Below are 458,163 nucleotides of genomic sequence, written 5' to 3' on the forward strand. Positions count from 1 at the left end.
CCCCTGAGGGGTCCCCGATTTTTCCTACAGAAAATCAAGATATTGGATGAGTGAAGAGATCTGCATGCGTCGGCAACCTGGTTCAGCTTTGATAGCTGGCTCATGCTGACCCCATACTTCTGTAGGACCATGGACACGCGGGGCATGGATCATTCGATCATGCCCCCTTTGGTTTTCCCTGATAGAAGAGAAAACAAACACTCACCCCTCCACATAGTCTTTAACTTTATAAAAGTTCTTGTAGATCCAACGCACTGACAGAAGAACTGAAAGAGGCAGCCCAAACCACTTGAATACCATGTTGAAATCCGGTTCAAAAAACAGATACAAAACTGCCATAAGCAAAAAAACCAAAAGCAGCGATACCAGAAGAAACGCGGACCAAACAAATCCGATCACGCTAAAGAAAATAATCCCCCTTAGAATAATATTTTTATTTCGCACCGCTCGCCTCCTTATAAAAGTCAAACACTTTTCCGCCCACTCCACCTATGTACACACCCAGTACCGAACCATAAGGCAGACCGATACCTGTGAGCGGTAAATTATTATTATCGAACTGCCTTACCGTCACACCGAATAAAGATGTTGACTTCCGGCCATCTGACGCTCTGACTTTCAAGGAACCTTTGCAAACCCTGCTCCTGCGTCATCAGGCGCACAGCCTAAAGTAGATTTGTGAAAAAAGGGAGGCAGACCAATTACATTAAATGTAGTCAGTTCCCATTTAACCCCTAGAAAATATTATTATAATCATACATATACTCTTCATATTCTCCAGCAGTCCAAACATGACCATCGAGACGATCGACCATGATTATACCGCCCGCTTTATTCTCTACAGCGTTATCATATCCCAACGTGAAGGACCAAAACAAAGGCGGCTTTTGTCCTTGTTCACTTATACTAATTTTTCCGAGATTCGTGACATGTGCCTGCGCCAACTCAAACGCAACCGTAGAAGAAATTCGGCTTTCTCGATATTCGACTGGCACGCTAAAACAAGGTATGTGATGCCTTCTAAAATCAGAAACCACCGCCACCAACTTAACCCTATCAACACTGATAAATAGATAGCCTGAATAAATCAACCCATTATCCGGCCTGAAACTTTTATCAAATAAACTGATACGCCCAAAGAGATCCTTCCGCGGATCAAGTACTACAAGTAACTGGGCGTGGATGAGTTCAGTTTCTGGTGTGATAACAGCTTGCCGCATGAAGAGAAGAAGAAGTCGCTGGAGTTGTTTATCAAGCATGTGGTGCCGGCGTTTCGCTAAAGGTTTCGCAGGTTAAACCAAAAAAACGCCCCGCTTCAGACGGGGCGTTTTTTTGGAAACAGGCACCAACTCGTGCAACCTGGCTTTCGCAGCCTATTCGCCGCTGACATCCTCGCTGAGCACTTTGAAGGAGTGGAAGTTGAAGGCTATTTTTTCTTCTTCCTCATCAATCAGCTCATACCGTATACGATCCAGTCCGCCTTCAACCCTCGACACGCAAAGATCCATGAACTGTGTCAGGCCACCACCAAATCCCCGCACGTTCAGACCGCCCACGTTAAAAAATATGACCGCGATAGTCGCTGCTCCAGGATCCGCAGACTTCGCCAGCGTCATCAACAGGTTGTAACCGGTAAGTCCATCTTCGGAATCCAGGTGAAGACTTTCCACATAAACGTATTCACGCAGAAAGCCATTCAGTGCTTCAACATTGTTCAATGGTTGATCCTCGTGTGCTTTAAGCTCCAGATATTGCAGCCGGCAACCTGCCCTGAATTTGATTCACACCTTATTACCGGCAGCATTCATCAGAATGCGTACAGCTCCATACAACTGATTATCCGACGTACCGTTCACCTATCCGACACTTCGGTAATATCAAATTGACAAAAAAAGGCAAAAAAGAGGTAGCCCGTAAAGAATGGGACAGTCCACATATGTTAAAGATCAGCACTTAGTTTATAAAAAACGAACTTTCCAAAAATCCTTACCTGCATCCACCCAATACTTTTCTCGTGACGGAATCAAGTAGCTGAAATCGCCAGATTCAGCAACCCAGTCCGAATGCACATACTCCTCATGAAATCGACCGTCATCCATGTGCATGAAAATCTTTCGATCAAAATTCACGTAAAACAGTGGAAGCCTCGAGCGTATGACATTTGCATTTTTGAACAGCTCCGAATCCAGACCTTCGCCTGTGAGATAGTAGTTTTCAATTTTTTCAAAAACATTCGGCTTAGCCCCAATAAAGCCTTGCAATTCGGAAGACGACAAAATCTTTACACTCGGCCCATGAAGATACGAAGGAAAGTTCTCGGCAGTCATCTTCAGGATACCATTTCTGAATTTCAGGCAGGATCGTTCGTATTGCTCTTGCGTGATAGTTCCGTTACTCAATGACGCTCTAAGACTCTTGTCAACGTCAAGAGTAAAATTACGCTTCTCGTCAACAATCCAGTAACACTGAGCTGACTGAACAAAAAAACCGATACTTCTTTCGCCGTCCCACAGGTCATCAAAAACGTCTTGATCAATGGTCATTTCTTAAACTCTTTTAAAAATTCGTCTTGCGTATAGACACGAGCATTACTCGCACTGTTTTCGAGTAGCGACTCCCATATCTTCGGCAACTCCAGGGAGTAACCTGGTTGGCCCTCGTCGACTCTCTTGGGTGCATCACGGTCCCTTGGGCCATCGCCGTGCTGAGGTATCACTCTATCCATAATTTCCTTATGAGTCTTGGCATCGATGTCGAAGACCACTACGGAGCCATCAGGACGCTTGTTCGTCAAGTAGTAGGTTGCGTGGTCAGCATTGCCAACACTGACACGCAGCTGGCCCGTACACCCAGGATTAATGGTAATGCTCCCGTCGTCATTGGCGGTAATTCGATTCTGGCTCGTCTTAAAACCTGTTCCCCCACTTTCTACCCGGAAATAGGTTACGTTTTCCGCCGAGTCGCTTTTGGTATTTCCTGCGTTGCCTTTCGGAGCAGTGGATTCGGCCTCCTCTGTCGATCCAGCAGGCCCTCCCTTGGGTTTATTCTTACCGCCTCCTGCGGTCTTAATCGTCGGAGCCATCCCAGATACTGACATCGCCAAGCCTTCAACAGCAGCCATCGCCATTTCGTGGCTGATGCCAAGCGTTTGAACCAGTGTGTCCGCAATCGCAGCGACTGAATGTCCAGCGGTGATGCCCGCCAGCATATTCTGGAACCCGTGATTTTCCGCGATCAGCAGATCGAACATCTTGGCTGCTTCGGGTGATGCCGAGGCTGCCAGGTCTTTCAATTTATGAGTTTTCGCCTCGGCCTCTGCAACAATCCTTGAAAAGCCTTCGTAAGGTAACGGGGACAGACCACGTTTTCAGAGTGCTTTCTAAACGTGGTCTGTCCCCATTTACCCCCAGAACCCGCGGCGACGTGCTACCTGTATCGCAACACTCCTTTTACAACCCGCCCAGAAGGTTCTTGTATTTCTCACAAACCGACCTACTGGACAGGGTGGAATCGTCCACGTCATTTAAAACACAAGGCCAAGCTTTCGCAAAACTCAAAAAAACCTTCAAATACATTAACTTCGCGTGCTCAGTATGATCTAGATTGATCTCAATCATTGTCTGCGGAGTAGCCCCGAGAGCATCCTGCCATTCTTGCTGATCTTCGTCATCATAAAACTCATTAAGAATATCTTTTGAATGCAGGGCCAACCAAATATCTGAATCATCCTCACCAACGCCACCGCGAGAAGGTTTTCCGGCACTCACGAACCCGCCATGTTCTAGGAGCACAGCTTTAAAATCATCCGTGCTCAACTTTTCTGATGATAGGATCATTGCCGACAATGACATAATCAAAGCCCTCCTTTTAGCTACTTAAAAATGCGCTGCACATAATGTGAGACGGACTACACGACAATATAAAAACGGGGGACAAAAAAGGTGGCGGATTTAGTTTCGGTTGGATTTGTGATCCTTTTCCGCGAAAAAACAAATCTGCCACCTTTAACTTTTCAGTTACTTGTACCAATCGAAAAAACCTGATCCCAGAGAATCGATGTGAGATATTCCTTGGCATCTGCCTCGTCATCTGCCGGATATACGACATAGTCATCGTTGTCTAGCAGCAAAACCCAAGATACAGAGTCATCTTGATAAAGAGATTCAAGTTCCCGCTCGACATTCGATCGCTGCTCCGGATCATCCAGCATACGCCTTAACAAACTTTGAGCTTCCGAGTCACTCAGCCCTACCTCTACCGAAAATACCGACCTCAAAATATTAACCACACGCGAGTAGTTCATAAGCAGTCACCTAGCTGGAAATATAGTAATGGTTTGCCATGTATTACTAGCTTTATCAAGTTCATAGGTTGCCTGAACGCTGCGCAAGTTCTGCACCAAATTCGGCGCATCTTCCATAGAAGGGCACAATTTACTTCCGCCAACGCGCTCAAATCCACGCCCGAGATCGACACCGAGATCACCTACGTCGGATGGCTTGATGGTAACGACCGTGGCCCCAGGATCCCTCGCTATCGCTGCTTGAAGCGCACCATTATTGAAAACGGGGGACAGACCACGTTTTACCCCTCCATGTCGCATAGGGTATGGTCCTTGTTCTGCGCGGCCAGCAGGTTCAGGTCATTGCCGGTGTAGACGTCGTTGCCTGCGCAGAGCTTACCCGCGATCAAAGTGATGTCACGGCCCGAGCTGGGTTTTACGTCGCCGCCAGCGATTAATTCAACATCTTTTTAAACGGTGTGGTTGTACTGCTCATGGAGGCGTTTCTTGCCGTCCTCGCTATGGGTTTCGACGTTGTGTTTCTCACCGGCCGAGGACATGTTGATGTCGCACTTGGCCTCGGCGGTAAGGTTGCCGGTAGCTTCGGCGATGGCGACGACGTTGATGTCGCGACCGGCATCGAGCTTCAGGTCACCATCGCGTTATACGCTCGACGCGAATTGAAAGGTGATCTGTCCCCGTTTATCTCCAGGACAATGTTGCCTTTGGCAATCATCTGGGTCTGTCGCAGGGTTTCGTCGGTGTTGCCCCGACCTTTGGCCGAGACCCACGCGGCGTTGTTATTGGTTTTGGTGTGACTCTCGTCATGCAGATCCTCCACCCCTTCTAAGGTGATGGCGCCGCCGCTGTCGAGGACGAAGCCCTTGTCGCTGTCGAGTTTGGCCACCGGTAATGCTGGTCGCCTTGGCTGATCAGCGACAGGTTGCCGCCGGTCTCGATTTCGCTGCCGACCATTCCCGAAAGAAGCCACACACCGCACTTCTAGATACGCTGAGCTTTCGACTGCCGAACCTGCCAACTCTTTAGTCAGAGGTAGATTCCAGCTCTTTCAAGCTCGCAGAAAAAAAACCTCATACCTTCTCGTATATTATCTGTGTCCTTTCTTAGAACCACGTTACTTTGCGAAGAGGCATTTAGAACAAAAGTATAAATATCGGACTTCCTTTCACCGTCGATTTTAAATATAAAGAATCCTTCGCATTTTTTTGCCACCAGCTCCATAATCTGAATGAAATCATCCAGATGCACACTATTCATATCTAAAAACCCAAAACGAGCAGCATATTTATCAGAAGGATCACAAGACATCAATCCAGACCTCTCAATGCGTTAGAAATATCTTTAACATCTGTTAATTTCCCTGTAGCAACCTTATCTACGACATTCCACATCACCTGCTTTGGCGGACCATCGACACCGTTTCTTATAATTAGCCGCTCCACAACCTCAACAGCCGTTCGTTTATTCCCATTATCAAACAGATGCCCCCCCTGCAATATCTCTTATAATTGAACCAGCCTTATTAAAGAATCCATCATAATTGCTGGCGTTTGCAATAGCCGTATCCACGCTTCGAAACGATATTGAACCATCAAATTTTGAATTGATGGCGTTTATTTCACCCGCGCTTAGTCCAAATTTGAAACCACCAAGTCCTGCTCCCGATGGAATGCTAGGTGACGAGAGTAGGCCTGGTGTCGAACCTAAGCCGGGAAGAGCTACGTCGTCTAAGGCTCCGATATCCGCCGCACCTTTTGCACCAACCAGAACCTCCTCGGTTTTGCCAACCAATTTGCTCCCAGCCCCGATCCCTCCAGTCAGAATCGTCCCAGCGATTTCCGCATGATCACCCAGCATCGTTTTATGGTGAGAGTTCAGCTCGTCCGTGTGGTTCGAGTCTTGGAAATCCTGAACAATCGCTCGCTCTTCAGCACTTAACCCGCCATTTGCATCGTAGTTTTCAAGCGCCAGCGTTCCCCCTTCAGCGGCGTTCGTCTGACCATTACACTGATCGAAACCCTCGCACTTGAACAGTTCGGATCCACTGGTTTCGCGCTCAGTTTCGCATAGGTATCCTTCACTTTCTCTCGACAGGCTGCTGGATTTTCGCTCGCTCTACAGCCCTTCAACTCTGTGACGAGATCGTCTACTTGCTGGTGATTCAGGAAGTTGTACTGTGTCGCGTTGTTGGCAACCCAAGAAGCATTTTCCAATGACTCTTGATCAGTATTGCCCAGCGCAGTTGCGGAGAGCACCCCCACAATCTGCGACCCCATGAGCAAAAACTCAGGATTGCCCTTGAACCATTTGTTCATCTCACCAACAAGCGCTTCATTCGCACCAGCCGCCAACGCGCCTGTCGCAAAATCCCCGCCGGTCATCTCCGACAACAGCCCACCCACCGCCGCATGAATGATGATTTTGCCCGCTGAGCCATCATCCAGAACGCCCTGCGTAAGATCGCCCACCATGTTGAAGCTGAACGCCGCGACGGTATTGAACAGAGCCGTCTTCAGAACGTCACCGGCACTTGCATCGCCGCCGACTGCCTTGGTGATCAGCGCGGAAGTGCCACCTTGGATGATTTGGCTTCCAGCAAATCTGCCGACGCCCTCCCACGTGGCTAACGACGGGCCGAGCAACTTTCCGGTATTCGGATCGTATTTCATACCCGTCAGCTGGTTCAGGTATTCGGCCATCAATCCGGCTGTCACTCCGGAAATCACATAGCCCTTCAGTGCATCGGATGAAGTAACGTCCGCGAAAACCGCTCCAAGGTTTCCGCCGTTATTGATAAAACTGGTCGTGGCATTTGTGGCTGCACCTGTTGCCACAGCGGCGAGGCCTGCGGCCCAGGCTGTGCCCATGCTCGCGCTTAGCGAAGCGAACGCAGCAGGCCCGACAAAGGCAGCCATCACGATCGCAATAATCATCTGCGAAGCCGGGCCAAGCCCCGAGTTGCTGTATTTAAACGACTCGTGAATCTCCTTCACGCGCCGCCAATCAACATCTCCCCGAGCCTCCGCATCCTTCAACCACGCCAGTTGCGGATCAGCCTTGACCATCGCATCAATGGTCTGGCTGACGGACTCCTGACTCACATCCTTGATATCAATCTTCAGCCCATCGACCGCTTTCAGGACGATGTTGCCCTTGGCAATCATCTGCGTCTGGCGCAGGGTTTCGTCGGTGTTGCCGCGACCCTTGGCCGAGACCCATGCGGCGTTGTTGTTGGTTTTGGTATGGCTCTCGTCATGCAGATCCTTCACCCCTTCGAAGGTGATGGCGCCGCCGCTGTCGAGGAGGATGTCCTTGCCGCTGTCGAGTTTGGCCACCTGGTAATGCTGGTCGCCAAGGCTGACCAGAGACAGGTTGCCGCCGGTCTTGATTTCGCTGCCGACGTGGGTGACCTGGGTGACTTCGTCGCGCTGGAGTTTCAGGTTGCCGAAACCGCCCTTCTCCTTCATGTCGTAGAGCGTGTGGTCCTTGTTCTGCGCGGCCAGAAGACTGAGGTCGTTACCGGCGTAGACGTAGGCTTCATTGCCTGCGCTGATTTTGCTCGCGACCAGTGTGGTGTCACGCCCGGAACTGGTTTTTACGTCGCCGCCGGCGATGAACTCAGCTGCTTTCTGAACAGTGTGGTCATCCTGTTCATGGACACGTTTCTTGCCGTCCTTGCTATGGGTTTCGACGTTGTGTTCATCACCGGCCGAGGACATGTTGATGTCGCGCTTGGCCTCGGCGGTGAGGTTGCCGGTGGCTTCGGCTGTGCTGGCGACGACGTTGATGTCGCGATCGGCATCGAGCTTCAGGTCACCATCGCTTTATAAGCTCGACGCGAATTGAAAGGTGGTCTGTCCCCGTTTATCTCTAGTGCCTAAAGGCATTCCCGAAATCAATTCGTCCCTCGTCAGAGCGGACCCCGACACTCCTTTTGCACCGACTAATTATCGACTATGGGCAATACTCAACCATATAACTGCTCCCTAGTTCTTGCTGCATCGATTTGGCCAGCTCCTCCCCCTCTACTTTATGCCGAAGCTCTGCCTCAGGCGTTGCAAAACAAGAATCGGGCGGGTAGTCGCTGTTGAACGTCGACTGATACTCACCGTCCCACTCACTGACTTTGACCCTCAGCTCTGGAGAAAGGGGCAGATCTTCAATATCAACGTGCCCCATTCTATCCGGATCTGGGCAGAATATCGGCCCGGCCAAATACTCACTCGTTAGTCTTAACCTGATCATGGCAATGGTTTCCAAGAACTGACCGGATTAGCTCGAGCCACGAAGCCGTTTGAGCCAACCCCAACTGCGATGTTTTGCTCAACACCATTATGCGTGATGCGATAAACATTAGCCGAACCATTGGTCCCGACAACTTTCCCACGTTCAAGAGCACTCATTACAACATTTGGAATGTCATCACGTGAGATGCCTTTGCCGCTGTCGAGTTTGGCCACCTGGTAATGCTGGTCGCCCAGGCTGACCAGAGACAGGTCGCCGCCGGTCTTGATTTCGCTGCCGACGTGGGTGACCTGGGTGACTTCGTCGCGCTGGAGTTTCAGGTTGCCGAAACCGCCCTTCTCCTTCATGTCGTAAAGGGTGTCGCGACCGGCATCGAGCTTCAGGTCACCATCGCGTTATACGCTCGACGCGAATTGAAAGTTGGTCTGTCCCCCTTTATCTCCCGCGGTAAGCATTTGTCGGTTGCCCACCCTGCCCTCCATACGCCAAATATTGAGCATGAGGGGTAACAATGTGCGAGCGTTCTGATTGTGCATTAACACGGTAGCTTTGCCAGCGATATTCGGCTGGGTGAACTACCATTTTCGCTCTTACCGGATTCATTTCGAAGTACCGATAACAGCACAATAAATTTTTCCCGGCGACAGACCACGTTCTTGGATTACTTTCTAAACGTGGTCTGTCCCATTTATCCTCCATCTTTAATAATCGACTGACTAGGCAAAAGAAATTTATTGTTATTTGCCATTCAACCTTCCTACAAACGCTTCAATCGCATTCGAGATGAGCTCCCCCTCCTCGGGAGAGATTAAAATATTCATGACTTGCTCATCACAAGTGCAGTCATAAATATCAAAACCCGTCCAACCTTCAGACCAAAACTCAACAGTTGCCAGTTTCCCAAAGCCTTCTAACTCTACTCGTTCCAAGTCACCAAAATCTCCGCCTGCGAATTTTGAGCTTTTCACAGTGTAGCCTTTGAGCAAAGGCATAATTTTTTTTTCAAACTGAAAATAATCCATATCCCGCTCACTTTCTATCTAAGATTTTTATATTTTTCACTTCAGGCAGATGTTCTCCGCCCTGCTTTTTCAACAGATACTGCTGAGACTTACTGGCATCTTGGCCAATCATTTTATACCAGCCTTCCTTGCCACCTTGCAACAAACCATTACTTGGAACATCAAATTCGACATACACGGCCCCTTTAGATGCAGCCCCTTTAAAATCAGCCGCACCGTTAATTGAGATGAAAGTTTGCCCTCCTGCGCCCTGTACGACCCTGTTGTTACCTTGCATCTGTAATAGCTCACCTGGGGACATCCATCTCCCTACACGAGTCATACTTACATTATTGATAACTTTTGTTTCGCCGAGCTTCAACAAGCTACCAGCAGCCCCCTTTACACCCTGAAGTACAGATCCGCCAGCCGAGGAGAGCATTAATGAGAGAGCCATCTCGCCCCAATAATCTGGATCGGTCAGCATCATCTCGTAGCTTTCTATTGCTTTGCCCTCTTGTCCGTCCTTTGCGTAAAGCAAAGTGGAAGACAAGTCGAACTGCCACTGCGCAGAGTTTTTGTAAGCATCCTGCATCGCCACTGGCAATGCCACATAAGCTTTGTACTCTAAAGGTTCCATGATCATCCATGGCTTCCCTGAATCATCGAGCAACGTATAGCTGACGATTTTGGAGTCCACATCCATATTCAGAACGAAATTACCAAGAACCTGAGAATTAGTGCCCGCCAGTTTAAGAATTGATGAGCAGCCCACACCCGTTGCGTCGTTTTTGCATGTTTCATACTTTTCAAGGTACTTACCATAGTGTCCTTGATAGTTAAATTTTGTAGCGTTAGCAGTAATCCATGCGCCGTTTTGCAAAGTTTCTGCATCAACATTTTCTTGTGTCGAAGCTGCAAGAACCCCAACAATTTGGGATCCCATGATCAATAGGTCCGGGTTGCCCTTAAACCAATTGTTCATTTCTTTAACGAGGGCCTCATTCGCCCCAGCCGCCAACGCGCCCGTAGCGAAATCCCCACCAGTCATTTCGGACAGCAGTCCGCCAACCGCCGCGTGAATGATGACTTTTGTCGCAGAGCCATCATCCACAACACCCGTCGTAAGGTCACCGACCATGTTGAAGCTGAACGCTGCAACGGTGTTGAAAAGTGCGGTTTGCAGCAAATTGCCAAGGTCAGCATCGCCTCCCACTGCCTTGCTGATAAGCGCAGACGTACTGCCTTGAATAATCTGACTGCCGGCGAATTTACTCACACCTTCCCACGTGGCCAGTGACGGTCCGGCATATTTGCCATTGGGATCAAACTTCACGCCGGTCAATTCATTCAGATACTGCGACATCAAACCGGCCGTCAGCCCCGAAACCACATAGCCCTGCAGCGCATCGGATGAAGTAACGTCAGCGAAAACAGCGCCCAGATCCCCACCGTTATTGATGAAGCTAGTCGTAGCATTCGTAGCCGCTCCGGTAGCCACAGCGGCGAAAGTCGCGGCCCAGAACGTGCCCATCCCACTCAACGCTGTCAGGGCCGCAGGTCCAACAACCGCAGCCATCACGATCGCAATAATCATCTGCGAAGCCGGGCCAAGCCCCGAGTTGCTGTATTTAAACGACTCGTGAATCTCCTTCACGCGCCGCCAATCAACATCTCCCCGAGCCTCCGCATCCTTCAACCACGCCAACTGCGGATCAGCCTTGACCATCGCATCAATGGTCTGGCTGACGGACTCCTGACTCACATCCTTGATATCAATCTTCAGCCCATCGACCGCTTTCAGGACGATGTTGCCCTTGGCGATCATCTGCGTCTGGCGCAGGGTTTCGTCGGTGTTGCCGCGACCCTTGGCCGAGACCCATGCGGCGTTGTTGTTGGTTTTGGTATGGCTCTCGTCATGCAGATCCTTCACCCCTTCGAAGGTGATGGCGCCGCCGCTGTCGAGGAGGATGTCCTTGCCGCTGTCGAGTTTGGCCACCTGGTAATGCTGGTCGCCCAGGCTGACCAGAGACAGGTTGCCGCCGGTCTTGATTTCGCTGCCGACGTGGGTGACCTGGGTGACTTCGTCGCGCTGGAGTTTCAGGTTGCCGAAACCGCCCTTCTCCTTCATGTCGTAGAGCGTATGGTCCTTGTTCTGCGCGGCCAGCAAATTGAGGTCGTTACGGGCGTAGACGTAGGCTTCATTGCCTGCGCTGATTTTGCTCGCGACCAGTGTGGTGTCACGGCCGGAACTGGTTTTTACGTCGCCGCCGGCGATGAACTCAGCTGCTTTCTGAACAGTGTGGTCATCCTGTTCATGGACGCGTTTCTTGCCGTCCTTGCTATGGGTTTCGACGTTGTATTCATCTCCGGCCGAGGACAAATAGATGTTGCGACGGCATCGAGCTGCAGGTCACCGCCGCTTTTACGCTCGACGCGAATTTGAAGGTGGCCTGTCCCCGTTTGTCTCTCGAAAGGTGGTCTGTCCCCATTTATCCGGTCCCCATTTATCCGCTTTTCTTTCAATCGTCGGGAATCTCGATATGAAACGAATCTGCATCAATTTTCAAAGACATCCATCCTGGCCCAGGCAAAACGTTTATTTCACCCTCAAGAAAATACTCACTTGCCGACTTATCGACTTTAGGCCCACTAATAAACTCCTCGACAAACTCATTACCTGAGGAACTCTTTCGATCGAGAGAATATTCATAGATAACTTTTCTCAACACACTCACACCCGAAAAGACCAGCCAGCAGTCACCCACATATTCATGCATTGCGTGCAAACCTTCACTCTTGCTCTCGTATCTGACCCATTCACCACCCTCGCTTCGAGCGTGTAACAAACCATTTACAAGACTCCATTCAACATACTCCACATCTCTAGCGGGATCGTAAATGTAATGAACAGGAAAAATACTTTCGCCCTTAGGACACTCATCTTCATCACACTGTACGATCCGAGCGCCATCCGCCGCTGTTACCAACTTCGTCTTTTTCAAGGCTAGGCCTCTTTCGACATAAAGGCGAACTACTCCATTTTCGAGCTCAAAGCCTCCATATACGCAGTCAAATGTGACGAGGGAATCAAACATCGCTGAAACTATCATTTTATTTTCTCTAGAACGATGGTTTTCATACTATGGAGATCAGTAATCTTACTACCGTCTGTGCGTAGGAACGTGTGCCCCGAGAATCGAGCATCTAGACCTCCATCCTGGATAACCCTGACGCCAACCGACTCAAGATCGGCTGCACTTGGTAGTTTTCCATACGGATTTGCCGAGTTAGTGTTTATGAATATTTTCCCACCGGGCTCAACCACCCGTGTCGCCTCAGGCAAAAAGTCCATCATGGAGAAAGTGCCCCCTGCACCTTTAGGTATGAATGGGTTACTGGCCACGATTTCTCGCACGGAGTTATCTCTGAGAGGTAAGTTCCTGGCGTCGGCACGGACGCCTGATTCGATACTGCCACTAATATCAATATTAAGCGCACCTGGAGTTTGAGCGCTCTTACCTCCAAATAGCTCAATAGTTGGTTTAGGTTGATCAATTGGAGCAACCCATTTGCCACCGACCCACTCGACAGCTTTCCCACCAATGTGAGCAGTCAAGAGTCCGGTAACAGCGTCAAAAGCCATACCACCCAATTCCTGGGCGGAGGCAGTCGCTACTTTATCAAATTCTTTTTCCAGCGTATGCGACGGGATCGGACTGGTTAAAAAAGGGGACAGCCCCTTTTTTCCTATAGCGCTCCGCAACACTCAACGCAGGACAAACTTTCACGTATAGCTTCAGCCAATCACATTAAATGCAATCTGTTCTTATTTTTAAAAAATACGCGTTCTGCCCCCATCCACCGCCATTTCTCCGAACAACTTGCTAAAGTGGCCTCTTCCCGCGCTTGCTATTACGCAGCCCGCTTTACCAAAGAGACTTTGTCTCCGAAATCGCACATACCATCAGTAAACGTTAGGCAGCCATCATATTCCAACACACTAAGCCCACAATCTCCACAATCAAAGTAAATGCCCAAGCACCCTTCCTTCACCCCTTCAATACGGTACTCATAAATCCCTGATATTTTTTTATCTAAGTATTTGCGTAAAGAATTCACCACCCTCACGGGATAAGCAAATTCGTCATCAAGACTCTCGACTATTTGATATTCGGCCTCTCTCAAACCGTGCGAAAAAATTGCGACCCCTTCTCCAATACTTAATGACACCCAGCCCTGCAGATGTAGTTTAAAAAACAACACCAACACGTCACAAATCTTTTCCCTTTCGATATAAAAGGAGCGCGCGCGAAACTCACAAAATTCATCATCTAAATACATAACCACCTCTCAGAATTTTGAGGACCTTTCTGGAATTAAAGTATCAAACTCATATTTACCGCCTGGCAGCACTCTTAAACTAACGGTTCGATCCGTGACCTTACTATACACATGCACTAAATCGTAGTCGCCTCGGACTTGCGACCTGGGAATCAAGCTGCTTATGTCCGTTGCACTCTCGAGGGTAGCTTTGATATCAAGCTTTGCTTGATCGATCCCAGCTCTTCCTCGTTCGTAAGGAAGTCGTCCTTGTCCGATTTTTTCCCCAAGTTTTTTATTCAAATTGGTTAACTGGGACGTCATAAAATCTTCAACGTCCCCTAAACCGGTCACAGGTTTTACCCCGCTCGCGCCGGATGACAGGCTGAGGGCTTCAGTTCCCGAGTAGTTCTTCCAGTCAGGGTGATAAGGATTCGCCCTCATTCCATCCGAAATTTTGGTTATTACACCATCAGCACCTTTTGTGGAGGTAAGCAGTTCATCAGTCTTTCCAACCAATTTGCTCCCAGCCCCGATCCCTCCAGTCAGAATCGTCCCAGCGATTTCCGCATGATCACCCAGCATCGTTTTATGGTGAGAGTTCAGCTCGTCCGTGTGGTTCGAGTCTTGGAAGTCCTGAACAATCGCTCGCTCTTCAGCACTTAACCCGCCATTTGCATCGTAGTTTTCAAGCGCCAGGGTCCCTCCTTCAGCGGCGTTCGTCTGACCATTACACTGATCGAAACCCTCGCACTTGAACAGTTCGGATCCACTGGTTTTCGCGCTCAGTTTCGCATAGGTATCCTTCACTTTCTCTCGACAGGCTGCTGGATTTTCGCTAGCTCTACAGCCCTTCAACTCTGTGACGAGATCGTCTACTTGCTGATGATTCAGGAAGTTGTACTGTGTCGCGTTGTTGGCAACCCAAGAAGCGTTTTCCAATGACTCTTGATCAGTATTGCCCAGCGCAGTTGCGGAGAGCACCCCCACTATCTGCGACCCCATGAGCAACAACTCGGGATTGCCCTTGAACCATTTGTTCATCTCACCAACAAGCGCTTCATTCGCACCAGCCGCCAACGCGCCTGTCGCAAAATCCCCGCCGGTCATCTCCGACAACAGCCCACCCACCGCCGCATGAATGATGATTTTGCCCGCTGAGCCATCATCCAGAACGCCCTGCGTAAGATCGCCCACCATGTTGAAGCTGAACGCCGCGACGGTATTGAACAGAGCCGTCTTCAGAACGTCACCGGCACTTGCATCGCCGCCGACTGCCTTGGTGATCAGCGCGGAAGTGCCACCTTGGATGATTTGGCTTCCAGCAAATCTGCCGACGCCCTCCCACGTGGCTAACGACGGGCCGAGCAACTTTCCGGTATTCGGATCGTATTTCATACCCGTCAGCTGGTTCAGGTATTCGGCCATCAATCCGGCTGTCACTCCGGAAATCACATAGCCCTTCAGTGCATCGGATGAAGTAACGTCCGCGAAAACCGCTCCAAGGTTTCCGCCGTTATTGATAAAACTGGTCGTGGCATTTGTGGCTGCACCTGTTGCCACAGCGGCGAGGCCTGCGGCCCAGGCTGTGCCCATGCTCGCGCTTAGCGAAGCGAACGCAGCAGGCCCGACAAAGGCAGCCATCACGATCGCAATAATCATCTGCGAAGCCGGGCCAAGCCCCGAGTTGCTGTATTTAAACGACTCGTGAATCTCCTTCACGCGCCGCCAATCAACATCTCCCCGAGCCTCCGCATCCTTCAACCACGCCAGTTGCGGATCAGCCTTGACCATCGCATCAATGGTCTGGCTGACGGACTCCTGACTCACATCCTTGATATCAATCTTCAGCCCATCGACCGCTTTCAGGACGATGTTGCCCTTGGCGATCATCTGCGTCTGGCGCAGGGTTTCGTCGGTGTTGCCGCGACCCTTGGCCGAGACCCATGCGGCGTTGTTGTTGGTTTTGGTATGGCTCTCGTCATGCAGATCCTTCACCCCTTCGAAGGTGATGGCGCCGCCGCTGTCGAGGAGGATGTCCTTGCCGCTGTCGAGTTTGGCCACCTGGTAATGCTGGTCGCCCAGGCTGACCAGAGACAGGTTGCCGCCGGTCTTGATTTCGCTGCCGACGTGGGTGACCTGGGTGACTTCGTCGCGCTGGAGTTTCAGGTTGCCGAAACCGCCCTTCTCCTTCATGTCGTAGAGCGTGTGGTCCCTGTTCTGCGCGGCCAGCAGATTGAGGTCGTTACCGGCGTAGACGTAGGCTTCATTGCCTGCGCTGATTTTGCTCGCGACCAGTGTGGTGTCACGGCCGGAACTGGTTTTTACGTCGCCGCCGGCGATGAACTCAGCTGCTTTCTGAACAGTGTGGTCATCCTGTTCATGGACACGTTTCTTGCCGTCCTTGCTATGGGTTTCGACGTTGTGTTCATCACCGGCCGAGGACAGGTAGATGTCGCGCTTGGCCTCGGCGGTGAGGTTGCCGGTGGCTTCGGCTGTGCTGGCGATGACGTTGATGTCGCGACCGGCATCGAGCTTCAGGTCGCCGCCGGTTTTCACTGTCGACGCGAGGTTTTCCACGGTGGTGGTAATGACTGAGCGATGGCCGCCATCGAACGATTCGTGGAGTTCGTCTTCGTCGCGTGTCGCCAACAGGTTGATGTCGCGCGCTGCACTCAGGCTGGCGTCACCGCCGCTGCTGATGGCAGACGCGTTGGTCAGATCCTGTCCGGACTTGATGGTCAGGCTGTCGCGGGCGCTGATGATGCCGCCGTCGTCGACGAGGGTGCGCATGCCGTTGCCATCACGCACCGCGATGGCGGTGCGATCGTTGACGATATCGCCCTTGAGTGTCGTCAGTTCGACCTGATTGCCACGGATTTCGCCGGCTAGGGCGTTGCGGATGCTGTCGGTGGCCATGAGTTTGATGCGCTCATCGGCTTCGACCAGACCGCCCTGATAGAGGCTGCCCTTGACGTCGACGGACACGTCGTTGCTGGCCTTCAATGTGCCGACGTTGACCAGATCGCTACCGGCCAGCATTTCCAGATCTCGGCCCTGAATCAGGCTGCCACCGCGCACGTTGCGCGACTCGGCCTGCGCCAGATACAACACCGGCACCAGCACTTTCTGGCCGTCGACGATGCGCTCTTCCATCCAGACAATGTCGTGGGTCAGCGCAGCGACCTGCGCCGAGGTCAGGCTGACGCCGACTGAGAGGTTCAGTTGATTTTTGCTGGCGAGCGCGTTATCCATCAGATAACGAAATTGCTCGTAGTCGTTCTCCAGGCCACCGGCGAGAAAACGCTGGCCGGTCTGGGCCATGACGGCGTCGCTGATCAGCCGCGATTCATAGCGACCGTCACCGAGGCGACGCGCCGCTTCATCGGCGCTGAAGTCGAGCTTGCCGAGCAGGTAGTCGGAGCTCATGAACGCCGTCGTCTGAGTCAGCTCTGGGTTGGTTTCGATCAGATAACGGCTCTGCGGATTCGTGCTTTGCACGAACATGCCGTACGGGCCTTTCGGCAACCGGAAGGTCGAGGAAGCCGTCGGGTCGACGGCGGCGAACGGCACACCTTTGAAGTCCACCGGTGTGAAGCTGATCTGCTTCACGCCATCGGCGTCGACATGCTCGATACGGGTAACGGATCTGGAGGTTTGGGCGACAGCGTCGGTGCTATGTTTGCCCAGGTTGATGTTGATGCCGCCGACCGCGTCAGTCTGGTCGCTGGCCAGAGAACCTGTCAGTTGGCCATAAGTGTTGTCGTATAGCGTGCCGTTCTGGATGCTGTTGGTGACGTCGAGCTTGACCTTGCCGCCGGCCTGCATCACCGCAGCGTAAACGGCGTTGCCGTTTGCGTTCCAGGTGGTGACGTCACTCATCAAAGAGAATCGCGAATCACTGGAGCGACTGATCAGTTCATCGAACCGCGCCTGATCGAAGTTGCCGGCCGCGGTAGCCGCGTTGAACGCCGGAACATCGACGAACTCCATCTTGTCCCAGAGGCTGTTGTCGATACGCCCTGGGGTGCCCCTTTTCACCACGCGCGTCCCCGAACGCGACTCCCCGCCCTGGTTCAGCAGGCTGTCAGCCGTCACGGTCAGGTTGCCGTTGGCGGCCAGCAGGCTGTAACGGTTTTCAACCTGGTTGGCGTGGATGGTGAAGTTCTTGCCTGCCACGAATCGCGCCGCGCGCGAGTCCTTGAGCACCTCGTCGTTGAATTGGGTAGTGATGGTGATGGTGCCGCGCTTCCAGCCATCACCACCATCGCAGTGCTGACCGCACACCCAGCTCAAACTGCCGGACGACTGACCGGAAGTCAGCTCGAACTCGGCTTTGGCGTTTTCGAAGGAAACCGCGTTGATATCGACGTCACCCTCGCCTTCGATGGTGCCCGACAAGTTGCTGAACAACGCCGCGCGCCCGCCATCGACAGCGTCGAAGCTCATGTTGCCGCGGCTGTAAATATCGCCGTAATAGTTATTCAGGCTGTTGCCGTGCAGCTTCATCGTGCCGCCGCTGAACAGCAGCGTGTCGGCATCGTTGTAGAGACCGTTGGCGGCGGTGAATTCGAGATTGCCTTGGGCGCCGAGGGTGCCTTTGTTATTGATCCGTGCCGCCGTCACCGTGAGGTTCTGGTTGGCGATCAGGCGACCGAGATTGTCCAGTGTGCCGCGCAAGGTCATCACGGTGTCGCCGCCGCTAACCAGTCGCCCGTCCTGCTGGATCACGTCGTTGGCGCTGATCGTGAGTTTCTGCTGCGCGGAGACTTTGCCGCTGTTGAGCAGATTGCCGCCAAGGGTCAGCGCCAGATCGCCGCCGCTGAGCAATTGTCCGGCATTGTTCAGGTTGGCCACGTTGAGGCTGAGCGCCGAAGCACTGGCGATCCGTTCGCCAGCATTGAGCGTCAGGTTCTGCGCACTGGTGTAGGTCAGCCCGCCGTTCAGTTGCCAGGTTCCAACACCGTTGACCGAGCCGACATCCCATACACCATTGCCCAGCCCGGTGAGACTGCCCTGGTTGTTGGCCAGTTGGCTCACATCCAGGTCGAAAAGGCCCTGTGCCGCGTGGCGAACATTGCCGCTGAAGTTATTGATTTCGGCACCGGATAGCAGCAGGTCCTGACTGCCGATTTCGATCACGCCGCTCTGGTTGTTCAGATTGCCGGTCAGCTTGATCTGACTCGCAGCGCCACCGAGGGCGCGGAGCTGGCCGCCGGCGCTGTTATCCAAGCCGCTGGCAGTCAGCTTGAGGCTGTTCGCCGATTCGATCAGGCCGCCCTGATTGAGAACCTGCCCGACGGCTTCGAGCCCCAGCTGATTACCGCTGATCTCGCCGCCGGTGTTGTCCAGGCTGGTACCAGTGAAGATCACCTGATCCTTGCCGAACATTCTGCCGGCGCGGTTAGCCAAGCGCGTCACGGTCAGCGTCAAGTCATCAATCAGGCTGGAAATCAGCCCGGCCTTGCCGCTGGCTGCACTGTTGTCGAGGTCGGCACTGGTGATGCTCACCGAGTCGGCTTGCAGCGTGCCGCCCTGGTTTTGCAAATTGCCGTTGTTCAGCGCCAGTTCGGCATGGCTGCCGTTGGCCAGAATCACACCTTGCTGGTTGAGCAGTGTTTTGCCAGTAATCTTCAGGCCGTCGCTGCCAGCGATGATCTGCCCGGCAGCGTTGTTGTTGATCCAGGCGCTATTGATGTCCAGGCGCTTGCCTTGCAGGGTGCCGCCCCGGTTATCCAGCGAGGTCAGTTGATCAAGGAGCAAGCGCTGTGCGCCAGCATCGACTAGACCGGTGACGTTGCTGAAAACTCCGGCAATGTTGAGGACGACATCGCCGCCATTACCGACGATGCCGCCCTTGTCGTTGTTGCCAAGTTGTTTGGCATTGATGTCGATAGCGTTGCCGAGCAGGACACCGGCGCTGTTGTCGATCTCGTCACCGTCGATGTGCAACTGACCTTCGCTCTGAATCCGGCCCTGTTGATTCAGCAGTTGCGACTGGCTTGGTGCAGTTTGCTTGAGGATCAACCGCGCGCCATCGGCACCTGCGGCCAACAACCCGTTGGCACGGTTATCAAGGCTGGCCGCGTGCAACTCCAGGCCGTCGGCGATCATCCGCCCGCCACGGTTGTCGACGTATCCGTCCTTGGCCACCACCAGCAATTGCCGGGCGGCGACTACACCGCCACGGTTATCGATAGAGCTGGCACGCAGTTCCACATCGCCTTTGATGGATTGCAGACGGCCCAATGCGTTGTTCAAGTGCTGCTGGACGAGGAGCGTCAGTTGCCCGGTTTCGGCGCTGAGCGTGCCGTCGTTGTTGCCGATCAGATTGCGCAGGTTTGCGTCGACGATGCCGCCCAAAAGTTGGCCGCTGGCGTTTTGCAGATCTTGCGCGGTCAGGCTCAGGCGATCGGTCCCCTGGATCAGGCCAAGGCTGTTATCCAGGTCTGCACTGGAAACCACGCTGTCATCGGACGAAATCGCGCCTTGCGTATTATCCAGCGTGCCGCGACTGGCCACCTCGAGGGTTTTGCCCGTCAGACTTGCGTTGCGGTTGTTGATGCTCTGCGCAGTGACGGTCAAGCGATCCGAGGCTTGCACCTTGCCGTCGTGGTTATCGAAATCCTGCATCAGCGTCAGATCAGCAGCACCTTTTTCCGCGCTGATCACACCCTTGGCGCTGTTATCGAGGCGAGTGGCCGTGACGAGAATGTCGTCGGCTGCCAGCGTCCCCCCCTGATTGAGCAACTCCCCTCCCGACAGTGCCAGTGTGGTTTTCGCCTGGATCTTGCCCGCGCCGTTATTCAGACGTTCGCGGGCGACAACCTTGGCCTCACCGTCGCTGGCGCCGATCAGGCCGCCGCTGTTGTCCAGTTGACGGGCGTCCACGTCGAGGCGACCGGCGATCACTTTGCCGCCGGTGTTTTTTACCTCCTGAGCATTGAGCTTGAGGCTGCCGCCGGCGATTTCGATACGACCCTGACGGTTGTCGATACTGTCGACCACCAGTGTTGCCGCTTGCCCATCGGCAAAGCGAATCAGGCCGTTGAGGTTGACGATGGCCGGCGCGCTCACGACTAGACGGGTTTCACCATAAACACGCGCATTCACACCTTGGTTGACCAGGCGCGCCGCGTTCAAAGTGATGTCTTGAGCCTGCAGGGTACCGTTCTGGTTCTCGAACGTTGCGGCTGCGCTGGCGGTCAGGGTCCGGCTGGCCAACACGCTGCCACTGTTGCTCACCGAAGCACTGTTGATCGACAGATCACCCTTGGCGTTGCGGCTGTTGTCTGCGTTCACCCCGGCTTCAATCACACCAGCGTTGGTCAGCCTGCCGCCGCTGCTCAGGCTGACGCTGTCACGGGCAGCGAGGCTTTGGCGATTGATCAGGTCTTCGGCGGTTTGTACGGTGACCTGCGTACCGGCATAAACCGCGCCCTGGGCATCGAGACTTTTGGCCTTTACATCGACGGCATTACCCGCCGTGACTTTAGCCAGGGTCAGCTGGCCATTGGCGTCGATCCGGATGTCACCGGCGCTGGCGGCAAGATCCCCCGCCAGCTTCACACCAACGCCCTGCTCGGTGCCGACCAGTTTGATTGCACCGGCATACATGCCGCCGAGCGCCGAGGAGTCGATGGCCAGTTGTGGTCTGGCGCTGCCGTCATCGGCACGGGCGGTGGCGCTGAGGGTGTCGGCGTTGACGTCGTTGCGGCCGGTGGTGATGTTCAGGTTTTTTGCATGGATCTGTGCATTGATCTGCGCACTGCGGGTAATGATTTCGAAACTGTCGACGTTGCTCGCATCAAGACCGACGCCGTCAATCGACACGCTTCCCTGATCAACCTGAAAGCGCTCCAGGCGACCATTGTCGAGCACCGGTTTACCGGTGGTCAGCGTGACACGTGGGGTGTTGATGAAACCGCAACCATTGCAACTGATGCCGTAAGGATTGGAAACGATCACCCGTGCCGATTGCCCTGCGACTTCGGTGTAGCCGCGCAACTGGCTCGGGCTGCCGCCATTGACTTCGTTGAGGATGGTTTGTGCCGCTGCGCCACGCAGGTTCGGGTTGCCGAGAATGATCCCGCCCAGTTGCGTCTGTTGCATGCGGTCGGTGGCGTTGTTGAGGATGACGCCTTGCGCACCGACGTTGTAGTCGTGGAACTGGTTATGCGACAGGCCACTGCCATTGGGCGCTGCGATGTTGACGATTGGCACGCCATTGCCGGCGCGATCCAGACTGGTGCCGGGTGCACTGACAACGATGCCGTCCGCCTGCGCCCACACCGGTTGCCAGAACATGACGTTCGCCAGCAAAAAGGCCAGACCACGCTTGGGCATGCCGCAGAATTGCTCGCGCTTTTTTACGGCCGCAGAAGGTTGGCTGGCCAGGCAGGCCAGGTGGCGAATGTCCATATCAGAATCTCGAAGCGGGCAAAAATTAAATGAAGAAATCCAGGCGGAAATAGATCGGCGCTTCACGCTCGGTCAGCGCGTACGGTCGTTCCAGGGAATGCGCGAAAGTCACGCTGGCGGCCACATGCTGACCACGTGCGAACAGCTCCAGCGAGTTGCTCGACATGCGTCCGTGCTGATCGCCGTTGTAGCGATCGCCGCGAATTACGCCTTGGTCGTAACCGAGGCTGGTGCCGTACTCGGCGAACACCGGTTGCAGCCATTCGGCAGTCACCGGGCGGCTCCAGCGCAGGTCGTTGCGCCAGTAACCACCGCTGTCGCCAGACAGCGATTGATCCTTGTAGCCACGGATCGACGCCGAGCCGCCGAGGCTCGTGCGTTGTGGGCTGAACAGCACATCTTCGCTGCGCTGGCCGGTCATCAGGCTGCTGAAGCTGAAGGATTCACCGAGCAATTTGAACGGCTGCAAATAGCTCAGGGTTGCGGTGTATTTGCGGTAGCGTGCGTCCGGCTCGCCAGGACCGGGATCGTGACTGCCCTGCGCATCGAAAGCGCCGATGCCCTCCTGCACGCCAGCATCGAAGTTGACGAACGCGCTGCCGACACGACGGCCGTGGTTGAAGCCGAATTGCGCTTCGCTGATGCGATTGCTGCTCAGTTTGAGTTTGCTGTCTTCGATGAAGTTGTTGCTGCGCAGGTACGAAAGTCCCGCACTGAGGGAGGTCTTGCTGACCGCGTCGCGATGGATCACGCGTTCGGCGCGCAACTGATGGTTTTCGCTGTCGCCGGTCTGCTTGAAGTTGTAGCCGTTGGCGGCAATCTGCGAGCGGTACTCGCTCTGGCTGTAGGTGTAACTGAACGTCCACCAGCCCCACGGCAGACTGTAATTGAGCATGGCGTTGTTGGAGGTGTGCTGGTGATCGGTCATCGCATCGTGGCCGCCGCGCAGGCTCAATTGGTCAGCCAGCCCCAGCGGGCTGTCCCAGTCGAACGACGTGCCCCACTGCTGCTCGCCGGTGCTGCGTTGGCCATCGTTGCTGCGCGACAGGCCGGCGCGCCAAGGTTTCTGCGGCGTGTTGGTGACGCGCACTTCACTGCCGCCGACATTCTGCCCCGGCGCCAGCTCCATTTTGGCCTGGTTGGACGGCAGGCGATTGAGCTGGTCGACCATTTGCTCGATCTCGCGCAGGTTGACCAGTTCACCGCTTTTGCCGGGAAAGGCCATGGCCAGTTCGCGATCCGAGAGCCGGCTGTTTTCTGCGCCTTTCATGCCTTCGAGTTTGCCTTCGACCACCAGCACTTTCAGGTGTCCGGCGGACAGATCCTGTTGCGGCAGATACGCACGACTGGTGACCAGACCTTTTTCGATGTAGTGATCGGTGATGACTTTGAGCAGCTCGTTGAGCTGCGGCACGCCGAGGCATTCGCCGATATAAGGCTTGAGCAGCCGCGTCTTCTCACGCTCCGAGAGGCTGTCGGCGCCCTTGAGCTCGATGTCCTTGATGGTGAAGCAGCGCGTATCGACGGGGGTTGTCGGTTGCGCCGGTTTGGCGTCTTTGCCGGGCAGATCCTTGAGTTCTTCGAGGCGCCGCTGCTGCTCTTCGAGCAAGCGGCTCTGACGTTCGCGGATCAGGTCGGTTTCACCAGGAGTGGGCGCGGCCCAGGCAGATTCAAGCGGAGAAAGGCAAAGCAGCGCCAGGCACAACCGCGCCGTGAAGGCGGGTGAAAACATGTTCGATCCCTCGACATAAAAAGTGACATCAAAATAGTGGCGCGATATTAGAGGGCCATCATTTTGACGTCAAACTTAAGTTTGTTCCGCTCATCGGGATTTGCCGCGCTTTCATATGGGTGAAACCAGCACCTGCGTACAAGTGGCGGGCGCGTTTTGCGCGGATAGTGGCCGTTGCCCATTCGGCATCTATTCTTGCCACACACGATCACAAGGAGTTTGCATGAGCACCTTCAAGACCCAAGACGGCACCGAGATCTATTACAAGGACTGGGGCAGCGGCAAGCCCGTGCTGTTCAGCCACGGCTGGCCGCTGGATGCCGACATGTGGGAATACCAGATGGAGTACCTGAGCAGTCGCGGCTACCGCACCATCGCCTTCGACCGCCGTGGTTTCGGTCGCTCGGAGCAGCCGTGGACCGGCTACGACTACGACACCTTTGCCGATGACATCGCCGGTTTGATCAACCATCTGGACTTGCGCGACGTAACCCTGGTCGGCTTCTCCATGGGTGGCGGCGACGTCAGCCGCTACATCGCCCGCCACGGCAGCGAGCGTGTTGCCGGCCTGGTATTGCTCGGCGCGGTCACGCCGCTGTTCGGCAAGAAAGCCGACTTCGCCGACGGCGTCGACAAATCGGTGTTCGACGGCATCAAGGCCGGCCTGCTGAAGGACCGCGCGCAGTTCATCGCCGACTTCAACGCGCCGTTCTACGGCACCAATCAGGGCCAGAAAGTCTCTGACGGCGTGCTCACGCAAACCCTGAACATCGCGCTGCTGGCGTCGCTCAAGGGCACCGTCGACTGCGTGACCGCGTTCTCGGAAACCGACTTCCGCCCGGATATGGCCAAGATCGATGTGCCGACCCTGGTGATCCATGGTGACGGCGACCAGATCGTGCCGTTCGAAACCACCGGCAAGCAGGCCGCTGCGCAAATCAAAGGCGCTGAGTTGAAGGTTTACGCCGGCGCGCCGCACGGGTTCGCCGTAACCCATGCGCAGGCGTTGAATGAGGATCTGCTGGCGTTCCTCAACCGGTAATCCCGCCCGGCACGCGCCGTATTCAGATGTTGATGAACCAAGGCCCGCGCAATGCGGGCCTTGTGTTTTGCGCTATGGTATTTTTCTGCGTCCACTACCCGGAGAAGGAAATCCCATGCTGCGACTACTCGGCAAAGCCTCATCGATCAACGTGCGCAAAGTGCTGTGGACCTGTGCCGAACTGGACATCCCGTTCGAGCGCGAAGACTGGGGTTCGGGTTTCAAGTCGCCAAACACGCCGGAGTTTCTCGCGCTGAATCCCTGCGCCATGGTGCCGGTGATCCAGGACGGCGATTTCACCTTGTGGGAATCAAACACGATCATTCGTTATCTGGCGACGCGTTACGGCGGCGCGCATTTGTATCCCGCTGAGCCTGTTGCCCGGGCGCGGGTCGATCAGTGGACCGACTGGCAGGCCTCGGAGCTGAATCGCTCGTGGTCGTATCCGCTGATGGCGCTGGTGCGCAAGTCGCCGGACTATCAGGATCGCAATGCCCTGGCCGCCGGCTGCCGGGACTGGACGCGCAACATGCAAATCCTCGATCGCCAACTGGAGAAGACTGGCGCTTACGTCAGTGGCGAGCAGTTTTCCCTGGCGGACATTCCGATCGGGCTGTCAGTGAATCGCTGGTTCGAAACGCCGCTCGATCACGGGAATCTGGCTGCGGTGCGCGCCTATTACGATCGCCTGAATCAGCGCGACGGTTATCGTTTGTACGGGCGCAACGGCACGCCATAAAGACACGCTCGATCAGGCTTGCTCACGCACCACGCCACGCTCTTCAAGCAAGCGCACGAACATGCTCAGACTGCGCGACACGGTGCCCCGTCGCCACACCAGCCAGGTGGTCAGATAGCGGAAGTCCGCCGTCAGCGGCCAGACGCTGACCGTCGCGCTGCCGGGCATGCTCTGCAGCATTTTGCGCGGCATCAGCGCCAGGCCGGCACCGGCGCTGACGCAGGCGAGCATGCCGTGGTAGGACTCCATTTCGAAGATCTTGCCGGGTACGGCAGCGTCAGTGCTGAACCATTTTTCGAAATGATGCCGGTAGGAACAGTTGGAGCGGAAGGCGTAGATATTCTCGCCGTTAACGTCCGCCGCACGTTCGACCGGTGAATGATTGAGCGGCGCGATGACGACCATTTCCTCCTCGAACGCCGGCACCCCTTCCAGGGCCGGATGCAGCACCGGGCCGTCGACAAATGCGGCAGCCAGACGCCCGGACAGCACGCCGTCGATCATCGTCCCCGATGGCCCGGTGGACAGGTCAAGGTCGACCTTCGGGTGCTGCTGGTTGTACGCCGCCAACAGTTCGGGAATACGTACCGCTGCGGTACTTTCCAGCGAGCCCAACGGGAACGCGCCCTGGGGTTCCTCCCCCGCGACCGTAGCGCGGGCTTCCTGCACCAGATCGAGAATACGCCGCGTGTATTCGAGAAAACTCCACCCGGCTGGCGACAGGCGTAGACGGCTTTTCTCGCGGATAAACAGATCAACGCCGAGGTCCTGCTCCAGCTGTTTGATCCGCGTGGTCAGGTTCGACGGCACGCGATGAATCTGCGTGGCGGCGGCGCTGATGCTGCCGTGCTCGGCCACGGCTTTGAAGATTTCCAGTTGCACCAGATCCACAGTCATTCTCCGATCGTGAAAGAAACGATCTCTATTATTCAGTTTCCAGAAAACTAACGCCACCCTACTCTAGGCCCATCCGACGAACCTACAGGACAACGTCAATGAGCCAGATTTCCAGCCAGACCCACGCCATCTCGATCAACCCCGCCACCGGCGAGCAGATCGGGCAATACGCGTTCGAATCCGCCGCTGCCCTTGATGCGGCACTGACTCGCGCTGCCTTCGCTTTTGGCAAGTGGAAGCGCAAGCCGCTGCAGGATCGTTCGCGCCTTTTGACCGCCCTCGCCGGCGCGCTGCGTGAAACCTCAGAAGCGATGGCAACCATGATCACCCAGGAAATGGGCAAGCCGATCGCCCAGGCCCGTGGCGAAATCGAGAAATGCGCCAAGCTCTGCGAGTGGTACGCGGAACACGGCCCGGCCATGCTCGACGCTGAGGCGACCCAGGTTGAAGGCGGCAAAGCGCGTATCGAGTATCGTCCGCTGGGGCCGATTCTGGCGGTGATGCCGTGGAATTTCCCGATCTGGCAAGTGCTGCGCGGCGCGGTGCCGACGTTGATCGCTGGCAACACTTACGTGCTCAAGCATGCGCCGAACGTGATGGGCAGCGCTTACCTGCTGCGCGATGCGTTCGTCCGCGCCGGTTTCCCCGAGGGCGTGTTTGAAGTGATCAACGTCACCCCGGAAGGCGTTTCCAGCGCCATTGCCGATTCGCGCATCGCCGCCGTGACCCTGACTGGCAGCGTCCGCGCCGGCATGGCCATCGGTGCTCAGGCCGGTGCGGCATTGAAGAAATGCGTGCTGGAACTCGGCGGCTCCGATCCGTTCATCGTGCTCAACGATGCTGATCTGGATGAGGCGGTGCACGCGGCGGTGGTCGGTCGTTATCAGAACTCCGGCCAGGTTTGCGCGGCTGCCAAACGTCTGATCATCGAGGAAGGTGTTGTCGAAGAGTTCACCCGCAAGTTCGTTGAAGCGACACGCCAGTTGAAGGTGGGCGATCCGCTGAATGCGGACACCTATATCGGGCCGATGGCGCGCTTCGATCTGCGTGATGAACTGGATCAGCAAGTGCGTGACACGTTGGAGGAAGGCGCGAAGCTGCTGCTCGGCGGCAGAAAAGCCGAGGGCGCCGGCAACTTCTACGAACCGACCGTACTAGCCGATGTGACCGACCGCATGACTTCGTTCAAGCAAGAGCTGTTTGGCCCGGTCGCTTCGATCATCACCGCCCGCGATTGCGCACACGCCGTGGCCTTGGCCAACGACAGCGATTTCGGCCTGACTGCCACGATCTACACCGCCAACGTCGCGCTGGCCGAGCAACTGACCAGCGAACTGGAAACCGGCGGCGTGTTCATCAACGGCTACTCGGCGAGCGATCCGCGTGTGACCTTCGGCGGCGTGAAAAAAAGCGGCTTCGGTCGTGAGCTGTCGCACTTTGGCGTACGGGAATTCTGCAATGCGCAGACCGTATGGCTGGATCGTAAATAAGCCGGGTGCTGTAAAACCTGTGGGAGCGAGCCTGCTCGCGAAAGCGGTGTATCAAGCGATGAAGATGCCGAATCCACCGGAGCCATCGCTGGCAAGCCAGCTCCCACAAATACTGCGGTGGAAACTGATACAGCAAACACCATAGAACCCTGTGGGAGCTGGCTTGCCAGCGATGGCGGTGCATCAGCCAGCATTTATACCGACTGATTCACCGCTTTCGTGAGCAAGCTCACTCCCACAAGTCCACGCAATTTACAGATATTTCAGCCAGCTGATGTCGCGGCGCCGCGCTTTCAATGCAGAGAACCAGCGCACCGCCGGGAACAGCACCACGGCAAGAACCACCGCCGCCAGCCACACCGCCGTCACCGTCGAAAAGCCGAAATAGCTGCCCTGATTCAGGCCGAACAGCGCCACACCGATCAGGTACAACACCTTCAACACATACAAGTGCAGCAGATAGAAAAACATCGGTGCCGAGCCGAACACCGTCAGCCAGCCAATCCAGCGGCGACTCTGCACGCGCTCAAAGGCGAGCAACAGCAACAGCCCCACGCTCACAGTCAGCGCGATGAACAGCAGCGATGGCGGGTATTTGGTGATGTTGAAAAAGCTCATCAGTGTCTGCACCAGCGAATCGCTGATCGCCCACGGTTTTTCGCCGTAGCCGTTAATCAAGCGCAGCACCACAAATCCCAGCAATCCACCGACCCCGGCAATCAGCAAACGACGCTGACGCACCGCCGCGTCCATGCCGCGAGCAAACCACGGCCCCAGCGCATAGCCCAGGCCGATTACACCAATCCACGGCAGCAGCGGGTACGAGGTGCGCAGGCGCAGGGTTTCGCTGATCTCGATCCAGCCTCGATCATGCAGAATCGCCCAAGGCACATGCAGCGCCGACTCGACCGGGAAATGCAGCGTATCAAGCAAGTTGTGCCCGGCGATGATCGCCACGCTCAGCGTCAGCAGCAGCGCACGTGGCAACCAGACCAGCAGCGCCAGCGCGATCATGCTCAGGCCGATCGCCCAGATCACTTGCAGGTAAATCACGCTCGGCGGCAACTGGAACGTCCAGGCGAAGTTGACCAAGGTGAACTCCAGCGCCACGAGGAACAATCCGCGTTTGAACAGAAATGCGCTGACATCGGCTTTGCCGGCGTATTTTTCGCCGTAGAGCCATGCCGACAAACCGGTCAGCAAGACAAACACCGGCGCACACAGATGCGCCAGAGTGCGGCTGAAAAACAGCGCCGGCTCGGTGCTGGCGATGTCCATCGGATCGGAGACCTGTCGGTGCAACAGGAAGGTTTCACGTACGTGATCGAGCAGCATGAACAGGATCACCAGGCCTCTGAGCGCATCAATGGATAGCAGCCGGCCAGTCGTCAATGGGGCAGAACGGGGAAGCACAGGGGTCATGGGTCTTTCGCAATCCAGAGGAATACCACCGGACAGCCACAACGCCGCCCGCAAATTTCGCGTTACCTTATAACACCAGAAAAACAAAACCCAAACATCCAGCATCGAAGTTGCCCATCAGCGCCAGCCTTCTATAGTGAACAGGTCCGCCCCGCCCTTGAGCGCTGTCCATGGTCAATACCGAACACCTGATCATCTGCGAGCACTGTGATTGTGTGTACGAGAAAGTCGTGCTCGGCAAACACCAGAAAACCCTGTGCGTGCGCTGCGGTGGCGTGCTGCAGCGCTTCAACGGCCTGACCATCGAGCAGCGTCTGGCGCTGACGTTCACGGCGGCGATGCTGTGGCTGTTTGCCAATTTCTACCCGGTGATGAGCATCAGCCTCAAAGGCATGAAAAACAGCGCAACCCTGTGGGATTCGGTGCTTGCTCTGAGTCAGGGGCCGATTACGTTCATTGCAATGGTCGCGGCTATTGCGATCATCATCGCCCCGGCATTTCAGCTGGTGTTGCTGGTCTGGGTGTTGAGTTTTGCCCTCGGCCTGCGTCGGGCACCGGGATTCAACCTGTGCATGCGCTGGCTGGAAACCCTGCGCCCGTGGAGCATGCTCGAAGTGTGTCTGCTGGGGGCGATGGTCGCGGTGTTCAAACTCGCCGGCTTGCTCGATGTGCTGCCCGGGATCGGCCTGTTCGCCCTGGCGGTGCTGAGCCTGATGATGATCCGCATTGCCGGCCGGGACATTCGTGAACTGTGGGACATTTTATGAAGCGTCCACCGACCGCCAGCGAACTCAACCTGTGCCTGTGCCACAGCTGTGGCCTGGCCTGTGACATGACCGACGAGCCACACCAGTGCCCGCGCTGTGATGCGCCGTTGCACCGGCGCAAGACCAATTCGCTGACGCGAACCTGGGCGTACATGCTCGCCGCGCTGGCGTTTTATGTTCCCGCCAATCTGCTGCCGGTGATGAATACGGTGATGCTCGGCAACGGCGCCGACAGCACGATCATGAGTGGCGTGCTGGAGTTCTGGGAAGCCGGGGCGTGGGATATTGCCCTGATCATTTTCATCGCCAGCATCGCGGTGCCGGGAATCAAATTCGTCGCCCTGACCTTGCTGCTCGTCACCGTGCAGCGCAACAGCGACTGGGCGCGCAAGGAGCGTTCCAAGCTGTATCGCTTCGTCGAGCTGATCGGTTACTGGTCGATGCTCGATGTGCTGGTGGTCGCGCTGGTTGCTGCGCTGGTGAAATTCCAGGCGCTGGGCGATATCGAGCCACGACCGGGCATCCTCTTCTTCGGCCTGGTCGTGGTCTTCACCATGCTCGCGGCGATGAGTTTCGACCCGCGCCTGATCTGGGACAAGGACACCAGCGACACGGTCAGCGACGTAGCGTCTCCAGCAGCACCTGCAACGGATGGCGCAGCGCCTGATCCGACTGGCGCTTGACCTGGCTGCGGCAGGAATAGCCGGTCGCCAACGCCTCGCCCTGCTCCGCCGAAGCCTGCACCTGACGCGCCCACGATTGCTCATAAATGACTGCCGAGGTCTGCCGATTACGTGCTTCGTGGCCGTAAGTACCGGACATGCCGCAGCAACCGGTGGCTTGGTTGGCCAGCTTCAGTCCGGCACGTTCGAAGACCTGTTCCCACTGGCGGGTCGCGGCCGGCGCGTTGGTTTTCTCCGTGCAATGGGCGAGCAGACGGAACGCTTTCGGCTGAGCATCAGGCGTCCGTTCTGGCATGACCTTGAGCAACCATTCCTGCACCAGGGCCACTTCAGGACATTCATTCAGGCCCGGTACTTTCAGGTATTCCTGGCGATAGACCAGAGTCATCGCCGGATCCAGCCCCAGCAAAGGCACGCCGGTCTGCGCCAGCGCCTGCAACTGCTCAGCATTACGCAACGCCGCGCGATTGAACGCCGAGAGAAAGCCCTGCACATGCAGCGGTTTGCCATTGGCGCTGAACGGTGCCAGATACACCTGATAACCCAACCGCGAAATCAGCTCGACCAGATCAGCCAGCAGCGGCGCTTCGAAGTAGCGGGTGAAGGCGTCCTGCACGATAACCACGCTGCGTTCGCGTTGCTCTGGGGTCAGCGCCGACAGCGTTGCAACCGTTGCTGGCTGCACCTGCCAACGGCGCATCGCCGCGTGGAAATCGAAGCGGCTGAGCAACGGCACATCGACCATGCCACCGATCCGCGCCAGTGCGCCACGCACCCAGCCGGCGCCCATCACACCGTTGTACAGCGCCGGAATCCGCGCCATATAGGGAATGGTGTATTCCAGCGAGGCAATCAGGTAATCCCGTGCCGGCCGCAGATAACGACTGTGATACAGCTCGAGAAAACGCGAGCGGAATTCCGGCACGTTGACCTTCACCGGGCACTGCCCCGCGCAGGATTTGCAGGCCAGGCAACCGGCCATGGCGTCATACACTTCATGGGAGAAGTCCGCCGACGGATCGCGGCTGTTGCGCCAGCGCTGCCACAGCGAGCGGAAAAAAGCCGGTTTGCGAATCGCATCCGAGAGCACGTCGACGCCCGCCTCGCCCTGCAACCGCAGCCATTCGCGAATCAATGACGCGCGACCCTTGGGCGACTGCGCGCGTTCGCGGGTGGCTTTCCACGACGGGCACATGGCGTCATCAGAATCGAAGTTGTAGCAGGCGCCGTTGCCATTGCAGTGCATGGCGGCGCCGTAGCTTTGCCAGACTTTCTCGTCGATCTGTCGATCCAGCTCGCCGCGCAGGGTCACTTCGTCGATCTTCAGCAGTGCTGCGCCGCTGTTGGCCGGCGTGGCGATTTTGCCCGGATTGAACTGGTTGAATGGGTCGAACGCCGCTTTCAAGGCTTGCAGCGCCGGGTACAACTCGCCGAAGAATGCCGGCGCGTATTCCGAACGCAGGCCCTTGCCATGCTCGCCCCAGAGCAGACCGCCGTAGCGCTGGGTCAGCGCCGCTACGCCATCGGACACCGGACGTACCAGCGCCGCTTGCTGCGGGTCTTTCATGTCGAGAATCGGCCGCACGTGCAGTACGCCGGCGTCGACATGGCCGAACATGCCGTAATGCAAACCGTGGCTGTCGAGCAGGTCGCGCAGCTCGGCGATGTATTCGGCCAAATGCTGCGGCGGCACTGCGGTGTCTTCAACGAACGGCTGCGGGCGGGCTTCGCCGACGACATTGCCGAGCAGGCCCACCGCCCGTTTGCGCATGCCGTAAACCTTGTTCACCGCTGCCTGACCAACCGCCAGCGTATGGCCCAGGCGCTCCACCGTGCGGTCGCGTTGCAGATGTTCGAGGAACGCTTCGACGCGACGCTGCAAATCTTCGGGGTCGTCGCCGCAGAACTCGACCAGGTTGATACCCAGAGTCGGCCGCTCAGCGTTTTCCGGAAAATATTCGGCAACGCCGTGCCAGACGATGTCCTGCATCGCCAGCAGCAAAACCTTGGAATCGACGGTTTCGATCGACAACGGCTTGAGCGCCATCAACGCCCGTGCATCGCGCAAGGCATCCATGAACCCGGCGTAGCGGATATTCACCAGCATCGTGTGCTTGGGAATCGGCAGCACGTTGAGCCGCGCTTCGACGACGAAGCCCAGCGAGCCCTCCGCGCCACACAGCACGCTGTTGAGGTTGAAGCGCTGATCGGCCTCACGCAGGTGCGCCAGGTCATAACCGGTCAGGCAGCGGTTGAGATCGGGGAAGCGTGCCTTGATCAGCTCGCCCTGTTCATCAATGATCTGCCGCGCACAACGATAGACTTCGCCGACCCGATCGTCGCGGGCGCACTGCGTTTCAAGCTCGTCCTCCGTCAGCGGCAGACCGTGCAGACGCTCGCCGCCGCGCAGGATCATCTCCAGTTCCAGCACATGGTCGCGGGTCTTGCCGTAGGTGCAACTGCCTTGGCCACTGGCGTCGGTATTGATCATGCCGCCGACCGTGGCGCGATTGGAGGTCGACAGTTCCGGGGCGAAGAACAGCCCGGCGGATTTCAACGCGGCGTTGAGCTGATCCTTGACCACCCCGGCCTGCACCCGCACCCAGCGCTGTTCAACGTTGATTTCCAGAATGCGGTTCATGTGCCGCGACAGGTCTACAACGATGCCGTCCGTCAGCGATTGGCCATTGGTACCGGTGCCACCGCCACGCGGGGTGATCACCACTTTCTCGTACGCCGGTTCGGCAATCAGCCGTGCGACACGTGCCACATCGTCCGCATCCAGCGGAAACACCGCCGCTTGCGGCAAGCGCTGATAGATCGAGTTGTCGGTCGCGAGCACCACCCGGCTGGCGTAATCAGCGCTGATTTCACCGCGAAAGCCGCTGTCTTTCAGGGCGGCGAGGAATTGTTGGTAATCGCCGGTCAGGGCTTTGGCAGGCGACAGCTGGGCAATCATCGGTCAGGTCATCTCGGTCAAATCGGGCTGTGTGGCGGTGAACAGTTGTGCGCAAGGAATGATTGCGTCAGGCTCCTCCATCTGATTGCGCCCATGTTCATTGCTGGCCAGCCATGGAACAAGCGTAATTTCGACCCGCTATCGATGAGTTTTACGAATGAATCCGCGCACCCTCACACCGTCCATGTCGCTGCTGCTGGCTTTCGAGGCCGCCGCTCGACACGAGAGCTACACCCGCGCCGCCCATGAACTGTCACTGACGCAGAGCGCGGTCAGCCGCCAGGTACAGATTCTCGAGAAGATGCTCGGCATGCGCTTGTTCAGCCGCGAAGGCCGGCAGGTGGTGCTGACGGATGTCGGGCGCATGTATCAGCGCGAACTCAGCGAAGCCCTCGGGCAGATTCGCAGCGCAACCTTGCAGGCAATGGCGTTTGGTTCGGGCATCCACAGCCTGCGCCTGGCGACGCTGCCGACCTTCGGCTCGAAATGGCTGCTTCCACGGCTTAAGGATTTCTACACGGCGCACCCGGGCATGACCGTGCACCTGCACTCGCGGATCGAAACCATCGACTTCGATACCAGCGAAATCGACGCCGCCATCTGCGTCGGCGGCGGAGAATGGCCAGGCCTGACCGCCCTGCCCCTGCACACCGAAGAATTGGTGGCCATTGCCAGCGCGCAGTTGTCGGCACCTGAACGCGACGAAGCTGAGCAGCACATTGCCGGGCAGTTATTGCTCAACGTCAGCAGCAATGCCCAGGCATGGGCGGAATGGTTCAGCCATCATCAACTGCCGCATCGCAGCATGCGGATCGGACCGAGCTTTGAAATGACCTCGCACTTGATCCAGGCGGTACGCGCCAATATCGGTGTTGGCCTGGTGCCGCGAATTCTGGTCGAAGACGAATTGCTCAAGGGCGAATTGCTGCAACTGGGCGAGCCGATTACCAGCCGACGCAGCTATTACCTGGTGTACCCGCCGCGTAATGAGAATTTGCCTTCGTTGAAGGCGTTCAGGGATTGGCTGATTGATACCCTCTGAAGGATCGAGTCGCGGCCATTCGCGAGCAGGCTCGCTCCCACAGGGAAACGTATGTCAAGTGTGGGAGCGAGCCTGCTCGCGAAGAAGCCAGTCGCAACGAACTTAAAACCTCGGCTTGACCGCCCGCCAATCCGCCTTGTACCGCTGCATCTGCCGCACATCATCCCTCTGGCGAATCCCGCACGTCAGGTACTGGTCATGCAGCTTGGCCAGTTGCTCATGGTCCAGTTCCAGCCCCAACCCCGGCGCACGGCTGATCTTCACACAGCCATCGACAATCGGCAGCTTGCCGCCCTTGATCACTTCCTCGTCCGGCTCCTGCCACGGGTAGTGGGTGTCGCAGGCGTAATCCAGATTCGGCACCGCCGCCGCGACGTGCGCCATGGCCATCAGGCTGATGCCCAGGTGCGAGTTGGAATGCATCGACACGCCGAGGCCAAACACATCGCACATTTTCGCCAGCGTCTGCGTATCCCGCAGGCCACCCCAGTAATGGTGGTCGGCGAGGACGATTTGCACGCTGTTCTGCGCAACGCTGCGGCGGAACTCGTCGAAATCGGTGACGACCATATTGGTCGCCAAGGGCAGACCGGTGCGCTTGTGCAGTTCGGCCATGCCATCAAGGCCCGGGGTCGGGTCTTCGTAATACTGCAGATCATCGCCGAGCAGTTCGGCCATGCGAATCGCCGTCTCCAGCGACCAGTTGCCGTTCGGATCGATGCGAAGCGGAAATCCCGGAAAGGCTTTCTTCAGTGCCTTGATGCATGCCACCTCATGCTCCGGCGGCAAGGTGCCGGCCTTGAGCTTGATGCTCTTGAAACCGTACGCCTCGATCATCCGCGCTGCCTGCGCGACGATCTGTTGCTCGCTCAGGGCTTCGCCCCAGTTGTCCGGCTTGTAGGGGGACTCGATATGTTCGGCGTATTTGAAAAACAGGTAGGCGCTGAACGGCACTTCATCGCGGATCGCTCCGCCGAGCAGGTCCACCAGCGGCACGTTCAGGTAGTGCGCCTGCAAATCGAGAAACGCCACTTCGAATGCCGAGTAGGCATTGCTCACCGCTTTGCTGGCGTGGGAACCGGGGGCCAGTTCGGCACCAGCGACGCCGGCGGGTTTATTCGCCGCCACGGTGGCCTGCACGATCGCGCGCAATTGATTGAGGTTGAACGGATCGAGGCCGATCAACTGGCTCTGCAATTGTTGCTGGATCGCCAGCGCCGGGGCATCGCCGTAGCTTTCGCCGAGGCCGATGTAGCCGTTATCACTTTCAATCTCGATGATCGAGCGCAGAGCAAAGGGTTCGTGGATGCCGCTGGCGTTGAGCAGTGGCGGATCGCGAAAGGCAATCGGGGTGACGCTGACACGGGTGATTTTCAAGATAACGCTCCTGACAGATCAACAATCGATTCAGTGGCTCGCAGCCGGACGAGCCGGCGCCACAACGGCGGCTTCGTCACTTGGCTTTGCCGGGGTTTTATCTTTGGCGCCAGGCGCCGTGCGGGCGAAGAAGATCACCACGGCAGCGATCAGCGATGTCGCCGCCAGGCCATAGAGGCCGCCCTCGATGGAGCCGGTGGTTTGTTCGAGAATGCCGAACGCGGTCGGCGCGACGAAGCCGCCAAGGTTGCCGATGGAGTTGATCAGCGCGATCACCGCCGCAGCGATGCGCGCGTCCAGATAGCTTTGCGGAATCGGCCAGAACAGCGCCGACGCTGCTTTGAAACCGATAGCGGCGAAGCAGATGGCGACGAAGGCAAACACCGGCCCGCCAGTGGTCGACATGAACATGCCGATGGCGGCGATCACCAGGGTCAGCGCGACCCAGGCCTGCTGGAATTTCCACTTGCCGGCCAGCGCCGCGAAGCCGTACATGGCGACAATCGAAATGATCCACGGAATGGAGTTGAGCAGCCCGACCTGGAAATCACCGAGGTTGCCCATCTTCTTGATCATGCTCGGTAGCCAGAAGGTTGCGCCGTAGATGGTCAGGGCAATGGAAAAGTAGATGAAGCAGAACAGCGCGATCTGCCGGTCGGCCAACAGCTTGAACATCGACGGCTTGGCGACTTGTACCGCTTCGCGAGCGCGCTGCTCCTCGGCAATCGCCGCGACCAGCGCTTCACGCTCCTCCTCGCTCAGCCACTTGGCTTGGCGCGGGTGCGATTGCAGCCAGAACCAGACGAAAGCACACAGCACCACCGACGCTGCGCCTTCGATCAGAAACATCCACTGCCAGCCGTGCATGCCCAATCCGCTGATATGCAACAGCGCACCGGACACCGGGCCGGAAATGACCGAGGCAATCGCCGAGCCGCTGAGAAACACCGCCATGGTTTTGCCGCGCTCGGACGCCGGCAGCCATTGGGTGAAGTAGTAAATGATTCCCGGGAAGAACCCGGCCTCAGCCGCGCCAAGAATAAAGCGCAGTACGTAGAAACTGGTTTCGCCCTGAACAAAGGCCATGGCCATGGCCGCAGCGCCCCAGGTAAACATGATCCGCGTCAGCCAGACCCGCGCGCCGTAGCGCTGCAACAGCATGTTCGACGGCACTTCGAACAGCGCATAACCGATGAAAAACAGTCCGGCGCCAAGTCCATAAGCCGCTGCGCCAATACCCAGATCGGTCTCCAGATGACTGCGCACGAAACCGATATTGACCCGGTCGATGTAGTTGACGATGAACATCACCACGAACAGCGGCAGTACGTGGCGTTTGACCTTGGCGGCGGCGCGGGCGAGCACCGTGATGTCCGGCGGACTCTGGAGGGTTTTCAAGGGGCGACTCCCGATCTTGTTTTTTTAGGGATGACTTGAAGCAATGAGCCGATCATGGACGTCGTGCATTGATCCCGTCTAATCTAAACAGGCATTCGATTGATACCTGGATTAGATCAATGTTCGAACTCACCCAACTGCGCTGCTTTACCACGGTCGCCACCGAACTCAACTTCCGCCGCGCCGCCGAGCGTCTGAACATGACGCAGCCGCCGCTGAGCCGGCAGATCCAGTTGCTGGAGCATCACCTTGGCGTCGAGCTGTTCACCCGCAGCACACGCAGTGTTGCGCTGACGGCGGCAGGCCGGGCATTTTTCGTTGAAGCGCAGAATCTGCTGGAGCGCGCCCAGCAAGCAGCGATCACCGCACGCCGGTTTGCCGAGGGCGATATTGGTTCGGTAAACATCGCGTTTGTCGGCAGCGCGGTGTATGAGTTTCTGCCCAAGGTGATCGCCGAAGCGCGACTTAAACAGCCCCAGGTGAAAATCGATCTGGCAGAGATGAACACCTATCAACAGCACGAGGCGTTGCGAGCTCGCCGTATCGACCTGGGCATCGCCCGAGCGCCATTGCAGGAACCGGGTTATGCCACCGAATGCCTGGTGCGCGAACCATTTGTGCTGGCAGTGCCCAGCGGGCACAAGTTGGCAAACGCGACTGAAGTGTCTGTCGCCGATCTGGATAAACAACCGTTCCTGATGTACTCCCATGAAGCCTATCCGCCGTTCAACGAACTGTTGACCGGCACGCTACGCTCAGCGCGGGTGGCGCCGGATTACGTGCAGTGGCTGGGCTCGTCGCTGACGATTCTGGCGCTGGTCAACGCTGGCATGGGTCTGGCGCTGGTACCGCGTTGCGCTACCAGCGTGGTGTTCAGGAATGTGGTGTTTCGCGAGATCGATCTGGGCGAAGGGGTGCAAAGCGAACTGCATCTGATCTGGCGGGAGAACAATGACAACCCGGCGTTCGCGATGTTGCTGGAGGCGATTCGCCGGGCGGTGGTGCAGGGTTGGGGCTGAAAATTATTGTGGCAACCTGTATTTGAGCGGAGGCGGAGCGCTCGGGGCTTTGATCAACGGCTCCTCCAGCGGCTTGCCGTCAGGCCCTGTGAACAGGCGTTCGTATTGCTTTGGCATTGGTCGCGGTGCTCTTGCAGTCGTCATGATGAACCCTCTGATACCGGGCTGAATTCAACCCACTTAACTTGCGCGGAATCTATCAGCAAAATTTCGGCACCAAAAGGAGTCGACTTGCCATCGTCATTGACCCAACGTGGATTCTGCATCACGAACTGGCCGCAACTGGATTCGGACGGCCACTCGACAGGCCAGCCAAACACGCGCCTCTCGTCATGTAAATGCAGGGTTATGAACCGGTCGAATTGGGCGAAGGCGCAGAACCATTCACTGGGGAAAGAAGATTGTTTCGTGACGTTTCGCTTACGTAACCAGCCGTGCAATTTGTCACTCGTTGCCAGGTAACAGGCAAACAATCCCAGCATCAGCGAAAACATAAATGCCCAGAGCGTTTGCGCCCGATCATCCCAGTTTCCTAATGAAAAACCCTTCGAGCCAATCCACAAACAGAGGTTGCCCACCGCCAACACCGCGCCCTGAATCACAAAAGTAAATATCAGCGCCTGCACGATCTGGCCGAACGTATCCGGTCGCTTGAATGCCGTAAGTGAATAGAAGATCCAGGTCGATAGAAAACCTGGGATTAGATACTGCAACAGCGGAATGATGTCCTTGACCAGATCATCCATGATCCGAGGCTCCTTTCAGTCATGCCGAACCCGTCACGGGCCGACATTCAAAGCCTAGTCAAGGATCCTGCTGCGCCTCGCGGGCAACTGTCACAGCTCATTGCGAGCGTTTGGCTGGAGTCTCCATCCGATGAAAAAAGGCAGACACCGAACTTCGGTGTCTGCCTTTTTTGAGATCCGGACGCCCGGTTACAGGCAATCACGCACCGATTGGCGCAGCGACCCGGACTTGGCCCACGGCGGCCCCTGGTAGAGGGACACCTTGCTGCCGTCCTTGTATTTGACGATATCGAGAATCTCATCCGCCGTGATAATGCTCGGCGCGGTAATCCGGTAGCCGTTGGAAATCGACGTCTGCGAGGTCCTGGCAACATCCTTCTGCCACAACGGTAACAAACACGCAGCATATTCCTTGGGTGGCTTGTCACTGGCCTTGCTGAGGTTTGGCTCGCCCGGCACCAGCGACGCCGGTAACGAGCACCCCGTCAACAGAGCAAGTGCCAGACTGCCGATCCATACGCGCATGTTGTTTACCTGTGCGGAAAAAAGCTGAATGTACCGTTTAACCGCTTGCACATCCATCGTGGCAACCCGCCGTTACCGGCGTTTGGACAATTTTTCACATCGGTTCAGCCGGGCGTCAGATGACTTGGCCGCATCCGGGAAAATGCGACTACTCTTTTCTACCGAGAACGTTCAGGAGGTGATCATGCGGCTCAATGAATACGAACACGAACTTCAACGGGATTTGCAAAGCGTGGCGTCGGACCTGAGATGGTCGGCGGTCGATCTCAAGCGCATCGCTGAACAACTGCGTAAATCCGGCAACGAGGCAGACGCCCAGACCGTGTTGCGGTCGTGCGAAATCCTGCAAAGCGACGAAGAGAGATTGCAGATCTATGCCAAGGAGGTAAAAGCCCGGACCATCAGCCGAATCAAGGTGCACTGACAAGCGATCCAAAGCCACAAATAAGAAGCCCCGGTCGAAACCGGGGCTCTTTCGTTATAACGCATCAACTGACGTTCTGGCTTTGCACCCGTTTGGGGCGTTGCTTGTAACCAGGAAGCGCCGCCGCATAGGCCATCGCTTCCTCCCTGCTGGTGAATGACGCCAACCGGTCGCCCTGGGTGCAGACCCGCCACGGGCCGCTGTTCACACTGAGCACATCGTAACCATTCATGTGCAGCTTGTTCAGCATTGGAATGCTCATAAGCACCTCCCTTTTGCCAACAGTGTTTTCGGTGTACGGGCTTACCTTACACCCGCTCCCCGCTGCGGTGTGAACCGGATTCACCCTGGCACCTGTCAATTCACTGGCACTTTTTGCTATGTAAATGGCTCCGAATCAAGAAGGAACCTTTAAAACCGCCTGCGGCTCGAATATTGCAGTTTGATTACCGATTTATGACAAGCATCAACAGGGCAATCATGAAAGTACGCGCCACCGTCATTTGCGAACAGGATCGCCATATCCTCCTGGTCCGCAAACCCCGCCATCACTGGTCATTGCCCGGCGGCAAGGTCGAACCCGGGGAAACCCGTGCGGCGGCAGCCGTGCGCGAGTTGCAGGAGGAAACCGGGCTCAATGCTGATGAAGTCCTGTACTTGATGGATCTGCAGGCAGGCAGTACGCGACATCATGTTTATGAGGCTTCGGTGATCAATATCGACGATGTGCGCCCTCAGAACGAAATCGTCGATTGCATCTGGCATCCACTTGATGCCGTGCACAATCTTGAAACCAATGACGCGACACGGCGCATCGTGCAGGCCTTTCAACGGCGTTTATAACGATCAGCCGGCGAACGCCCGGCGACCGGCGCTGATTTCCGTGCGCAACTCACCGATGAAATTGGAAATATCGCGAATCGTCACCAGATGTTCGGGAGAAACGCCGTCAAGCAACAACTCGACACGCCCACTGCCCGGCTCATACACCTTGATCCGCAACAGACCTTGTCCGGTCGGTGTGCAATCACACTTGAACGTGGGGAAGCCTGACTCGACGATCCGGCAAATATCGGCAATGGCAAGCATGGGCGGGCGCCTCGCAGGCGGAGAATCGATCCATCGATCATAGACCCACGGTCTGTTAATTGCCCGCTCGGGAATGCCAAGCCGATCACAACTCACTCACGTCATTCAATGCGCATCATGATCCCAGATCCAGTTCCACATACCGGGCAGATTCACCGGCTCAGCGCTTTGCTGAACCGTACGCGCCAACGCGGCTTTTTCCATTGCGGCCTGATTGTCGTAGAACGGCTTGTCCGCCAGTCTGACCCCGGTCGCCGCCGCGCTATCGAGCAGAATCTGCAGATATTCGCGAGTGTGGCGCGCGGTGTAGCGATTGAGATCATGGAACGTCACCACGACCGGAATCACGCCATCCACGGTCGGCAATTGACCCACCGCGATGCGCTCGCGCACTTCCGATAACTGCCGCAGCATGTTCGCCCGACGCCGAGGGCTGGCGTTGAAGCCCCAGATCTTGCCGTCGTTGGCACTCAGGTCCGTGAGCAAGACGTGCAAGCCGTGTTTTTGATAGGCCGCAAATGTGCGCTTGTCGTAGTTCCAGAACGGTGGGCGCAACAGCTTGGGCGGCGCTCCGGTGATGGCGGCAATGTCAGCGCTGCCATCGGTCAGCGATTGCTCCAGCTCTTGCGGATCGAGCGAGCGATGGTTGGTGTGCCAGTGGGTTGCGGTGTGAAAGGCGAGAATATGCCCCTCGGCGTGTTCACGACGCATCAGGCTGCGACCGATCTCGCTGTCGCCTGCCCTGGGTGCTCGGGTCTGCACGAAAAACACGGCTTTGATGTCTGCCTGCAGCGGATTGCTTTTGAGGCTGTCGAGCACCGTCGCCGTGGGATTCCACCATCCTGAAGCGCTGGGGCCATCGTCAAACGTCAGCAGAAAACGTACGGGGGCCTGTGCCTTCAGGCGCGTTTCGGTTTGCGTGGTCATTTCAATCGGCGCGGCGATGCAACCGGCCAGACCGAGCGCGATGAGCGCAACACAAAGAAGTTTGCATCCGGATGTCATGTCTTGCCCCGAGGCCGCGGCCGTGGTGTTGTCGAATGGCAAACCTCCCTCGCCTTTGTCCATCCCTGCGCGGCTATCCGCGAGCGCAGGTTGGATAAGGTACACAGGGTTTGGTTCCGGTGCTGGTTCCAGTGCGTCATCGGCCAGGCACGTCGGCATGTCCGACTAGACTCAAATTTCCTCAAGGAGATTTCAGCCATGTGCGGAAGACTCACGCAGTACCGTGGGATTCACGATTTCGTCGCGGTGCTCAGCATCCCCGATGCGTTGATCAATCACGTTGGCGATGCGCAGCTCAATCGCTACAACGCAGCGCCCACCACTGCGCTGGCGGTTCTGCATCAGCACGAACAGGCTATTCATGCCGACAATCTGCGCTGGGGCTGGCGGCCGCATTGGGCCAAGGATCGTGCCGCGCCCATCAACGCACGGGTGGAAAAAGTCGCCCACGGCGCGTTCTTCCGGGCGATCTGGCGGCAGCGGCTGATTGTGCCGGTCGACAACTGGTTTGAATGGGTTGATACCGGGGAAAAATCCCGCCAGCCCTGGTTGATTCGTCGGGCGGATCAGGCTCCGGTTTTCTGTGCTGGTATCGGCCAGTTTCCGGCACCGGGGGTTGCGCCGAGGGAGGACGACGGGTTCGTCATCATCACCGCTGACAGCCTGGGCGGCCTCCTCGATATTCACGATCGCCGCCCGGTGGTCTTCGATTCGACGCGGGCTCGGGAATGGCTTGATCCGGCTACGCCAGTGGAGCGCGCCGAGCAGATGCTGCTGTTTGAAGGCGAGCTCAGTGATGCCTTCGAATGGTACAAGGTCGGCAAAGCGGTCGGTAATACGCGTAATCAAGGTGCGCAATTGATAGAACGAGTCGACTAAATAATTACTTCACTGCTGCGTTAATCAAGCGAGCCCGTCACTGAATCCCGCGCGTTACAAAAAGTGTTTCAACCGCGATACAACCTCCGTAAAACAGCCGTTTGAGCGAATCAACCGCCTGTCAGACATTTCGACAGTCATGCATACATTTCCCCGCGCTGCGGATAGCATGCGCGCCGCCTTTCCGATTGGTATACCAGTTGACCAAAGAGTCAAAGAAATCAGGAATCCATCAACAACTTTCAAGCCTTGCAGAGAAATAAGTGAGCGACGATTTTGCAATCAAACAGGTCAGCGGCCTGAAGTGTGTCCATCTGTCCAAGACAGAACGCCTGGAACTCGACTGTTTTATCGGCCATTACATCAAGACCCGAAACCTGCACAGCGTGCCCGATATCGAACGCACCCTGCGCAGCACCCTCGAGGGTTATCCCGGCCATCCGCCGGTGATGGTCAATGAGCTCAATGCGTGGATCGATCGAACGTTGGGGTATCGAGCGACCTACCCGGATTTCACGCAGCTGGAAGACTTCTGAAACGCGAAGAGCCCCGCTGATGCGGGGCTCTTCGTATGCGCTGTTCAAGGTTTCAGAGGACGCTCCTGATCGCGGTCCGACAGCTCGCGGCTGTCATCATGCTTCCAGGTTTTTTCCTGCCTCTTCTGCTGCTCGATTTCTTCTTCCGTTGGCTCATCATCTTCCGCGCGCGTTTGCTCAGTTGCCATGTGCACCTCACCTCAGAACAGTTGATGATCGTTAAAGGGTAGAACACTTTTGCGCGCCCAGATTCACCAACGCATTTTGTCCCGCGCGGCGTACCATAGCGCCATCTCCCCTTACGTCAGGAAGACGCCATGCTGTACCGAATCGCCGCCGACGGGCTGGTGCTGTTTCACTTGTGTTTCATCTTGTTCGTACTGTTCGGCGGGCTGCTGGTGCTGCGCTGGCCACGGTTGATGTGGCTGCACCTGCCGGCGGCTGCCTGGGGCGTAGCGGTCGAGGTGTTGCACCTGACCTGTCCGTTGACCTACTGGGAAAACCTCATGCGCCACGCGGCCGGGCAGACCGAATACGCCGGCGGCTTCATTGAGCATTACATCTGGCCGATCATCTACCCGGCCGGTCTGACGCCGCAGATTCAACTGGCACTTGGCAGCGTGGTGCTGGCGGTCAACCTGTTGGTGTACGCACGACTGCTGCGTTCGTGGAAACTGCGCCGCGCCCGGCGCATTCCGTTTTAACGCGAGGCCGGTTTCAACGTTTCCAGCCACTGCGGATCGAAGCGTGGCTGGTCAGGATCAAGGCCCAGCGCCTGCATCCGCGCCTTGTGCTGTGCGACTTCGCCACGCAGTTGTCCATGATCGCTGGAGTTGCCGTCCAGCTCATGCATCTGCAGCAGTCCCAAGTGGTAGAAACGCAACACCTTCATCGCCGTCGGATCGTTGTTCTGCGCCGCCGCTGTTACCTGATGCATCATATTGGTGATGCTCATCAGATTGCGCTTGAGGCGCCAGCTGTACACCGCCGGGGCCATCCAGGTCTGATGCCAGAAACGTCCGCGCAACAGCGCCGCCGTCAGCAGAAACGCCACAAATACCCCGCCCACGTTGAATCGCAGATTATCCCCATCGGGCTCGCCAAATACCGCCACCGCGACAGACGAAAACAGCATGGCCAGCAGCAGAAACAGCACGGCGATGATGATCGTGCTGCGGCGGGTCTGCTGACGAAAGGTAGCGGGGTCCATCGGCTGAATCTCGAACATCGAAAATGACTTCCTTGAGTGACAAAACGCGCAACGGAAAAAACTCGCCGGCGCATTATCGCATCGCACCGGGTTTTAGCTATGCTGGGGCTCCTTTTCATCTTTTCAAAGTCCAACGGGACATGGCGGTATAGCGCAGATCGTGCCATCTTCATTCATGGATACACACTATTCGGATGCCATCCGCTGCGTTGTGGATGACATCGTTTTAAGGATCACTGCATGACCCAAAGACACGTAATCAATGCCTCGGTCAGCCCGAAAGGCAGTCTGGAAACCCTTTCTCAACGTGAAGTCCAGCAACTGAGCGAAGCCGGATCCGGCAGTACCTATACCCTCTTCCGCCAGTGCGCCCTGGCCATCCTCAACACCGGCGCGCATGTCGACAATGCCAAGACCATCCTCGAAGCCTACAAGGACTTCGAAATCCGTATTCACCAACAGGATCGCGGCGTACGCCTGGAGCTGCTGAACGCTCCGGCCGACGCGTTCGTCGACGGCGAGATGATCGCCAGCACCCGCGAAATGCTCTTCAGCGCCCTGCGCGACATCGTCTACACCGAGAACGAACTCGACAGCCAGCGCATCGACCTGAGCAATTCCCAAGGCATCAGCGACTACGTGTTCCACCTGCTGCGCAACGCGCGCACCCTGCGCCCGGGCGTCGAGCCGAAGATCGTGGTGTGCTGGGGCGGCCACTCGATCAATACCGAAGAATACAAATACACCAAGAAAGTCGGCCACGAACTGGGCCTGCGCAGCCTCGACATCTGCACTGGTTGCGGCCCTGGCGTGATGAAAGGTCCGATGAAGGGCGCGACCATTGCCCATGCCAAACAACGCATTCACGGCGGTCGCTACCTCGGCCTGACCGAGCCAGGCATCATCGCCGCCGAAGCGCCGAACCCGATCGTCAATGAGCTGGTGATCCTGCCGGACATCGAAAAACGTCTGGAAGCCTTCGTCCGTGTTGGCCACGGCATCATCATTTTCCCGGGCGGCGCCGGTACGGCCGAAGAGTTCCTGTACCTGCTCGGCATCCTGATGCACCCGGACAATGAAGGTCTGCCGTTCCCGGTGATCCTCACCGGGCCGAAGCATGCCGCGCCGTATCTGGAACAGCTGGATGCGTTTGTCATCGCGACCCTCGGCGAAGAAGCCAAACAGCATTACGAGATCATCATCGATGATCCGGCCGAAGTAGCGCGGCAGATGACTCAAGGCTTGAAAGCGGTGAAGCAGTTCCGCCGCGAGCGTAACGATGCGTTTCATTTCAACTGGCTGTTGAAGATCGATGAGGGCTTCCAGCGTCCGTTCGATCCGACCCACGAAAACATGGCCAACCTGAAACTGCACCGCGACCAGCCACCGCATGAACTGGCGGCCAATCTGCGTCGGGCGTTTTCCGGGATCGTCGCCGGTAACGTCAAGGACAAGGGCATTCGTCTGATCGAAGAGCACGGGCCGTATCAGATCCGTGGCGATGCGGCGATCATGCAGCCGCTTGATGCACTGCTCAAAGCCTTCGTCGCCCAGCACCGGATGAAACTTCCGGGTGGCGCGGCGTATGTGCCTTGCTACCGGGTCGTCGCATAATCTCAAGCCGTCACAAAAGCCCAATGTGGGAGCTGGCTTGCCAGCGATAGCGGTCTTTCATTCAACAGAGACGTTGAATCAGATGACGCTTTCGCGAGCAAGCTCGCTCCCACAGGATTCATGGTGTGGCGCAAGTTGTGTTCACAACCTCAATACTCTGTGGGAGCGAGCCTGCTCGCGAAGAAGCCCGAAAGAACACATTAATTTTTCGGGCTATCCACCAACCGCCCAGCCAACGCTTTGGCCTGCGCAGCGACGTCCGTCACCGCCGTACTCTCCCACCACATCCCGCGCAACGGCGGGCCCATGGCAAACAGCTGACTACTCACGCGCCCTTCGGCATCCACCACTGCGCCATCCTTTGCCGAGATCCCCAGCGCCAACGGCCCCGGCCGCACCAGCCCCCGCGCCAGCAACTGCTGCGGCAACGGTCGTGCGACTCGCCGCCAGTCGTATTCAATACCGCTGGAGTTGATCAGCGCTGCACCGCTGACCACGCCTGTTTCAGTCTCACCCCGAGCACGGATGCGAATGGTCACGGCATCGCCAGCGCCGGGCTCAATGCCCTTGAATGACGCGGCGTGAATGCGCAAGCGTCCTTCCTTGTGCAGCCGTTCGATCAACTCGGCACTCAGTGGCGGCGAACGATGGTGGTGACTCTCCCACCATGGCCGTACATGCCGTACGAATTGTCGACGCTGCACGTCAGTCGCCTGACTCCACAACCGCGCGATATGCGCGCGAACCGTATCCAGCGGCGCCTGCCAGTCGATGCCTTGGGCGATTGCGTCGCGACAATGTCGGCGCAATTCGCGCACCAACTGGCGTGGCGTGCGGATGCTGTGATCTGCTGCCAGAAAATCCACCCAGGCCGGCGGTTGACGGCGCACGTGCGGCAGCAGGCCATGCCGGGAGAACACCTCGATCGGCCCGCGATGCCCGGCCTGCTCCAGCGACACCACGGCATCGACCATGGTCAGACCGGAGCCGATGATCACCACGGTGGACTGCGGGTCGAGTTCGCGCATGGCCGCCACATCCCGGGGATCAAGCGCGGCGGCATTAAGGCCACTGGACTGCGTCTGCGGCGTGCGGGCGGCGGGAAACATGCCGGTGGCCAGCACCGCCTGCGACCCACGCAAAATCCGGCCATCACTCAAGGTGAGCTGCGTTGAGCCGGAATCGCTTTGCAGGTCGACGGCTTCAGCACAAATATGTTCAACGGTCGAACCTTGCAGCGCGCCCACCGCCCGGGCCTCAGCCAGACGCTGTTGCACATAGACCCCGAACAGGCCGCGCGGCGGAAACAGCTCACTGACCGGCACATCCTGCTCGGCAGATTCCGGCCAGCCGCCGCCGGCAATATGCGCGGTCAGCCACTGCGTCAGATCATCAGGATTATCCGGATCGACGCTCATCCGCGCCGCGTTGCCGTTCAGCGTATGTCCCAACTCGACTGCGCTGTAAGCCTCACCACGTCCCAGTTCAGCGCGAGGCTCGATGATGAGAATCTTTCGTTGCCCCGGCAACCGGAGCAATTGCACTGCCAGCATCGTGCCGCTAAGGCCGCCGCCGATGATCAGAATGTCCGCAGGCTGCTCCATTCAGATCACCACATTACGCACGAACCGCGCAGCCACATCGCCATCGTTGCGGTAGGCATGCGGTTGATTGCTGGCGAACATGAAAAACTCTCCTTTGTTGATGTACTGCGGCTGATCGCCGAGCATCAGCGTCAGGCAACCCTCAAATACGTAGATCTGCTCGCTCCAGCCATCGGCGTCCGGTTGTGACGGATAAACTTCGCCCGGTTGCAGGCACCACTCCCATTGCTCGACTTCGCGGCTCGCGGTGGCTTTGGACAGTAGCACGGCTCTGCTGCCGGGAATCGTGCCCGCCCAGGCAACCTCATTGATCCGGCTCGGGTCGCGCGCATCGTGCGCTTGGATCAGATCACTGAACGCAACGTCGAGCGCTTCGGCGACGCGATCAAGCGTGGTCAGGCTGACATTCTTTTCGCCTGCCTCGATCGCCACCAGCATCCGTCGGCTGACCCCGGACTTTTCCGCCAACGCGGTCTGGCTCATATCCGCCGCATGGCGCAGGCGTCGAACGTTCTGGCTGACGTGTTGCAGGACGGAGGCTCGCTGAGTCGAATCTTTGTGCACTATATTGCTCACTCGGTGGAGTTGGGCAGTATACTGCGCAACGTTGGCGGCATTGTGCGGCCTCCCTTTTAATGTGCGCAAGGTCATGATGTCGCCAAACAATTCTGCGTCCCGAATCCGCTTTTCCCGCTTCAGCAAAGCCGAGTGCGTGCTGGTGCTGATCACCATGATCTGGGGCGGCACGTTTCTGATTGTGCAACATGCCATGACGGTCAGCGGCCCGATGTTTTTTGTCGGCCTGCGCTTTGCGGCCGCGGCGGCGATCGTGGCGATGTTCTCCTGGCGTCATCTGCGCGAACTGACCTTGTTCGAAGTGAAGGCCGGGTCGTTCATCGGCGTGGCGATCATGCTCGGTTACGGCCTTCAGACGGTCGGGCTGCAAAGTATTCCGAGCAGCCAGTCGGCGTTCATTACCGCGCTGTATGTGCCGTTTGTGCCGCTGCTGCAATGGCTGGTTCTGGGACGGCGTCCGGGGTTGATGCCAAGTATCGGGATCATGATGGCGTTTGCCGGACTGATGTTGTTGTCCGGCCCCTCGGGGGCGGCGTTGAATTTCAGTCCGGGAGAAATCGCGACCTTGATCAGCGCCGTTGCGATTGCTGCTGAAATCATTTTGATCAGCACTTTCGCCGGGCAGGTTGATGTGCGGCGGGTGACGGTGGTGCAACTGGCGGTGACGGCGGTGTTGTCGTTCTTGCTGGTGGTCCCGACCGGTGAAGTGATTCCGGAATTTTCCTGGTTGTTGCTGGTGACCGCTTTGGGTCTGGGCGCAGCAAGTGCGGCGATTCAGGTGGCGATGAACTGGGCGCAGAAGAGTGTTTCGCCGACTAGGGCGACGTTGATCTATGCCGGTGAACCGGTGTGGGCCGGGATTGTCGGACGGATTGCCGGAGAGCGCTTGCCGGCGATTGCACTGGTGGGCGCCGGGCTGATTGTGGCGGCGGTGATTGTCAGTGAGTTGAAGACCAAGGGAAGGACCACCGAGGCAGAAGCTGAGCTGGAGCGGGAAACGCAGGCGTGACCCGCAATCTTTTCTGGCTGCTCGCGAAAGCGCCGCACCATTGTTGCCCCTGAAACAACGCCAAACACAAAATTCCAGACTACTTTGTAGGATTCTGAGACATCCTCGCGTTTGGTGATCAGGGAGCTGGCACGTATGATGCTTCACAAACTTCCGCAGATTAGAAGCCTATGTCCCTGATAGTTCTACTGCTTCTGCCGTTCATCGGCAGCTGTCTGGCAGCGGTGCTGCCGCACAATGCGCGCAATGCCGAATCGCTGCTGGCGGGTCTGGTCGCTTTGATCGGCACCGTTCAGGTCGCGATGCTGTACCCGCAAATCGCCCACGGCGGCGTGATCCGCGAAGAATTCATGTGGCTGCCCAGTCTGGGGCTGAACTTCATTTTGCGCATGGACGGCTTCGCCTGGCTGTTCTCGATGCTGGTGCTGGGCATCGGCACGCTTGTTTCTTTATATGCCCGTTATTACATGTCGCCGGACGATCCGGTGCCGCGTTTTTTCGCGTTTTTTCTCGCGTTCATGGGCGCCATGCTTGGCCTGGTGATCTCCGGCAACCTGATTCAGATCGTGTTCTTCTGGGAATTGACCAGCCTCTTCTCGTTCCTGCTGATCGGCTACTGGCACCACCGCGCCGATGCACGGCGCGGTGCTTATATGGCGCTGATGGTCACCGGTGCCGGCGGGTTATGTCTGCTGGCGGGGGTCATGATTCTCGGCCATGTCGTCGGCAGCTATGACCTGGACAAGGTCCTGGCCGCCGGCGATCTGATTCGCGCACATGCCCTCTACCCTGTTCTATTGCCACTCATCCTGATCGGCGCGCTGAGCAAAAGCGCGCAATTCCCGTTTCACTTCTGGCTGCCCCACGCGATGGCGGCGCCGACACCCGTCTCGGCCTATCTGCACTCGGCGACCATGGTCAAGGCCGGGGTTTTCCTTTTGGCACGTCTGTGGCCGTCGCTGTCCGGCAGTGAGGAATGGTTCTACATCGTCAGCGGAGCGGGCGCCTGTACACTGTTGCTTGGCGCGTACTGCGCGATGTTCCAGAACGATCTCAAAGGTTTGCTGGCCTATTCGACCATCAGCCATCTCGGTCTGATCACTTTGCTCCTGGGCCTCAATAGTTCACTGGCCGCAGTGGCAGCAGTTTTTCACATTCTCAACCACGCGACGTTCAAAGCCTCGCTGTTCATGGCCGCCGGCATCATCGACCACGAAAGCGGCACCCGTGACATCCGCAAGCTCAGCGGTCTGATCAAACTGATTCCCTATACGGCGACGCTGGCCATGGTCGCCAGTGCCTCAATGGCCGGCGTGCCGCTGCTCAACGGTTTCCTGTCGAAAGAAATGTTCTTCGCCGAAACCGTGTTCATCAACGCCACCGCGTGGGTCGAGACCAGTCTGCCAATCGTCGCGACCATCGCCGGCATGTTCAGCGTTGCCTATTCCCTGCGTTTCACCGTCGACGTGTTCTTCGGCCCCACCGCCACTGACCTGCCGCATACGCCGCACGAGCCGCCACGCTGGATGCGCGCCCCGGTCGAGTTGCTGGTCTTCACCTGTCTGCTGGTGGGGATTTTCCCGGCGCAGATCGTCGGGCCATTACTCGCCGCTGCGGCACTGCCGGTGGTCGGTGGTGAGTTGCCGGAATACAGCCTGGCCATTTGGCACGGTTTGAACGCACCGATGATCATGAGCCTGATCGCCATGTCCGGCGGCATCATCCTCTATCTGCTGCTGCGCAAGCAGTTCAAGCTCGGCCATTTCAAGTATCCGCCGCTGGTCGGCCGCTTCAACGGCAAGCGTTTGTTCGAGCGCAGTCTGGTCGTGATGATGCGCATCGCCCGGCGCGTCGAGCGGCGCCTGGGCACCAAGCGCTTGCAGATGCAGCTGTTCCTGATGGTTTCGGCCGCCGTGCTCGCCGGTCTGATCCCGATGCTGCACAGCACGCTGACCTGGGGCGACCGGCCGAAAATACCTGGTTCCATCGTCTTCGTGACCCTGTGGCTGCTGGCGATCGCCTGTGCGCTTGGCGCCGCATGGCAGGCGAAATATCACCGCCTCGCTGCACTGACCATGGTCAGCGTCTGTGGCCTGATGACCTGCGTGACCTTCGTCTGGTTCTCCGCGCCGGATCTGGCGCTGACGCAACTGGCGGTCGAAGTGGTGACCACGGTGTTGATCCTGCTTGGTCTGCGCTGGTTGCCACGACGCATGGAAGAGGTCTCACCACTGCCAGGCAGCCTGCGCAAGGCGCGTATCCGTCGTCTGCGCGACTTGCTGCTGTCGATTGCGGTCGGTGCGGGGATGGCGCTGTTGTCCTACGCCATGCTCACCCGGCAGACGCCGAACCATATTTCCTCTTTCTACCTCAGCCGTGCGCTGCCCGAGGGCGGCGGCAGCAACGTGGTCAACGTGATGCTGGTGGACTTCCGTGGTTTCGACACTCTCGGCGAAATTACCGTACTGGTCGCCGTGGCGCTCACCGTGTTCGCCCTGCTGCGCCGCTTCCGCCCGCCGAAGGAAAGCCTGCAATTGCCGGCGCAGCAACGTCTGCTGGCACCGGACGTGGTCACCGATCTGGTCAACCCGCGTTCGGCCAGCGACACCGCGCTCGGCTTCATGATGGTGCCGGCGGTGCTAGTGCGCCTGCTGCTGCCTGTCGCACTGGTGGTGTCGTTCTATCTGTTCATGCGTGGACACAATCAGCCGGGCGGCGGCTTTGTCGCCGGGCTGGTGATGTCGGTGGCTTTTATCCTGCAATACATGGTTGCCGGCACGCAGTGGGTCGAGGCGCAAATGAGCCTGCGTCCATTGCGCTGGATGGGCACCGGTCTGCTGTTCGCCACTGCCACCGGTCTCGGTGCGATGCTGGTCGGCTATCCGTTGCTCACCACTCACACCTGGCACATCAGCGTGCCGGTGCTGGGCGACATCCATATCGCCAGTGCGCTGTTCTTCGACATTGGCGTGTACGCCGTGGTGGTCGGGTCGACGCTGCTGATTCTCACCGCCCTCGCCCACCAATCGGTGCGCGGCCACAAGACGGCCTCGCTGCCCAAGTCAGTCGCCAGCAAAGGAGCCGTCTGATGGAAGAAGTCATCGCAATCGCCATCGGCATTCTCGCCGCGTCCGGGGTCTGGCTGATCCTGCGCCCGCGTACCTTTCAGGTGGTCATGGGCCTGTGTCTGTTGTCGTATGCGGTCAACCTGTTCATTTTCAGCATGGGCAGCCTGTTCATCGGCAAGGAGCCGGTGATCAAGGACGGCGTGACCCAGGACTTGCTGCATTACACCGACCCGCTGCCCCAGGCGCTGGTGCTGACGGCGATCGTCATCAGCTTCGCCATGACCGCGCTGTTCCTCGTCGTATTGCTCGCCTCGCGCGGCTTGACCGGCACCGACCATGTCGACGGCCGGGAGCCTAAAGAATGATGGCGATGACTCACCTGATCGCTGCACCGATCCTGCTGCCGCTGCTGACCGCCGCAATCATGCTGATGCTCGGCGAGAAACACCGGCCGCTGAAGGCGAAAATCAACCTGTTCTCCAGCCTCCTCGGCCTGTTTATTTCAGTGATGCTACTGCAATGGACGCAGACCACCGGGGTGCCCGGCTCCATCGGTGTGTACCTGCCGGGCAACTGGCAGGCACCGTTCGGCATCGTCCTGGTGGTTGATCGCCTGTCGGCACTGATGCTGGTGCTGACCGGCGTTATCGGCGTCAGTGCGTTGCTGTTTGCCATGGCCCGCTGGGACGGCGCCGGCTCAAGCTTTCACGCTCTGTTCCAGATCCAGCTGATGGGCCTGTATGGCGCGTTCCTGACGGCGGATCTGTTCAACCTGTTCGTATTCTTCGAAGTGTTGCTCGCCGCATCCTACGGCTTGTTGCTCCACGGCTCGGGCCGGGCGCGGGTGTCGTCGGGGTTGCATTACATTTCGATCAACCTGTTGGCATCGTCACTGTTTTTGATCGGCGCTGCATTGATCTACGGGGTGACCGGCACGCTGAACATGGCTGATCTGGCGATGAAGATTCCGCTGGTGCCGGAAGCCGATCGTGGTTTGCTGCATGCTGGCGCGGGGATTCTTGCGGTAGCGTTTCTGGCCAAGGCCGGGATGTGGCCGCTGAATTTCTGGCTGGTGCCGGCTTATTCATCCGCCAGCGCGCCGGTGGCGGCAATGTTCGCGATCATGACCAAGGTCGGCGTCTACACCCTGCTGCGCTTGTGGACCCTGTTGTTTTCCGGTCAGGCCGGCGCCTCGGCATTCTTCGGCGGCGACTGGCTCATCTACGGCGGCATGGCGACCATGGCTTGCGCAGGGCTGGCGATTATCGCCGCGCAACGCCTGGAGCGTATGGCCAGCCTGAGCATTCTGGTGTCGGCAGGCATCCTGCTCTCGGCGATCGGCTTCGCCCAGCCGAACCTGATCGGCGCTGCGCTGTTCTATCTGGTCAGCTCGACCCTGGCGCTGAGCGCGCTGTTCCTCTTGGCCGAACTGATCGAGCGCTCGCGCTCGGCCAACGAAATTCCGCTGGAGGACGAAAGCGAACTGCTTCCGCGCCCGCAAGAATCGCTGCAACCGCCCAAGGGCATCAACCTCGACGACGAACAGAAAGCCGTGGTCGGTCAGGTCATCCCGTGGACCATGGCCTTTCTCGGTTTGAGCTTTATCGCCTGCGCGCTGTTGATCATCGGCATGCCACCGCTCTCCGGATTTATCGGCAAGCTCAGCCTGATCGGGGCATTGCTCAACCCGTCGGGACTTGGCACTGCGGCGCCGCTGCCTCCCGGTGCATGGGGATTGCTGGCCCTGTTGATCCTGACCGGTCTGGCCTCCCTCATGGCCTTCTCTCGCCTGGGTATCCAGCGCTTCTGGACGCCGGAGGAGCGCCCGTCACCACTGCTGCGCAAACTCGAATGCGCGCCGATTTTTCTGCTGCTCGGGCTGAGCATTGTTCTGACGTTCAAGGCTGAACCGCTGTTGCGCTACACCCAGGCTACGGCCGATGCGCTGAACAATCCGCAGCAATATGTGCTCGCAGTTCTCGGTACACGTGCGGTGCCGAGCCCGCAAGCCAGAGCCGACATGCTCGAGGTGCAGCCATGAATCGACTGTTTCCGGCTCCGTGGTTATCGCTGGCGCTGTGGGTCTTGTGGCTGACCCTGAACCTGTCCGTCAGCCCGGGCAATCTGCTGCTCGGTGCCGCGCTGGGTTTCGCCGCGCCGCTGATGATGCGCAAATTGCGGCCGAAACGTGCGCGCATTCGCAATCCGATGGCCGTGCTGCGCCTGTTTCTCCTGGTCGGTCGTGACGTGATCATGTCCAACCTGATCGTCGCCTGGGGCGTACTCAACGCCGGACGGCGCCCGCCCAACTCATGCTTTATCAAGGTGCCGCTCGATCTGCGCGATGCTCATGGTCTGGCGGCACTGGCGATGATCTGCACCGTGGTGCCCGGCACCGTATGGTCGGAACTGGCGCTGGACCGCAGCGTTCTGTTGCTGCACGTCTGGGACCTGCACGACGAGGCGCAGTTTATCGAGCACTTCAAAAGCACTTACGAGCGACCGTTGATGGAGATTTTCGAATGAGCCCATTGCTGTCGAATGCGATTCTGCTGACGTTGTTTCTGTACTGCGTGGCGATGACGCTGACCCTGGTGCGCCTGTTCAAAGGCCCGTCAGCGCAGGATCGGGTACTGGCGCTGGATTACCTGTATATCGTCGCCATGCTGATGATGCTGACCCTGGGCATTCGCTACGCCAGTGACACCTACTTTGAAGCGGCGCTGCTGATTGCGCTGTTCGGCTTCGTCGGCTCGTTTGCCCTGGCGAAATTCCTGCTGCGTGGCGAGGTGATCGAATGAACGCCGAATTGTCTTTGTGGGTCGAGATTCCGGTGGCGGTCCTGCTGGTGCTCAGCGGCGTGTTTACCCTGCTGGGCGCAACCGGATTGCTGCGCATGAAGGACTACTTCCAGCGTATGCACCCGCCAGCGCTGGCCTCGACAATCGGTGCCTGGTGTGTGGCACTGGCGTCGATCATTTGCTTTTCAGCGCTGAAGTCCGGGCCAGTGGTGCATGCCTGGCTGATTCCGGTTCTGTTGGCGATCACCGTGCCAGTGACCACCCTGCTGCTGGCGCGGGCGGCGTTGTTCCGCAAGCGGATGGCCGGGGATGATGTGCCGGCAGAGGTGAGCAGTCGTCAGACTGAAAGTGGTAACTGATGATCATGTGGCGCCTGTGATGGCGCCATCGCTACACCAGGAATCCGCTCTCCCATGTGGGAGCGAGCCTGCTCGCGAAGCGGCCAGTCGGGTCGTCGCCAATTCCGGATCAGCTCAAACCCAAGCTACCGCCAACAACCCCGCCCCCAGCAGCGCACACAACGGCGAATACACCCAGGTATCCAGCCGCGCAAATCGCGAACCTTTCACTTCCTTGAAAAATCCGACCAGGTTCGAATCACCGATCGCTCGGGCGAACATCAACAACGCAATCGCGCTGATCACCCATTGCAGTGCCTCGTGCTGCACCGCCGGCATGCCCCAGCCGACCCGCATACAAACCAGCGCCGCAATGACCAGCAGCGCAGCGGCGACTGTCAGCGTCAGCCAGCCTGAGGGCTTGAAGGCCGGGCGTACCGAGGCCACGAAGCCCGACACCGGCACCTGCGGCACCACCACCGCAGCCGCCCATTGCCCGCCCAACGCCCAATACACGTGCATCAGGCCGATTGCCGCGAAGACAGTCACCAGCCATTGAGCCAACACAAAGGTCATGGTTGAAATCCTTCAAAGGGATTTGAACAAACCATCCTAGTCGGATTTTTTGGCCGTGCACGACCGGTCGGCGGTGCGCTGCGTTGACCGCGTTATTTCAGATCAGCCGTCACCTTGTCAGCCACATCCTTGGGTAACCAGGCGTGCCACACGTCCGGATGCGCTTTCATGAACGCGACCGCCGCCTCACGAGGTGCGGTGTGCTTGTCACTCATATCCGCCAGTGCCTTGTTCAGCGGCTCGATGGGAAAATCGACCTTGCTGAAGAACTCGGCAATTTGCGGGTTCTGCTTTTGAAACGGCGTAGACACGCCAATCGACAGCTTCGATGCCAGCGAGCGGGTTGGTTTCGGATTGGGATTATCGGCATCTGTCAGCGTCTTCCACGCCTCGGCATCGAACGGCGGCTCTTCCAGCTGCACCAGTTTGAATTTGCCAAGCAGCGGCGTCGGCGACCAGTAATAGAACAACACCGGTTTGCCGCGACGAATCGAAGAGCTGATCTCGGCATCCAGCGCAGCGCCGGAGCCGCTGCGGAAGTTGGTGTAGTCGTCCTGCAAGCCATACGCCGTGAGCTTCTGCTTGTTGACCACTTCCGAAGTCCAGCCGATCGGGCTGTTGAGGAAACGCCCTTTGCCCGGGCTTTCCGGGTCTTTGAACACGTCCTTGTATTTCTTCAGATCAGTGACACTGCGCAGATCCGGCGCCAGCGGCTTGATGCCTTTGGCCGGATCGCCCTTGATCACGTACTCCGGCACCCACCAGCCTTCAGTGGCGCCTTTTACCGTATCGCCCAGGCCGACCACTTTGCCCTCGGCTTCGGCCTTGACCCAGACCGGACTGCGCCCGGCCCACTCCTCGCCAATCACCTGGATGTCATTGTTGGCCAGTGCGGTCTCAAGGGTAATAGTGGTACCCGGCAAGGTATCGGTCGGCAAGCCGTAGCCTTTCTCGACGATCACCCGCAGCACCTCGGTGATCAGGCTGCCGCTTTCCCAGTTCAGGTCGGCAAAGTGCACCGGCGCCTGTGCCGCCTGCAACGTTTGCGCTGACGTCAGCAAACCAAAGGTGGCCACGCTGGCGGCCAATAACCGTCGAAATCCGTTCATGCATCGCACCTCGTGCTGTTAACAGCAATGGCAGTTGGCCTGACAGAACGCAAGCCTCTGAATGACTCAGTCAACTGACTTTAGCCGAGGTTCCTGCTTTTTCCGGGGTCCGCTGCGTGCGAGGTTACGTTTCAGACTTTTCCTGCAGGCTTTGCAGCTCACGTCTGACCATGTTGGCGTATGCCGCCGGTTGCAATGCGTAGAGCTGCGACGCCACCCAACTCAGCCAGGCACCTTGCAGTTCGGCCTTGCGGGCGAACAAGCGCTGAGCTTCTTCGCGTGCGCTGTCGAGATTTTGCGCATGGAAATCCGCGCGCTTCACTCGCTGGCCTTGAAGGTCACCAGCTCGCCCTTGCGCCATTTGGCGGCTTTGGCAGTGACGGCTTTAAGGGTTTTGGTCAAACCTTCCTGCAGCTGCTCATTGGCGGCGAACACGGTGACGACGCTATGGCCTTCCTTGAACAGGATCGCGTGCCCGTCGGCCGTGCTGACAAAGGCGTAATCGCCCAAGCCGTAGACCGTCAGTTTGATGTCGCGAAAACGAATGTCCATCTTGCCGCCTTCACGGCTGGGCAAAACTGACGCGATGAAATGGTCGCCAACCTTGAGTTTGAGTCCCGGTTTGTCATCGACTACCAATGCACTTTCGGTGTCGATTTCGGCGATGTAAATGCCTTCGGCGTTTTGCTCGGTGATGTAAACAAAACGTGATTGGAATTGCTTGACCAGCTTTGCACGCAAATCACCCAGCACGAACAAAGCATGCATATCGAGGTTACTGACTGCCAAAGAAACATCCCCACATTTGAAAAACCGCGCAGCGAAAAACGCCCACGGCAAAGAAACGGCCAGGCCGATGAAAACTGCAAAAACATTCAAACACCCGAAGCGAGCAAAGCACTCTTGAATCGCGAGGTTCGTAGACTACTGGATTGTCATTAGTGAAACCTGCTCTGAAATCGCCAAAGCTTGAAGGAAAACGCCTCAAGTGCGACTAGAGCAATTCTGACTACGAACTTCAGGGAAATTTCTCACGAAAAAAAGCACTTTTCCGACATATCGCTGGCGAAAAATTGCTTTAGATAAGCCCGGTCGTCAATAGGTACTGGCGATTCTAGAGCAGCGATGCTCATTACGACTACCCGCAACGGCCGTTAAATCCCGGCCGACTGATGAAAAGGACTTCATATGTGCACTTTGACTCATTTTGCCACGTCGGCTGACGCGCGAATCACCCCATCTCTGACGATGAAGGTTGCCGAACTCGACAACCTTCCGACATCTTCTAACAATCATCGAACCCCGCACTTTCAAGTGGTGCCGGCAGGTATTGCGTTCTTTCACATCAAGGAGATATCCACAGGACGTGTCAGAGGTTTCCGCGGCAATCACAACGAAGCCTGCGCCCTTGCCCGCTCGCTTGAATCAAAAATCGAACTCCGCGCCAGCGCCTGCCTCTGATAAGGGAGTGAACGAACAAGCCGTACCGGCACCAACCCAGGAGTAGATGATGGAACTGCCAACCGAGCTTAACCTGACCACCCTTTTCGAACAGCTGGGCCTTCCTTCCGATGAAGCGTCGATCAATGACTTTGTCGAAGCCCATCCGCTGGACTCTGATACCAAACTCATCGAGGCCGATTTCTGGTCGGCTCAACAGGCGCAATTACTCAAAGAGTGGCTGCGTGCTGACGGTGAGGAAGCGGTAATTGTCGATGAGCTGAACGTCCGCCTGCATCGCGGCAAATAAGGGCGATCAGTGCAGGCTGTCGCCGGGCTCGATGTTCAATTGTTCGAGCCAGGCAGCCTTGCACTCCTCCGCTTCATCGCGACTGGCGAAGGCTGTGCCGCGTCGCTCACCGTTGAGCAAAACCACCCAGCACACACTGCGCCCCATCGCGCGTAAGCCGGCCGGAACACCGCTGCCGATCATCACTGCCACGTCTACCCTGCACTGCATGTGCCCTCCGAAATAATTAGCTACCTAACTAAGTCGCAGGTTAAAGCTTTCCTTCGAGAGGAAACAGCAACCGCCGTGCACAGATTCATTGCGTCAACGGTAACAATCTCAGCGTGGATTCTCCGGTTTGTAGCCCAGCCGCAATCCGCCCCAATGCCGGCCCTTGATCATGATCGGCACCGAAAGATCATGCATCAGCTCACCCGTATCGCGCGTGTAAGTCTGCAGCAAAACTGGTTGTTGATGGCTGCCGCAACGGATACCGGTGCGGTCAGCGAATTTGCGTTTGGTGCGGTTATTTACCGTGTCGACCTGCACATCACCGGTCAACGGCTGGCTGAATGCCTGGTTATGCGTCGGCACATAACCCTGCTGCGTGCAGGCGATCGCGAAAACCAAACCTTCATGACGCGTTAACAGAGGCTCTTGAATCGCGGGCAAGACCTGATCTGTGTACTGATCAAACCTGGTTTGAAATTTGGCTGGTTCGGTGCCCGGAATCAGCTGGTAGCTGCGATCGAACAGGTCATCCAGACTGATCCGCCCCTGCTCGACATCCTCTTCGAAGCGCGCTGCGATCAGGCTCGCACCTTCGCGCGCCAGGTCATAAATGCGCTGGTGATAGTCGTCCAGACCGACTTCGGCCAAGCGTTCGCTGATGGTTTCCGCCTGCCCTTCCATCTGCACCGCTGCCTCGGCGAGGCGGCGGGTCTGCTGATCGCTGATCGCCAGATCGCTACGCATTTGCTCAATCGCGCTGAACAGCGCATCAAGCTGCTCGCGATTGGTTTGCGCGCCACGGGCGATTTCGCTGACCTGGGTTTCCACTCCGGCGGCAAGTCGCGCGATGTTTTCCAGATGCTGACCGGTGTGCTCGACCTGTTCGACGCCGGTGTGCAGATCGCTCGACAACTCGCGAATCTGCGCCACCACTTGTGCGGTGCGTTGCTGAATGTCAGCGACCATCTCACCGACCTCACCCGTGGCCGCCGCCGTACGCGCGGCCAGTCCGCGCACCTCGTCGGCGACCACAGCGAAACCGCGACCATGCTCACCGGCCCGGGCTGCTTCAATCGCAGCGTTCAACGCCAACAGGTTGGTCTGGCTGGCAATCGACTGGATCACCAGCGTCACCCGCTGAATGTCGTCGCTGCGCACACTCAGGGCCTCGATCAATTCGCGGCTGGCGTTGGCGCGCTGACTGAGTTGCTGCATGCGCGAAATCGAGTCGAGCAGTTCGCTGCGCCCCGCCGCGCTGCTGTGATGCGCTTGGCTGGCGGCGTCCAGCGCGTCGCGACTGAGCTGTGAAGTCGCCTGTTCGGTGGCGATCATCACTTCGGCATTGCTGACGATCTGCGCCGCCGCGTCGAGTTGCGATTCGAGTTTGTTCGCCAGCGCCTTGACCGAGAACGCCACGCCGGCGGCTGACAGTGCGTTGTGACTGGTGGTGTAGGAGAGATCGCGAGTCAGTGCGGACAATGCGCTCGCACTATCGACCGGGACAGCAGCTGGAACGTTGCGCGAACGCAGGCGCGGCAGCCAGACAATCAGTATCGCCAGCGGCATGCCGAGGTAGAGCGACCACTCGGCCATAGCCATGCCGGCCAGCAACAGCATCAGGGCGATGCTTTGCAGGGTCGGCGCGATCCAGCGGTTTTTCGGCAAAAGCACTGGTGCAGGCAGCGCCGCAACCAGAGATCCATCTCTCGTCATCTTGATCACCCCACGTTTGTTCTCATTGTTGTGACTGCATTAAACGCCACTACAACGCCATTATCCATGGTCCGTTAGTCGTGGGGTCTGTGGCAGGTCAATGGAACGACGGGGGAAATAGCGCAGACGAGCAAAAACAAAGATCGCAGCCTCCCGCAACTCCATGTAGAAGCTGCCGAAGGCTGCGATCTCTTGCAGGCGCCCCCCTATTCAGGGGCCGCCATGGAATCAGGCCTGACGCTGGTGCTTGTCGATCTGCTCGTGACGCTCTTGAGCTTCGATGCAGTATTTGGTGGTCGGGCTGATCAGCAGGCGCTTCAGGCCGATGGCCTCGCCGCTGTCGTCGCACCAGCCAAAGCTGTCGTCCTTGATGCGCTCAAGAGCTTGTTCCAACTGCGGCAGCATGCGCTGGTCGCGATCGATCGCGTTGACCAGCCAGGTGCGCTCTTCTTCAACCGAAGCCGCGTCCGCCGGGTCAGCCGGGGTGTCCAGGCTTTCGATGGCGATACGGTTTTGCTCAATGCGCTCGTGGGTTTCGACTTTCATGTTCTGCAACAGCTCAGTGAAGAAAGCGTGTTGCTCTGCATTCATGTAGTCATCTGCCGGCATAGCCAGCAACTTGTCCTTTGTCATTGATATCTCTATAAAAAAACGTGCATTAAGGCGAATAAGGGAGCGTTTCGGCGAACCGTGTCGGCCGTCGAAAAGGCATCGTTTTATTGCAAACGCCACCCGGCACTCAATTTACGAGGGGCGGCAGTCTAAGGCCCGATCAAGGCCTCAGCAACTGTAAATACAGGGAATTTGTCCGACAGGACCAGGAAACTGCTCTGACACAGGCTTCACACGGCCATCGGAGTGCGTTTATAGCAAGAAATTCACTCCAGCGGCTGTATATAGAAGACAAACGGCTAACCATGCCGCCATCGACAGCGGAAATTATTCTCGCAAGGTGCATCGTTTCAGCCCGGCAGAGCCCGCGCAGCCCTTCTATGATCAGGCTTACCGCGTGATCAACCCGCCCGAAGGATGTCCTATGCCCCGCCCCGATCTGCCGGCCGCCGACGAACTTTCGCTCGCCAGCCCCCCGATCACTGCCGAGCGTCTGCTGCAAACGATTAGCGACGAATATGACGCCCTTCCGCGTCAGCTTAAACGTATCGCCAGTTACATTAGCCAGCAGAGCGAGCGAATCATGGTCGACCGCATCAGCGACATCGCTCGTGAATGCGAGGTGCATCCGTCCGCCATCGTGCGTTTTTCGCAGCGCTTCGGGTTCAGCGGCTTCAGCGAAATGCAGGCGCTGTTCCGCCAGGCCTGGACGCACAAGGCCACGCCGGCGCAGAACTATCAAAAACGCATCCGCAGCCTGATCGCCAACAAATCGCAGACCGCCAACAGCGGCGAGCTTGTCCGCGAGTGTATCGACGCAACGCTATCGGGCATCGAACGTTTGGGCCGCGAACTGGATGGGGCTGCGTTCGCCAAAGCTGTCGATCTCATCGTCAATGCCGACGACATCTATGTGGTCGGGGTCCGCCGTTCGTTCGCCGTCGCCGATTATCTGGTTTACAACCTGCAGCACACGCAGAAACGCATTCATCTCGTCTCCGGCATCGGCGGCAGCTATCGCGAGCAAATGCGTAGCGTGCGCGCCAACGACCTGGTCATCGCCATCAGTTTTGTGCCCTACGCCAAGGAAACCCAGCACTGCCTGCGATTCGCACAACAGCAAGACGCCAATACCCTGATCATCACCGACAGCCCTCTGTCGCCACTGGCAAAACTTGCCAATAGCGTGTTGCTGGTCAATGAAGGCAGTGCGCTGGCCTTTCGTTCGCTAAGCGCGACACTGTGTTTGTGCCAGGCGCTGTTTGTGGCGGTGGCCTATCGGCTGGAACTGAATGTCGATGAGATTCACGAACAACCCGGATTCGACGACTGACAATTGTCTCAGGCTCGGCTAGGTTATGCGTTCCCACCGGTTCGACTTGAAGGAACGCGTCATGAAACTGATCGGCATGCTCGACTCCCCCTACGTGCGCCGCGTAGCAATCTCCGCCAAATGCCTGGGGATTGACCTCGAACACGAGTCGGTCTCGGTGTTCCGCCACTTCGAGCAATTCCAGCAGATCAACCCGGTGGTCAAAGCGCCCACGCTGATCCTCGACGACGGCGTGGTCCTGATGGACTCGACCCTCATCCTCGACTACCTCGAAGCCAGTTCCGGCAAGAGCCTGCTGCCCAGCGATCTCACACAACGCGCCCACGCCCTGCGTCTGATCGGCCTCAGCCTCGCCGCTTGCGAAAAAGCCGTGCAGCTTTATTACGAACGCAACTTGCGCCCGGCCGACATTCAGTACCAACCTTGGGTTGAACGCGTTGAAGGCCAACTCGCTGCCGCATTTACCGCGCTGGAAAAAGAACTTGAACACAGTGACTTGCCGGTCGACGGCTCCCTCGCCCAGACCGGCATAAGCCTGGCGGTTGCCTGGAGCTTCACCAACCTCGTCGTGCCCGATCAGGTCGACTCCGCGCGCTATGCGCGCATCGCCGAATACACCGCCTACGCAGAAGGCACCGATGCGTTCATCAGCACACCGATGACCTGACCATGAGCACCACCGACACCGCCGCCCCGGCGTTAAAGGAAATCTTCAACGCCGAGCGCTTGCAGCACATCGCTGACGAAATGAGCGCGGTGTACCCGGCATTCAAGGCCAAGGCGTTTCTCAAACACGCCCAGGACGGACTCGCTGAATTATCAGTGATGCAACGCATGGCCCGCGTCGCCGAAAGCCTGTATGCCGTGTTGCCGCTGGACTACGAGGATTCCCTCGAAGTGCTGTTCGAACTCGCGCCACGGCTGAACAGCGGCTTCGTCAGCATGTGCCTGCCGCACTACGTCGCGAGCTATGGCGGGCACGCCTTCGATACCTCCATGGATGCCCTGAAATACTTCACCACTTTCGGCTCCTCCGAATTCGCCATCCGTTACTTTCTGCGCAGCGACCTCGAGCGCTCGCTGGAACGAATGCATGACTGGACCCGCGAAGAAAACCATCACGTCCGCCGACTAGCCAGCGAAGGCAGCCGCCCTCGCCTGCCGTGGTCCTTTCGGTTGGAAGCGGTACAAGCGGATCCGCTGCTGGCCGCCGGGATACTGAATCGGTTGAAGGCGGATGAGAGCTTGTACGTGCGCAAGTCCGTGGCGAATCATTTGAATGATGTGACGAAAGTGCATCCGGAGTGGGCGTTGGACACGATTGAAGGTTGGTCGCTGAACAACAAGCATACGGCCTGGATTGCCAAACATGCGCTGCGCAGCTTGATCAAACAGGGCAACGTGCGCGCGCTGACGGTGATTGGCGCAGGGGCGAAGGCTGAGGTTGAGTTGTTGGATGTGCGGGTTGAGCCGGCGGTGGTGAGGTTGGGGGACGCGATTACGTTGTCGTTTGTGGTGAAGTCGACGGTGGCGCATGAACAGCGGCTGGTGATCGACTATGCGATTGAGTATGTGAAGGCGAACGGCGGGGTTTCGAGGAAGGTATTCAAGTTGAAGACGGTGGAATTGCCGGGGTTTGGGGTGGCGCTTGTGCAGCGCAGACAGGTCATCAAGGATTTCACGACGCGCAAGCATTTTGCCGGCCGGCATGGAGTGCAGGTGATGATTAACGGAAAGGTGGTGGGTAGTGCAGGGTTTGAGGTTTTGATTTGAGAAATGAGTCATTGATTGGTCTTGAAGACCGGTCGCGAATCAGTGCACTGGCAGCCGTGCATCGATAATGAGCGCGGCAGCACAATGGACAAACTCCCGCCTCAGTAGTTACCAACTTCCGTATGGGACGCCGAATTAAGCCCTGAGGGAGCACCTGTTGTCACAAGCACTTTCAACAGCGTATGGCGACTCCACGGGCCGCAGTACTCAGGCACGTGCGCGATCAATCGGTATCCGCAGCGGGTGTACCAACGGGCGACGTCGTCATCCAGTGTTTCGATCAACGCATCTACGCATGCTCTTTCAACCGCTAATGCCTCAAGCTTGTGCAACACCTGAGTACCCAGCCTGGTTCCACGCCATTGCGCGTTGATCCACAGGTAATTGACAAACAGACGCCTGAATTCGGTTCTACCGGAAGCGCCGCCGATTAGTGCCCCGTTCTCCATCAGCGAACAGGCGATGGCCTCAGCTTGTCCGCCGCGAGCCTCGGACAAGGCTCGGCCATGCTGTAAGACGCCGTCACTGATGGCCTTCATGGTGTCCGGATTGATGTCGCGAACGGTAAGCCATTCCCTCATTGCTGCTCTCCATTGCTAAAAGTCCTTGGCGCTTTCAAGCAAAAGAGGAGCCAACCTGAGATCTTCCCAGCAACAACTCCTGCTCTGCCTCACACAACCCCACCACATAATCCCAGACCACCCGCAGCCGCACCGATTTGTGCAACTCCCGCCGCGTGCTGATCCAGTAGCTGCGTTCGATGCTTTCATCCGGCAGCAGCGCCACCAGATCCGGGTCGGACGCGGCCATGTAACACGGCAGCACGGCGATGCCCAACCCCGAGCGCGCCGCTTCCTGCTGGGCGATGACGCTGGTGCTGTGAAACACCACGCGCGGGCTGCGGCAGAAGCTGTTGAGGAACATCAGTTCCTGACTGAACAGCAGATCGTCGACGTAACCGATCCACGCATGTCGGCCCAAGTCTTCGCGGCTATGCAGCGGTGGCGCTTTGTCGAGGTAGGTCTGGCTGGCGTAAAGCGCGAGTCGATAGTCAGTGAGCTTGCGCGTGACCAGCATGTCGGCGGATGGCCGTTCGAGGTGGATGCTGATCTCCGCTTCACGGTTGAGGATGCTGACAAAGCGCGGCACTGCAACCAGTTCCACCTCCAATCCCGGATAACGCTCGAACAAGCCAATCATGCGACTGGCGAGAAACTTGATGCCTAGGCCTTCGGTGACGCCGACGCGGATCTTGCCCAGCGGCGCGGTGGACTGGGTGATTTCTTCCTGCGCCAGCAGCGCGACGTTTTCCATCGCTTCGGCGTGCTTGAGCAGCGCCTCCCCCGCCGGGGTCATTTCATAGCCCTGGGCGTGCTGGACGAACAGCGCAGTGCCGAGGCTTTTCTCGATCGATTCAATATGCCGCGCCACTGTCGCGTGGGTGGTGTTGAGCCGGCGCGCGGCAGTGAGCAGGCGGCCGCTGCGTTGCAGCTCGAGAAAAAAGCGCAGGTCGTTCCAGTCGAACATGGCGGGTCCTTGTCGGCTATCGTCGTTGCACGCTGTTTGAAAACGCACAGCGGCTGCGCAAAAACTAACATTCTTTTAACGAAAGCTAACAACTAGAGTGTCCGACAATAAAAACAAAAAGCGAGGTCAGGGCATGCAGACGTCCCTGGATGAATTCGACTACATCGTGGTCGGCGCCGGCCCCGCCGGTTGCTTGCTGGCCAACCGGCTCTCAGCGGATCCACAGCAACGGGTGTTGCTGCTCGAAGCCGGCGGACGCGACAACTACGCCTGGATTCATATTCCTGTGGGTTACCTGTTCTGCATCGGTAATCCGCGCACCGACTGGTGCTTCAAAACCGAACAACAACCGGGCCTCAATGGCCGCGCGCTGAGTTATCCGCGCGGCAAGGTGCTGGGCGGCTGTTCGTCGATCAACGGCATGATCTACATGCGCGGCCAGGCCGGCGACTATGACGGCTGGGCGGCCGCAGGCAATCCGGGCTGGGCCTGGAAGGATGTGCTGCCGCTGTTCAAACAGAGCGAAAACCACTTTGCCGGCGGCGCTGAATTTCATGGCGATCAGGGTGAATGGCGGGTCGAACAGCAGCGCCTGTCGTGGCCGATTCTGGATGCCTTTCGCAGCGCCGCCGAGCAAAGCGGCATCGCCAGCATCAATGACTTCAACCAGGGCGACAACGAGGGCTGCGGTTACTTTCAGGTCAACCAGAAAGCCGGGGTGCGCTGGAACGCGGCCAAGGCCTTTTTGAAACCGCTGCGCAGCCGGGCGAACCTGACCGTGCTGACCGGCGTCGAGGTTGATCGTGTGTTGCTGGAGAACGGCCGCGCGGCGAAAGTCAGCGCGCAGCATGAAGGTCAGATCAAACAGTTCAAGGCGCGCAAGGAGATTGTTTTGTGCGCCGGTTCAGTCGGCTCGCCGAGCATTCTGCAGCGCTCCGGCATCGGTCCGCGGCCGCTGCTCGAACGCGTAGGGATAGGCGTGATTCATGAGCTGCCGGGGGTCGGCGGCAATCTGCAGGATCACCTGCAATTGCGGCTGATCTACAAGCTGGAAAACGCCCGTACGCTGAACCAGATCGCCGGCAGCGTGTGGGGCAAGATGGGCATGGGCCTGCGTTATCTGTATGACCGTAGCGGGCCATTGTCGATGGCGCCGAGTCAGTTGGGCGCATTCGCCCGCTCCGGTCCCGAGCAAACCTCGGCGAACCTGCAATATCACGTGCAACCGCTGTCGCTGGAGCGCTTTGGCGAGCCGCTGCACAGCTTCCCGGCGTTCACCGCCTCGGTGTGCGACCTGCGCCCGCAGAGCCGTGGACGCATCGAGATTCGTTCGGCCGATCCGCAAGCGGCGCCGCTTATCCAGCCCGATTACCTCAGCCATCCAGAAGATCTGCGCGTCGCCGCCGATGCGATTCGCCTGACCCGGCGCATCGTCAGCGCCCCTGCCCTGCAAGCGTTCAAACCGGTCGAATACCTGCCCGGCGACAGCTTGCAAAGCGAAGAACAATTGCATGAAGCGGCGGCGAAGATCGGCACGACGATTTTCCATCCGGTCGGCACCTGCCGCATGGGCAATGACGGTGACGCGGTGGTCGATGCGCAATTGCGCGTGCATGGTGTGCCGGGTCTGCGCGTTGCCGATGCGTCGATCATGCCGCGCATCACCTCGGGCAACACCTGTTCGCCTACGCTGATGATTGCCGAGAAGGCGGCACAACTGATTTTGTCCAGACCTGTAGATATTTCCCCTGTGGGAGCGAGCCTGCTCGCGAATGCGGTAGCTCACTCAGCCTAGGAGTTGACTGGCAAAAAGCTTTCGCGAGCAGGCTCGCTCCCACAGAAATCATCACCAGACTCAGGCATCGCGCATTACCGGACACGCAACACCAGTGGAACAACAAAAACAATCACTGTGAGGGATACCGATATGTCAGAACACGTTCAGCCGCTGGACGCTGCGGGCAGCGCCGAGACCAGCAACGCCACGCAGAAAGTCATCTTCGCTTCATCACTCGGGACGGTGTTCGAGTGGTATGACTTCTTCCTCTACGGCGCCCTCGCGGCGGTGATCAGCAAGCAGTTTTTTGCCGGGGTCAATGACACCACGGCGTTCATCTTCGCGCTCATGGCGTTCGCCGCCGGCTTCATCGTACGGCCGTTCGGCGCGTTGGTGTTCGGCCGCCTGGGCGACATGATCGGGCGCAAATACACCTTTCTGGCGACGATCATTCTGATGGGCGTGGCGACGTTCTGCGTCGGCCTGCTGCCGACCTACGCCAGCATCGGCATCGCCGCGCCGATCATTCTGGTGGTGCTGCGCATGCTTCAGGGCCTGGCGCTCGGTGGCGAATACGGCGGTGCGGCGACCTACGTGGCCGAACATGCGCCTATCGGCAAACGTGGCTTCCACACCAGCTGGATTCAATCCACCGCGACCCTCGGCCTGTTGCTCTCGCTGCTGGTAGTGCTCGGTTGCCGCTACTTCACCGGCGACCAGTTTGAAGTCTGGGGCTGGCGCATTCCGTTCCTGCTGTCGATCGTCCTGTTGGGCATTTCCACCTGGATTCGCCTGAGCCTGCACGAGTCGCCGGCCTACCTGAAAATGAAGGAAGAAGGCAAAACCTCGAAGGCGCCGATCCGCGAATCCTTCGGCAAATGGGAAAACCTCAAAGTCGTGCTGATCGCCCTGTTCAGCATCAATGCCGGGCAAGCAGTGACCTTCTACGCCGCGCAGTTCTATGTGCTGTTCTTCCTCACCCAGTTCCTGAAAATGGACCCGGCGGTGGCCAACAGCCTGTTGATCATCAGCGTGGTGATCGGCGCGCCATTCTTCATCTTTTTCGGCTGGCTCTCGGACAAGGTCGGGCGCAAACCGGTGCTGATGCTCGGCCTGCTGCTGGCCACCGCGCTGTACTTTCCGATCTTCAAATCCCTGGCCCACTACGCCAACCCGGCGATCGATCAGGCCAGCCGTCAGGCACCGATCACCGTCCTCGCCGATCCCGCCACTTGCACGTTCCAGTTCGATCCGGTGGGCAAGGCCAAATTCGACAGCCCGTGCGACAAGGTCAAGACCTTCCTGGTCAAGCAAGGCCTGCCCTACTCCAGCGTCGCTGCACCTGCGGGCAGCGCTGTGCAAGTGAGTGTCGGCGACGTGAAGCTGGATGGTTTCGATGAGGCGGCACTGCGCGGCGCGATCACCCTCGCCGGCTACCCGCAACAAGCCGATATGCAGCAGATCAACAAACCGATGATCGTCGCCCTGATCGTCGCGCTGATCATCATCTCGGCCATGTGCTACGGCCCGCTGGCCGCGTTGATGGTCGAACTGTTCCCGACCCGCATTCGCTACACCTCTATGTCGCTGCCCTATCACATCGGCAACGGCTGGTTCGGCGGATTCCTGCCCACCGTGTCGTTTGCGCTGGTGGTGTACACCGGGGATATCTTCTACGGGCTGTGGTATCCGGTGCTGATCACCGGGGTGAGCCTGGTGGTGGGGATGATCTGTCTGCGTGAGACGAAGAATATCGATCTCGATAAAAACTGAAAAACCCGCTGACAACAATGGCGAGGGAAGCGATTCTCTCGCCATTTTTTGCTTCAGGCGTCCGCTTTGATCACTTCGAATTTCACCTGGTCCGGATAAAACGCCACATAGTTGCGGATCGGTTCAACCGAGATCTTGGGTTTTTCGTAAGTCCACACCGCATTGGCGCCCTCATGCCCCGGCACTTGCAGGCTGAAGTAATTGGCGTCGCCCTTGTACGGGCAATAGCTGGTGTGGTCGGTGCGGGCGAAGTATTTTTCGTCGATGTCTTCGCGCGGGATGTAGTACACCGGCGGATAGTTGGCTTCGTTGAGGATCATCGCGTGAGAGGACGCGGCGACCTGGATGCCGTGGAACTTCACCAGCAGGCAGCCGGCAAGTTGTTCCAGGCTGATCACGGGACTGGGGCTTTTCATGAGGTTCTCCTGAGCACAGCGAAGAGACCGGTTCAGGTATAGCTGATGGTTGCGCAGCTCGACTGGATTACGGCCGAACGGCTAAACCTCCTGCAACGCTTTTATCTGTATATCCATACAGATAAAAGTTGCTCCCGCCGCGAACTCCCGCCATCCTGTGCCCTCTCCACACACCAACCAGCGATGGTAGCTATGCGGCTGTACCTCTGTGAAAAACCCTCTCAGGCCAAAGATATTGCGGCGGTGCTCGGCGCCAAGCGTCGCGGCGACGGCTGCTGGTTGGGGACGGACGTCACAGTGACCTGGTGCATCGGCCATTTGCTCGAAACCGCGCCGCCGGACGCCTACGACGCGCGCTACAAACGCTGGGTGCTGGCCGATCTGCCGATTATCCCGGACAAGTGGAAAATGACCGTCAAGCCGCGCACTGCCAGCCAGTACAAAGCGGTAAAGCGCCTGCTCGGCGAAGCCAGCGAACTGATCATCGCCACCGACGCCGACCGTGAGGGCGAGATGATCGCCCGGGAACTGGTCGAGCACTGCCGCTATCGCGGGCCGATCCGCCGTTTGTGGCTGTCGGCACTCGACGAGGCGTCGATTCGCAAGGCACTGGGCGCGCTGAAGCCCGGAGCAGAAACGTTCAGCCTGTATCACTCGGCGCTGGGCCGTTCGCGGGCGGACTGGTTGATCGGCATGAACATGAGCCGACTGTTCACCTTGCTGGGCCGTCAGTCGGGTTATCAGGGCGTGTTGCCGGTAGGACGAGTACAAACGCCCACCCTGCGACTGGTGGTCGACCGCGACCGCAGCATCGCCGATTTCGTCCCCGTACCGTTCTGGGCAATCGACGTGGATTTGCTGCACAACGGAACGGCGTTTACCGCGCAATGGCGCGCGCCGTCGGACGTTTGTGATGATCAGGATCGCTGCCTGAATCAGGCGTTGGCGCAACAGGCAGCGGCGGCGATCAGCAGTGCTGACAGCGCACGGGTGATCAAGCTGAAGACCGAGCGCATGCGCGAAGTCGCGCCGCTGCCCTTCGATCTTGGCACCTTGCAGGAAGTCTGCTCGAAAAAGCTTGGCCTTGGCGCGCAGGAAACCCTCGACATCGCCCAGGCCCTTTACGAAACCTACAAAGTCATCACCTATCCGCGCAGTGATTGCGGCTTTCTGCCGTTGAGCCAACACAGTGAGGCGCCATCGATCCTCACAGCGTTGCGCCAGGCCGATCCGAGCCTTGAAGCCTTGCAGGGTTATCTCGAACCGCAAAGGCGCTCGCGGGCGTGGAATGACGCCAAGGTCAGCGCTCACCACGGCATCATTCCCACCATCGCCGCGAAGAATCTTGAACGCCTGAGCGGCAAGCATCGTGCGGTGTACACACTGATTCGCGCGCGCTACCTGGCGCAGTTCCTGCCCAATCACGAATACGATCGCACTCAAGCCGATTTCGATTGCAACGGGCAGGCCCTGCGCGCGGTGGGCAAGCAGATCATCGAAGCGGGCTGGAAGCGCGCATTGCCCGAAGCACTGGCACCGGCCAGGGGCCGCGAAGCACCAGCACCGCAAACCTTGCCGACCCTCAGCCAAGGCGTCGAATGCGCTGTGGCGAAAGTGAGTCTCAAGGACCTGTGGACGCAACCGCCAAAACCCTACACCGAAGGCGATCTGATCAAGGCGATGAAGAACGTCGCCAAACTGGTCGAGGATCCGCTGCTCAAACAGAAACTCAAGGACACCACCGGCATCGGCACCGAAGCCACCCGCGCGTCGATCATTCAGGGTTTGCTTGATCGCGATTATCTGGTCAAGAACGGCAAGGCACTGGCGGCGACACCTGCCGCGTTCAGCCTGATCGACGCAGTGCCTCTCGCGATCGCCGACCCTGGCACCACGGCGATCTGGGAACAGGCCCTGGACATGGTGCAGAGCGGCGAGATGAGTCTGGAAGAATTCGTGACCAAACAGGCCGCGTGGATGAGCAAGCAGGTCACCCGCTGCTCCGCCCTCAGCCTGACCATCAGCGGCCCGCCGCCTGCCGGCAAAGCCGCAGCGCCGTGGAAGAAAAAGCGTAAGTCGACGCCCAGCAAAACCGCCGGTACGCGCAAACGCACGGCGCGTCCGACGACTCGCTGAATCCCTCGCGGTTCCCTTCTCGACGTTGTCGAAACGGATCTTTTCTCATTCCAAAACAGCTTTGTCCGACAATATGTAGTGCTTGAAAATAATCACTACAAAACCGTTGACGGCGTCGTTTTGCTTTTGCATGATGAAGACGTTCCCCGATCGGGAGCACTGGTAACACGCTTGAGCAAACTCGTCTGACCGCCGAGTTGTTTTTTCCGGATACACGCTGCCCACAAGGCAGATTGAAGAAGCTGACCTGGCCTGAACGTCCAGTACAAGGACGAGAAGCGCTGGCGAAAATTCTCAAGACGCTTGTGGCCGACACTGGATTGTCGTCAAGGAGCCTCCCGGTTTTCGCTGCTTCTCCTCGTTGTGACGCTATTGCGTAGCAGTTATTCAACACGACTACATGCAACAGATGCACGACCCCGTACTTCACACGGGCGAACGCTGACGTCCTGGTTTCGGTGCCAGGGATCAACTAACCGATGGGCTACCTGTATTAGCGAATCAACTTTGAAAGATCACCAGACTGGTCAAGGGGCATAACAATGAATCTGAACAATCAACCCACCATCGAAGAACTGGCGCGTATGTTCGCGGCGCAGAAAGACAGCCACGACAGCCATATTCTCTGGATCAGCAAGTCGGGCCAGGTGCACATCGACTGCCTGTCGCCCCACGCTGGCGAAGAAGAATTCGACCGCAATCACCAGAACCTGCTGGCCCGCCTGAAGATGTACCGCCGCGGCCACGGTTATGTCGGCAAGAAGGCTGCGGCCGACAAGGACTTCATTGGGAACGTGCTGCAGACGCTGAAACAGGCGTGGGATTCGATGCAGAACAAAAATGAAGTTCGGGTGATTGATCGGTTTTATTGAGTTGTAGATTATTTGACTAAGGGCCTGCTTCCGATTGGGAGCAGGCCCTTTGTTGTTCTTTTGAGTTATGCGGCGTGAGTGCCCCCGTCGCCCCTCACCCCAGCCCTCTCCCGAGGGAGAGGGAGCCGACCGAGTTGCCTCAGCTCAACCGTAGACCTGAATGACCGTGGCGATTATGAGTCAACGAAGCTTGTTCAGGTCGGCGTGACTTGACCAAACACCTCGGTCAGTCCCCTCTCCCGCTGGGAGAGGGTTAGGGTGAGGGGCTTTTCATGCCGAGCACCAGTTCCACAAACGCCAACGCCGCCGCGCTGTGATAATTATTCCTGCGCCGCAACAACGCCGCTCCCCGCTGCGGCGCCTCCCCTTCAACACGCAAGCGGCGCAACGCGCGGTCTTCGCTGGCAATCGCCTCGGGCAGCATGGTCGCCAGCGGCGCATGCCGCACCACTTCCAGCAGCGTACTCACCGAATTCACCTCGATGCGCACCTGCGGCGTAATCCCCTGCTCACGGAAATACTCATCCACCAATAACCGCGTAATGAAACCCGGCGCCAGCAACGCGAAATCCAGTGAAGCCAATTCCGCCGGCGTCAACACCGAAGGGCTGCCATAGAGCGGATGCCCAGGCCCGACCATGATCCCCAGCGTCTCGGTAAACGCCGGTATGCATTCGATATCGGCATTGCGCACCGGGGTAAACGCGATCGCGACATCCAGCGAGTCATCCGCCAGTCCTGCCTCGATGTCGTCCATCGACAACTCGAAAATCTCCAGATGAATCCCGGGAAACCGTGCCCCGTAGTCGCGCGCCAACGGCCCGACCAGATACGCCATGAACGTCGGCGTCATCGCCAGGCGCAGGGTGCCGCGCGACAAATCCTTCACATCGTGCAAGGCGCGCTGTCCGGCCTCCAGCTCCACCAGCACGCGGCGTGCGCATTCAATGTATGCCGCGCCGGCATCGGTCGGTTTCACCGTGCGCGAGGTGCGATCGAACAGGCTGACGCCGAGGGTTTCTTCCAACTGCCGGATCTGCTGCGACAACGTCGGCTGCGATACATGCAGCGCTTCGGCGGCGCGGGTGAAGCCGCCGTGATCGGCAACGGCGAGCAGATAACGCAAATGTCGCAAAAGCATGGAAACACCATCTATAGGCAGGGCTTATGCGGAGCATTGTATATCGGTCTTGGACGCTATGAATCGACCGGCGCAACATTGCTTCCACACACAGCAAGCCAACCCCTGAAAGGAGTGACACCATGCAACAGTCCCACGCCTACAACGACAACAGCCTGGCCCTGACTACCCGCGTTCTCGACGCCAAGGCGAAAAAAGATCTGTCGTGGCAGGATCTCGCTGACGGCACCGGCCTCAGCCTGGCTTATGTCACCGCCGCCCTGCTCGGCCAGCATCCTTTGCCGGAAAACGCTGCTCAAGTGGTCGGCGACAAGCTTGACCTCAGCGCAGATGACGTCGCCGCTCTGCAGATCATTCCTTTGCGCGGCAGCCTCAGCGGCGTGCCGACCGATCCGACCATCTACCGTTTTTACGAAATGATCCAGATCTACGGCACCACGCTGAAAGCGCTGGTTCATGAACAGTTCGGGGACGGCATCATCAGTGCGATCAACTTCAAACTGGACATCAAGAAAGTCGAAGACCCGGAAGGCGGCTCCCGCGCCGTGGTGACCCTCGACGGCAAGTTCCTGCCGCTGCGTCCGTTCTGATACGCCCGGCCCGCACCCTGCGTGCGGGCCATCTCATTTCTGCCACGAGGACATGCCCATGAAAGCCCTGATCGACGGCTTCCTGAAATTCCAGAACGAAGCCTTCCCGCAACGCAGCGAACTGTTCAAACACCTGGCCACGACTCAGCAACCCGGCACGCTGTTCATCACCTGTTCCGACAGCCGTGTGGTGCCTGAGCTGCTGACCCAGCAAGAGCCCGGCGAGCTGTTCGTGATCCGTAACGCCGGCAATATCGTGCCCTCCTACAGCCCGCATCCGGGCGGGGTGTCGGCGACGGTGGAATATGCGGTGGCAGTGCTGGGGGTGACCGATATCGTGATTTGCGGCCACTCGGATTGCGGCGCGATGACAGCGATTGCCCAGTGCAAATGCATGGATCACCTGCCCGCTGTCAGTGGCTGGCTGCAGCATGCCGAATCGGCGAAGGTAGTGAACGAAGCGCGCGTGCATGGCAGCGACGCGGCGAAATTGAGTTCGATGGTGCGCGAGAACGTGATCGCGCAACTGGCGAATATTCAGACCCACCCGAGTGTGCGCCTGGCCCAGGAGCAAGGGCGGTTGAATCTGCATGGTTGGGTGTATGACATCGAGACCGGTTCGATCGACGCGCTCTCTTCCGATCGTCGCACCTTTGTGCCGCTGGCCGAGCGGCCTGAGACTTGCGCGATCAGCGCGCAAGCCAGCCACGCTGCCTGACTCCCCACCGTGATCGTTCCCACGCTCTGCGTGGGAATGCCTCTAGGGACGCTCTGCGTCCAGTGACGCGGAGCGTCACGGGCTGCATTCCCACGCAGAGCGTGGGAACGATCAACAGATCAGCGTTTCACCCTGAGATCAACCTGAGTCATCCGGCTACGCACGGTAAACACGCCATCACCGGAAAGAATCGCACTGCGCGCGAACAGGCGCCCGCTCTCCCAATTGGAAAGGCCCAGTTCCGGCTTGTTCAACGCGTACTGACCATCGACCCAACGGGTGATGCCGTTGCCTACGAACGGCGCATTCACCGCGTTGTAGAAGCGTTCCTGAACCGCCGCATCCTCGCTGATCAACGACACGGTGAATTGCGGGCTGTGACGATTGAACAGCGCAATCGCCTGCTCCAGATCGTCGACAATCATCAGGCTGACTTCCGGGGTTTCTTCCCATTCCCACTCGCGGCCCAGCTCCGACTCGGGCAAAGACTCGGCCAGCGCTTCGGTCTGGTAACCCTCGGCGCGATAAACCTCGACCGTTGCGTTCTGCCATTCGCTTGGCAGGCAATTTTCACTGCCCGCGACGATGTGCAATTTGCAGCCTTGGCCGCGCGCAGTACCGGCGTCTTTCAAGGCATCGAGGAACAGCCGCACCAGCTCATCGGCGCGTTCGCGCTGAATCAGGCAGACGTTCAGGGTGTTGCAGACCTTGCGGTCCAGCGAGTTGCGCACCACCGCCGCGAAGCGTGTGGCATCGGCATCACGTTCGGCGATCAGCCACGCACCGCCGGTGCCGTGCAGGCTGACGGCGGTACCGGCCTGCTGGGCAATGCTGCCCAACTGGCTGACCGCACGGCCCGAGCCGCGCGCCACCGCCAGCGACAGACGCCGATCGGCAAACATCGCCCAACCGGCGGCGTGATTGACACTTTCGACCAACGACACCGCCCCCACCGGCAAACCGGCTTCGGCCAGCGCCGGGTTCAAAGCGTGAGTGACGATGGCTTGCGCAGTGCCCAACGCATCGCTGCCGATGCGCAGCACAGCCGTATTGCCGGTGCGCAACACGCCGGCGGCGTCGGCAAATACGTTGGGCCGGCCTTCGAATACAAACGCGACGATGCCCAGCGGCGAGACGACTTGCTCAACCTTCCAGCCGTCGTGCTCGACACTGCTGATCACTTTGCCCCGCGTGGGCGGCGCATCACGCCAGGCGCGCAGCCCGGCGATCATGTCGCGGCGCATGCGTTCATCGGCGAGCAAGCGTGTGGTCGAGCGACCGCGCGCCTTGGCCCGTTCGATGTCGGCGCGGTTGGCGGCTTCGATCTGCGTCCAGCATTCAGGGTTTTCCAAGCGCTGGGCAAACAGGTCGAAGAATTGACTGATGGCTTCATCGGACACCGCCGACAACGCGGTGAATGCCGCAGCCGCACGCTCGATTGCCACCGAGGCGGCCTGTTGATCGGCCACGGGGATCAGCAACAACTCGCCACTGACCTGCTCGACCAGCAAATGGTCACCGGGCTGAAACCGCGCGGCCAGTTCGGGGCTGACCACGGTGACGCGGTTACCAGCGAAAGGGATCGGCGTGCCAGCGACTAGACGTTCGAGCGCAAGAGACATGAAGCGGATTCACCATGCAGCGGGCGGTCGGAAAATGTAGCGGATTACTGGCTGAAATACACCTCCTCAAACACTAAAGAAACCTGTGGGAGCTGGCTTGCCAGCGATAGCGGTGGTTCAGGCAAATTTATCGTGACTGACAGGGCCTCATCGCTGGCAAGCCAGCTCCCACAGGGTCATGTGGTGTTCAGGTGGGTCAGAACACCGACCAGCCAATCCGCGAGCTCAGCAGTTCCAGCGCTGCCATCCCCGCCAGCGAGTTGCCGGCGGCGTTCAACTCCGGCGACCACACGCACACGCTGAACTGTCCCGGCACTACCGCAACGATGCCGCCGCCGACCCCGCTCTTGCCTGGCAAGCCGACGCGATAGGCGAAATTGCCCGCCTCGTCGTACAAACCGCTGGTGGCCATGATCGAATTGACCTGCTGGGTCTGGCGGCGCGTCAGGATCTGCTCGCCGCTGTGCTTGCAGAACCCGTCATTGGCCAGAAAGCAGAACGCCCGGGCCAGATCGATGCAGTTCATGCGCAGCGCGCAGTGGCTGAAATAGCTGCGCAACACCGCTTCGACATCGTTGTGAAAGTTGCCGAACGACTGCATCAGATAGGCCATCGCCGCATTGCGCGCGCGGTGCTGGTATTCGGAGTCGGCGACCTTGCCGTCGATCATGATTTGCGGGTTGCCGGACAGACGCCGGACGAAGTCGCGCATCGACAGTGTCGGCGCGGCGAAGCGCGACTGGTTGATGTCGCAGATCACCAGCGCACCGGCATTGATGAACGGATTGCGCGGGCGGCCGCGCTCGAATTCCAGTTGCACCAGCGAGTTGAACGGCTGGCCGGACGGCTCGTGGCCAAGCCGCTCCCAGATCGCTTCGCCGGAATGATCGATGGCCTGCACCAGGCTGAATACCTTGGAAATACTCTGCACCGAGAACGGCGTTTCAGCGTCGCCGGCGCAATACATTTCGCCATCGTTACTGTACACGGCGATGCCCAACTGGTTGGCCGGTACCGTGCCGAGGGCGGGAATATAGTCAGCAACTTTGCCCTGCCCGATCAGGGGCCGGACGGCGTCAAGGATCTCGTTCAACAGCGCTTGCATGCCGGGTTCCGAAAGTCTCGCCCCATGGGATCGCGGGGACACTGGGGCTAGACGCTGCGCCCGCCGGTCGCATCACACCGGCAAGCATCCAGCAGAATGTTCTAGGCTGAAGCGGACCATTCAGACACAGGAGAGCACCATGCACCTCGAAGGCTCCTGCCATTGCGGCGAAGTCACGTCAGCCTCGACAGCGCCCATCCTTATCCCTATCAACGCTGCTATTGCTCGATCTGCCGCAAGACCCAGGGCGGCGGCGGTTATGCGATCAACCTTGGCGGCGACGCGACCACTCTCAAGGTTCGCGGGCGCAAAAACATCAGCATCTATCACGCGAAGATGAAAGCTGAAGGCGATAAACGCGCCCACCGCAGCAGCGCCGAGCGCCACTTCTGCTCGCTGTGCGGCAGCGGCCTGTGGCTGTTCAGCCCGGAGTGGCCAGAGCTGATTCACCCATTCGCCTCGGCGATCGACACGCCACTGCCGGTGCCGCCGGAACACACGCACCTGATGCTTGGCTCGAAAGCGCCGTGGGTTGAGGTCGAGGCGAAGCCGAAGGATCAGCAGTTTGATGAATATCCTGAAGAATCGATCGCCCAGTGGCATGAGCGACTCGGCGTGACCCGCTGAACACCGCGCCCTTCGCGAGCAGGCTCGCTCCCACATTTGGATTGCGATCCCCTGCTCGCGAAGGGACCGGGTCAGGCAATATCAATCAGTCCAGATGCGCCCAGGTCATCCTGAACAACGCCCCGCCCCACACCGAGTCGCCAACCTCAACCTGCCCGCCATGGGACTGCGAAACCCGCCGCACCAGCGCCAGGCCCAGCCCGAAACCGCCAGTACGCCGATCCCGGCTGGCATCCAGTCGGGAAAACGGTTCGAAGATTTTCTCCCGTCCCTCCAGCGGCACGCCCGGCCCGTCATCACTTACCCGCACTTCATAGTCATCGCCATTGCGCTGCAGCGACACCTCAACGCGCTGCTCGGCATAGCGAATGGCATTGCGCAAAAGGTTGATCACCGCCCGCGCCATGAAGCGCGGTTCGATGCTTACAGTGTCGAGCTGGCAACCGGCGATCGACAACTGCACGCCCACTGCTTCGGCCTCAAGCGCCACACTGCCGACAACGCTGTCTAGCCAGTCGGCCGCGTGAATATTCTCCCGTTTGATCACCGTCGCACCGTGCTCAAGGCTGGCGTACGTCAGCAGCTCCGAGACCATTTCCTCGAGCTCACCGAGGTCGGCATACATGTCGGCGATCAGCTCGCGATTCTGGCTCGCGTCGGGTTGCTGTTTGAGCTGATCAAGTTCGAACGACAGCCGCGCGATCGGTGTGCGCAATTCGTGCGACACCGCATTGGTCAGCTCGCGCTGATTGGCGATCAAGCCCTCGATGCGCGCCGCCATCAGATTGAAGTGCTCGGCCAGATCGCGGATGTTCGAGCGCCGCGACAACTGGATGCGCACCGACAGATCGTTGTCGCCGAAACGCTCGGCCGCCAGCCGCAGCTTTTCCAGATCGCGCCAGTGCGGGCGCACCCAGAAAAACAGAACGATGCCGATCAGCACTGCGAGCATCATGTACGCCGCGGTGATGTAGAACGGCATCAGGCTCGGCTCCGGCGGCAGCTTGATGCTGAGCAATTGCGAGCCGCCATCGATGTTGCTGATGAACTGCGTGTAATCGTCGCGGATCACCAACAGGTTCCGCGCGAGCTCGGCTTTTTCCTGCGGTGTCAGGGCCAGTTGATCGGCCTCGACCAGACTCAGCGACAGACCGTAATGCGCACGCAATGAATCGAGTTTCTGTTCACGCTCGGCGCCCTGGCGGCCTTGCAGATGATCGACCAGCGACCACGCCTGACCGCGCACGGCTTCACGGTTGTAATCCTGCGTCTGGCTGTCGAGCAAGGCGTTGAAGGTGTGCTCGACCGCCTGCAAGGCCAGCACCAGACCCACCGTCATCACCAGAAACAGGCCGAGGAACAAGCGCAGCATCTACAGCTCCCACGCGAACGGATTGAACAGATAGCCCTTGCCCCACACGGTCTTGATGCACACCGGCTCGCGGGGATTGTCCTTGAGCTTGTTGCGCAATTTGCTGATGTAGACGTCGACGCTGCGGTTGAGGCCGTCGAAAGCGATGCCGCGCATGCGATTGAGAATGTCATCGCGGGAAAGAATCTTGCCCGCCGCGCTGGCGAGCAACCAGAGCAATTCGAACTCCATGGTGGTCAGCTCGATCAGCTCACCGGCCAGGCGCACTTCACGGCAACTGCGGTCGATGCTCAATTGCCCGAACTCAAGGAAACTGACCACGCTGGTGTCCGGCGTCTGCCGCCGTTGCAACGCACGCAGCCGCGCGAGCAGTACCGGCGGCTTGATCGGTTTGATCACGTAATCGTCAGCGCCGGACTCCAGACCGAGAATGTGATCGAGATCGTCTTCCTTGGCGGTGAGGATCACGATCGGCGTGTCCGAGACACTGCGAATTTCCCGACAAACCTGCAAACCGCTCTGCCCCGGCAACATCAGGTCGAGCACCAGCACTTTCGGCTTGAATTCCAGGAATGCAGCCATGGCGAGATCGCCGCGATGCACCGTGCGCACCTCGTAGCCGTGTTGTTCAAGAAAGTGTGCGATCAGTGCGGCGAGACGCTCATCGTCTTCGACCAGCAGGACTTTGCCGAAACCCAGGTTATCCATAACAACCGTTGCCAAGCCAAACGTGGAAGGGCCGATATTATGCTGGCATTCATCGCACAGGAGATTACGGCAGACAGCAAAAACCGGCCACTTGGGCCGGTTTTCGGTGATGTTTCATACTTTTAAGATTTTTTTACAATCCGACAATGATGTCCGATTGAATTGCGGACCTCTGTAGGAGCTGCCGAAGGCTGCGATATTTTGATTTTCGATTCGTAAAAACAAGATCAAAAGATCGCAGCCTGCGGCAGCTCCTACCCGATCATGCGGCGACCGGAACACCGCTGTGGAAGCGGAATTCCTCGTCCGGCGATTCGATCAGTTCCTGCTCGGCCGCACGGACGCGCTCGATCACCTGCGCGACATCCTTGGCATCACCATACTGATAGGCCAGTTTCAGATAACCCTGAAAATGCCGCGCCTCGCTTTTCAGCAAACCGAAATAAAACTTGCCCAGCTCTTCGTCCAGATGCGGCACCAATGCTTCAAAGCGTTCGCAACTGCGCGCTTCGATGAAAGCGCCAACCACCAGCGTATCCACCAGTTTCACCGGTTCGTGGCTGCGCACCACTTTGCGCAGGCCCGAGGCGTAGCGGCCGGCGTGCAGCTGACGCAACTCGATCTTGCGCCGTTTCATGATGCGCATGACTTGCTCGTGGTGCACCAGTTCTTCACGGGCCAGGCGCGACATCATGTTGATCAGGTCGACATGGGCGTGGTACTTGGCAATCAGGCTCAGCGCCGTGCTGGCGGCCTTGAACTCGCAGTTCTTGTGATCGATCAGCAGGGTTTCCTGATCGGCCAGTGCCGCCTGGACCCAGGCGTCGGGGGTGCGGCAGCCAAGGAATTCGTGGATTTCGGGAAGGATCATGGGGCTCACGGTAAAAGGTGTTCGAGCGAAGGGCGCCGATTATACCGGCCTGTCCGCAGACCACCAGCGGGGGCTGTTGATATGCATCAAGTCGCAGACGTTCGGGTAGCAACTATAGTTGTGCAACGCCGTGCCTTTTCTTTGCTGGAGACTCCGCTCATGCAAGCCATTCGCAGCATTCTGGTGGTCATCGAACCTGAACATGCAGAAAGCCTGGCGCTCAAACGCGCCAAGCTGATCGCCGGTGTCACCCAGGCCCATCTGCATCTTCTGGTGTGCGACAAGAAGCATGACCACGCCGGCCTGCTCAGCGTGCTCAAGGCTGCATTGCTCGCCGAAGGCTACAGCGTGACCACCGAACAGGCATGGAACGAGAGCCTGCATGAAACCATCATCGATGTGCAGCAGGCCGAGGGTTGCGGCCTGGTGATCAAACAGCACTTCCCCGACAGCTCGCTGAAAAAAGCCCTGCTGACCCCGGCCGACTGGAAGCTGCTGCGCCACTGCCCTACCCCGGTGCTGCTGGTCAAAACCGCCGGTTCGTGGAAAGACAAAGTGATTCTGGCTGCGGTCGATGTCGGCAATGCCGACGGTGAGCACCGGCATTTGCACAGCACCATCATCGATCATGGCTACGACATCGCCAGTCTGGCCAAGGCGCACCTGCATGTGATTACCGCGCATCCGTCGCCGATGCTCTCGGCGGCAGACCCGACGTTTCAGCTCAAATCGACCATAGAAGCCAAATACCGCGAGCAGTGCCGGGCGTTTCAGGCGGAGTTCGATGTCGATGACGAGCACCTGCACATCGAGGAAGGCCCGGCGGATGTGTTGATCCCGTTCATGGCGCACAAGCTCCAGGCGGCGGTGACGGTGATTGGCACGGTGGCGCGCAGTGGCTTGTCAGGCGCGTTGATTGGCAATACCGCTGAAGCGGTGCTGGATACGCTGGAAAGCGATGTGCTGGTGCTCAAGCCACAGGAGGTTGAGGATCATCTGGTGGAATTGACGGCAAAACACTGAGGATTGCCATGTCTGACTGGCGCTTTCGCGAGCAGGCTCGCTCCCACATCTGGAATGCATTTCCCTGTGGGAGCGAGCCTGCTCGCGAAGCTTCTAGGCGCCGAAGGCGTCTTTCAGGAAGCCCGGTGCAATGTAGCGCTGATAATGCGCTTCCGACAGCAGGAAGAATTCCCGATCAATGGCATCACGCAGTTCCGGCAGGTTCCAGTCGCGGAATTCCGGCAGCAACACCATCCCGTACGCCTCGAGATTAATGATCACCCGCGCCCCCCGGGCGATCAGCTGATAGGCCCAGCAATATTCCGACTGATGCGGTACGAAGCGGATCTTGCGCTGTTCGAGCTGCTCGCGCAGGCGCGCCGGATCGAAGATCTCGACTTTGCTCGCCATCACTTGTGACAGCAATTGCTCCAGACGCAGCCACACCGCGCGCTTTTCCTCCTCGTTGTATCCGTTCCAATGGATCACTTCGTGATGGAAACGCTTGCAGCCACGGCACACCAGGTCACCGTAAACGGTGGAGCAGAGGCCGACGCAGGGGGTCTTGATGGTCTGATTGGGCATAAATGGGCAGAACACTGAAACGCGGAACAGGCCGGCATGTTAGCCCTTTGTCGGGCATTGATCACCCCTCAAACAGCAAGGTCTCGCCGGCGTCGCAGGTTTGCTCCGGCCGCGCTGATTGCCACGAAAGTCCAATAGAGCGCGACTTACCTTTAAATTTTTTTTGCCGTAGAATCAGCCAGCCTTTTAAGGCGCCAATGTCCGTTAGAAGCTGTTTTCAAAGCGTCACGAGCACAGTCGTTCCTTCAGAGCGGTGTTGGCGAGGGGTTTTTCCAGCGGGGAAAAGCCCAACGCCAACCCTCATCAGCTCCCCGTTCTGCAGGCGTAAAACTTTGAAAGCAGCTTCTGTAAGGAATTGCCGGTAATTCTGGCCGAACGACCCACAACGTCGTGAGGCGCATGAGTACGGCAATTTCGGGATGAGCGTCCCGGACACCCATTTGGGACCACTGATGAGGGTAATAACTGTGCTTGAAGCCTACCGCAAACATATCGAAGAGCGTGCAGCCCTGGGTATCGTTCCCCAGCCGCTTAACGCCGAACAAACAGCAGGCCTGATCGAGCTGCTGAAGAACCCTCCGGCTGGCGAAGAAGCTTTCCTCGTTGACCTGATCACCAATCGCGTACCACCTGGAGTGGACGAAGCCGCTTACGTCAAGGCCGGTTTCCTGTCTGCCCTGGCCAAGGGCGAAGCCACCTCCCCTCTGCTGGACAAGAAACGCGCTGTAGAACTGCTCGGCACCATGCAGGGCGGCTACAACATCGTCACCCTCGTTGAACTGCTGGACGACGCCGAGCTGGCGCCAGTCGCCGCCGAAGAACTCAAGCACACCCTGCTGATGTTCGACGCCTTCCACGACGTCGCCGAAAAAGCCAAGAACGGCAACGTTCACGCCAAGGCCGTGCTGCAATCCTGGGCTGACGGCGAGTGGTTCAAGAAGCGCCCGGTCCTGGCCGACAAGATCAGCCTGCGCGTATTCAAGGTCACCGGCGAAACCAACACCGACGACCTCTCCCCTGCGCCAGACGCCTGGTCGCGTCCTGACATCCCGCTGCACGCCCTGGCCATGCTGAAAATGGCCCGTGACGGCATCGTTCCGGACGAGCAAGGCAAGACCGGCCCGATGAAGCAGATCGAAGAAATGCGCGGCCAGGGCTTCCCGATCGCCTACGTCGGTGACGTGGTCGGTACCGGTTCCTCGCGTAAATCGGCCACCAACTCGGTGCTGTGGTTCTTCGGCGACGACATCCCGTACGTGCCGAACAAGCGCGCTGGCGGTTTCTGCTTCGGCAGCAAGATCGCTCCGATCTTCTACAACACCATGGAAGATGCCGGCGCGCTGCCAATCGAGTTCGACGTGTCGAACATGAACATGGGCGACGTGATCGACCTGTACCCGCACGCTGGCAAAGTCTGCAAGCACGGTACCGACGAAGTCATCACCACTTTCGAAATGAAAACCCCGGTGCTGCTGGACGAAGTCCGTGCCGGCGGTCGTATTCCGCTGATCATCGGCCGTGGCCTGACCGAGAAGGCTCGCGCCGAGCTGGGTCTGCCACCGTTTGACCTGTTCAAGAAGCCGGAAGCTCCGGCTGAAAGCACCAAGGGTTTCACCCTGGCGCAGAAAATGGTCGGCAAGGCTTGCGGTCTGGCAGAAGGCCAGGGCGTGCGTCCTGGCACCTACTGCGAACCGAAGATGACCACCGTGGGTTCTCAGGACACCACCGGTCCAATGACCCGTGACGAACTGAAAGACCTGGCGTGCCTGGGCTTCTCCGCTGATCTGGTGATGCAGTCGTTCTGCCACACCGCGGCTTATCCAAAGCCGATCGACGTAACCACCCACCACACCCTGCCTGACTTCATCATGACCCGCGGCGGCGTTTCCCTGCGTCCGGGCGACGGCATCATCCACTCGTGGCTGAACCGCATGCTGCTGCCGGACACCGTCGGTACCGGTGGTGACTCGCACACCCGTTTCCCGATGGGCATCTCGTTCCCGGCCGGTTCCGGTCTGGTCGCGTTCGCCGCTGCCACTGGCGTCATGCCGCTGGACATGCCGGAATCGATCCTGGTGCGTTTCAAAGGCAAGATGAAACCTGGCATCACCCTGCGTGACCTGGTTCATGCCATTCCGTACTTCGCTATCCAGAACGGTCTGCTGACCGTCGAGAAGAAAGGCAAGAAAAACGCCTTCTCCGGCCGCATCCTGGAAATCGAAGGTCTGGAAGGTCTGACCCTGGAGCAGGCGTTCGAACTGTCCGACGCCTCGGCCGAACGTTCGGCTGCCGGTTGCACCATCAAGCTGTCGAAAGAGTCGATCACCGAGTACCTGCAGTCCAACATCACCCTGCTGCGCTGGATGATCGGCGAAGGCTACGGCGATGCGCGTACCCTGGAACGTCGTGCTCAAGCGATGGAAGCCTGGATCGCCAATCCTGAGCTGATGGAAGCCGATGCCGACGCCGAATACGCCGAAGTCATCGAAATCGATCTGGCCGAGATCAACGAGCCTGTGCTCTGCGCGCCGAACGATCCGGACGACGCCCGTCTGCTGTCCAGCGTTGCTGGCGAGAAGATCGACGAAGTGTTTATCGGTTCGTGCATGACCAACATCGGTCACTTCCGCGCTGCCGGTAAACTGCTGGATCAGGTCAAGGGTCAGCTGCCAACCCGTCTGTGGCTGTCGCCGCCGACCAAGATGGACGCTCACCAGCTGACCGAAGAAGGCTACTACGGTATCTACGGCAAGGCTGGCGCTCGCATGGAAATGCCAGGCTGCTCGCTGTGCATGGGTAACCAGGCACGCGTTGAGCCGAACAGCACCGTGGTCTCGACGTCGACCCGTAACTTCCCGAACCGTCTGGGCGACGGCGCGAACGTCTACCTGGCCTCGGCCGAGCTGGCGTCCGTTGCTTCGATCCTGGGTCGCCTGCCGACCGTCGAGGAGTACATGGAATACGCTGGCAAGATCGACAGCATGGCGGCCGATGTCTACCGCTACCTGTCCTTCGACCAGATCGCCGAGTTCCGTGAAGCTGCTGCGAACGCCAAGATCCCGGTCGTTCAAGCCTAACGCTGCAAGGCCATAAAAAACGCCGCCCATCGTGAGATGAGCGGCGTTTTTTATGCCTGCCGGGCAAGCATTCTGATCGTTCCCACGCTCTGCGTTGGAACGCAGCCCCGGACGCTCTGCGTCCCCATGCGTGACGCAGAGCGTCACAAGAGGCATTCCCACGCAGAGCGTGGGAACGATCAGTGACAGGTCAGACAGCCAGCTTGTAAACCAGCGCCGAAATCGCCACCAGTCCCACCGCGGTAACAAACACGTTCGACGCCTGACCGCGATAGCGCGCCATCGCTGGCACCTTGCGAATCGCGTACATCGGCATCAGGAACAGAATCGCCGCAATCACCGGCCCACCGACGGTTTCGATCATGCCCAGGATGCTCGGATCAAGCGTTGCGACGATCCAGCAGATCACCAGCATGAACGCCGCCACGATGCGATCCAGCGTTTTGGCACCCGGACGTCTGCCGCTCTTGACGATCAGGCCCTTGAGGCCTTCGCTGGCCCCGATGTAATGACCGAGGAACGACTTGGAGATCGCCACAAACGCAATCAACGGCGCCGCAAACTCGATGGTCGGGTTGCTGAAGTGGTTGGCCAGGTACGACAGGATCGAAAGATTCTGCTCTTTTGCCTCAGCCAGTTGCTCTGGCGACAGGGTCAGCACGCAACTGAATACGAAGAACAGCACCAAAATGACCATCAATGCATGAGCGCGCGCGAGGATCTGTGAGCTGCGCTCGTCGGCGTGCACACCGTAACGACGCTTCTGGTCCATCGCGAACGCCGAGATGATCGGCGAATGGTTGAACGAGAACACCATCACCGTAATCGCCAGCCACAGCGTGTGCAGCAGCGCTGACGGCGCCGGCACTTGCGAGGCGGTGGCGAGGATGCCGCCGTTCCAGTGCGGAATCAGGTACACGGCGAGGAACAGCAGCGCAACGATGAACGGATAGACCATCAGGCTCATGGCCTTGACGATCGCCTGCTCACCGCAACGAACCACGGCCAGCAGGCCGAGAATCAGCACGAACGACAGCAATGCGCGCGGTGGCGGCGTGATGTGCAGTTGGTGTTCGAGGAAACTGGCGACCGTGTTGGTCAGGCCGACGCTGTAGATCAGCAGGATCGGGAAGATGGCAAAGAAGTACAGCAGCGTGATCAAGGCACCGGCCTTGATACCGAAATGCTGCTCGACCACTTCGGTAATATCAGCACCTTCGCGACCGGACAGGACAAAACGGGTCAGGCCACGGTGAGCGTAAAACGTCATCGGGAATGCCAAAAGCGCGAGGATCACCAGCGGCCAGAAGCCACCCAATCCTGCGTTGATCGGCAAAAACAGGGTGCCGGCGCCAATGGCCGTCCCAAACAGTCCCAGCATCCAGGTGGTGTCCTGGCGATTCCAGCTCGAAAGTTCAGCGGGTGCTGCTGCGTCGAAGCGCTTTTCGAGGCTATTGGCCTGATCATTCATCCGGTCGGATCTCCGCATTCCGGTCACTTGCCACTCGGTCAGGACGCGTCGGAAAAAACCGACAGACATGCTCCGGCCGAAACAGGGGCGCGATTCTCCGTGATAAATCAATGCAAGCAAAGACTTAGCTGAGGAATGGTTGTGCGGAGCAGATCCAAGGATGGTCGTTTATGGAAAAAACAAGGTCGTTTATGGATACGTCGGATGCCGCAAACGGATACGTTTTGTACCCACCCATGCGTCATCGAATGCGCCTAGAGCGATATGCCGAGCATGAAACCCAATAAAACGCAGTACAGCCCGAAGCCGAAAAGCAACCAGAGCTTGCCATTTTCGCGCTTGTCTCTATTGCGCACCGCTTCGTCATATTCTGCGAACTCTCGCTCAATTTGCTCCAGTCGTGCCTTACGGTCATATGTGCTCATACTGATTAACCTTTGAATAATGCGCCTGACGGTTGTGAAGCATGAAGACTCACAACTTGAAGAAAAACCCTGCCACTGCGGTGATTGCAGTCAAGACTCCACCAAACACTGCAATTGGATAGAGCTTCGTCTCCCTTGATAACTTTTTCTCTTCAGCCTGAAGCTTTTTCCATTCAGCCACGAGTTTCCTTGATTCGTTTTCCAGCCTGTCTAGCTCCAGATTTTCGCGATCGTTATGGAACGTTTGCCCTCCTTGGCTGCTGGCGGATCGGTGTCAGCATTTGCATGCACATCGACGGCTATCGTCATGCCCTTATCATCAAACTGTTCCATTCACGCTGACCAGCAGACGCATCTGCCATCCCCGTAGGCAAAATCCGCGATTCACGTAAGCCTCCTCATACGAGTGGTCCGCAATATTCCAGACCAACTACCTGCCAGAACTCCGCCATTGATCTAGCGTGAGAGAAGCCATAACCCAAGGAGCCTCCCATGCCACTGGTCCGCGTCGACATCCAGCAAAACCCAGACCCCACTTTCGCCAGGCGCATCGGCGAACAGATCTACGCCGCCCTGCGCACCTGTATCGATGTGCCCGAGCACGACAACTTCCAGATTCTCAACGAGCACGACGGCCAGCACTTCGTGTATGACCCGCAATACCTCGGCATCGAGCGCAGCGACGGCGTGGTGTTCATCCAGATCACCATCAGCGAAGGGCGCAGCGTGGAAAAGAAGCAGTTGCTGTTCAAAACCATTGCCGAGAGCCTGCATGCGCAACTGGGTATTCGCCTGGAGGATGTGTTCATCAATCTGCTGGAGGTAAAGAAAGAGAACTGGTCGTTTGGCAACGGCATTGCGCAATACGTGAGCTGATTCGCAGCGCCCATGCCTGCGTGCTTGCTTGTTCCACGAACCCGTCCAGAATCAAAGCACCACTGCGCGAATGCAACGATTGCCAAGCCGCTGCGGATTCAGCACTCTGAGTCGACTTTCGCGACCCACCCGCCGCCAATCACAGGAGCCGCGCAATGCCCGCAACCGTTCTGGTACTGGTTGAAACGATCAATGACTATCTGCCGATTCTTGAGCATCAGGGATTCCACCTGATCCTCGCACCAACGCCAGCCGAACGTGCGCAAGCCATCGCCACCCATGGCAGTCGCATCGATGCCGTGCTCACTCGCGGCCCACTGGGCCTGACTGCGCAAGAGATCAGCGCCCTGCCCGCCCTGAAAATCATCACGGTGATCGGCGCCGGTTACGAACAGGTCGATCTGCAAGCGGCCAGTGACCGTGGGATCACCGTCACCAATGGCGCCGGAGTCAACGCCTCGTCAGTGGCCGATCATGCGATGGCGTTGCTGCTGGCATTGGTCCGCGACATCCCGCGCTGCGATGCAGCCGTGCGCCGCGGTGAATGGCCGAAAATCATGCGCCCGTCGCTGGCCGGCAAGCGTCTGGGCATCCTCGGGCTGGGCGCCGTGGGCATGGCGATTGCCAAACGTGCGGAGCTCGGGTTCGACATGCAGGTCAGCTACCACAGCCGCCAGGTGCGCAGCGAAGTCGCTTATGCGTTCTGCTCGACACCCACCGATCTGGCGCGAGCCTCGGACTTCCTGGTCGTTGCCACGCCCGGCGGCATTGGTACGCAACATCTGGTGACGCGAGCAGTGCTCGATGCGCTCGGCCCCAAGGGTTTTATCGTCAACATCGCCCGCGCCAGCGTTATCGCAACGGCAGACCTGATCACCGCACTTGAGCAACGTCGTATCGCCGGCGCAGCGCTGGACGTGTTCGATCACGAACCGGAAGTGCCCGACGCCCTGAAACACCTCAGCAACGTTGTGCTAACCCCACACGTCGCCGGGTTGTCCCCTGAAGCCACGCAAGGCACCGTTGAACTGGTGGGGAAAAACCTGATGGCGTTTTTCTCCGGGCAACCGGTGCTGACTCCCGTCGCCTTGCCGCCCAAGTTGAACAACCAGCGCGTGCATTAACGCGCGTGGCATCGTCGAACCGCGCCGATCTTTGCCCCATTCTCAAAGTTGATTATCCAGCAACACGCTAACCTATAAGACCGACCCGCGCTTGTGAGCACCCGAGCGCGCTATTAGATTAGCCAATGATGTCTGGCCTCCAAAATAAGCAGAAGGGATAAGCATGGCGCTTACTGACCAGTCCACCCGGATCCGCGCAGGCGAAGAACTTGATGCCAGCCTGATCGATCCGTACCTCAAGGCGCACATTCCCGGCCTGACCGGCACGCCGCAGATCAGCCAGTTTCCTGGCGGCGCGTCGAACCTGACCTACCTGCTGGAATACCCCGAGCAAGAATTCGTTCTGCGCCGTCCGCCGTTTGGCCACAAAGCCAAATCCGCCCACGACATGGGCCGTGAGTTCCGCATTCTCAACCGATTGCGCGACGGCTTTCCGTATTGCCCGAAGGCCTACGTGCATTGCACCGACGAAGCCGTTATCGGCGCCGAGTTCTATGTGATGGAACGGGTCAAGGGCATCATCCTGCGCGCTGAACTGCCGCCGGAGCTGGGCCTCGACTCGGCGAAAACCGAAGCGCTGTGCAAAAGCTTCATCGACCGGTTCGTCGAACTGCATCGGGTCGATTACAACGCCTGCGGCCTCGGCGATCTGGGCAAGCCTGAAGGCTACGTCGCCCGGCAGATCAAGGGCTGGAGCGAGCGTTACGAAAAAGCCCTGACCCCGGACGCGCCGCACTGGGAAGCGGTCAAAGCCTGGCTCAACTACAAGATGCCGGCCGACCACCCGACGTCGAGCATCGTCCACAACGACTACCGCTTCGACAACGTCATTCTCGACCCGGCCAATCCGATGCAAATTATCGGCGTGCTCGACTGGGAACTGACCACCCTCGGCGACCCGCTGATGGATCTGGGCAACACCCTCGCCTACTGGATCGAAGCCGGCGACCCGGCACCGGTGCAACTGATGCGCCGCCAGCCAAGCCACGCGCCGGGCATGCTGACCCGCCGCGAATTCGTCGACTACTACGCCGAGCGCTCGGGCATCCGCATCGACAATTTCGACTTCTACTACACCTACGGCCTGTTCCGCCTGGCCGGCATCGTGCAGCAGATCTACTACCGCTTCTACCATGGCCAGACACAGGACAAACGCTTCGCGCAGTTCATTCACATGAACAAACTGCTGGAGCAGATGAGCCTGCAGGTCATTCAGAAATCCAGCCTCTGATCCGGGCCAATAACAAGACTTTCAACAAGGGAAACCCATGTCCAAGACTCAGTTGTTCGACCTCGACGGCAAAATCGCTTTCGTCTCCGGCGCCAGCCGTGGCATCGGAGAAGCCATCGCCAAACTGCTGGCCCAGCAAGGCGCCCACGTGATCGTCTCGAGCCGCAAGCTCGAAGGCTGCCAACACGTCGCCGACGCCATCATCGCCGCCGGCGGCAAGGCGACAGCCGTGGCCTGCCACATCGGTGAGATGGAGCAGATCAGCCAGGTCTTCGCCGGGATCAAGGAACAATTCGGCCGCCTCGACATCCTGGTCAACAACGCCGCGACCAACCCGCAATTCTGCAACGTGCTCGACACCGATCTGGGGGCGTTCCAGAAGACCGTCGATGTGAACATTCGCGGCTACTTCTTCATGTCGGTCGAAGCCGGCAAGCTCATGCGCGAAAACGGTGGCGGCAGCATCATCAACGTCGCCTCGATCAACGGCATCTCGCCGGGCATCTTCCAGGGCATCTATTCGGTAACCAAAGCGGCGGTCATCAACATGACCAAAGTCTTCGCCAAGGAATGCGCGCAATTCGGCATCCGCTGCAACGCCCTGCTCCCCGGCCTGACCGACACCAAATTCGCCTCGGCGCTGGTCAAGAACGATGCGATTCTGAAACAGGCACTGACCCAGATCCCGCTCAAACGCGTAGCCGATCCAAGCGAAATGGCCGGCGCGGTGCTGTACCTGGCCAGCGATGCGTCGAGCTACACCACTGGCGTGGCGCTGAATGTGGATGGCGGGTTCCTGTCCTGATATCCAGGGCAAATTGCTAACCCGTGTGGGAGCGAGCCTGCTCGCGAAAGCGTTGTGTCAGTCAGCTATGTTTTGACTGATACCACGCATTCGCGAGCAGGCTCGCTCCCACAGGGTCACTGCTGGGTTCCAGGCTTCGTGCAATCGAGGAATCGCGAATCTTATTGGGTTATGCAACGCGTAGTGGTGATGTGGCGCGTCACCTGCCCATCCACATACACATCCCCGGCAACCTCAGTATTTTCCAGCACCTCACACCGACGTTCCGGCGGTGGCGGCGGCGCGACAGGCGCAGGGGGTGGAGGACTGGCACAACCGGCCAACAAAACTGCAAGAAAAACCAACGGCAATACGCGTTTCCCAGGATTATTCATAGGACGACCCGCGGTAAAGAGAGACAAACTCCCGCAACCCAACCGGCCACGGAAGACCTGACCACTCATTCTTTATAGCTGAGCGCCTTGTTAGCGCCAGTGGATTGGGGAGATTGGCTGGTTTGGGCTGTCGGTTTTTGCGGGGATTTTCCGGCAGAGGGCTGGATTGGGATGATGGTTGTCGGCGAGGGCCTCATCGCGAGCAGGCTCACTCCCACAGGTTTGATCGAGTGAGTTCAGTAACAACCAGGTCGGCTGTCAGGCCGCCTTCGCGAGCAGGCTCGCTCCCACAGAAAATCAAAATCAAAATCAAAAGATCGCAGCCTTCGGCAGCTCCTTGTATCTCGACTAACGCTCCGTCAGGAGCGATAGTTCTCGACTGATCATCGAGGGAGGGACTTGGAAGCCGCGCAGCTCCTTAGGCTTTTTGCCTGTGACGTAGATCGTGCTCCAGCCCTCCACACTCACTCGTACAGTTCGCACGGTATCTTGGGCCCGCCTGCGGCGAGAGCCCGCATTCGCAAGGTTGGACAGAGTGACGTGATGATCGCAACAGGGAACAAGTGGAGAAACGATCATGTCCGGTTTCGTTGGCGTCGACATCGCAAAGAACACCTTTGATATCGCTACACACCAGCCCAACGGCAAGCACAAAACCAAGGCCAAGCTGGCCAACGATCCAAAGGGCTTTAAAGAGTTTGAGGCGTGGCTAGAAAAAAACGCCGAGCGTTCGGCCCTGATCGTGATGGAAGCCACCAGCGTCTACCACTTGGAGCTCGCGGAATTCGTTTACAACAAAGGCTTCCGGGTCTGCGTCGTGAACCCGGCTACGACCAAAGCGTACGCTGACAGCGAACTGCGCCGCATCAAGACCGATAAAAGCGATGCCAAACTGATCGCCGACTTTGCCCGGGAAAAGGATCAAAAACTTCACCCATGGGCGCCTGAGCCGCTGAAATACCGCCAGTTAAAAGCAATGGTGCGCCGCCTGGATGACCTTCAGGAAATGGAACAAATGGAGCTTAATCGTCTGGACGTTTCCGACGAAAAGGTCAAAGACTCGATCAACTCCGTTCTGCGCCATATCGAAAAAGAGATCGTAGAAACGCATAAGGCGATCAAAAAACACATCGATGACGACCCGGATATGCGTCAGATGCGGGATCTCATCGTAACCATCGACGGCATCGGACAAAAAACGCTTGAACGATTGCTCGCCGAACTGGGTGACTTGCGCAAATACAGTGATCCTCGCCAACTGGTCGCTGCTGCAGGGCTCAATCCAAAGCTGCAGGAATCAGGAAAGCTCAAAGGTCACACCCTGATCTCAAGAGTAGGGTCAGCACGGCTGCGTGCAGGCCTTTACATGCCTGGCATGGTGGCGCTGAAACACAATAAGGCGATCAAGGCGATGAAAGAACGCCTGGAAGCCAATGGCAAGGCCCCCAAGCAGATCATCTGCGCAGCAATGCGCAAGCTGCTGCACTTCGTTTACGGAGTGCTCAAGTCAGGACTGCCATATGACCCGAAACTTGCGCTTGCCCGGTGAGGCTCAAGACGGTATCTACACACGATGAGCGTTAGCTCAAGTACCGCTTTTGATCTTGGAGCCCGTCGGCAGGCTGAGTGGAGGGATTGATCCGGGCGTGGGAGCGCAGCGACCGTACGACGCAGTCGTACACAGCGAGTGTAGGTGCAGCGAAGCAAACCGGAGCCGCTGCGCCAGGATCGATCCCGGAGCGAAGGAACCCCGAGCCTCAGCGAGCGGGCCGAACGTCAGGGCGAAGACCTTTTGGTTCCTTTTGGGGCGTTTGCCAAAAGGGACTCGCCGTAAGGGCGAAACCGCCAGCCGCAACACCCAAAAAAACGGATATACACCCACCCCCCCCCCCAGAGCATGGCCGGCCCAAAGGCCGCCAAGACCAAAGCGCGCTTAAGCCAAATCCGGATCCCGCGAAGAACGCAAGGAATTGCTCTCAAGCTCATACCGCAACTCCCCCACCAACGCCTCGACCGCCCCAGGCGTACGCAGCGAAGCCAGATCCAGCCCGCTGATCACCAGATCCACCTGCCCCGAATCCCGGTGATACAACTTGACCGTCAGCGAATGATCACCATCCACCGAACACTCACAAGCCAGCGGCGCAAAACTGTGCTCGAGCCGAGCGCGCAACTGCGCAAGATTCATCATTGACGTTGTTCCTATGACTGTTTCAAAAGGGGCACGATCGCAGGCCCGAAATGGCCCACACCGCACCCCACCAGCCTAAGAACACAACGCCTTGGCCAATACATGAATTTGCACCCTTGTAATTAGTGCATTTGCACCCCTCAGCGCTGGCCCTTGGTGCCCCACTCTCCCGAAAACAAACCGCGCTCTCGAGCCCAGACGATCGCCTCGCTGCGGCTATGCACATCGATTTTCGAGTACACGGTGGCCACATGATTGCGCACGGTATTGGGCGCCAGCTTCAACCGCGCAGCGATCTCCTTGTCTGCCAGACCTTCACAGATCAAGCCCAGGACATCGCGCTCACGGGCCGTCAGGTCAGTGAATGAGGCACTGGGCAGCTGCGGCGAGTTGATCTTCTTCACGTTGGCCAGCTTCTCGATCAGCGTTCGGCTGAACCACGACGCATCCTTCATCACCTCTTCAATCGCCGCGACCAGCTCAAGCTCAGTGCGCTTGCGCTCGGTCATGTCCATCAACACCAGCAGATAGCAGGACGTGTCGTGAATGTTCACGGTGTCAGCCGAGACCGCACACTCCAGCAACTCCTCGTCCTTCTTGCGCACGGGCACGTCGACCCGATCGACCCGACCGTTCTTCGCCAGCGCCGACAGCAGGCGCGTGCGCGCGCTGTCATCGTGGATGAAGCTCAGCTGCGTCACGGTTTTGCCGAGTACGTCATCGCTGTCATAGGCCAGGGTATCGAGGAACGCCTGATTGACATCGATGACCTCCTGCTTGTCAGCGGTGCAGATCAAAATCGGTACCGGAGTCAGACGAAAAGCCTTGGCAAAGCGCTCCTCGCTCTGACGCAAGGCCACTTCGACCCGGCGCCGAGGCTCCATGTCGACGAAGGAGAACAGCATGCAATTCTCGTCATTGAGCAGCAGCGGCTGACCGGCAACGATCACCTGTTTACTGCCACCGTCGGGAAGGCGCAACTCCGCCTGCATTTGCGGAATGGTCGCGACATCGCGCAAGCGCTGGACAGCCAGATCGCGCTGATCCGCCTGCTCGAAGATATCGATTTCGTAAGCCGAAGTGCCGATCACCTGATCGCGGGTATAGCCGGTCATTTCCAGAAAGCCCGGGTTGACCTTGATGTAGCGCAAATCGCTGAGTCGGCAGATCACTGCCGGTGCAGGGTTGGCATTGAAGGTTTTTTCGAAACGCAGCTCAGCATTGGCCCAATCGGTGACGTCGCTCATGATCAGCACCAGCGACTCGGGCTGGCCGACGCGGTCGGTCAGGACCATGCTGCGCACACTGTGCACCCAGACCCGCTCCGGGTCGTCCACGGACGAAACTTCGATCAGCACATCATTGAACGCCTCGCAGCGGGCGACGCGGCTGATCGGGTAGTTGTCCGGCGGCAAGACATGATTATTGCGATAGCGCAGCGTGAAGCGTCTGGCGTACTCGTCGGCGTTACTGCCCAGATCACCGATGGTGCTGACACCGTGCATGGTCAGCGCCGCTTCGTTGGCCCAGAGAATGCTTTTGTCGAGTTCCAGCAGAATCACCCCGTCCGACAGCCCGGCAATGATCTGCTGCAACTGGCGACGGTTGGTTTCGGTGGTCAGGACTTCCTGGCTCATTGGATCTCCACACTGTGATGCGGCTAGGTGAAGAGTACGACCGCGGCGGCTCGGGATCGTGCCACAACCCCAAAATCGCCAAAAAACCCCTGTGGGAGCGAGCCTGCTCGCGAAAGCGCTGGGTCAGACAGACCATTCGGTGACTGACCCGGCGCATTCGCGAGCACGCTCGCTCCCACAGGTTTACTGGGTGTGTTTACCTTAGGCGGCACGCTCGCTGGCCGCCACCATCGCCGACGCCGCGAGCATCGCCCGCAACAACACCGCGCACCCCGCTGCCAGATCATCCGGCGCGGCATTCTCGATTTCGTTGTGGCTGATCCCGCCCTCGCATGGCACAAAAATCATTCCCGCCGGGCCGAGCTCGGCGAGGAAAATCGCGTCATGCCCGGCACCACTGACGATGTCCATGTGCGACAGACCCAGCCCTTTCGCAGCACCGCGCACCGCTTCCACGCAGCCTTTTTCGAAGTACAGCGGCGGGAAGTCGGCGGTCGGGGTCAGTTCGTAGGTAAGGCCGTGCTCTTCGCAGGTCGCCTCGATCACTTGTTTCACTTCGGCAATCATCGAATCCAGCCGCGCCGGCTCCAGGTGGCGAAAATCCAGAGTCATGCGCACTTCGCCGGGAATCACGTTGCGCGAGCCGGGATAGGCTTGCAGGCAGCCGACCGTGCCACAGGCGTGGGGCTGATGGCCGAGGGCGGCGCGGTTGACGGCGCCGACGATCACCGAGGCACCGACCAAGGCGTCCTTGCGCAGGTGCATCGGCGTCGGGCCGGCGTGGGCTTCGACGCCGCGCAATTTCAGGTCGAACCACTTCTGCCCGAGCGCGCCGAGTACCACGCCGATGGTTTTCTCTTCGTCCTCGAGAATCGGGCCTTGCTCGATGTGCGCTTCGAAATACGCGCCAATCGCGTGCCCGCTAACCTTGCGCGGGCCGGCGTAGCCGATAGCATTCAGTGCTTCGCCGACCGTGACGCCGTCGGCATCGACCTTGGCGAGGGTTTCTTCGAGGGTGAATTTCTCGGCGAAGACCCCTGAGCCCATCATGCACGGGGCGAAGCGTGAGCCCTCTTCGTTGGTCCAGACCACCACTTCCAGCGGCGCTTCGGTTTCCACGCCGAGGTCGTTGAGGGTGCGCAGCACTTCGACGCCGGCGAGCACGCCGAAGCAGCCGTCGAACTTGCCGCCGGTGGGCTGGGTGTCGATGTGGCTGCCGGTCATCACTGGCGGCAGGCTCGGGTTGCGCCCGGCGCGCCGGGCGAAAATGTTGCCGACGGCATCGACCGTGACGTTGCAACCGGCGTCCTTGCACCACTGCACGAACAGGTCGCGCGCCTGGCGGTCGAGGTCGGTCAGGGCCAGGCGACAGACGCCGCCCTTGACCGTGGCGCCGAGTTTCGCCAGTTCCATGAGCGAGGCCCAGAGGCGATCACGGTTGATGTGCTGATGGGTGGATTGCAGAACGTCTACGGCTGCGTTCATGGGGATCTCCTCAATGCTGATGCCGATAGTGCCCATGCTCTGCGTGGGCATTCATCCATGGACGCTCTGCGTCCGCTGTTGGGACGCGGAGCGTCCCGGGCTGCATTCCCACGCAGAGCGTGGGAACGATCAGTTTCGGCGGTGTATGGAGCATCGCCTTCGCGAGCAGGCTCGCTCCCACAGTGAGAATGCATTTCCAATGTGGGAGCGAGCCTGCTCGCGAAAAGGCCCTTGCTCACACCGCTGTTTTCACGGCAGAAGGCTGCGCCCGCATCACGCACAACCCGTAATAAATCACCCCGCCCAACGCCGAGCCGGTGAACCAGCCATAGCTGTAGAACCAGCTGAACGCGTCGCTGCCCAGCGACAGCAGAGTCAGCGCCACCGGCACGCCAAAGGCGAGAAAACCGGCCCAGTTCCACGCCGGATACACGTCATCGCGGTACAGCCCGGCGAGGTCCAGTCGCTGTTTCTTGATCAGGAAATAATCCACCACCATGATCCCGGCGATCGGCCCGAGCAGGCTCGAGTAGCCCAGCAGCCAGTTTGAGTACACGGTTTCCAGGCTGATGTCGGAAACGATCAGGCCAAGCTTTTTCAGCAGTTCATGGCCCATCAGCACCAGCCCGACCAGACCGGTGAGCAACACCGCTTTGGTGCGGTTGATCACCTTCGGCGCGATGTTCTGGAAGTCATTGGTTGGCGAGACGATATTGGCGGCGGTGTTGGTCGACAGTGTGGCAACGATGATCAGCGCCATGGCCACCGCCACCCACACCGGGCTCTGGATATGGCCGATCAGCGTGACCGGGTCGGACACGGTGACGCCGACCAGTTTCACCGATGCGGCGGTCATCACCACGCCCAGCGCAGCGAAGAGGAACATGGTCAGCGGCAGACCGAAAATCTGCCCGAGGATCTGATCCTTCTGGCTCTTGGCGTAGCGACTGAAGTCGGGAATGTTCAGCGACAGCGTGGCCCAGAAGCCGACCATTGCCGTCAGCCCTGCCGCGAAATAACTGACCACGCTGGCGCCTTCCGGACGCTTGGGCGGGATCGCCAGCAATTCAGTCATCGACACATTGGGCATCGCCCACACCAGCAGGCCTATGCCCACCGCCACCAGAAGCGGCGCGGACAAGGTTTCCAGCCATTTGATCGACTCGGCACCGCGAATCACCACCCACAGATTCAGCGCCCAGAACACCATGAAACCGATCACCTCGCCGGTGCCGCCGAGGGATTTCCAGCCCTCGAACACCGAGCCGAGAAACAGGTGAATCGCCAGTCCGCCGAACATGGTCTGGATACCGAACCAGCCACACGCCACCAACGCGCGGATCAGGCACGGCACGTTGGAACCGAGAATGCCGAACGACGAGCGCAGCAGCACCGGAAACGGAATGCCGTACTTGGTGCCCGGGAAGGCGTTGAGGGTCAGTGGAATCAACACAATGACGTTGGCAAACAGAATCGCCAGCAGCGCTTCGCCGACGCTCAAGCCGAAATACGCGGTGAGCACGCCGCCGAGGGTGTAGGTCGGCACGCAAATCGACATCCCGACCCACAGCGCGGTGATGTGCCATTTGTTCCAGGTGCGTTCGCGCACCTTGGTCGGTGCCATGTCGTGGTTGTAACGGGGGCTGTCGAGGACGTCGTTGCCGGCTTCGAGCTCGAACAAGCCGTCGCGCTCGGTCACTTGTGATCTGGTCTGTTGCATGGCCGCTCCACTGTTCTTCTGATTATTTTTTGCTCATCAGGCGGCGAGCGCATACGGCGCCAGCCGGACGATGGCCGGAGGAACTGACAACTTTCACGCACCGGCCATGGTGTCAGCGGCGGCATCAATAAACGTGCCGGGTCTGGCGCTGAACGCTTGGGCGGTGCACTGCACGCTTTGCAACTTTCTGATATTCATCAGTTTTAATTGAATATTCGCTGAGTCCGGGAAAACTTGTCTGAACGCTCAGGCTAAACGTCGGGCAAGTTGTCCGAAGTGTCAGGACTCAAACTGGTGCACTGCATTTATTTTTGTCGGTGAACCCGCAACCGCAGCACAACTTCAAGCGGCTGATTTCACATAGGAAATCTTGCTCATATTTCCATCCTGTCAAGTGCGTCAAAATGGTGAGCGCCCTACCCATTTTGGTGATTTCTCGTTTTTATCTTTATTTATCAATAGCTTGAAACAGCTATAAGCTTATAAAAAATATTCTTGATCATTCTTGAAATCGCGACTAGTTTCTATTCCTGACAGCGATGACAGGAATACGAACTGCGCCGCTGTACTTCAATAAAACATTTAGAACCGGCACAAGTCGGTCATGCCTGCGAGGAATCCGGAATGTCTCTGTTGATCCGTGGCGCCACCGTTGTTACCCATGATGAAAGTTACCGCGCCGACGTCTATTGCGCTGACGGCGTGATCAAAGCCATTGGTGAAAACCTCGACATTCCCGCCGGCGCAGAAGTGCTCGACGGCAGTGGCCAGTACCTGATGCCCGGCGGCATCGATCCGCATACGCACATGCAGTTGCCGTTCATGGGCACCGTTGCCAGTGAGGACTTCTACAGCGGCACTGCAGCCGGCCTGGCCGGCGGCACCACCTCGATCATCGACTTCGTTATTCCCAATCCGCAGCAATCGCTGATGGAAGCGTTTCATCAGTGGCGCGGCTGGGCGCAAAAGTCTGCGTCGGACTATGGCTTCCACGTCGCGATCACTTGGTGGAGCGAGCAGGTGCGCGAGGAAATGGCCGAGTTGGTCAGCCACCACGGCATCAACAGCTTCAAGCATTTCATGGCCTACAAGAACGCGATCATGGCCGCCGACGACACTCTGGTGGCGAGTTTCGAGCGCTGCCTGGAACTCGGTGCGGTGCCGACTGTGCACGCAGAAAATGGCGAGCTGGTCTATCACCTGCAACGCAAGTTGATGGCTCAGGGCATTACCGGGCCGGAGGCGCATCCGCTGTCGCGGCCTTCGCAGGTCGAAGGTGAAGCCGCGAGCCGGGCGATCCGTATCGCCGAAACCATCGGCACGCCGTTGTACCTGGTGCACGTTTCCACCAAGGAAGCCCTCGACGAAATCACCTACGCACGCAGCAAGGGCCAGCCGGTTTACGGCGAGGTCCTGGCCGGGCACTTGCTGCTCGACGACAGCGTCTATCAACACCCGGACTGGCAGACCGCCGCCGGCTACGTGATGAGCCCGCCGTTCCGTCCGCGCGGCCATCAGGAGGCGCTGTGGCACGGGCTGCAGAACGGCAATCTGCATACCACCGCCACCGACCACTGCTGTTTCTGCGCCGAGCAGAAAGCTGCCGGGCGCGACGACTTCAGCAAGATTCCCAACGGCACCGCCGGCATCGAAGACCGCATGGCGGTGCTTTGGGATGAAGGGGTCAACTCCGGGCGATTGTCGATGCAGGATTTCGTCGCGCTGACCTCCACCAACACAGCGAAGATTTTCAATCTCTATCCACGCAAAGGTGCGATCCGCGTGGGCGCCGATGCCGATCTGGTGCTGTGGGATCCGCAAGGCACACGGACCATTTCCGCCAAGACCCACCATCAGCAGGTGGACTTCAACATCTTCGAAGGCAAGACCGTGCGCGGTGTGCCGAGCCACACCGTCAGCCAGGGCCGCGTGGTCTGGGCCGACGGCGACCTGCGCGCCGAACGCGGCGCCGGACGCTACATCGAACGGCCGGCCTATCCGGCGGTGTTTGATTTGTTGAGCAAGCGGGCGGAGTTGCACAGGCCGACGGCGGTGAAACGCTGACAGCCAGGCCTTCGGCCTTCGCGAGCAGGCTCGCTCCCACAGGTGAGCGCATAGCAAATGTGGGAGCGAGCCTGCTCGCGAAGAGGCCCTCCCTGACGCCATAAAACCACTGCCCACCAGAGGCAGCACCTCAATTAGCCATGAGGCCATAAACCGTGATCGAGACCCTGAACCACCTCCCCCATCCGCACGAAAGCGCGGCCGCCCTCGCCGGCCATTTCACTGATCTGGCGCCGCCGCTCAATGCCCGGCAAGCGCACCTGGAAGCCTCGCGCTGCCTGTATTGCTACGACGCGCCTTGCGTCAATGCGTGCCCCAGCGAAATCGATATCCCGTCGTTCATCCGCAACATCCATCAGGACAACGTACAGGGCGCGGCGCAGAAGATCCTTTCGGCAAACATCCTCGGCGGCAGTTGCGCGCGGGTCTGTCCAACGGAAATCCTCTGCCAGCAGGCCTGCGTGCGCAACAACGCGCAGGAATGCGCACCGGTGCTGATTGGTCTGCTGCAACGCTATGCCGTAGACAACGCGCATTTCGCCGAACACCCGTTCCAGCGCGCCCCGGCCACGGGCAAACGGATCGCCGTGGTCGGCGCCGGGCCGGCCGGGTTGTCTTGCGCTCATCGCAGCGCAATGCACGGGCATGACGTGGTGATTTTCGAAGCACGGGAAAAGGCCGGCGGGCTCAACGAATACGGCATCGCCAAGTACAAACTGGTCGACGATTACGCGCAGAAGGAGCTGGACTTTCTCCTGCAGATTGGCGGGATAGAAATCCGCCACGGCCAGAAACTCGGTGTAAATCTTACTCTCAGCGAACTGCATCAACAGTTCGACGCGGTATTCCTCGGCCTCGGCCTGAATGCCAGCAAGCAACTCGGTCTGGCCCACGAAGACGCGCCGGGCCTGCTCGCCGCCACCGATTACATCCGCGAACTGCGCCAGGCCGATGACCTCACGCAGTTGCCCTTGGCCGAACGCTGCATCGTTCTCGGCGCCGGCAACACCGCGATCGACATGGCCGTGCAGATGACCCGCCTCGGCGCGCGCGACGTCAATCTGGTGTATCGCCGTGGTGCGGCAGACATGGGCGCCACCCACCATGAGCAGGACATCGCCAAAGCCAATCAGGTGCGGTTGATGACCTGGGCGCAGCCGGAGCAAGTGTTGCTCGATGATCAGGGCCGCGTGCGCGGCATGCGTTTCGCCCGCACCGATCTGGTTGACGGGCGTCTGCAAACCACCGGAGAAACCTTCGAACTGGCTGCCGATGCGATCTTCAAAGCGATCGGCCAGAGCTTCGATGACAGCGCTCTCAGCGATCCGCTGGCGCGCGAACTCAAGCGTCAGGGCGAACGCATCGCGGTCGATGAACACCTGCGCACCAGCATCCCCGGCGTGTATGCCGGCGGCGACTGCACCAGCCTCGATCAGGACCTCACCGTGCAAGCAGTGCAGCACGGCAAACGCGCCGCCGAGGCGATCAACGCTCAACTGATGCTCAACGTGGAGGCTGCGTAAATGGCCGATCTCTCGATAGTCTTCGCCGGTATCAAAGCGCCCAACCCGTTCTGGCTGGCTTCCGCGCCACCCACCGACAAGGCCTACAACGTGGTCCGCGCCTTCGAAGCGGGCTGGGGTGGCGTGGTCTGGAAAACCCTCGGTGAGGATCCGGCGGCGGTCAACGTTTCCTCGCGTTATTCGGCGCATTACGGTGCCAATCGCGAAGTGCTGGGCATCAACAACATCGAACTGATCACCGACCGCTCGCTGGAAATCAACCTGCGCGAAATCGCCCAAGTGAAGAAGGATTGGCCGGATCGCGCGCTGATCGTGTCGCTGATGGTGCCGTGTGTCGAGGAGTCGTGGAAACACATTCTGCCGCTGGTCGAAGCCACCGGCGCCGACGGCATCGAACTCAACTTCGGTTGCCCCCACGGCATGCCCGAACGCGGCATGGGCGCGGCGGTCGGCCAAGTGCCGGAGTATGTCGAACAGGTGACGCGCTGGTGCAAGACGTACTGCTCGCTGCCGGTGATCGTCAAACTCACCCCGAACATCACCGACATCCGCGTCGCTGCCCGGGCGGCGCATCGTGGTGGCGCCGATGCGGTGTCGCTGATCAACACGATCAACTCGATCACCAGCGTCGACCTGGACCACATGGTCGCCCTGCCCACCGTCGGCAGCAAAAGCACCCACGGCGGTTATTGCGGTTCGGCGGTCAAGCCGATTGCGCTGAACATGGTCGCGGAAATCGCCCGTGATCCGCAGACCCAGGGCTTGCCGATCTGCGGCATCGGCGGCATCGGCAGCTGGCGCGACGCGGCGGAGTTCATGGCGCTGGGCAGCGGTGCGGTACAGGTGTGCACGGCGGCGATGCTGCATGGTTTCCGCATTGTCGACGAGATGAAGGACGGCTTGTCGCGGTGGATGGACAGCCAGGGTTACGCCAATATCGCCGAGTTTTCCGGGCGCGCCGTGGGCAACACCACGGATTGGAAGTACCTCGATATCAACTACCAGGTGATCGCAAAGATTGACCAGGAGGCGTGCATTGGTTGCGGGCGTTGCCACATCGCTTGTGAAGACACGTCACACCAGGCGATCGGCAGTTTGAAACAGGCCGACGGTACGCATAAATATGAAGTGATCGATGAGGAATGTGTGGGCTGCAATCTGTGCCAGATCACCTGCCCCGTGGCCGACTGCATCGAGATGGTACCGATGGACACGGGCAAGCCGTTTCTGGACTGGAATCATGATCCGCGCAACCCCTATCACGTTGCAGTCTGAAAAAACCCCTCACCCTAGCCCTCTCCCTGTATGTACCGGACACATGGTGGACAGGTGTTCGGAGACATGGTGGACACTTTTTAATAGGCACATTGCTCATCATCAAGGAAATGACCTGTGTCCTGGCAAGAGGCATCCACCATGCAACTTCGTACAGAGTTTGTGCATTTGGCTCGGCAAGAAGGGGTGAATATTCGGCAGCTTTGCCGTCGATTCAATATCAGCCCAAGTACTGCCTACAAATGGCTCAACAGGTTTGAAACCTCGGGTGCAGAGGGCTTGCACGATCAGTCCCGGCGACCAAAAACATCCCCCAAACGTTGTGCTGATGAGGTTGAGCAGCAAATTTTGACCATGAGTCAGCAATACGAGGCTTGGGGCGCCCGCAAGCTCAAGCGCGTGCTGGAAGATGAAGGCGCTGTGATGCCCTCCGTCAGCACGGTGCATGCGGTTTTGCAGCGTCATTCGCGTGTTGATCCAAAGGCTGCCGAGATCAAACCATTTATCCGCTTTGAGCACGAGGCGCCTAACGATCTATGGCAGATCGACTTCAAGGGACATTTCAGTCTGAGCCACGGACGTTGTCATCCATTCACAGCCCTGGATGATCACTCACGCTTTTCGCTGTGCATTGCCGCATGTGCCAATGAACAGCGCCAAACGGTAAAGGACCATCTAATCCGGTCGTTTCGACGCTACGGCCTGCCGTTGCGCATGACGATGGACAACGGCTCGCCATGGGGCGATCAGACAGGCGTTTACACCGCGCTGGAAGTCTGGCTGATGAGCCAGGGCATCAAGGTCGGCCACTCCCGGCCTTATCACCCGCAGACTCAGGGAAAACTGGAGCGCTTCCACCGCAGCCTGAAAAATGAAGTCCTGCAAGGCCGGTTTTTCACCGATCTCGACGACGCACAACGGGCGTTTGATACCTGGCGCGACATCTACAACCAGAAACGCCCTCATCAGGCGCTGGGCATGGCGGTGCCGGCGACTCGTTACAGTGGCAGCCCACGGGAATATCAGGAGCAACCGGCGGAGCCGGAGTACAACGACGCAGATGTGGTCAGGAAGGTACAGGTGGGAGGCGAAATCTTCTGGAGGAATCGGGAATACAAGATCGGAAAGGCTTTTTATGGCAGGTGCATAGCGATCAGGGAGACGACGGAGGACGGCATCCACGATGTCTACTGGAGTAGACATCGTGTCGCTCGAATCGACTTGAACTTGCAGATCGTGACGGCAGGTAAGAAGATCTAAAACCCTCCACCATGTCTCCGAACATGTGTCCACCATGTCCCCGGTACATACACTCTGGGAGAGGGCTGGGGTGAGGGTAAGCCCTTGATGGTACTCTTCAAGGCTCCAGCCCGATCCCGCGCAAAATCACACCTGTCACGGTCTGCACCGCCCGCTCGAACTGCATATCCGACAACGGCTGGTGATCATTGAGAATGTTCACCTGATGATCAAAGTCCGCGTAATGCTGCGTCGACGCCCAGATCATGTACAGCAACCCCGACGGCTCCACCGGCAGAATCCGCTTGTCCTCGACCCACTGGCGAATCTTCGCCTCCTTCATCTTCGCCCAGTCATACAGGCTCGCATCCAGCGCTTCGCCCAGGGTCGGCGCGCCGTGGATGATCTCGTTGGCCCAGACTTTCGAGCCGTAGGGCCGGCTGCGTGAGTGGTTCATCTTGGCGCGGATGTAACTGCTCAGCACCACGCGCGGGTCGTCGAACATCTCGAAGCACAGCGCGTCCTGCTTCCACACTTCCAGCAGATCGAACAGCACTGCGCTGTAAAGCTCGCTCTTGGTGCTGAAGTAGTAATGCAGATTGGAACGCGGCAACTGCACTTCGGCAGCGATGTCCGCCATGGCGGTGCTGCCGAAGCCTTTTTCGGCGAAAACCTTTTCCGCCGCCAGCAGGATTTTCTCGACGTTACTGCGGCGAATCTCGATCTTGTGATTGCCCATGTGGGCTCCCTGACAACAGCGTTGCGCAAGACTAGCATCCGCTCTGATCCGGGCGCGACCGCCGCCAACAAAACTTCACAGGTGCAGGCGCTATGGCACAGCGCTCACACCGATAGGCGTTGGTTCACTAACGCCCAAATTGCCTTCAACCTGCCCGGCCATGTGCAGTGTGCCGGCCATCACGCCCGTGGTCGGATTTTGCAGCAGCTTCTGCCAGGCCTTGTCGAAGGTGTTGCCGAGGCTGCTGCGAATCAGCGCTTCACTGTCAGGGCGGTCGTTGGCCTGGATGATTGCGCGTATGCCGGCCACGCCGACCGAAATCATCGCCCCGGCCAGTTTCCCGGCTGCTGCCGCCACCGCACTGGCGGCGCCGCGCGGGGCCATTTCGGCTTCGATGCGCTGGCTGGCGCGCTTGGCCACCGGGGCCATCGCCGCGTCGGTGGAGGAAATGCCCTTGACGCCCCCGTCGGTGTGGATCTTATCGATCAGCGCGGCGTACGCCGGGAGGGTGTTGAGCGGCTCGGTGCTGATGACTTTGAACAGCGAAGCATCCCGCGCCGGCGGCGGGCCGAGGGCGATGGCCGGGATCTTCTGCAAGCGTCCGTTGAGCTGCGCAATCGGCACACCGTGACGCTGGGCGATGAGCGGCATCTGCTGCGCCATCAACTGCGCGTAGAACGCCGTGGCCTGCGCCAGAATCGCATCCGGATCGATCTCCACGGCGACCGGCGCGAGGACTTTTTCCTGATATTGCTCAAGCAGATACGCCGCCAGCCGTTTCGCCGAAGCGTCCTGCTCACCGCCGGCGCTGATCGTGTACCAACTGACCTTCATCGACAGCCATTCCTGGGTCCAGTAGCTGCTGAACCAGGGGATGAAATTTTCTTCAGTTTGCTGATAGACCCGAGTGCGCCAATGTTCCATCGAGCCACGGGCGAACAGCTTGACCTGCTCGGTGGCCTGTTGCGATGCGCTGAGGATCTCGCGGTCGATCTGCTGCCAGGTTTGCGCCGACACCACCACCGCCTGCGGCGCACTCACTGGCGCCCGGGCCGAAGTGGCGCAGCCGGCCAGCAGAAACAGTGCGGCAACGACCAGCGCGCGCGGGTTCACGGTGGTGGTGTCCTTTGGCTTGGGGAGGTGCTGGTTTGAGTATAGGCAGGTCAGTCGATTTCGATGCTGAAGGTTCCGGCCTCTTCGCGAGCAGGCTCGCTCCCACATTTGAAATGTGTTGCACCTGTGGGAGCGAGCCTGCTCGCGAAGGCGCCATCAGCAGCACCGCAAACCTCAACCATCACCACCATCGATATCCACCATCGCCACGATTGCCTTCCGCCCTCCCATGATGAAAGGCACGATTGACTCATCCGAAACACAACGAGGCGTTCACATCATGATCCACACCCAAGTCACCCTCTCCGTGAGTTTCCCGGTGTTCGGCAGCAACTACTACCAACAGCACGTCGTGCCGCGCAAGGCGCAGACGCTGGTGTTCAACAAGGATTTCGACGATCTGCTAATGCCCGCCGCCAGCAATCATTTCAGCAATGAAGTGGTCGGCCTCAACGATCAGTTCCGTTTTCTGAGCGACATACTCGCCACCCATTTGCTCGATCACGAGGCCTCGGTGCCTGCGCGATCCCGCGTCCAGGCGAACGCTCGTTTTTTCAACTGAAGGCTGATGCACAGAGGGCGTTCCCTTAACGGGAACGCCCTCTGCTTTCAATCAGTCATCATCGCGATCACGGTGATAACGACGGCCATCGCGGCGGTCGTCATCGCGGTCGTCCCAGCGCTGGTCATGGTCGTAGTAACGGCCATGGTCGCGGTCGTAATGCCGGCCATGCCGGTGGTCATCATCAAAATCCGCAATACAGCCGCTGAGCAATACGGCGGCGGTCACAGTGAGCAGCATGGTTGTCGCTTGCTTCATTCAACACTTCCCTAAAAACCAAGGTCTTGACGACGGAAATCGCCACGCTGTCCGCGTCTTCGGGACGCAGTGCGCGCAGCCGCAGATACGACCGGGCATAAACGCGTTGATTCAGTGGCCACTATCGACCGTTTGTCGGCTTGATCGTCGCAGCCGAACAGCGGCGTAACGCCACCTATACTGCTTGCAACCTACCCCCATGCAATGGATCTGCACCCTCAATAACAATAAGCAGAGGTGGATCATGGTCTGGCAGCAAATCTACGACCCGTTCGGCAACCCGGTGCTCTCCACGCTGATGGCCGCCGTGCCGGTAGTGGTGATGCTCGCGGCGCTGGCGTTCTTTCACGTCAAGGCGCATCTGGCGGCGCTGTTGGCGCTGGCGTCGGCTCTGCTGATCTCGATCTTCGCCTTCGACATGCCAGCGGGCATGGCCGGTTCGGCGGCGCTGTTCGGCGCGGCGAATGGCTTACTGCCGATTGGCTGGATTGTGCTCAACATCATCTTCCTGCATCGCCTGACCACCGAGAATGGTTCGTTCAAAGTGCTGCAGGATTCCCTCGCACGCATCACCGATGACCGACGCTTGCAGTTGCTGCTGATCGCCTTCTGTTTCGGTGCGTTCTTCGAAGGCGCGGCAGGCTTTGGCACGCCGGTGGCGGTGACCGGTGCGATTCTGATCGGCCTGGGTTTTTCGCCATTGGCCGCATCGGGCCTGGCGCTGATCGCCAACACTGCACCCGTTGCTTTCGGTGCGCTGGGCACGCCGATCATCACCTTGGCCAAAGTCACCGGGCTGGACGAGATGGAGCTGTCGATGATGGTCGGTCGACAGCTGCCGTTTTTCTCGGTGCTGGTGCCGTTCTGGTTGATCTGGGCTTTTGCCGGGTGGCGCAAGATGCTCGAGGTGTGGCCGGCGATTCTGGTGGCCGGGGTAAGTTTCGCCATCCCGCAATTTCTCGTCTCGAACTATCACGGGCCGATGCTGGTGGACGTCATCGCTGCGCTGATTTCCATGGCCTGTCTGACGCTGTTCCTCAAGGTGTGGAAACCGGCGACCATCCACACCTCGGCAGCGCTGTCCGGGCGCGTCGACAACTCCAAGGTCGACGAAGAAACAGTCACCGCCAGCGCCGCGTTCAGCGATCAGGCGCGCCCGGCAGTGATGCGCGCGTGGATGCCGTGGATCATTCTCACGGTGTTCGTGTTTGCCTGGGGCACGCAGGGCTTCAAGAACATGTTCGATACGCGCCCGGTGATCGACCCGGTCACGCAATCGGCCAAGCTCGACCCGCAAGGCAAACCGGTACGCGAGGCCAATCCGATCTTCGCCCCGGCGGTGACCTTCACCGGTCTGCATCTGCAAATAGAAAAAGTACCGCCGGTTGTCGCAGCGCCGAAAGCCGAGGAAGCGATTTACAAGTTCACCTGGCTGACCGCGACCGGCAGCGGGATCTTGCTGGCGGCGATCGTTGGCGGCTTGCTGATGGGTTATTCGATCCCGCAATTGATCAAGCAGTACCTGCGCACGTTGTGGGTGGTGCGATTTTCGTTGATCACGATTGCGGCGATGCTCGCGCTGGGCTTCCTCACGCGCTATTCGGGGCTGGATGCGACCATGGGCCTGGCGTTCGCGGCGACGGGGATTTTCTACCCGATGTTCGGCACGCTGCTCGGCTGGCTGGGGGTGGCGCTGACCGGTTCCGACACCGCTTCGAACGTGCTGTTTGGCGGCTTGCAACGGGTGACCTCGGAACAGCTGGGTATCAGTCCGGTGCTGATGGCGGCAGCGAACAGTTCCGGTGGGGTGATGGGCAAAATGGTCGACGCGCAGTCGATCGTTGTCGCCTCCACCGCGACCCGTTGGTACGGGCATGAGGGCGAGATCCTGCGTTACGTGTTCTTCCACTCGATCGTGCTGGCGATTCTGGTCGGCGGGCTGGTGACGTTGCAGGCGTATGTCGCACCGTTTACCTCGATGGTGGTGGGTGGGCCATAACTGCAAAACACAACTCCACTGTGGGAGCGAGCCTGCTCGCGAAGAGGTCGGCACATCCAGCAGCGGCTGGGTCTGACCCGACGCTTTCGCGAGCAGGCTCGCTCCCACAGGCCAATTGATGAGTTCAGCACATAACTCTTTAGCGCAAATCCGACAAAACCTTTTCCCTCCCGCTGCGGTCACTCCTTTTACGAGACTGGCATGCATGCCGGCGCGCCCGTTTGGGCCTTTTGCAATCCTGCCGCCCGATGAGAGACAAGGAATCGAACCATGCCGATTTCCCGACGCAACTTCATGATCCTCGGCGCCGTAACCGCGACGGCGTTCGCTATGCCCCCCTTTATCAGCCTCAAGGCCTACGCGGCCAGTCTGGAGCAACCGGCCATGAGTCAAGTTACCCTGCAAGTCAACGGTAAACCGCAAACCCTCGAAGTCGACACCCGCACCACCCTGCTCGACGCCCTGCGCGAACACCTGCACCTGACCGGCACCAAGAAAGGCTGCGACCACGGCCAGTGCGGCGCCTGCACGGTGATCGCCGACGGTCGGCGGATCAACTCCTGTCTGACCCTGGCGGTGATGCACGACGGCAGTGAGGTGACCACCATCGAAGGCCTCGGCATGCCGGACAAGCTGCACCCGATGCAGGCCGCGTTCATCAAGCACGACGGTTACCAGTGCGGCTATTGCACGCCGGGGCAGATCTGCTCGGCGGTCGCGGTGCTCAAAGAGATCCGCGACGGCATTCCCAGCCACGTCAGCCCGAGCCTGACCGAGCCGCCGAAACTGATCCCCGCCGAGCTGCAAGAACGCATGAGCGGCAATATCTGCCGCTGCGGCGCTTACTCGAACATCATCGAAGCCATCACTGAAGTTGCGGAGGTGCCGGCATGAGAGCCTTCAATTACAGCCGCGCCGACTCACCTGCCGCAGCCGCTTCCAGGCTGCGCACGTCGAAGGCGCCAAGTTCATCGCCGGCGGCACCAACCTGCTCGACCTGATGAAACTCGACATCGAAACCCCGGTACACCTGATCGACATCAACCACCTCGGCCTGGACCAGATCGAAGCCACACCCGAAGGCGGACTGCGCATCGGCGCGCTGGTGCGCAACACCGATCTGGCCGCCGACGCGCGCGTGCGCAAGGACTACGCTCTGCTCTCCCGCGCCCTGCTCGCCGGGGCTTCCGGGCAGCTGCGCAATATGGCGACCACCGCCGGCAACCTGCTGCAACGCACCCGCTGCCCGTACTTCTACGACACCCACCAGGCGTGCAACAAACGCAATCCAGGCAGCGGTTGCGCGGCGATCGGCGGGGTCACCCGGCAGTTGGGGATCATCGGCGTCAGCGACGCTTGCATCGCCACCCACCCGAGCGACATGGCCATCGCCATGCGCGCACTCGATGCGCAGATCGAAACGGTCAAGCCTGACGGCAGCACGCGCAGCATTCCCATGGCCGATTTCCACCAGTTGCCGGGCAATACCCCGCACATCGAAACCAGCCTCACGCCCGGCGAATTCATTACCGCCGTGACCCTGCCGGCGCCGGTTGGCGGCACGCACATTTATCACAAGGTGCGGGATCGCTCGTCTTATGCGTTTGCCCTGGTCTCGGTCGGTCTGATCCTGCAAAAGGACGGTACCGGCCGCGTGGCCGTCGGCGGTATCGCGCCGAAACCGTGGCGGGTCGAAGCCGCTGAAGCGCTGTTGCCCAAGGGCGCCAAAGCGGTCAGCGAACGCCTGCTTGAAGGCGCGACGCCCACCGATGACAACCAATTCAAACTGACACTGGTCGAGCGCACGCTGGCCTCGGTGTTGGCGCAAGCGAGGGAAACCGCATGAAATTCGACACGCCCGCCACCACCAATCCCATTGACCGCCTGAAGGTCGTCGGCCAGCCCACCGAGCGAATCGAAGGCCCGTTGAAAACCAGCGGCCAGGCCACTTACGCCTATGAACAACATGAAGCGGCAGCCAATCAGGCCTACGGTTTCATGGTCGATTCGGCGATCGCCAAAGGCCGGATCAAAGCCATACATCTGGGCGAGGCCAAAGCGGCGCCCGGCGTGCTGGCGATCGTTACTGCCGAGAACGCCGGCAAGCTCGACAAGGGTGATTACAACGCTGCGCATCTGCTCGCTGGTCCCGAAGTGCAGCATTACCAGCAAGCCGTTGCATTGGTGGTTGCCGAGACCTTCGAACAGGCCCGCGCCGCCGCGCAATTGGTCAGGGTCGATTACGAAACCACCGAGGGCAAGTTCGATCTGGCCAGCGTCAAAGACCTCGGCGTCGAGCCGAAAGACGAGCTGCCGGACGTCAATCACGGCGACTTCGACAAGGCCTTCACCGCCGCACCGGTGCAGTTCGATCAGACCTACACCACGCCAGACCAGTCCCACGCGATGATGGAACCGCACGCCACACTGGCCGCGTGGAAAGGCGATCAACTGACCGTGTGGACCTCGAACCAGATGGTCGCCTGGAGTGTCGGCGACATTGCGAAAACCCTCGGCCTGCCGAAGGAAAAAGTCCGCTTGATCTCGCCGTACATCGGCGGTGGTTTCGGCGGCAAGCTGTTTATTCGCGCCGACGTGATCCTCGCCGCTCTCGGCGCGCGCATGGCGGGGCGGCCGGTGAAAGTCGCCCTCGCCCGCCCGCAGATGGCCAACAACACCACCCATCGCCCGGCTACGATTCAGCGCATCCGCATGGCCGCCACGGCGGACGGCAAGCTGACCGCCATCGCCCATGAAGGCTGGTCAGGCAACCTTGCTGACGGCAAGGTCGAACTGGCCGCGCAACCGAGCCAGTTGCTCTATGCCGCAGAAAACCGCCGCGTCAGCATGCGCCTCGCCCCGCTCGACCTGCCTGAAGGCAACGCCATGCGCGCGCCGGGTGAAGCGCCGGGGCTGATGGTGCTGGAAATTGCCATGGACGAAATGGCCGAACAGCTGAAGATGGACCCGGTGCTGTTCCGCATCGCTAACGACACTCAAGTCGACCCGGTGAAAACCGAGCGGCCGTTCTCCCAGCGTCAACTGGTCAAATGCCTGCAGATCGGCGCGGAGAAATTCGGCTGGGATCAGCGCAAGGCGCAACCGGGCAGCCGTCGTGAAGGCCGTTGGCTGATCGGCATGGGTGTGGCGGCGGCGTTTCGCAACAACCTGCTGGTCAAGTCCGGCGCCCGTGTGCGCCTGGAGCGTGACGGCAAAGTCGTCGTCGAAACCGACATGACCGATATCGGCACCGGCAGCTACACGATTATCGCGCAGACAGCTGCGGAGATGATGGGCGTTGGTCTTGATCATGTGGTGGTGCGTTTGGGCGATTCGGACTTCCCGGTCTCGGCCGGCTCCGGCGGCCAGTTCGGCGGCAACTGCTCGACCGCCGGGGTCTACGCTGCGTGCGTGAAATTGCGCCAAGCGGTGGCGCAGAAGCTGGGACTCGCGGCGGATCAGGCGGAGTTTGCCGATGGTCAGGTGCGCGTCGGCAGCAAGAGCCTGCCGCTGCGCAACGCGGCTGAAGGCGGCGCACTGGTCGGCGAGGACAGCATCGAGTTCGGTGATCTGGCCGAGAAGTATCAGCAATCGACGTTCGGCGCGCATTTCGTCGAAGTCGCCGTCGATGCTGCCACTGGCGAAGTTCGCGTACGGCGCATGTTGGCGGTGTGCGCTGCGGGGCGGATCCTCAACCCGACGTCGGCGCGCAGTCAGGTCATCGGCGCGATGACCATGGGCGTCGGCGCGGCGTTGATGGAAGAACTGGCGGTGGACAAGCGTCTGGGCTTTTTCGTCAACCATGACCTCGCCGGGTATGAGGTGCCGGTGCACGCCGACATTCCGCATCAGGAAGTGATCTTCCTCGAAGAAACCGACCCGATTTCGTCGCCGATGAAGGCCAAGGGCGTAGGTGAATTGGGGATTTGCGGCGTGAGCGCGGCGGTGGCGAATGCAATCTACAACGCCACCGGCGCGAGGGTGCGGGAGTATCCGATTACGCTGGACAAGATTCTTGATTCGTTGCCGGAGATGATCTGAAGCGAAAAGCCCCTCACCCTAGCCCTCTCCCAAAGGGAGAGGGGACCGATCCGGGTATATTCAGGATGTGCAGCGACGTGAAAGTCTTTCTGTGTATCCATAATCGCAACGGCAAGTTCAGGTCGATGCACATCGCAAGACACCTCGGTCGGCTCCCACTCCCCGGGAGACGCCTGGGGTGAGTCGCATGCTGTTAGCGCACCTGCATGGGGTGCTAGGGGTCGAGTGGATTCACCACCACGTTTGCAGAATGCCGAACGTCTCGAGCATCCCCCAATCGGCTCCCTCTCCCTCGGGAGAGGGCTGGGGTGAGGGGCGCGGTTTCACTCGGTCTTCGGATATTGCTCATCACCGACCTGCTCCATCCAGTCCACCACCTTGCCATCCAGCACTTCGGCAATCGCGATATGACTCATCGCCGTCGTCGGCGCTGCCCCGTGCCAATGCTTGGCGCCCGGAGCAATCCACACGGTATCGCCCGGCCGGATTTCCCGCACTGGCTGCCCCCACTCCTGCACGAACCCTGCCCCCGAGGTGACGATCAGTGTCTGCCCCAGCGGATGGGTATGCCACGCCGTTCGCGCGCCAGGCTCAAACGTTACGGTCGCACCACTGACCCGCGCCTCGTCGGTACCTTTGAACGGCGCATCCACCCGCACCGTGCCGGTAAACCAGTCAGCCGGGCCTTTGGCCGACGGTTGCGAGCCATTCGGTGTGACCGTGACACGCGGATTTTCAGCGGCATACACCTCGCCAGCCAGCAGCGAGAGCGTCAGTGCAGAAGCAGCAATCGGGTTCATGGCATTTCCTCCAATAGATGATGCAACCACTGTAGCGATCCGCACTCTTTGGATAATCGACTAGAATCCGAAAAAACTTATGCAGGACGATCATCAATGCTCCGGGAAAACGCCACCGACCTGCTCGCCTTTCTCGCCGTCGCCCGTGAACGCAGTTTCACCAAGGCCGCAGCCAAACTCGGCGTGTCGCAATCGGCGCTCAGCCACACCATTCGCAGTCTCGAGGCGCGACTCGGCCTGCGCCTGCTGACCCGCACCACGCGCAGCGTTTCGCCGACCGAGGCCGGCGAACATTTGCTGCAAACCATCGGCCCGCGCTTCGACGAAATCGAAGTGGAACTGGCCGCACTGAGCAACCTGCGCGAAACCCCGGCGGGAAAGATCCGCATCAGCGCCACCGACCATTCGCTGAACTGGATCCTGCGTCCGGTGTTGCAGGATTTCCTGCCGCAGTACCCGGATGTGTCCGTCGAGGTTTGCTGTGACTATGGCTTCGTCGACATCGCCGGCCAAGGCTTCGATGCCGGTGTGCGCCTGGGCGAAGACGTCGCCCAAGGCATGATCGCCACCCGTATCGGTCCGGACATGCGCATGGCGGTGGTCGGCTCACCCGCCTACTTCGCCCGGCGCCCTGCGCCGCAAACCCCGCGCGACCTGACCGACCACGCCTGTAACAACCTGCGCCTGCCAACCAATGGCGGACTGTATTCGTGGGAGTTCGAAAAGGATGGTGAAAGCCTCAAAGTGCGCGTCTCCGGCCAGGTCACCCTGAATGGCGTGTACCCATTGCTCGACGCCGCGCTGGACGGTTTCGGTTTGAGCTACATCCCGGAAAACGTCGTTGCGCCGTTTCTGGCGGACGGTCGCCTGGTCCAGGTGCTGGGAGACTGGTGCCCGGCATTTTCCGGTTATCACCTGTACTACCCGAGCCGACGCCAGGCAGCGCCGGCGTTTGCGTTGTTGCTGGAGGCGTTGCGCTATCGCGGTTGACCCGGCTCAGCCCAGCAACGCAATCAACTGATGCCGCTGCGCATCGGTCAGCATCGGCCCAAAACCGGCTCCGGCGTTGTCAGCCATGTAGCGCGGATTGCTGGTCCCGGGAATCACACAGGTCACCGCCGGGTGCGCCAGGAGAAATTTCAGTGCCAGTTGCGGCCAGCTGTTGACCTGTACATCCGAGACCCAGGCCGGCAGCGGCTTGCCCTTGAGCCGGGCGAGCAGATCGCCGCCGCCAAACGGCCGATTACAAATCACCGCCACTCCACGCTCGCGGCACAGCGGCAGGATGCGTTTCTCGACCGCGCGATCATCGAGGGCGTAGTTGATCTGCAGAAAATCCAGCTTTTCGGCTTTCAGCACGGCCTCGACCTCGTCATAGGCCGACGAGGTGTAATGGGTGATGCCGATGTAGCGAATCCGCCCCTGCTCCTGCCATTCGCGCAGGGTCGGCAAATGGGTTTGCCAGTCGAGCAGATTGTGAATCTGCATCAGGTCGATGCGTTCGGTTTGCAGCAGGCTGAAGGACTGCTCCATCTGCGCGATACCCTCCTTGCGCCCGCGCGTCCACACCTTCGTGGCGAGAAACGCCGGCGAGCGCGGTTCGTGGATCGACAGCAGTTCACCGGTGGTCTGCTCGGCGCGTCCGTACATGGGCGAGCTGTCGATCAGCGTGCCGCCCTTTCTGAACAGCGCTTCGAGGACGGCGGGCAACTGCCGGTAAACCGGATCGCCCGGCGCGACGTCGAAACCGCGATAGGTGCCCAACCCGACCATGGGCAGTGCCTCGGAGCTCGAAGGGATGGCGCGGGTCTGCATGGTCTGGTCTCCTGCCGTGGGCGGCGCAGTGACGGTCGGCGGTACGCTGCTGGCCAACGCCCGATCAATGGTGAACAGCGCCGCAGCCTGGGCAGCCAGGGTGAGCAAGCGGCGGCGGGAATAACCCTCAGTGTGGCGCATGCGAGTCCTCCTGCTGCGCGGATCTGTTGCATGGTGTGTGCGCCGGCTGTCAGGCACAGTCGCTGAACTACACTGCCACAGCCAACCTCTCTCCCCGTTAAAAGTAGCCGAATGTCCCGAACCCTGATGTCACTCGTCGTTTTCATTGTTGCCGTTTACCTGGTGCTGTGCGCCGCGCTGTTCGTGTTTCAGCGCTCGCTGATCTGGTTTCCCCAGCCTGCCGCCATGGTTGCAGCGGATTCTCGCTTGAAACTGTCGATGCCGGATGCCGAGGTCTGGGTGACTGACCGAGAGCGCAGCGGAACGCGGGCGCTGATCTATTTCGGGGGCAATGCCGAGGACGTCTCGCGAAATCTGCCGGAATTCGCCGAGGCGTTTCCCGACTACGCGCTGTATTTCCTGCACTATCGGGGCTTTGGTGGCAGCACCGGCTCGCCATCGGAAGCCGCGATTGCCGAAGATGCGCTGGCGCTGTTCGATCAGGTCTATGCCAGCCACCCGCAGATTGCTGTCATCGGACGCAGCCTCGGTTCGGGGGTGGCGGTGCGCCTGGCCAGTCAGCGGCCGGTGCAGAATCTGATCCTGGTGACGCCGTTCAACAGCCTTGAGGAAATCGCCGAACGGCAATACCCGTGGGTGCCGGTGAAGTGGTTGCTCAAGGATCGTTTCGAATCAGGCAAATACGCGGCGCATATTCGCGCACCGACGTTGCTCTTGGCGGCCAGTGATGACGAAGTGATTGGGCGCAGCAGTACGCAGCGGCTGTTCGAGCGTTTTCCTGCGGGCGTGGCGACGCTGAAGGTGGTGCCGGACTCGGGGCATAACTCGATTTCCGAGCGCGAGCAATATTTGCAGTGGATTGTGGATGTGTTGAATCGCTGAAGGATGTAGCGATCAGACGGATCGCCATCGCGAGCAGGCTCACTCCTACAGGGGGAACGCATTTTAAATGTAGGAGTGAGCCTGCTCGCGATGACGCCGGTACAGACAACACCATTTCCAGCTACTGTCCAAAGCTAAGGCTGACTGCCGCTCCGGGCATTTTCATCGCCAGAGGTGGCCGAGCGCGGCGTGACGTGCTGATGCCCGGTCGGGTCGTTGAGCTGCACGGCGTTGCCCTTCTGCCACGCGTCAGCCCCCGATGCGACAGGTGCCGGTTTGATCCCGGCGCGAGCGTTCTTCTTCTCGGCACTGTCGATGCCCAGGCGCTGATCGCGCTGGCGGACCATTTGTGCATCGGCCTGACCGTCAGCGGTAAAGCCCATCATCAACTGCGGCACGCCCAGCGGCAGTTGCTTGTCCTGATCGGTGTGCCAGGTGTGCCAAGTCTTGCCGTAAGTATTGGCGAGTTTTTCCATCAGGCGCTTTTCCGCCACTTGCGGGATGCCCGGCGCGACCAACTGGCCAGAACTGACTTCGTGAGCGTGGCTGTGCCACAAGGCTTTCTCTTTTGCCGGCAATTGCGTGAACAGGCGCTGGCTGATGATGTATTCGACGCCCATCAGCTTGGCTTCAGCGGTGTTGCCGTCGTAGATCACGCACTGGAACACTTCTTCGTTGAGCGCCGAGCAGTAATGGTGCGCTTCCATCTGCGCGCCGGGATGACCGTTGTAAAAATGAAAGCCATCAAGGTACATGTTCAACGCGCGGATCGGCGGTTTGTCCTGCAACCACTGCGCGCCGACTTCGAGCATTTCAGTATCGGAAGCCTTGGCCTGACCCGGTGTCTGCACCGGTGAATCGGTGTTGCTCATCGCGCAGCCAGTCAGCGCGGCGACCATCAAACCAATGGGAACCCAACGTCCCTGCGAGGTTATCGTACGCATGTTTCACTCCTCGAACTTCTGTAACGGGCGCATGCTGGCCCTGTTCTGCAACTGAAAGCAGGAGAACGGCGGAGTTCGAAAAAATGCGCGCGGATCAGACTGGGGAGATCGTCGCCAGCACGCCGATCAGAATGGTCAAGGTCAGAAAACCGCCGAGAAAAATTGCCATCTTGTACATGTCGCGCTCCTTGATGCGGGGTGTGCGGTGCACCGGACGCTTCGGAATGAGGTCGGAGGGTGATTGGCCGCACTGCCGGGGCATTCTGAGCCTGTGGCTGTACTGAATACAGAGGCAGATGAAACAGAAAAATACGGATCAGATGCGCATCTGATCCGCTTCGGGCATGAACAGATATTCAGCCTGAGACTTGGGGATTCACTTTCGGCGCGGTTGATCTACAGTCATTGCCGACCGACAACAATAAAAACCGGAGTGACCATGCCCGACCTCGCCTTGCAGCCCAACGTCGCCGCGTCCCTTGAGCGCTGGCACGAGATGATCCGCAGCGGCAATCTCAAAGCCCTGCCTGAACTGCTCGATCCGCAAGCTGTGTTCCGCTCGCCCATGGCCCACACGCCCTACCCCGGCGCGCCGGTGGTGGCGATGATCCTCAACACCGTGTTTGAAGTCTTCGAAGATTTCGCCTATCACCGTGAGTTTGCGACGGCGGATGGCCTGAATGTGATTCTCGAATTCAGCGCCAGGGTCGGCAGCAAGGAACTCAAAGGCATCGACATGATTCGCTTCGATGAACACGGCAAGATTGTCGAGTTTGAAGTGATGGTGCGGCCGCTGAGCGGGTTGCAGGCACTGGGCGAAGAAATGGGTCGGCGCCTGGGGGCCTACCTGGCGAACGCGAAAGCCTGACCCTACCGAATGCACTCGTCAGCGCCTACAGGTCCGGCGTATAAAAAAACCCACTGACCGTCGCCGGTTCAGTGGGTTTTGTGTGTCAGGGTTCTGGTTACAGAGCCATGTCACGTGCAGCGTTTTCCTTCGGCGCTACGGCTTTGTCAGCCGCAGGTGCCGCCGGAGCAGCTACCTGACCGATCGCTGGAGGCGTCGGCAGTTCGAGGATTTTCGCGGTGTAAGCCCACTCAGCAGCCACTTTGGCCGGATCGCTGTTCAGCTGGGTGCCGTAGCTCGGCACGATCTGGTGCAGCTTGGTCTGCCACTCAGGGGTTGCGACTTTGTCTTTGAAGACTTTCTGCAGCACGCTCAGCATGATCGGTGCAGCAGTCGACGCGCCTGGCGATGCGCCCAGCAGGCCAGCGATCGAGCCGTCTTGCGAAGCAACGATCTCGGTGCCCAGTTTCAGCACGCCGCCAGCGGCTTCATCACGCTTGATGATTTGCACGCGCTGGCCGGCTTGCCACAGGCGCCAGTCTTCGGCTTTGGCGTTCGGGAAGTATTCCTTCAGCGCGTTCAGACGGTCTTCATCCGACAGCATCAACTGACCGGCAAGGTACTCGACCAGCGGGTATTCCTTGATGCCGACCTTGGTCATTGGCCAGATGTTGTGGGTGGTGGTACTGGTCAGCAGGTCGAAGTACGAACCTTCCTTGAGGAACTTGGTGCTGAAGGTCGCGAACGGGCCAAACAGAATGACGCGCTTGCCGTCCAGGACACGGGTGTCCAGGTGCGGAACGGACATCGGTGGCGCGCCAACCGAAGCTTTACCGTAGGCCTTGGCCAGGTGCTGCTCGGCAATCGTCGGGTTCTCGGTCACCAGGAACGAGCCGCCAACCGGGAAGCCTGCGTATTCCTTGGCTTCAGGAATGCCCGACTTCTGCAGCAGGTGCAGAGCACCGCCGCCAGCGCCAATGAACACGAACTTGGCGTCGGTTTCGGTCTTGGTACCGTCCTTGAGGTTTTTGTAGCTCACACGCCAGGTGCCATCGGCGTTCTTGGTGATGTCTTCAACTTCGCTCGACAGTTTCAGATCGAAGTTGGGTTTGGTTTGCAGGTGAGCGGCGAACTGGCGGGTGATTTCGCCGAAGTTCATGTCCGTACCCAGCGGGCTCCAGGTGGCCGCGATTTTCTGGTTCGGGTCACGCCCTTCCATCATCAGCGGTACCCACTTCTTGATCACAGCCGGATCTTCGGAATACTGCATGCCAGCGAACAGCGGGCTCGCCTGCAGCGCTTCGTAGCGCTTTTTCAGGAACTTGATGTTGTCATCGCCCCACACGAAGCTCATGTGCGGAGTGGTGTTGATGAACGAACGAGGGTTCTTCAGCACGCCCTGCTGAACCTGCCACGCCCAGAACTGACGGGAAACCTGAAACGCTTCGTTGATCTCGACAGCTTTCGGGATCGTCACGTTGCCCTTGTCGTCTTCCGGGGTGTAGTTCAGCTCGGCGAGGGCGGAGTGACCGGTACCGGCGTTGTTCCAGCCGTTGGAGCTTTCCAGGGCGACGCCATCGAGGCGCTCGACCATTTCCATCGACCAGGTCGGTTCCAGCTCATTGATCCACACACCCAGGGTGGTGCTCATGATGCCGCCGCCGATCAGCAGGACATCAACTTTCTTGGCTTCGGCAGCATTGGCAGACGACATCCCCATCGCCAAAGCCAGACCGAGCAAGGCTGTGTTCACTTTCTTAAACATCTGTTGCACCTATGATAAAACGCCTTCCGCCCGTCGTTGTTATCAGTCTGCGTTGCGCGTTGTTGACGCTCAGGCTGGCGTCGCGCAATCCGGCACACTTCAATATTGACGGGTGGGCACACAAGGCCGACATGTGGCATCGACCTCAGTTAATGTCCCTTCTGAACTGACTTCTTATCGTTATTGGCTTCAGCTGCTTGAGCGACAGGGATCCCGTCGGCCCGCCGAAAAGGCCAGCCAACCGAATTAAGTCAAAGCAAATTTGGCGCGGAGAATATCACGTCAGGGCGAACCCGCGCGTCTGTTCCCGACTTGAAAGTCTTTTTCCGCTCTGGGGCTTATCGGCCATGGGCCACCAAACATGACCGTGATCAGGCATTGGCCTGCAAAGTTTTTTGCGCGATACGTATCGCAACTTGATAAATCATTGCGAACGGCTCGTTGTTCAAGCAGAAAATAAACTGCTACGTTGTACGATGACTGACAAACTAAGCCAGTCATTCCGACCCAATAACAACAAGGAAACAACATGACCAAATCCCGCCTCCTCATCGGTTTGTTCTGCGCCTTCAGCGCCTGCGCCATGGCCGCCCCTGCCCCAGCGGAAAAGGAAGTGGCCCAAGCGGTGGATCACCTGACCCAGGCGATGCTGCACAAAGACATCGCCGAACTGAACGCTCTGACCGCGCCGAACCTGACCTACGGCCACTCCAGCGGCAAGATTCAGGACAAGCAGGAATTCATCGCCGACATCGAAACCGGCCGCAGCGCATTCAAGACCCTGGAGATGCAGAAGCAGACCATCACGATGTCCGGCGATACCGCATTGGTGCGCCACCACTTCTCCGCGCAGGCGTTGAAAGGGACTGAGGTGATTCCGACCGAGATCGAAAATTTCCAGATCTGGCAGAAACAGGGCGGGAAATGGTTGTTGGTGGGGCGGCAGGCGTTCAGGTTCTGATTAAGGGCACATAGGCTTGATTCAGTGTTGCCCGAGCTGGCCTAATCGCGGACAAGCCCGCTCCCACAGTGGATGATGGTGTGCACACCGTTGCATTCACAACATCAGACCCTGTGGTAGCTGGCTTGCCAGCGATAAGGCCGTGATAGACACCAGAAATGTAATGGATCCTACCGCTATCACAACCGAAACCGATCCACCGACCGCGCCAGCTGCCCCGCCAGATTCGACAATTCATCGGTGGTCGTCGCCGTTTGCCCGATCACCCGACTGTTGCCTTCGCTCATCCCGGCAATCATCTCCACCTGATGGGCGATCTCGTTACTGGCCTGGCTCTGTTCGCCAATCGTGCGGGTGATGTCGTTGACCAGTTGCGTGGTGTTCAGCGTGGCGTCGAGGATTTCCCGAATCGCCCGCTCGACTTCCGCCGTCACCGCCATGCCCTTGTCGACCTGCGCCACGCCGGCCTCCATGCTGGTGACCGCCTCGCGCGTGCTGCTCTGGATGCGCGCGACCATTGCGGCAATTTCCTGGGTCGAGGCGCTGGTGCGTGCGGCCAGACTGCGCACTTCATCCGCGACCACGGCAAAGCCACGGCCCTGCTCTCCTGCCCGCGCCGCCTCGATCGCGGCGTTGAGGGCCAGCAGGTTGGTCTGGTCGGCGATGCTCTTGATCACCTGAATGATGTTGAAGATCGCCTCGGATTCCTGATCCAGCGTGCGAATCACCTGCGCCGACTGCTGTGCCGAGCGGGCGATGTCGTCCATGTCGCTGACCACTTGATGAATCACCCCGCCGCCCTCCTTCGCTAGAGTTTCCGCCTGATTGGCCATGCTCAGGGCACGTTCGGCGTGGCGGGTGATTTCCTCGATGCTGGCGGTCATCTGACTGGCGGCGGCCGCCATGGTCCCGGCGGCAACGCTTTGCTGCTGGCTGCTGTCGGCGACCTGATGGCAGCCCTGACTGAGCTGCTCGCTCATGCCGCTGACACCGTGGGCGTTGCGCCGGACCACGTCGATCATGTTGCGCAAGTCACGTTGCATGGTCGCCAATGTGCGGATCAGCACACTGGCTTCGTCCTTGCCGGCGGGTTCAACAATCGGTTCGCTGAGATTGCCATGGGCAATGCTTTCAGCGATGCGGCTGGCGGATTTGAGCGGCCCCATGATACTCAGGATCACCCAGCGCCCCTGAATCAGCAGCAGCAACAGACTGGCGATCAGCACCACACCAAGGGCCAGATTGGCATTGCTAATGGCCGCTTCGGTGCCTTCGCTGGTTTGCCGAGTGTTGCTTTCAATCAATTCGCTGAGCGTCGCCATTTGCTCTTCGAGCTGGCTGAACGCGGCATTGAACGTGCCGAGCTGCTGCTGGGCGGCATCCGGATTGTCCAGCGCCACGCCGACGATCTGCTCGGCGGATTTGATGTAGGTGTCGAGGCTCGGCTTGATCTGCTCCAGCGCCGTGCGCAACTGCGGGTTGATCGGCAGTTTCAGGTTGTCATCCAGCACTTCACGAAAATGCCCTGCGTGCTCGGCCAGCGAATCGCGCACTTCTGTGGCGGTGGCGGTGCTCTTGCCCAGGCCGACCAGCATCGCCGAATAGACATCGGCGCGCAGGGCGTCGTGCATCATGTCCGCTTCCATATGATTGCGCAGCGCGCTCATGCTTACCGTGTTATCGCCGACCGCCGTGGCCATCCGCAGGTTGCCGACGTAACTGACCAGGCTCACGATCAGCGCCGTCAGCAGGCTGGTCGCAATCAGCAACACCAAACGCAGTTTGATCGACACCGTGGAATCTCCCGTGGGCACGCTGGATTGCGCTTGTCGGATTTCAGTTAAGCCTATGTGCAGGGAACTGCCGACACAGAGCGTATCGGCTGATGTCAGGGGCGACTTGAATCCGGCAAAACTTTTCAAGCGTGAACCCGGTCACACCTTGCAGCGCCGATGGATAACGCCTTCATCGCTGGTTAACCCCGGCAGGCTATCAATCCATGGCTACGAACATTCATGCAGCTGAAGGAAACGCTTATGAAACGCGCACTGTGGTTTGGTCTGCTCGGCACGTTGGCAATCGGCACCGCACAGGCAGCAACGGAGAAAGTCGCAATCAATCTGGTCAGCGCCGACGGTGCGCCGCAGGCGATCGGCTCTGTCACTGTCAGCGAAACGCCGTACGGCCTGCTGTTCACACCCGAGCTGAAATCATTGCCGGCCGGCATTCACGGTTTCCATGTCCATGAAAACGGCAGCTGCGAAGCGGGCATGAAGGATGGCGTCAAAGGCGCAGCACTGGCCGCTGGCGGACACTTCGATCCGGCGAAAACCGGCAAGCACCTTGGCCCTTACGCCGACGGGCACCTGGGTGATCTGCCAGCGGTGTATGTGACGGCTGACGGGGTCGCCAACTATCCGGTGCTGGCACCGCGCCTTAAGAAGATTTCCGAGATCAAGGGCCACGCCCTGATGATTCACGCCGGCGGCGATAACCATTCCGACATGCCCAAGCCACTGGGCGGTGGCGGCGATCGCATGGCCTGTGGGGTGATCTGAACCGACTGAGCGGTGAAAACTCTGACTCACGGCTTTTCACCGCTCACGGAACTCCCGCGCGCCGTTCACCTCTGACGTTATGTAGTCCCTTCCCTTTTTGCTTAGCGCTTGTGGAGGAACACGTCATGCGCAAGTTAGTCCTGATTTCTTCTTTAATGCTTTGCCTGCCGGTCGGTTCGGCGCTGGCCCGCGTTGACGCGGGTGACGTCGCCACCTCGGCAGGTGTCTCCGCGTCGCTGTACTCGACCTTCAAGGACGACAAAATGGTGATTCCGGCCCGTGACGACGTGTCTGCGTTCGTTGCAAGCGGCGGGGCCATTCGTGGGGTTTATCTTGAGTCGGTACTGCAACAGGTGCGCCAGGCCAACCCTGGCTTGAACGCCAGTGATGAAGACCTGGCCAACGCCATTCTGGTGCAATACGAAGGCGTGCAGCAGTAGTCACGAGGGAAGCAGCGGCCGATGGACGGCCGCTGAGTGCACATAGGCAAACATGTCCGACGGCCTCTATGATGGAGGCCATGACGACGACCGTGCCCTTGCGCTCACCCTGCCCTCCCGGCGCCTGCATCTGCGGGCGCGATCCGTTGCTGGAAACGCCCGGCGCCGATCTGCGCATCCTGCGCTTGACCCGCGCTGAGGAAAAAATTCTTCTGGCGCGCCTGGAACAACTCAAAGACCTCGACGACCTCAAACGCCTGCAACAGCGCATGTACGAGCAACTCGGCATCCGTGTCGACGTCGCCCCCGGTTTCAATGAAGTGCGCACCATGCGCGGCATCGCCATTCAGATCGACGAGCTGCCAGGCCTGTGTCGCAAGACTCGCGCGGCAATCCCGGCGGCGATTCGCAAGGGCCTGGAAAACCACCCGCAAATCGCCTTCGAACTGCTCAACGCCCACGACTTGCTGCGCGACACCTGATCACTTTTTCATGCCGACGCGCTTGCGCATCTCGGCGGTGATGGTCTGACGGGTTTTCTTCATGTCCGCCCAAGGCTCATCGCCGACTTCGGTCAGACGCTCGTGAACGTTGTAGATGTTCCAGTGATTACCGCCCTTGATTTCAGCGACTTCCTCTCGGTACAGCGGCACCGACACCGGCATGCCTTCCCGCGCCCGTGCGGCGTAGGCGCAAATGGTGGTGGCACCGAGGCCGTTGCGCAGGTAATCGATGAAGATCCGCCCGACACGGTTTTTCGGCCCGGACACCGCTGAAATCCGGTCCGGCAGCAACTTGGCCATGTGGCTGACGATGGCGTGGCTGAAGTCCTTCACTTCGTCCCAGCCATGCTTGCGCGTCAATGGCACCACCAGGTGAATGCCTTTGCCGCCGCTGGTTTTCAGGAAGGCTTTGAGGCCCAGCTCATCGAGCACAGTGAGGGTCAGCGCGGTGGCTTCAACCATGCTTTTCCATGGCAACGCAGGATCCGGGTCGAGGTCGAGGACGAAGCGATCGGGCTTGTCCAGATCTACCTTCGTCGCGTTCCAAGTGTGCAGTTCGACGGTGCTCATCTGCACCGCGCCGACCAGCGCTTCGGGATTGTTGATCATCATCACTGGCTGGCCGGTGACGTCCTTGTCCAGGGCGGTGATGCCGGGAATGGCCAGGCGATCGGCGTTCTTCTGGAAGAACAGTTCGCCGGCGATGCCGTCCGGTGCACGCACTAAGGCCACGGGACGATCCTTGAGTTGCGGCAGGATGTGTTCGGCAACGCTGGCGTAATACTGCGCCAGTTGCATCTTGGTCGTGCCGCTGACCGCATCGATCACTCGATCGGGGTGAGTGATGCGTACCTTGCCGCCGGCCAGACCTGCTTGCGAAGGCGCGGTTTCGGCTTTTTTGCTGGCGGCGGTTTTCTTTGCCGGCTGCTTTTCGGCGGTTTTGGTCTTTTCGGTCTTTTCGGTTTTTTCGGTTTTTTCGGGCTTGGCAGCTTTCACAGGCTTCGCTCGCTCTTCGGTAATGTCCTTGGCCGGTTTGTCATCGCGCAAACCATGGAACACGGCGTGGCGCACCGAGCCGTCCTTGGTCATCTCGGCGAATGCCACTTCGGCCAGCAGTTTGGGTTTGAGCCAGTGCACGCCTTTGGCCTCGAAACCGCTGGGCGGATTGACCACTGCGGAGGTTTTGGTCTGCAACGGCTTGAGTTGGGCGAGGATGCTTTTCAATGTGGTTTCGTTGAACCCGGTGCCGACCTTGCCGGCGTAGCGCAACTCGCCACTGTCAGCGTCGTGCAGGCCGAGCAGCAACGCGCCGAAAGCACTGCGCGCACCTTTCGGATCGGTGTAGCCGACGATGACGAATTCCTGGCGATGCTTGCACTTGAGCTTGATCCAGTCACCGCTGCGCCGCGACACATAAGGCGAGCCGAGCCGCTTGCCGATCAGTCCTTCCATCTGCATCTGGCAGGCGCTGTTGAGCAGCGCATCGGGGGTTTCTTCGAAGGCTTCGGAGAAGCGCAGCGTTGACGATTCTTTCTGCGCGCCGAGGATGGTGCTCAGCGCGGCGCGGCGTTCTTCCACCGGCACGTCGCGCAGGTCGACGCCATTGAGATACGGCACGTCGAACAGGTAATAAACAATATTGCCGCTGCGCCCGGCATCGAAGGCATTCTGCAGCGCCTGAAAATCCGGCACGCCTTGCTCGTTGGCCACGACCATTTCGCCATCGAGCCAGGCCGATTCCAGACCCAGCGCCGCCAGCGCTTTGGCCTGCTGCGGCAGTTTGTGCGTCCAGTCATGGCCGTTGCGGGTGAACAGCTGCACCTCATCGTGATCGATCCGCGCCATGATCCGGTAGCCGTCAAACTTGATCTCGTAGCTCCACTGCCCTTCGGGCGCGCTGTCGACCAGCGTCGCCAGTTCCGGCTTGATCAGCGCTGGGAGCTTGGCCTTGCGCGCGCCGGTAAGCTGCCCGGACGCCTGCTTGCGCGGCTTGGCCGGGGCCTTTTTCACCGGTTTGGCTTTATCGGCAGCAGCCGCCGATTTGCCGACAATCGTGCGCTCGCTGAGCACGCTGTCGGGCTCGGCGACCAGGACGTCGAAATCATCCTGCGGGCGCGCGGCGTTGTCCTGATGCTTGATCAGGAACCATTGTTCTTTCTTGCCCGGCATGTGCGTGCGCACCAGATTCCACACGCCGCCGAGCTTCTCGCCCTGCAGCTCGAACTTCAGTCGGCCCTTGGCATAGGCCTTGTGCGGATCCTCCAGCGGAATCCACACGCCGCGATCCCAGACAATCACATCACCGGCGCCGTAATGCCCCTCGGGAATGCTGCCTTCGAACGTCGCGTAATCGAGCGGATGATCCTCGACATGAATCGCCAGACGCTTGACCGACGGGTCCAGCGACGGCCCCTTCGGCACCGCCCAGCTCTTCAGGGCGCCGTCGAGCTCGAGGCGAAAGTCGTAATGCAGGTGCGAAGCGTCGTGCTTCTGGATGCAGAACTGCAAGGCATGATCCTTGGCCGACTTACGGCCCGAGCGCTTGACTGCGGCCGGCTCCGACGTCGCGGAAAAATCACGCATGCGGTTGTAATCGTCGAGGTTCCTGTTCATGAGCACACCGATGGCAGACGGGTTCTGTTATGCAGAAGAGCAACTCGGCGGCGGAAAAATTCAATCGAGGTAAAAAAAGCCCCGGACGGATGGAGCGGCCGGGGCTGGGAGTGTCAGGGATTTTTACAGCGGGTCAGGCTTGCCCTTTCGCCTGCTGTTCCAGATGCACCTGCAGATCCGGATCGATCTGTAAGGCTGCGGCCAGCTCATCGAGATAGCTGCGTTCGGCGTCCTGTTGATCGTCTACCAGCATGACGCTGGCCAGGTACATTTCGGCGGCTACGGCCGGGTCGCCGTCAGCGGATTGCGCCACTTCCCGGGGATCCAGCGGTTTGGCGACTTCGGCGTCGAGCCATTGTTGCAACTGCGGGTCGGCGGTGTGTTTGCCGATTTCGCTGCTGATGAGATGCTTTTCTGCGTCGTCGATGCGTCCGTCAGCCTTGGCGGCGGCGATCAGGGCGCGCAGCACCGCGTGGCTGTGGGTTTCGATTTGCGGGCCGGCGAGCAGGTCGGCGGTTTGTGGCAGATCTTGCGGCGCCTTGCTGGCCTGGCTGCGTTGCCAGGCTTGGTACGCCTGGTAGGCCATCATGCCCAGCGAAGCGAGTGCGGCGTAATTGGTCCCGCCAGAACGGCTTCTGCTACCGCCACCGAGGGCGCTTCCCAAGCCACCACCGCCGAGCAAGCCGCCGAGTAACCCTCCCAGGCCGCCGAGGCCACCCGAAGCAGCCGCGCCACCCGTTCCGGACTGACTGCCGCCGCCCAACAGGCCACCAAGTAAACCGCCCAGGCCGTCACCGGCCGAAGCTCCGCGTTGTTGTCCCGCCGAGGCCTGGCCTCGGAGCAGTTGTTCAAGCAAATCGCTGGTGTTCATGACGTTATCCTCCGAGGCCACGGCCCGATCGCGTCAGGCAACGATAGACCGACGCAGCCATAGCGCCAGCACCGTTGGGCTGACGCCCGATCACCGTTGAATCGCCATGCGAGAAAATTTTCGCCAGCCAGCTAAGATTCAGGGGTGGTGAACCTTATCCCGGCTAAACCGGTCGATAGCTGCAACCCGACCCGGTTTGCCGACGCCCTTTCTGATGATGGGCGATAACCGGCTTGCTTCACTTTCTGGAGAACGCCCCCGTGATATCAACCGTACACATCGCCAGGCTGAAAGCATGGGGCGCCCATGGTTTTACCGCGACCGGCGTGGTCACCGCCTTCCTCGCCACACTCGCCCTGCTGGAAAACCAGCCGATCCATTGCCTGATGTGGCTGGGCGTTGCGCTGATCGTCGACGGCCTGGACGGCGCACTGGCGCGCAAGGTCAATGTGCAATCGGTGCTGCCGAGTTTCGACGGTTCGATCCTCGATCTGGTCATCGATTACCTGACTTATGTATTCATCCCGGCACTGTTTATCTACCGCTACATTCCCCTGCCCGATTACACCCTGTTGCTGACGGTGTCGGTGATTCTGGTGTCGTCGCTGTTCTGCTTCTGCAACGTCAACATGAAGAGCAAGGACAACTATTTTGTCGGCTTCCCGGCGGCCTGGAACGTGGTAGCGCTGTGCCTGTACATCATTGGCCCGGGGCCGTGGATTACCCTTCTCACCGTGATCGGGCTGGCGCTGCTGACGGTGACGCGGATGAAGTTCCTGCACCCGTTTCGCGTGCGGCGTTTCATGCCAATCAATATTGCGGTGACGGCGATCTGGCTGTTGTGCAGCCTGTCGCTGGTGCTCAATCACCCGGTGATCAACCCGCTGGTGATGGGCTTGTGGTTGCTGATGTCGGCTTATTTCCTGGGGATCTGCATCTGGCGCACGGCGCTGGAGTGGTTTGATCGCGGCCATTTGAAATAAGCACATTCCCTGTGGGAGCGAGCCTGCTCGCGAATGCGGTCGTTCCATCAACATCAAGGTTGGCTGGCACACCGCTTTCGCGAGCAGGCTCGCTCCCACAGAGATCTTCATCGATCAGGAGATCCGATGGGGACTACCGCTTGGTAATCACCACCTCCAGATACTCACTCGGCACCACCAGCGACGCCTCCCCCGCCCGATTCGAGCGATTGAGCAACTCGGTCAGATCATCCTCCAGCGCCTGCCCGGCCTCCGCCGGCAACACCGCAAAAGCCTTGTGCACCGGCCCATACCAGTGCCGAAAAATGTCAATGAAATGCGCCGCCGAGCGGTAGCGGAAATTGAAGTGGCTGCGGGTCACGCGCACGACAAAATCGCGGTCATCGAAATGCTTGTGCAGCCACGCATCCGAGCCCCAGTTCGATGGCGGCTGAGCAACCGCTGGCGGTGGCAGATGCTGGCCGAGAGTCTTGAACATCTGGCCGACGAAGCCCTCCGGCGTCCAGTTCGCCATACCGATCCGTCCGCCGCGACGACAGACCCGCCCCAGTTCAGCAGCGGCGGTGACCTGGTCAGGCGCGAACATCACGCCGAACGTCGACAACACGGCGTCGTAGCTTTCATCGGGAAAAGGCAAAGCCTCGGCATCGGCCACCTGAAAAATCACCTCCAGATGTTCGGCCCGGGCGCGATCCTGACCACGCTCCAGCAGTGCCGCGACGTAATCGGTCGAGGTCACCACACAACCGCGCCGCGCCGCTGCCAGGGTTGCATTGCCGTTGCCGGCAGCGACATCCAACACCTGTTCATCACAGCGCAGATCGCAAGCCTCGGCGAGGTTTTCCCCAACGATTTGCAAGGTGGTGCCGATCACGGCGTAGTCGCCACTGGCCCAAGCGACTTTCTGACGTTCCTTCAGGGCAGTGAGATCAAGCGGGGTACTCATGACAGCGAGCTCCGTGGCAGAGAGAATGCACAGTCGGCGGCGCAGACTGTGCTTGGTCACTATCGCGCCGAGGCTGCACGGCGTCCCTGTCAATCGTCCGCCAGCCCCATAAACCCGGCACTTTGCCGATGAGCGGCGCAAATCTGTCAAGCGCCTGATACACCTTGCGCATTGTCAGCGTTGCGAGATTGGTTTCTGATGCGGGCTCGCCCACGCAAAGGACTCGACCGATGTCACTGCACCTCGACTGGCTCGCCGCGCACATGCAACACAGCGATCGCTACGCGGCGTGGATTCACCAACAATTCCACTACGAATACGCCGACCAGCCCCTGGCTCAATGGCAGCGCGAATTTGCCGAGGGCCAAAGCAATGGCGAATGGTCGTGCCTGATTGCCATGGACGGTGAACACCTGCTGGGTGGTGCCGCACTGGCCCGCAACGACTTGGCTGATCGCGCCGATCTCGGCCCATGGCTCGCCTGCGTATTCGTTGACCCCGAGGCGCGCGGGCGAGGCTTGGCGGAGCAGCTGATTGAAGGGATTTGCGAGGCAGCAAAGCAGCGTGGGGTGTCGCGCTTGTACTTGCACACGCAAGACAAACACGACTACTACGGTAAACGCGGCTGGCAGCTATTGGAGGGTTTTCAGGCGTGGGAAAAACAACAATGGCTCATGGTCCGCGACCTGTGAGCCATTGGTTTTTTTGATCAGGCTGCCGGAGCTTTCGCCTCTTCCAGCAACTGCTTGATCATCTGCTCCTGCTCGGCATAGCGACCTTCACCGAAGTGGCTGTAACGCATCTGGCCCTTGGCGTCGATCAGGTAATGCGCCGGCCAGTATTGATTGTCGAAGTTGCGCCAGATCGCGTAGTCGTTGTCGATGGCGACCGGGTAGGTGATGCCGAGTTTTTTCACCTGATCCTTGACGTTGTTGATGATGCGCTCGTAGCCATACTCGGGTGTGTGCACGCCGATCACCACCAGGCCGTCCTTCTCGTATTTCTTCGCCCAGTCTTTGACGTACGGCAGGGTGTGCTGGCAGTTGATGCAGTCGTAGGTCCAGAAGTCCACCAGCACCACTTTGCCGCGCAGGGATTCGGCACTGAGCTCTGGTGAATTGAGCCATTGCACAGCGCCCGACAGCGACGGCATTGAGCCCCGGGCCTGGTCCATCATCGAATCGGCGCGGACCTTGCTGACGAAGTAGTCGACCACTTTCGGCACGTTTTCCAGGACGTTTTTCTCGAAGCTGGCCACGCCTTCGGAAGAGGTGTTGGCAAGCAAAGTCTTATCGGCGCCCGTGGAAATCACCGCGACTGTAGCAAGCACCGCAACCCCGGCACCACGGCGCAACCAGCCGCTGAACGGGATCGACGGTTTCAGCCGATTGACCAGACCGCGCCCGGCGAAGATCAACGTGCCCAGCGACAAGGCACTGCCGACGCCGTAAGCCAGCAGCAACAGGCTGGTCTGGGCATTGGCGCCTTGCAACATTGCGCCGGTCAGAATCACCCCAAGGATCGGCCCGGCACAGGGCGCCCACAACAGGCCGGTGGCGACGCCGAGCATGATCGAACCCATCGGTCCGGCTCTTTTACGGGTGTCCTGATCGAGACGATTGCCCAGGGCGACGAAGGGCCTGGTCAGCCAGTCACCGACGCGGGCCGAGATCAGCGACAGGGCGAACAGCGCCATGACCAACAAGGCAACGTGGCGGCCGGTGTTGCTGGCCTGAATCACCCACTCGCTGCTGACCACCGCGAGGCTTGAGATCAGCGCAAAGGTCAGCGCCATGCCGGCGAGGGTCAGCAAGATCGAGGAACGGGTACGGTTGGCGCCAGCGAACAGAAACGGCACCACCGGCAGGATGCACGGACTGAGGACGGTCAGCAGACCGCCGAGAAATGCGATGAGGTACATAACGGGGTCACCTTGAATGTGGGGGCTGGGCACGCAACCGGGCAGCGAGGGAAACGTCCCTCGCTAGCCTGCTTTATCTACGCCGTGGCTCATGCGGTCTGGCCGTCCAGCAGCTGCCCTTGAGGCGTGCGACTGGCACCGTTTTCCGCGACCAGTTGGCCTTGCGGTGTGCGGCTGGAACCATCAGCGGCAACCGTCTGGCCCTGCGGTGTGCGGCTCGATCCGTCAGCAGCAACCATCTGGCCCTGCGGTGTGCGGCTCGATCCGTCAGCGGCAACCATCTGCCCCTGCGGTGTGCGGCTGGAGCCGTCAGCGGCGATCAAGGCATCGCTGCCCTCCTTCGCCACGGTGGTCAGCTGGAAGCAGGTGCTGCTGGCGCAACTGCTCTGCTCCACAGCACTGTTGGCGTGGGCGGCGGCACCGGTGAAGGCGAAGGCTGCTGCGGTCAGAAAGCGCGAGACGTTGTTCATGGCAAAACTCCTTGCAGAAAAAGTAGGGATGACTCAGTTCTGGTTGTTGCAGCCGTCAGCGAATTTGCTGTAATCCAACTCGCGGGTTTTGCCGGCGGAATCGAGGTAGGTCATGCGCGCCTCGGTGATGCCGCAGGTCACCGAGGTGTCTTCGGTCATCGACAGCACTTTCTGGATATCCAGATGGGTGCCGTAGGTGTAGGTTTGCCGGCTGACGTCAGCTTCGGCGTGGGCCGACAGGGTGCAGATGTTCAGAGCGGCGAACAGGCAGGCGGCGAATACGGATTTGTTGTTCATGGTGTAGTCCTCAAGGCTTCAGTGGGTTTGAGCCGAGGCGGTCTGTGTGTGCCTCGATGGAGCCTATTTGAGGCCTTCGAGGTATCGCGTCTGTGTCAGGAAAGGACGAGAATCACTCGTTGTGTATCCCTGCAGCGTGTAGATACAGAGCGATACAAAACCCCGAAAAAATCGTGATTTTGCGTCGGTGTGTATCCGCCGCTGCGGCAGATACACTGCAATACAAAGGCAGGCAGGCGTGCGGTCTACGGCGCTATAGACTGCACGGCATTCCCCCCTTTGACAGAGGCTTGAACCGATGGAACATGTCGATCACATTCTCATCGTCGACGACGACCGCGAGATCCGTGAACTGGTAGGCAACTACCTGAAGAAGAACGGCCTGCGCACAACAGTGGTCGCCGATGGCCGGCAGATGCGCAGCTTCCTTGATGCCAACACCGTCGACCTGATCGTGCTCGACATCATGATGCCCGGCGACGATGGCCTGCAGCTGTGCCGCGAATTGCGCGTGGGCAAACACAAGGCGACGCCGGTGCTAATGCTCACCGCGCGCAACGATGAGACCGACCGCATCATCGGTCTGGAAATGGGCGCCGACGATTACCTGAGCAAACCTTTCGCCGCCCGCGAGCTGCTGGCGCGGATCAACGCAGTATTGCGCCGCACACGCATGTTGCCGCCGAATCTGGTGGTCACCGAAGCCGGACGCCTGCTGGCGTTCGGTCGTTGGCAGCTGGACACCTCGGCCCGGCACCTGCTCGACAGCGACGGCACCATGGTTGCCCTCAGCGGCGCCGAATACCGCCTGCTGCGGGTGTTCCTCGACCATCCGCAACGGGTGCTCAGCCGCGATCAACTGCTCAACCTGACCCAGGGCCGCGAGGCCGATCTGTTCGACCGCTCCATCGATCTGCTGGTCAGTCGCCTGCGTCAACGCCTGCTGGACGATGCTCGCGAGCCGGCCTATATCAAGACCGTGCGCAGTGAAGGTTATGTGTTTTCGCTGCCGGTCGAACTGCTCGGGGCGTCGGCATGAAACTCAAGCTGCAATGGCCGCGCACCCTCGCCTCGCGCCTGTCGCTGATCTTTCTGATCGGGCTGATTCTGGCGCAGGGTCTGTCGTTCGGCGCGCAGTATTACGAGCGTTACCAGAGCGCGAAAAGCACCATGCTCGGCAACCTCGAAACCGACGTCTCGACGTCGATGGCGATCCTCGATCGCCTGCCCGCCGCCGAACGCGAGGCCTGGCTGCCGCGATTGGCCCGGCGCAACTACGGCTACCTGCTCAATGAGGGCGAACCGGGCATGCCGGTGACATCGGCTGAAAAGTCCGTCGCGATTGCCTCAATTACGGCGGCCATCGGCGACACTTATCCAATCGTGTTTACCGAAGTTCCCGGTGGTCCGAGACAACACTTCCAGGGCCACCTGCGCCTGAGCGACGGCAGCCCGGTGACCATCGATATCCGCCCGGCGATGGTGCCGTTGTCGCCGTGGTTGCCGGTGGTGCTGCTCGGCCAACTGGCATTGTTGATCCTCTGCACCTGGCTCGCCGTGCGCATCGCCATCCGTCCCCTCACCCGCCTCGCCAACGCCGTGGAAACCCTCGACCCCAACGCTCACCCGATCAAGCTCGACGAGCACGGGCCGACCGAAGTGGTCCACGCGGCACGGGCGTTCAACGCCATGCAGACCCGCATCGCCGCCTACCTGAAAGAACGCATGCAACTGCTCGCGGCGATTTCCCACGACCTGCAAACGCCGATCACCCGGATGAAACTGCGCGCAGAATTCATGGACGACTCGGTCGAGAAAGACAAACTGAGCAGCGATCTGGGCGAAATCGAACATCTGGTGCGCGAAGGCGTGGCCTACGCCCGCAGCGTGCACGGCGCCACCGAGGAGAGCCGGCGTACCGATCTTGACTCGTTCCTCGACAGCCTGGTCTTCGACTACCAGGACATGGGCAAGGACGTACAGCTCGGCGGCAAAAGCAAAGCGGTAATCGAAACCCGTCCGCAGGCCCTGCGCCGGGTGCTGGTGAACCTGACCGACAACGCCCTGAAATTCGCCGGCGCCGCGCAATTGCAGGTCGAAGCGCAGGGCAACAGCCTGTCGGTGAAAGTCCTCGATCGCGGCCCGGGCATCGCCGAGGCCGAACTGGCGCAGGTGCTGGAACCGTTCTACCGCGTGGAAAACTCGCGCAATCGCGATACCGGCGGCACCGGCCTCGGACTGGCGATCGCCCAGCAATTGGCGTTGGCGCTGGGTGGCTCGCTTATGTTGAGCAATCGTGAAGGTGGCGGGTTGTGCGCTGAACTGAAGTTGCCGCTGCCACGCTGAGAAAAACACCGACTAGACTCATTCATTACCCAGTCGAGGGGGCCGCAGGACGTCTGCTGTGCCCTGCCCCAATCCGTGACCACCGCCCGGTGGCGCCTGCCTCGACATTCAACGCCGCCGGACGGTGATCCTGTTTCAGGAGCACACGTGATGAATGAGGCGAAGCTCAACGAATTCATGGGCAAACTGGTCAACGACATGGGCGGCGCGGCGATGCTGGCCAATGTCATTGTCGGCGAAGAACTCGGTCTGTATCGGGCAATGGCCGACAGCCAACCGATCAGCCCCGAAGCCCTCGCAGCCAAAACCACCTGCAATCCGCGCCTGGTGCGCGAATGGCTCAGCGCCCATGCCGCATCGGGCTATATGGAACACCTTGACGGTCAATTTCGCTTGCCTGAAGAACAGGCACTGGCGCTGGCCGTGGAGGATTCGCCGGTGTACGTCGCTGGCGGTCTCGGCGTGGTGGCGTCGTTTTTCCATGACAAGGACAAACTGGTCAAGGCCATGCGCGGCAATGGCGCCTTGTCGTGGGGCGATCACCATCCGTGCATGTTCAGCGGCACCGAACGTTTCTTCCGCCCCGGCTACAAAGGTCACCTGATTGCCGAATGGCTTCCGGCCCTGGACGGCGTGGTGGCGAAGCTGGAACGCGGCGCCAAAGTTGCCGACATCGGCTGCGGCCACGGCGCCTCGACGGTGATCATGGCCCAGGCGTTTCCGAAATCGCAGTTTGTCGGCTTCGACTTCCATGCGCCGTCAGTCACCGTCGCCACGCAACGCGCCGAAGAAGGTGGCGTGGGCAATCGCGCCGGATTTTTCGAGGGCACGGCGAAAAACTATCCCGGCGGCGACTACGACCTGATCTGCTTTTTCGACTGCCTGCACGACATGGGCGACCCGGTCGGCGCCGCTCGCCACGCTTATGAGTCGCTGAAAGATGATGGCACGGTGTTGCTGGTCGAACCGTTCGCCAACGACAAACTGGACGACAATCTCAACGCGGTCGGGCGCCTGTTCTACGCCGCCTCGACGTTTATCTGCACGCCCAATTCGCTGTCCCAGGAAGTCGGCCTCGGGCTCGGTGCGCAGGCTGGGGAAATGCGCCTGCGCAAAGTCTTTGTCGAGGCTGGGTTCAAGCAGTTCCGCCGCGCCACGCAAACGCCGTTCAATCTGATTCTGGAGGCGCGCAAGTAACCCGTGCGGATCGCATGCTAACCTGCGGGCACTGCCCATTCTGGAGTGCTGAGCATGCTCGATAGCCCGATCCGCGAACATCTCGATACGCTGCTGCAGGCCATGGTCGACGATAAATTCCTGATATTGACCGGCGCCGGCATCAGCACGCCTTCGGGCATTCCGGACTATCGCGACAGCGACGGCGTGCGTCGTGGGCGGCAGCCGATGATGTATCAGGAGTTTCTCGCCGCCCCGGAATCACGCCGGCGTTATTGGGCGCGAGCGATGCTCGGCTGGCCGCGCGTGCGAAAGGCCCGACCGAATGCGGCGCATGAGGCGCTGGCGACGTTGCAGCAGCGCGGCCGGATCAGCGATTTGATCACGCAGAATGTCGATACCTTGCACGATCAGGCCGGCAGCCAGGATGTGATCGAGCTGCATGGCAGTCTGCATCGGGTGCTTTGCCTGGATTGCGGGCAACGCAGCGAGCGCGATGCGATCCAGCAGCAGATGGAGGCACAGAATCCCTACCTGAGTGGTGTTGATGCGGTGCAGGCGCCGGATGGCGATACCTTGCTCGACCCGGCATTTGAAGCGCGCTTTCAGGTACCGCAGTGCCCGCATTGCGCGGGTGAGCGGATGAAACCGGATGTGGTGTTTTTCGGCGAGAACATGGCGCAACCGACGGCCGCGCGGGCCTTGGCCGCTGCCGAGAATGCGGCGGGGTTGCTGGTGGTGGGATCGTCGTTGATGGCGTATTCGGCGTTTCGCTTGTGTCGGGTGATTGCCGAGCGTGGCAAGCCGTTGATGGCGATCAATCTGGGCAAGACCCGGGCGGATGATTTGCTGGATTTGAAGATTGAAGGCTCGTGTGAGGAGCTTTTGCCGTGGTTGGTGGAGGAGCTGAGGCGGTGAGATTTTGAGTAATGGGTTCGGCTTGAAATCGGCCCCTCACCCTAGCCCTCTCCCGAGGGGAGAGGGGACTGACCGAGGTGTTTGTACGGGATTCGTCGACCTGAAATCACTCATCGAACTCAGATCTTTGACTGCCGTGCTGGTGCCGGACTCAATGCGCCCGATCCAGCCCCGCCAGCAATGCGCTGTCGTGGCTGTAGATGTCCGGCGCATAACGCACCTGGCCGCTGCTGTCGACTTGCGCCGTCCAGTAAGTCATCAGGATCGGCACTGGCGCCGACAGGCGAAATTCATGGGTGCTACCGGTCGCCAGCAAAGTATCGGTACGGGCTTTTTCTGCCGGGGACAGCAGCAGATCGCGCAGTTGCAGCGGGTGCTCGACCCGCACGCAACCGGAGCTGAACGCCCGTGGGCCTTTTTCAAACAGCGCCTTGCTCGGCGTGTCGTGCAGGTACACCGAGAACGGGTTGGGGAAACGGATGACCATTTGCCCCAGCGGATTGCGCGGGCCGGCGTCCTGGCGCAGGAGGATGTTGCCGGGGTTGTCCCAGTCGATATCCGCCGCCGCCAGAGGCTGACCGTTGGCGTCGAGCACTTGCAGATTCTGGCGGCTGAGGAAGGTCTGGTCCTTGCGGATTTCCGGCAGCTTGTCTTCCTTCCAGATAGTCGGCGGAACGGTCCAGGTCGGGTTCAGCGTCAGCCGGGTGACGCGGGATTTGAGCAGCGGGGTCTGGCGTTCGGCGCGGCCGACCTGAGTGCGGGTCTGCCATACCGGCTGACCGCCCTGATACAGCGTCAGCTCAGCGGCGGCGACATTGACCACCAGACCACTGGGCTCCATGTCCTGGGCCATCCAGCGGAAACGTTCGAGATTGACGCGCAGCTGATCGCGGCGGGTCAGCGGGCTGATGTTCAGCTCGGCAATGGTGCCCGGCCCGACCACGCCGTCAGCCTGCAACGAATGGCTGGCCTGAAAGTGCTTCACTGCCTCCACCAGCACGTCATCGTAGGCGTTATCCGGCGTGACCAGCGCATGTGCCAGATAACCTTCGTTGTACAGACGACGGGCCAGTTCCGGAACGCGCGGGTCTTCCATCGCCGGACGCAGCAACGGGCCGTTGCCCACCGGCTGCCATTGCGGCAAGGCTTGCAAGCGTTGCGCGGCGTACAGCTGACGCAGGCTTTGATATTGCGGCAGATGCGGGCGCGCCAGGTTGAACGCCGCAGCAATATCGTTCATGCCCGGCACGGCAATGCTGAGCAGTTGCGCCTGACGGTCGGTCGGCGGGCCGTCGACACGCCACAGCGGTTCGAAATGCGATTGCAACAGACGGCCGTAATGCAGATCCTGCAGGGCCTGCAGGTAGTTGCGGCTGATGTCGATGTCGGCGCACAGCTCGCCATCCTGCGGCGGTGTCGTCGCGACCGCATAGCGATTCGGATTCAAGCCATCATCGGCCAGCAGCTGCAATTGCGCGCGCAATGCCGGCAAGCGTGCCGACTCACTTGCCCACACCGGCATCCAGTCCTGCTGTTCGTAAAACGCCTGCAATTGGCTCAATGCCGGGCCATTGAGACGCAGAGCGATGGCCGGGCACGACTGCGCCAGGCTGATCAAAACCGCCTGCAACGGGCTGCGCGGCTCGACCGGCAATTGCGTTTGAGGCGTCGGCAGGGTTTCGAGCGGGGGCAGCGGCTCATCGGCGCAAGCGACAAACGGCGCAGCGAGCAAACAAATGCTCAAGTAGCATGCGTACTTTTTGAACAACTGCTTTACTCCAATCCATGGCCGTCCAGATGACGGTCAACCTTACATCAGGTGCGCTGAACAGTCAGGCTCGAACCGCGAGCCTGCGGGTATTGACTGGGAGTCAGGAGCCAAAGTGCCGTTTATGTAGCAAGTTGAGGACACTTTATAAAATGTTGACGTTTTTGCGCCGACTTCTGTTGAGCACCGCGACCCTTGTCGCCGTGACCAGCCCAGTATTTGCCGCCGGCAAGCCATCGCCGGTTCTCTACAACAGCCTCGCCCACGCCGCGCCGGAACTCAATCCCCAGGCGCTCAAAGGTGCATTGAACGCCATGCAATGCGCGGTCAACAACGGCGCGAAACCCTCGCGGCATCTGGCGATCATCGATTACTCGCAACCGTCCACCGAACGCCGCCTGTGGATCTTCGATCTGAGCAAAAAGAAACTGGTGCTGCGTGATCTGGTTGCCCACGGTTCCAACTCCGGGGAAAACTTCGCCACGCAGTTTTCCAATCGCGAAGGCAGCTATCAGTCCAGCCTCGGTCTGTTCCGCACTCAGGAAAGCTACGAAGGTACTCACGGCTATTCGCTGCGCATGGATGGTCTGGAGCCCGGTTTCAATGATCTGGCCCGTGATCGCGCGATCGTGATTCATGCCGCAAGTTATGTGAACCCGCTGTGGAGCAAGCGTCAGGGGCGTATCGGCCGCAGTCAGGGTTGCCCCGCCGTACGGCCGCAGATCGCCAAACAGGTGATCGATCGCCTGAAGAACGGCCAGTTCATGTTTTCCTGGTATCCGGATCAGCGCTGGCTGCAAAAGTCACCGTATCTGAACTGCCAGCCGCAACAGGTGGCGAGCATTCTCAATACCCACGCCAGTTAACGCGCGTCGCCGCCGGCGGGTTTGTAGAACAGGAACCTGCCGGTCTGCGCCGTGTTGCGATAGGCCTTGGCCCAACTCGGGTGCACGCCGCGATCGTGAAAATACAGGGCACCGCGCGTGCGGTCCTTGAGCTGACGGTTCAACGCCTTGCCGGCGATTTCCTTGGCCAACGCGTATTCGGCGTCTTCCTTGACCTGATCGGGCCTGCCATCGCACCACCAGGAAAACTGGCAATTGCCGCTTTCCGAACCTTGCTTGACCACCGCGCATACCGTGTCGGGAAAGCCGTCATGGCCGAGGCGATTCATCACCACACTGGCGACGGCTTCCATTTCCGGGGTGTCCTTGCCCTTGGCTTCCCAATAGATACTGCGCGCCAGACAGGTCAGCGGATCGTCCAGCGGCGCGGCGCCGGCCGGGTCTACCGCCTGCGCTTCGGTGGGGGTGATGGCCTCGGATTTCGGCGCCGGAGCAGCGCTGACTTTATCCGCCGCTTTCTCTTCAAGCACCTCGGCTTTCTGTTCGGCCTTGGCCTCGATCGGCGCCTGCGCCCCTGCCCATGCCGCGCTGGTCAAAAAGATCCACAACAAACCGCCCGCCAAGCATTTCGATCCCATGTCGATTCTTCCGTCAGCGCCCGCCCGGGGCAAGATGTTACGTCGGTGAGACGCCCGGTTTGCGGGGTCTTCGCAGAGTGTAGCGAGCAAATGCGCGGCCACACCAGCGCAGAAAAAATCCGCCGCAAAGAAAAACACATTCACTCACCGGGGGCCTTTCGCGCATCATGGGCGCATTCAGCTCAAGGGAGATTTCCATGCGCTTCATGCCGTCCGTTTTGCGTAGTGCCGCATTGTCGCTGGGCGTGGTGTTCGCCGCCTCGGCGCTGGCCGCCGATGAACTGCAATTGATCGAGTCGATCAACAGCTATCGCAGCCAGCCCCAGCGTTGCGGCACGCAGGCGTCAAACGAGTTGCCACCGCTGTCGGCCGATCCACGGCTGCGCCTGCCGGCCAGCGGCGCGGTTGATCTGCAGCAGGCCATGACCAGCGCCCACTACCCGATGGTCAACGTGCAGGCGATCACCCTCAACGGCCCGCGCGATGCGGCGTCAGCAATGAAGGCGATTCAGGAAAGCTTCTGTCAGGTGGTGCTCGATCCGCAGTTCGTCGATATCGGTGTCAACCGCGTTGACCGCGACTGGCGCATCGTCCTCGCGCGGCCGTTGCTGACAGCGAAGCTCGGCGATGCACAAAGCGAAGGGCAAAAGCTGCTGGCGCAACTCAATACCGCGCGCAGCCAGGCGCGCCAGTGCGGCGGCCAGTCCTTCGCGGCGGCAGCACCGCTGGCGTGGAACGCCACGCTGGGCACGGTCGCTCAGGACCACAGCCGCGACATGGCCAACAACAATTACCTCGACCACAAGGACCGCGACGGCCGCACGCCGGGCGACCGCGCCGAACTGTCCGGTTACAGCGGACAACTGGTCGGTGAAAACATCGCCGCCGGGCAAGACACCGTCGGCAAGGTCGTTGACGGCTGGCTCGCCAGCCCAGGCCATTGCGCCAATCTGATGAATCCGCAATATCAGGAACTGGGCGCCGCTTACGCGACCGATCCGAAAAGCAACGCCGGCATTTACTGGACGGCAATGTTTGGCGCACCGTAAGGCATCATCGACGCCGTCAATCACTCGGTCAGCCAGAGTGATTGGACGGCGTGGCGAGCGCAGCCTACCCTGCGCGATCTGCGCCCGCTGACGGCGCTCCACATCCACGAGGCGAGCCCATGACACAGCGTGAATTGATCGATGGTCACAACCGCCGCGTGGATTATCTGCGCTTGTCGGTCACCGACCGCTGCGATTTTCGCTGCGTCTATTGCATGGCCGAGGACATGCAGTTCCTGCCGCGCCAGCAGATCCTCACCCTCGAAGAGCTGTTCCAGGTGGCGCAAAGCTTCGTCGCCCTCGGCACGCGCAAGATCCGCCTCACGGGTGGCGAGCCGCTGATCCGCCCCGGTGTCGTGCAACTCTGCGAACAGATCGCCGCCCTGCCCGGCCTGCGCGAGCTGTGCCTGACCACCAATGGATCGCAGCTGGGCCGACTGGCCAGGCCGCTGTTCGACGCCGGGGTCAAGCGCCTCAACATCAGCCTCGACAGCCTCGATCCGCAGCGCTTCAAAGAGCTGACCCGTACCGGCGATCTGGCGCAGGTCATCGACGGCATCGATGCCGCACGTGCCGCCGGTTTCACCCGTACCAAACTCAATTGCGTAGTGATGCAGGGCCGCAACGATCACGAGATCAACGATCTGGTCAGTTTCGCCATCGAGCGTGATCTGGATATTTCCTTCATCGAAGAGATGCCGCTGGGCGCGATCGCCGAACATAGCCGCGCCGAATCCTTCTACTCCAGCGCGCAAGTGCGCGAACGCATTGCCGAACGCTTCACCCTGATCGACTCGACCGAATCGACGCAAGGGCCGTCGCGTTACTGGCGCGTGGCCGAGGCGCCGAACATTCGCCTGGGCTTCATTTCGCCGCACAGCCACAACTTCTGCGGTACCTGCAACCGCGTGCGCCTGACCGTCGAAGGTCGCTTGCTGCTGTGTCTGGGCAACGAGCATTCGATGGACCTCAAAGCAGTGTTGCGCGCCCATCCCGGCCACCCGGAACGCCTGGAAAACGCGATCATCGAGGCGATGAAACTCAAGCCGTATCGACACAATTTCGAAGTCAACGACGACGTGCAAGTGGTGCGTTTCATGAACATGACCGGCGGCTGATTCGCCGCGCAACCGGGACCGCGAGATGATCGTCAGACCGAGACCCAATCAGTTCGCCGTGCTGTTCACCCTTAGAGGCTCGATCGCCAAACGCATCGCCGTGCGCACCTTGATGCTGACACTGCTGGCGGCGGCGATTGTGCTGATCGAACTTCTGGTGCCGAGCTACTTCGCCCAGATCAATTCGACGCCGTTCACCCTGCTCGGCCTGTCGCTGTCGATTTTCCTGAGCTTTCGCAACAACGCTTGTTACGACCGTTGGTACGAGGGGCGCAAGGCCTGGGGCGAGGTGCTGTTGCGGGTGCGCGCGGTGATGCGCGAAACCCAAGGCCTCGATGACACCCGCCTGCGTGGACAACTGTTGCGCAACCTGTGCGGTTTCGCCCACGCGTTGAATGCACGGCTGCGTGGAGACAGCGAGGAGCAGGCCAGCACCGACTGGGTCAGCCCACCGATCGATGGGGCGGCGCCGGATCACTGCGGACAGATCCTTCATCAGCTCGGGCGCCAGTGCTCAGCGCTGGAAACGGCCGGTGTGCTGTCGCCATGGCGTTATCAGTTGCTGGCCAATCACCTGACCTGCCTGAGCCAGGCCCAGGCGGTGTGCGACCGGATCAAGAACACGCCACTGCCCTTCCCTTACACCCTGCTGCTGCACCGCACCATCTATCTGTTCTGCCTGCTGCTGCCGTTCGCCATGGCGCAATCGCTGGGTTGGTTGACGCCGCTGTTCACGGCAATTGTCAGCTACACCTTTTTCGGCTTTGACGCGATTGCCGATGAACTCGAAGATCCGTTCGGGCGCGATGAAAACGATCTGCCGACCGATGCACTGGTGCGCACTCTGGAGCGCGATGTGCTGTACGAACTGGGCGTCTCGCCATTGCCCCCCGCGCCGGAGCCGGACGACTACGTGCTGCGCTGAATGGCTCAGCGGCAAACAACGAGATGGCCCGGCGCGTCCGCTCGGGACCGAGATGCGGCCATTCGCGAGCAGGCTCGCTCCCACAGTTGAAATGCATTCTCCTGTGGGAGCGAGCCTGCTCGCGAAAAAGGCAACTCGGTCAATCAGACCAAACGCCGGAAAGCGCCACCGACGAATCTTCCGTTTACACGCGCGCGAATTCCCCCTTACTATCCGGGCACACCGGTCGCCGGGCCTGCCCTGCCGCCGACGCTTTCCGCCAACGGAAACACGCGTTATGAGTACGTCACCACAACAACCCCAAAGGTTGCACGTCTCTGCTGTACGCGCCCACTGCAACAGGGGCCGCGTATGAACCGCATCGTCAATCTGCCCATGGCCCTGCGACGCTCCAAGCTGCGTCACTCCGCACGCCCGCCGGATATCGCCATTCCTGCCTGATCGCGTGAGCTGTAACCGCGACAGTCAATTTCCCGATTTTCCTGATATCCCTGCCGGGACACTTACGCCTTTTTGTCGCGTCGTGTCCGGCCGAATCTGCGCGCCTGTGCGGCGCCATCGTGAGTGATTTGCCATGAAATTCGCAGCCATCGAAGACGCACGCCTGTTCCTCGAACAGAACCCCGATATCGACATGATCGAATTGTTCATCCTCGACGCCAACGGCGTGCCGCGCGGCAAGCTGTTGCACCGCGAAGAACTGCTCGCCGTATACGAAAGCGGTCGACCGCTGCCGAGCACCATCCTTGGCCTGACCGTACAAGGCGAGGACGTCGAGAACTCCGGACTGGTCTGGGATGTGGGCGACATCGACTGCCGCGCCTATCCGCTGCAAGGCAGTCTGGTGCGCCTGCCGTGGCGACAGATTCCGACCGCCGCCGTGCAGGTCAGCATGCACCCGAGCGAGGGCCTGCCGGCGAGCATCGCTGACCCTCGGCACCTGCTGATCAAGGTGATCGACGGACTCAAGGCCGAGGGTTTCCACCCGATCATGGCCTGCGAGCTGGAGTTCTATCTGCTCGATGCCAAACGCGACCACAACGGCCGCCCGCAACCGGCGCTGGACGCCGACGGCGGGCGACCGCGACACACGCAAGTCTACGGTTTGCGCGAGCTGGAACAGATCGAGCCGTTCCTCGCCGACCTTTACAGCGCGTGCAAACTGCACGGTATTCCGGCGCGCACGGCGATCTCCGAATACGCGCCGGGTCAGGTCGAAATCACCCTCGAACATGGCGACGCACTGGAGGCGATGGATCAGGCGGTACGCTACAAACGTCTGGTCAAAGGCGTAGCGCACAAGCACGGCATGCAGGCGACGTTCATGGCCAAACCGTTCGATGATCTGGCCGGCACCGGCATGCACATGCACGTCAGTCTCGCCGATGCCGAGGGGCGTAATCTGTTCGCGTCTGAAGACCCAGCCGGCACGCCACTGTTGCGCACGGCGATCGGCGGCATGCTCGCCTCCCTGCTCGATTCGCTGCTGCTGTTCTGCCCCAACGCCAACTCTTACCGGCGTTTCCAGGCCAACAGCTACGCGCCACTGGCGCCGACCTGGGGCGTCGACAACCGCACGGTCAGCCTGCGCGTACCCGGCGGCCCGGCCCCTACGCGACACATCGAACACCGCATCTGCGGCGCCGACGCCAACCCGTATCTGGCAGCGGCGGCGATCCTCGCCGGCATTCATCGTGGCATTCGTGAAGAGCTGGATCCGGGGGCACCGGTCGAGGGCAATGGTTATGCCCAGGCGAAAGAACTGCTGCCGACCGATTGGCTGACGTCGTTGCAGGCGCTGGAAAATTCCACGTGGGCACGAGAGGCATTGGGGCAGGAATTTCTTGGTGTGTATCTGGCGGTGAAGCGTGCCGAGTATCGGCAGTTCATGGCTGAAGTGGGTGAGCAGGATTGGCGGTGGTACCTGACCGAGGCTTAACGATCCGACACCGAACCTGTGGGAGCGAGCCTGCTCGCGAAGGCGTCATCACATTCAACATTTTGGGTGACTGACACACCGCTTTCGCGAGCAGGCTCGCTCCCACAGGGAATGCAATTCGAACCTGAATTTTTTGTGGACCCTGACATGACCATTCGCTGCAATTCCTACTACACCGCCACCCTCAACCACGACACCGACTACCCGACCCTGCAAGGTCGGCACAAGGTCGATGTGGTGATCATCGGCGGCGGTTTCACTGGCGTCGCCACTGCCGTCGAGCTGGCGGAAAAAGGCCTGAAAGTCGCCATCGTCGAAAGCCACAAGATCGGCTGGGGCGCCACCGGGCGCAATGGCGGGCAAGTCACCGGCAGCCTTTCAGGCGACGGTGCGATGCGCAAACAGATGCGCGCGAAACTTGGCGATGACGTGGACGATTTCATCTGGCATCTGCGCTGGCGCGGGCATGAAATCATCCGCGAGCGCGTCGAGAAATATGCGATCCAGTGCGACCTCAAACACGGCCATTTGCACGCGGCGTACAAGCCGAGCCACATGGTCGATCTGCGCAAGGATTACGACGAAGCCGTGCGTCGCGGATTAGGCGATGAAGTGAGCCTGCTCGACCGCAGCCAGGTTCGCGACCTGCTGCAAAGCGAGCTCTACCACGGCGCGATCAAGAACACCCGCAACATGCATCTGCACCCGCTCAACCTGTGCCTTGGCGAAGCACGCGCAGCCGAAAGCCTGGGCGCGCTGATCTTCGAAAACAGTGAAGTGCTGGAGATCATCCACGGCGACACACCTGGCGTGCGCACCGCTCACGGCCAGATCGACGCCAGTCAGGTGATGCTCGCCGGTGACGTCTATCACAAGCTCGAACCGGGCCAGCTCAAGGGCAAGATTTTCCCGGCCATGGGCGGCATCGTCACCACCGCGCCGCTCGGTGATCTGGCGCAACAGATCAACCCCGAAGACCTCGCCGTGTACGACTGCCGCTTCGTCCTCGATTACTACCGGCTGACCGCCGACGGCCGTTTGCTGTTCGGCGGCGGCGCCAACTACAGCGGCAAGGATTCGCGCGACATCACTGCGGAACTGCGCCCGTGCATCGAGCGCACATTCCCGGCGCTCAAAGGCGTGCCGATCGATTACCAGTGGAGCTGCGCGATGGGCATCGTCATCAATCGCATCCCGCAACTGGGCAAGCTTTCGGACAACGTCTGGTATTGCCAGGGCTACTCGGGACATGGCATCGCCACCACGCACATCATGGGCGAGATCATGAGCCGCGCGATCACCGGGCAAATGGAGCAATTCGACACCTTCGCCGCGTGCCAGCACATCCGCGTGCCAATGGGCGACCTGCTGGGCAATCCGTTGCTGGCGGCGGGGATGTGGTATTACCAGATGCTTGAGCGGTTGCGCTGAATTCACTGGCCCTATCGCGAGCAGGCTCGCTCCCACATTGGATTTGTGCACGACACAACACCCTGTGGGAGCGAGCCTGCTCGCGAAGAGGCCCTCAAACCCCACACAAAATTCAATCCGGCAACTGCTCCACCACAATCCCCAACCGCCGATAATCCTCGACATTCCCCGACCCGGGATGCCGCTCGGTAATCAACCTATGCAGGCGCGTGCACGGCGCGACCACAAACGGCTCCACCGCACCCAGCTTGTCTGCCGTAGTCACTGCAATCACCCGCGCTGCACTGTCTAGCATCGCCTGTTTGATCGGCACTTCATCGAAATGCAGCGAGGTAATCCCGACCTCGGGATGAATCGCGCACACCCCGGTAATCGCCAGATCCGCCTTGATCCCCGCCAGCAGTCGCAGCGCTTCCTGACCACTGGCCGACATCGAATGCGGATTCAATTCACCGCCCGCCAGAATCACTTTCACGCCCTTGTATTCGGACAAGGCAATCGCCGTCAGTGGGGAAGCGGTCACGGCGGTGATGCGGATATCGGACGGTAACGCGCGCGCCACCTGCAAGGTGGTCGAGCCGGAATCGAACAGCACAATCTGCCCGTCCTCGATGTGCTGCGCCGCCAATTGCGCCAGGCGCACCTTGACCTCGTCGGTCTCATCCAGACGGGTGAAGTAATCTTTGCCCGAGTCTTTCGGTCGCGGCAACGCCCCGCCATGCACCCGCTGCACCAGTCCGGCGCTGTCCAGCTCGGCAAGGTCGCGGCGGATGGTGTCTTCGGACACTGCGAAATGCTGGCTCAGTTCGGAGGCCATGACCTTGCCGTCACGTTCGAGAAGCAAAAGGATTTTCTGCCGGCGCAGGGACGGCAATTCGGCGATGGAGTGGTCGTGCATGGTTATGCCTGTTTGTGCTTGTAGTTGCAGGTTTCAGCGACACTAGCGAAAGTCTCAGGCAAATACAAACGCAACGGCTATCAATGCTTTCGATCATTGGAATCAACACGGCGAATTTTTTCTTTGCGCTGCGCCTGTTCACAATGGCCCCACTCTCAAAAGCTCAGGATGAACAGCCCATGAATCTCAACTTCGCCTTCGCCTGCATGATCGTCGTGTCGTTCGCGATTGCCTTGGGCCACGCCTGACCTGCACCAACAACGCCGGAGCAAAATGCAGCAGCACCATCCGGCTCAGATGATGCGTCAGGATAAACACCACATTCAGCCCGCCGCCAAACGCGACAATCGCAATCGTCTCGATCGCGCCCGGCATGTACGCCAGCCACAGGGTCAGCGGATCAGTGCCCAGCCAGCGCGCGGCCACCTCGGCAAACACCGCTGCAACGACGATCATCAAACCCACCGAGACCAACGCCGTGCGCCCATGTCGCGCCAGTTCTGCGATGCCGAGTCCCTGAAAACGTGAGCCGATGCGCACGCCAAGAATCAGTGCGGCCAGGTTCAGGCTCCACTCCGGCATGTGAAAGCCGTGCAGCCATCCCGACTTCACAAATACAGCGGTGATGATGATCGCAGTGAGCATGAACGGCGCCGGGACGCCGATCAGCAACAACAGGCGTCCGAGCAATACGCTCAGCGCGATGACAGAGAACGCGGTCAGCGCCATGCCTGTGGTCAACGGATCGCTGGCGACTTCAGCCACCGCTGCTTGCCCGGGAATGAGCAAACTCACCAGTACGGTGATCAACAGCAGCCGCATCAGATGCACGATGATGACTTTGCTCGAAGCCTTTTCCGATTCGAGCAAATCGAACACTGCGGCCAACGCGCCGGGATACACCGCCAGCAGTGCATCGGTGCGATTCCAGCCGGCGCCGCGTGTCAGCCACCATCCGGCGAGTGCGATTTGTACGGTCAGGCAGATCAGCAACACGCCAAGGCTGGGCAACATCGTCGCGGCCGTTTCGCTGTCCCATGCTTCGAACATCAACCCGGTGGCGATGCCCAGCGTGACCTGGATGTAGCCCAGTCCATAAGGAGTTGCCGGGGCGATGCCGGTTTTACTGGCGAACAACGCAGTAACGACAATCGAGCCCAGCAGCAAGCCGTGGGGTACGCCTTCAAACTGCAATAACGCGCCGAAACCGGCCGCAATCAACAAGCACACAATGGATTTCATAGTTCGCCTTCCTGGCTATTTATCTGACACACCACCATTCCACTTGTGGGAGCGAGCCTGCTCGCGAAAGCGTCCTGCCAGTCACAGATAAATAACTGATCTATCGCCTTCGCGAGCAGGCTCGCTCCCACAAGAATCCAATACGTCTTACATACGCAAGCGTGCAATCGCCCGCCGATATTTCTCGATCCGCTCCAGATCCTCCCAACTCGGCGAGGCAATCCGCGAGATATCGCTGTTCTCTTCCAGATCCGCCAGCTTCACCACCCGGCCGATCGGGTTTTGCGCGGCACGATCGACAAAGTCCTCGTAGGACTCGCCGGGCACTTTGGTCACCGCCGCAATCGCAGCCAGCACCTCTTCGCTGAACCCTTCGCCACGCAAATCATCCAGACTCACCCCGCAATCCTCGACCACATCGTGCAGCACAGCGACGATGCGCTCCTCCAGCGTGTGCATGCGCAACATGACTTTCAGCGGGTGCAGAATGTACGGCGTCCCGCCCTTGTCCACCTGCCCGGTGTGGGCCGTGGCGGCAATGGCGATAGCGCGTTCGAGGGTTTGGGCCATGGGAATCGAATCCTGCGCTTTATGTTTCTGATTGTTGCGCAGTGTACGCGAAGATCGCGCAGCGCAAAGCCGATTGAACCTTGCCCGCCCTCGCCGCCTCGAAACCAGACAAGCGCCAAATCACCGATCAGACGCGGCGCCATTGGAGAGGAATTGCCGATGAAAACCCGACTGCTGCTCCTGATCGCCACGTTCGCCATCATCCCCACCTGCGTCATGGCCGAAGGCTGCGACGTCCAGACCCGCTCCTCCAGCGCCTCGGTGCCAGCGGTGGAAACCCACAGCTGCTACGAGTACGAAGGCATGCCCGTGGACTCCATCAACTGGTCATGCAGCAACGAAACCAAGGACACCCTCAACGCCACCAAGAAGAAAGTCCAACGCTGCGACGACCACTACCAAGCCACCTGCAACGCTCGCCTCACCCAGGAATCCCTCGCCAACCCGCACTCGACCAGCAAAGACAAAAGCGCCAAACCGCTGAACATGCCCGACAACGCCAAAGTCACCACGTATTACTACAACGGTGAGCACTTGGCGCAGGCGAAGATTGATTGCGAAAACAGTGGCGGGAACTGGAAGGCTAAATAATCTCGGTTATCGAGGATTGCCTGACAGAGAGCCCGGCTTGATGCCGGGCTTGCTGCATCTGCAAACAGCTTCAACCTTCACCTGCACCGCTGCTCGTGCCGCTGTCGTTCGATTGCTTCGAACCACTGGGCTTGGAACCTGAAGGTGTAGAGCCGTCATTGTTGGTGGTGTTGCCCTGCGTGCCTTTGGGCACGGTGGCGCCATTGGAATGAATGTCTTCCGGCGCACTCGGGTTGGTCTGGCTATTGCCGTCGTTGGCCGTGGGTGCCGGGGTGTCGCTGGCGGCTGTTGCGTAGAGCGAGGTGGCGGATAACAGCGTGGCCAGGGTCAGTGCTGCGAGGTTGGATTTGCGCATGTGGGCGGTTCCTTTGCGGGGGTGAGTTATGCATTGGAAGCGCGTGCGCGGGGAAAATGCGGGAGGGCTGACGAATGGCAGGAACAAACAACCCGACACCTCGTAAAAGATACCGGGTCAACAGAAAATAATGCGCTATCCGATCAGAAGTTCGCCGGCGTATTCGCACTGATAATCTCCGCCTCATCCGCGCCAATATTCCGAAACTTATGCGGCAACGTCGTCGGAAAGTAATACCCGTCCCCCGCACTCAGCACACTCACCTGCCCGTCCACGGTCAGTTCCACCGTGCCGCGCGTGACCAGTCCGCACTCTTCGCCTTCGGCATGCACGATCGGCTCTTCGCCGGAGCTGGCGCCGGGGGCGTATTGTTCGCGGAGCAGGCGCATCTGCCGGCTGGGCACCGAGGCGCCGATGAGCAGCAGGCGCAGGCCGTGGCGGCCGAGGTCGGGTTGTTCGTTGGCGCGGAACACGTATTGGTGTTCGCGCGGGGGCTGGTCGAAGGTGAAGAAGTCGGCCAGGGACATCGGTATGCCTTCGAGCAGCTTTTTCAGCGAGCTGACGGAGGGGCTGACGCGGTTCTGTTCGATCAGCGAGATGGTCGCGTTGGTCACGCCGCTACGCCGGGCGAGCTCGCGCTGGGAGAGTTTGTAGCTTTCGCGTACTAGTTTGAGTCGAGAACCCGTATCCATGACTGCCTTATGTAAAAGGGGCGATGGGGGTGGGTGGCGGGTGACGCGCAGGTCGCGCGGATCACGTTGCTCCCGTGTCCCGGAACCGTGAAAGGCGGCTATTAAATCACGTTTGCCGGTGTTGCTCAGCAGGTTCGATGGATGGTGCGGCAAAAGTCCTGTTGGCCTTGGCAATACAGCCACTGTGGGAGCGAGCCTGCTCGCGAAAGCGTAGTGTCTGGCGAATCGATGTCGCCTGATATGGCCTCTTCGCGAGCAGGCTCGCTCCCACAGTGGACATCAGTGGTTTTGCATAAGTGAAAAACCGGCGAGGTCTTTCGGACCGCCGCCGGGAGGTAAGTCAGACGCCGAAGCGGTCGCGCAGGGAGTAGTAGACCGCGCCCAGAGCGGTAAGCGGTGCGGAGAAGGTGCGGCCGCCGAGCATCGGCATGTGCGGCAGCGAGGCGAAGGCGTTGAAGCGTTCGGCGTCGCCGCGGATCATTTCCGAGATCAGTTTGCCGGCCAGGTGCGAGCAGGTGACGCCGTGGCCGCTGTAGCCCTGCATGTAGTAGGCATTCTTTTCGATGCGGCCGAATTGCGGCATGCGCGACATGGTCAGCAGGAAATTGCCGGTCCAGCGGTAGTCGATCTTCACGTCCTTGAGCTGCGGAAAGGTCTTGAGGATCTTCGGCCGGATCAGTTGCTCGATATCGTCCGGCTCCCGCGCGCCGTAGACCACACCACCACCGTAAAGCAGGCGGTTGTCAGCGGTCAGGCGGTAGTAATCCAGCAGGTAGTTGCAGTCCTCGACGCAGTAATTATTGGTGATCAGACTGCGCGCCTGCTGCTCGGTCAGCGGTTCGGTGACGACGAGCTGCGAACCACACGGCATGCTTTTCGCGGTGACGCGATTGTCGAGGCCTTGCGGCAGATAAGCGTTGCCGGCGATTAGCAAATATTTGGCGCGGACCAGACCTTTGGCGGTGCGCACGCTGATCGGCTCGCCGTAGGTGATTTCCACCGCCGCCGATTGCTCGTAGATTTTGCCGCCCAAACGCACGATGGCGGCGGCCTCCCCTAGCGCCAGATTCAATGGATGAACGTGGCCACCCTGCATGTCCAGCAAGCCGCCAACGTAAGCGTCGGAGCCGACTTCGCGACGAATGTCCGCTGCATCCAGCATCTTCAGATTGCGGTTGCCGTAGCGTTCCCAATTGCGTTTCTGCTCTGCCAGGCCATTGAGTTGTTTCTTGTTCATCGCCGCGAAAATACCGCCCGGGCGGTAGTCGCACTTGATGTCGTAATCCTTGATGCGCGAACGGATGATGTCGGCGCCTTCGAAGATCATGCTGCCAAGGATTTCTGCGGTCTTGTCACCGTAACGCTCTTCGATGACATCGACGTCGCGGCTATAGGAATTGACCAGTTGCCCGCCGTTGCGCCCGCTGGCGCCGTAGCCGACTTTCGCCGCTTCCAGCACCGTGACTTTGTAGCCGGCCTCGCTGAGGAACAGTGCCGAGGACAGGCCCGTGTAGCCGGCGCCGATGATGCAGACGTCGCAGTCCAGCGCTTCTTCGAGAATCGGGAAGTCGATGACTTCGTTGCGGGTGGCGGCGTAGTAGCTGTTTACGTGTTGCTGTTTCATAGGTTTCTCCGAAGGCCGCCAACCAGGGGCGACCGCCGCTGTAAAAGAATCAGAGCTTGATCCAGGTCGCTTTCAGTTCGGTGTACTTGTCGAACGCGTGCAGCGATTTGTCGCGGCCGTTGCCCGATTGCTTGAAGCCACCGAATGGCGCGGTCATGTCGCCACCGTCGTACTGGTTGACCCAGACGCTACCGGCGCGCAGGCCGCGGGCGAAGGTGTGCGCCTTGCTCAGGTTGCTGGTCCACACCCCGGCGGCGAGGCCGAAGATGCTGTCGTTGGCGATCTGCAGGGCTTCTTCGGCAGTGTCGAAGGTGATCAGCGACAGCACCGGGCCGAAGATTTCTTCTTGGGCGATAGTCATCGCATTGGTCACGCCGTCGAAAATCGCTGGCTGCACGTAGAGGCCGCCGGTTTCTTCGAGGGTGCGTTGGCCGCCGGCAATCAACTCGGCGCCCTGCTCGCGGCCGATGCTGATGTAGCGCAGCACGTTATCGAGCTGACGCTGGTCGACCACGGCGCCGACGGTGGTCGCCGGATCAAGCGCATGCCCCGGTTTCCAGGCTTGCAGCGCCTCGACCAGCAACGGGATGAACTGTTCGCGAATCGAGCGCTCGACTAGCAGACGCGAGCCGGCAGTGCAGACTTCGCCCTGATTGAAGGCGATGGCACTGGCTGCTGCCTGGGCTGCCGCGCGCAGGTCCGGTGCGTCGGCGAACACCACGTTCGGGCTTTTGCCGCCAGCCTCAAGCCAGACGCGTTTCATGTTGCTCTGCCCGGCATAGATCATCAGTTGTTTGGCGATCGCCGTGGAGCCGGTGAAGGCCAGCACATCGACGTCCATGTGCAACGCCAATGCCTTGCCGACGGTGTGGCCGTAGCCCGGCAGCACGTTGAACACGCCCTTTGGAATGCCCGCCTCCAGCGCCAGTTGCGCGATGCGGATGGCGGTCAGCGGTGATTTTTCCGAAGGTTTGAGGATGAACGAGTTACCCGCCGCCAGCGCCGGGGCGAACTTCCAGCTGGCCATGATCAGCGGGAAATTCCACGGCACGATCGCCGCGACCACACCCGAGGGCTCACGGGTGACGAGGCCAAGTTGGTCGTGCGGGGTGGCGGCGACTTCGTCGTAAATCTTGTCGATGGCCTCGGCGCTCCAGCGGATCGCGTTGGCGGTCGCCGGGATGTCGATGCTCATCGAATCGCTGATCGGCTTGCCCATGTCGAGGGTTTCCAGCAGTGCCAGTTCTTCCTGGTGCTGCAGGATCAGATCGGCGAAGCGGATCAGCACGCGCTTGCGCTCGGCCGGGGTTTTTTTCGCCCAGATGCCGGAGTTGAAGGACTGGCGCGCGGCTTCGACGGCCAGGTTGGCGTCGGCTTCATCGGTGCTGGCGACGGCAGCAAGAAAGCGGCCGTCGACCGGGCTCAGACATTCGAAAGTGTCGCCGCTGATCGCCGGGCGGTATTCGCCGTTGATGAAGGCGCGGGATTCGATGGACAGAGACTGGAAGCGTTGTTCCCAGTCGTTGCGGGTTGTGGTCATTGTTTTGAGCTCGACAAGGGCGGATTGGGCGACGGCGGGTGATCACCCACTCATCCAAATTGATAACCCGATCCCCTGTGGGAGCGAGCCTGCTCGCGAAAGCGTCGTGTCAGGCAACAATATTCTGGCTGACATACCGCATTCGCGAGCAGGCTCGCTCCCACATTGGATCGGTGGTGTCTGTGATCACACCGTATGCAGATACCAGTTGTACTCAAGGTCAGAAATCGAGTTCTCGAACTCGGCCAGCTCGCTTTCCTTGCACGCAACGAACACGTCGATGTACATCGGGTCGATGTAGCGCGCCATGACTTCGCTGTCGTCGAGCTCGCGCAAGGCGTCGCGCAGGTTGTTCGGCAGGCTCTGCTCGTTCTGCTCGTAGCTGTTGCCTTCGACCGGCGCGCCGGGCTCGATCTGGTTGGTCAGGCCGTGGTGGATGCCGGCCAGCACCGACGCCATCAGCAGGTACGGGTTGGCATCGGCACCGGCGACGCGGTGTTCGATGCGCACGGCGTCCGCTGAACCGGTCGGCACGCGCACGGCCACGGTGCGGTTGTCGATGCCCCAGCTCGGCGAGTTCGGCACATAGAACTGCGCGCCGAAGCGGCGATAGGAGTTGACGTTCGGGCAGAGGAACGCCATCTGCGCCGGCAGGGTCTCGAGCACACCGCCGATCGCGTGACGCAGTGCGGCGTTCTGCTCGGGATCCTCGCTGGCGAAGATGTTGTTGCCTTCTTTGTCCAGAATCGAGATGTGCACGTGCAAACCATTGCCGGCCTGGCCCGGATAAGGCTTGGCCATGAAAGTCGTGTCCATCTCGTGGTCGTAGGCGATGTTCTTCACCAGACGCTTGAGCAGGACCGCGTAATCGCACGCCTTGATCGGGTCGGAGACGTGATGCAGGTTGACTTCGAACTGCGCCGGGGCGCTTTCCTTGACGATCGCATCAGCGGGAATGCCCTGCTCTTTCGCGCCTTCAAGGATGTCTTGCAGGCAATCGACGTATTCGTCGAGATCGTCGATCAGGTAAACCTGGGTCGACACCGGACGCTTACCGGATACCGGTGAACGTGGCGATTGCGGACGGCCATTCACGTTGTCCTGGTCGATCAGGTAGAACTCGAGTTCGAACGCCGCGCAGATGGTCAGGCCGAGGTCGTCGAATTTGCGCACAACGTTGGCCAGTACTTCACGCGGGTCGGCGAAGAACGGCTGACCTTCGATCTCGTGCATGGTCATCAGCAGTTGAGCGGTCGGGCGTTTTTGCCACGGCTCGATGCTCAGGGTGCCGGGGATCGGGTAGCAGATGCGATCGGCATCGCCGATATCCAGGCCCAGGCCGGTGCTTTCCACCGTCGAGCCGTTGATGTCCAGCGCAAAGAGCGACGCCGGCAGGTTGATGCCTTTTTCGTACACCTTATGAAGACTGGTGCGTTCGATGCGCTTGCCGCGCACCACACCGTTCATATCCGCAATCAGAAGGTCGACGTACAAAACCTCAGGATATTTCTTAAGGAATGCGTTGGCTTCGTTGAGTTGAACGGTACGCAGAGGGACCGACATGATGCACCTATTTAGCTGTTAATTATTATGTTCACCACCGTGTTGCGCAGCCAGTCAATCCGAAAGGCAAAGTGAAGTCAATAGCGAACACCCTGCCCTGCAGCCTTTATTTTTCGGGCTTTTCTTAACACTCTCGTGCCATATCCGCCGGAAAACCCCGGTAAACCTGAGCGATTTGATGAACGGCGTTTAGAATTTTTTACATGGCAGTTGTTAATTAAAATCAACGAGGCTAAGCTCCGGAAAAGCTCGTTCAAGTGACAGACTTCGAGGTGAATAAAAATGGCATTCAAGCCATTGATCGGCGTTACTGCGTGCGTCAAACAGATTGGCCTGCACCCCTATCACATCAGCGGCGACAAGTACCTACGTGCTGTCAGCGTTGGCGCTCAAGGGTTGCCAGTGGTCATCCCTTCCCTCGGCAATCTGACTGAGATCGAAGACCTGCTCGGTCAACTCGACGGTCTGTTGCTCACCGGCTCACCCTCGAACGTGGAGCCCTTCCACTATCAAGGCGCGGCCAGTGCGCCCGGCACGGATCACGATCCGGCCCGTGACGCCACCACCCTTCCTTTATTGCGTGCAGCCATCGCGGCGGGCGTTCCGGTGCTCGGCATCTGCCGTGGCTTCCAGGAAATGAACGTGGCCTTCGGCGGCAGCCTGCATCAGAAGGTGCACGAGTTGCCCGGCATGCTCGACCACCGTGAAGCCGACAGCCCGGATGTGGCCGTGCAATACGCACCGGCCCATGCGGTCAGTTTGATCGCTGGCGGTGTGTTCGAAGCGCTGGAGCTGCCCGACGAATTTCAGGTCAATTCGATTCACAGCCAAGGCATCGACCGCCTCGCCCCCGGTCTGCGTGCTGAAGCCGTGGCACCGGACGGTTTGATCGAAGCGATCTCGGTCGAGCACAGCCCGACTTTCGCCCTCGGCGTGCAATGGCACCCGGAATGGCAAGTGCTGGACAACCCGAACTACCTGAAGATTTTCCAGGCGTTCGGCGCAGCGTGCCGGCAACGGGCGGCGAAGCGCAACCAACGCTGACTCAACCCAAGAATCCATAACGATTTACTGCCCCCACGGACGTCGGGTGTGCCTGCGCACATCCGTCATTCGTGAACAGCGACACCCGTAATAACAACAAGTACGACCCAGGCAGCCAGGACGGCGGCGCCGAACAAGCCGGATCGGTACGGACAAAGGCTACTCAGGTCAACGCATATCCCCTGTGGGAGCGAGCCTGCTCGCGAAAGCGGTGTATCAGCAAACGATGATGTCGACTGACACTCCGTATTCGCGAGCAGGCTCGCTCCCACAGGTTCTGCGCCAGCTGACGGGCATTCCGGACCGCTCCGCAATCCACTTAAGCCCGGCCACATTGGCCAGGCACACGACACCTGTTGGGAGTTTCACATGGCAAACGCCTCCAGCACTTACCGCAAGGCACTCGAAGGTCATCAGCAACCGAAAAAGGTGTTGGTGAAAGTCGATCGTGTCACCAAGAAGTTCGACGAAACCGTGGCCGTGGACGATGTGTCCCTGGAGATCCATCAGGGCGAAATCTTCGCGCTGCTGGGCGGTTCCGGTTCGGGCAAATCGACTCTGCTGCGCATGCTCGCCGGTTTCGAGCGGCCGACCGAGGGGCGGATTCTGCTCGATGGCGTGGACATCACCGACATGCCGCCGTACGAGCGGCCGATCAACATGATGTTCCAGTCCTACGCGCTGTTCCCGCACATGACCGTGGCGCAGAACATCGCCTTCGGCCTCAAGCAGGACCGTTTGCCTGCCAGCGAAATCGATGCCCGCGTCGAAGAAATGCTGCGTCTGGTGCACATGACCCAATACGCCAAGCGCCGCCCGCACCAGTTGTCCGGCGGCCAGCGTCAGCGCGTGGCCCTCGCCCGCTCGTTGGCCAAACGGCCGAAACTGTTGCTGCTCGACGAGCCGATGGGCGCGCTGGATAAAAAGCTGCGCTCGCAGATGCAACTGGAGCTGGTGGAGATCATCGAGCGCGTCGGCGTGACCTGCGTCATGGTCACCCACGACCAGGAAGAAGCCATGACCATGGCCCAGCGCATCGCGATCATGCACCTGGGCTGGATCGCGCAGATCGGCAGCCCGGTGGACATTTACGAAGCGCCGGTCAGCCGCATGGTCTGCGAATTCATCGGCAACGTGAACGCCTTCGACGGCACTGTGGTGGAAGATCTCGAAGGCCACGCCATCATTCACAGCCCCGACTTGCAGCAGAAGATCTATGTCGGTCACGGCGTCAGCACGTCGGTGCAGGACAAATCGATCACCTACGCCATCCGCCCGGAGAAAATGCTCGTCAGCACCTCCCAACCGGAGTTCCGCTACAACTGGTCCGAAGGCAAGGTCCACGACATCGCCTACCTCGGCGGCCATTCGGTGTTCTACGTCGAGCTGCCCGGCGGCAAGATCGTCCAGTCGTTCATGGCCAATGCCGAGCGGCGTGGCGCGCGGCCGACCTGGGACGACAAAGTCTACGTCTGGTGGGAAGACGACAGCGGCGTGGTGCTGCGCTCATGAGAACTTTCAATCAGCAATTCTTGCGCCTGGTGCCCAGCGGACGAAAACTGGTGATCGGCATTCCGTTCATCTGGCTGTTCCTGTTCTTCATGCTGCCGTTCTTTCTGGTGATGAAGATCAGCTTCTCGGAAGCCGCGCTGTCGATCCCGCCGTACTCGGAGATCTACACCTTCGCCGAACAGAAATTCCAGCTGCTGCTGAACATCGGCAACTACACCCTGCTCGGCGAAGACGAGCTGTACCTGTCGGCGTACCTCGGCTCGCTGAAGGTCGCGGCACTGAGCACGCTGATGTGCCTGGTGATCGGTTTCCCGATGGCTTACGCGATCACCAAGACCGGCAAGGAAACGCAAAACGTCCTGCTGCTGTTGATCATGATGCCGACCTGGACGGCGATCCTGATCCGCGTGTATGCGTGGATGGGCATCCTCAGCAACAACGGGTTGCTCAACGGATTTCTGATGTGGACCGGACTCACTGACCACCCGATCGAGATCCTCAACACCAACACTGCCGTCTATATCGGTGTGGTTTACGCCTATCTGCCGTTCATGGTTCTGCCGCTCTACGCCAACCTCGTCAAGCACGACAACAGCCTGCTGGAAGCCGCGCAGGATCTGGGCTCGAGTAACTTCAACAACTTCTGGAAGATCACCGTGCCGCTGGCCAAGAACGGCATCATCGCGGGCTGCATGTTGGTGTTCATTCCAGTGGTCGGCGAGTTCGTGATTCCGGAACTACTGGGTGGCCCGGAGACGCTGATGATCGGTCGCGTGCTGTGGCAGGAGTTCTTCAATAACCGCGACTGGCCGGTGGCTTCCGCGCTGGCGGTGGTGATGCTGTTGATCCTGATTGTGCCGATTCTGCTGTTCAACCGCAGCCAGGCCAAAGAGATGGAGGCACGGGGATGAAACGCTTCAACTTTTCCAAGTTCATGCTGATCTTCGGCTTGATGTTCATTTATCTGCCGATGCTGATTCTGGTGATCTACTCGTTCAACGCCTCGAAACTGGTGACGGTGTGGGGTGGCTGGTCAGTGAAGTGGTATGTCGGCCTGCTCGACAACACGCAACTGATGGGCTCGGTGCTGCGCTCGCTGGAGATCGCCTGCTACACCGCGATTGCCGCTGTGGCACTGGGGACGCTGGCGGCGTTCGTGCTGACGCGGGTGACGCGCTTCAAGGGCCGCACGCTGTTCGGCGGCCTGGTGACCGCGCCGTTGGTGATGCCGGAAGTGATCACCGGTCTGTCGCTGTTGCTGCTGTTCGTGGCGATGGCGCAACTGATCGGCTGGCCGCAGGAGCGCGGCATCGTCACCATCTGGATCGCCCACACCACGTTTTGTGCAGCCTATGTCGCGGTGGTAGTCTCCGCGCGCCTTCGCGAGCTGGATCTGTCGATCGAAGAAGCGGCGATGGACCTCGGCGCCAAACCATTCAAAGTGTTTTTCCTCATCACCATTCCCATGATCGCGCCGTCGCTGGCGGCGGGCGGGATGATGTCGTTTGCCTTGTCGCTGGACGATCTGGTGCTGGCGAGTTTCGTTTCCGGGCCGGGCTCGACGACGCTGCCGATGGAAGTGTTCTCGGCGGTGCGTCTGGGTGTGAAACCCGAGATCAACGCCGTGGCCAGCCTGATTCTGCTGGCGGTGTCGCTGGTGACTTTCCTGGTCTGGTATTTCGGCCGCAAGGCAGAGGCCAACCGCAAACGGGCGATTCAGGAAGCGATGGATCAGACCGCGAACGAGTCGTGGCAGCAACCGGCAACGGCGACTGCCTGAGCAACACCGATTAACAACTGTGGCGAGGGGATTTATCCCCGTTGGGCTGCGAAGCGGCCCCTGCAGTTCTACCTGAAGACTCCGTATTCAGGTTTTGCGACTGCTACGCAGCCGAGCGGGGATAAATCCCCTCGCCACAAGGTTCAAGTGCACCGAGCTTTTGTGTTTTTGAATAAGAAGAAGGGAGTTGTACCGATGAAAATGTTTGGCAGGACTCTGCTGACACTGTCCTTAATGGGCGCAATGGTCATGGGCGCCCAGGCCAACGACAAGGTGCTGCGTGTTTACAACTGGTCCGATTACATCGCGCCGGACACCGTGAAGAAATTCGAAGACGAGACCGGCATTCGCGTGACCTACGACGTCTTCGACAGCAACGAAACTCTGGAAGCGCGCCTGCTCGCGGGCAAATCCGGCTATGACATCGTCGTGCCGTCGAACAGTTTTCTGGCCAAGCAGATCAAAGCCGGCGTCTACCAGCCGCTGGACAAGTCGAAGCTGCCGAACTGGAAGAATCTTAACCCGGTGCTGCTGAAAAACGCCGCCGCCAGTGATCCGGACAATGCCCATGCCTTTCCGTACATGTGGGGCTCGATCGGCATCGGTTTCAACCCGGCGAAGGTCAAGGAAGTGCTCGGCGCCAACGCCCCGACCAACTCCTGGGACTTGCTGTTCAAACCGGAGAACGCGGAAAAACTCAAAGCCTGTGGCATCAGTTTCCTCGATTCGCCGACCGAAATGCTCCCGGCCGCCCTGCACTACCTGGGCTATCCGGTGAACGACAAGGACAAGGCGCACATCGCCGAAGCCGAAGCGCTGTTCATGAAAATCCGCCCTTACGTGGCGTACTTCCATTCCTCGAAGTACATCTCCGATCTGGCTAACGGCAACATCTGCGTGGCGGTCGGTTACTCCGGCGACGTCCTGCAGGCCAAGGCCCGCGCGGTGGAATCGGGCAACAACGTGGTGATCGACTACAGCATTCCCAAGGAAGGCGCCGGCAGTTTCTACGACATGGTCGCCATCCCCCGTGATGCGGCGAACGTCGACAACGCCTACCTGTTCATGGATTTCCTGATGCGCCCGGACATCATCGCCGAAGTCACCAACAGCATCGGCTACAGCAACGCCAACGCAGCGGCCACGCCATTGGTGGACGAAGCGATCCGCAACGAACCGGGCTCGTATCCGTCGCAAGCGGTGATGGCGACGTTGTATGCAGTGCCGGATCAGCCAATTGCCACGCAGCGGATCATGACGCGCGGCTGGACGCGGGTGAAGCTTGGTAAATAAAAACACCAGTCAACACTGATAAACCCTGTGGGAGCTGGCTTGCCAGCGATGGCGGTGGGTCAGACAACGATGACGCTAGACGCGCTGGCCCCATCGCTGGCAAGCCAGCTCCCACAGGTTTTCGATCGAATTCGGACATTGCCAGATTTCCGTTCACGCAGCGCCTTACCACCGCTGCACCCTGCTCTGAACGGCCTCACCCGGCTCCCTCGGCTCGGGTGAATTTGCAGGCGCCTTCGGGCGCCTTTTTTTGTCCGTTCAGATCAGCGACCAGTCCTGCACAACTCGATAGCGGCCCTTGTGCGATTCGAATAAGCCGAAGCGTTCAGGGCGCAGGAAAAACTCCGGCGGCGTGCGCGCTTCCGGCTGCGGCGCGCGGTACTCGCGGGCCAGCGTCAGGTGCGGGCGGAACTCGTGGTTGGGCTCGTCAAAACCGAACGGCAGCATCGCCTGTTCCAGCGCGTAGACCAGGCGCAACAACGCGGGCGGCGCCTGTTCCGGTGCCAGCGATAGCACACCGGCGCGATGCCAGACCTGCAAACGATCCAGCGCAATGCGCAACGTTTCGCCGGGAATACGCACACTGCTCGCTGCTTCACAGACGCCATGAATCTGCGCCAGCGGCACCGCTCCAAGAAACAGCAGAGTCAGATGAAAGTTATCCGCCGGCACCGGTTTGCCGCTGCGCAGGCCCAGCTCCGCGCGCCACTGGGCGATTGCCTTGCGCTGCGCCGGCGGGCAATCCAGGGCAAAGAACAGCCGCTTTGCAGGTTCATCCTTGCGCACCCCATCAATCATTGCCATGCCCCCTTGTTCGTCATGATCGCGCCGATTCTACACAGCCTGTTCTGACGACTCGCGACAGGAAGCTATAGTTCAGGGATTGCCATCAACCGGAGGCTGCCATGCGCGAGATCCTCAGCAAAGAACCCTGGTGGGCCCGGCCACCACATCCCGGACAGGACGAAAGCGAACTGGAATGGGGCTGGCTGGTGCATTACAGCGAAGGCGAACCGCGCTTCGAATTCGTCCGCGAGAGGCCCAGCGACGAGCAGATTCGCAACCGCAAAAGTTGCCGGGTCACCCCCTCGCCCGAATGAATAGAGCCCCGTGAGCACTAATCCTGTGGGAGCGAGCCTGCTCGCGAAAGCGGTGTGTCAGATAAAGAAATGTTACTGATACGACGCTTTCGCGAGCAGGCTCGCTCCCACAGGGTTATGCATTGATCAGTGGGGTTGGGTGTCGCCGGCGGCGGTGTCGATGCTGACAACAACTGACATCCCCGGCCGCAAGCGTTCTGCTTCCTGCTGATCGGGATCGATGGTGATGCGCACCGGCACCCGTTGGGCGATCTTGACGAAGTTGCCGGTGGCGTTGTCGGCCTGCAGCAAGGCAAATTCCGAACCGGTGCCCGGCGAAATATGCTGCACATGGCCGGTGAATCTGCGGTGGTTCAAGGCGTCGACGGTGAAGCGCACCGGTTGCCCGACACGTACGTTGGCCATCTGGGTTTCCTTCATGTTGGCGATCACCCATTTCTGGTCCGGGACCAGCGCCATCAACTGCGCGCCGGAGTTGACGTAGGCCCCCAAGCGCACGCCGATCTGCCCGAGCTGGCCGTCGCGCGGGGCGACAATCCGCGTGTTCGACAGATCGATGCGCGCCAGTTGCACCGCTGCTTCGGCACTGGCCACGGCGGCTTCCAGCGAGCCGCGATTGACGATCACCGTTTGCAGATCCTGACGGGCGATTTCCAGATTGGCCTTGGCCTGCGCCACAGAAGCCGTGCTCTGCGCGTTGGCAGCAAGGGTCACGTCGAACTCGCGTTTGGACACCGAGCCGTCGCGCACCAGTTCCTGATTACGCCGCAGATCGGCCTCGCTCTTGCGCAACTGCGCCTGGCTGTCGGCCAACACCGCCTGGCGCAATTTGATCGTCGCTTCAGCGCTGTTGCGTTGCTGCACGACGTTGGCCAGCCCGGCCTTCTGCACTGCCAGTTGTGCCAGGGACTGGTCGAGGCGTTGCTGATAAATGCGGTCGTCCAGACGCACCAGCAGATCCCCGGCCTTGACGTACTGGAAGTCCTGCACCGGCACCTCGAACACATAGCCGCTGAGCTGCGGGCCGATGATCGTCACCTGCCCGCGCACCAAGGCGTTTTCGGTGGTTTCGACCGCACTGCTGAACGGCGGCAGTTGCCACGCATACAGCACGATCAGGACACCGACGATGGCGATTGCGGCAAAGCCCAGCGAAGAAATGATCCGCACCCGCAGCGAACGCGGCGCGGTATTGGGTGACGATGGCGGCGCCTCACCTTCAGGCGTGGCGGCGATGGCATTGGTAGTTGTGGTGGTCGGTTCGGTCATGAAGAAGTGGCACCGCTGGGTGGTACGGAAGGTGTCGGTTCAATGGCTTTGGTGGTGCTCATCAGCCACAACGCGCGAATCGAAAGCCAGATCATGGTCAGGACGGCAATGACCGCGATCAGCATGAAGACATCGTTATAGGCCAGCACGTTCGCTTCGCGTGTTGCCGCATTGGCGAGGCTGCGAATGCCGGCCAGATTGCGCAGGCTAGGGTCCGCCAGCAAACCGCCGAACGCCGAGCCGCCGCTCTGCACCCGCGCGGCCACCAACGGGTCGGACATCACCAGATGATCGACGATGTGGCTGGAATGGTACTTCTCCCGCACGATCTGAAAAGTGCCGAGCAACGCCGCGCCGAGCAGTCCGCCGAGGTTATTGCAGATCCCGAACAGCACGGAAAAACTCACCAGGTTGCGCGGATTGGTCAGCACGTTGCGCGTGCCGAAGACCATGGTCGGGCCGAGAAAAAACGTACTGCCGAATGCCAGCAGGAACTGGCTGAAGTAGAGATTTTGCGGGCGGGTCAGGTTGTTGGAAAAACTGTCCATCACCGAACCGGTGGCCATCAGCGCCAGCGAGATGATCAACGGCATCAGCAAGTGTTTGGGGTCGATGGTCAACGCGCTGGTGGCAAGCCCGGCGATACTGCCGATCAGCATCACCACATACAGACTGTGCAACTGCTCATAGCCCATGTTGAGGTTCTGCATGAAACCGACCGCGCCGGTGGATTGCTCCGAGGTGACCATGCGAATCAGGGTCACCGCCAGCGCCAGGCGAATCATCGTTCCGCTGCCCAGCCAACGTGTCATCAACATCGGGTTGCTGCGATTGTGCTCAATGGCCAGGCCCATAATGATCAGCGCGATCGAACAGGCCAGCGCCACGCCGATCCAGTTCGCCTCCAGCCACCAGTCGATGCGCCCCAGCGACAGCACCGCGCACAACAACGCCACACCGGTGGCGAGGATGGCGAAGGTCAGGAAGTCGAGTTTTTCGAAGGTCTTGAAGCGGTCACCGGGCGGCAACTTCAGCAGCAACACACAGCCGAGTGACAGCAGGGCCATGCCCAATTCGAACAGGTACAGACCGCGCCATTCGGCGATCTGCAACAGGTCTTCGGAAAACAGCCGCGCCAGCGGTAACGCCAGTTGCGACGTGCCGAGGCCGAGTACCAACGCTTTGAGCCGCCACTTCGCCGGGAACGCCTGCACCATGTAATACAGACCCAGCGAGCTCAGCGCCGCACCGACCATGCCGTGCGCTGCTCGCACCGCCACTGCCGAGTTGAGATCGTTGACGAACAAATGGCCGAAGGTCACCAGCGCATACAGCACCAGAAACACTTCGGTGAACGCGCGCAAGCCGAACTGCTGGCGAAACTTCACCAACAGCAGGTTCATCGACACGTTGGTCATCACATACGCCGCCGGCAGCCAGGCCATCTCCGCCGTGGTCGCGCCGAGCGAGCCTTGCAGGTAAGGCAGGTTGGCAACCACCAGCGAGTTGCCCAACCCACCGGTCACCGCCACCAGCACGCCAACCGCCGCGTACGCCAGGCGCTTGGGCGTGGAGTGCAGCGGTGTCGACGGAGAACCGGGCAGGCTGGGCTTTTCGTGGGGTTGCCAGTTGCGCGGGGCGTATTTATCCATGGATCGGCCTGGTGCTGGGGGTGAGGGAAGTTTGCCGCAATTTCACGGGCAATACACGACTCGACAGACACCAAGGAACCCTGTGGGAGCGAGCCTGCTCGCGAAAGCGCTGTGTCAGTCGACAACTTCATTGATTGAAAGTCCGCATTCGCGAGCAGGCTCGCTCCCACATGGGTTCGGCGTCGCATGGGAGGTCATCGTATAACTTCCAGTTGACAATCCCTGAAAATCTGGGAAATATCCGCATCGATGTTGTACGACGACGTATGACAAATAATAAAAACAACAAACGATCCAGGGAGCGTCACAGTGAGCCCACTCGCCCGCAATTCCGTCCGCCCTTCACGTTTTGCCCATTTCAAGCCGCGTTCGACCCTCAGCCTGATCGGTTGCAGCAGCCTCGCTCTGGCCTTGCCCATGAGCGCCGATGCCGAAGGCTTCCTCGACGACAGCAAAGCCACGCTGAACCTGCGCAACGCCTACTTCAACCGCAACTTCGTCAACCCGGCCTATCCGCAGGGCAAGGCTGAAGAGTGGACGCAGAGCTTCATTCTCGATGCCAAATCCGGCTTCACCCAAGGCACGGTGGGCTTCGGCCTCGATGTGCTCGGGCTGTATTCGCAGAAGCTTGATGGCGGCAAAGGCACTGGCGGCACGCAACTGTTGCCGATCCATGATGACGGGCGCCCGGCTGACAATTTCGGTCGCCTCGGCGTGGCGCTGAAAGCCAAAGTCTCGAAGACCGAATTGAAGGTCGGCGAATGGATGCCGGTATTGCCGATCCTGCGCTCCGACGACGGCCGCTCCCTGCCGCAGACCTTTCGCGGTGGCCAGATCACGTCCACTGAAATCAACGGCCTGACCGTGTACGGCGGCCAGTTCCGTGGCAACAGCCCGCGCAACGACGCGAGCATGGAAGACATGTCGATGAACGGCCGCGGTGCATTCACCTCCGATCGCTTCAACTTCGGCGGCGGCGAATACACCTTCAACGAAAAACGCACCATGGTCGGCGTGTGGTACGCCGAGCTCACCGACATCTATCAGCAGCAGTATTTCAACCTCAGCCACAGCCAGCCGATGGGCGACTGGACGCTGGGCGCCAACCTCGGTTTCTTCACCGGCAAGGAAGACGGCAGCGCTCAGGCCGGCGACCTCGACAACAAGACCGCGTTCGCCCTGCTCTCGGCGAAATATGGTGGCAACACCTTCTACGTCGGCCTGCAGAAACTCACCGGCGACGATGCCTGGATGCGCGTCAACGGCACCAGCGGCGGCACCCTGGCCAACGACAGTTACAACGCCAGTTATGACAACGCCAAAGAGCGCTCCTGGCAGGTGCGTCACGACTACAACTTCGTTGCGCTGGGCGTGCCTGGCCTGACCCTGATGAACCGCTATATCAGCGGCGATAACGTACACACCGCCACCACCAACGACGGCAAGGAATGGGGCCGCGAATCGGAACTGGCCTACACCGTGCAGAGCGGCCCGCTGAAGAACCTCAACGTGAAATGGCGCAACGCGACCATTCGCCGGGACTTCAGCACCAACGAATTTGACGAGAACCGGATTTTTATCAGCTATCCGATTTCGTTGTTGTAAAGGTTGGCGGTTTGCCCTGTGGGAGCGAGCGTGCTCGCGAAAACGCCGGACCAGTCGACTTGTTCTGACTGGCACAACGCCTTCGCGAGCAGGCTCGCTCCCACAAGGGGATTGCATTGCAAGTCGGGTATAGGGTGTTGAGAAAATGAATCGCCCCTTCCGTCATCTACACCAAAAGTCGCGTTGACAAGATCCGGAAACCCTACCGATACTTCAGCGCAGTCATACGACAACCTACAACAAACCTAATAACAATGTGTTCAGGGATTGCCATGACGTCTACCTCTACCCCCCGCGCTCCTTTCAATCGCCTGCTGCTGACCGGTGCCGCCGGAGGCCTGGGCAAAGTCCTGCGCGAACGCCTGCGCCCTTATGCCAAGGTGCTGCGCCTGTCCGACATTGCAGCCCTCGCCCCGGCCGTCGATGACCACGAAGAAGTCGTGCTCTGCGACCTCGCCGACAAGCAAGCCGTGCATCAACTGGTCGAAGGAGTCGATGCGATCCTGCATTTCGGCGGCGTTTCGGTTGAGCGGCCGTTCGAAGAAATCCTCGGCGCCAACATCTGCGGCGTGTTCCACATTTACGAAGCGGCACGCAAGCACGGTGTGAAGCGGGTGATCTTCGCCAGCTCCAACCACGTCATCGGTTTCTACAAACAGGACGAGAAACTCGACGCCATATCTCCACGCCGCCCCGACGGTTACTACGGCTTGTCCAAGTCCTACGGCGAAGACATGGCCAGTTTCTACTTCGATCGCTACGGTATCGAAACCGTCAGCATCCGCATCGGCTCCTCGTTCCCCGAACCGCAGAACCGCCGGATGATGCACACCTGGCTGAGCTTCGACGATCTCACGCAACTGCTCGAACGCTCGCTGTACACCCCAAATGTCGGCCACACCGTGGTCTACGGCATGTCCGCCAACAAAGACGTCTGGTGGGACAACCGCTACGCCAGCCACCTCGGTTTCGAAGCCAAGGACACCTCGGAAGTGTTCCGCGACAAGGTCGAAGCGCAACCGATGCCAGCCGACGATGATCCGGCGCGGATCTATCAGGGCGGCGCCTTCGTCGCAGCAGGCCCGTTTGGCGATTGATCGCTCGACTTGATCCCCCTCCAATAAAAACCATGGGAATGAGTATGCAAGCCGAATTGATCGTCGACGCCCGCAACGCGGTCGGTGAAAGCCCGGTCTGGGTGCCGCAGGAAAACGCCCTGTACTGGGTCGATATTCCCAACGGCGGGCTGCAACGCTGGAGCGCTGACACCGGGCACGTCGCCTCGTGGAAAGCCCCGCAAATGCTCGCCTGCATCAGCCGCCACCGCAGTGGCGGCTGGGTCGCCGGCATGGAAAGCGGTTTCTATCGCCTGCACCCGCACAGCGACGGCAGCCTCGACAGCGAATTGCTCGCCACCGTCGGGCACAGCCGCGCGGACATGCGCCTCAACGACGGTCGCTGTGATCGCCAAGGTCGTTTCTGGGCGGGCAGCATGGTGCTGAATATGGGCCAGAACGCGCCTGAAGGCCGGCTCTATCGCTACGGCGCCGGGCAGACTGGCGTGATCGAAGCGCAGCTGGATGGCTTCATCGTACCCAACGGCCTCGCCTTCAGCCCCGACGGCAAAACCATGTATCTGTCGGATTCGCACCCCAACGTGCAACTGATCTGGGCCTTCGATTACGACACCGAGACCGGCACGCCATCGAATCGCCGAATCTTCGTCGACATGAATCACTTCCCCGGCCGCCCCGATGGCGCTGCCGTGGATGCCGAAGGCTGCTACTGGATCTGCGCCAACGACGCCGGCCTGATTCACCGCTTCGCCCCGGACGGTCGTCTGGATTTTTCACTGGAAGTACCGGTGAAGAAACCGACCATGTGTGCCTTCGGCGGCAGCAACCTGGACACCTTGTTTGTCGCCTCGATTCGCCCCGGCGATGACCACGATCCGCAATCCCTGGCCGGCGGCGTGTTCGCCCTGAAGCCAGGCGTCAAGGGCCTCGCCGAACCGCAATTCAACGATTTGCTTTAGACCCTCTGCTGCACCGCTGCGCCTTGAACACAAAAATAACAAGACTGGAGACTCACCCCTCATGAACTTCAAACGCACCTTGCTCGCCGCTGCACTCCCGCTGATGTTCACCTTTGCTGGTGGCGCTCAGGCAGATATGAAACTCAAATTCGCTGATATTCATCCAGACGGTTACCCAACTGTGGTGGCCGAAAAGAGCATGGGCAAAACGCTTGAAAAGGAAACCAACGGCGAGCTGACCTTCCAGTACTTCCCGGGCGGAGTGCTCGGTTCCGAGAAGGAAGTCATCGAGCAGATGCAAGTCGGCGCGATACAGATGTCCCGGGTCAGCCTGGGTATCGTCGGCCCCGTGGTGCCGGATGTGAACGTGTTCAACATGCCGTTCATTTTCCGCGACCAGCAACACATGCGTAACGTCATCGATGGCCCGGTGGGCGATGAGATTCTCGACAAGATCACCAACTCCGAATTCAAATTGGTGGCCCTGGCGTGGATGGACGGCGGCACGCGCAACATCTACACCAAGAAACCGGTGCGCAAGCTCGAAGACCTCAAGGGCATGAAAATCCGCGTACAAGGCAACCCGATGTTCATCGACATGATGAACGCCATGGGCGGTAACGGCATCGCCATGGACACCGGCGAAATCTTCAGCGCCCTGCAGACCGGCGTGATCGACGGCGCGGAAAACAACCCGCCGACCCTGCTCGAACACAACCACTTCCAGAACGCCAAGTTCTACAGCCTGACCGGTCACCTGATCCTGCCAGAGCCGATCGTGATGTCGAAAATCACCTGGGAAAGACTCACTCCGGATCAACAGAAGATGGTGAAAACGGCGGCCAAGGCTGCCCAGGCTGAAGAACGCGTGTTGTGGGACAAGAAGTCCGCCGCCAGTGAAGAAAAACTCAAGGCCGCCGGCGTCGAGTTCATCACCGTCGACAAGAAACCCTTCTACGACGCCACCGCTCCGGTACGTGAAAAGTACGGTGCGAAGTACGCAGATCTGATCAAAAAGATCGAAGCCGTTCAGTAACACCTCCCGCTCCGTACTCATGAAAAAGGCCCGGCGCGCCAGCGGTTCAGGCGCGCCCGGTTACGGTGGAACCCGATGAAGAATCTGCTGCTGCGTATCAACGACAAGATCTACATGACGTGCATCTGGGTCGCCGGCCTTTCCGTCCTGGCGATTTCCCTGATGATTCCCTGGGGCGTCTTCGCCCGCTACGTGCTCGGCACCGGTTCGAGCTGGCCTGAGCCCACGGCGATCCTGCTGATGATGGTGTTCACCTTCATCGGCGCCGCCGCCAGTTACCGCGCCGGTGCGCACATGGCCGTGGCCATGCTCACCGACCGCATGCCACCGCAGCTGAAATCCGCAGCAGCGATTTTTTCGCAACTGCTGATGGCGGCAATCTGCATCTTCATGACCATCTGGGGCACCAAGCTGTGCATCTCCACCTGGAACCAGTTCATGGCCGCCCTGCCCGATCTGCGCGTTGGTGTGACCTATCTGCCGATCCCCGTGGGCGGTTTGCTGACGCTGATTTTTGTTCTGGAAAAACTCTTGCTCGGTGACCAGAGCAAACGGCGGGTCGTGCAGTTCGACCTGGTTGAAGAAAGTGAAGGTGCCGCTTAATGGACGCTCTGATTCTGCTGGGCAGTTTTATCGTATTGATCCTGATCGGCATGCCGGTCGCCTACGCGTTGGGCGCCGCTGCGCTGATCGGCGCTTGGTGGATCGACATTCCATTCCAGGCGGTGATGATCCAGGTCGCCTCGGGGGTGAACAAATTCTCGCTGCTGGCCATTCCGTTCTTCGTCCTCGCCGGTGCGATCATGGCCGAGGGCGGCATGTCCCGGCGGTTGGTGGCGTGTGCCGGCGTGCTGGTAGGTTTCGTCCGTGGTGGCCTGTCACTGGTCAACATCGTTGCCTCGACGTTCTTCGGCGCGATCTCCGGTTCTTCGGTGGCCGACACCGCGTCGGTAGGCTCGGTGCTGATCCCGGAAATGGAACGCAAGGGCTATCCACGGGACTTCTCCACCGCCGTGACCGTCAGCGGTTCGGTGCAAGCCCTGCTGACCCCGCCAAGCCATAACTCGGTGCTCTACTCGCTGGCCGCTGGCGGTACGGTGTCGATCGCTTCGCTGTTCATGGCCGGCATCGTCCCGGGCCTGCTGATGAGCGCCTGCCTGATGGTGCTGTGCCTGATCTTCGCGAAAAAGCGCAACTACCCCAAGGGCGAAGTGATTCCGATGCGCCAGGCGCTGAAGATCGTCGGCGAAGCCCTGTGGGGCATGATGGCGATGGTGATCATCCTCGGCGGCATTCTCTCGGGTATTTTCACCGCCACTGAATCGGCGGCCATCGCGGTGCTGTGGTCATTCTTCGTGACCATGTTCATCTACCGCGACTACAAATGGAGCGAGCTGCCCAAGCTGATGCACCGCACGGTGCGCACCATCTCCATTGTGATGATCCTGATCGGTTTCGCCGCCAGCTTCGGCTACATCATGACCCTGATGCAGATCCCGGCGAAGATCACCACGCTGTTCCTGACCCTGTCGGACAACCGTTACGTGATCCTGATGTGCATCAACGTGATGTTGCTGCTGTTGGGCACGGTGATGGACATGGCGCCGCTGATTCTGATCCTCACGCCGATCCTGATGCCAGTGATCATGGGCATCGGTGTCGATCCGGTGCAGTTCGGCATGATCATGCTGGTGAACCTGGGGATCGGATTGATAACACCGCCGGTGGGCGCTGTGCTCTTCGTCGGCTCGGCGGTGGGCAAGGTCAGTATCGAAAGCACCGTAAAAGCGCTGCTGCCGTTCTATGGCGTGCTGTTCCTGGTGCTGCTGCTGGTGACCTACGTTCCAGCGATTTCGCTGTGGCTGCCGCACCTGGTGTTGTAACCCGCTGAAAAGATCGCAGCTCCTGCAGGAATCGCATTCCCCTGTAGGAGCTGTCGAGTGCAACGAGGCTGCGATCTGTTGATCTTCACGCCCGCACCAGCATGTACCCCGCCACCACCAGACAGACACTGGCAAACCCCACCTGCAACGCCCGCGCCGGCACCTGCGCGCACAGCCTGCGACCGACGATCATGCCAACGATGCTGGCGACAATGAACGCCGCACCCTGGCTGTCAATGCGCACACCCGCATGAAACGCGCCGATCACCCCGATCGCGGAAATCAGACTGATCACCATCAACGACGTCGCAACGATGCCGCGCATCTGCACATCGGTCAGTTGCTTGAACGCCGGCACGATCAGAAAGCCGCCGCCGACGCCGAGTAAACCCGAAACCACGCCGGTAATCGCGCCCAGTGCAGCCAGAGTGGCGGTGCATTTGGCGGTCCAGTCGAAGCGCCCGGTCTGCTCGTTGAGCATGCAGTTTTTCTGGCCCCAACTGGCGTGGCCGTGATCGCTCGGCCCCGCTTGCTGACGGTCCTTTCTGAACATTCGCCAGGCGACCAGGACCATCAGTAGGCTGAACAGAATCATCAGAATCTTTTCCGGCAACTGATGCGCGAAGTAGATCCCCAGCGGCGAAAACACTGCGCCCAGTGCCGCAATCAACAGCGCCGCGCGGTAACGTACCAGGCCATGGCGCAAACCGTCGATCGCCCCGACCGCTGCCGCGCTGCCGACCGCAAACAAGGCCACCGGCGCCGCTTGCGTCATCGTCCAGCCGAGCCCGAGCACCAGCGCCGGCACCGCGAGAATCCCGCCGCCCGCGCCGGTCAGGCCGAGGACCAAACCCATCACCACTCCAAACAGACTTGCCAGCAACATAGGAGTTTTCTCAGTCGACCCTGGACAGACGCGTCAGCCACTCGCGGCCCTTGAGCATGCCGTGCCAGTAGAACCACGGCAGCAGCGTCGCCTTCAGCCACCATGCCGAACGGCGGGCCACGGTCGGGTCCAGCGGGAAGGTCGGCAGCAGTTTGCCGCCATAGCCGAACTCGGCGAGGATCACCTTGCCCTTCTCCACCGTCAGCGGGCAGGAACCGTAGCCGTCGTACCTGAGCGGCAGCGGCTGTTGTTTGCGCGCTGCCAGCAGGTTCTGCGCAACGACGACAACCTGCTTGCGCACCGCTGCGGCAGTTTTCGCATTGCTGGTGCCGCAGATATCGCCCAGTGCGAACACCTCGGGATAGCGCGGATGCTGCAAGCTGTGTGGATCGACTTCGCACCAACCGCCGGCATCGGCCAGCGGACTCTGTGCGATGAAATCCGGCGCGACTTGTGGCGGCACGACGTGCAGCAGGTCGAAGGTTTTCGCGACCCGGCTGACATTGCCATCGGCGCCCTTGACTTCAAACCACGCGGTTTTTGCCGGGCCGTCGACCTTGACCAGATGCGAGTTGAACGCCAGTTGCGCGTCGTACTGTTCGATGTACTTCATCAACGGCGGCACGAAGGTCGGCACGCCAAACAGCGCAGCGCCAGCGAGATTGAATTCAACGTTGATGTCTTTCAGCACGGCGGATTTGCGCCAGTGATCGCAAGACAGGTACAGGGCTTTTTGCGGCGCGCCGGCGCATTTGATCGGCATCGCCGGCTGGGTGAACAGCGCCCGGCCATCGCGCAGTTTCTGCACTTGATCCCAGGTGTACTGGGCGTGTTGATAGCTGTAGTTGGAGGTGACGCCGTGCTGGCCGAGGCTTTCCTGCAAGCCTTCGATTTTCTCCCAGGCCAGGCGCAGACCGGGGCAGACGATCAGGTTCTGATAGCTGACGGTGCGCTGGTCGTCGAGGGTGAGTTGGCGGCTTTGCGGGTCGATGGCGCTGACACTGGCCTGAATCCACGTCGCCTGACGCGGCATGACTTTGCTCATCGGCCTGACCGTGTCCTTCACGTCAAACGCGCCACCGCCGACCAGCGTCCACGCCGGTTGATAGTAGTGCTGTGAACTCGGTTCGATCACGGTGACTTTGAGCTGCGGGTCACGCTTGAGCAGACTGGCGACAAAACCGATGCCGGCCGTGCCACCGCCGATGACCACGATGTCCGCACTGATGGATAGGCCCCAGTGTTGATCGTTCATTGCTTGTTCCTTTTGCTGCACGCAAGGATTTTTTGGCTCACCACAACAACCAATGTGGGAGCGAGCCTGCTCGCGAAAGCGGTGGCTCAGTCAACTATTCGTCGGCTGACACGCCGCCTTCGCGAGCAGGCTCGCTCCCACAGGAGATGTTTGTGAGGGCTGGCATTTATGGCTGTTCCCAGCTCTTGAGTACCGCTCCGCAATACAGCCCCGAGAGGGTTTTCATCACCTGAATCACTTCGTGACTGGCCAGGCCATAGAAAATGTATTTGCCTTCACGGCGGGTCGCGACCAGGCCTTCATCGCGCAAGATGCCCAGTTGCTGGGACAGCGTCGGCTGGCGTACGCCGGTCATTTTTTCCAGTTCGCCGACGTTGCGTTCGCCCTGGGTCAGTTGACAGAGGATCAACAGGCGATCCTCATTGGCCAGGGCTTTGAGCAAGGCGCAGGCTTTGGACGCCGAGGCGCGCAGTTGGGCGACTTCACATTCGGTCAGACTGGATTGCATTTGCACGAGGCCTTGAAGGTCACTTAAGCTGCGAACATTATGTTTTTACATAAAGTGTTGCAACCCGAAATTACCCAGCACAGGTTTTCGCCATGCCCGCCCTGATTGAAGCGTTCCTCGACCCCGCCTCCTCGACCTACAGCTACGTGGTCTACGAAGCCGACGGCGGCCAGTGCGCGATCGTCGACCCGGTGCTCGATTACGATGGCGCCGCCGGGCGCACCGGCACGGCGCAGGCGGACAAGATCATCGCCTTCGTCCGAGCGCACCGGCTGCAAGTGCAATGGCTGCTGGAAACCCACGCCCACGCCGATCACCTCTCCGCCGCGCCGTACCTGCGTCGAGAACTGGGCGGCAAGATCGCCATCGGTGAATCGATCAGCAAAGTGCAGAATGTGTTCAAGGCGCTGTTCAATCTGGAGCCGGAATTTTGCGTCGATGGCTCGCAGTTCGATCACCTGTTCGCGCCGAACGAGTCATTCATGATCGGCAACCTCAAGGCCACCGCCCTGCACGTCCCCGGCCATACGCCAGCGGACATGGCCTACCTGATCGACGGCGAGCAGATCCTCGTCGGCGACACGCTGTTCATGCCCGATGTCGGCACCGCGCGCTGTGATTTCCCTGGCGGCAATGCGCAGCAATTGTTCAAGTCGATCCAGAAGCTGTTGGCTTTTCCGGCCAGCGTGAAGCTTTACGTTTGCCACGATTACCCACCCGAGGGCCGCGCCTCGCAGTGCCAGACCACTGTCGGCGAACAGCGCAAAAGCAATATTCATGTGCATGACGGGATCGATGAAGCGGCGTTCGTCGAGATGCGCACGACACGTGACGCTGGGTTAGGCATGCCGACGTTGCTGCTGCCGGCGATTCAGGTGAACGTACGGGCGGGGAATCTGCCGGCGCCTGAGGACAACGGCGTGGTTTACCTGAAGATTCCGCTCAACAAACTCTGACCGCGCTGATTCACGCGCGGAGCCAACTGATCGTTCCCAAGCGCAGCAAAGGAATGCCGCCAGGGACGCTCCGCGTTCCGCCTCAAGAAGTGACGCAGAGCGTCACGGGATGCATTCCCACGCGGAGCGTGGGAACGATCGGCGAATGGAGCTGCCGTGGCTGCGATGTTTTGATCTTCACGTCCCCAACGTCAAACCGTTCGCAGGCAATGGCAACGCGGTCTTGTAGCGCACCTGCTTGAGCGCAAAGCTGGAGCGGATGTTCGCCACCCCCGGCACCTTGGTCAGAAAATCCATCATGAAGCGTTCCAGCGACTGAATGCTCGGCACCAGCACACGGATCAGATAATCCGGGTCGCCGGCCATCAGATAGCACTCCATCACCTCCGGCCGATCAGAAATCGCCTCCTCGAAGTGCTGCAGCGCTTCCTCCACCTGCTTTTCCAGGCTGACGTGAATGAACACATTCACATGCAGCCCCAGCAGATCGGCATCCAGCAACGTGACCTGCTCGCGAATCAGACCCAATTCTTCCATGGCCTTGACCCGGTTGAAGCATGGCGTCGGCGACAGGTTCACCGAACGGGCGAGGTCGGCATTGGTGATCCGCGCGTTCTCCTGAAGGCTGTTGAGAATGCCGATGTCGGTACGGTCCAGTTTGCGCATGAGACAAAACCACCTGTTTTTTATGTTTATGCAGAATTTCTATCTGCAAATGGTCGCCAGCGCAACGAAACACAGAGAAATATTCTTCTTGGCCGCGCCTATGATTGTTGTAGGACAAGATTTCCCCTACCCGGGAATGACTGCCAGCTCACTACAAGAAATTCACAAGATCGAGCGTAGAAGCCATGACCCAAGCGTATGAACCGCTGCGCCTGCACGTCCCTGAACCCTCGGGCCGTCCCGGCTGCAAAACCGATTTTTCCTACCTGCATTTGACCGATGCCGGTACGGTGCGCAAACCTCCTGTCGATGTAGAACCTGCCGATACCGCCGACCTCGCCCGTGGCCTGATTCGCGTGCTTGACGATCAGGGCAACGCCCTCGGCCCGTGGGCCGAAAACGTGCCGGTCGAGATCCTGCGCAAAGGCATGCGCGCGATGCTCAAGACGCGCATCTACGACAACCGCATGGTTGTCGCCCAGCGGCAGAAAAAGATGTCGTTCTACATGCAGAGCCTTGGCGAAGAAGCCATCGGCAGCGCCCAGGCGTTGGCGCTGAACATCGACGACATGTGCTTCCCGACCTACCGCCAGCAAAGCATCTTGATGGCCCGTGATGTGCCGCTGGTGGACCTGATCTGCCAGTTGCTGTCCAACGAGCGCGATCCGCTCAAGGGCCGCCAGTTGCCGATCATGTACTCGGTCAAGGACGCCGGCTTCTTCACCATTTCCGGCAACCTCGCCACTCAATTCATCCAGGGCGTCGGCTGGGGCATGGCCTCGGCGATCAAGGGCGATACGAAAATCGCCTCGGCGTGGATCGGTGACGGCGCCACCGCCGAATCCGACTTCCACACCGCCCTCACCTTCGCTCACGTTTATCGCGCGCCGGTGATCCTCAATGTCGTGAATAACCAGTGGGCGATTTCCACCTTCCAGGCCATCGCCGGCGGTGAAGCCACGACTTTCGCCGGACGCGGCGTCGGTTGCGGCATCGCCTCGCTGCGTGTCGACGGCAACGATTTCTATGCGGTCTACGCCGCTTCCGCCTGGGCTGCCGAACGCGCCCGCCGCAACCTCGGCCCGACCATGATCGAATGGGTCACTTACCGCGCCGGCCCGCACTCGACCTCCGACGACCCATCGAAATACCGCCCTGCCGATGACTGGAGCCACTTCCCGCTCGGCGATCCGATCGCGCGTCTGAAACAGCACCTGATCAAGGTCGGTCACTGGTCGGAGGAAGAGCACACCGCCGTCAGCGCTGAACTCGAGGCCGAAGTGATTGCTGCGCAGAAACAGGCCGAACAGTACGGCACCCTCGCCGGCGGTCAGATTCCAAGCGCCGCGACCATGTTCGAAGACGTCTACAAAGAGATGCCGGAGCACTTGAAGCGCCAGCGTCAGCAGTTGGGGATCTGACATGAACGATCACAACAACAATATTCAGTTGGAAACCGCCATGACCACGACCACCATGACCATGATCCAGGCCCTGCGCTCGGCCATGGATGTGATGCTTGAGCGTGATGACAACGTCGTCGTCTTCGGTCAGGACGTCGGCTACTTCGGCGGCGTGTTCCGCTGCACCGAAGGCCTGCAGACCAAGTACGGCACCTCGCGGGTGTTCGACGCACCGATCTCGGAAAGCGGCATTGTCGGCGTCGCCGTCGGCATGGGCGCCTACGGTTTGCGTCCGGTCGCCGAAATCCAGTTCGCCGACTACGTCTACCCCGCCTCCGACCAGATCATTTCCGAAGCGGCGCGTCTGCGTTATCGCTCGGCCGGCGAGTTCACCGCACCGATGACCCTGCGCATGCCTTGCGGCGGCGGCATCTACGGCGGCCAGACCCACAGCCAGAGCATCGAGGCGATGTTCACTCAGGTCTGCGGTCTGCGTACGGTGATGCCGTCCAACCCGTACGACGCCAAAGGCTTGCTGATCGCCTCCATCGAAAACGATGACCCGGTGATCTTCCTCGAGCCGAAACGCCTGTACAACGGCCCGTTCGATGGCCATCACGACCGCCCGGTAACCCCGTGGTCGAAACATCCGCAAGCCCAGGTGCCGGACGGTTACTACACCGTGCCGCTGGACGTTGCCGCGATCACTCGCCCGGGCAAGGACGTGACCGTGCTGACCTACGGCACCACCGTCTACGTCTCGCAAGTCGCTGCCGAAGAATCCGGCGTCGATGCCGAAGTCATCGACCTGCGCAGCCTGTGGCCGCTGGACCTGGAAACCATCGTCAAGTCGGTGAAGAAAACCGGCCGCTGCGTGGTGGTACACGAAGCCACCCGCACCTGCGGTTTCGGCGCCGAGCTGGTATCGCTGGTGCAAGAGCACTGCTTCCATCACCTGGAAGCGCCGATCGAACGCGTCACCGGTTGGGACACTCCCTACCCGCACGCGCAGGAGTGGGCGTATTTCCCAGGGCCGTCCCGCGTGGGCGCGGCGTTGAAACGGGTCATGGAGGTCTGAATGGGCACGCACGTTATCAAGATGCCGGACATCGGCGAAGGCATCGCAGAAGTAGAACTGTCGCAGTGGCACGTCAAGGTTGGCGATCTGGTGGTTGAAGATCAGGTGCTGGCGGATGTGATGACCGACAAGGCGATGGTCGATATTCCATCGCCGGTACACGGCAAGGTGATTGCCCTTGGTGGTCAGCCGGGTGAAGTGATGGCGGTCGGCAGTGTGCTGATCAGCATTGAAGTTGAAGGTGCCGGCAACCTTAAAGAGTCCGCCGCACCCGCGCCTGTCACACAAGCACCGGCTGCGCCGAAAGTTGAGACCGCTGTCGAAAGCAAACCCGCCGCAGCCGCCGCACCACGTCCGGCTGCCGTTTGCCAGGGTCCGATGGTCGCTCGCGAAGCGGATGAACGCCCGCTAGCCTCGCCAGCCGTGCGCAAACATGCGCTGGATCTGGGCATTCAATTGCGCTTGGTGCGCGGTTCCGGCCCGGCCGGTCGCGTGTTGCACGAAGACCTTGAAGCCTATCTGGCGCAAGGTCAGTCGAACGCTTCGGCGCCGGCCGCTGCCGCTTATACCCAGCGCCACGACGAAGAACAGATTCAAGTGATCGGCATGCGCCGCAAGATCGCTCAGCGCATGCAAGATGCTACTCAGCGTGCCGCGCACTTCAGTTATGTCGAGGAAATCGACGTCACCGCAATCGAAGAACTGCGCGCGCATCTGAATGAAAAACATGGCGCCAGCCGTGGCAAGTTGACCTTGTTGCCGTTCCTTGTTCGCGCGCTGGTCGTCGCCCTGCGCGACTTCCCGCAGATGAACGCCCGTTACGATGACGAAGCGCAAGTCATCACCCGCCTCGGTGCGGTGCATGTCGGCGTCGCCACGCAAAGCGATGTCGGCCTGATGGTGCCCGTGGTGCGTCACGCCGAAGCGCGCAGCCTGTGGGACAGCGCCGCGGAAATTTCGCGTTTGGCCAACGCCGCGCGCAATGGCAAGGCCAGCCGCGATGAGCTGTCCGGTTCGACCATTACTCTGACCAGCCTCGGCGCATTGGGCGGCATTGTCAGCACGCCGGTGCTGAACCTGCCGGAAGTGGCCATTGTCGGCGTGAACAAAATTGTCGAGCGGCCAATGGTCGTCAAAGGCCAAGTGGTGATCCGCAAGATGATGAACCTCTCCAGCTCCTTCGATCACCGCGTGGTCGACGGCATGGATGCGGCGCTTTTCATTCAGGCCATCCGTGGCTTGCTCGAACAACCCGCTACCTTGTTTGTGGAGTAATGGAATGCAGACTTTGAACACCACGCTGCTGATTATCGGCGGCGGCCCCGGCGGTTACGTCACGGCGATCCGCGCCGGGCAATTGGGTATCCCGACCATTTTGGTCGAAGGCCAGTCGTTGGGCGGCACCTGCCTGAATATCGGCTGCATTCCGTCAAAAGCGCTGATTCATGTGGCTGAGCAGTTTCACCAGACGCAGCATCACAGCCAGCATTCGGCGTTGGGCATCAACGTTGCCGCGCCGACCCTGGATATCAGCAAAAGCGTCGAGTGGAAGGATGGCATCGTTGATCGCCTGACCACTGGCGTTGCCGCGCTGTTGAAGAAGAACAAGGTCCAGGTCATCAATGGCTGGGCGAAAATCATCGACGGCAAAACCGTGGAAGTCGGCGATACCCGCATCCAGTGCGAACATCTGGTGCTGGCCACCGGTTCGACCAGCGTCAATCTGCCGATCCTGCCGATTGGCGGGCCGATCATTTCCTCCACCGAAGCGCTGGCACCGACGTCTGTGCCGAAACGTCTGGTGGTGGTCGGCGGTGGTTACATCGGTCTGGAGCTGGGCATCGCTTATCGCAAGCTCGGCGCCGAGGTCAGCGTGGTCGAAGCACAGGACCGCATCCTGCCGGCCTATGACGCGGAGCTGACACAACCGGTCCACGACGCGCTGAAGCAGCTGGGCGTGAAACTGTACCTCAAGCACAGCGTGCTCGGTTTCGACGGCACGTTGCAGGTGCGCGATCCCGAAGGCGAAACCCTCAATCTGGAAACCGATCAGGTACTGGTTGCCGTCGGCCGCAAACCCAATACGCAGGGATTTAATCTCGAAGCGCTGAATCTGGACATGAACGGTTCGGCGATCAGGATCGACAGCCGTTGCCAGACCAGCATGCGCAACGTCTACGCCATTGGCGATGTGAGCGGCGAACCGATGCTGGCCCACCGCGCCATGGCCCAGGGCGAGATGGTTGCCGAGCTGATCAGTGGCAAGCGCCGCGAATTCAACCCGACCGCCATCGCCGCCGTGTGCTTTACCGACCCGGAACTGGTGGTGGTCGGCAAAACTCCGGATGAGGCCAAGGCTGCGGGGCTGGACTGCATCGTTTCCAGCTTCCCGTTCGCCGCCAACGGCCGGGCGATGACCCTGGAATCGAAAAGCGGCTTCGTGCGCGTGGTCGCACGTCGCGACAATCATCTGATTGTCGGTTGGCAAGCGGTGGGCGTTGGGGTTTCCGAACTGTCGACGGCTTTTGCGCAGAGCCTGGAAATGGGCGCGCGACTGGAAGACATCGGCGGCACCATTCATGCGCACCCAACCTTGGGCGAAGCGGTGCAGGAAGCGGCGTTGCGGGCGCTGGGGCATGCGCTGCATCTGTAGGCCCCTTCGCGAGCAGGCTCGCTCCCACACTTGAAATGCATTCCCCCTGTGGGAGCGAGCCTGCTCGCGAATTCTTGAGGGCAACACTATTTATCTGAGTGTCATCCGATAGTCCGGGCTGCGAAACCGCTCAAGAATGAAGTATTGTTGTGCCCATCCAAAAAAACGTCAGAAGCCTTGAACCGTTTCGGCGGTTGTTCAGTGATAGAGGGTGTCATGGGTAACGAAAGCATCAATTGGGACAAGCTGGGTTTTGACTACATCAAGACCGACAAGCGCTATCTGTCGTACTTTCGCGATGGCGAGTGGGACAAAGGCACCCTGACCGAAGATAACGTCCTGCACATCAGCGAAGGCTCCACCGCCCTTCACTATGGTCAGCAGTGCTTCGAAGGCATGAAGGCCTATCGCTGCAAGGACGGCTCGATCAACCTGTTCCGCCCTGACCAGAACGCCCTGCGCATGCAACGCAGCTGCGCGCGTCTGCTGATGCCGACGGTCGACACCGAGCAGTTCATCGAAGCCTGCAAAGCCGTGGTCCGCGCCAACGAGCGTTTCATCCCGCCTTACGGCACTGGCGGCGCGCTGTACCTGCGCCCGTTCGTGATCGGCGTCGGTGACAACATCGGCGTACGCACCGCGCCCGAATTCATTTTCTCGATCTTCTGCATCCCGGTCGGCGCCTACTTCAAGGGCGGCCTGACCCCGCACAACTTCCAGATCTCCAGCTACGACCGCGCGGCCCCGCAAGGCACCGGTGCGGCCAAGGTCGGTGGCAACTACGCCGCCAGCCTGATGCCGGGCTCGAAAGCCAAGAAAGCCAACTTCGCCGACGCGATCTACCTCGATCCGATGACCCACACCAAGATCGAAGAAGTCGGTTCGGCAAACTTCTTCGGGATCACCCACGACAACAAGTTCGTCACCCCGAACTCGCCATCGGTCCTGCCGGGCATCACCCGCCTGTCGCTGATCGAACTGGCCAAATCGCGTCTGGGCCTGGAAGTGGTTGAAGGCGACGTGCTGATCGACAAGCTGTCGGACTTCAAGGAAGCCGGTGCCTGCGGTACCGCTGCGGTGATCACGCCGATTGGCGGCATCAGCTACAACGACCACCTGCATGTGTTCCACAGCGAAACCGAGGTAGGCCCGGTAACCCAGCAGCTCTACAAAGAGCTGACTGGCGTGCAGACCGGCGACATCGAAGCGCCAGCGGGCTGGATCGTCAAGGTTTGATCTGACGACTGCTGATGCTCAAAAGCCCTCCACCGAGTGATTGGTGGGGGGCTTTTTTGATTGTGGTTGTTGGTTTTTTTTGTGTAGGGCTGGAGATCTTTTCCCCCTCACCCCAGCCCTCTCCCCCAAGGGGGCGAGGGGGAAAGGGAGCCGATTTTTGTGCTTTTCAAAACCCGAGTTCGACGCGAACTTTCAGGTCGGTGTAGTACGGGAGAACACCGGGTCGGCTCCCTCTCCCTCCGGGAGAGGGCTGGGGTGAGGGTTTGCTTTTGATTTTTGGAGGCAATGCGCTTGCCCGTCCGATCCGAAATCCCACTCGCCTGCCCATTCTGCTGCTTGCCCATCCGCGCCTGGGTGATCAATCCCGGTATCAACTCACCCTCCGGCAGATTCTTCCAGAACCGCACCGGCAGATGCCCTTGCATGACCTTCGGGTTCAACCGCGCCGGGTTGAAGATGTGGCTGTAGTAGGTCAACCACAAATCGCCGTGGGGATCGTCGACGTTCTGCGCCAGTTGCTGCCACTCAATCGGGCACTGCCGCTCGTGAATCAATTGCTCACCGTCGTAATAAACGCCGTCACGCGGTGTGGCGATCAACCAGCGATGCTGGCCCATGCGCCCGATAAAGTGCTCGCTGGCGCTGTGCAGAATGTCATGGGCCGGCTCGTGCCACGCCACGTATTGTGGACCGGGCAGATCCTTCGACCGCTCGATGAAACGCACGAATGCATGCAGATGATGGGCCTCGCGACTGACCTGCTTGATGCGCCGCTGCAACTCGCTGCCGAGTTTGTCGCCTGCCATCATCGCCGTGCGGTCGCCGTGACTGACGCGCCAGAGCACTTCATACAACAGGCTCCAGCGTTGCTCGCCGCGATAGCGCGCCGCTTGTTCGAGGGTGTCGAGCAGCGCACGGGGAATACGCGCCTGAAACGGCCCCTGCCCTTCGGGCACGTGCTCATCACTGGCAAACAGATCGCCCACCCCTTCCGCCGCCCAGCTCACCAGACTCGGATCGATTTCATGGCTGAGCAACCAGCGCGCCTGCTGACGCCATGTGTCGAACAGGTCATCGCAATCAAGACTGATCATCCCCACAACCCCATCTGCTGCGGCATCGGTCGGTCGCGCAATTGCTGATAAAGCATGTGGCTGGTGACTTCCGCCTGTTGCGGGTGGTAATCGCTGGTGATGATGAACGGCTTGGCCTTGGCCAGCACGCAGCGCATCCGCGCCACGTCTTCGTAACGGATGCGGCGCTGGCGACGCAACTCGACCAGGCGCTCGGTGGTGCGCAAGCCAATGCCCGGGATGCGCGCGATCAACGTCGCGTCGGCACGGTTCAGGTCCAGCGGAAACACTTCGCGATTTTCCAGCGCCCAGGCCAGCTTCGGGTCGATATCAAGCGCCAGATTGCCCGGGCCTTTAAGCAATTCGTCAGCGCTGTAGCCGTAGCTGCGCAGGAGGAAATCAGCCTGATACAAACGGTGCTCGCGCATCAGCGGCGGCGCGGCGAGCGGTACGCTTTTCGGGCTGTCGGGGATCGGGCTGAACGCCGAGTAATAGACCCGGCGCAAACGGAAGTTGCCGTACAAGGATTGGGCGCTGTGGAGGATGGTGCTGTCGTCGGTGTCATCGGCACCGACGATCAATTGCGTGCTCTGCCCGGCCGGGGCGAACTTTGCCGAGCGCGGCTCGTTCAATACCGTCTGCACGCCGGTGTAGATGGTGTTCATCGCTTGCTTGATCGAGGTGATGTCCTTCTCCGGCGCCAGCGTCTGCAGGCTGGCATCGGTGGGCAATTCAATATTGACGCTAAGGCGGTCGGCATAACGCCCGGCTTCTTCGATCAAGGCCGGATCGGCTTCCGGAATGGTCTTCAAATGGATGTAGCCGCGAAATTCGTGCTCTTCTCGGAGCAACTTCGCCACCCGCACCAGTTGCTCCATGGTGTAGTCCGCCGAGCGAATGATCCCGGAGCTGAGAAACAGGCCGCTGACGCAGTTGCGCCGGTAGAAATCCATGGTCAGCGTCACGACTTCTTCCGGGGTGAAGCGCGCACGCGGCACATCGCTGGAACGGCGGTTGACGCAGTACTGGCAATCGTAAAGGCAGAAATTGGTCAGCAGGATTTTCAGCAACGACACACAGCGCCCGTCCGGCGTGTAGCTGTGACAGATGCCCATGCCGTCCGTCGAACCGAGCCCGCTCTTGCCCTCGGAGCTGCGCTTGGGCGCACCACTGCTGGCGCAAGAGGCGTCGTACTTGGCGGCGTCGGCGAGGATGCTGAGCTTGTCGATGATTTGCATGGCACGGACTCTTTACTGTGTGCATATACAGTATAGGCTCGCCCGCCGCGAAACAAGTTGATGGATGACCCCTCGTCGGCTGGCCAGCTGAATTGTGGCCGCCCGCGAAAACCTGTGGGAGCGAGCCTGCTCGCGAATAGGCCCTGCCAGTCACCACAACTCAGGATCAAACCGCCCACTGCAATATCAACCAACTGTTCGCCCCGCTGATCAACACAAACAGCCCCCAAGCCAGCACCCGCGTGGGCCAGCGATTGACGAACGGCCCCATCAATTGCCGATCGTTGGTCATGCGAATCAGCGGGTACAAGGCAAACGGCAACTGCAGGCTGAGCACCACCTGGCTCAACACCAGCAACTTGCCGATCGCACCATCACCGAGCAGCCATACGCCGATGAACGCCGGAATCAGCGCCAGCCCGCGAGTGATCAAACGCCGCTGCCAGCACGGGATGCGCAGGTTCAGATAGCCCTCCATGATGACCTGCCCGGCGATGGTCCCGGTGAAGGTCGAACTTTGCCCCGACGCGAGCAGCGCCACGCCGAACAGCACACTCGCCAGCGCACCGCCAACCAGCGGGTCGAGCAGGTGATACGCGTCCTGAATGTCGACCACATCGGTGTGTCCGGACTGGTGAAACGCCGCCGCCGCGAGAATCAGGATCGCAGCGTTGACCAGCAGCGCCAGGGCCAGCGAACCAATGGTGTCGATACGCGCGAGTTTCACCGCGTCCTGCTTGCTCGCCAGGTCCTTGCCGATCATCCGTGTCTGCACGATCGAGGTGTGCAGGTAAAGGTTATGCGGCATTACTGTGGCGCCGAGGATGCCAATGGCCAGATACAGCGGCGCGGCATCGCCGATGGCCGCCAGCGAAGGTTTGAAGCCCAGCGCCACGTCTGGCCAGTACGGTTTGATCAACAACAACTCGACGAAGAAACACACGCCGATGGTCGCGACCAGCACCAGCATGATCGCTTCGAGACGGCGGAAGCCCCGGTTTTGCAGGGCCAGCACCAGCAACGTGTCGAACGCCGTCAGGGCGATGCCGAAGGTCAGCGAGCAACCGAGCAGCAAGTGAAACGCGAGAGCGCAGCCAAGCACTTCGGCGAGGTCGGTGGCGATGATCGAGATCTCCGCCAGTATCCATTGCAGGCGCGCTGTCGGGGTGCTGTAGCGCTCGCGGGACAACTGCGCCAGATCGCGCCCGGTGGCGATGCCCAGCCGCGAGCACAGACATTGCACGACCATGCCGGCCAGACTCGCCAGCAACACGACGAACAACAGGCTGTAGCCAAAACGCGAACCGGCCTCGATCGCGGTCGCCCAGTTGCCCGGATCCATGTAGCCGATCGACACCAGCAAACCGGGACCGGCGAAACGCAGCACACGTTTGAAGAACGAGGCAGTCGGATCGACCGCAACACTGCCGGCCACTTCCGGCGGGCAAAACGGCGCGGTGGCGATTTTGGGCAGACTGAATTTCACGCACACATCCAGAAACAAAAACGGGAGCCCGGCAGCTTAGTCGTTTCGCCTGATGCCTTGAAGCGCAAAGATCACTGAACCTATGGGTTCACCCCCAACAACTGCTCGCGCAACTCGGGACTGCGTGTTCGCGGATCCAGCCAGATATCGAAAAACGCCTTGGCAAACTGTGGATCCTCAATCTCATGCTGGAGCTTCTGGCCGACAAAAAACCGCGCGCCCTGCCCCGGCAGATACACGCCGGTAATCCGCGTGCCGGCCTGAACGTCGACAAACGATTGCTGCATCTGCGTCTGCCAGCCGGCCAATTGCGCTGAAGTGACCCGGGGACCGGCCAGGCGTTTGATCTCATCGACGCTGGTACTGACCAGATCGTCTCGCGAGATATTGCGCCGGTAGATCAGCTCCAGAGCAAACGGCTGGCCGTCCGCCAGAGGCCGCGCGGCACTCCACAAGCGCGCGCTGTAAACATCGAAGCCGAACACGCTGAAATCGCCACTGCCGATGATTTGCGCCCCTGGCACTGCGTCCTGCCAATTGGCCCACGTCGGCGTCAGCAGCAGTGCCCATAACCCGATGCCACAACAGCCACGTACGAGCTTGGGTGTTCTGTTCATCGCCGTATCGTCTCCGCTGCATTCTGATGATCAAAGCATAGCCGGATTCGCGCCTGAATTTTTGTATACAAAAATTGCGAACATAGGCAGCAATCTTCAATCGGCAGTGCTAACGTGGCTCATCCTGACCCGATGGAGACACCCGCGTGCTGATCCTCAAACTGCTGCTGATTCCCGGTTTTCTCCTGCTGATTTCCCTGGCGGGCAAACGTTGGGGGCCGAGCGTGGCCGGGTGGCTGTCGGGATTGCCGGTGGTGGTCGGGCCGATTCTGTTTTTTCTGGCGATCGAACAAGGGCCGCAGTTTGCCGCGCAATCAGCGGTCGCGGCGCTGTCGGCAATGTTCGCGATGATCGCTTTCTGCATCACTTATGCGCAGGTGGCGCAGCGGGCGAACTGGCCGTGGGCGTTGACCATTTCACTGGCGGTTTGGGCCGCGCTGGCGGCGGTCTTGTCGGTGATCCCGGCGTCCTTGCCGTTCTCGGTGATTGCGGCAGCGGTGGCACTGCTCGCTTCGCCTTATCTGTTCCCCGAGGTGCAGCCGGTGTTGAACGGGCCAGCACCGAAGTCGGACAAACTGATCTGGCGGATGATCGCCGGTGCGGCGCTGACGCTGGTGGTGACGATGCTGGCCAGCACCGTCGGCGAACGCTGGAGCGGCCTTCTCGCGGTGTTCCCGGTGCTCGGCAGCGTCATGGCGGTGTTCTCGCAACAAACGCGCGGCCCGGCGTTTACCGCTGCGTTATTGCGCGCAACGGCAACCGGCATGTATTCGTTCTCGGCGTTCTGCCTGGTGTCGGCCTTGACGCTGCCGACCATGGGCCTCAGCGGCTTCGCAGTGGGAGTGGCAGTGTCGGTGGCGATGCTCGGGGTGACCCGGCGTCTGCTGGCGCGGCCAGTGGCCAAGGCGCAAGCGCAATAACCCCCCGGACGAATCGCGCTGGAACGCCCGGCACGCTCCGTGGGATGATCGCCCGCCTCGCGCGACCATTCACCGGAGATTCACATGTCATTGTTGAGCAAAAAAGCCGTTGTTCTGATGCTGGCGGCCGTCGCTGGTTTCGCCGCGATCAACGCGCACGCCGCCAAGGAAAAAGTCAAAACCGAGAAGGTCTCGCTGCTCGACGGCAAGTTTGCCTTTGTCCTGCCCAAAGGCTTTGTCGCCGACCCGCTGCCCGCCAGCCCGAGCGGGGCCAAGGGCACGATGTACACCAACCAGACCACCAAGACCGTGGTCATCGCCGCCGAAAACCAGATCCCCGCAGGGCAGAACGTCAAGGACAACGACGGTGAGTTTCTCGACGGCAGCGTGTCGAGTTTCATCGACGATCAGCGCAAGGCCCTGCCGGACTTCAACAAGCTCAGCGAAAAAAGCCTGACCCAGAAAGGCACCGGCCTGGGGCTGCGTCAGGTTGACAGCACCGCCACTCAGGGCGGTGGCCAAACCCTGAACACCACGCTGCTGGCCGGCTCGGGGACGAAGATGGCGCTGGTGCAGGTGATTTCCCGCGCCAGCGACAAGAAAGCTCACGATGCCTTGATCAAAGCCATCGTCAAGGATTGAGCCGCTGCAACCAGCCATTCAGATCGCGCAATTCGGCCGCACTGATGCTGTGGCCGACGCCCGGATAAGCGTGAAACTCGGGCTTGTAATCGAGTTTCTGCAATAGCGCGTTGGCCTCGGTGCCGTGACGGTAAGGCACCGGATCATCAGCGGTGCCGTGGCCGATAAAAATGCTCAGCGGCAGCGGCGCTTGCCCAGGCTTGAGTTCGGCTTTGAGCACCGGCAACAAGCGCCCGCTCAACGCGGCAAACCCGCCCACGACCGCTGGCGCGCGCAGGCCCACTTCGTAGCTCATCATCGCGCCCTGGCTGAAGCCGATCAGGTACACCTTGTCCGGCGCGGCGTGATATTTCTTCGCCGCCTGGGCGATAAAGTCGCGCAGCTTCTGGCCGCTGACCTTCAGATCATCGGTCTCGCCGTTGTAGGCGCCTTCACCTTTCTTGCGAAACCACTGGAAACGTCCTTCACCCAACGTCATCGGCGCGCGCACGGAAAGGTAGTTGTACTGCGCCGGCAGCTGAAATTTCATGCCGATCAGATCGGCCTCGTTACTGCCGTAACCGTGCAGGAAAATCACCAGCGGACGTGGTTCAGAGTCGGCGTGGACCTGTTCGAGGTATTTGAGCGGCAAGTCGGATTGCAGGGTGGTTTGCGCGTGGACGGCGGTGGATGCGAGCAGGGTCAGCAGGGCGAACAATTTGAGCATTGCAGCGTTCCTTCACAGAGTGTCGGGTTCGCGGGGGAGCCTAACATTCTCGGCTGAGGATCCAAATTTTGTGGAGTGGCTGATGGCCCTTTCGCGAGCAGGCTCGCTCCCACCGTTGAAATGCGTTCGTCTGTGGGAGCGAGCCTGCTCGCGAAGAGGCCCGCACCTTCACCGCAACCTATCAGTCGTTGGTCAGCTTGCCGGTACGAAACGGCACCCGCCCCGCCACTTTCGCCTGCCAGATCCCCGGCTCGGTATAACGCCCGCGATCAATCGCAAACAGCACCCCGCTGGTGCCGGCGCGCACGGTGGTCACGCGATCCTGCAACGGGTCAACAACCTCGAACAGCGCATCGCCCTGCTCTACCCACTCGCCGGCATTGCGCAAGAAACTGACCACGCCATGGTGCGGGGCGAACAGGTATTCAGTGCCTTCGAACGGCAGACCTTCACAACATTCGCTCGGCGCCGCCGGCCATTCGCCGCTGATGAAACCCTGCTCGGCGAGAAAGCCCAGAATCGCTTCGCAATTGGCCTGAGCCTGATCGACGCGGGTGTCGCCCATGCTGCCCAGCTCCAGCGTTGTCGCCAGATTCGCCGCCGGAATCGACGCGTTCGGGAATGCTTTGGCCAGACGCAACCATGGCGTCGAGCAGGACTCATCGAACGAGCTGCCACCGGAGTCTTCGCAGAGCAATGCCACGCCCGCCTTCAGCCGCGCCGCCAGCGATTGCCACTGCGGCCAGTGTTGCGGCAGCGCATAGAGGTGAATCGCAGCGTCGAAGTCGCAATGCAGATCGAGGGTGATGTCGGCGTCGCAGGCGTGGCGCAGCAACAAGCGGTGCAAGGCCTCCAGTTGCGAGGCCGGTGCCGGCAATTCTTCGAAAACTTGAGCCATGGCCTGGCGAATCAGCGCGACGTTGGCCTCGGCATCCGCGCCCAGACGCTCGCCAACCAGCGCCGCGACCGGGGCGCTGAGTTCGACGAATGCGCGGTTGAAATTCTTGCCGCTGCCCAGTTCGAAGCGGCCCATGTGATTGCCTTGCAGATGCTGATCCAGGCCGATCGGATTGGCCACCGGCACCAGTTCGATAACGCCCTGCAAACGGCCCTGCCGTTCCAGTTCGTTCAGGCGCAGCTTGAGTTCCCACGCGGTACGCATGCCCGGCAGTTCATCAGCGTGCAGGCTGGCCTGGATATACACCTTGCGGCTGCCGGCGCCGTAGCGGAACACGCTGAGGGAGCGCTCGCTGCCCAAGTGGCTCCAGGGCAGAACGTGGTCGATGCGTTGCATGGAAAACTCCTGAATAGCTGGGTTACGTAAAACCCTGTGGGAGCGAGCCTGCTCGCGAATGCGTCAGGTCAGACGATGACGATATCGAATGTCAGACCGCATTCGCGAGCAGGCTCGCTCCCACAGAGAATTTCCATAAATAAAAAAGCATAAAAAAAGTGGCCACCGCGCAAACGGGGCCACTTTTTTTCACGGCGTATTAATGGCCGTACACGTCAAAGTCGAAGTACTTGTCCTGGACTTTCTTGTACTCGCCATTGGCGCGGATTTCGGTGATGGCTTTGTTGAATTGCTCAGCCAGTGCGGTATCGCCCTTGCGCACGGCAATGCCAGCGCCGCCGCCGAAGTATTTGGCGTCTTCGTAGGTCGGGCCGACGAATTCGAAGCCTTTGCCGGCGTCGGTTTTCAGGAAACCATCGCTGAGGTTGACCGAGTCAGCGAGCATCGCGTCGATACGCCCGGAAACCATGTCGAGGTTGGCTTCCTGCTGCGAGCCGTAGCGCACCAGTTCGATCCCGGCCGGAACCAGCACTTCGGTCGCGTAGCGGTCATGGGTACTGGCACGCAGCACGCCGACTTTCTTGCCCTTGAGTTCGGTCAGCGGGTCTTTCACGCCCGAGCCTTCCTTCATCACGAAGCGTGCCGGGGTGTGGTAGTACTTGATAGTGAAATCGACGTTCTTCTTGCGATCGTCAGTGATGGTCATCGACGACAGGATCGCGTCGATCTTCTTCACTTTCAGCGCCGGGATCAGGCCATCGAACTCTTGCTCGACCCACGTGCATTTAACTTTCATCTGCGTGCACAGTGCGTCACCGATGTCCACGTCAAAACCAGTGAGTTTGCCGTCAGCGGTTTTCATCGAGAATGGCGGGTACCCGGCTTCGATACCGATGCGGATCGGCTTGGCGTCTTCGGCCACAGCGGTCAGGGACAACATCGACAGTGCCAGGGCACCGAACATCACTAGCTTTTTCATTTATTACTCCCGTGCGGAGGCTTTTATTGGCAGCTTTCGAGTCAGCGTTCGGTCATGGCGTTCTAACGGCAAAAACCGAAGTGGCCGGCAGTCTATGGCGGCGCGCACGGAGGCAATTGTTTTTAAGCGACAAATACTTACAGAACATCGGCGATCACTTTGACGAGAGTAAACGCGTGCGCCGTGTTGGTGCGAAGGATGTAGGACAAGACTGTTTTCAGAGCAAGAAACGCCGATCCCCCGTAGAGCTGGCGGAGGCTGCGATCTTTTGATCTTGTTTTTTTTAGATCAAGATCAAAAGATCGCAGCCTCCGGCAGCTCCTACAGAAACGTCAGCATTCGCAGGCGACAGGAGTATTGGCGACTGACGCCGCGCTCAGTTCGAAACCTTCATCGAGCCATCCGGTGACGCCGCCGATCATCTCCTTGACTGGATAGCCCAATGCCGCCAGCTTCACCGCAGCCTTGTTCGCCCCATTGCAATGCGGCCCGGCGCAATAGACTACGAACAAAGTGTGTTTCGGGTAATCGGCCAAGCGCTCCGCCGTGAGCAAGCGTGTCGGGATATTGATCGCGCCGGGCACATGGCCGCGCTCGAACGCCAATGGGCCGCGCACATCCACCAGAACGAAGTCGACCTCCCCGGCCTCTTGGCTACTGAACACGTCGGAACAATCGGTTTCGAAGGTCAGACGATTGCTGAAATGCATCAGGGCAATCGCCGAAGGTGCGGCGGGGATTTCGCGAACCAGGCTGGTCATGTTGTGTTGCTCCTTTGTCTGTGGGGATGAACAGACTTTATCGAGACGGCGCTTGCCGCTACAGTGGCGCGCAAGACACCGACCGGGAGTTTTCCGCCAAATGCTCACTCAGCCCAATCTGGTTGCCATTCTGGCCTACGATGGCCTCTGCACGTTCGAGTTCGGCATTGCCGTGGAGATCTTCGGCCTGGCCCGGCCAGAGTTCGACTTCCCTTGGTACGAACACGCGATTGCTGCAGTTGATCCAGGCCCGATGCGCGCCATGGGTGGCATTCAGGTACTGGCCGATGGCGGCCTGGAACTGCTCGCCGCAGCGCGCACCATCGTCATTCCCGGCTGGCGCGACCGCAACGCCTCGGTACCGCCTGCGCTGATCGACGCGTTGCGTCAGGCCCATGACCGAGGCGCGCGGTTGCTGTCGATCTGCTCGGGCGTGTTCGTCCTCGCCGCCAGCGGCCTGCTCGACGGCCACCGCGCTACCACGCACTGGCGCTACACCGGTGAACTGGCGCAACGCTTCCCGGCCATCGAGGTCGATCCGGACGTGCTCTACGTCGACGCCGGTCAACTGATCACCTCCGCCGGCAGCGCCGCCGGCATCGACGCCTGCCTGCATCTGGTGACACGTGACTTCGGCACGCAGGTCGCCAACGCCGTCGCGCGGCGCCTGGTCATGTCGCCACAACGCACCGGCGGCCAGGCCCAGTTCATCCCCACCCCGGTTAGCCCGACGCCCCGCAGCGACCTGTCGCGCGTCATGCAATGGGCCCGCGAACGCCTGCACGAACCACTGGAAGTCCGCGATCTGGCCAGCGAAGCGGCAATGAGCGAGCGCACGTTTCTGCGGCGCTTCACCGAAGCCAGCGGGCAATCGCCGAAAGCCTGGCTGCAACATGAACGCCTGGCGCGAGCGCGGGAGCTGCTTGAGAGCACCCATCAACACACCGAGCAGATCGCCCAGCGCTGCGGCTATCGCTCGGTGGAAAGTTTTCGTGTGGCGTTCCGCAGCGTGGTGGGCGTACCGCCGTCGGTTTATCGGGAGCGGTTTGGGCGAAGCAACAAGCTTTCGCTCCATCCCGCAGCGTTTTAAGCGCTGACGTTGACGGCGAGGCCGGCAGAAACGCTCGCGGTGAAAATTGTGAAACGGAAAATGCGGCTTGCTTTATATTGATTCTGATATAACCTGAAAATCAAACGGGCACTGGCATTTCTTGCAATAAAACTCACCGTCGCCGCTTACGTTCAGCTATTACGCTTTTCCTTTTGACACAGGACAAGCCGATGCCGAAACACAAGGATGTGGTGTTCGTGGGTAGCGCGTTGAAAGATCTCAAAGCATTCCCGGTTGATGCCCGAAGAGCGGCGGGGTTTCAGCTGGACCTGTTGCAACAGGGTGATGCCCCACTCGATTGGCGCCCTGTGAAAACCGTAGGACGCGGTGTTAACGAAATCAGGATCACCGAGGACTCAGGGGCGTTTCGCGTGTTTTATGTAGTCAATCGACCTGAAGCAATCTATGTGCTTCACGCCATGCACAAAACCACACGTAAAACGGAAATTAGAGACATCGAACTGGCCCGGGCCAGATATCAGGAAATAGGTTAAGCCATGAAGGAACATCAAGACTCATCCCAACGATTTTCCAGTGTATGGGATGCATTGGAGGACACGCCTCAGGAAGCTGCCAACATGCGTCTGCGAGCCAAGCTCATGCGTTCGCTTTGCGAGACCATTCGAGCGTGGGAGCTCCCTCAAAAGGACGCGGCACAGAGATTGGGAATCTCGCAGCCGCGCCTCAATGATGTACTCAACGGGAAAATCGACAAATTCTCGCTCGATGCATTGGTCAACCTGTCAGCTGCTGCAAGGCTGGAGGTGGACATTTGCTTTCCGTCAGGCCCGTTGCAATGGGCCTGACGCTGGCTTTGCGTGGCAATGTCCACCCTGCATTCCGAGTTTTGAAATCGAGGGAGTTGAATAGCATTCAACTTCGCAGTTAACCATCGACATCATCCAGCTGCACAGGAGTTCCGCTGGATGATTCCCCCTTCAATCCTCCCGCGTCAAAACCTCCAGCAACTCAATTTCAAACACCAGATTCGAATTCGGCGGGATCTTGCCCATGGTCCGCTCGCCGTAGCCCAGATGCGCCGGTACCAGCAATTTGCGTTTGCCGCCGACCTGCATGCCCATCAGCCCCTGATCCCAGCCTTTGATCACCCGGCCAGTGCCAATCACGCACTGAAACGGTTTGCCTCGGCTCCGGGACGAATCGAATTCAGTGCCGTCTTCCAGCCAGCCGGTGTATTGGGTGGTGATCAGCGCGCCTTTCACCGCGGCTTTGCCGTCGCCCGGTTGCAGGTCGATGATTTGCAGTTCGTCTGTCATGTCGTTGGCTCTCGAGATGTTCGCAGGCGGCGTTTTTCGCAGAATCCGGCGTCGATGGCAATCCATGGAACCGAAAACGCGCCTTGCCGCTCACATGTGTATCGACATCGTATGACGACAAGGATGCTTAGATGACCGACTCTCGATTGCTGCGCAGTTTCATCCCGCCCTACATCCTCAACCGCATCATCGCCCACGGTTCCGAGCCGCAGCGCAACGCCGCGATGCAGACGCTCAACCATGTACGCAGTCTGCTACCCAACCCCGGCCGCCCTTCGCAGCCGCCGGCGCGGGCGATTCTGCCGGAAGCGAGCAAGCCTGGCCTGGCGCGGCGCAGTGTGCATGATGCGCAGAACAAAATGCTCTTGCCGGGCATGCCGGTGCGCCTCGAGGGCCAGCCGGCATCGGGAGATCCGGCGGTCGACGAGGCTTACGATGCGCTGGGCGCCAGCTATGATTTCTTTTGGAAGGTGCTTGGTCGCGACTCGATCGACAATCAGGGATTCGCGCTGATCGGCAGCGTGCATTATGGCCAAGGCTACGAGAACGCATTCTGGAACGGCGCGCAGATGGTCTTCGGTGACGGCGATGGCGAAATCTTCCAGCGCTTCACCCGCTCGCTCGACGTCATCGGCCATGAACTGGCCCACGGCGTCACCGAAAGCGAAGCCGGGCTGATTTATGCCAACCAGTCCGGCGCGCTGAACGAGTCGCTCTCGGATGTATTCGGCGTGTTGATCAAGCAATACATCCTCGGCCAAACCGCCGAGCAGGCAGACTGGCTGATCGGCGCCGACCTGCTGATGCCACAGATCCAAGGCAAGGGCCTGCGCTCGATGTCGCACCCCGGCACGGCATACGACGACCCGATGCTGGGCAAGGATCCGCAACCGGATCACATGCGCAAGTTCGTCATCACCAGCGAAGACAATGGCGGCGTGCACATCAACTCCGGCATTCCCAACCGCGCGTTTTACCTGGCAGCGCGAGCGTTTGGTGGCTTCGCCTGGGAAAAGGCCGGACGCATCTGGTACGACACGCTGTGCGACAACCGCTTGAGCAAGGAGGCAACGTTCGATGCGTTCGCGAAACTGACGATCGACCACGCTGGCCAGCGCTTCAGCGCCGAAGCAGCCGACACGGTGCAGCAAGCCTGGGCACAGGTCGGTATCGAATAATCCGAGGAGACCGTATGAAAACGCTACCCGAGCTGGATAAAGATTCCGTTTTGCGCGTATCTCGCCAGGGTGGCGTTGCAGCGATTCACAGCCTGAGCCGCCCACGGGAAATCGAATTCGCGCAATGCGACATCAGTCAGCGTTCGAGAATATGCTCGGTGCTTGAGGGTTGCCTGCCACTGGACAGCAGCGAATCCGGCCGTGGGGATCAGCGCTTCTACCAGATTGAGGTGCGCTACCCGTCAGGGGAAATGGTGTTGAAGGTGCCAGAGGATCGGGCGCCTGGGGAGCTGGTGCAGCTTTGGGACAAGGGGGAGCTTCTGTAAACGCTCCCCCCGATGTTCAGGCTATTTCTCGACGGGATGCATCTCGACAATCGTGCCATTGGTGATCATCACCATCACGTACTTGTCATTGATCTGCACCCACTGCGCCTGCTCGATCGGTGCTTTCAGACCTTTGGCTTTCCAGTTCTTCAGCGCCTTGTCTTCGCGCTGGTACATTTCCGGTGCGCGGTCGTTGACCTTCAGTTGGCGATCGCTGGTCGGCGATTGCACGGCGGGTTCGCTGGAGGTTTGCGCCGCTTGAACAATGGGCGTGATCCCGGCAATGCCGGCAACGAGGGCCAGGCTGGCGATTAGGGTTTTGCTGTTCATCGGTGAACCTCTTTCGGATGGGTAGTACCTGAACTCCGACTGCGCGGCGCGGGAAACATTCCTTGTTTTTTGCCGGATGCGGCCGTTAGAAGGCTTTGCCCATCAGACCGCCATCGCTGGCAAGCCAGCTCCCGCAGGTTTTTGTATTACAGCGCAATTATTGACCTGAGCTCCGGTCCACTCCTACAAGACCAAGCAAAGCAAGATCAAAAGATCGCAGCCTTCGGCAGCTCCTACAGTTGGATCGCGTGAATTCGATAGAAACTTGGCCACCTGCAGGCCGTCGTCGCGATCAGGCTCGCCCCCACCAGAAAAGCAAAGCAGCGCAGCTGCCCGCGGCGAAGCCGCCCCACTCAACAATGAGCGCAAGCTCGAGTGCTTTTGATCCTGCTTTTGATCCACCGGCGACGTCGGAAGGCTGAGCGGAGGGATTGATCCGGGCGTGGGAGCGCAGCGACCGTCTGGCGCAGCCAGACACAGCGCAAGGAGGTGCAGCGAAGCAAACCGGAGCCGCTGCGCCCGGATCGATCCCGCAGCGAAGGAACCCGAGCCTGCGAGGGCCGAACGCAGGAGCAAGCGTTTTTTTGCTTACTTTTTTTAGGCGTTTGTAAAAAAAGTGAGTCGCCGTAAGGGCGAAACCCTAAGCGGCCATGACCGCAGCAACGGATATGTACCCGGTCAGCCAGAACAAATCATCGCCCGACGCGACGCAGGCTCGCTCCCACAAATGCGCCAAGTACTGAATCCATTGATCCGCCCCACGCATCAATCCATGCCAACAATGCAATTAACAGATTGTTACATCTGCGCCACCATCCACCTCAATAAAAACCGTGCGCCGCTTCTCCGTAGCGCACGTCATAAAAGCGGTGGAGTACTTTTCTATGACAGCCTCAATCCCAACCAACGGCTCGCGGGCCGGTGCCATCTTCCGGGTGACCTCGGGCAACTTCCTCGAACAGTTCGACTTCTTTCTGTTCGGCTTCTACGCCACGCAGATCGCGGCGGTGTTCTTCCCGGCGAGCAGCGAGTTCGCCTCCTTGATGATGACTTTTGCGGTGTTCGGCGCAGGCTTCCTGATGCGTCCGCTGGGCGCCATCGTGCTCGGCGCATACATCGATGACGTCGGCCGGCGCAAAGGTCTGATCGTCACCCTGTCGATCATGGCCAGCGGCACGATATTGATTGTGCTGGTGCCCGGATACGAAACCATAGGCCTGTTCGCCCCGGCGCTGGTGTTGATCGGGCGGCTGCTGCAAGGCTTCTCGGCCGGTGCGGAATTGGGCGGTGTCTCGGTGTATCTGTCCGAAATCGCTACGCCGGGCCGCAAAGGGTTTTTCACCGCTTGGCAGTCGGCCAGCCAGCAAGTGGCGATCATCGTCGCGGCAGCGCTGGGCTACGGTCTGAACCAGTGGATGGAGCCGCAAGCCGTGGCCGCCTGGGGCTGGCGCATTCCGTTTTTCGTCGGCTGCATGATCGTCCCGTTCATTTTCTTCCTGCGCCGCAACCTGGCGGAAACCGAAGAGTTCGCCGCGCGCAAACACCGTCCAAGCATGCGCGAAGTGTTCCGCACCCTCGGCCAGAACTGGGGCGTGGTGCTCGGCGGGATGTTGATGGTCGCGCTGACCACCACTGCGTTCTACCTGATCACCGTGTACGCGCCGACTTTCGGCAAAACCGTGCTGCACCTGAGCACTTCCGACGCGTTGCTGGTAACGCTGCTGGTGGGCGTGTCGAACTTCTTCTGGCTGCCGATTGGCGGCGCGTTGTCCGACCGTATCGGCCGTCGTCCGGTGCTGATCGGCATGGCCTTGCTGGCGCTGGCCACGACTTATCCGGCGCTGTCGTTCCTGGTGCAGGCGCCGAGCTTCACCAACATGCTGCTGTCGCTGCTGTGGTTGTCGTTCATTTACGGCTTGTACAACGGCGCGATGATTCCGGCGCTGACCGAAATCATGCCGGTTGAAGTGCGCGTCGCCGGTTTCTCCCTGGCTTACAGCCTGGCCACGGCGATCTTTGGCGGTTTCACCCCGGCGATGTCGACCTTCCTGATCCAGTACACCGGCGACAAAGCCGCGCCAGGCTACTGGATGAGCATCGGTGCCCTGTGCGCGCTGTGCGCCACGCTTTACCTGTACCGCCGTGCCGGTGGTCGTCTGCAACCTGTCGCGGCCTGAGGAATACTCGCCATGAAAAAACTCTTTACTATCACCGCCCTGCTCGCCGGTCTCGCGTTCAACTTCGCGGCCCAGGCCGAAGAACTGAGCGTGATGACCTCCGGTGGTTTCACTGCCGCCTACAAGATCCTCGGGCCGAAATTTGCCGCCGCCACCGGTAACACGCTGACCACCAGCCTCGGCCCGTCGATGGGCAAGGCGCCGGAAGCGATTCCCAATCGTCTGGCACGCGGTGAGCACGCCGACGTGGTGATCATGGTCGGTTACGCCCTCGATGAGCTGATCAAACAAGGCAAGGTCGACCCGGCCTCCCGCGTTGAACTGGCGGATTCGCGGATCGGCATGGTAGTGCGTGAAGGCGCGCCGAAACCGGACATCAGCAGCGTCGACGGCCTGAAGAAAACCCTGCTTGATGCGCAGTCGGTGGCCTACTCCGACAGCGCCAGCGGCGTGTACATCGAGCAGCAGCTGTTCAAGAAACTCGGCATCGAAGACCAGTTGAAACCGAAGGCGAAAATGATTGCCAGGATCCCGGTCGGTTCGGTGGTTGCCACTGGCGACTATCAGTTGGGCTTCCAGCAGGTCAGCGAATTGCTGCCCGTGCCGGGCGTAAGCTTCGTCGCGAAGATTCCGGAGTCGGTGCAGTCGGTGACGCGTTTTGCCGCTGGCATTCCGGTCAAGGCCGAGCATCCGCAAGAAGCCAAAGCCCTGCTCGCCTACCTCGCTGCACCGGCCGCTCAGGCTGATGTACAGGCCACCGGGCTGGATTCGGTCAAGCGTTGATCGCTGGCGGCTGGACGCGCATCTCCACGACCAGCCGCTCCAGTTCCAGTGCCGCCGGGGTCAACGTGCGATCCCGGCGCTTGATGATGCCGACACTGCGCATCACTTGCGGCTCAATCAGCGGCACCCGCGTCAGGATCGGATGATCCGGCCCGGGCATCGCCATCAACGGCACCGCTGCCACGCCCAGACCCGCCTCTACCAGACCGATCATCGTCGTCACATGCCGCGTCTCGCAGATGCTCTGACGCTGCGGCACCACCCCGCCCAAGGCCTGATCGAGCAGAAAGCGATTACCCGAGGTCCTGTCCAGCGCGATGTAATCCTGCTGATAGAACTCGTCCCAACTGACGCTGCTGCGCCCGGCCAGCGGATGATCGCGACGACAGGCGACAACGTAGCACTCCTGCACAAGCGGTTCGAACTCGACTTTGGCATCCTGCGTGCCGAGAAAACTCAAACCGAAATCCGCCTCGCCATTGACCACCGCACTCAACACATCGTGGGCGCTGGAATCGAGGACTTTGACCTTGATCCGTGGAAACTGCTGGTGATAGCGCGCGACCACGCGGGGCATGAAGTAGTACGCCGCCGAGGGCACGCAGGCGACGGTGACATGGCCCAGTCGGGTCGAGGCGACTTCGCTGATGCCGAGCAAGGCAATGTCGAGATCATCCAGCAAGCGTTCGACGCTGGGCATGAAGCCGCGCCCGGCCTGGGTCAGGCTGACCTTGCGCGTGGTGCGCTCGAACAGTTTCACGCCGAGGGCATCTTCGAGCTTTTCGATGCGCCGACTCAGCGCCGGTTGCGACAGGCGCACGGTGTCGGCAGCCTTGCGAAAACTGCCCTGCTCGACCACCGCGCGAAAGGCTTGCAGGTCGTTTAGGTCGAAGTTGATGGCCATGGCGTTTCCGGAAATTGATGCGCAGGGGTTATAAATGTAACCAGTTGATGCAAATTATTACAGGTCTGATGGAAGCTGCCCTTGTGGGAGCGAGCCTGCTCGCGAAGGCGGGGCATCAGTCAATGGATAGGTGGCTGACCCAGCGCATTCGCGAGCAGGCTCGCTCCCACATTGGATCTCGAATGGTCTGAAGGCCGTGTAACCCTTATCCTTGTCACCCCCGCCGTAGCCGTAGTCAGGAGTGGTTCCAATGCCCCATGAAGGCAATCTGTTGCAAGCCGCTGTCGTGTTTCTGTTCGCGGCCGTGCTCACCGTGCCTTTGGCCAAACGTCTGCAACTGGGCGCGGTGCTCGGTTATCTGTTTGCCGGGGTGATCATCGGCCCGTCGGTGCTCGGTCTGATCGGCAACCCGCAAAGCGTTGCGCATATTTCCGAGCTGGGCGTGGTGTTGCTGCTGTTCATCATCGGCCTGGAGCTGTCGCCGCGACGCTTGTGGGTGATGCGCAAATCGGTGTTCGGCGTCGGTCTGGCGCAGGTGCTGTTGACCGCTTCGGTGATCGGCGTGCTGGCACTGTCGGTGTTCGGCCAGCCGCTGAACAGCGCGATTGTGCTGGGCCTCGGTCTGGCGCTCTCCTCCACTGCCTTTGGCCTGCAAAGCCTCGCCGAACGCAAGGAACTGACCAGCCCCCACGGGCGTCTCGCGTTTGCGATTCTGCTGTTCCAGGACATTGCGGCGATTCCATTGATCGCCTTGGTGCCGATGCTCGCCGGCGTCGACCATCACACCAGCACCGCCGACGATATTCGTCACAGCTTGCAGGTGCTCGGCGGCATTGCCGTGGTGGTTATCGGCGGGCGGTATCTGCTGCGTCCGGTGTTCCGCGTAGTGGCAAAAACCGGGCTGCCGGAAGTGTCCACCGCCACCGCGTTGCTTGTGGTGATCGGCACAGCGTGGCTGATGGATCTGGTCGGTGTGTCGATGGCGCTGGGTGCGTTTCTCGCTGGTCTGCTGCTGGCGGATTCGGAATACCGGCATGAGCTGGAAGCGCAGATCGAACCGTTCAAGGGCCTGCTGCTCGGACTGTTTTTCATCAGCGTCGGCATGGGCGCCAATCTCAGCCTGTTGTTGAGCGCGCCGATCACCGTGTTGGGCCTGACCCTGCTGCTGATCGGTCTGAAGTTGCCGCTGCTGTTCGTGGTTGGGCGCCTGGCAGGAGGATTGAACAAAATCAGCGCAATTCGCCTCGGCATCGTCCTCGCTGCCGGCGGTGAGTTTGCGTTCGTGGTGTTCAAGATCGGTCGCGATCAGGGCCTGTTCGAGCCGCGTCTGTACGACCTGCTGGTGCTGACCATCACCCTGTCAATGGCGCTGACGCCGTTGTTGCTGTTGATCTGCGCGCGTCTGGTCAGCCCGAAAGTGCAGCCGGTGGAAGTGCCGGAGAAATTCCGCGAAATCGACACCGAAGCACCGCGTGTGGTGATTGCCGGCATGGGCCGGATGGGCCAGATCGTGGCGCGGATTCTGCGCGCGCAGAACATCAAGTTCGTTGCGCTGGACACCTCGGTGGAAACCATCGAACTGTCGCGCAGCTTCGGCGGTGTGCCAGTGTTCTACGGCGACCCGATGCGCCCGGAAATCCTTCACGCGGCGAAGGTTGGCGAAGCGGAATATTTCGTCATTGCCACGGACGATCCGGAGACCAACATCAAGACTGCCGAAGTGGTACACAAGCTATATCCGCACATGAAAATCATCGCCCGCGCGCGTAACCGTCAGCACGTGCATCGCCTGGTGGATGTCGGCGCGCAAGCGATTCGTGAGACCTATTATTCGAGCCTGGAAATGAGCCGGCGCACGCTGGTCGGCCTCGGTCTGACCCAAGCCCAGGCCGATGCGCGGATCAAGCGTTTCAAGCATCACGACGAACAGGTGCTGGAGGCGCAACACGCCGTCTACGACGATGCCGCCAAAGTCCTGCAGACCGCCCAGGAAGCCCGGGCGGAACTGGCCAAATTGTTTGAATCGGATCAGCTCGAAGAGGAAGCCCGAAAATCCTGATCGTGCCTTGCCCAGATCCAACTGTGGGAGCGAGCCTGCTCGCAAAAGCGTCGTATCAGTCACCCAATACTTCACTGACAGATTGATTGTTCCCACGCTCCGCGTGGTAACACAGCCCGGGACGCTCCGCGTTCCACTTCCCGAGCTGGAACGCGGAGCGTCCCTTGAGGCGTTCCCACGCAGAGCGTGGGAACGATCATGTGGGAGAGAATCAGGCCAGTTCCAGCGCGGGCGCAGGCTCGACCGGCGCGACTGCAAACCGATCCGCCAGAAACGGCGTGATATCCAGCGGCAAAGGCTCGTCATTCACCAGTTTATCCAGCAGCACACCGGTAATCGCCGAGGTCAGAATGCCGGTGCGGAAGTGCCCGCAAGCATTCAGATAACCCTCGATCCCACGCATCGGCCCGAGGATCGGCAACTCATCCGGCGAGCCCGGGCGCAATCCCGCCCAGGTGCGCTTGAGGTTGACGTCCGCCAGCTCCGGCAGACAGCGCACCGCGCCCTGCACCAGCCCGGCGATTTCCGGGTAGGTGGTGGTGACGTCGAAGCCTTTGTCTTCGGTGGTGCTGCCGATAAGGATTTCGCCGTTGTCCTTTTGCGCCACGTAGCAATCGCTGGTGGTCAGGCAGCCGTTGAGGATTTTCGGCATGCGTTCGGTCAGCAGAATCTGTCCTTTCACCGGTTTCACCGGAATGCGAATCCCCGTGGCCCACTCACTCAGATCCGCCGCCCAGGCACCGGCGGCGTTGATCAGCGTCTTGCAGTGGAACACCCCCGCCTCCGACGTCTGCACGCCGGTCACGCGAGTGCCGTGATGCAGCACGCCGGTGACGTTGGTGTTGACGAAGATATCGACGCCGTTCTGCCGCGCGCCTTCCATATAGGCATCAGCGAGGCGGAACGGGCTGACCTGATGGTCGCAGAGAAACTCCAGCGCCCCGCGCGCCTCATGGCTGACGCTCGGTTCCGCCGCGCGCAACGCCGCCTGATCGAGCCAGCGCACCTGATCGGCCAGATGCGGAATGCAGCCGACGATGTGCTCGGCGTAGAGCCGGTCTTCGTCGTCATAGATCACGAATTTCAATCCGGTCTTCTCGAACTTGCAATCCATGCCGTGGTTGTCTTTCAGCTCGCGGTGCAGCGCCGGGTACAGCGCGTTGGACTGCAAGGCAAAATCGAAAAACGACTGCGGCAGAATATGCGGCGTACTGGCGTCCACCGCTACCGCAGCGCCCTGGGTTGCGCGCTTGCGGTTGGCCGACATCATGCGAAAGAAAATTACCCCGCAACCGAGGCCGACCGACTCGCCGATTGCCCATAACCCCCCCGCCGAAGCACGGGTCGCATTGCCGGGGCGCTTGGCGTCGATCAGTGCCACCTTGAGATCTTTGCGTTTGGACAATTGGTAGGCGCAGGAGGCGCCGATCACGCCGCCACCGGCAATGACCACGTCGTAGAACTTACTCATGGCAAGCGCCCTCCGTGCCGAGGGACTGGAACGCGGAAAACGGCACCGGATCAATCGGGAAGCGCGGGCGCAACCAACCGACATCCTGACGTCCGGTAGCCTGGCGCAAACGATCGCTGCAATAGCCGACGCACATCCGCCCCTGACAATCGCCCATGCTCACGCGGGTGCGCATTTTCAGGCTGGCGATGTCTTGCACACCCTGCTCCAGCGCCAGATCGATGTCGGCGCGGGTCGCATGTTCGCAGCGGCAGATCACCGTGTCGGCTGCGGGCAAAGCGATCTGACCAACGCCGCGCTCGGTGTAGCGATCCACCGCCGCACGAAAGCGCACGATGGCTCTGAGCTTGCTCGCGTAACGATCGCGGCGCACCCGGGCCAGCTCGGCGTCGAGCACACCGCGTTGCAGCAGGATCGAAGTGGCGGCGATCTTGCCCGCCAGCATCGCCGCTTCACCGCCGCGGATCCCGCCCATGTCGCCGGCCAGATGCACATGCGCCACGCTGCTTTGCTGCCAGACATTGGCGTGCGCACGCAGGTAGCCATCGTCGCTGAAGCCGTGATCAAGGCCCATCTGCTGGCTCAATTGCGTGCGCGGAATAAAACCGTAACCGACCGCCAGCGTCTGCGCTTCGAAGCGCTCGACCCGCGACAGATCCGCCTCCCACGTCGACGAATACGGCGCGACGCTGACGCTTTTCAGCTCGCCGTCGCCATGGGCTTCAACCACGCCCCAGCCATAGTTCATGGGGATGCCGTGCAGCTTGAGGTAAGCGAGCATGCTCAAGCCGTCGAGGAACAGCTGCGGTTTGTTCAGCAGCGCCAGACTCTCGCGGGCGATCTTGCCGAACGCACACGCCTCGTAGACGCCAGCGACACGCACGCCGGAGGCATGCAACTGGGTCGCAACCAGCGGCAGCAACGGCCCGGTGCCGGCGATGATCACCGGCCCCCGCGGCTTGACCACACCACTCTTGATCTGCAATTGAAGACCACCGAGCAGAATCACTCCCGACAACGTCCAGCCGGGGAACGGCACACTGCGTTCGTGACATCCAGCGGCTAACAGCAGTTGCGGATAAGCGATCTCGTGCAGTTGCTCATCACCGTCGAGCACCACCACTGCGCGGGTGCCTTCGGCGCCGACCACGCGATGGTTGAGGCGCACGTCAATCAGCCCCGATTGCTGCTGAAATTCGCCGTGCAGTTTGTCCAGTGCTTCGGAATAACGCGGCCCGAGATAATCCAGCTGCACGCCATCACGCAGCGGCCCGCGATAGACCACGCCGCCGAGGCGCGAAGCCTCTTCGAGCAAGGTGCAGCGCACGCCGTGGCGCGCCAGTTCGATGGCCGCCGCCATCCCCGCCGGCCCGCCGCCGACGATCAACGGTTGCAGGCTCATACGACCTCCTGCGCGACGACGCGGTTGACTCGGGTTTCGATCTGCATGCCGTCGCGCACCACCGTCTGGCAGGCGCGGCGCTTGTGCCGACCGTTGATTTTCACCAGACAGCACTGGCACACGCCCATGCCGCAATAGGCGCCGCTGATCTGATCGTGGTCATTGCGTGCGATCTGGCGCACGCCGAGGGACTGGATGACGCTGAGAACGGTTTCGCCGATGGCGGCGCTGACCGCTTGGCCATTGATGTGCACGGTCATGTCCGCCTGCACCAAGGGCTGGATATCGAAGGTTCTTTCTAGGCAGTTCATTACGGTGTTCGTCCGTGAAGATTCAGTTGAGGTTGTGTCAGCTCCTTGCTGCACTACGCCTCGTCGACGCTTTTATTGCTGTGTTTTCAACGTCGACGCGGATACTTCGTCAGCGCAACAAGGTGCGCGACAAGCAATGTAGCTCATACCTCAGCAAAGGCCTGGATCATTTACGGTAGGCGATATCGCCAGGCGAAATATTGATCCAGGCCAGTGAAGATGGCGGGATGGAAACGGTTAGTTGGAGAAGACGAACTGGCCCCGCAGAATGCAAAAAGCCGCTTTCACCCGAAGATGAAAGCGGCAGAGGCATCCTGCCTCAGAGGGATCAGTGTACGAACAGGGCGATCAGGATGATGATCGGGATCGGTACGCCGAGGAAAAACAGCAGTAATGAGCGCATGGTGACTCTCCTTTTTAACGGACCGGAGTGGTAGTGGTGTAGGTGTCGACTTCAACGTACTCGACTGCATCGCGACGACGACCGCCGAAGGTGGCTGCCAGGCTGGCGAAGAACGCACCGGCCAGCAGCGCGACGAACATCCACAGCGAGGTGTAGGCCGCGACTTTCGCGGCGGTATCGGCCGCTTGCTGAGCTTTCAGTTTGGCGTCAGCGATGGCTTTCTGTGTGTTGGCGTAGATTTCGTCGACACGACGTTCAGCATCGGCCTGGCTCAGATTGGTACGTTGCGATACCAGTTGTGCGAGGTAGGTACGGTCTTCGGCGCTGAGCTGACCGTTGGCCAGGCTTTGCGTGAAGATGCGGGTCACAGTGCCGCGTGCAGCGTCATCGCTGACGGCAGCAGGACGATCATCGCGGAACAGGCTGTCGACGAAGTAGCCGTACTGATCGCTGTCAGTATTGGCTGCGGCAGAGCCGGCGGCCTGGCTCATCGCACCGGCAGCACCGCCGACTACGTTGGCACCCGCCTGCACACCGCCACTGACGACGCTGCTGACCGAACCGACCACCAGCACAGCGGTCACCAAAGTAGCGACGCACCAGGCGAGGAAACCATGTGCGGTGTCGCGGAAGTAGACTTCGTCACCGTGCATGTTGGCCCACTTAACGCGCAGACGGCCGGCAATGTAGCCGCCCATGCCGGAAGCGATGATCTGCGTCACCGCCAGCCAGACGATCGTTGAAATGCCCAGGCCCTTGGCGCTGACGCCTTCTCCGGCCCACGGTGATACAGCCGAAAAGCCCAGGCCAAACCCGAGCAGCACCAGAATCATCGACAGCGCGGCGGCAGCCGCAGCACCGGCGAAGATCGCGCCCCAGGACACGCCTGACACGCTGCTCGACTCTTCCAAGGCAGGATAATAGCCATCAGGGGATCTATTCATTGTTGTAGTGCTCCAGGCATGAAAAATGGTGTTACAAGTCGTCGGGTGAGGAATTGCAGTGACCGTGCCAGTCAAACACTTTTAATAACTCCTTTTCTTTCAATGAGTTACAAAACTTGAACTTCCTCGGACCGTGCAACTTGCAATAAAGCGCATCCGATTGCGGGTTTTCTGCATTAACCAAAGCGTGGCAAATCCGATCAGTTCTGATTCACCAGGCGACGAAGATGAAAGTTAATTTAAAGCGTCACGGCAAATTCTTGGCAAAATGCTGCCATTCCGTTTGAACCGATCAGCAGGCCTGCCTATGACTCGTATCTTGACCATCGAAGACGACGCCGTGACCGCGCGGGAAATCGTTGCCGAACTGAGCAGCCACGGGCTGGACGTCGACTGGGTCGACAATGGCCGCGAAGGCCTCGACCGCGCCGTGAGCGGCAACTACGACCTGATCACCCTTGACCGCATGCTGCCCGAGCTGGATGGTCTGGCCATCGTCACCACCCTGCGCACCATGGGCGTGGCGACGCCGATTCTGATGATCAGCGCCCTCTCCGACGTCGATGAGCGCGTGCGCGGCTTGCGCGCGGGTGGCGATGACTACCTGACCAAGCCGTTCGCCACCGATGAAATGGCCGCGCGGGTCGAAGTGTTGCTGCGCCGGCAGAACAGCGTCGCCACCCAGGCCACCACGCTGAAAGTCGCCGACCTCGAGCTCGACCTGATCAGCCACGAAGCCCGCCGCGCCGAGCAGGTGCTGACGCTGTTGCCCACCGAATACAAACTGCTCGAGTTTCTGATGCGCAACAGCGGCCAGATTCTCTCGCGGATGATGATTTTCGAAGAGGTCTGGGGTTATCACTTCGACCCGGGCACCAACCTCATCGACGTGCATATCGGCCGGCTACGCAAGAAGATCGATGCGGCCGGCAACGTTCCGCTGATCCGCACGGTACGGGGCTCGGGCTATGTCATTGCCGAACCCGTCTGACGGCTGGCGCTCCTCCAGCAGCCGCTTGCTGGCGCTGTACAGCTCGCTGTTCGTGGCGTGGAGCGCGATCCTCATGGGGGTCATGTATTACGAGGTGTCCGGCTACCTCGACAAACTGGCCAAACACTCGTTGATGCAACGTCAGCACCTGTTCTCGCATTTTCGCGGCGAGCAACTCGAAGACGCGCTCGCGGCCAGCATGACCTTCGATATTCGCGGTATCGACGCCTATGGTCTGTTCAGCGCTGACGGTGTTTACCTGGGCGGCGCACTCCAGCAAATTCCCGAAGGACTGCCGCTGGATGGCAAGATCCATATGCTCGCCGAGTGCGCCGATTCCGATGACCCGACCCTGCCGAGCGACAGCTGCGATGCCGTAGCCACGCAAACCCGTGACGGGCGCTGGCTGGTGCTGCTGCGTGACAATGGCTCGCTGTTCGCGGTGACGCGGATCATTTTGCACGCGCTGTTCTGGGGGGTGTCGCTGACGATTATTCCCGGGGTCGCCGGTTGGCATCTGCTGCGGCGTCGACCGTTGCAGCGCATCCGCGCGATCCAGAATAGCGCGCAGGCCATCGTTGCCGGCGACCTGACGCACCGCTTGCCGCTGTCCAATCGCCGCGATGAACTGGACATGCTCGCCGCCATCGTCAACGCCATGCTCGAGCGCATCGAGCGCTTGATGAACGAGGTCAAGGGCGTCTGCGACAACATCGCCCACGATTTGCGCACGCCGCTGACTCGCCTGCGCGCGCAGTTGTATCGCATGCAGCAACAGGCCGGCGAAGGTTCGCAAGAAGCGGCGCAACTGGACTTGGTACTGGCTGAAGCGGATACGCTGATGGCGCGCTTTCGCGGTTTGTTGCGGATTTCCGAGCTGGAGGATCGCCAGCGCCGTTCAGGTTTCGTCGAACTCGATCCGGTGCGTTTACTGGAGGAGTTGCACGAGTTCTATCTGCCGCTGGCCGAGGAAGGCGATCTGCGTTTCCAGTTGAACATGCCGGAGACGCTGCCGCCGCTCAATGGCGACCGCGCACTGCTGTTCGAAGCGTTGGCGAACCTGCTGAGCAACTCGATCAAATTCACCCCGCCCGGCGGCACGGTGATGTTGCGTGGGGTCAATGCCGGTGGGGAGACGCGGATCGAGGTGCACGATTCAGGGCCGGGGATTCCCGAGGCGGAACGTGAGGCGGTGTTCCAGCGCTTTTATCGCACCGAGGGTGGCCAGCCGCAGAGTGGCTTTGGTCTGGGGCTGTCGATTGTCGCGGCGATTGTCAGCTTGCACGGCTTCAGTCTTGAAGTCGGCAGCAGTGATCTGGGTGGGGCGAAACTGGTGCTGGATTGTCGGCAGAGTTTGATCAGTCAGGCCTGAGGGAATGCAATCCACCCGGTGGGAGCGAGCCTGCTCGCGAATGCGGTGGTTCAGTCACAACAATGTTGACTGAACTGACGCCTTCGCGAGCAGGCTCGCTCCCACAGGAAGTCCCATGCTTCATAGGCGCTGTGTGAATCAATCAGGTCGGGTAGTTCGCCCGCAAGGCCTCGAGCCCGCCCTGGTAGATGCCGTTGAACAGCGCCACCACTTCTTCATCGCTCACGCCGAGCGCATTGAAGCGCCCCGACCATGTCACCCGCGCGCCCTGCCCCTGGGCTTCAACCTTGATCGTCGCCAGGTAATCGCTGGCCGGGAACGGTGCCTGTTCGATGGAATAGCTGTAGGTTCTCGCAGCGTTATCGAAGGTCTGCAGACGTTCGACGACAACGCCGCCATCGCCCGTTTTCAGCGTGCGCACTCGCCCGCCTTCGCTCAGTTCGCTGTTGGTGATCAACGGCAGCCAGTCCGGCAGCGTGTTGAAGCCGCCGATCAATTGCCAGACCTGATCGGCCGAGGCCGGGATGTCGATGGTTGCGGATGCAGTTGGCATAAAACCTCTCTTTTGGAAAATTCAGATCGTCAGGCTGTCGACCACACCGCCATCAACGCGCAAGGCTGCGCCAGTGGTGGCCGAGGACAGCGGTGAAGCAATGTAAGTGACCAGATGCGCCACTTCCGAAACATCCGCCACGCGCTGGATGATCGAAGTCGGACGGGCCTTGCGTACAAAGGCGTCGGCTTCGTCGCGTAGGTCGCGCCCCGATTCGGCGGCCGCGTCTCTGAGCATGTCCTGCAGCCCATCGGTGAAAGTCGGCCCCGGCAGGATTGCATTGACCGTGACACCGGTACCAGCCAGACGTTTGGCCAGGCCGTGGGACACCGCGAGGTTGGCGCTTTTGGTCACGCCGTAATTGAGCATGTCCGCCGGCGTCGCCACGCCGGATTCCGATGACAGGAAGATCACCCGGCCCCAGCCCTGCTCAACCATCGCCGGCACATAATGCCGCGCCAGACGCACGCCGGAAATCACGTTGACTTCATAGAAGCGCGTCCACTCACTGTCGGGAGTCTCGAAGAAATCGACGTCGTTGAAGATGCCGAGGTTGTTCACCAGAATGTCCGCGCGCGGTTCGGCGGCGAACAGCTTTTCCGCGCCCTCGGCCGTGCCCAGATCAGCGGTCAGCCCGCGCAACTGCGCGCTGGGCACCGCTTGGCGTATGCTCGCCAGCGCCTGCTCGACCTTAGCCGTGTCACGACCGATCACCACCACCGTCGCCCCGGCTTCGGCCAGCGACTGGCTGATGCCCAGACCGATGCCGCCGGTACTGCCGCTGACGATGGCCAGTTTTCCACTCAGATCGATCTTCATGCGTTTACCTCATTAGCAAGGAGTTCCACCGCGCTCGACTTTAGCGACGATTTCAGAAGCATGGATCAGCGTAGTTGCGATATTGCCGGCATGGTTGAGCTGCCGACCGGTGACGGGGATGTTGTTTGATCGACGATCCCCTGTGTCTGGCAGACCGTAGCCCCTCACCCTAGCCCTCTCCCGGGGGAGAGGGAACCGATCGAGTTGTGCTGAGTTTGCCCTCGACCTGAAAGACCATAGCGATTATGGATTCAGAGAAGACCTTTCACGTCGGCGTATTACCTGAATATCCCCCGGTCAGTCCCCTCTCCTTCCGGGAGAGGGCTAGGGTGAGGGGCATTTCGGAACAGATCAGATTTCCGTCAGACGAAGCAGACCATCGGCGCCGACGCTGACGCTGATCGCATCGTAACTGGCCAACGTCGCATGCGCCGTTTCGATCGGATGCTGGTGCGTGGTGGTGATGATCATCAACGCGGCGCCCGCCGCTTCCGCAGCCTGAATACCAACCGTGGCGTCTTCAAAAATGAGGCAATCCGCTGGCTCGACACCGAGCTTTTTCGCCGCCAGCAGATAACCCGCAGGATCAGGCTTGCCAGCCTTTACATCTTCCGCCGTGATCATGACCGCCGGCTCGGGGATACCCGCCGCCGCCATCCGCCGCAACGCAAGATCGCGAGGCGCCGACGTCACCATTGCCCAGCGATCTTTCGGCAGACCGTTGAGAAATGCCGCCGCCGCAGGAATCTCGACAATGCCTTCAACGTCATTGATTTCCGCTGCGGTGATGAACGCCGCTTGTTCCTCAGCATCCAGCCCCGGCAGATTCAGCCGGGTGATGGTGTCGATCGCCCGTGCGCCATGGATGGTCGGCAAAAACGTCTCGACCTCCACGCCATGGCGCACCGCCCACGCTGACCAGATGCGCTCGGCGGCGGCGATGGAATTGAGGACGGTGCCGTCCATGTCGAACAGAAACGCGCCGAATGCGCGATCAAAAACCGATGCTTGTGCAGACAAAAGAACAAATCCTCTGACAGTTGGCCGGGCAGCCTGGCCCGGCAATGTAGCACTAGTCAGTGCAGCTGCGGGGCCTTGGATTTGAACGCACTTTCCACACAGTCGAGCAATTGACCGATCGCCCACGGCTTCTTGATGAACGCCACCGAATGCTTGACCCCGGAGGTCTCGGGCGTCTCGTAGCCGGACATGACCATCACCGGTTTTTCCGGCCAGCGATCGCCGACCAGATTCGCCAGGTCGGCGCCGTTAAGCGTGCCGGGCATGGTGATGTCGGTCAGCAATAGCGCGACGTTCGCCGCGTGTTCTTCCAGATACAGTGAGGCGGCGTCGGCGCTGGTTTGCGGTTCGACCTTGAACCCTTCCTCCTGAAGAATTTCGCAAAGAAACTCCAGAATCAACGGATCGTCCTCGACAACCAGAATCAACCCGCCAGGAAGGTGCGCGCTCGACGTAGGTGTAGGGCACATGAACAGCACTCCCCCGAATTACATTTTTGATAAGCGGTTTTGAATCCGCTGCTTATCTGGTATGAGCAGCGCGCCCTGTAGAAATTCATTTTTGATACAGAGGATTTCGCCAAGGTGTTGTTTTTCGAAGCGCAGCGCCCATCGAATCCCCTCATTTGTGGTTAAAATGCCGGCCCTTTGACTGGCCGATCCTGATCCATGAACCCTGAAGCCCTCGCTACCCTCCACGCTCATTTGCTGCCCGCACTGGCAACGGCGCCCAGCGAAACCCGCCGTTTGTTTCACGGGCGCGGGCGCTGCTGGCCGGGGTTGGAGCAGTTGACCGTGGACTGGTTGCAGGGCGTGGTGCTGGTGTCGCTGTTCAAAGAACCGGCGCCTGAGCAACTGCAGGATCTGCGGGATTCGCTGCTGCAACTCGCCGCCTCGCCCCAATGGCAGCAGTCCGGTGCACATACCCTGCTGATCCAGCACCGTTACCTGCCGCAAAGCACGGCCGAATGGCTGATCGGTGAGGAAATCGAAGAAATGACCATCGTCGAGGGCGGCTTGCAGTACCGCGTCGACCTGGGACGCAAGCAGAACACCGGACTGTTTCTCGATATGCGTTACGGACGCAACTGGGTCCGTGAACAGGCAGCGGGCAAGCGGGTGTTGAACTTGTTCGCTTACACCTGCGGCTTTTCCGTAGCGGCAATCGAGGGTGGCGCCAGCCATGTGGTGAATCTCGACATGTCCCGTGCGGCCCTGAGCCGAGGTCGCGACAATCACCGTTTGAACGGCCACGACCTGAGCAAGGTCAGCTTTCTCGGCCACGACCTGTTCAAATCCTGGGGCAAAGTGATCAACAGCGGCCCGTACGATCTGGTGATCATCGACCCGCCGTCGTTTCAGAAAGGCAGCTTTTTGCTGACCAAGGACTATCAACGCGTATTGCGCCGCTTGCCGGAACTGCTGACCGCGCAAGGTACGGTGCTGGCGTGCATGAACGATCCGTCGTTCGGTTCCGACTTTCTGATTGATGGCGTGACCCAGGAAGCGCCAAGCCTGCGCTTCGATCATCGGCTGGACAATCCGCCGGAGTTTCCCGATATCGATCCAGAGAGCGGCCTGAAAGCCCTGGTCTTCCAGCGCAGCCACTAACACAGCGTAAGTTCACCTGTGGGAGCGAGCCTGCTCGCGAAAGCGCAGTGTCAGATAACAATTTTGTTGACTGATACACCGCTTTCGCGAGCAGGCTCGCTCCCACACAAGTTCTGTGTTGATCAAAAAGCCGTCGGCCGCAGCACCAGTGCAAACAACTCACCATGCCCGGTGACGTTGAGCTTGTGATAGAGATTACGTCGATGCACTTTCACGGTCTCCGGCGAAATCCCCATCTGCTGGGCCATCGCCTTGCTGGAAAAGCCCTGCAGGATCAGACGCGCCGTGTCGATCTCGCGCGCGGTCAGCCGGGCATCGAAACGGTCCAGCAGCGTCGCCAGATCACCTACCACCGCGTCAGCCACCGGCCCTTGCGGCGGCAGCAACTGCATGTGGCGATGCATCGCCGCCAATACCCAATCACGAATGCACAACAGTCGGCCCTGCTCGGCCATGCCAAACGCGGTCGAGCGGCCCAGTGACAAGCCGAGTACCGCGCCTTCGAAGTTGATCAGAAACTGCAATTCATCCTCGCCCACCACGGCACGAAAGTAGCTCTGGTAATACTCGCTGTGCAGAAACTGATCCGGCGCAACAGAGGCCAGGCTGTGCAGGCCGTCGCTGATCCCGCTGACGGCGGCTTGATAGAACGGATCGAGCAGGTACATGCCGGCGGTATAACCGGCCAGCTCCTGCTGGTCGTCCACGCCCCCCTTGCTGTCGAAGTCGATCAGCAAACGCGGCGGCTGGCCGGGCTGCATCAGGGCGACGAGGGCATTGTCCAGCGGCACCAGCAGGCGCAGGGTGTCGACCAGCGCGCGCCAGAAACCGTCCTGCCCGAGGTGGGAAAATACCCGCGCCAGACTCTGATGCACCGGCAATTCCTGCAACAACGCGTCCACGCACTACCCCTTTCGAGTAACCCATGATGGGAATGGGGCTGGTGTGACCGGCCCGCTAGCCTGACCACTCCAGTTCATCACCGGCCTGCGACAGGCCAGGAGTGCCGCATCATGCGTCGTCACCGTGGATCTATCAACCCGGGCCTGCTGGCCTGTTTTTGTCTTTCCTCGGTTGCCATGGCGGCAGACGAGCCGAGCGTGCATGTCTACAACTGGTACGACTACATCGGGCCGAACACCCTGCATGATTTCCAGCGCGACAGCGGCATCCAGCCGGTGTACGACACCTTCGACAGCGCCGAAGTGCTCGAAGGCAAACTAATGACCAGCCGCAGCGGCTACGACGTTGTCGTGGCGAGCAACTTCAGCCTGCCGACCCTGATCAAGGCCGGCGCCCTCGCCCCTTTGCCTCGCGATCAACTGCCAGGCTGGCAGAATCTCGACCCCGAGCTGTTGAAGAAACTCGCGGTCAACGATCCGGGTAATCAGTACGCCGTGCCTTACCTGTGGGGTACCAACGGCATCGGCTACAACGTCGACAAAGTCCGCGCCGCGTTGGGTGACAAAGCGCCGGTGGATTCCTGGGAGTTGCTGTTCGACGAAGCCAATCTGGCCAAACTGAGCGAGTGCGGCGTGGCGATGCTCGATTCGCCGTCGGAGATGCTGCCGGTCGCCCTGCATTACCTGGGTTTGCCGCCCAATAGCACCGATCCCGAGGACTACAAAAAAGCCGAAGCACTGCTGCTCAGGCTGCGCCCGCACATCGCCTACTTCAACTCTTCGAAGTTCATCAGCGATCTGTCCAACGGCAATATCTGCGTGGCGGTTGGCTGGTCCGGGGCGATGCTCGAAGCCAAGACCAACGCCGAGCAGGCCAATAACGGCGTAAAGATCGCCTACAGCCTGCCAAAGGAAGGCGCGCCGGTGTGGTTCGACACTCTGGTACTGCTCAAGGACGCGCCCAATCGCGCCCAGGGCCTGGCGTTTATCCATTACCTGCTGCGGCCGGAGGTGATCGCGCCGGTCAGTGATCACTTGTCATACCCGAATGGCAATCGCGCCGCGACAACGCTGGTGGCAGCAGCAACTCGCGACAACCCGGCGGTCTACCCGTCCCCTGCCGCCATGGCCACTCTCTACACCCTCGAACCCTTGCCCAAAGCCGCCGAACGTGTGCGTACGCGGGTGTGGAGCAAGGTCAAGAACGGCCAGTAGTCCGCGCGAGAAATCTGCCTGCCTCATCCGAGCGGTAAGCCGCCCGACCTTTTGAATCAAGAGACTGAACCTTATGAATCCGCGTGCCCGTGATCTCGATATCCTGATTGGCCAGATGCAACCCGGCCCGCTCAATGCCATCACCGATGTGCCGGGCGTGCGCGTCGGTCACAGCAATGTACGCGGTCGCAGCAGCAGCGGCCGTGACATCTGCACCGGCGTCACGCTGATCGAGCCGCGCCCCGGCTCGACCTGCCAGAAACCGTGCTTTGCCGGCGTGCATGTACTCAATGGCAACGGTGATGCGACCGGGCTGGAATGGATTCGCGAGGCCGGTCTGCTGACCAGTCCGATTGCCTTTACCAACACCCACAGCCTGGGTGTGGTGCGGGATGCGCTGATTGTGCTGGACCGTGAGCAACAGCCGGATGACGGGCGGCTTTACTGGAATATGCCGGTGGTGCTGGAAACCTTCGATGGACTGCTCAATGACATCAACGGCTTTCACGTTAAGCCCGAGCATGTCGCCGAGGCACTGAACGGCGCCGTGGACGGCCCGGTGCGCGAAGGTGCGGTGGGTGGTGGCAGCGGCATGATCTGCCACGAATTCAAGGGTGGCATCGGCACCGCATCGCGCCGTTTGAGTGCTGCCCAAGGTGGCTGGACCGTTGGCGCGATCGTGCAGGCCAACCACGGCATTCGCAGTGAACTACGCGTCGATGGTTACCCGGTCGGGCGCTATATGGAACAGAAGGACTCACCGTTTCTGCGGGCAGCGTTGCCGCACCCGGGCATGGGCTCGATCGTCGTTTGCCTGGCGACTGATGCGCCGCTGCTGCCCCATCAATGCACGCGCCTGGCACAGCGTGCCAGCCTGGGCCTGGCGCGTACCGGCGGCGGTAACGAAGACCACAGCGGCGACATCTTCATTGCCTTCGCCACCGGCAATGATCACGTCCCGCCTGCCGCTTACGAGGCTAAACGCGCAGCCACCTGCGACGGCTTGCGCATGGTCAACAACGACCACATCAGCGAGCTGTTTCTGGCCGCGACCGAAGCCGTTGAAGAAGCGATCATCAATGCCCTGCTCGCCAGCGACAGCAGCGAGGGCAACGGTCATTCGGTGCCGGGCCTGGATGCGCAGACGCTTCTGGCGGCGCTGAAAAAATCCGGTTGGCCGGGATCGCGTCCGGCATGAACCGGCATTGTGCAGGGACGACTGGCGGTACTTGAGTCGTCCATTGCACGCTCCCAGGATGAAGCTACGCGGTGCCTGGATTGATCCGGCGCTGCGTAGGCGTGGGTGTACTGACTCCCAATCAAGCCCAAGTTCTGCTTCACACGCCTCTTGAGCCTCACTGGCTCTACTTCCTCCCCATCAAAGAGCTTGGAGGCTCTTTTTTTGTCTGCGTATTTCAGTTCTCGGCGAGACCTTCGGCGCGAATCGACCGCCATGCCGCCTGCGCAAGCACTTCGCGATAAGCCATCGGACTGCCCTTAACTCGCCCTGCCAGCCAGGCCCGGCAGTAACTGTCCGCCTGGCCGATGATCAGCGATGGCAGCAACTCCGCAGGCAAATCCTTAAGCTCAGCGGCGCGACCCGATTCGGCCAACCACTGGCCCAAGCGCAGGTTGCGCGTCTTGTTGCGCTCGGCCAGCTCTTCCTTGAACGGGCCTTTGGTCACTGCGAATCGTGCGTGGTACTGAAAACGCGCCCACTGCGGCTGCTGCTCGACCCAGTCGACATAGCTGAAGACCAGCGCCTGCACTCCTTCCTCCGTGGTATTGGCCGCGTCCAGATACGCATCACGCAGACGCGCCTGATCCTCCAGCGCGGTGAAAAACAGCGCCGCGACCAGCCCTTCCTTGTTGCCGAAATGGTGGTAGATCGCGCCAACGCTGGTGTCGCACTCGGCACGGATCATTTCGATGGTGGTGGCCTCGATCCCCTGTTCATTGAACAGGCTCAGGGCCTTGCGAAAGATATCGCGTTTGAGTTCGGCGCGGCGGCCGGGGTAGCTGCGTTCCAGTAGATCGGCGGTGTCCATGCTGCTCGGGTCCAAAAACGGAGGTTGATAAAGGCGTCACGTGCCCGTGAACAAATCGCGCCTAGGTTGACAGATTTGCCGTGAACAGAATACCGTTCCGTTACAGAACATTATTCTGTAACGGAACATAATTCTGCAAACCACCCAGTGAGGCTTCCATGAGTCAATCTCTCAGCATGTTCAACAGCGTCGGCGCGGATGCATTCAGCAAAATGGCCTGTCAGTTCGCCCCGTACTTCAGCACCATCAATCCGCTGATCAGCGAATTGCGCCCGAACGCCGCCACCGTACAAGTGCCGTTTCGCAAGGAAATTACCAATCACCTTGGCACGGTGCATGCGATCGCCCTGTGCAACGCGGCGGAACTGGCCGGCGGAATGATGACCGACGTCTCGATCCTGCCCGGCGCGCGCTGGATTCCAAAGGGCATGACCGTGGAATACCTGGCCAAGGCGAAAACCGACGTCACCGCCGTGGCCAGCGCCGAAGGTGTGGATTGGCAAAGCGATGGCGACAAGGTGGTCAACGTCGACATTCACGATGCCGAGGGTAAAAAAGTCTTCACCGCGCGCATCACCATGAACGTCAAGATCGGTTGAGATTGCAGGCACAAAAAAGCCCTCGTTGCGCAATGCGCAGCAAGGGCTTTTTACTGGCCGGGTCAGTGCAGAGTCAGGCGCTGACGGACAAATTCTTCTACGTGGCGGCTGGTCTGATCCAGATGGCGATCGCGTTGTTTCTCCGCATCGAGCATCGCGCGCTTGCCGTTTTTCTGCAGCAAGTAAGTATGAATCTGCTGCACTTCCAGCGAGCGGTAGATCGGCGTGGTGTCGATGAACCCGCGCAAGCCGTTGCTGCGGTAATGCCGCGTGCTCATCAGCACCTGAGTCTCGCGCTGGCCGATCACTTCAAAACCCAGCGCCTCAAAATACGGCACCTTGCCAATGCTGCAGGCCAGTTCCGCATGCGGATAGCGCCCGACCATGTCCGCGAGCATCGCCCGCGCCACACCTTGGCGCCGATGGCCTTCACGCACCGCCATGTACGCGACGCTGCACGCCTCCCAATCGCCCTGCACCGGCAGACAGATGAGAAATCCGATGACTTGCTCTGGATCCTCATCGTCAGTGGCCACCAGCAATTCCACCTCGGTGCCCTTCTGGCCGTTCAACGCCTCGAGGTACAGATGCACCTCGAAACCCACCGCGTACTGATAAACGTTGTACAGCAGATTGCTCGGGCCGAGGCCGACCGCACTGATGTCGGTCAGGTAGTCGACGACCATTTGCAGGATCTGGCTGTTGACGCTTTCCGGGCATGGGGAGGTGTAGTGGGTGATGCGTGGCATGGGCAAACTCCGGCGATAAAAAACGTTGCCGATGATCAGAGCCGTCGACGAACCGCGACATCATACCGTGCCGGGTCTATTGAACCGTCACTGTTGTGGCGCCACCACCCTGAATTTGATGTTGATGTCCCTCGACACCACGCTGTCAGCCCACTCCCCTGCGCCGAGGCCGAACTCCTCACGGTTGAGCACCAGCTCGCCGTCGAAAATGCCAATGGCGTTGTCCGGTTTCAGCTCCACCGGCACCTCGACATCGCGAGTGATGCCCTTGAGCGTGAGCTGACCGGCGACCTGGTAACGATGCTCGGCCACCTGGGTGAAACGACGGGACTCGAATACCGCGAGCGGGAATTTTTCAGTATCGAACCAGGCGGGTTTCACCAGCTCGGTATTGGCGTCTTCGCTGCCGGCGTCAATGCTGCTCAGGTCGATATGCAAGGTGGTGCGGGCGTTGGCAAGGTTTTCGGTATCTAAATCCAGAGCCGCCTCGAACTTGCCGAAGGTGCCGTACATTCGCGAGCCCATCTGGTTGTAGGTGAAACTGATCTGGCTGGCGCTGGTGTTGACCCGGTTATATTCAGCGGCCTGCGCACAGGCCATGACAAAGGATGTAAACGCGGCAACCAGCAGCAATCGCGACGTCATGGAATTCTCCGGGCGGCGTGTGTCGTCGAGGGCCTTGGTTGACTTAAGCAAACAGCCGAGCGTTATGCCAGTTCACGCTCTCCCACAAGGGATACAATTTTCTCGGCGCTACCCGGTTGAACCGGCCTTTCCTTCGCCCTGCCGCGCAGGTGGTGACGCAACTTCAGCGCCGGTCGCTCGACGCAGTAATACGTCAGGCCACTGCAGAAAAATGACAACGCCAGCACCGCTCCGACAACGTAGGCGTCATACGCGACGGGCCAAAAACCCCGCAGTAGATACATCACCACAAAGTGGTTAAGAAACACGCCATAACTGATATTGCCCAGGAACTCGTCCATCCGGTGGAATTTCAGTTTGGTCAACAGGTAGACCAAGGGAATGCCCACGGCGATACCCAGAGTGACTTCGGCATTGAACGGACGACGCTCAATCCATCCGACCATGATCGCTACAAACAGCAGTCCCGCCGCAACGGCTGTGCCGGTGACAACGACCATTGCTCTGATATTGCGTTGGTATAGATAACAGCCGCACAGGAAGATGAACAACACACCCGGCAACAGACGATATCCATAGACATCGGTATTGATGAAGCCCAGGCAGGCCAGCAGAAAAACCCCGACCGAGACAGCAAAGGCGACACCCTGCGCCTTGCAAATCAGCAGAAATGGAATCAGCAGGTAGAAACTCATTTCCAGCCCCAGCGACCAGCCCGGTGGCAGGATCTCGGTCCCGCCGACGCCGAACATGTAATAGCCAAGCGGTAGCATGAGCAAACTGGTGGACAGGGTCTTCCATGTCAGCTCAGCCGCTTGGGGCGTACCGGGCAACAGAAAATGAATAACCAGACACGAGGCGACGAAGTAGACCAGAAATTGCGGATACAACCTCAGAGCCCTGTCGATATAGAACAGACCGATCTTCCTCGGCTCACGGTAGTTTCGCTCGATGAGCGAAGCCATGACGAATCCACTGATGATCAGGAACGAGATGACGGCGATCACACCAGGATTCAGTCCGGCGAACTTTTTGCCCATATGAGATACAGCGACCAACACCGCCAACAGCAGTCGAAAAGCTCCCACTTGAACCCTCGTCATTCCCTTATTGTTGTGGGCGCATACGCTACGATGCTTTCGTCTCGGGGGACAGACAAATGTTTGTCCACCGTGCCTAAATCAACCGCTCGATCTTCTGGTGTTTCCAGACCAGTTTGTAATAGAGCGTCTGCAGTATCAGCATCCCCAGATAGGCAACCGGAAAAGCCATCCACACACCCTGCAAACCGAACTGCCCATCGAGCCAGTACGCCGCCGGCAACTGCACGCCGACCACGCAGACAATCGAAATGACCACCGGCACCAGGACGGTGCCGCTGGCGCGCATGATCCCGCCGATGATGGCCTGGAAGCCGAACACCAACAGGCTCCAGAGCATGATGTGCAGCAGATGCTCGGCCATCGCCCGGGTCGAGTCCTCGGTCAGGAACAGGCCCAGCAACCAGTGCGATAGCAGATAACCCAGCACAATCAGGCCACCGGTCAGGCACACATTGATCAACAGCCCGGTGCGCAGGATCGGCCCCATGCGTTGCAAATGCCCGGCGCCGATTGCCTGGGCACCGAGAATCGATGCGGTGATCGCAATCGACAGCGCCGGAAACTGCACATAGTTGACGATCTGCGTTACTGCGCCATACGCCGCCGTCGCTTGCGAGCCGTGCTGGTTGACCAGTGCCAGGATCACCAGCTCCGATAACGACAGCACGATCATCTGTACGCCGGTGGGCAGGCCGATGCGCAGGACCTTGCCGAGAATGACCCGATCCAGTCGCAATGCGGCAAAGAACTCTCGATCCGGCGCCAGCGGATGGCCCTTGCGGATCAGCCGCCAGGCCAGCCACGCCATTGCTGAGAGATTCCCCGCCAGCCCGGCATACGCCGCGCTCTGAATGCCCAACGGTGGCAAGCCCAGCCAGCCGCGAATCAATGCCGGCGTCAGCGCCAGCCCCACGGTGGTGGAGACGATCAGCGCGAGTAATGGCGACAGCGTATCGCTGACACCACGCAGCAATTGGGTGAACAGCACGAATACCAGTAGCGATGGCAGAATCCACAACATGACGTGGGCATAGTCCACCGCGTCGTCGAGCACATCCGCCGGCGTGCCCAACCCCGTCAGTGCCTGTCGCGCAAACACCGTGCCCAGCACCGCCGCGACCAAACCGATCAACACACCCAGTAGCAACGTCGCTCCGGCAATCGCCTTGACCATGTGCGTTTCGCGCGCGCCCCACGCCTGACCGATCAACACGCCCGCGCCAGCTCCAAGGCCGATGACCAGGGCGATGAAAAAGAACACGACGGGAAACATGCCGGATACCGCCGCCAGCGCCTGTGTGCCGAGCATCTGGCCGATATAGATGCTGTTGACCGTCCCGGACATCGATTGCAGGAAGTTCGACAGCACCATCGGCGCGAGAAACAGCAGATAGGTTTGCCAGAGCGGCTTGGCGAAGGTGGCGCTTTGCATTGAATGGAGGTCCATCTCGACGGCGGCAGGCCTGATTGACGATAGCTTCGGTGAGTTGCGTGCAGCGTGCAATCAACATTTCCCATCGGCGTTGATTGCCTGTTTTGCATTTGTGTAAATGCCAGGCATCGCTTTGTGTCAGTGTGCGGCTGTGGTAAATCAGCGATTCTGTCGACACGTACTATTGAGGCTCGGTTCATGCGTAACGTTGCAAATTTTCTGCTTGGCTCCCTCCTCGCTCTGTCGGCCGCCTACGCTCAAGCGGCCGCACCCGCAGCGGCGCCTGCTTCATTGAAACCGCTACTGGCCACTTTGAATGAACGCCTGAGCATCGGCGATCTGGTTGCGTTGACCAAGTGGGACAGCGGCAAGCCGATCCAGGACAGCCCGCGAGAGGCGCAGGTCATCGCCAATGCCCGAACTCTGGCCACCGAACACAAACTCGATCCGGACGACGTCGCGCAGCTGATCGCCGCACAGATGGAAGCGAACAAACTGGTGCAATACGGTCTGCTCGCGCAATGGCAAGCGGCAGGTGCTGCACCGGACACACCGCGTCCGGATCTGGGCAAACAGATCCGCCCGCGCCTGGATGAACTGCAAAAGCGCTTGTTGCAGCAGTACGCCGCCTTCGCGCCCTATCGCCAGGATCCGAATTGCCCGGCATGGCTGGCCAATGTCCGCAACGGTCTGGCCGCTGATTCGCTGCATGACATGGCGCTGATTCGTGCCAGCGGCGAGTTGTGCATTCGGGCAAAAGCCCTCTGAATCGCCGCTCATGGCAAACATCATCGGCGTCGATGTTCACCATCACGTCAATGAAGTTCTCATAAAAACTGCGCGGCGTAACATCGGCTCCAGACAAACAAACAACTTTCTGGAGCACACGATCATGAAACGCCAAACCCTTCTCGGCATCGCTTTCTCGGTTTTCGCAGTTAACGCTTTTGCAGTAACGCCTGCTCACACCCTGGTCGCTGAAGGCGGCTCGGACAAGCTGATCGAAAGCCGTCTGGCTGAAGGTGGTTCAGATCGTCTGCTCGAACGCCGTGTTGCTGAAGGCGGTTCGGATCGTCTCATCGAACGCCGTGTTGCCGAGGGTGGCTCCGATCGCTTGATCGATCGCCGCGTTGCTGAAGGAGGCTCTGATCGTCTGCTCGAACGCCGTGTTGCCGAAGGTGGTTCCGATCGTCTGATCGAACGCCGCGTTGCTGAAGGTGGCTCTGATCGCTTGATCGAACGCCGCGTTGCTGAAGGTGGCTCTGATCGCTTGATCGAACGCCGCGTTGCTGAAGGTGGCTCTGATCGCTTGATCGAACGCCGCGTTGCTGAAGGTGGTTCCGATCGTCTGATCGAACGCCGCGTTGCCGAGGGTGGCTCTGATCGTCTGATCGAACGCCGCGTTGCCGAAGGTGGTTCGGATCGTCTGCTCGAACGCCGTGTTGCCGAAGGTGGTTCTGATCGTCTGATCGAACGCCGTGTCGCCTGAATCATCTGCATGACCGCAACACCCATGAAAAAGCCCGGCCTGATCAGCCGGGCTTTTTTGCATTCAACCGTCGCTTATTGCGCGGTTTTCAGCTTGACCACATCACCGGAGATGGTGGTGGTGTAACCGGTCAGGACCCAGGCCCAGAACCAGTTTTCCTGAACCTGCGTGTTGATCATTGCATCGCCGCCCTTGGCTTGGATGGCCGCGTTTTGCGCGCGCACAAATCGGCTGTTCTGGCGGATCGGGATGATGCCAAACAGCAGCAGGCCGGTGGCCGATGCTTCGCTGTGGCCAACCACGGTGTATTGGTTGCTGTCGTAATGGGCGGTTTTCATCGGGGCGCCGGTGCAACCTGCCAGAACCACACCGAACAGTGTGGCGGCGACTACTTTGCTGAGGTATTTCACGGTAAAACTCCATGGGAAAACGCCCGGGATCCGTCTCTCGGGCGGCGCGCATTCTAACCAAAATGATGGCTCATTGGCATCAATCTTCTTTGTATTTACATGAACCCGTTCGCTGGCCGCCCATCGGCGATGTCGCATACCATGGCGCCACTTCAATAAATACAGACACCCGCCTCCATGTTCAAAGCCAGTCTGCGTAGCCATCTCACCCTGTGGTTCGGCGGTTTGTCCCTGCTGACGTTATTGAGCGTCGGCTTTTATGTCGGTCATATCGCCACCGAACAAATGAAGCAGGCCAGCGGCAACGCCTTGCTGAACACCGCGCGTGCAGCGGCGACGCTGTTGGGCGAACAGCTGCGCGAACGGCAACTGGAGGTCTACCTGCTCAGTCGCGCACCGCATCTGGAGCGCGGAGATCTGGACAACCCAGCCATCCTCAAGTCGATGCAGTTGCGCACCCAGGCGCGCGCCGAATATGCGTGGATGGGCGTCACCGACGCCGAGGGCAACGTCCGCCAGGCCGTCAATGATCTGCTGGTCGGTCAATCAGTGCAGAAACGCCCGTGGTTCCAGATCGGCTTGCGCCGGCAATACACCGGCGATCCCCACGAAGCGGTGTTGCTGGCCAAGTTGTTGCCGGGCCTGCCCAATGGCGAGCCGCTGCGCTTCATCGATTTTGCCGCGCCGATCCACAATGCCGAAGGACAGGTGATTGGCGTGCTGGGCGCACATGCACACTGGAGTTGGGTAACGCGCATCGTCGAATCGGCGGCGTTTTCCCACAAGAACTCGGCGCCGGATATCCAGGCGCTGATCGTCGACCACGATGGCAAGGTGCTCTACCCCGAAGCGCTGATGGGCCAACAACTGGCGATCGGCGATTCGGTATTGCCGGGCTGGACGGCGGCCAACGGTTACCTGACCAGCATGGTCACTGTGCCGACGCCATCGGGCACAGCGCTGTCGTGGTCGATCGCCATTCGCCAGCCACTGGAAACCGCGCTGCAACCGGCGCGGACGCTGCAATACGAATTGCTGATCCTCGGCGTTTTCGCCGCCATCGTTTTCGGTCTCGTGGCTTATTACCTGGCGCTGTACCTGAGCCGGCCGATCGAACAACTCGCGCACTCGGCCAAACAGGTGCAGAACAACCAGTCCGGCGCGCAGTTCCAGCTCCAGCATCCGGTACTGGAAATCGCCCAGCTCGGCCAGTCCATCGACGCAATGACGCAGTCGCTACTAGGCAAGGAGCGCGAACTGCAAGAAGCCAACGCCTCGCTGGAAGCCACCGTGGCACAACGCACCGCCGCACTCACCGAGGCCAACGCCGAGCTGCTGAGCCTGGCCACACACGACGGCTTGACCGGCGTTTACAACCGTCGCCGCTTTGACGAAAAAATCACTGAATACTCGCTGCTGTCCCGACGCACCGGGCGCCCTTTTGCCCTGCTGCTGATCGATGCCGACCACTTCAAACGCATCAATGACAGCCACGGCCACGCGGTCGGTGACGAGGTCCTGCAACAACTGGCGACCTTGATCCAGAACAGCGTGCGCAGCACCGATTTCGTCGCCCGCTACGGCGGCGAAGAGTTCGCCGTACTGCTGCCGGAAGTCGCGCAACCCGACACCCCGGAAGTCGTTGCCGAAAAAATTCGCATGGCAGTCGCCGAAGCGCAGTTTCCCGGCGTCGGCAACGTCACGGTGAGTATTGGCCTTGGCCTGGCAGATCCGGCAGACAACAACCACACGGCCCTGATCAAACGCGCCGATCAGCAGCTGTATCAGGCGAAAGCTGCGGGGCGCAATCAGGTGGCGTTCCATGCTCACTGACACCGCGTATATCAACCTGAGACAGGTCGGCCCGCCGGCCTCGCTGGCCAGCCAGCTCCTCCAGGGATGGGGGAAAACCGCAAATATGGGTCGGCAGGAGAACCGCTTTCGCGAGCAGGCTCGCTCCCACAGAAAAGCAAAGCAGCGCAGCTGCCCGCGGCGAAGCCGCCCCACTCAACAATGAGCGTTAGCTCGAGTGCTTTTGATCTTGATCTACCGGCGACGTCGGAAGGCTGAGCGGAGGGATTGATCCGGGCGTGGGAGCGCAGCGACCGTCTGGCGCAGCCAGACACAGCGGAAGGAGGTGCAGCGAAGCAAACCGTAGCCGCTGCGCCCGGATCGATCCCGCAGCGAAGGGACCCGAGCCTGCGAGGGCCGAACGCAGGAGCAAGCCTTTTGGGTTACCTTTTTGCTGGGCCGGCACTCCGGCGTTTGAAAAAGGTGACCCGCCGTAAGGGCGGAACCCTAAGCAGCCGTTACCGCAGCAATGGATATGTACTCAATCAGCCAGGAAACCATCGCCCGACTAGGGCTCAGCACTGAACCTCTGCAGATAAGCCAACAAATTATTCAACTTCTCCTCATCACTCAGCCCCCAGAAAATCATCCGCGTCCCCGGCACCACCCCTTTCGGATCCTTCAGATACGCTTTCAATGTCGCCCGATCCCAAGTAATCCCCGAGTTCTTCATCGCATCGGAATAAACATAATTTGCCGAAGTCCCCGCAGCCCGGCCAATGATGCCGTTGAGCTGCGGACCAAACCCCGAACGAGCCGACTCGCCAACCTGATGGCAACCGCCGCACAGGCGCGGAAAGATCTTCTCTCCGGCCTCAGGATCGCCCTCAGCCTGAGCGCTGGTGCTGAAGATCAAGGCGAGAAGCAGTGCTGTGGTGAATTTCATTAAACAGTCCAAACCTGGCTTTGCATGGCGTGAACGCAGTTTACAGATAAGCGCCGACAATCGTTCTGACAGTGATCAACGCCTGACGCAACACCTTCATGTCCACCGAACCCAACGCCAGACGAATCGCATGGGGCGTATTGGCCGACAGCGAAAACGGCTCGGCGCTGGTGACCGAAATCTGCTGCTGCATCAACTCGACCACGATCTGATCGGCACGCACATCTTCGGGCAACGGCAACCACAGAAAATACGAGGCCGGATGAGCAATGTAGCGCAGCCCCTTCAGCACCTCGGCGGCCAACGTCTGCCGGGCCATGGCATCACTACGCTTCTGCTCCTCAAGCACGGTGACGGTGCCGTCGTCGAGCCAACCGCACGCAATGGCGGTCATCACCCCGGGCGTGTTCCACGTTGTCGCGCGAATGATTCGTTCCAGTGCGGGCACTTGAGGCAGCGGCGCCGCGATGAAGCCGACCCGCAATCCGGTGGCGATGTTTTTCGACAGGCCCGATACGTAAAACGTCCGTTCCGGTGCCAGATCGATCAAGGTTCGCGGCGGATTTTCCACCAGAAACGCGTAGGCCGCATCTTCGATAAGTGTCAGATCATAGCGCCGGGCAATCGCCACCAATTGCTCGCGCTGTTCCAGTGGCATGACCCAGCCCAGCGGATTGTGCAGCGTCGGCATGCTGTACACGGCGCGCACCGCACGCTGGCGGCAGAGCCTGTCCAGTGCCGGCAAATCCGGGCCGAGCTCTGTCATCGGGATCGCCAGCACTTCCAGATGCAACGCGTCGGCCAGCACCTTGAACCCGGAATAGGTCAGCGCATCGGCGGCGATCACATCACCGGGTTTGAGCAGGGCCATCAGCGTCACCGCCAAACCTTGCTGAGCGCCATTGACGATCAGCACTTGGTCGGCTTCAACGGTCACGCCGCGTGTCGACAAATGTCGCGCCACCGAGGCGCGTTCGTGGGCACGTCCGGCGTGGGGTTGATAACGCAGCAACGCTTCGAGATCGCCGGACAACGCCAGTTGCCGCAACGCCGTGCGCAACAGCTCAGCCTGACCGGGCAACGACGGATAGTTGAAATTCAGGTCGATCATGCCGACCGCTACGTCTTTCTGATCGATGCCCTGCCCCGGAGCCAGCGACGTTTCCCGCACAAAAGTGCCGCGCCCGGCTTCGCCACTGACCAGGCCCATCGCCTCAAGCTCGGCATAAACCCGTGAAGCGGTAACCAGCGCCAGTCCTTCCTGCGCCGCCAGTTGCCGATGCGTAGGCAATCGCGTGCCCGGCGGCAGTCGTCCGCCACGAATATCCGCCGCGTAACGGTCAACCAAGGTCTTGTAACGGGATCGGGGCATGCCGGCTGTATCCATGACAATTTTTTGATTGTGCTGATTCTCAGCCCTAGGATCGCCGCAATACAACCCACTATTTGAGCGCGACCGACATGCACACAACATCGACTGCGGCCAACCCGGCGCTGGAAAAGACCAGTGCCTGGATCAACGGTTTTATCGGTGTGCTGATTTTCAGCGGTTCACTTCCGGCGACACGGCTGGCGGTGCTGGAATTCGATCCGGTGTTTCTGACCGTGGTGCGAGCAGCGATTGCCGGCGCACTGGCGGTCGGACTTCTGCTGTTGTTCAAGCAACCGCGACCGTCGCGCCATCAGTGGCTGTCGCTGGTGATTGTGGCGCTGGGCGTGGTGTTGGGTTTTCCGCTGCTGACCGCGTTGGCATTGCAGCACGTAACGTCAGCGCATTCGATCGTGTTTGTAGGATTGCTGCCGCTGGCCACGGCAATGTTTGGTGTCTTGCGTGGCGGTGAGCGGCCACGGCCGGTGTTCTGGATCTTTTCGGTGCTGGGCAGCGCATTGGTGGTGGGCTTCGCCCTGTCCCAGGGACTGAGCGCCTCGCCGACTGGGGATCTACTGATGCTCGCGGCGATTCTCGCCTGCGGCCTCGGTTACGCCGAAGGCGCGAAACTGTCACGCAGCCTCGGCGGCTGGCAGGTGATCTGCTGGGCGCTGGTAATGTCGTTACCGCTGATGGCAGTGCTGAGCCTGTGGCTGGCGCCCGCCTCGTTCGGCAACATCAGCTTGCCTGCGTGGATGTGCCTGGGCTACGTGTCGCTGTTCAGCATGCTGATCGGCTTTGTGTTCTGGTATCGCGGCCTGGCCCAGGGCGGGATTGCGGCGGTCGGGCAGTTGCAGTTGCTGCAGCCGTTTTTTGGTCTGGCACTGGCGGCGACGTTGCTGCATGAGCAGGTCAGCGTCGGCATGCTCGGCGTAACGCTTGGGGTGATTCTCTGCGTGGCCGGAGCGAAGAAATTCGCCAGGTAATGTTCAGTGTCCGGCTTTCCATTGCCGAGGACTGAGACCGGTCTTGCGCCGAAACGCCCGGGCCAGCGCCGACGGACTTTCGTAACCGACCTCTTCGGCAATCAACGCAATCGGCCGGCCTTCGCGCAGGCGTTTCTGCGCAAGACTGACGCGCCAGCTCAGCAGATAATCGGCCGGCGTCTGCCCGACCACGCGGCGAAACTGCTCGGCAAAACCGGCGCGGGACTGGTTCGCCGCCGCCGCGAGATCGGCCACACTCCAAGGCTTGTGCGGTTGCTCATGGATCAGGTTCAAAGCGCGAGACAAGCGCGGGTCAGCCAGCCCGGCCATCATGCCCGGTTGCTGATCTCGACTGCCGATGAGATGGCGGAGCAGCAGAATCACCAGCAATTCGAACAGGCGATCCATCACCGCCACGCGCCCGCAATGCCCTTCAAAGGCTTCATTGAACAGCCAGTCAAGGGTGCTGCGCAGTTCCGGGATGTCGGTGAGTTTCAATACCAGATAGTCGGGTAGCGCGGCGGCCAGGGCATTGCCCGAGCCGCCGTCGAAGGTCAGCGATGCACAGACAATCTGACTGGCCATGGCTTCGTCGGCAAACATCCGATGGGTAAACGGCCGGGGAAAGAAAATCAGTGACGGTTCGTCCAGACGGATCTCCCGCTCGTTGCCCGGTTTGAGCAGCAACGCCCCGGCTTGCAGAACATGCACGTGCCCGACCGGCTCGCCTTCGTGAACACTCACGCCGCAAAACGCGCCGCTATGGAAGGTGCCGGCATTCACGCCGAAATGACTGAGTAATGTGGAAAGGCGATCCATGGCTGACTCCCGAAGGCATATCTGGACGATCTGCCGCATATCCTCGACGATTTGCCGCCAAAGCGCCATTGGCAGCCCCTAAGATCTCTCCATCGCCGCTGCACTTCGCTGCGGAATTTCGGAGAATCACCATGAGCCGCATCCCCGCTATCAGCCTCGACACCGCCACCGATGCCACCCGTCCTGCACTGGAAGGCGTGAAGAAAAAAATCGGCTTCCTGCCCAACGTCTTCACTACCCTCGCCCAAGCGCCAGTTGCATTCGACACTTACCTGCAAGCTTCGGCGATCCTCGGCAAGACCTCGCTCAGCGCCCAGGAAAAAGAAGCCGTCTACCTCGCCACTTCGCAAGTAAACGGCTGCGACTACTGCCTGTCCGCACACACAATGTTCGCCGGCAAGGCCGGGCTCTCGCCACAGGACATCGTCGCGGCCCGTCAAGGCGAACTGAATGCCTACGCCGCCCTCGCCCGCCAACTGACCGAAACCCGTGGCCACTTGAGCGATGAACAGTTGGCCGCTGCTCGCGCTGCCGGTATCGATGACCGCAAGATTATCGAAGTGATTGCCCTGGTGGCCGTGCAGACATTGACCAACTACCTGAACAACACGGCGTTGACCGACATTGATTTCCCGGCCGTCGAGGCCTGAGCAGTCGCTCACGAACTGAAGAAAAATCCGCTGGCGAAAAGATGCTCTTTTCGCCAGCGCTGTTTTTTGCTGCCATGATGTAGGTCAGAATAATTCGCAGCGCAAACAGTGTCTGGTGCGCTGAAACCAAACACCCTGCGCGCAGGTCTTTGTTCTCAGACAAATGCCCGGAAAGATACGAACCCCATGACAGACTGGTTGCAAGACAACGGCGAGATGGCCGGGCAGATCCGCCGTCACGACTGGGCGAATTCGCCCCTCGGCCCGTTGGAAAACTGGCCCGATGTACTCAAGACCACTGTCTCGCTCAGTCTCGCGTCGCATTTCCCTCAGGCGATCGTCTGGGGCCCGCAATTGATCACTCTCTATAACGACGCCTTCGTGCCGATTCTCGGCGACAAGCCGCATGCGCTGGGACGTCCTTTCAGCGACATCTGGAAAGAAGCCTGGCATGAGATCAGCCCGATAGCCGAGGCGGCCTATGCCGGCCAAGCCACCTACATCGAAAACTTTGCCCTGAAGATCGAACGCGGCAACGGTCCGGAGCAGGCGTTCTTCACTTTCTGTTACAGCCCGATTCGTGACTCGCTGGGCAATGTCGTCGGCATGCTCGACACGGTCACCGAGACCACCCAGACCGTTTATCTCAACCAACGCCTGGCCGTCCTTGATGCCATCGGCGAAGCGGTGACCAATGCCACCGATGCGCAAGCAATCCTGGCGGCGAGCACCCGGCTGATGGTCGAGCAGTTGCAATTGTCCAACTGCGCGTACGCCGACATGGATGCCGACGAGGACGGCTTCACCATTCGCGGCGACTATGCGGCACCGGGTTCGCCAAGCATCGTCGGCCACTACCGCCTGCGCGATTTCGGTGAGAAGGCAGTGCGTCTGCTGCGCGCCGGGGAACCGCTGGTCATCCATGACAACCGCAGCGAGCTACCACCGGAAGAGTCGGCGACCTTTCAGGCCATCGGTATTACCGCGACCATTTGTGTACCACTGATCAAGCAGGGCCGTCTGACCGCATTGATGGCCGTCCACGACAAAGTGCCGCGGGTCTGGTCGCAATTTGAGCAGGCATTGATGAGCGAAGTGACCGAACGGTGCTGGGCGCACATCGAGCGGGTGCGCGCCGATGCCAATGTGCGCGAAGGCCTGCTGGCGCTGGCTGAGCTCAACGCCACGCTGGAGCAACGGGTCGAAGAGCGCAGCTTGCGCCTGGCCCAGGCCGAGTCGGCGTTGCGCCAGTCGCAGAAGCTCGAAGCCATCGGCCAATTGACCGGCGGCGTCGCCCACGACTTCAACAATCTGCTGACGATCATTCGTTCGTCGGTGGATTTTCTGCGCCAGCCCAACCTGCCGGAAGAACGCCGTCAGCGCTACATGCGCGCGGTGTCCGACACCGTCGAGCGCGCCTCCAAGCTGACCAGCCAGTTGCTCGCCTTCGCCCGCCGTCAGCCGCTCAATCCGCAGGTAGTCGACGCCGGCGAACGTTTGGCAAACATCGGCGAGATGCTCGAATCGGTCACCGGCGCGCAGATTCATGTGTGCGTCGAACGCCCGGATCACCCCTGCTACATCCGTGTCGACCTCAGTCAGTTCGAAACCGCGTTGATCAACATTGCGCTTAACGCCCGCGACGCCATGAACGGTCAGGGTGAGCTGAAATTGCGCCTGGAATGCCACAAAGCGCTGCCGCCGATTCGCGGTCACGCCGGGTCCAGCAGCCATTTCGTGTCGATCGCCTTGGCCGATACCGGTGCCGGCATCGACGCACACACCCTCGAACACATCTTCGAACCGTTCTTTACCACCAAGGCTGTCGGCAAAGGCACGGGGCTCGGGCTGTCGCAGGTGTTCGGCTTCGCCAAGCAATCGGGCGGCAACGTCGACGTCTCCAGCGTCCTTGGACAAGGCACCGAGTTCACCTTGTATTTGCCGCAAGTGCCGGCGGACGAGGCTGAACAGGACAACACCGAGGACGATGGCGAGGTACAGCCGGCCTGCGAAAAACGCCGGGTACTGGTGGTCGAGGACAATCTCGATGTTGGTCGTTTTGCCAACCAGATCCTCCAGGATCTGGGCTATGAAACCGCATGGGCAACCAACGCTGAAGAAGCCCTGCAGTTGGCAGGCGGCGATGCCAGCGCGTTCGATGCGGTGTTTTCCGACGTGGTCATGCCGGGCATCACCGGCGTCGCGTTGGCCAGGGAGCTGCGCCAGCGCCGCCCCGATCTACCGGTGATTCTGACCTCCGGCTACAGCGAAGAACTGGCCCGCAGCGGTTACGAAGGTTTCGAGTTTCTCGCCAAGCCCTACTCCGCCGAACAGGTCTCACGGATTCTCGGCAAGACCTGGCTCAAGGACGCAAAACCAGCGGCGTCAGTCGTGATCGACGCCGGCGCGCTTGAGTAATTTCTTGCAGCGTTCCGACAGATGAAACACCTGTAAGTGCTTGCCAGCCTTGGCGTAGCGTTCACGCAGGGTTTTCAACGCGGCAATCGCCGAGTAATCGACAAAGCTCAGGTGTCGGCAGTCGAGAGTGACTTTCGCCGGATCGTTGGCCGGATCGAACTGATTGAGAAACGGCGTGGTCGAGGCAAAGAACAGCGTGCCGTGCAGGCGATAGAGCTTGCTGCCGTCGGCCTCCAGGTGTTCATCGGCGTACAGTTCGCGCGCCTGCTGCCAGGCGAAGTTGAGCGCGGCGATGATGATCCCGCACAGCACGGCCGTGGCCAGATCGGTGAACACGGTGATGGTGGTCACGGCGATGATCACCAGCACATCGTGCAGCGGCACCTTGTTGATCACCCGCAACGACGCCCAGGCGAACGTCTGCTGCGATACCACAAACATCACCCCCACCAGTGCGGCCAGCGGAATACGCTCGATCAGCGGCGACAGAAACAGAATGAACAACAGAATCAGCACACCGGCAACAACACCGGACAAGCGCCCGCGCCCGCCGGAGCTGAGGTTGATCACGGTCTGGCCGATCATCGCGCAACCGCCCATGCCGCCGAACGCACCGGACACCATGTTGGCCGCGCCGAGCGCCACGCACTCACGATCCGGATAGCCACGGGTCTCGGTGATTTCGTCGGTCAGGTTCAGTGTCAGCAAGGTTTCCAGCAGGCCGACCATCGCCATCAGGATCGCGTACGGAGCGATGATGCGCAGTGTTTCCAGGCTCCACGGAATGTCCGGCATGGCGAAAGTCGGCAGACCGCCGGCAATGTGCGCCATGTCACCGAGGGTACGGGTCGGCAGGCCAAACAGGTAGACCAGCAGGCCGACACCAAGGATCGCCACCAGGGCCGGCGGTACCGCTTTGGTCAGGCGCGGCAGGATGTAAACGATGGCCATGGTCAGCAGCACCAGCCCGGTCATCAGGTACAACGGCGTACCGCTGAGCCAGTGCTCGCCGCTTTTGAAGTGCTCCAGTTGCGCCAGGGCAATGATGATCGCCAGGCCGTTGACGAAACCGAGCATCACCGGATGCGGCACCATGCGCACCAGTTTGCCCAAGCGCAACAGCCCGAACGCCATCATGATCAGACCGCCGAGCAGCACCGTCGCCAGCAGATATTGCACGCCGTGTTGCACCACCAGTGCGACGATCACCACCGCCATCGAGCCCGCCGCGCCGGAAACCATGCCCGGCCGGCCGCCAAACAACGCTGTCAGCGTGCAAATGATGAACGCGCCGTACAGGCCCATCAGCGGATTGAGATGCGCGACCAGGGCGAAAGCAATGCATTCGGGCAACAGGGCGAACGAGGTGGTGAGTCCGGCGAGGACATCGGCGCGCAGACGAATCGGTTTCATGGCTTACCTGACTGAGCGGCCGCTGGGCACGGCTGCTGTTTTCGCGAAAAAAGAGGGAGGCGAATGTTACGGAATTGTTCGGCCTCGGGCCAGTGAAACGCTGACATGAGTGGCGCGGGCCTTATCCTTGCAGGCTTGTCCATCGAATCGAGTCGCAGCATGTCAGCGTTTTTGTCCGCCCGGGATGTGTGTCAGCGTCTGCGCGAAGCTGCGCTGGGCGTGCTTGCGTTCGAAGTCTGCGAGGTAATGTCCCAGTCCGGGCTGATTGCCGTTTACATCGAGGGCTGGCATCTGCTGTTGGACTTCGCCGAGGGACACTTGCATCACTGTGAATACGCGCGCAACTGCGCCGGGGATGAAGCGACGCTGGACACTTGGCAACGTTATGGCACGGACCCGGTGAGTCTGCTCAGCACATGGGAACTGGCGCAGATCGAGCGGTTATTGCGTGATGCGAATCGCGTCCAAACCTAGTGCATCGTTTCCGACTGCGGTGCTCTCTGATTTTGAGACCGACCAAATGCCTGTGGGAGCGAGCCTGCTCGCGAAGGGGGTATATCAGTCGGTTTGATGTTGGCTGTCATAGCGCTTTCGCGAGCAGGCTCGCTCCCACAGGGGTTTTGTGTGAGTTCAGAAGGTGATTTGGGCTGCCGGTTTGACGTCGATTCGTGCCACGGAACTGGTCAGGGCGGCGAAGTCCTTGTTGTGTTGGGCAATGATGTCTTCAGCGCTCATGTTGCCGTTATCGACCGTCGAATGTGCATCTTGCGCGACGACGATGTCGTAGCCCAGTGAATGCGCGCTGCGCACCGTGGCGTTGACGCAATAATCGGTCTGCAGACCGCTAATGATCAGACGTTCGAAGTCTTCGCTGGGCAGCAGCTTGCCGAGATCGGTCTGGTAGAAAGAATCCCCGGTAGTCTTGCCTACACGCAGGTCTTTCGTCGAAGTCAGCAAACCTTCGGCCAGTTGCCAACCGTCCGCGCCATGCACGAACGGACCGTCCTTTTCTTCGTGTTGAATCAACACCACCGGAACGCCAGCCGTGCAGGCGCGTTGGCTGAGATCATTGATCGTGGCGATCACGCGGTCGATTTCAAAACACTGATATTCACCAGCACACAGTGCTTGCTGGACGTCGATGATCAGTAATGCGGTGGTCATGTCGAGCCTTCCTTGATCAGTCCTTGAGATGGGGCGGACCTGAGCCCGCCCCTTTTTACTCCGCTCAGTAACCCAGTGACAAGCCGGTATTACGCCGTGGATCATTGGCGCCGTAGAAGCGATTCTTGCCAACCGGTTTGCCGTCCAGTGACGGCGCGCCGACCAGAATCGCGGCGATGTGGTTGGGATCCTGCGGGCCGGCAAACTTGTGGCCCCAGCTCTCGAGGAGCTTTTTCGTATCCGGGCTGGCGGCGAAGTCTTCGAGGTTGGTTTCCTCCGGCATCCACTGCTGATGGAAGCGCGGCGCGTCGACCGCTTCCTGCAGCCCCATGCCGTAATCGATCACATTGAGCATGGTCAGCAAGGTCGCGGTGATGATCCGGCTACCACCCGGCGTGCCGACCACCATCACCACTTTGCCATCCTTGGTGACGATGGTCGGACTCATTGACGACAGCGGCGCCTTGCCCGGCGCGATGGCATTGGCTTCCCCCTGAACCAGACCGTACATGTTCGGCACGCCGACCTTGGAGGTGAAGTCGTCCATTTCGTCGTTGAGGATCACCCCGGTCTTGCTCGCCATCACGCCAGCGCCGAACCAGTCATTAAGGGTGTAGGTGACCGAAACGGCATTACCCCACTTGTCGACGATCGAATAGTGCGTGGTGTTGCTGCCTTCATGCGGCGCTACACCGGGTTTGAGCTCAGCCGACACGCCGGCCTTTTGCGGCTGGATGGCGTTGCGCAGTTTGGTCGCATAGTTCTTGTCCAGCAGGTGCTCGATCGGATTCTTCACGAAATCCGGATCGCCGAGGTAGCTGTTGCGATCAACGTACGCGTGGCGCATCGCTTCGATCTGGTAGTGCATGCCCTGAGCGGAATGGAAGCCCAGGTCCTTCATCGGATAGCCTTCGAGGATATTCATGATCTGGCAGATCACCACCCCGCCGGAGCTGGGCGGTGGCGCCGAGACTACGTGATAGCCGCGATAATCGCATTCCACCGGGGCCAGTTCGCGAGTCTTGTATTTGTCCAGGTCGGCCTGGCTGATGATGCCTTTGTTGGCTTGGCTGGACGTGACAATGGCATCGGCGACCCAACCTTTGTAGAAGCCGTCGGCGCCCTTCTCGGAAATCGTCCGCAGGGTTTTCGCCAGATCCTTCTGCACCAGTTTCTGCCCGACCTGCATCGGCTCGCCGTTGCTGAGGAAGATCGAGCCGGAATCGCGCATGTCCTTCTTGAACACATCCGTCGCGTATTCGAGCAGCTCGACATCGCCCTGCTGCAGCTCGAAACCGTCTTCGGCCAGTTTGATCGCCGGGGCAATCATGTCCTTGCGCTGTTTGGTGCCATATTTGCTCAGCGCCAGCTCCATGCCGGACACGGTTCCCGGCACCCCGACGGCCAGATGGCCGCGCGTGCTCAGTTCCGGAATGACGTTACCGTCCTTGTCCAGATACATGTTGGCGGTCGCTGCCAGCGGGGCTTTCTCGCGGAAGTCGAGAAAGGTCTTGCGTCCGTCCGCCAGTTGAATGGTCATGAACCCGCCACCGCCAAGATTGCCCGCAGCCGGGTAGACCACCGCCAGCGCATAGCCCACGGCCACTGCCGCATCCACGGCATTGCCGCCGTTTTTCAACACATCGACGCCGACATGGGTCGCCAGATGTTGCGCGGTGACCACCATGCCGTTTTCCGCCGCCACCGGCGCCACCGATGCCGCGTGAGTCATGAGACAGCTGAGCGCCAGGGAGGTCGCAATGAGCGATCTGGCCAAAGGTTCGTACTTCATGAGTCGATCTCTTTTTGTTTTTGGGGACTGCGCAAAACGCAGGGCAGCGCTTCAGGAGCAACAAGCAGTATGGCCGGCTTTGCGTATTGCGCCTCCCCGTTCAGCCAGTATGCTGAGCCATCGCAGCCGTTGGCAGCTCCTGCCCGAATCAAGCGAAGAGGTTATTCATCGCTGCGTACTGCAACAGCATGATGGTCTTGGCATCGCAGATCTCGCCGCGTTGAAACGCTGCCAGTGCCTCAGCGAATTGCCACTCGAGCACTTCCAGTTCTTCGGTTTCCTCTTCCAGCCCACCACCGTCGCTGACTTTGGACGCGGCGTCGTATTCGGCGATAAAAAAGTGCAGCTTCTCCGTCACCGAGCCGGGGCTCATATACGCCTCGAATACTTTCTTCACGTCATGCACGCGATAACCGGTTTCCTCCTCGGCTTCGTCACGAATGCGTTGCTCCGGCGCGGCACCTTCCAGCAACCCCGCCGCCACCTCGATCAACAATCCATCGTGGCCGTTGACGAACACCGGCAAACGAAACTGGCGGGTCAGCACCACCGTGCGCTTTTCGCGGTTGAACAGCAGAATCGCCGCGCCGTTGCCCCGGTCGTATACCTCGCGGGTCTGGCGCTGCCATTCGCCGTTGTTGCGGTGGTAATCGAAAGTGATTTTCTTCAACAGATACCAGTCGTGGGACAACACCTGAGTGTCGACGATGTTGACCCGTTCGGCTGTGTTGGACATCGCGTCTGATCCTGTTTTCATGGGGGACTGCCATGGTCGGACAATTGCGCCGACAAAAAAAGCCCGGCAGCGCTACCGGGCTCGTTCAGCCTGGGTTGTTACTGGAAGTCGACGTCGAAGGCCTGGTAGAAGGCGTTGCCGGTGTTGGCGACGATCCACATCAGCACAATGACGTGATGACCCTTCTTGTTCGTCGGCAGTTGCACTTGGTGATCAACCTTGGCCTTCAATTCGCCGGCATGGCTGTAATACGGCACTTGCGGGTAGAAGTCTTCGAAGAACGGCTGGGTTTCGAGCTGCGCACGGCTGATGCGTTGCTGTGGATCCCAGCCGTCTTTGGTGATCAGCCAGCGATAACCACGGGTGGTGTGCGGCGCGGTGTACGCCCAGCTGACCTCGAGAATCTGCCCCGGATCGACATTAAGCAGCGGCCAGTTGAATGAACGGCCGAGCTTCTTGCTCATCTCGTCGTCGGTGTAATTGACGCAATCGCGGGCATCGGTCTTGCCGCCGCTGAGAATGTAGCCATCGGCCGGCGGCGCGACGCTGTCCGAGTCGGTCTCGAAGGGTTGCGGGAACGGCCCGGCATTCACGGCCGGAAAGTTTTTGCCGCCCTCCATTTCATTGACTTGCCAAGCGCCGAGCAAGCCGAGGTCAATGGCCACTGCGCCGCGACTTGCTGGCGAGATGACACGACCGTGTTTGAGTTGGGTTTGTGGGATTGCCTGATTCATCATGTTCACTCCGTTGATTTGAGAACTCTCCTTCCCGAGGAGAGGCCTTCAAGCTAACGGAGGTGAATTTTTTGTCCATCGGCGCTTTTGTCACAGTCCCACCGTGCAAGACGTAAAACGCCCGGAAATACTGGATGCATAACCAGTGCCCGACGACGCATCGCACTCAACGTGTAGCTGAACACCTACACGCCGAGTCGCCTTTGGTCATTCAGACAGTTGCGCCTGATACTCCTTTTCGTACTGCCCGGCGAGTTGCGTTTTCTGTTTATCGTCGAGCAGCTTGCCGGCCATCTGGAAGAATTTGTGCTCTTCTTCCTCGAGGTGATGATGAACCTTGTCGGAGAGCTTCTTGGCCGTGGCCAGCCACGCCGGACTGGACATCTCGGTCTCGTCGAGTTCTTCCATCATCTCGTCCATTTCGTGGTGCTCGGCGATGGCGTGGCGGCTCAGGTCAACGCCTTCGTCGATTTCCATCAACGGGATGTAGAAGTGCCGCTCTTCAGCGGTTTCATGCGCTTGCAGTTCTGCTTTGAGCTGCTTGTAGGCCTCGACCCGCTCAGGGCTGTCGCCGCTGGTCGCGATCAGAGCCTTGGCGTAGGTGCGCTGGCGCTCGTGGCTTTCGCGCAGGGCTTCAAAAATATTCACGGGATTTCCTCATCAATCGCGCTCAGGGAAAGACGCGATAAAAGCCTAGACCGCAACGCTGGTTTGACGGTTCCGCTCGTTTGATCGAAGGGCTTGGAAGCGCTTGCCCACACGCGTTAGGCTGGGCGTTCAATTACACAAGGAAGTCATGCATGAATTTGCGTATCGAGTTGACGGACAATCCTACCGAGGAACAGCGTCAGGCCATTCTCCAACCGTTGATTGAATACAACGATGCGAAGACCGGCATATCGAAAACCGAGCCGTTCGCCTTGATGGTAAAAGATGAGTATGGCGCGATACTGGGCGGGTTGTACGGGCGAGTGACTTTGCGCTGGATGTTCATCGATTTGCTGTCAGTACCGGATCAAAGTCGCGGACAGGGGATTGGTTCCAGGTTAATGGCACAGGCAGAAGCGTTGGCCGAAGACAGGAACTGCTACGGAATCTGGCTCGACACCTTCGATTTTCAGGCGCCGGAGTTCTACAAGAAGCTGGGCTTCAGCCAGTTCGGTGAGATCGTAGACTATCCACCAGGGCACAAGCGGCATTTTTTCCAGAAGCGGCTGATCGACTGACTGTGTCGCCCTTTGCGCGAGCAGGCTCGCTCCCACACTGGAAAGCATTCAATCGGTGGGAGCGAGCCTGCTCGCGAAAGCGCCAGCCGCCTCGACACACAATCAGAGGCAGGTCGCCATCGCCGCCATGCGCCGCATCGCGACAAAATCACTCTGCTGTGCGTAGTAATTCAAAGTCGTACCCGAGGCTTCGGTAATCACATCGACAAACGACTCCGCTGAACGCGTGTAGACCGTCGTGCCGCCAGACTCGCGCGGTTCCAGATAGGCCGCCGCGTCGACGCCGAAAACCGCTTCATCCTGCCAGGCGAATTGCACGCACCGGGCGACGTCTTTCTCCGGCTTGTCCGAGGTCAGGACCTTGTCCGGGCTCTTGCTGCGAGCATCGTTCATCACCGAACCGGCGCACCCGGCCAACAGGGCCGCCGCCAGCACTACCATCAGCATTCGCATTGCATTCGCTCATCGAGAAAAAAGCGGACTGTAGCACTGCAACGCGGCAAATCGTTCTGCTTTACTGTTTTTATGCGCGACACGCGTGAGCAGCTGCGGCACTCTGAGATCTTCAGCCACACAAGGACATTACATGGCGCCTAGCGACCAACGACATGAACACGCCCTGAAACTGTTTCTCGATGCGCGCCCCGAACTGCGCGAGACCCTCGACCATCTCAACCCGCTGTTGGCTCAGGCCAAGGGTGAAACCCAGGCGCAGTACCGCGAAGAACGCTTGCATGAAGCATTCGAGGCTGAGGCGGAAAGCCAGGGGTTGTTTGCCTGGGAGCTGACGTTGCAGCTGACCGCTGATTCACCGGAGGACTATCAGGCGCAACGCCTGGAAGTGCATCGGGAAGTGGCGGAAATGGCGGGGATGGACTGGATCGAGTATTGCGATCTTTACGGCATCACCCCGTAATCGATGTAGGAGCTGCCGAAGGCTGCGATCTTTTGATTTTGCTCTTCAAGATCAAAAGATCGCAGCCTTCGGCAGCTCCTACAAAGGTATCTGCGTAAAACTCGGGTTTCGCGGCACGAGCGATAAAGCTTTATCATGGCCGCAGTTTCGCTGATCGAGTCCATCATGAAGTTCGCCATCGCGCTGTTTTCCGCCGCCCATGCGCCCTCCTCGCGCCGTGCCCTGCTGTTTGCCCAGGCCGCGCTGGCCGGCGGCCATGAGATTGTCCGGCTGTTCTTCTATCAGGACGGCGTGTTCAACGCCTCCGATGCAGTGGTGACGCCGCAGGATGAACAGGATTTGCCCAAGCAATGGCGCGCCTTCATCAACGAAAGGCAACTGGATGGGGTGGTCTGCATCGCCGCTGCTCTGCGCCGTGGCGTGTTGAACGAAGAAGAATCCAAGCGTTACCAGCGTGAAGCGATTTCGCTGAGCGCGCCGTGGGAATTGTCCGGTCTGGGTCAATTGCACGATGCCGTGCAGGACGCTGACCGTCTCATCTGTTTCGGAGGCGCTTGAACATGGCCAAATCGCTGTTGATCATCAGCCGCCAATCGCCATGGTCCGGCCCCGGTGCGCGGGAAGCGCTGGATATCGTGCTGGCCGGTGGCGCCTTTGATCTGCCGATCGGTTTGCTGTTTCTCGATGACGGCGTGCTGCAACTGGCCGCCGGGCAGAACGCCAAGGCCGTGCAGCAGAAAGACCTCAGCGCCAATCTGCAGGCGCTGCCGATGTTTGGTGTCGAAGAGCTGTTCTATTGCGCCGAAAGCGCCAATGCTCGCGGTCTTGGCAACCTGTCGCTGGACGAAGCGCAGCCGCTTGCTGCTGACCACATCACCGCCCTTATTGACCGTTACGATCAGGTGATCACCCTCTGATGTCGACTTTGCATGTGTTGTCTCATTCCCCGTTCGGCGACGATCGTCTGAGCAGTTGCCTGCGCCTGCTCGGCAGCGCCGATGCGGTATTGTTGTCCGGCGATGCGGTGTATGCGCTGCAACCGGACACTGTGCCGTTCTCAACCCTTCAAGAGCGAGCAATCAGACTGTTTGTATTGATTGAGGACGCACAGGCGCGTGCGATCGAGATTCCAGACTGGGCCGAGGCCATCGACTACCCGGCGTTTGTCGAACTGTCGATCCATCACGCCAAGGTCAACAGCTGGCTATGAATTCAATGACCGTCGGCGCCCGCGCCATCGAACTGGACAAGGACGGCTTTCTCGTTGACCTCAGCGACTGGTCGGCTGAAGTCGCCAGCGCCCTCGCCGCCGCAGAAGACATCGAGTTGACGCCTGAACACTGGGAAGTCCTCGAGCTGCTGCGCAGCTTCTACGCCGAATTCCAGCTATCGCCGGCCACGCGGCCGCTGATCAAGTACACCGCGTTGAAACTCGGCGCGGACAAAGGCAACAGCCTGCACCTGAACCGACTGTTCAAAGGCACCCCTGCCAAACTCGCCGCGAAACTGGCGGGCCTGCCCAAACCGACGAATTGCCTATGAACGACTTTCCAGCTTTGACCCTCGAAACGCCTGCCGAGCATCCGTTCGCGCAATTCGTGCGCATTCTCGGCAAGGGCAAGCGCGGCGCCCGCGACCTGACGCGCGAGGAAGCCCGCGAGGCCATGGGCATGGTGCTCGATGACAAGGTCGAAGATACGCAACTGGGTGCCTTCCTGATGTTGCTGCGGCACAAGGAAGAAAGCGCAGAGGAAATGGCCGGTTTCACCGAAGCCCTGCGCGAACGCTTGCAGGCACCGGCGCTGAATGTCGACCTGGACTGGCCGACCTACGCCGGCAAAAAACGCCATCTGCCGTGGTATCTGCTCGCGGCCAAATGCCTGGCGCAAAACGGCGTACGCATCTTCATGCATGGCGGCGGCGCGCACACGGCCGGGCGCCTGTACAGCGAACAACTGCTGGGCGAACTGAACATTCCCCTGTGCCGTGATTGGCAGCAGGTCGGCACGGCACTGGACAACGGCGGCCTGGCCTTTATGCCGCTGGTGGACTGGGCGCCGCAACTGCAGAAGATGATCGACCTGCGCAATACCTTGGGCCTGCGGTCGCCGATCCACTCGCTGGCGCGAATTCTCAATCCGTTGGGCGCACGCTGCGGCCTGCAAAGCATTTTTCACCCGGGTTACCAGGCGGTGCATCGCGATGCCAGCGGCTTGCTCGGCGACGCGGCAATCGTGGTCAAGGGCGATGGCGGTGAAATCGAGATCAACCCCGACGCCACCAGCCACCTTTATGGCACCAGCGGCGGTCAGAGCTGGGATGAAGAATGGCCGCAGCTGTCAGCGCAGCGCCACGTCAAACCCGCTTCGCTGGAAATCGAGCACTTGAAAGCCGTGTGGCGTGGCGATGTGGTCGACAGTTACCCGCAAATGGCCTTGATTGCGACCATGGCCCTCGCCCTGCGCGGTCTCGGTCAGAATCGCGAACAGGCGTTCGCAACCGCCGAGCAGTATTGGGCGGCGCGCAACACATCGATCTAACCGATCATTAGCGCCCGATCTTTGCGCTTTTTGTTCGAACTCATCGGAATAGACTCGACTCCAACGAATATTGGTTTAGGGAGTCTTGATCATGGGTTTACTCGTCGACGGCCACTGGCAGGACAAGTGGTACGAAAGCAGCAAGGACGGCGCGTTCCAGCGCGAACAAGCGCAACGCCGCAACTGGGTGACCGCCGACGGTCAACCAGGCCCCAGCGGTGAAGGCGGTTTCACTGCCGAAGCCGGGCGCTATCACCTCTATGTTTCCCTCGCCTGCCCTTGGGCGCATCGCACGCTGATCGTGCGCAAACTCAAAGGGCTGGAAAGTCTCATCGACGTGTCGGTGGTCAGCTGGCTCATGCTGGAGAACGGCTGGACCTTCGACAAGGCGCTCGGTTCGACAGGCGACAAACTCGATGGCTTCGATTTCATGCATCAGCGCTACACCGCCGACACGCCTGATTACACCGGGCGCGTGACGGTACCAGTGCTGTGGGACAAGAAACTCAAGCGCATCGTCAGCAATGAATCGGCGGAAATCATCCGCATGTTCAACAGCGCCTTCGACGGGATCACTGGTAACGATCTGGACTTTTATCCGGCGCCGCTACGCAACGAAGTCGATGCGCTGAACGAGCGGATCTACCCGGCGGTGAACAACGGTGTCTATCGTGCCGGGTTCGCCACCTCGCAACAGGCATACGAACAGGCGTTCGATGAAGTATTCGCCGAACTGGATCATCTGGAGCAACTGCTGGGTGCCAATCGCTACCTGAGCGGGGAATACCTGACCGAGGCCGACGTGCGCCTGTTTACCACGATGATTCGCTTTGACGCGGTGTATCACGGGCACTTCAAGTGCAACCTGCGGCGGATTGCCGATTACCCGAATCTGTCGAACTGGCTGCGCGAGATGTATCAATGGCCGGGTATTGCCGAGACGGTGGATTTCCAGCACATCAAGCATCACTACTATGGCAGCCACAAGACCATCAACCCGACAGGGGTTGTGCCGAAGGGGCCGGAGCAGGATTTCAGCGTTGCGCATGACCGGTCGCGGTTGATCGGGAAAGGGGTTTGGCGCCGGGGTTGATTAGCTCGGTGTTTTCGAGACCCCATTCGCGAGCAGGCTCGCTCCCACACGGGATTTGTGCATGACACAGATCCAATGTGGGAGCGAGCCTGCTCGCGAAGGGAACGACGCGGCGTTTAGACCTGCGACTGAGCACCTTCAAACCACGCCAGTTTCTCGCGCAGTTGCACCACTTCGCCGACGATCACCAGAGTCGGGGCATGCACTTCATGCTCCGCCACCATTCGCGGCAGATCCGCCAGCGTTCCGGTGAAAACCCGCTGATTGACTGTAGTGCCCTGCTGAATCAACGCCGCCGGGGTATCCGCCGCGCGACCATGCTTGATCAACTGCTCGCAGATAATCGGCAGGCCCACCAGGCCCATGTAGAACACCAGCGTCTGCGCCGGAGCCACCAGGTCAGCCCATGGCAGATCGGTGGAACCATCCTTCAAGTGGCCAGTGACAAACCGCACGGACTGCGCATGGTCACGGTGGGTCAGCGGGATCCCCGCATAAGCGGCGCAACCGCTGGCCGCCGTGATGCCTGGCACCACCTGGAATGGTATACCGTGGGCCGCCAGTTCTTCGATCTCTTCGCCACCGCGGCCGAAGATAAACGGATCGCCGCCCTTCAACCGCACCACACGCTTGCCGGCCTTGGCCAGATCGACCAGTTGCTGGTTGATCTGATCCTGCGGCACGGCGTGTTCGGAGCGACGCTTGCCGACATACACCCGCTCGGCATCGCGACGGCACAACTCGAGAATCGCCGGCGCCACCAGGCGGTCATAGAGCACCACATCGGCTTGCTGCATCAGACGCAGTGCGCGGAAGGTCAACAGATCCGGATCACCCGGACCGGCACCGACCAGATAAACCTCGCCAGTGGTGACCATTGGCTCGCCATCGACCTTGGCCTGCAACAGGCGCTCGGCTTCAGCGCCCTGCCCGGCCAGTTGACGATCGGCGATCGGGCCCTGGAAAACGTCTTCCCAGAAGCCGCGACGCTGCTGCACATCCGGAAACAGGTTTTTCACCTGATTGCGAAAACGCGCAGCCAATCCAGCCAACTGACCGTAAGTCGAAGGAATCCAGGTTTCGATTTTGGCGCGGATCAGGCGCGCCAGTACCGGCGCATCGCCGCCGCTGGACACGGCGATGATCAACGGCGAGCGATCGACGATCGCCGGGAAGATCACGCTGCACAAGGCCGGTGCATCGACCACGTTGACCGGCACGCAACGGCGGTGGGCGTCGGTGGAGACTTGCGCGTTGAGCGTTTCGTCGTCGGTAGCGGCAATGATCAGCCCGCAACCGTCCAGATCCGTTTCGGCGTAACCGCGCAACAGGCATTCACCGCCGCTGGCAGCGACCAGTTCGGCCAGTTGCGTTTCGATTTCAGGTGCGACCACCCGCAGCAGCGCACCGGCATCGGCCAGCAGGCGGGATTTGCGCAAGGCAATTTCCCCCCCACCGACAACCAACACACGACTGCCGCGCAGGTTGTGAAACAGCGGCAGATATTTCATTTAGCCGATGACCTCAAGGCCACCCATGTACGGCTTGAGCACGTCCGGCACACGGATCGAACCGTCGGCCTGCTGGTAGTTTTCCAGTACCGCAACCAGAGTACGACCGACCGCCAGACCAGAGCCGTTCAAGGTGTGCACCAGCTCAGGCTTGCCGGTTTCCGGGTTACGGAAACGCGCCTGCATGCGCCGCGCCTGGAAGTCGCCGCAGTTGGAGCACGAGGAGATTTCGCGGTATTTGTCCTGGCTCGGAATCCACACTTCGAGGTCGTAGGTCTTGACCGCGCTGAAGCCCATGTCGCCAGTGCACAGCGCCAGGGTGCGGTAAGGCAGACCGAGCAGCTGCAGGACTTTTTCGGCGTTGGCAGTCAGGCTTTCCAGCGCTTCCATCGATTGCGACGGCTCGACGATCTGGACCATTTCGACTTTGTCGAACTGGTGCTGGCGGATCATGCCACGCGTGTCGCGCCCCGACGCGCCGGCTTCGCTGCGGAAGCATGGGGTGTGGGCGACAAACTTGATCGGCAACAACTTCGAATCGACGATTTCGCCGGCAACGATGTTGGTCAGCGACACTTCGGCGGTTGGAATCAGGTACAGATCGGCTTCGCCTTCGCGGGCAATCTTGAACAGATCTTCTTCGAACTTCGGCAGCTGGCCGGTACCTTGCAGCGCCGGAGCCTGAACCAGATAAGGCGTGTAAGCCTCTTCGTAGCCATGTTCGGTGACATGCAGGTTGATCATGAACTGCGCCAGTGCACGATGCAGACGCGCGATCGGGCCACGCAACAAGGCGAAACGAGCACCGGACAGCTTGGCGGCGGTTTCGAAGTCCAGCCAGCCGAACTTCTCGCCGAGGGCGACGTGATCTTTGACTTCGAAATCGAACTGGGTCGGGGTGCCCCAGCGGCGCACTTCGACGTTGTCGTCTTCGTCCTTGCCGACCGGAACCGATTCGTGCGGCAGGTTGGGGATACCGAGCAGGATCGAATCGAGTTCGGTCTGGATCGCGTCCAACTCGACCTTGCCAGCGCTCAGCTCGCCTGCCATGCGCTCGACGTCCGCCATCAGCGGCGCGATGTCTTCGCCGCGCTGCTTGGCCTGCCCGATGGATTTGGAACGCGCGTTACGCTCAGCCTGCAGTGCTTCGGTGCGGGTCTGGACGGTCTTGCGCTGTTCTTCCAGCGCTTCGATGCGCGCGGTGTCCAGGGCAAAGCCACGGGAAGCCAGGCGGTCCGCTACGTCCTGAAGGTTGCTACGTAACAGTTTGGAATCGAGCATGTCGGTTTCTCGTTATCAAAGTTTGGTCAGGGACAGGCCGGCCCACGTTGCGAGCAGCCCGCCGAATACGCTGAGTGCCGCGTAGCCCAGGGCCAGCAACACTTGCCCGCTTTCCAGCAGGCGCACCGTATCCAGTGAAAAGGATGAAAAAGTCGTCAGCCCCCCGAGGAAGCCGACCATCAACCCGGCGCGCACCTCGATCGGCACCTCCGGGCGTATCAGAAACAGGCCGTACAACACGCCAATCAGCAGGCAGCCCACGATATTAACGGCCAGCGTCGCGGTATAGAAGTGCCGCGGCCAATTGGCGCTGACCCAATTACCGGTGGCGAAGCGCAACAAGGTGCCGGCAACACCGCCGACCGACACTGCGAGTATCAATGGAACCACTATTTTCTCCGCTGCCGAGGGCTCAGACGATCGAGTTGAGCGAGGTGATTGAGTTTTTCGCCGATCTTCAACTCCAGGCCGCGGGGCACGGGCTGATAGAACGGAATCGGCTCGAGTTCTTCCGGAAAATAGTCTTCACCGGCAGCATAAGCATCCGGTTCATCATGGGCATAGCGGTATTCGTCGCCGTAACCCAATTGCTTCATCAGCTTGGTCGGTGCGTTGCGCAGATGCAGCGGCACTTCCAGCGAGCCGTTCTCAGCCGCCGCGCGCAGCGCGGTTTTGAAGCCCATGTACACCGCATTGCTTTTCGGTGCGCAGGCCAGATAAGTAATGGCCTGGGCGACCGCCAATTCGCCTTCGGGACTGCCGAGACGCTCCTGCACTTCCCACGCCGCCAGGCACAGGCTCAATGCACGCGGGTCGGCGTTGCCGATGTCTTCGCTCGCCATGCGCACCACGCGTCGCGCCAGGTACAGCGGATCGCAACCGCCGTCGATCATCCGCGCAAACCAGTACAGCGCGCCGTCGGGATTGGAGCCGCGCACGGATTTGTGCAGCGCCGAGATCTGGTCGTAAAACGCTTCACCGCCCTTGTCGAAACGTCGGCGCGTATCGCCGAGCAGGCTTTGCAGCAACTCGGTGCCGATTTCGCTGTTGTCTTCGGCCAGATCAGAGGCGTTTTCCAGCAGATTGAGCAGGCGCCGGCCATCGCCATCAGCGGCGGACAGCAACATCTGGAAGCCTTCATCGCTCAGGGTCAGGTTGCGCTTGCCCAGGCCGCGCTCTTCGGTGAGTGCGCGGTGGACCAGTTTGCGCAAGGCCGCTTCGTCTAGGCTTTTCAGCACGTAGACGCGGGCCCGAGACAATAAGGCGTTGTTCAGTTCGAACGAAGGGTTTTCGGTGGTGGCGCCGATGAAGATCAGCGTGCCGTCTTCAACGTAAGGCAGAAACGCGTCCTGCTGCGACTTGTTGAAACGGTGTACTTCGTCGACAAACAGGATCGTGCGCTTGCCGTACTGGCCGGCCTGCTGCTTGGCAATTTCAACGGCCTGACGGATTTCCTTGACCCCGGCGAGCACCGCCGAGACCGTTTCGAAGTGCGCATCCGAGACTTCTGCGAGCAAGCGCGCCAGGGTGGTCTTGCCCACGCCCGGCGGTCCCCAGAAGATCATCGAATGCAGCGCGCCCTGCTCCAGCGCCTCACGCAAAGGCTTGCCGCGAGCGAGCACGTGTTCCTGACCGACGTACTCATCCAGATTGGCCGCACGCAGACGGGCGGCCAAGGGTTGGGCAATCGGTGCACTGCGAAACAGATCCATCACGTAGCGTTGAAACCTCTGATTTTCTGAAATCTGCTGAAGAACCTGTGGTGAGGGGATTTATCCCCTCGCCACAATAGCCCCTCAATAGCAGGCCCTCACCACAAAGGCCCTGACACAAAGTGCCGGTGTTTATTCCTGGATAACGTCGGCACCTTTGGGAATGTCGAATTTGAACTTGGACGCAGGCACCGCTTCGTTGGCCTTGACCCCGGTAAACAGGATATTGGTGCGCTGGCCGACGCTGTCAATCAGTTGCATGTCATTGAGCAGGCCGTTGCGGAACGACAGGCGCAGATTGTCGAACAGGGTGTCCTTGGTTTTCGGCTTCAGGGTGAAGTCGATCACGCCGCCCGCCTCTTTCGCGCTGATATCGAAGCTCTGGCTGATCTTCGAGACATCGCCGGACAACAGCAAGGCCGGCGTCTGGGTCAGACGCTCATCGAGCTTCTTGATGGTTGCCTGCTCCAGATCCGGGTCCCACAGGGTGACTTTCTTGCCATCGGAGACCATGGTCTGCTCGGCCGGCGCATTGGTGTGCCAGTAGAACAGGCCCGGACGCTGCAGGGTCATGTTGCCGGTGGTTTCCTGCAACTGGGTGCCGGTGCCATCGAGGGTCAACTGCGAAAAGTTCGCCGACAGGGTTTTCGATGTTTCGAGCAATTGGGTCAGACGCGCCACGTCCTTTTCATCGGCGTGGGCCGTGAGTGTGGTCAGCGCCAGTACTGGCAACAGCATGCGGATAAGGCGCATGAGAGTCCTCTTGAATACTCGTGGGAGAGCGAGTAGCGCGTCATTGCGCCACTCGAGTCGTTGCGTTTCAGTCGCGTACCGGGCCTGGGGCCAGGACTTCACGCGAACCGTTGGTGTTCATTGAGGTAACGACGCCAGCCATTTCCATCGCCTCGATCATCCGCGCGGCACGGTTGTAGCCGATCTTCAGCTTGCGCTGCACAGCGGAAATCGACGCACGACGACTTTCGAGGACGAACTGCACCGCTTCGTCATACAGCGCGTCGGCTTCCGGATCATCACCGTCGCCACCACCGCTGCTGCCTTCAAAGCCGCTGCCCGCCTCTTCGACACCGTTGAGAATGTCGTCGTTGTACTCAGGCGCACCGCGCAATTTCCAGGCCTCGACCACGCGGTGAACCTCATCGTCGGAGACGAACGCGCCGTGAACCCGGATCGGCAAACTGGTGCCCGGCGGCATGTAGAGCATGTCACCGTGCCCGAGCAGTTGCTCGGCGCCACCCTGGTCGATGATGGTTCGCGAATCGATCTTGCTCGATACCTGAAACGCCATACGTGTCGGGATGTTGGCTTTGATCAGACCAGTGATCACGTCCACCGACGGGCGCTGGGTGGCAAGAATCAAGTGAATCCCCGCCGCACGCGCCTTTTGCGCAATACGTGCGATCAGCTCTTCAACCTTCTTGCCGACGATCATCATCATGTCGGCGAATTCGTCCACCACTACGACGATGGTCGGCAGTTTCTGCAGCAGCGGCGCTTCGTCGTGAATGCTTTCGCGCTTGTAAAGCGGATCGCTCAACGGCTCGCCGGCATCCTGGGCTTCCTTGACCTTGGCGTTGAAGCCGGACAGGTTACGCACGCCCATTTTCGCCATCAGCTTGTAGCGACGCTCCATCTCGGCAACGCTCCAGCGCAAGGCGTTGGCGGCGTCCTTCATGTCAGTCACAACCGGGCAGAGCAGGTGCGGAATGCCTTCGTAGATCGACAGCTCAAGCATCTTCGGGTCGATCATGATCAGCTTGGCATCGTCCGGGCCGGACTTGAACAGGATCGACAGAATCATCGCGTTCACGCCCACGGACTTACCGGAACCGGTGGTACCGGCCACCAGCAAGTGCGGCATCTTCGCCAGGTCGGTGATGACCGGCTTGCCGCCGATATCGTGACCGAGCGCCAGGGTGACCGGGGATTTGAAGTTGTCGTACTCGGGGGTCGACAGCACCTCGGAGAAACGTACGATCTGGCGGTCTTCGTTGGGAATCTCGATACCGACAGTGGTCTTGCCCGGAATCACCTCGACCACCCGCACACTGGTCACCGCCAGCGAACGCGCCAGGTCTTTGGCCAGGTTGGCGATGCGGCTGACTTTTACCCCGGCGGCAGGCTGGATTTCGTATCGGGTAATCACTGGACCCGGATGGATCGAATCAACGGTGACTTCGACGCCGAATTCCTTGAGCTTGATTTCCAGCAAGTGGCCGACTGCTGCCAAGGACTCAGGCGAATAGTTGAGCTGTTTCTTTTCCGCAGGATCAAGAATCGAGATCGGCGGCAAGGTGCCTTCGACCGCGCTGTCGACGAACAACGGCGCCTGCTTCTCTTTCTGCACGCGCTTGCTCGGCTCCGGCGCCTTGGCCGGTGCCGGCGCGATCACCGGTGGCACCTGCTTCTCGCGGTCGGACATGTGCTTGCTCAACGCTTGCTCACGCTCGATCAGGCGTTCCTTGACCTTGGCCTGTTCGCGTTTGTCGGTGACAGTCGGTGCGACCACATCGTGGACGCGGTCATCAACCTCACGCAGTTGCGCAACCAGTTGCTTGCGTTCAGTGCGCGCCGACCACCAGCGGTTGAGCGCGCCCTGGAACAGCTCGAACAGATCGAGGGTGATCTTGCCGGTGACGTCCATCACCTTGAACCACGACAGGTCGGTGAATACGGTCAGGCCGAACAGGAACAGAGCGATGAACAACAGCGTGCTGCCCTGGATGTTCAGCGCATTCTTCGCCAGATCGCCAAGGCTTTCGCCCAGGGCACCGCCAGCACCGGCCGGCAGACCGGTCGCGGCATGGAAATGAATGTGCGCCAGCGCAGCACCGGAGAGCACGAGGAATACCAGGCCGATCAGACGCCAGGAAAACAGCCAGCCGCTCCACTGCCATGGTTCGTGGCGTTGACGGAAGATCTGGTACGCCTTGACCGCCAGCAGCAACGGAAAGATATAGGCGAAGTAACCGAGCACCATGAACAGGATATCGGCGCTGTACGAGCCGGCCGGGCCGCCGAAGTTCTGCACATCGTCGATCTTGCTGTTATGGCTCCACCCCGGATCGTCCTTGCCGTAGGTCAGCAAAGCCATCATCAGGAACAGGCACAAAGCGCCAATGGCGATCAATGCACCTTCCTTGAGCCGGTAGTGCAGTTGCTGGCGCCAGAGCGGAACGACTGTTTTGGGTGCTTCGGTGGTCTTCTTCAAAACGCTTCTTTTCCTGCGCCCGAGGCGCGTCCATCTATTGAATGACGATAAAAAACTGCCCAATCCAGGCAGGTAAAAAAGGTGAAAAGCTCAACTGGGACTACTTTTAACACTGTGCCACTGGTTTTATAAACACAGCCATAAACACTGTGCGCAGCGTATAGCCTGTCACAACCCGGCATTGTACGGGTTTGTGCGTCCGATGCCATGTTTGAGACCCCAGCCTTGAGCATAGCCAAACGTACATGCACTGCGTTGCAATTGGAGCATGCATTGTCTTTTGTGACAAAGGCTTATGAGCTGTATTTGATGAACGTAGCGAACCTGGCCGGATCAGGCTCACAGGAATGCTCGACAGCATCGGTACGGTGACGCTTACGACCACGGGCGACACATCAAGTTGCAGCTCAATGCTCACTGCAGCAGACATCTGTGCAGGACAGCGGCGCCGTTTCGCGGCAAACTCTTTCGCGGGGCCTGCACGCCCCTGACTGCCCTCCCCTTCTGCAAGCCTGGATGCCATGCTGACTTGGTTACAACGTAACTCCCTGACCTTTCCGCCACTGGAAAAAGCCATGCGCGAGCCGAACGGATTGCTCGCCGCCGGCGGCGATCTTTCCGCCGATCGACTGATCCAGGCCTATCGCCATGGCTGCTTCCCCTGGTTCTCCGAGGGCCAGCCGATTCTCTGGTGGTCGCCAGACCCTCGCACCGTGCTGTTTCCCGACGAACTGCACGTCTCGCGCAGTCTCGGCAAGCTGCTGCGCAAGCAACGCTATCAAGTGACCTTCGATCAGGATTTCGACGCCGTCATCCGCGCCTGCGCTGCACCGCGTGATTACGCCGACGGCACCTGGATCACCGAGGCCATGCAGGATGCTTACGTAGAATTGCATCGGCGCGGTTTCGCGCATTCGGTTGAGGTCTGGGACGAGGGACAGCTGGTCGGCGGCCTGTACGGCCTGGCGATGGGCCAACTGTTTTTTGGCGAGTCGATGTTCAGCCGCGCTGACAACGCGTCCAAATATGGCTTTGCCACGCTGGTCCAGCATTTGAAAGCCGCCGGATTTGTGCTGATCGACTGCCAGATGCCGACCGATCACCTGCACAGCCTCGGTGCGCGGTCGATTCCGCGCGGCGAATTCGCCGACTATCTGCGGCGCCATCTAGATCAACCGAATTCAGCGACCTGGGTTTGCTGAGCGACTTTTGCGCAGGTGGCTTACACTTAATCCACCAGCTTATCCCGAGGGTTGATTCATGACCGAGTTGGCGCGTTTGAAGTTTTATGCCACTCAGCCCCACTCTTGCAGTTATCTGCCCGAGGAGCAGGCCACGACGCTGTTTCTCGACCCGAGTCAGCCCATGGATGTGCATGTCTACGCAGACCTGTCGGAAATGGGCTTTCGTCGCAGCGGCGATCATTTGTACCGGCCGCATTGCCAGAATTGCAATGCGTGCGTGCCTGCGCGCATTCCCTCCGCACAATTCATCACTAATCGCCAGCAAAAGCGCATCTACAAACGCAACGCGGATTTGCAGGTGCAGCCGGTCAAACCGCACTTCAGCGAAGAATATTTCGACCTGTACCAGCGCTACATAGAACAGCGCCATGCCGACGGCGACATGTACCCGCCAAGCCGCGATCAGTTCTCGACGTTCCTGGTGCGTGACCTGCCCTTCTCGCGCTTCTACGAGTTTCGACTCGACGGACGGTTGCTCGCGGTGGCGGTGACCGATCTGCTGCCCAACGGTTTGTCAGCGGTGTACACCTTCTACGAACCGAACGAAGAACGCCGCAGCCTCGGCCGTTACGCAATCCTCTGGCAAATCGCCGAGAGCCAGCGTCTGGGCCTTGAGGCCGTGTACCTGGGTTACTGGATCAAGAACTGCAAAAAGATGAACTACAAGACGCAATATCGGCCCATCGAATTGCTGATCAATCAGCGCTGGGTCATCCTGAACTGAACCTGCGGCCTAAACCCCTTGGCGTAAACACCATTTTTCGGGCACAATGCACGCCGCTTTTGCCTGGCGCAGTTGCACCGGGCCATTCATTGGATACCGAGGGCTTTACTGCATGTCGAAAGAAGACAGCTTCGAAATGGAAGGCACTGTCGTCGACACCCTGCCCAACACCATGTTTCGTGTGGAGTTGGAAAATGGGCACGTCGTAACCGCGCATATTTCCGGCAAGATGCGCAAGAACTACATTCGTATTCTTACCGGTGACAAAGTGCGCGTCGAGCTGACGCCCTATGACTTGAGCAAAGGGCGGATCACTTACCGCGCTCGTTAATCAAGTCAATACAGAACGCCCGGGTTATGCCGGGCGTTTTTGTGTCTGCGTTTTGAGGTTTGGAGGCTGGGGACTTAATCGTTGCTGCGGGTGTTGCCGCTGGCGGTTTCGCTCTACAGCAAGCAGATCAAAAGATCGCAGCCTTCGGCAGCTCCGGTTGGATCGCGTGAATTCGATAGAAACGGGTTGACCTGCAGGCCGACTTCGCGAGCAGGCTCGCTCCCACAGAAAAGCAAAGGCAAAGGCAAAGGCAAAGGCAAAAGATCGCAGCCTCCGGCAGCTCCTACACAATGAGCTTTAGCTCGAGTACCGCTTTTGATCTTGATTCACCGGCGACGTCGGAAGGCTGAGTGGAGGGATTGATCCGGGGGTGGGAGCGCAGCGACCGTCTGGCGCAGCCAGACACAGCGGAAGGAGGTGCAGCGAAGCAAACCGGAGCCGCTGCGCCCGGATCGATCCCGGAGCGAAGGAACCCGAGCCTGCGAGGGCCGAACGCAGGAGCAAGCGTTTTTTTGCTTACTTTTTTTAGGCGTTTGTAAAAAAAGTGAGTCGCCGTAAGGGCGAAACCCTAAGCAGCCGTAACCGCAGCAACGGATATACACCCAAAACTATCAAACAACGAGCAACAAAAAGGCGCCCGAAGGCGCCCTCTTGATATACGACCGTCAGGCCATCTCAGCCGTGGTTTCGAAGTCGAACGTCAACTCCCCATCCTTGATGTCGATGTGCACCACACCGCCATGCTCGGCCAGCTCGCCAAACAGAATCTCCTCCGCCAGCGGACGCTTGATCTTGTCCTGGATCAGACGCGCCATCGGACGTGCGCCCATCGCCGAGTCATAACCACCCGCCGCCAGCCAGCTGCGTGCCGCATCAGTAACCTCAAGCAACACACGCTTGTCTTCCAGCTGCGCCTGAAGCTCGGTGAGGAACTTGTCCACCACACTTTTGATGACCTCATGGCTGAGGCGACCAAACTGGATAATGGTGTCCAGACGGTTACGGAATTCCGGCGTGAAGCTCTTCTTGATCACTTCCATCGCATCGGACGAGTGGTCCTGATGGGTGAAACCGATCGAAGCCCGCGCTGCCGTCTCGGCACCGGCGTTGGTGGTCATGATCACTATCACATTGCGGAAGTCCGCCTTGCGCCCGTTGTTGTCGGTCAGCGTGCCGTGATCCATGACCTGCAACAGCAGGTTGAAGACTTCCGGATGCGCCTTCTCGATTTCGTCGAGGAGCAATACGCAATGTGGCTGCTTGGTGATCGCTTCGGTCAGCAGACCGCCCTGGTCGAAACCGACATAGCCTGGAGGGGCACCGATCAGACGCGATACGGTGTGACGCTCCATGTACTCGGACATGTCGAAACGCACCAACTCGATCCCCAGCGCCTTGGCCAGCTGTCGCGCGGCCTCGGTTTTACCGACACCGGTAGGCCCGGCGAACAGGAACGAACCGACCGGCTTGTCTGGCGACTTGAGCCCGGCACGCGACAGCTTGATCGCAGTGGACAGCGAATCGATCGCCGCGTCCTGACCAAACACCGTAAGCTTCAGGTCACGCTCCAGGTTACGCAGCAGCTCTTTGTCGGAACTGGTGACATGCTTCGGCGGAATCCGCGCGATTTTCGCGACGATGTCCTCGACCTGTGGCACTTCGATACGCTTGACGCGCATCTCCACCGGTTGCAGACGCTGGTAGGCGCCCGCCTCGTCGATCACGTCGATGGCCTTGTCCGGCATGTGCCGGTCATTGATGTAGCGCGACGCCAGTTCGGCAGCGGCACGCAACGACTCATCGCTGTATTCGATATTGTGATGCTGCTCGAAACGCCCTTTCAGGCCACGCAGGATACCGATGGTGTCTTCCACCGACGGCTCGACGACATCGACCTTCTGGAAGCGACGCGCCAAGGCACGGTCCTTCTCGAAGATGCCGCGAAATTCCTGGAACGTGGTCGAACCGATGCAGCGAATGTCGCCAGACGACAGCAGCGGCTTGAGCAGATTGGATGCATCCATCACGCCACCGGACGCTGCGCCCGCACCGATGATGGTGTGGATCTCGTCGATGAACAGGATCGCCTGCGGACGTTTCTTCAGTTCATTGAGCAGCGCCTTGAAGCGCTTCTCGAAATCACCGCGATACTTGGTACCCGCAAGCAGAGCGCCGAGGTCGAGCGAATAAACAACCGCATTGGCCAGCAGATCCGGCACCTGATTGTCGACGATGCGCTTGGCCAGGCCTTCGGCAATCGCGGTTTTACCCACGCCTGCCTCACCCACCAGCAGCGGATTGTTCTTGCGCCGGCGCGCAAGAATCTGCGCGACACGCTCGACTTCCGACTCACGACCAACCAACGGATCAATGCGACCCTGGCGCGCGAGTTCGTTGAGGTTGCTGGCATAAGCATCCAGAGGATTGCCTGAAGAAGAAGACTCACCGCCCTCGTCGTCCTGCATATCTTGTTCACCTTCAGAGTGATCGCCGTGCCCCGGTACTTTCGAAATGCCGTGGGCGATGTAGTTGACGACATCGATGCGCGCCACGCTCTGCTGTTTCAGCAGGAACACGGCCTGACTCTCTTGCTCACTGAAGATGGCGACCAGCACGTTGGCGCCGGTCACTTCGCGTTTGCCCGAGCTCTGTACGTGAAAAACAGCACGCTGCAGGACACGCTGGAAGCCCAGGGTTGGCTGGGTTTCGCGATCCTCGTCATGGACGGGGATCAATGGCGTGGTGGAGTCGATGAACTCCTGCAGATCATGCTTGAGTTTGTCGAGGTTTGCGCCGCAGGCACGCAAAACGGTGGCGGCAGCCTCATTATCCAATAGGGCCAGCAGGAGATGTTCGACGGTCATGAACTCATGACGCTTCGAACGAGCCTCCTTGAAGGCAAGATTGAGGGTGACTTCGAGCTCGCGGTTTAACATAGCTTCACCTCATACCCAAGTGGTCGGCGATTAACCGTCCTTCTCGATTTCACAGAGTAGCGGATGCTGGCTTTCCCTGGCGTACTGGTTGACCTGCATGGCCTTTGTCTCGGCGATGTCGCGGGTAAACACTCCACATACTGCCCGTCCTTCTGTATGGACGGCCAGCATGACCTTGGTCGCCAGCTCGCGATTCAGGTTAAAAAACACCTCGAGCACTTCGACGACGAAATCCATCGGTGTGTAGTCATCGTTGAACAAAACCACCTTGTACATCGGCGGCGCCTGTAACGCGGGCTTTGCTTCCTGAACAGCAACGCCTGCCGAATCGTCGTCGTGCTCCTGTGGAAGATCCTTTTGGAGAAGCGGGCGATCCTGATTGAATGTTAGTCGAATCTGGCTGATTGCATGCATGGAAAAAAAGGTTCGTCAGTTGTGCGAATACAGTGGTGGGGGCGGTTGCACACGTTTTCAACTACGACTGCCCGGTCACCTTGACTATCGGGAAAACGGTGTTACAACCAATAGAGCCCACAGTGGGTAAAAAAGATCCGCGGAGTCAATTCTTTTATCGAATTCGATTGCGGATGTCGTGGATGATACTCCAGCGATGGAGTCTGTTGCAGAGGGATTTGAGCATGGCTGTCGGCAAGGTGAAATGGTTCAACAATGCCAAGGGATTCGGCTTTATCAATACCGATGCCCGGGAAGGTCGCGATGAGGATGGCAAGGACATTGACTTCTTTGCCCACTACTCGGCCATTGAAATGGATGGGTACAAGACCCTGAAAGCGGGTCAGGCGGTGAACTTCGAGATCGTTCAAGGCCCTAAAGGGCTGCATGCCGTGAAGATAACTTCGGTCGAAGTCGCTTCGGCGCCGAGCGCGATTGCCACGGAAAAACAAACGGCAACCAGTTGAAGCCTCAAAACATTCGGTCATAAAAAAACCGCCTGACTCAACCCATCGAGTCAGGCGGTTTTTTGCGTGCCTGCAACTTTTACATATGCGAAATCAGCGCATCTCCGAACCCGGAGGACGAAACCAGCTTCGCGCCATCCATCAAACGCTCGAAATCATAAGTAACAGTCTTCGCGCCGATCGCACCGTTGGTGCCCTTGATGATCAGGTCCGCCGCTTCAGTCCAGCCCATGTGACGCAACATCATCTCGGCCGAGAGAATCAGCGAGCCCGGGTTGACCTGATCCTTGCCGGCGTATTTCGGTGCGGTACCGTGGGTCGCCTCGAACATCGCTACGGTGTCGGACAGGTTGGCACCCGGCGCGATGCCGATACCGCCCACTTCCGCCGCCAGGGCGTCAGACAGGTAGTCACCGTTGAGGTTAAGCGTTGCGATGACATCGTATTCGGCCGGGCGCAGCAGGATCTGCTGGAGCATGGCATCGGCGATGGCGTCCTTGACCACAACGTTCTTGCCGGTTTTCGGGTTCTTGAACTGCATCCACGGACCGCCATCGAGCAGCGTCGCACCGAATTCTTCGGCCGCCACTTCGTAGGCCCACTCCTTGAAGGCACCTTCGGTGAACTTCATGATGTTGCCTTTGTGCACGATGGTCAGCGAGTCGCGGTCATTGTCGACCACGTATTGCAGAGCCTTGCGCGCCAGACGCTTGGTGCCTTCGCGGGAGACCGGCTTGACGCCGATGCCGCAATTTTCGTCGAAACGGATCTTGGTGACGCCCATTTCTTCTTTAAGAAATTTGATGACCTTGGTGGCTTCCGGCGAACCGGCCTTCCATTCGATACCGGCGTAAATGTCTTCGGAGTTCTCGCGAAAGATGGTCATGTCGACATCGCCGGGCTTTTTCACCGGGCTTGGCACGCCTTCGAACCAGCGCACCGGGCGCAGGCAGACGTACAGGTCGAGCTGCTGACGCAGGGCCACGTTCAGCGAGCGGATACCGCCACCGACCGGAGTGGTCAGCGGGCCTTTGATGGAGACCACGTAATCCTTGACCGCGTCGAGGGTTTCCTGCGGCAGCCAGGTGTCCTGGTCATAAACCTGAGTGGCCTTTTCGCCGGCGTAGACTTCCATCCAGGAAATCTTGCGCTTGCCGCCGTAGGCCTTTTCAACAGCAGCATCGACAACCTTGATCATCACCGGACTGATGTCGACACCAATACCGTCACCTTCGATGAAGGGGATGATCGGGTTATCAGGAACATTGAGAGAATGGTCTGCATTGACGGTGATTTTGTCGCCGACGGCTGGAACCTGAATCTTCTTGTAACCCATGCTGAACTCCATTGTTTGGATTGAACACCTGGCTTGCTTCGAGCGTAACCCAGTTGAATCAACACGCAAACCCTATGTTCCTGCGCCGCGCACATCTCGTTTCGTACAAGCCTGAAAGCAAAGGGAAAAGCGCCAAACTCCAGCATTCGTAACGAGTCTTTGCCCGGTCGCGCCCTGCGACCTTTAGACCAATGGACGAGAATCGTTGCATATGAACCATCGGCAGATTGCCAGCTACCTATGTATAATGCCGCCCGCTGACCACAGGGTCACGACGGCTGGCCTCTCTAGCACGAGACTTTCCGCCTGATTGGTCGGGTTGTTACCGCAGCCTGACTGCTTGACGCTCTACTGATGCACCCAACATCACCGCGAAGAATCTCGACATTCGGTTCATGGATGACTTTGAACGAACGCGCTTACCCGGCGCCCCTCGAGTTTCTGCGCACGCTTTAGCAAAGAAGAGAGAGTTAATCCGAATATGCCCACCCGCTCGAAGATCATCTATACCTTCACCGACGAAGCTCCTGCCCTCGCCACCTATTCCCTGCTGCCGATCATCGAGGCTTACACCGCCTCGGCCGATATCGCCGTGGAAACCCGCGATATCTCTCTTGCAGCGCGCATCCTGGCAAGCTTCCCCGAGCAACTGGGCGACAAAGCCGTAGCCGACCACCTCGCCGAACTGGGCGACCTGGCCGTTACGCCTGAAGCCAACATCATCAAGCTGCCGAACATCAGTGCTTCGGTGCCACAGCTGCAAGCCGCGATCAAAGAGCTGCAGGCGCAGGGCTACAACCTGCCGGACTACCCGGAAACCGTGACCAGCGACGCCGACAAAGACGCCAAGGCGCGTTACGACAAGGTCAAGGGCAGCGCCGTGAACCCGGTTCTGCGTGAAGGCAACTCCGACCGCCGCGCTCCGCTGTCGGTGAAGAACTATGCGCGCAAGCACCCGCACAAAATGGGCGCCTGGGCCAAAGACTCCAAGTCCCACGTCGCTCACATGAGCACCGGCGATTTCTACGGCAGCGAAAAAGCTGTCCTGATCGACGCCGCTGACGCCGTGAAGATCGAACTGATCGCCAAGGACGGTGCCGCTACCGTTCTGAAAGAAAAGACCACCGTTCAGGCTGGCGAGATCCTCGACTGCGCCGTGATGAGCAAAAACGCCCTGCGTGCGTTCATCGCTGCCGAGATCGAAAACGCCAAGGCCCAGGGCGTACTGCTCTCGGTTCACCTGAAAGCGACCATGATGAAGGTCTCGGACCCGATCATGTTCGGCCAGATCGTTGCCGAGTTCTATAAAGACGCACTGACCAAGCACGCTGACGTGCTGAACCAGATCGGCTTCAACCTGAACAACGGCATCGGCGATCTGTACGCGCGCATCAAGGCCCTGCCGGCCGAGCAGCAAGCGCAGATCGAAGCCGATATCGCAGCGGTCTACGCCGTTCGTCCTTCGCTGGCGATGGTCAACTCCGACAAAGGCATCACCAACCTGCACGTGCCGAGCGACGTCATCGTTGACGCCTCGATGCCGGCGATGATCCGTGACTCCGGCAAGATGTGGGGCGCCGACGGTCAGCTGCACGACACCAAGGCTGTGATCCCGGATCGTTGCTACGCGACCATCTACCAGGCCGTGATCGAAGACTGCAAAGCCAATGGCGCTTTCGATCCGACCACCATGGGCAGCGTGCCAAACGTTGGCCTGATGGCGAAGAAAGCCGAAGAGTACGGCTCCCACGACAAGACCTTCCAGATCAAGGCTGACGGCGTCGTTCGCGTCACCGACAGCAAAGGCAAGCTGCTGATGGAACAGGCTGTCGAAGCCGGCGACATCTTCCGCATGTGCCAGACCAAGGACGCGCCGATCCAGGACTGGGTCAAACTGGCCGTCAACCGTGCTCGCGCGAGCAGCACGCCGGCGATCTTCTGGCTCGACCCGATGCGCGCTCACGATGGCGTAGTGATCGAGAAGGTTCAGGCCTATCTGAAGGATCACGACACCAGCGGTCTGGACATCCAGATCATGGCGCCGGTCGATGCAATGAAATACACCCTGCAGCGCACCCGCGAAGGCAAGGACACCATTTCGGTGACCGGCAACGTACTGCGCGACTATCTGACCGACCTGTTCCCGATCATGGAACTGGGCACCAGCGCCAAGATGCTGTCGATCGTGCCGCTGATGAACGGCGGTGGTCTGTTCGAAACCGGCGCCGGCGGTTCGGCTCCGAAGCACGTGCAGCAACTGGTTGAAGAAAACTTCCTGCGCTGGGATTCGCTGGGTGAGTTCCTTGCCCTCGCCGCTTCCCTTGAGCACCTGGGCGTGAACTACAACAACCCGAAAGCACTGGTGCTGTCGAAAACCCTGGACCAGGCCACCGGCCAGTTCCTCGACAACAACAAGTCGCCATCGCGCAAGGTCGGCAACATCGACAACCGCGGCAGCCACTTCTATCTGGCGATGTACTGGGCTCAGGCCCTGGCTGCCCAGACCGAAGACGCTGCACTGCAAGCGCAGTTCGCGACTCTGGCCAAAACCCTGACCGAGAACGAGGCAACCATCGTTGCCGAGCTCAACGCCGTTCAGGGCAAGCCAGTCGACATCGGCGGTTACTACCACGCCGACGCCGAGCTGATCAGCAAGGCCATGCGTCCAAGCGCAACCTTCAACGCGGCGATTGCTGCGCTGGTTTAAGGTTGTAATGCGGTGAACAGACCCCGGCCTTGTGCCGGGGTTCGTGTTTCCGGGTTTTGTGATCATCACAAAACTTTGTGGGAGCTGGCAAGCCAGCTCCCACAGGGATTGGGGTTTAACCAATAGATTGAGGAAGGTTTTATGGAATGGCTCCCCCACATCACCGTCGCCACCATCGTCGAGGACAACGGTCGCTTCCTGATGGTCGAAGAGCACAAAGGTGGGCGTAATGTGCTCAACCAGCCCGCCGGCCATCTCGATCCGGATGAAACCCTGATCGATGCGGCCATTCGCGAAACCCTCGAAGAAACCGGCTGGGACGTCGAACCGACAGGCGTGATCGGCATTTATCTGTACACCGCACCGAGCAACGGCGTGACTTACCAGCGCATATGCTTCAGCGCCAAAGCCGTGCAGCATCACCCGGATTACCAGCTTGACGACGGCATCGTCGGCGCCAAGTGGCTGACCCGCGACGAATTAATCGCCCAGCGCGATAACTGGCGCAGTGAACTGATCATCCGTTGCATCGACGATTATCTGGCCGGTCATCACTTCAGCCTCGAACTGATCCGCCCTTCTCTTTAGCCTTGCGGCCGCGAGCCTGATAGAATCGCGCCCTTTTCCAAGACACTCATTGAATCCCTATGCGTGATCCAGCCCCTTCTGACACATCCAAGAAGCGCGTCATTGTCGGCATGTCCGGCGGCGTGGACTCTTCCGTTTCCGCCCTTCTGCTGATCGAGCAGGGTTATGAAGTGGAAGGCCTGTTCATGAAGAACTGGGAAGAAGACGACGGAACGGAATACTGCACCGCCATGGACGACCTGGCGGATGCTCAGGCTGTCTGCGACAAGATCGGCATCAAGCTGCACACCGCCAACTTTGCCGCCGAGTACTGGGACAACGTGTTCGAGCACTTCCTCGCCGAATACAAGGCCGGGCGCACGCCGAACCCGGACATCCTGTGCAACCGCGAGATCAAGTTCAAAGCGTTCCTCGACTACGCGATGATGCTCGGCGCCGACCTGATCGCCACCGGCCACTACGTGCGCCGCCGTGATATCGATGGTCGCACCGAACTGCTCAAAGGCCTCGATCCGAACAAGGATCAGAGCTATTTCCTGCACGCCGTCGGCGGCGAACAGATCGCCAAGACCCTGTTCCCGGTCGGCGAACTGGAAAAGCCGCAAGTGCGCGAGATTGCCGAGAAGTACGAACTGGCCACCGCCAAGAAGAAGGATTCCACCGGAATCTGCTTCATCGGCGAGCGCCGTTTCAGCGATTTCCTCAAGCAATACCTGCCGGCACAACCGGGCGAGATCAAGACCACCGAAGGCGAAGTCATCGGCCGTCACCACGGCTTGATGTACCACACGATCGGCCAGCGTCAGGGCCTCGGCATCGGCGGCTTGAAGGATGCCGGTGACGAGCCGTGGTACGTGCTGCGCAAGGATCTGCAGAGCAACGAGCTGATCGTCGGCCAGGGCAACAACCATCCGTGGCTGTTCTCCAGCGCCCTGCTCGCTTCGGAAATTTACTGGGTCAACCCGATCGACCTGAGCCAGCCGCTGCGCCTGACGGCGAAAGTGCGCTATCGCCAGAGCGATCAGGCCTGCACCCTGGAAAAAACCGCCAGCGGTTATCGCGCCGTGTTCGACGAACCGCAACGCGCGGTGACGCCGGGCCAATCGGTGGTGTTCTATGACGGTGAAATCTGCTTGGGTGGCGGCGTGATCGAAGTGGCCGAGCCGTGGAGCGGCCAGGCATGAGCCCGACTCAGGAGCAACTGACGGCGCTGGGCGGCGTGTTTCTCGCCGCCGTGCTGGTCGATCGCATCGCCAAGACCGGCCAGACCAACGAGGCCGGCCTGAGTTGCATGCTCGGCAGCCTGCTGGTCCGCGACCCAAAAGATACGCTGGACGTCTACGGCGGCGACGACATCAATCTGCGCGAGGGTTATCGCGCGCTGATTGGCGCCCTTGAGCGCGATCCGAGCACCTTGCAGCGCGAGCCGTTGCGCTACGCGCTGTCGATGCTCGGTCTGGAGCGGCAACTGGCCAAGCGTGACGACATGCTTGAGACGATTGCCAAACGCCTGCCGCAGATCCAGTCGCAGGTGGAGCATTTTGGCCCGGCCCACGAAAACGTCGTGGCCGCTTGCGGTGCGTTGTACCAGGACACTTTGAGCACTCTGCGCCAGCGCATTCAGGTGCACGGCGACATGCGCAACCTGCAACAGCCGAGCAATGCCTCGAAGATCCGCGCCCTGCTCCTCGCCGGTATCCGCTCGGCGCGCCTGTGGCGTCAGCTCGGTGGTCATCGCTGGCAGTTGGTGATCAGCCGCCGCAAGTTGCTTAAAGAGCTTTATCCGTTGATGCGCAGCGAGTAAACGCCGCGTCACGAAGGCTTTGTAGTCTGTAACGCGTAATACGCCGGTCAGTTGGCGACGGACCGGCGGATTTTTTCATGTATGATACGCGCCCCATTTCGTTGCCCGACTGTCCGAGAACACCCCATGCAGCTCTCTTCGCTCACTGCGGTTTCCCCTGTTGACGGCCGCTACGCCGGCAAAACCCAGGCCCTGCGCCCGATTTTCAGCGAGTACGGCCTGATCCGTGCCCGCGTTCTGGTTGAAGTGCGCTGGCTCCAGCGCCTGGCCGCCCACGCTGGCATCCCTGAAGTGCCAGCCTTCTCCGCCGAGGCCAACGCCGTTCTCAACGAACTGGCTGACAACTTCTCGCTGGAGCACGCCGAGCGCGTCAAAGAGATCGAGCGCACCACCAACCACGACGTCAAAGCGATCGAATACCTGCTCAAAGAGCAGGCGGCCAAGCTGCCGGAGCTGGCCAAGGTCAGCGAATTCATCCACTTTGCCTGCACCAGCGAAGACATCAACAACCTGTCCCACGCCCTGATGCTACGCGAAGGCCGTGACGACGTGATGCTGCCGCTGATGCGCCAGACCGCCAACGCTATCCGCGAACTGGCCATCCGTTTCGCCGACGTGCCGATGCTGTCGCGCACCCACGGCCAGCCGGCTTCGCCGACTACTCTGGGTAAAGAACTGGCCAACGTGGTTTACCGTCTCGAGCGTCAGATCGCTCAAGTCGCTGCCGTGCCGCTGCTGGGCAAGATCAACGGCGCTGTCGGCAACTACAACGCACACCTCTCGGCCTACCCGCAGATCGACTGGGAAGCCAACGCCCGCGCCTTCATCGAAGACGAGCTGGGCCTGGGCTTCAACCCGTACACCACGCAGATCGAACCGCACGACTACATCGCCGAGCTGTTCGACGCTATCGCACGCTTCAACACCATCCTGATCGACTTCGACCGCGACATCTGGGGCTATATCTCCTTGGGTTATTTCAAGCAGCGCACCATCGCTGGTGAAATCGGTTCGTCGACCATGCCGCACAAGGTCAACCCGATCGACTTCGAAAACTCCGAAGGCAACCTGGGTATCGCCAACGCATTGTTCCAGCACCTGGCGAGCAAGCTGCCGATCTCCCGCTGGCAGCGCGACCTGACCGACTCCACCGTCCTGCGCAACCTCGGTGTCGGCTTCGCCCACAGCGTGATCGCTTACGAAGCCAGCCTCAAAGGCATCAGCAAACTCGAGCTCAACGAGCAGAAGATTGCCGCTGACCTCGATGCTTGCTGGGAAGTATTGGCTGAGCCGATCCAGACCGTGATGCGTCGCTACAACATCGAAAACCCGTACGAAAAGCTGAAAGAACTGACCCGCGGCAAGGGCATCAGCCCTGAAGCGTTGCAGACTTTCATCGATGGTCTGGACATGCCAGCCGAAGCCAAAGCCGAGCTCAAGCAACTGACCCCGGCCAACTACATCGGCAACGCAGTGGCACAAGCCAAACGCATCTGATCGACCGTTTGCCCCGTTTGAGACGCCCGGCCGCGCCGGGCGTTTTTATTCCCGTCTGAAAAGTGTTTTTTTTCAATAGGTTACATATGAATTCCGATATTCCTCTTCAACTTCTGGGCGGCCTCACAGCACGCGAATTCCTGCGTGACTACTGGCAGAAAAAACCGCTGCTGATCCGTCAGGCGATTCCTGACTTCGAAAGCCCGATCGACGCCGACGAACTGGCCGGCCTGGCCCTGGAAGAAGAAGTCGAATCGCGCCTGGTGATCGAACATGGCGAGCGTCCATGGGAACTGCGTCGCGGCCCGTTCGCCGAAGACGAGTTCAGCAAATTGCCAGAAAAAGAGTGGACACTGCTGGTGCAAGCGGTTGATCAGTTCGTGCCGGAAGTCAGCGAACTGCTGGAAAACTTCCGCTTCCTGCCGAGCTGGCGCGTCGATGACGTGATGATCAGCTTTGCCGCACCGGGTGGCAGCGTCGGCCCGCATTTCGACAACTACGATGTGTTCCTGCTGCAGGGCCATGGCAAGCGCAACTGGAAAATCGGCCAGATGTGCGATTCCGAGAGCCCGCTCCTGCAGCACGCTGACCTGCGCATCCTCGCTGAATTCCACGAGACCGAAGAATGGGTGCTGGAGCCAGGCGACATGCTCTACCTGCCGCCGCGTCTGGCCCATTGCGGCGTCGCAGTCGACAACTGCATGACCTACTCGGTCGGCTTCCGTGCGCCGAGCGCTGCTGAAGTGCTGACCCACTTCACCGACTTCCTCAGCCAGTTCCTGACCGACGAAGAGCGCTACACCGATGCCGACGCCAAGCCGGCGGTCGATCCGCACCAGATTCAACACGATGCGCTGGATCGTCTGAAAAGCCTGCTCGCCGAACACATGAGCGATGAGCGCCTGCTGCTGACCTGGTTCGGCCAGTACATGACCGAGCCGCGCTACCCGGAACTGGTGGTCGGCCCGGAAGACGTCGAAGAAGAAGACTTCCTCGCCGCCCTGCAGGACGGCGCCGTGCTGATCCGCAACCCGAGTGCGCGCCTGGCCTGGTCGGAAGTCGACGACGATCTACTGCTGTTCGCCAGCGGCCAGAGCCGTTACCTGCCGGGCAAGCTGCGCGAACTGCTAAAGCTGATCTGCGCCGCTGACGCCCTGCACGCCGACAACCTCGGCGAATGGCTGAGCGATGAAGACGGCCGCAGCCTGCTCTGCGAACTGGTCAAGCAAGGAAGCCTGGGGTTTGCCGATGAATAAAATTCGCGTTCGTGTCGCAGACTGGCAGAAGGATATCGCCGAGATCCGGCGCATTCGTGAAACGGTGTTCATCGCCGAACAATCGGTGCCACCCGAGCTTGAGTGGGACGCCGATGACGCGACCGCCGTGCATTTTCTGGCGTTCGAAGGCGACTTCCCGATCGGCACGGCGCGACTGCTGCCCGATGGGCATATCGGTCGGGTTTCGGTACTCAAAGACTGGCGCGGAATGAAGGTCGGTGACGCGCTGATGCAAGCGGTCATCGCCGAAGCCGAAGCGCGCGGCTTGAAGCAACAGAAGCTCAGCGCTCAGGTGCAAGCCACGGCGTTCTATGAGCGCCTGGGCTTCAGCCTGGTCAGCGAGGAGTTTCTCGAGGCCGGCATTCCGCATGTCGACATGGTTCGGCATTCGGCCTGATTCCGAGACCTCTAGATCCCTGTGGCGAGGGGATTTATCCCCGCTGGGCTGCGAAGCAGCCCCAAATCCAGAAAACTCGGTGAGTCAGTTAAATCGAGCGCGCTGGGTCGGCGACTGCTGTGCAGCCGAGCGGGGATAAATCCCCTCGCCACAATGGCCGCCAGCACACCACAAAACGCCCCGCCATTTTCGGATGCCGGGGCGTTTTGCTGTCTACGATTCAACTTGCCCCACCCCGGGCCGACAAACTGGCAATATCAAGCCTTTCGAACGCGGAGATAACGGACATGTCCCTACGCACCCTGCTCACCACCCTGCTGCTCGGCTGCAGTTTTTCGGTGCTGGCAGCCACAGAAATCGTCCCCCTCAAATACCACACCAGCGCTGACATGTTGCCAGTGGCGCAGGATTTCATCGGCCAGGACGGTCAGGTCAGCGCTTACGGCAATCAGCTGATCGTCAAAGCCGAGCCGGCCAAGATACAGGAACTGAAAGATCTGCTGGCGCAACTCGATACCGCACCGAAGCGCTTGCTGATCACCGTCGACACCAACGAAAACAATGGCCGTGGCGACGAAGGTTATTCGGTCAACGGCGCCCAGCCGAACCAGACCCGGATCATCAGCCGCAGCACCACCAGCCGCAATGGCGGAGTTCAGCAAGTGCAGACCAGTGAAGGCACTCCGGCGCTGATTCAGGTTGGCCAGAGCGTGCCGATCACCAACACCCAGAGCGATTCCTACGGCGGTTACAGCAGCGAGACCCAATACCGCAACGTCACCCAGGGTTTCTACGTCACCGCCAGCGTCACCGGCGAGACCGTTCATCTGGCGATCAGTACCAACCGTGACCGCATGAGCCAGGAACGTCCCGATGTAGTGAACGTGCAAAGCACCGACACAACGGTCACCGGACGCCTCGGCGAATGGATCACCCTGGCGGGCGTCAACAGCCAGACTCAGGCCGACAAACAGGGGCTGACCCGCAGCTACTCGACTCAAGGCCGGGATGACATGACCTTGCGGGTGAAAGTCGACACACTGGACTAAAGCACCGAAAACTGACTGATTAGTCGTATTAGACGAAAGATGTAGTGCCTTAAAAAAAGCACTACAAAACGTTTGACGAGGCCAAAAAGCGAAGGCATGATGGCCTCGCTCCCGCTAATCAGAGGCCCTGGCAAGGGCCTTCGAAGCGCCGTTCGCACCTATCCCGCGAACCGTTTCGTGTCTGTACCGCCCACAAGGTGTGTTTGACGAGGTTGCCGACTGGAACGAAGTTGTCCCGAGGGACGGAAGCGTATTTAGGTAACCCGGCTTCACGCTGCAGACCGTATAAAGGCCCACGACGCCGGAATGCGCCCGCACCGCGCCACTACCTGCTCACTTCCCCTCGAGCCCATCGTTCATCCCGTCGCCTACCCCGCCGAATTCGACTTGACCACCTAAGCTTCTGGTCAGCGAGCGCAGGAATTTTCCACCGCAGAACAACTTTTCATAAAAGACGCGACGAGGTTTATCTCCATGGCACTGACACGCGAACAGCAAATTGCAGCCCTCGAAAAAGACTGGGCCGAGAACCCGCGCTGGAAAGGCGTGACTCGCACTTACTCCGCTGCTGACGTGGTCCGCCTGCGTGGCTCGGTTCAGCCTGAGCACACCTTCGCGAAGATGGGCGCCGAGAAGCTGTGGAACCTGGTTACCCAGGGTGCCAAGCCGTCCTTCCGTCCAGAGAAAGATTTCGTCAACTGCATGGGCGCCCTGACCGGCGGCCAGGCTGTTCAGCAGGTCAAGGCCGGTATCCAGGCGATCTACCTGTCCGGCTGGCAGGTGGCTGCGGACAACAACTCCGCAGAATCGATGTACCCGGATCAGTCGCTGTACCCGGTGGACTCGGTACCGACCGTGGTCAAGCGCATCAACAACTCGTTCCGTCGTGCTGACCAGATCCAGTGGAAAGCAGGCAAGAACCCGGGCGATGACGGCTACATCGACTACTTCGCGCCAATCGTGGCTGACGCTGAAGCCGGCTTCGGCGGCGTACTCAACGCCTACGAGCTGATGAAGAGCATGATCGAAGCAGGCGCCGCCGGCGTTCACTTCGAAGACCAACTGGCTTCGGTGAAGAAATGCGGCCACATGGGCGGCAAGGTTCTGGTGCCAACCCAGGAAGCCGTACAGAAGCTGACCGCTGCCCGTCTGGCAGCTGACGTTGCCGGCACGCCGACCATCATTCTGGCCCGCACCGACGCCAACGCGGCTGACCTGCTGACTTCCGACTGCGACCCGTACGATCAGCCATTCGTGACCGGCGAGCGTACTCAGGAAGGTTTCTACAAGGTACGTGCCGGCCTGGATCAAGCGATCGCCCGTGGCCTGGCTTACGCTCCGTACGCCGACTTGATCTGGTGCGAAACCGCCAAGCCGGATCTGGAAGAAGCCCGTCGCTTCGCTGAAGCAATCAAGAAGGAATACCCGGACCAGCTGCTGTCGTACAACTGCTCGCCTTCCTTCAACTGGAAGAAGAACCTGGACGACGCGACCATCGCCAAGTTCCAGCGCGAACTGTCCGCCATGGGCTACAAGCACCAGTTCATCACCCTGGCCGGCATTCACAACATGTGGCACAGCATGTTCAACCTGGCGCACGACTACGCCCGCAACGACATGACCGCCTACGTGAAGCTGCAAGAGCAGGAATTCGCTGACGCCGCCAAGGGTTACACCTTCGTTGCGCACCAGCAGGAAGTGGGCACTGGCTACTTCGACGACATGACCACTGTGATCCAGGGCGGCTCGTCCTCGGTGACCGCGCTGACCGGTTCGACCGAAGAAGAACAGTTCCACTGATTCGGCCTCACCTGAGCAAACGGCCTTTGCGGATCGAATAAAAAGCTAACCGCAAAGCCGCAAGACTGACGCCCCGACTGGATCGGGGCGTTTTTTTGCCTGTTGGAATCTCAAAGCCCCCATAAATTTCCTGTGGGAGCGAGCCTGCTCGCGAAGGCGATAAGTCAGCTTGCACATCTGGAGGCTGATCCACCGCTTTCGCGAGCAGGCTCGCTCCCACAGGGCTACCGTCAGCCGAGAGATGGAACATTGATCTGAAGCGCTACAAGCGTCAGAAATTTCCGCTAAAACGGTAGGCTTCGCTACTTGCAGTAATGCGCAAGTAAGACAACTTCCCAGCCACTCACTGGTTAAACAGTTACAAAACCACTCCAAACGATATCAATTATCATTTAGCAGCAACTATGTTCGTTACAAAGCCTACAAAACATAATTGACGGAAACCCGGCTAATGCCCGCAACGCATGGGCCGCAGCGCCTTCAGGAGACGCTATGTCCTTAATCCGGTAAATAATTTCGCCTTTGGAATTTTACTTGCCGGGTGTTTAGCCATAAAATCAGCCCGATTGATTGCTGCGACATATCGTCACTGCCTTATTTCTTTATCAAGCTCAGAGACCTTTGCTCTCTGTTAAGGATTACCAGCATGCCCGAAGCGACAGGACTCATGGCCCACAACTGGGGCTTTGCCATTTTCCTTCTGGGTGTCGTCGGCCTGTGTGCCTTCATGCTTGGCGTCTCCAGCCTCCTCGGGTCAAAAGCCTGGGGTCGCAGCAAAAACGAACCGTTCGAGTCGGGCATGCTACCTACCGGTGGCGCCCGCTTGCGGCTCTCAGCCAAATTCTATCTGGTCGCGATGCTCTTCGTGATCTTCGATATCGAAGCCCTCTTTCTCTTTGCATGGTCTGTGTCCGTCCGCGAAAGCGGCTGGACCGGATTCGTCGAAGCTCTCGTTTTCATAGCAATTCTGTTGGCAGGTCTTGTCTACCTGTTCCGAGTGGGCGCCCTTGACTGGGCTCCGGAAGCTCGTCGCAAGCGGCAGGCGAAGCTGAAACAATGAGGCTTTGGCAATGCAATACAATCTCACCAGGATCGACCCCGATGCTCCTAACGAGCAGTATCCGATTGGCCAGCGGGAAACCGTTGCCGATCCGTTAGAAGATCAAGTCCACAAAAACATTTTCATGGGCAAGCTGGAAGACGTGCTGAGTGGCGCGGTCAACTGGGGACGTAAGAACTCTCTGTGGCCGTACAACTTCGGCCTGTCGTGCTGCTACGTGGAAATGACCACCGCCTTCACGGCGCCCCACGACATCGCGCGCTTTGGCGCCGAAGTCATCCGGGCCTCGCCGCGTCAGGCCGACTTCATGGTTATCGCCGGTACCTGCTTCATCAAGATGGCGCCGATCATTCAGCGTCTCTACGAGCAAATGCTCGAACCGAAATGGGTTATCTCCATGGGTTCGTGCGCCAACTCCGGCGGCATGTACGACATCTACTCCGTGGTTCAAGGGGTGGACAAGTTCCTGCCCGTGGACGTCTACGTACCTGGCTGCCCGCCCCGTCCGGAAGCATTTCTGCAAGGCTTGATGCTGTTGCAGGAATCGATTGGACAGGAGCGTCGTCCGCTTTCCTGGGTCGTTGGTGATCAAGGCGTATATCGCGCCGACATGCCATCGCAGAAGGAACAGCGCCGCGAACAGCGAATCGCAGTCACCAATCTGCGCAGCCCTGACGAAGTCTGATCCAGTTCTGTTCCAAGTAACGAGAAGCTGGCTTCATTCTTTACGTTGACCGAAAGCGAAAAAATAACCATGACTACAGGCAGTGCTCTGTACATCCCGCCTTACAAGGCAGACGACCAGGATGTGGTCGTCGAACTGAACAACCGTTTTGGCGCCGAAGCGTTCACCGCACAGGCAACCCGCACCGGCATGCCGGTGCTGTGGGTGGCCCGTGCCAAACTGGTTGAAGTCCTGACTTTCCTGCGCAACCTGCCCAAGCCGTACGTCATGCTCTATGACCTGCACGGCGTGGACGAGCGTCTGCGCACCAAGCGTCAAGGGCTGCCGACCGGCGCCGATTTCACCGTGTTCTATCACCTCATGTCGCTGGAGCGTAATAGTGACGTGATGATCAAGGTGGCCTTGTCCGAAGGCGACCTCAGCATGCCTTCCGTCACCAGCATCTGGCCCAACGCCAACTGGTACGAGCGCGAAGTCTGGGACATGTTCGGCATCGACTTCAAAGGCCACCCGCACCTGTCGCGCATCATGATGCCGCCGACCTGGGAAGGTCACCCGCTGCGCAAGGACTTCCCGGCGCGCGCCACCGAATTCGATCCGTTCAGCCTCAACCTCGCCAAGCAGCAGCTTGAGGAAGAAGCCGCGCGTTTCCGTCCGGAAGACTGGGGCATGAAGCGTTCCGGAGCCAACGAGGACTACATGTTCCTCAACCTCGGCCCGAACCACCCTTCGGCGCACGGTGCGTTCCGCATCATCCTGCAGCTGGACGGTGAAGAGATCGTCGACTGCGTCCCGGACATCGGATACCACCACCGTGGCGCCGAGAAGATGGGCGAGCGTCAGTCCTGGCACAGCTACATTCCGTACACCGACCGTATCGACTACCTCGGCGGCGTGATGAACAACCTGCCGTACGTGCTCTCGGTCGAGAAGCTCGCCGGCATCAAGGTGCCGCAGAAGGTCGATGTCATCCGCATCATGATGGCCGAATTCTTCCGGATCACCAGTCACCTGCTGTTCCTGGGTACCTACATCCAGGACGTCGGCGCCATGACCCCGGTGTTCTTCACTTTCACCGACCGCCAGAAGGCGTACACGGTGATCGAGGCGATCACCGGTTTCCGTCTGCACCCGGCCTGGTACCGCATCGGTGGCGTCGCCCACGACCTGCCGCGCGGCTGGGAAAAACTGGTCAAGGATTTCGTCGAGTGGATGCCCAAGCGTCTGGACGAATACACCAAGGCCGCCCTGCAGAACAGCATCCTCAAGGGTCGTACCGTCGGCGTCGCTGCCTACAACACCAAAGAGGCCCTGGAATGGGGCGTCACCGGTGCCGGCCTGCGTTCGACCGGTTGCGATTTCGACCTGCGCAAAGCGCGTCCGTACTCGGGCTACGAGAACTTCGAATTCGAAGTGCCACTGGCCGTCAACGGCGATGCCTATGACCGCTGCATGGTCCGCGTCGAAGAGATGCGCCAGAGCATCAAGATCATCGATCAATGCATGCGCAACATGCCGGAAGGCCCGTACAAGGCGGATCACCCGCTGACCACGCCGCCGCCGAAAGAGCGCACGCTGCAGCACATCGAAACCCTGATCACGCACTTCCTGCAGGTTTCGTGGGGCCCGGTCATGCCGGCCAACGAATCCTTCCAGATGATCGAAGCGACCAAGGGCATCAACAGTTATTACCTGACGAGCGACGGCGGCACCATGAGCTACCGTACCCGGATCCGTACTCCGAGCTTCCCGCACCTGCAACAGATCCCTTCGGTGATCAAAGGCAGCATGGTCGCGGACTTGATTGCGTACCTGGGTAGTATCGACTTCGTTATGGCCGACGTGGACCGCTAAGCATGAACAGCACGCTTATCCAGACAGACCGTTTCACCTTGAGTGAAACCGAGCGCTCGGCCATCGAGCACGAGCTGCATCACTACGAAGACCCGCGCGCGGCGTCGATCGAAGCCCTGAAGATCGTTCAGAAGGAACGCGGCTGGGTGCCGGATGGCGCCTTGTACGCGATCGGCGAGATCCTCGGCATCCCGGCCAGCGACGTTGAAGGCGTGGCGACGTTCTACAGCCAGATCTTCCGTCAGCCGGTCGGCCGCCACATCATTCGCGTCTGCGACAGCATGGTCTGCTACATCGGCGGCCACGAGTCGGTGGTCAGCGAAATCCAGAACAATCTGGGCATCGGCCTGGGTCAGACCACCGCCGACGGTCGTTTCACCCTGCTGCCTGTTTGCTGCCTCGGCAACTGCGACAAGGCACCGGCGCTGATGATCGACGACGACACCTTTGGCGACGTGCAGCCTGCTGGCGTGGCCAAACTGCTCGAGGGCTACGTATGACCCTGACATCTTTTGGTCCAGCCAACCGCATCCAACGCTCGGCCGAGACGCACCCGCTGACCTGGCGTCTGCGCGATGACGGCGAAGCCGTGTGGCTTGACGAGTACCAGGCCAAGAACGGTTACGCCGCTGCGCGCAAAGCCTTCGCCGAGATGGATCAGGACGCCATCGTCCAGACCGTCAAAGACGCTGGCCTCAAAGGCCGCGGCGGTGCCGGCTTCCCCACTGGTGTGAAGTGGGGCCTGATGCCCAAGGACGAATCCATCAACATCCGCTACCTGCTGTGCAACGCGGATGAAATGGAGCCGAACACCTGGAAAGACCGCATGCTGATGGAGCAACTGCCCCATCTGCTGATCGAAGGCATGCTGATCAGTGCCCGTGCGCTGAAAACCTACCGTGGCTACATCTTCCTGCGCGGCGAATACACCACCGCCGCCAAGCACCTCAACCGCGCCGTGGAAGAAGCCAAGGCGGCCGGCCTGCTGGGCAAGAACATTCTCGGTTCGGGTTTCGATTTCGAGCTGTTCGTCCACACCGGCGCCGGGCGTTACATCTGCGGTGAAGAAACCGCACTGATCAACTCCCTCGAAGGCCGCCGCGCCAACCCGCGCTCCAAGCCGCCCTTCCCTGCCGCCGTCGGCGTGTGGGGCAAGCCGACCTGCGTGAACAACGTCGAAACCCTGTGCAACGTGCCGGCGATCATTGCCGACGGCGTTGACTGGTACAAATCGTTGGCCCGCGAAGGCTCCGAAGACATGGGCACCAAACTCATGGGCTTCTCCGGCAAGGTCAAGAACCCGGGCCTGTGGGAACTGCCATTCGGCGTCACCGGTCGTGAACTGTTCGAAGATTACGCCGGCGGCATGCGCGACGGCTTCAAGCTCAAGGCCTGGCAACCAGGGGGTGCCGGTACCGGTTTCCTCCTGCCCGAGCACCTCGACGCACAAATGTATGCCGGCGGTATCGCCAAGGTCGGCACCCGGATGGGTACCGGTCTGGCGATGGCGGTGGACGACAGCGTCAACATGGTCTCGCTGCTGCGCAACATGGAGCAGTTCTTCGCTCGCGAATCCTGCGGTTTCTGCACCCCGTGCCGCGATGGTCTGCCATGGAGCGTCAAGCTGCTGATGGCCATCGAACAGGGCAAGGGCCAGCCAGGCGACATCGAGACCCTGCTGGGTCTGGTCGGTTTCCTCGGCCCGGGCAAGACCTTCTGTGCTCACGCACCGGGTGCCGTGGAGCCGCTGGGCAGCGCCATCAAATACTTCCGTCCAGAGTTCGAAGCCGGTATCGCGCCTGTCAGCGCCGCCGTCCCGCCTCTGGCAAGGCCGATCGTAGTCGGCGCGTAAACGTTTAAAAAGGCGAAGGGTCCGTGCCCTTCGCCTTTCGTCCGATGACGCCCTCCGGGGCTGTTTGGATTCGGACGCATAACAAGATTCCATTAGCCACGCCCGCTGACACCGGGCCAACGAAGACCTTTGAACCATGGCCACTATCCACGTAGACGGCAAAGCGCTCGAAGTCGACGGGGCAGACAACCTGTTACAGGCATGTCTGTCGCTGGGCCTCGACATTCCATATTTCTGCTGGCATCCCGCGCTTGGTAGCGTCGGGGCCTGCCGCCAGTGCGCGGTCAAGCAGTACACCGACGAGAACGACACCCGTGGTCGCATCGTCATGTCCTGCATGACCCCTGCCACCGACAACACCTGGATCTCCATCGACGATGAAGAATCCAAGGCGTTCCGCGCCAGCGTTGTCGAATGGCTGATGACCAACCACCCGCACGACTGCCCGGTGTGCGAGGAAGGCGGTCACTGCCACCTGCAAGACATGACAGTGATGACCGGCCACAACGAGCGCCGTTATCGCTTCAGCAAACGCACCCACCAGAACCAGCAACTCGGCCCGTTCATTTCTCACGAAATGAACCGCTGCATCGCCTGCTACCGCTGTGTGCGTTTCTACAAGGACTACGCCGGCGGTACCGACCTCGGTGTATTCGGCGCCCACGACAACGTGTACTTCGGTCGCGTTGAAGACGGCACCCTCGAAAGCGAGTTCTCCGGCAACCTCACCGAGGTCTGCCCGACCGGCGTGTTCACCGACAAGACTCACTCCGAGCGCTACAACCGCAAGTGGGACATGCAGTTCGCCCCGAGCATCTGCCATGGCTGCTCGAGCGGTTGCAACATTTCCCCGGGCGAGCGTTACGGTGAACTGCGTCGCATCGAAAACCGTTTCAACGGTTCGGTGAACCAGTATTTCCTCTGCGACCGTGGCCGTTTCGGTTATGGCTACGTGAACCGCACTGACCGTCCACGTCAGCCGCTGCTGGCCGATGGCACCAAGCTCAGCCTCGACGCTGCGCTGGACAAAGCCGCCGACCTGCTGCGCGGACGCAACATCGTTGGTATCGGTTCGCCGCGTGCCAGCCTTGAGAGCAACTACGCGTTGCGCGAACTGGTCGGTGCCGAGCACTTCTATTCGGGTATCGAAGCCTCCGAGCTGGAGCGCATTCGTCTGGTCCTGCAGGTGCTGAACGACAGCCCGCTGCCAGTGCCGAACATGCGCGACATCGAAGATCACGACGCGATTTTCGTCCTCGGTGAAGACCTGACCCAGACCGCTGCACGTATGGCGCTGGCTCTGCGTCAGTCGGTCAAGGGCAAGGCTGAAGACATGGCTGAAGCCATGCGCGTCCAGCCTTGGCTCGACGCGGCGGTGAAGAACATCGGCCAGCACGCGCTGAACCCGCTGTTCATCGCCAGCCTCGCCGAAACCAAACTCGACGACGTTGCCGAAGAATGCGTACACGCCGCTCCCGACGATCTGGCGCGCATCGGTTTCGCCGTGGCTCACGCGCTGGATGCCAGCGCGCCGGCCGTTGAAGGTCTGGACACCGAAGCCCTGGAACTGGCGCAGCGCATCGCCGATGCCCTGCTCGCCGCCAAGCGCCCGCTGATCATCGCCGGTACTTCGCTGGGCTCCAAAGCCTTGATCGAAGCTGCCGCGAACATCGCCAAAGCCCTGAAGCTGCGCGAGAAGAACGGTTCGATCAGCCTGATCGTGCCGGAGGCCAACAGCCTCGGTCTGGCCATGCTCGGTGGCGAGTCGGTCGACGCCGCGCTGCAAGCGGTCATCGATGGCAAGGCCGACGCGATCGTCGTGCTGGAAAACGATCTGTACACCCGCACCGCCAAAGCCAAGGTCGATGCCGCACTGAACGCTGCAAAAGTGGTGATCGTTGCCGACCATCAGAAAACCGCCACCACCGATCGCGCGCACCTGGTTCTGCCAGCGGCGAGCTTCGCCGAGGGCGACGGTACGCTGGTCAGCCAGGAAGGCCGCGCCCAGCGCTTCTTCCAGGTTTTCGATCCGCAATACATGGACGCGAGCATCCTGGTTCACGAAGGCTGGCGCTGGCTGCACGCCCTGCGCGCGACCCTGCTGAACCAGCCGATCGACTGGACGCAACTCGACCACGTCACCGCTGCCGTTGCCTCGAGCACCGCGCAACTGGCACGTATCGTCGATGCTGCACCTTCCGCTGCGTTCCGCATCAAGGGTCTGAAACTGGCCCGTGAGCCGCTGCGTTACTCCGGTCGCACCGCGATGCGCGCCGACATCAGCGTTCACGAACCACGCACCCCGCAAGACCAGGACACCGCGTTCGCCTTCTCCATGGAAGGTTACTCGGGCTCCGCCGAACCGCGTCAACAAGTGCCATTCGCATGGTCGCCGGGCTGGAACTCGCCACAAGCCTGGAACAAGTTCCAGGACGAAGTCGGTGGTCATCTGCGCGCTGGCGATCCGGGCACGCGCCTGATCGAAAGCACTGGCGACTCGCTGAACTGGTTCGCTGCTGCTCCGCGCGCATTCAATCCGGCGCCGGGCACTTGGCAGGCCGTGCCGTTCTACCACCTGTTCGGCAGCGAAGAAAATTCTTCGAAAGCCGCGCCGGTGCAAGAGCGCATTCCGGCTCCGTACGTGGCTCTGGCGAAATCCGAAGCGGATCGCCTCGGCGTCAACGACGGTGCTCTGCTGAGCCTGAACGTTGCCGGCCAGACCCTGCGTCTGCCGCTGCGCATCAATGAAGAACTGGGCGCCGGTCTGGTGGCATTGCCTGCGGGCATCGCCGGCATTCCACCGGCATTCGCCGGCGTATCCGTCGACGGTCTGCAGGAGGCAGCGCAATGACCTGGTTCACCCCTGAAGTGATCGATGTGATCCTGACGGTCATCAAAGCCATCGTGATCCTGCTGGCCGTGGTGGTCGCGGGCGCCTTGCTCAGCTTTGTCGAACGTCGCCTGCTGGGCTGGTGGCAGGACCGTTACGGTCCGAACCGCGTTGGCCCGTTCGGCATGTTCCAGATCGCCGCCGACATGCTGAAGATGTTCTTCAAGGAAGACTGGACCCCGCCGTTTGCCGACAAGGTGATCTTCACTTTGGCGCCGGTGGTGGCCATGTCCGCCCTGCTGATCGCCTTCGCGATCATCCCGATCACCCCGACCTGGGGCGTGGCGGATCTGAACATCGGCCTGCTGTTCTTCTTCGCCATGGCCGGTCTGTCGGTGTACGCGGTGCTGTTCGCCGGCTGGTCGAGCAACAACAAGTTCGCCCTGCTCGGCAGCTTGCGTGCCTCGGCGCAGACCGTGTCCTACGAAGTGTTCATGGGCCTGGCCCTGATGGGCATCGTGGTGCAGGTCGGCTCGTTCAACATGCGCGACATCGTCGAGTACCAGGCGCAGAACCTGTGGTTCATCATTCCGCAGTTCTTCGGCTTCTGTACCTTCTTCATCGCTGGCGTCGCCGTGACTCACCGTCACCCGTTCGACCAGCCGGAAGCGGAACAGGAACTGGCCGACGGTTACCACATTGAATACGCCGGTATGAAATGGGGCATGTTCTTCGTCGGTGAATACATCGGCATCATCCTGATCTCGGCGCTGCTGGTCACCCTGTTCTTCGGTGGCTGGCACGGTCCGTTCGGCATCCTGCCGCAACTGTCCTTCGTCTGGTTCGCACTGAAGACCGCGTTCTTCATCATGCTGTTCATCCTGCTGCGCGCTTCCATCCCGCGTCCGCGTTATGACCAGGTGATGGATTTCAGCTGGAAATTCTGCCTGCCACTGACCCTGATCAATTTGCTGGTGACCGCTGCGGTTGTGTTGTTGAACACGCCTGCGGTTGCGGTTCAGTGAGGATTTGACCCATGTTCAAATATATTGGCGACATCGTTAAGGGTACCGGTACCCAGTTGCGCAGCCTGGTCATGGTCTTCGGCCATGGCTTTCGCAAACGCGACACCCTGCAATACCCCGAAGAGCAGGTCTATCTGCCGCCGCGCTACCGTGGCCGCATCGTCCTGACCCGCGACCCCGATGGCGAAGAACGCTGCGTGGCCTGCAACCTGTGCGCCGTGGCTTGCCCGGTGGGTTGCATCTCGCTGCAGAAAGCTGAAACCGAAGACGGTCGCTGGTACCCGGACTTCTTCCGGATCAACTTCTCGCGCTGCATTTTCTGCGGTCTCTGCGAGGAAGCCTGCCCGACCACCGCGATCCAGCTGACCCCGGATTTCGAGATGGCCGAGTTCAAACGTCAGGACCTGGTGTACGAGAAAGAAGATCTGCTGATCTCCGGCCCCGGCAAAAACCCTGATTACAACTTCTATCGTGTTGCAGGTATGGCAATCGCTGGCAAGCCGAAAGGCGCTGCGCAGAACGAAGCCGAACCGATCAACGTGAAGAGCTTGCTGCCTTAAGGAAGAACGATGGAATTCGCTTTCTATTTCGCATCGGGTATTGCTGTGGTGTCCACGCTGCGTGTGGTCACCAACACCAACCCCGTGCACGCCCTGCTCTACCTGATCATCTCGTTGATCGCCGTGGCCATGACCTTCTTCGCCCTCGGCGCACCGTTCGCCGGCGTGCTCGAAGTGATCGCCTACGCCGGTGCCATCATGGTGCTGTTCGTGTTCGTGGTGATGATGCTCAACCTGGGTCCCGCCTCGGTGCAGCAGGAACGCACCTGGCTCAAGCCCGGCATCTGGGCAGGACCGGTGATTCTTGCCGCGCTGCTGCTGGCCGAACTGCTGTATGTGCTGTTCGCTCACCAGAGCGGCCAGGCCATCGGCCACACCACCGTAGACGCGAAAGCCGTGGGCATCAGCCTGTTCGGCCCGTACCTGCTGGTGGTCGAACTCGCCTCGATGCTGCTGCTCGCCGCAGCCGTCACGGCGTTCCATTTGGGCCGTAACGAGGCGAAGGAGTAAGACATGCCTGCTATCCCTCTCGAACATGGACTGGCCGTCGCCGGCATCCTGTTCTGCCTTGGTCTGGTCGGCCTGATGGTCCGCCGCAACATTTTGTTCGTGTTGATGAGTCTGGAAGTGATGATGAACGCCTCTGCCCTGGCCTTCATCGTTGCGGGCGCCCGCTGGGCGCAGCCGGATGGACAGATCATGTTCATCCTGGTGATCAGCCTTGCCGCAGCCGAGGCCAGTATTGGCCTGGCGATCCTGCTGCAACTGTATCGCCGCTTCCACACGCTCGATATCGACGCTGCCAGTGAGATGCGCGGATGAACCTACTCTTTCTGACTTTCGTATTCCCTCTGATCGGGTTCCTGTTGCTGTCGTTCTCGCGCGGCCGCTTCTCGGAAAACCTCTCGGCGCTGATCGGTGTCGGTTCGATCGGCCTGTCGGCCATCGTCACCGCTTACGTGATCTGGCAATTCAACGTCGCGCCGCCGGAAGGTGGCGTGTACACCCAGGTGCTGTGGCGCTGGATGTCGGTGGAAGGTTTCCAGCCGAACTTCGCGCTGTACCTGGATGGCCTGTCGGTGACCATGCTCGGCGTGGTCGTCGGCGTCGGCTTCCTGATCCACCTGTTCGCGTCCTGGTACATGCGTGGTGAAGACGGTTACTCGCGCTTCTTCTCGTACACCAACCTGTTCATCGCCAGCATGCTGTTCCTGATCCTCGGCGATAACCTGCTGTTCATCTACTTCGGCTGGGAAGGCGTGGGCCTGTGCTCGTACCTGTTGATCGGTTTCTACTACAGCAACCGCAACAACGGTAACGCGGCACTCAAGGCGTTCATCGTCACCCGCATCGGCGACGTGTTCATGGCCATCGGCCTGTTCATCCTGTTCCAGCAACTGGGCACGCTGAACGTCCAGGAACTGCTGGTACGTGCGCCGGAGCACTTCAAGGTCGGTGACTTCTGGATCGTTCTGGCAACCCTGATGCTGCTCGGCGGTGCTGTCGGTAAATCGGCGCAACTGCCGCTGCAAACCTGGCTCGCGGATGCGATGGCCGGCCCTACCCCGGTTTCGGCACTGATCCACGCCGCGACCATGGTGACCGCCGGTGTCTACCTGATTGCCCGTACCCACGGTCTGTTTGCGCTGGCGCCGGACATCCTGCACCTCGTCGGCATCGTCGGTGGCGTGACCCTGGTACTGGCCGGTTTCGCCGCGCTGGTGCAGACCGACATCAAACGTATCCTCGCCTACTCGACCATGAGCCAGATCGGCTACATGTTCCTGGCGCTGGGCGTTGGCGCCTGGGAAGGCGCGATCTTCCACCTGATGACCCACGCCTTCTTCAAGGCCCTGCTGTTCCTTGCTTCCGGTGCGGTGATCGTCGCCTGCCACCACGAGCAGAACATCTTCAAGATGGGCGGTCTGTGGAAGAAACTGCCACTGGCCTACGCCAGCTTCATCGTCGGTGGTGCCGCGCTGGCCGCTCTGCCACTGGTTACCGCAGGCTTCTACTCCAAGGACGAAATCCTCTGGGAAGCGTTCGCCAGCGGCAACCAGGGTCTGCTTTACGCAGGTCTGGTCGGTGCGTTCATGACGTCGCTGTATACCTTCCGCCTGATCTTCATCGCGTTCCACGGTGAAGCCAAGACCGAAGCCCACGCCGGCCACGGCATTGCCCACTGGCTGCCGCTGTCGGTACTGATCGTGCTGTCGACTTTCGTCGGCGCGATGATCGTGCCACCGCTGCACGGCGTACTGCCGCAAAGCGTCGGGCATGCCGGTGGCGAAGCCAAACACAGTCTGGAAATCGCCTCGGGCGCCATCGCCCTGGCCGGTATCCTGCTGGCAGCGCTGCTGTTCCTCGGCAAGCGTCGCTTCGTCACGGCGATCGCCAACAGCGGCATCGGCCGTTTCCTTTCGGCCTGGTGGTTCGCTGCCTGGGGCTTCGACTGGATCTACGACAAACTGTTCGTCAAGCCGTACCTTGCGATCAGCCATGTACTGCGCAAAGACCCGCTCGACCAGACCATCGGTCTGATCCCGCGTATGGCCAAGGGTGGTCACACTGCCCTGAGCCGCACCGAGACCGGTCAACTGCGTTGGTACGCCGCCTCGATGGCTGCTGGTGCCGTGCTGGTGATCGGCGCCATCGTGCTGGTAGCGGTCTGATATGAACCTTGCGAATTTGCGAAAGGAAACGAGCCCGTCATGATTCTGCCTTGGCTAATCCTGATCCCCTTCATCGGCGGCCTGCTGTGCTGGATGGGTGAGCGCTTCGGCGCTACCCTCCCGCGCTGGATTGCGCTGTTGACCATGACCCTGGAACTCGCGCTCGGCCTCTGGCTGTGGGCCCACGGTGACTATTCATTCGCACCGGCGCCGGGCGCCGATCCGACCTGGGCGCTTGAGTTCAAGCATGTCTGGATCCAGCGTTTCGGCATCAACGTGCACCTGGCCCTCGACGGCCTGTCGCTGTTGATGATCCTGCTGACCGGTCTGCTGGGTATCCTCTCGGTACTCTGCTCGTGGAAAGAGATTCAACGTCACGTTGGCTTCTTCCACCTGAACCTGATGTGGATCCTGGGCGGTGTGGTCGGCGTGTTCCTCGCCCTCGACCTGTTCATGTTCTTCTTCTTCTGGGAAATGATGCTGGTGCCGATGTACTTCCTCATCGCGCTCTGGGGTCACAGTTCTTCGGACGGCAAGAAAACCCGGATCTACGCAGCGACCAAGTTCTTCATCTTCACTCAGGCGTCCGGCCTGATCATGCTGGTGGCGATCCTCGGTCTGGTGCTGGTCAACTTCAACAACACCGGCGTGATCACCTTCAACTACGCCGACCTGTTGAAAACCAAGATGTCGATGACCACCGAGTACATTCTGATGCTCGGTTTCTTCATCGCTTTCGCGGTCAAGCTGCCCGTCGTACCGTTCCACTCCTGGCTGCCTGATGCTCACGCCCAGGCACCGACTGCCGGTTCCGTCGACCTCGCCGGTATCCTGCTGAAAACCGCGGCCTACGGTCTGCTGCGTTTCGCCCTGCCGCTGTTCCCGAACGCTTCGGCGGAGTTCGCGCCGATCGCCATGACCCTCGGTCTGATCGGGATCTTCTACGGCGCGTTCCTGGCGTTCGCACAAACCGACATCAAGCGTCTGATTGCCTTCTCTTCCGTTTCCCACATGGGCTTCGTGTTGATCGGCATCTACTCCGGCAGCCAACTGGCGCTGCAAGGCGCAGTGATCCAGATGCTGGCGCACGGTCTGTCGGCAGCGGCGCTGTTTATCCTCAGCGGTCAGTTGTACGAGCGTCTGCATACGCGTGACATGCGTGAGATGGGCGGTCTGTGGTCGCGTATCGCTTACCTGCCGGCGATCAGCCTGTTCTTCGCGGCGGCGTCGCTGGGCTTGCCGGGCACCGGTAACTTTGTCGGCGAGTTCCTGATCCTGATCGGCTCCTTCGCCAGCGCTCCATGGGTCACGGCGATTGCCACTTCCGGTCTGGTGTTCGGGTCGGTCTACTCGCTGATCATGATCCACCGTGCCTACTTCGGCCCGTCGAAATCCGACGCGGTGCTGCACGGCATGGACGCGCGCGAACTGATCATGGTGCTCGGTCTGGCGGTGTTGCTGATTTACCTCGGCGTCTACCCGCAACCGTTCCTCGACACCTCTGCCGCCACCATGCATGGCGTGCAGCAGTGGCTCGGCACCGCCTTCTCTCAACTCGCTTCGGCCCGGTAAGAGCGCTATGGAATTCACGATTCGACACTTTATTGCGCTTGCGCCACTGTTGATCACCAGCCTCACCATTATCGTGGTGATGCTGGCAATCGCCTGGCGCCGCAACCACTCGCAGACCTTCCTGATTTCGGTGGCGGGTCTGAACCTGGCCCTGCTGTCGATCCTGCCTGCGTTGAAAGTCGCGCCTCTGGCCGTCACCCCGTTGCTGCAGATCGACGCGTTTGCCTGCCTGTACATGGCGATGATCCTGGTCGCCACCCTCGCCTGCGTCACCCTCGCCCACGCCTATCTGGGTGATGGCGGTTCGGGTTACCCGGGCAATCGCGAAGAACTGTACCTGCTGATCCTGATGGCCGCCGCCGGTGGTCTGGTGTTGGTCAGCGCGCAGCACCTGGCCGGGTTGTTCATCGGTCTGGAGCTGCTCTCGGTACCGGTCTACGGTCTGGTCGCTTACGCCTTTTTCAACAAGCGTTCGCTGGAAGCCGGCATCAAGTACATGGTGCTGTCGGCCGCCGGTTCCGCGTTCCTGCTGTTCGGTATGGCGCTGCTCTACGCCGACGCCGGTTCGCTGAGCTTCGTCGGCATCGGTCAGGCCCTGGCCGCGACCGGCCTGCCAAGCCCGCTGGCGCAACTGGGCCTGGGCATGATGCTGATCGGTCTGGCGTTCAAGCTGTCGCTGGTACCGTTCCACCTGTGGACGCCCGACGTCTACGAAGGTGCTCCGGCACCAGTGGCGGCGTTCCTCGCCACCGCTTCGAAGGTCGCGGTGTTTGCGGTGATGGTGCGTCTGTTCCAGCTCTCCCCTGCTGCCAGCAGTGGTGTGCTGAGCGATGTGCTCAGCGTTATCGCGGTCGCCTCGATCCTGTTCGGTAACCTGCTGGCCCTGACCCAGAGCAACCTCAAGCGTCTGCTCGGTTACTCGTCCATCGCGCACTTCGGCTATCTGCTGATCGCACTGGTGGCGAGCAAGGGGCTGGCGGTAGAAGCCATCGGCGTCTATCTGGTGACTTATGTCATCACCAGCCTCGGCGCGTTCGGCGTGATCACCCTGATGTCCTCGCCGTACAACGGCCGCGACGCCGACGCCCTGTACGAGTACCGCGGCCTGTTCTGGCGCCGTCCGTATCTGACCGCCGTGCTCACCGTGATGATGCTGTCCCTGGCCGGCATTCCGCTGACCGCTGGCTTCATCGGCAAGTTCTACATCATCGCCAGCGGCGTCGAAACGCGTCAGTGGTGGCTGGTCGGCGCACTGGTACTGGGCAGCGCCATCGGCGTGTTCTACTACCTGCGCGTGATGGTCACCCTGTACCTGATCGAGCCAAACCTGCGTCGCCACGACGCCCAATTGCACTGGGAACAGAAGGCAGGCGGCGTAATGCTGCTGGCCATCGCCCTGGTCGCTTTCTTCCTGGGCGTGTACCCGCAGCCATTGCTGGTGCTGGTACAGCAGGCTGGTCTGGCGGGCTGATTGCTCGGCTGATCTGGCTACACATGAAAACGGCACCTTCGCAGGTGCCGTTTTTTTTGTCCGGGATTTGTTGCACAGCAAACTACCCTCGACGAGTACCGCGCCTCACTCCCCTTGTCGACGCTTGCTCAGCCACTACTTTCCATAGCGGTTACGAATGGTCAGGCTTGCAGACTCTCCGTCGTAGTAGCTGATAAATATCCAGCCATCGCGAGCAGTAACATTTTCCATGGTTGGCTTGCCAGTCACCGCGACGGTCACCGGCACTCCCCCCGCCGGCAGCCCCGTGAAAGTGGAAACCGCGCGAATGCCATATCTCCAGAACGAGGCCGAACCTCCCATTTGCTGAGGGCCGAATCTTTCAGATACCTCAGCACTGTTATGCGCCAGCGACATGGGCAACTCCAGCGAACTGAATTCCAGCGCCGGCACCTTCAACCAGACTGCGAAATCGCCGGCACTGGTACTGTCGACGCAGTTCAGCAACCAGCTCACCCCGTCCTCGCCGAGCGTTTGCGGGATGCTCGGACTCAAGGTCACGCCTAGATCGGCCGCTTGCGCACTCAACTCCAGAACCACGTCCTGGCCGAGCAAAAAACTGCTGTCCTGGGGTCGCAAAGTCAATGTATGCGTGGCCCCAAGGCAGGGGTACGCCGGGGCACCACCGAACACCTGGGGGAACCCATCCAGATCAAACCTCACGGCGTCAGCCAAATCCCCCGCTTCCACTCGCCCGGGCAGCTCCCAGTCGGGCAGTATCGAACTGGCCAGACTCAAACCATAAAAACCACTGTTCGCCTCTTCGGTAGAAATATACCAATGGATTGACGATCCTTTGTTTATTGTCAGCGGCGTGCCCAGATCAGGGTTGAAAGTCAGGCCTCGTTCCTTCGCGCCCCAGAAGTTCTGCAAAGTGACGGTAGAGCCAATCAAAACACTGTCGTCGGCAATCTTCAGCTCCAGCTTATAGGGCAGGTTTTTTCTCAACAGCACGAGTTCGCTTGCAGCGTCGACGCGCTCACCGTCCAGATAAAGCTCTGCTGCCTGCGCCCAGACATCGTCCAGTACGGCATTCACTTCATAGAGTTCGGTCAAAATCACACCGGCGTTATCCTGAGTGACGTCCGCCAGAATTTCATGCTTGCCGACTGTCTCAGGTGTATAGCGATAACTGGTCCAGCCGTTGACATCGGTCTGCGTTGTCGCCAGCAATTCCTCCTCGCCATTGACGCGCCACTTCACCTCCACGCCAGCCGCTACCTCCCCGCTGACACCGGAGATGACCTGGATTCGCAACAGCACGCTCTGCTCGGTGCCCACCACCGGTGTACCGATGGCGGGTGTAGCGTCGCCAATGGCATACCGCGATTCGCTGACCTTGAAGGAGCGAGCCTCAGTCCAGTCGGACCAGTCGCCGTCGAATGTCTGCCGGGCCTGCACGGCGTAGTCTCCGAGGGGCCACGCTTTTTCTGCGGTCCAATTCCACCGGGTTGAACCGTCGACGATGGCAAACTCTTCCTTGGGATCAAGCGCATGACGCAGGACAATCTCACCTCCCGTTGCTCCTGTGCCTCGAATCCTCGGATAGCGTGATGTTTCGGAGTTCGCCCGTGGCGCTTCGATCGATGGAGTTGACGGGGCAGCCTTGACCGTAAACCGATGCGGCGCGCTCCAATCCGAATCAGTCCCACCGCTGGCCTGTTTAGCCTCAAGGACAATGGTGCCTGGATCCAACGGTTCCACCACTGTGAATGTCAGGATCCCGTCTGCACCCGCTGTCTCTTCGTGCAACGTCGCACCGTTCTCAAAACGAACGGTTTGCAGCGCGCCTGGCAGGCCGGCGATCTTGAGGGAGGGATACCGTGAGGTTAAGCCCCCCGCCTGCGGTTGCTGGAATTGAGGGGCGTCGGGCCGGTCCTCCACCTCCACGGTGAAAGTGCACAAGTCACTGGGGTCAGAGTCCACGCCGTTTACTGTCTGGATGACGTAGACGGTGTTTTCGCCGGGCGACCAGTCCTCCACCGGAGTGAAGAGGCGGTTGGCTCCGTTGCTGGCGAATTCGCCAGGCACAGCTCTATCGGGTTGGGTGAACATTTGCAGGGTGACGACGCCTGACGCGACACCGGTGATTTTCAAAGGCTGTTTCGGTGTTGCCGGGTCGGTTGGCGGCTCGATGTCAGGCGTAGCTGGCTTGATGTAGAACTCGAGGACAGCGGTTGCTTCAGACGTATCTCCATTCACACTCTGCTGCGCCTTGATATGTTTAGGACCGGGCAGCCACAGGTACTCGAAAGACCATGTCGTTGCATCGTAGGTCAGGTCGCCTTGCAGAGAGGTGCCAGCGGCACTTTGCAAGGTGATCGTCGCTCCCGCAATGCACGTTCCTTGCACCCTGACATCGGCATGATGAACGGTGTGGGGTAGAGGCTGAATGATTACGGGGGCGGGAGGCTTCTCTATTACCGAAACAGTGACCGGATCGCTTGGATCCGAGACCATCCCGTTTATCGTTTGCACGGCCCAGACGTCCGTACTGCCTGGCTTCCAGCCAGTTTTTGATACAAAGGTACGCTCCGTGCCACTACCGGCGAACTCGCCCTCTATCGGCGCACCTCCGGTGGTGGACATTTGTAGGACGGCAACGCCCGAGGAAACACCGGTAATGATCAACGGCTCTTTCGCTGCAGCCGGACTGGGTGGTGGTGTAATGGTTAGTTTGGACGGCTTCACTGCAATAGGAACCGGGGCGCTCGGGTCGGAGGCTATACCGTCAACACTCTGCACAACCGTGACCACGGTGATGCCCCCACCCCAGTTGACCGCTGGATAAAAAATGCGAGTATCGCCATTGCCGGTAAAGCTGCCAGCTACAGGGGCATTTGCGGCGGTATACATTTGCAGGCTGACCACAGCGCTCACCACACCGCTTATTTTTAGCGTTTGATTGCCCAACGCCGGTTTCGGTGGTTCGGCAATGCTTGGTCTGGAGGGTTTCACTGGCACAGAAACCGGTCCACTCGGATCAGAATGCATACCGTCTACAGTCTGCACGACCTTGACGCGGGTGATACCCGCAGCCCAGTTCGCCGTTGGGGTGAAAGTACGTTTGCTGTCACTGCCGGTAAAACTGCCGGCCACCACGCCATCGGCGGCGTTAGACATCTGCAAAGTAACGTCGCCGTTCGCAACACCGGTAATTTCCAGTGACTGGGTACTGGAAGACGGGTTGGGCGGGAGTGAGATGTGGGGTTTGAATGGCTTCACTCTAACGGAGACCGAAAGGCTTGGATCGGAAGACACACCGCCCAGGGTCTGCACAACAGATACAACGGTCGTGCCACCGCGCCATCTCTCTGTGGGCGTAAATACGCGAGTTGCGCCACTACCGGTGAAACTGCCAGCGACAAGTGCGTCTGCCTCGGTAAACATTCGCAGCGTGACGTCACCTGTCTCTACGCCGGTTATGTTTAGCGTTTGATTACCCATGGCCGGGTTCGGTGGCCAGTCAATGCTTGGTCTGGATAGCCCCACTGAAACGGAAACCAGATTGCTCGGATCCGAAGCCATGCCGTTCAGGATCTGCACAACCTTGACCCGAGTGGTACCTGCAACCCACTCCGCTGTTGGCATGAAAATGCCTGTGTTGACAACGTAAATGCCAGGCACCGGTATGTCTCTGTCGGTGTACATGTGCACCTTGGCATTAAGCAAAACGCCGCCAATGCCCAGTGACTCTCTTACTGATGCCGGCTTGGGTGGCGGATAAATGGTCGGTTTTGGCGGTTTGGCCGGATCGGGCGGTACAGGTTGCGGCACATACAAATTGTGACATTCAGCCCATTCACTCCAGACCCAGACCTGCTTGTACCTGACTTTGAAATTGAAGTACGCACCAAAGCGATCAAAAGACGTATCAGGTACCCAATGCTCCAGCTTTGCCCACTCATCTTCTGAACCATGATGGTCAGTTGCTTCTCCCCAGCATTCGATTTTCCAACTATCAGTGACTCCTCCAGGAGATAGAGCGACGATATTGAACCCGCCTGGCGAGACTGTAGAGTTGCTTAAAGGTGACAAAATCAAAGGCGCCGGCCACAGGCCATTCGGTTGCAGCTTGTTTTCGTCATCCATATCCATCGCTCCCGTTATCCCGGCGCAATTGCCGATCTTCAGATGCGATTCTTGACGTCGTGCATTCCTTGCGGCTACCTGTCAACTGTGACAGTTCGGACGGACGGTCATGCTTGAGCATGGAAAAGTCAGCATTTGCAAATTGCATAACAGCAATTCAATTGATTTCCATAAGGCCTAAAAAACTGTTGAAAACCTGTCAGGTTTGACAGGTTACCCAAGTTCATTTTGTCGTTACTTTGTTCCTGCCCAGGCATTTTTCCAATGCCCCCTTCTGGCAGGAGATCCAAAGTCATGGCCGACACCCCCTCCCTGATGAACGCCCTCATCAGTTCCGACGCCAGATTGAAGACAGACCGCAACGACTTCCCCACCGCCATGCAGCAAATGGGCTTCACGTCAGTTTTCGACATCGTCCGTTTATCCAAAGCAGCGTTCGCTCGCCAGCTCGCCCTTCACAGCGACGCCAACGCCGATGTGGCTTATGACAATGCGATGAAGTATGCGGCGCTCATTTCGCGCCTGTATCGGGAATACCAGACCTCTTCCGGCGCGTTGCAGCAACTGGCTCAACGCAGTGGTGTGAGCTCGCTGGTTTCGCTGGGCGCTACCTATCAACGCATGTTCAATGAAAACTGGGACGAGTTCACCAAGGTCGGAGCCATTGCCGCCAACGATAGTCCGGTGGCCTACCTGACTGAACTGCGGAGATTTTCCCTGCAACTGGAAGCCACCAGTGAGGATCCCAAGCGACTGTTGATGGATCAACGCCGTCCTGACCTCAAGGACCTGTTGATCAGCCAGGAGAGCACCTTCACACCGAGACCAATGCTGGAAATTGTCACGCAGGTATTGGAAAGTCATCTGCGCACCTATCTGGATGGCAATCTTCCCGACAAAAGCAAATCCACCTATCAGGTACTGGCCGAACGGAGCTACCCCTTCGAACTGCCCTACAACTTCTATCATCACCAATGCCAACTTGGGCTCGCTGATAATAAGCCGCGTCTGGGCGAGTTGAATTACCGGGCCAGTCTGTTGCTACCGATCAAACAGGTGGCAATCAATGACTATGGGCAATTGCAGCAACCGGCGCTACAGGCACAACGGTTGCTGTGCGGGTTGAGCCCACAACAACAGCAATTGCTGCTCGCCCCCCCGGTGTTCAGCCATTTTTATCTGACCCGCAGCAATCTCATCAACGGCTGGCAAAACCCTCTCACTGCCTACCTGCGGCCACATACCACACCAAGCAGATGTTACTTGCTCCTGTCCGGGCAGCCCGACGACGTGGTCGCGACTCCGTTGGCGGACGCACCAACGAATCAAGGCGGCTCCAAAACCGTTGTCTCACTGACCTTTCGTAAAGACGACAAGACCGTGCCTGCCAGTATCGATCTGAGCTCTAACGTGCCGGACCTCACAGGGACTGGCTGGCTGATAAATCGTCTGCACGCTGCGATAGATAAACCCATCGTTGTGCATTTCCAGGCTGCCACCCTTCCCACGCCGACCGAGCAGGAATACACAGCCAGATTCGATCTGATCACCGCCACCGGGACGGTGGAGCAACCGGTCCGTCTGGCCAGACAGCGCTTCGCCTTTACGCTGGATGAGCAGTACCGCCTGACGACGACAGAAAAGAACTTTTTCAAAGGCGCCTACGGTGTCGAAGTCACCAGCGATGCGCCTGTGCAGCAATTGACCCTGTTGACCGACTTCATGCAGCACACTGGCCTCACCGCTGAACAGGTCGAGCAACTTGTGGCCCGCCGCAGCTTTGCAGTGCGATTGTCGCCCAATTGTCCATACCTGCAGCCGACCCCGAACAGGATTGACCTGCTGACCGGGTCTTTTCCAAATCACTACGGTGCCTGCTACGTCAATGGCATCGGTCCCGGTGCTGAACTGTCCGACAGCGCGCCGGAACCGGCCCCGGAAACAGACCTGAGCGATGAGTCAGACCACGCCATAGGACTGGAGCGGATAGCGTCGGGTGACAACACACAATGGCGTCTGACCAAAACCTCACTTGATCGTCTCGATCGCCTTCAGCGGATGATCCGCCTGCAACGCTGGAGCGGCATTCCTTTCGCCAGGCTCGACACGTTGATCTGCAGTGCCATCCGCGCCGAGGGCGAATCAAACCTGGGCATGGAGCTCAACGAAAACACCCTGCGTGCGCTGGGCGTCTATCGCTACCTGAACCAGCGCTACAGCATCGAACCTGAAGAGTTCGCGGCGCTGCTGCACGACCTCAGCCCCTATGCCAGCGGCAAGGACGCGGTGCCGTTGTTCGATCAAGTGTTCAACCATGTGCAACTGTTCGACACACCGCTGATTCTTGATCAAACACCCATCGATTTGACCACCCTTGATGCCGCGACGCAGAAAACCCTGCTGCAACTCTGTGCCGGGCTCGGTGTGCAACCCACCGAAGACTCTTTGCTGTTGATTGCCCGTCAGACCGAAAAGCACGTGGGCGCGCTCAAGCGTGACTTGCCTACCGTTTCCTCGTTGTACCGCCAGGCGCGGATAGCCCGGTTGTTCGGTCACTCGGTCGAAGAACTGCTGGCGTTGGCGGGACTTCTCGGAGGCTCGTCTTACAAAACCGCACTGGCCAGCGGCCGCTTGAGTGCAACGACTGCGGATGCGAATCCGGACATCCTCGATGTGCTGATGCAACTGGATTGGGCCTTCGCCTGGCTCAAAGACAGTCAGCAGACCGTGACGCAGGTATTGCAACGCCTGGGCATCGATGCCCCGCCAAATCCCGAAGAGCAGGAAAATGATCAGCAGATCAGATTGGCCGAGCAAGCTCCCCTGCCCGATGAGTTGCGGGCGCGTCTGACCACGCTGCAGAGCGATACGCGCCGCAGCCTGGCGACCGAGGCGCAAGTCAATGCGCTGGGTCTGCCACTGCAAGAGGATGGCAAACGCAAGCGAGGAGAAATCAACTGGTTTCAATTGCTGATCGAACACCATCTGATCACTGCTGACGGCCTGCTGTCTGGCCTTGATCGCACACTGACCCTGACAGATGAACCCGTTGCCTGGTTACAGGCCGATGTCGCGCAAGCGCTCAAAGGTCTAGGGCTGGCCCAACCTGTCAAAGATGCTTGCGCAGACAGACTCGTCAAGTTCCTGCTCGATGTGCATGACTGTCAGGCCCAGTTGCTCGAAGGGCTTTTCCAGGAAACCGCGAAACTCGCGCCGGATTGCTGCCGGGCGGTCATTCACTGGGCGTGGGCCACGCCCTATAGCATTTTGCAGCAAGCACTCAAGACCCCGCTGCCCCAAGCGTTGATCGAGGATTATCAACGGGTGGCTCGCCACGCCGAGATCGCCAGAGAGCTGCGTTTGAGCAATAGCGCTCTGCGCCTGTTTGCAATCAATCCGATGTGGCTGGGTGGCGCGGCATACGAGGAAGGCAGTAACAGCATGCCTTCGCTTTCCGATCTCTATCTGCTTGAACGCTTCAGTCATTGGTTCCACAGCCAGAGCCAGTCCGAAGACCATGTCCTGAGTTATTTCAGCTGCGCCAATCCAGCCAAGGCCCAATTGAAAAACAAGGCCCTGCGCCAGCTCGCCAGCGAAACGGCCGATGCTGCCCTTGCTCGTTTGCTGAACTGGCCGCAGGCGCAAGTTGCCGAGCTGACCAGCTCGCTCCCCGATAAACGCGCCACCTCGATGGCTCAAGTCGACTGGGTCCGTCGTTGCCAGGCCGCTTGTCAGGCCAGCGGCTTGGCCGCCAAAACCCTATTGCAAGCCACCGCGCTGGGCGAACAAAGCGATCTGCTGGCCTGGAAAGCCGTCGGTGAGGGAGTCATGGCCGCCCACTCTAACGCCGCCCCATCACGTGACAATGGTTGAGGAACGATCATGACGACTGCCTTCGATGCGCCGCTTAACGAAGCACTGCGTGACGCGATGCTCGCACTGTATCTGCACGAAGCAATACCCAGCGATCCCTACCTGATCGAGCAAGGGCTGGCTCAAACGATCAAGACCGCCAACGACCTTTATGAATTCTGGTTGCTGGATGTACTGGTCAGCCAGGATGTCCCGACCAGTCCGGTGGCCTGCGCCATTGCCAGCTACCAACAGCAAATCAACAGCATGATGCTGAACCTGGAGCCCGGTTACAGCGATGACAGCTTTACGCCTTTGCAAACCAGCACCTGGCGCGACGGCCTCAATCGCTACTCGATCTGGCCCGCCCTCCAGCAGTTGCGCACGTTCCCGGACATCTATCTGGACCCGACTTTGCGCCTGACCAAGAGCGCCAGTTTCGAGCAACTGGAGAATGACCTCAACCAGGCGCAGATTCAGCCCGAAACAGTACAAACCGCAGTGCTGGCTTACCTTGCCAGGTTCGAAGAAATTGCCAACCTGAAAATCTGCAATGGCTACATTGACGGGGAAGATTTTGCCAACAGTACTTATTATTTCATCGGCAAATCCCCTGCCGAAAATGCTTATTACTGGCGCTCACTGGACATGTCGCAGCGCGCGGTCAAAGCGCCCGCGAGTGCAGCAGGCGAAACCCCGGTCAAATATGACAAGCCGCTACCCAATGCCTGGTCGGATTGGCAAAAAGCCAACGTGCCCATTTCGGAAAAGGCGCTGGAACACACCATTCGCCCGTGCTGGTTCAACAATCGTCTGTTCGTGATCTGGGCCGAGCTGGAGCTTCAGGATGCGGACGCCATGCAGGCCCCCGCTGACGGCAAGGCCGACCAGAGCGTCAAGGTCAATCCCAGGTTCCGCCTATATGCCAGCTACAAGAAATATGACGAGACCTGGAGCACGCCGCGGGTTTACATCGAGAGTTACTGCCAGACCAAAGCGCTGATCGAAAAACCGCAGGAAGAAATTGCGGAGCAAACCCAGACCATTGCGGTGTATGACCACTCGACGTCACCTGAGTCGATGGTGCTCATGCTGTATTCGAACTATCAGGGCGTCCCTTCCGAGATTCCGGGCGATGCAGATACCTATGATTTTCTGCGAACGGTACAGATAGACAAGAACTTCAATGTTACACCGCTGCCACCGTCATTCGGCATGGCGCCGGAGGTCAGACCGGCCTCACCTCCCTCCGTCGAGGTCCTCAAGAACGGCGAAGCCCACGTGAGGCTGATCGGCAATATTTTCGCCAATGGCAACGCTGGTCGTTTCCAATACTGGCTTCCCTCTGGCACGCCAATGTTTGGTGCAGTGGAGTACCAGACACCGGATAGCGAAAAGACCACCTGGGATTATCAGGGGTGGCAGTCGCGAATCGAGACCAGCGTGAAAGACGTCGACTTTGTCTATAACCGGGCGGCGTCCAATATCGAGTTGACCGCAAGACTGGCGGCAGGATTCAACAACCTCCTGATTTTCAAACTTTCCGTCTTCGACAAACACGACGAAAACAAGGAGCTCATCAAAGTTACGCTGGTGTTCGATCCTTCGGAAAATCACCTTGAAGTTCCGCTACTTCCAGGCTCCATCATTGAACCTGTTGGTACCGACTTCATGGATGTCGCAGATACGGCATTCTGTTTCAAGGGGTACCCTGATCGGCTGCGTAGCTTGATCGCCGACCCTGTCGGGAATCCGACTGAATTTACGGTACCCGCCACCAAGCAAGGAGAAACGGCGTGCCTTGCAGGTAAACATGCAAATCGAAGGGTGCTCTATGAACTGATCGGCTCCAGCATGGTTTTGTTTACGTCCTTTTGGCGTTCTACCACCGATCACAATGAAATCGATCTTCATCCTTCAGCAGGGCGCTATAACAGCAGCGTGGGCTACCAGTTTTTCATCGCACACCCGCTGAATGTTCTGTCAACAAAGCCGCCTGAAACATTCAGCGCAATGCGCAAGCTGGCGTCTACAGCCATCGTCAATAGCCTGTCGAAGGACTCCTCGCTGACTTATTCGTTTTCGGTCGATCAATCCACCCTCCAGCCCGACGGCTGGCCAGTGGAGTGGCCTGAGGATCCAAAGGAACTGAAAATCCCGCTGATCTATGGTGTTCTGGTTTATCACGCAGGCTCCTTGGCAACCACGCTGATTGGCGGAGCACTCAAGGCGCTGACCGTTGAATGGGCAGAAGTGCCTCCCTCAAACTTGCAAATAGCGCCCAGTATCAACAGCATGATCGACCCGTCTCTGGGGGACAGCCCTTCTTTGGGCAAGGCGCAATTCATTGACTTCAGCGGCTCCGGCATCGAGTTGAGCGACGGGCAGGAACCCGAAGGATCACGTCGGGCCGCTGTGCGCATGAACACCACCTTCGCCCGGCAACTGATCAACCTTGCCGAAAGCGGCATGGAACCCCTGCTGAGCTGGGAAACCCAGACCCAGCACACAGAACCACCTATCCCGGACGGTCAGGGGTCGCAAGCCATGGATTTCTCGGGCGCTTACTACCTGTATTTCCTGGAACTGTTCCTGTACCTGCCCTGGCTGGTGGCCTACCGCTTGAACGAAGAGCAGCAGTACGACGAAGCGAAACAGTGGCTTGCGTATCTGTTTGACCCGACACGACAAAGCGCGGACCCGGGACACCCCGGTTACTGGCAGGCCGTACCGTTGGAAGAGCCGGTATGGCCCGGTCCGGTCGACCCCAGCCTGGCCATTCTGTACCCGGACGATCCGCATCAGATTGCCTTGAGTTTTCCGGTGCACTTTCGCAAGGCGCTGTGGAAACTGTTTATCGAGATCGAAAGCCGCCAGGCTGATCTGGCGTATGCAGAGTTGACGCCGGACGGCCTGGCTGAAGCCAAGATGCGCTACGTCCACATCATGGATCTGCTGGGACCGCGCCCGGATGTACGCCAGATCGACGAATGGTTGCCGCTCACGCTCGACGAATTGAGTTCGTCGAAGAATGTGCAACTGCGTCAATTCGAACAGCGCCTGATCAGCGCGCACCAGCAGCTGCAACAACAGCCACCTTTGCGTATCGGCAGGGCCCCGGCTTCGCAGCCTGCACCACTATTGTGTCTGCGGCCTGACGGCCATGACCCGCTACTGGCGAGCGCGGACACTGAGTATTTCCGTCGGCCCTTCAACCCCGAACTGATCATGCACTGGGATCGAGCCGAAAGCCGCTTGTTTAACCTGCGACATAACCTCGATATGGCCGGCGCTCCGCTGAACCTGCCGTTATTCGCCACGCCGCTGGATCCGCGCGCACTGCTCGCCGCTTGGGGCCAAGGCTTGTCCGGGGCAGCACTCAGCCGCTTGTTGAACCCGCAGATTCCCCATTGTCGCTTCAGTTTCATGTTCGCACTCGCGCAGAACGCGGTGGACAGCGTGATCGCGTTCGGCGCCACGCTACTGTCGCTGATCGAACGCAAGGAGCAGGCGCAGTACCTGGAATTGCAACAGCAGCAGGCGTGGAACCTCGCGGAGATGGCGGTGCAAATACAGGTTCAGGCCGAGAAGATTGATGAAAAAAACAAGGAGGCGTTGCTGGCGAGTCAGGACACCATTCTGGACCGAGTGAGTTATTACGAGAAATTGCTGAAAGACGGTGTCAGCACCTTGGAAATCGGCGCGGGAGCTTCTTACCTGCTGGGAAGTCTCGGCCAGACCGGAGCGACGATTGCCCACGGAATCGGCCAGGCAATGACTGTAGCACCGAACATATTTGGCATGGCGGCCGGTGGCGCACGCCTGGAAGGTGCTGCCAACGGCTTCGCGGCCCATATGCAAGCGTTTTCACACGTTGCGTATGGCGCAAGCCAAACCATGGATCGCATCGAACAATACCGGCGCCGCGCCCAGGAATGGACCCAGGCCCGCGACCAGGCAAAACTCGAAGCCGAGCAAATCAAGGCCCAACTTGCCGTCTCCGACGAACAACACAAAGCCACGCAACTGCAACTGCGCCAGGCGCGAGCAGCACTCAACCAGGCCAAGGTCACCCACGATTTCCTGCTGAGCAGCAATCGTTTCAGCCGATCGCAGACCTACGACTGGCTCAACAGCAAATTCGCCGGTTTCTACCATACCGCCTTCACCAACGCACAATCGCTATGCCAGGCCGCTGAGGCCTCCTGGCAATACGAAATGGGCGATTTCACCCGAACCTTTGTCCATCCCGGCGCGTGGAATGCCACGTACCGCGGCCTCGGTGCCGGGGAAGAGTTGAAGATGAGCCTGCAACAGATGTACAGCCATTACGTGCAGCACAACCGCCGCGATCTGGAAATCAGGAAAACCGTGTCACTGAAGGATTTGACCGGCAAGGACCCGAGTTCAACCATCAATAAACCGTGGGCACAGATCAAGCAATCGCTGATGGACAACGGCACGTGTGAATTGGAACTGACTCAGCAAATGTTCGACGATGATTACGCCGGGCAAAATCATTACCTGCGCCGGATCAAGACTATAAGCGTGACGCTACCGGCCGTGCTCGGGCCTTATCAAGATATTCGGGCGGTGCTGAAACAGACCTACAGCAAAGTTGAAATGGCCCCCACGGTCGGCAGCAGCGTCAAAGAAAACCTGCGATCCAGTCAACAGATCGCCCTGTCGAGTTCGCTGGAAGACAACGGCATGTTTCAGCTCAACTTCCAGGACGAACGCTATCTGCCATTCGAATACACCGGCGCGATTTCACGCTGGATCCTGACGTTTCCCAAGGGTCAGGAGCACATACTCCAGCGCTTGCCCGACATCATCCTGCATGTGTCCTACACCGCGAGATGCGAAGGCGGTTCGCTATGAACGAACAGCCGCCGCCGCAACAGTCGACAATGCAGATCAACACACCGAGCCTGCCCAAGGGCGGCGGCGCCATCCAGAGTATTGGCAAGGGATCGGCCGGCGTGGGTATTAAAGGCACTGCGTCGCTGGAACTGTCGTTGCCGATTTCCACCGGACGCGGTTTTGTCCCGCCATTGGGTCTGGGCTATAGCAGTGGCACGGGCAACAGTTCCTGCGGGATTGGCTGGCAGTTGACGGTTGACGCGGTGACCCTGCGCACGGTCAATGGCGTGCCGACTTATGACGGCACTGACCAGGTCGTGGGGCCTGACGGTGATGTATGGCTGCCCGAGCGCAATGAAAGCACCGGTGAATTGATCTTCCGCACTACTGAGCAATACAACGGCTTGCCCCTGACGACAGCGTATGACGTCGTTCGCCACTGGCCACGGGTCGAGGGTGCATTCGCCTTGATCGAACATTGGTCGAACGAGACCGACAAAGCCGGTTTCTGGCTGATTCACGGTGCCGACGGCAGCCTGCATATCTATGGCACCACCGCCAATTCACGCCGGGCCGACCCTGCCGACCCGCAGCGCGTCGGCGTCTGGATGATCGACGAAAGCCTCAATACCCGCGGCGAACACATCATCTACGAATACAAGGCGGAAACCGAGCTGCCAGTCGCTCCGCAGTATCGCGACTATCGCGCTCAGCGCTATCTCAAACGCGTGTGTTATGGCAACGAAAAAGCCTCAGCGCACCTGTATGCCTGGGACAGCGGTAGCCGGGAAAAACAGTTGTGGCACTTTCAACTGGTGTTCGACTATGGCGAACGCAGCAGCGATCTGGAACAAGTGCCAACGTTTGAAGAACAACAGCCATGGGCCGAGCGCAGCGACCCTTACTGGATCTACGCCTACGGTTTCGAGCTGGGCAACCGACGCCTGTGTCGACAAGTGCTGATGTTTCATCACTTCCCCAAAGAGTTGGGTGACCATCCGGTTCTGGTGCAGCGCCTGCTCCTGCAATATCGCCTCAGCCCACTGGGTTACAGCCATCTGAGCGCGGCGCATCAGCAGGCCTATGACGGCCTCGGCCAGATCGAAAGCCGACCGCCAATGGAGTTCAGCTACAACACGTTCGACCTCGCCCCGCAGCCGCAGGGCTGGAAAGAATTCACGGCCATGCCCGGCCTCGACGATGGTCATCAATATCAGTTGGTTGACCTGTACGGTGAGGGCCTGGCGGGTGTGCTCTGCCGTTATGACCACGGCTGGTATTACCGCGAGCCGTTGCGCGCAGAGACCGGCAGCGACCAGGTCGAGTACAGCGAGTGGAAACTTCTTGAAGGCGTGCCGATGTCCGACGCCGGCAAACCCGTGCATCAGTCGCTTACCGATCTGACCGGCGACGGCAAGCTCGACTGGGTGCTCGCCGCGCCGGGCATGTGCGGATTTTTCACCCTCGACCCAGACCGCAACTGGTCAGGGTTCGTGCCCTTCGATGCATTTCCCGGCGAATTTTCCCACCCGATGGCGCAGATCGCCGACTTGCTGGGTGACGGCCTGAGCGACCTGACGCTGGTCGGCCCGCGCAGCGTGCGTTTGTATGCCAATCGTCGCGCGGCTGGTTTCGCCGAGAGCGTCGACGTGCCGCATGCGGAAAAAACCGCCGCAGGCGATGATGATGAGCTGCCTGTGCTGAGCAATACACCGAGCGAAATCGTTGCATTCGCCGATCTCATCGGCAGCGGTCAGCAACATCTGGTGCGGATCCGTCATAACGAAGTCAAGTGCTGGCCGAATTTGGGACATGGTCGTTTCGGCAAAGGCTTTGTGCTGTGCACCCTGCCCTTTGCCTACGATGAATTCAACGCCTCACGGGTCTTGCTGGCGGATCTCGACGGCTCGGGTGCGGCTGACCTGATCTACATGGAAGCCGAGCGCCTGCGTATTTTCATGAACCATGCCGGCAGCGGTTTCGCCCAGACATCCATTGATCTTCCCTGGCCTGAGGGCCTCGCCCATGACGCGCTCTGGCAGGTCACCAGCGCAGATCTGCAAGGCCTGGGCTGCTCGAGCCTGGTGGTGACATTGCCGCACATGTCGCCCAGACACTGGCGTTACGATTTCGTCGACGCCAAACCCTATCTCCTCAACAGAAGCTGCAACAACATGGGTTGCAGCGCCAGCGTGAATTACCGCAGTTCGGCGCAGGAATGGCTGGATGAAAAACGTGAGAAACAGGCAGCCGGTGTTGAAAATCCAGTGTCCGGTCTACCAATGGCCATGCACCTGGTACACGAGCAAATCCAACATGATGAGATCACCGGCAACGCACTGACACAGCTCTTCAGCTATCGCGGCGGTTATTACGACCGTTTCGAGCGCGAATTCCGTGGTTTTCGCCTGCTGCTGCAAAGCGACACCGAAGCGTCAGCAACCGAGTTCACCGCGCCGATTCTCAGCAAGACCTGGTTTCACACAGGCGAAACCATCGACCCGTCAAGAACCGGTTATTACAGCCGTGACGGTGATGCGGTCGATCTCAAATCCACACTGCTGCAGCTCTATCACTTCAATGATCGCATCGCGCAACCTTTCACCGAAGCCGATGAGGAGACTGCGCGAGAGATCGCCCGCACCCTGAGCGGCCGAGTGATGCGCTCGGAAGTGTTCGCCGCCGGTGACGACGCGGCGACCGCAGTCCCCTATGTGGTCCAGGAACATCGCTATGGCGCACGGGTGCTGCGCCCCAAAGGCAAGTACCAGCCTTATGCAGTGATCTTGCCCCTGGACGCGGAATCCATCAGTTATCAGTACGAACCGGCAATTGCCGACGATCCGATGTGCCAGCACCAGTTGAATCTGGAATGGGACCCCTACGGCCGTGTGGTGCATGCTTTCACGGTGAACTACGCGCGACGCAAAACCAGCAGCGATGCGCCGCCGTTCACTGAAGAGCATCAGCAGAACTGGTGGAAGGATGCTCATGACGATGCGCAACAAAAATGGTACCTGACGCAGCTCCGGTCAGAATCGATTCATTTGCCCAATGACGAGGCCTGGCGCCTTGGATTGCCCTGCCGCTTGCGCAGCAATTCGCTGGTGCTGGAAAAAGCGGCGCTGAGTGCCGCAACGATCCACCATGAACATATTTTGCTAATGGCCCGCGAGGATGGCGAATGGGCGCAGCAAGCAGTGTTGTCTGCATTGACGCTGCAGCGCTACATCGACCCTCGCAGCGGTGCAACGCTGGATCCGGGCGACGCGACTTTCGAGGGTTTGCCCGCCTACATGGAGACGGCCGAACTGGACGCCGTCGCCCTCAGCGCATATGACAAACTCGAGGTGGATGGCCAATTACCCTTCAACCTGAAAGAAAAACTCGAATCGCAGGAGGTCGGTTACCACATCATGCCGCTGTTCCTGCCCGAGCAAGATCACGGTCCGATCGATGATCCTGACGATGCGAAGAACTATCTGTGGTCAGTGCACAGAGGTTTCTCCACCTACCACGCACTCGACGGCTTTCATAACGTGCAGAAATACCGTGAAACCCGCAGTCACGGCGAAACCCTGATTACCTATGACGCGTATTGGTGTGTGACAACCGCCGTGACCTTACCGGACGGCTGCACTACCCGCAGCCTCGACGTGGACTACCGCACCTTCCTCCCTGCGGCCATTGAAGATGCCAACCGCAACCTGCAGGAAGCGCGCTACAACGCTTTCGGCGAGCCGCTGGTGAGCAGTTTCCACGGCACCGAACTTGGAGAACCGGTGGGTTTTGACCCGCTGCAAACCTACGTCCCGCCGGCAGACCGCGACCCGGCCATTGCCATCGCCGATCCGAAACAAGCCATTGGCAACTTCGCCCATGCCGCTTTCTGGGATACGTTCAGTTGGATGGGTTGCATCTCCCGCACGTCCTCACGCTCCCAAGAGTGGTGGGACTGGGCGAAAAGCCAAGGCTACATTCTGCCCGAAGGACACATTTGCGATCGCGCCCGACAGTACCTTGCCGCTGTGGAAAATCCCGATCGGAATGAAACCGAACTCCAGCAGCAAATCGATAATGCACAGCGTGAGCCCGTGTATGCCGTCTCTCTGGTGGCCGACCGCTATCCGCTTGATCCCGATCTGCAAGTGCGAGTCAGCATTGCTTGCCTGGACGGTTTCGGCCGCACTCTGCAAACCAAACATGAGGTCCCCCCGGGCGTGGCCTGGCAGGTCGATGACAACGGTGAGTTGGTCCTCGACGACAATGGCAAACCAATAGACGCCCAGGCCCAGCGACGCTGGCGTGTCAGCGAGCCAGTGGAATACAACAACAAAGGCCAGACTGTGCGGATTTACCGGCCCTACTTCGCCGATCAACCGCGCTACATCAATGATCGCTCGATGCGCAAGCATGCTTTTCACGACCAGCAGTTCTACGACGCGGTGGGCCGACCGACCGCAACCGTGCTGGCGAAGCAAATGCTGCAAGGCAATCCACCGACGCTCAAACCCCTGCGCCGGGAAGTCTGGTACTGGATCTGGTGTAACGTCGCCTTCGACGAAAATGACCTGTTCGACCCGCCACCGGAACAACGGCGACGCAACTGGTGGACAGGAAGGTGAGCAAGCATGCGCAGACACCGCATCTTAGCGTCACTGATGCCCGAGGCTTACCGGTGCGGCAGGTTGCCTACTGGCGCGAAGATGGCAGCGAATCTGAAGCGCGCATCACCGCGGTTCAGCATGACGTTGACGGGCGACGGGTGGCGCAGCGCGATCCACGATTGTTCGCCGACGCATCAGCCCCCGCCAATCTCAGGACGGTTTACTCACTGACCGGTCAGGTGCTGATCACGCTCAGCGTCGATGCCGGATGGCACGTCAGTCTGTGGGGCGAGGCGCGTCAACCGCTGCACGGTTGGGATGGCCGGGGTAGCGTGCGCAGCATCGAGTATGACGAACAGCTGCGACCACTGGCTGTGTTCGAACACGCCGATGACGGAGAACCTTTGTGCACGGAGCGATATGGTTATGCCGGCAGCAATCCGACATTTGCCACGCGGAATCAGTGCGGACAGATCATCCGCCTCGATGATCCGGCCGGCACGCAGTTGTTCGAACAGTTCGGATTGACCGGTGGAATCATCGCTCAGTCTCGACGCTTTCTGCGCTCACTCGACCCTCCTGACTGGCCGGTATCGCTCAGCGAGCGTGACAAATTGCTCGAAGACGCGCCTGCCGCCACGAGCTACTCGCGTTTCAACCCGCTCTCGGAAACCATCGAACAAATCGACGCCAGAGGACACCGACAGCTTTTCAGCCAGACCCTGGACGGCCAGTTGCGAGACGTTCGACTGCAATTGAAGGGCATCGCGCCGAAAACCCTGGTCGGCGCCATCCAGTACGATGCCCAAGGACATACCCTTCGGGAAACCGCTGACAACGGAGTGATCACCACATTGGACTACGCCGCCGAGGATGGCAGGCTGATCAGCCTGCAAAGCCAGCGCGGCAATGACATCCTGCAAGACCTGCGTTATGTCTACGACCCGGTAGGCAACGTGCTGAGTATTGAAGACGCCGCCCTCCCGATTCGATACTTTGCCAACCAGCGCATCGAACCGGTCAACCGCTACCGTTATGACAGTCTCGATCAGTTGATCGAGGCCACGGGTTGGGAGGCCGGTCAGACATCGAAGTTTTCACTGGCAGATCCTGCAGCGATCGCCAATTACACCCAGACCTACCACTATGACTGCGGTGGCAATTTGCTCAAATTGATCCACGACGGCCCACAAGGCCACGGCCACCGCCTGGTCGCCGCCAAGCACAGTAACCGCTGCTTGCCGGTGCGCGATGGCATGGACCCGGGCGAGGAAGATTTGCGCAACGGCTTCGATGCCAATGGCAATCTGCTTGGCCTGCAACCAGGACAGACTTTCAACTGGGACTTGCGTAACCGATTGCGTGAAGTCCGGCTGGTTTTGCGTGAAGACCGTTCGGCTGATAACGAGCAATACCGATACGCCGCAGACGGCATGCGCGTGCGCAAAGTGCGGCTGATGCAGACCAACGCTAAAACGCTGATGAACGAAGTGCGTTATCTGCCGAATCTGCAAATCCGTACCCACAGTGGTACGGGAGAAATACTGCAGGTGATCAGTGTCCAGGCCGGGCGCAGCAGCGTGCAGGTGTTGCACTGGGAATCCGAACCGCCCCAAGGCATCGACAACGATCAAGCGCGTTACAGCCTCAACGACCATTTGGGTTCCTGCACCCTGGAACTCGACGCCACGGGCAAGCTCATCAGTCAGGAGCGATACCACCCTTTCGGCACCACCGCGTGGTTTGCCGGGCGTAGCGAAATCGAGACAAGCTATAAAACGCTGCGCTATTCGGGCAAAGAGCGGGATGCGACCGGGCTTTATTATTACGGGTTCAGGTATTACGTGGCGGGTTGGCAGCGATGGTTGAATCCGGATCCGTCCGGGGCGATTGATGGTCTGAATCTGTTCAGCATGGTGAAAGGCAATCCGTTGGCCTACTTCGATACTGATGGGCGAATTCGTGAAGGCGTCAATGAGGAGTACCCGACTCAAGCGACCATCGGATCTTCGCCTTCGCCGCAATCATCAACGCCATTTTCAGCAAACTCTGTCATTAACGAAAGCACGAGATTTGGATTTCCTGATACACCACCATTGTCTCCAGAAGTAAAGAGCGCAAGCCACTCCATCGAAGTGTTGATGGAGAAAGTGCAATTGACCGATTCTTCGCTGAAGAACAAGCCAACGTCGATTGCAGATGATATTGGTGGTCGCCCTGCTATAGGCGGCGGGGGCGAAGGAGAAATATACGAAAGCGCCGACGGGAAACATGTCTATAAAAAGTTCAGAGGAGCCGACAAGCGAAACAGTATTCCGGGGTATGTAAAAACCGAAGCCGAGGGTTTCAATGCTTACTATGGAGCAGGCTCGGCGACGGCACTTATTGAAGACAATCAGAGTTACCTCAAGATGATAAAACTCGATGGCATCCCCCTCGGCGACATCAAGAAAGGTTCCATTCCGGCAAGCGGCGCCAATGCACTTTGGGAGATGTTTAATGAAATGGAAGCAAAGGACCTATATCACCAGGATGTACAGGACCATAATTTCCTCTGGTCGGAGAGAGATACTAAAGTTTACCCCGTCGACATGCAGCCGTTCCCCTTCGAGCTTGCCCAGTACACGATAGACTCATACGAGCGAAGTAAAAAACAGTTGCTGACTCAATTTGCTCGCAACGTGAAACGCTGACTTCCATTCCCTCAAGCCCTTGATGGAATGCGCGCACCTCAAAACATATGGAAGCCAGGTTGCTATTGCTTCAGATCGATGGGAAGAAAGCTAAACGGCACCTTCCGGTGCCGTTCGCTTCTTACATTTCCAACATCATTTACGCGCATCCGCCCAGGATTTCAGCAGTTCGCTATAGCTCACCGTTTCACCCTTCGGCTTCTCGTTGGCCAGTTTCGGCTTCGGTGCGCCCGGTTGATCGAACCAGTATTGCGCATCGCGTTCCGGGTTCATCTTCGGCGCGCAAGTGGCCTGGGCCTTGGAGCGTTCGAGGCGTTCCATGATGCGGTCCTGATCCTTGGCCAGGCCATCAAGCGCCTGTTGTGGGGTCTTCTCGCCGCTGGCGGCTTCGGCGATATGGCTCCACCACAGTTGCGCCAGACGCGGGTAGTCCGGCACGTTGGTGCCGGTCGGCGACCATTGCACGCGGGCCGGGCTGCGATAGAACTCGACCAGACCACCGAGTTTCGGCGCCAGATCGGTCATCGCCTGCGAGTTGATGTCCGACTCGCGAATAGGTGTCAGACCGACAATGGTTTTCTTCAGCGAAACAGTTTTCGAGGTCACGAACTGCGCGTACAGCCACGCCGCGAGTTTCTGTTTCTCAGGCGTGGATTTCATGAATGTCCACGACCCCACATCCTGATAGCCGAGCTTCATGCCCTCTTCCCAATACGGGCCTTTAGGCGACGGCGCCATGCGCCATTTCGGCGTGCCGTCGGCGTTGACCACCGGCAGGCCGGGTTTGGTCATGTCGGCGGTGAACGCAGTGTACCAGAAAATCTGCTGGGCGATGTTGCCCTGCGAGGGCACCGGGCCAGACTCGGAGAAGGTCATGCCGGCCGCTTCCGGTGGCGCGTATTTCTTCAGCCAGTCGACGTATTTGGTGGTGGCAAACACGGCCGCCGGGCCGTTGGTGTCGCCGCCACGGGTCACGCTGGAGCCGACCGGGTGGCAGTCCTCGACGCGGATCCCCCACTCGTCCACCGGCAAGCCGTTGGGCAGTCCCTTGTCGCCGCCACCGGCCATGGAGAACCAGGCATCGGTGAAACGCCAGCCCAGCGACGGGTCTTTCTTGCCGTAGTCCATGTGGCCGTAGACGCGTTTGCCGTCGATTTCCTTGACGTCTTCGCTGAAGAATTTGGCGATGTCTTCATAGGCCGACCAGTTCACTGGCACGCCCAGCTCGTAACCGTACTTCTCCTTGAACTTGGCTTTCAGATCGGCGCGCTCGAACCAGTCGGCGCGGAACCAGTACAGGTTGGCGAATTGCTGGTCGGGCAGTTGATAGATCTTGCCGTCCGGTGCGGTGGTGAAGGAGATGCCGATGAAGTCCTTGATGTCGAGGGTCGGCGAAGTGAAGTTCTTGCCTTCGTTGGCCATCAGGTCGGTGATCGATTCGGTCTTGCCGTAGCGAAAGTGCGTGCCGATCAGGTCGGAGTCGTTGACCCAGCCGTCGTAGATGTTCTTGTCCGACTGCATCACCGTCTGCATTTTCTCGACCACGTCGCCTTCCTGCAGCAGGTCGTGGGTGAGTTTGATCCCGGTGATTTCGCTGAAGGCCTTGGCCAGCACCTTGGACTCGTATTCGTGGGTGGTCAGGGTTTCGGAAACGACCTTGATGTCCATGCCACGAAACGGCTCGGCGGCCTTGATGAACCACTTCAGTTCTTCAAGCTGCTGTTCGGCCGTCAGGGTCGAGGGCTTGAACTCGCTGCCGATCCATTTTTTCGCAGCATCTTCGTAGGCGTCGGCCCAGGCAGATGCGCTCAAACCGCTGAGTGCCAGCATGGCTGCCAATGAAATGCTATGTCGCAGCTTATTGTTTTTATCGAACATAGAGACCTCCTGTTTAAGTTGTGGAGCCGCGTTGCCGAACGATTCGACTAGCCCCAACGCATCACAGCCAACAGCCACACCAGGGACAACGCGGACGCCACCCAGATGCTCCAGTCGGTGACGCCGATTACCAGCAAATGCAGGTAGGCGCTGCCGAGAAGACCGATAAACAAGCGATCGCCACGGGTGGTGGCAATCGGCAGAAACCCGCGCCGCAGAATGCTCGGCGAGCGCAATTCCCAGGTGGTCATGCCCACCAGAATCAGACCGATGCCGATGAAGAACGCGGCGGTCGGTGTCGTCCAGCTCATCCATTCCATCATCAGCTCCTCAGACTCGACCGAGGGCAAAGCCCTTGGCCACGTGGTTGCGCACAAACCAGATCACCAGCATGCCCGGCAGGATGGTCAACACCCCCGCTGCTGCCAGCACGCCCCAATCGATCCCCGATGCCGACACCGTGCGCGTCATCACTGCCGCAATCGGCTTGGCGTTGACCGAGGTCAGCGTGCGCGCCAGCAGCAGTTCGACCCAGGAAAACATGAAGCAGAAAAACGCCGTGACGCCGATACCGGAACCGATCAACGGGATGAAAATCTTCACGAAGAACTTAGGGAAACTGTAGCCGTCGATGTAGGCCGTTTCGTCGATCTCCTTGGGCACGCCGGACATGAAACCTTCCAGAATCCACACCGCCAGCGGCACGTTGAACAGGCAGTGCGCCAAGGCTACGGCGATGTGCGTGTCGAACAGGCCGATCGACGAATACAACTGAAAGAACGGCAGCAAGAACACCGCCGGCGGCGCCATGCGGTTGGTCAGCAACCAGAAGAACAGGTGCTTGTCGCCGAGGAAACGATAGCGTGAAAACGCGTAAGCCGCCGGTAACGCCACGCTCAGGGAAATCACCGTGTTGAGGCTGACGTAATACAGCGAGTTGAGATAGCCGGTGTACCAGCTCGGATCAGTAAAGATCACCTTGTAGTTCGCCAGCGTGAAGTCCTGTGGGAAAAGGGTCAGCCCGCCGAGGATTTCGGTGTTGCTCTTGAACGACATGTTCAGCAGCCAGTAGATCGGCACCAGCAGGAACAGGATGTAGACCAGCAATGGAATAAGCTTTCTCTTGCTCATGGCCGGGCCTCAGCGGTTGGCGTCGGAGTGCGTCATGGCGGTATAGAACAGCCAGGACACCAACAGGATGATCAGGAAGTACACCAGCGAAAACGCCGCTGCCGGACCGAGGTCGAATTGCCCTACAGCCATCTGCGTCAACGTCTGACTGAGGAAGGTTGTGGCATTGCCCGGCCCGCCGCCGGTGAGCACGAACGGCTCGGTGTAGATCATGAAACTGTCCATGAAGCGCAGCATCACCGCGATCAGCAGTACGCTTTTCAGTTTGGGCAATTGAATGTGGCGGAACACCGCCCAGGCCGAGGCGCGATCGATCCGCGCGGCCTGGTAATAGACGTCGGGAATCGCCCGCAGGCCGGAGAAACACAGCAGCGCGACCAGAGAAGTCCAGTGCCAGACGTCCATCACCAGCACCGTCACCCAGGCGTCCATGGTGTTGGCCGCGTAGTTGTAGCTGATGCCCATCGCATTGAGGCTGGAACCGAGCAGGCCGATGTCGGCGCGGCCGAAGATCTGCCAGATGGTGCCGACCACGTTCCACGGAATCAGCAGCGGTATCGCCAGAATGATCAGCACCACCGAGGACCAGCGACCCTTGGTCGGCATGGTCAGCGCGACGGAGATGCCCAGCGGGATTTCAATCAGCAGCACGCAGGCTGAATAGATGAACTGGCGCAGCAACGAGTCGTGCAAACGCGGGTCGAGCAGCACTTGCTTGTACCAGTCAGCGCCAACGAAGTAGCGGCTGGACTGGTCGAAGATGTCCTGCACCGAATAGTTGACCACGGTCATCATCGGGATCACCGCACTGAACGCCACCAGCAGGAACACTGGCAACACCAGCCACCAGGCCTTGTTGTTCTGCACTTTGTTCATGGCTGCGCCTCCTCGTCGCTGACTTCCAGGAGAAATTCATCGGCATAGACCATCAGCCATTGCGCCGGGAAACTGATGTAAGCCGTGCCCTGCGGCACCGGTTTGTCTTCGGCCAGACGCACCTTCAACGGCGCGCCGTCGAGGTTGAGAGTCATGATCTTGTAGGTGCCGAGGTCTTCGACGTGTACGACTTTTGCCTGCATCGCGTCGTCAAACGGCTCGTCCCACACATGAATGAACTCCGGGCGGATGCCGACCTTGAGGTTTTTCCACTGGCCGTGCTCGATATGGCGCTGCAAGGCGTCGGACAACGGCAGGTGCGTCGAGGCGAAACCGACGCCCCCGGGCTGCGGCTGCACCTCAATCAGATTCATCCCCGGGCTGCCGATGAAATAGCCGACAAAGGTGTGGCTCGGCCGCTCGAACAATTCCCGTGGCGTGCCGAACTGAACGATCTGACCGCCGTACATGACCGCGATCTTGTCGGCGAACGTCGAGGCTTCCAGTTGATCGTGGGTGACGTAGACCATGGTGATGTTGAACTGCTCGTGGATCTGCTTGAGCTTGCGCCGCAGCTTCCACTTCAGGTGCGGGTCGATCACCGTCAGCGGCTCATCGAAGAGGATTGCCGAGACGTCATCGCGCACCAGTCCACGACCCATGGAGACTTTCTGCTTTTCGTCGGCGGTGAGATTGCGCGCCTTCTTGCTCAGCAGATTCTGCAGGTCGAGCACCTCGGCAATTTCCTGCACCTTGCTGTGCACTTTCGCCTCGGCCATGCCCTGATTACGCAGCGGGAAAGCGAGGTTGTCGAACACGGTCATGGTGTCGTAGACCACCGGAAACTGGAAAACCTGGGCGATGTTGCGCTTCTCCGGCGTGAGGTCGTTGACCGCTTTGCCGTCAAACAACACGTGGCCCTGGGACGGGCTGAGCAGGCCGGAAATGATGTTGAGCAAGGTCGACTTGCCGCAACCGGACGGGCCGAGCAAAGCATAGGCGCCACCCTGCTCCCAGACGTGATCCATCTCGCGGATCGCATAATCCTCCGCGCCGCTCGGGGTTTTGCTGTAGCTGTGGGCGAGGTGCTGCAAACGGATTTCGGCCATCAGGCAACCCTCGCGACACGCCGGCCCGGTGCTTGCACCAGACGGCCCTGCGCATCGAAAACGAACAGTTTGTGGGTCGGGATATAGATGCGGATCGGCGCATCGACGTCGTATTCATGAACACCCGGCAAGTGCAGCACCAGCAGGAAATGCTCGTTGCGCACATGCAGGAAGGTTTCCGAGCCGCTGATTTCGGCGACCTCGACGGTCACGGCCAATTCGAGATCGTCATCGTTGCTCGGCACCAGCGAGATATGACTCGGGCGTACGCCGAAGCGGAACTCACCCTCGCCCACCGGGCGCAGATCGACGTTCAACGGAAAGTGGACGAAGTTGGCGAAGCTGACTTCGTTGCCGGCAATGCGTCCCGGCATCAGGTTGATCGGCGGTTCGGAGAACAATTCAGCGGCGAGCACCGACTGCGGCTGGTGATAGACCTCGGTCGACGGCCCGCTCTGGATCACCCGGCCTTCGTGCAGGATGGTCGTGGTGCCGCCGAGGGCCAGCGCTTCGTTGGGTTCGGTGGTGGCGTAAATGGCGATGGTGTGGCGCGCCTTGAACAGCTCGCGCATTTCCTGACGCAGCTCTTCGCGCAGCTTGTAGTCGAGGTTGACCAACGGCTCGTCGAAGAGGATCAGTTCAGCATCCTTGACCAGGGCGCGGGCCATGGCCGTGCGCTGTTGCTGCCCACCGGAGAGCTCCAGCGGATAGCGCTGCAAGAACTTCTCGATGCGCAGCATGCGTGCGGTTTCCTGCACCTTGCTGTGGATGATCTCTTTCGAAATACCGGCCTGACGCAGTGGCGAGGCGATGTTCTCGAACACCGTCATGGTCGGGTAATTGATGAACTGCTGATAGACCATCGACACGTTGCGCAGCCGCACCGGGCGCTGGGTGACGTCGACACCGTTCATCAGCACGCGGCCGCTGTCGGGCTTGTCGAGGCCGGCCATCAGGCGCATGAGGCTGGTCTTGCCGGACAGGGTGCGCCCGAGCAGTACGTTGAAGGATCCGGGTTCGAATTTCAGGCACGCATCGTCGATCCAGATCTGGCCCTCGACGGTACGGCTGACGTGCTCCAGGGTGAGTGACATGGCTCGGCCTTTTTTATTTTTGGAGTCAAGCGACCGGAGCAACAGAGCGACATTCGTGCCAGAAATGGCAAGTGGTTGATTTGCCGTGAAAATCGTTGATTGCACGGGGAAATGGCGTTCACAGCTGAACACTTTTGAACAGTCGGAGTGATTGACAATGAACAATAGTGAACAACACTCTATGCACGCTTTTGCCCAATCCTGAATGCAAAATGGATCCCCTGTGGGAGCGAGCCTGCTCGCGAAAGCGGTGTGTCATTCAATGAATCCATTGACTGAACCGACGCTTTCGCGAGCAGGCTCGCTCCCACATGGGGATTTGTGTAGTTTTGAAGATCGGGCTCATAACAATAATAAAATCGCTGCACTCAGAGGCTCGCCCCCATGGCCGCACCTGCTTCGCCGCTGTCCCACGACGCGATCGTCCAGACCTCCTGGCAACGTTGCCGCGCGTTCGGCCTCGACCACCAGAGCGCGCCGGCCTTCGATCAATTACCCGCCGCCGGCATTGCACGATTGCTCGACAGCCATCATTCGCTGGTGCAGACCACGCATCAGGAAGTCCTGCCCTACTACGAAAACATTCTAAGCAACTCCAATTGCCTGATCATGCTTGCCGACAATCAGGGCCAGGTGCTGACCTCATGGGGCACACAGCGCTTTATCGAACCGAATCTGGCCCGGGGCTTTCAGGCCGGGGCGAGCTGGATGGAGCGCAGCAGCGGCACCAATGCAATCGGCACCGCACTGGCCTGTGAGCAGGCTGTGCACATCGAACACGATGAACACTTCCTCAAGGCCAACCGCTTCATGACCGGCTCCGCCGCGCCGATTTTCGACGCCGAGCGCAAGGTCATCGCCGTGCTCGATGTCTCCAGCGACAGCTATCTGCCGCCCTCGCACACCCTCGGTATGGTCAAGATGATGAGCCAGACCGTGGAGAACCGGCTGATCCTCAACCTGTTCCATGGCCAGCATTTTCAACTGACATTCAACACCGGGTTGAACAACCTCGACAGCCAGTGGGCCGGGTTGCTGATCTTCGATGAAAGCGGTCAAGTGCTGTCGGCCAATCGCCGTGCCGACAATCTTCTCGGTGTGCGTCTGTCGCGGGTGAGTGTCGAAAGCCTGTTCAAGGTGTCGCTGCTGGAGTTGATCAATCAGCCCGAGGGCTTGCCGTTTGCTTTGCAGACCTCCGGGCGCAACCGTTTCCAGTGCTTGCTGAAACGGCCGAAGCAGGCACCGGTGCAAGCGCGGGTATTTGCCGCAGAGGAAAAGCCTGCGCCAGCCAGTGCGATCAGCCTCAATACGCTGCATTTCGGCGACAGCCGCGTGGAAAAAGCCGTGCGCCAGGCCGAGCGCTTGCTGGAAAAAGACATTCCGTTGTTGATCCACGGTGAAACCGGCGTCGGCAAGGAAGTGTTCGTCAAAGCCTTGCACCAAGCCAGCTCCCGGCAAAAACAGGCATTCATCGCGGTGAACTGTGCAGCGATCCCCGCTGAACTGGTCGAGTCCGAGTTGTTCGGTTACGAGAAAGGCGCGTTCACCGGGGCCAACCAGAAAGGCAGCATCGGCCTGATCCGCAAGGCCGACAAAGGCACGCTGTTTCTTGATGAGATCGGTGACATGCCGCTGCCGACCCAGGCGCGTTTGTTGCGTGTGTTGCAAGAGCGCTGCGTGCAGCCGGTGGGCAGCAGCGAGTTGTTCCCGGTTGATTTGCGGATCATTTCCGCGACCAACCGTTCGTTGCGCGAGCAGGTGCAACTGGGCCGCTTCCGGGAAGATTTGTATTACCGCATTGGTGGGCTGACGCTGGAGCTGCCGCCGTTACGCGAGCGCAGTGACAAGCAGGCACTGTTCAAACGGCTGTGGGAGCAACATCGCGAGCCGACGCAATGGGCCGGGCTGAGCCCGGAGGTGTTGGAGCTGTTTGAAAAGCATCCGTGGCCGGGGAATTTGCGTCAGGTCAGCAGCGTGATGCAGGTGGCGCTGGCCATGGCCGAGGAACAACCAGTGCGACCGGAGCATTTGCCGGATGATTTTTTTGTCGATCTGGAGATGGAGCCGGTGGAAACAGCGGCGCCGCTGGGGCTGGATTTGAATGATGTTGAGGCGTTGAATCGCGAGTTGAAGGCGGCCGGGGGAAATATTTCGCATCTGGCGCGGCGGCTGGGGGTTAGCCGCAATACGCTTTACAAGCGGTTGCGGCAGGCTGAATGACAAGTTGTCTGGACGGGCCTCTTCGCGAGCAGGCTCGCTCCCACAGGGCATTTGTGTCGTGCACGGAAAACGGACATGGCGAAAATCCACTGTGGGAGCGAGCCTGCTCGCGAAGGCGTCCGCCCGGTCAACGCTGGTCCTGAGGAAGAAAAAACAAAACCCGCACAAGGCGGGTTTTGTCTGTAACAGGTAAGGCTATCAGTCAGCCAGACGCCAGGTAGTCCCACCCTTGCCATCTTCCAGCACGACACCCATCGCCGTGAGCTGATCGCGAATCCGGTCCGACTCGGCCCAGTCTTTCGCCGCCCGAGCCGCCAGACGCGCCGCGATCAGTACATCGACTTCAGCCGCATCGACCCGCCCTTCAGCGCCGGCCTGCAGGAAGTCATCCGCCTCCAACTGCAACACACCGAGCACACTCGCCAGTTCTTTCAGACGTGCCGCCAGCCCCGCCGCTGCATCAAGATCGCTCTCGCGCAGACGGTTGATCTCGCGCACCATCTCGAACAGCACAGCGCACGCTTCAGGGGTGCCGAAGTCGTCGTTCATCACCGTGGTGAAACGCTCGACGAACGCCTCGCCACCGGCCGGCGCCACGCTCGGCAGGCCTTTCAGCGCATGGTAGAAACGCTCCAGTGCGCCCTTGGCGTCCTTGAGGTTGTCTTCCGAATAGTTGATCGCGCTGCGGTAGTGGCTCGAGACCAACAGGTAACGCACCACTTCCGGGTGGTATTTGTCGAGCACGTCGCGGATGGTGAAGAAGTTGTTCAAGGACTTGGACATCTTCTCGCCATTGATGCGAATCATGCCGCAATGCATCCACGCGTTGGCGTAGGTCTTGCCGGTGGCCGCTTCGCTCTGGGCGATTTCGTTTTCGTGGTGCGGGAACTCCAGGTCGCTGCCGCCGCCATGAATATCGAAAGTCTCACCGAGGCAGCAGGTCGACATCACCGAGCACTCGATGTGCCAGCCCGGACGCCCGGCGCCCCATGGCGATTCCCAGCTCGGCTCGCCCGGCTTGGCGGCTTTCCACAAAACGAAATCGAGCGGGTCTTGTTTCGACTCGTCGACCTCGATGCGCGCACCGATGCGCAAATCTTCGATCTTCTTGCGCGACAGCTTGCCGTAGCCCATGAACTTGGCGACGCGGTAGTACACGTCGCCATTGCCCGGTGCGTAGGCGTAGCCCTTGTCGATCAGGGTCTGGATCATCGCGTGCATGCCAGCGATGTGATCGGTGGCGCGCGGTTCCATGTCCGGCTTCTGGATGTTCAGGCGCGCTTCGTCTTCGTGCATCGCGGCGATCATGCGCTCGGTCAGCGCTTCGAACGACTCACCGTTCTCGCGGGCGCGATTGATGATCTTGTCGTCGATGTCGGTGATGTTGCGCACGTAGGTCAGGTCATAACCGCTGAAGCGCAACCAGCGCGTCACCAGGTCGAACGCAACCATGCTGCGGCCGTGGCCGAGATGGCAGTAGTCGTACACGGTCATCCCGCAGACGTACATGCGCACCTTGTTGCCATCCAGCGGCTTGAAGACTTCTTTGCTCTTGGTGAGCGTGTTGTAGATCGTTAGCACGTTAGTTCCTTGACTCACTCACTGGCCCCACGAATCACGCAGGGTCACGGTACGGTTGAATACCGGCTGACCGGGTTTCGAGTCCTTCAGATCCGCGACGAAGTAGCCTTCGCGCTCGAACTGGAAACGGTCTTCCGGCTGTGCGTTGCCGAGCGATGGCTCGGCGCGACAACCGGTCAGCACTTGCAGCGAGTCAGGGTTGATGTTGTCGAGGAAACTGGCGCTGTCTTCGGCCTTTTCCGGGTTCGGCGAACGGAACAGGCGATCGTACAGACGTACTTCGCACTCGACGCTGGCGGCGGCCGGCACCCAGTGGATCACGCCTTTGACCTTGCGCCCTTCCGGGTTCTTGCCGAGGGTGTCCGGGTCGTACGAGCAACGCAGTTCGACGATATTGCCGTCGGCGTCCTTGATCGCTTCGTCGGCGCGGATCACGTAGCTGCCGCGCAGACGCACTTCACCGGCCGGTTCCAGGCGCTTGTAGCCCTTCGGCGGCTCTTCCATGAAGTCTTCACGGTCGATGTAGATTTCCCGGGCGAACGGCAGCGCGCGCACGCCCATGTCTTCTTTCGGGTGGCGTGGCAGTTCGAGGTTTTCGACCTGGCCTTCCGGGTAGTTGGTGATGACCACTTTCAGCGGACGCAGCACGCACATGGCGCGCGGGGCGCTGTGGTCGAGGTCGTCACGGATGCTGAATTCGAGCATGCCGAAATCGACCACGCCGTCGGACCGGTTGGTGCCGATCATTTCGCAGAAGTTGCGGATCGATTTCGGCGTGTAGCCACGGCGACGGAAGCCCGACAGCGTGGACATGCGCGGATCGTCCCAGCCGTTGACGTGCTTCTCGTCAACCAGTTGCTTGAGCTTGCGCTTGCTGGTGATCGTGTAGTTCAGGTTCAGGCGGCTGAACTCGTACTGGCGCGGGTTCGCCGGCACCGGCAGGTTCTCCAGGAACCACTCGTACAGTGGACGATGGCTTTCGAACTCGAGGGTGCAGATCGAATGGGTGATGCCTTCGATGGCGTCCGACTGACCGTGGGTGAAGTCGTAGTTCGGGTAGATGCACCACTTGTCGCCGGTCTGGTGGTGATGCGCGTGGCGGATGCGATACATGATCGGGTCGCGCAGGTTCATGTTCGGCGAGGCCATGTCGATCTTCGCCCGCAGCACGCGCGCGCCGTCCGGGAATTCACCGGCCTTCATGCGCGCGAACAGGTCGAGGTTTTCCTCAACCGAACGGTCACGGAACGGGCTGTTCTTGCCCGGCTCGGTGAGGCTGCCACGGTATTCCTTGGCCTGCTCCGGGGTCAGGTCGTCGACGTAGGCCTTGCCGGCCTTGATCAGCTCGACGGCCCAGTCGTGCAACTGATCGAAATACTGCGAGGCGTAGCGCACTTCACCGGACCATTCGAAGCCCAGCCATTTGACGTCGCTTTCGATGGCGTCGATGTATTCCTGGTCTTCCTTGGCCGGGTTGGTGTCGTCGAAACGCAGGTGCGTGACGCCACCGAACTCCTGGGCCAGGCCGAAGTTGACGCAGATCGACTTGGCGTGGCCGATGTGCAGGTAGCCGTTGGGCTCCGGCGGAAAGCGAGTCACGATCTGGGTGTGCTTGCCCGAGTCCAGGTCTGCCTGGATGATCGGCCGCAGGAAGTTGACCGGCACGGCAGGGCCGGACTTGGCATTCGAGGTAGGGTCGACAGTGGGCTTGCTCATAGGATCCTTGACGTACAGGTGCGCGGCCGCAAAGAGGGGCCAGACAAAACAAAGCCGCTATCATAGCCGATGCTGTCAAGGGCCTGACAGAGCAGCCCCGATAAAGGCATGCATTTAATCGCCGGGAAATGAAAAACCGCCTCGAAATTCGCGCCTGTCACGCTAAACTGCGCACCTTGGCCGAAGCAGGCTGAACCGGTTGTGGGGCTCAATGTCCCAGAACCACGAATTCCCTATGAAGAGTAATGACCATGACTCAAGTCAAACTGACCACCAACCATGGCGACATCGTCATCGAACTGAACGCTGAAAAGGCGCCGATCACCGTTGCCAACTTCATCGAGTACGTCAACGCCGGTCACTACACCAACACCGTATTCCACCGCGTCATCGGCAACTTCATGATCCAGGGCGGCGGTTTCGAGCCTGGCATGAAAGAAAAGAAAGACAAGCGTCCAAGCATCCAGAACGAAGCGGACAACGGTCTCTCCAACGACAAATACACCGTCGCCATGGCCCGCACCATGGAGCCGCATTCGGCTTCGGCGCAGTTCTTCATCAACGTCGCCGACAACACCTTCCTCAACCACAGCGGCAAGACCACTCAGGGCTGGGGCTACGCGGTATTCGGTAAAGTGACCGCCGGCACCGACGTTGTCGACAAGATCAAAGGCGTGTCGACCACTTCCAAGTCCGGCCACCAGGACGTACCCGCAGACGACGTGATCATCGAGAAAGCCGAGATCATCGCAGCGTGATATTGCTGATTTCAGACTTGCATCTGGAAGAGGAGCGCCCGGACATTACCCGGGCGTTTCTGGATTTGCTCGCCGGACGCGCCCGCTCGGCGAGTGCGTTGTACATCCTCGGCGACTTCTTCGAGGCGTGGATTGGCGACGACGCCATGACGCCCTTTCAGCGCTCCATCTGCCAGGCCCTGCGCGATTTGAGCGACAGCGGCACGGCCATATTCCTGATGCACGGCAATCGCGACTTCATGCTCGGCAAGGCCTTCTGCAAACAGGCCGGCTGCACCTTGCTGAAGGATCCGAGTGTCGTGCAGTTCTACGGCGAGCCAGTGCTGCTGATGCACGGCGACAGCCTGTGTACCCGCGACGTTGGCTACATGAAGCTGCGCCGCTACCTGCGCAACCCGATCACCCTGTTCATCCTCCGTCACCTGCCACTGCGCAGCCGCCATAAACTGGCGCGCAAGCTACGCAGCGAAAGCCGCGCACAGACGCGGATGAAGGCCAATGACATCGTTGATGTCACCCCGGAAGAGATTCCGCGAGTGATGCAGGAGTTTGGCGTGAAAACCCTGATCCACGGCCATACCCATCGCCCGGCAATTCACAAGTTGCAGCTGGGTGAACAAGCGGCGAAGCGGATTGTGCTGGGAGATTGGGATCGTCAGGGTTGGGCGTTGCAGGTGGATGAGAGTGGGTATGCCTTGGCGCCGTTCGATTTCGCCCCGCCACCCGCCCTGCCCGCCCCTACGATTTAAAGCCAAACACAAAACCCTGTGGGAGCGAGCCTGCTCGCGAATGCAGTGTGTCACTCAGCAGTCGAGTGTCTGACACACCGCTTTCGCGAGCAGGCTCGCTCCCACAGGTGCTGCGTTTCAGGTTAATGCCCGCTGGCGGCAGGCCCGGCCTTGGCGGCAAACGGCGGCTTAGCCAGCCACACGATCAGAATCAACCCCATGAACCCCCAGCCCAGCAACGTGAAGTAATCCACGGTGGAGAGCATGTACGCCTGGCTGGTGAGGATCTGGTCCATCTGCGCATACGCCGACTGACTCGCTCCACCCAACTGATTCAAGGTCTCGCGGGTGGCAGGCTCAAACGTGCTGATGCTCTCGCTCATATACGCATGATGCTGATCGGCCCGGCGAATCCAGATCCAGGTGGTCAGCGACGCCGCAAAGCTGCCGCCCAATGTCCGCAGGAACGTCGCCAGGCCTGCGCCATCAGCGATCTGGCTCGGCGGCAAGTCCGACATCAGAATACTCAGGGTCGGCATGAAGAACAGCGCCACGCCGATGCCCATGAACAACTGCACCAGAGCGATGTGCTGGAAGTCGACCTCGTTGGTGAACTCGGCACGCATGAAGCAGCTCAGGCCAATCGCCAGAAACGCAATGCCGGCGAGCAGACGCAGGTCGAACTTGTGCGCGTATTTGCCGACAAATGGCGACAGCAACACCGGCAGAATCCCGATCGGCGCCACGGCAAGTCCCGCCCAGGTCGCGGTGTAACCCATTTGCGTTTGCAGCCACTGCGGCAGGATCAGGTTGATGCCGAAGAACCCGGCGTAACCCAAGACCAGCACCAGCGTGCCGATGCGGAAGTTGCGATGGGCGAACAGGCGCAGGTTGACCACCGGATGGCGGTCGGTCATTTCCCAGATCACGAACACCGCCAGGGCGACCACGGAAATCGCCGCGCCGACGATGATGAAGTTCGATTCGAACCAGTCCAGGTCATTGCCCTTGTCGAGGATCACCTGCAACGCGCCGACGCCAATGATCAGCGTGATCAGACCGACGTAATCCATCGGCTGGCGACTGGTCACCACCGGCCGTTTCGCCAGTTGCGAACGCACCACCATCACCGCAAAGATGCCGATCGGTACGTTGATGAAGAAGATCCACGGCCAGCTGTAACTGTCGGTGATCCAGCCGCCGAGAATCGGCCCGGCAATCGGCGCGACCACCGTGACCATCGCCAGCAATGCCAGGGCCATCCCGCGTTTCGCCGGTGGATACACCGCGATCAACAGGGTCTGCGTCATCGGATACAACGGCCCGGCCACCAGGCCTTGCAGCACACGAAAGCCGATCAGCTCGGGCATTGAGGTCGAGATACCGCAAAGAAACGACGCCAGTACAAACAGCATCGTCGCCCACAGAAACAGCTTCACCTCGCCGAAGCGGCGGCTGAGCCAACCGGTCAGCGGCAGCGCAATCGCGTTGCTCACGGCAAACGAAGTGATGACCCAGGTGCCCTGCTCCGAACTCACCCCGAGGTTGCCGGAAATCGTCGGCAGCGCCACGTTGGCGATGGTCGTGTCGAGCACTTGCATGAACGTCGCCAGCGACAGGCCGATGGTGCTGAGCAACAGGCTGGGCGGCGTGAAAGAAGCGTTATTGCTCATTGTGAATCCTATGAAACCTGATGGTCGCTGCGGTCTGATGAACACAGCAGGCCCTGTGGTAACAGGCCCTTGTGGCGAGGGAATTTATCCCCGCTGGGTCGCGAAGCGGCCCCTCTTTTGGCTCAGGAAAAACGGGCCTGCTGCGCAGTCCAGCGGGGATAAATCCCCTCGCCACAGATAAATCCCCTCGCCACAGATAACCGCTCACCACAGAGCCTACTTCTGATCCGGTGTGCTCTCAGCGCTGCGCGGTCTTGCCTGCTGCTGCGCTGTTGTCGTGAATCAACTGGGCAATCATCGCGTCCGCTTCGGCCAGTTGGCGCTCGTAGACGTTGGTGCTGAACGAGGCCTTTTGCGGCGGTTGCTGGGCCAGCACCGGGCCGCTCTGGTCGTGCAGATTGACCTCGACATTGGTCGACAGACCGACACGCAGCGGGTGCTTGGCCAGCTCTTCGGCGTTGATGTGGATACGCACCGGCACACGCTGAACAATCTTGATCCAGTTACCGGTGGCGTTCTGTGCCGGCAGCAGAGCAAACGCGCTACCCGTACCGGCACCGAGGCTGTCGACGGTGCCGCTGTATTTCACGTCGCTGCCATAAATATCGGCCTCGATATCGACAGGCTGGCCGATGCGCATGTCGCGCAGTTGGGTTTCCTTGAAATTGGCGTCGATCCACAGCTGATCCAGCGGAATCACCGCCATCAACGCGGTGCCCGGCTGCACGCGTTGACCGAGTTGCACGGTGCGCTTGGCGACATAACCGGTGACCGGCGCGATCAAGGTGCTGCGCGCATTGGTCAGATAGGCCTGACGCAGATCGGCAGCCGCCGACATCACGTCTGGATGCGACGAGACCACGGTGTCGTCGACCAGTGCGCTGGTGGTTTTCAGTTGCTGTTTGGCGTTAGCCAAGGCGTTCTGCGCCGAGGTCAGGTCGTCGCGGGCGTGGGACAGCTCTTCCTGGGAAATCGCCCCGCCCTGAGCCAGATTTTTGCGGCGGTTGTAGTTGTCCTGGGCTTTCTGCACTTCGGCCTGCTGCGCGTTGACCTGGGCTTTCATGCCGTCGACGTTGCTGTATAAGCCGCGCACCTGACGCACGGTGCGGGCCAGTTTGGCCTTGGCACTTTGCAGGCCGACTTCGGCATCGTTGGGGTCGAAGTTGACCAGCACCTGGCCTTCCTGGACCAGATCCCCGTCGTCGGCACCGATGCTGACCACGGTGCCGGTGACCAGCGGTGTGATTTCCACGACGTTGCCATTGACGTAGGCATCGTCGGTGCTTTCGTTGAAGCGCCCGATAAACTCGTGATAGGCCCAGACGCCGGCAATGGCGAGCAGGACGACCACGGCGAGGGCCAGCAGCATCACCTTGCGTTTGCGCGGGTTGCCGGTGTCCGGGGTGTTGTCTTGAGCTTGGGTGTTTTCGGCAGTGGCCATGACAAATACCTTGAATTAATGGTGCGACGAGGCGGGGCTGGCGTTGGCTGCGTTCAGGTTTTCACCCTGAAAGCCGCCGCCCAGCGCTTGCATCAGTTGAATCGACAGGTCGATCTGCTCGGCATTGAGGGTCGCCAGCTGACGCTGGGTCTGGAGCAATTGCTGCTCGATGCTGAGCACGTCCAGGTAGTTGCCGATGCCGGAACCGTAACGCTGGACGACGGTGTTGTAAGAATCCTGAGCAATGTCGGTGGCATGTTGCTGCGCGCCGATCTGCCGGCCGATATCGCGCAGCTGATTGATCGTATCGCCGACATCCCCCAGGGCTTTGACCAGACTCTTGTTGTACTGCGCCACCGCCAGATCGTAATCGGCGTCGCGCGCATCGAGGTTGGCGCGCAGGCGTCCGCCATCGAAAATCGGCAGCGATACGGTCGGCGCGATGTTGAAGAAACGGCTGGCCGAACCGAACATCGCATCACCCAGCAACGACTCGGCGCCGGCCGAGGCCGACAGGTTGAGGTTGGGATAGAAGCGGGTTTTCGCCGCATCGATGTCTTTGCTCGCCGCCTCGACCCGCCAGCGCGCCGCGACCAGATCCGGGCGGCGGCCGAGCAGTTCCGCCGGCAACACCGACGGCACCGCCACGGCGCTGGCTTGCAGAACTTTCGGTCGAGCGATTTCGTTGCCACGATCCGGGCCTTTGCCGAGCAATACCGCCAAGGCGATTTTCGCGCTGTTCAGGCGTTTTTCCGCGTCGATCAGGCTGGCCTGGGAACTGGCTTCCAGACTCTGGGTTTGCTGGAACTGGTACTGGCTATCGATCCCCGAACTCAAGCGGCGCTGACTGAGGTCGAGCATTTGCCGGGTGCGCTTGAGGTCTTCGCTGGCAAGGTCGTAAACGATGTGCGCCTGACCGAGATCGCTGTACGCACGGGCGACGTCAGCGGCAAGTGTCAGCTGCGCGGCCTGACGGTCGACTTCAGCAGCGCGAGCCTCGCCGAGGGCGGCTTCCCGGGCAGCGCGCTGGCCGCCCCACAAATCGAAGTTGTAATTGAAACCGGCGCTGACATTGCGCACCGTCGCATAGGCACCGCCCTGCCCCAGCGGATCCTGATCACGAGCCAGCCGCGAACGGCTGATGCCGGCGCTGGCGTCGAGGGTCGGATAACGCTCGGCATCGGCGGCATAGGCGGCGGCACTGGCCTGATGGGCGCGGGCTGCGGCGATCTGCATGTCCGGGCTGTCGTGCAGGGCTTCGCGGATCAGGCCGTCGAGCTGCGGATCGCCGAGGCTGCTCCACCAATCGCTTTTCGGCCACGCCGCTGGCGACAGGCTGACGCCGTCCAGAGACTGCGCTGTCTTCAGGCTCTTCGCGTCGAGGCGCTGGCCTTCAGTGTCGAGGCCGCTGTAATTGGCGCAACCGGCGAGGATCATCGCCGACAACAGCAGCGTCAGACTGCTGCGCAAAGTGTTAGCGCTCATTGTGATCACCTAGACGCTGGATGGTGATCGGGTCACCGGCGGCCAGCAGGATTTTCTTCAGGATGTATTCCGGGGTTTTCAACTCTTCGCGGGAGATCGCGCCGGCCAGCTCATTCATCGCATCGGCACCGATGTGCGGCAGACGATCAGCCAGTTGCTGGCCCTGCTCGGTCAGCTTCAACTGCACCTGACGCCGGTCGCCTTCGCTGCGCTGACGAAGCAGAAAAGCCTTCTGCTCGAGGCGATCGAGCATGCGCGTCATCGACCCGCTGTCCAGCGACAGATGGCGGCACAGCTCGGCCGGGGTGTCGACGCCGAACTGGGCCATGATGATCAACACCTTGAACTGCGCGGCGGTGATGCCGTGGGGTTCCATGTGGGTATCGATGATCCGGTCCTTGAGCAACGCGGCACGACCGAGCAACAGGCCGAGGTGGCAATGTTTGAATTCTTCCGGAGTGAAATGCTTCATGGGTCGACCTGATAACTGCCTAGGCAGTGAATGTATGTCGAGATGTTACTGCTTAGGCAGCGAATGTCAACGCAATAGTTAGGGGGCTTTGTAATTAATCACTGACCGGCCACGCGGGATCGTTCCCACGCTCCGCGTGGGAATGCAGCCGGGGACGCTCTGCGTCCGTTTTTTTTGAGAGCCGGGACGCAGAGCGTCCCTTGAGGCATTCCCACGCAGAGCGTGGGAACGATCATTGGAGAGAACGCGCTCTAGAAATCCCGCTTGTAGAAAATATCCAGCGAACTCGCCACGCCGCTCGCCGCTTCGACGTAGACCTTCTTGCTCAGCTTGTAGCGCAAGGCAATGGTGCTGGCCGGTTCGAAGACGCCGACGCCGTAGCGCAGGCTGAGTTTTTCGGAGATGTTGCCGCTGGCGACGACGCTGGTGTCATTGCCGCTGCCCTGGGTGTCGAGCTGGAAATCCTCGATGCCCAGATCCTTGGCCAGACCACTGGTGACCCCGGCGCTGCCCATCAGGCCCAGGCCCAGCGCGGCTTGCGCGAGCATGTTGTTGTCTTCGCCATTGGTGCTCAGCGGGCGGCCCAGCACCAGGTACGACAGCGCCTGTTCCTGACTCATCGCCGGTTCGGAGAAGATCTGCGTGGTCGGCTGTTCGGCGCTGCCGCTCAGGCGAATACCGGCGATGACGTCGTCGGTCTGGCGGATCGCTTCGATGTCCAGATACGGCTGGTCGATGGGGCCGGCGAACAACAGACGCGCGCGACGCACGGTCAGGCGCTGGCCGTAGGCGCGATAGCGGCCGTCGTTGAGCCAGAGTTCGCCACGGGTGTCCATGTTGTCGCCGATGTGCACCTGACCTTGCAGATTGGCGGTCAGGCCGAAACCGGCAAAGCTCAGCTTGTCCTGGCCGACGATCACGTCGATGTCCATTTTCATCGCGATCGGTGGTTTGCCCTCTTCGGTCTGTGCGCCGACGATGATCGTGTCGTCGGAGACTTTTACCGTTGATGGCGGCAGCTCGCGCACGGTGATTTCGCCTTTCGGCACCAGCACCTTGCCAGCAACTTTCAGCTCATCGCCGGCCATGGAAATCTTCAGGTCCGGGGCCATTTCCAGTTTGGCGTAGGGCTCGACGCTGACCGGCAATTGCGTGCCCTTGAGCGCCAGATCGACCACCAGCGCCTGCCCCCAGGCGACGTTGCCGTTGAGGCTGCCCTTGCCAGTCTTGCCGCTGTTCCAGCCTCCGTCCAGGCGCATCGATTCGCCGGCGATCGCCGCAGTCAGTTGCAGATTCTGCAGCTCCATCGGCAGTTCGGCACCGGACACTTCGCCATCGCTGAGCTGCACAGTGCCGTTGACCTGCGGCGCGAGCAGGCCACCGGACAGCGTGCCGCTGCCGTTGAGCCGGCCGGTGAGTTTTTCCACCATCGGCACGAACGGCCGCGCCACCGACAGATCGAGGCCGGAAAGGCGGAACGAGCCGCTCAGCGGTTTGTTTTTCGGCAGCGGATTGAGCTGCGCCTGGACCAGCAATTCGCCGAGTTTGCCGCCGACAAAATTGAGCTCGGTGTCGACCCGCTTGGGCGTGAGCTTGCTGCTGAGTTTGAGGGTCTGGTAGGGGAAATCCAGCCAGCGATCCTTGTCGCGCACGCGCAGGGTGCCGCCGCTGGCATCGACACTGACCACGCCGTTCGGGCCGCTGGCGGGCAGGTCCAGTTGCAGATCGGCGTTGAGCTGGCCCTGCCAGGCGAAGTCTTTGGGCAGCCATTGCGCAAGGCTTTCGATCGGGAATTGCTTGAGGTGATAACGCAGCTTAGGCTCGGGCATCAGGCGCTGATCTTCGCCACACAGGCTGGCATTGCCGGACAGCCAGCAATGCGCGCCGAAATTGATCTGGCCGTCCGCCAGGCGCTCCATTCTGGCCGGGCTTTGCAGCTTCCAGTCCTGACCACCGGCCTGAATGTCGCCACTGGCCAAGCGTCCGCGCCAGTTGCCCTTGTCCAGATTGCCGTCCAGACCCAGCGCCAATTTCAGCTTCGGCCCGATCAGGTCGAGGTTGAGTTTCTGGCTTTTGATATTGCCCTGAGCACTGGCGGTCAGGGTGCCCAACGAGGTATCGCCAGTCTGAATGCCGCTGCCTTTGAGATTGATCTTCGCCCGCTGCGCACTGTCGAGCGTGGCGTCGAGGTTGAGGCTTTGCAGGCGATTGTCCTGGAAGGCCAGTTGCGAACCTTGCAGATCAAGCTTGCCCTGTGGCGCCTTCAGCGTGCCGGCGACGTTGACCTGACCGTTGACCTGCCCGCGCAATTGCGGCCAGAGCTGGGCCAGACGCGGCAGCTTGATGTCGATCTGCCCGCCGAGTTTGTCCTGCAGGCTGCCCTTGCCATTGATGCTGTTGTCGCCGAGGCGGATCTGCAGGGCATTGAGATTCCACCGCTCGCCCGCGCCGTCAGCCTTGGCCTGGAGGACCGCCGGTTGGCCGCGCAACTTGCCCTTGAGATCGAGGTCGGCGCTGAGGCTGAGTCGATCATTCTTCATCTCGCCTTTACTCTTCAACGGTCCGGCCAGGGTGCCCGGCAGTTCGGCGACCCAGTACGCCGGGTTGAGCGCCGACAGATCCAGCGCAGTATCCCAGGCGATGCCATCGGCGAAGCGCACATTCACGTGTCCTTCGGCCTTGCCCTGCCCGGCCTGCATGACCAGTTGCGGCAAGGCGATCTGTTCCAGACTGCCGCTGAACGGACTGCTCAGGGTGAACGCCCCGGCAGGGCCATCCAGCGCGGCGTCGAAGTTGCCGAGGTACTGACCGTCGGTGTAGGACACTTCGCCGGTGAAGGTGCGCAACGTCACTTGCGGCTCGTCGATTTCCGGATAGAGCCGGTGCCACGGGAAGTCTTGCCAGTTGATATTGGCCTGAGCGCTGAGGCCCTTGCTCCAGTCGACATTGCCGGTGAGTTTGAGGCTTTGCGTGTCGTTGGCATTGAGGTCGAGCCCGGCAATCTGCGCGCCGTTGGCGTCGACCTTGCCTTTGAGCAGCAGCGCCACTGGCGATTTTTCGGCGGGCAACGTGGCGTTGCCGAGCAGTTGATAACCGTTTTTCAGGTCGCCTTCGCCCGCGAGCACAAGCTGATTGAATTGCAGGGTGTCCGGCAGATCGGCGCTGGGTTTGAACGCGTCGCTGGTGATGCGCAGCTTGGCCGGGAGGTTTTCCGCCAGCGCTTGCAGCTCGCCGTTCAACTGGCCGTCGAGGTAGCCGCGGCTGTCGGCGTGCAGGTTGAGGGTTTTCAGCAGATCACCTTCAACTTTCAGCTCCAGCGTCCACGGCTCGCTGCCGGGAGACGGCAAAGTCAAATCGCCCTGAATCGTCAGCGGCCAGTTGCCGCTCGGTTGCAGCAGGCCGGACAGGTTCAGGCTGAGCTCGTCGCGCTGCAATTTCACGCTGTCGATCTGCAGGCCTTGTGCGGTCCAGTGCGCCGCCAGTTGCAAGCCCTTGAGCTGTTCGCTGCCGTTGAACAACAGGCTGCCCACCTCGACGTCGCCCAATTCGATGGCCAACGGCAATTGCAGGTCCGGCAGTTTGATCGGGCCGCTCTCGGTGGTTTCTTCGCTCGGCGGGAATTGCAGGATTACCTGATCGGCCTTGAGCTGATCGATGCACAAGGTCATGCGCCTCAGGCACAGCGGCGACCAGGCGAAGATTGCCTTGTTCAGCTCGACGCGGCTTGTGTCCTGCTGCCACACCAGGTGATCGGCACTCCACTGCCCAGCGAGGCGACCGTGGAAATTCTCCACGCTCAAGCCGGGCACAAGGCCCAGCGCCCAACGGCTGCCGGCCTGCGTGCCAAGCAGTGCGGCCAGGCTCAAGACAATCAACACGACCAGCGCCAACAGCGTCAGCGCCGTTATTTTCACACCACGCTTCACAGCTCAGGCCCCATGGAAAAGTGCAGCCGGATGCCGCCGTCGTCGTCCAGCGCATGGGCTAGGTCAAGGCGGATCGGCCCGACCGGCGAGACCCAGCGCACACCTACACCGACCCCGGTCTTGAGGTCGGGCAGTTCGAGTTTGTTGAAAGAGTTGCCTTGGTCGACGAAGGTCGCGACCCGCCATTTCTCGGCGATCGAATACTGATACTCGACGCTGCCGGCAATCATGTAGCGACCACCGATGCGGTCGCCGTCAGAGTTTTTCGGCGACAGGCTCTGATAGTCGTAACCGCGCACGCTCTGATCGCCACCGGCAAAGAAGCGCAGCGACGGCGGAATCGAGTTGTAGCCGTTGGTGGCGCTGCCGCCGACCTGCACGCGACCGAGCAAGCGGTGCTTGTCGAACACCGTGGTCAGGCCCTTGACCAGCGCGGTGCCGTATAGAAGGTTGTTGTCCGAACCGAGGCCTTCCTTGGCCACTTTGCTTTCGAAGCTCAGGCGATAGCCGTTACGCGGGTCGATGCGGTTGTCGCTTTTCAGATAGGAATAACTGATGCCGGGCATGAGCAACGTGCTCAGGCCGGAGTCGTCGCCGAGTTCGTATTCTTCACGTTGCCATTTCAGCGAGATCACCCGCTGCCAGCCGCTGGGCAACTTGCTGTGCCATTCCGGGCCGAAAGTCAGCAGCTTGCTGAGGGTGTCGGAGCCTTCGATGTCTTCGAACTGATAGCCGCCGGCCCAGCGCAGTTTGTCGGTCAATGGCGGGTCGAGCGGGATGTCGTAAAACAGCCCGACGTTCTGCCGGGGCGCCGAGAGCTCGGCCTCCCAGCCATAGCTGTCGCCCTGCGGGTTGACCCAGTGGCGCGTCCAGTTAGCCTTGATCCGTGGCCCGACGTCGGTCGAATAACCGAGGCCCAGGCCCATGGTGCGCGGCTTGCGCGTGTCGAGTTTGACGGCGACCGGAATCACATCGTTCTGCGCTGCCGTCGGTGCCGCGTCGACGCGCACGCCTTCGAAATAGCCGCTCGATTGCAGATCGCGATTGAGTTCGGCGATCAGTTCCGAATCGTAAGGCTCGCCTGCCTTGAACGGCACCATGCGTTGCAGCAGGTCTTCGTCGAACGGCGTGTCGCCCTCGAAACTGACTTTGCCCAGCGCATAACGCGGGCCGCTGTCGTAGATCAATTCGATGTCGGCCACGCCCGCGCGGGGATCGACCATGAGCTTCTGGCTGGTGAAATGACCGCTGAAGTAACCGAAGCGCGAGGCCTGGTTCTGGATCACCCGTTTGGCGTCTTCGTAACGGCCATGGTTGAGCACGGCGCCGGACTTGAGCAGGTCGCTTTTCGGCACGCGAAAGGATTTCAGCGAGGCTGCCGGGCCGTCGACGCGCACGGTGACGTTGCGCAGGCGAATCGGCTCGCCGGGATCGATGTTCAACACCAGACGCGGTTTTTCTCCGCCCTTGACGTCACTGTCGATCTGCGGCTGGTAGTAGCCCAGCGCCTGAGCCGCTTTGCGCGCCTGCTCTTCGGCGCCGCGACTGAAACGCAGCAAGGCTTCTTCGTCGCGATCGCCGAGGCTGCCGATATAGCCTTCTATATTGGCCTTGAGTTCATCGTTGGACGGCTTGATCCGTACATCCAATTCACTTTGCGCCAGCGCCGCGCAGCTGGATAACAGCATCAGCACGCCGCTGGTAAATCTTCGTGGAAACTTCATAGGCGCGGATGCTATCACGGGCTCAGGAGCCTGATAGAACAGGTAATTTGTGAAGAAGTTCGATCGTTATCCCGTTGCTGTTTGTAACACCTGCGGATTGGCGTGGAAAAATACGTGTTCGCGCACCGGCCCGACGGCAACCTCGCCGATCTCCTGATAACCCTGCCTTTTATAGAATTCCAGGTAGCGCGGGTTGCCGGTGTCGAGCACCACGCCTTGCGATGTTTCATCAACGGCGCACCAGTTGTGCACGGCGGTGAGCAACTGTTCGCCGTAGTGCTTGCCCTGAAACTGCGGGTGCACACCGAGCAGCGGCAGCATGTGCACCGAATCACCCGGCACGCATGCAGCAACGGCATCGTGGTATTCCAAATAACGCCGGGTGCAGCGAAAACCGGTGCTGAGCACCATTCGCAGGCGCCATGCCCAGCTTTCGGTAACGCCCAGGCGCCGTTGCGGCGGTGCGATCAGGGCGATGCCGATCAAGCGATCGTTGACCAACAGGCCGATTGCCGGCAGGTCCTGGAGAAAATGCTGTTTGACCAGCTCGCGCACCGTGGCGCGCACCCGTTGTTCATAGCCGGGACGTTCGGCTTCGAACAGGTAGCCGAAGGTCGGCTCGTGGCGATAGGCCTGATACAGCAACGAGCGGGCTTCGCGCGAATAGCCGCGGTCGAGCATATGGATGTCGGCAACGGCGGTCTGGGTTTCAGGCATTGCAGTGATTCTCCCCGGGGGCGCGCTCGGAGGCTGGCGCGCTTGTTGGTACGAACCTTGGGCGGATGTGGTGGTTCCCCTGACAGGTATAGACCAAGTCGGGATCTTCATCGATCTCGCCGGCCTCTTCGCGAGCAGGCTCGCTCCCACAGAGGCGCTGCATAGGGCATCACAAATCCCACAGGCCAAAATGATTTGTCCCACACTGGCCCATCTCCCCCATGTCAGCTAGCATCGCCCTTTTGCCAGGACTGCCGACCATGAAGATTGTTTCCTTCAACATCAACGGACTGCGTGCCCGTCCGCATCAGCTGGCAGCGCTGATCGAAAAACATCAGCCCGACGTGATCGGCCTGCAGGAAACCAAGGTCCACGACGACCAGTTCCCCCACGATGACATCCGCGCCCTCGGCTATCACGTGCATTTCCATGGCCAGAAGGGTCATTACGGTGTCGCCCTGCTCTCGCGCAACGAGCCGATCGCCATCCATAAAGGCTTTGCCACCGATGAAGAAGACGCGCAACGGCGCTTTATCTGGGGCACTTTCGCCGATGCCAACGGCGTGCCGGTGACGATCATGAACGGCTATTTCCCACAAGGTGAAAGCCGTGACCATCCAACCAAATTCCCCGCCAAGGAGCGTTTCTACAGCGATCTGCAAGCGCTGCTGGAAAGCCAGTTCCACAACGAACAGCCACTGGTGGTGATGGGCGATGTGAACATTTCCCCGGAAGACTGCGACATCGGCATCGGCCCGGACAACATGAAGCGCTGGCTGAAAACCGGCAAATGCAGCTTCCTGCCGGAAGAACGCGAGTGGATGGCGCGCCTGAAAAACTGGGGCCTGACCGACAGCTACCGTCACCTCAATCCCGACGTGAGCGACATGTTCAGCTGGTTCGACTACCGCAGCCGTGGCTTTGAAGATGAGCCCAAACGCGGCCTGCGCATCGATGTAATTCTGGCTTCCCATGGCCTGCTGCCACGGGTCAAGGATGCCGGCGTGGACTACGAACTGCGCGGCATGGAAAAGCCATCGGACCATGCGCCGATCTGGCTTGAGCTGGCCTGATCCAGACTGAGGGAATTTTCATTGTGGGAGCGAGCCTGCTCGCGAATGCGGTGGATCAGCGACAAATTTTTCGACTGACACGCCGCCTTCGCGAGCAGGCTCGCTCCCACAGGTAATCCCCTGTCATATTTCGGTCACGCGCCTGACTTAATCTCCCCGGCAATCCCCTTGGCTTGATTCGGTGCCGGCATGACCCTGCGTGTTCTTTGCGTTTTCCTGTTGAGCGGCTGGCTGTCGGTATCCGCCGTCGCCCTGCCGATCCCCGAAAACGGCCCGGCTTTACGCATTCAGGGCTCCAACACCATCGGCGCCGAACTCGGCCCGGCGCTGGTCGAAGGCCTGTTGCAGGAACAAGGCCTGCTGAAAATCCACCGCGAAACCCCGGATACCGCCAACGAACAACGCATCGTCGGCCAGACCGCACAAGGGCAACGCGTAATCATCGAAGTCGCCGCCCACGGTTCCAGCACCGGCTTCACTGCATTGAAAAACGCCAGCGCCGATCTGGCCGCCTCTTCCCGTGAGATCAAGGACAGCGAACTGCTTGCCCTGCAAACCCTCGGCGATCTGAAAAGTCCGGCGGCCGAGCAAGTCATTGCCATCGACGGCCTGGCGATCATCCTCAACCCGGCCAACCCGCTTGAGCAGTTGAACACCGAGCAACTGGCGCGGATTTTTGCCGGCGAAGTGAAAACCTGGGAAGAACTCGGTGGCCGTGGCGGCGCCATTCATTTATATGCGCGGGATGATCAGTCGGGAACATACGACACCTTCAAGGAACTGGTCCTGAGCCGGCGTGGGAAAAGTCTGAGCAGCGCGGCGAAACGTTTCGAATCCAGCGAGCAATTGTCCGACGCCGTCAGCGCCGATCCGCAAGGTATCGGCTTCATCGGCTTGCCCTATGTGCGTCAAGCCAAAGCCGTAGCGATTGCCGATGGCGCCTCGCAAGCGATGCTGCCGCTGAACAGTCTGATCGCCACCGAAGACTATCCGCTGTCGCGGCGCTTGTTCTTTTATCTGCCGCCGGACAGCCGCAATCCGTGGGCGCAGGCGTTGGCCAGCTTTGCCCAGAGCCCAGAGGGTCAGGCGATCGTCGCGGCCAGCGGTTTTGTCAGCCAGACCGTACAAGCCATGAGCGTGGCGCCGAATGCGCTGATGCCCGAGGGTTACCAATCCCTCAGCCGGCATGCCCAGCGTCTGACAGTGAATTTCCGTTTTGCCGAGGGCAGCGCCAGTCTGGACAACAAGGCGCGGCAGGATCTGGCGCGGGTGCTCGACTATATAAAGCGCCATGGCAAGACCGAACGGGCGGTGACGCTGGTGGGGTTTGGTGATTTGAAGGATGACCCGGCGCGGGCCGATCTGCTGTCGAAGCTGCGAGCGATGGCGGTGCGGCGCGAGCTGGTCAAAAACGGTGTGGTCATGCGCGAGGTGCGTGGCTTTGGCGCGCTGATGCCGGTGGCGACCAACAGTGCGGATGAGGGGCGGATCAAGAATCGGCGGGTTGAGGTTTGGGTGTATTGATCCTGACGCCTGATCGTTCCCACGCTCCGCGTGGTAACGCATCCCGTGACGCTCCGCGTCACAGTGGACGCAGAGCGTCCATGGCGGCATTCCCACGCAGAGCGTGGGAACGATCAGACTGGGGGAATGTGAATGAGGCGACGCGGTATTACTGGCCGCTACGCATCATCTCCTTCGGCACATACTTGCCGATCTCGAACTTGCCAATCGCCGCGCGGTGCACTTCGTCGGGGCCGTCGGCCAGGCGCAGGGTGCGCTGCATCGCATACATATAGGCCAGCGGGAAATCGTTCGACACCCCTGCCCCGCCATGCATCTGGATAGCGCGGTCGATCACCCGCAGGGCGACATTCGGCGCGACGACTTTGATCTGCGCAATCTCGCTTTTCGCCACTTTGTTGCCGACGGTGTCCATCATGTACGCCGCTTTCAACGTCAGCAGACGCGCCATGTCGATCTCCATCCGCGAGTCGGCGATCTTGTCGATGTTGCCGCCCAGACGCGCCAGCGGTTTGCCGAATGCGGTGCGGCTCACCGAGCGTTTGCACATCAGTTCCAGCGCACGCTCGGCCATGCCGATCGAACGCATGCAGTGGTGAATCCGCCCTGGGCCAAGGCGACCCTGAGCGATTTCGAAGCCGCGTCCTTCACCGAGCAGGACGTTTTCGTACGGCACGCGAACGTTGTCGAACAGCACTTCGGCGTGACCGTGCGGTGCGTCGTCGTAGCCGAACACCGGCAGCGGCCGGACGATCTTCACCCCGGGGGTATCAACCGGCACGAGAATCATCGAGTGCTGGGCGTGACGCGGCGCGTCGGGGTTGCTCAGGCCCATGAAGATCAGAATCTTGCAGCGCGGATCGCAGGCGCCGGAGGTCCACCACTTCTTACCGTTGATCACCCATTGATCGCCATCACGCACAGCACGGGCGGCCATGTTGGTTGCGTCGGAAGACGCCACATCAGGCTCGGTCATGGCGAACGCCGAACGGATTTCGCCGCGCAGCAGCGGCTCGAGCCAGCGCTGTTTCTGCTCTTCGTTGGCGTAGCGCACCAATACTTCCATGTTGCCGGTGTCCGGCGCCGAGCAGTTGAACGGCTCCGGCCCCAGCAGGGAACGGCCCATGATTTCCGCCAATGGCGCATATTCGAGGTTGCTCAGGCCGGCGCCCAGCTCGGACTCAGGCAGAAACAAATTCCATAGCCCTTCAGCCTTGGCCTTGGCCTTGAGCTCTTCCATGATTGCGGTCGGCTGCCAGCGATCGCCCTCGGCGACCTGGCGTTCGAACACCGCTTCGGCCGGGTAAACGTAAGTGTCCATGAACGCAGTCACGCGCTCACGCAGTTCCTGAACCTTGGGCGAATAAGCGAAATCCATGGGTAGTTACCTTCTCGGGCAGAGGTTGTTCAAGTCATGCAATCGATGCTAGAACAGCGCTGATCATTTACCTAGCCTATTCTCGGCGTGTATAAACATTCATCACCAATATATGATCCGCTGATCGTCAGCCCCAAAACACTTGCACTTAATAACAAGAGAAGCCGCGTTATGAATCTGAGCAAGGTCGACCTGAACCTTTTCATCGTCTTCGACGCGATCTACACCGAAGCCAACCTGACCCGCGCCGGGCAGATTGTCGGCATCACCCAGCCGGCGGTGTCCAATGCCCTGGCGCGGTTGCGCGAAACCTTCAACGACCCGCTCTTCGTGCGTACCGCTCAGGGCATGGTGCCCACGCCGATGGCGCAGAACATCATCGGCCCGGTGCGCAACGCCCTGTCGCTGCTGCGCGTGTCGGTGCAGGAAAGCCGCATCTTCAACCCGGCGCAGGCGGCCAAGACTTACCGCATCAGCATGACCGACCTGACGGAGGCAATCATTCTGCCGCCCCTGTTCCAGCGCCTGCGCCGCCTGGCGCCGACGGTGATCATCGAAAGCTTTCTGTCCAAACGCCGGGAAACCACCAAGGAACTGGCCGCCGGGCGTCTGGATTTCGCCGTGGATGCGCCGCTCAACACCGACCCGCAGGTACGCCACGTCAAGCTGATGGACGACCGTTACGTCTGCGCCATGCGCAAGGGCCATCCAATGGCGGGCAAGGAAAAACTCAGCCTCGATGACTATTTGTCGCTGACTCACATCCATATTTCCAGCCGCCGCAGCGGGCTGGGCTATGTCGATCTGGCGCTGGGCAAAATGGGCATCCAGCGCAAGATCGCCCTGCGCTCGCAGCACTATCTGATGGCCTCGCAAGTGATGCAGCAGACCGACATGGTCATGACCGTGCCGGAACGCTTCGCCCGCCGCCATGATCTGCAATCGTTCAATTTGCCGGTGAATGATGTGCCCTCGGTGGAAACGCATTTGTACTGGCACGAAAGCACCGACCAGGACCCGGCCAACCGCTGGATGCGCGAGCAGATGATCGAGTTGTGCCAACAGGTGACGGCGCAGGAGAAGAAGCTGGAGAAGGTGTAGGGCTTATTACCGCGTTATCGTTCTTCGCGAGCAGGCTCGCTCCCACAATGAATTGCATTTTATCTGAAGGAACGCGGTCGAATGTGGGAGCGAGCCTGCTCGCGAAGAGGCCTGTACAGACACCCCAAAACCATCCCGCTTGACGTAAACGTAAACCACCGATTAGCTTAGCGCCATGCCCCTTTTCCGAGCGCTTTCATGAGCAGTCAGACCTACAGCATTTCCGACCTCGCCCGCGAGCTGGACATCACCACCCGGGCGATCCGCTTTTATGAAGAGCAAGGCCTGCTCAGCCCCGAGCGTCGTGGTCAGGAACGTATCTATTCGCCGCGCGACAAGGTCACTCTGAAGCTGATCCTGCGCGGCAAGCGCATCGGTTTTTCCCTGGCCGAATGCCGCGAGCTGATCGAGCTCTATGACCCTTCCGGTGGTAACACCAAACAGCTCAACAGCATGCTGGCGAAAATCAGCGAACGCCGCGAACAGCTCGAACAGCAGTTGCTGGATATCGAACAGATGAAGCTCGAGCTGGACACTGCTGAAGAGCGCTGCGTGCAGGCATTGGAGCAGACGCTCAAGAGCCAGCAGGCGGTCTAGCCAACACTGGCGCCCCTGTGGGAGCGAGCCTGCTCGCGAATGCATTCTGTCATCCAACATTAACGGTGACTGATCCACCGCTTTCGCGAGCAGGCTCGCTCCCACAGGGTTCTTCGTGAACCAAAAAAACAGGCAGGTCCCACCCATGTCCCTCCCCTCCCAAGTTCGCCTGATCGAAGTCGGCCCGCGCGATGGCCTGCAGAACGAAGCCCAACCGATCAGCGTCGCTGACAAGGTGCAACTGGTCGATGCGCTGAGCGCCGCCGGGCTTGGCTATATCGAAGTCGGCAGTTTCGTCTCGCCCAAGTGGGTGCCGCAGATGGCCGGCTCCGCCGAGGTGTTCGCGCAAATTCAGCGCAAGCCCGGCGTGACCTACGGCGCGCTGGCGCCGAACCTGCGCGGCTTTGAAGACGCGCTCGCCGCCGGGGTCAAGGAAGTCGCGGTGTTCGCCGCCGCCTCCGAGGCGTTCTCGCAGCGCAACATCAATTGCTCGATCAACGAAAGCCTGGCGCGGTTTGCGCCGATCATGGAGGCCGCCAAACAACACGGCGTTACCGTGCGCGGTTACGTTTCCTGTGTGCTGGGCTGCCCGTATGAAGGCACGGTCGCGCCGGAGCAAGTGGCGATGGTCGCGCGCGAACTGTACGCGATGGGCTGCTATGAAGTGTCGCTGGGCGACACCATTGGCACCGGCACGGCGGGCGCGACCCGGCGCCTGTTCGAGGTGGTTTCGGCGCAGGTACCACGGGACAAGCTTGCCGGGCATTTCCACGACACCTATGGCCAGGCCATGGCCAATATCTACGCCAGCCTGCTCGAAGGGATTGCGGTGTTCGACAGCTCCATCGCCGGCCTTGGCGGCTGCCCTTACGCCAAAGGCGCGAGCGGTAACGTCGCGACCGAAGACGTGGTGTACCTGCTCGATGGCCTGGGCATCGAGACCGGTATAGACCTGGACGCCTTGATTGCCGCGGGCCAGCAGATCAGTGCAGTGCTCGGCCGTCCAAGCGGTTCGCGAGTGGCCAAGGCACGCAGCGCCCAGTGAGGTGTTACCGCTGGATCAGTGAAGTGAGCAAAAGCGAGTAACACGGAAACAAATTGTCTGGCTTTGCCAGGGGGTGAAAAAGCCATAAAAACCTAAATCACTGATTTGTAAGGTTTTTTAAAAGTTGGCACGACACCTGCTATCTCTATGGCATAACAAGAATAAAAAGCCGCAAACCAATAAAAACAAGACGAAACGACTCTGACATAACAAGAACAACACGGCAGAGACGCAGCTAACAGATTTTTTTGGAGAAGGTGTGCTTTTCAGGGTGCTCTCAGGAGTGACCCGCAACCGGGCAGAGAACAATAAAACTACCTTCAGGTAGCTCCCGAATCGGTTGGATCGTTAAACGAGAAAGCAGATCAGCGCTCAAAAAAATACGTTTGCTCTTGACCCCGGATGGGGGTCGCCAAAAAGCTGTACAGGGCCACGGTTGCCAAAAACAACAACAGACCGACCCTCAATAATAAAAAGAGCACGCAACGACAAATTAAAGGGGAGCTTCGGCTCCCCTTTGTGCTTTCTGCAATTCCTGAATCCCCCGATCCCTGTGGGAGCTGGCTTGCCAGCGATTGCGGTAGAACATTCAACATTGATGCTGGCTGACCTGACGCCATCGCTGGCAAGCCAGCTCCCACAGGGTTTAGGTTACCGCTCGGTTATTTTCAGCTCCTCGATACTGATCTCACGCATCCTGAATTTCTGGATCTTGCCCGTCACCGTCATCGGAAACGCGTCGACGAATTTGAAGTAACGCGGTGTCTTGAAATGGGCGATGCGTTCCTTGCACCAGGTTTGCAGCTCCAGCTCCGAGGCGCTGTGGCCGGGGTGGAATTTGATCCAGGCGACGATTTCCTCACCGTAGCGCGAGCACGGAATACCGATCACCTGCACGTCCGCCACCGCCGGATGGGTGAAGAAGAATTCCTCCAGCTCACGCGGATAAACGTTCTCCCCGCCACGAATGATCATGTCTTTGTTACGCCCGGCGATGTTGACGTAACCCTCCTCGTTCATGCTCGCCAGGTCGCCGGTGTGCATCCACCCCGCCTCATCGATGGCTTCGGCAGTAGCCTGCGGGTTGTTCCAGTAGCCGAGCATCACGCTGTAACCGCGCGTGCACAATTCGCCGATGGTGTTGCGGGGCACCACGTTGCCAGCGGTGTCGATGATCTTGCTTTCCAGTTGCGGTTGGGTGCGGCCGACCGTGGTGACACGCAACTCCAGCTCATCCGCTGGCCCGGTCTGCAGCGACACCGGACTGGTTTCGGTCATGCCGTAGGCGATCTGCACTTCGCTCATGTGCATTTCGTTGATGACCCGGCGCATGACCTCGATCGGACAGGTCGCGCCGGCCATGATCCCGGTGCGCAGGCTCGACAGGTCGAAGGTCTGCCGCTGCGGCTGATCGAGCATGGCGATAAACATGGTCGGCACACCGTACAGCGCCGTGGCTTTTTCTTCGGCCACCGCTTGCAGGGTCAGCGCCGGATCGAAAGCGTCATTGGGGTAAATCATCGTGCTGGCGTGGGTGACGCAACCGAGGTTGCCCATGACCATGCCGAAGCAGTGATACAGCGGCACCGGAATCACCAGACGATCGGCAGTCGTCAGGCCGAGGCTTTCGCCGACCATGTAGCCGTTGTTGAGAATGTTGTAGTGACTGAGGGTCGCGCCTTTGGGGAAACCGGTAGTGCCGGAGGTGTACTGGATGTTCACCGGTTGATCGAAATGCAGACTGGCGCTGCGTTCGCGCAATTGATCGGGCGAGACGCTGACGGCCAGATCGCTGAGCTGCGACCACGGCAGAAAACCCGGCGGCGGATTGGCATCGAGGCTGATCACGCCGCGCAACTCCGGCATGCGTTCGCTACGCAGCTGACCGATGGCGTGCTCGGCCAATTCTGGCGCCAGGCCCTGGAGCATTTCATGGTAATTCGAGGTCTTGAACGCTCCGGCACAGACCAGCCACTGGCAGCCGGATTGCTTGAGCACGTACTCGAGTTCGGAGCTGCGGTAGGCAGGATTGATGTTGACCAGGATCACGCCGATCTTCGCCGTGGCGAACTGGGTGATGCACCACTGCGCGCAATTCGGCGCCCAGATGCCGAGGCGATCACCGGTCTGCAAGCCCAGTGCGAGCAAGGCCCCGGCCTGCTCATCCACCGCGTCGGCCAGTTGCCGCCAGGAGTAACGCAACTGTTGATGGCGCACCACCAAAGCCTCGCCGTCCGGGTATTGCGCGACAGTCTGATCGAAGCGCTGACCGATGGTCATCGCCAGCAGGGCTTTGTCCTGAGAGCCACGGGTGTAGCTGCGCTGCGGGTTTGCACTGGGTTGATCCATGACGACCCCTATTGTCTTTATTAGTGGGTTTTCCCGGTTTTGAATCCCTGTGGGAGCGAGCCTGCTCGCTCCCACCAGAAACAAACCGATATCTGATCCTGAACTGCCCTTACTCTCGCCCAAGTTGACGCTTACGTAAAGCCGATTGACAGCCGAACTGTGGAAGCTTTACGTTAACGTAAAGCTGAACGCCGATTCGTCGTGCGCTCCACCCGATAAAAAAGCCAAAAGGTGCCTCATGAGCTATCCATCCCTGAATTTCGCCCTCGGTGAAACCATCGACATGCTGCGCGATCAGGTGCAGTCCTTCGTCGCCGATCAGATCGCCCCGCGCGCCGCGCAGATCGACCACGACAACCTGTTCCCCGCCGACATGTGGCGCAAATTCGGTGACATGGGCCTGCTCGGCATCACCGTGCCGGAGGAGTACGGCGGCGCAGGTCTGGGTTACCTCGCGCATGTGGTGGCGATGGAAGAAATCAGCCGTGGCTCGGCGTCGGTGGCGTTGTCCTATGGCGCGCACTCCAACCTTTGCGTCAACCAGATCAACCGCAACGGCAACCACGAACAGAAAACCAAATACCTGCCGAAGCTGATCAGCGGCGAGCACGTCGGCGCCCTGGCGATGAGCGAGCCCAACGCCGGTTCCGATGTGGTCTCGATGAAGCTGCGCGCCGACAAACGCGGCGATCGCTTCGTACTCAGCGGCAGCAAAACCTGGATCACCAACGGCCCTGACGCCAATACGTACGTGATCTACGCCAAGACCGATCTGGAAAAAGGCCCGCACGGCATTACTGCGTTCATCGTCGAGCGTGACTGGAAAGGCTTCAGCCGCAGCAACAAGTTCGACAAGCTCGGCATGCGTGGCTCCAACACCTGCGAGTTGTTTTTCGATGACGTCGAAGTGCCGGAAGAGAACATCCTCGGCGTGCTCAACGGTGGCGTGAAAGTGCTGATGAGCGGCCTCGATTACGAACGCGTAGTGCTCTCCGGCGGCCCGACCGGGATCATGCAGTCGTGCATGGACCTGATCGTGCCGTACATCCACGACCGCAAGCAGTTCGGCCAGAGCATCGGCGAATTCCAGCTGATCCAGGGCAAAGTTGCCGACATGTACACCCAGCTCAATGCCAGCCGCGCCTATCTGTACGCGGTGGCCCAGGCCTGCGAGCGCGGCGAAACCACGCGCAAGGACGCTGCCGGGGTGATCCTCTACACCGCCGAACGCGCCACGCAAATGGCCCTCGACGCGATCCAGATTCTCGGCGGTAACGGCTACATCAACGAATTCCCCGCCGGCCGCCTGCTGCGCGACGCCAAGCTCTACGAAATCGGCGCAGGCACCAGCGAGATCCGCCGCATGCTGATCGGCCGCGAACTGTTCAACGAGACGAAATGAATTTCGTCAGCTGCAAGCCGCAAGCGACAAGCTGCAAGAGAACCACGCTCTTGCCCCAACTTGCAGCTTGCCGCTTGTAGCTGGAAGCTGCTTACGGAGTAAGCCCCATGATTCTGCACACTCAGCTCAACCCGCGTTCAGCGGAGTTCGCCGCCAACAGTGCGGCGATGCTCAAACAGGTCGACGCGCTGCACACCTTGCTCGCCCAAGTGGCGCAGGGTGGCGGTGTCAAAGCGCAGGAACGCCACACCTCGCGGGGTAAATTGCTGCCGCGCGAGCGCATCAATCGCTTGCTTGATCCGGGCTCGCCGTTTCTCGAAATCAGCCAACTGGCCGCCCATGCGGTTTACGGCGAAGACGTGCCGGCTGCCGGGGTGATCGCCGGGATTGGTCGCGTTGAAGGCGTCGAGTGCATGATCGTCGCCAACGATGCGACGGTGAAAGGTGGCTCGTATTACCCGCTCACCGTGAAAAAACACCTGCGCGCGCAGACCATCGCCCAGCAGAATCGCCTGCCGTGCATTTATCTGGTGGATTCCGGTGGCGCCAACCTGCCGCGTCAGGACGAGGTGTTTCCGGATCGCGAGCATTTCGGGCGGATATTCTTCAATCAGGCCAACATGAGCGCCATGGGCATCCCGCAGATCGCTGTGGTCATGGGCTCGTGCACCGCAGGCGGCGCGTATGTGCCGGCGATGGCGGACGAGGCGATCATGGTGCGCAACCAGGCGACGATTTTCCTCGCCGGCCCGCCGCTGGTAAAAGCCGCGACCGGCGAAGTGGTCAGCGCCGAAGACCTCGGCGGCGCCGATGTGCACTGCAAGACCTCCGGCGTGGCCGACCATTACGCCGAGAACGACGAACACGCCCTCGCCCTCGCCCGCCGCAGCGTCGCCAACCTCAACTGGCGCAAGCTCGGCGAGGTGCAGCAACGCACACCGATCGCGCCGCTGTACGCCAGCGACGAGTTGTACGGCGTGGTTCCGGCTGACGCCAAGCAGCCATTCGATGTGCGCGAAGTGATCGCGCGGCTGGTCGACGGTTCGGTGTTCGATGAATTCAAAGCGCTGTTCGGCACCACGCTGGTCTGCGGTTTCGCGCACTTGCACGGCTACCCGATCGCGATTCTGGCAAACAACGGCATCCTCTTCGCCGAAGCCGCGCAGAAAGGCGCGCACTTCATCGAACTGGCCTGCCAGCGCGGCATTCCGCTGCTGTTTCTGCAGAACATCACCGGTTTCATGGTCGGCCAGAAATACGAGGCCGGCGGCATCGCCAAACACGGCGCGAAACTGGTGACCGCGGTGGCCTGCGCCAAAGTGCCGAAATTCACCGTGATCATTGGCGGCAGTTTCGGTGCCGGCAACTACGGTATGTGCGGTCGCGCTTACGATCCGCGTTTTCTGTGGATGTGGCCGAACGCGCGGATTGGCGTGATGGGCGCCGAACAGGCCGCCGGCGTCCTGGTGCAGGTCAAGCGCGAACAGGCCGAACGCAGCGGTCAGGCGTTCAGCGCCGAGCAGGAGACCGAGATCAAGCAGCCGATTCTCGATCAGTACGAAGAACAGGGTCATCCCTACTACTCCAGCGCTCGGCTGTGGGACGACGGCGTCATCGACCCGGCGCAGACCCGCGATGTACTGGCCCTGGCCTTGTCCGCGTCGCTGAACGCGCCAATCGAACCGAGCCGCTTCGGCGTGTTCCGGATGTGATGTTTTTTTGTGGGAGCGAGCCTGCTCGCGAATGCGCTCTGTCAGGCGGCGGATAGATCGACTGATACCCCGCTTTCGCGAGCAGGCTCGCTCCCACAAGAACCGTGGAGACGGATGAATATGAGCGACTTCAATACCCTCGAACTGCAAAACGACCCACGCGGTTTCGCGACGCTGTGGCTCAATCGCGCCGAGAAAAACAACGCGTTCAACGCCGAGATGATCCGCGAACTGATCCTCGCTCTCGACAAGGTCGCCAGCGATTCGAGCCTGCGTTTCCTGCTGCTGCGTGGGCGCGGCAAGCACTTCAGTGCCGGCGCCGACCTGGCGTGGATGCAGCAATCAGCGGAACTCGATTACCACACCAACCTCGATGACGCCCGCGAGCTGGCCGAGCTGATGTACAACCTCGCCAAGCTGAAAATCCCCACGCTGGCCGTGGTGCAAGGCGCGGCGTTTGGTGGCGCGCTGGGCTTGATCAGTTGCTGTGACATGGCGATCGGCGCCGATGACGCGCAGTTCTGCCTGTCGGAAGTGCGCATCGGTCTGGCGCCAGCGGTAATCAGCCCGTTCGTGGTGCAAGCGATCGGTGAGCGTGCGGCACGGCGCTATGCGCTGACTGCCGAGCGCTTCAGCGGGCAGCGGGCGCGGGAGATCGGCTTGCTCGCCGAAAGCTATCCTGCGGCTGAACTGGAGCAACAGGTCGAACAGTGGATCGACAACCTGTTGCTCAACAGCCCCGCGGCCATGCGCGCCAGCAAGGACTTGCTGCGCGAAGTCGGCAACGGCGCGCTGACCCCGGCCCTGCGCCGCTACACGGAAAATGCCATCGCGCGGATTCGCGTCAGCCCTGAAGGCCAGGAAGGCTTGCGCGCCTTCCTGCAAAAACGCCCACCGAACTGGCAAGCCGCACCCACCAAGGAGTCGTGTTGATGAGCGCACCTGTGATTACCACTGTGCTGGTGGCCAACCGTGGCGAAATCGCCTGCCGGGTCATGCGCACCGCCAAGGCCTTGGGCCTGACTACCGTCGCTGTGCACAGCGCCACCGACCGCGATGCGCGCCACAGCCGTGAAGCCGATATCCGCGTCGATCTGGGCGGCAGCAAGGCTGCCGAGAGTTATCTGCAAATCGATAAATTGATCGCCGCCGCCAAGGCCAGCGGTGCCCAGGCGATTCATCCCGGCTACGGTTTTCTCTCGGAGAATGCTGGATTCGCCCGCGCCATCGAAGCCGCCGGGCTGATCTTCCTCGGCCCGCCCGCCTCGGCCATCGACGCGATGGGCAGCAAATCCGCCGCCAAAGCGTTGATGGAAAAGGCCGGTGTGCCTTTGGTGCCGGGCTATCACGGCGAGGCGCAGGACCTCGACACCTTCCGTGAAGCCTGCGAACGCATCGGTTATCCGGTGCTGCTCAAGGCTACGGCCGGCGGCGGTGGTAAAGGCATGAAAGTCGTCGAGGATGTCAGCCAACTGGCTGAAGCCCTCGCCTCGGCGCAGCGCGAAGCGCAATCGTCGTTTGGCGACTCGCGGATGCTGGTGGAAAAGTATTTGCTCAAGCCACGTCACGTGGAGATTCAGGTGTTCGCCGATCAGCACGGCAACTGCCTGTATCTCAACGAGCGCGACTGCTCGATCCAGCGTCGTCACCAGAAAGTCGTCGAAGAAGCCCCGGCGCCGGGCCTGACGCCCGAGCTACGCCGGGCAATGGGCGAAGCGGCCGTGCGTTCAGCGCAGGCGATCGGTTATGTCGGCGCCGGCACCGTGGAGTTTTTGCTGGATGCGCGCGGCGAGTTTTTCTTCATGGAGATGAACACGCGGCTGCAGGTCGAGCACCCGGTGACCGAAGCAATCACCGGGCTCGATCTGGTCGCCTGGCAGATTCGCGTCGCCCGTGGGGAAGCGCTGCCGATCACTCAGGCGCAGGTGCCGCTCAATGGTCATGCGATTGAAGTGCGCTTGTATGCCGAAGATCCGGCGAATGACTTCCTGCCGGCCACCGGGCGTCTGGACTTGTATCGCGAATCGGCGCAGGGACCGGGGCGGCGGGTGGACAGCGGCGTTGAGGAAGGTGACGAGATATCGCCCTTCTACGACCCGATGCTCGGCAAGCTGATTGCTTGGGGTGAAGATCGCGAACAGGCGCGCTTGCGTCTGTTGAGCATGCTCGACGAGTTTGCGATTGGCGGGCTGAAGACCAACATCAATTTCCTGCGCCGGATCATCGCGCATCCGGCGTTTGCGGCGGCAGAGCTGGATACCGGGTTCATTCCGCGCTATCAGGAGCAATTGCTGCCAGCACCAGGCACGTTGAGCGATGAGTTCTGGCAGGCGGCGGCGCAGGCGTTTGCGCAGAGTCTGCCGCAGCGTGCTCGGGCGGATGATCCCGCTTCGCCGTGGGCTTCAGGTGGCGGATTGCGAGCAGGTTTGCCGGCGCAAATCACCGTGCATTTGAGTTGCGAGGGACAGGATCGTGCGCTGACTTTGGGCTCTGCGGCCTCTGCGACACTGCTGGGCGAAGCGCTGGTCGTCGAGCATGACGGCGTGCGCCGCACATTGCGGGCGATTCGTCAGGCTGGCGCGTTGTATCTGGAATGGAACGGCGAGTTGCGGCGCATCGAAGCGTTCGATCCGATCAGCGCCGTCGAGGCCAGCCACAGCCATCAGGGCGGTCTGACCGCGCCAATGAACGGCAGCATCGTACGCGTGCTGGTCGAAACGGGACAGTCGGTTGAGGCCGGGGCGCAACTGGTGGTGCTTGAAGCCATGAAGATGGAACACAGCATCCGCGCGCCGCAGGCTGGTGTGATCAAAGCGCTGTACTGCCATGAAGGCGATATGGTCAGTGAAGGCAGCGCTTTGGTTGAACTGGAAGAGGGATGAAATAAAAGGGTCGATCCTGGCCTTGCGCGAGGATCGATCCGTTCAGTAACGCGCCGTTGCCTGAACCACCACGCCGATGATCCGGCATTCATCGGTGAGCAGGGTTTTCGGCCAGGTCGGATTGAGCGGCACCAGGTAACGCTGGCCGGCCTGTTCGTCGAGTTTGCGGAAAATCGCCTCTTCGCTGTCCGGCCACTGGGCGATCACCAGTTTGCCAGGCACTGCCTCCAACTCCGGATCGACCAGAATCAGCATGCCCTCGGCAACGCTCTGGCCGCTCGGCGCGGTCATCGAATCCCCCGTCACCGTCAGCCAGAACGCCGCACCGCCGCGAGCGTGGTAATCCGTCAGTTCGAAGCGCTGCTTCGCTGATGCTCCGGGATAGCTCGCCGCAGTGTCACGCACTTCGCACGGTGCACGCCAATCACAGACCGGATAACGGAAGTACGGGTTGTACTTCTGCGCCAGCGGCATTTCGTCTTCCGGCGTCGGCTGCGGTTCGCGGATCACCAGAACGACTTCGAGGAAGTCCATTCCCAGCGCCTTGAGCACGCGGTTCATTTCGGTAACACCGGGTTCGCGACGCTTGTTCAGCCAATGACCGATCCCGCCCTGGGACATGCCGACGCGCTCTCCGAGCTCTGTTTGAGTGACTTTGAGTTCACTCATCTTGGCCTTGACCAACTCAATCCATTTATCCATGTGCCGCACCTTACGCGGACGTCTTCGACCGGCAAAACACATATTGTAGTATTTAAATCCTAGTCACAAATACAGGCGGTACTATCCTAGAGGAACGGACTTTCAATCGAACATGGAGTGACGTTTCATGATGAACATCAGCAGCAAAGACCTGCCCGATCTGCAAATCGACACCAGCTTCACCTCCCCTCAAGGCAATGCCGCCGCACAGCGCGCGCTGGACTACTACTTGAAACCGGCTGTTTCGAAATCCGAGACGGACGAACGTTTTTTCAATGTCAAAGGCCATCTCAGCGGCGAGGAAGCACTGGTGCACGCCTCGGACTTGTTGCGATGTGCAGCCGCCACCGCGTTCAAGGCCGCAGAAACCCTGCAAGGCACCAGTCGCGATCTGGCCTTTTCGGTGGTGCACATGGTGGATATGGCGCGGGCGATGGTCGACCATTCGATCGACAACGACGAAGTCACGGCGGACAAGGTACGGGCGGACAGGAAAGAATTTTCCCATCGCGCAGATAAAAACATTTGACTTGCAAATGATAATGATTATTATTGCAAGCAGCTGGTCGCGAGATCAGTCGATGGACCAGAGACCTTAGGTCGGTCTTCTGGACTATCTCCTCATCAGGCTAATCACGGTTTTTGACCCGGCTTTTTGCCGGGTCTTTTTTTGCCCGTTTTTCGGGCTTGTGTCTTCAGGCTAATGAAGTCTTTGGGTGCTGCAAATTCGATGGCGCGGATAATATCAAAAGAATATTGATTGGCAAGCCGAGCCCAGCCACATTGGGCGAAACTAATGGCAATCAGCACTTGAGAATCAATCGCATAGCCTCTAAGCTGCTGGCGCGTCACGGAAGACGCCCCCCGCTACACCCGCGATTCCCCTCGGTTTCAGCCCTGCCTGCGTGTAAAGTACCGGTCATAAAAATCCTGATCAGGAAGCGACTATGACCGTGGCCAAATCTTCGTTCGACATCAGCGCCAATTTCGACAGCGGCAATATCCAAGTCATCGATATCAGCAACCCGCTCAGTCCCGTCCTGGCCATCCGCCCGGACACCCGCAGCGCTCATTTTCAGTGGTTCCACTTCAAGGCCAGCGGCCTGCATGTGCACCAGGAACACTGGTTTCGCCTGGTCAACGCCAGCCAATCGACCTACAGCAAAGGCTGGCCGGGCTATCAAGCGGTGGCGTCGTATGATCACGTCAACTGGTTCCGCATCCCCACCAGCTTCGAAGGCGACAGCCTGCGCTTCTGCCTCGAAGCGGAACAGACCCACGCCTGGTTCGCCTACTTCGAACCCTACAGCCGCGGCCGCCACGACTGGTTGATCGAGCAAGCGCTAAGCAAGGCTGGCACCGAATTGCTGGCGACCGGCAAAAGTGTCGAGGGCCGCGACATTCAGCTGCTGCGCAAAGGCACCGGTGCCGAAGGCCAGCGCAAAATCTGGATCATCGCCCAGCAGCATCCGGGCGAGCACATGGCTGAATGGTTCATGGAAGGTGTGATCGAGCGTCTGGAGCGCCAGGATGATCCGGTACTGAACAAACTGTTGGCCAGCGCCGATCTGTATCTGGTGCCGAACATGAACCCGGACGGCGCGTTCCACGGCCACCTGCGCACCAACGCCATGGGGCAGGACTTGAACCGGGCGTGGCAGAGCGCCAGTCAGGACATCAGCCCGGAAGTGCTATTCGTTCAGCAGCAGATGCAAAAGTATGGCGTCGATGCGTTTATCGACGTACACGGCGACGAAACCATACCTCACGTTTTCACCGCCGGCTGTGAAGGCAATCCTGGTTTTACGCCGCGCATCGAAAAGCTTGAAGAGCATTTCCGCAGCCACTTGAAGCACACCACCAAAGACTTCCAGACCGCCTATGGCTACACCCGCGACGAACCGGGACAGGCCAACATGACGCTGGCCTGCAACAGCGTCGGACAGAAATACGACTGCCTGTCGCTGACCCTGGAGATGCCGTTCAAGGACCACGACGACCACCCGGACAAGATCACCGGCTGGTCGGGCAAACGTTCCAAGCAACTGGGTAAAGACGTGTTGACCACCCTCGCCGACATGGTCGACACCCTGCGCTGATCCCCTTCCCTGCAACAACAAAAGATCGCAGCCGGCCTGCGATCTTTTGCGTTATAGGGTCAGCCGCGATCGCGCCCGCGCAACATGCTGTCGAGCACTTCGTCACGACGCACCCAGCCATGGAACAGCGCCGCCGCCAGGTGCAGCAGCACTGTCAGAAACAGCAGATACGCCAAATAGCCATGGGACTTGCGCAGCAACGCAAACAGTTGCGCGTCGGCCGGCACAATTGGCGGCAGATGCAGCGACGCCGAGAGCATCACCGGCTCGCCCGAGGCACTGATCATTGCCCAGCCGAGCAACGGCAACACCAGCATCAACGCATACAACAAGACGTGGGAAGCCTTGGCTGCGAGCACCTGCCAGCCCGGCAGATCATCCGGCAGCGGCGGTTGACGCGTGGTGAAGCGCACCAGCAGGCGCACGATCACCAGCGCCAGAATCGCGATGCCCAGCGGCTTGTGCAGATGAATCAGCCATTCATGGCGAGACGACACCGAAGTGACCATGCCCGCGCCGATAAACAGCATGGCGATGATCATCAGCGCCATCAGCCAGTGCAGCAGGCGCGCCAGCAAAACAAAATGCGTCGGTTGCTTGTTCATGGACGAGCCTCCTGTTTGGCGGCGGGCAACTGGCTGACTTCGCTGGTGCGACGCAGGTAGGAATCGGCATAGCCGGCAGAACGCGCGGCCAGCAGTGGATCTTCCGAGCCTTGAATCCCGGCCGGCAGCACCAGCGGGTCGTAGTTGATGTCACGGCACTCGCCACTGAGTTGCGGCTGGGTCTTCTCCAGCACCAGGGTTCCGGCGTTCAACACTTTGCGATCTGCGGGCCAGGTCTTGCTGGCATCGTTCACCGGGTCACCGGCGTTGGCCAGGGTGATGTTCAACTGAAAGCGCAAGGGTGCGGCGGCCAGGCGTTGCACCAGATCCTTCTCGAGAAAGTCCGCGCCTTCAGGGGCCGTGGCACCCGCCGCGTCCTGCGCCAGCGGCGTCATGCTCCAGCGTACGGCCTGTTTTTTACCGTTGCCATCGATCAGATAGAACGCATTGATGCTGTTATAGGTTTCGGTGGCGTAGCTGGCCGAAGGCTTGGCGGTCTTCACCCACGTCAGAAACGGCACGGCTTCCGGATGTGCGGCAAAAAACGCCGGCACCTTCGTCGGGTCTGGCTTGCCGGTGGCTGGATCCGGCGACTGCGCCTGCTGCAATTGGTAGAACGCTTCAGGCGTGCCCACCGGGAACACCGGCATGCTGTTCATGCCGGTGCGCCATTGCTGACCGTTCGCCTGGGTGAAGCGCAGCGCCAGACTGCGGATCGGTACGGCGCTGTCCGGCGCGTAGGGATTGCCGGCCGGCAAGGCAAAACGACCCACCACCGGTGTCTGCGGCAGGTTGAACACTTGTGCCGTGGAGAACGCGCGCGCCTCGCCGCTGCTTTCGAAATGGCCGATCACGCACACGCCCTTGGCGTGATTGCGACGAAAGCCGGGATGCACGCCGTTGTTCTTTTCCAGCACATCGACCAACGCTTTTGGCGTCAATCGTTGTGGGTCAAGATTGCCATGCACGTAGGCAAACGCCCCGGCCACGGCGGCGACAATCACGGCAATGCCACCCAGACGTAAAACCAGGCTCGCGGCGCTCAGTGGCTGGCGCGGCGGCCTGCCGGGCGGTGCAGCGTTGGGGGACGAGCGATCAACCATGAATATCTCCAGGCCATCGGCCACAAGTGGAAAGAGTCAGCAAGACGCACCCCGTCCGGGTTTATTCCACGGCGCGGTATTTATTTTTGCGCACGGGGAATAACCTGCGCTGACGGGCGTCTTCCTAGTCCACAGCGTAGCGACCAGCAGACATTCATGAGCGAATTCGACGAACAGTTGAGAGAAATCATTCCCAGATTGCGCCGCTTCGCCGTGTCGTTGACGCGCAACAGCAGCAGCGCTGACGATCTGGTCCAGGCCAGCCTCGAGCGGGCGCTGTCGGCGTGGGGCGAGAAACGCGCTGACGGCGACGTGCGCGCCTGGCTGTTCGCGATCCTCTATCGGCAATTTCTCGACGCGCACCGTCGTTCGCGGCGCTATGCGCGGATGCTGGAATTTTTCACCGGTCGCGACGATGCCGAGCCGTCGGTGGAACGCACCGTGATTGCCCAATCGACCCTGCAAGCCTTCGAACGCCTGCCCACCGAACAGCGCGCTTTGCTGCTGATGGTCTCGGTGGAAGGCCTGTCCTATAAAGAGGTCGCCGAGATCCTCGGCGCCCCGATCGGCACCGTGATGTCGCGCCTGTCCCGCGCCCGCCAGGCCTTGCGCCAACTCAGCGACGGCGAAATCAGCAGCCCTTCCTTGCGGATACTCAAATGATCAGCCTGCCTCCCAACGAACGTGATTTGCACGCCTACATCGACCACCAGCTCAGCGACGCCGATCGGCGCGTGCTCGAAACCTGGCTGGCCAGCCACCCTGAAGAAGCGGCGCAGGTTCGCGCCTGGCAACGCGACGCCCAGCAATTGCGCGCAGCGCTGAGTGGCGCGTTGCAGCAACCGGCCAATCCGGCGCTTGACCCGATGATGATTCGCCAGCGCCGTCGCCAGCAGTCCCGTCGGCACCTGGCCAGCGCGGCGGTGTTGCTGATTGCCGTGAGCATTGGCGGTTTCAGTGGCTGGCAGGCGCGGGAAATGACCCTGGCGCGCCCTGCGCAATTGCCGATGACTGACGCGTTGCAAGCCTATCGCCTGATCGCCCAGCAAGGCGTACTGCCCGCCGATTACAAGGTCGACAGCGACGGCGACATGCAGCGTTGGCTCGACCGCTACTTCAGTGGTGCCGGACGCTTGCCGGACTTGAAAGCTGCCGGATTCGAGCCAGTCAGCGGGCGTTTGCTCAGCACCGATGAAGGCGCGGCAGCGATGGTGATGTATGAGGATCGCAGCGGTCACAAGGTCAGTTTCTACCTGCGTCCACCGGGGCCGAAAAACACCCTGCTGCCGCGCGGTTCGCGCAGCGATGGCGATCTGCAGGCCGATTACTGGTCAGGGCCGGGCTACAACTATGCGGTGGTCAGCCCGACCGACTCGCCGGCAGCAGAGTTGCTCAAGCAATCGCCACCGTTCTGAAATCCGCCTCTGGTAGGAGCTGATGAGTGCAACGAGGCTGCGATCTGTTGGCGGCAACCAAGATCAAAAGATCGCAGCCTCGTTGCACTCGTCAGCTCCTACAGGGGACCGTGCACATATTTCATGGAGCCGACGCCTGAGCTCTGGTTACACTTGGGCCACCGCGCTCCCGGTGGAGCCCGCCCAATCAAACAGGAGCCTTTCCCGCGTGCCCGCCCGAACGCCGAAACGATCACGACTGAGCCAACGCTGGCCGTTGTTGCGCCGCCTGTTCGGCAAAAGCCTGCCCGTCAGCGCCGGGCACGATGCTCATGCCGCGACCATCCGCGATTATTTCCGCGACAAAGCCAAAAGCCAGGGCTACACCCTTAGCCGCAGTCAGCAGCACGTCATCGACTGCATGGCGCAGCAGGCCAGCGTACTGCTGGGCGACAGCGGCCACACACCGCCGAGTCTGTACCTGTACGGAGCCGTCGGGCGCGGCAAGAGCTGGTTGCTCGACGGTTTTTTCCAGGCACTGCCGATCCCGCGCAAACGTCGCCTGCACTTCCATCAGTTTTTTGCCCGGCTGCACGACGGCATGTTCCGTCACCGCCTGCAGGAAGACGCGCTGGAAATCACCCTGGATGAGTTGCTGGAAGATTGCCAGGTGCTGTGTTTCGACGAATTTCATGTGCACGACATCGGCGACGCGATGCTGATCACGCGTTTGTTCAAGGCCCTGTTCAAACGGCGGATCATGCTGCTGGTGACCTCCAACTATGCACCCGAGGGCCTGCTGCCCAACCCGCTGTATCACGCACGCTTCAAACCGGTGATCGAGCTGATCAACACGCGCATGCAGGTGATGGAAGTCGGCGGCGACCACGACTACCGCACGCTCAACCGCCAGCATTCGCATCAAGTGTTTACCCAAGGACATTACGTCTGGCCGGCTACAACAGCCCAGCGCCAGGCCCTGGACCTGCCACCAGCCGACGCGCCTGCCCTTGCCCTCGAGGTTGGCAAGCGCCAGCTTCAGGCCCGTTTTTGCCAAGGCCGGCGAGTCGCGTTCACCTTCAACGACCTGTGTGAACAGCCAACGGCAGTGATGGATTATCTGCAACTGTGCCAGCGTTTCGACCAGTGGATCATCGATGACCTGCCGCAGCTCGGCGAGTGTCCGATCGCCGTGCAACAGCGCTTCATCAATTTGATCGACGTGCTCTACGATCAGGACAAGCACCTGACCCTGCTCGGCCAACTGCCGCTGGGCCAGAGCCTGGAAGGTCACGCCATCGACCTGGCGCGCACGCGCAGCCGGTTGGGGCAATTGCAGGAAATTCACGAACCCAACTGACACCCTACCCTGTGGGAGCGAGCCCTGTGGGAGCGAGCCTGCTCGCGAAAGCGGTATGTCAGTCAGAGTTCATTTAACTGATACACCGCTTTCGCGAGCAGGCTCGCTCCCACAAGGTCCCGGGACAACTCAAAATCCTTTCAGCATCCGCTTTACCGCTATCATGTCGCCCATTCCAGCGCCCCCGCGTCGCTCCACCGATCAATAGCGAAACCAGACATGCACACCCTTGCTCAACTGCGCGCCGGCGAGCTGTCAGGCATTACTCGCCTCGACCTGTCCTGCGGGCTGACCGAATTCCCCCGCGAAATTTTCCAACTGGCGGACACGCTGGAAGTGCTCAACCTCAGCGGCAACGCGTTATCCAGCCTGCCCGATGACCTGCATCGCCTGACCCGCCTGCGCGTGCTGTTCTGCTCCGACAACCAGTTCAGCGAACTGCCGGCGTGCCTCGGCCAGTGCACCGCGCTGACCATGGTCGGCTTCAAGGCCAACCGCATCGTCAATCTCCCCGGTGCCGCCCTGCCGCCGCAGCTGCGCTGGCTGATCCTCACCGATAACCGCATCGAGAACCTGCCGAAAGAACTGGGTGAACGCCGCGCTTTGCAGAAGCTCATGCTCGCCGGCAATCGCCTGCAATCGCTGCCAGACTCCCTGCGTCACTGCCATCGGCTGGAATTGCTGCGCATCGCCGCCAACCAGCTCAACGAGCTGCCGCAATGGCTGCTGACCTTGCCGAGCCTGACCTGGCTGGCCTATGCCGGCAATCCGCTGGAAACCGAAGCCGATGCCGCTGCCCTTGAGGCCACGCCGCTGATCGACTGGTCGGCGCTACGTCTGGAGCAGCAACTGGGCGAAGGCGCTTCCGGGGTGATCTACCGCGCAGTCTGGCAGCGCGACGACGGCTCGCCGCAGGCGGTTGCGGTGAAGCTGTACAAAGGCGAGATGACCAGCGACGGCTCGCCATTGCACGAGATGAACGCCTGCATCACTGCCGGTTTGCACCCCAACCTGATCCGCGTCGAGGGCCGCACCAGCGGCCACCCCGATCAGCAGCAGGGGCTGGTGATGCAGTTGGTAGATCCGAGCTTCGGCAATCTCGCCGGTTTGCCGAGCCTGGTCTCGTGCTCGCGGGATGTTTATGCCGAGGACTGCCGGTTCACGGCGGAGGTTGCCCTGCGCGTCGCCCAAGGCATCGCCTCAGCGGCCGAGCACCTGCACCGCCAAGGCATTACCCACGGCGATCTGTATGGCCACAACATTCTGTTGAACGATCGCGGCGATTGTCTGCTCGGGGATTTCGGCGCGGCGTCGTTTCATGCAACCCGCGATGATGTGCAGACGCGCGCATTGCAGCGCCTGGAAGTCCGGGCGTTCGGTGTGTTGTTGGGGGAGTTGCTGGAGCGTGTCGACTCAGGATTGAGTACGGAGCGGCGCGCGCAACTGGAGGCGCTGGAACGACGTTGCTGTCAGGCGGATGTGCTGGGGCGGCCGGGGTTTAGCGAAGTCATCGAGGTGCTGGAGAATCTTTGACCGCTGCGCAGTCATTCGCGAGCAGGCTCGCTCCCACATTGGAATGCATTGCAAATGTGGGAGCCAGCCTGCTCGAGAAGAGGTCATTACTGGCGCGACAGATCAGCCAGCCAGACCAACAAACATGTCCTGCACGTCATCATGGTTGTCGAGGCCTTCGAGGAACGCCTCGACTTCAGCCATCTGCTCGTCGCTCAAGCCGCTGACCGGATTCTTCGGCTGGTAGCCGAGTTTCGCCGACAATACGGTGAAACCATGTTCCGGCAGGGCTTTCTGCACAGCGTCGAGGTCGGTCGGGTCGGTGAGGAACAGCGTCGCGCCCTCTTCGCCCGGCTCGAAATCCTGGGCACCGGCTTCGATCGCAGCCATTTCCGGATCGGCTTCCGGGCTGTCCGGCGAGGCTTCGATCATGCCGACGTGGTTGAACATCCACGCCACCGAACCCGAAGCGCCCAACTGGCCCTTGCGGAACGCCACACGAATTTCCGCGACGGTGCGGTTGATGTTGTCGGTGACGCATTCGACGATCAGCGGCACCTGATGCGGCGCGAAGCCTTCGTATGTCACGCGATGGTATTGCACGGTTTCACCCAGCAGACCGGCGCCTTTCTTGATCGCGCGATCGAGGGTTTCTTTTGGCATCGAGGCTTTTTTCGCCTGTTCGACCACCAGACGCAGGTGTGCGTTGGTGGCGGTATCGGCACCGTTGCGCGCAGCAATGGTGATTTCTTTCACCAATTTGCCGAAGATCTTCCCTTTGGCGTTGGCTGCCGCTTCTTTGTGTTTAACCTTCCACTGTGCGCCCATTACTCACTCTCTTGATCTGTGGCGCCGAGACATCTATTGGCCGACGCGTGGCGGCAAGTTTATACGGCCTAAAGTCGGCAATCGACCAAAAAAACAGCCGACGGAATCGACATCTTCACCAAAGCATGTAGGGGGATTCTGAAAAGCGCCTTTGACATGACCATTCAGCCCGACGGTTTCGTACCCTTGAAACCCCGTATCGCCTGACAGGGCCTGCTCGAATGCTCAATGACAAGGAAAGTCCCTTCACCCTTACGCTGACCGACAGCGGATTGCGCCTGCCGGTGGTGCGTTTTCGCGGCGAGGAAGCGCTGAACCAGCCTTACCGTTTCGACATCGAACTGCTCGGACTGGCCCCGGCCATCGTCCCGGGATCCTTCCTGCACAGGCCAGCCTTTTTGCGGCTCAGTGAGCAGCACGGATTCCACGGCGTCATTTCCAGCGCCAGCTGCGAACATCGCGGGACGCATCGGGTCGGCTATCGACTGATTCTGGTGCCGTATCTGCAACAACTGGCGCAAACGCATAAGCGCCGCGTGTTTACTCACCTGAGTGTGCCGCAGATCATTCAACAACTGCTCGAAGAACATGCCCTGCCAGCGCACAGCTACCGCATTGAAATGAGCGTCGGTCACTACCCGGCAAGGGCGTTTTGCATTCAGTACGAAGAAAGCGATCTGGCACTGGCGCAGCGGCTATGCGAAGAAGAAGGCATCCACTATCACTTCGAACACGGGCCGGACGGACACGTCGTGGTGTTCGCTGACGACAGCCTGAGCCTGCCGCAGGAACCGGTCGAAATCCCTTTCAGTGCTGATGAGCAACCACCGTCGCCCTGCATCAGCGCGCTCTATCAACAGCATCGCGCGGCGCCTGTACCGATGCTGCATGCGGTGCGCAATCGCGGTCAGCCAACCGGCAATGCCGAAGCCGCCAACGAGGTCTCGACCGAGTTGCCGATGCCCGCGCGATCGCCGGAACGTCTGCACGCCGAGCAACGCAGTCGACGTCATCTGCAACGCCAACGCTGCCAGTTGCGCTCCATTCACGGGCGCAGTGATTGCAGCGATTTGCTCAGTGGACGACTGCTGCTTGTGGCCGACCACCCGATTCATCATTTCAACGAACAATGGCTGATCAGCGCGGTGTGCCACCACGGGCAGCACCCTTCGATCCTTGATCCGGCGCCAAGCGTTCAGCGTTATCACAACGACTTCACTGCGCAGCCCTGGTCGACCGATTTCCGTCCGCCACTCAAACAAACTCGCCCGAATATTGCCGGTTATCACTTGGCAAAAGTGGCGGGTTCGCCTGGGCAACCTGCGCAAGTGGACGAAAACGGCTGCCTCGCTGTAAGCCTGTGGCCGGCTGAGGATAAATCCGCCAGCGACGCCCTGTGGCTGCCGATCGCCATGAGCCGGCTCAGCGGCCCCGTCGCCGTCGATCAATTACCGCGCGCCGGCAGTGAAGTGTGGGTGAGTTTCCTCGACAGCGATCCGGACCGACCGATCCTGTGCCTCAGCCACGCACGCCAGCCGCCGGAGCGCGAATCAGAGCCCGTGCGCGACAGCCTGTTGCTCGACTGGCTGAGCCACCGCGCCGAGCATTGATCGGCGCCTCAGCCTTTGTCCGCCTTGCCCGCCGCCGCCGCGAACCCGGCCAGGCGCACGTCCAGATGCCGAGGCCGGCGCCCGTGATCTTCGGCGCGCTCCTTGCGGCGGATGGCGTTGCGCACCATCAGCGAGCCGAGGTAGCGAATCGGTTCCGGCGGGAAATAACCCAGCGGCCCGTTGACCAGCGGCGAGCGGGTCCACGGGTTATCCAGGCCTTGCACCAGCGCGGCGAGAATCTGCCCGCCCATGTGACACGGGCCGACGCCGCTGCCGGAATAACCGAAGCCGTAAAACACGTTGCCCGCCGAGCTCATCTGGCCGAAAAACGGCAAACCGGTCACCGAACGATCCGATGGGCCGTTCCACGTCGCGTCGATGTTGACCTCGGCGAACGCCGGGAAAAAATCCGCGAGACTGCGCTTGAGCAAGCCGGCATAAGGCGACGGCTGATCGAACACCGGCAGCATCCGCCCGCCATAGGCGAAGGTGTTGCCGCCCTTGCCGAGCATGATCCGGCCGTCCGGGGTGTTGTGGTAGTAATGCACGAAAATCCGCGAATCGAGGACGCTGACGCCGCTGGTCAAACCGATTTGCTGCAACAGGTCCGGGCGCGGTTCGGTGATCAGCATGTCACTGGAAACGATCGCCACACTGCGCTCGAACTGAGGAAACGCGCGGGCCATCCACGCATTCATCGCCAGCACCACCCGGTCGGCGATGACCTTGCCGCCGGGCGTGTGGATGCGTGCCGGGCGGCCCTCTTCCAGCCCGGTCATCGCCGTGCCTTCATGGATCTTCACGCCCGATTGCAGCGCCACCCGGCGCAGGCCGCGCACCAGTTTGCCCGGTTGCACGCTGGCAGCCGCCGGGGAAAACCAGCCCTCCAGGTGTTTTGCTGAACCAGCCATGCGCTGCACATCGGCGAGCGGTCGCTGGCTGAACGAGTTGATGCCGTTACGCTCCAGCGCCGCGATAACCGCGTCAGTTGCGCCGACCTGGGCGCGATTGGTCGCGGTATACAGCGTGCCGTCGAGGCGGTAGTCGGCATCGACGCCGTACTGCTCGCAGAACTCGCCGATCGCATGGATGCTGCGCTCCGATTCCCTGACCAGACGCACCGCCTCGTCGACGCCGAACAAGCGTTCCAGGGTGAAATATTTCGCCGACCACGACAGCGCACAGCCGCCATTGCGGCCACTGGCGCCAGCGCCGCAGATGTCTGCTTCGATCAGCAACACCTCCAGCTCCGGGTTTTGCTGCTTGAGCATGATCGCCGTCCACAATCCGGTGTAACCACCGCCAACGATGCACACATCGGTGCGCACCTCGCCTTGCAGCGGTGGACACTGTTCGGATGGGTCGGCCTGCAAGGCTTGCTCGAGCCAGAACGGTCGCATGGGAAATCTCCAGTCAGAAGGTCACGACGCAACCTGCCGCGCACCGCGCAGCAGGCGACGGGGCGAAGGGTTTCAGGAACGCAGCGGTTTGACGCTCAGCGGGCAGTTGGGGATCGCCGCGCGCGGCTCCATCACGCCGACCGGCCGACTGTTCCAGTGCGGAATCAGCACCAGCGCCGAGAACAGCGCGCATCCGGCGAAGACGATGAACACCGTCACCGAGTCGAAGTAGCCCGGCAGCAAACCGCCGAGCACTGCGCCAACGGAGCCGCAGCCGTTGACGAAACCGGCGGCGGTGGCACCGGCCTTGGCCTTGCCGAAATCGATGGCGGCCGCACCGCTGATCATCGAGTCCGGGCCGTACAACGTCAGGCCCATGACGAACAGCAACGCGACGACCAACAACACGCTGCCGGCGTTCAGCGCAGCCATGAACAGCGCCAGCGTTACGGTCAGCGCCAACAGACTCAGCACGCAGGCCGGCATGCGTCGGGCGCCGAAGAGTTTGTCCGAGGCCAGGCCGATCATGATCGGCCCGAGCAATCCGGCCAGTTCAAACGCGGTTGGAATGATCGCCGCGCCGACCTTGCCGACACTGGGCATCTGCTCGAAAACAATCACCGGGCCCCACAACAGAATCGCGTAGCGCGCCGGTTTCAGCAGGAAATACGCCAGGCCCAGCACCAGCACCGTGCGGTTGCGCAGGATTTCCTTTAACGGCTCCCACACGCTGAGTTTGCTGTTGGCTGCGGTTTCCTCGGCGGTCAGTTCCGGCTCCGGCTCCACCGCCGGCAAGCCGACGTCTTCCGGTTTGTTGCGCTGGAAGATAAAGAACAGCACGGCCACCACCGCGACCACCGCCGCGCTGGAAATGAATGCCGCGTGCCAGGTGCCGACCAGCGTGTAGGCCCACCAGCCGGCGAACGGCGAGGCGACCAGACCACCAAACGCGTAACAGGAACTCCACAAGCCGAGCACGCGCCCGCGCTGCTCTGACGGGAAGAAGCTGCCAAGGTTTTTACACAGCCCGGACCAGCCAGTGGACTGCGCCAGACCTTGAATCAACATGCACGTGGCGAAGATCGGCAATGTAGCGAAACTGCCCATCACCAGCGCCGCAGCGGCGGATATCAGCAAACCGCCAAGCACTACGACTCGCGGGCCAAAGCGATCGGCGAGCATGCCCCAGGTGAACTGTCCGAGGGCATACGCCGCCAGATAGATCGCGTCGAGGTTGGCCATGGCCATTTTGTCGAGGGTGAAATCGGGGTCTTCGGCGATGCCCAGTTTGGCCACCGAAAACGCTTTGCGGGTGAAGTAGAACGCGGCGTACGCGAGCCAGGTAATAGCGAAGATCTGCACGCGCCAACGCGCCAGGGTGCCGATGTGCTTGTTCATGGTGGTTCTGACCTCAGGGTGTGAGTGTGCCGGCAGAATCGATTAAGAAAAACGCCTGTGTTTTTTATTGTTGAGCACTGCGATACCGCCCCTTCCCTTCGGCGATAACGGTCAGATGAGTCTGCTGTTGCACGCACAGGCTCATGGGCCGGCGCCGCTGCTCGACCGAGCAGTCAGCGATGGCGTGAGCCGATCAAAGCAATTACTGTTTAATAAATAAAATCGATTTATCGTATTTCACACATAAGCTGAGCTTGTTACTGGAGCCACCATGTCTGTCTCTCACGCCCAACTCAAAGCGTTCCACGCGGTGGCCGTCCATGGCAGCTTCACCCGCGCCGCCGAGCGGCTTTATCTGACGCAACCAGCGATTTCCGACCAGGTACGCAAACTCGAAGAACGCTTCGGCGTGCTGCTGTTTCACCGCAATAAACGTTCCGTACGCCTGACCGATCTCGGCGAGCGCCTGCTGGCGATCACTCAGCGCCTGTTCGTGATCGAAGCCGAAGCGCAGGAATTGCTGCAAGAATCCCAGGCCCTGCAGACCGGCAGCCTGATTCTCGCGGTGGACGCGCCGATCCACGTGTTGCCGCAGATCGCACGGTTCTGCGAGCGCTACCCGGGCATCAGCGTGAAAATCGAGACCGGCAATACCGATGAATCGCTGTTTCGCCTGTTCAACTATCAGGCCGATCTGGCGCTGCTCGGCCGCGACGTAACCGATGAACGCTTGCTGTGTGTGCCGTTGCGCAACGATCCGATGGTGGCGTTCGTTTCGCGCAATCATCCGTGGGCCGAGCGCGAATCGATCTGTCTGGCCGATCTGGATGACACGCCGCTGGTGCTGCGTGAGATCGGTTCGGTGACCCGGCAGACCCTGGAAGAGGAAATGGCCCGCGCAGGTTTGCGCATCCGCCCGGCGATTCAGGTTGAAGGTCGGGAAGCGGCGCGCGAAGCCGTGGTGGTGGGGATCGGGGTTGGTGTGGTTTCAGCGGCGGAGTTCGGCGCCGACTCACGGGTCTGCGCGTTGCCGATCACCGACTGCACGAGGCGCCTGACCGAAACCCTGGTGTGTTTGCGCGAACAGAGTTCGCGGCGGGTGGTGGCGACGTTTCTCGATATGGTTCGCGAGAGCCTTGTGTAAACAGTATTGGCCCCTTCGCGAGCAGGCTCGCTCCCACATGGGACCGCGCTCTGTAGTGTGGGAGCGAGCCTGCTCGCGAAAAAGTCGCCTCGGTTTTCAGTCTGGCGCCAGATCAAAAAAACGCCTGAATCAAGCGCAACTCGCGCCGGCGCTCCATGCAGCCAATCATGTGCCGGTTCACCAGCCCTTCCCCGGCAATCGGGATCGCCACCACGCGCGGGTCATGACTGACCTCCACCGATGACACCAAACCGACCCCCAACTCGGCCGCGACCGCTTCGGTCACCGCCTCGCGACTGTCCAGCTCCAGCAACACCCGCGGCTGAATCGACGCCTGCGCACACGCCTGGTCAAAAGTGCGCCGGGTAATCGAACTCGGCTCGCGCAGGACCATGATCACTTGGTCCAGCTCCTTGACTTTCACTTCCCCGGAGCGATTCGCCCAGCGATGCCCCGCCGGCACCAACGCGCAGATCCGCGATTCGCTCAGCGCTTGCAGATGCAGACCCTTGCGCGGCTCGACCTCGGTCAGCACCGCGACATCGGCGTGTTCCGACAACAGCGCCGCCAGGGTTTCCTGCGCGTTGCCCAGACGCAGGTTGACGGTGATCCCCGGATAGCGTGCGCGCAAACTCGCCAGCATCGGCATGACCATGTGCGGCCCATCCGCCGCCACCTCCAGACGCCCGGTCAACAATTGCCGATTGGCCTCGAGCAGCGTCTGCGCTTCTTCCGCCAGGCCGAACATGGCGCGGGTGATCGCCGCCAGTTTGGTGCCCTCCTCGGTCAGTTCCACCCGTCGCGCGGTGCGCCGCAGCAAGGTGATCTGGTAGTGCTCTTCCAGTGCCTTGATGTGTCCGGTGACCGCCGGCTGGCTGATGAACAACCGCGCAGCCGCGCGGGTGAAGCTGCCTTCGCGGGCCACGGCATCGAAGGCGCGCAGCTGAAACAGATTCATGGATAACCCTCACTGATGGCTGGCATAACAACAAACAATTTGATTGATGCAGCGGCGAATTGCAACGTAGGCGCCGTAGCTTCATCCCACAGCGTTTTCGCGAGGACACCCGAATGAGTACCGCCGCACCGATTCTGCTCACTCCCGGCCCGTTGACCACTTCGGCCCGCACCCGCCAGGCCATGATGGTCGACTGGGGTTCGTGGGATGACCGCTTCAACCAGCTGACCGCCAGCCTGTGCGAGCAATTGCTGGCCATCCTCAACGGCGCCGCCAGCCACCATTGCGTACCGTTACAGGGGAGCGGCACGTTCGCTGTCGAAGCGGCGATCGGCACGTTGGTACCGCGTGATGGCAAAATCCTCGTGCTGATCAACGGCGCGTATGGCAAACGGCTGGCGAAGATATGCGAAGTGCTCGGCCGCTCGTTCAGCACCTTCGAAACCGCCGAAGACGAGCCGACCACTGCCGCCGACGTCGACCGTTTGCTGCGCGCCGACGCTGACATCACCCACGTGGCGCTGATCCACTGCGAAACCAGCACCGGCATTCTCAATCCGCTGGCAGAAATCGCCGAGGTCGTCGCGCAACACGGCAAACGTCTGATCATCGACGCCATGAGCTCATTCGGCGCGTTGCCGGTGGATGCGCAAAAAGTACCGTTCGACGCGCTCATTGCCGCTTCCGGCAAATGCCTGGAAGGTGTACCGGGGATGGGTTTTGTCTTCGCCCGCAAGGAATCGCTGGCCGCCGCGGCTGGCAACTCGCACTCGCTGGCGATGGACCTGTACGACCAGCACGCCTACATGATGAAAACCGGGCAATGGCGCTTCACCCCGCCCACCCATGTGGTCGCGGCGCTGCACGAAGCGCTACTGCAATACAGCGAAGAAGGCGGTCTGCCGGCGCGGCATGCGCGTTATGCCGCCAACTGTCAGGCGCTGATGGAAGAGATGAACAAGCTCGGCTTGCGCAGCTTCCTGCCGGCGGCGATTCAGGCGCCGATCATCGCGACTTTCCATGCGCCGCAGGGTCCGCGTTACCAGTTCAAGGACTTCTATGAGCGGGTCAAGGCCAAGGGTTACATCCTCTACCCCGGCAAGCTGACCCAGGTCGAAACTTTCCGCGTCGGCTGCATCGGCCACGTCACCCCGGACGAAATGCGCCAGGCCGTGGCAGCAGTGGGTGAAGTGCTGCGCGAGATGGAAGTGCTCGATATCTGAGCCTCACCAAAAATCCCCTGTGGGAGCGAGCCTGCTCGCGAAAGCGTCGTCCCAGGCGACACATACGCTGATGTCAGACCGCTTTCGCGAGCAGGCTCGCTCCCACATTTTGATCTCATTTTCAAATCAGGAATTGATTGCCATGAACTACACCAATCCAAGCAAGCTGCAAGCCGCGATCCTCGACTGGGCCGGTACCGTGGTCGATTTCGGCTCGTTCGCGCCGACGCAGATCTTCGTCGAAGCCTTCGCCGAGTTCGATGTGCAGGTGTCGATTGAAGAGGCCCGTGGGCCGATGGGCATGGGCAAGTGGGATCACATCCGCACCCTCTGTGATCAGCCGCAAGTGGCCGAGCGTTATCGCAAGGTGTTCGGTCGCACGCCGACCGACGATGACGTCACCGCTATTTACAACCGCTTCATGCCGTTACAGATCGAGAAAATCGCCGAGCACTCGGCACTGATTCCCGGCGCGCTGGACGCCATCGCCCAACTGCGCGCGCAAGGGATCAAGATCGGTTCCTGCTCCGGCTACCCGAAAGCGGTGATGGACAAAGTCGTCGAACTCGCCGCCAGCAACGGCTACGTCGCCGACCACGTGGTCGCCACCGACGAAGTGCCAAACGGTCGTCCATGGCCGGCGCAAGCGTTGGCAAATGTGATCGCTCTGGGCATCGACGATGTTGCAGCGTGCGTGAAGATCGACGACACCGTGCCGGGCATTCTCGAAGGTCGCCGGGCCGGCATGTGGACGGTTGCGCTGATTTGCTCGGGCAACGCGCTGGGTCTGGATTATGAGGGTTTCCGCGCGCTGGGCAGCGATGAACTGGCCAGCGAGCGCAAGCGCATCCACGCGCTGTTCGCAAGTTCGCGGCCGCATTACATGATCGACACTATCAGCGATTTGCCGGAAGTGATCGCCGACATCAACAAGCGTCTGGCCAACGGTGAGATGCCGCAAAACGCCTGAGGCCGATAACCGGAACACCGCTGATCCATGACAATCAGCGGTGTTTTTTTGCACTGTCTTGAATAAATATATTGCCCGGTTATTACTTACTCTGAAACAAGATTGCCCTCTGCGTCGTACGCACTACCATCGGGATGTTTAACACTTCCGTCAGGCAACTGTTCAGTTCCATCTTCCCAGACAATACGGCCATCCGGATATTCAACGGTATTATCAGACCACACGATTCGCCCGTCCGGATACTCTACCCGGCCGTCGTCATATTGAATGATGCCGTCGGGACGCTTGATCGAAGTCTTACCAACGTCAACCACGCTGCCGTCAGGCAGTGTGGTCGAACCATCGACATTGACGGTCGCACCGAGTGTTTGAATCAGCGTAATCAAGGCCACCGGATCGATGTTGATGTTAAGAGTCGGCCATGGCATTGGCGGACGCTTGGTATCGACCGGCGCTACTGGTGCGGTCGGCGCAACTGGTTTGGTTGGGGCTACCGGTTTGGTTGGCGCCACTGGTTTGGTCGGTGCTACTGGCTTGGTTGGCGCCACTGGCTTGGTCGGCGCCACTGGCTTGGTCGGCGCTACCGGTTTGGTTGGTGCTACTGGCTTGGTTGGCGCTACCGGTTTGGTTGGTGCTACTGGCTTGGTTGGCGCTACCGGTTTGGTTGGTGCTACTGGCTTGGTTGGCGCTACCGGTTTGGTTGGTGCTACTGGTTTGGTCGGTGCCACGGGTTTGGTCGGTGCTACGGGTTTGGTTGGCGCCACTGGCTTTGGTGTAGTGGTAGTGGGGCGAGGCTTGGAGATCGGACTTTTCATATTCACACTCAAATTTACAAATATAATTATGATCTTTAATAACAAACTAAAGAGCCGAACCAACAATAATCACGCACAACAAACTATTCAAATCAAAAGAACCTACAAGATATAAGCAACATAGAGTTACGCCCACAGATCAACGCACACCAACAACTTTAAATAAACAGAAATAATAAACCGTACAAACAAGACTTTTGTGTGTTGCAAATATCATTACGCCGAAACGCATGTACTGATCGCGTCCATCGGCTATGTCATTGCAAATCCGCGTCGCCCCTGCAAGCCCCCCGTGTGGATAAAGATCAGACGCGTGCCGATGGCGAATTCGCCTGACTCGACATGCTGCTTGAGCGCCAGCAAGGCCTTGCCGGTGTACAGCGGTTCCAAAGGGATGCCGCTGGTTTGCTCGGTCTGATCGATGAAGGTCAGCAACGCCTCGTCAACTTTGGCGAAACCACCACGGCTGGCGTCGATCAGTTGATAGCCCGCCGCATGCTCGGTGGCGGGCGCGAGGATCGACTCGATGTTCGGCGCTACGCCGTGATCATCCGGTACCGCCAGCGCGCCATACAATGAGCGCTGGCCTTTATCGGCAAGCGCCAGCCCCGCCAGTGTCGTGCCGGTGCCGCAGGCCAGCCACCAGGCGTCGAAATCATCCCAGCCCAGCTTGGCCAATTGCTCTTCGGCTTGCTGCCTGATCGCTGCGCAACCCAGTGCGCCGGCCACGCCACCACCGCCCTCGGGCACTGCATGCAGCGTAGGATATTGCGCGTGCCACGGTACCCAGAATCCCGCTTCGTGCCGCGCGCGGTAGCCGGCGTAACCCAGCCAATGCAACTGCATGTCAAACGCTTGCAGATCCCGCACTGTCGGCGTGTCCTGCGGGTGCCCGCGCAGCAGTCCCACGGTTTTGAAACCCAGCCGCTTGCCCGCCGCCGCCAGCGCATGCAGGTGATTGGAATGCGCACCGCCGAGGCTGATGATGCCCTCGGCGCCGGCACGCTCGGCGGCTTTGAGGTGTTCGACGAGTTTGAACCACTTGTTGCCGCTGATCAGCGGGTCGATGCGGTCCAGGCGCAGGATCGCGACCTCGATGCCGGCAACTGCAAGCCAGTCCAGATAGAGCGGTTCGAGAGGGGCCGGGGGTAGCCAGTTGGGGGGAGGCAAAAGCATGGGCACTGCACAATCTGGAAAAGACCACATACTAGTAGATACCGTCTTGAGCCTCACCGGGCAAGCGCAAGTTTCGGGTCATATGGCAGTCCTGACTTGAGCACTCCGTAAACGAAGTGCAGCAGCTTGCGCATTGCTGCGCAGATGATCTGCTTGGGGGCCTTGCCATTGGCTTCCAGGCGTTCTTTCATCGCCTTGATCGCCTTATTGTGTTTCAGCGCCACCATGCCAGGCATGTAAAGGCCTGCACGCAGCCGTGCTGACCCTACTCTTGAGATCAGGGTGTGACCTTTGAGCTTTCCTGATTCCTGCAGCTTTGGATTGAGCCCTGCAGCAGCGACCAGTTGGCGAGGATCACTGTATTTGCGCAAGTCACCCAGTTCGGCGAGCAATCGTTCAAGCGTTTTTTGTCCGATGCCGTCGATGGTTACGATGAGATCCCGCATCTGACGCATATCCGGGTCGTCATCGATGTGTTTTTTGATCGCCTTATGCGTTTCTACGATCTCTTTTTCGATATGGCGCAGAACGGAGTTGATCGAGTCTTTGACCTTTTCGTCGGAAACGTCCAGACGATTAAGCTCCATTTGTTCCATTTCCTGAAGGTCATCCAGGCGGCGCACCATTGCTTTTAACTGGCGGTATTTCAGCGGCTCAGGCGCCCATGGGTGAAGTTTTTGATCCTTTTCCCGGGCAAAGTCGGCGATCAGTTTGGCATCGCTTTTATCGGTCTTGATGCGGCGCAGTTCGCTGTCAGCGTACGCTTTGGTCGTAGCCGGGTTCACGACGCAGACCCGGAAGCCTTTGTTGTAAACGAATTCCGCGAGCTCCAAGTGGTAGACGCTGGTGGCTTCCATCACGATCAGGGCCGAACGCTCGGCGTTTTTTTCTAGCCACGCCTCAAACTCTTTAAAGCCCTTTGGATCGTTGGCCAGCTTGGCCTTGGTTTTGTGCTTGCCGTTGGGCTGGTGTGTAGCGATATCAAAGGTGTTCTTTGCGATGTCGACGCCAACGAAACCGGACATGATCGTTTCTCCACTTGTTCCCTGTTGCGATCATCACGTCACTCTGTCCAACCTTGCGAATGCGGGCTCTCGCCGCAGGCGGGCCCAAGATACCGTGCGAACTGTACGAGTGAGTGTGGAGGGCTGGAGCACGATCTACGTCACAGGCAAAAAGCCTAAGGAGCTGCGCGGCTTCCAAGTCCCTCCCTCGATGATCAGTCGAGAACTATCGCTCCTGACGGAGCGTTAGTCGAGATACAAGGAGCTGCCGCAGGCTGCGATCTTTTGATCTTGCTTTTGAAATCAGGATCAACAGATCGCAGCCTTCGGCAGCTCCTACAGAATGTGTTTACAACTCAGCCGCCAGCCGCGAACCCTGATTGATCGCGCGCTTGGCGTCCAGCTCCGCCGCCACATCCGCGCCGCCGATCAAGTGCACGTTCTGCCCGGCTTCAACCAGACCATCGTGCAACTCACGCAACGGATCCTGCCCCGCGCAGATCACGATGTTGTCCACTGCCAGCAGTTGCGGCTCGCCGGATTCGCCGATGCGAATGTGCAAGCCTTGGTCATCAATGCTCAGGTATTCGACGCTGTTGAGCATCTGCACCTGTTTGTTCTTCAGACCGGTGCGGTGAATCCAGCCGGTGGTTTTGCCCAGACCGTCGCCAACCTTGGTTTTCTTGCGCTGCAACAGGAACACCTCACGGGCCGGCGCATGCGGTGCCGCTTTGATTCCCGCCACACCACCACGGGCCTCCAGTTGCGTGTCGATGCCCCACTCTTTCCAGAACGCCGCGCGATCCAGACTGGTGGCCACGCCTTGATGAACGAGGAATTCGGAGACATCGAAACCGATCCCGCCAGCACCGATTACCGCGACACGCTTGCCGACCGGTTTGCGCTCGAGGATCACGTCCAGATAACTCAGCACCTTGGCATTTTCGATGCCCGGAATCGCCGGCACGCGTGGGGCGATACCGGTGGCGAGAATGATTTCGTCGTAGCCGCCCTCAACCAACTTGGCCACGTCGACGCGGGTGTTCAGGCACACCTCGACATTGGTGGTTTGCAGCTTGCGGTTGAAGTAGCGCAGGGTTTCGAAAAATTCCTCCTTGCCCGGCACGCGCTTGGCAATGTTGAACTGGCCACCGATCTCACTGGCCGAATCGAACAACGTCACCTGATGACCGCGCTCGGCGGCCACGGTGGCGGCAGACAAGCCGGCAGGGCCGGCACCGACCACAGCGATTTTCTTGATCTGCTGCACCGGCAGGTAATTGAGTTCGGTTTCGTGGCAGGCGCGCGGGTTGACCAGGCAACTGGTGAGCTTGCCGCCAAAGGTGTGGTCGAGGCACGCCTGGTTGCAGCCGATGCAGGTGTTGATTTCGTCGGCGCGGCCTTCGGCGGCTTTGTTGACGAAGTCCGGATCGGCGAGGAATGGTCGGGCCATAGAGACCATGTCGGCATCGCCCTCGGCAAGAATCTGCTCGGCAATTTCCGGGGTATTGATGCGGTTGGTGGTGATCAGCGGGATGCTCACCGAGCCGCGCAACTTGGCCGTAACCTTGCTGAACGCTGCACGTGGAACCTTGGTGGCGATGGTCGGAATCCGCGCTTCGTGCCAGCCGATACCAGTGTTGATGATGGTCGCACCGGCCTGCTCGATGGCTTTGGCCAGCATGACGATTTCATCCCAGGTGCTGCCACCTTCGACCAGATCGAGCATCGACAGGCGAAAGATGATAATGAAATTCGGCCCGACCGCTTCGCGCACACGACGGACAATTTCTACCGGCAGGCGCATGCGGTTTTCGTAGCTGCCACCCCAGCGGTCAGTGCGGTGGTTGGTGTGCGCGGCGAGGAACTGGTTAATGAAGTAACCTTCCGAGCCCATGATCTCGACGCCGTCGTATTCGGCGGTTTGCGCCAATACCGAGCAGGTCACGAAATCACTGATCTGCTTTTCGATGCCCTCTTCGTCCAGCTCTTTGGGCTTGAACGGGTTGATCGGCGCCTGAATCGCGCTCGGTGCTACTTGTTTCGGGCTGTAGGCGTAACGCCCGGCGTGAAGAATCTGCATGCAGATCTTGCCGCCCGCCTCGTGCACCGCGCGAGTGACGATGCGGTGCTTGAGCGCCTCTTCCTCGGTAGTGAGCTTGGCCGCGCCGGAATACACGCCGCCCTCGTCATTCGGGCCGATGCCGCCGGTGACCATCAGGCCGACACCGCCACGGGCACGTTCGGCGAAGTACGCCGCCATGCGTTCGAAGCCACCCGGCTTTTCTTCAAGGCCAGTGTGCATCGAGCCCATCAGGGTGCGGTTGCGCAGCGTGGTGAATCCCAGGTCCAGCGGGGCCAGCAGATGCGGGTAATGAGCGGCGGTCATCGGTAACTCCACAACGAGCGATCACGGGAAAATTGCGGGAGCTCTGTGTCCCCCGTCAGTCATGTTCGACAGACTAAGAGTCGCACCGCTGTCACTCAATGACCGTAACTGACAAGTTATTGATCCAAATGCGCAGCGCCCCTTGGCAACCCGGGCCATGAGCCCTACCCTAGTCGCCACATCCTGTACCCGGCTGTTGTTGGTTTTCATGCGCAAACTTCTGTATCTGTTTTTCTCCATGGCCCTCGTTGCCGCCCTGACCACCTATGCCATGTGGGCGGCAGACCGGCCGGCGGGACATTACCTGTCGGACCTGCGCATCGAGCTCGCCGTCAATCAGGGCACGCCCGGCGATCGTGGCAATCTGCTCGGCATCCAGCCCGAACTGTTCCCCACCGATTACCAAAGCTCCGCACGCCTGCACCGCAAACTCGCAGCGTATCTGCAGCAGGCGCGCGATCAGGGCTTGCTCAACGAAAAAACCGTGGTGGTGTTGCCCGAGCACGTCGGCACCTGGCTGATGATCAGCGGCGAGAAAGACGAGTTGTATCAGGCGCCAACGCTGGCGGAGGCAATGAACTGGCTGGCGGCGAGCAATCCACTGCTGTTTGCCCGTGCCTGGCTGCGGGCCAAGGGCGAGCAACGCCTGGATGACGCTTATCTGCGGATGAAAGCGAAAGTCATGGCCAAGGATTACCAGGCGCTGTTCGGCGGTCTGGCCAAGGAGTTCCAGGTCACCCTGGTGGCCGGCTCCATCGTGCTGCCGGAGCCAAGCATCCGCGACGGCCGGCTCAAGCCGGGCAGCGGCGCCCTGTTCAACAGCAGCGTGGTGTTTGCTCGCGACGGCGTACCGTTGGGCCAGCCGCAACGGCAGATGCATCCGATCTTTGATCAGCAAGGTGTGATTCAGGCCGAAGACAAACACGCCATACAGGTCGTCGATACCCCGGCCGGACGCTTGGGCATCCTGATCGGCAGTGACAGCTGGTACCCCGCCAACTACCGCACCCTTGATGAGCAAGGCGCGCAACTGGTGGCCGTGCCGGCGCAGGTTATCGGCCAAGGCGCCTGGGACAAGCCATGGCGTGGCTACAAGGGTTCGAGCACGCCGGGCTCGGTCAGCCTCAAGCCCGGCGACCTCAGTGAAGGTCAAGCCTGGCACCGACTGACCCTCACCGCGCAACCGCCAAGCAGCCACGCGATTGCCGGCGTCAGTGTGTTCATGCGCGGGCAGTTCTGGGACAAGTCGAGTACCGGCACAAGCTTCCTCACCAGCAACGGCCAGCAGTTCGCCGATGGCGAGGCCCGTGGTGCGCGCTTGCTGAACGTCTGGCTGTAAACCATGAAGCCGCAGCCGATGCGCCTCGGGGATCTGTCGGTGGGCTTCGTCCATAGTCTGGCCGACGCCGTGCGCAGCCACGACGTCGATCCGCTGCCTCTGCTTGAACAATATGGCCTTGATGCCGCGCGACTGGCCGAGGCCGGGGCGCGCTTGTCGATCCCGCGTTACATGCGCCTGGGCCATGCGGCGATTCAACTCACCGGCGACCCGGCCCTGGGCCTGCGCATGGGCAGGATGATCCGCTTGAATCAGGCCGGTCTGGCCGGCATCACTGCGGCGCAAGCACCCACCGTGCGTGAAGCGGCCCGCTGCCTGACGCGCTTCGAGCCGCTTTACGGCTCGAACTATCGCGGGCAGTCCAGTTTCCACGAAGACGCCAACGGTGCGTGGCTGCGCTTCTACTCGATCAGCCCGTACAACACCTATAACCGCTTCGTGGTCGACTCGATCCTCGCCGGCTGGCTGCATCAGTTGTCGAGCCTGTGCGGCGAAACGTTGCGCGCCGAGCGAATCGAAATCGAATTCGAAGCGCCGGATTACCGCGACGCCTACACAATGCTCGGTGACTGCCCGATCCAGTTCAGCGCCGAGCGCAACCAACTGCGCCTGAGCCTGAGCAGCCTCGCCCTGCGCAACCCTGAACATTGCCCGAGCACCTGGCGACATCTGCTGCAATTGTGCGAGCGGGAGCTGGAACAACTGACCCGCACCCGCAGCCTGCGCGAGCGCATCACTCAGTTGCTCGGCCCGCTGCTCAACGGCGGCCGCGAGCCGGATCTTGAAGAAGTCGCGGCACGCCTGAAACTGCCGACCTGGACCTTGCGCCGCAAGCTCACTGAGGAAGGCACGCAATTTCGCGCGATCCTCAATGACACACGCCGCGACCTGGCGATGACCTACATCCGCGACACCGAACTGGCATTCGGCGAAATCGCCTACCTGCTGGGCTTCGCCTCAGCTGAAGCCTTCCAACGCGCATTCAAGCGCTGGAGCGGGCAGACGCCCGGCGAATCCCGACGAAATTACCGCTCGGGAGCCTGAAGCTCAGAGTTCCGTCGCGTCGTCAGCCGGCTCTGGTTGATCCAGTTCAAAGGCCTGGTATTCGAGCAGTTCTTCCTGATACTCATCCATCGTATGAATCCCCCAACTGCTCGCTATGAAAATGGCCTGATCAATCGACCTGTGCCCCGAGCATAAAGTGCCCGTGTGAAGGAAAAGTGAAACGCTGCCTTCATGAATAAAACGTAGCAGGTGGTTGGGGATTTATCGCGGCGATGATGCCGCAGGTGTGTAACCAGATTTTAAGCCAACCCCGAAAACCACTGAGGGAGCGAGCCTGCTCGCTCCCACAGGGTTTCGCTTGGTTTCTTATTGGCCCGACGCAGGCATCGCCGGAATCGGCTCGGATGGTGGCGGAATATCCGGGTTGGTCGGCGGGGTGATGGTTTCGCTGGCCGGCGCTGGCTCTTCCACGGGCGCTGGCGCAGGCGTAATCGGCGTCGACTCCGCTGGCGGTACCACCGGCTCGGAACTCACTGGCGCGGCTTCAACCGGGGCCGGTGCAGGTTCCGCAGCCGGCGCGGGGGCCGGTTCCGCTGCAGGTGTCGGCGCCAGAGGCGCAGGTGCAGGTGCCGCTTTTGGTTCTGGCACACCAAGATCGGTTTTCGGCTTTTCTTCGATGTGTGCAGCTTTCTTAGCATCGGCGGGCAGGAACTGCTCCACCAGTGTGAAGAAACGCTCGTAGAACTTCTGCGCAATGACCGTTTCACTGGCGACCTTGACCATCGAGTCGTCCGAGGAGCCGATCGGCATCGACACCGAGCCCAACACACCGACACCGAGGCTGGCGGAATTGTTGGTCTTCTTCAACGCATAACGGTCCTGCAAGGCGTTGGCGAACACCGTCGCATGATGCCCGGCGCTGCCATCTTCGGCGCAGACCACGTTGAAGCTGATCTCGAGGTGCGTCTCGCCGGTCTGCTGGAAGCTCTTGTGCCCGCTGACCAGCTTCGGATCACTGCTGGTAATGATGTAGCCCTGACTGAGCAACGCGCGCCGGGCCGCTTCGCAACTGGCGGTGTCGGTTACCGGGTAATTGCGCGAAAAGGTGCCGGAGTCATCGAAGTTCTCATGCTCATAGATCGGCTTGTCCTTCGAACAACCGGCCACCGCAGTCAACAAAAGCGCCAGCCCGACAACACGCATGGGAGTGGAAATCAACATTGAACATCCTGAGGGAAAACAGTCCGGGGCGTATTGTGCAACAGATCGTCGCCCCATGGCGCATGGAATAGTGTCAAGAATCGGTTACAACTTTACCGGTCATGGCCGTCAGGAAAAAGCCGCGCCGACAAATGATCAATCAATGCGCGCAATTTCGCCATGGCTTGTCGGCTCGACGGCCATTAACCCCAGAACCGACCGGCGTGTTCTAAATGCAAAAGAAAGGTAAAAGCTCAAGATCAGGTCGGCTGTCAGGCCGCCTTCGCGAGCAGGCTCGCTCCCACAGAAAAGCAAAGCAGCGCAGCTGCCCGCGGCAAAGCCGCCCCACTCAACAATGAGCGCAAGCTCGAGTGCTTCTGATCTTGCTTTTGATCCACCGGCGACGTCGGAAGGCTGAGTGGAGGGATTGATCCGGGTGTGGGAGCGTAGCGACCGTCTGGCGCAGCCAGACACAGCGGAAGGAGGTGCAGCGAAGCAAACCGGAGCCGCTGCGCCCGGATCAGTCCCGGAGCGAAGGGACCCGAGCTTGCGAGGGCCGAACGTAGGAGCAAGCCTTTTCGGTTACCTTTTCGGCGTCTGGAAAAAGTGCCTCGCCGTAAGGGCGAAACCGCCAGCCGCCGCACCCGAAGAAACGGATATTCACCCAAACCACCCAGAGCATGGCCGGCCCAAAGGCCGCCACGCCCAAAAAACAAAAAAGCCCCGACCAACCAGGCCGGGGCTCCTTCAAACGTCAGTCAAAAGATCAGAACCGCTCGATCTTCGCCTCAGCTTCCAGTTGCTTGCGATACGCCGCAAAGTCCTGCTGCCCTTCACGGGAAGCCAGGAAGCGACGATATTGCGCCTTCTCTTCATCAGTAGGCGCAGCAGCTTCGTTAACACCGTTGAGGCGCACCACCATCAGGCTGCCATCCGGCAAGGTAACGCTGGAGAACGTCGGCTTGTCCTTGGCAGCCGGCTTCGGCATACGGAACAGTGCCTGCAGCACAGCCGGATCAACCCCTTCCTGACCACGGGTGGCCGCTTCGGTGATCTTCCAGTTCTGACCGTCAATGGCCTTGTCCAGCGGCGCCTTGCCATCGCGCAGATCAGCGATCAGCTTCTCGGCACGGGTCTTGGCCTCGGCACTGGCGTGCTCCTTGGTCAACTGAGTGCGGATCGCCGCGTTGACGCTTTCCAGTGGCAATTGCGCAGGCTTGAGATGCTCCTTGGCGCGCAGCACGATCACGGTTTCCGGGTCCAGCTCGATGGCGGTGCTGTTGGCACCTTCATCAATCACTTCCGGGCTGAACGCGGCAGTGACCACGGCACGGTTGGCTGCAACACCTTCGCCACCTTCATGGCCGAACGGCTTGGAAGTGTGCACGGTCAGTTTCAGATCCGCTGCTGGCTGCGCCAGGTCAGAAGCTTCGAACGCCGAGTCTTCCAGTTGCTTGGTCGCCTCAACGAAACGCTGCTCGACCTGAGCGGCTTTCAGCTCGCGGGTCAGCTTGTCTTTCAGGCTGGCCAGGGTCGGCACTTCAGGCGCTTCCACGCCCAACAGCTTGATCAGGTGATAACCGAAGTCGGTACGAATGGGCTCGGACACCTGGTCTTTCGACAAGGAGTACAGCGCTTTTTCGAAAGCCGGGTCGTAAACGCCAGGACCGGCATAACCAAGGTCACCACCATTGTTGGCGGAACCCGGATCCTGCGAGAACTCCTTGGCCAACGCTTCGAACTTCTCGCCCTTGGCCAGACGCGCCTGGACTTCGTCGATCTTCGCCTTGGCCTGCGCTTCGGTAGTCTTGTCGTTCACTTCGATGAGGATGTGCGCGGCACGACGCTGTTCCGACAGGTTGGCGATCTCTTTCTGGTAAGCCGCCTCAAGATCTTCATCCTTGACCGCAACCTGATCGAAGAACGACGATTTCTTCAGCTCGACGTAATCGATGATCACCTGATCCGGCGTCATGAATTCCTTGGCGTGCTCGTCGTAGTAAGCCTTGACCTCGTCATCGGTCAGCTTGACCGCAGCCGGGTCGGCCTTGACGTTAAGAGTGGCGAAATCACGGGTCTGTTTTTCCAGACGGGCAAAAGCCAGCACTTCGGCGTCGGTGACGAAACCGCTGCCGGCAACACCAGCGCGCAGCTGGCCGATAAGCATTTCCTGAGCCAGCATCTGACGGAACTGCATGCGGCTGTAGCCCAGTTGACGGATCACCTGGTCGAAGCGCTCGGAGCTGAACTTGCCGTCGACCTGGAATTCAGGCGTCTGCAGGATCACTTGATCCAGCGCGGCTTCGGAGAACGAGAACTTCGCCTGTTCGGCGCCTTGCAGCAGCAACTTGCGGTCGATCAGGCCTTTGAGCGCCGATTCGCGCAGCATTTTTTCGTCGAGCAAGGACGCATCGAAGTCCTTGCCCAGCTGTTGCATCAGCTGACGGCGTTGCATATCAACGGCCTGGCTCAGCTCGTTCTGGCTGATTTCGTCACCATTGACCTTGGCCGCCTCGTTCTTGTGAGTCGTGGCCTGGAAAATGGCATCGAAACCGGTCAGGGCCATCAGTGCAACGATGACCCCGATAATGGTCTTGGCAATCCAGCCTTGTGAATTGTCCCTGATATTTTGCAGCATGCGTCCCCCAGAAACGGTTGAACTTCAATTTAGGCAACCGTGGAGCGTGGGTAGAATCCGGATAGAAGAAAGGCGCATCCGAGGATGCGCCTTCTCGTAACTGGCGGAGCGGACAGGGCTCGAACCCTCGATCCCGGCGTTACAGGTGCCTGTTCCAGCCACCTGCTCTACCGCTCCGCTGCCAAGTCAGGCTTGACCCCGACCCGGATGGGTAAAAACCTGGAAACTCAGTTAACAGCTTCTTTCAGCGCTTTACCGGCTTTGAAACCTGGCTTCTTGGCAGCCGGGATTTCCAGAGACTTGCCAGTTTGCGGGTTGCGACCGGTACGAGCCGGACGGTCAGTCACGGAGAAAGTACCGAAACCAACCAGAACAACGGAGTCGCCAGCCTTCAGAGCGCCAGTGACGGATTCGATTACAGCGTCCAGCGCACGGCCAGCAGCAGCTTTCGGGATATCAGCGGATGCAGCGATAGCATCAATCAGTTCCGACTTGTTCACTCTAAGTCCCCTTATATCTATTTTGAGATGTTTCTAAGTTTTTTGGTGAAAGCAAAAACGAGTGCTGAATGGCCTACAGACACTTAAGAGCCGCTTTATAACAAGGGCTCTAAAATGCTGTCAAGGAAAGCCCCCCAGGCTAAAACGTATTAATGCGTGCTAATTCTTTCCTTGGCATCAGACTCGCGTTTTTCGTCCTTGGCAACTATCTCCGGAGCCACATCCGGCAAGGGCTCCGGCGCGTATTGCAGCGCAATTTGCAGGACCTCGTCAATCCATTTAACCGGCTTGATCTGCAGATCCTGCTTGATATTGTCAGGAATCTCCTTCAGATCGCGGACGTTTTCTTCCGGAATAATCACAATCTTGATTCCGCCGCGGTGAGCCGCCAGCAGTTTTTCTTTCAAACCGCCAATTGCCAGCACTTGCCCACGCAGAGTGATCTCACCGGTCATGGCGACATCGGCGCGCACCGGAATACCGGTCAATGCCGAAACCAACGCCGTGCACATACCGACGCCAGCACTTGGGCCGTCTTTCGGCGTAGCACCTTCCGGCATGTGAATGTGCGTGTCGCGCTTCTCGTGGAAGTCCAGCGGGATGCCCAGACTCTTGGCGCGGCTGCGCACAACGGTCTGTGCGGCAGTGATCGATTCGACCATCACATCACCCAGCGAACCGGTCTTGATCAGCTGACCTTTACCCGGAATCACTGCGGCTTCGATAGTCAGCAATTCACCGCCAACCTGAGTCCACGCCAGGCCAGTCACCTGCCCCACCTGATCCTGCTGCTCGGCCAGGCCGTAGCGGAACTTGCGCACGCCGAGGAAATGCTCGAGCAGGTCAGCTGTCACTTTTACCGAGAAGCGTTTTTCCAGCGCATGCTCTTTGACTGCCTTGCGGCAGACCTTGGCGATCTGTCGCTCGAGCCCCCGCACGCCCGCTTCACGGGTGTAATAACGGATGATGTCGCGGATCGCTTCCTCATCGAATTCCAGCTCGCCCTTCTTCAGACCATTGGCGGCGATCTGTTTCGGCGAGAGGTATTTCACAGCGATGTTGATCTTCTCGTCTTCGGTGTAACCCGGCAGACGGATGACTTCCATCCGGTCCAGCAGCGCTGGCGGGATATTCATCGAGTTCGAGGTGCACAGGAACATCACATCAGAGAGGTCGTAATCGACTTCCAGATAGTGATCGTTGAAGTTGTGATTTTGCTCGGGATCAAGCACTTCCAGCAACGCCGAAGCCGGATCGCCACGCATATCGCTGCCCATTTTGTCGATTTCATCGAGCAGGAACAGCGGGTTGCGTACGCCCACTTTTGTCATCTTTTGAATCAATCTACCCGGCATCGAACCGATGTAAGTCCGGCGGTGACCACGAATTTCCGCTTCGTCACGCACGCCGCCCAAGGCCATACGTACGAATTTGCGATTGGTGGCATGGGCAATCGATTCCGCCAGCGAGGTTTTACCCACACCTGGAGGACCAACCAGGCACAACACCGGGCCACGGATTTTCTTCACGCGCTTCTGCACGGCGAGGTATTCAAGGATGCGCTCCTTGACCTCTTCGAGGCCGTAGTGATCGGCGTCGAGAATGTCTTCTGCACGGGCCAGGTCGAGGCGTACTTTGCTCTGCGCCTTCCACGGCACCTGCACCAGCCAGTCGATGTAGGAACGCACCACAGTGGCTTCAGCCGACATCGGCGACATCTGCTTGAGCTTGTTCAGCTCAGCGGTGGCCTTGGCCAGCGCGTCTTTCGGCAGGCCGGCAGCATCGATGCGCTTTTTCAGCTCTTCGATTTCGTTGTGGCCTTCGTCGCCGTCACCGAGTTCTTTCTGAATGGCCTTCATTTGCTCATTCAGGTAGTACTCGCGCTGGCTGCGCTCCATTTGCTTTTTGACGCGACCGCGAATGCGTTTTTCAACCTGGAGCAGGTCGATTTCGGCATCCAGCAGCGCCAGCACGTGCTCGACACGCGCCGACAGATCGATGATCTCGAGGATTTCCTGCTTCTGCTCGATTTTCAGCGCCATGTGCGCGGCCATGGTGTCGACCAGACGACCGGGCTCATCGATGCTGTTGAGCGACGACAGGACTTCAGCCGGAACCTTCTTGCCCAGCTGGACGTATTGTTCAAACTGCGACAGCAGCGTGCGCACGAAGACTTCCGACTCGCGCTCGGCGGCGTCGACTTCTTCGATCAGAGAAACTTCGGCGCGGCAGTGGCCATCGACTTCGCTGAAGCGTTCGACGGTGCCACGCTGCTCGCCTTCGACCAGAACCTTGACAGTGCCATCAGGCAGCTTCAGCAGTTGCAGTACCGTGGCAATCGTACCTACGCGATAGAGAGCGTCTTCACCGGGATCATCGTCAGCCGGGTTTCGCTGGGCCAGCAGCAGAATCTGCTTGTCACCCGTCATCGCTGCCTCGAGGGCTTCGATGGATTTCTCGCGCCCCACGAACAGCGGGATAACCATGTGCGGATAAACCACGACATCACGCAATGGCAGGAGAGGCAATTCGATGGTTGTCTTCATGATTTCGCCTCTACGGCGGCCGTATGGCCGTAATCAGATGGAATTAAGCTTGAAACCAAGATGGGGGCTGCCTCGAAAAAAAACAAGCGCAAAGCGGAGGTAAAAAACGACTTAAAAAAAAAGAGGCCCGAAGGCCCCTTCTTTGTTGCGGCGCTGTGAACGCTTACGCGTCCGGCGCTGCCTTGGCCGTCGGCTCACTGTTTTCGTAGATATACAGTGGCTTGGACTTGCCTTCGATCACGCTTTCATCGATCACGACTTTGCTCACCTCGGACTGCGAGGGGATCTCATACATCGTGTCGAGCAGCACACCTTCGAGAATCGAACGCAGGCCACGAGCACCGGTTTTACGTTCCAGAGCACGCTTGGCGACCGATTTCAGCGCGTCGGAACGGAATTCCAGATCCACGCCTTCCATCTCGAACAGCTTGGCATACTGTTTGGTCAGAGCATTTTTCGGCTCGGTGAGGATTTGCATCAGCGCAGCCTCGTCGAGCTCATCCAGTGTCGCCAGGACCGGCAGACGACCGACGAATTCCGGGATCAGACCGAACTTGACCAGATCGTCAGGCTCGACTTCACGCAGGGATTCACCAACCTTCTTACCCTCTTCCTTGCTGCGCACTTCGGCGTTGAAGCCGATGCCGCCTTTGGTGGAACGGTTCTGAATGACCTTTTCCAGGCCGGAGAACGCACCACCGCAGATGAACAGGATGTTACGGGTGTCGACCTGCAGGAATTCCTGCTGCGGATGCTTGCGGCCACCTTGCGGCGGTACCGAAGCGACCGTGCCTTCGATCAACTTGAGCAAGGCCTGCTGCACGCCTTCACCGGAAACATCACGGGTGATCGACGGGTTGTCGGACTTGCGGGAAATCTTGTCGATTTCGTCGATGTAGACAATGCCCATCTGGGCTTTCTCTACGTCGTAATCGCACTTCTGCAGCAGCTTCTGAATGATGTTCTCGACATCTTCACCCACGTAACCGGCCTCAGTGAGGGTGGTTGCGTCGGCAATGGTGAACGGAACGTTCAGCAAGCGGGCCAGTGTTTCAGCCAGCAGGGTTTTACCGGAGCCTGTCGGGCCGATCAGCAGGATGTTGCTCTTGCCGAGTTCGACGTCGTCAGCCTTTTTGTCACGCTGGTTCAGGCGCTTGTAGTGGTTGTACACCGCTACGGCCAAAACCTTTTTCGCACGCTCCTGACCAATGACGTACTGGTCAAGGATGCCGCTGATTTCTTTAGGCGAAGGCAATTTATGCGCGCTGCTTTCGGCCTGTGCTTCCTGCACCTCCTCGCGGATGATGTCATTGCACAGGTCGACGCACTCGTCGCAGATAAAGACCGAGGGGCCGGCAATCAATTTGCGCACTTCATGCTGGCTTTTGCCACAGAAGGAGCAATAGAGCAGCTTGCCGTTGTCCTCGCCGTTGCGGGTGTCAGTCATTCGTTCGATCCAAATCCGATAGGCTTGCAACACAAGATGAAGGCTATTGCGGGCTTTTTCAAGCCCGCCGCTGATCGGACATGCCGATCAGGCCTGTTTTGCGCTGCTTATATTAAGCTGGACGCTGGTTGATCACTTCGTCGATCAGGCCGTATTCCTTCGCAGCTTCAGCACTCATGAAGTTGTCGCGATTGGTATCGCGCTCGATTTCTTCCAGAGTACGGCCGCTGTGCTTGGCCATCAGCATGTTCAGACGCTCGCGGATGAAGAGGATTTCCTTGGCGTGGATTTCGATGTCCGACGCCTGGCCCTGGAAACCGCCCAGTGGCTGGTGAATCATCACGCGCGAGTTCGGCAGGCAGAAACGCTTGCCCGGTGCACCTGCGGTAAGCAGGAATGCGCCCATGCTGCACGCCTGACCGATGCAGGTGGTCGACACGTTCGGCTTGATGAACTGCATGGTGTCGTAGATCGACATGCCGGCAGTCACCGAACCGCCCGGCGAGTTGATGTACAGATGGATGTCCTTGTCCGGGTTTTCCGCTTCAAGGAACAGCAGTTGCGCACAGATCAGGTTGGCCATGTAGTCCTCTACCGGGCCCACCAGAAAGATCACTCGCTCCTTGAGCAGGCGCGAGTAGATGTCGTAGGCGCGTTCGCCACGAGCGGACTGCTCGACAACCATCGGGACCAGGCCGCCGGCGGCCTGGATATCAGAGTTCTGCTGAATATAAGAATTACGGAACATGCTCTGCAGTCGCTCCCAAATAGTTATGTCTTGAATACGCATAAGCCAGCTCGAGAGCTGGCTTATGGTGTGCACTTCTAACGCAAAATCAATCAGTCGGCTGCTGGAGCTTCTACCGGCTTGACTGCTTCTTCGTAGGAGACCGATTTGTCGGTCACACTAGCTTTCTGCAGAACAGTATCCACAACTTGTTCTTCCAGCACAACCGAACGCACTTCGTTCAGTTGCTGCTCGTTTTTGTAGTACCACGACACGACCTGCTCTGGCTCCTGGTAAGCGGAAGCCATTTCCTGAATCATTTCGCGAACGCGAGCTTCATCAGGCTTGAGGTCGAACTGCTTGACTACTTCAGCAACGATCAGGCCCAGCACGACGCGGCGCTTGGCTTGCTCTTCGAACAGCTCGGCCGGCAGTTGGTCTGGCTTGATGTTGCCGCCGAACTGCTGAACAGCCTGCACGCGCAGACGGTCAACTTCGTTGGACAGCAGAGCCTTTGGCACTTCGATCGGGTTGGTGGCCAGCAGACCGTCCATTACCTGATTCTTGACCTTGGATTTGATTGCCTGACGCAGTTCACGCTCCATGTTCTTGCGAACTTCGGTGCGGAAGCCGTCGATGCCGCTTTCCTTGATGCCGAATTGAGCGAAGAACTCTTCGTTCAGCTCAGGCAGCTTAGGCTCGGACACAGTGTTGACGGTCACGGTGAACTCGGCGGTTTTGCCAGCCAGGTCCAGGTTCTGATAGTCCTCAGGGAAGGTCAGGTTCAGAACGCGTTCTTCGCCGGCTTTAGCGCCAACCAGGCCTTCTTCGAAGCCCGGGATCATACGGCCGGAACCCAGTACCAGCTGAGTGCCCTTGGCGGAGCCGCCAGCGAACACTTCGCCGTCAACCTTGCCAACGAAATCGATGTTCAGCTGGTCTTCGTTCTGAGCAGCGCGGTCGGCCACTTCGAAACGGGTGTTCTGCTTGCGCAGGATGTCGAGCATCTTGTCCAGATCAGCGTCAGCCACTTCAGCGCTCAGACGCTCAACGGTGATGCCTTCGAAGCCAGCAACGGTGAACTCAGGGAAGACTTCGAATACAGCAACGTATTCCAGATCCTTGCCCGCTTCGAGCGACTTTGGCTCGATCGAAGGCGAACCGGCAGGGTTGAGCTTCTGCTCGACCACAGCTTCGTAGAAGGAAGACTGGATGACGTCGCCTACCGCTTCCTGACGCGCATCAGCACCGAAACGGCGCTTGATTTCGCTCATTGGCACTTTGCCTGGACGGAAGCCAGCAATTTTGGCCTTTTGGGCAGTCTGCTGCAGACGCTTGTTGACCTGAGTCTCGATGCGCTCTGCCGGCACGGTGACGCTCATGCGGCGCTCGAGAGCAGTAGTATTTTCAACAGAAACTTGCATGGATATTCCTCGTTGCACAGACGTTAGCCGGCCGTTTCCGACCCCAGAATCAAGGGCATGCATTCTAGTGGGTCAAACTCAAGAAGTCACCCTACTGGAAACGGGTAAAAAAACAGCAGGCAATTTATAGGGAGCGCCGCACGAATGCCGTGCACTCCACTGGCGAATACAAGCGATCACGTCAGGGCTCTGCAGCAACGCTTCTATATATAGAAGCAACTATCAGATACGCCTCGACAGGTGTTCCAGCAAAACCGGAACGACGAGCAGCTCAGCGTCATCGGATCCTTTAAAAGCGATGAAGTGCCCTGCCCTGCGCTTCGAAATCGGCCATGGCCGGATTTCGAAACCGCTAAAACAAAAAAGGCGCCAGACTGTTAAATCTGGCGCCTTTCGAAATATGGGGTGGACGATGGGGATCGAACCCACGACAACGGGAGTCACAATCCCGTGCTCTACCAACTGAGCTACGCCCACCATATTGCGTAACAAAAAAGCCAAACAACTTCTTTGTCGAAACTTCATCAGGCCCTAGGCACAGATGAAGCTTTATTTGGTGCGGATGAAGAGACTCGAACTCTTACGCCTCGCGGCGCTGGAACCTAAATCCAGTGTGTCTACCAATTCCACCACATCCGCGGATGAAGCTTTTAAAGCAAAGGCGCCAGACCGTTAAATCTGGCGCCTTTCGAAATATGGGGTGGACGATGGGGATCGAACCCACGACAACGGGAGTCACAATCCCGTGCTCTACCAACTGAGCTACGCCCACCATATCGCGTTACTTGTGCCAAAGCTGCCTAATGGCGCACCCGGCAGGACTCGAACCTGCGACCATCCGCTTAGAAGGCGGATGCTCTATCCAGCTGAGCTACGGGCGCCTTGTTAATCTGTACTCTTAAAGGACTACAAACTAAGTGCTTTCCAGTGTCGCAGAACCTTGATTCCGCTTCACCTTCTTAACCAGTGCTAGGCTGTGCCCGACAAGTGCGACGAATAGTATAGAGGGCTCCAAAGGTCGTCAAATCCTTTTTGAAAAAAATTCATTTAATTAAAGGAGTTAGAGGAATTTGCTGACCAAGCGCCTTTGCCCTCACCGCTCGACATGCGAGAATGCGTTCTCATTTTTTCCCCTCTCGATGGTTAATCACGCGCAATGACTGCACAACTAATCGACGGCAAATCGATCGCCGCCAGCCTGCGCCAGCAGATCGCCCAACGAGTTGCCGAGCGTCGCCAGCAAGGCCTGCGCACCCCCGGCCTCGCGGTGATCCTGGTCGGCAGCGATCCTGCCTCTCAGGTTTATGTCTCGCACAAGCGTAAAGACTGTGAAGAGGTTGGCTTCCTCTCTCAAGCCTACGACCTGCCCTCCGACACCACTCAGGACGCCCTGACCGATCTGATCGATCGCCTCAACGACGATCCGGCTATCGACGGCGTTCTCCTGCAGTTGCCTCTGCCCGAACACCTCGACGCGTCCAAGCTGCTGGAACGCATCCGCCCGGACAAAGACGTCGACGGCTTCCACCCGTACAACGTCGGTCGCCTGGCCCAGCGCATCCCGCTGCTGCGCCCCTGCACCCCGAAAGGCATCATGACCTTGCTGGAAAGCACTGGCGCTGATCTTTACGGGATGGACGCGGTAGTCGTGGGCGCCTCCAATATCGTCGGTCGCCCGATGGCCATGGAATTGCTGCTGGCCGGCTGCACCGTCACTGTGACTCACCGCTTCACCAAGGATCTGGCCGGCCACGTCGGCCGTGCTGATCTGGTGGTCGTTGCCGCCGGCAAGCCGGGCCTGGTCAAGGGCGAGTGGATCAAGGAAGGCGCGATCGTGATCGACGTCGGCATCAACCGTCAGGACGACGGCAAACTGGTCGGTGACGTTGTCTACGAAACCGCCCTGCCCCGCGCTGGCTGGATCACCCCGGTACCGGGCGGCGTTGGCCCGATGACCCGCGCCTGCCTGCTGGAAAACACCCTCTACGCCGCAGAAACACTGCACGTCTGACCGGGTTTTTACGCCGCATCAGAACCCCGCCTCGTGCGGGGTTTTTCGTGCCTGAGAAAAAACTTCAACCGTTCGCCGGAAACCGCTCTTTTTACAGGCCTTTTCACGAGATTTTCAGGTCTTACAAACAACCATCGACAGTTCTTCAGCCATACTCCTAAAATGCGCCGGTTTTGAGAAATAACCCGTTACAAACTAACGGTATATCCAACCTTTTAGAGTTCGCCCGCGTGAAAATTCGTCTCTCGATTCTGAGCCTGTTGTTTGCTGTTACAGGCACATTCATCACGCCAACGATCAACGCTGCGGAAACCACCGCTGCTCCACGTGACGCTTCGACATTGAAGATCGCGTCTGGCAGCGCCCTGCTCATGGATATGCAGACCAACAAAGTCATTTATTCCAGCAACCCTGACGTGATCGTACCGATCGCTTCCGTCAGCAAGCTGATGACTGGCCTGGTCGTGGTAGAAGCTCGACAGAACATGGACGAATGGATCGATGTCGATATCAGGAACACCCCGGAAATGAAGGGTGTGTTCTCCCGGGTCAAACTCAAGAGTGAGCTGCCGCGCCGCGAGATGCTGCTGATCGCCTTGATGTCTTCGGAAAACCGCGCCGCCGCCAGCCTCGCGCACCACTATCCGGGTGGCTACGCTGCTTTTATTGCGGCAATGAACGCCAAGGCCAAGGCGCTGGGCATGACCAGCACGCACTTTGTCGAGCCGACCGGGCTGTCAGAGCGCAACGTTTCCACCGCCCGCGACCTGAGCAAATTGCTGGTGGCCGCGCACAAGCAACCGCTTCTGGTGCAACTGACCACCACCAAGGAAAAGACCGTGGCGTTCCGCAAGCCCAACTACACCTTGGGCTTCCGCAATACCGACCACTTGGTCAATAAGGCCGATTGGGACATCAAGATTACCAAGACCGGTTTTACCAACCCGGCCGGCCATTGCCTGGTGCTGGTGACGAAGATGGGCAACCGTCCGGTCGCCCTGGTGATTCTCGATGCGTTCGGCAAATACACGCATTTTGCCGACGCCAGCCGTATCCGCAGCTGGGTGGAAACCGGGCGCAGCGCCAACGTGCCTGCCGTGGCACAGCAATACAAAGCCGACAAGAACCTCAAGAGCCGTCAGAGCGGCGTGGTCGAAGCGGCAAAGTAGATCCGGCAATCATGCAAAAGCCCCGAATGTTCGGGGCTTTTTTTCGTCTGCGCGTCAGTCGTTGGGCAGTGGCATCTTGTCGTCATCAGGAATGCCATCGCCCGAGCTCGGCTCTGGCGAAACGTCCGGCGTCAGCACATTTGGCCGCGCCATCGGGTCGCGCATCGGGCTGTCCGGGTCCAGCACCGGATCAACCTCCGGCTCCGGCGTGGTCGGTACGCTGTCAGGTTTGTGGTCATCGAAGCTTGAATCGGTACTCATACGCACCTCACATCAAGGTTTCAGATCGGCTAACGGATCATAGGGCTTGGCCGGTTTCTTCGGATCTTCACCGGGCTCGACATCCAGCGGGGCTTTTGCCGGACCGACTGGATCAACTTGCGGATCCTTGAGGTCCGGCGAATCCGGATCGAAGCCCAGATCATCGCCCGAGGAATGTTCGGACGAATGTGGGCCTTTCGGGGTTTGGGAATCTGCCATGTTGCCTCCTTGATTCACCCGCGAAGCACGGGCATTAATCTTCAGAGGCCGGCCCGGCGCAGTCGTGCCCGGCAGATGACGAACGGAGGTTTATTGCGCCGCCAGAGCCTTTCGCGCCTGCGCCGCAGCGTTTTCTTCACCGGCCTGCGCCAGTTCATCGGCGGCTTTCAGCCAACGGGAGCGGTCGACGGCTGCCGGGATCTGCGACGGTTTCTGAATCAGGATCGCCCAGCCACCGGCCTTTTCGAGCGCTGCTTGAAAGCTGCCGAAATCCATCAACTGCCGACGATTCATGCCGGCGCGCAGCAGGACCTTCTGTTTGTTGCGGTCGTAGCCGGACAGGATCGCGTAACGCGGCTCGGCCCAGAATGCCGAACCTTCGCTGAAACGTACCATGACCGGATAGCCCGCCGCGACCTGGGTCAGCAAGGCTGGCAGCTCGCTGTCGAGCGGATAAACCACCAGGCCATATTCGCGGGCGAGGTTCTGCATGTTCTGCTGCAACTTGTCCTCAGCCCCCGGCAAGTGCAGCGGTTTTTCCAGAAGGCCCGGGGTGATGACGATGCCTTGTTGCGACAGCAGACTGGCGAGCACCTGCGGCCCGCTCTGATTGGCTTCGCCACGATAAAAGGTGCCACTGAGCTCAACCCGCTCCGGCAAGCGCTTGACTTCCGGGGCCACGTTGCCCGCGCATCCGCTCAGCACCACCGCGCAAGCGCCGGCAAGCAACGCTCCACGCACTCGAGAAAATACCTGCACCATCAATCACTCTCTTCCAGACGCCGGTCATCGTGTTCCGGCAACGCCAGCGATCATAGAGCCGCACCCGCCTGCGGTATAGCCTTAAACCGCAGACTCCGCGATTGCATAGAGCAAACTGATTGGTGACTAACGACCTTTGGTCAATAGCTTGAAACACCCCATTGACTAGACTGTCACTGAAATAGAGCGAATTGCGAAAAGCGGGCGCCCGATGCAGGGCGAAGAGGAGGCACCAATGAGCCTGACCATGACCATTGTGATGTTGATAGCCGGCTGGCTGGCCGTGGCGACTGCCATGTTGTGGGGTGTGCTGCGGATTTCGCGGCGGCATCATCCGGTGCAGACGATGCCGGTTGAGAAAACAGAGAAGCATCCAGTGCGGCACGCTGCTGCGCATTGAAGATCAAGAGCCCCTCACCCTAGCCCTCTCCCGGAGGGGAGAGGGAACTGACCGGGTTGTTCTTCCGGATTGGGTCGACGTGAAATATCCAGCCGAACTCAGGATCTGAAAAGCCCCCCAATCGGCTCCCTCTCCCTCGGGAGAGGGCTGGGCGGGCGGCGTTCCGATGAGGGGCAAGCTCTAAATCACACCCCCAACATCAAAGCGAAAAAAAACCGCCTGAGCTCAACCAGCCCAGGCGGTTTTTTGTGTTCTCAGCAATTACGCCTGCTGAGCAACCTTCTTCTGCTTCGCCCGGCGCGACAGCATGTTCAACACTTCGATACCGGCCGAGAACGCCATGGCCGCGTACACATAACCTTTCGGTACGTGGGCGCCGAAGCCCTCAGCGATCAGCGTCATGCCGATCATGATCAGGAAGCCCAGCGCCAGCATGACCACCGTCGGGTTATCGTTGATGAACTTGGCCAGCGGATCAGCCGCCAGCAGCATCACCAGCACCGACACCACCACCGCGATGATCATGATCGGCAAGTGTTCGGTCATGCCGACAGCGGTAATGATGCTGTCGATCGAGAACACCATGTCGAGCATCAGGATCTGACCGATGGCCGCGGCAAAACCCAGGGTTACGGTCGAAGTCGCGGTCTTCGGGTCTTCCGGCGACGGGTCCATGCTGTGATGGATCTCGGTCGTGGCCTTCCACACCAGGAACAGGCCACCGGCGATCAGGATCATGTCCTTCCAGGAGAACGCCTGGCCAAGGATTTCGATCACAGGCTCGGTCAACTGCACGATGAACGCGATGGTGCTCAACAGGGCCAGACGCAGAATCAGGGCCATGCCGATACCGATACGACGCGCCTTCTGCCGATGCTGTTCGGGCAATTTGTTGGTCAGGATCGAAATAAAGATCAGGTTATCGATGCCGAGCACGATTTCCATTACCACCAGTGTGGCCAAAGCAACCCAAGCGGTGGGGCTGGCGGCGAGTTCTAACAGATATTCCATGGGTCAGTCCTGACTCTGTGTAAGACGGTTTAGATGGTCTTGGAGGAAGATTCGGATTCTTCCGCTTGTTTTTCCGGTGTTTCTTTTTTCTCGATCAAACCACCAGTGGCATCGCTGAGCGCTTGCTCAGCGGCTTTATGGGTGTCGTCGATTGCTTGTTTGGCGGTTTCAGCCGCCGCGCCCATCAGTTGCTGGGCGCTTTTTTCCGCCTGATCACAACCGGCCAGAACCAGTAAAGACGCAAACATCACTGCGGGAAATGTGTATTTCATAAGGTTTCCTTCGAATGAACAGACAGGCGCACACACCGGCCGTCGATGGCTGGGCATTCTAGGGAGATGAACACTTCAGGAAAATTCGTATTTTTAGCGGCTATACTTCGGTTTTCACGAAGTGGCCATCACTATGCTCAATTACCGACAACTGCATTACTTCTGGGTTGTAGCCAAAACCGGCAGCATCGTCCGGGCGTGCGAGCAGCTGAACCTGACGCCACAGACGATCAGCGGACAGATTTCACTGCTCGAACAAACCTATGGCGTGGAATTGTTTCGCCGGGTTGGCCGACAGCTGGAGCTCACGGAAGCCGGGCGCCAGGCCCTGCCCTACGCCGAGCAGATGTTTCAACTGGGCGGCGAGCTGGAGCTGATGCTGCGAGCGCAGCCCAACGAGCAGCAGATCCTCTTTCGCGTCGGCGTGGCCGACGTGGTGCCCAAATCCATTGTTTATCGCCTGATCGCGCCGACCATGGAATTGAGCGAGCCGCTGCGCATCACCTGTCGCGAAGACAAACTCGAACGTCTGCTCGCTGATCTGGCCATCCAGCGTCTGGATCTGGTGATTTCCGACAGCCCGATGCCTTCGCATCTGGACATCAAAGGCTACAGCCAGAAGCTCGGTGAGTGCGGGATCAGCTTCTTCGCCACCGCCGAACTTGCCGCGCAGTATGGCCAGGATTTCCCGCGCAGCCTGCACGGCGCACCGTTGCTGATTCCCGGCGCGGAAACCGTGGTGCGCAGCCGTTTGCAGCGCTGGTTCGCCGAACAGCAGATCCAGCCGCAGATTGTCGGCGAGTTCGATGACAGTGCTTTGATGCAGGCCTTCGGCCAATCCGGCAGCGGGATCTTTATTGGCCCGAGCGTGATTGCCGAGGAAGTGAAGCGCCAGTACGGCGTCGAGTTGATCGGCCAGACCGACGCCGTGAGCGAGTCGTTCTATGCCATCTCGGTGGAGCGCAAGGTCAAGCACCCTGGCATCGTAGCGATTACCGAGGGCGCCCGACGCGAGCTGTTTACCGGGTTATGAAGCGCAGACTTCACGCGGCTTCAGCGTCATCAGCACCATGGCGAGGAACACCGAAAGCAAAATGAAGCCGGCAGCGGCAAAGCCGAGAAAGCCCAGCCCGGCACTGTCGATCACCCGGCCGCCGACCATCGCGCCCAGGCCGATGCCGAGATTGGCTCCGGCGATGTTCAGCGACGCGGCGAAGGCCGGCGCTTCCGGCGCGGCTTTCATCAGGCGCACATGGCTGACCAGGAACAACGCCGCCTGGGTCACGCCCCAAATGCCCATCGCCACCGCCAGGCCGACTGGCGAATGAATGTTCGGCACCAGCGAGACCATGCCCGCGATCATGAACGCACAGAACAACACCGACGCCCCCAGCGGATGCCGATCCACCGCACGCCCGCCAAGCGAGTTGCCGATCAGCCCGACTGCGCCAAACGCCATCAGGCACCAGCCGACCACGGTGCCGTTGAATCCGGCAAGTCGTTCGAGGATGTCGGCAAGGTAGGTGTAAGCGGTGAACATGCCGCTGAACACCAGAATCGACAACAAGATATGGCCGAGCATCAGCGGGCTGCGCAGGATCTTGAACTGCGAACGGAAGCTGACCTGATGCTGGTGCAGACTGGTTTTCGGCAGGTAGACAAACAGCAGCAAGGCTTTGGCAAACGCGATCAACGCCAGAATGCCGAAGGCGCTGCGCCAGCCGAACGCGTCGGAAATCAGCGTACCGACCGGAATGCCGAACACCGTAGCGCAGACGATGCCGAAACCGATCTTGGCGATGGCGCGGCCGGCGAAATCCGGGCCGACGATATCCACCGCCGTCTCGCTGGCCAAGGCCCAGAACACCGGCAAACCCAACGCCGGAATCAGACGCGCGATGGCCATCACCCAGATGTTCGGCGCCAACGCTGCCACGGTATTGGCCAGACCAAACATGATCAGGATGCTGATGAACAGTTTGCGCCGTTCGAATCGGGCGAAATACGCGGTCAGGAACGGGCCGAACAGCGCCACGGTAAAGGCGAACAAGGTCACCAGCAGCCCGGCTTGCGGGATGCTGACTTCGAGGTCTCGGGCAATCGCCGGCAACAGGCCGACAATGACGAATTCCGTGGTCAGCACCGTGAACCCGGCAGCGGACAACAGAAGAATAGGCAACAGCATGCGCAACTCCAGCAAAACGACGACACCAGCGATGACCCGGAGGCCCGCTGGCAGAACTTGAAAATGAGGATGGCGAAGCTTAACAGACTGCGTCCGCACTGAGTTGCCCAAAACTGCCGATCTGCCGGGCCGATCCGGTGGCAGATCGTCACAGGCCTGAAGGTTCACGCCTACGCTGTGATAAAGTCCGCGCCCTGAAAATCGTACAGTTGTTCAACGTGCCGTTTGGCGGCGTTGATGTCACTTCGACAGGCGTTTCGTGACTGCCCACGACGCTTCGCACCCTATAAAAAACAGAGATGCCGCTATGACCGCTTCATCCCCTTCGTTACTGCAACGCCTGAAACGCCTGAGTCTGGTCAGCCAGATCGTCATTGGTCTGATCGCCGGTATTGCCCTGGCCCTGATTGCACCGGAGCTGGCGAAGTCCACTGCGTTCATCGGCAAGGTATTTGTCTCGGCATTGAAAGCCGTGGCGCCGATTCTGGTGTTCGTGCTGGTGATGGCCTCGATCGCCAACCACAAGCACGGCCAGGAAACCCACATCCGGCCGATCCTGTTCCTGTACCTGCTGGGCACATTCAGCGCTGCGGTGGTGGCCGTGGTTGCCAGCATGAGCTTTCCGTCGAATCTGGTGCTGTCGACGGAAAACGTTGCTGTGACTGCGCCCGGCGGCATCGGCGAAGTCCTGCAAAGCCTGTTGCTGAGCGTCGTCGATAACCCGGTCAGCGCGCTGATGAATGCCAACTTCATCGGCATTCTGGCCTGGGCGATCGGCATGGGCATTGCCATCCGCCACGCTGGCGACACCACTCGCGAAGTGCTCGGTGACTTGTCCAACGGCGTCACCGTGATCGTCCGCGTGGTCATTCGCTTCGCGCCGCTGGGCATCTTTGGCCTGGTCGCGTCGACACTGGCCACCTCCGGTTTCGGCGCGCTGCTCGGCTACGCGCACCTGCTGGCGGTGCTGCTGGGCTGCATGCTGTTCGTCGCGCTGGTGATGAACCCGCTGATCGTGTTCTGGAAGCTGCGCCGCAATCCGTACCCGCTGACCCTGATGTGCCTGCGTGAAAGCGGCATTACCGCGTTCTTCACCCGCAGCTCGGCGGCGAACATTCCGGTCAATCTGGAATTGAGCAAGCGCCTGGGCCTGCACGAAGACACCTACTCGGTATCGATCCCGCTGGGTGCGACCATCAACATGGCCGGTGCGGCGATCACCATTACCGTGCTGACCCTGGCGGCGGTGCACACTTTGGGCATCGCAGTGGACATTCCGACCGCAATCCTGCTCAGCGTCGTCGCAGCCATTTGCGCCTGTGGCGCGTCCGGTGTGGCCGGTGGTTCGCTGCTGCTGATTCCGCTGGCGTGCAGCCTGTTCGGCATCCCGAGCGAGATCGCCATGCAGGTCGTGGCGGTGGGCTTCATTATTGGCGTGCTGCAGGATTCGGCGGAGACCGCGCTGAACTCGTCGACTGACGTGCTGTTTACAGCGGCGGCTTGCCTGGGCGAAGAAGAGAAGGCTCAGCGTACGGCGTAACCGCCTTACCTTGTGGGAGCGAGCCTGCTCGCGAAAGGGGCGAGACATTCAGTATTAATATCGCCTGATACGCCGCATTCGCGAGCAGGCTCGCTCCCACAGAAAAACAAAAGCCCGCCAAGGCGCGAACCTTGGCGGGCTTTTTCGTATCCGGGCGTTTAGAACGCGCCCATGTAATCGCGCTTGCCCACTTCAACGCCGTTATGACGCAGCAGCGCGTAGGTGGTGGTGACGTGGAAGAAGAACTGCGGCAGGCCGTAAGTCAGCAGATACGCCTGACCACTGAAGCGCTTCTCTTTCGGCGTGCCCGGACGGGTCACGATTTCGATGCCTTCCTTGCCGTCGATCTGCTCTGGCTTGATCTCGCCAATGAAGGCCAGAACCTTGGTGATCAGCGCTTGCAGTTCGGCAAAGGTAGTTTCAGTGTCGTCGTACTTCGGCAGTTCGACTTCGGCCAGACGCGCCGACACGCCTTTGGCGAAATCCACGGCGATCTGCACCTGACGCACCAGTGGGAACATGTCCGGGTACAGACGCGCTTGCAGGAAAACGCTCTGGTCGATGTTTTTCGCGCTGGCGTGGGCTTCGGCCTTTTTCAGCACATCGCTCAGGGCGTTGAGCATTTGTTGAAAAACCGGGACGGATGCGGCGTACAGTGAAATGGTCATGGCAGTCTCATGTGATGGCTGGGTAATACGTGGTGGCGATTATAGCCATGCTTGATGAGCACACGGCTTGCCTTTTGTTTGGCAAGGATTAGGCTAGGCGGCTTCGACTGCAGAGGGAACGCGCGATGAGCAACGAACAAGAATCCACCTCCGAACAGCCACGGTTAAATGCCACGGAAATCCGCATTCTCGGTGCGCTGATCGAAAAACAGGCCACCAGCCCGGAAACCTATCCGCTGACCCTCAACGCGCTGGTGCTGGCCTGCAATCAGAAAACCAGTCGCGAGCCGGTGATGAACCTCAATCAGGGTCAGGTCGGGCAGAGCCTGCGGGCGCTGGAAGGTCGAGGTTTCACCCGGCTGGTCATGGGCAGCCGTGCCGACCGCTGGGAGCACAAGGTAGACAAGGCGCTGGAACTGGTGCCAGCACAGGTGATTCTGACGGGTTTGATGTTTCTGCGCGGACCGCAGACCGTCAACGAACTGCTGACCCGCAGCGGGCGCATGCACGAGTTCGAGGACGCCGAGCAGGTGGTTCATCAGCTTGAACGGCTGATCGCACGCGGTCTGGCGGTATTGATTCCGCGTCAGGCCGGGCAGCGTGAGGATCGTTATACCCATGCCCTGGGCGACCCGGCGGATGTCGAGGCAATATTGGCGGCGCGGCAAAATCCTGGGGAGCGCTCGAGCGCTGGCGTTTCCCTGGAGCGTATCGAAGAACTGGAAGCGCGGATCGCCGCACTGGAAGAACGCCTGGCCCGCCTCGAATAATCGCAACAGAACCTCTGTGGGAGCGAGCCTGCTCGCGAAAGCGTAGTGTCAGTCACCACGACCTCGAATGACCTGCCGCCTTCGCGAGCAGGCTCGCTCCCACAGGGTCTGCGCGATATTCAGCAGCCCGCGTCACTCCCCATCCCAGTAATCCACCCCATCCACCTGCCGCGCGACAGCGACAAAGCCCGAGGCCTTGCCCTCGGCATCCACCGTGAAATTATCCATCACCGCATACTTGTTCGAATCCGGGTACTCGCAGATCTCCGGCTGCTGCTGAGTGCTCACCGCCAGATAACGCAGTTCGCCCGCGCTGGTATTGATGATCTGATGCGCCTTCTCGGGTCCGCCCGGTGGGCAGGCGATCACATCACCGGCGCGGATCGGAAAACGCTCGCCTCCCAACCGCACCTCGCCCTCCCCGGCCACCACGTAGAACATCTCCTCATTGACCCGATGGCTGTGGAATGGACTGCCGCGCATGCCTGCTGGCAGCGCGTACAGACGGTAACCGAGTTTCTGCGCACCGAGTTGCTGGCCGATCCGCGCGAAACGCTGCTGATAACGCCCGGCGGTGTCGCCTTCAGGGGCCAGGGCTTCGGGAAGGGCTTCGAGTTCGACCTCGTTGAGATTGAGGATGGGCGGATGCATGGGCGGCCTCGGTTATGGTTTTTGTGGTGGGCAGGTCTGTGCGTGCTGGCGAGGATTATAGATAGTGATCCAGAACCGCAGCGCCGCCTTCGCGAGCAGGCTCGCTCCCACATTCAATCGCATTCCAGCTCAACCTGTGGGAGCGAGCCTGCTCGCGAAGAGGCCAGCCCAGCCACTAAAAGATCAATCAGCCACGCGCAAAATCCACCGCCGCCGCAAACTGAGCCTCATTCGGCCGCACCCCGGTGTACAGGACAAACTGCTCCAGCGCCTGAATCGCTATCACTTCCAGCCCGGTGATCACTCGCTTGCCCTCAGCCCGCGCCCGCACGATCAGCGGCGTCTCCGAAGGGATCGCCACCACGTCGAATATGGTCTCAGCCGCTTTGATCACTTCAGGCTCGAACGCCAGTTGCCCCGCCTCCGGCCCGCCGTCCATGCCTACCGGGGTGACATTGATCAGCATCTGCGGGCGCTCGTCACCCAGCTCTGCCTGCCAGCGATAACCCAGCGAATCCGCCAAGGCGCGGCCGGCCCGCTCGTTACGGGCGACAATCAAACCGTTCTTGTAGCCACCATCGCGCAGGGCGCTGGCCACCGCTTTGGCCATGCCGCCGCTGCCGCGCAGGGCGAAGGTCGAATCTTTCGGCACCGCGTGGCTTTCCAGCAATTGCGCGACGGCGATGTAATCGGTGTTGTAGGCCTTGAGGTGGCCGCCAGTGTTGACGATGGTGTTGATCGACTGGATCGCCGCCGCCGACGCATCCAGCTCATCGACCAGCGCAATGCAGGCTTCCTTGAACGGCATCGACACGCCGCAGCCGCGAATGCCCAGCGCCCGGATGCCGCCGACCGCGCCGGTCAGGTCCTGGCTGCTGAACGCCTTGTAGTAGAAGTTCAGGCCCAGCTGTTCATACAAATGGTTGTGAAAACGCAGACCGAAATTCCCCGGCCGCCCGGACAGGGACATGCACAATTGGGTGTCTTTGTTCGGGTTCATCTGCATGAAACTTCTCCTTCAAACGCACTTTCGGATGGACGGGATTGGCCAGCCCACCGGGTTCTGAATCATCATTTGGGCTTGTTTGTGGCGCCGCGTAGCCGGGTAAAGAAGCCGGTACAGACCTTACACAAAATTTACCCAGCGGCTGTGCTGAATTTCGCAAATTTGCTGTCTTAGCTGTATCCCCGCGACAACTGTGGGCCTGACTCAGGCCGCGGCGCCGGGTCGAAGAACCGAGGACTTATCATGATTCGTAAACTTCCCATCATGGCTTTGTTGATTGGCGCACTTGCCGTCACCGGCCAGGCTGAAGCGGGTGGTGGCCATGGCTGGCAGGGCCCTGCAGTGTTTGGCGCGATCGTCGGCTCGGCCATCATCGGCTCGGCACTGATCAACCAGGATCGGCCGGTGTACGTGCAGCAGCAGCCGGTTTATGTACAGCCGCAACCGGTCTACGTGCAGCAACCGCCACCGCCGGTCTATTACCAGCCGGCGCCGGTGTATGTGCAGCAACCGGTCTACGTGCAGCCGGCCCCCGTCTATTACGGCCCGCCTCGTGGTTATTACGGTCGCCCCCACGGCTACTACGGCGGCCCGCATGGCTACTACGGCGGTCCACGCTGGTAAGCGCAACACAGAGCCCCGTTTTCAAGCGGGGCTTTTTTATGACCGCTGGTCGGCCAACGTCTGAAAAAATCTCGCCAAGGTCGCTGTGAGAACAGTTTGAGCAGCTAAAGTCGGCATGATGGAATCGACCGTAGAGATTTTTTTCATCAAACGGTCACCGCTTTGTCATGACGGAACCGCAATCTGAATCCGTCCGTAAACAACAGATCGATAACAACAAGGACGACTGTATGCCCACACAAAACCCGCACCGCATCGTCGGTCTGTGCACCTCGAGCAAGGTGTACAGCGCACTCACCGAGCTCAAGCATCTGGAAGGCCATCGCTGCGCCAAGCTGCTGTCCCTGCTCGCCGAAAACCTCGTGCACAAGGGCCTGCTCAATGAGCGCGAAGTCATGCACATGCTCGATCAAGTGGTCGAATGACGCCAGACCTCACTGGCATCAATGACCACTATCGAAAGCGTTGATTGTCCGTCGTGCCGGCAAATCCCTAAGGTAGCCCCATCAGTTTGATGGAGGTTTTCCCATGGCACAGGTTCAAATCATGTCGGTGATCGGCAGCGCAGTTCCCGCTTCGCTGCGTGCATCCGGTTTGCTCGCTTGCTGGTATCTGGTGCGCGATGGCGAGCCGATCAGCGGCCCGCTCACCTCGTTACCAGCGGCGCAGGCCTTGTCGCAACAGGTCGCCAGCAGCACGTTTCATGCTTAAGGCAGTTGCACCTTGGGCTTGGTCTCGACGAACAGCGCCCAGCTCGACAGGAACAATGCGGCAATCAGCGGCCCGATCACAAAGCCATTGAGGCCGAAGACCGCGAGGCCGCCGAGGGTCGAGACCAGAATCAGGTAATCGGGCATTTTCGTATCTTTGCCCACCAGAATCGGGCGCAGCACGTTGTCGACCAGGCCGATCACGAATACGCCGAACAAGCCCAGCACCACGCCCTGCCAGATCATGCCGCTGAGCAGGAAGTACACCGCCACCGGCGCCCAGACAATCCCCGCGCCCACCGCTGGCAACAGCGACAGAAACGCCATCAGCACCGCCCAGAGCAATGCGCTGGGAATGTCGAGAAACCAGAAAATCAGCCCGCCCAGCGCGCCCTGGGTCACGGCCACGACCACGTTGCCCTTGACCGTGGCACGCACCACGCGGTTGAACTTCAGTTGCAGGCGGCGCTTGTGGTTTTCTTCCAGCGGCACAGCAGTGCGCATCTTGCGCGCCAGCTCGGGGCCGTCACGCAGAAAGAAAAACAGCAGATACAGCATGATGAAAAAGCTCACCACGAATTCGAACGTGCCCTGACCGAAACTGAACGCCTGAGTCGCCAGCGCCTGGCTGCCCTGCATCGCCGCTTTGACGATCTTTTCGCGCAAGCTGTCGAGTTCGCCCATGCCAAAGCGGTCGAGCAAGTGCTGAAAGTACGGCGGCAGGCTGTGCTTGAACTGCGCCAGATACGCAGCGATGTCCAGCTCGCCACTTTCGATGTTCTTGTAGACAGTCGCGCCTTCCTGCACCAGCAGGATGCTGACGATGATCACCGGCAGAATCGCGACCACCAGGCACAGGCTCAAGGTGCACAGCGACGTCACGTTACGTTGCCAGCCGAACTTCTGCTGCAACCTGCGCTGTACCGGCGCAAACAGAATGCCGAGGATGACAGCCCAGAATACCGCGCCGTAGAACGGCAGCAGAATCCAGATAAAGGCCACCGTGACCAGCACCAGCAGCACTGTCAGGGATTTGAATTGCAGACTCTTTTCGTTCATATCCGGTCCATGTCAGTCAGGCGTCACGCACGCCCGCCCCACTTAGTCAGCCGCCGAGCGCGCGAGTGCCATGTTTATTCATGGAGCATAGATCCAGATCAATGAACCCTCGCAACAGCTGCCCTACCCTGCGCGGCTTTTGCGACTGACATCCAAATGCAGACTCTCATCGCCCCCGAGCTTCTCGCCCCCGCCGGCACCCTGAAAAACATGCGCTACGCCTTCGCCTACGGCGCCGATGCGGTCTACGCTGGCCAGCCGCGCTACAGCCTGCGGGTGCGCAACAACGAGTTCGATCATGCCAACCTGGCGCTGGGCATCCGTGAGGCGCAGGCGCAGGGCAAGCGTTTCTACGTCGTGGTCAACATCGCCCCGCACAACGCCAAGCTGAAGACGTTTCTCAAGGATCTGGCGCCGGTGATCGAGATGGCCCCGGATGCGCTGATCATGTCCGACCCCGGCCTGATCATGCTGGTGCGCCGGCATTTTCCGCAGATGCCGATTCACCTGTCGGTGCAGGCCAACACGGTGAATTGGGCGAGCGTCGAGTTCTGGCAGCAACAGGGGCTGAGCCGGATCATTCTGTCGCGCGAACTGTCCCTCGAAGAAATCGGTGAAATCCGCGAGCAGGTGCCGGGCATGGAGCTGGAAGTGTTCGTGCACGGCGCGCTGTGCATGGCCTATTCCGGGCGCTGCCTGCTTTCCGGTTACATGAACAAGCGCGATGCCAATCAGGGCACCTGCACCAACGCCTGCCGCTGGAAGTACACGGCGCAAGAAGCGACGGAAAACCAGCTCGGCGAGATCGTCCAGACCTTTCAACCCGAGCCGACGCTGGGTCTCGGCGCACCGACCGATCAAGTCTTCCTGCTCCAGGAAGCCAACCGCCCCGACGAATTGATGCCGGCTTTCGAAGACGAACACGGCACCTACATCATGAACGCCAAGGACCTGCGCGCGGTGCAGCATGTCGAACGGCTGACGCGCATGGGCGTGCACTCCTTGAAAATCGAAGGCCGTACCAAATCGCATTTCTACTGCGCGCGCACCACCCAGGTATATCGCCGGGCGATCGATGATGCCGTGGCCGGGCGCGAGTTCGATCGCAGCCTGATGCTGGATCTGGAATCGCTGGCCCAGCGCGGCTACACCGAAGGTTTTCTGCGCCGGCATGTGCACGACGAATATCAGAACTATCAGCACGGCAGTTCGGTGTCGGAGCGTCAGCAGTTCGTTGGCGAGCTGACCGGCGAGCGCCGGGATCGCCTGGCCGAAGTGAAAGTGAAGAATCGTTTTGCCGTGGGCGATCATCTGGAACTGATGACGCCCAAGGGCAATTTCCATTTTGATCTGCATGAATTGCAGAGTGTCAGCGGCCAAGCGATCGAAGTGGCGCCGGGGGATGGGCATACGGTGTACGTGCCGATTCCGGATGCGGTGGACTTGCGCTTTGGGTTGTTGATGCGGGATTTGCGTGTTGGTTGACTGGCGATCTTGTCTGGCACTCGCAGCATGGCCGTAATTTGCTGCGAAGCCGATGCCGTCTTCGCGAGCAGGCTCGCTCCCACAGGGAGTTTGTGTCATCCACTGTGGGAGCGAGCCTGCTCGCGAAGAGGCCGGCCCACTCAATGAATAATCCAGACCTCAGCGCAAATCATCCGACAACGGCGTCGGTTCGTCCGCCGGCGGTACATTGTCGTCATCCGGCGGATCCTTCCAGTCATCCGGGCGGTCGGCATCGCTCAATGGGTCGCGGCCCGGGTCCATGCCCGGCGGGGCGTCGTGATCGCTCAGGGTCGGCTCGTCAGTGCCGGATACGGGGCGGGTCTGGTCGGTGGGCGCCATGCCACCGGGAACAAGCGAGTCATCAGCCATGCTGCACCTCACAATACTGGCCCGGATTATCCGGGGCGTATTACTTGGAAGCGCGGATGCTGAGGGCGTGCGGTAGATCAGACCAGCGGCATCAGCCTTGGGCGATAAAGCGATCGCGACTGTTGGTCAGGTGCAGCCACATCGCAGCGCGGGCGGCATCGGCGTCCTGGCGCTTGATCGCATTCAGAATCGCCTCGTGTTCCAGATTGGCCAAGTGCCCGAGCTTGCTCAGATCCGCCGCGCCACGCTCGGCGGCGTTCAGGCGATTGCGCGGGATCATCGCACTGCCCAGGTGCTGCATGATCTCGCTGAAGCAAGCGTTACCGGTGGCCTCGGCGATCAGCAGATGGAAACGCCGATCGGCCTCCACGCAGCTGTCATTGTTTGCCAGCAGCCGTTGATAGTCATCCAGCGCCTGACGCATCTGCTGGACCTGCTGCTCACTGCGCCGCTGCGCCGCCAGTGCGGCCGCTTGCGTCTCCAGGCCCATGCGCAGCTCAAGAATGCTGCGCACACCGAGCGCCGTGTCGACATTCAGGCGCAGGCCCTGCTCCGCTGCGCGCTCGATGACGAAAGTACCGATGCCATGGCGCGTCTCCACCAGCCCCGAGGCCTGCAACTTGGAAATCGCCTCGCGCACCACCGTGCGGCTGACGCCGTGCTCCTGAACGATGGAGTTCTCCGAAGGCAGCTTGTCACCGGGCGACAGTTGCCCGAGCAGGATGCTCTGGGTGAGCTTTTCCACCAAGTCATGAGCGAGGTTGTGAGTGCGTTTGCGCGCGGGCGCGTCGAGGTCTTCTTGCATGGTCGGTTCCGGTGATCGGGGCTTGCCGATCGTAGCACTGCGGAATGACGGTTGAGATGGATTTTAGCGGTCGATGAGACATCAACTTGTATGACAACACTCAATTACGTCGAATATTTTCGATAGCCAGCCATCACGCACCACCATTCATATCTCAAAAAGGCGCTCCGCTCGACTGGCGCAACAATCAACAAATACGAGCTTAAATCCTGTTTTCGCATAAGAAACCGAACAATCAGAAGAATTTAATCGCCCCTCCCCACTTGTCGGACAAAAAAACACAGTTGTATGATGTCTATCAACAACGCAACACCCAGTCCTACCCGCATAAAAATAATCAGTGGGAGAAACATCAGTGAAAACCTCCGTCTCCGGGATGCAGGACAGCGTCGATCCGACGCTCGCCTCAGCCATCTCGAAAGTCAAACGCCACGTCCTGCCGCTCTTCGTGATCATGTTCATCGTCAATTACATTGACCGGGTGAACATCGGTTTCGTCCGCACCCACATGGAAACCGATCTGGGCATTGGTGCTGCTGCCTACGGCTTCGGCGCCGGTCTGTTCTTCATCGGCTACGCGCTGTTCGAAGTGCCGTCCAATATGCTTCTGCAAAAAGTCGGCGCACGGATCTGGCTGACCCGCATCATGTTCACCTGGGGCATAGTCGCGGCCTGCATGGCGTTCATTCAGAACGAAACCCACTTCTACATTTTGCGTTTCCTGCTCGGTGTCGCCGAGGCCGGATTCTTTCCCGGGGTGATCTATTACTTCACCCGCTGGCTGCCAGGCGTCGAACGTGGCAAGGCGATCGCGATTTTCCTCAGCGGCTCGGCCGTGGCCTCGCTGATCTCCGGTCCGCTGTCCGGTTTGCTCCTGCAGATCAATGGGCTGGGCATGCACGGCTGGCAATGGATGTACTTCATCGAGGGGATGTTCTCGGTGTGCCTGTGCGTGTTTGTCTGGTTCTGGCTGGACGCCAAACCCCACGACGCGAAATGGCTGAGCCGCGCCGAACAGGATGCGCTGGTCAGCGCCATCGACGACGAGCAAAAGGCCCGCGAAGCGGCGACGCCGATCCGGCCGTCGCTGGGCAAACTGCTCAAGGACCGGCAGATCATTCTGTTCTGCCTGATCTACTTCTTCATTCAACTGACCATCTACGCCGCGACTTTCTGGCTGCCGAGCATCATCAAGAAGATGGGCGAACTCAGCGACGTGCAGGTCGGCCTGTTCAATTCGATTCCGTGGTTGCTGTCGATCGTCGGCATGTACGCCTTCGCCTCGCTGTCGGCGAAGTGGAAACACCAGCAAGCGTGGGTCGCCACGGCATTGTTGATCGCCGCAGCGGGGATGTTCATGTCCACCACTGGCGGGCCGATCTTCGCCTTCGTCGCGATCTGCTTTGCGGCACTGGGTTTCAAATCCGCCTCGTCGCTGTTCTGGCCGATTCCCCAGGCTTATCTGGATGCACGCATCGCGGCGGCGGTGATTGCGCTGATCAACTCGGTGGGTAACCTCGGTGGCTTCGTCGCGCCGACCACGTTTGGTCTGCTGGAGCAGCACACCGGTTCGATTCAGGGCGGCCTCTATGGTCTGGCCGCGACCTCGATCATCGCCGCAATCATCGTCTTCGCTGCGCGCACCACGCCGAAACCCGCTGCTGAAAAGGCTGTGGCCGACGCCGCGCCGAAACACGCCTGACTTCGTCTCGACAAGGAAAACAATAATGACTGTTCACGACACCGCCAAAGCTCCGATCATCACCGAGATGCAGGTCATTCCGGTGGCCGGTCACGACGGAATGCTGCTCAACCTGAGCGGCGCCCACGGGCCGTTTTTCACCCGCAACATCGTCATCCTCAAGGACAACGCCGGTCACACCGGCGTCGGCGAAGTGCCCGGTGGCGAGCGCATTCGCCAGACCCTGGAAGACGCGCGCAATCTGGTGGTCGGCAGCCCCATCGGCACCTACCAGAAGATCCTCAACCAGGTGCGCCAGACCTTCGCCGACCGCGATGCCGGCGGCCGTGGTCTGCAGACGTTCGACCTGCGCATCACCATTCACGCGGTCACCGGCCTGGAAGCCGCCCTCCTCGACCTGCTCGGCCAGCATCTGGACGTGCCGGTGGCGGCGCTGCTCGGTGAAGGTCAGCAACGCGACGAAGTGAAGATGCTCGGTTATCTGTTCTACGTCGGCGATCAACACGAAACCGATCTGGCCTATCGCAGCGAACCAGACGCCGACAACGACTGGTTCCGCGTGCGCCACGAGAAGGCCTTGACCGCCGAAGCGGTGGTGCGTCTGGCCGAGGCGGCGCACGCCAAGTACGGCTTCAAGGATTTCAAACTCAAGGGCGGCGTGCTCAGCGGCGATGCCGAAATCGAAGCGGTCACAGCACTGGCCGAGCGCTTCCCCGACGCGCGGATCACCCTCGATCCGAACGGTGCATGGTCATTGAAAGAGGCGATTCGTCTATGCCGCGATCAGCACCACGTACTCGCCTACGCCGAAGATCCGTGCGGCGCGGAAAACGGTTATTCCGGTCGCGAAGTCATGGCCGAATTCCGTCGCGCCACCGGGCTGAAAACCGCGACCAACATGATCGCCACCGATTGGCGTGAAATGGGCCACGCGATTCAGTTGCAGTCAGTGGACATCCCGCTGGCCGACCCGCACTTCTGGACCATGCAGGGTTCGGTGCGGGTCGCGCAGATGTGCCACGAATGGGGCCTGACCTGGGGCTCGCATTCCAACAACCACTTCGATATCTCTCTGGCGATGTTTACCCATGTCGCCGCTGCGGCACCGGGCGACATCACGGCCATCGACACCCATTGGATCTGGCAGGACGGCCAGCGTCTGACCAAGGCACCGCTGCAAATTGTCGACGGCTGCGTGCAAGTGCCGCAGAAACCGGGACTGGGCGTGGAACTGGACATGGATCAAGTGGCCAAGGCTCACGAACTGTACAAAGGCATGGGCCTCGGCGCGCGGGACGACAGCGTGGCGATGCAGTTCCTGATTCCGGGGTGGAAATTCGATAACAAGCGGCCGTGTCTGGTGCGTTGATCCAGCAGGCGCCGCTGATTTCAATTGTGGGAGCGAGCCTGCTCGCGAAGGCGTCAGGTCAGTCGATAGTGCTGTCGCTGATGCACCGCTTTCGCGAGCAGGCTCGCTCCCACAAGGGGGGGTTTGTGTCAGGCAGAAACTTGCAGTAACCACGCCTTGAACGCGTTCATCGCCGCCGTTTCCGCTCGCGACTGCAACCGCGTCAGCCAGTAACTGCCGGTGGTGATCTCGATCGCGAACGGCTGGCAAATCGCATCAGCCGCCAGTTGCCGGGCGAACATCAGCGGTGGTGCCAACGCCACGCCGCCGCCCTGCAACGCCGTTTCCATCATCGCCAGTGAAGAGTCGAAGACGATGCTTTGCGGTGGCGCAGCCTGGGTCGCCAGGCCCGCCGCCTGAAACCACTGCGGCCATTCATCAGTGCGATAGGAACGCAGCAAGGTCTGCTGCAACAGGTCCGCCGGCGCGTGCAGTTGCCGGGCAATCTCCGGCACGCATAACACCGACAACGGCGCATCGAGCAAGCGTGTCGCCTCAATGCCATGCCAGGCGCCAGCGCCGAAACGAATCGCGTAATCCAGCCCTTCCGCCGCCACATCGACCCGGTTGTTGTGGGTCGACAGGCGTAAATCGATCAGCGGATATTTCGCCCGAAAGTCCGCCAGCCTCGGCAACAGCCAGCCCACGGCAAACGTGCCCACCGCGCCGACCGTCAACATGTCGCGATACTGCCCACCAGCCAGACGCTCGAGCATCTGCGCAATGTGGTCGAATGAGGTGCTGAGCACCGGCAGCAAGGTTTCGCCTTCACTGGTCAGCATCAGACCACGGGGCAGGCGTTTGAACAGGGTCAGGTTGAGCTGCGCTTCCAGGCTTTTGACCTGATGGCTGACCGCTGCCTGCGTTACGCACAGTTCGACGGCGGCGCGGGTGAAGCTCAGGTGGCGTGCCGAAGCTTCAAACGCGCGCAGAGCGTTGAGCGGCAGTTGCGGTCGAATCATGGGTTGTCCCAAATTTTTCTAAGGGTTCGTGCGAGTTTTCATCGTTTGTCGAAGGTCGGCAAAGTGCCTAAATTAACCGCGCTGATCAGCCGCCCGATGAAAAAATCACCCGCAGTGTAGCGGGATACAACAAACGACACTCATGGAGAGTGATTCACTCATGTGTTCCTTCAAACCGAGCAAGGTCTTTTCCCACAGCGCTTTCGCACTGTTCTTCGGCAGCGTTGCCTGTCATGCCGCAACGCCGACGGATGCGCAATTGCAGGCACTGGTCAGCCAAGCCGTCACCCCGGTGATGCAGCAAAACAACATCCCGGGGCTGACCGTAGCGATCACGCTGAATGGCCAGGCGCATTACTTTAATTACGGAGTCGCTGCCAAAGACACCGGGCAAAAAGTCAGTGAAAACACCCTGTTCGAAGTCGGCTCGGTGAGTAAAACCTTCACCGCCACCCTCGCCGGTTACGCCCAGGCCACCGGCAAACTCGACCTGTCGAGCAAGGCCAGCCAGCTCTGGCCGGAGCTCAAGGGCAGCGCCTTCGACAACATCAGCGTGCTGCAACTGGGCACCTACAGTGCTGGCGGTCTGCCGCTGCAATTTCCTGCCGAGGCGGATTCTTCCGACAAGATGCTCGGCTATTACCAACAGTGGAAACCGCAATTTCCCGCCGGCAGCCATCGCCTGTATTCCAACCCGAGCCTGGGCCTGTTCGGCTACCTGACGGCGAAAAGCCTCGGCCAGCCGTTCGACCAGGCAATGACGCAAACCCTGCTGCCGAAACTCGGCCTTCAGCACACCTTCCTCAGCGTACCGTCAGCGCAGTCGAAGCTTTACGCCCAAGGCTACGACAGCGCCGACCAACCGGTACGCGTCAGCCCCGGCGCCCTCGACGCCGAAGCCTACGGCATCAAAACCAGCGCCGCCGACCTGCTGCGTTACGTCCAGGCACAACTGAAACCGGCCAGCCTTGGGCCTGATCTGCACCAAGCCATCGCCAACACGCACATTGGTTATTACCGCGTCGACGACATGACCCAAGGCCTGGGCTGGGAACGCTACGCCTACCCGATCAGCCTGGAAAAACTGCAAAACGGCAACTCGACCCCCATGGCCATGGAACCTCACAAAGTCGAGTGGCTGCCCCCACCGCAAGCTGAGCCGGCCAATGTGCTGTTCAACAAAAGCGGTTCTACGCGCGGCTTTGGCGCGTATGTGGCGTTCGTGCCGTCGCGGGACATGGGCATCGTGATTCTTGCCAACAAGAATCACCCGAATGCCGAACGGGTGAAGATTGCGCACACGGTTTTCGCGGCGTTGGCGGATTAAGAGCAAAAGATCGCGGCCCGAGCCTTCTGCGGCTCCTACAGGATCGGGTTTTCACTCGGTTAACGTTGGAGGTGTCGCAGGCTGCAACAACTTTCGATCAGAAGATGACTTGTGGGAACGAGCCTGCTCGCGAATGCGCTCGATCAGTCACCTTTCAGCGCCTGAAAAACCGCTATCGCGAGCAGGCTCGCTCCCACATTTGAACTGTGCACTTCACAAAAAAATGTGGGAGCTGGTCTACCAGCTCCCACAGGGATTTTGCTTCACTCACGCAACGCGCAATCAATCATCCGGCATCTGCGGCGGTTTGCTCGGTTTCGCCGGTTTGCTGCCCTTAGCGCCTTTGGCCGGTTCCGGCTCGGTGGCGGCAGGTGTTTGTGCGGCGGCGGCCGCAGCGGCGGCTTCTTTTTCGGCCATGGGCATGGCGTCGATGGTTTCGAAGATTTTCGCCAGGCTCAATGCCTTGGCTTCGTCACCCGAGGCGGAGAGCTTGGTTTCGCCGTCCTTGCCCACCAGGAACACTTTTGGATAAGCGCCGGCGCCGAGCTTCAGCGAACGCAGCAGGGCCATGGTGTCCTGCTGACCCATGTCCTTGCCGTCGAGCTGGCCGGACATGCTGAGGATGGTATAGACCTTGATGTTGCGGTCGGTGACGCCCTTTTTGTTGGCCGGGTCTTCCAGTGACTTTTTCAGGCTCAGCCAGACCGGGTCGACGGTGCTTTGCGCAATCACGATCAGCGGGCGGGCGCGGCCCACGTCCCCGGCCAGGGGTGAATCGCTGTCAGCGGCGAACAGGGGGCCGGCGATTGCCAGCAAGAGGGTCAGGGTCAGGGACCTGATGAGCATGCGCATCTCCTTTTGATATCCACGCACTACTGATTGCGCATCGTGGCGATTGTTCCGGCGGTGTCTGGCAAAAAGGCATTGCCCTGTCAGAAGCTTAGGTCAGGGAGAACTTTGCGCAACATGACGCAAGCGATCATCGGCACATCCCTGCGGCCGCTGCACAGGAAGTGTTTCTCCAGGCTGACTCAGAACGCCAACTTGTAACCAATCAACACCAGCATCGTCGCCAGGCACGGGCGCAGGACTTCGTCGGAGATGCGTCCGGTCAGGTGGCTGCCGAGCCAGATGCCTGGCAGCGAGCCCATCAGCAGGAAGCCCAGCACGCCCCAATCCATGTTGCCCATGCTTGCGTGGCCGAGGCCGGCGACGAGGGTCAGTGGAACGGCGTGGGCGATTTCGGTGCCGACCAGGCGGCGGGTTGGCAGTAGCGGGTAGAGGATGAACAAGGCGACGGTGCCCAGTGCGCCGGCGCCGATCGAGGTCAGGGCGACCATGGTGCCGAGGATCAGACCGGTGATCACCGTCATCACGTTAAGCCGCGAACCGCTCGGGTTGTAGTTGCCGCCGGCGCGTTTGTGGGCAAATTCGAGCAAGCGTTTCTTGAAGAAAATCGCCAGGGCGGTGGCGAAGAGGACGAAGCCGAGCGCCTGCTTGATGATGGCGTTCATCGCGTCCGGCGCGGTGTGCAGGGTGCTGAGGAACCACAGGGTCATGGCCACGGCTGGCACGCTGCCGAGGGTCAGCCAGCCGGTGATCGCCCAGTCGATGTTCTTGTTTTTTTTGTGAACGAGGACGCCGCTGGATTTGGTGATCGCGGCGTACAGCAGGTCCGTACCCACCGCCGTCGCCGGGTTGATGCCGAACCACAGCAGAATCGGCGTCATCAACGAACCGCCGCCGACACCGGTCATGCCGACGATAAACCCCACCACCAGCCCGGCAATCACCAAGCCGAAATTTGCCAATTCCATTCAAACGTCCAGAAAACGACAGGAAAATCTGGCCCGCAGCATAGCGATATTTCTTATAACCACATATATCGATGCGGTCTATGGTTATGCCATATCGAATTTGCTGCAGTTCCCTGTGAGAGCGAGCCTGCTCGCGAAGGGGGTGTCAGCCGACCGATGAGTTGAATGACGCAACGCATTCGCGAGCAGGCTCGCTCCCACAGTGGCCCCTGGCGCTACAGAAAACCTGCAAGGCTCACTGCACCGGCAGGAAATTCAGAAACAGCAGGCTCTGCGCGTAATTCAGGCCGATCCTGCGATAGCGCTCATCGAGCATCTGCGTGAGCAGGTCGAGGCGCGCGACGATTTTGCTGAATTCGGTGGCGAAGCTGAGGTTGCTGCCCTCCTCCGAGATTTCGTTGGAGAACAGCAACGGCTGGCCTTCCTTGTTCTGTCGTTGCGACAAAATCCACATGGCTTTTTCGATGTTGCGCGCGGCGTTGTGCACGAACGTCGGGTTGATCGCGTCGGTCATGTAGAACTCGGTGCGATTGCCGTGGGCGGTAACCAGCATGCTGCCGATCGCATAGATGAAGGCGCCGACGCGGTCGCCGAGGAATTCCGGACTCATCGCATAGCTCAGCGCCGCCAGATCCTTGCGCCCGCCCAGCACGGGCAACGGCTGCTGTTGCTCGACAGCGAGACGCACCTGTTTCACGGCGGCGTTGACGGTGAGGAAACCGGATTTGCGCAGTTCTTCCGGGTTGCGCAGGTAGAGCTTGCCCATCAATCGATAGAGGCTGTCGAGGTTGTCGCGCATCGCCAGGGTGGCCATGCGGTCGACGCTGGTCTGCAGAAATTCCTGCGGCTGCCCTTCACGTATCTGATTGAAAAATCCATTGCCGTTCTGGTGACTGCAGCCGCTGAGCAACAGCGACAACAGACAGGCCAGCAGCAGGCACGGGCGGCGGTGAGCGGCGGTGATCAGGGCAAAAACACTCGGCATGAAATCTCGGACAGGCACATTCCTGTGCGGCGGGAGTCACCGCATCCTGGCCATGCATAGAGCCGCCGATTGCGAAAAAGTGCAGTGCTCCGGCGGTGAAGCCGACCTTCGGCGCTTTTCGCCATGTCAATTAGTCGGACTTTATATTTGCCAAAAACGGTAAATCCGCTATAAATCTTCTCTCTCGACTCAAATAGCATGACTAGTGACATGTAGGAGCTGCCGAAGGCTGCGATCTTTTGATCTTGCTTCTAAAAATCAAGATCAAGATGAAGATCAAAAGATCGCAGCCTTCGGCAGCTCCTACGGTCAATACGAAAACAACAACAAAAAGGAAGGTCAACCATGCTTCAATCCCGTCACCTGCTCTCCGGCCTCGGACTGTCCCTGATGATCGCTACCCTTTCCGCCAACGCGGCGGGCCTGACCGCTGAACACAAAGCTTTCGGCAAAACCAATGACGGCACGCCTGTCGAACAGTACATCCTGCGCAACAGCCACGGCATGCAAGCCACCGTGATTACCTACGGCGCGACCCTGCAAGCGCTGAAAGTCGCTGACAAACACGGCAAGTTCGACGACGTCGTCTTGGGTTTTGACGATGTGCAGGGCTATCAGAAAGGCACCGCGTACTTCGGCGCGACCATCGGCCGCTTCGGCAACCGTTTGGCCGAAGGTGCTTTCGAACTCGATGGCAAGCGCTATCAAGTGCCGCAGAACGACAAATCCAACGCCCTGCACGGCGGCCCCGAAGGTTTCGACAAGAAAGTCTGGAAGGCCAGGGAAACCAAGGACAAGGATTCGGTGGGCGTAACCCTTACCTACCTCTCGGCCGACGGCGAGATGGGTTTCCCGGGCAATCTGACCACCGAAGTCACCTATCGCCTGACCGACAACAACGAGTTGCGCATCGACTACAAGGCCAGCACCGACAAACCGACCGTGCTCAACCTGACCAACCACAGCTACTTCAACCTGGCCGGCGCCGGGAATGGCGATATTCTCAAGCAAGTCGCCATGATCAACTCCAGCCATTACACGCCGGTCACCGCGAAACTGATCCCGACCGGGGAGCTGGCGCCTGTGGCCGGTACGCCGATGGACTTCAGCAAACCGACGGCGATCGGCACGCACATCAAGGCTGACCATCCGCAGCTGAAATTCGCCGAGCCGAAACAGGGCGGCTTCGATTTCAACTGGGCGCTGGACACCAAGGGCGATGTCAGCAAGCTCGCCACCGAAGTCAGCGATCCGCAATCCGGACGGGTCCTGCAACTGTTCACCAGCGAGCCGGGCGTGCAGTTCTACACCAGCAACTTCCTCGACGGCACGGTCAAGGGCAAGGGCGGCAAGGTCTATCCACACTGGGGCGCGTTCACCCTCGAGACCCAGCACTACCCGGATTCGCCGAACCAGCCAGACTTCCCGAGCACGCGGCTTGATCCGGGGCAGACTTACGCCCACAGCGTGATCCTGAAGTTCTCCACCAAGTAACCTGCCATGCTCCCCCTGTGGCGAGGGGATTCATCCCCGTTGGGATGCGAAGCAGCCCCGATCCTGCAACACGCGCTGTACCAGACAGCGTTCTATTGCAGGTTTTTGGGGCTGCTTCGCATCCCAGCGGGGATGAATCCCCTCGCCACAAATCCCCTCGCCACCAGATCCCGTCGCCACGATTGACCGGTTTCATCCTTGACTCCTCCTTCCTTCCGGGAACCCTTGCTCTATCCTGCTGCCCACTAAAGATATCGACTCTTTAAGGCAGGAGGTTTGAATGCGTACCCTTGAGTTGGCCGGCGTGCAGGTTCCCGTGATTGGCCAGGGCACCTGGCGCATGGGCGAAGATCGTTCGGCGCACAGCCGTGAAGTGGCGGCGCTGCGCAGCGGCATCGAGCGGGGCATGACCCTGATCGACACCGCCGAGATGTACGCCGAGGGCGGTGCCGAAACGGTGGTCGGCGAAGCCATCGCCGGTCTGCGCGATCAAGTCTTTCTGGTCAGCAAGGTCTACCCGCACAACGCCAGCCGCGAGGGCATCCCGCAAGCCTGCGAGCGCAGTTTGCGTCGGCTCGGTACCGACTACATCGATCTGTATCTGCTGCACTGGCGCGGTCAGTATCCGCTGGAGGAAACCGTCGAAGCCTTCGAACGCCTGCGCGAGGACGGCAAGATCGGCCGTTGGGGTGTGTCGAATTTCGATGTCGACGACCTCGAAGAACTGTCCAGCTCGGCCTGCGCCACCAATCAGGTGCTGTACAACCTCGAGGAGCGCGGCATCGAATTCGATCTGCTGCCGTGGTGCCAGCATCAGCGCCTGCCGTTGATGGCTTACTGCCCGATCGGCCAGGGCGGCGCGATGCTCGCCGAGCCGGTTCTGCAGGACATTGCCAGTCGTTACAACGCCACCCCGGCGCAGATTTCACTGGCGTGGCTCCTGCGCCAGGACGGCGTGATTGCGATTCCCAAGGCTGTGCGCCCGGAGCATGTGCAACTCAATGCCGAGGCGGCGCAGTTGCAACTGGACGCCGGGGATCTGGCGGCGCTGGACAAGGTGTTTCCGGCGCCACAACGCAAGCAGCGACTGGCCATGGTCTGAGCTGCCGACTGCGAGGGCTTCGCCATGAGAAGCACAGATCTGCACGACCCGTACAACCTGCAACGTTTTGTCCAGGCTCAGGACCCGGTGTTCGAACGGGTCCAGCGTGAACTCGAGACGGGCCGCAAGCGCAGCCACTGGATGTGGTTCGTCTTCCCGCAATTCGCCGGGTTGGGCGGCAGCGAGATGGCCCGGCGCTTTGCCATTGGTTCAGCCGAGGAAGCCCAGGCCTATCTGGCCCACGAGCTGCTCGGGGCGCGGCTGCGCACTTGCACGCAACTGGTGCTGAATGTGCCGCAGCGCTCGATTGCAGACATTTTCGGCCATCCCGATGACCTGAAATTTCATTCTTCGATGACTTTGTTCGCCCAGTTCAGCGCCGAGGACAGCCTGTTCCATCAGGCACTGGAGCGCTACTTCCACGGCATTCTCGATGAATGGACGCTGCAATTGCTCGACTCAAAACAGGCCCAGTTGCCCACCGATCAGGGTTGAGAAGTCGTCGTCGACAAACGGCAGAATCGCATCCGCCACCGGTTGCAGCTGCCGAGTGATGTAGTGGTCGTAGTCGATGGCGGCGCGGCGTACCTCCAGCGGCTCCGGACCGGCCAGGGTGATGACGTAGCTGATCCAGCCGCCGTTCTGATATTGCCGTGGCCGCCCGTGCTCGGCGTTGTATTCGTCGGCCAGCCGCGCCGCGCGGACGTGCGGCGGCACGTTGCGTTCATAATCGTCGAGGGTGCGGCGCAGGCGCTTGCGGTAGATCAGCCGATCGTCGAACTCGCCAGCGAGCGTCTTGCGCACGTAGTCGCGCACGTAATCCTGATACGGCTTGCGCTGGAAAATCCGCTCATACAGCTCCTGCTGAAATTGCCGCGCCAGCAGCGACCAGTCGGTGCGCACGGTCTCCAGGCCCTTGTAGACCATTTCTTCGCTGCCATCGGCGCGGGTAACGAGGCCGGCGTAGCGCTTCTTGCTGCCCTCCTCGGCGCCGCGAATCGTCGGCATCAGAAAGCGCTTGTAGTGAATCTCGAACTGCAATTCCAGCGCGCTTTCCAGCCCGTATTCCTCGCGCACATGCGCGCGCCACCAATCGTTGACGTGCTTGACCAGCGCATGGCCGATCTGCGCTGCTTCTTCCTGGCCGTGCAGACTGCGCAGCCAGACGAAGGTTGAATCGGTGTCGCCGTAAATGACCGCGTGGCCCTGTTCTTCGATCAACTGGCGGGTGCGCAGCATGATTTCGTGGCCGCGCAAAGTGATCGACGAGGCGAGCCGGGTATCGAAAAAACGGCAACCACTGGAGCCGAGCACGCCGTAGAAGGCGTTCATGATGATCTTTAACGCCTGGGACAGCGGCGCATTGTGCTCGCGCTTGGCGGTTTCGCGCCCTTCGGCCACCCGCGCCACGATGGACGGCAGACAATGGCGGGTGCGCGAGAAGCGTGCGCCACGAAAACCCGGCACCGAGTCGGCGTCATCCGGGTGTTGCAGGCCCTCGATCAAGCCCACCGGGTCGATCAGAAAGGTGCGGATGATCGACGGGTAAAGGCTTTTGTAATCGAGGACCAACACCGATTCGTAAAGCCCCGGGCGTGAATCCATGACAAACCCGCCGGGGCTGGCCTGCGGTGGATTGGTGCCCAGATTGGGTGCAACGAAGCCCTGGCGATGCATCAACGGCATGTACAAATGGGTGAACGCGGCGACCGAACCGCCGCTGCGGTCGGCCGGCAAACCGGTGACGCTGGCGCGTTCGAGCAAAAACGTCAGCAGTTCGGTCTTGGCGAAGATCCGCGTGACCAGTTCGCAGTCCTTGAGGTTGTACTTGGCCAGCGCCGGTTTGTCCTCGGCGAACATGCGGTTGATCTCGTCCATGCGCTGGTATGGGTTGTTGATCGCCTTGCCTTCGCCGAGCAGGGTCTGCGCGACGTTTTCCAGACTGAACGAGGGAAAACTCCAGGTCGCCGAACGCAACGACTCGATGCCATCGATGATCAGCCGCCCCGCTGCCGAGGCGAAGTAGTGATTGCGGCTGCCGTGCTCGCGCCACTGCATTTCTTCGCCGCCACGACCGATCTTCAGCGGCACGCCAAGACGCCGTGCGTGTTCATGGAGGATGCGCAAATCGAACTGCACGACGTTCCAGCCAATGATCGCGTCAGGGTCGTGGCGGGCGAACCAGTCGTTGAGCTTCTTCAGAATGAGCGTGCGCGAATCGCAGTATTCAAGGTCGAAATCGACAATGCTGGCGTCGCCATTCGGCGCGCCGAGCATGTACACCTGGCGCTCGCCACAGCCTTCCAGCGCGATGGAATACAGCTCGCCGTTTTCGGTGGTCTCGATGTCGAGCGAGACCAGACGCAGTTTCGGCCGGTAATTGGGGTCGGGTTTCAGTTGGGCGTTGATCAGTACGCCGTCAGCATCAGGCGTGCCGCCAAACAGCACCGGCGCGGTGATGAAGCGCTCCATCAGATAGCGTTCCGGCGGGCGCACGTCGGCTTCAAAGACGTCGACGCCGGCGCGGTTCAGCGCGGTTTCGAGGCGCATCAACTGGCCGTGCTGCTGGCAATACAGACCGAGCACCGGACGATGCTGAAAATCGAGCAAGGCCAACGGTCGCAGCTCTACATTCTTTTCATCGTGCAGCAGACGCTCGGCCGCTTCCCGCTGGGCGGCGGGAATAAACGCCACCGATGGCTGAGGCGCCAGACGCACGCGGCGCGGCCCGGCGTCCGTTGCCAGCCAGAACTCGACTTCGGTGCCGGCCGGCGTATCGCGCCAATGCCGGGTCAGGACGAAGCCCTGCTGTAAATCCACCACTGCGACCTCAACGTTTCAATCAGAACGCCATTCTACGCAGCATTTGTGGCGAGGGATTTATCTGTGGCGAGGGGATTTATCCCCGCTGGCCGCGAAGCGGCCCCGCCTTTAATGAAAGGGCCTGCTGCGCAGACCTGCAGGGCTAAATCCCCTAGCCACATGCTTCATTCACCGATACAAAGAAGTTTTTTCCGGCAAATGGCGTTTTTTGCACGCTAACTGCCGCTTTGCCACCTTGCTCTGCGCAGCTGCGTCTACGATGCTTGATGAACAACGACAACACCTGAGTAACCGCCATGAAGACCGTCGCCCAACTGCTCAAGCTCAAAGATCAGAAAAATCAGGAAGTGCACCAGATCAAACCCGATCACATGGTGCTCGAAGCGCTGATGAAGATGGCCGAGAAAAACGTCGGCGCCTTGCTGGTGGTCGAAGACAACAAAGTGGTCGGCATCATCAGCGAGCGCGACTACGCCCGCAAACTGGTGCTGCACGGGCGCTCTTCGGTCGGTACGCCAGTGCGCGACATCATGGTCAAGGACGTGATCACCGTGGACACTAAACAAACGGTTGATACCTGCCTGGGCATCATGTCGGACAAACGCCTGCGCCACCTGCCAGTGGTCGAGGACGGCCAGTTGATCGGCCTGTTGTCGATCGGCGACCTGGTGAAAGAGGCAATTGCCGAACAGGCCGAGCTGATCAAACAACTGGAGCAGTACATTCGCGGCGACTGAGCCCACCGCCGTGATCCCCTTGTGGGAGCGAGCCTGCTCGCGAATGCGCCAGGTCAGTGATGATCGTTCCCACGCTCTGCGTGGGAATGCAGCCCGGGACGCTCCGCGTCCCTCTAAAGCCGAACGCGGAGCGTCCGTTGAGGCATTCCCACGCAGAGCGTGGGAACGATCTCGCCTGTCAGGCCGGCCAGTGCCGCTCAAACACCGGTGCCAGCACCGGGTGCCGGTCGATCCTTTGCAGCCACGCATAAAAGCCCGGGCGGGTCTGGCGCAGATGTTCGCGGCTGCCGGCCCAGCGGCTCACCACGGCCGCCAGCACATCCAGTGCACCGGGCGTTTCATCATCCAGATACAACTCCCCGGAAAACTGATCGGCAAACACCTCCCAACTGAAGTGCAGGCGCTGGCGGGTGCCGGCGATCAGGTTTTGCCGTGCGCTCTCGTCGGGCGTGCTCAGCCAGCGCTCGGGGTAATCGATGATGCCGACCGCTGCGTAGCAATTGCTGACGATATAGGCGAGGCCGCGAATTGCCTGATCACGATCGGCAGCCTTGCTCGGCAGCAGGCCGGACTTGGGAAACGTCAGGCCCAAGTGAATAAGGATCGCCGCACTTTCGGTCATGGCGCTGCCGTCCGGCAGTTGCAGGGTCGGTATCTGTTTCAGCGGATTGAGTTTGCCCAGCGCCTCGTCGGCCTCGGCGCTGGCTTCGGTATCAATGAAGCGATAGGCGATCTGGCACAACTCCAGTGCCGCCTCGATGGCAGCCGCGCCGGAATTCTTGTGCCCGTAGAGCTGGTACATGTCCGTTCCCCCGATAAGGCCTTTGCACAGGGTAGATGGCTGGCTGGCCTGACGTAGAAAATTCTGCAAATGTGTCGTGATTGGCACGTTTTTCCCATGCACTGCCGACTTGCGAAATCAACCTTCGCCAATCAGCGCTGGCGGTGCCCATCCCGCACCAAGAGCATTCATCGAACGCTATCCGCGTTCTTGTAAGGTGCGACAGCGAACCAAAAGTTCGCCTGTCCGAGCTGGCAATAAGGAGTTCCTCCGTGAATCTTCAAATGCTCCGCCGTACGACATACCCGACTCACTCGCAAATCCAGCCCAAAGTTCAGCCGAACCTATTCAGCCTGGCGCGTTTCTCCTTTATTACCTGAAACCCAATGCACACTTTGCGTGCCTGGCGATCGAGCGATCGCCGGGCGCCGAGTGTTATTTATTTTTTAAATACGGCAATTAATAAAAGGCACAACAACAAGATTGTCTAACAATGACTACCCGTCATTGAAGCTGCACCAAAAGCGCACGCCCAAATGTGATGCAGTTACCAATACTCCAGAATCAAAATAAGGAACTTGTCCCGTGAGCCGCTGAATGACTGACCTGCACCAAATCGATTCGCTACGCACCGATAGGTGCTAAGCCTGATCACCGAGCAGCCGCTCTATCCCGTCGATTGGCGTGATACAGCGCTCCCTCTGGCTCGCACTCGAAAAAGCCCTCCTGCGAGGACTTGAGGACCGCTTTGCGCCGTATAAAACTCCGAGCGAGTTTGAAACTTATAGAAATGCGACATCGGCAACACTGCGTAAATACACTCGATGCAGTTCGGCAATAACTGGCACACCTGTTGCAAACTGTAACAAACCTGAGACAGCTCACGTCTCCGCACAACAACAAGCCACGGAATGGGTAATGAACAATCGATATAGATGCTACTAAGCCATTAAGTTTGTTCGAGGCCGTTTAAACAGATAGTCCAACTATCGGCTCGCGTACACCTTGAAGAAAGTTGCACCCACTCACTCGAACATCAGCCATATGTTCGGACGGCACCTTATTGCCCTTCATCTGACCCGAGGGAGCTTTAATGAACGATGCGGTAAAGCACAAAACCCTGCCGGGGCCGTTGCAGCAAGCGCCGGTCCCGCCGCCCCCGGGCAGGCCGGCGTTTACAGCCAACACATCACGACCCGGCGGGTTGAACAAACCACAGTTGCTCTTGCTGATCGCCGTGTCGGCGCTGATACACGGCGGCGCGTGGTGGTTCTTCCATCAGGCGCGGCCGGAGCCACTGCCGACGCCGCCGGAAATTCCGGAAATGACCGTCGAGTTGACCAGCCCGACGCCTCCGGCCCCACCGACACCGGAACCACCACCGCCGCCCCCGCCTCCACCGCCGCCGGAACCCGAGCAGCCGGTGGAAGACGAGGACGCGGTCAAGCCGCCGCCCAAACCGGTGGAGAAGCCCAAGCCAATCGAAAAACCAAAACCGGTCGAGAAACCCAAACCGGTGAAGAAAGTCGAGCCACCGAAAGCGCCGCCGGCCCCGGCGCAACCTGCCGCACCTGCGGCGCCGACGACACCGAGCGCACCACCGGCACCCCCCTGCTGCGCCCGCTCCGGTCAAGGAGTCGGCGGCGATCTCCGGCCTGGCCAGCCTTGGCAACCCGCCGCCGGAATACCCGTCGCTGGCGCTGCGCCGCAATTGGGAAGGCAGCGTGGTGCTGCGCATTCAGGTGCTGGCCAACGGCCGTGCCGGTGCGGTGACTGTGACCAAGTCCAGCGGCAAGGCGCAACTGGATGAGGCGGCCGTCGCGGCGGTGAAGAACTGGAAGTTCATTCCGGCCAAGCGCGGTGACACGCCGATCGACGGCTTCGCCACCCAGACCATCGATTTCAAATTGCCGCAATGACGGCGCAACCGACTCATTACTGATTAACGCAAGCGAGGTGTAGCCATGAACGATTCACTGTCTTCGATGATTGTCCCCGGTGTGCTCTGGGGTCTGGTGCTGTTTTCCGTGGTCAGTTGGGCGATCCTGCTGGTCAAGTCGGCCCAATACCTGCGCCAGAAAGCGCAGAACAAGCAGTTTGCCAAAGCCTTCTGGAGCGCGCCGGACCTGCTCACCGCCGCTGAACACGCCAGCCAGTATCCGGGCTCGCTGGCGCGCATCGCCAGCAGTGGTTTCGAAGCCCTGCTGGTGGAAGATTCGCCGCGCACCACGCAGCAACTGGCGCACACCATCAACCGCTCCGACCGCCTGGAACGCAACCTGCGCCAGCAGATCCAGAAGGAACGTCGCTCGCTGGAAAACGGCCAGGCGATCCTCGCCAGTATCGGCAGCACCGCGCCGTTCATTGGTTTGTTCGGCACCGTGTGGGGAATCATGGAAGCCCTGCAAAGCATCGGCGAAACCGGCTCGGCCAGTCTTGAAGCGGTCGCCGGACCTATCGGCCACGCGCTGATCGCCACTGGCGTGGGCATCGCCGTCGCGGTGCCGGCGGTGCTGATCTACAACTTCTTCCTGCGTCGGCTGAAACTCGCCTCGGCGGACATGGACGACTTCGCCCACGACTTCGACGCCCTCGCCTCGCGCAGTGCGTTTTCCATCAGCCGCCAGGCCATTGCCAGCAAAAGCACCACCGCCGTGCGGGAGGCTAGCTGATGTCGTTTTCCACTCAAGACAGCGATGAAGTGCTCAGCGAAATGAACGTTACGCCGCTGGTCGACGTGATGCTCGTGCTGCTGGTGGTGTTCATTGTCACCGCGCCGCTAATGACCAACGCGATCAAGGTCAACCTGCCGAAAACCGACGCCGTCGCCCCTGCCGAAAAGAAAGACCCGGTGGTGGTCAGCGTCGATCAGGACGGCAAGTTCTATCTGGCCAAGACCGAACTGGCCCCGAAATCCCTCGAGGCCAGTCTCAAGGAGGTCAAGGCCAAGGACGCCGACGTGCGCGTGCAGTTGCAGGCCGACGCCGCCGTCAATTACGGCCAGGTGGCCAAGGCGATGGCATCGATCGAACGCTCCGGCATCAGCAAGATTTCGGTGATGACCACCCACTGAGTGCGGTGCCGGATGGGTGTTGAAACACCCGCCCGGCGCCGCTGAAAGAAATCCCGTCGCACCCGGCCGACCGAAAAAACGCCCCGCGTCTTCGGAGGGGATCGGCTTGCTTGAAGAAAGTGGTTTTCCGCGCGCGGTATCACCGGAAGCGGAGCAATGAGCGGCTCACAAGGCCAATTCGATAACGTCTGAAAATCGGAAACAACCATGCTGATGAACACTCCACGCTTCACGCTCAAACCTTTGGTGGCAACGATGTCTCGCCACCGTTTTGTTCCGCTGTATCTGGTGGCCATGGGGATGGGCGCCGGGACCGTGCAAGCGGCCGAGGACGACAACAGTGCCACGCCGGCAGCCGCTGTCGTGGCGGCGCCGACCACGCAACTGCAACGGGTCGAAGTGACCGGTTCGGCGATTCGCCGGGTCGATGCGGAAACGGCGGTGCCGATCACCATCCTCAAGGCTGACGAGCTGCGCAAACAGGGCGTGACCACCACCGCCGAACTGGTGCAGCGCATCACCGGCAGCCAGTCGATCAACAACAGCGCCGGCTCCGTCGGCGCGGCCACTGGCGGTGCGTCGTTTGCCGACATGCGCGGCATCGGCGCGAACAAGACGCTGGTGCTGCTCAACGGTCGACGCCTGGCCAATAACGCCCTGTCGGGGACCAACTCGGCCGGCGGCGCGGTGGATCTGAACATGATCCCGTTTGCCGCCATCGAACGCGTGGAAGTGCTGCGCGACGGCGCCTCGGCCCTGTACGGCACCGACGCCATCGGCGGTGTGATCAACTTCATCACCAAAAAATCTCTCACCGATGGCGCCCTGACCCTGGGCGGCGAAACGCCGACCCACAGCGGTGGCGGCGCGACCAAAGACATGAGCGCCAGTTGGGGCTACGGCGATCTCGAAGAAGACCGCTTCAACGTCCTCGGCGTGTTCAACTACAACAAGCAGCAGAACCTCGACGCCAACGACCGCTCCTTCGCCACCGACTATGCGCCCGGTCGCGGTCTCGATCAGACTTCCGGCACCGCGTTCCCCGGCAACTACAGCCAGAACGGCAACGCCACCAACCCGTTGGCCAACAGCAATTGCAACGGCCCCAACCTGATCGCCCGCGACGGCTTGTGCCGCTTCAGCACCCGTGAATACATCGATCTGGTGCCACAGACCGAGAAGACCTCGTTCTTCGGCAAGACCACTGCCAAGCTCGGCGATGATCACAACGCCAACCTTGAATATTTCTGGTCGCGCAACAACAACGCCGTCGCCGTCGGCCCGGCGCCACTGACTGGTCTGAGCCTGGATTCCTCGTCGCCGTACTACCCCGGCAATGGCATCACCCCGGCGCCCACCGATTTCGCCCTCGACCCGACGCAGCCGGTCGATGTGAACTGGCGTGAAACCGCTGCCGGCCCGCGTGAATCGAAAGACCAGAACACCAGCCAGCGCTTTCTGCTGAGCTTCGATGGTCTGGTTGGCGGCTGGGATTACAACGTCGGCGCCTCGTACAACCAGAACAAAATCGTCTCCAGCGTCACCAGTGGCTATGTCAGCGATCAGGCGATGATTGACGGGCTGGCCAGCGGTTTGCTCAACCCGTTCGGCCCGCAGACCGCTGCCGGCCAGCAGTACATCGATGCCGCCGCGTACCACGGCGCCTACTCCACAGCCGTGGGTCGCGTGGCCGGGTTCGATGGTCGCGTCAGCCGTGAAATCGGCGACTGGTTCGGCGCAGGTCCGTCCGGTCTGGCTCTGGGCGGCGAGTACCGCAAGGAGAAATTCCATCAGGACTTCGAGTCGTTCGCCGGCGACATCCAGAGCCTCGGCATCGACCCGGCCGGCAGCGTCGAGGGCGACCGCAGCGTCAAGGCCGCCTATGCCGAACTCAACGTGCCGGTGCTCGACAGCCTCGAACTGTCCGCCGCTGTGCGCCACGACAAATACAGCGACTTCGGCAGCACCACCAACCCGAAATATTCGTTCCGTTATCAGCCGATCAAAGAGCTGGTGGTGCGTGGTGCCTACAGCGAAGGTTTCCGCGCGCCATCGCTGTACGAGCTGTATTCGCCGCGCAGCATCACGTTCACTCAGGGTTACTACAACGATCCGGTGCTGTGTACCGGCGGCGTGGTGCAACCGGGCGGCAACGGCGGCCGCGATTGCGGTCAGCAATTCCTCAACCAGATTGGCGGCAACGAGGATCTGGCCCCGGAGAAGGCGCGCAACGTGACGTTGGGCTTCGTCTACCAGCCGATCAGCAATCTGTCGGTGGGTCTGGATTTCTGGTGGATTCACATCTCCAACCAGATCCAGCCGTTCCCGGAATCCACCGTGTTCGATCAGGCTGGCTCCTACCCGGACCGCTTCGTGCGCAACGCCGACGGCACGCTCAACTACATCGTCACCGGCAACGCCAACCTCGGCATCGTCGAGACCAACGGTGTCGATGTGTCGCTCGACTATCGCTTCCCGAACACGCCGTACGGTCAGTTCGGCCTCGGCCTGCAAGGCACCTATGTCGACGAGTACGACTTCCAGAGCACCATCAAAGGCCCGTTCACCGACAAGGTCGGCGACTTTCAGGGTGACGGCGTGATCGCGCGCTGGAAGCACAACCTCACCGGCAGCTGGAGCCTGGGTGCGGCGCGAGCAGCGCTGACCAACCGCTTCACCACCGGTTACAACGATTACGACCGCGAGACGCACGCGCGGGTGGCGTCGTATTCGGTGTGGGATCTGTCGGCCGGTTACACCTTCAACAAAGTGCTCGACGTTGATGCCGGAATGAAGAACGTTTTCGACCGCAACCCGCCGTTCTCCAACCAGGCCTACAACTTCCAGAGCGGCTATGACCCGCGCTACACCGACCCGCTGGGCCGGACATTGTTTGCGCGCATGACTTACCACTTCTAACCCGAGATAAAGCGCATCCCCCTGTGGGAGCGAGCCTTTGTGGTGAGGGGATTTATCCCCGATGGGGTGCGAAGCGCCCCCAAGACCTGCCGACGCGGAGCATCAGAAGTACCGCATGCATTGATCTTGCGACTGCTGCGCAGCCGATCGGGGATAAATCCCCTCGCCACAAGGGCTCGCTCCCACATTGGGTCCGTGGACTTTCAGGGATTTTCAGGAGTGACTTCATGAGTTTCTTGCGCAACATGGCTGGCCTGCTGCTCGGCAGTGCGCTGCTGTGCTTCGGCACTTCGGCGCTGGCCGGCGGCAGTTATGCGCTGACGGTGTACGGCGAAGCGCCGAAGTATCCGGCCGGCTTCAAGCATTTCGATTTTGTTAACCCTGACGCGCCCAAGGGCGGTTCGCTCAGCCGTGCGTCGATGGAGATCGGTCAGTACAACTACATCACGCCGTATGCCGATCAGGGCATTTCGGTGGTGCAGGTCAATGATTGGGTCTACGCGCCGCTGGCGTTCCGATCGCTGGACGAGCCCTACACGGTTTACGCCTTCGTCGCGCAGCAGATCGAGCGCGACCCCGAAGGTTTGTGGGTGCGCTTCACCCTCAACCCCAAGGCACGCTTTGCCGACGGCACGCCGATCACCGCCGAAGACGTGCGCTACACCTTCAACCTGCTGATGACCAAGGGCAGCCTGAGTTACCGCCAGCAATACGCCGACGTGCAGGACGTGCTGGTCGAAAGTTCACGGCAGGTCCGTTTCACCTTCAAGAACAACCTCAATCGCACCCTCGCGCTGGATCTGGCGACGCTGCGCGTGCTGCCCGAGCACTGGTGGAAAACCCGCGACTTCGCCAACGGCGGCGGCTTCGAGCCACCGCTGGGCAGCGGCCCGTACCGGGTGAGCAAGGTCGACGCCGGACGCAGCATCAGTTTCCAGCGTGACCCGGACTGGTGGGGCAAGGACCTGCCGGTCAGTCGCGGCATGTACAACTTCGACAGCCTGACGGTGAATTTCTACGGCGACACCGACGTCGCCCGCCAGCTGTTGCAGGCCGGCGCGTTCGACTACAACCGTGAGTTCTCCTCCTCTGGTTACGTGGTCGGCTATGACAGCCCGGCACTGCGTGACGGCCGCTTGCAGCAGTCGATCCTCGCTCCGGACAAACCCACCGCTGCTCAGGGCTTCGTGTTCAACCTGCAGAACCCGTTCTTCAAGGATCGCCGCGTGCGTCAGGCGATCAGCCTGCTCTGGGATTTCGAGTGGACCAACAAACAGATGATGCGCGGCTTCTACGTGCGTCAGAACAGCTTCTGGCCCAAGAGTGAAATGGCCGCCAGCGCCCTGCCCGATGCCGAGGAATTGAAGATCCTCGAACCGCTGCGCGGCAAGGTCCCTGACGAGGTGTTCACCACGGTCTATGAAGCGCCGAAAACCGATGGCAGCGGCTACATCCGCGACAAGCAACTGCAAGCGCTGAAGCTGCTCGCCGAAGCCGGTTGGACGGCGAAAAACAATCGTCTGGTCAACGCCGCCGGCGAGCCGCTGGAATTCACCTTTCTCGATGGCCAGGGCGGCTTCGATCGCATGCTGCTGCCGTTCAAACGCACCCTCGCTCAGATCGGCATCACGCTCAATCTGCGCCGCATCGATTCGGCGCAATACATCAACCGTCTCAACGCCCGCGATTACGACATGATCGTCTGCGCGTTCCCGCGCAGTGGCGATCCGATCGTCTCCCCGGGCCGCGAGTTGTACAGCCTGTACGGCTCGCAAAGTGCCACGCAAGTCGGCAGCTCGAACGCGATGGTGCTGGCCGATCCGGCAATCGATCAACTGATTGACGGGCTGGTCCAGGCCAACAGCCGCGAAGCCATGGTGCATTACGCCCGCGCCCTCGACCGGGTGCTGCAATGGGGTTACTACATGATTCCCAACTACTACTCCAAAGGCACGCCGACGGTGTATCAGAACCGCTTCGGCATGCCCGCCGTGCAACCTTCGTATGACGAAGGTCTCAACACCTGGTGGGAAGTCTCGGCCAGGCCGCTGACGACTCAGCAGATGAGCGCTCAGCTTGCGGGAGGCCAGTGACATGCTGCGTTATCTGAGTCGCCGATTGCTGCTGATCATCCCCACGCTGTTGTGCATTCTGGTGGTGAATTTTCTTATCGTGCAGGCCGCACCCGGTGGCCCGGTGGAACAAGCCATCGCTCGCCTGCAAGGCTTTGGCGGGCACAGCATGGGCGGTGGCGGCGAAGTCGCGGCGGTCGGCGGTGCCGGGCGCAGCAGCCGTGGGCTGGACCCGGCGCTGATCGAGGAAATCAAACACCATTACGGCTTCGACAAACCGCTGCACGAACGCCTGTGGCTGCTGCTGAAAAACTACGCACAACTGGATCTGGGCAACAGTTTCTTTCGTGGCGCCAAGGTCACCGACCTGATCGTGCAGAAGCTGCCGGTGTCGCTGTCGCTGGGCTTGTGGGCGACGCTGATCACCTACGTGATTTCAATCCCGCTGGGCATTCGCAAGGCAATCAAGAACGGCAGCGCCTTCGATGTCTGGAGCAGCACGGCGATCATCGTCGGCTACGCGATGCCGGCGTTTCTCTTCGCCATTCTGTTGATCGTGGTGTTCGCCGGGGGCAGCTACGTCAACTGGTTTCCGGTGCAGGGGCTGGTGTCGGACAACTTCGACAGCCTCAGCACATTGGGCAAGGTCGGCGACTACCTCTGGCACCTCGTACTGCCGGTCACGGCGCTGGTGATCGGCGGCTTCGCCACGCTGACGATCCTGACCAAAAACAGCTTTCTCAACGAGATCAGCCGGCAGTACGTGATCACCGCACGAGCCAAGGGCCTGACCGAGCGGCGCGTGCTGTACGGCCACGTGTTTCGCAACGCCATGCTGCTGGTGGTGGCCGGCGTGCCGTCGGCACTGATCGAAGTGTTTTTCGCCGGTTCCCTGCTGATCGAAACCATCTTCAACCTCGACGGCCTCGGGCGCATGAGCTACGAAGCGGCGGTGTCGCGTGACTATCCGGTGGTGTTCGGCGCGCTGTTTCTGTTCACCCTGTTCGGCCTGCTGATCAAGCTGATCGGCGATCTCTGCTACACCCTGCTCGACCCGCGCATCGATTTCTCGGCGAGGACTGCCTGATGTTCACACTGTCGCCTCTGGGCCAGCGCCGCGTCGCGCAATTCAATGCCAACCGCCGTGGGCGCTGGTCACTGCGGCTGTTTATCGGCCTGTGCCTGATCTGCCTCGCTGGCGAGCTGATCGCCAATGACAAGCCGCTGGTGATCCGCTACCACGACGCCTTTTACTTCCCGATCCTCAGCGATTATCTGGAAACCGATTTCGGCGGCGAGTTGCCGTTCCAGCCGGATTACGCCAGCAACTACGTACACAAGCTGATCGAGGATCAGGGCGGCTGGATGCTGTTTCCGCCGATCCCGTTCAGTTACGACACGGTCAACTACGACCTCACCGAACCGGCGCCCAGCCCGCCGTCATCGAGCAATTGGCTGGGCACCGATGATCAGGCTCGCGATGTTCTGGCGCGGGTGATTTTCGGCACGCGGATCTCGATTCTGTTCGCGCTGATCCTCACCGCCATCAGCGCGTTGATCGGCATTCTCGCCGGGGCTTTACAGGGTTATTACGGCGGCTGGGTCGACTTGCTCGGGCAGCGCGTACTGGAAATCTGGTCGGGGTTGCCGGTGCTGTACCTGCTGATCATCCTGTCCGGCTTCGTCTCGCCGAGTTTCTGGTGGTTGCTGGGGATCATGGCGCTGTTTTCCTGGCTGGCGCTGGTCGACGTGGTGCGCGCCGAGTTCCTGCGGGGGCGCAATCTCGAATACGTGAAAGCCGCGCGCGCGCTGGGCCTGACCGACAGCGAACTGATGCGCCGGCACATTCTGCCCAACGCCATGACTTCCACCCTCACCTACCTGCCGTTCATTCTCACCGGCGCCATCGCCACCCTGACCGCGCTGGATTTCCTCGGCTTCGGCATGCCCGCCGGCACCGCATCGCTGGGTGAACTGATCGGCCAGGCCAAACGCAATCTGCAGGCACCGTGGCTGGGGCTGACGGCGTTTTTTGCCTTGGCGCTGATCCTGTCTTTGTTGGTTTTCATCGGTGAAGCGTGCCGAGATGCCTTTGATCCGAGGAGCTGACATGCAAGACCATTTAATCGAGATCCGCGACCTGCGCGTCGCCTTCGCAGGGCAAGAAGTGGTGCACGGTGTGAACCTCGATATTCGCCGTGGCGAGTGTCTGGCGCTGGTCGGCGAGTCCGGCTCGGGCAAGTCAGTGACGGCGCATTCGATTCTGCGTCTGCTGCCTGGCCAGAGCGTCAGCAGCAGCGGCGCGATTCGTTTTAACGGCGTGGATTTGCTGCATGCCAGCGAACAACAGATGCGCGGTTTGCGCGGCAATCGCATTGCGATGATTTTCCAGGAGCCGATGACCTCGCTGAACCCGTTGCACACGGTGGAAAAACAGATCAGCGAAGTGCTGGAAATCCACAAGGGCCTCAAGGGCCGCGCCGCCCGCGCGCGGACGCTGGAGCTGCTGGAACTGGTGGGTATTCGCCAGCCGTTGCAGCGACTCAAAGCCTATCCGCATCAGCTTTCCGGTGGTCAGCGCCAACGGGTAATGATCGCCATGGCGCTGGCCAACGAGCCGGAACTGTTGATTGCCGATGAACCGACCACGGCGCTGGACGTGACCGTACAGCAGAAGATTCTTGAACTGCTGATCGAGTTGCAGCAGCGCCTCGGCATGTCGCTGTTGCTGATCAGCCACGACCTCAATCTGGTACGCCGGATCGCTCAGCGCGTGTGCGTAATGCGTCAGGGCGAGATCGTTGAACAGGCCGATTGCGAGACGCTGTTCCAAGCGCCGCAACACCCCTATAGCCGGTTGTTGATCGAAGCGGAACCGAGCGGCGCGCCAGTGCCCAGTGAGTACGAGCACAACCTGCTGGAAGTCGATGATTTGAAGGTGTGGTTTGCCCTGCCGAAAAAACTCTTCAGCCGTCAGCAGGATTACATCAAAGCGGTGGACGGCGTCAGTTTCACCCTGCAACGCGGCAAGACCCTGGGGATTGTCGGCGAGTCGGGTTCGGGCAAGTCGACGCTGGGCCAAGCGATCCTGCGCCTGGTCGAATCAGAGGGCAATATCCGTTTCGGCAACAAGCAGTTGAGCCTGCTCAATCAGCGTCTGATGCGCCCGTTGCGCCGGCAGATTCAGGTGGTGTTTCAGGACCCGTTCGGCAGCCTCAGCCCACGCATGTCAGTGCAGCAGATCATTGCCGAAGGCTTGCTGACCCACGGCATCGGCAGCGAGGCCGAGCGCGAGGCAGCGGTAATTCGCGTGCTCGAGGAAGTCGGACTCGATCCGCAAAGCCGCCATCGTTACCCTCACGAATTTTCCGGCGGCCAGCGCCAGCGCATCTCCATCGCCCGCGCACTGGTGCTGGAACCGGCGCTGATTCTGCTCGACGAACCGACGTCGGCGCTGGATCGCACGGTGCAGAAGCAAGTGGTGGAGTTGTTGCGCCAGTTGCAGATCAGGCATGGGCTGACGTACCTGTTCATCAGCCATGATCTGGCGGTGGTGCATGCGCTGGCGCATGACTTGATGGTGATCAAGGACGGCAAGGTGGTTGAACAAGGCTCGTCGCGGGAGATCTTCGCTGCGCCGCAACATCCGTATACCCAGGAACTCCTGAAAGCCTCCGGCCTGAAGCCTGATGAAGAACCTTGTGGGAGCGAGCCTGCTCGCGAATGCGGTGCATCAGTCACATAAGTGCTGGCTGGCCCGACGCTTTCGCGAGCAGGCTCGCTCCCACAGGTTTGATAGGTGGTGTTTGAAATTTATTTTTCCGGCACTGCATCCAATCGCCTCCGTCACGGGTAGTCCCTGTAACAGCCCACTCTGGTGCTGTCAGCGCCCTACCCTTTTCGGAGAATCATCGGATGAACATCACCCAGCTGATTGGCTTCACCGGTTTGCTCGCTTTCACCGCGACCGGCTTCGCCCAGAGCAGTTATCCCGACGCGATCAAGGTGCCGGACGGGCACAAGATTGCCCTGGAAACCACCGGGGTTGGCGAGATCACCTACGAATGCCGCGACAAGCCCAATATGGCCGGGCAGACCGAATGGACCTTTGTCGGCCCGAAAGCGGTGCTCAATGATCGCAGCGGCAAACAGGTCGGCACCTATTTCGGCCCGCCAGCGACCTGGCAAGCCAAGGACGGTTCGAAAGTCACCGGCACGCAACTCGCCGTGGCACCGTCGAGCCCGGGCAACCTGCCTTATCAACTGGTCAAGGCCAATCCCGCCGAGGGCAAAGGCGCAATGACCGGGGTCAGCTATATCCAGCGTGTTGCGCTCAAGGGCGGCGTCGCGCCGGGCAGTGAGTGCACCATGGCGAACAAGGGCAAGCAGGAAGTGGTGAAGTACCAGGCGGATTATATTTTCTGGGCGGCGAACTGATATTCGGAAGCAGTGCACAATCCTGTGGGAGCGAGCCTGCTCGCGAAGACGGAGTGTCAGTCGCCTTATTACTTTCTGACCCACCGCATTCGCGAGCAGGCTCGCTCCCACAGGGAACCATGCCTCTGGATGTTTGGGAAATGTGAGCTAGATTGCACCCCATGCCTTTACCCGAATCCGTTTTCGATTACGAAGCCCGCCTCGCCGCCTGTGCCCGGGGCGAGCGCGCGGCTTTGCGCGATTTGTATGTGCAGGAAGGCCCGCGCCTGCTCGGTGTGGCCAAGCGGCTGGTGCGCGATACGGCGCTGGCGGAGGATATCGTGCATGAGGCGTTCATCAAGATCTGGCACGGCGCGGCCGGGTTCGACCCGGCGCGCGGTTCGGCGCGGGGCTGGATGTTCAGCGTGACCCGGCACCTGGCCTTGAATCAGTTGCGCAAGCAAAGTCGGGAAACGCCGTTCAGCGAAGAACATGAGACAGCGGCGTCTGATGAGGCGGTCGATGTTCACTCGGCGCGCATTCATCGCTGCCTCGAACAACTGGAACCGCAGCGGCGCAGCTGCATCCTCCATGCCTACGTCGACGGTTACAGCCACGCGCAGATTTCCGCGCGCCTCGGCACGCCGCTGGGCACGGTCAAAGCGTGGATCAAGCGCAGCCTCAATGCTTTGCGGGAGTGCATGGGATGACCGGCGAATCAGCGCAGGAACGGGATGAACTGGCCGGCGAATACGTGCTCGGCACCTTGTCGTTCGAACAGCGCATCGAGGTGCAACGGCGCCTGCCGAACGATCCTGAGTTGCGCGCGGCAGTCGACGCATGGGAGCGACGTCTGCTGGAGCTGACCGATCTGGCCGAACCTCAGCAACCCTCGGCGCAGTTATGGCCACGTATCGAGCGCAGTCTCGAACGGCTGACGGTGAGAAAACCTCTCGCTTCCTGGTGGAACCTGCTGCCGCTGTGGCGCGGTTTGAGTGCGGCGGGCCTGGCTGCGACGCTGATTCTGGGCGCGATGCTACTGACCCAGACTGCGCCGAAACCGAGTTATCTGGTGGTGCTGGTGGCGCCGCAGGACAAGGCGCCGGGTTGGGTGATTCAGGCGAGCAATGCGCGGGAGATCCAGTTGATTCCACTGGGCGTGGTCGAGGTGCCGGCGGACAAGGCGCTGGAGTTCTGGACCAAGGCTGACGGCTGGTCGGGACCGGTGTCATTGGGACTGGTCAAACCGGGGCAAGCGTTGTCGGTGCCGCTGGACAAGTTGCCGCCGCTGCAACCCAACCAGCTGTTTGAGCTGACCCTGGAAGGCGCCAATGGCTCACCGATCGGCAAACCGACCGGGCCGATTCAGGCGATCGGGCGTGCGGTGAAGGTGCTCTGAGGCTCTGCTACGCGGTTGTCCGCAACCATCATCGACGTCGATGTTCACCATCACGGCAATGAAGTTCTCATAAAAAATTCCGGGCGTAACATCAGCTCCATACCAACCAACAACACCCCGGAGCACACCATCATGAAACGCCAGACTCTTCTCAGCATTGCTTTCTCGGTTTTCGCAGTTAACGCTTTCGCCGCCACCCCGGCGCACACCATGATCGCCGAAGGCGGCTCGGACAAACTGATCGAAAGCCGTCTGGCTGAAGGCGGTTCGGATCGTCTGATCGAACGCCGCGTTGCCGAAGGCGGCTCGGATCGTCTGATCGAACGCCGCGTTGCCGAAGGTGGTTCGGATCGTCTGATCGAACGCCGCGTTGCCGAAGGCGGTTCGGATCGTCTGATCGAACGCCGCGTTGCCGAAGGTGGCTCTGATCGTCTGATCGAACGCCGCGTTGCTGAAGGTGGTTCGGATCGTCTGATCGAACGCCGCGTTGCCGAAGGTGGCTCGGATCGTCTGATCGAACGCCGCGTTGCCGAAGGTGGCTCGGATCGTCTGATCGAACGCCGTGTTGCCTGATGCATGACTGCAAGCGCAACACCGCAGAGAAACCCGGCTCCCGCAGCCGGGTTTTTTATGTCTGCGTGTTTTATCCGGCCTTGGCCATGCAGCGCTTGTAACGCTCGTCCACGCGTTTGGCGAACCAGGCTGTGGTGAGTTTGCGGGTGATCTTCGGACTCTGCAGCACAATCCCCGGCAATACCGCGCGCGGTAACGCCTTGCCTTCGGCCCGCTCCGCCAGTTCGAACACGCGCTGATAGAGTCTGGTCTCTTCGAATTCCAGGTTTTTGCCTTTCTCCAATTGATCGCGAATCGTCGGGTTGCGCATGCCCAGCGACTTGCCAAGGGTGCGCACCGCCAGTTCGGTACTGCCGGGCATGATCGAGTCGTAGCGAATCAGATCGCCGTCCAGAGTCAGCGGAATGCCGGACGCGCGGCTGACCGCATTTTGAAACGCGGCATTGCGACTGGCGTACCAGCCGGCGTTGAAATCGGCGAAACGATACAACGGCTCGCGGTAATTCACCGGGTAACCGAGCAAATGGGCGATGCCGAAATACATGCCGCCGCGCCGGCTGAACACTTCACGACGAATCGTGCCGTCCACCGGGTACGGGTAATCCTTGGCGTGCTCCTCGGCGAATTCGATGCTGACCTGCATCGGCCCGCCGGTGTGCACCGGGTTGAAGCCGCCGAACAGCGTACGGCCCATCGGCACCATTCCGATGAAGTCGTCGAATATCGCGCTCAGCTCTTTTTCACTGCGCGCCGCATTCAGGCGTTCGCTGTAGGTCTTGCCGTTGGGCGAGCGCACTTGCAAAGCGCCGCTGACCAGCAGGCTGGGGATGTGCACCTTGGCGGCGCGGCGGTCGATTTCGTCGCGGGCGATCTTGCCCAGGCCGGGCACCGTCGGGTCGGCCTGGAACGTCGATTCCTGCTCGGCCACGGCCAGTACCGAACACAGATTCTGCGTGGTGGTGTTGATGCCCTGTGCGGCGAACGCGGCGTAGATGTCCGTGGCCCAACCCTGACGGTCGGCAGTTTTTGCCGGCAACAGCCGAACGATTTCCGCCTTCACTTCAGCCGGCGGACGCGGCGCCGGTTCGTTGCTGCGCTGGCTGGCGCAACCGGCGAGCAGTAGCACGGCGCCGAGAGTAATGAGTAATCGCATGGTGCTCCATCCAATCAAATTCGCCACAACACCATACACAACCCCCGTAGGAGCTGCCGCAGGCTGCGATCTTTTGATCTTGCTTTTTGCAGATCAGATCAAGATCAAAATCAAAAGATCGCAGCCTTCGGCAGCTCCTACACGCTGATGACAAACTGATTGCAAAACGTTACTGCGAAACCCTATCATTCGCGCCTGGAGTCGCATTAGCGCAAGGAGTTCCGCGCCGCCCTTATTTTTCTTTGGCCGCTCGCCTCCAGGTATCCGACATGCCCGCTTCAGCTCGACTCGGCGCTCCATTTCGCCCGACTTTGCTTGCCCTGCTGTGCTCCCTGACCGTTACCGCCCACGCCGCTGAAGACAACAGCAAAGCGCTGATGCTCGACGACGTCAACGTCAATGCCCAGGCCCCTGCGCCCAACGCCCTGCCCCCGGTCTACGCTGGCGGTCAGGTGGCTCGCGGCGGCCAGTTGGGCGTGCTCGGCAATCAGGACATGATGGACGTGCCCTTCAGCGCCGCGTCCTACACCGAGCAATTGATCCAGGATCAGCAGGCGGAAAACGTCGCCGATGTACTGCTCAACGATTCTTCCGTGCGCCAGGCCTCGGGCTTCTCCAACCAGGCGCAGGTCTTCATGATTCGCGGCCTGCCGCTCAATGGCGACGACATTTCCTATAACGGCCTGTACGGCGTATTGCCCCGGCAGATCATTTCCACCGATGCGCTGGAGCGCGTGGAAGTGTTCAAAGGCCCCAACGCTTTCATCAACGGCGTGACCCCGACCGGTTCCGGCATCGGCGGCGGCGTCAACCTGCAACCCAAGCGGGCCGGCGACGTGCCGCTGCGTCGTTACACCACCGACATCAACAGCGAAGGCCGCATCGGTCATCACTTCGACATCGGCCAGCGTTTCGGTGAAGACAACCGCTTCGGTGCGCGGGTCAACCTGTCGCAACGCGAGGGCGACACCGGCATCGATCACGAGAACCAGCGCTCGAAACTGTTCGCCATCGGTCTGGATTATCGCGGCGATGCGCTACGGGTTTCCGGTGACTTCGCCTATCAGAAGGAACGCGTCAACGGCGGCCGCAGCTCGGTCAACCTCGGCACCGCCACGCACATCCCGGATGCGCCATCGGCGGACACCAACTACGCGCCGAAATGGGGCTACACCGACATCGAAGACACCTTCGGCATGCTCCGCGCCGAGTACGACCTCAACGACAACTGGACCGCTTACGCCGCCGGTGGCGCCAAGCACACCCGTGAAGTCGGGCGCTATAACTCGACCACGCTGGTCGGCAACAGCGGCGCCTCGTTCACCACCGGCTCGTTCGTCCCCCACGATGAGGACAACACCAGCGTGATGGCCGGCCTCAACGGCAAATTCAACACCGGCCCGGTCAGCCACAAGCTGAATTTCGGCCTGACCGGGATCTGGGCCGAGCAGCGCAGTGCCTATGACTTCGACCTGACCCGCTACTCCAACAACATCTATCACCCGATCACCCCGCCGGCACCGGTCGGCAACTTCTCTGGCGGCGATCTCAACGATCCGGGCATCGTCGGCAAGACCTTCAACCGCAGCGTGGCGATTTCCGACACCCTCGGGTTCTTCGACGATCGCCTGCTGGTCACCGCCGGTCTGCGTCGTCAGCAACTGGTGGTGCAGGGTTACAGCTACGCCAGCTACGGCAGCGGCCCGCGTTCGTCGAGCTACGACGAATCGATCACCACGCCGGTGTACGGCATCGTGTTCAAGCCGTGGGAGCATGTGTCGTTCTACGCCAACCATATCGAAGGCCTGGCCCAAGGGCCGACTTCGCCGACCAGCTCCGGCGGTTTCCGTGTCACCAACGGCAACGAAGTCTACGCACCGAAACGCTCCAAGCAGACCGAACTGGGCGTGAAAGTCGACATGGGCACCTATGGCGCGAGCCTCGGTGTTTATCGCATCGAACAGCCAAGCGACGGCTACTGCGAAATCAACAGCGCCACCACCTGCACCTACGTGCGCGAAGGCGAGCAGATCAACAAAGGCGTGGAGATGAACGTGTTCGGCGAGCCGATCGACGGCCTGCGCCTGATCAGCGGCCTGACCCTGATGGACACCGAACTGAAGAACACCCTCAACGGCGCCAACGACGGTAACCACGCCATCGGCGTGCCGACCTTCCAGTTCAACGCTGGCGTGGACTGGGACGTGCCGGGCCTGCAAGGCGTTGCGCTGAACGCGCGGATGCTGCGCACCGGCGGGCAATACGCCGACGCGGCGAACAACCTCAGCCTGCCAACGTGGAACCGCTTCGATGCGGGCGCGCGTTATGCGTTCAAGGTGTCGGAGAAGGATGTGACCGTGCGGTTCGGTGTTGAAAACGTGGCGAACAAGAAGTACTGGGAATCGGCTCAGGGCGGCTACCTGACCCAGGGCGAACCGCGAGTGGCGAAGTTGTCGGGGACGATCGACTTCTAAGCGTCATTGCGTCGCAGAAAAGGCCCCGCAGCTTCACGGTTGCGGGGCCTTTCTGGTTTTTGTGGTGCTTGACCGGACGCTTCGCGAGCAGGCTCGCTCCCACACTGGAATGCGTCCCCTGTGGGAGCGAGCCTGCTCGCGAAGAGGCCGGAACTGGCGACCTGATCCATACTTGCTGCACAGCCACAGGAGGACAGCCCCATGAACCGCAGCGACGTGCTGATCATCGGCGCCGGCCCGACCGGTCTGGTCCTGGCGCTGTGGCTGAGCAAACTCGGCGTGCGCGTGCGCATCATCGACAAGACCTCGGCGCCAGGCACCACTTCCCGCGCTCTGGCCGTGCAGGCACGCACCCTCGAGCTGTATCGCCAACTCGACCTCGCCGACACCATCGTGCGTCGCGGCCATCAGGTCGCTGCGGCGAATTTCTGGGTCAACGGCAAACCGGTCGCGCAGTTGCCCCTCAAGCGCATCGGCGAAGGCCTGACGCCCTACGCGTTTGTCGAGATTTTCCCGCAGGACGAGCACGAACGGCTGTTGCTCGAGCGCCTCGAAGATTACGGCGTCAGTGTGGAGCGCAATACCGCACTGGACAGCTTCGAGGAAACCGGCGACACCCTCACCGCCCACCTGCGCCTGCCCGATGGCCGGCAGGAAGTCTGTCAGGCCTGTTATCTGGCCGGTTGCGACGGCGCCCGTTCGGTGGTGCGCAAAGCCCTCGACACCGACTTCCCCGGCGGCACCTATCAGCAGATTTTCTACGTCGCCGATATCACGGCCAGCGGCCCGGCGCTCAATGGCGAGTTGCATCTGGACCTGGACCAAGCGGATTTTCTCGCGGTGTTTCCACTGGCCGGCGAAGGCCGCGCGCGACTGATCGGCACGGTGCGTGACGAACGCGCCGAGCGTGCCGAAACCCTGCAATTTGCCGACGTCAGCAGCCGCGCCATCGAACACCTGAAAGTGCATATCGAAGACGTGCACTGGTTCTCCACCTACCGCGTGCATCACCGCGTGGCCGAGCACTTTCGCAACGGCCGGGCGTTTCTGCTCGGCGATGCCGCCCATGTACACAGTCCGGCCGGTGGCCAGGGCATGAACACGGGCATTGGCGATGCAATCAATCTGGCCTGGAAGCTCGCCGCCGTGCTCAGCGGTGGTGCCGAACCGAAACTGCTCGACACCTACGAAACCGAGCGCATCGCCTTCGCTCGCCGACTGGTCTCCACCACCGACAAGGTCTTCAGTTTCGTCACCGCGCAGGGTCGCATGGCCGATCTGCTACGGATGCGTGTGGCGCCGTTTCTGCTGCCGAAAATGGCCGGGTTCGAAGCCAGCCGCGAATTCCTGTTTCGCACGGTCTCGCAAGTCACCCTCAACTATCGCGGCATGCCACTGAGCCAGGGTGAAGCCGGCCACGTGCACGGCGGCGACCGCTTGCCGTGGGCGCATGATGGCGAAGGAGATAATTTCGAGCCGCTACGGCAGCCGTGCTGGCAGGTGCATGTGTACGGCGACACCAGCGACGAGATGATCGCCTGGTGCGCCGAACACCACTTGCCGCTGCACGTCTTCGACTGGCGCCCGGCGTTTGAAACGGCGGGATTGGGGCGCAACGGATTTTATCTGTTGCGGCCGGATACCTATGTGGCGATTGCCGATAGCAGCGCCGATCCGAAGGTGATCGAACGCTACTTCCTCGATCACGGCATCCGGCCTTTTCAGTGACCTTCACACTTTGTTGGCCAGCCATTCGTCGGAAAGACCTGAACACCTGTCAACTCTGACAGTGGACGCATTGCGCAGCGCCACCTCTAATCATTGCTCACCGTTTTCAAGGAGCAATCAAGATGGAACTGTCCACCGCAGAACAAGTGCAAGACATAGAGGTCACTGGAACATTAAACGCACTGTTCGAAGTCGCCGACCACCAACCTTTAAATGCTGCTTTGATCGAGTTGCGTTCAACCCAGCGGGTAAAATATGAGTTCCGAGGGAGAACGGAGGCCAACGACAGGTCTTTTATATTTCAAATTTTCAGCGATCTGGAAGATGGAACATATGAAATACCTTCGACCTACTACCAGTACGCCGCATTCTACTTTGCAAATCATGCAGGTTGGACGTACGCATCGCCCAATCAATCAATCTTGCATCTAACGATTTCTGAAAATAAAACTCGTTTCAGTGGAGTAATCAAAGCTGATTTCGATCCAGTCGAACACAAAACTGGTGCTTCAACGCTGTATGTCACTGCGTCGCTAGGTGTCAAACTCAGCAAAGCTCTTTTCTGATAAAAATCGAATCATGGAGACGATCGCAACCTGACGCCTCTGCCTACAAGGAGCAACCATTCCATACAGGCAATGCTGCAAGTTGCGATTCCTTTCTCAGATCCCCGCCAACGCCAGATCCATCGCAAAGTAAGTGAAGATCAGATCCGCCCCGGCACGCTTGATCGCGCCAAGGCTTTCGCGGACCACGCGATCCTCATCGATCGCCCCAGCCTGGGCGCCGAACTTGATCATCGCGTACTCGCCGCTGACCTGATACGCCGCCAGTGGCAGGTTCGAGGCCTGGCGGATGTCGCGGATGATGTCGAGGTAGGCGCCGGCCGGTTTGACCATCAGCGCATCGGCGCCTTCCTGTTCATCGAGCAGCGATTCGCGCAGGGCTTCGCGGCGGTTCATCGGGTTCATCTGATAGCTTTTGCGATCGCCCTTGAGCGCGCTGCCGCCAGCCTCGCGGAACGGACCGTACAGCGCCGAGGCGAATTTGGTCGAATAAGCCATGATCGGAATCTGCGTGAAGCCGGCAGCGTCGAGCGCCTGGCGAATCGCGCGCACTTGGCCGTCCATCGCCGCCGACGGCGCAATCACGTCAGCCCCGGCGCGGGCGGCGGCCACGGCTTGCATGCCGAGGTTGATCAGAGTCTGGTCGTTATCGACTTCGTGGTTGTGCATCACGCCGCAATGGCCGTGATCGGTGTACTCGCAAAAACAGGTGTCGGACATCACGATCATTTCCGGCACGGCGTCCTTGGCAATGCGCGACATGCGCGACACCAGCCCGTCTTCGCGCCAGGTGTCGCTGCCGTTGGCATCGAGATGATGGGACACGCCAAAAGTCATCACCGACTTGATGCCGGCACGGGCATAGCGCTCGATTTCGCTGGCCAGTTTGCGCTCGGGAATGCGCTGCACGCCGGGCATGCTGGTGATCGGCACGAAGTCGTCGATGTCTTCCTCGACGAAGATTGGCAGGACCAGATCGTTCAGGCTGAACTCGGTTTCCTGGAACAGACTGCGCAGGCTCGCATTGCGGCGCAGACGGCGGGGACGTGCTTCGGGGAACTGACTGGACATGGGGCCTTTCCTGAAAACAGCGGATGAGACGAAAGTCGTAGGGGCGAAGCTTATGCCTTGCGGCGGGTGCGGGACAAACCTGGATCAATCAAGAGAGCGTTACCGGGCTTGTAATAATCCTGCTGCTGATCGCGCATTTGCCCCTGTGGGAGCGAGCCTGCTCGCGAATGCGCTGGGTCAGACACGAAAATGGTGTCTGATACGACGCTTTCGCGAGCAGGCTCGCTCCCACAGAGGCGACTGTGTCGGGTCAGGACGGGATGGTCAGGCCACGAATGACCGCCGGGCGAGCCAGAAACCGCTCCAGCACCCGTGTGACATTGGGGAAACTCTCAATCCCGACCAGATCCCCGGCCTCATAAAACCCGAGCAGATTGCGCACCCACGGGAACGTGGCGATGTCGGCGATGGTGTAGCGCTCGCCCATGATCCAGTCGCGGCCTTCGAGGCGAGTGTTGAGCACATTCAGCAGGCGTTTGCTCTCCTCGACATACCGATCGCGTGGACGCTTGTCCTCGTAATCCTTACCGGCAAATTTGTTGAAGAAACCGAGCTGGCCGAACATCGGGCCAATGCCGCCCATCTGCCACATCAGCCATTGGATGGTCTCGTAGCGCAGCGCGCCTTCCTGAGCGAGCAACTGACCGCTCTTGTCGGCCAGATAAATCAGGATCGCGCCGGATTCGAACAGCGGCAGCGGTTTATCTTCAGGGCCATGTGGGTCAAGGATCGCCGGGATCTTGTTGTTCGGGTTCAGCGAGAGAAATTCCGCCGAGGTCTGGTCGTTGGTGTCGAAACCGACGCGGTGCGGCTCGTACGGCAGGCCGATCTCTTCGAGCATGATCGACACTTTGACGCCGTTGGGAGTCGGCAGGGAGTAGAGCTGAATCCAGTCCGGGTACTGCGCCGGCCATTTCTGAGTAATCGGGAATGCAGACAGATCGGTCATTGGAAGCATCCAGTCACAAATTGAAAACCGATCATAAAGTAGGCCTGCCGCTGCGCCTACACGAACCGTAACATCCTGTCGCTAACCTGCCTGCATGCCCGCAAAGGTTGCCGTTAGAGTGCTGCGCACTGGCCCGGATCGAACCAAACGGGCATTACAGGACTCTGAGTTATGCCTTTCTCGCAGAGGAAGCTGTTTATGACAGGGAAACACCCGGTGCTGGGAGCCCGCGGTGCAAAGGTTTGTCAGCCTTAACCGATTTTGCTGAAGAACCCTCGAATTGATGACGAACCTGATGAGTTTCGCCAAACGTTTCAAACATCGCGCGTACGTGGCCCTGCCCTCCCTGCTGGCAGTCAGCGCGCTTTTTCTGTCCCTCGAATCCAGCGAAAGCCGCGCCCAACCGGCGGACGGCACACAGACGCTGGTGTTCCTGCGCCATGCGGAAAAACCCGAAGGCGGCCTCGGCCAGCTCAACTGCCAGGGCCTGAACCGCGCTATCGACCTGTCGACGCTGCTGCCGGAAAAATTCGGCAAGGCCGATTACGTGTTCGCCGCCAACCCGACGCGCAACGTCGAGGAAGGCGAGCTGGACAATTCCTACAGCTACATTCGTCCGCTGATGACCATCAGCCCGGCCGCGATCAAGCTCGGCCTGCCGGTGAACATCGAGTTCTCCGCCAACGACACCAGCGATCTGGCCCGCGAGCTGCTGGACGAGAAGTATCACAACTCGACGATCTACACCGCCTGGTCCCACGGTTATCTGCCGGATCTGATCAACAAGGTCGCCGGCAACGCAGTGGGCGAGCGACAGAACATCACCGATGACTGGGCCGGCGATGACTTCGATTCGCTGTATGTGCTGACCCTGAAGTGGCACAACGGCAAGGCCAGTTTGCAGAGCCATGTCTACAAACAGGGGCTGGATAACGGCAAGGACACTTGCCCGACCTGAGTTTTGTATCGCCCGATCTTGCGTCTTCGCGAGCAGGCTCGCTCCCACAGGGGAACGCATTTCAACTGTGGGAGCGAGCCTGCTCGCGAAGAGGCCAGTTGCTTGCACCTCAAGCCTTCTGGCTCACCCGCTCGCGCAAATACTCGATCACCGCCTGACGCTCCCCGGCAAACTCGATCCGCCCGCCCTTCTTCTCGCGCTGGAATACATACATCGGGTCGTAGTACTCGCGCAGCAACACGCTTGTCCAATCGCGAAACAACTCGACCGAACCGCTAAGGGCCTGTTCGGCCAGTGCAGCCTCCATCTGACCGTACAGTCGTTGATAGCGCTCGCCACCCAGGCGACGCTGAATATTGTTCAGGCTGGCAATCAATCGCTCGGCATATAGGGCGAAACCCACCTGCTCGCCATGCAAGGCGACGAACTCGGCGTGCAGGTCAATCACGTAATCCTGCAGGATTCGCTCTACCCGATTCTCGAGGCTGTCTTCAAGCCAGACCAGCGGTGCCGCTTGCATGCCCCGGTACAGCGGCAACGGCAAGGCACAGCTGCCGACCACCCGACTCTCATCTTCCAGGACAAATTGCCCGATCCCGCGGGCGCGCTTTTTCAGCACATCGACAGCCAGGTGATTTTCGAAATCGATGTTGCCCGGTTGCCCGGTGGCGCGCTTGCCGAAACTCGAACCGCGGTGATTGGCATGGCCTTCCAGATCCAGACCATTGCTCAACTGCACCAGCACTTCGGTCTTGCCAGTACCGGTCATGCCACCGAGCAGAACCAGATCGCATTCGGCCACAGCCTGATCGACGGTTTCCAGGAGGAACGTGCGCATGGCCTTGTAGCCACCGCCCACACGCGGGTAATCGATGCCACCCTCGTCCTTGATCCATTGCTGGACGATCTGTGAGCGCAGGCCACCGCGGAAACAATAGAGATAGCCGTCGGGGTGGTTACGGGCGAATTCGACCCAGCCCTGAATGCGTGCCTCCCGAACCTCGGCCGACACCAGCCGCTCACCCAGTGCAATCGCGGCTTGCTGCCCGTGCTGTTTGTAACAGGTGCCGACCTGTTCGCGCTCACGGTCGTTCATCAGCGGCAGATTGATCACACCCGGGAACGCGCCGTGGGAAAATTCAACCGGCGCGCGGACATCCATCATTGGCCGGTCGTTGAGGAAAATGTCGCGGTAGTCGGTGCAGTCGCGGAGCATCAAATCACCTCGACCGCGTTCGTCTGTCGCTCAACCAGTTCGCCGATCGGCGCAAGGTTCAGGCCCAGTTCGGCGGCAACGCCGAGGAACTCGTCATTGCCTTCAGGCGTGACCGCAATCAGCAGACCGCCGCTGGTCTGCGGATCGCACAGCACGCGTTTGTGCAGTTCCTGCACGCGGCCAACCTTGCTCGAATAGCTGTCAAAGTTGCGCAGCGTACCGCCCGGCACGCAGCCCTGATCGAGGTAGTACTCGACGCTGTCCAGACGCGGCACGCGGTCATAGGCGATGCGCGCGGTCAACTGGCTGCCGTCGGCCATTTCCACCAGATGCCCGAGCAGGCCGAAACCGGTGACGTCAGTCATCGCGGTAACGCCGGCGAGTTTGCCGAAACGGCTGCCAGGCTTGTTCAGGGTGCACATCCAGTCGCGGGCGACACCGACGTCGGCGGCGCGCAACTTGCCCTTCTTTTCCGCGGTGGTGAGGATGCCGATGCCCAGCGGTTTGGTCAGGTACAACAGGCAACCGGCGGTGGCGGTGTCGTTGCGTTTCATGTGGCGCTTTTCCACAAGCCCGGTGACGGCGAGGCCGAAGATCGGCTCCGGCGCATCGATCGAATGCCCCCCCGCCAACGGAATGCCCGCCGCGTCGCACACCGAGCGACCGCCACGAATCACTTCCCGCGCCACCTCCGGCGCCAGCACATTCACCGGCCAACCGAGGATCGCGATCGCCATCAACGGATCGCCGCCCATCGCATAGATATCGCTGATCGCATTGGTTGCGGCGATGCGGCCGAAGTCGAACGGGTCATCGACAATCGGCATGAAGAAATCGGTGGTCGACACCACACCGCGCTCGGCATCGATCGCATACACCGCCGCGTCATCGCGCGATGCGTTGCCGACCCAGAGTTTTGGATCAAGGTTCTGTGCGCCGCTGCCGGCGAGGATCACTTCCAGCACCTGCGGGGAAATCTTGCAGCCACAACCGGCGCCATGGCTGTATTGGGTCAGACGAATCGGCTCGCTCATGGGAGAGTCTCTGGTAATGAATGGGGCGGATTCTAGCAGAGCGCGAGAGCGCAGATTTTTGTGCTGACCGAGCGGCCCCTTCGCGAGCAGGCTCGCTCCCACATTTGTAGCGTGGTCTCCTGTGGGAGCGAGCCCGCTCGCGAAGGCAATCGAACCTGCCTGCACCGTCCAGTCAGCCCCGCCTGCAAACCTCAGCGAAAATCTGCGTAATCGGCCGATGCGGCTGGCGCTTGTGCATCCGCCGCACTTGTTCGCTCAGCCGCAGCAACTCTTCACTGGGCTTGGCCCATTGCTCTTTCGGCAGCGGCTCAGACCATTCGCGCATGACTTCCGGCAGCGCCTGCTTGCCGATTCTTTCCAGACGGCGCACTTCCCATTCGACCAAACGGTTGGGAACCGTCCATAAAGTCATAACGTGATACAGGTACCAAAAAAATCCCGACAACCGCGAGCGGCGGCCTTCACGGATCTGCTGGTGCATCCGCGCGCGGGCGTTACGAAAAGTGTGCAGGCCTTCGTGGGGCGGGTCGTCCGGGCCTTGCAGATCCTGCAAATCCTGAATTGATTTGAGGTCGTTGACTTCGTACTCCATGTAACCGCGAATCGCCTCCCAATGACTGATCGCAAGCTCCAGGCCGGCGCATTGGAATTCCTGGCTTATGAGGGTTTCACCTTGGTAGAAACCGATGCCCATGCCGTATTGGCGATGGATGCCGAACTGGGTGGCGCCCTTGGCTTCGATGATCCAGGCAGACAGCGATTCCCACGGGACAAAGACAGGTTCGGTGGCGCCTTCGGGCATGAAGCAGACTTCGCGGCGTTGACGGTTGAAGCGGGTTGGGATGAGGTAGAGGCGTTTTTTGTGGTGGTGGTGCCAGACGCCTAGACTGATTGTTAGAGTGAGAAATAAAACCTCTAAGCCAAGTATTTTGGACTCTCGAAAAATCTCTTGTACGTAGGTCCAACTTTCCCACCCGTCTCCGGATGCCAGCCCAAGAATGCCTCCTGCCACAGGTGTCAGACAGACGAACCAGAAAGCAAGACTGAAAGGACCGCCCAACGTCATTTGCCACATAAAAACTTGCGGCTGGCCTAATCCGAAGTCCATGTAAACATCATTGAGTTCACCGATATGTGGACCATAAGGGGGCATCGGTGTGGGCAGTGGCAACGGTGCGACATAGGTAATTTTTCCGCTTGGGAACGGCTCTACATCACCCGCTCTTCTAATCACCTTAAATTGCGCATCAACAAGAGGCTCATTGTGATTATTCAGCATGGTCAGCCCATTCGAGGTATTGAGTTTCTACCAGCAGTACCGGAGGGTTTTCCTTGACCGACCCGGTAGCAACAACTGAAAAATGGCCACCACCCCGAGGGTCTCCCACCTCGGCCAAGATCAACCGAAACATCCGCATCCACGCGGTCCCCTGTGGGAGCGAGCCTGCTCGCGAAGGCGCGCAAACAGGCAAAAAACCTCCCTCCCTCTGGTCACAAAACTGCTCTGCATCAGTCCACAGCCCGCCTGCAAACCTCAGCAAAAATCTGCGTAATCGGCCGATGCCGCTGGCGCTTGTGCATCCGCCGCACTTGTTCACTCAGTCGCAACAGCTCTTCACTGGGCTTGGCCCATTGCTCTTTCGGCAGCGGCTCGGACCAGGCACGCATGACTTCCGGCAGCGCCTGCTTGCCGATTCTTTCCAGCCGACGCACTTCCCATTCGACCAGACGATTGGGAATCGTCCATAAAGTCATGACGTGATACAGGTATCAAAAAAATCCCGACAACCGCGAGCGGCGGCCGTCACGGATCTGCTGGTGCATCCGCGCGCGGGCGTTACGAAAAGTGTGCAGGCCTTCGTGGGGCGGGTCGTCCGGGCCTTGCAGATCCTGCAAATCCTGAATTGATTTGAGGTCGTTGACTTCGTACTCCATGTAACCGCGAATCGCTTCCCAGTGGCTGATCGCGAGTTCCAGGCCGGCGCATTGGAATTCCTGGCTTATGAGGGTTTCACCTTGGTAGAAACCGATGCCCATGCCGTATTGGCGGTGGATGCCGAACTGGGTGGCGCCTTTGGCTTCGATGATCCAGGCAGACAGCGATTCCCATGGGACGAAGACTGGCTCGATGGCGCCTTCGGGCATGAAGCAGACTTCGCGGCGTTGACGGTTGAAGCGGGTTGGGATGAGAGTGGCGCGTTTGTTGTGAGCGTGGTGCCAGACGCCTAGACAAATAAGCAAGATCAAGGGGCTGCTGATTAATTCATTTTCCAATGCCACTTCGAATACACCAACCATTGACTCCCAAATTGCCTCGTTTCCATAGCCAAATAGAATTCCTAGCAAGCCCGTGAACAAAGGAAATAAAACGAGAACTATAAAAGTGCCTGCGGTCGTTCCGCCGATAATTAGCTGCCATGGGAATACCTCCAGTGAGCCGAGACCAAAGTCCATGTATCCGTCATTGAACGCTCCGATGTGAGGTCCGTAAGGCGGCATCGCTGTAGGTAAGGGCAATGGTGCGAGATAGGTAATTTTTCCACTCGGAAACGGCTCTACATCGCCCGCTTTTCTGACCACCTCACATTGCGCATCAACAATAGGCTCATTGTGATTATTCAGCATGGTCAGCCCATTCGAGGTATTGAGTTTCTACCAGCAGAACCATCGGGTTTTCCTTGACCAACCCGGTAGCAACAACTGAGAAATGGCCGCCACCCCGAGGGTCTCTCGCCTCGGCCAAGATCAACCGAAACATCCGCATCCAACGCGGTCCCCTGTGGGAGCGAGCCTGCTCGCGAAGGCGCTCAAACAGGCAAAAAACCTCCCTCCGTCTGGTCACAAAACTGCTCTGCATCAGTCCACAGCCCGCCTGCAAATCTCAGCGAAAATCTGCGTAATCGGCCGATGCGGCTGGCGCTTGTGCATCCGCCGCACTTGTTCGCTCAGCCGCAACAACTCTTCACTGGGCTTGGCCCATTGCTCTTTCGGCAGCGGCTCGGACCATGCGCGCATGACTTCCGGCAACGCCTGTTTGCCGATTCTTTCCAGACGGCGCACTTCCCATTCGACCAAACGGTTGGGAATCGTCCATAAGGTCATGACGTGATACAGGTACCAGAAGAACCCCGAAAGCCGCGAGCGGCGGCCTTCACGGATCTGCTGATGCATCCGCGCCCGGGCGTTACGAAAAGTGTGCAGGCCTTCGTGGGGTGGGTCGTCCGGGCCTTGCAGATCCTGCAAATCCTGAATTGATTTGAGGTCGTTGACTTCGTACTCCATGTAACCGCGAATTGCTTCCCAATGGCTGATCGCGAGCTCCAGGCCGGCGCATTGGAATTCCTGGCTTATGAGGGTTTCACCTTGGTAGAAACCGATGCCCATGCCGTATTGGCGATGGATGCCGAACTGGGTGGCACCCTTGGCTTCGATGATCCAGGCGCTGAGCGACTCCCACGGGACAAAGACCGGCTCGGTGGCGCCTTCGGGCATGAAGCAGACTTCGCGGCGTTGACGGTTGAAGCGGGTTGGGATGAGTGAGAGACGTTTTTTGTGGTGGTGATGCCAGACACCAATACCGATGAGCAAGATCAAGGGACCGCAAATTAATTCATTTTCCAACGCCACTTCGAATACACCAACCATTGATTCCCAAATCGCCTCGTTTCCATAGCCAAAAAGAATCCCTAGCAAGCCCGTAAATAAAGGAATCAAAACGAGAACCATAAAAGTTCCTGCGGTCGTCGCGCCGAGAATTAGCTGCCATGGGAATACCTCCAGTGAGCCGAGACCAAAGTCCATGTATCCGTCATTGAACGCTCCGATATGAGGTCCGTAAGGCGGCATTGATGTAGGTAATGGCAACGGTGCGAGATAGGTAATCTTCCCGCTTGGGAACGGCTCAATATCGCCCGCTTTTTTAACCCCCTCATATTCCGAACTGGAAGGAGGATTACTGCGATTATTCAGCATGGTCAGCCCATTCGAGGTATTGAGTTTCTACCAGCAAAACCGGAGGGTTGTCTTTAATTGAGCCGGGAGTTACTACAGCAAAATGACCGCTATCCAGAGGGTCAATATGAATCACGCGCGTTCTTGACTCCGCCCCACCTTTGCCATTGACGGTCTGGATACATATGGCAAGTTCGAGCGTTTCTTTTGCAGGCGTATAGTCAGAATCGGGACGGATGGGGTACTGAAGACAAAGCACCAAACCATCTGGTGATGACTTCACGATTCGCAGACTGCTCAATATCTCCTCACTGATGACTTCCTTGCGCACTTGCGGCACACCGCGACCATGCAGCGGTGCAACAAGTCGATGGGCACCGATTCCCAAGCGTCGACTCGGTTTACCGTTTAACGGCGGCAGAAGATCGTTTAGCGCCAGCCTCGGCAGAACCAAATGAATATCACTGGGTTTGGCGCCAAATAATAAAGTCTTCAGCCAGGTGTCACTGGGATCAGGTCCTGATTGGGCGTAAGGAGCGTGTATCAAAAACGCCAGATAATTTTGATAGTCATCCAGGGAGTGGTCACCGCGCATCTCTTCATCACGGCTCCAGGGCGTGACTTTCAACCACTTATCGTGGGCAGAGAGGTTGTAGCGATGGAATAGCCACGTTCCGACGAATTCCAGCACGGTGAACAACGCACCGGCGAGATTGAAGCGAAAAAATACAGTAGAAAGACGTGTGCCAGCGGCAGCCCACGCCGCTGCGCGTGCCGAACTGTTCGCTGCAGTCAACACTTTAAAAGAAGCGTGAAAAGTGTTGCTCGCCCCATATCCGTTAGTTGCAACTATACCTGCGGCGCCCAACGTCGCCACCGCAGCCGCTTTCTGCTCAAATTGAGTGCCACTACGAATTGCATCTTGCCACTTTCGATCGCTAATTCTGAAGCTGGCAAACGAAGTTCTCAAACCCAGAACATAAGTAAACGCCCCCAACCCAACATGCAACTTCCCCATCTGCACATGAACCTGTCGCAGCGCTTCAACCTGCATGCTGGCAATAAGACTCGCGCTTCGAGCCTTGAGCGCCGTATCGGCAAGCCCTTGCGCAGCGGTAAATCCGGCTGCGCCTGTCGCGATTACGGCAGCAACAAAATCCGCTCGTTTCTTCCTGTCCCTCGTCTGCTTCATCACCTCTCGATAAACCCCCACCAAATTCACCACCTGCACCAACACCACCAACAACCCCATCCCCTCCGTCCGCACCAGACTCGCCTTCGAAACCCCCGCCACCCCCGCGCGAATGTTCTCCAGCAACCCGCGCAATTCCCCTTGCTGCGCCGGCGGAAACACCACCGTCACGCCCGCTTTCGCCGGTGTGGCGCCATACAGCCGGGCCGAGCGATCCGGCAGTTCGTCGATCGGGCTTAACGCTGCCGCCAGTCTTCCTTCGAACAAGCCCAGTTGCGTGCGCACGCGGACGATTTCCTGCTGCAATTCCACCGCGCGGGCGGTTTTGTGGCCCTGGCGGTTTTTGTTGTGGGTGAGCTGGTTGCGTTCACGGTTGAGGGTTTTCAGGTAGTCGCGTTCGCGCAGCACTTCCTTGATCGTGGCTTGCAGCGCCGCTTGTTCCGCCGGGGTGGATACGGTGAAGGTCACGCCGCTGGTTCGCGCGGCGTCGAAGACGCGCAGGCGCAGGGCTTTGGGCAGGCGCTGGAACAGTTCGTCGAGGTCGGGGATTTTCTCGCCGGCGAGATCAAAGCCTTCCAGCGCCCGGCTCAGGCCGAGGTTCAGCGCCGGGCTGTAGGTGTCTTGCACGGCATCGGCGAGGACGCGGCTGTGTGCCGGCAGATCGTCGAGGGCTGGAAGCTGTGGCTGCTCGATGCTCTGCAATTTGGCCAGCCAGTCCGGCAGGTTGTTGAACATCGCCATGCCGGCGTTGAACAGCGTTGAATATTGCCCGGCCTGCTCGGTCTGCAAGCGCAGCGGCAAGGTGTAGAACAACGGGCGGGTCAGTTGCGGGTGTTGTTCGAGGTAATCGAGCATTTGCTCGTTGGCCGCGTCGCTGCGGCCGATGTCCTTGAGGCAGGCGTATTCGCTGGCGAAAGCCTGATCGATCTGCGCCGGCAGTTGCCCGTCGAAATACCACGCCGAGCGATGGAAACGCCCGGCGCACAGCAATTGCGCGCGGTCGGCGGTGATGCGTTCGAGCAGGCGATTCCAGCGTCCGAGGTTGTCGCGATGATTGTTCAGCACCTCGTCCATGGCCGGGCGGTCGATCAGGTCGTTGATGCCGCGTTTGCCGCTGAGCAACGGGCCGTCGAGCACGTCTCTCATGCGTCGGTTCTGATCCTTGCCGAGGTCGACCAGTGTGTTCAGATGACGCTCGACGAAATCGGCCGGGGCCACTTCAGCAAAATATTCGCGGGTGTAAAAGCGCCGATCTGCCTCGGCGGTGACGCGAGCGTGCGCGGTGAAATCCGGGGCAATGCCGTCGAAGCGGTTCAGCGCCAATGACTCGTCCAGTGCCTTTTCGCGAAGCTGTTGCAACTCAGGCGTGGCTTCGACTGCAACTGGCTCGACCTCACCACCTTTGTTCAGATAGTCGAGCAGCGCCTGCCGGGTATTTTCCCGATTAGGCTCGGGCAATTGCTCCAGTTCAGCGAACAATGCCTGGGCGCGCGGATCGTCGCTGGCCTTGGCCAAAGTGTCGAAGTCCTGAGATCCGAGCTGGCTCAGCGACTCGATGTAACTGGCCAGCAGGTAGTCGCGCTCGTTGTTGTCGGTGTTGCTCCACTGCTCGATCCAGCCGACCACCAGGTCCTGATAATCAGCCAGATCACGCATCACCCCGAGGTCGTCGTTGACCAGCAGAAACAGCGTGTCGTCCTGATAAGGTCCGCGCACCCGCCCGAGAAATTCGCCGATATGCGCCTCGCGAAAACGTCGCGGGTTTTCCCACAGATAGGGTTCACGCTCGTGCTCCGGCGCGTCGCTGACCTGCACCGCCGGCATCCGCGTGGCGTCGGCCTCGGCCAGCGGTTTCGCTGTGCAGGCCACTTCCGCCAGCCACTGTTTCGCCTGAGCCACGGTGAGCAAATGCTCGCCGCCGATCAGACAATGCACCGGGCCGAGATCGACCGCCTGCATGAAGTGCTCGCGTTCCTCCGCACTGTCCAGCACCTGTCGGCACTTCGCCGCGCTCAACTGCACGTCGGCGAAGGTCACGTAAAGGGTGCTTTTGCGCGAAAAGATCAACGCCGGACGTTCTTCGATGGCGCTGCGCTGATCCTCACTGACGCTTTTGCCGCGATGCAGCAATGCGCTGATGACACCTTCCAGCACGCGGTATTCGTAGAGCTCACCGCTGAGACTGTCGGCGATGTACAGCCAGCCGTCGCGCAGGCGGCGGATGCCCATGGGGCGCGTGGTCAGAGTGTACGGCAGCGTGATTTCGGTGCTGGGGTCGAAGGGTTTTTCCACCAGGCCGTACGCGAGGGGCAACAGTTGCACGTGGGTGTTGCGCAAGGGGCAGGCGGCTGGCGCACCAATGGGCGCTTTCGAGGCGGCTAACGCATCGAGGATGGCGGGGTGATTCATGATTGATGTCTCTCAGAGGCCCATCGAAAGGCCATTGCAGCGGCAATCGCAACGCGCTCGCCGGGGGATTGCAGCGAAGGTGTGTGCATCAGCTGATGGATCTGCGGGTGCCGACTGCACGCTGCATCGTCCAGCCATGCCACCACGTTGGCGTACAGCAGAATCTCGGACGGGCTGCTCAAGGCAAGCTCGCTGGCATGGGCGTGGATGCGTTCCAACAATTGCCAGCGTTCAACTGCCGTGTCCCCGACATGAAAGTCAGGAAAGTGCTTGAGCAGATGGGTATCGATGTCGAGCAACACCCGCCGCCGATCCACCCGATCCAGCGCGGCATCCTGCTCGGCACTCAACCGATATGGCGCCACCAGCGCCCCACCCTGCCCGTGCCGAGGTCGCTGACAGTGCCAGACTCCCCGCGCGCCATCCGCCGTGACCACGCACCCCAGCGGCCCGAACAGACTCGCATCGCCGCTGGCAAACAGCGCCTGCGCCACGGCGGCATCCGCCAGCCGCAACAACACCGGCGAGCCGACCGGCAACTCGACGATCAGCAACTGACGCAAGTGCGCGACGATTTCATGCGCCGGCGCGGCGCTGAACAACAGCACGCCCCATTCCTGTTGGGCGTGCTGGCGATAAAACCGCGCCACCGGATCGTCAGCGTCAGCGAGCGCCACCAGCAGCGGCGAGACGTCACGCAGGGCCGAAAACGGTGGCTGGTCGTACAGCGCAAAAGCGTTGGCGGCGGGGTCGAGCCTTCGCAGTTGCGCCGGCAAATCCGCGATCGTCGCACCGTCGAGCAGCACAAACGCCTGCTGCTCAGCCCACGGCAAACCTTCAGGCCAATCCGTCAAAAGGCTCATGCCTGGGCCGCCTCGCAGATCAGGCAACGCGAGGTCCGCGTGGTCAGCAGCGCATGCCGTTGCTGCACGGCATCGAACGTCGCCTTGAGCAACGGCGCGGCCCCCGGCAGCAAGGGTTCCGCTGGCAGACACACCGTCGGCGCCCCGCCCTGCACCACCGGCACACTGCTGAAAATGCCGGCGGCGCCGACCGTCAGCCAATGCCCGCCAGCAGCCAGAGTGATCTGCAGGCCGCTGTTGAAAACCACCTGCTCGCCCGCGCCGAAATGCAGCTGCTGCGCGGCACTGACGCGCTGGCTGGCGACCCGCACATGCTGCTCGCCCTGCACCCACAGATGATCGTCCTGCTTGAGTTCAGTCAGGCGATTGCCGTGGGTCAGGTGATGTTCCTCGTCGCGCAACTCAAGGCTGGAGACGCCGCCAATCACTTGGCTGTGCAGGTTGTCGATCTGCACACGCAAGTCGTTGAGCACGTGCTGCACCAAGTCGCGCTGCGCCCTGATGGAGATTTCTTCCGCGCCTTGCCGGTCCTCGATGCGCAGTTCGTTGTAACCACCGCCACCGGGACTGCTCTGGCTGCGCCAGATACTGCGCGTCTGTTGCGCCGGCAGGTCCAGTGGCACCGGGGTTTCGGCGTTGGGCAGGCAGGCGAGCACATACGGTTTGTCCGGATCGCCATCGGTGAAGCCCACCAGCACTTCCATACCGACGCGAGGAATCTGCACGCTGCCGTAGCGGTCATGCGCCCAGGCAGTGGCCACGCGCAGCCAGCAACTTGACTGTTCATCACGCTGGCCGTCGCGATCCCAGAGCATTTGCACTTTCACGCGGCCGTAGGCATCGCTGTAGATTTCTTCGCCGGGCGGGCCGGTCACCACTGCCAACTGACTGCCGCTGACGCGCGGTTTGACATGCCTGAGCTGCGGGCGAAACACCACGTCCCACGGCGTCGCGACGAAATGGTTGCGATAGCCCTGACTGAAACCATCTGCGTCAGCCTGCTCGGTGAACGCTTCCTCGAGCACTTGCGGCTGTTTGCCGATGTGCTCGACCTCGGTCAGCAACCATAAATCGTTGCAGTCGGCGCGCGAGTAATCCGCCATGGTCATGAAACTGCCGCCGCGCATCAGCGCCTGATTGCTACGTCCGTTAGCCAGACGATAGTCGGCACCATGGCGCTCCAGCGCACACTGGCTGAGGTGCTTGCCGCGCTCGCGATGGGTGAACTGCCCGGGAAACTCATAATCTTCCAGCAGCGGAACCCGCGCTGCACTGACCTTGGCGTCCAACTGCACTGCGGGCTTTTCGAAGTGATAATCGCGGCGCTCGACGATGTTGGAGCGTGGCTCCAGGCGCACAGTGAACTGGTCGATAACCGGCGCATCGGCAACCAGGCCGTTGCCCTGCAAATAGCGCGTCGTCACGTCGTGTTTGAGGAACGCCGTTTGATCGTCGCCGAACACCAACAGGTGCGCCTCACGGCGGTGGCGGAAGTGAAAGTGCAAGCCCTCCTCTTCGCACAGCCTCTGGATGAAGTGCAGATCGGATTCCTGATATTGCACGCAATACACTCGCGCCGGGTACTCGGCGCTGAGCTGAAAATGCCAGGCATCGGCCTGCATGCCGTGATCGCTCAACACATTGGCGATGATCTGCGGCACGCTCAGGTTCTGGAAAATCCGCTGATTGCGCCGATGCGCGAGGTAGGCAAGGTGTGGCGCCAGGGTGATCTGGTAACGGCTCAGCCGAACACCGCAATCACCCTGACCGACCCGATAGACCAGCCCGTGCATGCCGCTACCGTCGGCACCGAAACAGAGAAAGGCCGGCCGATGCAGCAAGCCTTCCAGATCCAGATCGGGGCGCTCGCTGACCAGCTCGAGATCCAGTTCATAGGTCTGGTTGAGCACTTCCCGGGTGCGAAAACCGAACACTTGAAGATCGTGGGCAACGCCTTCTATCTCGAGAGTGAAAACAACGGGCCTGCCAGCGATGCGCATCCACCTGTCCCTGTGTCTGATTGAAAGACGGGACTGTGCAACGGTGCACTGCAATGGGTGAAGTCAGAGGTTTCCCTGTTTTGCCGGTCTGCGAGCGAAAAGGACGTGGCCCACAGAGAAGCGGCCTGGATCCTACGGAAATGATCCCGAATCCTATGCCTTTCCCCTGTGGGAGCGAGCCTGCTCGCGAAAGCGGTGTGTCAGTCGGCGAATGTTTAACTGATCCACCGTCATCGCGAGCAGGCTCGCTCCCACAGGGATTTGCGTGAGTCAGGGCAGCAAAATGATCTTGTCGCCGCCGCCCTGATTGACCTCGTCATAGCGCGCCAGCCCTTCAGCCAGCGGCACCTCCACCAGGCCCTGCGGCAGCGGCAAGCGATCCTCATCGAAGAACCGCCCGAACTGCTCGAGCATCGCCGCGCACGCCTCAACGCCGTACAACAACGAATTGATCCCGACCACCGAGCCGCCCTTGCGATACAGCGCCAGCGCCGGCAATTGCACATGTCCGTCGACCGGCGCGGCGATGATGGCGATGCGGCCGAAGGTCGCCAGTGCCGCCACCGAGGCGGGCAGCCAGAAACCGGTGGTGTCGAAAATCACATCGGCGCCGCCGCGATACACCGCGTTGACCTGCGCACCGAGGTCTTCTGGCTTATCCAGTTGAATCGTCTGATAGCCCTGCTGCTGCAGATCCGCGACCTGCTCGGGCCGGCGCGCCGCCGCCAGCAATTGGGCGCCGCGCACTTTTGCCAGGGCCAAAGCCGCAGTTGCCACTGCCCCGCCACCGATCACCAGCAAACGTGTATCGGCGCTGACCAGACTGCGTTCCAACGCATCCCACGCCGTGGTGTACGGCACGCCAAGGCTGGCCGCCTGAGCAAAACTCAAATGCGCCGGTTTGTGCGACACGCCACGGGCCGGCAATTTGACGAATTGCGCATGGGCGCCGTCGGCGAAGAAGCCCAGCTCGCGCCCGGTACCCCAGACTTCCTGACCGATCAGTGCTTGCGGCCCCTCGACCACCACCCCGGCAAAATCCCGCCCCGGAACCCGTGGCAGTGTGGTGTAGGGAAAACGCCCGAGGACGTTTTTCACATCGCTGGGGTTGAGGCCGGCAGCCTTGATCTGCACCAGCACTTCATCGGCGCCGGGCACCGGGGTCGGAACGTCGACGAAACGCAGGGAAGACAGGTCGCCGGTCTGATCGAATTGCAACGCTTTCATGGGCACATCCACCGAAAGGAAAAAGGGAAATTCAGGACACCCAGCCAGCGACCAGTTGCCGGCCCAGCGGCCACAACTGCTCACCGGCCAACATGCCGAGCAGACCGACCAGCGCGATGGCCGGTGGTGCGGGAGAACGGAAATCGAGCGCGCCGTAGAGCAGGCCGACGCCCAGGCCGATGGCCAGAGAAATGAGGTAGTTCATGAAAGGAACTCCGCCGCGATAAGTGATGGGCAGAGTCTAGGGAATGAGCCGGAGCGGTATCGGCCAAGGACTTCTGAATTTCGGACAAACCTTCTGCAGCCGCCATAGAACCGTGTGGGAGCGAGCCTGCTCGCGAATGCGGTCTTCCAGTCAGCACTTCATTGCCTGGTGCAAAGCTTTCGCGAGCAGGCTCGCTCCCACATGGATCTGTTCAAGTTGCCGAGAATTGCGAAGGCGCTACGCCAAGCTCCCGGCGAAACATGTCGCTGAAACTGCTCGGTGAATAACCCAGTTCGCGAGCAATGACGCTCACCGCCACGCCCTGAATCAATGCTGCCACCGCCGTCGCCAACTGTACCTGGCGCCGCCATTCGGCGAAGCCCATGCCGAGGCTGTCCTTGAACAACCGCGCCAGGGTGCGCACGCTGGCCCCGGCGTTCTGCGCATGCTGCTCGAACGGGATCTCCAGCGACGGCGCGGCCATCACCGCCTGACACAGATTCATCAAACGCCGGTCGGACTCGTCCGGCAGTGGAATCTTCAGTTGCGAACGCCTGGCCCGGCGCAGCTCCAGCAACGCCAGCCCGACCAGCGCATCGTAATACTCAGCCTCGCCGGCATCGCCCTGCGCCACCAGCCCGACGATCAACTCGCGGAGCAGACCACCGACTTCGATCACCTGCACCGTCGCATCCAGCGTCGCCGCCAGCGCCGGGCGCAGGTAGATATTGCGCATCTGCAAATCCGACACCACCCGAATCCCGTGCGGCACCCCCGGCGGCAACCACACCGCCCGCTGCGGCGGCACCACCAGCGCTTCGTGCGGGGTTTCGACCCACATCACCCCGCTCATCGCATACAGCAACTGCCCCCAGACATGCTCGTGCGGCTCGATGAACAAACCACGCGGATACGTCCGCGCCAGCGGTTGCACGGGCACATCGGTGTCGGTCAGATCAGGGGGCGCGGCGAGGGCCATGGCGAGCGTTCACAGGGGGTTGGCGAAGCCGCCATGGTAACCAGCACGCCGCGCCCTCGCCAACGATAGATACCGTCGGACAATCCGAATGAATTTTCCCGGCACAGCGCGATCCGTTTAATACCACAGGGAGGAATTCGGGCTTTATGAACAACGCAAAACTTTACGTCATCGACTACACACTGCATGGCACCCCCAAGTCGTTCATTATCCGCTCGGACAAAATGGACAACGCCGAAGCCTGGCATTGGGCAAGCTGCGACGCGGGCGTGGGTCGCATCCCGCGCTTCGGCCGCGAGAAAGTGCAAAAGACCAGCAAACCGATGGCAGAAAAATTCGGCCTGGAAAACGTCACCTGGCGCCAGACCAACTGACCCCACCGCCTCCACCGCAGGCTTGGCAATCGACAGGGGGAATCGACCGATGACCGACACTTATCACACGGCCCGACTGGACTACGGCCTGACCACCTTCTTCGGCCAGATCACCAAAACGGTGAATTGCGCAGTCGCACTGGAAACGGTCGCGGATGACCCTTATCGCTTCACCTTGTGCGTCCAGGCACCGGTACCGGAAGACCTCCACCAAGCCAAGGTTGTGGTGATCAAGGTCGAAGGGCGAACCTTGCAAGGCACGGTGAGGCACTTTGAGCGACAGGACGACGACAGTCTGAAAATGGAAGTGGAGCCTGATTAGGCTCCACTTTTTTTTGCCCCGCTTATTTCGGATGAGCGCAACCGCAGCCCTTCATCGCACATTCTTCACCGTGTTTGTGGTGATGAGCGCAAGCCTCGCAGCAATAGTGTTTACCGTGTACAGCGTAGGAATGTTCGCCTTCTTTGATCGTGCAGTTGCAGCCCGGGCAGTCGCATTTTTTATCGGACATGGGACAGACTCCTTGCGTAGTGGTTGTCTGAGGCTTGAGTGGTAAGCCGTAAGGGACAGTGTAGAAGGTGGTGTTGCAGGCTGACCAACTGTTGAGAGATTGGGCGACGCAGAGATGGCTTTCGCGAGCAGGCTCGCTCCAACAAAACAGCAAAAGCAAAAGATCGCAGCCTTCGGCAACTCCTACACACAATGAGCGCAAGCTCGCGTACCGCCCTTGATCTTGCCGTGCCGGCCCCATCGGCAGGCTGAGCGAAGGGATTGATCCGGGCGTGGGAGCGCAGCGACCGTTTGGCGCAGCCAAACACAGCGAGTGTAGGTGCAGCGAA

General features: G+C 59.9%; 398 protein-coding genes, 4 tRNA genes and 12 pseudogenes. 208 read left to right on the forward strand and 206 right to left on the reverse strand.

Annotated features, from left to right (window positions below; translation table 11 throughout):
- Positions 1 to 1,130: 1,130 nt before the first annotated feature.
- Positions 1,131 to 1,280, forward strand: a pseudogene (locus AB4N73_RS10250) (LLM class flavin-dependent oxidoreductase); the annotation flags it as partial.
- Positions 1,281 to 1,373: 93 nt separating this feature from the next.
- Here the strand turns inward: AB4N73_RS10250 and AB4N73_RS10255 are convergent.
- The 16 genes and pseudogenes from AB4N73_RS10255 to AB4N73_RS10330 all read right to left on the reverse strand — a co-directional run bounded on the left by AB4N73_RS10255 (position 1,374) and on the right by AB4N73_RS10330 (position 24,025).
- Positions 1,374 to 1,718, reverse strand: a complete 345-nt coding sequence (locus AB4N73_RS10255; RefSeq protein WP_460143380.1) for a hypothetical protein — start codon at positions 1,716 to 1,718, stop codon at positions 1,374 to 1,376.
- A 240-nt stretch (positions 1,719 to 1,958) separates the two neighbouring features.
- Positions 1,959 to 2,543 (reverse strand): hypothetical protein, encoded by a 585-nt coding sequence (locus AB4N73_RS10260; RefSeq protein WP_150635066.1) that lies wholly within the window; start codon positions 2,541 to 2,543, stop codon positions 1,959 to 1,961.
- Complete coding sequence (locus AB4N73_RS10265; RefSeq protein WP_460143381.1) at positions 2,540 to 3,250, reverse strand: hypothetical protein; 711 nt, start codon at positions 3,248 to 3,250, stop codon at positions 2,540 to 2,542. Before AB4N73_RS10265 ends, AB4N73_RS10260 begins: the two co-directional genes overlap by 4 nt.
- A gap of 199 nt (positions 3,251 to 3,449) precedes the next feature.
- Positions 3,450 to 3,851: a hypothetical protein gene (locus AB4N73_RS10270; RefSeq protein WP_460143382.1), complete on the reverse strand. Its 402-nt coding sequence runs from the start codon at positions 3,849 to 3,851 to the stop codon at positions 3,450 to 3,452.
- 161 nt (positions 3,852 to 4,012) lie between these two features.
- Positions 4,013 to 4,303, reverse strand: a complete 291-nt coding sequence (locus AB4N73_RS10275) for a hypothetical protein (protein ID WP_024013216.1) — start codon at positions 4,301 to 4,303, stop codon at positions 4,013 to 4,015.
- A 685-nt stretch (positions 4,304 to 4,988) separates the two neighbouring features.
- Positions 4,989 to 5,254, reverse strand: a pseudogene (locus AB4N73_RS10280) (hypothetical protein); the annotation flags it as partial.
- A 522-nt stretch (positions 5,255 to 5,776) separates the two neighbouring features.
- Complete coding sequence (locus AB4N73_RS10285; RefSeq protein ID WP_460143383.1) at positions 5,777 to 6,094, reverse strand: hypothetical protein; 318 nt, start codon at positions 6,092 to 6,094, stop codon at positions 5,777 to 5,779.
- 143 nt (positions 6,095 to 6,237) lie between these two features.
- Positions 6,238 to 8,121 (reverse strand): annotated as a pseudogene (locus AB4N73_RS10290) (DUF637 domain-containing protein); the annotation flags it as partial.
- Positions 8,122 to 8,544: 423 nt separating this feature from the next.
- A pseudogene (locus tag AB4N73_RS10295) lies at positions 8,545 to 8,907 on the reverse strand (hypothetical protein); the annotation flags it as partial.
- Positions 8,908 to 9,285: 378 nt separating this feature from the next.
- On the reverse strand, positions 9,286 to 9,570 hold the full coding sequence (locus tag AB4N73_RS10300) for a hypothetical protein (protein ID WP_252886356.1): 285 nt from the start codon (positions 9,568 to 9,570) through the stop codon (positions 9,286 to 9,288).
- A gap of 7 nt (positions 9,571 to 9,577) precedes the next feature.
- Positions 9,578 to 11,947 (reverse strand): annotated as a pseudogene (locus tag AB4N73_RS10305) (TreTu family toxin); the annotation flags it as partial.
- A 124-nt stretch (positions 11,948 to 12,071) separates the two neighbouring features.
- A complete protein-coding gene (locus AB4N73_RS10310) occupies positions 12,072 to 12,554 on the reverse strand; it encodes a hypothetical protein (RefSeq protein ID WP_237143779.1) in 483 nt (160 codons plus the stop codon).
- Between the two features lie 104 nt (positions 12,555 to 12,658).
- Complete coding sequence (locus tag AB4N73_RS10315; RefSeq protein ID WP_460143384.1) at positions 12,659 to 13,195, reverse strand: hypothetical protein; 537 nt, start codon at positions 13,193 to 13,195, stop codon at positions 12,659 to 12,661.
- A 269-nt stretch (positions 13,196 to 13,464) separates the two neighbouring features.
- Positions 13,465 to 13,893: a hypothetical protein gene (locus AB4N73_RS10320; RefSeq protein ID WP_041479757.1), complete on the reverse strand. Its 429-nt coding sequence runs from the start codon at positions 13,891 to 13,893 to the stop codon at positions 13,465 to 13,467.
- Between the two features lie 9 nt (positions 13,894 to 13,902).
- Entirely contained in the window at positions 13,903 to 22,293 is an 8,391-nt protein-coding gene (locus tag AB4N73_RS10325; protein WP_460143385.1) for a two-partner secretion domain-containing protein, read from the reverse strand.
- Between the two features lie 25 nt (positions 22,294 to 22,318).
- Complete coding sequence (locus tag AB4N73_RS10330; RefSeq protein WP_460143386.1) at positions 22,319 to 24,025, reverse strand: ShlB/FhaC/HecB family hemolysin secretion/activation protein; 1,707 nt, start codon at positions 24,023 to 24,025, stop codon at positions 22,319 to 22,321.
- 223 nt (positions 24,026 to 24,248) lie between these two features.
- On the opposite strand from AB4N73_RS10330, the gene AB4N73_RS10335 reads away from it, so the two are divergent.
- Both AB4N73_RS10335 and AB4N73_RS10340 read left to right on the forward strand, forming a co-directional pair.
- Complete coding sequence (locus AB4N73_RS10335) at positions 24,249 to 25,067, forward strand: alpha/beta fold hydrolase (protein ID WP_150741022.1); 819 nt, start codon at positions 24,249 to 24,251, stop codon at positions 25,065 to 25,067.
- Positions 25,068 to 25,182: 115 nt separating this feature from the next.
- A complete protein-coding gene (locus AB4N73_RS10340; RefSeq protein WP_305380948.1) occupies positions 25,183 to 25,806 on the forward strand; it encodes a glutathione S-transferase family protein in 624 nt (207 codons plus the stop codon).
- A 12-nt stretch (positions 25,807 to 25,818) separates the two neighbouring features.
- On the opposite strand, the gene ptrR is transcribed toward AB4N73_RS10340, so the two are convergent.
- Positions 25,819 to 26,697, reverse strand: coding sequence for a putrescine utilization regulator PtrR (gene ptrR / locus AB4N73_RS10345; protein ID WP_110645669.1), 879 nt, complete (start codon positions 26,695 to 26,697; stop codon positions 25,819 to 25,821).
- Positions 26,698 to 26,801: 104 nt separating this feature from the next.
- Between ptrR and AB4N73_RS10350 the strand changes: the two genes are divergently transcribed.
- Positions 26,802 to 28,193, forward strand: a complete 1,392-nt coding sequence (locus AB4N73_RS10350) for an aldehyde dehydrogenase family protein (RefSeq protein ID WP_236168674.1) — start codon at positions 26,802 to 26,804, stop codon at positions 28,191 to 28,193.
- 252 nt (positions 28,194 to 28,445) lie between these two features.
- Here AB4N73_RS10350 and AB4N73_RS10355 read toward each other — a convergent pair whose 3' ends face one another.
- A complete protein-coding gene (locus tag AB4N73_RS10355; protein ID WP_252876465.1) occupies positions 28,446 to 29,615 on the reverse strand; it encodes a DUF1624 domain-containing protein in 1,170 nt (389 codons plus the stop codon).
- Between the two features lie 170 nt (positions 29,616 to 29,785).
- Here AB4N73_RS10355 and AB4N73_RS10360 point away from each other — a divergent pair, with 170 nt between their 5' ends.
- Together AB4N73_RS10360 and AB4N73_RS10365 are read left to right on the forward strand one after the other, a co-directional pair.
- Entirely contained in the window at positions 29,786 to 30,382 is a 597-nt protein-coding gene (locus tag AB4N73_RS10360) for a paraquat-inducible protein A (RefSeq protein ID WP_122698064.1), read from the forward strand.
- Positions 30,379 to 31,065: a paraquat-inducible protein A gene (locus AB4N73_RS10365; protein WP_460143387.1), complete on the forward strand. Its 687-nt coding sequence runs from the start codon at positions 30,379 to 30,381 to the stop codon at positions 31,063 to 31,065. The genes AB4N73_RS10360 and AB4N73_RS10365 overlap by 4 nt, the downstream gene beginning before the upstream one ends.
- Here the strand turns inward: AB4N73_RS10365 and ydiJ are convergent.
- Positions 30,998 to 34,024 (reverse strand): D-2-hydroxyglutarate dehydrogenase YdiJ, encoded by a 3,027-nt coding sequence (ydiJ, locus tag AB4N73_RS10370; RefSeq protein WP_460143388.1) that lies wholly within the window; start codon positions 34,022 to 34,024, stop codon positions 30,998 to 31,000. The genes AB4N73_RS10365 and ydiJ overlap by 68 nt on opposite strands.
- A 157-nt stretch (positions 34,025 to 34,181) precedes the next feature.
- Here ydiJ and AB4N73_RS10375 point away from each other — a divergent pair, with 157 nt between their 5' ends.
- On the forward strand, positions 34,182 to 35,066 hold the full coding sequence (locus AB4N73_RS10375; RefSeq protein WP_041480772.1) for a LysR substrate-binding domain-containing protein: 885 nt from the start codon (positions 34,182 to 34,184) through the stop codon (positions 35,064 to 35,066).
- Between the two features lie 102 nt (positions 35,067 to 35,168).
- On the opposite strand, the gene AB4N73_RS10380 is transcribed toward AB4N73_RS10375, so the two are convergent.
- Positions 35,169 to 36,443 carry a glucarate dehydratase family protein gene (locus tag AB4N73_RS10380; protein WP_056789296.1) on the reverse strand — a complete coding sequence of 425 codons (1,275 nt, stop codon included), beginning with the start codon at positions 36,441 to 36,443 and terminating at the stop codon, positions 35,169 to 35,171.
- Positions 36,444 to 36,473: 30 nt separating this feature from the next.
- Positions 36,474 to 37,841, reverse strand: a complete 1,368-nt coding sequence (locus AB4N73_RS10385; protein ID WP_041480776.1) for an MFS transporter — start codon at positions 37,839 to 37,841, stop codon at positions 36,474 to 36,476.
- Between the two features lie 119 nt (positions 37,842 to 37,960).
- On the opposite strand from AB4N73_RS10385, the gene AB4N73_RS10390 reads away from it, so the two are divergent.
- Positions 37,961 to 38,860, forward strand: coding sequence for a LysR family transcriptional regulator (locus AB4N73_RS10390; RefSeq protein ID WP_056789291.1), 900 nt, complete (start codon positions 37,961 to 37,963; stop codon positions 38,858 to 38,860).
- 140 nt (positions 38,861 to 39,000) lie between these two features.
- Here the strand turns inward: AB4N73_RS10390 and AB4N73_RS10395 are convergent, their stop codons facing one another.
- Together AB4N73_RS10395 and AB4N73_RS10400 are read right to left on the reverse strand one after the other, a co-directional pair.
- The gene (locus tag AB4N73_RS10395) at positions 39,001 to 39,606 is read right to left on the reverse strand and encodes a DUF6338 family protein (protein WP_236168669.1); all 606 of its coding nucleotides are present in this window, start codon (positions 39,604 to 39,606) and stop codon (positions 39,001 to 39,003) included.
- Between the two features lie 189 nt (positions 39,607 to 39,795).
- A complete protein-coding gene (locus tag AB4N73_RS10400; protein ID WP_056789890.1) occupies positions 39,796 to 40,131 on the reverse strand; it encodes a hypothetical protein in 336 nt (111 codons plus the stop codon).
- Between the two features lie 184 nt (positions 40,132 to 40,315).
- Here AB4N73_RS10400 and AB4N73_RS10405 point away from each other — a divergent pair, with 184 nt between their 5' ends.
- Entirely contained in the window at positions 40,316 to 40,555 is a 240-nt protein-coding gene (locus tag AB4N73_RS10405; RefSeq protein WP_041480783.1) for a hypothetical protein, read from the forward strand.
- 64 nt (positions 40,556 to 40,619) lie between these two features.
- On the opposite strand, the gene AB4N73_RS10410 is transcribed toward AB4N73_RS10405, so the two are convergent.
- On the reverse strand, positions 40,620 to 40,817 hold the full coding sequence (locus AB4N73_RS10410; protein WP_252867771.1) for a DUF2188 domain-containing protein: 198 nt from the start codon (positions 40,815 to 40,817) through the stop codon (positions 40,620 to 40,622).
- A 218-nt stretch (positions 40,818 to 41,035) separates the two neighbouring features.
- On the opposite strand from AB4N73_RS10410, the gene AB4N73_RS10415 reads away from it, so the two are divergent.
- Positions 41,036 to 41,398, forward strand: a complete 363-nt coding sequence (locus AB4N73_RS10415) for an NUDIX hydrolase (RefSeq protein WP_256810114.1) — start codon at positions 41,036 to 41,038, stop codon at positions 41,396 to 41,398.
- 3 nt (positions 41,399 to 41,401) lie between these two features.
- Here the strand turns inward: AB4N73_RS10415 and AB4N73_RS10420 are convergent, their stop codons facing one another.
- Together AB4N73_RS10420 and AB4N73_RS10425 are read right to left on the reverse strand one after the other, a co-directional pair.
- On the reverse strand, positions 41,402 to 41,644 hold the full coding sequence (locus AB4N73_RS10420; RefSeq protein ID WP_016775073.1) for a DUF1652 domain-containing protein: 243 nt from the start codon (positions 41,642 to 41,644) through the stop codon (positions 41,402 to 41,404).
- Positions 41,645 to 41,749: 105 nt separating this feature from the next.
- Entirely contained in the window at positions 41,750 to 42,649 is a 900-nt protein-coding gene (locus tag AB4N73_RS10425; RefSeq protein WP_460143389.1) for a polysaccharide deacetylase family protein, read from the reverse strand.
- 198 nt (positions 42,650 to 42,847) lie between these two features.
- Between AB4N73_RS10425 and AB4N73_RS10430 the strand changes: the two genes are divergently transcribed.
- Complete coding sequence (locus AB4N73_RS10430) at positions 42,848 to 43,528, forward strand: SOS response-associated peptidase (RefSeq protein WP_150741033.1); 681 nt, start codon at positions 42,848 to 42,850, stop codon at positions 43,526 to 43,528.
- Positions 43,529 to 43,791: 263 nt separating this feature from the next.
- On the forward strand, positions 43,792 to 44,064 hold the full coding sequence (locus AB4N73_RS10435; RefSeq protein WP_041480791.1) for a hypothetical protein: 273 nt from the start codon (positions 43,792 to 43,794) through the stop codon (positions 44,062 to 44,064).
- A gap of 44 nt (positions 44,065 to 44,108) precedes the next feature.
- Here the strand turns inward: AB4N73_RS10435 and AB4N73_RS10440 are convergent, their stop codons facing one another.
- Complete coding sequence (locus AB4N73_RS10440) at positions 44,109 to 44,252, reverse strand: hypothetical protein (RefSeq protein WP_164488351.1); 144 nt, start codon at positions 44,250 to 44,252, stop codon at positions 44,109 to 44,111.
- A 129-nt stretch (positions 44,253 to 44,381) separates the two neighbouring features.
- On the opposite strand from AB4N73_RS10440, the gene AB4N73_RS10445 reads away from it, so the two are divergent.
- Positions 44,382 to 44,768 carry a DUF2784 domain-containing protein gene (locus AB4N73_RS10445; RefSeq protein WP_041480792.1) on the forward strand — a complete coding sequence of 129 codons (387 nt, stop codon included), beginning with the start codon at positions 44,382 to 44,384 and terminating at the stop codon, positions 44,766 to 44,768.
- Here AB4N73_RS10445 and AB4N73_RS10450 read toward each other — a convergent pair.
- On the reverse strand, positions 44,765 to 45,292 hold the full coding sequence (locus tag AB4N73_RS10450) for a DUF3087 domain-containing protein (protein WP_460143390.1): 528 nt from the start codon (positions 45,290 to 45,292) through the stop codon (positions 44,765 to 44,767). The genes AB4N73_RS10445 and AB4N73_RS10450 overlap by 4 nt on opposite strands.
- A gap of 222 nt (positions 45,293 to 45,514) precedes the next feature.
- On the opposite strand from AB4N73_RS10450, the gene ppnN reads away from it, so the two are divergent.
- On the forward strand, positions 45,515 to 46,888 hold the full coding sequence (ppnN, locus tag AB4N73_RS10455; RefSeq protein ID WP_056789275.1) for a nucleotide 5'-monophosphate nucleosidase PpnN: 1,374 nt from the start codon (positions 45,515 to 45,517) through the stop codon (positions 46,886 to 46,888).
- Between the two features lie 200 nt (positions 46,889 to 47,088).
- Here ppnN and AB4N73_RS10460 read toward each other — a convergent pair whose 3' ends face one another.
- Positions 47,089 to 48,492 carry an FAD/NAD(P)-binding protein gene (locus AB4N73_RS10460; protein WP_460143391.1) on the reverse strand — a complete coding sequence of 468 codons (1,404 nt, stop codon included), beginning with the start codon at positions 48,490 to 48,492 and terminating at the stop codon, positions 47,089 to 47,091.
- The gene (locus AB4N73_RS10465) at positions 48,493 to 49,056 is read right to left on the reverse strand and encodes a helix-turn-helix domain-containing protein (RefSeq protein ID WP_056789270.1); all 564 of its coding nucleotides are present in this window, start codon (positions 49,054 to 49,056) and stop codon (positions 48,493 to 48,495) included.
- Positions 49,057 to 49,141: 85 nt separating this feature from the next.
- On the opposite strand from AB4N73_RS10465, the gene AB4N73_RS10470 reads away from it, so the two are divergent.
- The 7 genes from AB4N73_RS10470 (at position 49,142) to AB4N73_RS10500 (ending at position 56,305) form a co-directional block, all read left to right on the forward strand.
- Complete coding sequence (locus AB4N73_RS10470; RefSeq protein ID WP_150635049.1) at positions 49,142 to 50,077, forward strand: DMT family transporter; 936 nt, start codon at positions 49,142 to 49,144, stop codon at positions 50,075 to 50,077.
- A gap of 170 nt (positions 50,078 to 50,247) precedes the next feature.
- Complete coding sequence (locus AB4N73_RS10475; RefSeq protein ID WP_460143393.1) at positions 50,248 to 53,166, forward strand: monovalent cation/H+ antiporter subunit A; 2,919 nt, start codon at positions 50,248 to 50,250, stop codon at positions 53,164 to 53,166.
- Complete coding sequence (locus AB4N73_RS10480; RefSeq protein WP_016775082.1) at positions 53,166 to 53,510, forward strand: Na+/H+ antiporter subunit C; 345 nt, start codon at positions 53,166 to 53,168, stop codon at positions 53,508 to 53,510. The genes AB4N73_RS10475 and AB4N73_RS10480 overlap by 1 nt, the downstream gene beginning before the upstream one ends.
- Positions 53,507 to 55,186: a monovalent cation/H+ antiporter subunit D gene (locus AB4N73_RS10485; RefSeq protein ID WP_095180236.1), complete on the forward strand. Its 1,680-nt coding sequence runs from the start codon at positions 53,507 to 53,509 to the stop codon at positions 55,184 to 55,186. The genes AB4N73_RS10480 and AB4N73_RS10485 overlap by 4 nt, the downstream gene beginning before the upstream one ends.
- Positions 55,183 to 55,671, forward strand: coding sequence for a Na+/H+ antiporter subunit E (locus AB4N73_RS10490; protein ID WP_041480806.1), 489 nt, complete (start codon positions 55,183 to 55,185; stop codon positions 55,669 to 55,671). Before AB4N73_RS10485 ends, AB4N73_RS10490 begins: the two co-directional genes overlap by 4 nt.
- Entirely contained in the window at positions 55,668 to 55,946 is a 279-nt protein-coding gene (locus AB4N73_RS10495; protein WP_041480807.1) for a K+/H+ antiporter subunit F, read from the forward strand. The genes AB4N73_RS10490 and AB4N73_RS10495 overlap by 4 nt, the downstream gene beginning before the upstream one ends.
- On the forward strand, positions 55,943 to 56,305 hold the full coding sequence (locus tag AB4N73_RS10500; RefSeq protein WP_041480808.1) for a Na+/H+ antiporter subunit G: 363 nt from the start codon (positions 55,943 to 55,945) through the stop codon (positions 56,303 to 56,305). The genes AB4N73_RS10495 and AB4N73_RS10500 overlap by 4 nt, the downstream gene beginning before the upstream one ends.
- A 114-nt stretch (positions 56,306 to 56,419) precedes the next feature.
- On the opposite strand, the gene AB4N73_RS10505 is transcribed toward AB4N73_RS10500, so the two are convergent.
- From AB4N73_RS10505 to AB4N73_RS10520, 4 genes are all read right to left on the reverse strand, one after another.
- Entirely contained in the window at positions 56,420 to 56,860 is a 441-nt protein-coding gene (locus tag AB4N73_RS10505; RefSeq protein WP_460143395.1) for a DUF3995 domain-containing protein, read from the reverse strand.
- A gap of 92 nt (positions 56,861 to 56,952) precedes the next feature.
- On the reverse strand, positions 56,953 to 57,969 hold the full coding sequence (locus tag AB4N73_RS10510; protein WP_150635045.1) for an ABC transporter substrate-binding protein: 1,017 nt from the start codon (positions 57,967 to 57,969) through the stop codon (positions 56,953 to 56,955).
- A 124-nt stretch (positions 57,970 to 58,093) separates the two neighbouring features.
- A complete protein-coding gene (locus AB4N73_RS10515; protein ID WP_150635044.1) occupies positions 58,094 to 58,291 on the reverse strand; it encodes a hypothetical protein in 198 nt (65 codons plus the stop codon).
- Positions 58,288 to 58,758, reverse strand: a complete 471-nt coding sequence (locus AB4N73_RS10520) for a hypothetical protein (protein WP_039763128.1) — start codon at positions 58,756 to 58,758, stop codon at positions 58,288 to 58,290. The genes AB4N73_RS10515 and AB4N73_RS10520 overlap by 4 nt, the downstream gene beginning before the upstream one ends.
- 459 nt (positions 58,759 to 59,217) lie before the next feature.
- On the opposite strand from AB4N73_RS10520, the gene AB4N73_RS10525 reads away from it, so the two are divergent.
- Together AB4N73_RS10525 and AB4N73_RS10530 are read left to right on the forward strand one after the other, a co-directional pair.
- Positions 59,218 to 59,430, forward strand: coding sequence for a hypothetical protein (locus AB4N73_RS10525; RefSeq protein WP_224787248.1), 213 nt, complete (start codon positions 59,218 to 59,220; stop codon positions 59,428 to 59,430).
- Positions 59,431 to 59,479: 49 nt separating this feature from the next.
- Entirely contained in the window at positions 59,480 to 59,719 is a 240-nt protein-coding gene (locus AB4N73_RS10530) for a DUF2789 family protein (protein ID WP_041480818.1), read from the forward strand.
- Between the two features lie 6 nt (positions 59,720 to 59,725).
- Here the strand turns inward: AB4N73_RS10530 and AB4N73_RS10535 are convergent, their stop codons facing one another.
- From AB4N73_RS10535 to AB4N73_RS10545, 3 genes are all read right to left on the reverse strand, one after another.
- Complete coding sequence (locus AB4N73_RS10535) at positions 59,726 to 59,929, reverse strand: hypothetical protein (protein ID WP_016775093.1); 204 nt, start codon at positions 59,927 to 59,929, stop codon at positions 59,726 to 59,728.
- A 108-nt stretch (positions 59,930 to 60,037) separates the two neighbouring features.
- Positions 60,038 to 61,642 carry a methyl-accepting chemotaxis protein gene (locus tag AB4N73_RS10540; RefSeq protein WP_460143398.1) on the reverse strand — a complete coding sequence of 535 codons (1,605 nt, stop codon included), beginning with the start codon at positions 61,640 to 61,642 and terminating at the stop codon, positions 60,038 to 60,040.
- Positions 61,643 to 61,870: 228 nt separating this feature from the next.
- A complete protein-coding gene (locus AB4N73_RS10545; RefSeq protein WP_016775095.1) occupies positions 61,871 to 62,275 on the reverse strand; it encodes a TraR/DksA family transcriptional regulator in 405 nt (134 codons plus the stop codon).
- 403 nt (positions 62,276 to 62,678) lie between these two features.
- Between AB4N73_RS10545 and AB4N73_RS10550 the strand changes: the two genes are divergently transcribed.
- From AB4N73_RS10550 to AB4N73_RS10560, 3 genes are all read left to right on the forward strand, one after another.
- Positions 62,679 to 63,587, forward strand: coding sequence for a MurR/RpiR family transcriptional regulator (locus AB4N73_RS10550; protein WP_460143399.1), 909 nt, complete (start codon positions 62,679 to 62,681; stop codon positions 63,585 to 63,587).
- 61 nt (positions 63,588 to 63,648) lie between these two features.
- On the forward strand, positions 63,649 to 64,254 hold the full coding sequence (locus AB4N73_RS10555; RefSeq protein ID WP_150635039.1) for a glutathione S-transferase: 606 nt from the start codon (positions 63,649 to 63,651) through the stop codon (positions 64,252 to 64,254).
- A 2-nt stretch (positions 64,255 to 64,256) separates the two neighbouring features.
- Positions 64,257 to 65,360 (forward strand): DNA alkylation repair protein, encoded by a 1,104-nt coding sequence (locus tag AB4N73_RS10560; RefSeq protein ID WP_460143400.1) that lies wholly within the window; start codon positions 64,257 to 64,259, stop codon positions 65,358 to 65,360.
- A 101-nt stretch (positions 65,361 to 65,461) separates the two neighbouring features.
- On the opposite strand, the gene AB4N73_RS10565 is transcribed toward AB4N73_RS10560, so the two are convergent.
- Together AB4N73_RS10565 and AB4N73_RS10570 are read right to left on the reverse strand one after the other, a co-directional pair.
- On the reverse strand, positions 65,462 to 65,941 hold the full coding sequence (locus AB4N73_RS10565; protein WP_056789243.1) for a GNAT family N-acetyltransferase: 480 nt from the start codon (positions 65,939 to 65,941) through the stop codon (positions 65,462 to 65,464).
- A gap of 34 nt (positions 65,942 to 65,975) precedes the next feature.
- Entirely contained in the window at positions 65,976 to 66,887 is a 912-nt protein-coding gene (locus AB4N73_RS10570) for a LysR family transcriptional regulator (RefSeq protein WP_150635036.1), read from the reverse strand.
- 133 nt (positions 66,888 to 67,020) lie between these two features.
- On the opposite strand from AB4N73_RS10570, the gene AB4N73_RS10575 reads away from it, so the two are divergent.
- The gene (locus tag AB4N73_RS10575) at positions 67,021 to 68,682 is read left to right on the forward strand and encodes a GMC family oxidoreductase (protein WP_252876482.1); all 1,662 of its coding nucleotides are present in this window, start codon (positions 67,021 to 67,023) and stop codon (positions 68,680 to 68,682) included.
- Between the two features lie 132 nt (positions 68,683 to 68,814).
- Complete coding sequence (locus AB4N73_RS10580) at positions 68,815 to 70,437, forward strand: MFS transporter (protein ID WP_024013261.1); 1,623 nt, start codon at positions 68,815 to 68,817, stop codon at positions 70,435 to 70,437.
- Between the two features lie 53 nt (positions 70,438 to 70,490).
- On the opposite strand, the gene AB4N73_RS10585 is transcribed toward AB4N73_RS10580, so the two are convergent.
- Positions 70,491 to 70,853, reverse strand: coding sequence for a DUF427 domain-containing protein (locus AB4N73_RS10585; RefSeq protein ID WP_056789235.1), 363 nt, complete (start codon positions 70,851 to 70,853; stop codon positions 70,491 to 70,493).
- Between the two features lie 192 nt (positions 70,854 to 71,045).
- Between AB4N73_RS10585 and AB4N73_RS10590 the strand changes: the two genes are divergently transcribed.
- A complete protein-coding gene (locus AB4N73_RS10590; RefSeq protein WP_460143401.1) occupies positions 71,046 to 72,989 on the forward strand; it encodes a DNA topoisomerase III in 1,944 nt (647 codons plus the stop codon).
- 542 nt (positions 72,990 to 73,531) lie between these two features.
- Positions 73,532 to 73,861, forward strand: coding sequence for a hypothetical protein (locus AB4N73_RS10595; RefSeq protein ID WP_056789230.1), 330 nt, complete (start codon positions 73,532 to 73,534; stop codon positions 73,859 to 73,861).
- A 253-nt stretch (positions 73,862 to 74,114) separates the two neighbouring features.
- On the opposite strand, the gene cynR is transcribed toward AB4N73_RS10595, so the two are convergent.
- Positions 74,115 to 75,002 (reverse strand): transcriptional regulator CynR, encoded by an 888-nt coding sequence (gene cynR, locus AB4N73_RS10600; RefSeq protein WP_460143402.1) that lies wholly within the window; start codon positions 75,000 to 75,002, stop codon positions 74,115 to 74,117.
- 122 nt (positions 75,003 to 75,124) lie between these two features.
- On the opposite strand from cynR, the gene cynS reads away from it, so the two are divergent.
- Both cynS and AB4N73_RS10610 read left to right on the forward strand, forming a co-directional pair.
- Positions 75,125 to 75,592, forward strand: coding sequence for a cyanase (gene cynS / locus AB4N73_RS10605; protein WP_041480833.1), 468 nt, complete (start codon positions 75,125 to 75,127; stop codon positions 75,590 to 75,592).
- A 58-nt stretch (positions 75,593 to 75,650) separates the two neighbouring features.
- Positions 75,651 to 76,310 (forward strand): carbonic anhydrase, encoded by a 660-nt coding sequence (locus AB4N73_RS10610; RefSeq protein WP_095180245.1) that lies wholly within the window; start codon positions 75,651 to 75,653, stop codon positions 76,308 to 76,310.
- A 119-nt stretch (positions 76,311 to 76,429) separates the two neighbouring features.
- Here AB4N73_RS10610 and AB4N73_RS10615 read toward each other — a convergent pair whose 3' ends face one another.
- Together AB4N73_RS10615 and glsB are read right to left on the reverse strand one after the other, a co-directional pair.
- Positions 76,430 to 77,932, reverse strand: a complete 1,503-nt coding sequence (locus AB4N73_RS10615) for an aldehyde dehydrogenase family protein (RefSeq protein ID WP_460143404.1) — start codon at positions 77,930 to 77,932, stop codon at positions 76,430 to 76,432.
- 196 nt (positions 77,933 to 78,128) lie between these two features.
- Entirely contained in the window at positions 78,129 to 79,037 is a 909-nt protein-coding gene (glsB, locus tag AB4N73_RS10620) for a glutaminase B (RefSeq protein ID WP_024013269.1), read from the reverse strand.
- Between the two features lie 139 nt (positions 79,038 to 79,176).
- On the opposite strand from glsB, the pseudogene AB4N73_RS10625 reads away from it, so the two are divergent.
- A pseudogene (locus AB4N73_RS10625) lies at positions 79,177 to 79,664 on the forward strand (GFA family protein).
- A gap of 85 nt (positions 79,665 to 79,749) precedes the next feature.
- Here AB4N73_RS10625 and AB4N73_RS10630 read toward each other — a convergent pair.
- The 3 genes from AB4N73_RS10630 to AB4N73_RS10640 all read right to left on the reverse strand — a co-directional run bounded on the left by AB4N73_RS10630 (position 79,750) and on the right by AB4N73_RS10640 (position 82,615).
- Positions 79,750 to 81,036, reverse strand: a complete 1,287-nt coding sequence (locus tag AB4N73_RS10630; RefSeq protein ID WP_460143406.1) for an ATP-binding protein — start codon at positions 81,034 to 81,036, stop codon at positions 79,750 to 79,752.
- Positions 81,037 to 81,744: a winged helix-turn-helix domain-containing protein gene (locus AB4N73_RS10635; RefSeq protein WP_137214904.1), complete on the reverse strand. Its 708-nt coding sequence runs from the start codon at positions 81,742 to 81,744 to the stop codon at positions 81,037 to 81,039. It abuts the gene before it with no gap.
- Positions 81,745 to 82,006: 262 nt separating this feature from the next.
- On the reverse strand, positions 82,007 to 82,615 hold the full coding sequence (locus AB4N73_RS10640) for a MiaE family protein (RefSeq protein ID WP_041480839.1): 609 nt from the start codon (positions 82,613 to 82,615) through the stop codon (positions 82,007 to 82,009).
- A gap of 159 nt (positions 82,616 to 82,774) precedes the next feature.
- Between AB4N73_RS10640 and AB4N73_RS10645 the strand changes: the two genes are divergently transcribed.
- Positions 82,775 to 83,638: a universal stress protein gene (locus tag AB4N73_RS10645; protein WP_076562374.1), complete on the forward strand. Its 864-nt coding sequence runs from the start codon at positions 82,775 to 82,777 to the stop codon at positions 83,636 to 83,638.
- Positions 83,639 to 83,731: 93 nt separating this feature from the next.
- On the opposite strand, the gene AB4N73_RS10650 is transcribed toward AB4N73_RS10645, so the two are convergent.
- Entirely contained in the window at positions 83,732 to 84,202 is a 471-nt protein-coding gene (locus AB4N73_RS10650) for a DUF1289 domain-containing protein (RefSeq protein ID WP_024013275.1), read from the reverse strand.
- A gap of 467 nt (positions 84,203 to 84,669) precedes the next feature.
- Here AB4N73_RS10650 and acnB point away from each other — a divergent pair, with 467 nt between their 5' ends.
- A complete protein-coding gene (acnB, locus tag AB4N73_RS10655; RefSeq protein WP_039763151.1) occupies positions 84,670 to 87,279 on the forward strand; it encodes a bifunctional aconitate hydratase 2/2-methylisocitrate dehydratase in 2,610 nt (869 codons plus the stop codon).
- A 190-nt stretch (positions 87,280 to 87,469) separates the two neighbouring features.
- Here the strand turns inward: acnB and AB4N73_RS10660 are convergent, their stop codons facing one another.
- The 3 genes from AB4N73_RS10660 to AB4N73_RS10670 all read right to left on the reverse strand — a co-directional run bounded on the left by AB4N73_RS10660 (position 87,470) and on the right by AB4N73_RS10670 (position 89,356).
- A complete protein-coding gene (locus AB4N73_RS10660; RefSeq protein ID WP_122881407.1) occupies positions 87,470 to 88,750 on the reverse strand; it encodes a serine/threonine transporter in 1,281 nt (426 codons plus the stop codon).
- Between the two features lie 254 nt (positions 88,751 to 89,004).
- Positions 89,005 to 89,175, reverse strand: a complete 171-nt coding sequence (locus tag AB4N73_RS10665) for a hypothetical protein (protein WP_163032915.1) — start codon at positions 89,173 to 89,175, stop codon at positions 89,005 to 89,007.
- Positions 89,176 to 89,224: 49 nt separating this feature from the next.
- Entirely contained in the window at positions 89,225 to 89,356 is a 132-nt protein-coding gene (locus tag AB4N73_RS10670) for a hypothetical protein (protein WP_460143408.1), read from the reverse strand.
- A gap of 311 nt (positions 89,357 to 89,667) precedes the next feature.
- On the opposite strand from AB4N73_RS10670, the gene AB4N73_RS10675 reads away from it, so the two are divergent.
- The 5 genes from AB4N73_RS10675 to AB4N73_RS10695 all read left to right on the forward strand — a co-directional run bounded on the left by AB4N73_RS10675 (position 89,668) and on the right by AB4N73_RS10695 (position 95,134).
- Positions 89,668 to 90,051, forward strand: a complete 384-nt coding sequence (locus AB4N73_RS10675; RefSeq protein WP_252876491.1) for a tautomerase family protein — start codon at positions 89,668 to 89,670, stop codon at positions 90,049 to 90,051.
- A 155-nt stretch (positions 90,052 to 90,206) separates the two neighbouring features.
- A complete protein-coding gene (locus tag AB4N73_RS10680; RefSeq protein WP_305380979.1) occupies positions 90,207 to 91,175 on the forward strand; it encodes a 2-hydroxyacid dehydrogenase in 969 nt (322 codons plus the stop codon).
- 163 nt (positions 91,176 to 91,338) lie between these two features.
- Positions 91,339 to 92,406, forward strand: a complete 1,068-nt coding sequence (locus tag AB4N73_RS10685; protein ID WP_460143409.1) for a phosphotransferase family protein — start codon at positions 91,339 to 91,341, stop codon at positions 92,404 to 92,406.
- Between the two features lie 37 nt (positions 92,407 to 92,443).
- Positions 92,444 to 93,211: an SDR family oxidoreductase gene (locus AB4N73_RS10690; RefSeq protein ID WP_041480848.1), complete on the forward strand. Its 768-nt coding sequence runs from the start codon at positions 92,444 to 92,446 to the stop codon at positions 93,209 to 93,211.
- A 951-nt stretch (positions 93,212 to 94,162) separates the two neighbouring features.
- Positions 94,163 to 95,134: an IS110 family RNA-guided transposase gene (locus AB4N73_RS10695; RefSeq protein WP_056786210.1), complete on the forward strand. Its 972-nt coding sequence runs from the start codon at positions 94,163 to 94,165 to the stop codon at positions 95,132 to 95,134.
- A gap of 384 nt (positions 95,135 to 95,518) precedes the next feature.
- Here the strand turns inward: AB4N73_RS10695 and AB4N73_RS10700 are convergent, their stop codons facing one another.
- The 4 genes from AB4N73_RS10700 to AB4N73_RS10715 form a co-directional block, all read right to left on the reverse strand.
- Positions 95,519 to 95,776, reverse strand: a complete 258-nt coding sequence (locus AB4N73_RS10700; RefSeq protein WP_123442222.1) for a DUF1652 domain-containing protein — start codon at positions 95,774 to 95,776, stop codon at positions 95,519 to 95,521.
- A gap of 140 nt (positions 95,777 to 95,916) precedes the next feature.
- Entirely contained in the window at positions 95,917 to 97,413 is a 1,497-nt protein-coding gene (locus AB4N73_RS10705; protein WP_095180256.1) for a helix-turn-helix transcriptional regulator, read from the reverse strand.
- A 201-nt stretch (positions 97,414 to 97,614) separates the two neighbouring features.
- Positions 97,615 to 98,898, reverse strand: a complete 1,284-nt coding sequence (locus tag AB4N73_RS10710; RefSeq protein ID WP_460143411.1) for a Zn-dependent hydrolase — start codon at positions 98,896 to 98,898, stop codon at positions 97,615 to 97,617.
- A 235-nt stretch (positions 98,899 to 99,133) separates the two neighbouring features.
- Complete coding sequence (locus tag AB4N73_RS10715) at positions 99,134 to 100,618, reverse strand: NCS1 family nucleobase:cation symporter-1 (protein WP_305380982.1); 1,485 nt, start codon at positions 100,616 to 100,618, stop codon at positions 99,134 to 99,136.
- 624 nt (positions 100,619 to 101,242) lie between these two features.
- Here AB4N73_RS10715 and hydA point away from each other — a divergent pair.
- The 4 genes from hydA to AB4N73_RS10735 all read left to right on the forward strand — a co-directional run bounded on the left by hydA (position 101,243) and on the right by AB4N73_RS10735 (position 106,740).
- On the forward strand, positions 101,243 to 102,682 hold the full coding sequence (gene hydA / locus AB4N73_RS10720) for a dihydropyrimidinase (RefSeq protein WP_150635021.1): 1,440 nt from the start codon (positions 101,243 to 101,245) through the stop codon (positions 102,680 to 102,682).
- A 155-nt stretch (positions 102,683 to 102,837) separates the two neighbouring features.
- The gene (locus AB4N73_RS10725) at positions 102,838 to 104,205 is read left to right on the forward strand and encodes an NAD(P)-dependent oxidoreductase (RefSeq protein ID WP_460143413.1); all 1,368 of its coding nucleotides are present in this window, start codon (positions 102,838 to 102,840) and stop codon (positions 104,203 to 104,205) included.
- Positions 104,206 to 105,480: an NAD-dependent dihydropyrimidine dehydrogenase subunit PreA gene (gene preA, locus AB4N73_RS10730; protein ID WP_460143414.1), complete on the forward strand. Its 1,275-nt coding sequence runs from the start codon at positions 104,206 to 104,208 to the stop codon at positions 105,478 to 105,480.
- A gap of 117 nt (positions 105,481 to 105,597) precedes the next feature.
- The gene (locus AB4N73_RS10735; protein WP_460143416.1) at positions 105,598 to 106,740 is read left to right on the forward strand and encodes an IS481 family transposase; all 1,143 of its coding nucleotides are present in this window, start codon (positions 105,598 to 105,600) and stop codon (positions 106,738 to 106,740) included.
- Positions 106,741 to 106,837: 97 nt separating this feature from the next.
- Here AB4N73_RS10735 and AB4N73_RS10740 read toward each other — a convergent pair whose 3' ends face one another.
- The gene (locus tag AB4N73_RS10740; RefSeq protein WP_024013291.1) at positions 106,838 to 107,458 is read right to left on the reverse strand and encodes a TetR/AcrR family transcriptional regulator; all 621 of its coding nucleotides are present in this window, start codon (positions 107,456 to 107,458) and stop codon (positions 106,838 to 106,840) included.
- A gap of 90 nt (positions 107,459 to 107,548) precedes the next feature.
- The gene (locus AB4N73_RS10745; RefSeq protein WP_460143418.1) at positions 107,549 to 108,571 is read right to left on the reverse strand and encodes a hypothetical protein; all 1,023 of its coding nucleotides are present in this window, start codon (positions 108,569 to 108,571) and stop codon (positions 107,549 to 107,551) included.
- 280 nt (positions 108,572 to 108,851) lie between these two features.
- Between AB4N73_RS10745 and AB4N73_RS10750 the strand changes: the two genes are divergently transcribed.
- Positions 108,852 to 109,133, forward strand: coding sequence for a hypothetical protein (locus AB4N73_RS10750; RefSeq protein WP_110601006.1), 282 nt, complete (start codon positions 108,852 to 108,854; stop codon positions 109,131 to 109,133).
- A 51-nt stretch (positions 109,134 to 109,184) separates the two neighbouring features.
- On the opposite strand, the gene AB4N73_RS10755 is transcribed toward AB4N73_RS10750, so the two are convergent.
- Positions 109,185 to 109,391 (reverse strand): hypothetical protein, encoded by a 207-nt coding sequence (locus AB4N73_RS10755; RefSeq protein ID WP_217849227.1) that lies wholly within the window; start codon positions 109,389 to 109,391, stop codon positions 109,185 to 109,187.
- Positions 109,392 to 109,635: 244 nt separating this feature from the next.
- On the opposite strand from AB4N73_RS10755, the gene AB4N73_RS10760 reads away from it, so the two are divergent.
- The 4 genes and pseudogenes from AB4N73_RS10760 (at position 109,636) to paoC (ending at position 115,431) form a co-directional block, all read left to right on the forward strand.
- Positions 109,636 to 111,390: an L-lactate permease gene (locus tag AB4N73_RS10760; protein ID WP_056789178.1), complete on the forward strand. Its 1,755-nt coding sequence runs from the start codon at positions 109,636 to 109,638 to the stop codon at positions 111,388 to 111,390.
- Positions 111,391 to 111,660: 270 nt separating this feature from the next.
- Positions 111,661 to 112,284, forward strand: a complete 624-nt coding sequence (gene paoA / locus AB4N73_RS10765; RefSeq protein ID WP_095180264.1) for an aldehyde dehydrogenase iron-sulfur subunit PaoA — start codon at positions 111,661 to 111,663, stop codon at positions 112,282 to 112,284.
- A pseudogene (locus AB4N73_RS10770) lies at positions 112,281 to 113,236 on the forward strand (FAD binding domain-containing protein). The gene paoA and the pseudogene AB4N73_RS10770 overlap by 4 nt, the downstream one beginning before the upstream one ends.
- Positions 113,233 to 115,431, forward strand: a complete 2,199-nt coding sequence (gene paoC, locus AB4N73_RS10775; RefSeq protein WP_460143420.1) for an aldehyde oxidoreductase molybdenum-binding subunit PaoC — start codon at positions 113,233 to 113,235, stop codon at positions 115,429 to 115,431. Before AB4N73_RS10770 ends, paoC begins: the two are co-directional and overlap by 4 nt.
- 323 nt (positions 115,432 to 115,754) lie before the next feature.
- On the opposite strand, the gene AB4N73_RS10780 is transcribed toward paoC, so the two are convergent.
- A complete protein-coding gene (locus tag AB4N73_RS10780; RefSeq protein WP_258706855.1) occupies positions 115,755 to 116,231 on the reverse strand; it encodes a (R)-mandelonitrile lyase in 477 nt (158 codons plus the stop codon).
- Positions 116,232 to 116,327: 96 nt separating this feature from the next.
- On the opposite strand from AB4N73_RS10780, the gene AB4N73_RS10785 reads away from it, so the two are divergent.
- The gene (locus tag AB4N73_RS10785; protein ID WP_056789167.1) at positions 116,328 to 117,221 is read left to right on the forward strand and encodes a LysR family transcriptional regulator; all 894 of its coding nucleotides are present in this window, start codon (positions 116,328 to 116,330) and stop codon (positions 117,219 to 117,221) included.
- Between the two features lie 6 nt (positions 117,222 to 117,227).
- Here AB4N73_RS10785 and AB4N73_RS10790 read toward each other — a convergent pair whose 3' ends face one another.
- Positions 117,228 to 118,187, reverse strand: coding sequence for an aldo/keto reductase (locus AB4N73_RS10790; RefSeq protein ID WP_252876501.1), 960 nt, complete (start codon positions 118,185 to 118,187; stop codon positions 117,228 to 117,230).
- Positions 118,188 to 118,298: 111 nt separating this feature from the next.
- Here AB4N73_RS10790 and AB4N73_RS10795 point away from each other — a divergent pair, with 111 nt between their 5' ends.
- A complete protein-coding gene (locus tag AB4N73_RS10795; protein ID WP_460143422.1) occupies positions 118,299 to 119,069 on the forward strand; it encodes an alpha/beta hydrolase in 771 nt (256 codons plus the stop codon).
- A 134-nt stretch (positions 119,070 to 119,203) separates the two neighbouring features.
- On the opposite strand, the gene AB4N73_RS10800 is transcribed toward AB4N73_RS10795, so the two are convergent.
- Positions 119,204 to 120,013: an OBAP family protein gene (locus tag AB4N73_RS10800; RefSeq protein WP_460143424.1), complete on the reverse strand. Its 810-nt coding sequence runs from the start codon at positions 120,011 to 120,013 to the stop codon at positions 119,204 to 119,206.
- Between the two features lie 439 nt (positions 120,014 to 120,452).
- On the opposite strand from AB4N73_RS10800, the gene AB4N73_RS10805 reads away from it, so the two are divergent.
- Positions 120,453 to 120,881, forward strand: coding sequence for a nuclear transport factor 2 family protein (locus AB4N73_RS10805; RefSeq protein WP_460143425.1), 429 nt, complete (start codon positions 120,453 to 120,455; stop codon positions 120,879 to 120,881).
- A gap of 97 nt (positions 120,882 to 120,978) precedes the next feature.
- Here the strand turns inward: AB4N73_RS10805 and mqo are convergent, their stop codons facing one another.
- On the reverse strand, positions 120,979 to 122,625 hold the full coding sequence (mqo, locus tag AB4N73_RS10810; protein WP_041480875.1) for a malate dehydrogenase (quinone): 1,647 nt from the start codon (positions 122,623 to 122,625) through the stop codon (positions 120,979 to 120,981).
- A gap of 529 nt (positions 122,626 to 123,154) precedes the next feature.
- Between mqo and AB4N73_RS10815 the strand changes: the two genes are divergently transcribed.
- Positions 123,155 to 123,586: a nuclear transport factor 2 family protein gene (locus tag AB4N73_RS10815; protein WP_252884405.1), complete on the forward strand. Its 432-nt coding sequence runs from the start codon at positions 123,155 to 123,157 to the stop codon at positions 123,584 to 123,586.
- Positions 123,587 to 123,765: 179 nt separating this feature from the next.
- Here AB4N73_RS10815 and AB4N73_RS10820 read toward each other — a convergent pair whose 3' ends face one another.
- Positions 123,766 to 124,629 carry a methyl-accepting chemotaxis protein gene (locus AB4N73_RS10820; protein ID WP_370593542.1) on the reverse strand — a complete coding sequence of 288 codons (864 nt, stop codon included), beginning with the start codon at positions 124,627 to 124,629 and terminating at the stop codon, positions 123,766 to 123,768.
- Positions 124,624 to 125,400, reverse strand: a pseudogene (locus AB4N73_RS10825) (MCP four helix bundle domain-containing protein); the annotation flags it as partial. The pseudogene AB4N73_RS10825 and the gene AB4N73_RS10820, both read right to left, overlap by 6 nt.
- A gap of 222 nt (positions 125,401 to 125,622) precedes the next feature.
- On the opposite strand from AB4N73_RS10825, the gene sodC reads away from it, so the two are divergent.
- The 3 genes from sodC to AB4N73_RS10840 all read left to right on the forward strand — a co-directional run bounded on the left by sodC (position 125,623) and on the right by AB4N73_RS10840 (position 127,066).
- Complete coding sequence (gene sodC / locus AB4N73_RS10830) at positions 125,623 to 126,144, forward strand: superoxide dismutase family protein (RefSeq protein WP_056789153.1); 522 nt, start codon at positions 125,623 to 125,625, stop codon at positions 126,142 to 126,144.
- A 125-nt stretch (positions 126,145 to 126,269) separates the two neighbouring features.
- Positions 126,270 to 126,584: a DUF2388 domain-containing protein gene (locus tag AB4N73_RS10835; protein ID WP_016775151.1), complete on the forward strand. Its 315-nt coding sequence runs from the start codon at positions 126,270 to 126,272 to the stop codon at positions 126,582 to 126,584.
- An 80-nt stretch (positions 126,585 to 126,664) separates the two neighbouring features.
- Positions 126,665 to 127,066, forward strand: coding sequence for a hypothetical protein (locus AB4N73_RS10840; RefSeq protein ID WP_038861845.1), 402 nt, complete (start codon positions 126,665 to 126,667; stop codon positions 127,064 to 127,066).
- Here the strand turns inward: AB4N73_RS10840 and ligD are convergent, their stop codons facing one another.
- Together ligD and AB4N73_RS10850 are read right to left on the reverse strand one after the other, a co-directional pair.
- Positions 127,067 to 129,700: a DNA ligase D gene (ligD, locus tag AB4N73_RS10845; protein ID WP_252886384.1), complete on the reverse strand. Its 2,634-nt coding sequence runs from the start codon at positions 129,698 to 129,700 to the stop codon at positions 127,067 to 127,069.
- Between the two features lie 133 nt (positions 129,701 to 129,833).
- Positions 129,834 to 130,571, reverse strand: coding sequence for a tellurite resistance TerB family protein (locus tag AB4N73_RS10850; protein ID WP_110645571.1), 738 nt, complete (start codon positions 130,569 to 130,571; stop codon positions 129,834 to 129,836).
- A gap of 260 nt (positions 130,572 to 130,831) precedes the next feature.
- Here AB4N73_RS10850 and pcsA point away from each other — a divergent pair, with 260 nt between their 5' ends.
- Positions 130,832 to 131,554 (forward strand): phosphatidylcholine synthase, encoded by a 723-nt coding sequence (pcsA, locus tag AB4N73_RS10855; protein ID WP_310216641.1) that lies wholly within the window; start codon positions 130,832 to 130,834, stop codon positions 131,552 to 131,554.
- Positions 131,555 to 131,687: 133 nt separating this feature from the next.
- Here the strand turns inward: pcsA and AB4N73_RS10860 are convergent, their stop codons facing one another.
- Positions 131,688 to 132,500, reverse strand: a complete 813-nt coding sequence (locus tag AB4N73_RS10860; RefSeq protein WP_056789144.1) for a class I SAM-dependent methyltransferase — start codon at positions 132,498 to 132,500, stop codon at positions 131,688 to 131,690.
- Between the two features lie 230 nt (positions 132,501 to 132,730).
- Between AB4N73_RS10860 and AB4N73_RS10865 the strand changes: the two genes are divergently transcribed.
- Positions 132,731 to 133,192, forward strand: coding sequence for a GNAT family N-acetyltransferase (locus tag AB4N73_RS10865; RefSeq protein WP_457262811.1), 462 nt, complete (start codon positions 132,731 to 132,733; stop codon positions 133,190 to 133,192).
- Between the two features lie 17 nt (positions 133,193 to 133,209).
- Here the strand turns inward: AB4N73_RS10865 and AB4N73_RS10870 are convergent, their stop codons facing one another.
- The 3 genes from AB4N73_RS10870 to AB4N73_RS10880 form a co-directional block, all read right to left on the reverse strand.
- Positions 133,210 to 134,421 (reverse strand): cytochrome c biogenesis protein DipZ, encoded by a 1,212-nt coding sequence (locus AB4N73_RS10870; RefSeq protein WP_457262810.1) that lies wholly within the window; start codon positions 134,419 to 134,421, stop codon positions 133,210 to 133,212.
- Positions 134,422 to 134,510: 89 nt separating this feature from the next.
- Positions 134,511 to 134,891, reverse strand: coding sequence for a hypothetical protein (locus AB4N73_RS10875; protein ID WP_460143428.1), 381 nt, complete (start codon positions 134,889 to 134,891; stop codon positions 134,511 to 134,513).
- A 33-nt stretch (positions 134,892 to 134,924) separates the two neighbouring features.
- Positions 134,925 to 135,188: a DUF2790 domain-containing protein gene (locus AB4N73_RS10880; protein ID WP_016775158.1), complete on the reverse strand. Its 264-nt coding sequence runs from the start codon at positions 135,186 to 135,188 to the stop codon at positions 134,925 to 134,927.
- A 298-nt stretch (positions 135,189 to 135,486) separates the two neighbouring features.
- Between AB4N73_RS10880 and AB4N73_RS10885 the strand changes: the two genes are divergently transcribed.
- The 4 genes from AB4N73_RS10885 (at position 135,487) to AB4N73_RS10900 (ending at position 139,628) form a co-directional block, all read left to right on the forward strand.
- A complete protein-coding gene (locus AB4N73_RS10885; RefSeq protein ID WP_024013314.1) occupies positions 135,487 to 136,227 on the forward strand; it encodes a response regulator in 741 nt (246 codons plus the stop codon).
- Positions 136,224 to 137,534 (forward strand): sensor histidine kinase, encoded by a 1,311-nt coding sequence (locus tag AB4N73_RS10890; RefSeq protein WP_122508009.1) that lies wholly within the window; start codon positions 136,224 to 136,226, stop codon positions 137,532 to 137,534. The genes AB4N73_RS10885 and AB4N73_RS10890 overlap by 4 nt, the downstream gene beginning before the upstream one ends.
- A 150-nt stretch (positions 137,535 to 137,684) precedes the next feature.
- Positions 137,685 to 138,731, forward strand: coding sequence for a class I SAM-dependent methyltransferase (locus AB4N73_RS10895; protein WP_151551510.1), 1,047 nt, complete (start codon positions 137,685 to 137,687; stop codon positions 138,729 to 138,731).
- A 54-nt stretch (positions 138,732 to 138,785) separates the two neighbouring features.
- Positions 138,786 to 139,628 (forward strand): NAD-dependent protein deacetylase, encoded by an 843-nt coding sequence (locus AB4N73_RS10900; protein WP_460143431.1) that lies wholly within the window; start codon positions 138,786 to 138,788, stop codon positions 139,626 to 139,628.
- 151 nt (positions 139,629 to 139,779) lie between these two features.
- On the opposite strand, the gene AB4N73_RS10905 is transcribed toward AB4N73_RS10900, so the two are convergent.
- Positions 139,780 to 141,396 (reverse strand): L,D-transpeptidase family protein, encoded by a 1,617-nt coding sequence (locus tag AB4N73_RS10905; RefSeq protein ID WP_460143433.1) that lies wholly within the window; start codon positions 141,394 to 141,396, stop codon positions 139,780 to 139,782.
- Between the two features lie 152 nt (positions 141,397 to 141,548).
- On the opposite strand from AB4N73_RS10905, the gene AB4N73_RS10910 reads away from it, so the two are divergent.
- Entirely contained in the window at positions 141,549 to 142,262 is a 714-nt protein-coding gene (locus AB4N73_RS10910; protein WP_016775166.1) for a murein L,D-transpeptidase catalytic domain family protein, read from the forward strand.
- On the opposite strand, the gene AB4N73_RS10915 is transcribed toward AB4N73_RS10910, so the two are convergent.
- Positions 142,259 to 142,879, reverse strand: a complete 621-nt coding sequence (locus AB4N73_RS10915) for a cell wall hydrolase (RefSeq protein WP_256809287.1) — start codon at positions 142,877 to 142,879, stop codon at positions 142,259 to 142,261. The two genes, AB4N73_RS10910 and AB4N73_RS10915, sit on opposite strands and share 4 nt — an antisense overlap.
- 197 nt (positions 142,880 to 143,076) lie before the next feature.
- On the opposite strand from AB4N73_RS10915, the gene AB4N73_RS10920 reads away from it, so the two are divergent.
- The 5 genes from AB4N73_RS10920 to AB4N73_RS10940 all read left to right on the forward strand — a co-directional run bounded on the left by AB4N73_RS10920 (position 143,077) and on the right by AB4N73_RS10940 (position 149,341).
- Positions 143,077 to 143,928, forward strand: coding sequence for a CAP domain-containing protein (locus AB4N73_RS10920; RefSeq protein WP_460143435.1), 852 nt, complete (start codon positions 143,077 to 143,079; stop codon positions 143,926 to 143,928).
- Positions 143,929 to 144,047: 119 nt separating this feature from the next.
- Positions 144,048 to 145,046, forward strand: a complete 999-nt coding sequence (moaA, locus tag AB4N73_RS10925; protein ID WP_041480911.1) for a GTP 3',8-cyclase MoaA — start codon at positions 144,048 to 144,050, stop codon at positions 145,044 to 145,046.
- 25 nt (positions 145,047 to 145,071) lie between these two features.
- The gene (locus AB4N73_RS10930) at positions 145,072 to 145,971 is read left to right on the forward strand and encodes a bestrophin family protein (protein ID WP_056789108.1); all 900 of its coding nucleotides are present in this window, start codon (positions 145,072 to 145,074) and stop codon (positions 145,969 to 145,971) included.
- Positions 145,972 to 146,545: 574 nt separating this feature from the next.
- Entirely contained in the window at positions 146,546 to 147,910 is a 1,365-nt protein-coding gene (locus AB4N73_RS10935; protein WP_252867819.1) for a glutamine synthetase family protein, read from the forward strand.
- A 147-nt stretch (positions 147,911 to 148,057) separates the two neighbouring features.
- The gene (locus AB4N73_RS10940) at positions 148,058 to 149,341 is read left to right on the forward strand and encodes an NAD(P)/FAD-dependent oxidoreductase (protein WP_460143437.1); all 1,284 of its coding nucleotides are present in this window, start codon (positions 148,058 to 148,060) and stop codon (positions 149,339 to 149,341) included.
- A 112-nt stretch (positions 149,342 to 149,453) separates the two neighbouring features.
- Here the strand turns inward: AB4N73_RS10940 and AB4N73_RS10945 are convergent, their stop codons facing one another.
- The 3 genes from AB4N73_RS10945 to AB4N73_RS10955 all read right to left on the reverse strand — a co-directional run bounded on the left by AB4N73_RS10945 (position 149,454) and on the right by AB4N73_RS10955 (position 152,051).
- Positions 149,454 to 150,239, reverse strand: a complete 786-nt coding sequence (locus AB4N73_RS10945; RefSeq protein ID WP_258706868.1) for a DeoR/GlpR family DNA-binding transcription regulator — start codon at positions 150,237 to 150,239, stop codon at positions 149,454 to 149,456.
- Between the two features lie 186 nt (positions 150,240 to 150,425).
- Positions 150,426 to 151,481 (reverse strand): AbrB family transcriptional regulator, encoded by a 1,056-nt coding sequence (locus AB4N73_RS10950; protein WP_460143439.1) that lies wholly within the window; start codon positions 151,479 to 151,481, stop codon positions 150,426 to 150,428.
- 147 nt (positions 151,482 to 151,628) lie between these two features.
- Complete coding sequence (locus tag AB4N73_RS10955) at positions 151,629 to 152,051, reverse strand: HD domain-containing protein (protein WP_460143440.1); 423 nt, start codon at positions 152,049 to 152,051, stop codon at positions 151,629 to 151,631.
- Positions 152,052 to 152,210: 159 nt separating this feature from the next.
- Here AB4N73_RS10955 and AB4N73_RS10960 point away from each other — a divergent pair, with 159 nt between their 5' ends.
- Positions 152,211 to 152,642 (forward strand): hypothetical protein, encoded by a 432-nt coding sequence (locus AB4N73_RS10960; RefSeq protein ID WP_460143441.1) that lies wholly within the window; start codon positions 152,211 to 152,213, stop codon positions 152,640 to 152,642.
- Between the two features lie 70 nt (positions 152,643 to 152,712).
- Here the strand turns inward: AB4N73_RS10960 and AB4N73_RS10965 are convergent, their stop codons facing one another.
- From AB4N73_RS10965 to AB4N73_RS10985, 5 genes are all read right to left on the reverse strand, one after another.
- Positions 152,713 to 152,997, reverse strand: a complete 285-nt coding sequence (locus AB4N73_RS10965; RefSeq protein WP_095181995.1) for a hypothetical protein — start codon at positions 152,995 to 152,997, stop codon at positions 152,713 to 152,715.
- Between the two features lie 143 nt (positions 152,998 to 153,140).
- Complete coding sequence (locus AB4N73_RS10970) at positions 153,141 to 153,689, reverse strand: cupin domain-containing protein (RefSeq protein WP_011333561.1); 549 nt, start codon at positions 153,687 to 153,689, stop codon at positions 153,141 to 153,143.
- Positions 153,690 to 154,029: 340 nt separating this feature from the next.
- Entirely contained in the window at positions 154,030 to 155,313 is a 1,284-nt protein-coding gene (locus AB4N73_RS10975) for an NAD(P)/FAD-dependent oxidoreductase (RefSeq protein ID WP_460143442.1), read from the reverse strand.
- Positions 155,314 to 155,362: 49 nt separating this feature from the next.
- Positions 155,363 to 156,853, reverse strand: a complete 1,491-nt coding sequence (locus AB4N73_RS10980) for an aldehyde dehydrogenase (RefSeq protein ID WP_460143443.1) — start codon at positions 156,851 to 156,853, stop codon at positions 155,363 to 155,365.
- 186 nt (positions 156,854 to 157,039) lie between these two features.
- The gene (locus AB4N73_RS10985) at positions 157,040 to 158,416 is read right to left on the reverse strand and encodes a glutamine synthetase family protein (protein WP_007918694.1); all 1,377 of its coding nucleotides are present in this window, start codon (positions 158,414 to 158,416) and stop codon (positions 157,040 to 157,042) included.
- Positions 158,417 to 158,698: 282 nt separating this feature from the next.
- On the opposite strand from AB4N73_RS10985, the gene AB4N73_RS10990 reads away from it, so the two are divergent.
- The 5 genes from AB4N73_RS10990 (at position 158,699) to AB4N73_RS11010 (ending at position 164,045) form a co-directional block, all read left to right on the forward strand.
- Positions 158,699 to 159,460 carry a gamma-glutamyl-gamma-aminobutyrate hydrolase family protein gene (locus tag AB4N73_RS10990; RefSeq protein ID WP_252867825.1) on the forward strand — a complete coding sequence of 254 codons (762 nt, stop codon included), beginning with the start codon at positions 158,699 to 158,701 and terminating at the stop codon, positions 159,458 to 159,460.
- A gap of 369 nt (positions 159,461 to 159,829) precedes the next feature.
- Complete coding sequence (gene potA, locus AB4N73_RS10995; protein ID WP_042609314.1) at positions 159,830 to 160,972, forward strand: polyamine ABC transporter ATP-binding protein; 1,143 nt, start codon at positions 159,830 to 159,832, stop codon at positions 160,970 to 160,972.
- Complete coding sequence (locus AB4N73_RS11000; RefSeq protein WP_024013334.1) at positions 160,969 to 161,883, forward strand: ABC transporter permease subunit; 915 nt, start codon at positions 160,969 to 160,971, stop codon at positions 161,881 to 161,883. Before potA ends, AB4N73_RS11000 begins: the two co-directional genes overlap by 4 nt.
- A complete protein-coding gene (locus AB4N73_RS11005) occupies positions 161,880 to 162,752 on the forward strand; it encodes an ABC transporter permease subunit (protein ID WP_056789082.1) in 873 nt (290 codons plus the stop codon). Before AB4N73_RS11000 ends, AB4N73_RS11005 begins: the two co-directional genes overlap by 4 nt.
- Positions 162,753 to 162,947: 195 nt before the next feature.
- Complete coding sequence (locus tag AB4N73_RS11010) at positions 162,948 to 164,045, forward strand: polyamine ABC transporter substrate-binding protein (protein ID WP_095182000.1); 1,098 nt, start codon at positions 162,948 to 162,950, stop codon at positions 164,043 to 164,045.
- Between the two features lie 258 nt (positions 164,046 to 164,303).
- Here AB4N73_RS11010 and thpR read toward each other — a convergent pair whose 3' ends face one another.
- The gene (thpR, locus tag AB4N73_RS11015; RefSeq protein WP_460095549.1) at positions 164,304 to 164,843 is read right to left on the reverse strand and encodes an RNA 2',3'-cyclic phosphodiesterase; all 540 of its coding nucleotides are present in this window, start codon (positions 164,841 to 164,843) and stop codon (positions 164,304 to 164,306) included.
- A 107-nt stretch (positions 164,844 to 164,950) separates the two neighbouring features.
- Here thpR and AB4N73_RS11020 point away from each other — a divergent pair, with 107 nt between their 5' ends.
- Positions 164,951 to 165,145, forward strand: coding sequence for a hypothetical protein (locus AB4N73_RS11020; protein WP_024013337.1), 195 nt, complete (start codon positions 164,951 to 164,953; stop codon positions 165,143 to 165,145).
- A 126-nt stretch (positions 165,146 to 165,271) separates the two neighbouring features.
- Here the strand turns inward: AB4N73_RS11020 and AB4N73_RS11025 are convergent, their stop codons facing one another.
- Entirely contained in the window at positions 165,272 to 166,414 is a 1,143-nt protein-coding gene (locus AB4N73_RS11025) for an HlyD family secretion protein (protein WP_041480937.1), read from the reverse strand.
- A complete protein-coding gene (locus AB4N73_RS11030) occupies positions 166,411 to 168,066 on the reverse strand; it encodes an MFS transporter (RefSeq protein WP_256809194.1) in 1,656 nt (551 codons plus the stop codon). Before AB4N73_RS11030 ends, AB4N73_RS11025 begins: the two co-directional genes overlap by 4 nt.
- A gap of 309 nt (positions 168,067 to 168,375) precedes the next feature.
- Here AB4N73_RS11030 and AB4N73_RS11035 point away from each other — a divergent pair, with 309 nt between their 5' ends.
- From AB4N73_RS11035 to AB4N73_RS11060, 6 genes are all read left to right on the forward strand, one after another.
- Positions 168,376 to 169,671 carry an OprD family porin gene (locus tag AB4N73_RS11035; protein ID WP_130899229.1) on the forward strand — a complete coding sequence of 432 codons (1,296 nt, stop codon included), beginning with the start codon at positions 168,376 to 168,378 and terminating at the stop codon, positions 169,669 to 169,671.
- A 272-nt stretch (positions 169,672 to 169,943) separates the two neighbouring features.
- Positions 169,944 to 170,768 carry an NAD-dependent epimerase/dehydratase family protein gene (locus AB4N73_RS11040; RefSeq protein WP_252867827.1) on the forward strand — a complete coding sequence of 275 codons (825 nt, stop codon included), beginning with the start codon at positions 169,944 to 169,946 and terminating at the stop codon, positions 170,766 to 170,768.
- 44 nt (positions 170,769 to 170,812) lie between these two features.
- Positions 170,813 to 171,706 carry an SMP-30/gluconolactonase/LRE family protein gene (locus AB4N73_RS11045; protein WP_460061856.1) on the forward strand — a complete coding sequence of 298 codons (894 nt, stop codon included), beginning with the start codon at positions 170,813 to 170,815 and terminating at the stop codon, positions 171,704 to 171,706.
- 61 nt (positions 171,707 to 171,767) lie between these two features.
- On the forward strand, positions 171,768 to 172,742 hold the full coding sequence (locus tag AB4N73_RS11050; RefSeq protein WP_150634991.1) for a TRAP transporter substrate-binding protein: 975 nt from the start codon (positions 171,768 to 171,770) through the stop codon (positions 172,740 to 172,742).
- 75 nt (positions 172,743 to 172,817) lie between these two features.
- The gene (locus AB4N73_RS11055; RefSeq protein WP_056789065.1) at positions 172,818 to 173,345 is read left to right on the forward strand and encodes a TRAP transporter small permease; all 528 of its coding nucleotides are present in this window, start codon (positions 172,818 to 172,820) and stop codon (positions 173,343 to 173,345) included.
- Positions 173,345 to 174,625 carry a TRAP transporter large permease gene (locus AB4N73_RS11060; protein WP_016775191.1) on the forward strand — a complete coding sequence of 427 codons (1,281 nt, stop codon included), beginning with the start codon at positions 173,345 to 173,347 and terminating at the stop codon, positions 174,623 to 174,625. The genes AB4N73_RS11055 and AB4N73_RS11060 overlap by 1 nt, the downstream gene beginning before the upstream one ends.
- An 85-nt stretch (positions 174,626 to 174,710) precedes the next feature.
- Here AB4N73_RS11060 and AB4N73_RS11065 read toward each other — a convergent pair whose 3' ends face one another.
- The 3 genes from AB4N73_RS11065 to AB4N73_RS11075 all read right to left on the reverse strand — a co-directional run bounded on the left by AB4N73_RS11065 (position 174,711) and on the right by AB4N73_RS11075 (position 177,274).
- Positions 174,711 to 175,511 (reverse strand): sulfite exporter TauE/SafE family protein, encoded by an 801-nt coding sequence (locus AB4N73_RS11065; protein ID WP_150634990.1) that lies wholly within the window; start codon positions 175,509 to 175,511, stop codon positions 174,711 to 174,713.
- 10 nt (positions 175,512 to 175,521) lie between these two features.
- Entirely contained in the window at positions 175,522 to 176,766 is a 1,245-nt protein-coding gene (locus tag AB4N73_RS11070; protein ID WP_460143444.1) for an NAD(P)/FAD-dependent oxidoreductase, read from the reverse strand.
- A 166-nt stretch (positions 176,767 to 176,932) separates the two neighbouring features.
- Complete coding sequence (locus AB4N73_RS11075) at positions 176,933 to 177,274, reverse strand: ArsR/SmtB family transcription factor (RefSeq protein WP_016775194.1); 342 nt, start codon at positions 177,272 to 177,274, stop codon at positions 176,933 to 176,935.
- Positions 177,275 to 177,366: 92 nt separating this feature from the next.
- Here AB4N73_RS11075 and AB4N73_RS11080 point away from each other — a divergent pair, with 92 nt between their 5' ends.
- A complete protein-coding gene (locus tag AB4N73_RS11080) occupies positions 177,367 to 178,230 on the forward strand; it encodes an MBL fold metallo-hydrolase (protein ID WP_016775195.1) in 864 nt (287 codons plus the stop codon).
- 177 nt (positions 178,231 to 178,407) lie between these two features.
- On the opposite strand, the gene bkdR is transcribed toward AB4N73_RS11080, so the two are convergent.
- A complete protein-coding gene (bkdR, locus tag AB4N73_RS11085; RefSeq protein ID WP_039762201.1) occupies positions 178,408 to 178,896 on the reverse strand; it encodes a Bkd operon transcriptional regulator BkdR in 489 nt (162 codons plus the stop codon).
- Between the two features lie 185 nt (positions 178,897 to 179,081).
- On the opposite strand from bkdR, the gene AB4N73_RS11090 reads away from it, so the two are divergent.
- The 5 genes from AB4N73_RS11090 to AB4N73_RS11110 all read left to right on the forward strand — a co-directional run bounded on the left by AB4N73_RS11090 (position 179,082) and on the right by AB4N73_RS11110 (position 185,266).
- A complete protein-coding gene (locus AB4N73_RS11090) occupies positions 179,082 to 180,317 on the forward strand; it encodes a 3-methyl-2-oxobutanoate dehydrogenase (2-methylpropanoyl-transferring) subunit alpha (protein WP_095182010.1) in 1,236 nt (411 codons plus the stop codon).
- A 1-nt stretch (position 180,318) separates the two neighbouring features.
- Complete coding sequence (locus AB4N73_RS11095; protein ID WP_003224000.1) at positions 180,319 to 181,377, forward strand: alpha-ketoacid dehydrogenase subunit beta; 1,059 nt, start codon at positions 180,319 to 180,321, stop codon at positions 181,375 to 181,377.
- Positions 181,378 to 182,652, forward strand: coding sequence for a dihydrolipoamide acetyltransferase family protein (locus AB4N73_RS11100; protein WP_460143445.1), 1,275 nt, complete (start codon positions 181,378 to 181,380; stop codon positions 182,650 to 182,652).
- A gap of 4 nt (positions 182,653 to 182,656) precedes the next feature.
- Positions 182,657 to 184,030, forward strand: coding sequence for a dihydrolipoyl dehydrogenase (gene lpdA, locus AB4N73_RS11105; protein WP_305381031.1), 1,374 nt, complete (start codon positions 182,657 to 182,659; stop codon positions 184,028 to 184,030).
- Positions 184,031 to 184,246: 216 nt separating this feature from the next.
- Positions 184,247 to 185,266: a branched-chain amino acid aminotransferase gene (locus AB4N73_RS11110; RefSeq protein ID WP_016775201.1), complete on the forward strand. Its 1,020-nt coding sequence runs from the start codon at positions 184,247 to 184,249 to the stop codon at positions 185,264 to 185,266.
- A 275-nt stretch (positions 185,267 to 185,541) separates the two neighbouring features.
- Here AB4N73_RS11110 and AB4N73_RS11115 read toward each other — a convergent pair.
- The 4 genes and pseudogenes from AB4N73_RS11115 to AB4N73_RS11130 form a co-directional block, all read right to left on the reverse strand.
- Positions 185,542 to 186,360 (reverse strand): annotated as a pseudogene (locus tag AB4N73_RS11115) (TIGR03915 family putative DNA repair protein); the annotation flags it as partial.
- Positions 186,357 to 187,577: a putative DNA modification/repair radical SAM protein gene (locus AB4N73_RS11120; RefSeq protein WP_024013352.1), complete on the reverse strand. Its 1,221-nt coding sequence runs from the start codon at positions 187,575 to 187,577 to the stop codon at positions 186,357 to 186,359. The pseudogene AB4N73_RS11115 and the gene AB4N73_RS11120, both read right to left, overlap by 4 nt.
- 166 nt (positions 187,578 to 187,743) lie before the next feature.
- Entirely contained in the window at positions 187,744 to 189,063 is a 1,320-nt protein-coding gene (locus AB4N73_RS11125) for an Nramp family divalent metal transporter (protein ID WP_252867832.1), read from the reverse strand.
- 80 nt (positions 189,064 to 189,143) lie between these two features.
- A complete protein-coding gene (locus AB4N73_RS11130; protein WP_095182013.1) occupies positions 189,144 to 189,680 on the reverse strand; it encodes a chalcone isomerase family protein in 537 nt (178 codons plus the stop codon).
- A gap of 146 nt (positions 189,681 to 189,826) precedes the next feature.
- Here AB4N73_RS11130 and AB4N73_RS11135 point away from each other — a divergent pair, with 146 nt between their 5' ends.
- Together AB4N73_RS11135 and AB4N73_RS11140 are read left to right on the forward strand one after the other, a co-directional pair.
- Positions 189,827 to 190,600: a hypothetical protein gene (locus AB4N73_RS11135; RefSeq protein ID WP_056789034.1), complete on the forward strand. Its 774-nt coding sequence runs from the start codon at positions 189,827 to 189,829 to the stop codon at positions 190,598 to 190,600.
- 84 nt (positions 190,601 to 190,684) lie between these two features.
- A complete protein-coding gene (locus AB4N73_RS11140; RefSeq protein ID WP_095182014.1) occupies positions 190,685 to 191,242 on the forward strand; it encodes a DcrB/PsbP domain-containing protein in 558 nt (185 codons plus the stop codon).
- Here the strand turns inward: AB4N73_RS11140 and AB4N73_RS11145 are convergent.
- The 4 genes from AB4N73_RS11145 to AB4N73_RS11160 form a co-directional block, all read right to left on the reverse strand.
- Complete coding sequence (locus AB4N73_RS11145) at positions 191,232 to 191,948, reverse strand: alpha/beta hydrolase (RefSeq protein ID WP_056789032.1); 717 nt, start codon at positions 191,946 to 191,948, stop codon at positions 191,232 to 191,234. The genes AB4N73_RS11140 and AB4N73_RS11145 overlap by 11 nt on opposite strands.
- A gap of 181 nt (positions 191,949 to 192,129) precedes the next feature.
- Positions 192,130 to 193,242 (reverse strand): succinylglutamate desuccinylase/aspartoacylase family protein, encoded by a 1,113-nt coding sequence (locus tag AB4N73_RS11150; RefSeq protein WP_252867834.1) that lies wholly within the window; start codon positions 193,240 to 193,242, stop codon positions 192,130 to 192,132.
- A gap of 199 nt (positions 193,243 to 193,441) precedes the next feature.
- Complete coding sequence (locus AB4N73_RS11155) at positions 193,442 to 194,221, reverse strand: ABC transporter substrate-binding protein (RefSeq protein WP_095182017.1); 780 nt, start codon at positions 194,219 to 194,221, stop codon at positions 193,442 to 193,444.
- A gap of 332 nt (positions 194,222 to 194,553) precedes the next feature.
- Complete coding sequence (locus tag AB4N73_RS11160; protein ID WP_041477005.1) at positions 194,554 to 194,982, reverse strand: rhodanese-like domain-containing protein; 429 nt, start codon at positions 194,980 to 194,982, stop codon at positions 194,554 to 194,556.
- Between the two features lie 100 nt (positions 194,983 to 195,082).
- Here AB4N73_RS11160 and ftrA point away from each other — a divergent pair, with 100 nt between their 5' ends.
- The 3 genes from ftrA to AB4N73_RS11175 all read left to right on the forward strand — a co-directional run bounded on the left by ftrA (position 195,083) and on the right by AB4N73_RS11175 (position 196,899).
- Positions 195,083 to 196,072: a transcriptional regulator FtrA gene (gene ftrA, locus AB4N73_RS11165; protein ID WP_310216755.1), complete on the forward strand. Its 990-nt coding sequence runs from the start codon at positions 195,083 to 195,085 to the stop codon at positions 196,070 to 196,072.
- A gap of 191 nt (positions 196,073 to 196,263) precedes the next feature.
- Positions 196,264 to 196,587, forward strand: coding sequence for a type II toxin-antitoxin system RelE/ParE family toxin (locus AB4N73_RS11170; RefSeq protein WP_095182021.1), 324 nt, complete (start codon positions 196,264 to 196,266; stop codon positions 196,585 to 196,587).
- Positions 196,588 to 196,590: 3 nt separating this feature from the next.
- Positions 196,591 to 196,899 (forward strand): helix-turn-helix domain-containing protein, encoded by a 309-nt coding sequence (locus AB4N73_RS11175; protein WP_016775213.1) that lies wholly within the window; start codon positions 196,591 to 196,593, stop codon positions 196,897 to 196,899.
- Between the two features lie 132 nt (positions 196,900 to 197,031).
- Here AB4N73_RS11175 and AB4N73_RS11180 read toward each other — a convergent pair whose 3' ends face one another.
- A complete protein-coding gene (locus AB4N73_RS11180) occupies positions 197,032 to 197,370 on the reverse strand; it encodes an FKBP-type peptidyl-prolyl cis-trans isomerase (RefSeq protein WP_460143446.1) in 339 nt (112 codons plus the stop codon).
- 131 nt (positions 197,371 to 197,501) lie between these two features.
- On the opposite strand from AB4N73_RS11180, the gene AB4N73_RS11185 reads away from it, so the two are divergent.
- Positions 197,502 to 198,548: a M4 family metallopeptidase gene (locus AB4N73_RS11185; RefSeq protein ID WP_460143447.1), complete on the forward strand. Its 1,047-nt coding sequence runs from the start codon at positions 197,502 to 197,504 to the stop codon at positions 198,546 to 198,548.
- A 14-nt stretch (positions 198,549 to 198,562) separates the two neighbouring features.
- Positions 198,563 to 198,874 (forward strand): protealysin inhibitor emfourin, encoded by a 312-nt coding sequence (locus AB4N73_RS11190; protein ID WP_041477010.1) that lies wholly within the window; start codon positions 198,563 to 198,565, stop codon positions 198,872 to 198,874.
- A 21-nt stretch (positions 198,875 to 198,895) separates the two neighbouring features.
- Here the strand turns inward: AB4N73_RS11190 and AB4N73_RS11195 are convergent, their stop codons facing one another.
- A complete protein-coding gene (locus tag AB4N73_RS11195) occupies positions 198,896 to 199,204 on the reverse strand; it encodes an RcnB family protein (RefSeq protein ID WP_460143448.1) in 309 nt (102 codons plus the stop codon).
- 884 nt (positions 199,205 to 200,088) lie between these two features.
- On the opposite strand from AB4N73_RS11195, the gene tcuC reads away from it, so the two are divergent.
- Positions 200,089 to 201,381 (forward strand): MFS transporter, encoded by a 1,293-nt coding sequence (tcuC, locus tag AB4N73_RS11200; protein WP_016775219.1) that lies wholly within the window; start codon positions 200,089 to 200,091, stop codon positions 201,379 to 201,381.
- Between the two features lie 12 nt (positions 201,382 to 201,393).
- Positions 201,394 to 202,164 (forward strand): substrate-binding domain-containing protein, encoded by a 771-nt coding sequence (locus tag AB4N73_RS11205; protein ID WP_460143449.1) that lies wholly within the window; start codon positions 201,394 to 201,396, stop codon positions 202,162 to 202,164.
- Here AB4N73_RS11205 and AB4N73_RS11210 read toward each other — a convergent pair.
- Entirely contained in the window at positions 202,154 to 203,068 is a 915-nt protein-coding gene (locus AB4N73_RS11210; RefSeq protein WP_460143450.1) for a LysR family transcriptional regulator, read from the reverse strand. The two genes, AB4N73_RS11205 and AB4N73_RS11210, sit on opposite strands and share 11 nt — an antisense overlap.
- Positions 203,069 to 203,318: 250 nt before the next feature.
- On the opposite strand from AB4N73_RS11210, the gene AB4N73_RS11215 reads away from it, so the two are divergent.
- Positions 203,319 to 205,127: a monovalent cation:proton antiporter-2 (CPA2) family protein gene (locus AB4N73_RS11215; RefSeq protein ID WP_460143451.1), complete on the forward strand. Its 1,809-nt coding sequence runs from the start codon at positions 203,319 to 203,321 to the stop codon at positions 205,125 to 205,127.
- Positions 205,128 to 205,338: 211 nt separating this feature from the next.
- On the opposite strand, the gene hcnC is transcribed toward AB4N73_RS11215, so the two are convergent.
- From hcnC to AB4N73_RS11235, 4 genes are all read right to left on the reverse strand, one after another.
- Entirely contained in the window at positions 205,339 to 206,598 is a 1,260-nt protein-coding gene (gene hcnC, locus AB4N73_RS11220; protein ID WP_460143452.1) for a cyanide-forming glycine dehydrogenase subunit HcnC, read from the reverse strand.
- The gene (gene hcnB / locus AB4N73_RS11225) at positions 206,591 to 208,000 is read right to left on the reverse strand and encodes a cyanide-forming glycine dehydrogenase subunit HcnB (RefSeq protein ID WP_460143453.1); all 1,410 of its coding nucleotides are present in this window, start codon (positions 207,998 to 208,000) and stop codon (positions 206,591 to 206,593) included. Before hcnB ends, hcnC begins: the two co-directional genes overlap by 8 nt.
- Entirely contained in the window at positions 207,997 to 208,311 is a 315-nt protein-coding gene (locus AB4N73_RS11230; RefSeq protein WP_016775225.1) for a (2Fe-2S)-binding protein, read from the reverse strand. The genes hcnB and AB4N73_RS11230 overlap by 4 nt, the downstream gene beginning before the upstream one ends.
- 417 nt (positions 208,312 to 208,728) lie before the next feature.
- The gene (locus tag AB4N73_RS11235; RefSeq protein WP_056788998.1) at positions 208,729 to 209,658 is read right to left on the reverse strand and encodes a hypothetical protein; all 930 of its coding nucleotides are present in this window, start codon (positions 209,656 to 209,658) and stop codon (positions 208,729 to 208,731) included.
- 307 nt (positions 209,659 to 209,965) lie between these two features.
- On the opposite strand from AB4N73_RS11235, the gene AB4N73_RS11240 reads away from it, so the two are divergent.
- Positions 209,966 to 210,649 carry a response regulator transcription factor gene (locus tag AB4N73_RS11240; protein WP_056788996.1) on the forward strand — a complete coding sequence of 228 codons (684 nt, stop codon included), beginning with the start codon at positions 209,966 to 209,968 and terminating at the stop codon, positions 210,647 to 210,649.
- Entirely contained in the window at positions 210,627 to 212,021 is a 1,395-nt protein-coding gene (locus AB4N73_RS11245) for a sensor histidine kinase (RefSeq protein ID WP_150634970.1), read from the forward strand. The genes AB4N73_RS11240 and AB4N73_RS11245 overlap by 23 nt, the downstream gene beginning before the upstream one ends.
- A gap of 142 nt (positions 212,022 to 212,163) precedes the next feature.
- Here the strand turns inward: AB4N73_RS11245 and AB4N73_RS11250 are convergent, their stop codons facing one another.
- From AB4N73_RS11250 to AB4N73_RS11265, 4 genes are all read right to left on the reverse strand, one after another.
- Entirely contained in the window at positions 212,164 to 212,574 is a 411-nt protein-coding gene (locus AB4N73_RS11250; protein WP_460143454.1) for an SRPBCC family protein, read from the reverse strand.
- A 21-nt stretch (positions 212,575 to 212,595) separates the two neighbouring features.
- Positions 212,596 to 213,393: an SDR family NAD(P)-dependent oxidoreductase gene (locus AB4N73_RS11255; RefSeq protein WP_073471267.1), complete on the reverse strand. Its 798-nt coding sequence runs from the start codon at positions 213,391 to 213,393 to the stop codon at positions 212,596 to 212,598.
- Positions 213,394 to 213,744: 351 nt separating this feature from the next.
- A complete protein-coding gene (locus AB4N73_RS11260; RefSeq protein WP_460095115.1) occupies positions 213,745 to 214,413 on the reverse strand; it encodes an HAD-IA family hydrolase in 669 nt (222 codons plus the stop codon).
- 56 nt (positions 214,414 to 214,469) lie between these two features.
- A complete protein-coding gene (locus AB4N73_RS11265; protein ID WP_056788985.1) occupies positions 214,470 to 214,883 on the reverse strand; it encodes a response regulator in 414 nt (137 codons plus the stop codon).
- Between the two features lie 198 nt (positions 214,884 to 215,081).
- Between AB4N73_RS11265 and AB4N73_RS11270 the strand changes: the two genes are divergently transcribed.
- The gene (locus tag AB4N73_RS11270; protein ID WP_460143455.1) at positions 215,082 to 216,023 is read left to right on the forward strand and encodes a class I SAM-dependent methyltransferase; all 942 of its coding nucleotides are present in this window, start codon (positions 215,082 to 215,084) and stop codon (positions 216,021 to 216,023) included.
- A 122-nt stretch (positions 216,024 to 216,145) separates the two neighbouring features.
- Here AB4N73_RS11270 and AB4N73_RS11275 read toward each other — a convergent pair whose 3' ends face one another.
- Positions 216,146 to 216,925: a helix-turn-helix transcriptional regulator gene (locus AB4N73_RS11275; RefSeq protein WP_460143456.1), complete on the reverse strand. Its 780-nt coding sequence runs from the start codon at positions 216,923 to 216,925 to the stop codon at positions 216,146 to 216,148.
- Positions 216,926 to 217,036: 111 nt separating this feature from the next.
- On the opposite strand from AB4N73_RS11275, the gene AB4N73_RS11280 reads away from it, so the two are divergent.
- Positions 217,037 to 218,140 (forward strand): polyamine ABC transporter substrate-binding protein, encoded by a 1,104-nt coding sequence (locus AB4N73_RS11280; protein ID WP_460143457.1) that lies wholly within the window; start codon positions 217,037 to 217,039, stop codon positions 218,138 to 218,140.
- Positions 218,141 to 218,213: 73 nt separating this feature from the next.
- Positions 218,214 to 219,338, forward strand: a complete 1,125-nt coding sequence (locus tag AB4N73_RS11285; RefSeq protein ID WP_256809144.1) for a DmpA family aminopeptidase — start codon at positions 218,214 to 218,216, stop codon at positions 219,336 to 219,338.
- 217 nt (positions 219,339 to 219,555) lie between these two features.
- Here the strand turns inward: AB4N73_RS11285 and AB4N73_RS11290 are convergent, their stop codons facing one another.
- On the reverse strand, positions 219,556 to 220,188 hold the full coding sequence (locus tag AB4N73_RS11290) for a TetR/AcrR family transcriptional regulator (RefSeq protein WP_130899260.1): 633 nt from the start codon (positions 220,186 to 220,188) through the stop codon (positions 219,556 to 219,558).
- Between the two features lie 158 nt (positions 220,189 to 220,346).
- On the opposite strand from AB4N73_RS11290, the gene AB4N73_RS11295 reads away from it, so the two are divergent.
- Positions 220,347 to 220,787, forward strand: a complete 441-nt coding sequence (locus AB4N73_RS11295; RefSeq protein ID WP_460061906.1) for a hotdog fold domain-containing protein — start codon at positions 220,347 to 220,349, stop codon at positions 220,785 to 220,787.
- A 62-nt stretch (positions 220,788 to 220,849) separates the two neighbouring features.
- Here the strand turns inward: AB4N73_RS11295 and AB4N73_RS11300 are convergent, their stop codons facing one another.
- From AB4N73_RS11300 to AB4N73_RS11315, 4 genes are all read right to left on the reverse strand, one after another.
- On the reverse strand, positions 220,850 to 221,536 hold the full coding sequence (locus AB4N73_RS11300; protein WP_056788965.1) for a GNAT family N-acetyltransferase: 687 nt from the start codon (positions 221,534 to 221,536) through the stop codon (positions 220,850 to 220,852).
- 87 nt (positions 221,537 to 221,623) lie between these two features.
- Positions 221,624 to 222,181 carry a YceI family protein gene (locus AB4N73_RS11305; protein WP_236168589.1) on the reverse strand — a complete coding sequence of 186 codons (558 nt, stop codon included), beginning with the start codon at positions 222,179 to 222,181 and terminating at the stop codon, positions 221,624 to 221,626.
- A gap of 62 nt (positions 222,182 to 222,243) precedes the next feature.
- On the reverse strand, positions 222,244 to 223,269 hold the full coding sequence (locus AB4N73_RS11310) for an acyltransferase family protein (protein WP_460095109.1): 1,026 nt from the start codon (positions 223,267 to 223,269) through the stop codon (positions 222,244 to 222,246).
- A gap of 88 nt (positions 223,270 to 223,357) precedes the next feature.
- On the reverse strand, positions 223,358 to 224,716 hold the full coding sequence (locus tag AB4N73_RS11315; RefSeq protein WP_095182040.1) for an MATE family efflux transporter: 1,359 nt from the start codon (positions 224,714 to 224,716) through the stop codon (positions 223,358 to 223,360).
- A 198-nt stretch (positions 224,717 to 224,914) separates the two neighbouring features.
- Here AB4N73_RS11315 and AB4N73_RS11320 point away from each other — a divergent pair, with 198 nt between their 5' ends.
- Positions 224,915 to 225,484 carry a chorismate mutase gene (locus AB4N73_RS11320; protein ID WP_150634961.1) on the forward strand — a complete coding sequence of 190 codons (570 nt, stop codon included), beginning with the start codon at positions 224,915 to 224,917 and terminating at the stop codon, positions 225,482 to 225,484.
- A 124-nt stretch (positions 225,485 to 225,608) separates the two neighbouring features.
- Positions 225,609 to 226,046 (forward strand): annotated as a pseudogene (locus tag AB4N73_RS11325) (phage infection protein); the annotation flags it as partial.
- A gap of 233 nt (positions 226,047 to 226,279) precedes the next feature.
- Here AB4N73_RS11325 and AB4N73_RS11330 read toward each other — a convergent pair.
- Complete coding sequence (locus AB4N73_RS11330) at positions 226,280 to 226,615, reverse strand: hypothetical protein (RefSeq protein ID WP_095182042.1); 336 nt, start codon at positions 226,613 to 226,615, stop codon at positions 226,280 to 226,282.
- 177 nt (positions 226,616 to 226,792) lie between these two features.
- On the opposite strand from AB4N73_RS11330, the gene AB4N73_RS11335 reads away from it, so the two are divergent.
- Positions 226,793 to 228,448 carry a sensor domain-containing diguanylate cyclase gene (locus AB4N73_RS11335; RefSeq protein ID WP_460143458.1) on the forward strand — a complete coding sequence of 552 codons (1,656 nt, stop codon included), beginning with the start codon at positions 226,793 to 226,795 and terminating at the stop codon, positions 228,446 to 228,448.
- 526 nt (positions 228,449 to 228,974) lie between these two features.
- Here the strand turns inward: AB4N73_RS11335 and AB4N73_RS11340 are convergent.
- Both AB4N73_RS11340 and AB4N73_RS11345 read right to left on the reverse strand, forming a co-directional pair.
- Entirely contained in the window at positions 228,975 to 229,352 is a 378-nt protein-coding gene (locus tag AB4N73_RS11340; RefSeq protein WP_258706905.1) for a c-type cytochrome, read from the reverse strand.
- A 40-nt stretch (positions 229,353 to 229,392) separates the two neighbouring features.
- The gene (locus AB4N73_RS11345; protein WP_460143459.1) at positions 229,393 to 230,724 is read right to left on the reverse strand and encodes an aminotransferase-like domain-containing protein; all 1,332 of its coding nucleotides are present in this window, start codon (positions 230,722 to 230,724) and stop codon (positions 229,393 to 229,395) included.
- 89 nt (positions 230,725 to 230,813) lie between these two features.
- Between AB4N73_RS11345 and AB4N73_RS11350 the strand changes: the two genes are divergently transcribed.
- Positions 230,814 to 231,707 carry a DMT family transporter gene (locus AB4N73_RS11350; RefSeq protein WP_252876553.1) on the forward strand — a complete coding sequence of 298 codons (894 nt, stop codon included), beginning with the start codon at positions 230,814 to 230,816 and terminating at the stop codon, positions 231,705 to 231,707.
- 3 nt (positions 231,708 to 231,710) lie between these two features.
- On the opposite strand, the gene AB4N73_RS11355 is transcribed toward AB4N73_RS11350, so the two are convergent.
- Positions 231,711 to 232,526 (reverse strand): AraC family transcriptional regulator, encoded by an 816-nt coding sequence (locus AB4N73_RS11355; RefSeq protein WP_150741130.1) that lies wholly within the window; start codon positions 232,524 to 232,526, stop codon positions 231,711 to 231,713.
- A gap of 131 nt (positions 232,527 to 232,657) precedes the next feature.
- On the opposite strand from AB4N73_RS11355, the gene AB4N73_RS11360 reads away from it, so the two are divergent.
- Positions 232,658 to 233,176 carry a carboxymuconolactone decarboxylase family protein gene (locus AB4N73_RS11360; protein ID WP_252884456.1) on the forward strand — a complete coding sequence of 173 codons (519 nt, stop codon included), beginning with the start codon at positions 232,658 to 232,660 and terminating at the stop codon, positions 233,174 to 233,176.
- A gap of 186 nt (positions 233,177 to 233,362) precedes the next feature.
- Positions 233,363 to 235,594 (forward strand): response regulator, encoded by a 2,232-nt coding sequence (locus AB4N73_RS11365; RefSeq protein WP_460138147.1) that lies wholly within the window; start codon positions 233,363 to 233,365, stop codon positions 235,592 to 235,594.
- Here AB4N73_RS11365 and AB4N73_RS11370 read toward each other — a convergent pair.
- Positions 235,562 to 237,007: a SulP family inorganic anion transporter gene (locus AB4N73_RS11370; protein ID WP_041477048.1), complete on the reverse strand. Its 1,446-nt coding sequence runs from the start codon at positions 237,005 to 237,007 to the stop codon at positions 235,562 to 235,564. The genes AB4N73_RS11365 and AB4N73_RS11370 overlap by 33 nt on opposite strands.
- Before the next feature lie 159 nt (positions 237,008 to 237,166).
- Here AB4N73_RS11370 and AB4N73_RS11375 point away from each other — a divergent pair, with 159 nt between their 5' ends.
- On the forward strand, positions 237,167 to 237,481 hold the full coding sequence (locus AB4N73_RS11375) for a DUF7693 family protein (protein WP_150741133.1): 315 nt from the start codon (positions 237,167 to 237,169) through the stop codon (positions 237,479 to 237,481).
- Positions 237,482 to 237,637: 156 nt separating this feature from the next.
- Here the strand turns inward: AB4N73_RS11375 and AB4N73_RS11380 are convergent, their stop codons facing one another.
- From AB4N73_RS11380 to AB4N73_RS11400, 5 genes are all read right to left on the reverse strand, one after another.
- On the reverse strand, positions 237,638 to 238,171 hold the full coding sequence (locus tag AB4N73_RS11380) for a cysteine hydrolase family protein (RefSeq protein ID WP_460143460.1): 534 nt from the start codon (positions 238,169 to 238,171) through the stop codon (positions 237,638 to 237,640).
- Positions 238,172 to 238,235: 64 nt separating this feature from the next.
- Positions 238,236 to 239,963 carry a gamma-glutamyltransferase gene (ggt, locus tag AB4N73_RS11385; RefSeq protein WP_460143461.1) on the reverse strand — a complete coding sequence of 576 codons (1,728 nt, stop codon included), beginning with the start codon at positions 239,961 to 239,963 and terminating at the stop codon, positions 238,236 to 238,238.
- A 148-nt stretch (positions 239,964 to 240,111) separates the two neighbouring features.
- Complete coding sequence (locus tag AB4N73_RS11390) at positions 240,112 to 240,699, reverse strand: NUDIX domain-containing protein (RefSeq protein ID WP_056788927.1); 588 nt, start codon at positions 240,697 to 240,699, stop codon at positions 240,112 to 240,114.
- 98 nt (positions 240,700 to 240,797) lie between these two features.
- The gene (locus AB4N73_RS11395) at positions 240,798 to 241,433 is read right to left on the reverse strand and encodes a lytic polysaccharide monooxygenase auxiliary activity family 9 protein (RefSeq protein ID WP_095182054.1); all 636 of its coding nucleotides are present in this window, start codon (positions 241,431 to 241,433) and stop codon (positions 240,798 to 240,800) included.
- A gap of 207 nt (positions 241,434 to 241,640) precedes the next feature.
- Positions 241,641 to 242,081: a hemerythrin domain-containing protein gene (locus AB4N73_RS11400; protein WP_016775257.1), complete on the reverse strand. Its 441-nt coding sequence runs from the start codon at positions 242,079 to 242,081 to the stop codon at positions 241,641 to 241,643.
- A gap of 152 nt (positions 242,082 to 242,233) precedes the next feature.
- Here AB4N73_RS11400 and AB4N73_RS11405 point away from each other — a divergent pair, with 152 nt between their 5' ends.
- A complete protein-coding gene (locus AB4N73_RS11405; protein ID WP_460143462.1) occupies positions 242,234 to 242,659 on the forward strand; it encodes a GNAT family N-acetyltransferase in 426 nt (141 codons plus the stop codon).
- 102 nt (positions 242,660 to 242,761) lie between these two features.
- On the opposite strand, the gene AB4N73_RS11410 is transcribed toward AB4N73_RS11405, so the two are convergent.
- On the reverse strand, positions 242,762 to 243,112 hold the full coding sequence (locus AB4N73_RS11410) for a hypothetical protein (protein ID WP_041477055.1): 351 nt from the start codon (positions 243,110 to 243,112) through the stop codon (positions 242,762 to 242,764).
- A 133-nt stretch (positions 243,113 to 243,245) separates the two neighbouring features.
- Here AB4N73_RS11410 and AB4N73_RS11415 point away from each other — a divergent pair, with 133 nt between their 5' ends.
- The 7 genes from AB4N73_RS11415 to AB4N73_RS11445 all read left to right on the forward strand — a co-directional run bounded on the left by AB4N73_RS11415 (position 243,246) and on the right by AB4N73_RS11445 (position 247,208).
- The gene (locus tag AB4N73_RS11415; RefSeq protein ID WP_041477057.1) at positions 243,246 to 243,575 is read left to right on the forward strand and encodes a DUF6388 family protein; all 330 of its coding nucleotides are present in this window, start codon (positions 243,246 to 243,248) and stop codon (positions 243,573 to 243,575) included.
- Between the two features lie 165 nt (positions 243,576 to 243,740).
- The gene (gene tusD / locus AB4N73_RS11420; RefSeq protein WP_150634947.1) at positions 243,741 to 244,133 is read left to right on the forward strand and encodes a sulfurtransferase complex subunit TusD; all 393 of its coding nucleotides are present in this window, start codon (positions 243,741 to 243,743) and stop codon (positions 244,131 to 244,133) included.
- A gap of 2 nt (positions 244,134 to 244,135) precedes the next feature.
- Positions 244,136 to 244,492 (forward strand): sulfurtransferase complex subunit TusC, encoded by a 357-nt coding sequence (gene tusC / locus AB4N73_RS11425; protein ID WP_160768762.1) that lies wholly within the window; start codon positions 244,136 to 244,138, stop codon positions 244,490 to 244,492.
- Entirely contained in the window at positions 244,492 to 244,785 is a 294-nt protein-coding gene (gene tusB / locus AB4N73_RS11430; RefSeq protein WP_056788919.1) for a sulfurtransferase complex subunit TusB, read from the forward strand. The genes tusC and tusB overlap by 1 nt, the downstream gene beginning before the upstream one ends.
- A complete protein-coding gene (locus AB4N73_RS11435) occupies positions 244,782 to 245,117 on the forward strand; it encodes a TusE/DsrC/DsvC family sulfur relay protein (protein ID WP_016770652.1) in 336 nt (111 codons plus the stop codon). The genes tusB and AB4N73_RS11435 overlap by 4 nt, the downstream gene beginning before the upstream one ends.
- A complete protein-coding gene (locus AB4N73_RS11440) occupies positions 245,114 to 246,115 on the forward strand; it encodes a glycosyl transferase family protein (RefSeq protein ID WP_460143463.1) in 1,002 nt (333 codons plus the stop codon). The genes AB4N73_RS11435 and AB4N73_RS11440 overlap by 4 nt, the downstream gene beginning before the upstream one ends.
- A gap of 91 nt (positions 246,116 to 246,206) precedes the next feature.
- Positions 246,207 to 247,208: a glutathione S-transferase family protein gene (locus AB4N73_RS11445; RefSeq protein ID WP_460143464.1), complete on the forward strand. Its 1,002-nt coding sequence runs from the start codon at positions 246,207 to 246,209 to the stop codon at positions 247,206 to 247,208.
- 116 nt (positions 247,209 to 247,324) lie between these two features.
- Here the strand turns inward: AB4N73_RS11445 and cysG are convergent, their stop codons facing one another.
- The 6 genes from cysG to ftsK form a co-directional block, all read right to left on the reverse strand.
- Complete coding sequence (gene cysG / locus AB4N73_RS11450) at positions 247,325 to 248,719, reverse strand: siroheme synthase CysG (protein WP_252867863.1); 1,395 nt, start codon at positions 248,717 to 248,719, stop codon at positions 247,325 to 247,327.
- The gene (gene serS / locus AB4N73_RS11455; protein ID WP_041477066.1) at positions 248,720 to 250,000 is read right to left on the reverse strand and encodes a serine--tRNA ligase; all 1,281 of its coding nucleotides are present in this window, start codon (positions 249,998 to 250,000) and stop codon (positions 248,720 to 248,722) included.
- 15 nt (positions 250,001 to 250,015) lie between these two features.
- Positions 250,016 to 250,390 (reverse strand): fluoride efflux transporter CrcB, encoded by a 375-nt coding sequence (gene crcB / locus AB4N73_RS11460; RefSeq protein ID WP_016775261.1) that lies wholly within the window; start codon positions 250,388 to 250,390, stop codon positions 250,016 to 250,018.
- The gene (locus AB4N73_RS11465) at positions 250,390 to 251,712 is read right to left on the reverse strand and encodes a replication-associated recombination protein A (protein ID WP_042609225.1); all 1,323 of its coding nucleotides are present in this window, start codon (positions 251,710 to 251,712) and stop codon (positions 250,390 to 250,392) included. The genes crcB and AB4N73_RS11465 overlap by 1 nt, the downstream gene beginning before the upstream one ends.
- Before the next feature lie 132 nt (positions 251,713 to 251,844).
- The gene (gene lolA, locus AB4N73_RS11470) at positions 251,845 to 252,465 is read right to left on the reverse strand and encodes an outer membrane lipoprotein chaperone LolA (protein ID WP_016775262.1); all 621 of its coding nucleotides are present in this window, start codon (positions 252,463 to 252,465) and stop codon (positions 251,845 to 251,847) included.
- A gap of 67 nt (positions 252,466 to 252,532) precedes the next feature.
- On the reverse strand, positions 252,533 to 254,941 hold the full coding sequence (gene ftsK / locus AB4N73_RS11475; RefSeq protein ID WP_041477069.1) for a DNA translocase FtsK: 2,409 nt from the start codon (positions 254,939 to 254,941) through the stop codon (positions 252,533 to 252,535).
- Positions 254,942 to 255,462: 521 nt separating this feature from the next.
- On the opposite strand from ftsK, the gene aat reads away from it, so the two are divergent.
- The 3 genes from aat (at position 255,463) to infA (ending at position 257,240) form a co-directional block, all read left to right on the forward strand.
- Entirely contained in the window at positions 255,463 to 256,143 is a 681-nt protein-coding gene (gene aat / locus AB4N73_RS11480; RefSeq protein WP_095182060.1) for a leucyl/phenylalanyl-tRNA--protein transferase, read from the forward strand.
- Between the two features lie 58 nt (positions 256,144 to 256,201).
- A complete protein-coding gene (locus AB4N73_RS11485) occupies positions 256,202 to 256,909 on the forward strand; it encodes an arginyltransferase (RefSeq protein ID WP_041477071.1) in 708 nt (235 codons plus the stop codon).
- 112 nt (positions 256,910 to 257,021) lie between these two features.
- The gene (gene infA / locus AB4N73_RS11490) at positions 257,022 to 257,240 is read left to right on the forward strand and encodes a translation initiation factor IF-1 (RefSeq protein ID WP_002553999.1); all 219 of its coding nucleotides are present in this window, start codon (positions 257,022 to 257,024) and stop codon (positions 257,238 to 257,240) included.
- Positions 257,241 to 257,905: 665 nt separating this feature from the next.
- Here the strand turns inward: infA and clpA are convergent.
- Both clpA and clpS read right to left on the reverse strand, forming a co-directional pair.
- Complete coding sequence (gene clpA / locus AB4N73_RS11495) at positions 257,906 to 260,176, reverse strand: ATP-dependent Clp protease ATP-binding subunit ClpA (protein ID WP_016775266.1); 2,271 nt, start codon at positions 260,174 to 260,176, stop codon at positions 257,906 to 257,908.
- Between the two features lie 30 nt (positions 260,177 to 260,206).
- On the reverse strand, positions 260,207 to 260,590 hold the full coding sequence (gene clpS / locus AB4N73_RS11500; RefSeq protein WP_011334948.1) for an ATP-dependent Clp protease adapter ClpS: 384 nt from the start codon (positions 260,588 to 260,590) through the stop codon (positions 260,207 to 260,209).
- A 224-nt stretch (positions 260,591 to 260,814) separates the two neighbouring features.
- Here clpS and AB4N73_RS11505 point away from each other — a divergent pair, with 224 nt between their 5' ends.
- Positions 260,815 to 261,096 (forward strand): cold shock domain-containing protein, encoded by a 282-nt coding sequence (locus AB4N73_RS11505; protein ID WP_236168574.1) that lies wholly within the window; start codon positions 260,815 to 260,817, stop codon positions 261,094 to 261,096.
- 79 nt (positions 261,097 to 261,175) lie between these two features.
- On the opposite strand, the gene icd is transcribed toward AB4N73_RS11505, so the two are convergent.
- Positions 261,176 to 262,432 carry an NADP-dependent isocitrate dehydrogenase gene (gene icd / locus AB4N73_RS11510; protein ID WP_024013414.1) on the reverse strand — a complete coding sequence of 419 codons (1,257 nt, stop codon included), beginning with the start codon at positions 262,430 to 262,432 and terminating at the stop codon, positions 261,176 to 261,178.
- Between the two features lie 481 nt (positions 262,433 to 262,913).
- On the opposite strand from icd, the gene AB4N73_RS11515 reads away from it, so the two are divergent.
- From AB4N73_RS11515 to nuoN, 22 genes are all read left to right on the forward strand, one after another.
- Positions 262,914 to 265,139 carry an NADP-dependent isocitrate dehydrogenase gene (locus AB4N73_RS11515; protein WP_460143465.1) on the forward strand — a complete coding sequence of 742 codons (2,226 nt, stop codon included), beginning with the start codon at positions 262,914 to 262,916 and terminating at the stop codon, positions 265,137 to 265,139.
- 141 nt (positions 265,140 to 265,280) lie between these two features.
- Complete coding sequence (locus AB4N73_RS11520; RefSeq protein ID WP_016775271.1) at positions 265,281 to 265,727, forward strand: NUDIX hydrolase; 447 nt, start codon at positions 265,281 to 265,283, stop codon at positions 265,725 to 265,727.
- Between the two features lie 59 nt (positions 265,728 to 265,786).
- On the forward strand, positions 265,787 to 266,911 hold the full coding sequence (gene mnmA / locus AB4N73_RS11525) for a tRNA 2-thiouridine(34) synthase MnmA (protein ID WP_252878511.1): 1,125 nt from the start codon (positions 265,787 to 265,789) through the stop codon (positions 266,909 to 266,911).
- The gene (hflD, locus tag AB4N73_RS11530; RefSeq protein WP_039763308.1) at positions 266,908 to 267,531 is read left to right on the forward strand and encodes a high frequency lysogenization protein HflD; all 624 of its coding nucleotides are present in this window, start codon (positions 266,908 to 266,910) and stop codon (positions 267,529 to 267,531) included. Before mnmA ends, hflD begins: the two co-directional genes overlap by 4 nt.
- A 126-nt stretch (positions 267,532 to 267,657) precedes the next feature.
- On the forward strand, positions 267,658 to 269,028 hold the full coding sequence (gene purB / locus AB4N73_RS11535) for an adenylosuccinate lyase (protein WP_095182064.1): 1,371 nt from the start codon (positions 267,658 to 267,660) through the stop codon (positions 269,026 to 269,028).
- An 86-nt stretch (positions 269,029 to 269,114) separates the two neighbouring features.
- A complete protein-coding gene (locus tag AB4N73_RS11540; RefSeq protein ID WP_016775274.1) occupies positions 269,115 to 270,284 on the forward strand; it encodes a ribosomal protein uL16 3-hydroxylase in 1,170 nt (389 codons plus the stop codon).
- Entirely contained in the window at positions 270,277 to 270,702 is a 426-nt protein-coding gene (locus AB4N73_RS11545; RefSeq protein ID WP_016775275.1) for a GNAT family N-acetyltransferase, read from the forward strand. The genes AB4N73_RS11540 and AB4N73_RS11545 overlap by 8 nt, the downstream gene beginning before the upstream one ends.
- A gap of 287 nt (positions 270,703 to 270,989) precedes the next feature.
- Positions 270,990 to 271,751, forward strand: a complete 762-nt coding sequence (locus tag AB4N73_RS11550; protein WP_460143466.1) for a secretin N-terminal domain-containing protein — start codon at positions 270,990 to 270,992, stop codon at positions 271,749 to 271,751.
- A 474-nt stretch (positions 271,752 to 272,225) separates the two neighbouring features.
- Positions 272,226 to 273,551 carry an isocitrate lyase gene (gene aceA / locus AB4N73_RS11555; protein WP_016775277.1) on the forward strand — a complete coding sequence of 442 codons (1,326 nt, stop codon included), beginning with the start codon at positions 272,226 to 272,228 and terminating at the stop codon, positions 273,549 to 273,551.
- Positions 273,552 to 274,197: 646 nt separating this feature from the next.
- Entirely contained in the window at positions 274,198 to 274,611 is a 414-nt protein-coding gene (locus AB4N73_RS11560; RefSeq protein WP_003223812.1) for an NADH-quinone oxidoreductase subunit A, read from the forward strand.
- A 10-nt stretch (positions 274,612 to 274,621) separates the two neighbouring features.
- Positions 274,622 to 275,296 (forward strand): NuoB/complex I 20 kDa subunit family protein, encoded by a 675-nt coding sequence (locus AB4N73_RS11565; RefSeq protein WP_016775278.1) that lies wholly within the window; start codon positions 274,622 to 274,624, stop codon positions 275,294 to 275,296.
- Positions 275,297 to 275,365: 69 nt separating this feature from the next.
- Positions 275,366 to 277,150: an NADH-quinone oxidoreductase subunit C/D gene (gene nuoC / locus AB4N73_RS11570; RefSeq protein WP_076563524.1), complete on the forward strand. Its 1,785-nt coding sequence runs from the start codon at positions 275,366 to 275,368 to the stop codon at positions 277,148 to 277,150.
- A 2-nt stretch (positions 277,151 to 277,152) separates the two neighbouring features.
- Positions 277,153 to 277,650: an NADH-quinone oxidoreductase subunit NuoE gene (gene nuoE / locus AB4N73_RS11575; protein WP_003223804.1), complete on the forward strand. Its 498-nt coding sequence runs from the start codon at positions 277,153 to 277,155 to the stop codon at positions 277,648 to 277,650.
- Complete coding sequence (nuoF, locus tag AB4N73_RS11580; RefSeq protein WP_024013417.1) at positions 277,647 to 279,002, forward strand: NADH-quinone oxidoreductase subunit NuoF; 1,356 nt, start codon at positions 277,647 to 277,649, stop codon at positions 279,000 to 279,002. Before nuoE ends, nuoF begins: the two co-directional genes overlap by 4 nt.
- A 136-nt stretch (positions 279,003 to 279,138) precedes the next feature.
- Positions 279,139 to 281,853, forward strand: coding sequence for an NADH-quinone oxidoreductase subunit NuoG (nuoG, locus tag AB4N73_RS11585; protein WP_310216891.1), 2,715 nt, complete (start codon positions 279,139 to 279,141; stop codon positions 281,851 to 281,853).
- Entirely contained in the window at positions 281,850 to 282,857 is a 1,008-nt protein-coding gene (gene nuoH, locus AB4N73_RS11590) for an NADH-quinone oxidoreductase subunit NuoH (RefSeq protein ID WP_039763316.1), read from the forward strand. Before nuoG ends, nuoH begins: the two co-directional genes overlap by 4 nt.
- Before the next feature lie 11 nt (positions 282,858 to 282,868).
- Positions 282,869 to 283,417 carry an NADH-quinone oxidoreductase subunit NuoI gene (gene nuoI, locus AB4N73_RS11595; protein ID WP_016775283.1) on the forward strand — a complete coding sequence of 183 codons (549 nt, stop codon included), beginning with the start codon at positions 282,869 to 282,871 and terminating at the stop codon, positions 283,415 to 283,417.
- A 9-nt stretch (positions 283,418 to 283,426) separates the two neighbouring features.
- Positions 283,427 to 283,927: an NADH-quinone oxidoreductase subunit J gene (gene nuoJ, locus AB4N73_RS11600; protein WP_007951462.1), complete on the forward strand. Its 501-nt coding sequence runs from the start codon at positions 283,427 to 283,429 to the stop codon at positions 283,925 to 283,927.
- 3 nt (positions 283,928 to 283,930) lie between these two features.
- On the forward strand, positions 283,931 to 284,239 hold the full coding sequence (gene nuoK, locus AB4N73_RS11605; RefSeq protein ID WP_003180046.1) for an NADH-quinone oxidoreductase subunit NuoK: 309 nt from the start codon (positions 283,931 to 283,933) through the stop codon (positions 284,237 to 284,239).
- On the forward strand, positions 284,236 to 286,089 hold the full coding sequence (gene nuoL / locus AB4N73_RS11610; RefSeq protein ID WP_024013419.1) for an NADH-quinone oxidoreductase subunit L: 1,854 nt from the start codon (positions 284,236 to 284,238) through the stop codon (positions 286,087 to 286,089). The genes nuoK and nuoL overlap by 4 nt, the downstream gene beginning before the upstream one ends.
- 39 nt (positions 286,090 to 286,128) lie before the next feature.
- On the forward strand, positions 286,129 to 287,661 hold the full coding sequence (nuoM, locus tag AB4N73_RS11615; protein ID WP_016775285.1) for an NADH-quinone oxidoreductase subunit M: 1,533 nt from the start codon (positions 286,129 to 286,131) through the stop codon (positions 287,659 to 287,661).
- A 7-nt stretch (positions 287,662 to 287,668) separates the two neighbouring features.
- Complete coding sequence (gene nuoN / locus AB4N73_RS11620) at positions 287,669 to 289,132, forward strand: NADH-quinone oxidoreductase subunit NuoN (RefSeq protein WP_460143467.1); 1,464 nt, start codon at positions 287,669 to 287,671, stop codon at positions 289,130 to 289,132.
- 135 nt (positions 289,133 to 289,267) lie between these two features.
- On the opposite strand, the gene AB4N73_RS11625 is transcribed toward nuoN, so the two are convergent.
- Positions 289,268 to 293,263, reverse strand: coding sequence for a fibronectin type III domain-containing protein (locus tag AB4N73_RS11625; protein WP_423662190.1), 3,996 nt, complete (start codon positions 293,261 to 293,263; stop codon positions 289,268 to 289,270).
- A gap of 294 nt (positions 293,264 to 293,557) precedes the next feature.
- Between AB4N73_RS11625 and AB4N73_RS11630 the strand changes: the two genes are divergently transcribed.
- Genes AB4N73_RS11630 through AB4N73_RS11645 form a run of 4 tightly spaced genes read left to right on the forward strand, consistent with a single transcriptional unit; the run spans position 293,558 to position 309,278 of the window.
- Positions 293,558 to 297,136, forward strand: coding sequence for a Tc toxin subunit A (locus AB4N73_RS11630; RefSeq protein WP_460143468.1), 3,579 nt, complete (start codon positions 293,558 to 293,560; stop codon positions 297,134 to 297,136).
- A gap of 9 nt (positions 297,137 to 297,145) precedes the next feature.
- Positions 297,146 to 301,996, forward strand: coding sequence for a Tc toxin subunit A-related protein (locus AB4N73_RS11635; RefSeq protein ID WP_460143469.1), 4,851 nt, complete (start codon positions 297,146 to 297,148; stop codon positions 301,994 to 301,996).
- Positions 301,993 to 306,603: a SpvB/TcaC N-terminal domain-containing protein gene (locus AB4N73_RS11640; RefSeq protein ID WP_460143470.1), complete on the forward strand. Its 4,611-nt coding sequence runs from the start codon at positions 301,993 to 301,995 to the stop codon at positions 306,601 to 306,603. Before AB4N73_RS11635 ends, AB4N73_RS11640 begins: the two co-directional genes overlap by 4 nt.
- Positions 306,600 to 309,278 (forward strand): RHS repeat domain-containing protein, encoded by a 2,679-nt coding sequence (locus AB4N73_RS11645; RefSeq protein WP_460143471.1) that lies wholly within the window; start codon positions 306,600 to 306,602, stop codon positions 309,276 to 309,278. Before AB4N73_RS11640 ends, AB4N73_RS11645 begins: the two co-directional genes overlap by 4 nt.
- A gap of 135 nt (positions 309,279 to 309,413) precedes the next feature.
- Here the strand turns inward: AB4N73_RS11645 and AB4N73_RS11650 are convergent, their stop codons facing one another.
- The 6 genes from AB4N73_RS11650 to AB4N73_RS11675 are packed head-to-tail and all read right to left on the reverse strand — an operon-like array spanning position 309,414 to position 315,366.
- On the reverse strand, positions 309,414 to 311,156 hold the full coding sequence (locus AB4N73_RS11650; RefSeq protein ID WP_016775286.1) for an ABC transporter substrate-binding protein: 1,743 nt from the start codon (positions 311,154 to 311,156) through the stop codon (positions 309,414 to 309,416).
- 47 nt (positions 311,157 to 311,203) lie between these two features.
- A complete protein-coding gene (locus AB4N73_RS11655) occupies positions 311,204 to 311,476 on the reverse strand; it encodes a DUF2160 domain-containing protein (protein WP_038861868.1) in 273 nt (90 codons plus the stop codon).
- Between the two features lie 10 nt (positions 311,477 to 311,486).
- Positions 311,487 to 312,287, reverse strand: a complete 801-nt coding sequence (locus AB4N73_RS11660) for a carbohydrate ABC transporter permease (protein WP_003192012.1) — start codon at positions 312,285 to 312,287, stop codon at positions 311,487 to 311,489.
- Positions 312,288 to 312,296: 9 nt separating this feature from the next.
- Positions 312,297 to 313,163 (reverse strand): carbohydrate ABC transporter permease, encoded by an 867-nt coding sequence (locus tag AB4N73_RS11665; RefSeq protein ID WP_256809104.1) that lies wholly within the window; start codon positions 313,161 to 313,163, stop codon positions 312,297 to 312,299.
- A complete protein-coding gene (locus AB4N73_RS11670) occupies positions 313,160 to 314,272 on the reverse strand; it encodes an ABC transporter ATP-binding protein (RefSeq protein ID WP_016775290.1) in 1,113 nt (370 codons plus the stop codon). Before AB4N73_RS11670 ends, AB4N73_RS11665 begins: the two co-directional genes overlap by 4 nt.
- Complete coding sequence (locus tag AB4N73_RS11675; RefSeq protein WP_016775291.1) at positions 314,272 to 315,366, reverse strand: ABC transporter ATP-binding protein; 1,095 nt, start codon at positions 315,364 to 315,366, stop codon at positions 314,272 to 314,274. Before AB4N73_RS11675 ends, AB4N73_RS11670 begins: the two co-directional genes overlap by 1 nt.
- A 384-nt stretch (positions 315,367 to 315,750) precedes the next feature.
- Between AB4N73_RS11675 and AB4N73_RS11680 the strand changes: the two genes are divergently transcribed.
- Positions 315,751 to 317,586: a sigma-54-dependent Fis family transcriptional regulator gene (locus tag AB4N73_RS11680; RefSeq protein ID WP_256809103.1), complete on the forward strand. Its 1,836-nt coding sequence runs from the start codon at positions 315,751 to 315,753 to the stop codon at positions 317,584 to 317,586.
- A 198-nt stretch (positions 317,587 to 317,784) separates the two neighbouring features.
- Here AB4N73_RS11680 and cysS read toward each other — a convergent pair whose 3' ends face one another.
- Positions 317,785 to 319,167: a cysteine--tRNA ligase gene (cysS, locus tag AB4N73_RS11685; protein ID WP_460143472.1), complete on the reverse strand. Its 1,383-nt coding sequence runs from the start codon at positions 319,165 to 319,167 to the stop codon at positions 317,785 to 317,787.
- Positions 319,168 to 319,185: 18 nt separating this feature from the next.
- The gene (locus AB4N73_RS11690) at positions 319,186 to 320,883 is read right to left on the reverse strand and encodes a glutamine--tRNA ligase/YqeY domain fusion protein (protein WP_024013424.1); all 1,698 of its coding nucleotides are present in this window, start codon (positions 320,881 to 320,883) and stop codon (positions 319,186 to 319,188) included.
- Between the two features lie 251 nt (positions 320,884 to 321,134).
- Here AB4N73_RS11690 and AB4N73_RS11695 point away from each other — a divergent pair, with 251 nt between their 5' ends.
- On the forward strand, positions 321,135 to 321,641 hold the full coding sequence (locus AB4N73_RS11695) for a peptidylprolyl isomerase (protein ID WP_150634928.1): 507 nt from the start codon (positions 321,135 to 321,137) through the stop codon (positions 321,639 to 321,641).
- Positions 321,638 to 322,390, forward strand: a complete 753-nt coding sequence (gene lpxH / locus AB4N73_RS11700; RefSeq protein ID WP_041477093.1) for a UDP-2,3-diacylglucosamine diphosphatase — start codon at positions 321,638 to 321,640, stop codon at positions 322,388 to 322,390. The genes AB4N73_RS11695 and lpxH overlap by 4 nt, the downstream gene beginning before the upstream one ends.
- A gap of 122 nt (positions 322,391 to 322,512) precedes the next feature.
- On the opposite strand, the gene AB4N73_RS11705 is transcribed toward lpxH, so the two are convergent.
- From AB4N73_RS11705 to AB4N73_RS11735, 7 genes are all read right to left on the reverse strand, one after another.
- Positions 322,513 to 324,042 carry a DHA2 family efflux MFS transporter permease subunit gene (locus tag AB4N73_RS11705; protein WP_024013426.1) on the reverse strand — a complete coding sequence of 510 codons (1,530 nt, stop codon included), beginning with the start codon at positions 324,040 to 324,042 and terminating at the stop codon, positions 322,513 to 322,515.
- A gap of 238 nt (positions 324,043 to 324,280) precedes the next feature.
- Complete coding sequence (locus tag AB4N73_RS11710; RefSeq protein ID WP_016775298.1) at positions 324,281 to 325,483, reverse strand: HlyD family secretion protein; 1,203 nt, start codon at positions 325,481 to 325,483, stop codon at positions 324,281 to 324,283.
- Positions 325,484 to 325,498: 15 nt separating this feature from the next.
- Positions 325,499 to 326,968 (reverse strand): efflux transporter outer membrane subunit, encoded by a 1,470-nt coding sequence (locus AB4N73_RS11715; RefSeq protein ID WP_460143473.1) that lies wholly within the window; start codon positions 326,966 to 326,968, stop codon positions 325,499 to 325,501.
- On the reverse strand, positions 326,958 to 327,440 hold the full coding sequence (locus tag AB4N73_RS11720; RefSeq protein WP_460143474.1) for a MarR family winged helix-turn-helix transcriptional regulator: 483 nt from the start codon (positions 327,438 to 327,440) through the stop codon (positions 326,958 to 326,960). Before AB4N73_RS11720 ends, AB4N73_RS11715 begins: the two co-directional genes overlap by 11 nt.
- A gap of 251 nt (positions 327,441 to 327,691) precedes the next feature.
- Complete coding sequence (locus tag AB4N73_RS11725) at positions 327,692 to 331,366, reverse strand: translocation/assembly module TamB domain-containing protein (protein WP_460143475.1); 3,675 nt, start codon at positions 331,364 to 331,366, stop codon at positions 327,692 to 327,694.
- Positions 331,363 to 333,090 carry an autotransporter assembly complex protein TamA gene (locus AB4N73_RS11730; RefSeq protein ID WP_056788842.1) on the reverse strand — a complete coding sequence of 576 codons (1,728 nt, stop codon included), beginning with the start codon at positions 333,088 to 333,090 and terminating at the stop codon, positions 331,363 to 331,365. The genes AB4N73_RS11725 and AB4N73_RS11730 overlap by 4 nt, the downstream gene beginning before the upstream one ends.
- A gap of 66 nt (positions 333,091 to 333,156) precedes the next feature.
- Positions 333,157 to 333,807: a GNAT family N-acetyltransferase gene (locus tag AB4N73_RS11735; protein ID WP_041477100.1), complete on the reverse strand. Its 651-nt coding sequence runs from the start codon at positions 333,805 to 333,807 to the stop codon at positions 333,157 to 333,159.
- A 260-nt stretch (positions 333,808 to 334,067) separates the two neighbouring features.
- Here AB4N73_RS11735 and xthA point away from each other — a divergent pair, with 260 nt between their 5' ends.
- Positions 334,068 to 334,880 carry an exodeoxyribonuclease III gene (gene xthA, locus AB4N73_RS11740; protein WP_095182083.1) on the forward strand — a complete coding sequence of 271 codons (813 nt, stop codon included), beginning with the start codon at positions 334,068 to 334,070 and terminating at the stop codon, positions 334,878 to 334,880.
- 189 nt (positions 334,881 to 335,069) lie between these two features.
- The gene (locus tag AB4N73_RS11745; protein ID WP_460143476.1) at positions 335,070 to 336,404 is read left to right on the forward strand and encodes a substrate-binding domain-containing protein; all 1,335 of its coding nucleotides are present in this window, start codon (positions 335,070 to 335,072) and stop codon (positions 336,402 to 336,404) included.
- Positions 336,405 to 336,552: 148 nt separating this feature from the next.
- On the opposite strand, the gene AB4N73_RS11750 is transcribed toward AB4N73_RS11745, so the two are convergent.
- Complete coding sequence (locus AB4N73_RS11750) at positions 336,553 to 337,782, reverse strand: acyl-CoA dehydrogenase (RefSeq protein ID WP_024013435.1); 1,230 nt, start codon at positions 337,780 to 337,782, stop codon at positions 336,553 to 336,555.
- A 171-nt stretch (positions 337,783 to 337,953) separates the two neighbouring features.
- On the opposite strand from AB4N73_RS11750, the gene AB4N73_RS11755 reads away from it, so the two are divergent.
- From AB4N73_RS11755 to AB4N73_RS11765, 3 genes are all read left to right on the forward strand, one after another.
- Positions 337,954 to 338,883 carry a LysR family transcriptional regulator gene (locus AB4N73_RS11755; RefSeq protein WP_056788837.1) on the forward strand — a complete coding sequence of 310 codons (930 nt, stop codon included), beginning with the start codon at positions 337,954 to 337,956 and terminating at the stop codon, positions 338,881 to 338,883.
- 198 nt (positions 338,884 to 339,081) lie between these two features.
- Complete coding sequence (locus AB4N73_RS11760) at positions 339,082 to 339,480, forward strand: MerR family transcriptional regulator (protein ID WP_039763349.1); 399 nt, start codon at positions 339,082 to 339,084, stop codon at positions 339,478 to 339,480.
- A 145-nt stretch (positions 339,481 to 339,625) separates the two neighbouring features.
- Complete coding sequence (locus tag AB4N73_RS11765) at positions 339,626 to 340,525, forward strand: hydroxymethylglutaryl-CoA lyase (RefSeq protein ID WP_252886437.1); 900 nt, start codon at positions 339,626 to 339,628, stop codon at positions 340,523 to 340,525.
- Between the two features lie 651 nt (positions 340,526 to 341,176).
- On the opposite strand, the gene AB4N73_RS11770 is transcribed toward AB4N73_RS11765, so the two are convergent.
- Positions 341,177 to 342,874 carry an AMP-binding protein gene (locus tag AB4N73_RS11770; RefSeq protein WP_460143477.1) on the reverse strand — a complete coding sequence of 566 codons (1,698 nt, stop codon included), beginning with the start codon at positions 342,872 to 342,874 and terminating at the stop codon, positions 341,177 to 341,179.
- Positions 342,875 to 343,112: 238 nt separating this feature from the next.
- Between AB4N73_RS11770 and AB4N73_RS11775 the strand changes: the two genes are divergently transcribed.
- The 4 genes from AB4N73_RS11775 to AB4N73_RS11790 all read left to right on the forward strand — a co-directional run bounded on the left by AB4N73_RS11775 (position 343,113) and on the right by AB4N73_RS11790 (position 348,870).
- Positions 343,113 to 344,276, forward strand: coding sequence for an isovaleryl-CoA dehydrogenase (locus AB4N73_RS11775; protein WP_460143478.1), 1,164 nt, complete (start codon positions 343,113 to 343,115; stop codon positions 344,274 to 344,276).
- Positions 344,277 to 344,383: 107 nt separating this feature from the next.
- On the forward strand, positions 344,384 to 345,988 hold the full coding sequence (locus AB4N73_RS11780; protein ID WP_056788823.1) for a carboxyl transferase domain-containing protein: 1,605 nt from the start codon (positions 344,384 to 344,386) through the stop codon (positions 345,986 to 345,988).
- 120 nt (positions 345,989 to 346,108) lie between these two features.
- Positions 346,109 to 346,921, forward strand: a complete 813-nt coding sequence (locus AB4N73_RS11785) for a gamma-carboxygeranoyl-CoA hydratase (RefSeq protein ID WP_460143479.1) — start codon at positions 346,109 to 346,111, stop codon at positions 346,919 to 346,921.
- On the forward strand, positions 346,921 to 348,870 hold the full coding sequence (locus tag AB4N73_RS11790) for an acetyl/propionyl/methylcrotonyl-CoA carboxylase subunit alpha (protein WP_460143480.1): 1,950 nt from the start codon (positions 346,921 to 346,923) through the stop codon (positions 348,868 to 348,870). The genes AB4N73_RS11785 and AB4N73_RS11790 overlap by 1 nt, the downstream gene beginning before the upstream one ends.
- A 42-nt stretch (positions 348,871 to 348,912) precedes the next feature.
- On the opposite strand, the gene AB4N73_RS11795 is transcribed toward AB4N73_RS11790, so the two are convergent.
- Positions 348,913 to 349,572 (reverse strand): LexA family protein, encoded by a 660-nt coding sequence (locus tag AB4N73_RS11795; protein WP_071172928.1) that lies wholly within the window; start codon positions 349,570 to 349,572, stop codon positions 348,913 to 348,915.
- A 130-nt stretch (positions 349,573 to 349,702) separates the two neighbouring features.
- Here AB4N73_RS11795 and AB4N73_RS11800 point away from each other — a divergent pair, with 130 nt between their 5' ends.
- Positions 349,703 to 350,101, forward strand: coding sequence for a DUF6124 family protein (locus tag AB4N73_RS11800; RefSeq protein ID WP_460143590.1), 399 nt, complete (start codon positions 349,703 to 349,705; stop codon positions 350,099 to 350,101).
- 104 nt (positions 350,102 to 350,205) lie between these two features.
- Here AB4N73_RS11800 and AB4N73_RS11805 read toward each other — a convergent pair whose 3' ends face one another.
- On the reverse strand, positions 350,206 to 350,424 hold the full coding sequence (locus AB4N73_RS11805; protein WP_143979101.1) for a hypothetical protein: 219 nt from the start codon (positions 350,422 to 350,424) through the stop codon (positions 350,206 to 350,208).
- A 95-nt stretch (positions 350,425 to 350,519) separates the two neighbouring features.
- Here AB4N73_RS11805 and AB4N73_RS11810 point away from each other — a divergent pair, with 95 nt between their 5' ends.
- Complete coding sequence (locus tag AB4N73_RS11810) at positions 350,520 to 351,671, forward strand: M14 family metallopeptidase (RefSeq protein ID WP_460143481.1); 1,152 nt, start codon at positions 350,520 to 350,522, stop codon at positions 351,669 to 351,671.
- A gap of 59 nt (positions 351,672 to 351,730) precedes the next feature.
- Here AB4N73_RS11810 and AB4N73_RS11815 read toward each other — a convergent pair whose 3' ends face one another.
- Together AB4N73_RS11815 and AB4N73_RS11820 are read right to left on the reverse strand one after the other, a co-directional pair.
- A complete protein-coding gene (locus AB4N73_RS11815) occupies positions 351,731 to 352,276 on the reverse strand; it encodes a cytochrome b (protein WP_129999585.1) in 546 nt (181 codons plus the stop codon).
- Complete coding sequence (locus AB4N73_RS11820) at positions 352,273 to 353,379, reverse strand: catalase family peroxidase (RefSeq protein ID WP_252884486.1); 1,107 nt, start codon at positions 353,377 to 353,379, stop codon at positions 352,273 to 352,275. The genes AB4N73_RS11815 and AB4N73_RS11820 overlap by 4 nt, the downstream gene beginning before the upstream one ends.
- Before the next feature lie 156 nt (positions 353,380 to 353,535).
- On the opposite strand from AB4N73_RS11820, the gene AB4N73_RS11825 reads away from it, so the two are divergent.
- From AB4N73_RS11825 to AB4N73_RS11840, 4 genes are all read left to right on the forward strand, one after another.
- A complete protein-coding gene (locus AB4N73_RS11825; RefSeq protein ID WP_056788806.1) occupies positions 353,536 to 354,042 on the forward strand; it encodes an RNA polymerase sigma factor in 507 nt (168 codons plus the stop codon).
- On the forward strand, positions 354,039 to 354,794 hold the full coding sequence (locus AB4N73_RS11830) for an anti-sigma factor family protein (protein WP_460143482.1): 756 nt from the start codon (positions 354,039 to 354,041) through the stop codon (positions 354,792 to 354,794). The genes AB4N73_RS11825 and AB4N73_RS11830 overlap by 4 nt, the downstream gene beginning before the upstream one ends.
- Positions 354,795 to 355,002: 208 nt before the next feature.
- A complete protein-coding gene (gene zapE / locus AB4N73_RS11835; protein ID WP_252882299.1) occupies positions 355,003 to 356,133 on the forward strand; it encodes a cell division protein ZapE in 1,131 nt (376 codons plus the stop codon).
- 219 nt (positions 356,134 to 356,352) lie between these two features.
- Positions 356,353 to 357,666, forward strand: coding sequence for a leucine-rich repeat-containing protein kinase family protein (locus tag AB4N73_RS11840; RefSeq protein ID WP_460143483.1), 1,314 nt, complete (start codon positions 356,353 to 356,355; stop codon positions 357,664 to 357,666).
- Positions 357,667 to 357,768: 102 nt separating this feature from the next.
- Here AB4N73_RS11840 and AB4N73_RS11845 read toward each other — a convergent pair whose 3' ends face one another.
- A complete protein-coding gene (locus AB4N73_RS11845) occupies positions 357,769 to 358,473 on the reverse strand; it encodes a YebC/PmpR family DNA-binding transcriptional regulator (protein WP_460143484.1) in 705 nt (234 codons plus the stop codon).
- Positions 358,474 to 358,694: 221 nt separating this feature from the next.
- Between AB4N73_RS11845 and AB4N73_RS11850 the strand changes: the two genes are divergently transcribed.
- Entirely contained in the window at positions 358,695 to 360,083 is a 1,389-nt protein-coding gene (locus tag AB4N73_RS11850) for a type VI secretion system Vgr family protein (RefSeq protein WP_460143485.1), read from the forward strand.
- A gap of 8 nt (positions 360,084 to 360,091) precedes the next feature.
- Here AB4N73_RS11850 and AB4N73_RS11855 read toward each other — a convergent pair whose 3' ends face one another.
- The gene (locus tag AB4N73_RS11855) at positions 360,092 to 361,483 is read right to left on the reverse strand and encodes an FAD-dependent oxidoreductase (protein ID WP_460143486.1); all 1,392 of its coding nucleotides are present in this window, start codon (positions 361,481 to 361,483) and stop codon (positions 360,092 to 360,094) included.
- 72 nt (positions 361,484 to 361,555) lie between these two features.
- Positions 361,556 to 362,881, reverse strand: a complete 1,326-nt coding sequence (locus AB4N73_RS11860) for an MFS transporter (RefSeq protein WP_460143487.1) — start codon at positions 362,879 to 362,881, stop codon at positions 361,556 to 361,558.
- 271 nt (positions 362,882 to 363,152) lie between these two features.
- On the opposite strand from AB4N73_RS11860, the gene AB4N73_RS11865 reads away from it, so the two are divergent.
- Positions 363,153 to 364,025, forward strand: coding sequence for a LysR family transcriptional regulator (locus AB4N73_RS11865; protein WP_122612111.1), 873 nt, complete (start codon positions 363,153 to 363,155; stop codon positions 364,023 to 364,025).
- A 112-nt stretch (positions 364,026 to 364,137) separates the two neighbouring features.
- Here AB4N73_RS11865 and AB4N73_RS11870 read toward each other — a convergent pair whose 3' ends face one another.
- Positions 364,138 to 364,983 carry a LysR substrate-binding domain-containing protein gene (locus tag AB4N73_RS11870; protein WP_460143488.1) on the reverse strand — a complete coding sequence of 282 codons (846 nt, stop codon included), beginning with the start codon at positions 364,981 to 364,983 and terminating at the stop codon, positions 364,138 to 364,140.
- Between the two features lie 113 nt (positions 364,984 to 365,096).
- Between AB4N73_RS11870 and AB4N73_RS11875 the strand changes: the two genes are divergently transcribed.
- On the forward strand, positions 365,097 to 366,206 hold the full coding sequence (locus AB4N73_RS11875) for a 2-aminoethylphosphonate--pyruvate transaminase (RefSeq protein ID WP_236168551.1): 1,110 nt from the start codon (positions 365,097 to 365,099) through the stop codon (positions 366,204 to 366,206).
- A 142-nt stretch (positions 366,207 to 366,348) separates the two neighbouring features.
- On the forward strand, positions 366,349 to 367,176 hold the full coding sequence (gene phnX, locus AB4N73_RS11880; protein WP_122703718.1) for a phosphonoacetaldehyde hydrolase: 828 nt from the start codon (positions 366,349 to 366,351) through the stop codon (positions 367,174 to 367,176).
- An 86-nt stretch (positions 367,177 to 367,262) separates the two neighbouring features.
- Here the strand turns inward: phnX and AB4N73_RS11885 are convergent, their stop codons facing one another.
- Complete coding sequence (locus tag AB4N73_RS11885; RefSeq protein ID WP_236168550.1) at positions 367,263 to 367,604, reverse strand: hypothetical protein; 342 nt, start codon at positions 367,602 to 367,604, stop codon at positions 367,263 to 367,265.
- On the opposite strand from AB4N73_RS11885, the gene AB4N73_RS11890 reads away from it, so the two are divergent.
- Positions 367,582 to 368,106, forward strand: coding sequence for a collagen-like protein (locus tag AB4N73_RS11890; protein WP_290127631.1), 525 nt, complete (start codon positions 367,582 to 367,584; stop codon positions 368,104 to 368,106). The two genes, AB4N73_RS11885 and AB4N73_RS11890, sit on opposite strands and share 23 nt — an antisense overlap.
- Positions 368,107 to 368,243: 137 nt before the next feature.
- Here AB4N73_RS11890 and AB4N73_RS11895 read toward each other — a convergent pair whose 3' ends face one another.
- From AB4N73_RS11895 to AB4N73_RS11905, 3 genes are all read right to left on the reverse strand, one after another.
- Entirely contained in the window at positions 368,244 to 369,167 is a 924-nt protein-coding gene (locus AB4N73_RS11895; RefSeq protein WP_236168549.1) for a 1-aminocyclopropane-1-carboxylate deaminase/D-cysteine desulfhydrase, read from the reverse strand.
- 53 nt (positions 369,168 to 369,220) lie between these two features.
- Positions 369,221 to 370,192 (reverse strand): IS110 family RNA-guided transposase, encoded by a 972-nt coding sequence (locus AB4N73_RS11900; protein ID WP_056786210.1) that lies wholly within the window; start codon positions 370,190 to 370,192, stop codon positions 369,221 to 369,223.
- A 328-nt stretch (positions 370,193 to 370,520) separates the two neighbouring features.
- Positions 370,521 to 372,560, reverse strand: a complete 2,040-nt coding sequence (locus tag AB4N73_RS11905; protein WP_056788766.1) for an NADPH-dependent 2,4-dienoyl-CoA reductase — start codon at positions 372,558 to 372,560, stop codon at positions 370,521 to 370,523.
- Between the two features lie 208 nt (positions 372,561 to 372,768).
- Here AB4N73_RS11905 and AB4N73_RS11910 point away from each other — a divergent pair, with 208 nt between their 5' ends.
- Both AB4N73_RS11910 and AB4N73_RS11915 read left to right on the forward strand, forming a co-directional pair.
- Positions 372,769 to 373,899, forward strand: a complete 1,131-nt coding sequence (locus AB4N73_RS11910; protein WP_460143489.1) for a nitrilase-related carbon-nitrogen hydrolase — start codon at positions 372,769 to 372,771, stop codon at positions 373,897 to 373,899.
- 3 nt (positions 373,900 to 373,902) lie between these two features.
- Complete coding sequence (locus AB4N73_RS11915) at positions 373,903 to 374,943, forward strand: AraC family transcriptional regulator (protein ID WP_236168548.1); 1,041 nt, start codon at positions 373,903 to 373,905, stop codon at positions 374,941 to 374,943.
- 327 nt (positions 374,944 to 375,270) lie between these two features.
- On the opposite strand, the gene AB4N73_RS11920 is transcribed toward AB4N73_RS11915, so the two are convergent.
- The 11 genes from AB4N73_RS11920 to AB4N73_RS11970 all read right to left on the reverse strand — a co-directional run bounded on the left by AB4N73_RS11920 (position 375,271) and on the right by AB4N73_RS11970 (position 386,267).
- Complete coding sequence (locus tag AB4N73_RS11920; RefSeq protein WP_150741177.1) at positions 375,271 to 376,125, reverse strand: DUF2242 domain-containing protein; 855 nt, start codon at positions 376,123 to 376,125, stop codon at positions 375,271 to 375,273.
- A 745-nt stretch (positions 376,126 to 376,870) separates the two neighbouring features.
- Positions 376,871 to 378,742, reverse strand: a complete 1,872-nt coding sequence (locus AB4N73_RS11925) for a SurA N-terminal domain-containing protein (RefSeq protein WP_460143490.1) — start codon at positions 378,740 to 378,742, stop codon at positions 376,871 to 376,873.
- 227 nt (positions 378,743 to 378,969) lie between these two features.
- Positions 378,970 to 379,242: an HU family DNA-binding protein gene (locus tag AB4N73_RS11930; RefSeq protein ID WP_016775333.1), complete on the reverse strand. Its 273-nt coding sequence runs from the start codon at positions 379,240 to 379,242 to the stop codon at positions 378,970 to 378,972.
- 149 nt (positions 379,243 to 379,391) lie between these two features.
- Positions 379,392 to 381,788, reverse strand: a complete 2,397-nt coding sequence (lon, locus tag AB4N73_RS11935) for an endopeptidase La (RefSeq protein ID WP_016775334.1) — start codon at positions 381,786 to 381,788, stop codon at positions 379,392 to 379,394.
- A 163-nt stretch (positions 381,789 to 381,951) separates the two neighbouring features.
- On the reverse strand, positions 381,952 to 383,235 hold the full coding sequence (gene clpX, locus AB4N73_RS11940; protein WP_016775335.1) for an ATP-dependent Clp protease ATP-binding subunit ClpX: 1,284 nt from the start codon (positions 383,233 to 383,235) through the stop codon (positions 381,952 to 381,954).
- A gap of 112 nt (positions 383,236 to 383,347) precedes the next feature.
- A complete protein-coding gene (clpP, locus tag AB4N73_RS11945) occupies positions 383,348 to 383,983 on the reverse strand; it encodes an ATP-dependent Clp endopeptidase proteolytic subunit ClpP (protein ID WP_016775336.1) in 636 nt (211 codons plus the stop codon).
- Positions 383,984 to 384,075: 92 nt separating this feature from the next.
- Positions 384,076 to 385,386 carry a trigger factor gene (gene tig / locus AB4N73_RS11950; RefSeq protein ID WP_016775337.1) on the reverse strand — a complete coding sequence of 437 codons (1,311 nt, stop codon included), beginning with the start codon at positions 385,384 to 385,386 and terminating at the stop codon, positions 384,076 to 384,078.
- Positions 385,387 to 385,787: 401 nt separating this feature from the next.
- Positions 385,788 to 385,863, reverse strand: a tRNA-His gene (locus AB4N73_RS11955).
- 77 nt (positions 385,864 to 385,940) lie between these two features.
- A tRNA-Leu gene (locus AB4N73_RS11960) sits at positions 385,941 to 386,025 on the reverse strand.
- Between the two features lie 57 nt (positions 386,026 to 386,082).
- A tRNA-His gene (locus AB4N73_RS11965) sits at positions 386,083 to 386,158 on the reverse strand.
- A gap of 32 nt (positions 386,159 to 386,190) precedes the next feature.
- Positions 386,191 to 386,267: transfer RNA gene (locus tag AB4N73_RS11970), tRNA-Arg, on the reverse strand.
- 275 nt (positions 386,268 to 386,542) lie between these two features.
- Between AB4N73_RS11970 and folD the strand changes: the two genes are divergently transcribed.
- A complete protein-coding gene (folD, locus tag AB4N73_RS11975) occupies positions 386,543 to 387,397 on the forward strand; it encodes a bifunctional methylenetetrahydrofolate dehydrogenase/methenyltetrahydrofolate cyclohydrolase FolD (RefSeq protein WP_016775338.1) in 855 nt (284 codons plus the stop codon).
- 230 nt (positions 387,398 to 387,627) lie between these two features.
- Entirely contained in the window at positions 387,628 to 388,566 is a 939-nt protein-coding gene (pbpG, locus tag AB4N73_RS11980; protein WP_095182110.1) for a D-alanyl-D-alanine endopeptidase, read from the forward strand.
- A gap of 54 nt (positions 388,567 to 388,620) precedes the next feature.
- Here the strand turns inward: pbpG and AB4N73_RS11985 are convergent, their stop codons facing one another.
- The 3 genes from AB4N73_RS11985 to AB4N73_RS11995 all read right to left on the reverse strand — a co-directional run bounded on the left by AB4N73_RS11985 (position 388,621) and on the right by AB4N73_RS11995 (position 389,808).
- Complete coding sequence (locus AB4N73_RS11985) at positions 388,621 to 388,827, reverse strand: hypothetical protein (protein WP_041477156.1); 207 nt, start codon at positions 388,825 to 388,827, stop codon at positions 388,621 to 388,623.
- 12 nt (positions 388,828 to 388,839) lie between these two features.
- Positions 388,840 to 389,046 carry a DUF6021 family protein gene (locus AB4N73_RS11990; protein ID WP_460143491.1) on the reverse strand — a complete coding sequence of 69 codons (207 nt, stop codon included), beginning with the start codon at positions 389,044 to 389,046 and terminating at the stop codon, positions 388,840 to 388,842.
- A 90-nt stretch (positions 389,047 to 389,136) separates the two neighbouring features.
- Positions 389,137 to 389,808 (reverse strand): cysteine peptidase family C39 domain-containing protein, encoded by a 672-nt coding sequence (locus AB4N73_RS11995; protein ID WP_150634903.1) that lies wholly within the window; start codon positions 389,806 to 389,808, stop codon positions 389,137 to 389,139.
- Positions 389,809 to 390,043: 235 nt separating this feature from the next.
- Here AB4N73_RS11995 and AB4N73_RS12000 point away from each other — a divergent pair, with 235 nt between their 5' ends.
- Entirely contained in the window at positions 390,044 to 390,208 is a 165-nt protein-coding gene (locus tag AB4N73_RS12000) for a hypothetical protein (RefSeq protein WP_164488349.1), read from the forward strand.
- Positions 390,209 to 390,469: 261 nt separating this feature from the next.
- Here the strand turns inward: AB4N73_RS12000 and AB4N73_RS12005 are convergent, their stop codons facing one another.
- Together AB4N73_RS12005 and AB4N73_RS12010 are read right to left on the reverse strand one after the other, a co-directional pair.
- A complete protein-coding gene (locus AB4N73_RS12005; protein WP_016775343.1) occupies positions 390,470 to 391,219 on the reverse strand; it encodes a TerC family protein in 750 nt (249 codons plus the stop codon).
- 29 nt (positions 391,220 to 391,248) lie between these two features.
- On the reverse strand, positions 391,249 to 391,491 hold the full coding sequence (locus tag AB4N73_RS12010) for a hypothetical protein (protein ID WP_024013465.1): 243 nt from the start codon (positions 391,489 to 391,491) through the stop codon (positions 391,249 to 391,251).
- A gap of 133 nt (positions 391,492 to 391,624) precedes the next feature.
- On the opposite strand from AB4N73_RS12010, the gene nhaR reads away from it, so the two are divergent.
- On the forward strand, positions 391,625 to 392,524 hold the full coding sequence (nhaR, locus tag AB4N73_RS12015) for a transcriptional activator NhaR (protein WP_016775345.1): 900 nt from the start codon (positions 391,625 to 391,627) through the stop codon (positions 392,522 to 392,524).
- Here nhaR and AB4N73_RS12020 read toward each other — a convergent pair.
- The gene (locus tag AB4N73_RS12020) at positions 392,519 to 393,676 is read right to left on the reverse strand and encodes an MFS transporter (protein WP_024013467.1); all 1,158 of its coding nucleotides are present in this window, start codon (positions 393,674 to 393,676) and stop codon (positions 392,519 to 392,521) included. The two genes, nhaR and AB4N73_RS12020, sit on opposite strands and share 6 nt — an antisense overlap.
- Before the next feature lie 307 nt (positions 393,677 to 393,983).
- Between AB4N73_RS12020 and sstT the strand changes: the two genes are divergently transcribed.
- Positions 393,984 to 395,216 (forward strand): serine/threonine transporter SstT, encoded by a 1,233-nt coding sequence (sstT, locus tag AB4N73_RS12025; protein WP_236169589.1) that lies wholly within the window; start codon positions 393,984 to 393,986, stop codon positions 395,214 to 395,216.
- 158 nt (positions 395,217 to 395,374) lie between these two features.
- Here sstT and AB4N73_RS12030 read toward each other — a convergent pair whose 3' ends face one another.
- On the reverse strand, positions 395,375 to 395,884 hold the full coding sequence (locus AB4N73_RS12030; protein WP_041477165.1) for a DUF1993 domain-containing protein: 510 nt from the start codon (positions 395,882 to 395,884) through the stop codon (positions 395,375 to 395,377).
- A 125-nt stretch (positions 395,885 to 396,009) separates the two neighbouring features.
- On the opposite strand from AB4N73_RS12030, the gene AB4N73_RS12035 reads away from it, so the two are divergent.
- Entirely contained in the window at positions 396,010 to 396,654 is a 645-nt protein-coding gene (locus AB4N73_RS12035; RefSeq protein WP_150741184.1) for a YceH family protein, read from the forward strand.
- 132 nt (positions 396,655 to 396,786) lie between these two features.
- On the opposite strand, the gene AB4N73_RS12040 is transcribed toward AB4N73_RS12035, so the two are convergent.
- On the reverse strand, positions 396,787 to 397,305 hold the full coding sequence (locus tag AB4N73_RS12040) for a cupin domain-containing protein (RefSeq protein WP_071172955.1): 519 nt from the start codon (positions 397,303 to 397,305) through the stop codon (positions 396,787 to 396,789).
- 187 nt (positions 397,306 to 397,492) lie between these two features.
- Complete coding sequence (locus AB4N73_RS12045; protein WP_150741185.1) at positions 397,493 to 398,311, reverse strand: shikimate 5-dehydrogenase; 819 nt, start codon at positions 398,309 to 398,311, stop codon at positions 397,493 to 397,495.
- A 243-nt stretch (positions 398,312 to 398,554) separates the two neighbouring features.
- On the opposite strand from AB4N73_RS12045, the gene AB4N73_RS12050 reads away from it, so the two are divergent.
- From AB4N73_RS12050 to AB4N73_RS12060, 3 genes are all read left to right on the forward strand, one after another.
- Positions 398,555 to 398,935, forward strand: a complete 381-nt coding sequence (locus AB4N73_RS12050) for a hypothetical protein (RefSeq protein ID WP_024013471.1) — start codon at positions 398,555 to 398,557, stop codon at positions 398,933 to 398,935.
- A gap of 230 nt (positions 398,936 to 399,165) precedes the next feature.
- Entirely contained in the window at positions 399,166 to 399,360 is a 195-nt protein-coding gene (locus AB4N73_RS12055) for a hypothetical protein (protein WP_016770691.1), read from the forward strand.
- Between the two features lie 103 nt (positions 399,361 to 399,463).
- Positions 399,464 to 399,646, forward strand: a complete 183-nt coding sequence (locus AB4N73_RS12060) for a hypothetical protein (RefSeq protein WP_041477171.1) — start codon at positions 399,464 to 399,466, stop codon at positions 399,644 to 399,646.
- On the opposite strand, the gene AB4N73_RS12065 is transcribed toward AB4N73_RS12060, so the two are convergent.
- Positions 399,643 to 400,704: an AI-2E family transporter gene (locus AB4N73_RS12065; RefSeq protein WP_041477173.1), complete on the reverse strand. Its 1,062-nt coding sequence runs from the start codon at positions 400,702 to 400,704 to the stop codon at positions 399,643 to 399,645. The two genes, AB4N73_RS12060 and AB4N73_RS12065, sit on opposite strands and share 4 nt — an antisense overlap.
- Positions 400,705 to 400,860: 156 nt before the next feature.
- Between AB4N73_RS12065 and trhP the strand changes: the two genes are divergently transcribed.
- A complete protein-coding gene (gene trhP, locus AB4N73_RS12070; protein ID WP_406226833.1) occupies positions 400,861 to 402,189 on the forward strand; it encodes a prephenate-dependent tRNA uridine(34) hydroxylase TrhP in 1,329 nt (442 codons plus the stop codon).
- 159 nt (positions 402,190 to 402,348) lie between these two features.
- Here the strand turns inward: trhP and AB4N73_RS12075 are convergent, their stop codons facing one another.
- Entirely contained in the window at positions 402,349 to 402,579 is a 231-nt protein-coding gene (locus AB4N73_RS12075) for a hypothetical protein (RefSeq protein WP_122603100.1), read from the reverse strand.
- A 91-nt stretch (positions 402,580 to 402,670) separates the two neighbouring features.
- Positions 402,671 to 403,384 (reverse strand): FadR/GntR family transcriptional regulator, encoded by a 714-nt coding sequence (locus tag AB4N73_RS12080; protein WP_016775357.1) that lies wholly within the window; start codon positions 403,382 to 403,384, stop codon positions 402,671 to 402,673.
- A gap of 355 nt (positions 403,385 to 403,739) precedes the next feature.
- Here AB4N73_RS12080 and AB4N73_RS12085 point away from each other — a divergent pair, with 355 nt between their 5' ends.
- Both AB4N73_RS12085 and gudD read left to right on the forward strand, forming a co-directional pair.
- Positions 403,740 to 405,086, forward strand: coding sequence for an MFS transporter (locus AB4N73_RS12085; protein WP_016775359.1), 1,347 nt, complete (start codon positions 403,740 to 403,742; stop codon positions 405,084 to 405,086).
- A 25-nt stretch (positions 405,087 to 405,111) separates the two neighbouring features.
- Complete coding sequence (gudD, locus tag AB4N73_RS12090) at positions 405,112 to 406,455, forward strand: glucarate dehydratase (RefSeq protein WP_460143492.1); 1,344 nt, start codon at positions 405,112 to 405,114, stop codon at positions 406,453 to 406,455.
- 128 nt (positions 406,456 to 406,583) lie between these two features.
- Here gudD and AB4N73_RS12095 read toward each other — a convergent pair whose 3' ends face one another.
- A complete protein-coding gene (locus AB4N73_RS12095; protein ID WP_056788727.1) occupies positions 406,584 to 407,456 on the reverse strand; it encodes a LysR family transcriptional regulator in 873 nt (290 codons plus the stop codon).
- 160 nt (positions 407,457 to 407,616) lie between these two features.
- Here AB4N73_RS12095 and ampC point away from each other — a divergent pair, with 160 nt between their 5' ends.
- Complete coding sequence (gene ampC / locus AB4N73_RS12100; protein ID WP_460143493.1) at positions 407,617 to 408,783, forward strand: class C beta-lactamase; 1,167 nt, start codon at positions 407,617 to 407,619, stop codon at positions 408,781 to 408,783.
- Between the two features lie 282 nt (positions 408,784 to 409,065).
- Here the strand turns inward: ampC and AB4N73_RS12105 are convergent, their stop codons facing one another.
- The 3 genes from AB4N73_RS12105 to AB4N73_RS12115 all read right to left on the reverse strand — a co-directional run bounded on the left by AB4N73_RS12105 (position 409,066) and on the right by AB4N73_RS12115 (position 411,585).
- Entirely contained in the window at positions 409,066 to 409,629 is a 564-nt protein-coding gene (locus tag AB4N73_RS12105; protein ID WP_016775365.1) for a DUF4174 domain-containing protein, read from the reverse strand.
- A 185-nt stretch (positions 409,630 to 409,814) separates the two neighbouring features.
- On the reverse strand, positions 409,815 to 410,600 hold the full coding sequence (locus AB4N73_RS12110; RefSeq protein ID WP_041477188.1) for a sulfite exporter TauE/SafE family protein: 786 nt from the start codon (positions 410,598 to 410,600) through the stop codon (positions 409,815 to 409,817).
- Positions 410,601 to 410,835: 235 nt separating this feature from the next.
- Positions 410,836 to 411,585 carry a hypothetical protein gene (locus AB4N73_RS12115; RefSeq protein WP_016775367.1) on the reverse strand — a complete coding sequence of 250 codons (750 nt, stop codon included), beginning with the start codon at positions 411,583 to 411,585 and terminating at the stop codon, positions 410,836 to 410,838.
- A 345-nt stretch (positions 411,586 to 411,930) separates the two neighbouring features.
- Here AB4N73_RS12115 and AB4N73_RS12120 point away from each other — a divergent pair, with 345 nt between their 5' ends.
- The 3 genes from AB4N73_RS12120 (at position 411,931) to AB4N73_RS12130 (ending at position 414,676) form a co-directional block, all read left to right on the forward strand.
- Positions 411,931 to 413,079 carry an aldose epimerase family protein gene (locus AB4N73_RS12120; protein ID WP_125927589.1) on the forward strand — a complete coding sequence of 383 codons (1,149 nt, stop codon included), beginning with the start codon at positions 411,931 to 411,933 and terminating at the stop codon, positions 413,077 to 413,079.
- Positions 413,080 to 413,359: 280 nt separating this feature from the next.
- Entirely contained in the window at positions 413,360 to 414,181 is an 822-nt protein-coding gene (locus AB4N73_RS12125; RefSeq protein WP_460143494.1) for an aldo/keto reductase, read from the forward strand.
- A 24-nt stretch (positions 414,182 to 414,205) separates the two neighbouring features.
- On the forward strand, positions 414,206 to 414,676 hold the full coding sequence (locus AB4N73_RS12130) for a DUF1810 domain-containing protein (protein WP_056788700.1): 471 nt from the start codon (positions 414,206 to 414,208) through the stop codon (positions 414,674 to 414,676).
- Here the strand turns inward: AB4N73_RS12130 and AB4N73_RS12135 are convergent.
- Positions 414,641 to 417,001: a DNA polymerase II gene (locus AB4N73_RS12135; RefSeq protein ID WP_460143495.1), complete on the reverse strand. Its 2,361-nt coding sequence runs from the start codon at positions 416,999 to 417,001 to the stop codon at positions 414,641 to 414,643. The genes AB4N73_RS12130 and AB4N73_RS12135 overlap by 36 nt on opposite strands.
- A 299-nt stretch (positions 417,002 to 417,300) precedes the next feature.
- Here AB4N73_RS12135 and AB4N73_RS12140 point away from each other — a divergent pair, with 299 nt between their 5' ends.
- Entirely contained in the window at positions 417,301 to 417,741 is a 441-nt protein-coding gene (locus AB4N73_RS12140) for a CBS domain-containing protein (RefSeq protein WP_252867905.1), read from the forward strand.
- Positions 417,742 to 417,919: 178 nt separating this feature from the next.
- Here AB4N73_RS12140 and AB4N73_RS12145 read toward each other — a convergent pair whose 3' ends face one another.
- A complete protein-coding gene (locus AB4N73_RS12145; RefSeq protein ID WP_073471360.1) occupies positions 417,920 to 418,543 on the reverse strand; it encodes a glutathione S-transferase N-terminal domain-containing protein in 624 nt (207 codons plus the stop codon).
- A gap of 1,072 nt (positions 418,544 to 419,615) precedes the next feature.
- On the opposite strand from AB4N73_RS12145, the pseudogene AB4N73_RS12150 reads away from it, so the two are divergent.
- From AB4N73_RS12150 to AB4N73_RS12205, 12 genes and pseudogenes are all read left to right on the forward strand, one after another.
- A pseudogene (locus AB4N73_RS12150) lies at positions 419,616 to 420,441 on the forward strand (energy transducer TonB).
- A 45-nt stretch (positions 420,442 to 420,486) separates the two neighbouring features.
- The gene (locus AB4N73_RS12155) at positions 420,487 to 421,194 is read left to right on the forward strand and encodes a MotA/TolQ/ExbB proton channel family protein (RefSeq protein WP_041477200.1); all 708 of its coding nucleotides are present in this window, start codon (positions 420,487 to 420,489) and stop codon (positions 421,192 to 421,194) included.
- Positions 421,194 to 421,595 (forward strand): ExbD/TolR family protein, encoded by a 402-nt coding sequence (locus AB4N73_RS12160; RefSeq protein WP_460143496.1) that lies wholly within the window; start codon positions 421,194 to 421,196, stop codon positions 421,593 to 421,595. Before AB4N73_RS12155 ends, AB4N73_RS12160 begins: the two co-directional genes overlap by 1 nt.
- A 207-nt stretch (positions 421,596 to 421,802) precedes the next feature.
- Entirely contained in the window at positions 421,803 to 424,514 is a 2,712-nt protein-coding gene (locus AB4N73_RS12165) for a TonB-dependent receptor (protein WP_252876606.1), read from the forward strand.
- Positions 424,515 to 424,741: 227 nt separating this feature from the next.
- A complete protein-coding gene (locus tag AB4N73_RS12170) occupies positions 424,742 to 426,607 on the forward strand; it encodes an extracellular solute-binding protein (protein WP_460143497.1) in 1,866 nt (621 codons plus the stop codon).
- A 1-nt stretch (position 426,608) separates the two neighbouring features.
- Entirely contained in the window at positions 426,609 to 427,673 is a 1,065-nt protein-coding gene (locus AB4N73_RS12175) for a microcin C ABC transporter permease YejB (RefSeq protein WP_095182131.1), read from the forward strand.
- The gene (locus tag AB4N73_RS12180) at positions 427,673 to 428,695 is read left to right on the forward strand and encodes an ABC transporter permease (RefSeq protein WP_460143498.1); all 1,023 of its coding nucleotides are present in this window, start codon (positions 427,673 to 427,675) and stop codon (positions 428,693 to 428,695) included. The genes AB4N73_RS12175 and AB4N73_RS12180 overlap by 1 nt, the downstream gene beginning before the upstream one ends.
- A 1-nt stretch (position 428,696) precedes the next feature.
- A complete protein-coding gene (locus tag AB4N73_RS12185) occupies positions 428,697 to 430,331 on the forward strand; it encodes an ABC transporter ATP-binding protein (protein WP_460143499.1) in 1,635 nt (544 codons plus the stop codon).
- A gap of 170 nt (positions 430,332 to 430,501) precedes the next feature.
- The gene (locus tag AB4N73_RS12190) at positions 430,502 to 431,023 is read left to right on the forward strand and encodes a DUF3455 domain-containing protein (RefSeq protein ID WP_305381141.1); all 522 of its coding nucleotides are present in this window, start codon (positions 430,502 to 430,504) and stop codon (positions 431,021 to 431,023) included.
- A 161-nt stretch (positions 431,024 to 431,184) separates the two neighbouring features.
- A complete protein-coding gene (locus tag AB4N73_RS12195; protein WP_150741204.1) occupies positions 431,185 to 431,712 on the forward strand; it encodes a sigma-70 family RNA polymerase sigma factor in 528 nt (175 codons plus the stop codon).
- Positions 431,709 to 432,401, forward strand: coding sequence for an anti-sigma factor (locus tag AB4N73_RS12200; protein WP_095182135.1), 693 nt, complete (start codon positions 431,709 to 431,711; stop codon positions 432,399 to 432,401). Before AB4N73_RS12195 ends, AB4N73_RS12200 begins: the two co-directional genes overlap by 4 nt.
- A gap of 132 nt (positions 432,402 to 432,533) precedes the next feature.
- On the forward strand, positions 432,534 to 432,974 hold the full coding sequence (locus tag AB4N73_RS12205) for a phage infection protein (protein ID WP_071172976.1): 441 nt from the start codon (positions 432,534 to 432,536) through the stop codon (positions 432,972 to 432,974).
- 70 nt (positions 432,975 to 433,044) lie between these two features.
- On the opposite strand, the gene AB4N73_RS12210 is transcribed toward AB4N73_RS12205, so the two are convergent.
- Positions 433,045 to 434,127 carry a DUF1615 domain-containing protein gene (locus tag AB4N73_RS12210; RefSeq protein ID WP_460143500.1) on the reverse strand — a complete coding sequence of 361 codons (1,083 nt, stop codon included), beginning with the start codon at positions 434,125 to 434,127 and terminating at the stop codon, positions 433,045 to 433,047.
- Positions 434,128 to 434,396: 269 nt separating this feature from the next.
- Here AB4N73_RS12210 and AB4N73_RS12215 point away from each other — a divergent pair, with 269 nt between their 5' ends.
- The 3 genes from AB4N73_RS12215 (at position 434,397) to AB4N73_RS12225 (ending at position 438,895) form a co-directional block, all read left to right on the forward strand.
- Positions 434,397 to 436,601: a TonB-dependent receptor gene (locus tag AB4N73_RS12215; RefSeq protein WP_460143501.1), complete on the forward strand. Its 2,205-nt coding sequence runs from the start codon at positions 434,397 to 434,399 to the stop codon at positions 436,599 to 436,601.
- Positions 436,602 to 436,802: 201 nt separating this feature from the next.
- The gene (locus tag AB4N73_RS12220; RefSeq protein ID WP_460143502.1) at positions 436,803 to 438,329 is read left to right on the forward strand and encodes an FAD-dependent oxidoreductase; all 1,527 of its coding nucleotides are present in this window, start codon (positions 436,803 to 436,805) and stop codon (positions 438,327 to 438,329) included.
- Positions 438,330 to 438,451: 122 nt separating this feature from the next.
- The gene (locus AB4N73_RS12225) at positions 438,452 to 438,895 is read left to right on the forward strand and encodes a hypothetical protein (protein ID WP_252867917.1); all 444 of its coding nucleotides are present in this window, start codon (positions 438,452 to 438,454) and stop codon (positions 438,893 to 438,895) included.
- 96 nt (positions 438,896 to 438,991) lie between these two features.
- On the opposite strand, the gene hemB is transcribed toward AB4N73_RS12225, so the two are convergent.
- Both hemB and AB4N73_RS12235 read right to left on the reverse strand, forming a co-directional pair.
- Positions 438,992 to 439,966, reverse strand: a complete 975-nt coding sequence (gene hemB / locus AB4N73_RS12230) for a porphobilinogen synthase (protein WP_460143503.1) — start codon at positions 439,964 to 439,966, stop codon at positions 438,992 to 438,994.
- Positions 439,967 to 440,216: 250 nt separating this feature from the next.
- On the reverse strand, positions 440,217 to 440,915 hold the full coding sequence (locus AB4N73_RS12235) for a glutathione binding-like protein (protein ID WP_236169571.1): 699 nt from the start codon (positions 440,913 to 440,915) through the stop codon (positions 440,217 to 440,219).
- 283 nt (positions 440,916 to 441,198) lie between these two features.
- On the opposite strand from AB4N73_RS12235, the gene AB4N73_RS12240 reads away from it, so the two are divergent.
- Positions 441,199 to 441,873, forward strand: coding sequence for a histidine phosphatase family protein (locus tag AB4N73_RS12240; RefSeq protein ID WP_375122420.1), 675 nt, complete (start codon positions 441,199 to 441,201; stop codon positions 441,871 to 441,873).
- Positions 441,874 to 441,982: 109 nt separating this feature from the next.
- Here AB4N73_RS12240 and mnmH read toward each other — a convergent pair whose 3' ends face one another.
- From mnmH to AB4N73_RS12300, 12 genes and pseudogenes are all read right to left on the reverse strand, one after another.
- Entirely contained in the window at positions 441,983 to 443,089 is a 1,107-nt protein-coding gene (gene mnmH, locus AB4N73_RS12245; protein ID WP_460143504.1) for a tRNA 2-selenouridine(34) synthase MnmH, read from the reverse strand.
- Positions 443,089 to 444,123 (reverse strand): selenide, water dikinase SelD, encoded by a 1,035-nt coding sequence (gene selD / locus AB4N73_RS12250; RefSeq protein ID WP_024013506.1) that lies wholly within the window; start codon positions 444,121 to 444,123, stop codon positions 443,089 to 443,091. The genes mnmH and selD overlap by 1 nt, the downstream gene beginning before the upstream one ends.
- Before the next feature lie 172 nt (positions 444,124 to 444,295).
- Entirely contained in the window at positions 444,296 to 445,402 is a 1,107-nt protein-coding gene (locus AB4N73_RS12255) for a hypothetical protein (protein WP_460143505.1), read from the reverse strand.
- A 230-nt stretch (positions 445,403 to 445,632) separates the two neighbouring features.
- Positions 445,633 to 445,878 (reverse strand): hypothetical protein, encoded by a 246-nt coding sequence (locus AB4N73_RS12260; protein WP_460143506.1) that lies wholly within the window; start codon positions 445,876 to 445,878, stop codon positions 445,633 to 445,635.
- A gap of 15 nt (positions 445,879 to 445,893) precedes the next feature.
- Complete coding sequence (locus AB4N73_RS12265; protein ID WP_460143507.1) at positions 445,894 to 446,748, reverse strand: hypothetical protein; 855 nt, start codon at positions 446,746 to 446,748, stop codon at positions 445,894 to 445,896.
- 231 nt (positions 446,749 to 446,979) lie between these two features.
- Entirely contained in the window at positions 446,980 to 448,095 is a 1,116-nt protein-coding gene (locus tag AB4N73_RS12270; protein WP_460143508.1) for a hypothetical protein, read from the reverse strand.
- A gap of 3,121 nt (positions 448,096 to 451,216) precedes the next feature.
- Positions 451,217 to 451,675: pseudogene (locus AB4N73_RS12275) on the reverse strand (toxin VasX); the annotation flags it as partial.
- On the reverse strand, positions 451,672 to 452,538 hold the full coding sequence (locus AB4N73_RS12280) for a DUF4123 domain-containing protein (RefSeq protein ID WP_460143509.1): 867 nt from the start codon (positions 452,536 to 452,538) through the stop codon (positions 451,672 to 451,674). The pseudogene AB4N73_RS12275 and the gene AB4N73_RS12280, both read right to left, overlap by 4 nt.
- A complete protein-coding gene (tssI, locus tag AB4N73_RS12285) occupies positions 452,535 to 454,538 on the reverse strand; it encodes a type VI secretion system tip protein TssI/VgrG (protein ID WP_460143510.1) in 2,004 nt (667 codons plus the stop codon). The genes AB4N73_RS12280 and tssI overlap by 4 nt, the downstream gene beginning before the upstream one ends.
- A 270-nt stretch (positions 454,539 to 454,808) precedes the next feature.
- Complete coding sequence (locus AB4N73_RS12290; RefSeq protein ID WP_460143511.1) at positions 454,809 to 455,765, reverse strand: quinone oxidoreductase family protein; 957 nt, start codon at positions 455,763 to 455,765, stop codon at positions 454,809 to 454,811.
- 31 nt (positions 455,766 to 455,796) lie between these two features.
- Positions 455,797 to 455,970: a DUF1427 family protein gene (locus AB4N73_RS12295; RefSeq protein WP_081932387.1), complete on the reverse strand. Its 174-nt coding sequence runs from the start codon at positions 455,968 to 455,970 to the stop codon at positions 455,797 to 455,799.
- A 211-nt stretch (positions 455,971 to 456,181) separates the two neighbouring features.
- Entirely contained in the window at positions 456,182 to 456,949 is a 768-nt protein-coding gene (locus AB4N73_RS12300) for an AraC family transcriptional regulator (protein WP_217862965.1), read from the reverse strand.
- Between the two features lie 146 nt (positions 456,950 to 457,095).
- Here AB4N73_RS12300 and AB4N73_RS12305 point away from each other — a divergent pair, with 146 nt between their 5' ends.
- Both AB4N73_RS12305 and AB4N73_RS12310 read left to right on the forward strand, forming a co-directional pair.
- Positions 457,096 to 457,323 (forward strand): DUF6555 family protein, encoded by a 228-nt coding sequence (locus AB4N73_RS12305; RefSeq protein ID WP_016775403.1) that lies wholly within the window; start codon positions 457,096 to 457,098, stop codon positions 457,321 to 457,323.
- A 49-nt stretch (positions 457,324 to 457,372) separates the two neighbouring features.
- Entirely contained in the window at positions 457,373 to 457,645 is a 273-nt protein-coding gene (locus AB4N73_RS12310; protein ID WP_460143512.1) for a hypothetical protein, read from the forward strand.
- Positions 457,646 to 457,667: 22 nt separating this feature from the next.
- Here AB4N73_RS12310 and AB4N73_RS12315 read toward each other — a convergent pair whose 3' ends face one another.
- Positions 457,668 to 457,835 carry a metallothionein gene (locus tag AB4N73_RS12315; protein WP_016775405.1) on the reverse strand — a complete coding sequence of 56 codons (168 nt, stop codon included), beginning with the start codon at positions 457,833 to 457,835 and terminating at the stop codon, positions 457,668 to 457,670.
- Positions 457,836 to 458,163: the final 328 nt, after the last annotated feature.

Source organism: Pseudomonas sp. S3_B08, from assembly GCF_054667725.1.

What these genes read in the sequence shown, in the direction of transcription:
- AB4N73_RS10260 (WP_150635066.1), bottom strand. Translation starts at nt 2,543, where the DNA reads ATGACCATTGATCAAGACGTTTTTGATGACCTGTGGGACGGCGAAAGA.
- AB4N73_RS10265 (WP_460143381.1), bottom strand. Translation starts at nt 3,250, where the DNA reads ATGTTCGATCTGCTGATCGCGGAAAATCACGGGTTCCAGAATATGCTG.
- AB4N73_RS10270 (WP_460143382.1), bottom strand. Translation starts at nt 3,851, where the DNA reads ATGTCATTGTCGGCAATGATCCTATCATCAGAAAAGTTGAGCACGGAT.
- AB4N73_RS10275 (WP_024013216.1), bottom strand. Translation starts at nt 4,303, where the DNA reads ATGAACTACTCGCGTGTGGTTAATATTTTGAGGTCGGTATTTTCGGTA.
- AB4N73_RS10300 (WP_252886356.1), bottom strand. Translation starts at nt 9,570, where the DNA reads ATGGATTATTTTCAGTTTGAAAAAAAAATTATGCCTTTGCTCAAAGGC.
- AB4N73_RS10315 (WP_460143384.1), bottom strand. Translation starts at nt 13,195, where the DNA reads ATGGCTTTTGACGCTGTTACCGGACTCTTGACTGCTCACATTGGTGGG.
- AB4N73_RS10320 (WP_041479757.1), bottom strand. Translation starts at nt 13,893, where the DNA reads ATGTATTTAGATGATGAATTTTGTGAGTTTCGCGCGCGCTCCTTTTAT.
- AB4N73_RS10325 (WP_460143385.1), bottom strand. Translation starts at nt 22,293, where the DNA reads ATGGACATTCGCCACCTGGCCTGCCTGGCCAGCCAACCTTCTGCGGCC.
- AB4N73_RS10330 (WP_460143386.1), bottom strand. Translation starts at nt 24,025, where the DNA reads ATGTTTTCACCCGCCTTCACGGCGCGGTTGTGCCTGGCGCTGCTTTGC.
- AB4N73_RS10335 (WP_150741022.1), top strand. Translation starts at nt 24,249, where the DNA reads ATGAGCACCTTCAAGACCCAAGACGGCACCGAGATCTATTACAAGGAC.
- AB4N73_RS10340 (WP_305380948.1), top strand. Translation starts at nt 25,183, where the DNA reads ATGCTGCGACTACTCGGCAAAGCCTCATCGATCAACGTGCGCAAAGTG.
- AB4N73_RS10350 (WP_236168674.1), top strand. Translation starts at nt 26,802, where the DNA reads ATGAGCCAGATTTCCAGCCAGACCCACGCCATCTCGATCAACCCCGCC.
- AB4N73_RS10355 (WP_252876465.1), bottom strand. Translation starts at nt 29,615, where the DNA reads ATGACCCCTGTGCTTCCCCGTTCTGCCCCATTGACGACTGGCCGGCTG.
- AB4N73_RS10360 (WP_122698064.1), top strand. Translation starts at nt 29,786, where the DNA reads ATGGTCAATACCGAACACCTGATCATCTGCGAGCACTGTGATTGTGTG.
- AB4N73_RS10365 (WP_460143387.1), top strand. Translation starts at nt 30,379, where the DNA reads ATGAAGCGTCCACCGACCGCCAGCGAACTCAACCTGTGCCTGTGCCAC.
- ydiJ (WP_460143388.1), bottom strand. Translation starts at nt 34,024, where the DNA reads ATGATTGCCCAGCTGTCGCCTGCCAAAGCCCTGACCGGCGATTACCAA.
- AB4N73_RS10375 (WP_041480772.1), top strand. Translation starts at nt 34,182, where the DNA reads ATGAATCCGCGCACCCTCACACCGTCCATGTCGCTGCTGCTGGCTTTC.
- AB4N73_RS10390 (WP_056789291.1), top strand. Translation starts at nt 37,961, where the DNA reads ATGTTCGAACTCACCCAACTGCGCTGCTTTACCACGGTCGCCACCGAA.
- AB4N73_RS10395 (WP_236168669.1), bottom strand. Translation starts at nt 39,606, where the DNA reads ATGGATGATCTGGTCAAGGACATCATTCCGCTGTTGCAGTATCTAATC.
- AB4N73_RS10400 (WP_056789890.1), bottom strand. Translation starts at nt 40,131, where the DNA reads ATGCGCGTATGGATCGGCAGTCTGGCACTTGCTCTGTTGACGGGGTGC.
- AB4N73_RS10405 (WP_041480783.1), top strand. Translation starts at nt 40,316, where the DNA reads ATGCGGCTCAATGAATACGAACACGAACTTCAACGGGATTTGCAAAGC.
- AB4N73_RS10410 (WP_252867771.1), bottom strand. Translation starts at nt 40,817, where the DNA reads ATGAGCATTCCAATGCTGAACAAGCTGCACATGAATGGTTACGATGTG.
- AB4N73_RS10415 (WP_256810114.1), top strand. Translation starts at nt 41,036, where the DNA reads ATGAAAGTACGCGCCACCGTCATTTGCGAACAGGATCGCCATATCCTC.
- AB4N73_RS10420 (WP_016775073.1), bottom strand. Translation starts at nt 41,644, where the DNA reads ATGCTTGCCATTGCCGATATTTGCCGGATCGTCGAGTCAGGCTTCCCC.
- AB4N73_RS10425 (WP_460143389.1), bottom strand. Translation starts at nt 42,649, where the DNA reads ATGACATCCGGATGCAAACTTCTTTGTGTTGCGCTCATCGCGCTCGGT.
- AB4N73_RS10430 (WP_150741033.1), top strand. Translation starts at nt 42,848, where the DNA reads ATGTGCGGAAGACTCACGCAGTACCGTGGGATTCACGATTTCGTCGCG.
- AB4N73_RS10440 (WP_164488351.1), bottom strand. Translation starts at nt 44,252, where the DNA reads ATGGCAACTGAGCAAACGCGCGCGGAAGATGATGAGCCAACGGAAGAA.
- AB4N73_RS10445 (WP_041480792.1), top strand. Translation starts at nt 44,382, where the DNA reads ATGCTGTACCGAATCGCCGCCGACGGGCTGGTGCTGTTTCACTTGTGT.
- AB4N73_RS10450 (WP_460143390.1), bottom strand. Translation starts at nt 45,292, where the DNA reads ATGTTCGAGATTCAGCCGATGGACCCCGCTACCTTTCGTCAGCAGACC.
- ppnN (WP_056789275.1), top strand. Translation starts at nt 45,515, where the DNA reads ATGACCCAAAGACACGTAATCAATGCCTCGGTCAGCCCGAAAGGCAGT.
- AB4N73_RS10460 (WP_460143391.1), bottom strand. Translation starts at nt 48,492, where the DNA reads ATGGAGCAGCCTGCGGACATTCTGATCATCGGCGGCGGCCTTAGCGGC.
- AB4N73_RS10470 (WP_150635049.1), top strand. Translation starts at nt 49,142, where the DNA reads ATGATGTCGCCAAACAATTCTGCGTCCCGAATCCGCTTTTCCCGCTTC.
- AB4N73_RS10475 (WP_460143393.1), top strand. Translation starts at nt 50,248, where the DNA reads ATGTCCCTGATAGTTCTACTGCTTCTGCCGTTCATCGGCAGCTGTCTG.
- AB4N73_RS10480 (WP_016775082.1), top strand. Translation starts at nt 53,166, where the DNA reads ATGGAAGAAGTCATCGCAATCGCCATCGGCATTCTCGCCGCGTCCGGG.
- AB4N73_RS10485 (WP_095180236.1), top strand. Translation starts at nt 53,507, where the DNA reads ATGATGGCGATGACTCACCTGATCGCTGCACCGATCCTGCTGCCGCTG.
- AB4N73_RS10490 (WP_041480806.1), top strand. Translation starts at nt 55,183, where the DNA reads ATGAATCGACTGTTTCCGGCTCCGTGGTTATCGCTGGCGCTGTGGGTC.
- AB4N73_RS10495 (WP_041480807.1), top strand. Translation starts at nt 55,668, where the DNA reads ATGAGCCCATTGCTGTCGAATGCGATTCTGCTGACGTTGTTTCTGTAC.
- AB4N73_RS10500 (WP_041480808.1), top strand. Translation starts at nt 55,943, where the DNA reads ATGAACGCCGAATTGTCTTTGTGGGTCGAGATTCCGGTGGCGGTCCTG.
- AB4N73_RS10505 (WP_460143395.1), bottom strand. Translation starts at nt 56,860, where the DNA reads ATGACCTTTGTGTTGGCTCAATGGCTGGTGACTGTCTTCGCGGCAATC.
- AB4N73_RS10510 (WP_150635045.1), bottom strand. Translation starts at nt 57,969, where the DNA reads ATGAACGGATTTCGACGGTTATTGGCCGCCAGCGTGGCCACCTTTGGT.
- AB4N73_RS10525 (WP_224787248.1), top strand. Translation starts at nt 59,218, where the DNA reads ATGAAGGTTGCCGAACTCGACAACCTTCCGACATCTTCTAACAATCAT.
- AB4N73_RS10530 (WP_041480818.1), top strand. Translation starts at nt 59,480, where the DNA reads ATGGAACTGCCAACCGAGCTTAACCTGACCACCCTTTTCGAACAGCTG.
- AB4N73_RS10535 (WP_016775093.1), bottom strand. Translation starts at nt 59,929, where the DNA reads ATGCAGTGCAGGGTAGACGTGGCAGTGATGATCGGCAGCGGTGTTCCG.
- AB4N73_RS10540 (WP_460143398.1), bottom strand. Translation starts at nt 61,642, where the DNA reads ATGACGAGAGATGGATCTCTGGTTGCGGCGCTGCCTGCACCAGTGCTT.
- AB4N73_RS10545 (WP_016775095.1), bottom strand. Translation starts at nt 62,275, where the DNA reads ATGACAAAGGACAAGTTGCTGGCTATGCCGGCAGATGACTACATGAAT.
- AB4N73_RS10550 (WP_460143399.1), top strand. Translation starts at nt 62,679, where the DNA reads ATGCCCCGCCCCGATCTGCCGGCCGCCGACGAACTTTCGCTCGCCAGC.
- AB4N73_RS10555 (WP_150635039.1), top strand. Translation starts at nt 63,649, where the DNA reads ATGAAACTGATCGGCATGCTCGACTCCCCCTACGTGCGCCGCGTAGCA.
- AB4N73_RS10560 (WP_460143400.1), top strand. Translation starts at nt 64,257, where the DNA reads ATGAGCACCACCGACACCGCCGCCCCGGCGTTAAAGGAAATCTTCAAC.
- AB4N73_RS10565 (WP_056789243.1), bottom strand. Translation starts at nt 65,941, where the DNA reads ATGAGGGAATGGCTTACCGTTCGCGACATCAATCCGGACACCATGAAG.
- AB4N73_RS10570 (WP_150635036.1), bottom strand. Translation starts at nt 66,887, where the DNA reads ATGTTCGACTGGAACGACCTGCGCTTTTTTCTCGAGCTGCAACGCAGC.
- AB4N73_RS10575 (WP_252876482.1), top strand. Translation starts at nt 67,021, where the DNA reads ATGCAGACGTCCCTGGATGAATTCGACTACATCGTGGTCGGCGCCGGC.
- AB4N73_RS10580 (WP_024013261.1), top strand. Translation starts at nt 68,815, where the DNA reads ATGTCAGAACACGTTCAGCCGCTGGACGCTGCGGGCAGCGCCGAGACC.
- AB4N73_RS10585 (WP_056789235.1), bottom strand. Translation starts at nt 70,853, where the DNA reads ATGAAAAGCCCCAGTCCCGTGATCAGCCTGGAACAACTTGCCGGCTGC.
- AB4N73_RS10590 (WP_460143401.1), top strand. Translation starts at nt 71,046, where the DNA reads ATGCGGCTGTACCTCTGTGAAAAACCCTCTCAGGCCAAAGATATTGCG.
- AB4N73_RS10595 (WP_056789230.1), top strand. Translation starts at nt 73,532, where the DNA reads ATGAATCTGAACAATCAACCCACCATCGAAGAACTGGCGCGTATGTTC.
- cynR (WP_460143402.1), bottom strand. Translation starts at nt 75,002, where the DNA reads ATGCTTTTGCGACATTTGCGTTATCTGCTCGCCGTTGCCGATCACGGC.
- cynS (WP_041480833.1), top strand. Translation starts at nt 75,125, where the DNA reads ATGCAACAGTCCCACGCCTACAACGACAACAGCCTGGCCCTGACTACC.
- AB4N73_RS10610 (WP_095180245.1), top strand. Translation starts at nt 75,651, where the DNA reads ATGAAAGCCCTGATCGACGGCTTCCTGAAATTCCAGAACGAAGCCTTC.
- AB4N73_RS10615 (WP_460143404.1), bottom strand. Translation starts at nt 77,932, where the DNA reads ATGTCTCTTGCGCTCGAACGTCTAGTCGCTGGCACGCCGATCCCTTTC.
- glsB (WP_024013269.1), bottom strand. Translation starts at nt 79,037, where the DNA reads ATGCAAGCGCTGTTGAACGAGATCCTTGACGCCGTCCGGCCCCTGATC.
- AB4N73_RS10630 (WP_460143406.1), bottom strand. Translation starts at nt 81,036, where the DNA reads ATGCTGCGCTTGTTCCTCGGCCTGTTTCTGGTGATGACGGTGGGTCTG.
- AB4N73_RS10635 (WP_137214904.1), bottom strand. Translation starts at nt 81,744, where the DNA reads ATGGATAACCTGGGTTTCGGCAAAGTCCTGCTGGTCGAAGACGATGAG.
- AB4N73_RS10640 (WP_041480839.1), bottom strand. Translation starts at nt 82,615, where the DNA reads ATGATCCTTCCCGAAATCCACGAATTCCTTGGCTGCCGCACCCCCGAC.
- AB4N73_RS10645 (WP_076562374.1), top strand. Translation starts at nt 82,775, where the DNA reads ATGCAAGCCATTCGCAGCATTCTGGTGGTCATCGAACCTGAACATGCA.
- AB4N73_RS10650 (WP_024013275.1), bottom strand. Translation starts at nt 84,202, where the DNA reads ATGCCCAATCAGACCATCAAGACCCCCTGCGTCGGCCTCTGCTCCACC.
- AB4N73_RS10660 (WP_122881407.1), bottom strand. Translation starts at nt 88,750, where the DNA reads ATGAATGATCAGGCCAATAGCCTCGAAAAGCGCTTCGACGCAGCAGCA.
- AB4N73_RS10665 (WP_163032915.1), bottom strand. Translation starts at nt 89,175, where the DNA reads ATGAGCACATATGACCGTAAGGCACGACTGGAGCAAATTGAGCGAGAG.
- AB4N73_RS10675 (WP_252876491.1), top strand. Translation starts at nt 89,668, where the DNA reads ATGCCACTGGTCCGCGTCGACATCCAGCAAAACCCAGACCCCACTTTC.
- AB4N73_RS10680 (WP_305380979.1), top strand. Translation starts at nt 90,207, where the DNA reads ATGCCCGCAACCGTTCTGGTACTGGTTGAAACGATCAATGACTATCTG.
- AB4N73_RS10685 (WP_460143409.1), top strand. Translation starts at nt 91,339, where the DNA reads ATGGCGCTTACTGACCAGTCCACCCGGATCCGCGCAGGCGAAGAACTT.
- AB4N73_RS10690 (WP_041480848.1), top strand. Translation starts at nt 92,444, where the DNA reads ATGTCCAAGACTCAGTTGTTCGACCTCGACGGCAAAATCGCTTTCGTC.
- AB4N73_RS10695 (WP_056786210.1), top strand. Translation starts at nt 94,163, where the DNA reads ATGTCCGGTTTCGTTGGCGTCGACATCGCAAAGAACACCTTTGATATC.
- AB4N73_RS10700 (WP_123442222.1), bottom strand. Translation starts at nt 95,776, where the DNA reads ATGATGAATCTTGCGCAGTTGCGCGCTCGGCTCGAGCACAGTTTTGCG.
- AB4N73_RS10705 (WP_095180256.1), bottom strand. Translation starts at nt 97,413, where the DNA reads ATGAGCCAGGAAGTCCTGACCACCGAAACCAACCGTCGCCAGTTGCAG.
- AB4N73_RS10710 (WP_460143411.1), bottom strand. Translation starts at nt 98,898, where the DNA reads ATGAACGCAGCCGTAGACGTTCTGCAATCCACCCATCAGCACATCAAC.
- AB4N73_RS10715 (WP_305380982.1), bottom strand. Translation starts at nt 100,618, where the DNA reads ATGCAACAGACCAGATCACAAGTGACCGAGCGCGACGGCTTGTTCGAG.
- hydA (WP_150635021.1), top strand. Translation starts at nt 101,243, where the DNA reads ATGTCTCTGTTGATCCGTGGCGCCACCGTTGTTACCCATGATGAAAGT.
- preA (WP_460143414.1), top strand. Translation starts at nt 104,206, where the DNA reads ATGGCCGATCTCTCGATAGTCTTCGCCGGTATCAAAGCGCCCAACCCG.
- AB4N73_RS10740 (WP_024013291.1), bottom strand. Translation starts at nt 107,458, where the DNA reads ATGGGCAATCACAAGATCGAGATTCGCCGCAGTAACGTCGAGAAAATC.
- AB4N73_RS10750 (WP_110601006.1), top strand. Translation starts at nt 108,852, where the DNA reads ATGATCCACACCCAAGTCACCCTCTCCGTGAGTTTCCCGGTGTTCGGC.
- AB4N73_RS10755 (WP_217849227.1), bottom strand. Translation starts at nt 109,391, where the DNA reads ATGAAGCAAGCGACAACCATGCTGCTCACTGTGACCGCCGCCGTATTG.
- AB4N73_RS10760 (WP_056789178.1), top strand. Translation starts at nt 109,636, where the DNA reads ATGGTCTGGCAGCAAATCTACGACCCGTTCGGCAACCCGGTGCTCTCC.
- paoA (WP_095180264.1), top strand. Translation starts at nt 111,661, where the DNA reads ATGCCGATTTCCCGACGCAACTTCATGATCCTCGGCGCCGTAACCGCG.
- paoC (WP_460143420.1), top strand. Translation starts at nt 113,233, where the DNA reads ATGAAATTCGACACGCCCGCCACCACCAATCCCATTGACCGCCTGAAG.
- AB4N73_RS10780 (WP_258706855.1), bottom strand. Translation starts at nt 116,231, where the DNA reads ATGAACCCGATTGCTGCTTCTGCACTGACGCTCTCGCTGCTGGCTGGC.
- AB4N73_RS10785 (WP_056789167.1), top strand. Translation starts at nt 116,328, where the DNA reads ATGCTCCGGGAAAACGCCACCGACCTGCTCGCCTTTCTCGCCGTCGCC.
- AB4N73_RS10790 (WP_252876501.1), bottom strand. Translation starts at nt 118,187, where the DNA reads ATGCGCCACACTGAGGGTTATTCCCGCCGCCGCTTGCTCACCCTGGCT.
- AB4N73_RS10795 (WP_460143422.1), top strand. Translation starts at nt 118,299, where the DNA reads ATGTCCCGAACCCTGATGTCACTCGTCGTTTTCATTGTTGCCGTTTAC.
- AB4N73_RS10800 (WP_460143424.1), bottom strand. Translation starts at nt 120,013, where the DNA reads ATGCGTACGATAACCTCGCAGGGACGTTGGGTTCCCATTGGTTTGATG.
- AB4N73_RS10805 (WP_460143425.1), top strand. Translation starts at nt 120,453, where the DNA reads ATGCCCGACCTCGCCTTGCAGCCCAACGTCGCCGCGTCCCTTGAGCGC.
- mqo (WP_041480875.1), bottom strand. Translation starts at nt 122,625, where the DNA reads ATGTTTAAGAAAGTGAACACAGCCTTGCTCGGTCTGGCTTTGGCGATG.
- AB4N73_RS10815 (WP_252884405.1), top strand. Translation starts at nt 123,155, where the DNA reads ATGACCAAATCCCGCCTCCTCATCGGTTTGTTCTGCGCCTTCAGCGCC.
- AB4N73_RS10820 (WP_370593542.1), bottom strand. Translation starts at nt 124,629, where the DNA reads ATGCAACGTGACTTGCGCAACATGATCGACGTGGTCCGGCGCAACGCC.
- sodC (WP_056789153.1), top strand. Translation starts at nt 125,623, where the DNA reads ATGAAACGCGCACTGTGGTTTGGTCTGCTCGGCACGTTGGCAATCGGC.
- AB4N73_RS10835 (WP_016775151.1), top strand. Translation starts at nt 126,270, where the DNA reads ATGCGCAAGTTAGTCCTGATTTCTTCTTTAATGCTTTGCCTGCCGGTC.
- AB4N73_RS10840 (WP_038861845.1), top strand. Translation starts at nt 126,665, where the DNA reads ATGACGACGACCGTGCCCTTGCGCTCACCCTGCCCTCCCGGCGCCTGC.
- ligD (WP_252886384.1), bottom strand. Translation starts at nt 129,700, where the DNA reads ATGAACAGGAACCTCGACGATTACAACCGCATGCGTGATTTTTCCGCG.
- AB4N73_RS10850 (WP_110645571.1), bottom strand. Translation starts at nt 130,571, where the DNA reads ATGAACACCAGCGATTTGCTTGAACAACTGCTCCGAGGCCAGGCCTCG.
- AB4N73_RS10860 (WP_056789144.1), bottom strand. Translation starts at nt 132,500, where the DNA reads ATGAGTACCCCGCTTGATCTCACTGCCCTGAAGGAACGTCAGAAAGTC.
- AB4N73_RS10865 (WP_457262811.1), top strand. Translation starts at nt 132,731, where the DNA reads ATGTCACTGCACCTCGACTGGCTCGCCGCGCACATGCAACACAGCGAT.
- AB4N73_RS10870 (WP_457262810.1), bottom strand. Translation starts at nt 134,421, where the DNA reads ATGTACCTCATCGCATTTCTCGGCGGTCTGCTGACCGTCCTCAGTCCG.
- AB4N73_RS10875 (WP_460143428.1), bottom strand. Translation starts at nt 134,891, where the DNA reads ATGAACAACGTCTCGCGCTTTCTGACCGCAGCAGCCTTCGCCTTCACC.
- AB4N73_RS10880 (WP_016775158.1), bottom strand. Translation starts at nt 135,188, where the DNA reads ATGAACAACAAATCCGTATTCGCCGCCTGCCTGTTCGCCGCTCTGAAC.
- AB4N73_RS10885 (WP_024013314.1), top strand. Translation starts at nt 135,487, where the DNA reads ATGGAACATGTCGATCACATTCTCATCGTCGACGACGACCGCGAGATC.
- AB4N73_RS10890 (WP_122508009.1), top strand. Translation starts at nt 136,224, where the DNA reads ATGAAACTCAAGCTGCAATGGCCGCGCACCCTCGCCTCGCGCCTGTCG.
- AB4N73_RS10895 (WP_151551510.1), top strand. Translation starts at nt 137,685, where the DNA reads ATGAATGAGGCGAAGCTCAACGAATTCATGGGCAAACTGGTCAACGAC.
- AB4N73_RS10900 (WP_460143431.1), top strand. Translation starts at nt 138,786, where the DNA reads ATGCTCGATAGCCCGATCCGCGAACATCTCGATACGCTGCTGCAGGCC.
- AB4N73_RS10910 (WP_016775166.1), top strand. Translation starts at nt 141,549, where the DNA reads ATGTTGACGTTTTTGCGCCGACTTCTGTTGAGCACCGCGACCCTTGTC.
- AB4N73_RS10915 (WP_256809287.1), bottom strand. Translation starts at nt 142,879, where the DNA reads ATGGGATCGAAATGCTTGGCGGGCGGTTTGTTGTGGATCTTTTTGACC.
- AB4N73_RS10920 (WP_460143435.1), top strand. Translation starts at nt 143,077, where the DNA reads ATGCGCTTCATGCCGTCCGTTTTGCGTAGTGCCGCATTGTCGCTGGGC.
- moaA (WP_041480911.1), top strand. Translation starts at nt 144,048, where the DNA reads ATGACACAGCGTGAATTGATCGATGGTCACAACCGCCGCGTGGATTAT.
- AB4N73_RS10930 (WP_056789108.1), top strand. Translation starts at nt 145,072, where the DNA reads ATGATCGTCAGACCGAGACCCAATCAGTTCGCCGTGCTGTTCACCCTT.
- AB4N73_RS10935 (WP_252867819.1), top strand. Translation starts at nt 146,546, where the DNA reads ATGAAATTCGCAGCCATCGAAGACGCACGCCTGTTCCTCGAACAGAAC.
- AB4N73_RS10940 (WP_460143437.1), top strand. Translation starts at nt 148,058, where the DNA reads ATGACCATTCGCTGCAATTCCTACTACACCGCCACCCTCAACCACGAC.
- AB4N73_RS10945 (WP_258706868.1), bottom strand. Translation starts at nt 150,239, where the DNA reads ATGCACGACCACTCCATCGCCGAATTGCCGTCCCTGCGCCGGCAGAAA.
- AB4N73_RS10950 (WP_460143439.1), bottom strand. Translation starts at nt 151,481, where the DNA reads ATGAAATCCATTGTGTGCTTGTTGATTGCGGCCGGTTTCGGCGCGTTA.
- AB4N73_RS10955 (WP_460143440.1), bottom strand. Translation starts at nt 152,051, where the DNA reads ATGGCCCAAACCCTCGAACGCGCTATCGCCATTGCCGCCACGGCCCAC.
- AB4N73_RS10960 (WP_460143441.1), top strand. Translation starts at nt 152,211, where the DNA reads ATGAAAACCCGACTGCTGCTCCTGATCGCCACGTTCGCCATCATCCCC.
- AB4N73_RS10965 (WP_095181995.1), bottom strand. Translation starts at nt 152,997, where the DNA reads ATGCGCAAATCCAACCTCGCAGCACTGACCCTGGCCACGCTGTTATCC.
- AB4N73_RS10970 (WP_011333561.1), bottom strand. Translation starts at nt 153,689, where the DNA reads ATGGATACGGGTTCTCGACTCAAACTAGTACGCGAAAGCTACAAACTC.
- AB4N73_RS10975 (WP_460143442.1), bottom strand. Translation starts at nt 155,313, where the DNA reads ATGAAACAGCAACACGTAAACAGCTACTACGCCGCCACCCGCAACGAA.
- AB4N73_RS10980 (WP_460143443.1), bottom strand. Translation starts at nt 156,853, where the DNA reads ATGACCACAACCCGCAACGACTGGGAACAACGCTTCCAGTCTCTGTCC.
- AB4N73_RS10985 (WP_007918694.1), bottom strand. Translation starts at nt 158,416, where the DNA reads ATGTCGGTCCCTCTGCGTACCGTTCAACTCAACGAAGCCAACGCATTC.
- AB4N73_RS10990 (WP_252867825.1), top strand. Translation starts at nt 158,699, where the DNA reads ATGGCATTCAAGCCATTGATCGGCGTTACTGCGTGCGTCAAACAGATT.
- potA (WP_042609314.1), top strand. Translation starts at nt 159,830, where the DNA reads ATGGCAAACGCCTCCAGCACTTACCGCAAGGCACTCGAAGGTCATCAG.
- AB4N73_RS11000 (WP_024013334.1), top strand. Translation starts at nt 160,969, where the DNA reads ATGAGAACTTTCAATCAGCAATTCTTGCGCCTGGTGCCCAGCGGACGA.
- AB4N73_RS11005 (WP_056789082.1), top strand. Translation starts at nt 161,880, where the DNA reads ATGAAACGCTTCAACTTTTCCAAGTTCATGCTGATCTTCGGCTTGATG.
- AB4N73_RS11010 (WP_095182000.1), top strand. Translation starts at nt 162,948, where the DNA reads ATGAAAATGTTTGGCAGGACTCTGCTGACACTGTCCTTAATGGGCGCA.
- thpR (WP_460095549.1), bottom strand. Translation starts at nt 164,843, where the DNA reads ATGATTGATGGGGTGCGCAAGGATGAACCTGCAAAGCGGCTGTTCTTT.
- AB4N73_RS11020 (WP_024013337.1), top strand. Translation starts at nt 164,951, where the DNA reads ATGCGCGAGATCCTCAGCAAAGAACCCTGGTGGGCCCGGCCACCACAT.
- AB4N73_RS11025 (WP_041480937.1), bottom strand. Translation starts at nt 166,414, where the DNA reads ATGACCGAACCGACCACCACAACTACCAATGCCATCGCCGCCACGCCT.
- AB4N73_RS11030 (WP_256809194.1), bottom strand. Translation starts at nt 168,066, where the DNA reads ATGGATAAATACGCCCCGCGCAACTGGCAACCCCACGAAAAGCCCAGC.
- AB4N73_RS11040 (WP_252867827.1), top strand. Translation starts at nt 169,944, where the DNA reads ATGACGTCTACCTCTACCCCCCGCGCTCCTTTCAATCGCCTGCTGCTG.
- AB4N73_RS11045 (WP_460061856.1), top strand. Translation starts at nt 170,813, where the DNA reads ATGCAAGCCGAATTGATCGTCGACGCCCGCAACGCGGTCGGTGAAAGC.
- AB4N73_RS11050 (WP_150634991.1), top strand. Translation starts at nt 171,768, where the DNA reads ATGAACTTCAAACGCACCTTGCTCGCCGCTGCACTCCCGCTGATGTTC.
- AB4N73_RS11055 (WP_056789065.1), top strand. Translation starts at nt 172,818, where the DNA reads ATGAAGAATCTGCTGCTGCGTATCAACGACAAGATCTACATGACGTGC.
- AB4N73_RS11060 (WP_016775191.1), top strand. Translation starts at nt 173,345, where the DNA reads ATGGACGCTCTGATTCTGCTGGGCAGTTTTATCGTATTGATCCTGATC.
- AB4N73_RS11065 (WP_150634990.1), bottom strand. Translation starts at nt 175,511, where the DNA reads ATGTTGCTGGCAAGTCTGTTTGGAGTGGTGATGGGTTTGGTCCTCGGC.
- AB4N73_RS11070 (WP_460143444.1), bottom strand. Translation starts at nt 176,766, where the DNA reads ATGAACGATCAACACTGGGGCCTATCCATCAGTGCGGACATCGTGGTC.
- AB4N73_RS11075 (WP_016775194.1), bottom strand. Translation starts at nt 177,274, where the DNA reads ATGCAATCCAGTCTGACCGAATGTGAAGTCGCCCAACTGCGCGCCTCG.
- AB4N73_RS11080 (WP_016775195.1), top strand. Translation starts at nt 177,367, where the DNA reads ATGCCCGCCCTGATTGAAGCGTTCCTCGACCCCGCCTCCTCGACCTAC.
- bkdR (WP_039762201.1), bottom strand. Translation starts at nt 178,896, where the DNA reads ATGCGCAAACTGGACCGTACCGACATCGGCATTCTCAACAGCCTTCAG.
- AB4N73_RS11090 (WP_095182010.1), top strand. Translation starts at nt 179,082, where the DNA reads ATGACCCAAGCGTATGAACCGCTGCGCCTGCACGTCCCTGAACCCTCG.
- AB4N73_RS11095 (WP_003224000.1), top strand. Translation starts at nt 180,319, where the DNA reads ATGAACGATCACAACAACAATATTCAGTTGGAAACCGCCATGACCACG.
- AB4N73_RS11100 (WP_460143445.1), top strand. Translation starts at nt 181,378, where the DNA reads ATGGGCACGCACGTTATCAAGATGCCGGACATCGGCGAAGGCATCGCA.
- lpdA (WP_305381031.1), top strand. Translation starts at nt 182,657, where the DNA reads ATGCAGACTTTGAACACCACGCTGCTGATTATCGGCGGCGGCCCCGGC.
- AB4N73_RS11110 (WP_016775201.1), top strand. Translation starts at nt 184,247, where the DNA reads ATGGGTAACGAAAGCATCAATTGGGACAAGCTGGGTTTTGACTACATC.
- AB4N73_RS11120 (WP_024013352.1), bottom strand. Translation starts at nt 187,577, where the DNA reads ATGCAAATCATCGACAAGCTCAGCATCCTCGCCGACGCCGCCAAGTAC.
- AB4N73_RS11130 (WP_095182013.1), bottom strand. Translation starts at nt 189,680, where the DNA reads ATGAACAGAACACCCAAGCTCGTACGTGGCTGTTGTGGCATCGGGTTA.
- AB4N73_RS11140 (WP_095182014.1), top strand. Translation starts at nt 190,685, where the DNA reads ATGTCATTGTTGAGCAAAAAAGCCGTTGTTCTGATGCTGGCGGCCGTC.
- AB4N73_RS11145 (WP_056789032.1), bottom strand. Translation starts at nt 191,948, where the DNA reads ATGCTCAAATTGTTCGCCCTGCTGACCCTGCTCGCATCCACCGCCGTC.
- AB4N73_RS11150 (WP_252867834.1), bottom strand. Translation starts at nt 193,242, where the DNA reads ATGCAACGCATCGACCACGTTCTGCCCTGGAGCCACTTGGGCAGCGAG.
- AB4N73_RS11155 (WP_095182017.1), bottom strand. Translation starts at nt 194,221, where the DNA reads ATGAAAAAGCTAGTGATGTTCGGTGCCCTGGCACTGTCGATGTTGTCC.
- AB4N73_RS11160 (WP_041477005.1), bottom strand. Translation starts at nt 194,982, where the DNA reads ATGACCAGCCTGGTTCGCGAAATCCCCGCCGCACCTTCGGCGATTGCC.
- ftrA (WP_310216755.1), top strand. Translation starts at nt 195,083, where the DNA reads ATGCTCACTCAGCCCAATCTGGTTGCCATTCTGGCCTACGATGGCCTC.
- AB4N73_RS11170 (WP_095182021.1), top strand. Translation starts at nt 196,264, where the DNA reads ATGCCGAAACACAAGGATGTGGTGTTCGTGGGTAGCGCGTTGAAAGAT.
- AB4N73_RS11175 (WP_016775213.1), top strand. Translation starts at nt 196,591, where the DNA reads ATGAAGGAACATCAAGACTCATCCCAACGATTTTCCAGTGTATGGGAT.
- AB4N73_RS11180 (WP_460143446.1), bottom strand. Translation starts at nt 197,370, where the DNA reads ATGACAGACGAACTGCAAATCATCGACCTGCAACCGGGCGACGGCAAA.
- AB4N73_RS11185 (WP_460143447.1), top strand. Translation starts at nt 197,502, where the DNA reads ATGACCGACTCTCGATTGCTGCGCAGTTTCATCCCGCCCTACATCCTC.
- AB4N73_RS11190 (WP_041477010.1), top strand. Translation starts at nt 198,563, where the DNA reads ATGAAAACGCTACCCGAGCTGGATAAAGATTCCGTTTTGCGCGTATCT.
- AB4N73_RS11195 (WP_460143448.1), bottom strand. Translation starts at nt 199,204, where the DNA reads ATGAACAGCAAAACCCTAATCGCCAGCCTGGCCCTCGTTGCCGGCATT.
- tcuC (WP_016775219.1), top strand. Translation starts at nt 200,089, where the DNA reads ATGACAGCCTCAATCCCAACCAACGGCTCGCGGGCCGGTGCCATCTTC.
- AB4N73_RS11205 (WP_460143449.1), top strand. Translation starts at nt 201,394, where the DNA reads ATGAAAAAACTCTTTACTATCACCGCCCTGCTCGCCGGTCTCGCGTTC.
- AB4N73_RS11210 (WP_460143450.1), bottom strand. Translation starts at nt 203,068, where the DNA reads ATGGCCATCAACTTCGACCTAAACGACCTGCAAGCCTTTCGCGCGGTG.
- AB4N73_RS11215 (WP_460143451.1), top strand. Translation starts at nt 203,319, where the DNA reads ATGCCCCATGAAGGCAATCTGTTGCAAGCCGCTGTCGTGTTTCTGTTC.
- hcnC (WP_460143452.1), bottom strand. Translation starts at nt 206,598, where the DNA reads ATGAGTAAGTTCTACGACGTGGTCATTGCCGGTGGCGGCGTGATCGGC.
- hcnB (WP_460143453.1), bottom strand. Translation starts at nt 208,000, where the DNA reads ATGAGCCTGCAACCGTTGATCGTCGGCGGCGGGCCGGCGGGGATGGCG.
- AB4N73_RS11230 (WP_016775225.1), bottom strand. Translation starts at nt 208,311, where the DNA reads ATGAACTGCCTAGAAAGAACCTTCGATATCCAGCCCTTGGTGCAGGCG.
- AB4N73_RS11235 (WP_056788998.1), bottom strand. Translation starts at nt 209,658, where the DNA reads ATGAATAGATCCCCTGATGGCTATTATCCTGCCTTGGAAGAGTCGAGC.
- AB4N73_RS11240 (WP_056788996.1), top strand. Translation starts at nt 209,966, where the DNA reads ATGACTCGTATCTTGACCATCGAAGACGACGCCGTGACCGCGCGGGAA.
- AB4N73_RS11245 (WP_150634970.1), top strand. Translation starts at nt 210,627, where the DNA reads ATGTCATTGCCGAACCCGTCTGACGGCTGGCGCTCCTCCAGCAGCCGC.
- AB4N73_RS11250 (WP_460143454.1), bottom strand. Translation starts at nt 212,574, where the DNA reads ATGCCAACTGCATCCGCAACCATCGACATCCCGGCCTCGGCCGATCAG.
- AB4N73_RS11255 (WP_073471267.1), bottom strand. Translation starts at nt 213,393, where the DNA reads ATGAAGATCGATCTGAGTGGAAAACTGGCCATCGTCAGCGGCAGTACC.
- AB4N73_RS11265 (WP_056788985.1), bottom strand. Translation starts at nt 214,883, where the DNA reads ATGTGCCCTACACCTACGTCGAGCGCGCACCTTCCTGGCGGGTTGATT.
- AB4N73_RS11270 (WP_460143455.1), top strand. Translation starts at nt 215,082, where the DNA reads ATGAACCCTGAAGCCCTCGCTACCCTCCACGCTCATTTGCTGCCCGCA.
- AB4N73_RS11280 (WP_460143457.1), top strand. Translation starts at nt 217,037, where the DNA reads ATGCGTCGTCACCGTGGATCTATCAACCCGGGCCTGCTGGCCTGTTTT.
- AB4N73_RS11285 (WP_256809144.1), top strand. Translation starts at nt 218,214, where the DNA reads ATGAATCCGCGTGCCCGTGATCTCGATATCCTGATTGGCCAGATGCAA.
- AB4N73_RS11290 (WP_130899260.1), bottom strand. Translation starts at nt 220,188, where the DNA reads ATGGACACCGCCGATCTACTGGAACGCAGCTACCCCGGCCGCCGCGCC.
- AB4N73_RS11295 (WP_460061906.1), top strand. Translation starts at nt 220,347, where the DNA reads ATGAGTCAATCTCTCAGCATGTTCAACAGCGTCGGCGCGGATGCATTC.
- AB4N73_RS11300 (WP_056788965.1), bottom strand. Translation starts at nt 221,536, where the DNA reads ATGCCACGCATCACCCACTACACCTCCCCATGCCCGGAAAGCGTCAAC.
- AB4N73_RS11305 (WP_236168589.1), bottom strand. Translation starts at nt 222,181, where the DNA reads ATGACGTCGCGATTGCTGCTGGTTGCCGCGTTTACATCCTTTGTCATG.
- AB4N73_RS11315 (WP_095182040.1), bottom strand. Translation starts at nt 224,716, where the DNA reads ATGCAAAGCGCCACCTTCGCCAAGCCGCTCTGGCAAACCTATCTGCTG.
- AB4N73_RS11320 (WP_150634961.1), top strand. Translation starts at nt 224,915, where the DNA reads ATGCGTAACGTTGCAAATTTTCTGCTTGGCTCCCTCCTCGCTCTGTCG.
- AB4N73_RS11335 (WP_460143458.1), top strand. Translation starts at nt 226,793, where the DNA reads ATGTTCAAAGCCAGTCTGCGTAGCCATCTCACCCTGTGGTTCGGCGGT.
- AB4N73_RS11340 (WP_258706905.1), bottom strand. Translation starts at nt 229,352, where the DNA reads ATGAAATTCACCACAGCACTGCTTCTCGCCTTGATCTTCAGCACCAGC.
- AB4N73_RS11345 (WP_460143459.1), bottom strand. Translation starts at nt 230,724, where the DNA reads ATGCCCCGATCCCGTTACAAGACCTTGGTTGACCGTTACGCGGCGGAT.
- AB4N73_RS11350 (WP_252876553.1), top strand. Translation starts at nt 230,814, where the DNA reads ATGCACACAACATCGACTGCGGCCAACCCGGCGCTGGAAAAGACCAGT.
- AB4N73_RS11355 (WP_150741130.1), bottom strand. Translation starts at nt 232,526, where the DNA reads ATGGATCGCCTTTCCACATTACTCAGTCATTTCGGCGTGAATGCCGGC.
- AB4N73_RS11360 (WP_252884456.1), top strand. Translation starts at nt 232,658, where the DNA reads ATGAGCCGCATCCCCGCTATCAGCCTCGACACCGCCACCGATGCCACC.
- AB4N73_RS11365 (WP_460138147.1), top strand. Translation starts at nt 233,363, where the DNA reads ATGACAGACTGGTTGCAAGACAACGGCGAGATGGCCGGGCAGATCCGC.
- AB4N73_RS11370 (WP_041477048.1), bottom strand. Translation starts at nt 237,007, where the DNA reads ATGAAACCGATTCGTCTGCGCGCCGATGTCCTCGCCGGACTCACCACC.
- AB4N73_RS11375 (WP_150741133.1), top strand. Translation starts at nt 237,167, where the DNA reads ATGTCAGCGTTTTTGTCCGCCCGGGATGTGTGTCAGCGTCTGCGCGAA.
- AB4N73_RS11380 (WP_460143460.1), bottom strand. Translation starts at nt 238,171, where the DNA reads ATGACCACCGCATTACTGATCATCGACGTCCAGCAAGCACTGTGTGCT.
- ggt (WP_460143461.1), bottom strand. Translation starts at nt 239,963, where the DNA reads ATGAAGTACGAACCTTTGGCCAGATCGCTCATTGCGACCTCCCTGGCG.
- AB4N73_RS11390 (WP_056788927.1), bottom strand. Translation starts at nt 240,699, where the DNA reads ATGTCCAACACAGCCGAACGGGTCAACATCGTCGACACTCAGGTGTTG.
- AB4N73_RS11395 (WP_095182054.1), bottom strand. Translation starts at nt 241,433, where the DNA reads ATGAATCAGGCAATCCCACAAACCCAACTCAAACACGGTCGTGTCATC.
- AB4N73_RS11405 (WP_460143462.1), top strand. Translation starts at nt 242,234, where the DNA reads ATGAATTTGCGTATCGAGTTGACGGACAATCCTACCGAGGAACAGCGT.
- AB4N73_RS11410 (WP_041477055.1), bottom strand. Translation starts at nt 243,112, where the DNA reads ATGCGAATGCTGATGGTAGTGCTGGCGGCGGCCCTGTTGGCCGGGTGC.
- AB4N73_RS11415 (WP_041477057.1), top strand. Translation starts at nt 243,246, where the DNA reads ATGGCGCCTAGCGACCAACGACATGAACACGCCCTGAAACTGTTTCTC.
- tusD (WP_150634947.1), top strand. Translation starts at nt 243,741, where the DNA reads ATGAAGTTCGCCATCGCGCTGTTTTCCGCCGCCCATGCGCCCTCCTCG.
- tusC (WP_160768762.1), top strand. Translation starts at nt 244,136, where the DNA reads ATGGCCAAATCGCTGTTGATCATCAGCCGCCAATCGCCATGGTCCGGC.
- tusB (WP_056788919.1), top strand. Translation starts at nt 244,492, where the DNA reads ATGTCGACTTTGCATGTGTTGTCTCATTCCCCGTTCGGCGACGATCGT.
- AB4N73_RS11435 (WP_016770652.1), top strand. Translation starts at nt 244,782, where the DNA reads ATGAATTCAATGACCGTCGGCGCCCGCGCCATCGAACTGGACAAGGAC.
- AB4N73_RS11440 (WP_460143463.1), top strand. Translation starts at nt 245,114, where the DNA reads ATGAACGACTTTCCAGCTTTGACCCTCGAAACGCCTGCCGAGCATCCG.
- AB4N73_RS11445 (WP_460143464.1), top strand. Translation starts at nt 246,207, where the DNA reads ATGGGTTTACTCGTCGACGGCCACTGGCAGGACAAGTGGTACGAAAGC.
- cysG (WP_252867863.1), bottom strand. Translation starts at nt 248,719, where the DNA reads ATGAAATATCTGCCGCTGTTTCACAACCTGCGCGGCAGTCGTGTGTTG.
- serS (WP_041477066.1), bottom strand. Translation starts at nt 250,000, where the DNA reads ATGCTCGATTCCAAACTGTTACGTAGCAACCTTCAGGACGTAGCGGAC.
- AB4N73_RS11465 (WP_042609225.1), bottom strand. Translation starts at nt 251,712, where the DNA reads ATGGATCTGTTTCGCAGTGCACCGATTGCCCAACCCTTGGCCGCCCGT.
- lolA (WP_016775262.1), bottom strand. Translation starts at nt 252,465, where the DNA reads ATGCGCCTTATCCGCATGCTGTTGCCAGTACTGGCGCTGACCACACTC.
- aat (WP_095182060.1), top strand. Translation starts at nt 255,463, where the DNA reads ATGCTGACTTGGTTACAACGTAACTCCCTGACCTTTCCGCCACTGGAA.
- AB4N73_RS11485 (WP_041477071.1), top strand. Translation starts at nt 256,202, where the DNA reads ATGACCGAGTTGGCGCGTTTGAAGTTTTATGCCACTCAGCCCCACTCT.
- infA (WP_002553999.1), top strand. Translation starts at nt 257,022, where the DNA reads ATGTCGAAAGAAGACAGCTTCGAAATGGAAGGCACTGTCGTCGACACC.
- clpA (WP_016775266.1), bottom strand. Translation starts at nt 260,176, where the DNA reads ATGTTAAACCGCGAGCTCGAAGTCACCCTCAATCTTGCCTTCAAGGAG.
- clpS (WP_011334948.1), bottom strand. Translation starts at nt 260,590, where the DNA reads ATGCATGCAATCAGCCAGATTCGACTAACATTCAATCAGGATCGCCCG.
- AB4N73_RS11505 (WP_236168574.1), top strand. Translation starts at nt 260,815, where the DNA reads ATGGCTGTCGGCAAGGTGAAATGGTTCAACAATGCCAAGGGATTCGGC.
- icd (WP_024013414.1), bottom strand. Translation starts at nt 262,432, where the DNA reads ATGGGTTACAAGAAGATTCAGGTTCCAGCCGTCGGCGACAAAATCACC.
- AB4N73_RS11515 (WP_460143465.1), top strand. Translation starts at nt 262,914, where the DNA reads ATGCCCACCCGCTCGAAGATCATCTATACCTTCACCGACGAAGCTCCT.
- AB4N73_RS11520 (WP_016775271.1), top strand. Translation starts at nt 265,281, where the DNA reads ATGGAATGGCTCCCCCACATCACCGTCGCCACCATCGTCGAGGACAAC.
- mnmA (WP_252878511.1), top strand. Translation starts at nt 265,787, where the DNA reads ATGCGTGATCCAGCCCCTTCTGACACATCCAAGAAGCGCGTCATTGTC.
- hflD (WP_039763308.1), top strand. Translation starts at nt 266,908, where the DNA reads ATGAGCCCGACTCAGGAGCAACTGACGGCGCTGGGCGGCGTGTTTCTC.
- purB (WP_095182064.1), top strand. Translation starts at nt 267,658, where the DNA reads ATGCAGCTCTCTTCGCTCACTGCGGTTTCCCCTGTTGACGGCCGCTAC.
- AB4N73_RS11540 (WP_016775274.1), top strand. Translation starts at nt 269,115, where the DNA reads ATGAATTCCGATATTCCTCTTCAACTTCTGGGCGGCCTCACAGCACGC.
- AB4N73_RS11545 (WP_016775275.1), top strand. Translation starts at nt 270,277, where the DNA reads ATGAATAAAATTCGCGTTCGTGTCGCAGACTGGCAGAAGGATATCGCC.
- AB4N73_RS11550 (WP_460143466.1), top strand. Translation starts at nt 270,990, where the DNA reads ATGTCCCTACGCACCCTGCTCACCACCCTGCTGCTCGGCTGCAGTTTT.
- aceA (WP_016775277.1), top strand. Translation starts at nt 272,226, where the DNA reads ATGGCACTGACACGCGAACAGCAAATTGCAGCCCTCGAAAAAGACTGG.
- AB4N73_RS11560 (WP_003223812.1), top strand. Translation starts at nt 274,198, where the DNA reads ATGCCCGAAGCGACAGGACTCATGGCCCACAACTGGGGCTTTGCCATT.
- AB4N73_RS11565 (WP_016775278.1), top strand. Translation starts at nt 274,622, where the DNA reads ATGCAATACAATCTCACCAGGATCGACCCCGATGCTCCTAACGAGCAG.
- nuoC (WP_076563524.1), top strand. Translation starts at nt 275,366, where the DNA reads ATGACTACAGGCAGTGCTCTGTACATCCCGCCTTACAAGGCAGACGAC.
- nuoE (WP_003223804.1), top strand. Translation starts at nt 277,153, where the DNA reads ATGAACAGCACGCTTATCCAGACAGACCGTTTCACCTTGAGTGAAACC.
- nuoF (WP_024013417.1), top strand. Translation starts at nt 277,647, where the DNA reads ATGACCCTGACATCTTTTGGTCCAGCCAACCGCATCCAACGCTCGGCC.
- nuoG (WP_310216891.1), top strand. Translation starts at nt 279,139, where the DNA reads ATGGCCACTATCCACGTAGACGGCAAAGCGCTCGAAGTCGACGGGGCA.
- nuoH (WP_039763316.1), top strand. Translation starts at nt 281,850, where the DNA reads ATGACCTGGTTCACCCCTGAAGTGATCGATGTGATCCTGACGGTCATC.
- nuoI (WP_016775283.1), top strand. Translation starts at nt 282,869, where the DNA reads ATGTTCAAATATATTGGCGACATCGTTAAGGGTACCGGTACCCAGTTG.
- nuoJ (WP_007951462.1), top strand. Translation starts at nt 283,427, where the DNA reads ATGGAATTCGCTTTCTATTTCGCATCGGGTATTGCTGTGGTGTCCACG.
- nuoK (WP_003180046.1), top strand. Translation starts at nt 283,931, where the DNA reads ATGCCTGCTATCCCTCTCGAACATGGACTGGCCGTCGCCGGCATCCTG.
- nuoL (WP_024013419.1), top strand. Translation starts at nt 284,236, where the DNA reads ATGAACCTACTCTTTCTGACTTTCGTATTCCCTCTGATCGGGTTCCTG.
- nuoM (WP_016775285.1), top strand. Translation starts at nt 286,129, where the DNA reads ATGATTCTGCCTTGGCTAATCCTGATCCCCTTCATCGGCGGCCTGCTG.
- nuoN (WP_460143467.1), top strand. Translation starts at nt 287,669, where the DNA reads ATGGAATTCACGATTCGACACTTTATTGCGCTTGCGCCACTGTTGATC.
- AB4N73_RS11625 (WP_423662190.1), bottom strand. Translation starts at nt 293,263, where the DNA reads ATGGATGACGAAAACAAGCTGCAACCGAATGGCCTGTGGCCGGCGCCT.
- AB4N73_RS11630 (WP_460143468.1), top strand. Translation starts at nt 293,558, where the DNA reads ATGGCCGACACCCCCTCCCTGATGAACGCCCTCATCAGTTCCGACGCC.
- AB4N73_RS11635 (WP_460143469.1), top strand. Translation starts at nt 297,146, where the DNA reads ATGACGACTGCCTTCGATGCGCCGCTTAACGAAGCACTGCGTGACGCG.
- AB4N73_RS11640 (WP_460143470.1), top strand. Translation starts at nt 301,993, where the DNA reads ATGAACGAACAGCCGCCGCCGCAACAGTCGACAATGCAGATCAACACA.
- AB4N73_RS11650 (WP_016775286.1), bottom strand. Translation starts at nt 311,156, where the DNA reads ATGTTCGATAAAAACAATAAGCTGCGACATAGCATTTCATTGGCAGCC.
- AB4N73_RS11655 (WP_038861868.1), bottom strand. Translation starts at nt 311,476, where the DNA reads ATGGAATGGATGAGCTGGACGACACCGACCGCCGCGTTCTTCATCGGC.
- AB4N73_RS11660 (WP_003192012.1), bottom strand. Translation starts at nt 312,287, where the DNA reads ATGAGCAAGAGAAAGCTTATTCCATTGCTGGTCTACATCCTGTTCCTG.
- AB4N73_RS11665 (WP_256809104.1), bottom strand. Translation starts at nt 313,163, where the DNA reads ATGAACAAAGTGCAGAACAACAAGGCCTGGTGGCTGGTGTTGCCAGTG.
- AB4N73_RS11670 (WP_016775290.1), bottom strand. Translation starts at nt 314,272, where the DNA reads ATGGCCGAAATCCGTTTGCAGCACCTCGCCCACAGCTACAGCAAAACC.
- AB4N73_RS11675 (WP_016775291.1), bottom strand. Translation starts at nt 315,366, where the DNA reads ATGTCACTCACCCTGGAGCACGTCAGCCGTACCGTCGAGGGCCAGATC.
- AB4N73_RS11680 (WP_256809103.1), top strand. Translation starts at nt 315,751, where the DNA reads ATGGCCGCACCTGCTTCGCCGCTGTCCCACGACGCGATCGTCCAGACC.
- AB4N73_RS11690 (WP_024013424.1), bottom strand. Translation starts at nt 320,883, where the DNA reads ATGAGCAAGCCCACTGTCGACCCTACCTCGAATGCCAAGTCCGGCCCT.
- AB4N73_RS11695 (WP_150634928.1), top strand. Translation starts at nt 321,135, where the DNA reads ATGACTCAAGTCAAACTGACCACCAACCATGGCGACATCGTCATCGAA.
- AB4N73_RS11705 (WP_024013426.1), bottom strand. Translation starts at nt 324,042, where the DNA reads ATGAGCAATAACGCTTCTTTCACGCCGCCCAGCCTGTTGCTCAGCACC.
- AB4N73_RS11710 (WP_016775298.1), bottom strand. Translation starts at nt 325,483, where the DNA reads ATGGCCACTGCCGAAAACACCCAAGCTCAAGACAACACCCCGGACACC.
- AB4N73_RS11715 (WP_460143473.1), bottom strand. Translation starts at nt 326,968, where the DNA reads ATGAGCGCTAACACTTTGCGCAGCAGTCTGACGCTGCTGTTGTCGGCG.
- AB4N73_RS11720 (WP_460143474.1), bottom strand. Translation starts at nt 327,440, where the DNA reads ATGAAGCATTTCACTCCGGAAGAATTCAAACATTGCCACCTCGGCCTG.
- AB4N73_RS11730 (WP_056788842.1), bottom strand. Translation starts at nt 333,090, where the DNA reads ATGAAGTTTCCACGAAGATTTACCAGCGGCGTGCTGATGCTGTTATCC.
- AB4N73_RS11735 (WP_041477100.1), bottom strand. Translation starts at nt 333,807, where the DNA reads ATGCCTGAAACCCAGACCGCCGTTGCCGACATCCATATGCTCGACCGC.
- xthA (WP_095182083.1), top strand. Translation starts at nt 334,068, where the DNA reads ATGAAGATTGTTTCCTTCAACATCAACGGACTGCGTGCCCGTCCGCAT.
- AB4N73_RS11745 (WP_460143476.1), top strand. Translation starts at nt 335,070, where the DNA reads ATGACCCTGCGTGTTCTTTGCGTTTTCCTGTTGAGCGGCTGGCTGTCG.
- AB4N73_RS11750 (WP_024013435.1), bottom strand. Translation starts at nt 337,782, where the DNA reads ATGGATTTCGCTTATTCGCCCAAGGTTCAGGAACTGCGTGAGCGCGTG.
- AB4N73_RS11755 (WP_056788837.1), top strand. Translation starts at nt 337,954, where the DNA reads ATGAATCTGAGCAAGGTCGACCTGAACCTTTTCATCGTCTTCGACGCG.
- AB4N73_RS11760 (WP_039763349.1), top strand. Translation starts at nt 339,082, where the DNA reads ATGAGCAGTCAGACCTACAGCATTTCCGACCTCGCCCGCGAGCTGGAC.
- AB4N73_RS11765 (WP_252886437.1), top strand. Translation starts at nt 339,626, where the DNA reads ATGTCCCTCCCCTCCCAAGTTCGCCTGATCGAAGTCGGCCCGCGCGAT.
- AB4N73_RS11770 (WP_460143477.1), bottom strand. Translation starts at nt 342,874, where the DNA reads ATGGATCAACCCAGTGCAAACCCGCAGCGCAGCTACACCCGTGGCTCT.
- AB4N73_RS11775 (WP_460143478.1), top strand. Translation starts at nt 343,113, where the DNA reads ATGAGCTATCCATCCCTGAATTTCGCCCTCGGTGAAACCATCGACATG.
- AB4N73_RS11780 (WP_056788823.1), top strand. Translation starts at nt 344,384, where the DNA reads ATGATTCTGCACACTCAGCTCAACCCGCGTTCAGCGGAGTTCGCCGCC.
- AB4N73_RS11785 (WP_460143479.1), top strand. Translation starts at nt 346,109, where the DNA reads ATGAGCGACTTCAATACCCTCGAACTGCAAAACGACCCACGCGGTTTC.
- AB4N73_RS11790 (WP_460143480.1), top strand. Translation starts at nt 346,921, where the DNA reads ATGAGCGCACCTGTGATTACCACTGTGCTGGTGGCCAACCGTGGCGAA.
- AB4N73_RS11795 (WP_071172928.1), bottom strand. Translation starts at nt 349,572, where the DNA reads ATGGATAAATGGATTGAGTTGGTCAAGGCCAAGATGAGTGAACTCAAA.
- AB4N73_RS11800 (WP_460143590.1), top strand. Translation starts at nt 349,703, where the DNA reads ATGAACATCAGCAGCAAAGACCTGCCCGATCTGCAAATCGACACCAGC.
- AB4N73_RS11810 (WP_460143481.1), top strand. Translation starts at nt 350,520, where the DNA reads ATGACCGTGGCCAAATCTTCGTTCGACATCAGCGCCAATTTCGACAGC.
- AB4N73_RS11815 (WP_129999585.1), bottom strand. Translation starts at nt 352,276, where the DNA reads ATGAACAAGCAACCGACGCATTTTGTTTTGCTGGCGCGCCTGCTGCAC.
- AB4N73_RS11820 (WP_252884486.1), bottom strand. Translation starts at nt 353,379, where the DNA reads ATGGTTGATCGCTCGTCCCCCAACGCTGCACCGCCCGGCAGGCCGCCG.
- AB4N73_RS11825 (WP_056788806.1), top strand. Translation starts at nt 353,536, where the DNA reads ATGAGCGAATTCGACGAACAGTTGAGAGAAATCATTCCCAGATTGCGC.
- AB4N73_RS11830 (WP_460143482.1), top strand. Translation starts at nt 354,039, where the DNA reads ATGATCAGCCTGCCTCCCAACGAACGTGATTTGCACGCCTACATCGAC.
- AB4N73_RS11840 (WP_460143483.1), top strand. Translation starts at nt 356,353, where the DNA reads ATGCACACCCTTGCTCAACTGCGCGCCGGCGAGCTGTCAGGCATTACT.
- AB4N73_RS11845 (WP_460143484.1), bottom strand. Translation starts at nt 358,473, where the DNA reads ATGGGCGCACAGTGGAAGGTTAAACACAAAGAAGCGGCAGCCAACGCC.
- AB4N73_RS11850 (WP_460143485.1), top strand. Translation starts at nt 358,695, where the DNA reads ATGCTCAATGACAAGGAAAGTCCCTTCACCCTTACGCTGACCGACAGC.
- AB4N73_RS11855 (WP_460143486.1), bottom strand. Translation starts at nt 361,483, where the DNA reads ATGCGACCGTTCTGGCTCGAGCAAGCCTTGCAGGCCGACCCATCCGAA.
- AB4N73_RS11860 (WP_460143487.1), bottom strand. Translation starts at nt 362,881, where the DNA reads ATGAACAAGCACATCGGCACCCTGGCGCGTTGGCGCGTGCAGATCTTC.
- AB4N73_RS11865 (WP_122612111.1), top strand. Translation starts at nt 363,153, where the DNA reads ATGTCTGTCTCTCACGCCCAACTCAAAGCGTTCCACGCGGTGGCCGTC.
- AB4N73_RS11870 (WP_460143488.1), bottom strand. Translation starts at nt 364,983, where the DNA reads ATGAATCTGTTTCAGCTGCGCGCCTTCGATGCCGTGGCCCGCGAAGGC.
- AB4N73_RS11875 (WP_236168551.1), top strand. Translation starts at nt 365,097, where the DNA reads ATGAGTACCGCCGCACCGATTCTGCTCACTCCCGGCCCGTTGACCACT.
- phnX (WP_122703718.1), top strand. Translation starts at nt 366,349, where the DNA reads ATGAACTACACCAATCCAAGCAAGCTGCAAGCCGCGATCCTCGACTGG.
- AB4N73_RS11890 (WP_290127631.1), top strand. Translation starts at nt 367,582, where the DNA reads ATGTTAAGAGTCGGCCATGGCATTGGCGGACGCTTGGTATCGACCGGC.
- AB4N73_RS11885 (WP_236168550.1), bottom strand. Translation starts at nt 367,604, where the DNA reads ATGCCATGGCCGACTCTTAACATCAACATCGATCCGGTGGCCTTGATT.
- AB4N73_RS11895 (WP_236168549.1), bottom strand. Translation starts at nt 369,167, where the DNA reads ATGCTTTTGCCTCCCCCCAACTGGCTACCCCCGGCCCCTCTCGAACCG.
- AB4N73_RS11900 (WP_056786210.1), bottom strand. Translation starts at nt 370,192, where the DNA reads ATGTCCGGTTTCGTTGGCGTCGACATCGCAAAGAACACCTTTGATATC.
- AB4N73_RS11905 (WP_056788766.1), bottom strand. Translation starts at nt 372,560, where the DNA reads ATGACCGCCGCTCATTACCCGCATCTGCTGGCCCCGCTGGACCTGGGA.
- AB4N73_RS11910 (WP_460143489.1), top strand. Translation starts at nt 372,769, where the DNA reads ATGCGCAAACTTCTGTATCTGTTTTTCTCCATGGCCCTCGTTGCCGCC.
- AB4N73_RS11915 (WP_236168548.1), top strand. Translation starts at nt 373,903, where the DNA reads ATGAAGCCGCAGCCGATGCGCCTCGGGGATCTGTCGGTGGGCTTCGTC.
- AB4N73_RS11920 (WP_150741177.1), bottom strand. Translation starts at nt 376,125, where the DNA reads ATGTTGATTTCCACTCCCATGCGTGTTGTCGGGCTGGCGCTTTTGTTG.
- AB4N73_RS11925 (WP_460143490.1), bottom strand. Translation starts at nt 378,742, where the DNA reads ATGCTGCAAAATATCAGGGACAATTCACAAGGCTGGATTGCCAAGACC.
- lon (WP_016775334.1), bottom strand. Translation starts at nt 381,788, where the DNA reads ATGAAGACAACCATCGAATTGCCTCTCCTGCCATTGCGTGATGTCGTG.
- clpX (WP_016775335.1), bottom strand. Translation starts at nt 383,235, where the DNA reads ATGACTGACACCCGCAACGGCGAGGACAACGGCAAGCTGCTCTATTGC.
- clpP (WP_016775336.1), bottom strand. Translation starts at nt 383,983, where the DNA reads ATGTTCCGTAATTCTTATATTCAGCAGAACTCTGATATCCAGGCCGCC.
- tig (WP_016775337.1), bottom strand. Translation starts at nt 385,386, where the DNA reads ATGCAAGTTTCTGTTGAAAATACTACTGCTCTCGAGCGCCGCATGAGC.
- folD (WP_016775338.1), top strand. Translation starts at nt 386,543, where the DNA reads ATGACTGCACAACTAATCGACGGCAAATCGATCGCCGCCAGCCTGCGC.
- AB4N73_RS11985 (WP_041477156.1), bottom strand. Translation starts at nt 388,827, where the DNA reads ATGAGTACCGATTCAAGCTTCGATGACCACAAACCTGACAGCGTACCG.
- AB4N73_RS11990 (WP_460143491.1), bottom strand. Translation starts at nt 389,046, where the DNA reads ATGGCAGATTCCCAAACCCCGAAAGGCCCACATTCGTCCGAACATTCC.
- AB4N73_RS11995 (WP_150634903.1), bottom strand. Translation starts at nt 389,808, where the DNA reads ATGGTGCAGGTATTTTCTCGAGTGCGTGGAGCGTTGCTTGCCGGCGCT.
- AB4N73_RS12000 (WP_164488349.1), top strand. Translation starts at nt 390,044, where the DNA reads ATGAGCCTGACCATGACCATTGTGATGTTGATAGCCGGCTGGCTGGCC.
- AB4N73_RS12005 (WP_016775343.1), bottom strand. Translation starts at nt 391,219, where the DNA reads ATGGAATATCTGTTAGAACTCGCCGCCAGCCCCACCGCTTGGGTTGCT.
- AB4N73_RS12010 (WP_024013465.1), bottom strand. Translation starts at nt 391,491, where the DNA reads ATGAAATACACATTTCCCGCAGTGATGTTTGCGTCTTTACTGGTTCTG.
- nhaR (WP_016775345.1), top strand. Translation starts at nt 391,625, where the DNA reads ATGCTCAATTACCGACAACTGCATTACTTCTGGGTTGTAGCCAAAACC.
- AB4N73_RS12020 (WP_024013467.1), bottom strand. Translation starts at nt 393,676, where the DNA reads ATGCTGTTGCCTATTCTTCTGTTGTCCGCTGCCGGGTTCACGGTGCTG.
- sstT (WP_236169589.1), top strand. Translation starts at nt 393,984, where the DNA reads ATGACCGCTTCATCCCCTTCGTTACTGCAACGCCTGAAACGCCTGAGT.
- AB4N73_RS12030 (WP_041477165.1), bottom strand. Translation starts at nt 395,884, where the DNA reads ATGACCATTTCACTGTACGCCGCATCCGTCCCGGTTTTTCAACAAATG.
- AB4N73_RS12035 (WP_150741184.1), top strand. Translation starts at nt 396,010, where the DNA reads ATGAGCAACGAACAAGAATCCACCTCCGAACAGCCACGGTTAAATGCC.
- AB4N73_RS12040 (WP_071172955.1), bottom strand. Translation starts at nt 397,305, where the DNA reads ATGCATCCGCCCATCCTCAATCTCAACGAGGTCGAACTCGAAGCCCTT.
- AB4N73_RS12045 (WP_150741185.1), bottom strand. Translation starts at nt 398,311, where the DNA reads ATGCAGATGAACCCGAACAAAGACACCCAATTGTGCATGTCCCTGTCC.
- AB4N73_RS12050 (WP_024013471.1), top strand. Translation starts at nt 398,555, where the DNA reads ATGATTCGTAAACTTCCCATCATGGCTTTGTTGATTGGCGCACTTGCC.
- AB4N73_RS12055 (WP_016770691.1), top strand. Translation starts at nt 399,166, where the DNA reads ATGCCCACACAAAACCCGCACCGCATCGTCGGTCTGTGCACCTCGAGC.
- AB4N73_RS12060 (WP_041477171.1), top strand. Translation starts at nt 399,464, where the DNA reads ATGGCACAGGTTCAAATCATGTCGGTGATCGGCAGCGCAGTTCCCGCT.
- AB4N73_RS12065 (WP_041477173.1), bottom strand. Translation starts at nt 400,704, where the DNA reads ATGAACGAAAAGAGTCTGCAATTCAAATCCCTGACAGTGCTGCTGGTG.
- trhP (WP_406226833.1), top strand. Translation starts at nt 400,861, where the DNA reads ATGCAGACTCTCATCGCCCCCGAGCTTCTCGCCCCCGCCGGCACCCTG.
- AB4N73_RS12075 (WP_122603100.1), bottom strand. Translation starts at nt 402,579, where the DNA reads ATGGCTGATGACTCGCTTGTTCCCGGTGGCATGGCGCCCACCGACCAG.
- AB4N73_RS12080 (WP_016775357.1), bottom strand. Translation starts at nt 403,384, where the DNA reads ATGCAAGAAGACCTCGACGCGCCCGCGCGCAAACGCACTCACAACCTC.
- gudD (WP_460143492.1), top strand. Translation starts at nt 405,112, where the DNA reads ATGACTGTTCACGACACCGCCAAAGCTCCGATCATCACCGAGATGCAG.
- AB4N73_RS12095 (WP_056788727.1), bottom strand. Translation starts at nt 407,456, where the DNA reads ATGATTCGACCGCAACTGCCGCTCAACGCTCTGCGCGCGTTTGAAGCT.
- ampC (WP_460143493.1), top strand. Translation starts at nt 407,617, where the DNA reads ATGTGTTCCTTCAAACCGAGCAAGGTCTTTTCCCACAGCGCTTTCGCA.
- AB4N73_RS12105 (WP_016775365.1), bottom strand. Translation starts at nt 409,629, where the DNA reads ATGCTCATCAGGTCCCTGACCCTGACCCTCTTGCTGGCAATCGCCGGC.
- AB4N73_RS12110 (WP_041477188.1), bottom strand. Translation starts at nt 410,600, where the DNA reads ATGGAATTGGCAAATTTCGGCTTGGTGATTGCCGGGCTGGTGGTGGGG.
- AB4N73_RS12115 (WP_016775367.1), bottom strand. Translation starts at nt 411,585, where the DNA reads ATGCCGAGTGTTTTTGCCCTGATCACCGCCGCTCACCGCCGCCCGTGC.
- AB4N73_RS12120 (WP_125927589.1), top strand. Translation starts at nt 411,931, where the DNA reads ATGCTTCAATCCCGTCACCTGCTCTCCGGCCTCGGACTGTCCCTGATG.
- AB4N73_RS12125 (WP_460143494.1), top strand. Translation starts at nt 413,360, where the DNA reads ATGCGTACCCTTGAGTTGGCCGGCGTGCAGGTTCCCGTGATTGGCCAG.
- AB4N73_RS12130 (WP_056788700.1), top strand. Translation starts at nt 414,206, where the DNA reads ATGAGAAGCACAGATCTGCACGACCCGTACAACCTGCAACGTTTTGTC.
- AB4N73_RS12140 (WP_252867905.1), top strand. Translation starts at nt 417,301, where the DNA reads ATGAAGACCGTCGCCCAACTGCTCAAGCTCAAAGATCAGAAAAATCAG.
- AB4N73_RS12145 (WP_073471360.1), bottom strand. Translation starts at nt 418,543, where the DNA reads ATGTACCAGCTCTACGGGCACAAGAATTCCGGCGCGGCTGCCATCGAG.
- AB4N73_RS12155 (WP_041477200.1), top strand. Translation starts at nt 420,487, where the DNA reads ATGAACGATTCACTGTCTTCGATGATTGTCCCCGGTGTGCTCTGGGGT.
- AB4N73_RS12160 (WP_460143496.1), top strand. Translation starts at nt 421,194, where the DNA reads ATGTCGTTTTCCACTCAAGACAGCGATGAAGTGCTCAGCGAAATGAAC.
- AB4N73_RS12165 (WP_252876606.1), top strand. Translation starts at nt 421,803, where the DNA reads ATGCTGATGAACACTCCACGCTTCACGCTCAAACCTTTGGTGGCAACG.
- AB4N73_RS12170 (WP_460143497.1), top strand. Translation starts at nt 424,742, where the DNA reads ATGAGTTTCTTGCGCAACATGGCTGGCCTGCTGCTCGGCAGTGCGCTG.
- AB4N73_RS12175 (WP_095182131.1), top strand. Translation starts at nt 426,609, where the DNA reads ATGCTGCGTTATCTGAGTCGCCGATTGCTGCTGATCATCCCCACGCTG.
- AB4N73_RS12180 (WP_460143498.1), top strand. Translation starts at nt 427,673, where the DNA reads ATGTTCACACTGTCGCCTCTGGGCCAGCGCCGCGTCGCGCAATTCAAT.
- AB4N73_RS12185 (WP_460143499.1), top strand. Translation starts at nt 428,697, where the DNA reads ATGCAAGACCATTTAATCGAGATCCGCGACCTGCGCGTCGCCTTCGCA.
- AB4N73_RS12190 (WP_305381141.1), top strand. Translation starts at nt 430,502, where the DNA reads ATGAACATCACCCAGCTGATTGGCTTCACCGGTTTGCTCGCTTTCACC.
- AB4N73_RS12195 (WP_150741204.1), top strand. Translation starts at nt 431,185, where the DNA reads ATGCCTTTACCCGAATCCGTTTTCGATTACGAAGCCCGCCTCGCCGCC.
- AB4N73_RS12200 (WP_095182135.1), top strand. Translation starts at nt 431,709, where the DNA reads ATGACCGGCGAATCAGCGCAGGAACGGGATGAACTGGCCGGCGAATAC.
- AB4N73_RS12205 (WP_071172976.1), top strand. Translation starts at nt 432,534, where the DNA reads ATGAAACGCCAGACTCTTCTCAGCATTGCTTTCTCGGTTTTCGCAGTT.
- AB4N73_RS12210 (WP_460143500.1), bottom strand. Translation starts at nt 434,127, where the DNA reads ATGCGATTACTCATTACTCTCGGCGCCGTGCTACTGCTCGCCGGTTGC.
- AB4N73_RS12215 (WP_460143501.1), top strand. Translation starts at nt 434,397, where the DNA reads ATGCCCGCTTCAGCTCGACTCGGCGCTCCATTTCGCCCGACTTTGCTT.
- AB4N73_RS12220 (WP_460143502.1), top strand. Translation starts at nt 436,803, where the DNA reads ATGAACCGCAGCGACGTGCTGATCATCGGCGCCGGCCCGACCGGTCTG.
- AB4N73_RS12225 (WP_252867917.1), top strand. Translation starts at nt 438,452, where the DNA reads ATGGAACTGTCCACCGCAGAACAAGTGCAAGACATAGAGGTCACTGGA.
- hemB (WP_460143503.1), bottom strand. Translation starts at nt 439,966, where the DNA reads ATGTCCAGTCAGTTCCCCGAAGCACGTCCCCGCCGTCTGCGCCGCAAT.
- AB4N73_RS12235 (WP_236169571.1), bottom strand. Translation starts at nt 440,915, where the DNA reads ATGACCGATCTGTCTGCATTCCCGATTACTCAGAAATGGCCGGCGCAG.
- AB4N73_RS12240 (WP_375122420.1), top strand. Translation starts at nt 441,199, where the DNA reads ATGACGAACCTGATGAGTTTCGCCAAACGTTTCAAACATCGCGCGTAC.
- mnmH (WP_460143504.1), bottom strand. Translation starts at nt 443,089, where the DNA reads ATGCTCCGCGACTGCACCGACTACCGCGACATTTTCCTCAACGACCGG.
- selD (WP_024013506.1), bottom strand. Translation starts at nt 444,123, where the DNA reads ATGAGCGAGCCGATTCGTCTGACCCAATACAGCCATGGCGCCGGTTGT.
- AB4N73_RS12255 (WP_460143505.1), bottom strand. Translation starts at nt 445,402, where the DNA reads ATGCTGAATAATCACAATGAGCCTCTTGTTGATGCGCAATTTAAGGTG.
- AB4N73_RS12260 (WP_460143506.1), bottom strand. Translation starts at nt 445,878, where the DNA reads ATGACTTTATGGACGATTCCCAATCGTCTGGTCGAATGGGAAGTGCGT.
- AB4N73_RS12265 (WP_460143507.1), bottom strand. Translation starts at nt 446,748, where the DNA reads ATGCTGAATAATCACAATGAGCCTATTGTTGATGCGCAATGTGAGGTG.
- AB4N73_RS12270 (WP_460143508.1), bottom strand. Translation starts at nt 448,095, where the DNA reads ATGCTGAATAATCGCAGTAATCCTCCTTCCAGTTCGGAATATGAGGGG.
- AB4N73_RS12280 (WP_460143509.1), bottom strand. Translation starts at nt 452,538, where the DNA reads ATGAGCCTTTTGACGGATTGGCCTGAAGGTTTGCCGTGGGCTGAGCAG.
- tssI (WP_460143510.1), bottom strand. Translation starts at nt 454,538, where the DNA reads ATGCGCATCGCTGGCAGGCCCGTTGTTTTCACTCTCGAGATAGAAGGC.
- AB4N73_RS12290 (WP_460143511.1), bottom strand. Translation starts at nt 455,765, where the DNA reads ATGAAAGCGTTGCAATTCGATCAGACCGGCGACCTGTCTTCCCTGCGT.
- AB4N73_RS12295 (WP_081932387.1), bottom strand. Translation starts at nt 455,970, where the DNA reads ATGAACTACCTCATTTCTCTGGCCATCGGCCTGGGCGTCGGCCTGCTC.
- AB4N73_RS12300 (WP_217862965.1), bottom strand. Translation starts at nt 456,949, where the DNA reads ATGGCCCTCGCCGCGCCCCCTGATCTGACCGACACCGATGTGCCCGTG.
- AB4N73_RS12305 (WP_016775403.1), top strand. Translation starts at nt 457,096, where the DNA reads ATGAACAACGCAAAACTTTACGTCATCGACTACACACTGCATGGCACC.
- AB4N73_RS12310 (WP_460143512.1), top strand. Translation starts at nt 457,373, where the DNA reads ATGACCGACACTTATCACACGGCCCGACTGGACTACGGCCTGACCACC.
- AB4N73_RS12315 (WP_016775405.1), bottom strand. Translation starts at nt 457,835, where the DNA reads ATGTCCGATAAAAAATGCGACTGCCCGGGCTGCAACTGCACGATCAAA.